321 protein-coding genes, 3 tRNA genes and 1 rRNA gene (2 of these 325 running past the window's edge) are annotated in these 399,770 nt (G+C 43.7%); 152 read left to right on the forward strand and 173 right to left on the reverse strand.

The features are described from left to right. The 6 genes from L0P89_RS09305 to L0P89_RS09330 all read left to right on the forward strand — a co-directional run. Positions 1 to 509, forward strand: the final stretch of a protein-coding gene (locus tag L0P89_RS09305; protein WP_235264827.1) for an HlyD family secretion protein. It extends 847 nt beyond the left edge of the window; only the last 509 of its 1,356 coding nucleotides appear in the window; the start codon falls outside the window, past its left edge; the stop codon is at positions 507 to 509. Between the two features lie 2 nt (positions 510 to 511). Further along, complete coding sequence (locus L0P89_RS09310; protein WP_235264828.1) at positions 512 to 1,909, forward strand: TolC family protein; 1,398 nt, start codon at positions 512 to 514, stop codon at positions 1,907 to 1,909. Between the two features lie 12 nt (positions 1,910 to 1,921). Further along, positions 1,922 to 2,833: a YitT family protein gene (locus L0P89_RS09315; protein WP_235264829.1), complete on the forward strand. Its 912-nt coding sequence runs from the start codon at positions 1,922 to 1,924 to the stop codon at positions 2,831 to 2,833. Positions 2,834 to 2,964: 131 nt separating this feature from the next. Beyond that, the gene (locus tag L0P89_RS09320) at positions 2,965 to 3,333 is read left to right on the forward strand and encodes a hypothetical protein (protein WP_235264830.1); all 369 of its coding nucleotides are present in this window, start codon (positions 2,965 to 2,967) and stop codon (positions 3,331 to 3,333) included. Positions 3,334 to 3,357: 24 nt separating this feature from the next. Next, complete coding sequence (locus L0P89_RS09325) at positions 3,358 to 3,708, forward strand: hypothetical protein (RefSeq protein WP_235264831.1); 351 nt, start codon at positions 3,358 to 3,360, stop codon at positions 3,706 to 3,708. An 88-nt stretch (positions 3,709 to 3,796) separates the two neighbouring features. Beyond that, complete coding sequence (locus L0P89_RS09330) at positions 3,797 to 4,429, forward strand: thioredoxin family protein (protein ID WP_235264832.1); 633 nt, start codon at positions 3,797 to 3,799, stop codon at positions 4,427 to 4,429. Here L0P89_RS09330 and L0P89_RS09335 read toward each other — a convergent pair. From L0P89_RS09335 to L0P89_RS09355, 5 genes are all read right to left on the reverse strand, one after another. Continuing rightward, a complete protein-coding gene (locus L0P89_RS09335) occupies positions 4,412 to 5,131 on the reverse strand; it encodes a hypothetical protein (RefSeq protein WP_235264833.1) in 720 nt (239 codons plus the stop codon). The genes L0P89_RS09330 and L0P89_RS09335 overlap by 18 nt on opposite strands. A 66-nt stretch (positions 5,132 to 5,197) precedes the next feature. After that, positions 5,198 to 5,905, reverse strand: coding sequence for a tRNA pseudouridine(55) synthase TruB (truB, locus tag L0P89_RS09340; protein ID WP_235264834.1), 708 nt, complete (start codon positions 5,903 to 5,905; stop codon positions 5,198 to 5,200). 76 nt (positions 5,906 to 5,981) lie between these two features. Continuing rightward, complete coding sequence (locus L0P89_RS09345) at positions 5,982 to 6,776, reverse strand: undecaprenyl-diphosphate phosphatase (RefSeq protein WP_235264835.1); 795 nt, start codon at positions 6,774 to 6,776, stop codon at positions 5,982 to 5,984. A 1-nt stretch (position 6,777) separates the two neighbouring features. Beyond that, positions 6,778 to 7,041, reverse strand: coding sequence for a DUF3098 domain-containing protein (locus L0P89_RS09350; protein ID WP_235264836.1), 264 nt, complete (start codon positions 7,039 to 7,041; stop codon positions 6,778 to 6,780). A 169-nt stretch (positions 7,042 to 7,210) separates the two neighbouring features. Continuing rightward, positions 7,211 to 8,089, reverse strand: a complete 879-nt coding sequence (locus L0P89_RS09355; RefSeq protein ID WP_235264837.1) for an ABC transporter permease — start codon at positions 8,087 to 8,089, stop codon at positions 7,211 to 7,213. 90 nt (positions 8,090 to 8,179) lie between these two features. Between L0P89_RS09355 and L0P89_RS09360 the strand changes: the two genes are divergently transcribed. The 4 genes from L0P89_RS09360 (at position 8,180) to L0P89_RS09375 (ending at position 14,092) form a co-directional block, all read left to right on the forward strand. Continuing rightward, positions 8,180 to 11,251 carry a leucine--tRNA ligase gene (locus L0P89_RS09360; protein WP_235264838.1) on the forward strand — a complete coding sequence of 1,024 codons (3,072 nt, stop codon included), beginning with the start codon at positions 8,180 to 8,182 and terminating at the stop codon, positions 11,249 to 11,251. A gap of 415 nt (positions 11,252 to 11,666) precedes the next feature. Then, positions 11,667 to 12,767 carry an alanine dehydrogenase gene (ald, locus tag L0P89_RS09365; RefSeq protein ID WP_235264839.1) on the forward strand — a complete coding sequence of 367 codons (1,101 nt, stop codon included), beginning with the start codon at positions 11,667 to 11,669 and terminating at the stop codon, positions 12,765 to 12,767. A gap of 129 nt (positions 12,768 to 12,896) precedes the next feature. Further along, positions 12,897 to 13,592, forward strand: a complete 696-nt coding sequence (locus L0P89_RS09370; protein WP_235264840.1) for a zinc metallopeptidase — start codon at positions 12,897 to 12,899, stop codon at positions 13,590 to 13,592. Positions 13,593 to 13,612: 20 nt separating this feature from the next. Continuing rightward, positions 13,613 to 14,092: a GNAT family N-acetyltransferase gene (locus L0P89_RS09375; RefSeq protein ID WP_235264841.1), complete on the forward strand. Its 480-nt coding sequence runs from the start codon at positions 13,613 to 13,615 to the stop codon at positions 14,090 to 14,092. Here L0P89_RS09375 and L0P89_RS09380 read toward each other — a convergent pair. Continuing rightward, positions 14,082 to 14,531 carry an Lrp/AsnC ligand binding domain-containing protein gene (locus tag L0P89_RS09380; RefSeq protein WP_409557546.1) on the reverse strand — a complete coding sequence of 150 codons (450 nt, stop codon included), beginning with the start codon at positions 14,529 to 14,531 and terminating at the stop codon, positions 14,082 to 14,084. The genes L0P89_RS09375 and L0P89_RS09380 overlap by 11 nt on opposite strands. A gap of 262 nt (positions 14,532 to 14,793) precedes the next feature. Between L0P89_RS09380 and L0P89_RS09385 the strand changes: the two genes are divergently transcribed. Continuing rightward, a tRNA-OTHER gene (locus L0P89_RS09385) sits at positions 14,794 to 14,865 on the forward strand. Between the two features lie 24 nt (positions 14,866 to 14,889). Here L0P89_RS09385 and L0P89_RS09390 read toward each other — a convergent pair. After that, positions 14,890 to 16,263, reverse strand: a complete 1,374-nt coding sequence (locus L0P89_RS09390; protein WP_235264842.1) for a saccharopine dehydrogenase family protein — start codon at positions 16,261 to 16,263, stop codon at positions 14,890 to 14,892. A gap of 79 nt (positions 16,264 to 16,342) precedes the next feature. On the opposite strand from L0P89_RS09390, the gene L0P89_RS09395 reads away from it, so the two are divergent. Together L0P89_RS09395 and pckA are read left to right on the forward strand one after the other, a co-directional pair. Beyond that, positions 16,343 to 16,726 carry a DUF423 domain-containing protein gene (locus L0P89_RS09395; RefSeq protein WP_235264843.1) on the forward strand — a complete coding sequence of 128 codons (384 nt, stop codon included), beginning with the start codon at positions 16,343 to 16,345 and terminating at the stop codon, positions 16,724 to 16,726. 71 nt (positions 16,727 to 16,797) lie between these two features. After that, positions 16,798 to 18,414 carry a phosphoenolpyruvate carboxykinase (ATP) gene (gene pckA / locus L0P89_RS09400; RefSeq protein ID WP_235264844.1) on the forward strand — a complete coding sequence of 539 codons (1,617 nt, stop codon included), beginning with the start codon at positions 16,798 to 16,800 and terminating at the stop codon, positions 18,412 to 18,414. A 47-nt stretch (positions 18,415 to 18,461) separates the two neighbouring features. Here pckA and L0P89_RS09405 read toward each other — a convergent pair whose 3' ends face one another. From L0P89_RS09405 to L0P89_RS09415, 3 genes are read right to left on the reverse strand one after another with little or no spacing between them, the layout of a single operon-like run. Continuing rightward, positions 18,462 to 19,205 (reverse strand): uroporphyrinogen-III synthase, encoded by a 744-nt coding sequence (locus L0P89_RS09405; RefSeq protein WP_235264845.1) that lies wholly within the window; start codon positions 19,203 to 19,205, stop codon positions 18,462 to 18,464. A gap of 5 nt (positions 19,206 to 19,210) precedes the next feature. Continuing rightward, on the reverse strand, positions 19,211 to 19,867 hold the full coding sequence (locus tag L0P89_RS09410) for a DUF4271 domain-containing protein (protein WP_235264846.1): 657 nt from the start codon (positions 19,865 to 19,867) through the stop codon (positions 19,211 to 19,213). Then, the gene (locus L0P89_RS09415; protein ID WP_235264847.1) at positions 19,864 to 21,528 is read right to left on the reverse strand and encodes an ArnT family glycosyltransferase; all 1,665 of its coding nucleotides are present in this window, start codon (positions 21,526 to 21,528) and stop codon (positions 19,864 to 19,866) included. Before L0P89_RS09415 ends, L0P89_RS09410 begins: the two co-directional genes overlap by 4 nt. 117 nt (positions 21,529 to 21,645) lie before the next feature. Between L0P89_RS09415 and L0P89_RS09420 the strand changes: the two genes are divergently transcribed. Genes L0P89_RS09420 through L0P89_RS09430 form a run of 3 tightly spaced genes read left to right on the forward strand, consistent with a single transcriptional unit; the run spans position 21,646 to position 24,147 of the window. Further along, positions 21,646 to 22,383, forward strand: a complete 738-nt coding sequence (locus L0P89_RS09420; RefSeq protein WP_235264848.1) for a polyprenol monophosphomannose synthase — start codon at positions 21,646 to 21,648, stop codon at positions 22,381 to 22,383. Further along, a complete protein-coding gene (locus tag L0P89_RS09425) occupies positions 22,376 to 23,710 on the forward strand; it encodes a dihydroorotase (protein WP_235264849.1) in 1,335 nt (444 codons plus the stop codon). The genes L0P89_RS09420 and L0P89_RS09425 overlap by 8 nt, the downstream gene beginning before the upstream one ends. Continuing rightward, positions 23,707 to 24,147: a DUF4296 domain-containing protein gene (locus tag L0P89_RS09430; RefSeq protein ID WP_235264850.1), complete on the forward strand. Its 441-nt coding sequence runs from the start codon at positions 23,707 to 23,709 to the stop codon at positions 24,145 to 24,147. Before L0P89_RS09425 ends, L0P89_RS09430 begins: the two co-directional genes overlap by 4 nt. Here L0P89_RS09430 and L0P89_RS09435 read toward each other — a convergent pair. Next, positions 24,119 to 25,135, reverse strand: coding sequence for an NAD-dependent epimerase/dehydratase family protein (locus L0P89_RS09435; RefSeq protein ID WP_235264851.1), 1,017 nt, complete (start codon positions 25,133 to 25,135; stop codon positions 24,119 to 24,121). The genes L0P89_RS09430 and L0P89_RS09435 overlap by 29 nt on opposite strands. 87 nt (positions 25,136 to 25,222) lie before the next feature. On the opposite strand from L0P89_RS09435, the gene tyrS reads away from it, so the two are divergent. Continuing rightward, complete coding sequence (gene tyrS, locus L0P89_RS09440; RefSeq protein WP_235264852.1) at positions 25,223 to 26,518, forward strand: tyrosine--tRNA ligase; 1,296 nt, start codon at positions 25,223 to 25,225, stop codon at positions 26,516 to 26,518. 31 nt (positions 26,519 to 26,549) lie between these two features. Here the strand turns inward: tyrS and L0P89_RS09445 are convergent, their stop codons facing one another. The 6 genes from L0P89_RS09445 to L0P89_RS09470 all read right to left on the reverse strand — a co-directional run bounded on the left by L0P89_RS09445 (position 26,550) and on the right by L0P89_RS09470 (position 36,244). Continuing rightward, complete coding sequence (locus L0P89_RS09445; RefSeq protein ID WP_235264853.1) at positions 26,550 to 29,048, reverse strand: DUF3857 domain-containing protein; 2,499 nt, start codon at positions 29,046 to 29,048, stop codon at positions 26,550 to 26,552. A 56-nt stretch (positions 29,049 to 29,104) separates the two neighbouring features. Beyond that, positions 29,105 to 30,091 carry an acyl transferase gene (locus L0P89_RS09450; RefSeq protein WP_235264854.1) on the reverse strand — a complete coding sequence of 329 codons (987 nt, stop codon included), beginning with the start codon at positions 30,089 to 30,091 and terminating at the stop codon, positions 29,105 to 29,107. Between the two features lie 77 nt (positions 30,092 to 30,168). Further along, a complete protein-coding gene (locus L0P89_RS09455) occupies positions 30,169 to 30,492 on the reverse strand; it encodes a T9SS type A sorting domain-containing protein (protein ID WP_235264855.1) in 324 nt (107 codons plus the stop codon). 158 nt (positions 30,493 to 30,650) lie between these two features. After that, a complete protein-coding gene (locus L0P89_RS09460) occupies positions 30,651 to 30,959 on the reverse strand; it encodes a T9SS type A sorting domain-containing protein (RefSeq protein ID WP_235264856.1) in 309 nt (102 codons plus the stop codon). A gap of 159 nt (positions 30,960 to 31,118) precedes the next feature. Beyond that, positions 31,119 to 33,368: a beta strand repeat-containing protein gene (locus tag L0P89_RS09465; protein WP_235264857.1), complete on the reverse strand. Its 2,250-nt coding sequence runs from the start codon at positions 33,366 to 33,368 to the stop codon at positions 31,119 to 31,121. A 41-nt stretch (positions 33,369 to 33,409) separates the two neighbouring features. After that, positions 33,410 to 36,244, reverse strand: a complete 2,835-nt coding sequence (locus L0P89_RS09470; protein ID WP_235264858.1) for a TonB-dependent receptor — start codon at positions 36,242 to 36,244, stop codon at positions 33,410 to 33,412. A 184-nt stretch (positions 36,245 to 36,428) separates the two neighbouring features. On the opposite strand from L0P89_RS09470, the gene L0P89_RS09475 reads away from it, so the two are divergent. Beyond that, a complete protein-coding gene (locus L0P89_RS09475; RefSeq protein WP_235264859.1) occupies positions 36,429 to 37,115 on the forward strand; it encodes a response regulator transcription factor in 687 nt (228 codons plus the stop codon). 128 nt (positions 37,116 to 37,243) lie between these two features. Then, on the forward strand, positions 37,244 to 38,170 hold the full coding sequence (locus tag L0P89_RS09480) for a sensor histidine kinase (protein ID WP_409557574.1): 927 nt from the start codon (positions 37,244 to 37,246) through the stop codon (positions 38,168 to 38,170). Here L0P89_RS09480 and L0P89_RS09485 read toward each other — a convergent pair. Beyond that, positions 38,095 to 39,207, reverse strand: coding sequence for a glycosyltransferase (locus L0P89_RS09485; protein WP_235268019.1), 1,113 nt, complete (start codon positions 39,205 to 39,207; stop codon positions 38,095 to 38,097). The genes L0P89_RS09480 and L0P89_RS09485 overlap by 76 nt on opposite strands. Before the next feature lie 70 nt (positions 39,208 to 39,277). Between L0P89_RS09485 and trmB the strand changes: the two genes are divergently transcribed. From trmB to L0P89_RS09520, 7 genes are all read left to right on the forward strand, one after another. Beyond that, positions 39,278 to 39,946 carry a tRNA (guanosine(46)-N7)-methyltransferase TrmB gene (gene trmB, locus L0P89_RS09490; RefSeq protein ID WP_235264861.1) on the forward strand — a complete coding sequence of 223 codons (669 nt, stop codon included), beginning with the start codon at positions 39,278 to 39,280 and terminating at the stop codon, positions 39,944 to 39,946. Between the two features lie 3 nt (positions 39,947 to 39,949). Next, positions 39,950 to 40,579, forward strand: coding sequence for a LysE family transporter (locus tag L0P89_RS09495; RefSeq protein ID WP_235264862.1), 630 nt, complete (start codon positions 39,950 to 39,952; stop codon positions 40,577 to 40,579). Continuing rightward, positions 40,580 to 40,915 (forward strand): MGMT family protein, encoded by a 336-nt coding sequence (locus L0P89_RS09500; protein WP_235264863.1) that lies wholly within the window; start codon positions 40,580 to 40,582, stop codon positions 40,913 to 40,915. 157 nt (positions 40,916 to 41,072) lie between these two features. Next, the gene (locus L0P89_RS09505) at positions 41,073 to 42,218 is read left to right on the forward strand and encodes an Mrp/NBP35 family ATP-binding protein (RefSeq protein WP_235264864.1); all 1,146 of its coding nucleotides are present in this window, start codon (positions 41,073 to 41,075) and stop codon (positions 42,216 to 42,218) included. After that, a complete protein-coding gene (locus tag L0P89_RS09510) occupies positions 42,215 to 42,454 on the forward strand; it encodes a NifU family protein (RefSeq protein ID WP_235264865.1) in 240 nt (79 codons plus the stop codon). Before L0P89_RS09505 ends, L0P89_RS09510 begins: the two co-directional genes overlap by 4 nt. 63 nt (positions 42,455 to 42,517) lie before the next feature. Beyond that, positions 42,518 to 43,579, forward strand: coding sequence for an NAD(P)/FAD-dependent oxidoreductase (locus L0P89_RS09515; RefSeq protein ID WP_235264866.1), 1,062 nt, complete (start codon positions 42,518 to 42,520; stop codon positions 43,577 to 43,579). 84 nt (positions 43,580 to 43,663) lie between these two features. Further along, entirely contained in the window at positions 43,664 to 43,996 is a 333-nt protein-coding gene (locus tag L0P89_RS09520; RefSeq protein WP_235264867.1) for a 2Fe-2S iron-sulfur cluster-binding protein, read from the forward strand. A 91-nt stretch (positions 43,997 to 44,087) separates the two neighbouring features. On the opposite strand, the gene L0P89_RS09525 is transcribed toward L0P89_RS09520, so the two are convergent. The 3 genes from L0P89_RS09525 to L0P89_RS09535 all read right to left on the reverse strand — a co-directional run bounded on the left by L0P89_RS09525 (position 44,088) and on the right by L0P89_RS09535 (position 48,592). Beyond that, entirely contained in the window at positions 44,088 to 44,459 is a 372-nt protein-coding gene (locus L0P89_RS09525; RefSeq protein ID WP_235264868.1) for a HEPN domain-containing protein, read from the reverse strand. Positions 44,460 to 44,482: 23 nt separating this feature from the next. Then, complete coding sequence (gene nifJ, locus L0P89_RS09530; protein WP_235264869.1) at positions 44,483 to 48,013, reverse strand: pyruvate:ferredoxin (flavodoxin) oxidoreductase; 3,531 nt, start codon at positions 48,011 to 48,013, stop codon at positions 44,483 to 44,485. A gap of 225 nt (positions 48,014 to 48,238) precedes the next feature. Continuing rightward, complete coding sequence (locus L0P89_RS09535; protein WP_235264870.1) at positions 48,239 to 48,592, reverse strand: 4Fe-4S dicluster domain-containing protein; 354 nt, start codon at positions 48,590 to 48,592, stop codon at positions 48,239 to 48,241. 139 nt (positions 48,593 to 48,731) lie between these two features. Here L0P89_RS09535 and L0P89_RS09540 point away from each other — a divergent pair, with 139 nt between their 5' ends. Together L0P89_RS09540 and L0P89_RS09545 are read left to right on the forward strand one after the other, a co-directional pair. Continuing rightward, positions 48,732 to 50,600, forward strand: coding sequence for a 2-oxoacid:acceptor oxidoreductase subunit alpha (locus L0P89_RS09540; protein ID WP_235264871.1), 1,869 nt, complete (start codon positions 48,732 to 48,734; stop codon positions 50,598 to 50,600). 2 nt (positions 50,601 to 50,602) lie between these two features. Next, on the forward strand, positions 50,603 to 51,616 hold the full coding sequence (locus L0P89_RS09545) for a 2-oxoacid:ferredoxin oxidoreductase subunit beta (protein ID WP_235264872.1): 1,014 nt from the start codon (positions 50,603 to 50,605) through the stop codon (positions 51,614 to 51,616). 95 nt (positions 51,617 to 51,711) lie between these two features. On the opposite strand, the gene L0P89_RS09550 is transcribed toward L0P89_RS09545, so the two are convergent. The 11 genes from L0P89_RS09550 to L0P89_RS09600 form a co-directional block, all read right to left on the reverse strand. Beyond that, positions 51,712 to 53,178 (reverse strand): sugar porter family MFS transporter, encoded by a 1,467-nt coding sequence (locus L0P89_RS09550; RefSeq protein WP_235264873.1) that lies wholly within the window; start codon positions 53,176 to 53,178, stop codon positions 51,712 to 51,714. Between the two features lie 266 nt (positions 53,179 to 53,444). Next, positions 53,445 to 54,386 (reverse strand): NAD(P)-dependent alcohol dehydrogenase, encoded by a 942-nt coding sequence (locus L0P89_RS09555; RefSeq protein ID WP_235264874.1) that lies wholly within the window; start codon positions 54,384 to 54,386, stop codon positions 53,445 to 53,447. 158 nt (positions 54,387 to 54,544) lie between these two features. Further along, on the reverse strand, positions 54,545 to 55,120 hold the full coding sequence (locus L0P89_RS09560; RefSeq protein WP_235264875.1) for an electron transport complex protein RnfA: 576 nt from the start codon (positions 55,118 to 55,120) through the stop codon (positions 54,545 to 54,547). Between the two features lie 2 nt (positions 55,121 to 55,122). Continuing rightward, positions 55,123 to 55,728: an RnfABCDGE type electron transport complex subunit E gene (locus L0P89_RS09565; protein ID WP_235264876.1), complete on the reverse strand. Its 606-nt coding sequence runs from the start codon at positions 55,726 to 55,728 to the stop codon at positions 55,123 to 55,125. Between the two features lie 3 nt (positions 55,729 to 55,731). Beyond that, positions 55,732 to 56,328 (reverse strand): RnfABCDGE type electron transport complex subunit G, encoded by a 597-nt coding sequence (locus tag L0P89_RS09570; protein WP_235264877.1) that lies wholly within the window; start codon positions 56,326 to 56,328, stop codon positions 55,732 to 55,734. A 2-nt stretch (positions 56,329 to 56,330) separates the two neighbouring features. Next, positions 56,331 to 57,344 (reverse strand): RnfABCDGE type electron transport complex subunit D, encoded by a 1,014-nt coding sequence (locus tag L0P89_RS09575; RefSeq protein WP_235264878.1) that lies wholly within the window; start codon positions 57,342 to 57,344, stop codon positions 56,331 to 56,333. Positions 57,345 to 57,350: 6 nt separating this feature from the next. Continuing rightward, positions 57,351 to 58,679 (reverse strand): electron transport complex subunit RsxC, encoded by a 1,329-nt coding sequence (gene rsxC, locus L0P89_RS09580; protein ID WP_235264879.1) that lies wholly within the window; start codon positions 58,677 to 58,679, stop codon positions 57,351 to 57,353. After that, positions 58,672 to 59,562 carry a Fe-S cluster domain-containing protein gene (locus tag L0P89_RS09585; RefSeq protein ID WP_235264880.1) on the reverse strand — a complete coding sequence of 297 codons (891 nt, stop codon included), beginning with the start codon at positions 59,560 to 59,562 and terminating at the stop codon, positions 58,672 to 58,674. Before L0P89_RS09585 ends, rsxC begins: the two co-directional genes overlap by 8 nt. A gap of 2 nt (positions 59,563 to 59,564) precedes the next feature. After that, entirely contained in the window at positions 59,565 to 59,996 is a 432-nt protein-coding gene (locus L0P89_RS09590; protein ID WP_235264881.1) for a SoxR reducing system RseC family protein, read from the reverse strand. 264 nt (positions 59,997 to 60,260) lie between these two features. Further along, the gene (locus L0P89_RS09595; protein WP_235264882.1) at positions 60,261 to 62,048 is read right to left on the reverse strand and encodes a glycoside hydrolase family 9 protein; all 1,788 of its coding nucleotides are present in this window, start codon (positions 62,046 to 62,048) and stop codon (positions 60,261 to 60,263) included. Between the two features lie 46 nt (positions 62,049 to 62,094). After that, complete coding sequence (locus L0P89_RS09600) at positions 62,095 to 62,889, reverse strand: polysaccharide deacetylase family protein (protein WP_235264883.1); 795 nt, start codon at positions 62,887 to 62,889, stop codon at positions 62,095 to 62,097. A gap of 130 nt (positions 62,890 to 63,019) precedes the next feature. Here L0P89_RS09600 and L0P89_RS09605 point away from each other — a divergent pair, with 130 nt between their 5' ends. Then, entirely contained in the window at positions 63,020 to 65,191 is a 2,172-nt protein-coding gene (locus L0P89_RS09605) for an acylase (RefSeq protein WP_235264884.1), read from the forward strand. A 172-nt stretch (positions 65,192 to 65,363) separates the two neighbouring features. Here L0P89_RS09605 and L0P89_RS09610 read toward each other — a convergent pair whose 3' ends face one another. Both L0P89_RS09610 and L0P89_RS09615 read right to left on the reverse strand, forming a co-directional pair. Beyond that, entirely contained in the window at positions 65,364 to 66,002 is a 639-nt protein-coding gene (locus tag L0P89_RS09610; protein WP_235264885.1) for a hypothetical protein, read from the reverse strand. 95 nt (positions 66,003 to 66,097) lie between these two features. After that, on the reverse strand, positions 66,098 to 66,994 hold the full coding sequence (locus tag L0P89_RS09615) for a serine/threonine protein phosphatase (RefSeq protein ID WP_235264886.1): 897 nt from the start codon (positions 66,992 to 66,994) through the stop codon (positions 66,098 to 66,100). Positions 66,995 to 67,108: 114 nt separating this feature from the next. Here L0P89_RS09615 and L0P89_RS09620 point away from each other — a divergent pair, with 114 nt between their 5' ends. Then, positions 67,109 to 69,481 carry a GAF domain-containing protein gene (locus L0P89_RS09620; RefSeq protein WP_235264887.1) on the forward strand — a complete coding sequence of 791 codons (2,373 nt, stop codon included), beginning with the start codon at positions 67,109 to 67,111 and terminating at the stop codon, positions 69,479 to 69,481. A 2-nt stretch (positions 69,482 to 69,483) separates the two neighbouring features. On the opposite strand, the gene L0P89_RS09625 is transcribed toward L0P89_RS09620, so the two are convergent. Further along, complete coding sequence (locus L0P89_RS09625) at positions 69,484 to 70,671, reverse strand: Pycsar system effector family protein (protein ID WP_235264888.1); 1,188 nt, start codon at positions 70,669 to 70,671, stop codon at positions 69,484 to 69,486. A 53-nt stretch (positions 70,672 to 70,724) separates the two neighbouring features. On the opposite strand from L0P89_RS09625, the gene L0P89_RS09630 reads away from it, so the two are divergent. Continuing rightward, positions 70,725 to 74,417: a metallophosphoesterase gene (locus tag L0P89_RS09630; RefSeq protein ID WP_235264889.1), complete on the forward strand. Its 3,693-nt coding sequence runs from the start codon at positions 70,725 to 70,727 to the stop codon at positions 74,415 to 74,417. Here L0P89_RS09630 and L0P89_RS09635 read toward each other — a convergent pair. From L0P89_RS09635 to L0P89_RS09670, 8 genes are all read right to left on the reverse strand, one after another. Next, positions 74,382 to 75,284 carry a hypothetical protein gene (locus L0P89_RS09635; protein WP_235264890.1) on the reverse strand — a complete coding sequence of 301 codons (903 nt, stop codon included), beginning with the start codon at positions 75,282 to 75,284 and terminating at the stop codon, positions 74,382 to 74,384. The two genes, L0P89_RS09630 and L0P89_RS09635, sit on opposite strands and share 36 nt — an antisense overlap. Further along, complete coding sequence (locus L0P89_RS09640; RefSeq protein ID WP_235264891.1) at positions 75,274 to 76,176, reverse strand: GyrI-like domain-containing protein; 903 nt, start codon at positions 76,174 to 76,176, stop codon at positions 75,274 to 75,276. The genes L0P89_RS09635 and L0P89_RS09640 overlap by 11 nt, the downstream gene beginning before the upstream one ends. A gap of 27 nt (positions 76,177 to 76,203) precedes the next feature. Continuing rightward, complete coding sequence (locus L0P89_RS09645) at positions 76,204 to 77,529, reverse strand: vanadium-dependent haloperoxidase (RefSeq protein WP_235264892.1); 1,326 nt, start codon at positions 77,527 to 77,529, stop codon at positions 76,204 to 76,206. 5 nt (positions 77,530 to 77,534) lie between these two features. Then, positions 77,535 to 80,780: a VCBS repeat-containing protein gene (locus L0P89_RS09650; RefSeq protein ID WP_235264893.1), complete on the reverse strand. Its 3,246-nt coding sequence runs from the start codon at positions 80,778 to 80,780 to the stop codon at positions 77,535 to 77,537. After that, the gene (locus L0P89_RS09655) at positions 80,773 to 84,114 is read right to left on the reverse strand and encodes a VCBS repeat-containing protein (protein ID WP_235268020.1); all 3,342 of its coding nucleotides are present in this window, start codon (positions 84,112 to 84,114) and stop codon (positions 80,773 to 80,775) included. The genes L0P89_RS09650 and L0P89_RS09655 overlap by 8 nt, the downstream gene beginning before the upstream one ends. Positions 84,115 to 84,382: 268 nt before the next feature. Next, positions 84,383 to 86,035, reverse strand: a complete 1,653-nt coding sequence (locus tag L0P89_RS09660; protein WP_235264894.1) for a sodium/sugar symporter — start codon at positions 86,033 to 86,035, stop codon at positions 84,383 to 84,385. 128 nt (positions 86,036 to 86,163) lie between these two features. Beyond that, entirely contained in the window at positions 86,164 to 87,756 is a 1,593-nt protein-coding gene (locus L0P89_RS09665; RefSeq protein WP_235264895.1) for a RagB/SusD family nutrient uptake outer membrane protein, read from the reverse strand. 12 nt (positions 87,757 to 87,768) lie between these two features. Beyond that, positions 87,769 to 90,846: a SusC/RagA family TonB-linked outer membrane protein gene (locus tag L0P89_RS09670; protein ID WP_235264896.1), complete on the reverse strand. Its 3,078-nt coding sequence runs from the start codon at positions 90,844 to 90,846 to the stop codon at positions 87,769 to 87,771. Positions 90,847 to 91,199: 353 nt separating this feature from the next. Between L0P89_RS09670 and L0P89_RS09675 the strand changes: the two genes are divergently transcribed. Then, positions 91,200 to 92,225 (forward strand): LacI family DNA-binding transcriptional regulator, encoded by a 1,026-nt coding sequence (locus L0P89_RS09675; protein WP_235264897.1) that lies wholly within the window; start codon positions 91,200 to 91,202, stop codon positions 92,223 to 92,225. Positions 92,226 to 92,249: 24 nt separating this feature from the next. On the opposite strand, the gene L0P89_RS09680 is transcribed toward L0P89_RS09675, so the two are convergent. The 6 genes from L0P89_RS09680 to L0P89_RS09705 form a co-directional block, all read right to left on the reverse strand. Beyond that, complete coding sequence (locus L0P89_RS09680) at positions 92,250 to 92,957, reverse strand: fibronectin type III domain-containing protein (protein WP_235264898.1); 708 nt, start codon at positions 92,955 to 92,957, stop codon at positions 92,250 to 92,252. Then, positions 92,954 to 96,322 (reverse strand): alpha-amylase family glycosyl hydrolase, encoded by a 3,369-nt coding sequence (locus L0P89_RS09685; RefSeq protein WP_235264902.1) that lies wholly within the window; start codon positions 96,320 to 96,322, stop codon positions 92,954 to 92,956. The genes L0P89_RS09680 and L0P89_RS09685 overlap by 4 nt, the downstream gene beginning before the upstream one ends. A gap of 73 nt (positions 96,323 to 96,395) precedes the next feature. After that, on the reverse strand, positions 96,396 to 98,408 hold the full coding sequence (locus L0P89_RS09690; protein ID WP_235264903.1) for a SusE domain-containing protein: 2,013 nt from the start codon (positions 98,406 to 98,408) through the stop codon (positions 96,396 to 96,398). 9 nt (positions 98,409 to 98,417) lie between these two features. Further along, entirely contained in the window at positions 98,418 to 99,530 is a 1,113-nt protein-coding gene (locus L0P89_RS09695) for a SusE domain-containing protein (RefSeq protein ID WP_235264904.1), read from the reverse strand. 12 nt (positions 99,531 to 99,542) lie between these two features. Continuing rightward, the gene (locus L0P89_RS09700; RefSeq protein WP_235264905.1) at positions 99,543 to 101,105 is read right to left on the reverse strand and encodes a RagB/SusD family nutrient uptake outer membrane protein; all 1,563 of its coding nucleotides are present in this window, start codon (positions 101,103 to 101,105) and stop codon (positions 99,543 to 99,545) included. A gap of 11 nt (positions 101,106 to 101,116) precedes the next feature. Then, the gene (locus L0P89_RS09705) at positions 101,117 to 104,236 is read right to left on the reverse strand and encodes a SusC/RagA family TonB-linked outer membrane protein (protein WP_235264906.1); all 3,120 of its coding nucleotides are present in this window, start codon (positions 104,234 to 104,236) and stop codon (positions 101,117 to 101,119) included. 251 nt (positions 104,237 to 104,487) lie between these two features. On the opposite strand from L0P89_RS09705, the gene L0P89_RS09710 reads away from it, so the two are divergent. The 4 genes from L0P89_RS09710 (at position 104,488) to L0P89_RS09725 (ending at position 111,829) form a co-directional block, all read left to right on the forward strand. After that, complete coding sequence (locus L0P89_RS09710; protein ID WP_235264907.1) at positions 104,488 to 105,528, forward strand: LacI family DNA-binding transcriptional regulator; 1,041 nt, start codon at positions 104,488 to 104,490, stop codon at positions 105,526 to 105,528. Between the two features lie 237 nt (positions 105,529 to 105,765). Then, positions 105,766 to 108,069: a glycoside hydrolase family 65 protein gene (locus tag L0P89_RS09715; RefSeq protein WP_235264908.1), complete on the forward strand. Its 2,304-nt coding sequence runs from the start codon at positions 105,766 to 105,768 to the stop codon at positions 108,067 to 108,069. Continuing rightward, positions 108,066 to 109,940: a glycoside hydrolase family 13 protein gene (locus tag L0P89_RS09720; protein WP_235264909.1), complete on the forward strand. Its 1,875-nt coding sequence runs from the start codon at positions 108,066 to 108,068 to the stop codon at positions 109,938 to 109,940. Before L0P89_RS09715 ends, L0P89_RS09720 begins: the two co-directional genes overlap by 4 nt. Positions 109,941 to 109,945: 5 nt before the next feature. Continuing rightward, on the forward strand, positions 109,946 to 111,829 hold the full coding sequence (locus L0P89_RS09725; protein WP_409557547.1) for an alpha-amylase family protein: 1,884 nt from the start codon (positions 109,946 to 109,948) through the stop codon (positions 111,827 to 111,829). Between the two features lie 50 nt (positions 111,830 to 111,879). On the opposite strand, the gene L0P89_RS09730 is transcribed toward L0P89_RS09725, so the two are convergent. Next, positions 111,880 to 112,305 carry a hypothetical protein gene (locus L0P89_RS09730; protein ID WP_235264910.1) on the reverse strand — a complete coding sequence of 142 codons (426 nt, stop codon included), beginning with the start codon at positions 112,303 to 112,305 and terminating at the stop codon, positions 111,880 to 111,882. Positions 112,306 to 112,483: 178 nt separating this feature from the next. On the opposite strand from L0P89_RS09730, the gene L0P89_RS09735 reads away from it, so the two are divergent. Both L0P89_RS09735 and L0P89_RS09740 read left to right on the forward strand, forming a co-directional pair. Then, positions 112,484 to 113,233, forward strand: coding sequence for a glycerophosphodiester phosphodiesterase (locus tag L0P89_RS09735; protein WP_235264911.1), 750 nt, complete (start codon positions 112,484 to 112,486; stop codon positions 113,231 to 113,233). Next, positions 113,233 to 114,507 (forward strand): NAD(P)/FAD-dependent oxidoreductase, encoded by a 1,275-nt coding sequence (locus tag L0P89_RS09740; RefSeq protein ID WP_235264912.1) that lies wholly within the window; start codon positions 113,233 to 113,235, stop codon positions 114,505 to 114,507. Before L0P89_RS09735 ends, L0P89_RS09740 begins: the two co-directional genes overlap by 1 nt. Here L0P89_RS09740 and L0P89_RS09745 read toward each other — a convergent pair. After that, positions 114,504 to 115,229 (reverse strand): MIP/aquaporin family protein, encoded by a 726-nt coding sequence (locus L0P89_RS09745; protein WP_235264913.1) that lies wholly within the window; start codon positions 115,227 to 115,229, stop codon positions 114,504 to 114,506. The genes L0P89_RS09740 and L0P89_RS09745 overlap by 4 nt on opposite strands. Before the next feature lie 22 nt (positions 115,230 to 115,251). Next, complete coding sequence (gene glpK / locus L0P89_RS09750; RefSeq protein WP_235264914.1) at positions 115,252 to 116,745, reverse strand: glycerol kinase GlpK; 1,494 nt, start codon at positions 116,743 to 116,745, stop codon at positions 115,252 to 115,254. A gap of 70 nt (positions 116,746 to 116,815) precedes the next feature. Here glpK and L0P89_RS09755 point away from each other — a divergent pair, with 70 nt between their 5' ends. Next, positions 116,816 to 117,349, forward strand: a complete 534-nt coding sequence (locus L0P89_RS09755) for a DUF1697 domain-containing protein (protein ID WP_235264915.1) — start codon at positions 116,816 to 116,818, stop codon at positions 117,347 to 117,349. 149 nt (positions 117,350 to 117,498) lie between these two features. On the opposite strand, the gene L0P89_RS09760 is transcribed toward L0P89_RS09755, so the two are convergent. Next, complete coding sequence (locus tag L0P89_RS09760; RefSeq protein ID WP_235264916.1) at positions 117,499 to 117,972, reverse strand: TspO/MBR family protein; 474 nt, start codon at positions 117,970 to 117,972, stop codon at positions 117,499 to 117,501. 91 nt (positions 117,973 to 118,063) lie between these two features. Between L0P89_RS09760 and L0P89_RS09765 the strand changes: the two genes are divergently transcribed. The 5 genes from L0P89_RS09765 (at position 118,064) to L0P89_RS09785 (ending at position 122,952) form a co-directional block, all read left to right on the forward strand. Then, a complete protein-coding gene (locus L0P89_RS09765; RefSeq protein ID WP_235264917.1) occupies positions 118,064 to 119,146 on the forward strand; it encodes a diphosphomevalonate/mevalonate 3,5-bisphosphate decarboxylase family protein in 1,083 nt (360 codons plus the stop codon). Positions 119,147 to 119,217: 71 nt separating this feature from the next. Continuing rightward, positions 119,218 to 120,150: a mevalonate kinase gene (locus tag L0P89_RS09770; RefSeq protein ID WP_235264918.1), complete on the forward strand. Its 933-nt coding sequence runs from the start codon at positions 119,218 to 119,220 to the stop codon at positions 120,148 to 120,150. Between the two features lie 9 nt (positions 120,151 to 120,159). Beyond that, the gene (locus L0P89_RS09775) at positions 120,160 to 121,065 is read left to right on the forward strand and encodes a geranylgeranylglycerol-phosphate geranylgeranyltransferase (protein WP_235264919.1); all 906 of its coding nucleotides are present in this window, start codon (positions 120,160 to 120,162) and stop codon (positions 121,063 to 121,065) included. Next, positions 121,062 to 122,015, forward strand: coding sequence for a carbon-nitrogen hydrolase family protein (locus L0P89_RS09780; protein WP_235264920.1), 954 nt, complete (start codon positions 121,062 to 121,064; stop codon positions 122,013 to 122,015). Before L0P89_RS09775 ends, L0P89_RS09780 begins: the two co-directional genes overlap by 4 nt. A gap of 97 nt (positions 122,016 to 122,112) precedes the next feature. Beyond that, positions 122,113 to 122,952 carry a pseudouridine synthase gene (locus tag L0P89_RS09785; RefSeq protein ID WP_235264921.1) on the forward strand — a complete coding sequence of 280 codons (840 nt, stop codon included), beginning with the start codon at positions 122,113 to 122,115 and terminating at the stop codon, positions 122,950 to 122,952. A gap of 164 nt (positions 122,953 to 123,116) precedes the next feature. Here the strand turns inward: L0P89_RS09785 and L0P89_RS09790 are convergent, their stop codons facing one another. From L0P89_RS09790 to L0P89_RS09875, 18 genes are all read right to left on the reverse strand, one after another. Further along, positions 123,117 to 123,686 carry a hypothetical protein gene (locus L0P89_RS09790; RefSeq protein ID WP_235264922.1) on the reverse strand — a complete coding sequence of 190 codons (570 nt, stop codon included), beginning with the start codon at positions 123,684 to 123,686 and terminating at the stop codon, positions 123,117 to 123,119. Between the two features lie 142 nt (positions 123,687 to 123,828). Further along, positions 123,829 to 124,176 carry a hypothetical protein gene (locus L0P89_RS09795; RefSeq protein WP_235264923.1) on the reverse strand — a complete coding sequence of 116 codons (348 nt, stop codon included), beginning with the start codon at positions 124,174 to 124,176 and terminating at the stop codon, positions 123,829 to 123,831. A 92-nt stretch (positions 124,177 to 124,268) separates the two neighbouring features. Further along, positions 124,269 to 125,549 (reverse strand): argininosuccinate lyase, encoded by a 1,281-nt coding sequence (gene argH, locus L0P89_RS09800; RefSeq protein WP_235264924.1) that lies wholly within the window; start codon positions 125,547 to 125,549, stop codon positions 124,269 to 124,271. 40 nt (positions 125,550 to 125,589) lie between these two features. Next, complete coding sequence (locus L0P89_RS09805) at positions 125,590 to 125,946, reverse strand: four helix bundle protein (protein WP_262911449.1); 357 nt, start codon at positions 125,944 to 125,946, stop codon at positions 125,590 to 125,592. Between the two features lie 28 nt (positions 125,947 to 125,974). Beyond that, entirely contained in the window at positions 125,975 to 127,045 is a 1,071-nt protein-coding gene (locus L0P89_RS09810; RefSeq protein ID WP_235264926.1) for a M20/M25/M40 family metallo-hydrolase, read from the reverse strand. Further along, positions 127,042 to 127,821 carry an acetylglutamate kinase gene (argB, locus tag L0P89_RS09815; RefSeq protein ID WP_235264927.1) on the reverse strand — a complete coding sequence of 260 codons (780 nt, stop codon included), beginning with the start codon at positions 127,819 to 127,821 and terminating at the stop codon, positions 127,042 to 127,044. The genes L0P89_RS09810 and argB overlap by 4 nt, the downstream gene beginning before the upstream one ends. 1 nt (position 127,822) lies before the next feature. Then, positions 127,823 to 128,572, reverse strand: coding sequence for an SDR family NAD(P)-dependent oxidoreductase (locus tag L0P89_RS09820; RefSeq protein ID WP_235264928.1), 750 nt, complete (start codon positions 128,570 to 128,572; stop codon positions 127,823 to 127,825). Between the two features lie 3 nt (positions 128,573 to 128,575). Continuing rightward, positions 128,576 to 129,520: an acetylornithine carbamoyltransferase gene (locus tag L0P89_RS09825; protein ID WP_235264929.1), complete on the reverse strand. Its 945-nt coding sequence runs from the start codon at positions 129,518 to 129,520 to the stop codon at positions 128,576 to 128,578. Beyond that, on the reverse strand, positions 129,520 to 130,644 hold the full coding sequence (locus L0P89_RS09830) for an aspartate aminotransferase family protein (protein ID WP_235264930.1): 1,125 nt from the start codon (positions 130,642 to 130,644) through the stop codon (positions 129,520 to 129,522). Before L0P89_RS09830 ends, L0P89_RS09825 begins: the two co-directional genes overlap by 1 nt. A gap of 116 nt (positions 130,645 to 130,760) precedes the next feature. Then, complete coding sequence (gene proC, locus L0P89_RS09835; RefSeq protein ID WP_235264931.1) at positions 130,761 to 131,561, reverse strand: pyrroline-5-carboxylate reductase; 801 nt, start codon at positions 131,559 to 131,561, stop codon at positions 130,761 to 130,763. A gap of 10 nt (positions 131,562 to 131,571) precedes the next feature. Continuing rightward, positions 131,572 to 132,546, reverse strand: coding sequence for an N-acetyl-gamma-glutamyl-phosphate reductase (gene argC / locus L0P89_RS09840; RefSeq protein WP_235264932.1), 975 nt, complete (start codon positions 132,544 to 132,546; stop codon positions 131,572 to 131,574). Next, positions 132,539 to 133,729, reverse strand: a complete 1,191-nt coding sequence (argG, locus tag L0P89_RS09845) for an argininosuccinate synthase (protein ID WP_235264933.1) — start codon at positions 133,727 to 133,729, stop codon at positions 132,539 to 132,541. Before argG ends, argC begins: the two co-directional genes overlap by 8 nt. Then, positions 133,726 to 134,346 carry a GNAT family N-acetyltransferase gene (locus tag L0P89_RS09850; RefSeq protein ID WP_235264934.1) on the reverse strand — a complete coding sequence of 207 codons (621 nt, stop codon included), beginning with the start codon at positions 134,344 to 134,346 and terminating at the stop codon, positions 133,726 to 133,728. The genes argG and L0P89_RS09850 overlap by 4 nt, the downstream gene beginning before the upstream one ends. Before the next feature lie 208 nt (positions 134,347 to 134,554). Next, entirely contained in the window at positions 134,555 to 135,919 is a 1,365-nt protein-coding gene (locus L0P89_RS09855; protein ID WP_235264935.1) for a glycosyltransferase 87 family protein, read from the reverse strand. 4 nt (positions 135,920 to 135,923) lie between these two features. Beyond that, positions 135,924 to 137,408, reverse strand: coding sequence for a cellulose synthase family protein (locus L0P89_RS09860; protein WP_235264936.1), 1,485 nt, complete (start codon positions 137,406 to 137,408; stop codon positions 135,924 to 135,926). Positions 137,409 to 137,410: 2 nt separating this feature from the next. Beyond that, positions 137,411 to 138,100, reverse strand: a complete 690-nt coding sequence (locus L0P89_RS09865; protein WP_235264937.1) for a glycosyltransferase family 2 protein — start codon at positions 138,098 to 138,100, stop codon at positions 137,411 to 137,413. Between the two features lie 25 nt (positions 138,101 to 138,125). Further along, entirely contained in the window at positions 138,126 to 139,730 is a 1,605-nt protein-coding gene (locus tag L0P89_RS09870) for a 4Fe-4S dicluster domain-containing protein (protein ID WP_235264938.1), read from the reverse strand. Between the two features lie 6 nt (positions 139,731 to 139,736). Next, positions 139,737 to 141,086 (reverse strand): NAD(P)/FAD-dependent oxidoreductase, encoded by a 1,350-nt coding sequence (locus L0P89_RS09875; protein ID WP_235264939.1) that lies wholly within the window; start codon positions 141,084 to 141,086, stop codon positions 139,737 to 139,739. Between the two features lie 235 nt (positions 141,087 to 141,321). Between L0P89_RS09875 and L0P89_RS09880 the strand changes: the two genes are divergently transcribed. The 4 genes from L0P89_RS09880 to L0P89_RS09895 all read left to right on the forward strand — a co-directional run bounded on the left by L0P89_RS09880 (position 141,322) and on the right by L0P89_RS09895 (position 145,156). Continuing rightward, a complete protein-coding gene (locus L0P89_RS09880) occupies positions 141,322 to 142,044 on the forward strand; it encodes a DUF547 domain-containing protein (protein WP_235264940.1) in 723 nt (240 codons plus the stop codon). Between the two features lie 58 nt (positions 142,045 to 142,102). After that, the gene (locus tag L0P89_RS09885; protein ID WP_235264941.1) at positions 142,103 to 143,104 is read left to right on the forward strand and encodes a glycoside hydrolase family 113; all 1,002 of its coding nucleotides are present in this window, start codon (positions 142,103 to 142,105) and stop codon (positions 143,102 to 143,104) included. A 100-nt stretch (positions 143,105 to 143,204) separates the two neighbouring features. Further along, positions 143,205 to 144,125 (forward strand): hypothetical protein, encoded by a 921-nt coding sequence (locus tag L0P89_RS09890; protein WP_235264942.1) that lies wholly within the window; start codon positions 143,205 to 143,207, stop codon positions 144,123 to 144,125. Next, positions 144,122 to 145,156 (forward strand): N-acetylmuramoyl-L-alanine amidase, encoded by a 1,035-nt coding sequence (locus L0P89_RS09895; protein ID WP_235264943.1) that lies wholly within the window; start codon positions 144,122 to 144,124, stop codon positions 145,154 to 145,156. The genes L0P89_RS09890 and L0P89_RS09895 overlap by 4 nt, the downstream gene beginning before the upstream one ends. Here L0P89_RS09895 and L0P89_RS09900 read toward each other — a convergent pair. The 3 genes from L0P89_RS09900 to L0P89_RS09910 form a co-directional block, all read right to left on the reverse strand. Beyond that, positions 145,148 to 145,843, reverse strand: a complete 696-nt coding sequence (locus L0P89_RS09900) for a TIGR04283 family arsenosugar biosynthesis glycosyltransferase (protein WP_235264944.1) — start codon at positions 145,841 to 145,843, stop codon at positions 145,148 to 145,150. The genes L0P89_RS09895 and L0P89_RS09900 overlap by 9 nt on opposite strands. An 81-nt stretch (positions 145,844 to 145,924) precedes the next feature. Continuing rightward, on the reverse strand, positions 145,925 to 146,740 hold the full coding sequence (locus L0P89_RS09905) for a purine-nucleoside phosphorylase (RefSeq protein ID WP_235264945.1): 816 nt from the start codon (positions 146,738 to 146,740) through the stop codon (positions 145,925 to 145,927). Then, a complete protein-coding gene (locus L0P89_RS09910; RefSeq protein ID WP_235264946.1) occupies positions 146,737 to 147,357 on the reverse strand; it encodes a TIGR04282 family arsenosugar biosynthesis glycosyltransferase in 621 nt (206 codons plus the stop codon). Before L0P89_RS09910 ends, L0P89_RS09905 begins: the two co-directional genes overlap by 4 nt. Before the next feature lie 187 nt (positions 147,358 to 147,544). Here L0P89_RS09910 and L0P89_RS09915 point away from each other — a divergent pair, with 187 nt between their 5' ends. The 3 genes from L0P89_RS09915 to L0P89_RS09925 all read left to right on the forward strand — a co-directional run bounded on the left by L0P89_RS09915 (position 147,545) and on the right by L0P89_RS09925 (position 153,342). Beyond that, complete coding sequence (locus L0P89_RS09915; protein WP_235264947.1) at positions 147,545 to 150,718, forward strand: PVC-type heme-binding CxxCH protein; 3,174 nt, start codon at positions 147,545 to 147,547, stop codon at positions 150,716 to 150,718. 2 nt (positions 150,719 to 150,720) lie between these two features. Then, the gene (locus L0P89_RS09920) at positions 150,721 to 151,689 is read left to right on the forward strand and encodes a ThuA domain-containing protein (protein ID WP_235264948.1); all 969 of its coding nucleotides are present in this window, start codon (positions 150,721 to 150,723) and stop codon (positions 151,687 to 151,689) included. Between the two features lie 99 nt (positions 151,690 to 151,788). Continuing rightward, positions 151,789 to 153,342, forward strand: a complete 1,554-nt coding sequence (locus L0P89_RS09925; protein WP_235264949.1) for a glycoside hydrolase family 32 protein — start codon at positions 151,789 to 151,791, stop codon at positions 153,340 to 153,342. Positions 153,343 to 153,349: 7 nt separating this feature from the next. On the opposite strand, the gene L0P89_RS09930 is transcribed toward L0P89_RS09925, so the two are convergent. After that, positions 153,350 to 153,577, reverse strand: coding sequence for a hypothetical protein (locus L0P89_RS09930; RefSeq protein WP_235264950.1), 228 nt, complete (start codon positions 153,575 to 153,577; stop codon positions 153,350 to 153,352). A 509-nt stretch (positions 153,578 to 154,086) separates the two neighbouring features. On the opposite strand from L0P89_RS09930, the gene L0P89_RS09935 reads away from it, so the two are divergent. Next, positions 154,087 to 154,159: transfer RNA gene (locus L0P89_RS09935), tRNA-Phe, on the forward strand. Between the two features lie 381 nt (positions 154,160 to 154,540). Here the strand turns inward: L0P89_RS09935 and L0P89_RS09940 are convergent. From L0P89_RS09940 to L0P89_RS09950, 3 genes are all read right to left on the reverse strand, one after another. Continuing rightward, positions 154,541 to 154,927 carry a hypothetical protein gene (locus tag L0P89_RS09940; RefSeq protein ID WP_235264951.1) on the reverse strand — a complete coding sequence of 129 codons (387 nt, stop codon included), beginning with the start codon at positions 154,925 to 154,927 and terminating at the stop codon, positions 154,541 to 154,543. Positions 154,928 to 154,948: 21 nt separating this feature from the next. Then, positions 154,949 to 156,670, reverse strand: a complete 1,722-nt coding sequence (locus tag L0P89_RS09945; protein WP_235264952.1) for a glycoside hydrolase family 19 protein — start codon at positions 156,668 to 156,670, stop codon at positions 154,949 to 154,951. Positions 156,671 to 156,917: 247 nt separating this feature from the next. Continuing rightward, entirely contained in the window at positions 156,918 to 158,258 is a 1,341-nt protein-coding gene (locus L0P89_RS09950; protein WP_235264953.1) for a hypothetical protein, read from the reverse strand. A 260-nt stretch (positions 158,259 to 158,518) separates the two neighbouring features. Between L0P89_RS09950 and L0P89_RS09955 the strand changes: the two genes are divergently transcribed. From L0P89_RS09955 to L0P89_RS09990, 8 genes are all read left to right on the forward strand, one after another. Beyond that, a complete protein-coding gene (locus L0P89_RS09955; RefSeq protein ID WP_235264954.1) occupies positions 158,519 to 158,737 on the forward strand; it encodes a helix-turn-helix domain-containing protein in 219 nt (72 codons plus the stop codon). Positions 158,738 to 158,983: 246 nt separating this feature from the next. Beyond that, positions 158,984 to 159,712 (forward strand): type III pantothenate kinase, encoded by a 729-nt coding sequence (locus L0P89_RS09960; protein ID WP_235264955.1) that lies wholly within the window; start codon positions 158,984 to 158,986, stop codon positions 159,710 to 159,712. Next, positions 159,713 to 160,990 carry an outer membrane protein transport protein gene (locus L0P89_RS09965; protein ID WP_235264956.1) on the forward strand — a complete coding sequence of 426 codons (1,278 nt, stop codon included), beginning with the start codon at positions 159,713 to 159,715 and terminating at the stop codon, positions 160,988 to 160,990. Between the two features lie 38 nt (positions 160,991 to 161,028). Continuing rightward, on the forward strand, positions 161,029 to 162,399 hold the full coding sequence (locus L0P89_RS09970; RefSeq protein WP_235264957.1) for a hypothetical protein: 1,371 nt from the start codon (positions 161,029 to 161,031) through the stop codon (positions 162,397 to 162,399). 29 nt (positions 162,400 to 162,428) lie between these two features. Next, positions 162,429 to 163,001 (forward strand): LPS export ABC transporter periplasmic protein LptC, encoded by a 573-nt coding sequence (gene lptC, locus L0P89_RS09975; protein WP_235264958.1) that lies wholly within the window; start codon positions 162,429 to 162,431, stop codon positions 162,999 to 163,001. A gap of 1 nt (position 163,002) precedes the next feature. Continuing rightward, positions 163,003 to 163,206, forward strand: coding sequence for a hypothetical protein (locus L0P89_RS09980; RefSeq protein WP_235264959.1), 204 nt, complete (start codon positions 163,003 to 163,005; stop codon positions 163,204 to 163,206). 2 nt (positions 163,207 to 163,208) lie between these two features. Continuing rightward, the gene (locus L0P89_RS09985) at positions 163,209 to 164,501 is read left to right on the forward strand and encodes a hemolysin family protein (protein ID WP_235264960.1); all 1,293 of its coding nucleotides are present in this window, start codon (positions 163,209 to 163,211) and stop codon (positions 164,499 to 164,501) included. A gap of 82 nt (positions 164,502 to 164,583) precedes the next feature. Next, complete coding sequence (locus L0P89_RS09990) at positions 164,584 to 166,704, forward strand: peptidylprolyl isomerase (protein WP_235264961.1); 2,121 nt, start codon at positions 164,584 to 164,586, stop codon at positions 166,702 to 166,704. Here L0P89_RS09990 and L0P89_RS09995 read toward each other — a convergent pair. Both L0P89_RS09995 and L0P89_RS10000 read right to left on the reverse strand, forming a co-directional pair. Next, positions 166,701 to 167,621 carry a GYDIA family GHMP kinase gene (locus L0P89_RS09995; RefSeq protein ID WP_313790918.1) on the reverse strand — a complete coding sequence of 307 codons (921 nt, stop codon included), beginning with the start codon at positions 167,619 to 167,621 and terminating at the stop codon, positions 166,701 to 166,703. The two genes, L0P89_RS09990 and L0P89_RS09995, sit on opposite strands and share 4 nt — an antisense overlap. Continuing rightward, entirely contained in the window at positions 167,605 to 168,912 is a 1,308-nt protein-coding gene (locus L0P89_RS10000) for a hydroxymethylglutaryl-CoA reductase, degradative (RefSeq protein WP_235264962.1), read from the reverse strand. The genes L0P89_RS09995 and L0P89_RS10000 overlap by 17 nt, the downstream gene beginning before the upstream one ends. 161 nt (positions 168,913 to 169,073) lie before the next feature. On the opposite strand from L0P89_RS10000, the gene L0P89_RS10005 reads away from it, so the two are divergent. Both L0P89_RS10005 and L0P89_RS10010 read left to right on the forward strand, forming a co-directional pair. Then, positions 169,074 to 171,230, forward strand: coding sequence for a S9 family peptidase (locus L0P89_RS10005; RefSeq protein WP_235264963.1), 2,157 nt, complete (start codon positions 169,074 to 169,076; stop codon positions 171,228 to 171,230). A 16-nt stretch (positions 171,231 to 171,246) separates the two neighbouring features. Further along, positions 171,247 to 172,617, forward strand: a complete 1,371-nt coding sequence (locus L0P89_RS10010; RefSeq protein WP_235264964.1) for a peptide MFS transporter — start codon at positions 171,247 to 171,249, stop codon at positions 172,615 to 172,617. Between the two features lie 9 nt (positions 172,618 to 172,626). Here L0P89_RS10010 and L0P89_RS10015 read toward each other — a convergent pair whose 3' ends face one another. From L0P89_RS10015 to surE, 5 genes are read right to left on the reverse strand one after another with little or no spacing between them, the layout of a single operon-like run. Beyond that, on the reverse strand, positions 172,627 to 174,648 hold the full coding sequence (locus tag L0P89_RS10015) for a ComEC/Rec2 family competence protein (protein ID WP_235264965.1): 2,022 nt from the start codon (positions 174,646 to 174,648) through the stop codon (positions 172,627 to 172,629). After that, positions 174,648 to 175,196 (reverse strand): C40 family peptidase, encoded by a 549-nt coding sequence (locus tag L0P89_RS10020; protein WP_235264966.1) that lies wholly within the window; start codon positions 175,194 to 175,196, stop codon positions 174,648 to 174,650. The genes L0P89_RS10015 and L0P89_RS10020 overlap by 1 nt, the downstream gene beginning before the upstream one ends. A 32-nt stretch (positions 175,197 to 175,228) precedes the next feature. Continuing rightward, a complete protein-coding gene (gene lpxB / locus L0P89_RS10025; protein WP_235264967.1) occupies positions 175,229 to 176,338 on the reverse strand; it encodes a lipid-A-disaccharide synthase in 1,110 nt (369 codons plus the stop codon). A gap of 2 nt (positions 176,339 to 176,340) precedes the next feature. Then, a complete protein-coding gene (locus tag L0P89_RS10030; RefSeq protein WP_235264968.1) occupies positions 176,341 to 176,622 on the reverse strand; it encodes a hypothetical protein in 282 nt (93 codons plus the stop codon). Beyond that, entirely contained in the window at positions 176,612 to 177,394 is a 783-nt protein-coding gene (gene surE, locus L0P89_RS10035; protein ID WP_235264969.1) for a 5'/3'-nucleotidase SurE, read from the reverse strand. Before surE ends, L0P89_RS10030 begins: the two co-directional genes overlap by 11 nt. A gap of 197 nt (positions 177,395 to 177,591) precedes the next feature. Between surE and L0P89_RS10040 the strand changes: the two genes are divergently transcribed. Continuing rightward, positions 177,592 to 179,799, forward strand: a complete 2,208-nt coding sequence (locus tag L0P89_RS10040; RefSeq protein ID WP_235264970.1) for a carboxy terminal-processing peptidase — start codon at positions 177,592 to 177,594, stop codon at positions 179,797 to 179,799. Between the two features lie 109 nt (positions 179,800 to 179,908). Then, positions 179,909 to 180,724 (forward strand): DNA/RNA non-specific endonuclease, encoded by an 816-nt coding sequence (locus L0P89_RS10045; protein WP_235264971.1) that lies wholly within the window; start codon positions 179,909 to 179,911, stop codon positions 180,722 to 180,724. Here L0P89_RS10045 and rodA read toward each other — a convergent pair. The 7 genes from rodA to L0P89_RS10080 all read right to left on the reverse strand — a co-directional run bounded on the left by rodA (position 180,707) and on the right by L0P89_RS10080 (position 188,417). Continuing rightward, positions 180,707 to 181,990 (reverse strand): rod shape-determining protein RodA, encoded by a 1,284-nt coding sequence (rodA, locus tag L0P89_RS10050; RefSeq protein ID WP_235264972.1) that lies wholly within the window; start codon positions 181,988 to 181,990, stop codon positions 180,707 to 180,709. The two genes, L0P89_RS10045 and rodA, sit on opposite strands and share 18 nt — an antisense overlap. Further along, a complete protein-coding gene (locus L0P89_RS10055; protein ID WP_235264973.1) occupies positions 181,980 to 183,848 on the reverse strand; it encodes a penicillin-binding protein 2 in 1,869 nt (622 codons plus the stop codon). The genes rodA and L0P89_RS10055 overlap by 11 nt, the downstream gene beginning before the upstream one ends. Before the next feature lie 65 nt (positions 183,849 to 183,913). Beyond that, positions 183,914 to 184,423, reverse strand: coding sequence for a rod shape-determining protein MreD (locus tag L0P89_RS10060; RefSeq protein ID WP_235264974.1), 510 nt, complete (start codon positions 184,421 to 184,423; stop codon positions 183,914 to 183,916). Beyond that, the gene (mreC, locus tag L0P89_RS10065; RefSeq protein WP_235264975.1) at positions 184,413 to 185,231 is read right to left on the reverse strand and encodes a rod shape-determining protein MreC; all 819 of its coding nucleotides are present in this window, start codon (positions 185,229 to 185,231) and stop codon (positions 184,413 to 184,415) included. Before mreC ends, L0P89_RS10060 begins: the two co-directional genes overlap by 11 nt. Positions 185,232 to 185,278: 47 nt before the next feature. After that, the gene (locus L0P89_RS10070; RefSeq protein WP_235264976.1) at positions 185,279 to 186,307 is read right to left on the reverse strand and encodes a rod shape-determining protein; all 1,029 of its coding nucleotides are present in this window, start codon (positions 186,305 to 186,307) and stop codon (positions 185,279 to 185,281) included. Positions 186,308 to 186,343: 36 nt separating this feature from the next. After that, complete coding sequence (gene purH / locus L0P89_RS10075) at positions 186,344 to 187,876, reverse strand: bifunctional phosphoribosylaminoimidazolecarboxamide formyltransferase/IMP cyclohydrolase (protein ID WP_235268023.1); 1,533 nt, start codon at positions 187,874 to 187,876, stop codon at positions 186,344 to 186,346. Between the two features lie 88 nt (positions 187,877 to 187,964). Then, the gene (locus L0P89_RS10080; RefSeq protein WP_235264977.1) at positions 187,965 to 188,417 is read right to left on the reverse strand and encodes a GAF domain-containing protein; all 453 of its coding nucleotides are present in this window, start codon (positions 188,415 to 188,417) and stop codon (positions 187,965 to 187,967) included. Positions 188,418 to 188,545: 128 nt separating this feature from the next. On the opposite strand from L0P89_RS10080, the gene L0P89_RS10085 reads away from it, so the two are divergent. From L0P89_RS10085 to L0P89_RS10100, 4 genes are all read left to right on the forward strand, one after another. Continuing rightward, positions 188,546 to 188,950, forward strand: a complete 405-nt coding sequence (locus L0P89_RS10085) for an HYC_CC_PP family protein (protein WP_235264978.1) — start codon at positions 188,546 to 188,548, stop codon at positions 188,948 to 188,950. A gap of 70 nt (positions 188,951 to 189,020) precedes the next feature. Next, on the forward strand, positions 189,021 to 191,264 hold the full coding sequence (locus L0P89_RS10090) for a TonB-dependent receptor (protein WP_235264979.1): 2,244 nt from the start codon (positions 189,021 to 189,023) through the stop codon (positions 191,262 to 191,264). 18 nt (positions 191,265 to 191,282) lie between these two features. After that, complete coding sequence (locus L0P89_RS10095) at positions 191,283 to 191,642, forward strand: heavy-metal-associated domain-containing protein (RefSeq protein WP_235264980.1); 360 nt, start codon at positions 191,283 to 191,285, stop codon at positions 191,640 to 191,642. Next, positions 191,642 to 192,355 (forward strand): heavy metal translocating P-type ATPase, encoded by a 714-nt coding sequence (locus L0P89_RS10100; protein WP_235264981.1) that lies wholly within the window; start codon positions 191,642 to 191,644, stop codon positions 192,353 to 192,355. Before L0P89_RS10095 ends, L0P89_RS10100 begins: the two co-directional genes overlap by 1 nt. Before the next feature lie 120 nt (positions 192,356 to 192,475). Here L0P89_RS10100 and groL read toward each other — a convergent pair whose 3' ends face one another. From groL to L0P89_RS10150, 10 genes are all read right to left on the reverse strand, one after another. Next, a complete protein-coding gene (gene groL, locus L0P89_RS10105; RefSeq protein WP_235264982.1) occupies positions 192,476 to 194,107 on the reverse strand; it encodes a chaperonin GroEL in 1,632 nt (543 codons plus the stop codon). 21 nt (positions 194,108 to 194,128) lie between these two features. Next, on the reverse strand, positions 194,129 to 194,407 hold the full coding sequence (gene groES, locus L0P89_RS10110) for a co-chaperone GroES (protein WP_235264983.1): 279 nt from the start codon (positions 194,405 to 194,407) through the stop codon (positions 194,129 to 194,131). A gap of 147 nt (positions 194,408 to 194,554) precedes the next feature. After that, on the reverse strand, positions 194,555 to 194,926 hold the full coding sequence (gene secG, locus L0P89_RS10115; protein WP_235264984.1) for a preprotein translocase subunit SecG: 372 nt from the start codon (positions 194,924 to 194,926) through the stop codon (positions 194,555 to 194,557). A 4-nt stretch (positions 194,927 to 194,930) separates the two neighbouring features. After that, positions 194,931 to 195,806, reverse strand: a complete 876-nt coding sequence (locus tag L0P89_RS10120) for a hypothetical protein (RefSeq protein ID WP_235264985.1) — start codon at positions 195,804 to 195,806, stop codon at positions 194,931 to 194,933. 4 nt (positions 195,807 to 195,810) lie between these two features. Beyond that, positions 195,811 to 196,329, reverse strand: coding sequence for an LptE family protein (locus L0P89_RS10125; protein ID WP_235264986.1), 519 nt, complete (start codon positions 196,327 to 196,329; stop codon positions 195,811 to 195,813). 76 nt (positions 196,330 to 196,405) lie between these two features. After that, positions 196,406 to 197,689, reverse strand: a complete 1,284-nt coding sequence (locus L0P89_RS10130; RefSeq protein WP_235264987.1) for a sigma-54 interaction domain-containing protein — start codon at positions 197,687 to 197,689, stop codon at positions 196,406 to 196,408. Positions 197,690 to 197,885: 196 nt separating this feature from the next. Next, positions 197,886 to 199,355: a tRNA (N6-isopentenyl adenosine(37)-C2)-methylthiotransferase MiaB gene (gene miaB, locus L0P89_RS10135; protein WP_235264988.1), complete on the reverse strand. Its 1,470-nt coding sequence runs from the start codon at positions 199,353 to 199,355 to the stop codon at positions 197,886 to 197,888. Between the two features lie 95 nt (positions 199,356 to 199,450). Beyond that, positions 199,451 to 200,371, reverse strand: coding sequence for a hydroxypyruvate isomerase family protein (locus tag L0P89_RS10140; protein WP_235264989.1), 921 nt, complete (start codon positions 200,369 to 200,371; stop codon positions 199,451 to 199,453). A gap of 10 nt (positions 200,372 to 200,381) precedes the next feature. Next, on the reverse strand, positions 200,382 to 201,728 hold the full coding sequence (locus L0P89_RS10145; protein ID WP_235264990.1) for a Gfo/Idh/MocA family protein: 1,347 nt from the start codon (positions 201,726 to 201,728) through the stop codon (positions 200,382 to 200,384). 6 nt (positions 201,729 to 201,734) lie between these two features. Then, positions 201,735 to 202,706, reverse strand: coding sequence for a formylglycine-generating enzyme family protein (locus L0P89_RS10150; RefSeq protein ID WP_235264991.1), 972 nt, complete (start codon positions 202,704 to 202,706; stop codon positions 201,735 to 201,737). A gap of 181 nt (positions 202,707 to 202,887) precedes the next feature. On the opposite strand from L0P89_RS10150, the gene L0P89_RS10155 reads away from it, so the two are divergent. The 9 genes from L0P89_RS10155 (at position 202,888) to L0P89_RS10195 (ending at position 214,124) form a co-directional block, all read left to right on the forward strand. Then, a complete protein-coding gene (locus L0P89_RS10155) occupies positions 202,888 to 204,159 on the forward strand; it encodes an LVIVD repeat-containing protein (protein WP_235264992.1) in 1,272 nt (423 codons plus the stop codon). Further along, a complete protein-coding gene (locus tag L0P89_RS10160; RefSeq protein ID WP_235264993.1) occupies positions 204,159 to 204,398 on the forward strand; it encodes a BPTI/Kunitz domain-containing protein in 240 nt (79 codons plus the stop codon). The genes L0P89_RS10155 and L0P89_RS10160 overlap by 1 nt, the downstream gene beginning before the upstream one ends. Positions 204,399 to 204,531: 133 nt before the next feature. Continuing rightward, a complete protein-coding gene (gene topA, locus L0P89_RS10165; RefSeq protein WP_235264994.1) occupies positions 204,532 to 207,018 on the forward strand; it encodes a type I DNA topoisomerase in 2,487 nt (828 codons plus the stop codon). A gap of 1 nt (position 207,019) precedes the next feature. Beyond that, positions 207,020 to 208,177 carry a formimidoylglutamase gene (locus L0P89_RS10170; RefSeq protein WP_235264995.1) on the forward strand — a complete coding sequence of 386 codons (1,158 nt, stop codon included), beginning with the start codon at positions 207,020 to 207,022 and terminating at the stop codon, positions 208,175 to 208,177. Positions 208,178 to 208,298: 121 nt separating this feature from the next. Beyond that, complete coding sequence (gldK, locus tag L0P89_RS10175) at positions 208,299 to 209,672, forward strand: gliding motility lipoprotein GldK (protein WP_235264996.1); 1,374 nt, start codon at positions 208,299 to 208,301, stop codon at positions 209,670 to 209,672. A 76-nt stretch (positions 209,673 to 209,748) separates the two neighbouring features. Beyond that, on the forward strand, positions 209,749 to 210,396 hold the full coding sequence (gldL, locus tag L0P89_RS10180; protein WP_235264997.1) for a gliding motility protein GldL: 648 nt from the start codon (positions 209,749 to 209,751) through the stop codon (positions 210,394 to 210,396). A 61-nt stretch (positions 210,397 to 210,457) separates the two neighbouring features. After that, entirely contained in the window at positions 210,458 to 212,029 is a 1,572-nt protein-coding gene (gene gldM / locus L0P89_RS10185; protein ID WP_235264998.1) for a gliding motility protein GldM, read from the forward strand. A 21-nt stretch (positions 212,030 to 212,050) separates the two neighbouring features. Next, the gene (gldN, locus tag L0P89_RS10190) at positions 212,051 to 212,953 is read left to right on the forward strand and encodes a gliding motility protein GldN (protein ID WP_235264999.1); all 903 of its coding nucleotides are present in this window, start codon (positions 212,051 to 212,053) and stop codon (positions 212,951 to 212,953) included. A gap of 115 nt (positions 212,954 to 213,068) precedes the next feature. Then, the gene (locus tag L0P89_RS10195; RefSeq protein WP_235265000.1) at positions 213,069 to 214,124 is read left to right on the forward strand and encodes an NAD(P)/FAD-dependent oxidoreductase; all 1,056 of its coding nucleotides are present in this window, start codon (positions 213,069 to 213,071) and stop codon (positions 214,122 to 214,124) included. Here the strand turns inward: L0P89_RS10195 and L0P89_RS10200 are convergent. Beyond that, positions 214,112 to 214,504 carry a DUF983 domain-containing protein gene (locus L0P89_RS10200; protein ID WP_235265001.1) on the reverse strand — a complete coding sequence of 131 codons (393 nt, stop codon included), beginning with the start codon at positions 214,502 to 214,504 and terminating at the stop codon, positions 214,112 to 214,114. The genes L0P89_RS10195 and L0P89_RS10200 overlap by 13 nt on opposite strands. A gap of 64 nt (positions 214,505 to 214,568) precedes the next feature. Here L0P89_RS10200 and L0P89_RS10205 point away from each other — a divergent pair, with 64 nt between their 5' ends. The 7 genes from L0P89_RS10205 (at position 214,569) to L0P89_RS10235 (ending at position 225,037) form a co-directional block, all read left to right on the forward strand. Beyond that, positions 214,569 to 216,476, forward strand: coding sequence for an ABC-F family ATP-binding cassette domain-containing protein (locus L0P89_RS10205; protein WP_235265002.1), 1,908 nt, complete (start codon positions 214,569 to 214,571; stop codon positions 216,474 to 216,476). A 151-nt stretch (positions 216,477 to 216,627) separates the two neighbouring features. Then, positions 216,628 to 217,518 carry a hypothetical protein gene (locus tag L0P89_RS10210; RefSeq protein WP_235265003.1) on the forward strand — a complete coding sequence of 297 codons (891 nt, stop codon included), beginning with the start codon at positions 216,628 to 216,630 and terminating at the stop codon, positions 217,516 to 217,518. 145 nt (positions 217,519 to 217,663) lie between these two features. Continuing rightward, the gene (locus tag L0P89_RS10215) at positions 217,664 to 218,797 is read left to right on the forward strand and encodes an efflux RND transporter periplasmic adaptor subunit (protein ID WP_235265004.1); all 1,134 of its coding nucleotides are present in this window, start codon (positions 217,664 to 217,666) and stop codon (positions 218,795 to 218,797) included. Next, positions 218,794 to 222,084, forward strand: coding sequence for an efflux RND transporter permease subunit (locus L0P89_RS10220; protein ID WP_235265005.1), 3,291 nt, complete (start codon positions 218,794 to 218,796; stop codon positions 222,082 to 222,084). The genes L0P89_RS10215 and L0P89_RS10220 overlap by 4 nt, the downstream gene beginning before the upstream one ends. Beyond that, entirely contained in the window at positions 222,081 to 223,475 is a 1,395-nt protein-coding gene (locus L0P89_RS10225; RefSeq protein WP_235265006.1) for a TolC family protein, read from the forward strand. The genes L0P89_RS10220 and L0P89_RS10225 overlap by 4 nt, the downstream gene beginning before the upstream one ends. Positions 223,476 to 223,480: 5 nt before the next feature. Next, positions 223,481 to 223,663: a CPXCG motif-containing cysteine-rich protein gene (locus L0P89_RS10230; protein ID WP_235265007.1), complete on the forward strand. Its 183-nt coding sequence runs from the start codon at positions 223,481 to 223,483 to the stop codon at positions 223,661 to 223,663. Between the two features lie 30 nt (positions 223,664 to 223,693). After that, positions 223,694 to 225,037: an MFS transporter gene (locus L0P89_RS10235; RefSeq protein WP_235265008.1), complete on the forward strand. Its 1,344-nt coding sequence runs from the start codon at positions 223,694 to 223,696 to the stop codon at positions 225,035 to 225,037. Between the two features lie 19 nt (positions 225,038 to 225,056). Here the strand turns inward: L0P89_RS10235 and L0P89_RS10240 are convergent, their stop codons facing one another. Together L0P89_RS10240 and L0P89_RS10245 are read right to left on the reverse strand one after the other, a co-directional pair. Beyond that, the gene (locus tag L0P89_RS10240) at positions 225,057 to 225,767 is read right to left on the reverse strand and encodes a LytTR family DNA-binding domain-containing protein (protein WP_235265009.1); all 711 of its coding nucleotides are present in this window, start codon (positions 225,765 to 225,767) and stop codon (positions 225,057 to 225,059) included. Continuing rightward, entirely contained in the window at positions 225,767 to 226,852 is a 1,086-nt protein-coding gene (locus L0P89_RS10245) for a sensor histidine kinase (protein ID WP_235265010.1), read from the reverse strand. Before L0P89_RS10245 ends, L0P89_RS10240 begins: the two co-directional genes overlap by 1 nt. 167 nt (positions 226,853 to 227,019) lie before the next feature. Between L0P89_RS10245 and L0P89_RS10250 the strand changes: the two genes are divergently transcribed. The 9 genes from L0P89_RS10250 (at position 227,020) to L0P89_RS10290 (ending at position 242,812) form a co-directional block, all read left to right on the forward strand. Next, positions 227,020 to 228,066, forward strand: coding sequence for a carbohydrate-binding family 9-like protein (locus L0P89_RS10250; RefSeq protein ID WP_235265011.1), 1,047 nt, complete (start codon positions 227,020 to 227,022; stop codon positions 228,064 to 228,066). 47 nt (positions 228,067 to 228,113) lie between these two features. Next, positions 228,114 to 230,342 carry a GH92 family glycosyl hydrolase gene (locus tag L0P89_RS10255; RefSeq protein ID WP_235265012.1) on the forward strand — a complete coding sequence of 743 codons (2,229 nt, stop codon included), beginning with the start codon at positions 228,114 to 228,116 and terminating at the stop codon, positions 230,340 to 230,342. 139 nt (positions 230,343 to 230,481) lie between these two features. Beyond that, on the forward strand, positions 230,482 to 232,359 hold the full coding sequence (locus L0P89_RS10260; RefSeq protein ID WP_235265013.1) for a sodium:solute symporter family protein: 1,878 nt from the start codon (positions 230,482 to 230,484) through the stop codon (positions 232,357 to 232,359). 46 nt (positions 232,360 to 232,405) lie between these two features. Next, positions 232,406 to 233,365 (forward strand): glycoside hydrolase family 130 protein, encoded by a 960-nt coding sequence (locus L0P89_RS10265; protein ID WP_235268024.1) that lies wholly within the window; start codon positions 232,406 to 232,408, stop codon positions 233,363 to 233,365. Between the two features lie 35 nt (positions 233,366 to 233,400). Next, entirely contained in the window at positions 233,401 to 235,674 is a 2,274-nt protein-coding gene (locus L0P89_RS10270) for a GH92 family glycosyl hydrolase (RefSeq protein ID WP_235265014.1), read from the forward strand. Beyond that, positions 235,674 to 238,016: a GH92 family glycosyl hydrolase gene (locus L0P89_RS10275; protein ID WP_262911450.1), complete on the forward strand. Its 2,343-nt coding sequence runs from the start codon at positions 235,674 to 235,676 to the stop codon at positions 238,014 to 238,016. Before L0P89_RS10270 ends, L0P89_RS10275 begins: the two co-directional genes overlap by 1 nt. Further along, positions 238,006 to 240,237, forward strand: coding sequence for a GH92 family glycosyl hydrolase (locus L0P89_RS10280; RefSeq protein ID WP_235265015.1), 2,232 nt, complete (start codon positions 238,006 to 238,008; stop codon positions 240,235 to 240,237). Before L0P89_RS10275 ends, L0P89_RS10280 begins: the two co-directional genes overlap by 11 nt. A gap of 138 nt (positions 240,238 to 240,375) precedes the next feature. Next, positions 240,376 to 242,097, forward strand: coding sequence for a GMC family oxidoreductase (locus L0P89_RS10285; RefSeq protein ID WP_235265016.1), 1,722 nt, complete (start codon positions 240,376 to 240,378; stop codon positions 242,095 to 242,097). Between the two features lie 4 nt (positions 242,098 to 242,101). Further along, positions 242,102 to 242,812 (forward strand): gluconate 2-dehydrogenase subunit 3 family protein, encoded by a 711-nt coding sequence (locus L0P89_RS10290; RefSeq protein ID WP_235265017.1) that lies wholly within the window; start codon positions 242,102 to 242,104, stop codon positions 242,810 to 242,812. 25 nt (positions 242,813 to 242,837) lie between these two features. On the opposite strand, the gene L0P89_RS10295 is transcribed toward L0P89_RS10290, so the two are convergent. From L0P89_RS10295 to L0P89_RS10340, 10 genes are all read right to left on the reverse strand, one after another. Further along, positions 242,838 to 243,677, reverse strand: a complete 840-nt coding sequence (locus L0P89_RS10295; protein WP_235265018.1) for an endonuclease/exonuclease/phosphatase family protein — start codon at positions 243,675 to 243,677, stop codon at positions 242,838 to 242,840. Beyond that, positions 243,674 to 245,302 (reverse strand): sulfatase, encoded by a 1,629-nt coding sequence (locus L0P89_RS10300; protein ID WP_235268026.1) that lies wholly within the window; start codon positions 245,300 to 245,302, stop codon positions 243,674 to 243,676. Before L0P89_RS10300 ends, L0P89_RS10295 begins: the two co-directional genes overlap by 4 nt. 8 nt (positions 245,303 to 245,310) lie before the next feature. Next, a complete protein-coding gene (locus L0P89_RS10305) occupies positions 245,311 to 246,165 on the reverse strand; it encodes an alpha/beta hydrolase (RefSeq protein WP_235265019.1) in 855 nt (284 codons plus the stop codon). Between the two features lie 60 nt (positions 246,166 to 246,225). Further along, positions 246,226 to 248,502, reverse strand: coding sequence for a beta-glucosidase BglX (bglX, locus tag L0P89_RS10310; protein ID WP_235265020.1), 2,277 nt, complete (start codon positions 248,500 to 248,502; stop codon positions 246,226 to 246,228). 52 nt (positions 248,503 to 248,554) lie between these two features. After that, on the reverse strand, positions 248,555 to 249,943 hold the full coding sequence (locus L0P89_RS10315) for a glucoamylase family protein (RefSeq protein ID WP_235265021.1): 1,389 nt from the start codon (positions 249,941 to 249,943) through the stop codon (positions 248,555 to 248,557). Next, positions 249,936 to 251,309, reverse strand: coding sequence for a glucoamylase family protein (locus tag L0P89_RS10320; RefSeq protein ID WP_235265022.1), 1,374 nt, complete (start codon positions 251,307 to 251,309; stop codon positions 249,936 to 249,938). The genes L0P89_RS10315 and L0P89_RS10320 overlap by 8 nt, the downstream gene beginning before the upstream one ends. A 42-nt stretch (positions 251,310 to 251,351) precedes the next feature. After that, positions 251,352 to 253,748, reverse strand: coding sequence for a LamG-like jellyroll fold domain-containing protein (locus L0P89_RS10325; protein WP_235265023.1), 2,397 nt, complete (start codon positions 253,746 to 253,748; stop codon positions 251,352 to 251,354). A gap of 7 nt (positions 253,749 to 253,755) precedes the next feature. Further along, complete coding sequence (locus L0P89_RS10330; protein WP_235265024.1) at positions 253,756 to 255,303, reverse strand: RagB/SusD family nutrient uptake outer membrane protein; 1,548 nt, start codon at positions 255,301 to 255,303, stop codon at positions 253,756 to 253,758. Between the two features lie 10 nt (positions 255,304 to 255,313). After that, the gene (locus L0P89_RS10335; protein WP_235265025.1) at positions 255,314 to 258,355 is read right to left on the reverse strand and encodes a SusC/RagA family TonB-linked outer membrane protein; all 3,042 of its coding nucleotides are present in this window, start codon (positions 258,353 to 258,355) and stop codon (positions 255,314 to 255,316) included. 237 nt (positions 258,356 to 258,592) lie between these two features. After that, positions 258,593 to 261,355, reverse strand: coding sequence for a LuxR C-terminal-related transcriptional regulator (locus tag L0P89_RS10340; RefSeq protein ID WP_235265026.1), 2,763 nt, complete (start codon positions 261,353 to 261,355; stop codon positions 258,593 to 258,595). Positions 261,356 to 261,649: 294 nt separating this feature from the next. Here L0P89_RS10340 and L0P89_RS10345 point away from each other — a divergent pair, with 294 nt between their 5' ends. The 4 genes from L0P89_RS10345 to gap all read left to right on the forward strand — a co-directional run bounded on the left by L0P89_RS10345 (position 261,650) and on the right by gap (position 267,308). Next, complete coding sequence (locus L0P89_RS10345; protein WP_235265027.1) at positions 261,650 to 263,461, forward strand: family 43 glycosylhydrolase; 1,812 nt, start codon at positions 261,650 to 261,652, stop codon at positions 263,459 to 263,461. A gap of 120 nt (positions 263,462 to 263,581) precedes the next feature. Continuing rightward, positions 263,582 to 265,015: an SUMF1/EgtB/PvdO family nonheme iron enzyme gene (locus L0P89_RS10350; RefSeq protein ID WP_313790921.1), complete on the forward strand. Its 1,434-nt coding sequence runs from the start codon at positions 263,582 to 263,584 to the stop codon at positions 265,013 to 265,015. Between the two features lie 3 nt (positions 265,016 to 265,018). After that, positions 265,019 to 266,206, forward strand: coding sequence for a Gfo/Idh/MocA family protein (locus L0P89_RS10355; RefSeq protein ID WP_235265028.1), 1,188 nt, complete (start codon positions 265,019 to 265,021; stop codon positions 266,204 to 266,206). A 109-nt stretch (positions 266,207 to 266,315) separates the two neighbouring features. Further along, positions 266,316 to 267,308: a type I glyceraldehyde-3-phosphate dehydrogenase gene (gap, locus tag L0P89_RS10360; protein WP_235265029.1), complete on the forward strand. Its 993-nt coding sequence runs from the start codon at positions 266,316 to 266,318 to the stop codon at positions 267,306 to 267,308. 167 nt (positions 267,309 to 267,475) lie between these two features. Here the strand turns inward: gap and L0P89_RS10365 are convergent, their stop codons facing one another. From L0P89_RS10365 to L0P89_RS10380, 4 genes are all read right to left on the reverse strand, one after another. Then, positions 267,476 to 268,663, reverse strand: coding sequence for an acetate/propionate family kinase (locus L0P89_RS10365; protein WP_235265030.1), 1,188 nt, complete (start codon positions 268,661 to 268,663; stop codon positions 267,476 to 267,478). Positions 268,664 to 268,714: 51 nt separating this feature from the next. Continuing rightward, complete coding sequence (gene pta, locus L0P89_RS10370; RefSeq protein ID WP_235265031.1) at positions 268,715 to 270,808, reverse strand: phosphate acetyltransferase; 2,094 nt, start codon at positions 270,806 to 270,808, stop codon at positions 268,715 to 268,717. A gap of 262 nt (positions 270,809 to 271,070) precedes the next feature. Continuing rightward, positions 271,071 to 271,820: a slipin family protein gene (locus L0P89_RS10375; protein ID WP_235265032.1), complete on the reverse strand. Its 750-nt coding sequence runs from the start codon at positions 271,818 to 271,820 to the stop codon at positions 271,071 to 271,073. 298 nt (positions 271,821 to 272,118) lie between these two features. Further along, a complete protein-coding gene (locus L0P89_RS10380; RefSeq protein ID WP_235265033.1) occupies positions 272,119 to 272,580 on the reverse strand; it encodes a pyridoxamine 5'-phosphate oxidase family protein in 462 nt (153 codons plus the stop codon). Positions 272,581 to 272,743: 163 nt separating this feature from the next. On the opposite strand from L0P89_RS10380, the gene L0P89_RS10385 reads away from it, so the two are divergent. Beyond that, positions 272,744 to 273,676, forward strand: a complete 933-nt coding sequence (locus tag L0P89_RS10385) for a hypothetical protein (RefSeq protein WP_235265034.1) — start codon at positions 272,744 to 272,746, stop codon at positions 273,674 to 273,676. A gap of 14 nt (positions 273,677 to 273,690) precedes the next feature. Here the strand turns inward: L0P89_RS10385 and L0P89_RS10390 are convergent, their stop codons facing one another. Both L0P89_RS10390 and L0P89_RS10395 read right to left on the reverse strand, forming a co-directional pair. Continuing rightward, positions 273,691 to 274,395 carry a LytTR family DNA-binding domain-containing protein gene (locus L0P89_RS10390; protein ID WP_235265035.1) on the reverse strand — a complete coding sequence of 235 codons (705 nt, stop codon included), beginning with the start codon at positions 274,393 to 274,395 and terminating at the stop codon, positions 273,691 to 273,693. Continuing rightward, positions 274,392 to 275,402 (reverse strand): sensor histidine kinase, encoded by a 1,011-nt coding sequence (locus tag L0P89_RS10395; RefSeq protein ID WP_235265036.1) that lies wholly within the window; start codon positions 275,400 to 275,402, stop codon positions 274,392 to 274,394. The genes L0P89_RS10390 and L0P89_RS10395 overlap by 4 nt, the downstream gene beginning before the upstream one ends. Before the next feature lie 204 nt (positions 275,403 to 275,606). Here L0P89_RS10395 and L0P89_RS10400 point away from each other — a divergent pair, with 204 nt between their 5' ends. From L0P89_RS10400 to L0P89_RS10445, 10 genes are all read left to right on the forward strand, one after another. Further along, positions 275,607 to 278,006 (forward strand): outer membrane beta-barrel family protein, encoded by a 2,400-nt coding sequence (locus L0P89_RS10400; RefSeq protein WP_235265037.1) that lies wholly within the window; start codon positions 275,607 to 275,609, stop codon positions 278,004 to 278,006. Between the two features lie 540 nt (positions 278,007 to 278,546). Next, positions 278,547 to 282,011, forward strand: a complete 3,465-nt coding sequence (locus L0P89_RS10405; RefSeq protein ID WP_235265038.1) for an RHS repeat domain-containing protein — start codon at positions 278,547 to 278,549, stop codon at positions 282,009 to 282,011. A gap of 7 nt (positions 282,012 to 282,018) precedes the next feature. Further along, complete coding sequence (locus L0P89_RS10410) at positions 282,019 to 282,480, forward strand: hypothetical protein (RefSeq protein ID WP_235265039.1); 462 nt, start codon at positions 282,019 to 282,021, stop codon at positions 282,478 to 282,480. A 12-nt stretch (positions 282,481 to 282,492) separates the two neighbouring features. Continuing rightward, positions 282,493 to 288,315, forward strand: a complete 5,823-nt coding sequence (locus L0P89_RS10415) for a DUF6443 domain-containing protein (RefSeq protein ID WP_235265040.1) — start codon at positions 282,493 to 282,495, stop codon at positions 288,313 to 288,315. A gap of 3 nt (positions 288,316 to 288,318) precedes the next feature. Continuing rightward, positions 288,319 to 288,729, forward strand: a complete 411-nt coding sequence (locus L0P89_RS10420; RefSeq protein WP_235265041.1) for a hypothetical protein — start codon at positions 288,319 to 288,321, stop codon at positions 288,727 to 288,729. 254 nt (positions 288,730 to 288,983) lie between these two features. Continuing rightward, entirely contained in the window at positions 288,984 to 290,006 is a 1,023-nt protein-coding gene (locus tag L0P89_RS10425; protein WP_235265042.1) for an RHS repeat-associated core domain-containing protein, read from the forward strand. A gap of 10 nt (positions 290,007 to 290,016) precedes the next feature. After that, positions 290,017 to 290,547: a hypothetical protein gene (locus L0P89_RS10430; RefSeq protein ID WP_235265043.1), complete on the forward strand. Its 531-nt coding sequence runs from the start codon at positions 290,017 to 290,019 to the stop codon at positions 290,545 to 290,547. 527 nt (positions 290,548 to 291,074) lie between these two features. Continuing rightward, positions 291,075 to 291,602, forward strand: coding sequence for a hypothetical protein (locus tag L0P89_RS10435; protein WP_235265044.1), 528 nt, complete (start codon positions 291,075 to 291,077; stop codon positions 291,600 to 291,602). Then, the gene (locus tag L0P89_RS10440) at positions 291,592 to 291,795 is read left to right on the forward strand and encodes a hypothetical protein (protein ID WP_235265045.1); all 204 of its coding nucleotides are present in this window, start codon (positions 291,592 to 291,594) and stop codon (positions 291,793 to 291,795) included. The genes L0P89_RS10435 and L0P89_RS10440 overlap by 11 nt, the downstream gene beginning before the upstream one ends. Positions 291,796 to 291,881: 86 nt before the next feature. Beyond that, entirely contained in the window at positions 291,882 to 292,223 is a 342-nt protein-coding gene (locus L0P89_RS10445) for a hypothetical protein (protein ID WP_235265046.1), read from the forward strand. A 489-nt stretch (positions 292,224 to 292,712) separates the two neighbouring features. Here L0P89_RS10445 and L0P89_RS10450 read toward each other — a convergent pair whose 3' ends face one another. From L0P89_RS10450 to L0P89_RS10485, 8 genes are all read right to left on the reverse strand, one after another. Then, positions 292,713 to 293,066, reverse strand: a complete 354-nt coding sequence (locus tag L0P89_RS10450; RefSeq protein WP_235265047.1) for a DUF983 domain-containing protein — start codon at positions 293,064 to 293,066, stop codon at positions 292,713 to 292,715. A gap of 10 nt (positions 293,067 to 293,076) precedes the next feature. Beyond that, positions 293,077 to 294,108 carry a S1C family serine protease gene (locus L0P89_RS10455; RefSeq protein ID WP_235265048.1) on the reverse strand — a complete coding sequence of 344 codons (1,032 nt, stop codon included), beginning with the start codon at positions 294,106 to 294,108 and terminating at the stop codon, positions 293,077 to 293,079. A gap of 28 nt (positions 294,109 to 294,136) precedes the next feature. Further along, complete coding sequence (locus L0P89_RS10460; protein WP_235265049.1) at positions 294,137 to 295,030, reverse strand: DUF6268 family outer membrane beta-barrel protein; 894 nt, start codon at positions 295,028 to 295,030, stop codon at positions 294,137 to 294,139. Between the two features lie 108 nt (positions 295,031 to 295,138). After that, positions 295,139 to 296,407: a DUF3300 domain-containing protein gene (locus L0P89_RS10465; RefSeq protein ID WP_235265050.1), complete on the reverse strand. Its 1,269-nt coding sequence runs from the start codon at positions 296,405 to 296,407 to the stop codon at positions 295,139 to 295,141. Positions 296,408 to 296,420: 13 nt separating this feature from the next. Continuing rightward, entirely contained in the window at positions 296,421 to 296,960 is a 540-nt protein-coding gene (locus L0P89_RS10470; protein ID WP_235265051.1) for a DUF4136 domain-containing protein, read from the reverse strand. Positions 296,961 to 297,141: 181 nt separating this feature from the next. After that, a complete protein-coding gene (locus L0P89_RS10475; RefSeq protein ID WP_235265052.1) occupies positions 297,142 to 298,131 on the reverse strand; it encodes a transporter in 990 nt (329 codons plus the stop codon). 25 nt (positions 298,132 to 298,156) lie between these two features. Continuing rightward, positions 298,157 to 299,935 carry an arylsulfatase gene (locus L0P89_RS10480; protein WP_235265053.1) on the reverse strand — a complete coding sequence of 593 codons (1,779 nt, stop codon included), beginning with the start codon at positions 299,933 to 299,935 and terminating at the stop codon, positions 298,157 to 298,159. 402 nt (positions 299,936 to 300,337) lie between these two features. After that, positions 300,338 to 300,649 (reverse strand): hypothetical protein, encoded by a 312-nt coding sequence (locus L0P89_RS10485; protein WP_235265054.1) that lies wholly within the window; start codon positions 300,647 to 300,649, stop codon positions 300,338 to 300,340. 141 nt (positions 300,650 to 300,790) lie between these two features. Here L0P89_RS10485 and L0P89_RS10490 point away from each other — a divergent pair, with 141 nt between their 5' ends. Next, positions 300,791 to 305,857 carry an AAA family ATPase gene (locus L0P89_RS10490; protein WP_235265055.1) on the forward strand — a complete coding sequence of 1,689 codons (5,067 nt, stop codon included), beginning with the start codon at positions 300,791 to 300,793 and terminating at the stop codon, positions 305,855 to 305,857. Here the strand turns inward: L0P89_RS10490 and L0P89_RS10495 are convergent. After that, entirely contained in the window at positions 305,849 to 306,616 is a 768-nt protein-coding gene (locus L0P89_RS10495) for a LytR/AlgR family response regulator transcription factor (RefSeq protein WP_235265056.1), read from the reverse strand. The genes L0P89_RS10490 and L0P89_RS10495 overlap by 9 nt on opposite strands. A 77-nt stretch (positions 306,617 to 306,693) precedes the next feature. Here L0P89_RS10495 and L0P89_RS10500 point away from each other — a divergent pair, with 77 nt between their 5' ends. The 9 genes from L0P89_RS10500 to L0P89_RS10540 all read left to right on the forward strand — a co-directional run bounded on the left by L0P89_RS10500 (position 306,694) and on the right by L0P89_RS10540 (position 316,891). After that, positions 306,694 to 307,320 (forward strand): peroxiredoxin, encoded by a 627-nt coding sequence (locus L0P89_RS10500; RefSeq protein WP_262911475.1) that lies wholly within the window; start codon positions 306,694 to 306,696, stop codon positions 307,318 to 307,320. A gap of 180 nt (positions 307,321 to 307,500) precedes the next feature. Further along, positions 307,501 to 308,640 carry a helix-turn-helix domain-containing protein gene (locus L0P89_RS10505; protein ID WP_235265058.1) on the forward strand — a complete coding sequence of 380 codons (1,140 nt, stop codon included), beginning with the start codon at positions 307,501 to 307,503 and terminating at the stop codon, positions 308,638 to 308,640. 116 nt (positions 308,641 to 308,756) lie between these two features. Continuing rightward, positions 308,757 to 309,503: a CPBP family intramembrane glutamic endopeptidase gene (locus L0P89_RS10510; protein WP_235265059.1), complete on the forward strand. Its 747-nt coding sequence runs from the start codon at positions 308,757 to 308,759 to the stop codon at positions 309,501 to 309,503. A gap of 604 nt (positions 309,504 to 310,107) precedes the next feature. Next, positions 310,108 to 311,232 (forward strand): helix-turn-helix domain-containing protein, encoded by a 1,125-nt coding sequence (locus tag L0P89_RS10515; RefSeq protein WP_235265060.1) that lies wholly within the window; start codon positions 310,108 to 310,110, stop codon positions 311,230 to 311,232. A 153-nt stretch (positions 311,233 to 311,385) separates the two neighbouring features. Then, positions 311,386 to 312,243, forward strand: a complete 858-nt coding sequence (locus L0P89_RS10520; protein WP_235265061.1) for a CPBP family intramembrane glutamic endopeptidase — start codon at positions 311,386 to 311,388, stop codon at positions 312,241 to 312,243. 11 nt (positions 312,244 to 312,254) lie between these two features. Continuing rightward, the gene (locus L0P89_RS10525; protein ID WP_235265062.1) at positions 312,255 to 313,061 is read left to right on the forward strand and encodes a head GIN domain-containing protein; all 807 of its coding nucleotides are present in this window, start codon (positions 312,255 to 312,257) and stop codon (positions 313,059 to 313,061) included. A gap of 20 nt (positions 313,062 to 313,081) precedes the next feature. Then, positions 313,082 to 313,639 (forward strand): hypothetical protein, encoded by a 558-nt coding sequence (locus tag L0P89_RS10530; protein ID WP_235265063.1) that lies wholly within the window; start codon positions 313,082 to 313,084, stop codon positions 313,637 to 313,639. A gap of 189 nt (positions 313,640 to 313,828) precedes the next feature. Continuing rightward, on the forward strand, positions 313,829 to 316,171 hold the full coding sequence (locus tag L0P89_RS10535) for a TonB-dependent receptor (RefSeq protein WP_235265064.1): 2,343 nt from the start codon (positions 313,829 to 313,831) through the stop codon (positions 316,169 to 316,171). A gap of 171 nt (positions 316,172 to 316,342) precedes the next feature. Continuing rightward, entirely contained in the window at positions 316,343 to 316,891 is a 549-nt protein-coding gene (locus L0P89_RS10540) for a YSC84-related protein (protein ID WP_235265065.1), read from the forward strand. A 205-nt stretch (positions 316,892 to 317,096) separates the two neighbouring features. Here the strand turns inward: L0P89_RS10540 and L0P89_RS10545 are convergent, their stop codons facing one another. Together L0P89_RS10545 and L0P89_RS10550 are read right to left on the reverse strand one after the other, a co-directional pair. Then, complete coding sequence (locus tag L0P89_RS10545; RefSeq protein WP_235265066.1) at positions 317,097 to 317,390, reverse strand: hypothetical protein; 294 nt, start codon at positions 317,388 to 317,390, stop codon at positions 317,097 to 317,099. A 1,053-nt stretch (positions 317,391 to 318,443) separates the two neighbouring features. After that, the gene (locus L0P89_RS10550) at positions 318,444 to 318,917 is read right to left on the reverse strand and encodes a hypothetical protein (RefSeq protein ID WP_235265067.1); all 474 of its coding nucleotides are present in this window, start codon (positions 318,915 to 318,917) and stop codon (positions 318,444 to 318,446) included. A 643-nt stretch (positions 318,918 to 319,560) separates the two neighbouring features. Here L0P89_RS10550 and L0P89_RS10555 point away from each other — a divergent pair. After that, positions 319,561 to 320,472 (forward strand): DUF5996 family protein, encoded by a 912-nt coding sequence (locus tag L0P89_RS10555; RefSeq protein ID WP_235265068.1) that lies wholly within the window; start codon positions 319,561 to 319,563, stop codon positions 320,470 to 320,472. A 159-nt stretch (positions 320,473 to 320,631) separates the two neighbouring features. Here L0P89_RS10555 and L0P89_RS10560 read toward each other — a convergent pair whose 3' ends face one another. Then, complete coding sequence (locus L0P89_RS10560) at positions 320,632 to 320,808, reverse strand: hypothetical protein (protein ID WP_235265069.1); 177 nt, start codon at positions 320,806 to 320,808, stop codon at positions 320,632 to 320,634. A gap of 67 nt (positions 320,809 to 320,875) precedes the next feature. Further along, a tRNA-Met gene (locus L0P89_RS10565) sits at positions 320,876 to 320,948 on the reverse strand. A 330-nt stretch (positions 320,949 to 321,278) separates the two neighbouring features. Between L0P89_RS10565 and L0P89_RS10570 the strand changes: the two genes are divergently transcribed. The 3 genes from L0P89_RS10570 to L0P89_RS10580 all read left to right on the forward strand — a co-directional run bounded on the left by L0P89_RS10570 (position 321,279) and on the right by L0P89_RS10580 (position 325,140). After that, positions 321,279 to 322,646 carry an alanine/glycine:cation symporter family protein gene (locus L0P89_RS10570; RefSeq protein ID WP_235265070.1) on the forward strand — a complete coding sequence of 456 codons (1,368 nt, stop codon included), beginning with the start codon at positions 321,279 to 321,281 and terminating at the stop codon, positions 322,644 to 322,646. Continuing rightward, the gene (gene era, locus L0P89_RS10575; protein WP_235265071.1) at positions 322,633 to 323,517 is read left to right on the forward strand and encodes a GTPase Era; all 885 of its coding nucleotides are present in this window, start codon (positions 322,633 to 322,635) and stop codon (positions 323,515 to 323,517) included. The genes L0P89_RS10570 and era overlap by 14 nt, the downstream gene beginning before the upstream one ends. Positions 323,518 to 323,592: 75 nt before the next feature. Beyond that, positions 323,593 to 325,140: a choice-of-anchor I family protein gene (locus L0P89_RS10580; RefSeq protein WP_235265072.1), complete on the forward strand. Its 1,548-nt coding sequence runs from the start codon at positions 323,593 to 323,595 to the stop codon at positions 325,138 to 325,140. Between the two features lie 48 nt (positions 325,141 to 325,188). On the opposite strand, the gene L0P89_RS10585 is transcribed toward L0P89_RS10580, so the two are convergent. Beyond that, complete coding sequence (locus L0P89_RS10585) at positions 325,189 to 325,701, reverse strand: GTP-binding protein (protein WP_235265073.1); 513 nt, start codon at positions 325,699 to 325,701, stop codon at positions 325,189 to 325,191. A 75-nt stretch (positions 325,702 to 325,776) separates the two neighbouring features. On the opposite strand from L0P89_RS10585, the gene der reads away from it, so the two are divergent. The 4 genes from der to L0P89_RS10605 all read left to right on the forward strand — a co-directional run bounded on the left by der (position 325,777) and on the right by L0P89_RS10605 (position 330,678). Further along, positions 325,777 to 327,078, forward strand: a complete 1,302-nt coding sequence (gene der, locus L0P89_RS10590; protein WP_235265074.1) for a ribosome biogenesis GTPase Der — start codon at positions 325,777 to 325,779, stop codon at positions 327,076 to 327,078. A gap of 74 nt (positions 327,079 to 327,152) precedes the next feature. Continuing rightward, complete coding sequence (locus L0P89_RS10595) at positions 327,153 to 327,563, forward strand: nuclear transport factor 2 family protein (RefSeq protein WP_235265075.1); 411 nt, start codon at positions 327,153 to 327,155, stop codon at positions 327,561 to 327,563. A 230-nt stretch (positions 327,564 to 327,793) separates the two neighbouring features. Continuing rightward, positions 327,794 to 328,921, forward strand: coding sequence for an FIST signal transduction protein (locus L0P89_RS10600; RefSeq protein ID WP_235265076.1), 1,128 nt, complete (start codon positions 327,794 to 327,796; stop codon positions 328,919 to 328,921). A 5-nt stretch (positions 328,922 to 328,926) separates the two neighbouring features. Further along, positions 328,927 to 330,678: a PAS domain-containing hybrid sensor histidine kinase/response regulator gene (locus L0P89_RS10605; RefSeq protein WP_235265077.1), complete on the forward strand. Its 1,752-nt coding sequence runs from the start codon at positions 328,927 to 328,929 to the stop codon at positions 330,676 to 330,678. On the opposite strand, the gene L0P89_RS10610 is transcribed toward L0P89_RS10605, so the two are convergent. From L0P89_RS10610 to L0P89_RS10630, 5 genes are all read right to left on the reverse strand, one after another. Next, entirely contained in the window at positions 330,664 to 331,452 is a 789-nt protein-coding gene (locus L0P89_RS10610; RefSeq protein WP_235265078.1) for a TPM domain-containing protein, read from the reverse strand. The genes L0P89_RS10605 and L0P89_RS10610 overlap by 15 nt on opposite strands. Then, complete coding sequence (locus L0P89_RS10615; protein WP_235265079.1) at positions 331,433 to 331,870, reverse strand: TPM domain-containing protein; 438 nt, start codon at positions 331,868 to 331,870, stop codon at positions 331,433 to 331,435. The genes L0P89_RS10610 and L0P89_RS10615 overlap by 20 nt, the downstream gene beginning before the upstream one ends. Before the next feature lie 5 nt (positions 331,871 to 331,875). Then, positions 331,876 to 332,475 (reverse strand): LemA family protein, encoded by a 600-nt coding sequence (locus L0P89_RS10620; RefSeq protein ID WP_235265080.1) that lies wholly within the window; start codon positions 332,473 to 332,475, stop codon positions 331,876 to 331,878. Positions 332,476 to 332,544: 69 nt separating this feature from the next. After that, positions 332,545 to 332,874, reverse strand: coding sequence for a MerR family transcriptional regulator (locus L0P89_RS10625; RefSeq protein WP_235265081.1), 330 nt, complete (start codon positions 332,872 to 332,874; stop codon positions 332,545 to 332,547). Continuing rightward, complete coding sequence (locus L0P89_RS10630) at positions 332,874 to 333,851, reverse strand: M23 family metallopeptidase (RefSeq protein ID WP_235265082.1); 978 nt, start codon at positions 333,849 to 333,851, stop codon at positions 332,874 to 332,876. The genes L0P89_RS10625 and L0P89_RS10630 overlap by 1 nt, the downstream gene beginning before the upstream one ends. Before the next feature lie 105 nt (positions 333,852 to 333,956). Between L0P89_RS10630 and alaS the strand changes: the two genes are divergently transcribed. The 4 genes from alaS (at position 333,957) to L0P89_RS10650 (ending at position 338,614) form a co-directional block, all read left to right on the forward strand. After that, a complete protein-coding gene (gene alaS / locus L0P89_RS10635) occupies positions 333,957 to 336,572 on the forward strand; it encodes an alanine--tRNA ligase (RefSeq protein WP_235265083.1) in 2,616 nt (871 codons plus the stop codon). A 4-nt stretch (positions 336,573 to 336,576) separates the two neighbouring features. Then, positions 336,577 to 337,236, forward strand: coding sequence for a KAP family NTPase (locus L0P89_RS10640; protein ID WP_235265084.1), 660 nt, complete (start codon positions 336,577 to 336,579; stop codon positions 337,234 to 337,236). Positions 337,237 to 337,275: 39 nt separating this feature from the next. After that, entirely contained in the window at positions 337,276 to 337,881 is a 606-nt protein-coding gene (locus tag L0P89_RS10645; protein ID WP_235265085.1) for a DUF4230 domain-containing protein, read from the forward strand. An 85-nt stretch (positions 337,882 to 337,966) separates the two neighbouring features. Beyond that, entirely contained in the window at positions 337,967 to 338,614 is a 648-nt protein-coding gene (locus L0P89_RS10650) for a DinB family protein (protein WP_235265086.1), read from the forward strand. Here the strand turns inward: L0P89_RS10650 and L0P89_RS10655 are convergent. The 3 genes from L0P89_RS10655 to L0P89_RS10665 form a co-directional block, all read right to left on the reverse strand. Then, entirely contained in the window at positions 338,611 to 340,368 is a 1,758-nt protein-coding gene (locus L0P89_RS10655; protein ID WP_235265087.1) for an aromatic amino acid hydroxylase, read from the reverse strand. The genes L0P89_RS10650 and L0P89_RS10655 overlap by 4 nt on opposite strands. Before the next feature lie 382 nt (positions 340,369 to 340,750). Beyond that, the gene (locus tag L0P89_RS10660; RefSeq protein ID WP_235265088.1) at positions 340,751 to 341,359 is read right to left on the reverse strand and encodes a DUF4136 domain-containing protein; all 609 of its coding nucleotides are present in this window, start codon (positions 341,357 to 341,359) and stop codon (positions 340,751 to 340,753) included. Positions 341,360 to 341,432: 73 nt separating this feature from the next. After that, the gene (locus L0P89_RS10665) at positions 341,433 to 341,594 is read right to left on the reverse strand and encodes a DUF5522 domain-containing protein (protein ID WP_235265089.1); all 162 of its coding nucleotides are present in this window, start codon (positions 341,592 to 341,594) and stop codon (positions 341,433 to 341,435) included. 267 nt (positions 341,595 to 341,861) lie between these two features. Here L0P89_RS10665 and L0P89_RS10670 point away from each other — a divergent pair, with 267 nt between their 5' ends. The 4 genes from L0P89_RS10670 to hemL are packed head-to-tail and all read left to right on the forward strand — an operon-like array spanning position 341,862 to position 345,255. Then, entirely contained in the window at positions 341,862 to 342,191 is a 330-nt protein-coding gene (locus L0P89_RS10670) for a hypothetical protein (RefSeq protein WP_235265090.1), read from the forward strand. Positions 342,192 to 342,202: 11 nt separating this feature from the next. Continuing rightward, entirely contained in the window at positions 342,203 to 343,108 is a 906-nt protein-coding gene (locus L0P89_RS10675; protein ID WP_235265091.1) for a 1-aminocyclopropane-1-carboxylate deaminase/D-cysteine desulfhydrase, read from the forward strand. Continuing rightward, on the forward strand, positions 343,105 to 343,953 hold the full coding sequence (locus tag L0P89_RS10680) for a glucosaminidase domain-containing protein (RefSeq protein WP_235265092.1): 849 nt from the start codon (positions 343,105 to 343,107) through the stop codon (positions 343,951 to 343,953). Before L0P89_RS10675 ends, L0P89_RS10680 begins: the two co-directional genes overlap by 4 nt. Before the next feature lie 21 nt (positions 343,954 to 343,974). Then, positions 343,975 to 345,255 carry a glutamate-1-semialdehyde 2,1-aminomutase gene (gene hemL / locus L0P89_RS10685; protein ID WP_235265093.1) on the forward strand — a complete coding sequence of 427 codons (1,281 nt, stop codon included), beginning with the start codon at positions 343,975 to 343,977 and terminating at the stop codon, positions 345,253 to 345,255. A gap of 48 nt (positions 345,256 to 345,303) precedes the next feature. Here the strand turns inward: hemL and L0P89_RS10690 are convergent, their stop codons facing one another. Next, a complete protein-coding gene (locus tag L0P89_RS10690; protein ID WP_235265094.1) occupies positions 345,304 to 345,906 on the reverse strand; it encodes a Crp/Fnr family transcriptional regulator in 603 nt (200 codons plus the stop codon). 58 nt (positions 345,907 to 345,964) lie between these two features. Between L0P89_RS10690 and L0P89_RS10695 the strand changes: the two genes are divergently transcribed. Continuing rightward, entirely contained in the window at positions 345,965 to 347,470 is a 1,506-nt protein-coding gene (locus L0P89_RS10695) for an alpha/beta fold hydrolase (RefSeq protein ID WP_235265095.1), read from the forward strand. 107 nt (positions 347,471 to 347,577) lie between these two features. Here L0P89_RS10695 and L0P89_RS10700 read toward each other — a convergent pair whose 3' ends face one another. Beyond that, on the reverse strand, positions 347,578 to 348,291 hold the full coding sequence (locus L0P89_RS10700; RefSeq protein WP_235265096.1) for an NUDIX hydrolase: 714 nt from the start codon (positions 348,289 to 348,291) through the stop codon (positions 347,578 to 347,580). An 82-nt stretch (positions 348,292 to 348,373) separates the two neighbouring features. Here L0P89_RS10700 and L0P89_RS10705 point away from each other — a divergent pair, with 82 nt between their 5' ends. Beyond that, positions 348,374 to 350,794, forward strand: a complete 2,421-nt coding sequence (locus L0P89_RS10705; RefSeq protein ID WP_235265097.1) for a glycoside hydrolase family 3 C-terminal domain-containing protein — start codon at positions 348,374 to 348,376, stop codon at positions 350,792 to 350,794. Between the two features lie 142 nt (positions 350,795 to 350,936). Here L0P89_RS10705 and L0P89_RS10710 read toward each other — a convergent pair whose 3' ends face one another. After that, on the reverse strand, positions 350,937 to 351,944 hold the full coding sequence (locus L0P89_RS10710) for a VOC family protein (RefSeq protein WP_235265098.1): 1,008 nt from the start codon (positions 351,942 to 351,944) through the stop codon (positions 350,937 to 350,939). 120 nt (positions 351,945 to 352,064) lie between these two features. Between L0P89_RS10710 and L0P89_RS10715 the strand changes: the two genes are divergently transcribed. After that, positions 352,065 to 352,922, forward strand: coding sequence for an AraC family transcriptional regulator (locus L0P89_RS10715; RefSeq protein WP_235265099.1), 858 nt, complete (start codon positions 352,065 to 352,067; stop codon positions 352,920 to 352,922). 4 nt (positions 352,923 to 352,926) lie between these two features. On the opposite strand, the gene L0P89_RS10720 is transcribed toward L0P89_RS10715, so the two are convergent. Continuing rightward, positions 352,927 to 354,066 (reverse strand): adenylate/guanylate cyclase domain-containing protein, encoded by a 1,140-nt coding sequence (locus L0P89_RS10720; RefSeq protein ID WP_235265100.1) that lies wholly within the window; start codon positions 354,064 to 354,066, stop codon positions 352,927 to 352,929. Positions 354,067 to 354,102: 36 nt separating this feature from the next. On the opposite strand from L0P89_RS10720, the gene L0P89_RS10725 reads away from it, so the two are divergent. Genes L0P89_RS10725 through L0P89_RS10735 form a run of 3 tightly spaced genes read left to right on the forward strand, consistent with a single transcriptional unit; the run spans position 354,103 to position 355,871 of the window. Next, positions 354,103 to 354,498, forward strand: a complete 396-nt coding sequence (locus L0P89_RS10725) for a DUF5367 family protein (protein WP_235265101.1) — start codon at positions 354,103 to 354,105, stop codon at positions 354,496 to 354,498. Between the two features lie 19 nt (positions 354,499 to 354,517). Next, positions 354,518 to 355,009, forward strand: a complete 492-nt coding sequence (locus L0P89_RS10730) for a DUF1772 domain-containing protein (RefSeq protein ID WP_235265102.1) — start codon at positions 354,518 to 354,520, stop codon at positions 355,007 to 355,009. Positions 355,010 to 355,034: 25 nt separating this feature from the next. Continuing rightward, positions 355,035 to 355,871: an NmrA family transcriptional regulator gene (locus tag L0P89_RS10735; protein ID WP_235265103.1), complete on the forward strand. Its 837-nt coding sequence runs from the start codon at positions 355,035 to 355,037 to the stop codon at positions 355,869 to 355,871. Positions 355,872 to 356,596: 725 nt separating this feature from the next. On the opposite strand, the gene L0P89_RS10740 is transcribed toward L0P89_RS10735, so the two are convergent. The 3 genes from L0P89_RS10740 to L0P89_RS10750 all read right to left on the reverse strand — a co-directional run bounded on the left by L0P89_RS10740 (position 356,597) and on the right by L0P89_RS10750 (position 359,413). After that, positions 356,597 to 356,737: a hypothetical protein gene (locus L0P89_RS10740; protein ID WP_235265104.1), complete on the reverse strand. Its 141-nt coding sequence runs from the start codon at positions 356,735 to 356,737 to the stop codon at positions 356,597 to 356,599. A gap of 50 nt (positions 356,738 to 356,787) precedes the next feature. Further along, the gene (locus L0P89_RS10745; protein WP_235265105.1) at positions 356,788 to 357,564 is read right to left on the reverse strand and encodes a methyltransferase family protein; all 777 of its coding nucleotides are present in this window, start codon (positions 357,562 to 357,564) and stop codon (positions 356,788 to 356,790) included. 169 nt (positions 357,565 to 357,733) lie between these two features. Further along, complete coding sequence (locus L0P89_RS10750; RefSeq protein WP_235265106.1) at positions 357,734 to 359,413, reverse strand: tetratricopeptide repeat protein; 1,680 nt, start codon at positions 359,411 to 359,413, stop codon at positions 357,734 to 357,736. A gap of 50 nt (positions 359,414 to 359,463) precedes the next feature. Here L0P89_RS10750 and L0P89_RS10755 point away from each other — a divergent pair, with 50 nt between their 5' ends. Then, a complete protein-coding gene (locus L0P89_RS10755; RefSeq protein ID WP_235265107.1) occupies positions 359,464 to 359,640 on the forward strand; it encodes a hypothetical protein in 177 nt (58 codons plus the stop codon). Between the two features lie 143 nt (positions 359,641 to 359,783). Here the strand turns inward: L0P89_RS10755 and L0P89_RS10760 are convergent, their stop codons facing one another. Continuing rightward, entirely contained in the window at positions 359,784 to 360,176 is a 393-nt protein-coding gene (locus L0P89_RS10760) for a winged helix-turn-helix transcriptional regulator (protein ID WP_235265108.1), read from the reverse strand. Positions 360,177 to 360,281: 105 nt separating this feature from the next. Between L0P89_RS10760 and L0P89_RS10765 the strand changes: the two genes are divergently transcribed. Together L0P89_RS10765 and L0P89_RS10770 are read left to right on the forward strand one after the other, a co-directional pair. Then, positions 360,282 to 360,863 (forward strand): NAD(P)H-dependent oxidoreductase, encoded by a 582-nt coding sequence (locus tag L0P89_RS10765; protein ID WP_235265109.1) that lies wholly within the window; start codon positions 360,282 to 360,284, stop codon positions 360,861 to 360,863. A 10-nt stretch (positions 360,864 to 360,873) separates the two neighbouring features. Then, the gene (locus L0P89_RS10770; RefSeq protein WP_235265110.1) at positions 360,874 to 361,392 is read left to right on the forward strand and encodes a peroxiredoxin-like family protein; all 519 of its coding nucleotides are present in this window, start codon (positions 360,874 to 360,876) and stop codon (positions 361,390 to 361,392) included. 87 nt (positions 361,393 to 361,479) lie between these two features. Here the strand turns inward: L0P89_RS10770 and L0P89_RS10775 are convergent, their stop codons facing one another. From L0P89_RS10775 to L0P89_RS10795, 5 genes are all read right to left on the reverse strand, one after another. Beyond that, positions 361,480 to 362,784 (reverse strand): PepSY domain-containing protein, encoded by a 1,305-nt coding sequence (locus L0P89_RS10775; protein WP_235265111.1) that lies wholly within the window; start codon positions 362,782 to 362,784, stop codon positions 361,480 to 361,482. A 1-nt stretch (position 362,785) separates the two neighbouring features. Continuing rightward, positions 362,786 to 365,218, reverse strand: coding sequence for a TonB-dependent receptor (locus L0P89_RS10780; protein ID WP_235265112.1), 2,433 nt, complete (start codon positions 365,216 to 365,218; stop codon positions 362,786 to 362,788). Between the two features lie 73 nt (positions 365,219 to 365,291). Next, positions 365,292 to 365,630, reverse strand: coding sequence for a hypothetical protein (locus tag L0P89_RS10785; RefSeq protein ID WP_235265113.1), 339 nt, complete (start codon positions 365,628 to 365,630; stop codon positions 365,292 to 365,294). A 148-nt stretch (positions 365,631 to 365,778) separates the two neighbouring features. Then, positions 365,779 to 366,657, reverse strand: coding sequence for an IPT/TIG domain-containing protein (locus L0P89_RS10790; RefSeq protein ID WP_235265114.1), 879 nt, complete (start codon positions 366,655 to 366,657; stop codon positions 365,779 to 365,781). Between the two features lie 12 nt (positions 366,658 to 366,669). Then, positions 366,670 to 368,766, reverse strand: coding sequence for a TonB-dependent receptor plug domain-containing protein (locus L0P89_RS10795; RefSeq protein ID WP_235265115.1), 2,097 nt, complete (start codon positions 368,764 to 368,766; stop codon positions 366,670 to 366,672). Between the two features lie 103 nt (positions 368,767 to 368,869). Between L0P89_RS10795 and L0P89_RS10800 the strand changes: the two genes are divergently transcribed. Both L0P89_RS10800 and L0P89_RS10805 read left to right on the forward strand, forming a co-directional pair. Then, a complete protein-coding gene (locus L0P89_RS10800; protein WP_235265116.1) occupies positions 368,870 to 369,805 on the forward strand; it encodes a DUF6607 family protein in 936 nt (311 codons plus the stop codon). A gap of 3 nt (positions 369,806 to 369,808) precedes the next feature. Beyond that, entirely contained in the window at positions 369,809 to 369,994 is a 186-nt protein-coding gene (locus tag L0P89_RS10805; protein WP_235265117.1) for a hypothetical protein, read from the forward strand. A 45-nt stretch (positions 369,995 to 370,039) separates the two neighbouring features. Here L0P89_RS10805 and L0P89_RS10810 read toward each other — a convergent pair whose 3' ends face one another. The 4 genes from L0P89_RS10810 to L0P89_RS10825 all read right to left on the reverse strand — a co-directional run bounded on the left by L0P89_RS10810 (position 370,040) and on the right by L0P89_RS10825 (position 374,457). After that, positions 370,040 to 370,843: an SH3 domain-containing protein gene (locus tag L0P89_RS10810; RefSeq protein WP_235265118.1), complete on the reverse strand. Its 804-nt coding sequence runs from the start codon at positions 370,841 to 370,843 to the stop codon at positions 370,040 to 370,042. Positions 370,844 to 371,022: 179 nt separating this feature from the next. Next, positions 371,023 to 371,466: a hypothetical protein gene (locus L0P89_RS10815; protein ID WP_235265119.1), complete on the reverse strand. Its 444-nt coding sequence runs from the start codon at positions 371,464 to 371,466 to the stop codon at positions 371,023 to 371,025. A gap of 115 nt (positions 371,467 to 371,581) precedes the next feature. Further along, the gene (locus tag L0P89_RS10820) at positions 371,582 to 371,785 is read right to left on the reverse strand and encodes a hypothetical protein (protein ID WP_235265120.1); all 204 of its coding nucleotides are present in this window, start codon (positions 371,783 to 371,785) and stop codon (positions 371,582 to 371,584) included. Positions 371,786 to 371,955: 170 nt separating this feature from the next. Continuing rightward, positions 371,956 to 374,457 carry a zinc-dependent metalloprotease gene (locus tag L0P89_RS10825; RefSeq protein ID WP_235265121.1) on the reverse strand — a complete coding sequence of 834 codons (2,502 nt, stop codon included), beginning with the start codon at positions 374,455 to 374,457 and terminating at the stop codon, positions 371,956 to 371,958. Between the two features lie 269 nt (positions 374,458 to 374,726). Here L0P89_RS10825 and L0P89_RS10830 point away from each other — a divergent pair, with 269 nt between their 5' ends. The 3 genes from L0P89_RS10830 to L0P89_RS10840 all read left to right on the forward strand — a co-directional run bounded on the left by L0P89_RS10830 (position 374,727) and on the right by L0P89_RS10840 (position 376,754). After that, positions 374,727 to 375,365, forward strand: coding sequence for a hypothetical protein (locus tag L0P89_RS10830; RefSeq protein WP_235265122.1), 639 nt, complete (start codon positions 374,727 to 374,729; stop codon positions 375,363 to 375,365). Positions 375,366 to 375,693: 328 nt separating this feature from the next. Further along, positions 375,694 to 375,996 (forward strand): hypothetical protein, encoded by a 303-nt coding sequence (locus tag L0P89_RS10835; protein WP_235265123.1) that lies wholly within the window; start codon positions 375,694 to 375,696, stop codon positions 375,994 to 375,996. A 170-nt stretch (positions 375,997 to 376,166) separates the two neighbouring features. Further along, positions 376,167 to 376,754, forward strand: coding sequence for a leucine-rich repeat domain-containing protein (locus L0P89_RS10840; RefSeq protein WP_235265124.1), 588 nt, complete (start codon positions 376,167 to 376,169; stop codon positions 376,752 to 376,754). Positions 376,755 to 376,805: 51 nt separating this feature from the next. On the opposite strand, the gene L0P89_RS10845 is transcribed toward L0P89_RS10840, so the two are convergent. The 5 genes from L0P89_RS10845 to L0P89_RS10865 all read right to left on the reverse strand — a co-directional run bounded on the left by L0P89_RS10845 (position 376,806) and on the right by L0P89_RS10865 (position 382,293). Continuing rightward, positions 376,806 to 378,236 carry an SLC13 family permease gene (locus tag L0P89_RS10845; RefSeq protein WP_235265125.1) on the reverse strand — a complete coding sequence of 477 codons (1,431 nt, stop codon included), beginning with the start codon at positions 378,234 to 378,236 and terminating at the stop codon, positions 376,806 to 376,808. A 45-nt stretch (positions 378,237 to 378,281) separates the two neighbouring features. Continuing rightward, on the reverse strand, positions 378,282 to 378,659 hold the full coding sequence (locus L0P89_RS10850; RefSeq protein ID WP_235265126.1) for a VOC family protein: 378 nt from the start codon (positions 378,657 to 378,659) through the stop codon (positions 378,282 to 378,284). 43 nt (positions 378,660 to 378,702) lie between these two features. Beyond that, the gene (lysS, locus tag L0P89_RS10855; protein ID WP_235265127.1) at positions 378,703 to 380,394 is read right to left on the reverse strand and encodes a lysine--tRNA ligase; all 1,692 of its coding nucleotides are present in this window, start codon (positions 380,392 to 380,394) and stop codon (positions 378,703 to 378,705) included. Positions 380,395 to 380,607: 213 nt separating this feature from the next. Next, on the reverse strand, positions 380,608 to 381,153 hold the full coding sequence (locus L0P89_RS10860; RefSeq protein ID WP_235265128.1) for a thioredoxin family protein: 546 nt from the start codon (positions 381,151 to 381,153) through the stop codon (positions 380,608 to 380,610). A gap of 99 nt (positions 381,154 to 381,252) precedes the next feature. Next, a complete protein-coding gene (locus L0P89_RS10865) occupies positions 381,253 to 382,293 on the reverse strand; it encodes a response regulator transcription factor (protein ID WP_235265129.1) in 1,041 nt (346 codons plus the stop codon). 77 nt (positions 382,294 to 382,370) lie between these two features. On the opposite strand from L0P89_RS10865, the gene L0P89_RS10870 reads away from it, so the two are divergent. Both L0P89_RS10870 and lipB read left to right on the forward strand, forming a co-directional pair. Next, on the forward strand, positions 382,371 to 382,529 hold the full coding sequence (locus tag L0P89_RS10870; protein WP_235265130.1) for a YqaE/Pmp3 family membrane protein: 159 nt from the start codon (positions 382,371 to 382,373) through the stop codon (positions 382,527 to 382,529). Positions 382,530 to 382,544: 15 nt separating this feature from the next. Then, positions 382,545 to 383,261 (forward strand): lipoyl(octanoyl) transferase LipB, encoded by a 717-nt coding sequence (gene lipB, locus L0P89_RS10875; protein ID WP_235265131.1) that lies wholly within the window; start codon positions 382,545 to 382,547, stop codon positions 383,259 to 383,261. 1 nt (position 383,262) lies between these two features. Here the strand turns inward: lipB and L0P89_RS10880 are convergent, their stop codons facing one another. The 8 genes from L0P89_RS10880 to L0P89_RS10915 form a co-directional block, all read right to left on the reverse strand. Continuing rightward, the gene (locus tag L0P89_RS10880; RefSeq protein WP_235265132.1) at positions 383,263 to 383,748 is read right to left on the reverse strand and encodes a DUF11 domain-containing protein; all 486 of its coding nucleotides are present in this window, start codon (positions 383,746 to 383,748) and stop codon (positions 383,263 to 383,265) included. Between the two features lie 22 nt (positions 383,749 to 383,770). Further along, positions 383,771 to 385,471, reverse strand: coding sequence for a hypothetical protein (locus tag L0P89_RS10885; RefSeq protein ID WP_235265133.1), 1,701 nt, complete (start codon positions 385,469 to 385,471; stop codon positions 383,771 to 383,773). A gap of 34 nt (positions 385,472 to 385,505) precedes the next feature. Then, positions 385,506 to 386,198, reverse strand: a complete 693-nt coding sequence (locus L0P89_RS10890) for a hypothetical protein (protein ID WP_235265134.1) — start codon at positions 386,196 to 386,198, stop codon at positions 385,506 to 385,508. An 11-nt stretch (positions 386,199 to 386,209) separates the two neighbouring features. Next, positions 386,210 to 387,541, reverse strand: a complete 1,332-nt coding sequence (locus tag L0P89_RS10895) for an OmpA family protein (RefSeq protein WP_235265135.1) — start codon at positions 387,539 to 387,541, stop codon at positions 386,210 to 386,212. Between the two features lie 124 nt (positions 387,542 to 387,665). Next, entirely contained in the window at positions 387,666 to 390,128 is a 2,463-nt protein-coding gene (locus L0P89_RS10900) for a ribonuclease HII (RefSeq protein WP_235265136.1), read from the reverse strand. A gap of 28 nt (positions 390,129 to 390,156) precedes the next feature. Continuing rightward, a complete protein-coding gene (locus L0P89_RS10905; RefSeq protein WP_235265137.1) occupies positions 390,157 to 390,759 on the reverse strand; it encodes a ribonuclease HII in 603 nt (200 codons plus the stop codon). A gap of 7 nt (positions 390,760 to 390,766) precedes the next feature. Then, positions 390,767 to 391,435 carry a hypothetical protein gene (locus L0P89_RS10910; RefSeq protein WP_235265138.1) on the reverse strand — a complete coding sequence of 223 codons (669 nt, stop codon included), beginning with the start codon at positions 391,433 to 391,435 and terminating at the stop codon, positions 390,767 to 390,769. Between the two features lie 53 nt (positions 391,436 to 391,488). Then, positions 391,489 to 395,790 (reverse strand): thrombospondin type 3 repeat-containing protein, encoded by a 4,302-nt coding sequence (locus L0P89_RS10915; RefSeq protein WP_235265139.1) that lies wholly within the window; start codon positions 395,788 to 395,790, stop codon positions 391,489 to 391,491. Positions 395,791 to 395,946: 156 nt separating this feature from the next. On the opposite strand from L0P89_RS10915, the gene L0P89_RS10920 reads away from it, so the two are divergent. Together L0P89_RS10920 and L0P89_RS10925 are read left to right on the forward strand one after the other, a co-directional pair. Further along, positions 395,947 to 397,968 (forward strand): putative porin, encoded by a 2,022-nt coding sequence (locus L0P89_RS10920; RefSeq protein ID WP_235265140.1) that lies wholly within the window; start codon positions 395,947 to 395,949, stop codon positions 397,966 to 397,968. A gap of 295 nt (positions 397,969 to 398,263) precedes the next feature. Next, positions 398,264 to 399,770 (forward strand): 16S ribosomal RNA (locus tag L0P89_RS10925); it runs 17 nt beyond the window's last position.

Here is a 399,770-nt window from a genome sequence, read left to right on the forward strand (position 1 = left end):
ATTCAATACGCAATGATATGTACTATATACGGGCTCCGCGCAGTGGCTATATCAATAGGGCCGTTCAAGGTGGTGTTGGAGAGGCTTTCAAAGAAGGCGATGCCTTAGTGGGCATCATGCCGGCCAAATATGACATGGCGGTCGAGACCTATGTGAAGCCTTTAGACTTGCCCCTGATGCATCTTGGTGAAAAAGTACGTATTCAATTTGATGGTTGGCCCGCTATTGTCTTTAGCGGTTGGCCCAATCTTTCTTATGGAACCTATGGCGGTGTCGTTGTTGCCGTGGAAACCTTCATCAGCGAGAACGGCAAATACCGAGTACTATTGGCACCAGACCCCGAAGACCATCCCTGGCCAAAAGAGCTCAGGGTAGGCTCAGGGGCCAATACTATTGCCTTGCTTGAAGATGTGCCCATTTGGTTTGAGCTCTGGCGACAATTGAACGGCTTTCCGCCCAATTATTACCAGCCTGATCAAGAAGAGATGGCCAAGACAGAAAAGAAGTAATAATGAGAACTTATTTAGTGACACTTTTTTTCTTGGTCTGTACTGCGGTTTTGGCCCAACAAGACACATTGGTTCTGAATTTCAATGAGTACTTGGGCTATGTGAAAAAGTATCATCCGGTTGCCAAACAGGCCCAACTGGCCATCAGTATAGGGCAGGCCAACCTGATGCGTGCCCGCGGAGGCTTTGACCCAAAGATCGAAGTGGATTATGAAAGAAAAGAGTTCAAGGGAACCGAGTATTGGGACCGGCTAAATGCCACGTTCAAAATACCCACCTATTTTGGTGTTGAACTAAAGGGGAACTTTGAGCAAAACCAAGGTGATTTCATCAGTTCAGATGAAACAGTGCCCACAGACGGTCTTTACAGCGCCGGGGTCTCCATGTCATTGGGTCAGGGTTTTTGGATCAACGAGCGAATGGCCACACTGCGAATGGCCAAATTTTTTAGGGAGCAGTCGATAGCCGACCAAGATTTATTGGTGAACGAAGTGCTCTTTGATGCCTCGTTGGCCTATTTCGATTGGTTGCAGGCCTACAAAGATGCCCAGGTCTTTAGAAATTTTCTTGAAAACGCGACCATTCGATTTGAGGGCGTGAGGCAAAGTGCCTTGGCAGGTGATATAGCCACCATAGATACCGTTGAGGCCAAAATAGCTGTTCAAAACAGGGCCTTAAGCCTAGAGCAGGCCAAGGTCAGACTGGTGCAAAAGTCTTTGGAGCTTTCCAATTTTCTATGGATTGAAGATGTGCCCGTTGAACTACAATCCAATGTGATTCCTGATGTGGATATGGACAATGAAATTGATGCCACTCTTGAAATCATGGGAAAACCTTTAGATAGCTTCACCTTGGAAAACCATCCGAAACTACGTTCGTTGAACTTCAAGATTGAGGGCTTAACGGTCGATAAGCGCCTGAAAGCAAATAAGTTGTTGCCAAAAATTGATGTGGAGTACAATTTTCTTACCGAGACCCCAGATCAGATCAATTCCTTTGAGACACAAGAATACAAAGGTGGTGTCAGCTTTAGGTTTCCCTTGTTTCTAAGAAAGGAAAGAGGTGATTTGAAATTGGCGAAATTCAAGTTGCAAGATGCGCAATTTGAGCTCGACAACGCTGAAATCGAAATACAGAACAAGGTGTTGGCCATCTATAATGAACTCGATTCCTTTAATGAACAGAATAGGTTGATAAACGACATAGTCACCGATTACGGGACCTTGCTCTCGGCTGAAGAGCGTAAGTTCAGTTTTGGTGAAAGCTCACTTTTTTTGATCAATTCGCGGGAAAGCAAATTGATCGATGCCGAGTTGAAACAGAATGAGGTTCAGAATAAATATTTCACGACCAAGGCCAAATTGTTCAAGAGCCTGGCCATCAATCCCCAGAACTTATGATCGATAGATGATATGGAGAAAAATGTAATCTTGAAATATCGAAGATTGTTGAAAACAAGACGCTTCAGATTGGGGGTCAATTCTTCCCTTAAGGATACATTTTTCATCATTGCAGGAATTTTTTCTGCGGCATTTGGCCTTGAAAGCTTTTTATTGCCCAATCGGTTCATCGATGGTGGCGCTACGGGTATTTCGCTGTTGGTGAGCGAAGTATCCAATGTCTCTTTGGCATTGCTCATTATTTTGGTCAACATTCCCTTTCTTATTTTGGGTTTTCGAGTGATTGGCAGGCAGTTTACCATCAAGGCCGTTTTGGCCATTCTCGGGTTGGCCCTGGTGTTGACATTGGTTGAGTTTCCCGAGGTGACCGAAGATAGGTTGTTGGTGGCCGTTTTCGGTGGATTTTTTCTCGGTGCCGGTATCGGACTCTCGATTAGGGGTGGAGGTGTACTTGACGGTACCGAAGTGTTGGCCATCTTCTTGAGCCGTAAGTTGGGCGTGACCATTGGCGACGTCATCATTTTGATCAACATCATAATCTTCTTGGCCGCAGCTTACCTGTTATCGATAGAGACCGCTCTTTACTCAATGCTCACCTACCTCGCCGCATCGAAGACACTCGATTTTGTGGTGGAAGGAATTGAAGAGTACACAGGGGTCACCATTATCTCGCCCAAGAGCGAGGAAATCAGGCATATGGTCACCGAAAAAATGGGACGAGGCCTCACTATTTACAAAGCTTCAGGGGGGTATGGCAGAGAGGGCGAACGCAATGAGTATGATGTCATTTACACGGTCATTACCCGATTGGAAATCAGAAAATTGAACATGGAACTTACCAAAATAGACCCCCAGGCCTTTGTGGTCATGAACAGCATCAATGATACACGCGGGGGAATGGTCAAAAAGCGCAAACCATTATAATTGATAGTAAAACTATTATATATTAATAGTTTAACAAGCATTTAACTAAGTATAGCTATCAAAAGTCTTTTTTCAACCGTATTTTTGTGGAGGCTTTGACCATAGGTCATATGCCCGCAAAGACAACTGCCATGAAGAGGAAAAGACCAAAACTGTATCAAGAATTTGAAAGAAGTACTGTAGAGAAAACCGCATCAGATGAACCGGAAAATAGAAAATGGACGATAGGCAGTGAATTTAGGGTTGAAAAGCCATCTGGCGCGTACTATCAGTTCATCTATGGTTCTTTAGCCTTTGAAAAACATATTCTTGCGGATCTGCAAAGCCTTCTAAAGGCCGAAGGGCGGGTAGTGAGCCTTTATTCCCTAATGTCTATGAAAGATGGGGATCTTATTGGGGTAATGCAGCCCAAAGGTACTAAGCCAATAACCAGAAATGTTGACAAATTGTACATCTCTTTGCAAAAGGCGTTGAAAGCCAAAGAAATCACTTTTTTATAAACCTTTGAACTTTAAAAAGCAGCTATGAACAAGAAGAAACAGCTAATTACATCAATCTTTTTTGTATTGATAACGGTATCCATTTCAGCAAAAAATGGAAAAGATAACACTACTTTCCCTTCAGAAGTAAACCATGTGGGCAAAGACTGTTGTGCCCCTACCCAAAATGATCTTGCCATCAGTGCCATCGAATATATCGAAGATAAAGACATAGAAGCAATAGACTTGGGTTTTGATGTATGGTTGTATTTGCCAGAAGGTTTCGACGCCTATGGGGGAATGCTCTTTGAGCTTGACGATATTGAGTATATAGAGCTAGAAGAAGACTGTCAGCTGTACATGGGCGATATAAATGATGTAGTGCCCTCTAAATGAACATTCAGTTTTGAAACGGATAATTCGGTAACTGACGCATGTCAGTTTTTGAGTCATTTTGCGACCATAGATTTGCAAAAAATAGAATATGACAAGTACCGATGCTACAGTGACAAAAACTGATATTGAGTTGATCGCAGAAAGTTTACCAGGGTCTACCGACTATCGAACGTATCGTGAGATGGTATCAAAGTTGGTCTCTGAAAAGGCGACAACGGGTTCTGAACAAACGGAAACATTGATTGACTACACCAAGTTGAACGACCGTCGCATGGCACGATGGGACAAAACCTTCAAGTTGCCCAAAGAGGCTGAAGAGCTGGTAAAGAAGCTTGACAAGAAGGTATTGTGGTTGGTGTTGACCGAGAGTTGGTGCGGTGATGCGGCACATGCCATGCCCATCATGAACAAATTGGCCGAGCTATCGCCCAACCTTGAATTTAGGGCTATTCTTCGGGATGAAAACCTTGAGCTTATGAATAGGTTTTTGACCAACGGAACCTTGTCCATTCCAAAGCTGATAGCCGTTGATCAAGAGGCTGGGGAAATTTTGTACACATGGGGCCCAAGACCTTCAGTGGCCACAAAACTGGTCTCCGACTATAAAAAGGAACATGACCGGTTGACACCTGAGTTCAAACAAGAACTACAGCTTTGGTACAATAAAGACAAGGGGCAGAATATTCTAGAGGATTTATTGGAATTACTTGCTCTGAAATAGGTAAGTGATCGTGCCGATCTGCGATTGTCTGTCGTGGGGGCTGAACTTTGACTTCAGGGCATAGGTAATGGCGTTCTCGATGAGGCACCAGTCTTTGGTGCTCGAGCTTTTTTCGTTGAAGCCGGCATCGGTCACATAGCCCAGGGCATCAACTTCAATGTTGATGACCACCTTGCCGCCCCGAATACAGGTATAGATGGGCGGTGGCAGGCTGTGCGAATTTCTATCGACCAATGAGAACGAGATGGTGGTTCGTCGCTCAGAAAGGTTTTGGGTGTATTCCTTTTTTTGGGACTCCCGTTCCCCAAGTTTTTGCTTTTTTTCTTCCCTCTTTTTGGCGAGCTCCTTCAGGTTTGCGGCATAGCCCGCATCATTGCTCAGAAAATCTTTCTGGGAGTCGTCCATGGCGCGTTCTTCCATGAGTTCTTCCAAAGTCTTTAAGGGCTCGGGATTGCCTACGCTCGGTTTGGCGGTCTCATTGAAGGCCCTATGGGTCTTGATGGGGTCATTTTGGGCAATTTCCTCAAGTTTTTGTTCTTCTTCCTTCAAGATTTCTTCCAAATCTTCCTCGGTGAGCGCCATTTCGATGACGTACTCGTCTTCTTGTTTTGCACCCAAACGTATGCTATAGGCGAGCAACACGATGATCGACATCGAGAAGATGGTAATCAATAACGATAACTGCTTCCTATTCAAGTCCATAGTGATACTATAACCCCTTTTTCCGCAAAATATTTCATTCCTTTCAGAAAACCAAACCACAAAAATTCAGCCAAGCTGTGCAAGAAGGTCTGCAAAGGCTTCGGGGGCTACCGCTTTATCTACGTTGAAAGCCCCTATTTTGGTTCTTCTCAGGGCAGATAAATGGGCGCCTGACCCGAGGGCCCTGCCCACATCATGGGCAAGTGAACGAATATAAGTGCCCTTGCTGCACACCACCCTGAAACCGATTTCGGGAAGGTCGAATCGTATCATTTCAAATTCAGATATTTCGATGGTGCGCGGCTTGATATCGACCGCCCTCCCCTCACGGGCCAGTTCATACAATCGTTTACCGTCTTTCTTGAGGGCTGAAAAAATGGGAGGGATCTGCTCTAGTTGCCCCAAAAACATGGAAAAGGTGTCCTTGATCAATTTTTCGGTGATGTGGGCCGTCGGAAAAGCGGCATCGATTTCGGTTTCGAGGTCATATGATGGGGTAGTGGCACCCAAAGTGAAAGTGCCCGTATATTCTTTGACCTGCCCCTGCAATTCTGGAATCTTTTTGGTGAACTTGCCCGTGCAGATGACCAACAGACCGGTGGCAAGCGGATCTAAGGTGCCCGCATGCCCAATTTTGAACTTTTTGTTGAGGTCGAATTTCTTTCTAATGGCCCATTTTACCTTGTTCAGGGCTTGAAAGGAACTCCACTCGTAGGGCTTGTCTATCAATAGTATCTGACCCTCAAGAAAATCTTCTCTGGTCTTTGCAATCATACTGAAAAGCTAAGAAAAAGATAGTAATTCACTCGATAATCGAGATGTAAAGTTCTACGGCTTGTCATAGGGTAATTTATCCCCAGATACTCCATCCAATGGCGATGAGACCCACCAGCAAACAGTACATGGCAAAATAGGTCAATTTACTCTGGCGCACCAGTTTGATCATCCAGGTACAAGCGGCAAGACCGGCCACAAAAGCAGCCAGAAATCCAGCGCCCATCGCTATGGTTTCATCATTTTGAAAATTGATTTCACCACTAAAGATATCTTTGGCCATTTTACCTATGATGAGCGGCACGACCATCAAGAATGAGAACCGGGCAGACCTTGTTTTGTCGATGCCCAGAAGTACAGCGGCCGAAATGGTCGCCCCACTTCGTGAGATGCCTGGCAACATGGCCACCATCTGCGCAAGGCCAATGACAAAGGCACTACGGTACGATACCGCTTTTTCGGTGGTCTTCGCCAAATCTGCCAAGTAAAGTAGAATGGCCGTAATGATGAGCATGATGCCCACAATGATGATGGCGCCATCGAAAAAGACCTCCATATAATCTTGTAAAAAGAACCCGACCAGTGCGGCAGGTATCATCGAGACCACAATTTTAAGCGCAAACTGGGTCTCTTCGTTCCATTTGAACTGAAAGAGGCCCCTGAAAATATCCAGTACATCCTTTCTGAAAACGACCATGGTACTCAATGCCGTAGCAAAATGAAGTACTACCGTGAACAAAAGACTTTCTTCGGGCAGGGCATCTGCCCCTAGAATGGCTTTTCCCAATTCTAGATGTCCGCTGGAAGAAACCGGTAAAAACTCGGTCAATCCCTGAATAATGCCAAGAATGATGGCGTCGATAATTTCCAACCTATTTTTTCTTTTTGTTCGGGTTCAACAAAATGGCGTAGATCTGAATGCCTAGACCGATGAGTACCAAAGTGGGCGCCAAACGTATTCTTCTAAAATTGTAGATATCTTCATTGAACACATTGGGGTCATCACTACCGCCCCCGCTCATCAAAATAAAACCCAAGGCGATCAGGCCCAGACCGATAAAGAGAAAGATGTAGTTTTTCTTTTGAAAGACAAATTCCCGTTGTTTTTTGGGTGCCTGTTTCTTTTTCTTGCCCATGGCGCAAATGTAAGCAAAGTTATTCGTTATTGGGTTAAGGGTTAAGGGTTAAGGGTTAAGGGTTAAGGGTTAAGGGTTAAGGGTTAAGGGTTAAGGGTTAAGGGTTAAGGGTTAAGGGTCAGGGCCATCTTTGGCGCCCATGGGTTTCTACCTGTGAGGTCCAATAGCTCTAATAGTACAGATCATCGGTTCTGAGATTGAGAAAACGCTGCGTGGCAAAGTGGGTGCTGATCCATGATATGGCCACACCAAGAACAAAGACCCCCAGAAACAAGCTTACCAACAGGGTGACATCTTGAAAAAGATTCAGTTCAGGGAAATTCTTATTGACATAATACAACACGACCAAAAGCGCGATCAAGGCCAGTAAGGCACCGAGCATGCCCAATTTGATATTTGTGTTGATGAATGGGCGTCTGATAAAGGTTTTGGTCGCGCCCACCATCTGCATTGTTTTGATGATAAATCGTTTTGAATAGATAGAAAGCCGAATAGAGCTGTTGATGAGCAGAACGGCAATTATCGTAAACACGGCACTTGCGATTAAAATCCACAAGCTGATCTTCTTGACATTATCACTGAGCAGGGCGATCAGCGGTTTGTCGTAGCTGACCTCGTCAACATAGGTCTTTGCCTCCAATTCTTCAGCAATGCCATCGATTTGCTCGGGAGAGACGAAATCTGCTTTTAGGTTTACATCGATGGAATTTTTCAAAGGATTGTACCCCAAAAATTCCTCAAAATTCTCTCCGATATCCTCACTGTACTGTTCGGCGGCATCTTCTTTTGATACATAGACCGCTGATTTGGTATAGTCGGCCATCGCCAAACTTTTTTGTAATTGATCGATCTCAACGGGTTTGGCATTGTCTTTCAAAAAGACCGAGATGGTGATCTGCTCCTTAAAATGGTCGGCCAGCTTTTTGGTGTTGAGCACCAGCAAGCCCAAAATACCGAGTAAGAACAGTACCAGACCGATGCTGAGCACCACTGAAAAATAAGAGGAGATCAACCGTCGTCGTTGGTAGCGTTCAATGTACTGGCCCATAGTGGAATTTGATTGGGTAAAAATAGAAAAGTAAATCGGTTTTACAGGGATTAACCCTATTTTTGCCGTTTAGAAAGAACAGCATTGACCATGAATTACAATTTCAGGGAAATCGAGAAAAAATGGCAAGACCATTGGGCCAAAAATGAAACCTTCAAGGCCCATAACGATTCCGATAAGCCGAAGTACTATGTGTTGGATATGTTTCCCTACCCCTCCGGGGCAGGGTTGCACGTAGGGCATCCGCTGGGCTATATCGCCAGTGACATCTATGCGCGCTACAAGCGGCACAAGGGCTTCAATGTGCTGCACCCCATGGGGTACGATTCTTTCGGTCTGCCCGCAGAGCAGTATGCCATACAAACGGGCCAGCATCCTCGAATAACCACTGAAAACAATATCAAGCGCTATCGCGAGCAGTTGGATCGGCTCGGGTTCTCATTCGACTGGAGCCGTGAGGTACGTACGTCAAACCCGCAATACTATAAATGGACACAGTGGATCTTCATTCAACTCTTCAATTCGTGGTACCATAACGATACTGACAAAGCGGAGGCCATTGATGGTTTGGTCGCCCGTTTTGAAAAAGAGGGAAATAGCAAGTTGAATGCCGCTTGCGATGACGATACGCCCATCTTTTCCGCTAAAGATTGGCAACAATTTTCAGACGCCGATAAACAGCGCATGCTGTTGAAATATCGATTGACCTATCTCGCCGATGCAGAGGTGAACTGGTGCCCGGCATTGGGCACGGTCTTGGCAAACGATGAGGTGGTGAACGGTGTTTCAGAACGTGGTGGCCACCCCGTGATCCGAAAAAAGATGACGCAGTGGATGATGCGTATTACAGCCTATGCCCAACGGTTGCTTGACGGATTGGACAAAATCGATTGGCCACAGCCGCTCAAAGATTCCCAAACCAATTGGATCGGCAGAAGTGAGGGAGCGCATGTTGAGTTCAAAATTCAGCATTCAGCATTCAGAATTGGCGTGTTTACCACCCGCCCCGATACCATCTTTGGGGCCTCGTTCATGACCTTGGCACCCGAGCACGAACTGGTCGAAAAAATTACCACTGCAGCACAAAAAGCAGAGGTCGAAGCCTATGTAGCGGCCACGGCCAAACGTTCTGAGCGTGACCGTTTGGCCGATGTCAAGAGCATTTCGGGGGTGTTCACGGGGGCCTATGCCGAACATCCGTTCACGAAAGCCCCCATACCCATTTGGATCGGCGATTACGTTTTGGCCAGCTACGGTACCGGTGCGGTGATGGCCGTACCCTGTGGCGATCAGCGCGATTACGATTTTGCAAAACATTTCAAACTCGATATCCCCAATATTTTTGAGGGGGTCGATATTTCAGAAGAAGCCTTTGCCGACAAAGAGAATACGATCATTGCGAATTCTGACTTCATGAACGGACTCCCCTATAAAGAAGCTGTTCGAAAAGTGATCGATGAACTCGAAAAGATCGGGCAGGGCAAGGGCAAGATCAATTACCGCTTGCGCGATGCGGTCTTTAGCCGCCAGCGCTATTGGGGCGAACCTTTTCCCGTGTATTACAATGCGGACGGACTCCCCCAGATGATCGGTGAAAAACATCTACCGTTAGAATTGCCGGAGGTAGAGAAATACCTGCCCACTGAAACGGGCGAACCACCCCTTGGCAATGCCACTGTCTGGGCCTGGGACCGCCTCAAGACAGAAGTGGTTAAAAATGATCTGGTCGATCATGTGAATGTATTTCCGTTAGAATTGAATACCATGCCTGGCTGGGCGGGCAGCTCACAGTACTTCAACCGCTATATGGATGCGCGGAACGATTCAGCGATCTTCTCACAAGAGGCCATTGGCTATTGGCAAGATGTGGACCTTTATATCGGGGGCAGCGAGCACGCCACGGGGCATTTGCTCTATTCACGCTTTTGGCAAAAGTTTATGTTCGACAAGGGTTTGGTACCCAAAGATGAGTATGCCAAAAAGTTGATCAACCAGGGGATGATCACGGGGATGAGTGCTTTTGTTTATGTGTACGATGGATCTTTCAGCAGTAATGCTGCGGATTCAGACCGGGCTTATGATAAGAATTTATTATTGAGTCATGGTGTTCTAAAATTGATAAAGGAGAATTTAGAGCTTTTCCATGATTTATGGAAAAGGAATCCTCAGACCGATACTGAAATTATCGAAAGATACCAAGTAAGTAGTGAAACACTTAGAAAGGTAAAGTCTGTTTACGGTAATTTGAAATCGGCAGCAGAAATTCTTGGGTATATATCAATAAACTGGTTTCGTGAGTTTATACAAATAAGAGAGATACATGCCGATGTGTCTTTAGTGAACATTTCTGATGAATTGGACATTGAACAATTCAAAAAATGGAAACCTGAATATCAAGATGCCGTTTTTGTTTTGGAAGATGGTTCGATTTACGATAGCAATTCTCCCCATATAGGTGAGGTAAAGGATGGATATAAAGTGGGCCGGGAGGTCGAAAAAATGTCCAAGTCCAAATACAATGTGGTGAATCCCGATGATATTGTCAATGATTACGGGGCCGATTCATTGCGCTTGTACGAAATGTTCTTGGGTCCGCTCGAACAATCAAAGCCCTGGAACACGGCGGGGATTACGGGGGTGTATTCCTTCCTTAAAAAACTTTGGAAACTCTACCAAAACATCGAAGAGGCGGCACCATCAGAAGAAAACCTGAAAACGCTGCACAAGACCATCAAAAAGGTAGAAGAAGACATCGATAACTTCAGTTTCAATACCTCGGTCTCGACCTTTATGATCTGCGTGAACGAACTGACCGCCCAAAAGTGCACGAGCAAGTCCATTCTCGAGCCTTTGGCCATTTTGGTGTCGCCCTATGCCCCCCATATTGCCGAAGAGCTTTGGGAAAAGTTGGGGCATTCAGCATCGATTGCCCATGCGCCCTTCCCCAAGTTTGAAGAGCAATACCTCGTCGAGAGCACAAAAGAATACCCGATATCCTTCAACGGAAAGTTGCGCTTCAAGATGCAGCTACCGGCCGATATGGGCAAAGAAGAAATCGAACAGGCGGTCATGGCCCATGAAAAAACAGCCGATTATTTGGGAGGTCGAACCCCCAAAAAAGTCATTGTAGTGCCCGGTAAAATCGTAAATATTGTGGGGTAATACCGTCCATCTTTGATGGATACTTTATTTTGACAGGCGATGGCAGTTCATAAAAATTGCCCCGGCTCTATAGTTTCCAGCGGCGGCCTACGCTGCGTAGTGCAAAAGCGAACGGTTTAAAATCTAACAACCATACCACTTTTTGGGCCTTGTTGCCACTGTTTACCTAACTTCTGCTTCTATTCCACAAGCAGATAGATCACGAGCAGAAATACCTGTTTTAATTTCATGCTAGATTAGTGGGGGTATCGTTCTTTTATTTCAAATTTTTTTATTGATACCCCCACATATTCATGGGGTATTCTTTAAAAAAAACAATTTTTTTATCGTATACCCCTAACTTTTTATCGATTTTTCTTTTCAAATTGTTTTATTTGACACACTTTTGAAGTGTAATCGTAAAATTCACAACAAAATGATAGTAGGGGTACCTAAAGAAATCAAGAACAATGAAAGCCGCGTGGGCATGACACCGGCCGGAGTTTATGAATTGGTCAAGAACAACCACACCGTTTATGTGCAAGATGGCGCAGGATCGGGCAGTGGTTTTTTCAATAAAGATTATCAACAGGCAGGTGCCATTATTTTAGATACCATAGGTCAGGTCTATGCCATGAGCGAAATGATCGTCAAGGTAAAAGAGCCGATCGCCGAAGAATACGATTTAATTCAAAAAGATCAAATCGTGTTCACCTACTTCCATTTTGCATCGAGCGAAGCGCTGACCAAGGCAATGATCAGAAGCAAGGCTGTTTGCATTGCCTATGAAACCGTTGAAGATGAAGAAGGTACCCTGCCCTTATTGACCCCGATGTCAGAAGTGGCGGGCAGAATGGCCATTCAGCAAGGGGCCAAGTATTTAGAAAAGCCGGCCAAAGGCCGCGGCGTGCTGTTGGGGGGCGTTCCTGGGGTGTCTCCCGGTCGTGTGCTCATTCTCGGTGCGGGCACGGTGGGCATACAGGCTGCAAAAATGGCAGCGGGCCTCGGGGCCCATGTGACCATTATGGATGTCAACATGAAACGCCTGCGGTATGTCAATGATGTGATGCCCAGTCATGTGGTCACCGATTATTCGAACGAGTATAGTATACGAAAGCATATCAAAACCCATGACCTGATCGTGGGCGGGGTATTGCTGAAAGGTGCCAAAGCACCAAATCTGATTACCAGGGATATGCTAAAAGAAATGCGTCCCGGTACGGTTATTGTCGATGTAGCGGTAGATCAAGGGGGCTGTGTAGAGACCACAAGGCCCACCACCCATGAAGACCCGGTTTACATTATTGATGATGTTGTACACTATTGCGTGGCCAATATGCCCGGTGCGGTGCCCTATACCTCTACCATCGCGTTGACGAATGTCACACTACCCTACGTTTTAAAGCTGGCAGGATTGGGTTGGGAAAGAGCCACGGAGACCGACGAATCTCTGCAAAAAGGATTGAACATCGTACACGGCGAGGTCATTTACAAAGAAATCATAGAGGCCTTTGGCTGGGAGGCCGCTTTGGCATAGTTAGGTACATTTTGTCAGTATGAAAGCACCCTGCCCGTTGTGGCGGGGTTTTTGCTTTGTTGACATAAAGGTTTCACATGAAAGTGGGAATCTTGTTATCTTTAATTAAATTCTAAAAACGAAACAGTTATGATGGGATACTATATATTGATCGGTGCCATAGCCTTGGTGAGCTGGATTGTCAGCGCGAGGCTTAAGAGCAAGTTCAAGCACTATTCAAAGGTGCATCTGCAAAATGGAATGAGTGGTGCCGAAATCGCCCAAAAGATGTTGGATGACCATGGCATTCGCGATGTAAAGGTGATTTCAACCCCAGGAATGCTGACCGATCATTACAATCCGAAGAACAAGACCGTCAATTTGAGCGAAGGGGTCTACAGCCAACGCAACGCGGCGGCGGCAGCAGTGGCAGCACACGAAGTGGGCCACGCCGTGCAACATGCCCAGGCGTATGAATGGTTGACCATGCGTTCAAAATTGGTGCCCGTGGTGAGCGTTACCTCAGGGATGTCTACTTGGGTAGTATTTGGAGGCTTGGCCCTTGGAGCTGCGGCCGGTGTCGGATTGGGCTATTGGATAGCCGTGGCCGGATTGGTGATGATGGCATTCGCCACCCTCTTCAGCTTTGTCACCTTGCCAGTTGAATATGATGCGAGTAAGCGTGCTTTGGTCTGGCTCAAGCAGAAGAACATGGTGACCCAACAAGAATATGCCGGCTCAGAAGATGCTTTGAAATGGGCGGCACGCACGTATTTGGTTGCCGCAATAGGTGCCTTGGCCACCCTAGTGTATTGGGGGCTTCAAGTCTTTGGCGGAAGGGATTAATAGGGCAATATTGATGAAATATGACCCGAAAGACTTCCAATGGTTTTTCGGGTTTTCTTTTAATGATCATGAAGAAAGCGTTTGTAATTCGATTGGCAAGTAACAATGACCTTCAGGCTTTACAGGAGGTTGGTGCCCGTTTGTTTGATTATCCCATTAAACTTGAAAGGGCCAAAGAATTTCTTGAAGATCCCAGACACCATTTGGCCTTGGTTTTCGACAAGAATAAAATTGTGGGTATGGCATCGGGGTTCCATTATGTACACCCAGATAAAGACCCCATTCTGTTTGTCAACGAGGTTGCGGTCTTGGATGATTTTCAAAATCAGGGAATCGGACGCAAAGTGGTCAAGTTCTTGGTGGACCAGTGTAAGAACCTTGGTTGTGAAGAAGCTTGGGTGGCGACCGAAGCTTCAAATGTTGCTGCCCGAAAGGCGTATAAAGCCGCTGGAGGCCTTGAAGATGAAGAACCAGTAGTGCTGATAGAGTTCAAATCGTAATCTGCCTATCTATTTGCTGGTTGAGCGAAATAAAGGTTTCTGTTCTTGAGACCCCTTCGATTTGTTGAATTTTTTTATTGAGTACCAACATCAAATGCTCATTGTCTTTACAAAGTACTTTAATGAGGATGGACCAATTGCCCGTGGTATAGTGGCATTCCAGAACTTCGGGAATCTTTTCCAACTCCTTGACCGCACGAGGGTTGGCCATGGCCTTGTCTAAAAAAATACCGATATAGGCCATGGTGGTATAGCCCAGAACCTTGGGATTGATGACAAATTTCGAGCCTGATATGAGTCCTGAGGCTTCCAATTTCCGAAGCCTTTGGTGAATGGCCGCCCCAGAGATGCCAATATTACGGGCAATTTCTAGAATGGGTTTTCGGGCATCCTCCATTAAAAATCTTAGAATTTTTTTGTCAATACCGTCTATTTTCACTTTAAAAACTTTCCGAATTAATTTTATACTAATTTATACTTTTTGTATAAAATAGATATAAATATTTGTTTCAATTTTCAATTTTTTTTTCAAGTTTTATATAAAAAAGCATAAAAAAACACGATATAAGCACTTTGTTGTAAGTTTTATGTTGATAACTTTTTATTTTTGAAACTTTTTATATGGATATCAATTTTTTATTTTTGGATTACTTTATCTTTTAGACTGTAAGTAAAAAAGGACTGTGGTTGGACAGTCCTAAAGCTCCGTAGCTTAATTGGATAAAGCGACTTAACCTAAGAGTCAGATACAAGTTCGAGTCTTGTCGGAGCTACAAAGTAAAATTAAGATATTTATTTTAACCGGCCACTGAATCCGGATTGTAGCCCAAATAAGGGGCATCAAACTCGTTAAAGGCAATGCCATGCGCTTTCAGTTCAGAAAGAATGGGATCATACACCTCTTTTGAAATGGGTATCTGTACCCCTGCGGTGGTGATCTTCTTATTTAGAATATCGAGGGTGGCTATGGCTACGGGCAGGCCTACTGTCTTGGCCATGGCGGTATGGGTGCGACTTTCACCTACCACGACCATATTGGCATCGATTTGTTTCTTTTTTTTATCCAATTCGTAACCGAACTTATGGTACATGACGATCATATCTTTGTCCCCATCTTTGAGTGTCCAGCTATCTTCCAGAATATATTGTAGCATTTGGGCCGGTGTGGCATTTTTAAGTGGAATGTACTTATTCGGGTTGAACAGATCCAACTCTGATAGCTTTCCCCAGAAAATATCGTCTTGGTCAATTTTTAGATAGTGCCTCAATTTAAGTTCGACCGAATCAGTGGGCGAATAGGGTAGAAAGAGGTTGACAAATTCTCGGTACGACATTCCCTCAGAACCTTCGACAATATAACTGTCGTCGGTCATGCCGAGTTGCACGAAGATATTCCATGCTTTTGAAAAGCCCACCCTGCGCATGGTTCCTCGGTACAGGGTCAACACATTTTGAAGGCCATATGATTCGCGGTACCAAAGCGAATCACGATTGGCATAAGCCTCAAACGTGCCATATCCCTCTACTTCCAAAAACTCGGTCCGTCTGAACAATTTGTGGTAGGGAATGTATTTGTAGGTGCCCTCTTGAATGAATTTGGCAGCGCCTCCTTGTCCGGCAAGCACAACATTACGGGGGTTCCAAGTAAATTTGTAATTCCACAGATTGTTATCGCTCTCAGGGGCGACCAGGCCCCCAGTGAACGATTCGAAGAGCAGCATTTTTCCACCTTTGGCGCGAATACGGTCGATGACCTGCATGGCACTCATATGGTCGATACCTGGGTCTAGACCGATTTCATTCATGAAAACGAGTCCGTTGTCTTTGACCTCGGCATCCAATTTTCTGATGTCATCGCTTATATATGAGGCCGTCACCAAATGTTTCTTGAAGTGCAAACAGTCTTCAGCGACCTTGAGGTGCAGTTTTGCAGGCAACATCGACACCACGATCGTAGCTTCTGATATCGCTTTTTTTCTTGTAGGATCGTCGAAAATATCCAAGATAAAAACAGTACAGTTCTGATGGTTTCTTACTGCTTCGGGAACACTCTTCGGATCGATGTCGCCAATGGTCAAGTGTAGGTTTTCAGAGGTAGACTTTTCCAAAAAATAATCCAACAGGTAAGAGGTGGATTTGCCAGCACCAAGAACCAGAATATTTCGCACCATATGATTTCAGTACTTTTGTGAGTAACGGATACGAAGGTATCAAATTGTTATATCTCTAAAAAAACAAGCGATCATAGTTATGAACAAAACAATTTTAGCCACCGGATTACTATTTGGGGCGTTGGCCATCATTTTTGGGGCTTTTGGTGCCCATGGCCTTAAAAAAGTGCTGACGGCCGATGAATTGAACACTTTTGAGACCGGGGTTCGCTACCAAATGTACCATGCACTGTTTTTAATACTGTTGAGTATGCTGCCAAAAGTTGCCGATGATACCAAAAAGTGGGTCTTCTATGCGGTGGTGATAGGGGTAGTGCTTTTTTCGTTTTCCATCTATTTATTGGCAACCAACAAAATGACAAGCTTTGATTTCAGAAAAATAGGATGGGTGACTCCGATTGGTGGTCTTTTTATGATTTTGGGGTGGATTTATTTGATTCTGTCCGTTTTGACCAAGAAATGATACTTTCTGCTTTTTTTTGGAGGTAATAGCTTTCACATTTTTTAGTTTTGCACGATTAAAAATCGATATTCATGGCGAATAATGTCCAAAAAGCGAAAACGATTTCGTTAAGAGATTACGGAATCACACATTCAAACATTCACTATCAGTTGTCATCAGACGAGTTGCACGATGAAACCTTGGCAAAAGATATGGGGCAAGAGTCATCGCTCGGCGCCCTTGCTGTCAATACGGGAGAGTTTACGGGCCGTTCTCCACAAGATAGATTCATTGTCAGGGACGAGATCACTGAAGACAAGGTATGGTGGGGCGACATCAACATACCTTTCGAACCAGAAAAGTTTGACCAACTCTACGATAAGGTAATACAATACCTCAATGATAAAGAACTGTATGTACGCGATTGCTATGCTTGCGCAGATACTGCCTATCGTACCAACATTCGGGTCATCAATGAATACCCATGGTCGAACATGTTCGTGCACAACATGTTCTTGAGGCCCGATGAAAAAGGGCTTGATGGGTTTGAACCTGAATGGACGGTGGTGAATGCACCTGGTTTTAGGGCAGATGCCAAAGTTGATGGAACACGGCAGCACAATTTTGCCATTCTGAACTTCACAAAAAAAGTGGCCCTTGTTGCGGGCACGGGATATACGGGTGAAATCAAAAAAGGAATTTTTTCGGCACTGAACTTCATTCTTCCCGTGTTTGGAAACACGCTGCCCATGCATTGTTCGGCAAACGTGGGAGCGTTAGGTGATACTGCCCTTTTCTTTGGATTGTCGGGTACGGGAAAAACTACCCTTTCAACCGACCCGAACAGAAAATTGATAGGTGATGATGAGCATGGCTGGACACCCCAAAATACGGTTTTCAACTTCGAGGGCGGCTGTTATGCCAAAGTCATCAATTTGTCACAAGAGAGTGAACCAGAGATATATGGTGCCATCAAGAGGGGTGCGATTTTAGAGAATGTCATCATGGATGATCAAGGCAATATCGATTTTGGAGATGCCTCGATCACCGAGAACACTAGAATGAGCTACCCTATCTACCATATTGAAAATATTCAAGTGCCTTCGGTTGCTGAGAACGTGAAAAATATCTTTTTCTTGACGGCCGATGCTTTCGGCGTGTTGCCCCCGATATCGAAATTGACACCGGCACAGGCAGCGTATCATTTCATTTCTGGTTATACCGCTAAGGTGGCCGGCACCGAGGCAGGTGTGATAGAGCCACAGCCTTCTTTTTCGGCCTGTTTTGGAGCTCCTTTCATGCCTTTGCACCCCACGAAATATGCAGAGATGTTAAGTAGAAAGATGAAAGAGGCCGGTGTGGATGTTTGGTTGATCAATACGGGATGGACAGGCGGCCCCTACGGGGTCGGAACCCGCATGAAACTAAAATATACCAGGGCCATGATCAGTGCGGCCCTTAGTGGCCAATTGGGGCTGTACAGTTATGACACCTACCATATTCATTCGGTCTTCGGGGTAGCGCAGCCACGCGAATGTCCCGGAGTGCCCACCAGCGTGTTGAGTCCAAGGGCAACGTGGAACAATGATGAAGCGTATTATAAGACCGCCTTTAAGCTTTCAAATGCGTTTCGAGAGAATTTCAAAAAGTTTGAGGCCTATGCCAATGAAGAGATTCGGCGCGGCGGTCCGCAACGATACGCCTTTTAAAACAAAAAACCCCGCAATTAGCGGGGTTTTTTATGATTGGTCTTACTCTATTTGTTTACATCTGAAATGTACTTCTGAAGTGCCATGCTCATCGACGGTGTCTCGGGCGTCGGTGCCTTGATATCGATTCGCAAACCTGCCTCAGTGGCAGCTTTTACCGTGCTATTTCCGAAAACAGCGATTCTGGTGTCGTTCTGTTTGAAATCGGGAAAGTTTTTCAACAACGATTCAATTCCTGACGGACTGAAAAAGACCAGAACGTCGTAGTAGACATTTCTCAGGTCAGAAAGGTCACTGATAACCGTTTTGTAAAAGATGCCCCGTTTCCAATTCAAATTCATTTCATCGAGAACTTTGGGTATTTCAGGTTTCAGCACATCTGATGAGGGCAATAGAAATTTCTCGTCTTTGTACTTTTTGAACATTGGAATCAAATCGCCGAAGCTACGCTGACCCACATAAATCTTTCTTTTTCTGTAGACCACATATTTCTGTAAGTAGTAAGCAACGGCCTCAGATTGACAAAAATATTTCATGGTGTCTGGCACCTTGAAACGCATTTCCTCTGCAATCCTAAAAAAATGGTCAACAGAGTTTCTACTGGTCAAAATGATGGCAGTGTAATTGTTGAGGTCTATTTTTTGCTGTCTAACACTTTTGGCCTTAACACCTTCTACATGTATGAAAGGCCTGAAATCGACTTTCACTTTTTCTTTTTCAATGAGTCGTGAGTAGGGGGAATTTTCCATTTTCGGTTCTGGCTGAGAGACCAAAATCGTCTTTACTCTCATAAAAATCAGTCTTTTAGATAACCACCAATAATCACCAAGGGGGCGATTTCGAGTGTGCAAAGGTACAAAATAAAATAGAATACATTGGTGACAATCATTTTTTGACGGTTCTTCAAAATATTGATCATACCGATGATATTAATGAAGAGAATTAAGAAAATTGTACCGTAGACAATAGGTTTTGAGTCTTTTAAAATGTAAATCAACATGATGTTGGCGATGAACATGATGAGACCGCTATGGTTGAAATAAGACAATTTGTTGTAGATGATTTCATTGACCAATGAGTGTGTGTTGAAGACATACCCTTTTGACATTTGCAAGACTATTTTTAACAACAAGATAAGAACAACCATGGCCAAAATTATGAAGTAGGCAGAGGTAGATTTGTTTAGGAAAGGAAGTTCAAATATTTGAAAGGCAAAATATAAAAACAAAGAAAAGTTGATGATTTGAAAGAGGGTCATCAATATATGGAACCAATTAAGCAACCTCCCTTTTTTACTGTACATTGAAATGTATTTGTTGTTGAACGGAAGAATCAAAAAACTCATGAACCTGGTTTGGTAAAGATATTTACCTACGGCCAACAAGGTCAGCCCCAATAAAAGAACCAGGGTCATCCAATCTAAAGAATCGATACTGCGCTCAATCGTGTTCATCGTTTTAATTCAATACTTTGGCTGTTGATGCCCGGCCGTAACCCAAATTCAGAAATGCCAAATTTGACATATTCAATATCAGTTGATTTTGGTGCGGGCAGCATACATTTGAAATAGGTAGTGTCTTTTGGTTTCAAGAATTGTGTATTATGTTGCTGTGGTATAGGCACAATTCTTCTAGAGTTCTTCAAGTCTTTATAGGCATCTAGCTCGGCCACATAAAAATGTAAGGCACTAAGGCTAATTTTTTCCTCATAAGGGTTGTACACTTTTACTTGCAGACTATCTGCTATCACTATCGGAGAGGGTTCAACATAGCACCACAACTTGCGGTATGATTTGAAATTATCGATGAAGGTACCGTAAAAAATGGTTCCATATTGATTCTGATAGGTAAAGTCACCCTCTCTTGCATATTGGGTTACGTGAGCCACCCGCTTGCCTTGCATTTTCTCTTCAGAATCATCGATATTATATTGGTTTTGGCGATAGTGGAAATTATTTAAAGAGAAAGAGGTGTTGCCCGAATAGAAAGCATACATCGGAGCCCGTCGGTATGAATTCTCAAAGACGACCGGGGTGTCACCGACTTTTTCTTCGAGCGTCGCTACCCATTTTTTGTTATCATGGGTTTCGTATACAACCGGAAAAAGCGGTTTATGTACCAACCCCAATCTGGTGAACAAAAGAATAATGGCACTTGCGGTTCCAAACCGAAGTATCCACTTTTTGGGCCTGGGGCGGTTGCAAAAATAATCGTAGGCCAATATGGCCATAGGAATACACACTATGACTATCCATTGTGTCTGAACACGGCGATTAAAACTTGAAATAAAGAAGAAAAGCAGCACACCGTAACTTATGTACAACAACGATTTTTTGAAGTGATCGTTGGCCTTGTTCTTGAAAAGCGCCCAATATGCCCATGGGAAAAGCAATCCGAAAATAAGGACAAGGTTCAAAAAATACCCTAGTGTAAACTTCTCAAACGAATAGGGCTGATTGGGCCGCTCAAAGAGATGGTATTTGATAGTGATGAAATCATTGGCGTACAACCATGCCAAATGGGGCAGATAGCATAAAATGGCGACAGCTACGGCCAACCAGGCAAGTTTGTTTTTTACAAGGGCCAAGTTTGACAACAACACGAAAAAAATGATCAAAATTGCATGGTATTTGCTGTACATCAATGCTGCCATGGCCAACCCCAATACTATGGAAAGCCCTACGGTAGATTTCCCAACGAATTTTTTATAGGCCAAAAGAAAGAGAGCGGTAAAAAATAAAAGGGGGGTATCGGGCAAGGTCAAAAAGCCGTAGGCATTCAACAGGGGCATCGAGAACAAGAGCAGAAAAAAGAGCAGTACGTTTTTTTTCTTTTCTTCTTCCTTTATCAAATACCAAAGTACGATATAGGTGCCCACACCCAAAAAACAGCTCATCAGCCGCACGCCCAATTCGTCACCAAAGAAAAATGAGGAAAGCTTTACCAAATAGGCCACCATCGGAGGATGATCAAAATACCCCCAAGCCAAATCTTGTGCATAATACCAATAGTAGGCTTCATCATAGATAAGTTCTGTAAAGTGACTTTGAAGAATATTGAGCAGGAAAAGTGCTGACAATAGGTAGATGAGCAGCTTGGGAAAACTTTTCGTCATCGATGGTTGATTGTATCCACAAATGTAAGAATTATGGTTTTGATTCTTTTTTCAGACAGTATCGAAAAGGGAGATGCCGTCATAAAGTACTATTTTTGATATTTAATGGAATCGACCATGGCAGATGGCTTAGTAATCATACCTACTTTTAATGAAATCGAGAATATCGAGGCCATTATTAGAACGGTTTTTGACCTTAAAAGAGACTTTCATGTTTTGATTGTCGATGACAATTCCCCTGATGGTACCGCCGATGTGGTGAGAGAAATGCAAAAAGAGTTTCCTGACGGCTTGTTTTTGGAAGTGCGAAAAGAAAAATCGGGTTTAGGAACAGCGTATATACACGGCTTTAAATGGGCATTGGCCCATGGCTATGAGTATATATTCGAAATGGATGCCGATTTCTCGCACCGGCCCAATGACTTGTTACGGCTTCATAGGGCATGTATCAATGGGGCCGATGTGGCCATAGGTTCACGGTATAAAAAAGGGGTCAACGTGGTCAACTGGCCATTGTCACGTATTTTGCTGTCGTACGGGGCATCTTTTTATGTAAAGTTGATTACTGGCATGCCGGTACATGATCCCACAGCGGGTTTCATATGCTATAAGCGAAAGGTTCTTGAGAGTATCAACCTTGATGCCGTACGGTTTATCGGGTATGCCTTTCAGATAGAGATGAAATACCGGGCCTATCTCAAAAAATTCAAGATCGAGGAAATCAGTATTATTTTCACCGATCGTATCAACGGAATTTCAAAAATGACTTCAGCCATTGTACGTGAGGCCATTTTTGGGGTCATCAGTATGCGGTTGAAAAGTCTGTTCTCAAAAAAGAAGTTTTTAAATGGCTAAGTTATTGCTTAAAAATACCACTCTTGTCAATGAGGGTGCCATAAAAGAGGTTGATGTGCTCATCAATGGTGAGATCATTGAGAAGATTGAAAAAGATATCAGCGACCCCAATGCCGAACTGATTGATTTTAAGGGAAATTACCTTCTACCTGGGCTTATCGATGACCAAGTGCATTTTCGTGAACCAGGGCTTACCCATAAGGGAAATATTGCCACTGAGAGCAAGGCTGCCATTGCGGGGGGCATTACCTCTTTTATGGAGCAGCCCAATACCAAGCCCCAGGCCACTACCATCGAGAAATTGGAAGAAAAATTTGCCATTGCCGCCCAGACCTCTTATGCCAATTATTCATTCAAGTTTGGCGGCACCAATGACAATTTGGAAGAAATCAAACGGCTGGATCCAAAAAGCTGTTCGGGCATCAAGCTGTTTTTGGGTTCTTCGACGGGCAATATGCTGGTCGATGATGAAGCGGTCATTGAACAAATATTTCGAAATACCGAAATGGTCATTTCCACTCATTGTGAAGACGAGGGCACCATCAAGAAGAATTTAGAGGAGTATTTGAAACGGTATGGGGATGATATACCCATCAGATACCATCCTGAAATAAGAAGTTCAGAAGCCTGTTATCTTTCTTCATCACGAACCATAGCACTGGCAAAGAAGACGGGGGCACGATTGCATGTTTTTCATCTTTCCACAGGTCGGGAGACTGAATTGTTCAGAAATGATATTCCCTTGAAGGATAAAAAAATCACAGCCGAGGTCTGCATACACCATCTCTGGTTCTCTGACGAGGATTATGATGAAAAAGGGATGTTCATAAAGTGGAATCCCGCGGTAAAAAAAGCTTCTGACAGGGAGCAGTTGTGGAAGGCGCTGCTTGACGACCGTATTGACGTCATTGCCACCGATCATGCCCCCCATACTTTGGATGAAAAAAGAAATGTCTACACCAAAGCCCCATCGGGCGGGCCATTGGTACAGCATGCCCTTGTGGCCATGCTACAAAAACATCGTGAGGGCAAGATTTCTTTAGAAAGAATTGTAGAGAAAACGAGCCACAATCCGGCGATACTCTTTCAGGTTGAAAAAAGAGGGTTTGTTCGCGAGGGATATTATGCTGATTTGGTACAGGTTAATTATGGGGAACCTTGGCAGGTTACCAAAAACAATATTCTTTATAAATGCGGATGGTCACCCTTTGAGAGCACATCTTTTGACGCCAAGATTATACGTACTTTTATAAACGGTCATTTAGCCTACGACCAAGGCCGTTTTTCTGAAATCAGAGAGGCGAAACGATTGACTTTTGATAGATGAAAAAGGGTAGACTGATAGCGATAGTTTTGGTTTCATTGGTTTGGTCATGTGCTGAAAAGGTAGTTGAGAAACCCAATGATCTTTTGAGCGAGGCACAGATGGCCGAAATATTGTACGATCTGGCTATTTTTCAGGCCGCGGAATCGGCCAATAAATCGATTTTGGAAAAAACCAATTTAGAGGCTATGCAGTTCATATATGGCAAGTATGAAATTGATAGTGCACGATTCGCTCAGAGCGATTTATATTATGCCTCTCTTCCTTTGAAATACCAAACGATTTATGAAAATGTGGAAGCCAGACTGGATAAAGAGGCCAAAGTAATGGAAGAGGGGAGAAAAAAGAAAAAGGATAGCCTTGGGGAAGCGACCAAAAAAAGAAGCGATTCAGTCATTTCGGCAAATGCCATTAAAAAAGCTTCAGATAGTCTTCCTTAAATTTTTCGCAGCAGAAATCGATGGTATCGTCCAAGTCTTCGAATTCAAAATTCAAATAGCCTTTTATTTTTTCACTATTGTAATATTGGCGATGTTGCAAAGATTTGGCGGTTTGTTTTGCCAAACGTCTTCTTTTCCCGAATAGTTTTGAACGCAGCCAATCAAGTCGCCAGAACAGTTCGAGGGTAAATTTTCCCAATTCTTTTTTTGGAGGGGTTTTGCCCATTTTACCGGTGATTTTTTGCAATACCCTTAGGTATGACCAATTCTTTGAAACCATGACAAAGCGTTCATTTTTGATTTCAGATTGCATCAAACCGATCATGGCATTGACAACATCGTTGACAGAGACAAAGCCTGTGCCCCCGGGAGGGGCATATTTTTTTTCCTTGGCCGCAAGGTAGAAGAAAGAGCCGCTGCCACTTTTCCAAAAACCGGGTCCGAATACTACTCCGGGGTTGATAATGATGGCAGGCAGTGCTTCTTGTGTGCCCCGCCAAACTTCCAGTTCGGCCCTTCTTTTCGTAAGTCCGTATACGGTGGTATATTTATCGTTCCATTCCGTATTCTCATCAACTGGTTGCCCATTTATACTGGTGCCCAAGGCGGCAATTGAACTGATATAGCATAGTTTTTTGACTTTGTTCGCCAAACAAGCGTTCACCACATTGGCCGTACCTTCAATATTTGCCTTCACCAGACCTTGGTATTCGGCAGGGTCAAATGAAATCAAAGCGGCACAGTGGTACACCTGCTCGACACCTTGCATGGCCTTGTTGAGTCGGGTGACATCGTTGAGGTCGGTTTTGATCCAAGTAATGTTGCCCATAAGGGCATTGGGTTCATCAGTGTAGTACGAAAAAACTTTTTCAATCTTTTTGAGACGCTCTTGAGAACGATAAATGGCTTTTATCGACTGTCCGCTCTTCAAGAGCCCAAACAACAGATGAGAACCGATAAGACCTGTACCACCAGTAACCAAAACCATGGCTTAAATGTACCCAATTGCCAGATAATATTGGTGAAATTGTAGCGCAACATTCTATATTTGCAAGAATTCACAGAAAACCGCACAATGGCGATAAACTTTGTCAAAGAGCTTGAATGGCGTGGCATGCTTCACGATGCCATGCCTGGAACCGAAGAACATTTGATGAATGATATGCAATCGGCCTATGTAGGTATTGATCCTACAGCTGATTCGCTTCATATAGGCCACTTGGTCGGTGTTATGATGTTGCGCCATTTTCAATTGGCCGGCCATAGGCCCATTGCCTTGGTGGGTGGGGCAACAGGCATGATCGGCGATCCTTCGGGCAAATCGACAGAACGCAATCTGTTGGATGAAAAAACACTGCGTGGCAACCAAGAAGCGATCAAAGAACAACTTAGTCGTTTTTTGGATTTTGGCAGTGATGAAAAAAATGCGGCCCTTTTGGTCAACAACTACGATTGGATGAAAGATTTTTCCTTTTTGGAGTTCATCCGTGATGTGGGCAAACATATCACGGTCAACTATATGATGGCCAAAGATTCTGTCAAAAAGCGACTTTCCGCTGATGCAAAAGAGGGCATGTCGTTCACTGAGTTCACCTATCAATTGGTACAGGGCTACGACTTTTTACACCTTTATAAAACATATGACTGTACATTGCAAATGGGTGGCAGTGATCAATGGGGAAACATTACCACCGGCACAGAATTGATTCGACGTATCGATGGCGGTAAGGGCTATGCCCTGACCTGCCCTTTGATAACCAAGGCAGATGGCTCAAAATTCGGTAAGACCGAAAGTGGCAATATTTGGTTGGATACCAATCGAACATCGCCTTATAAGTTCTATCAATATTGGTTGAACACCTCTGATGAAGATGCTGAAAAGTACATCAAGATTTTCACCTTTTTATCTAAAAAAGAAATAGAAGAACTCGTTGAAGAACACAATGTAGCACCGCATTTGAGGATACTTCAGAAAAAATTGGCCGAAGAAATCACTGTTATGGTGCATTCGCGACAAGACTTTGAAAATGCAGTGAGGGCCAGCGAGATTCTTTTTGGAAAATCAACTTCCAATGATTTGAAACAATTGGGTGGGCAAACCTTTTTAGAGATTTTTGAAGGTGTGCCCCAGGCTGTGCTTCCACGAACCGAATTGGCCAGTGGACTTGACATGGTAGCGGCACTTGCTGCCAAGACGGGTTTTTTGAAATCTAATGGCGAAGCCATAAGAGAGCTGAAACAAAATGCTATTTCGGTCAACAAAGAAAAAGTCAACGCCGATTATACCATTACCGAGGCTGATCTTATCAATGACAGATTTGTGCTATTGCAAAGAGGGAGAAAAAACTATTTCGTCTTGGTGATCAGTTGACCCCAAAACCTCTTGCCCAATAAGGTTATCTTCAATTTTTGGGGTGCATATTGCAGAAAGTGTTCTTTACCCTTTCGGAAACCAAGAAGTACGGAATCCAAATAGCCGCTGCAATGAAACTTCGAGTCACATCTTTGTAAAGAGTAGGGTCATTTTCCACCAAATCGGAAGGCAATAGGTAATTGTAGGCCAAAAGGTCGAATAGGGAAAAAGCAAAGCTTATGGCATAGAATCCGACAATGAGCTTTGGCAAACTTGTGCGCTTCGTAAAGAACAGTATTGCCAGCAAAATGGCAAAAATGAAAAAGAGAACGTTCACAAAAAGCTCTGCACCATATAAAAAAGCAAACATTTCAGGGTTTTCGATTTCAAGATTTTGAATACCGGCCCAATTCGCTTTTGCAAAATACTCATTATTGAATATCTGAAAGCCCATAATAAAGGGTGACAACGCAATGCCTATGGCGGGCAACACCAGCCAGCCTCCTATTTTCCTGTTTTGACAACTGTCATGCGGTAAGGGATTGTAGTTTCTGAATGCCCAAAAAGCCAGAACCCCCCCGAGTACGAAGGCCAAAATTGCAATGACGATTGCCATACCGCTAAGACCTGATGCAGATCCTGAATTGCCAAAATAGGTGAGCTGATATCGAATCTGGTTGTTGATCTGGTCATGTTTCGCCAAGAAATCAGTCACTTCATTTGATTGCAGCGTTTCTTTCTTTAATTCATATTGATGCTCGACCACTACCGTGTTGCCCACTGCTTTAGTGGTATTCTTATAAAAGAAACTATCTTCATCAGCAGTGAATTCATCATTTTTCACGAACCACGGTTCAGGTAGGTTAATGGTCGTTTTTTGATTGAACTCAAATGGTGTGCCCAAGTTATAGGGCATGGTTCTTCTGGCAGATTTTGGGTAGTTGATCAAACTTTCAAGTACCAATGGATACGTTTCGCAATGTAGCTCAGAACCCGTTTCGGGCAAATTGTACCAGAAGTCATCAATCTTGTAATATTCTTCAATGGTCACTATATTTTTGTCCCCTCTTGAATCATCGGTAAAACGAATTTTGTCGGTAGATACGATACCAGGGTAGAGACTGCTATAAAAATTCAAATATTCATTGTTGATGCTTTCTTCGGTCGAGTTTTGAAAATAACTTCTCATATAGTCGGCCCGCGAACCGGAATACTCCGATTCAACGAAAAAGATGGCACCACCACCAATTGAGTCGACCACAATGGTCTCAGTGATGTCTAATTTCGCTTTTTCTGTACTCGGTATTTTGATGAGGTCTTTTTCATTTTCCTTTATTTTCAAGCCATATCCATATTGTGGAAAGGTCATGTTCGCCAAGTTTCCCCCTTGGTTTGAAATCGTTGGATCCACGAAATAGTCGTTTCCTCCGTGATTGAAATGAACAATACAATGGTCAAAAGCATTGTGACTGGGCAAAAACTTTTTGATTTCATCTTTGCTGTAGGTGTTCACCAGTAATGGTGAGGCATCGACTCCCTCATTCCTCAAAAGTTTTGCCAACAAAAGTGATTTATCCTTACAATCACCGAATCGTCTTGAAAGTACTTTAGATGGCGGGTTAGGTTTGTAGGCACCGATGCCCGATTCAAAGCCAAGGTACCGAATCTCATCTTGTACGAACCGAATCAGTTTGGTGATTTTTTCGCTCTTGTTATGGCTTTCATTTACCACATCTGATGGAACTTTGACAGCCTCAGGGTTTGCATATAGCGGTTTCATGAGTTTTACGACAGCAGCCCAATCTTTGAAAGTTGATACGGCAACACGCTTTTGTTGTGAGTACCATATAGGTACATTGGTATCATATAGAATTCTATCAGAAGCATCGGTGTCCCAAATATATTCTTTGCCGTGTTCTGTGCTGAGAACGTTGGGTTTTATGGCCCCATCGCGCAGTTCATAATCAACTTTTCTAGCTTCCTTGTTGACCAATCGACTATAAATACGGTTGACAGGAAGGGTATATTGCTGAAAATATACCGTTGAGAAATGACCTTTGTTTATGGGATTAAAACCTTTGATCGTATATGAATACTCAACAATATCACCTTCGCGAACATCTGAAAGGTTCAAGACAGCTGTCAAAGAACCGTCATACAATGATCTTTCAAGGTTGGTTTCTCTTTGAAAAACATTGATTTCAGTAGCTGCTAGTTTATCGATTTCGTTGTTGCCCCTGACTATTTTGGCCGAATGGAAGGTCAATTGTTGAAAGGCAGGATCGTAGCTGACACTAATGTCTGACATCTCTTGAATTCCATCGGTGTTCAAAATCTTGATGGCCAAGTGTGCAAACCGTTCTTGAGTAGTTATGTTGTCTTGATAATCAATGAGCAGATATCGAAAACCACCCTCTTCATTTTGACCATTTGGTGTATCAAAAGCGATGGGGTTTATCCATGTGGGGGGTGACTTTTTATGGGCTTTTTGAGGGTAAGCAAAGGAAAAAAACAAGAGTAAAAAAAATAGGGTATGTATGTATCTCATGTTTTTGGTCGGTTGTGCATGTTCATAACGGTTTTGGTCGACAAATCTTATATCTTTTATAACGCCATCAGATTACATCCCCTGACATCAGAATGGTCAAAACGGCCCAAGACTTCAAAACTACCGTCTTTATTTGCTTTGCCCAAATCTTGGGTGGCGATGAAAGCACAAGAATCGATATTGGCCAAATCTATGATATTGATTCCGCCTGTTTTGTTGAAAATGGGATAAGTGAGCGGGTCTTCGGTATCGCGAATCAGAATTTTCATCCATGGTGGGGTTTTGAACCTACCATTGCCCTTTGAGTACGCCTGCGACAATAATTCGGTCATGCCGTATTCTGAGTGAATTACATCAACACCGAAGGCATGGCTCAAAATTAAGTGCAACTCAGAACGGATGAGCTCTTTTCGCCTTCCTTTCATGCCACCCGTTTCCATAACGGTGCAGTGCTTCAATGGGTGGGGATAGCTTTCGGCAAAATCCAATAACGCAAAGGAAACTCCTATCAAAATAGTCTTGGCCTTATTGGCTTCCAAGTGCTTCAGTTTTTGATGCAACGCTTTATGGTCATAGCGGTGGAAACCACTTTCAGGATGTTGGGTCTGTTGAATCAGTTTTTCGACCATGAAGACCAAAGAAGAACCTTGGCGTTCAAGATAAGAAGGCAGCAAGGCCAAAATGCAATAGTCTTGCGGATTTCCGTAGAAAGTTTGAAAAGCCGTCAAAAAGCTTTTGGTGTACAGATTACTATCAAGAATAGTATGTTTACTGGTTTCATTACCTGTGGTACCACTACTTTCAAAGATCAGCTCTGGATCTTTATTGTCAGTCACAACTCGATGTGATTTGAAGAATTCAATGGGCAAAAAGGGAATGTCAGTTGACTTGCTGACATTTTTTGGCCCTCTTTTCAAATGTTCGCAAAAAGCCCGATATACTTTGTTTTTTTGATATTGGTAAGAAAAAATTTCAAGCGTCAAATGCTCGAATTCCTTTTCGCTGGTGATATTGAAAATAGTATTTCGTAGGCTGCTGTCCATGGTCAAGGGCAAAAATAGCCAAAATAAAAGCCCCGGTACCACATGTACCGGGGCCTTTGGACAGATTGTGTTTTTTGTTACTTAACGACCAATTTTCTGGTCATTGTCTTGTTTTGCTCGGTTACCTGTAGCACATACACCCCAGGCACCAATCGTGATATGTTCAAAGTGTTGGTCGTAATGATGTCGGTCAAGACAATCTCGCCAAATACATCGTACACCGTTATTTTCTTATTGCCATTGGCGGCAGTGGTGATGTAAATCTCATCACCATAGGCTGGGTTGGGGTACATTTTGAAACCCTGCAACTCTTGTGGCTTCGGATTGTTCACAGCGACCAATTCTTGGCCCATGCTGAATAAAGGAATCACCATTAGGAGGATTAAGTAGATTTTTTTCATACGCTTGATTTGGGATAAGCAAAGTAAAGATAGATAATTGCCTTACAATCAGATAGTAAATGTTGTGAAAGGCAATTTTTTGTATGTAAAGCCCGATTTTTAGCACAAAAAGGGTGTCAAGCCAATAAATTCAACTAGAAAAGGAAATCTTTGAAAAACTACTTGACGATAAGTTTTCGTGTGGCGACCTTATCTTTTTCGAATACCCTAATGATATATACCCCTTTGTCTAGGGTCGAAAGATTAAGTTCTTTCCCTAAAATGGTAGTTTGAAGCACTTGAGTGCCAAGCACATCGAAAATCATGATTTTTTTCGGGGCATTCTCAGTGGTATTGATAAAAATCTTTCCATTGGTTACGGGGTTGGGGTAGAGTTTCAGCCCGTCTATATCACCCTTTGCTTGGGATTCTTGGGCGAATCCTAAGGAGCAAACAAAAAAGAAAGCAATTAAGTAAAAGTGCTTCATAAAGTATTGGTAACAAAGGGTATGCCACAAATATAGAAATTTTGCCTGCCCAACTCTTTTCAAGGAAAGAAAAACACTACACTTTTCGATGAAATGCACAAAAAAGGCCCTGATGTAATCATCAGGGCCTTTTTCTTGGCTTTAAAATAACTAACTCAATTAATTTATTCCAACGGTCCAACCTGCACCCCAAGTGGCGACATCGGTTTGGGTACCATTGCCCACGCCACTGAAGAAATCAGCTTCTCCAGGAGTAGTAGTACCATCTGACCCTGTATCACTCACAAGATTGGTAGTGATATCATCGAAAGTGACATTTGTGACATTTGAAATATCGTTGATGATCGCATCTACGGTCAAGGGATCATCGATATCAAAACCTTCAGCATAACCTTGAAGATACACATTGGTGAAATCGGCTTCGGTACCTCTTCGCAAGCGAATCGCTTCTGCTCCTTGCCCCGAACCAAGGCCAATGGCGGTAAAGTTTATTAAGGTCGGACTTGACAATGGGGTTGCAGAGTTATCATCTTCATTTCCGTCTGCTTCAATAACCTTGTCAGAGTCTGAACTTGTTTGAATGTATGCATCGGTCAATGTACCTCTCCAGCCTTCGGTCCAATCGACAGAATCATCTTGTGCATTGGTAATCACCACATTGCTGGCATTTACGGTTCCGCCAAAGAACTCGACCCCGTCATCGGCACCTTCGTGTACCTGAATGAATTCTACAGTGGTATCTGAACCGACCGCATAGAAGGAGACACCGTTGAATTCTGATTCTGAATTAATGGCCGCGCCGGTATATTCGAGCCTTACGTAGCTAAGGGTACCTGAATTGTCGGTATCATCGCTACCGCCATAAGTGAAATTCCCCACTTCTGAAGTGGCCGTGCTACCAGAATTGATGGTCGCGTTACCCAAGATTACCAGTCCACCCCAATCACCGGCAGAAGGTGAATTTGCATTTGAGGTCATCACGATAGGATTGTCAGCAGTGCCTTGAGCATTGATTTGAGCGCCTTGCTGAATGGCAATGTAAACATCTGTTCCTCCAGCTTCAGCTCTTATTTCAGTGCCTGCGGGTATGGTCAATGTAGTACCAGACTGCATGACCAATGCGCCAGAGAGGGTATAGGTCGTACCTGCGTTCAAGGTAATATCACTTGAGCCATCACCTACTTCGGTAAGTTCGGCAGTTGAAGTAGATGGTGCAGAAAGAGTAGACCAACCACTGCCCCAGTTAGATACATCGGTGGCCGTGCCATTTGAAATGCCCGAGAATAAATCTGCTTCGGTAATATCGGTAGAAGTACTGCTTTGGTCGCTCACCAATCTAGTGGTGATATCTACAAAAGTGATATCGGTCACCGAAGTTTCATCATTTAAAACGTGATCTATGGTTGTAGGGTCGTCAATATCGAATGCTTCTTCATAGCCTTCGATAAAGACATTCACAAAGGTCGCTTGGGTGCCTCTTCTTAATCGAACGGCCTCAGCGCCAGCTGCAGAACCAAGCCCCACGGCTGTAAAATTGGTAATGGTTGGAGCTGAAAGTGGAGTAGCCGTGTTGTCATCTTCATTTCCGTCAGCTTCAATGACTTTATCAGAATCAGAACTTGTTTCAATGTACAAATCTGTAATTCCACCTGTCCATCCTTCTGTCCAATCTAGAGAATCATCTTGGGCATTGACAATGATAACGTTGTTTGCTTCAACCGTTCCGCCAAAGAACTCAACACCATCATCAGAGCCTTCAAATACTTCTATAAAGTCAACATTGGTTTGATTACCGACGGCGTAAAAAGAAATTCCGTTGAATTCCGATTCTGAATTAATGGCAGCTCCGGTATACTCTAACCTTACATATTGAAGGTTTCCAGAGCTATCGATATCATCTGTTCCGCCATAGGTAAAGTTACCGACTTCAGAAGTCGCCGTATCTCCAGAGTTGATGGAGGCCCTTCCCAAAATTACCAATCCGCCCCAATCGCCTGCTGAAGGTGCAGCGTTGTTAGAGGTCATCACGATTGGTTGCGATGGGGTTCCAGTTGCTTGAATCTGGGCGCCTTGCAAAATTGCTATATAACCATTAGTGCCCGCGTTTGACCTGATTTCGGTACCTGCAGTAATGCTGAGAGTTGTACCGTCTTGCATTATAAGAGGGCTTGTTAGAAGATAAATTTCATTGGCACCTGGACCGTCGAGCGCGAGGTCTGAAGTTTGGTCACCCCCAATTTCGATAATAGTGGGATCCCCTCCGGTACCAGGGTCATCATCGTCACCACCACCTGTGGTATTGTTGGTGGTATTCTCGATATTAAAAATAATATCGCTCGAGTCATCTTGACAGGCCACAAATGCTGTCAAAACAACCGTTATCAAAATGAATTTCAGTAATTTACTCATGATTCTCGATTTAATAAAACTTTAAATGTTAGATATTTAGCTTAATATGTGTACTTGAGACTCAGCCCAATTGATATACCTCTTCTGAATGTTTCTATGTCAACGGTGCCATCATTAGTGTTTTCTTGTACAATTCTAATGTTGGGGTCGAGTATATTAGATGCCTTAAGGTTTATTTGAAAGTGGTCACCGATTGAATTTAGCCATGCCAGGTTTAGGGTCGGAACCGCTTTCTCGATTTGATTGCCTCGACCAGATGAGCCAATCGCAAATATTCTATCGTAAAAATAACTGCCCGATAGGGTCAATGATGTCTTGTAGTTTTCGTAATCACCACGATAGGTAATGTCACCATTGGCAATGAATGGAGAGGCACCTTGTAAGGCATCGCTATCCCTGTCTGGAAAGCTAGCGGTAAATGTGCCATCAACATCTTTCAAGTCTTGATTGGTGTATAGGTACGATGCATTGGCACCAATCTTCAACTCACCCGTGTCGCCATATTTGGCGAGTACCTTTGAAATTTCCACTTCGGCTCCGAACACTTCGGCCCTGTCACCCGTTCTGAAGAATCTTCGGGTGTTGGCGGCATCGTTGGCAATGACCAAATTCACGGGGTCTGAAATCACCTTGCCGAATACGGCGGCCGAAATCAGCTCTCCTTGAGAGGGGAAGACTTCCCATTTCAAGTCGAGGTTATAAATTTCAGAAAGGGTATTCAAAAGATCTGGGTTACCACCGATTTGCTGGGTTACATCCTCATAAACAAAAGGAGCAACTTCTTTAAACTCAGGAATAGAAATCGTTCTACTGAAGGCAAGCCTATAGTTGTTTTTGTCATTTGGTGAGTATTTGACGTTCAAGCTTGGCAACAGCTCGGTCTGCGTGAAGTTCACCTCACCTGGCTCGACATTGATCACATCATATAGCACAGACTGGTTATAGTTTTCAACCCGTAGGCCCGGTATGGCAGACCATTTCTCGCTGATTTTCCATTGGTAATCGGCAAAGCCGGCATGCGTCTCCAATTCACCTGAGTATACGTTTTCTGGTAGTCCTGGTAGATTGTCCCTGGCATCACCTATTGGAAATATCGGAGAATCTTCTGTATATGCAGGTCTCAGCACAAAGAGATTGAAAACATCGTTATCAGGATTATTATCAAGGGCCAACGCAAAGTTTTCAATATTGAAAACATCATTGAAATTATCTATGTCTATCGGACCGTACTGATCTAAGTTGTCATTGATATTGGTGCCATATCCATATCTTATAGATTCAAAATCCCTGGTCTTACTTCTTCCAGAATACCCGATTCTTAGTTTAGATTCGTTGCCGGTATCAATGCTGAATGCAAGATTTGTCGTGAATTCTTCATCGTCAATTTCTTGGTAGAATCGTTGGCTATCAAAGTTGTTATTGGTGATGAACCTTACGTCTGGCACAAAGTTGGTTTGCTCAGGATCGGTGAAATCACCAATATCCAAGGTGATTCTTCTTCGGTCAGGTTGGTCGGCAAAAACGCGGTTGTAAGCGGTACCCCAGAAAAAATCTACCTTATCAGAGATTTTATGATCTCCTAATAATTGGTTGACCAAAATCACATTTTGGTCAAACTGAGAGTTCAATTGATAATAGCCATCATCTGCCAAATCAATTTCAAGACCTTTTCCTTCTGTGCCAAAATAACCGACATCGCTTCTAGAATCATTTATGACAATCGAGTTGAACCTGAACTTGTTGTTATCATTGGCTCGAAAGACCAAATTCAATATTCCTGTGGTATTGGTGCTGAAAATGTAACGGTCAACATTTGGGAAAAGGATGTCTGCGGTGGCAGAGTAATTACCTGACAATCCTTGCAGGAATTCATATGAGTTGGAATGTGAAAGGTTTGCAAAAAAACTAAACCTTGAGTCATCACTGAAATTGAAAGAAGCACCCCCTGATACACTAAGGGAGCCGTTTACGGGAAACCCTCCTTCGTCAGGATCGACGCCATGCTGTATCACCTGCGAATATTGTGAGGTTGGAAATCGTTTCCAATGCCCAAGAAATGTCGAGCCATCATGAATCGGGAAAAAACTTGATTCACCAATGGCCCTAGTATTGACGGCTGCGCCCGTGCTCACCGCTATGAAGCCATCGCCAAAGTATTGGGTAGAATTGATATCGACATTACCCGCCGCGAAATCGCCATAGGCTGAAGGTGTAAAGGCCTTGCTGACCGAAACGTTTTCTATGATATCAGATGAAAATATGTCAAGGTCAATATTTTTCTTGTTGACATCATTGGAAGGAACGGTAAGGCCATTGAGCGTCGTACTTTGGTACCTATCTCCAAGACCGCGAACATACACATTATCAGACCCCTGTTGCTTAGAGACCCCTGATATTTGGGCCACGGCCGCAGCGGCATTGTCAATTCCCTTTCTTGTCAGGGCTTCTGCACTGATGGCCTCTTGTATTACAAGAGCTTTCTTTTGTTGGAGCAAGAGAGAAATTTCAGAATTTCTTCTTGTAGTAGTTGTCACGACCACTTCGTCTAGTGCCACACCCTGTGAAGCGCTCATCGGAACATTGACTTCAGTAACTTTGCCCGGTTCGACCACTACATCGGGAACCTCAACGGTTTCATATCCCAGATAACTATATACAATAGTATATGTACCTGGCTCTACGCCGTCTATCTCGTATAGTCCGTCAAAATCAGAAGTGGTTCCTGTTGTCGTGCCCTTAATCAAAACATTGGCGAAAGCCAGAGGTTCGTTGTTCAGTTCTTTGTCGGTCAGTTTGCCCACAATAGTGCCATTTCGTTGAGATAATACTGCAGAAGTGCAGAATAGAAAAACGGCCAGAACAATAAAGTTTTTCATTATCATGTAGTTGATTATAGTCCGCCGCAAAGGAATGCAGGGGCTGTAAAAGTCGTGTTAGCCCTTTGTTAAGAGTTTATTTAAAAACCTTTACCATAAGGTTACCACATTAAATCAATGTTAAGCGATAAAGGAGTTTTAGTATTATCTTTACATTTGGGCGAGTAACCAAAATTTTCATCCCATGAAAACTAAAGACATCAAGGTACTTTTGGTCGATGATGAACCTGACATTCTAGAAATAATCAGTTACAATCTTTCGTCTGAAGGCTATCAGGTATTTACTGCCAAAAATGGTGTGGAAGGAGTTGCCAAAGCAAAGAAAAAGCACCCGCATCTGATCATTCTTGATGTTATGATGCCCGAAATGGATGGTATTGAGGCCTGTGAAATAATGCGTAAGACCCCAGGGCTCGAAAATACCGTGATCGCTTTTTTGACCGCGCGCGGCGAAGACTATTCACAAGTGGCCGGATTTGATGCCGGAGCAGACGATTATATTACGAAGCCCATCAAGCCCAAGGTTTTGGTCAGTAAAGTGAAAGCGTTGTTGAGAAGGCTGAAAGAAGACCAAGGCGAGGCAGAAGATATTGTCAAGGTCGGTGATATTGTCATCAATAGGGAAGAATACAAGATTGTCAAAAAAGGACAGGAAATCATTCTTCCCCGCAAAGAGTTTGAACTGTTGTCTCTTTTGACCTCAAAGCCCAGCAAGGTTTTCAAGCGAGAGGTGATATTAGACAAAGTCTGGGGCAATGAAGTCGTGGTCGGTGGCAGAACCATAGATGTGCATATCAGAAAACTACGTGAAAAAATTGGCGACCATCATTTTAAGACCGTAAAGGGCGTTGGGTATAAGTTTGTTCTGTAATGGCCATTAGATTAAGGAAGTCATACAGATTTGCCATTCGTTCTTCACTTTTGATTTCCTTGATTCTTTGTATTGTATTGTTTGGTGCCACCGTAATCTTCAAAAATTGGGACTGGCCCTTTGTTCTGATGTTTTTCCCCATCAGTTTTGTGGTTTCTTTTTTGATTATCCAAATTCGTGTTGAACGGTTCATATATCGAAGAATAAAGAAGATATATGATGATGTATCGATACTCGAATCCTCACCCTTATCAAGTAGGCCCATTACCACAGATATGAAAACCCTTACCGAAGAGATCGAGAAATTTGCCCAAGACAAGAAAATCGAGATCGATACTTTGAAGATCAGGGAAGAGTATCGTAAAGACTTTCTGGGCAATGTTGCCCATGAGCTGAAGACTCCGCTCTTCACCGTACAGGGCTATATTTTGACCCTATTGGATGGCGCCCTAAGAGATAAAAAGGTGCGTGAAAAGTACCTAGAACGTGCCAACAAGGGCGTTGAACGACTGATCTATATCGTGAAAGACCTTGACATGATCACCAAACTTGAAACAGGTGATCTCAACTTAGATAAAGAACGTTTTGATATCGTTGAATTGATAAAGAGCGTTTTTGATTTGTTGGAAATGAGGGCCACAAAAAAGAACATCGTCCTCACTTTTGATATGGACTACGAACAGCCGATCTATGTCTCAGCCGACAAAGAGAAGATTCAACAGGTGATCACCAACCTTTTGGTCAATTCCATAAAATATGGCCATAATGACGGTACCACCGAAGTAAGTGTGGAGAACTTGATCAAGAACAAGGTGATCATTAGAGTGACCGACAATGGAGAAGGAATCGCAAATGAACATATACCACGATTGTTCGAACGGTTTTACCGTATTGACAAAAGTGGAAGCCGTAAAGAGGGCGGTTCGGGACTTGGACTTTCAATCGTCAAGCATATCATCGAGGCCCACGGTGAAAAAATCTATGTTGAAAGCGAAGAAGATGTAGGTTCAGAATTCTCCTTCACCTTGGAAAAGGCAGAAAATAACGATTCATAGTCAAGATTCACTGCAAAATCGGCCAACCCCTTGAAATGGGTTATTGTATCGAGTTGTGCAATTGAGAATTCTTCTTGGGCGCTGTATGGAACCAACCCTTGTTTTTGAAGACGTCTTGCCAAATATTCTTGTTCATATTGCCCAGGGGTGGGGATAAAAAACGCTTTTTTCTCTAATTTGGCGAGATCCATTACCGTCGTATAGCCCGAACGTGAAAGAACAAGGTCGCTCTGGTTGATGGCCTTTTCAAGTTCTTTTGACTGCATAAAGTTGACCAATGTTAAATTTCCATTGGTTTTGGGTATTTTCTTTCTAGCTTGTTCGTCCTCGATTTTTCCTCTGACAAAAAGTACGTTCCCGTCATACTCTTGTAGGTCTGTCAAAAGTTTTTCCTCCAAAAGGGTACGCTGTGGCTCAGGGCCTGAAAGCAGTACCAAAAGATCATACAAAGATGGAATATCTTCCTTGTTGAAACGACTCAAAGGCCCGATGTACTTAATGTTGTCCCTAGTTTTCTTCAAGTGCCCCAGTACTCCGGTCAGATTGGGTTTATTTTGAACATCGGGCACCCAGCAGGCATCGAATTTTTGAATGATCTTTTGATGTGCTTTTGAACTGAACCATGTGGTATTGCCAGACAAAACATTCAATTGGTGGGTAATGAAAATACAAGGTACTTTTTTGTAAAAGGCTCCCAGTCTATTATCTGATATGACAACATCGATGTGGAGTTCCTTAACGAGTTTTTTAATTTTCTTTTTTTCTTTGGAAATAGCTTTCAAAACTTTAGGGGAATCCCATATCATCTTGATTTTGAAGTTTTTGCCTTTTTCGGCGTATTTAATTTTGTAAGAGGGCAGTTCAAATGACGGTACATCGGGAAACTCCTTTTTCAATAATTCCAAAGCTACCCCGTCTGAAGCAATATAGGGTTTGTGCCCAAGTTCTATTAGGGCATTGATAATGGGGATGCATCTTGTGGCATGGCCGAGCCCCCAATTCAAAGGGGCCACAAGTACTCGTTTCGGCTCAAACATAATTTGCAAAGAAACAACATCAAAGTTGCCTTTAGATTTCTTTAGCTTTGCCAAAACATTAATTTTTGGTGTGGGAAGCAAAAATAAGCTCAAGCGTTTTTCAGAGAACGAAACCTTTTCAAATGTGATTCAGCCCACTAGGGATGAGGTCATAAAGGGATTTTTCCTAAAAGGGAAATGGGCATCGCACTTTAAAAATGAAAACCCCATAGTATTGGAATTGGGCTGTGGGAAGGGTGAATATACAGTGGGTCTGGCAAAACAAAATCGTGATAAGAACCATATCGGAGTCGACATCAAGGGGGCGCGGCTTTGGCGTGGGGCAAAGACAGCTTTGGCCGAAAACCTAGAGAATGTTGCTTTTTTGCGAACCCAGATTGAACTTATCGATTTGATGTTCGTCAAAGGCGAGATCTCTGAGATCTGGATAACCTTTCCTGACCCCCAGATTAAGTATAAACGCACGAAGCACCGCTTGACTAACCCTCAATTTCTTGAGAAATACAAGCATATTTTGAAGCCGGGTGGCCTTATGCACCTAAAGACCGACAGTGAATATTTGCATGGCTATACCTTGGGGCTTTTGCAGGGCATGGGAGCAAAGGTACTGTATGCCAACCATGATGTGTATCGAAACGAGGGAAGCCCGAAAGAGGTACTTGAAATACAAACCTTTTATGAAAATCAGTATCTTGAAAAAGGAAAACCAATCACTTATATCCAATTTAGGATCACCTGACCAATGACCCATTTATTGATTCTTTTTTTTGCCACCTATTCGGCAGCTTTCATGGCCACGGTTCCCCCAGGTCTTCTCAACATGAATGCTGCAAAGGCCAGTGTTGAAAAAGGCAGGTTGAACGGCATTATTTTTAGTCTCGGGGTGTCGACCATGATTATGATGCAGGCCTACATCGCAGTGTATATTTCAAAGTTTTTATACAACAATCCGCAGGTGATCGATATACTGTTGAAAGCAGCGATCGCGATATTTGCCTTTTTTGCCATCTATTTTTTTGCCATGGCCAAGCAAAAGAAAAAGCGCAAGTTTAAAACGGTCAACCTTAGCAAGAAGAACAGTTTTTTCAAGGGCACGCTTTTAGCGGCACTTAACCTGTTGACCATACCCTACTATAGCAGTCTCAATGCCATGTGGAACGAAGCGGGATGGATTAAGTTCGAGGCCCAAGACATCGCCACGTTTGTCTTTGCCGCTGCCTGTGGTACATTCTCGGTGCTGTATCTGTACGTATTCTATTTTAATAAGCTGGAAGCAAAGACCAACACGTTTTCAAAGAACTCAAATTATATTTTGAGCGCCCTCATGTTGGTGCTATTGATGATTACGTTAATACGTATATTTTATAATTAAATGGAGGAAAAAAATTTCTTTGACAAAGTATATGAAGTGGCCAAACAGATTCCCTATGGCCGAGTGACCTCTTATGGTGCCATTGCCAAATATTTGGGGGCGGCCCGTAGTGCCCGAATGGTCGGTTGGGCCATGAACAACTCTTTGGCCAAAGATGTGCCCGCGCATCGGGTGGTAAACCGTGTTGGGGTATTGACAGGGAAACACCATTTTGACGGTACCAATCTCATGCAACAGCTATTGGAAAATGAGGGTATCAAGGTAGTCGATAATCAAATTATCGATTTTCAAGAACATTTTTGGGATCCGGCCAAAGAGCTTCTTGAAGGGATATAGTTGTTTTCAAATCTGTCAACAATTCTGACAGACCATTAGATAAGGGCTTCCTATCCTACCATCTTCATTTTCAATCCTTCCTCTTCATAATATAAGCCCCAAGCCGTATCTTTGTAATTTAGAATCAGTTTAAAAGATTGCACTCCAAAGTAGATTTATGAAGTTGCACAAGAAAGATATTTTAGAGGCCTTACAAACCATTTCGGTACCGGGTGAGGGGCAGAATATGGTAGAGAGTGGGGCCGTGACCAATGTTCAGGTTTTTGGCGATGAGGTTGAGGTAGATATCACTATCAAAAATCCGAGCCTTCAGGCACGAAAAAAGACAGAGGTCGAGATTTTGAAGACCATCCACAAAGAAGTGTATGAAAAGGCCAAGATCAAGATCAATCTAAAAGTTGACGCCCCATCGAAACCAAAGGTCAATGAAATTAAGGGGAAACCGATTCCGGGTATTCAAAATATCATAGCCGTCGCTTCTGGCAAAGGGGGTGTCGGTAAATCAACAGTCACGGCCAATTTAGCGGTCACATTGGGCAAAATGGGCTTCAAGGTGGGTTTGTTGGATGCTGATATTTATGGGCCATCAATGCCCATCATGTTTGATGTGGCGATGGAAAAACCCCTGTCGGTCGACGTAGCCGGCAAGGCCAAGATGAAACCAGTGGAAAACTATGGGGTAAAGATGCTTTCCATTGGCTTTTTCACCCAGCCCAATCAAGCGGTAATTTGGCGTGGCCCTATGGCGGCAAAAGCTTTGAACCAGATGATTTTCGATGCCCACTGGGGCGAGCTCGACTTTTTGTTGATCGATTTGCCACCGGGTACGGGCGACATTCATCTGAGTATTATGCAGTCGCTTCCGGTCACCGGAGCGGTAGTGGTCAGTACCCCACAGGAAGTGGCATTGGCAGATGCCCGAAAAGGAGTGGCGATGTTTCAGCAAGAGGCCATAAATGTACCGGTTTTGGGCATTGCCGAAAATATGGCGTATTTTACCCCTGCTGAGCTTCCAAAAAATAAATACTATATCTTTGGTCAAGAGGGGGCCAAACATCTATCTGAAGATTTGAAGGTGCCCTTTTTAGGGGAGATTCCCTTGGTGCAGAGTATCAGGGAGGCTGGAGATATCGGTAGGCCTGCGGCCTTGCAAACGGCAACCCCTGTCGAAGAGGCCTTTGAAGAACTGACCAAGAACACGGTACGTGAATTGGTAAAGCGCAACAAAGATTTGCCTCCGACCGAAGCCATTAAGATAACGACCATGGCAGGTTGTGACGCAGTCAAAAAGAAACGAGTATGACATCAGAAGAATTAAGGAATAATGTAGAGAAAGCTTTGGATGAAATTCGTCCCTTTCTTCAAAGCGATGGAGGTGACATCACCTTGATTTCCATTGATGATGACACTTCTGTGAAGGTAAAACTTGAAGGCAATTGCATTGGCTGTAGCGTCAACCAGATGACCCTAAAAAGCGGTGTTGAGATGACCATAAAAAAATATGCTCCCCAAATTCAAGAGGTCGTCAATCTAAGCTGAACGTGACAAAAAAGTCGCATAACTTTACAGAAACACAGCATTGTCCAACTTTTTTTTGATTTCATGATCAAGACCGATATACTCATAATTGGTGCGGGCCCAACGGGCCTTTTTACCGTTTTTGAGGCAGGTTTGCTGCAGTTGCGTTGTCATTTGATCGATGCCCTACCACAGCCTGGGGGGCAGTGTGCTGAGATTTATCCGAAGAAACCCATTTATGACATTCCCGGCTTTCCAGAAATACTGGCTGGCGAACTGGTCGATAATTTAATGGAACAGATAAAGCCATTTCAACCCGGTTTCACCTTGGGCGAGCGGGCAGAGACCATCGAAAAGCTGAAAGATGGCACCTTTGTGGTCACTACCAATAAGGGTACTGAACATCGAGCACCCATAGTGGCCATTGCTGGCGGATTGGGAAGTTTTGAACCTAGAAAACCCTTATTGCCCAATTTGAAGCAGTTTGAAGACAAGGGTGTGGTCTACATGATAAAAGACCCTGAAGTTTATAGAAACAAGAAAGTATTGATTGCCGGTGGAGGCGATTCTGCATTGGATTGGACCATCTTTTTGGCCGATGTCGCCGATGAGGTGACCTTGGTGCACCGTAGAAACGAATTTCGGGGAGCATTGGATTCCGTAGAAAAGGTGCAAAACTTAAAAAATAGGGGAAAAGTGAATCTCATTACCCCTGCGGAAGTAGTGGGCCTTGAAGGGGCTGGCCATCTTGAGGCCGTCACTGTGCACAAGAATTCAAATATTGGCGAAGACATTCGTATTGCCGTCGATACCTTTATTCCCTTATTTGGGCTTTCCCCAAAACTGGGCCCAATTGCCGATTGGGGGCTTAAAATCGAAAAAAATGCCATCAAGGTCGACAATACGCTAGATTACCAGACCAACATACCGGGCATTTATGCCATCGGCGATGTAAATACCTATCCGGGCAAGTTGAAATTGATTCTCTGTGGTTTTCATGAGGCGACCTTGATGTGCCAAAGTGCTTATCAGCGCATCTATCCGAATAAAAAGTATGTGATGAAGTATACCACCGTAGGGGGTGTTCATGGTTTTGATGGTTCTAAAAGGGAAGCTCCGAAGGCGGTTGTAAAGCCGATCAAGTAAATACGACAGATACCTGGGAAAAATGTATTTTTGCATCTTCTTTTTGTGAAAGGAAAAAGATGGTCATAACAATAACAGGGATAGATGTCTGATGTAAGGATTAAGATTACGGATCGGGAAGGCACACTTCACGAGGTCGATGCCCCAACCGATATGAACATGAACCTGATGGAGGTGGTTCGCTCTTATGAGCTGGCCCCAGAGGGCACCATAGGTATTTGTGGGGGCATGAACATGTGCGCATCTTGCCAGTGTTATGTGCAATCTGACCATGCACTTCCTGAAAAGACCGACGATGAAGAAGCCATGCTTTCTGAGGCTTTTTTTGTCAAAGACAATAGCCGTTTGGGCTGCCAGATTTTGATCACGGAAGGTTTAGAGGGCTTGCAAGTAGAACTGGCCCCAGCTGAAGATTGATACGGAAAAATTAAAAAAGGGGCACTTTTTGAAAAGCGCCCCTTTTTCAAGGTGAGACCGCCCAAGGCGGAAATTGCCCTGAACGCCTGAATCAAGCGATGATTCGCTCACGTCTCAAAAAAGTATCCAAACTATCGGCAATGTCGAAACAATGGCTAAATCTCGTAGCAGCGTTTCGAAATCTAGATTCGTCTTTATGTTCCCTGCACTCACAACCAGAAAGGTCTACTTCTTCAAAATGCTCGTTGATGGATTTGCACTGTTCATATAGACTTTCAATGCTTTCTTCGTCTTTGGGCGTAGTGCCGTTGAGAACAAGAAATCCTTTCAGATAGTTTCTGATGGCATATTGGGAGTTACTGCAGACCATTGATGATACCACATCTTCTTCGGGCCTACATAGCTCGTCATTGGCCTCTCTCAATTTTTGAATCGCCTCGTTGAATAATGCATTGGCTTCCATCACCGATAAATTTTAGTGTTAAACTACATATTTCTAAAAAGCTCCAATCGTTCCCATCGGGTTTCCACTTCTTCTTGGGCCTGTTTCAACAATTCTTCCCCAAGTTCGGCATTCTCTTTTACCACTCTTGTAAAACGGGTTTCGTTGTACATAAAATCTTTGAGTGGCGCCGTAGGTTCTTTTGAATCCAATCTGAATTTCTTGCCCTTGGGTTTTGAGGGGTCAAATCGGAACAACGGCCAATATCCGGTCTCAACGGCTTTTTGCTGTTGTATGGCACCATCCCTTAAATTATAGCCATGTTCGCCGCAATGTGAATAGGCAACGATCAATGAAGGTCCGGGATAGGCTTCTGCCTCTTCAATGGCCTTAAGGGTCTGCATATCTTTGGCTCCCATGGCTACCTGGGCCACGTATACATTTCCGTACGATACTGCCTGTAGGGCCAAACTTTTTTTGCCGGTTCGTTTGCCCGAGACCGAAAATTTGGCACTTGCGCCCAACGGTGTCGCTTTAGAGGTTTGCCCACCGGTATTGGAGTACACTTCAGTGTCCAATACCATGATGTTGATGTCTTCTCCAGAAGCCAGAACATGATCTACACCACCGTAACCGATATCATAGGCCCAACCGTCACCACCCAAGATCCAAACAGACTTCCTTCGTAGGTATTCGGTCAATTTGTTCAACTTTTTGGCCTTCGGGTCATCGCTGTTTTCCAAGATTTTTTTGAGTTCATCCAACTGCTTGAATTTCTCCTTACGTTCGGTTTCATTGCTTTCAGGATTGTTCAAGATTGCCTCTACCAATTCGTTGCCGACCAAAGAATCCAATGACTTGAGCAGCTTCACCGCAATTTCCTGTTTTTTGCTCAAAGCCAGTTTCATGCCAAAACCAAACTCGGCATTGTCTTCAAAGAGCGAGTTGGCCCAGGCAGGACCCCTACCGGCCTCATTGGTCTTGTAAGGGGTAGTCGGCAGGTTGCCGCCATATATCGAAGAACAACCTGTGGCATTGGCGATTAAGATGCTGTCTCCGTACAATTGGGTCAACATCTTGATGTATGGGGTTTCCCCACATCCCGAACAGGCCCCAGAAAATTCAAATAGCGGTTCCAAGAACTGGGATCCCTTCACATTGGTGACCTGTAAAGCCGTTCTATCATAGTCGGGCAAATTCACAAAATAATCCCAATGGGTATCCTCAGTAGTTTCAACATCGATTTTTTTGTGCATGTTGATGGATTTGAAATCTGCAATTTCCTTGCTTTCCGCTGGGCATACCGCTACACAAAGATCACAACCTGTACAGTCTTCTGGCGATACTTGCAATACATACGATTCGGTTTCCCTATCAAAGGGTCTTCCTTTTGCCGGAACTGCTTTTAGGGTAGTGGGGGCATCCTTCAAATCTTCATTGGGCACTACTTTGGCCCTAATGGCCGCATGGGGGCAGATGGCCACACATTTATTGCATTGTGTGCAGAGTTCTGCATCGTCCCAAACAGGAATAAAATCTGCTATTCCACGTTTTTCATATTGGGAGGTTCCTGTTGGGAAGGTACCGTCAACAGGGAAGGCACTTACGGGTAGTTCGTCACCCCTTCCTGCCAATATTTTTCCTAAAATATCCATTACGAACGGGTCGGTAGTACCGGTCATCATGGGTTTGAACCCCCTATCGTTGGTAATCTCTTTCGGGTAATCTACTTTTAGTAGGTTCTCCAATGATTTGTCAACGGCATTGAAGTTCATCTGTACAATCTTATCACCCTTGTGGGCATACGATTTTACAATGGCATTCTTGATTTTTTCAATGGCCTCATCTTTGGGCAAAATACCCGAGATGGCAAAGAAACAGGTTTGTAAGACCGTATTGGTTCGTTTGCCCAATTTTGCTTCTTGTGCCACTTTAGAGGCATCTACGACATAGAAGTCCAGTTCATTTTCGACAATGTCGCGTTGCATTTTTTGCGGTAGTTTTTCCCATATGTCCTCATTGGAATATGGGGAGTTCAATAAGAATGTACCGCCTTTCTTTATGTTTTTTAAGATGTCATACTTTTCAATGAAATTGAACTGGTGACAGGCAATGAAGTCTGCCTTGTGTATCAAATAGGAAGAATATATGGGATCCGGACCGAAGCGCAGATGCGAAATGGTCTGGGCACCTGCCTTTTTAGAATCGTACACAAAATAGCCCTGTACATAGTTATCTGTGGTTTCACCGATGATCTTGATCGAGTTCTTGTTGGCCCCAACGGTACCGTCAGAACCCAGACCGAAGAACATACAGTTAAAAGTGTTCTTCACCGTTTTCAACCGTTCGCCCACATCCAGGCTGGTATGCGACACATCATCGTTGATGCCTATGGTAAAGTGGTTTTTGGCCTCTGGCTTGTCCAATTCGTCATAAATGGCCTTGACCATGGCGGGGTCGAATTCTTTTGATGATAGTCCATAACGTCCCCCGATAATTTTGGGCATTTCCCTGTCGCTTTCGGCAAAAGCCGTGACCACGTCTAGATATAGGGGCTCACCTGTGCTTCCCGGTTCTTTGGTCCTGTCCATCGCAGCTACTTTTTTAACTGTCTTGGGCAGGGCATCGATAAAGTGCTTGATAGAGAACGGCCTGAACAAACGTACGATGATCGCCCCTACCTTTTCACCATCTTTCGCCATGGTCTCGACAGCTTCCATTACGGGCCCTTGGCCAGAGCCCATGATCACGATTACTTTTTCGGCTTCAGGATGGCCTATGTAGTAGAACAGGCTGTATCGGCGGCCTGTATGTTGGTAAAATTCGCTCATGGTCTCCTCGACAATTCCGGGAACCTTATCGTAGAAGGTATTTGATGCTTCCCTCGCCTGAAAGAATACATCTGGGTTCTGTGAGGTTCCCCTAACCACGGGATGGTCGGGATCTAACGATCGCTTTTTATGCTCCATGATGGCTTCTTCGGGCATCATGGCCTTGATGATATCGTCTGGAATCGCATCGATTTTGGAGATTTCATGAGATGTTCTGAATCCATCAAAAACATTAAGAAAGGGTACCCTCGACTTCAAGGTGGCCACTTGACCTATTAAGGCGAAATCCATGGCTTCTTGTACCGAACCTCCGAACAACATTGAAAATCCTGTTTGGCGGGCCGCCATCACATCTGAATGGTCGCCAAAGATAGAAAGTGCATGTGTGGCCACGGTTCTGGCGGCCACGTGTATTACCGAGGGCAACAATTCTCCGGCTATCTTGTACATATTCGGGATCATCAGCAACAAACCTTGCGAGGCCGTAAAAGTGGTGGTCAGGGCACCTGCCTGCAATGATCCGTGCACGGCACCTGCGGCACCGCCCTCACTCTGCATTTCAACGATTCTTGGAACGTTGCCCCAGATGTTTTTCTGGCCCTCGGCACTGAACACATCGACATGCTCGCCCATGGGCGAGGCCGGGGTAATGGGGTAAATAGCACAAACTTCATTGGTCTTATGGGCAATTCTAGCAACGGCTTCATTGCCATCGCAAATGAGTTTTGGGAAGTCTTTTTTCATGATGGGTTTCTTAGAGCTCATACCGACTGAGACGGTATTCAAATTTTTTTAGACATTTATAAAAATAGGGACAGAAACAGGCCTAGAATATGATTTTTGTCAGTTGGCCCTGATGGACGTAGACAAGAAATAACGCCCGAAGTCTTCAATTTCGGGCGTTAATTAGATAGTTCAAAAGCTTGAATGTATAAAAGCGCAGAACAAAGAGTACGATTTTAACACGATTTACTCATCGTATAACCAAGCCTTTTTGGCCAACAATTGCTCTTCGTTCTCCACGTGGTCTTCATCGGGCACACAGCAATCTACTGGGCAGACGGAAGCACATTGTGGTTCATCGTGAAATCCTTCGCACTCTGTACATTTATCAGGTACGATGTAATAGAAATCGTCTGATATGGGATCATTTTGTGCGTCGGCATCCACTTCGTTTCCGGTCGATGGCTCGGTCACCGTGCCACTCAATTCAGTATCATCTGAATACGACCATTCTTCAGCGGGTTCATAGATGGCATGGTTCGGACATTCTGAAATGCAGGCATCACAATTAATGCATTCATCGGTTATAATGATGGCCATTTTAGTATGTTTTTAAGGTATCAATCCGTAAATTTAATTCACTTTAGGGTCTGCTTTAATGATAAAAATCATATTTCGAAAGTATCGGTCCGATTAATTTCGGAGCACGCTTGCTCCTTATATTTTAGATAGTACGCTTATGGATAGAAAACCATTAATTTTTGAAGACACCAAAGATATTGAGGTCTTAGAATCGGTCGTTATCCGTTTCGTTGGTGATTCGGGTGATGGCATGCAGTTGACAGGAACCCAATTCTCAGATACCTCGGCCATGTTCGGCAATGATATTGCCACCTTCCCCAACTATCCATCCGAAATCAGGGCTCCACAAGGAAGTCTTTATGGAGTGTCGGGTTTTCAGGTGCATATCGGCAGTATAGAAATCAATACACCTGGTGATAATGTTGACCTGTTGGTCGCCATGAACCCTGCGGGGCTAAAGACCAATCTTTATGCCGTAAAACCAGGTCATACCATTATTGTCGATACCGATTCGTTCACCCGCAAAAATCTGGAAAAAGCAGAGTATGATGAAAGTCCTTTGTCTGACGGCAGTCTTGAGAATTACCGGGTCATCGAAGTGGCCATGACCTCATTGACCAAAGAAGCCTTGAAAGACATAGAAGGGATCGATAACAAAAGTATTGTTCGAAGCAAAAACATGTTCGCCTTGGGGATGGTCTATTGGATGTACCATCGATCCCCTGAACACACCATTGATTTTTTGAGCCAAAAATTCAAGAAACGACCGCAGATTGCAGAGGCCAATATCAAGGTGCTCAATGCAGGATATTATTTTGCGGAGACTTTAGAGCTGATTCCGAATTCCTATACCATAGCCCCGGCCAAGATGGCGCCCGGTACCTACCGTATTCTTTTGGGCAATACGGCTACGGCATGGGGCTTCTTGGCCGCAGCTGAAAAATCGGGCCTACAACTTTTTTTGGGTTCTTACCCCATCACACCTGCCTCAGAGATATTACATGAATTGGCAAAACACAAGCATTTCGGGGTCATGGCCCTTCAGGCTGAAGACGAGATTGCAGGAATCACTTCGGCGATTGGTGCCGCTTTTGCGGGCGATTTGGCCATTACCACCACTTCTGGCCCCGGATTGGCCTTAAAAGGCGAGGCTTTGGGTTTGGCCATGATGGTAGAACTGCCCTTGGTTGTGGTGAACGTACAACGCGGAGGACCGTCTACGGGCCTACCGACAAAAACAGAACAGTCAGATCTGCTTCAGGCCATGTACGGAAGAAACGGAGAGAGTCCTGTAATCGTCATAGCGGCCAGCACACCTGCCAATTGTTATCATTATGCCTATGTGGCCGCCAAATTGGCCTTAGAGCACATGACACCCGTAATTTTGTTGACAGATGGCTATATCGCCAATGGATCGGCGCCTTGGAAAATCAAGACGGTAGCTGAAATGCCCGCGATAAAGATCAATAGGGTGACCGAGGCAAAAGAGAACTGGCATCCCTACGACAGGGATTCAGAAACGCTGGCACGCAATTGGGCCATACCCGGCACTTTGGGTTTGGAACATCGCATCGGGGGCCTCGAAAAAGACCGTGTTACCGGAAATGTTTCTTATGTGCCCGAGAACCACGAGCAGATGACCAAGATAAGGGCCGAAAAGATCAAACGGGTCGAAAAATATATCCCAGAGTTGACCACTGAATTTGCCGATACAGGTGATTTGCTTGTCGTAGGGTGGGGCGGTACCTATGGGGCATTGCATACCGCCGTTAAGCAATTGTATGAAGAAGGCAACAAAGGCATTGGCTTTGTCCATTTCAATTATATCAATCCGTTGCCCAAGAATACGGAGGATGTCTTCAAAAAGTTCAAGAAAATCGTGGTCTGCGAGTTGAACAATGGGCAGTTTGTCAAAATAATGCGGATCCACTTCAATGAGTTCGAATTTTTACAATTCAACAAGGTACAGGGCTTGCCCTTTGGAAACAACGAACTGGTGCAGAAGTTCAAAAATTTGTTGCGATAACCATGGAAACAACAGCTGAAAAGAAATATACGTTCAAAGATTTTGCCAGCGATCAAGAGGTACGCTGGTGCCCCGGATGCGATGACTACGTGATTCTGCGCTCCATGCAGAAGGCATTGCCAGAGATGGGGGTCAAAAAGGAAGATGTTGTCTTTATTTCGGGTATTGGCTGCTCATCCCGTTTTCCCTATTATATGGATACCTACGGTATGCATGGCATTCACGGTAGGGCCCCGGCCATCGCCACGGGAGTGAAATTGGCCAATCACAATTTAAGTGTTTGGGTCATTACGGGCGATGGCGATAGTATGGCCATCGGTGGCAATCACCTGATCCATGTATTGCGCCGCAATATCGACCTTAATATCATTATGTTCAACAATAAGATCTATGGATTGACCAAAGGGCAGTTTTCACCTACGTCAGTTGTTGGCCAAAAGACCAAATCTTCGCCCTATGGCAATACCCAGCCCCCATTCTTGGCAGGTGAGTTGGCCATTGGCGCCCAAGCCCGCTATTTTGCCAGAATAGGAGGCAACACGCCAAAGGAGATGACCCAGATCTTCATCGATGCCGAAAAATTCAAGGGAACCGCCTTTATCGAAATATTACAGAACTGTGTGATTTTTAATGACGGCTGTTTTAAAGATTACACAGATAGATCGGTGCGGGAAGACAAGCAGTTGTTCGTCGAACACGGAAAACCCATGGTCTTTGGCAAAGAGCGTGACAAAGGGTTGATACTTAATGGATTGAAATTGGAAACGGTCACAATTGGTGAGAACGGCATTACAGAAGAAGATCTCTTGGTACATGATGCCCATGAACAAGACCCGACCCTGCACCAAATGTTGGTTCGATTAGAATACCCGTTGGTCACGGGCATTATCAGAAGTTTTGAAGATGTGACCCTCGAAGAACGTAAAGATGTACAAACGGCAAGGGTCAAGGCCGATTCTGAATTTACCAAAACCGACGACCTCTTCTTTTCAGGGGAGACCTATGAAGTGAAGTGATCGGTAACACTTGGTATGAAATGCATTTCAATGCATTGAGACATTCTTGACAACCTCAAGCGTAAAAGGTCTTTTGGCAAAGATTGTTTAGTTCATCAACCCCCTTGCGCGGCGTGCTTTCTTTCCTCCTCTTCTTGCTCACGGGACATATCTTCCAAGCTTCTGCCCTTGGTTTCCTTAACAAGCGACTTGACAAAGAAATAGGCTACAAAGCCAAAGAGCGCATAGACCCCATAGGAAATACCGAGTCCTAAATAACTCAACATAATGGGGAACGTCATGGTTATGGTGAAGTTGGATCCCCACTGGGCTATTCCGCAAACAGCCAGTGCTGCTCCCCTGTATTGATTTGGAAACATTTCTCCGAGCATCACCCACATCACCGGACCCCATGAAGCGGCAAAAAAGGCAATGTAGGCATTGGCCGCTATTAAAGCATAGGTGCCGTTGTTTCCTTCTAAAATAAGGTTGTTCGCACTGTCTACGGTCGCGGTACCGAAAAGATAGGCCAATACGCCCAACATGACGGCCTGCCCAATCGAACCGACCAATAGCAAAGGCTTTCTGCCCACCTTGTCTATCAGCACAATGGCCACCATAGTGAAAAATATGTTCACACTTCCACTAATGACATTGGTAAGCAGTGCATCGGCCTCTGTAAATCCTGCCGCTTGCCAGAGTGTGGCACCATAGTAAAAAATCACATTAATGCCCGTAAACTGTTGCAGTACGGCAATACCGATACCAACCCATACCAATCGATGTATTTTGCCGGTATATTTACTGATGATATCGCTGAGTTTGGGGCGGCTATCTACTCTTACCGTTGATTTTATATCTGCCACCTTGGCAATGGCCTGTGTGGCATTTCCAATGGAAGAAAGCACTTTGATCGCTTTTTCAGATTGGTTTGAAGCCACTAAATACCTCGGGGACTCAGGGATGAAAATCAGCACCAATACGAATAAGGATGCTGGCAGTATTTCTGCCCAGAACATCCATGACCAAGTTTGAAATCCTAACCAAAGCTCCTCTTCGGCACCACCTGAAAGCCCTACCAGTGAATAATTGCTCATAAATGCCATGAACAGGCCGACTACGATCATGAGTTGTTGTAATGTGGCCAGTCGGCCCCTGATTTTCGAAGGGGCGATCTCACTGATATAGAGTGGCGCCAATATACTGGCAGCGCCCACGGCAAGGCCACCCACCAATCGATAAATAACAAATTCCAATGACCCTTCAGAGATACCGGAACCCCACGCACTGATGATGAAAACCACACCTGCGGTCAACATCATCGGTTTTCTTCCGAACCGGTCGGCCAATGTGCCGGCAAAAAACGCACCCACCACACAGCCCAAGAGTACCGAGGCAACATTGAAGCCCGTGCCCGTGGCATCTGAGTCAAATGCAGACTGTAAGGCATCGACGGTACCATTGATCACTCCACTGTCAAACCCAAATAAAAAGCCACCTATCGCGGCCACAAAAGCCAAAAAGATGACCTTGGGTAAATTGTAACTCTCCATGTGTTTGGATTCTTGTTGTTGATCGCTCATTTTGTTTTTGGATTAGTTGGTCTCATTTGCAATATAGTGGATTATTTTACCATTACCGAATCGTAAGAGGATACGACCATATTTTGATTTTTTCCTAAGTGGACTATCTGAAGGTTGCAGTTTCGCTCAGTTTGTCATGGCACCATAAAAAAGTAAGACCAAAGTTTTCGAACCATAGTGTTGGTTCAAAGCAAAACCCAACGGTCTGGCTAAACACAATAGCCCATAAAGGAGGCTATTGCCATTATAGTCTTTGTTGTGTGGCGTTATTGATTCATTATTATCACATTACCTACTTTATGCCCTTCGTTAACATATTCATAGGCAGCCACGGCTTCATCTAAAGGATAAGATCTGTCAATCACAGGCTTAATTATATTATTTTCAACAAGTTTTCTTAGGTATACCAAATCATCTGCCTTGTCTGCTGCCGAACCAAAAATAATTTTTTTTGTGCTGGTCAACGAAACCCATATCGCCTGAATAATTGGCCAATCCAGAGTTAAATAAATCCCTTTCTGCTTTATGGAATCAACACAATGCGAAAATGATGTTTTTATAACTGTATCAAAAATCACATCATATACTTGGCCATTCTTAGTGAAATCTTCCTTTCTATAATCAATCAAATAATCTGCACCTAGAGATTTTACTAGATCAAAATTTTTGCGACTACAAACTGCCGTAACTTCAGCGCCAAAATACTTTGCCAACTGTACAGCATAAGTCCCTACGCTTCCCGATGCTCCGTAAATCAGCATCTTTTGCCCTTTTTTTACTTTGGCTTTTCTAAGGAAATGCAATGCCGTCAATCCGCCAATAGGCAAAACTGATGCTTCTTCATATCCTATTTTGTCTAGATCAATAGCTACTAATCTGTTTTCTGAAATAGCTAAGTATTCGGCATTTGTGCTACCAAAACTTATTCCGCTAGCATAGCCGAATACTTTATCTCCAATATTAAAATGCTTTACTTTTTTTCCAATAGATTCAATTTGACCTGCAAACTCCCACCCTGGTATATTCCTTCTTGGTTTATTAAAACCGAAAATAAATCTTCCGGGTAACCAAAACCATCTTGCAAAATCAAATGTGATAATTCTGCAATCACCGGCTGTAACGGTGGATGAATATATCTTAACTAGAGCTTCGTTTTGTTTTGGAATAGGTTTCCCTATATCCTGAAGCTCTAATACTGCCTTGGGCATACCGTATCGTGTGCATATCAAGGCTTTCATTTTCGTAATAATCGATTATTTGTCAATTTTGGTTTTTCTATTTGTGCAATGCCGCACAACGTAGAAATATAGATTATATGGTCTATGTACCACATACAAGCAATACGCATAAACGGCAACGAATGTGCCTATACCAAGCCCGAAAACCCTAAAAAGGCCAGTGACAGCAGCCCCGCGACCAAAAGATTGATGGGCACGCCCTTCATGCCCTCAGGGAGGTCGGCAAGCTCTAAAAATTCCCTGATACTGGCAAAGACGATCAAGGCCAACGAGAAACCGGCCGAATGCGAAATGGCAAAGAACACCGCTTTTAAGAGATTGCCATCGGTAAGTCCCAATGCCAGAATGGCCACACCCAGAACGGCGCAGTTGGTGGTGATCAAGGGCAAAAAGACCCCCAGGGCCTGGTACAGCGCAGGGCTCACCTTTTTGAGGATGATCTCGACCATTTGAACAAGGGCCGCGATGACCAGAATGAAGGTAATGGTGCGCAGATAGATCAATCCGGTGGGCACCAACACGTATTCATGCAACAGATAGGTGACCGTGGTGGCAATGGTCATGACAAAGAATACGGCCCCCGACATGCCCACAGAGGTAGAGATGCGGTTCGATACCCCCAAGAACGGGCAGATGCCCAAAAACTGTGACAATACGATGTTGTTCACAAAAACGGCGGCGATAAAGATGACCAGATAATCCATAACTAAGCTGATTTGGAGGTTAACCTATTGAACACGACGGCCAGATAGGCAAGGGCGATAAAGGCCCCAGGCGGCAAAATGAACAAAATAAAGGTGCTGGCATCTTCTGACACGAACTTGAGGTCAAAAATGCTGCCGCTGCCCAAAATCTCCCGTACGGCCCCAAGTACGGTAAGAGCGATCACAAACCCGACGCCCATGCCAAGGGCATCCAATATAGAGGCCATTAGGTTGTTTTTTGAGGCAAAGGCCTCGGCCCGGCCCAAAATCAGGCAGTTCACCACGATTAAGGGGATAAAGATGCCCAGTTGCTCGTACAAAAAGGGGATGAAGGCCTCCAATACCATTTCTACCACGGTAACGAACGAGGCGATGATGATGATGAAAGCGGGAATGCGCACCTTGGCGGGAATTTGCGATTTGATCAGCGAAACCACAATGTTCGACATCAGCAGTACGAACAAGGTGGCCATGCCCATGCCGAGACCATTGAACGCCGATGAGGTGACCCCCAATGTGGGACACATGCCCAAGAGCATCACAAATACCGGGTTCTCTTTTAAGATACCTTTTAAAAAATTTTCCTTGTGGTTCAGTGTCTTGGCCATATCCTACTTTTTTGGGTTGGTTATGGATTCTTTGTTTTTGACAAAGGCATCGTAGGCTTGTTGTACGGCTTCTGAGAAGGCCCTTGTGGTAATGGTGGCCCCCGTGAGTGCATCTACCTCGCCCCCATCTTTTTTCACCTTTAGGTCGAAACTTGCCGGGTCTTTCCCCTCGAACTGTCGCAAAAATTTGTCTCCTTTTATTTTTGTGCCCAGCCCTGGGGTCTCTTTCTGCTCTAAGACCACGATGTCATTGATGTTTCCATTGGGCTCAAAACCGACCATGATCTTGATCGTACCGCTATAGCCCCGTTCAGAGGTGCCGATCACTGCGGCCCCGACAAATGTTCCTTCTTTGAAGGCCGGATAGATTTCGGTACTATCATTTGTCTTTTCCAATGGCACCCATATGGCCGCTGAGACCAGGTCGTTGTCAAACTCGGGCAACACCATTTGAAGGGCGGCCATCTTTTTGGCCAATTTGGCTTCGGCCTTTGGCCCTATGGTAAGTTCGTTCACATAACCCAAAGAGAATCCCGCAACCAAGGTGATGGCCAATAATGACAATACCATGTTCAAGAAAGTCGATTCTTTTTTGCGCATACTCATACGATTTTGGCCTTGATTTTTGAACCGAACCGGCGTGGTTTAAAGTATTTGTTGATCAAGGGCACAAAGGCGTTCATGATCAATATGGCGAAAGATATGCCCTCAGGATACGACCCGAACAACCGAATGACCACGGTAATGACCCCAATGCCAATGGCAAAGATCACCATGCCTTTTTTGGTCACTGGGCTCGTCACCAGATCGGTCGCCATAAAAAAAGCTCCCAGTATGGCACCGCCCGAAAGAAGATGTAGCACCGGGTTGGCATAATGCTCGGGATCTGCCAGCCAGAAGATAGCCGTCATAAGGGCCATTGTGGCCAATACCGCTACGGGAATATGCCAGGTGATCACTTTTCTGGCAATGAGGTACACCCCGCCCAACAATAGGGCAAGGGCAGACATTTCACCGAGCGATCCTCCCGTGATGCCCAAAAGCAGGTCGGTATTGCTGGGTAGCTGGGCGCTTAGCTCAGGTATGGTGCCGCCAAATTGTAGTCCATCTTTTAAAATGCCCAGCGTGGTGGCCCCGGTAACGGCATCGGTCAATGTGGTCGTGTTCTCCATTGCTGTGGGCCATGAGGTCATTGCTACCGGAAACGAGACCAATAAAAAGACCCGGCCTACCAAGGCGGGATTGAAAATATTGAATCCCAATCCGCCAAAAGAAAGTTTGCCCACACCAATGGCGATCAGGCTACCGGCAACGATCATCCAAATGGGCAAATTGGCCGGCAAGTTGAATGCCAGTAAGATTCCAGTGATCAGGGCTGACCCATCACTGATGGTCACATTGGTTTTCAACAGGTGCTTTTGTATGAGGTATTCGAAGAGCAAACACGAGACTATGGCGGCAGCCGTTACGATAAGCGCATTGAGGCCAAATACATAAAGTGAGACCAAAAATGCCGGCACCAATGCAATGACCACATCATACATGATTTTTTTTGAGGTCTTATCTGAATGGACATGGGGCGAAGCTGATACAATGATTTTGGGGATACTGTCCATCCTTGATCAATTCTTTGAGGTTTCCAATTTTTTGGTCACATCTTTACCAAACCTGATATAGTCTAACAGGGGGCGATGTGATGGGCATACATAACTACATGAACCACATTCGATACAGGTGAGAATATCTTCTTGGCCGGCCATTTCAAACATGCCCTTTTCAGATAGGTTCATCAACAAATGGGGTTCTAGGCCCATGGGGCAGACACTTACACACTCACCACAACGGATACAGTTCTTTGTTTCGCCCCTGTCGGCTTCCTCGTCGGCGATGAGCACTATGCCCGAGGTTCCCTTGGTGATGGGAACATCGGTGTTTTTTAGGGCCTTGCCCATCATGGGACCGCCGTTGAGTATTTTTCGTGTGCCTTCAGGGAGGCCTCCCGCACCTGCGATCACATCTTTGATGGGTGTTCCTATCTTTATCCAATAGTTTGAAGGGCTTTCCATTTTTTTGCCGGTTACCGTCACCACGCGTTCCATTAGGGGCCTATTGTGCTGAACGGCCTCATAGATGGCGAAAATGGTGCCCACATTGTGTACAATGGTGCCCACATCCATGGGCAGCCCGTTTTTGGGTACCTCCCTTTTCAATAGGGCTCGGATAAGTTGCTTTTCACTGCCCTGCGGATATTTTACTTGCAAGGCGGCCACATCGATGCCCTTTTCAGAAGCAGTGGATTTCTTGAAGAGCGCAATGGCGTCTTTCTTGTTGTTCTCGATTCCTACAATGGCCCTGTCGATGTTCAGCGCATACATCAATATCTTGATGCCCATTAAGATTTCCTGGGATTTTTCGAGCATCAATCTGTGGTCTGCGGTCAAATAGGGCTCACACTCCACACCATTGATGATCAGGCAATCGATTTTTTTATCGTCCTGTACGTTCAATTTCACGTGTGACGGAAAAGTAGCGCCTCCCAAGCCAACGATACCACAATCCGAGATGCGCTGCATAATTTCTTTCGGCGACAGTTCGATTTCCTTTTCAAGCGGGTATTCGACTTCTTGAAAATTCGATTCGTTCTTGGCATCCGTCCGAATGACGATACACTGTTTTTTATAACCACTGCTGTCAACGATCATATCGAGTTTGGTCACCATGCCCGCTACCGGCGAATGAATATTGGAAGAGACAAAGGCCCCTGATTTGGCAATGACCTGGCCAATACCGACCTTTTCTTTTGCTTCGACCACAATTTCGGCGGGTATGCCAATGTGCTGCGCTATGGGCACATATACCATTTTGGGCACAGGCAGTCTTTTGATTTGTTCAGATGAGGTCAGTTTGTTTTCTGGAGGATGTACCCCCCCTTTGGGAAAGGTTTTAAGCATTGCCGACGGTTTTTGTGAATCCTACCTCCGCGACCGCCTCGGCTACCGTTTGTTTGATTTTTTTCTTCGGAAAATTGGTTTCGATGATCGACTCTGTAGGGCACACAGGAACACATTTTCTACACAGTGTACAGTACTCAGGGTCGATATAGGCCAGATTGTTGACCATGGTGATGGCTTCTTTCGGGCAGATATCAAAACATTTAGAGCATCCGATACAGGCCACTGAGCAAGCTTTTCTGGCAATACCGGCCTTATCTTCGTTTAGACAGCCCACAAAGATCTTAAGGTCACGCTTGTGCTTGGGCCGCATTTCGATGATGTTTCTAGGGCAGGCAGCGGCACACATACCGCAAGAGGTGCATTTGTCAGTGATGACCACGGGCAGGCCCGTTGCTTCGTCCATGTACATGGCATCAAACTGGCATGCCGAAACGCAATCACCATCGCCAAGGCAACCATATTGGCAATCGGTCTCACCGCTATAGATCAGGGCCGAGATGGCGCATGATTTCGGACCTTGGTATTCGGTGGTCTTTGGTCGCACATCACAAGCGCCTTGGCAGCGAACCACCGCTACGGTAGGGTCTTTTTCGGCCACTTCCTTGCCCAGTGTCTCAGAGACCAGTTGCATCACATCATTGCCCCCTACAGGGCAGAAGAGATCGGAGATATCATCGGCCGCCACCAGTTTTTCGGCAAATGCCTTACAGCCCGGTGAGCCACACCCAGCGCAATTGGCGGCGGGCAAAAGTTCCTCTACCGTTGCGATCAGTGGGTCTTCGTACACATAAAACTTTTTTGAAACGATGTAAAGCACCATGGCGGCCGTAATGCCCAATGAGGCCAACAAAAGAACGCTATATAGAATGGAGTCGAGCATCGTTATTGTATTTTTAATACGGAAATGGCAAACTTCTTTTTAAATAGGTCCTTTAGGGTATTGAGAACAAGATAATAGGGAACCAAAACCAATAGCGATAATACTCCGGCCACCCATTCCTGTACAAAAAAGGCAGCGGCCCATAAAGTGAGTATCATCAACAAAAAGGGAAATACGTAGGCCCAAAAAACCGCTTTGAGACCCAATCCTTTTTGCAGCACCACTGTCACAGGTTCGTTAAGTTTGAACGAGCCAATGGGGGCAGACACCTCGATTTGCTTCGAGCCCGAATCAGCAATGCCACACGTGCCCTTGGCATAGCAAGACTCGCATTGTAGGTTTTCATCCAATGAAACAATGAGCGAACGACCTTTTTTTCCAGAAACCACTCCAGAATGGGTCAGTGTACCGCTGTTTGTCTGTACTGGATCCATTGTCATTGATTTTTGTCACAAAATATAGAACGAAGTTACTATAATGACGTGCCCTATTTTATGACAAAAGTCATTTATGGGCAGCATGGCCTATTTCGCCCATTACATCGATTTGTGGCCGGTTTTTGGGCTCAGGCCATGACTGGCAATGTTTTTTTGTAAAAGACGACCAGCATTTGGCGGTCGTATGATTTGGCCGAAGACTTGTATTGACCGGGAGCCAAATAAGCTCCTAAAAACCATAAATCAAGCACTTTTTCAAGATTATTGCGCATCGCCCCAATGGGCCATCATCAATATGGCCCCCGCAGTGCCATCCATGGTCGGTTCATTTGTTGAATAGTCACCGATATCATCATGGTAGGTCACAAAGTCATTCTGAAACATAGCAAATTCATCAGGTTCATTGAGCTTTAGACCTTTTAAGGATTCATAGATGGTGTTGTAAACAGGTCCGTCAACAAGACCTCCGGGCACTTCTTTTTTGGTCATGGCCCATGTACTGGTGTGAACATCCAAAGGGTATTCGCCCGCTTCAGGCATCTTGGTGAACATCGAGGTTCCCCAGGGGTTTCGACCAAAAAGCCAATCGCGTTGTAAGATCATGAATTTGGTATAGGTGTCGTCACCGGTCATTTTTTCATATAAGATTCCCTGAGTGATAAGGCTTGTCAAAAGATTGTTGGAACACCAAATAAAAGGTATCCCGATCTGATACGGATTGGTTTGGCCCCTTTTCACGTTTTCTTCAATACCGATCTTATAATAATCGGTAAGCACTTTTTTAAATTCATCGTCAACATGCTCGTACAGTGCAAAGTGCCCCATATTCACAAAGGGATAGTATTGGTAGTGTGGTACCGAGTCATACTGCATCCATGAAACGGTATTGGCCTTTAGCGCATATTTTTTGGCATCATCAAGGTATTCTCTATCGCCTGTGGCCTTGTAGAGCTCTGCAGCGCCCCACTCCATATCATCGGCCCACGTTTTCTCTGAATAGCGGTAGGGGGCACCATATGAATTGCCCTGTTGATAGCCTTCTTTTTCTTTTCCCAAACTGTACAGTGATTTTGCCGCTTTTAGGCAGATTTCCGCAAAAAGGCTGTCCTTCAATTTATTTTTCCAAATGCGATGTGCAATGGCCATGGCCGCAGCTGACCGACCGGCCAGATTTGAGACGCCCGTGGCCTCGCTTTTGTATTTGTTAAGCCCTTGAGGGGTTCCGGTGGCAAAGTAAGCCGCCCTATAGCTATTGCCGCCCCACCCATAGTCAGAGTGGTCATTGTCGGGCATTTTCCAACCGCGATGATCTCGGTCATCGGCGATTTGATGAATCAGTTGGTCGGGTGCGGGGTGCAGTTTCAAGATCCAATCCAATCCCCATTTGGCCTCATCGAGCACATCGGGAATGTCATTGGAAAACGGTTGGCCCAAAGCATTGGTTCGGTCAAGAAATGCATTCGGGTATAGTTCAAAGGCCTTGAGCATATGCGCAGTGGCATAGCTTCCGGTGATGAGATATTTCAATTGGTCGCCGGCATCATGCCAGCCCCCACTGGCATCGACAAAGGTCGAATCGGGCATGGGGCCGTAAAAAGAGCGACCGTCCCTTTGGTGGCATATCATATCGAAGAACGGATTGTACCCACAACGCTGCTGCCGCATGAACTCCAACAATTTTTCACTCTTGTGCAAATAAGCATTTTTAGAAATCTTGAAAGGTTGTGACCTGACCTTTGTTTTCTTGCCCTGCAAAAAATAATGCCCCTCATGGGTGACTTTGGTGAAATCAAGTGTGTAATAATGCTCAAAAGTGCCCCACCCTTTTTGTTTTGAGCGATTGGGCCTGATGGTGGCGATGGTTTTCTCTCCATCCGAAGAAATCAATAGAAAGTCTTCGTTTACCTTTTGATTCGAAAAGACCAAAGCGATTTTTGTTTCTTCGGGAAGATACCCCAACTGGTTTACCCGTATGTATGTATTTTCAGAAATGTCATGGGCAAAAATGGAAGGTCCGGTCAGCAATATCAACAGCAGAAAACGATACATTAAAATGATGATTTATGATGGAATGTGAGGAAATATACCACTAAAACTAACGGTTTGCAAGAAGTTCTGTCAAGGCAACGAATTCATATCCCCTTGAAGAAAGCACTGCGATGAGTTTTGGTAAACGATGGTAAAACTTGTCTGTTCTACTGGGGTCGGTACCGATGTGGATGAGCAACAAAAAACCATTAAGGCCAGAAGTGTTGTTTGTTTCAAATGCGACAATACTATTGAATATTTCTTCACTGTTTCGATAATTCGACATATCGGGGGTGGTATAATCGGCATGTGAAAGCGTGCCGTGCGTCATGTTGATGAGTTGGAGGCTTTGTTCCGTTGTCCATGAACTGATGGTTTGATTGTACCACTCATAGGGCGGTAGGTAAAAAGGCGCCTGTTCTTTCGTGATTCCGAATCGTGCCATGGCCTTGTAATTGTTCTCCAGATCGTTCACAAATTCGGTTTTGCTGACCAAGAGGCTGTCCCTATTGTTCCAATCGCAGTACAGCAAATGCTTGTCAGAGTGCGCCCCAAGGTAGTGCTTGTCTTTGACCAGGTTTTTGATAGTTTCTTCAAATGCGGGATTTCGATAGAAATTTCCCGTAAAAAAGAAGGCCCCTTTTATGTCGTTCTCTTTCAACGTTTCTGTAATATGGCCCCCTCCATCTGCAAATTCATCACCGGTGAACACCAATGCGATTTTTTTGACGGTACTGTCACCGCGAACCAGTGCACCGTGGTAGTAGGTAAAATTATCAGCTTGTTGCACTGAGGTTTTTTGTGCATTGGCACCATACCCTAAAAGAAGTATAGATAGGCAAAGCGTGAATCGAATGCACATACAGACCGTTTTCAATGTTTAGGGAAAGGTAGTGATTTGCAATCAAAATGGGATATGGCCATGAACGTACACCTGTTGATTTCCTTACCTGCAAGAAAGTATGTAAATTCAGCCAATAACGACATTCTTGATGAAAAAGCCCATACTACTCCTTCTTTTGATGATTACGGTATCATGTGGAACCAATATCGAACGGGCCGAGGTTGAAAAATGGAAAGCCCAAGCTGAAAATGTGACTATTATTCGAGATGATTTTGGGGTGCCTCACATCTACGGAAAAACAGATGCCGATGCGGTATTCGGATTGCTCTATGCGCAGTGTGAAGATGATTTTAACCGAGTGGAGCAGAACTATATCTGGGCGACGGGCCGATTGGCCGAGGTCGAGGGCGAAGAAGCACTGTACAGCGACCTTCGGGCCAGACTTTTTATGACCGAAGAAGAAGCAAGGCAGAATTACGAAAACAGTCCTAAGTGGTTGCAAAGACTTTGTGATGCCTTTGCAGATGGCATCAATTATTATCTGCACACCCATTCTGAGGTGAAACCCAGACTGTTGACCCGCTTTGAACCGTGGATGCCCTTCTACTTCAGCGAAGGGAGCATAGGGGGTGATATCGAGCGGATTTCTGCCCAAAAAATCAAAAGCTTTTATGAGGGTGGAATGGATATTCCGGAAATGGAAGAACCGAGGATGGGCAAGAAAACTGAAATGGCCGAACCCCAAGGTTCGAACGGCATTGCCCTTTCAGGAGCATTGACACAGTCGGGCAACACGATGCTGCTGATCAATCCGCATACCTCCTTTTATTTCAGGGGAGAGGTGCACGTGGTTTCTGAAGAAGGGTTGAATGCGTACGGTGCGGTCACTTGGGGGCAGTTTTTTGTGTATCAGGGCTTCAATGAAAAAACGGGTTGGATGCACACTTCGACCTATACCGATGTAATGGATGAGTTCAAGGAAACCATTACAAGAAATGGGGATAACCTGTTCTATGTGTATGGTGAACAACTTCGACCTGTCAAACAATCAGGGGTGACGTTAAAATACAAGACCGATGGGGGCATGAAAGAAAAAACGTTACCCATGTACCATACCCATCACGGGCCGATTACCCATTCGGTCGATGGACAATGGACGGCCTCTGCCATGATGTGGGAGCCAATCAAAGCGTTAGAGCAGTCCTACATCCGTACTAAACAAGATGGGTACGAGGGTTTTCGAAAAATGATGGATATCCGCACCAATTCTTCGAACAACACTGTCTATGCCGATGCCGAAGGTAATATCGCCTATTTTCATGGCAATTTCATTCCGAAGCGCGATACGATTTTCAACTATACTCAGCCAGTCGATGGCAGCGATCCCAAAACCGATTGGCATGGGTTGCACACGGTCGATGAAAATATCTTGATCAAGAACCCACCGAACGGCTGGATCCAAAACTGCAACTCTACCCCGTACACCGCTGCGTTGGAGCATAGCCCGAAGCGTGGCGATTATCCAAAATATATGTCGCGTGATCAAGAGAATTTTCGCGGGGTACATGCCATAGCGCTCTTAAAAGACCGAAGCGGCTACACGATCGACAGCCTTATCAAACTGGCTCATGACCCATATCTGCCGGCATTTAAGGCTTTGATTCCAGGGCTGATAAGAGCCTATGATGTGAATCCGATCCCAGAATTAAGGGAGCCGATCGAAGTATTACGGCAATGGGATTACAGAACCGGAACAGCATCAGTGGCCATGACCCTGGCGCATTTTTATGGAACAAAGAGCTATCAAAAAGCGAAAAGACCAAAGGGCTTGTATGCCATGGAGCTTGTAGAATATTGGGGCGATGATTCTCCCAATTCTGAAAAGATAAAACTATTCACCGAGGTGCTCGCAGACTTAAGGGACAACTTTGGCACATGGCAAATGCCCTGGGGTGATGTAAACCGCTATCAACGTTTGAATGGTGATATTCGACAAGCTTTTGATGACTTAAAGCCCAGTATCCCCATCGAGTTTGCCAGCGGGCGCTGGGGTTCATTGGCCGCCTACGGGGCCAGGTACCATAACAACACCAAAAAAATTTATGGCACGCGTGGCAATAGTTTTGTGGCAGTAGTGGAATTTGGCGACAAGGTCGAGGCCAAGACCATTTTGGCGGGGGGGCAGAGTGGTGATCCCCAATCACCACATTTCGATGACCAAATCGAGAGGTATGCCGATCAAGATTGGAAAGATGCTGCGTACTACAAAGAAGATGTGTTGAAACGGGCCAAACGTACCTACCATCCAGGAGAAAAGTGAAGTTGGCTTTGGAATGATGAATGTAGCCTTCAGCATTAGGAGTTATGCACGAAGTACGAAATAGGAAATACGAAGTGCGAATTTAGAGTGTTAAACTAATAGCGAAGTTGGGGTAGTAGCTGAAGTATGCCGAAGCGAATCTGATACCTGAAACCTTTAAACTTTACAGGTGTCATTCTGCTTCCTTCACGACTATCAAACTAGCCTTTGACCCGGTAGACAGATTCCACAGGTTATTGTGTATCACATTGCCTTTGTCATCGGTGACCACGATTTGGGCGGTGTTAGGCCCAGATGTACCTTGGTTTAGGGCCTCAAAATCCAATCGGTTGAACCCTTCGACCAAATCGACATTGACCCCTTTAAAAGAGCCTGAAAGCAAAATATTATATTCTATGACCACACCATTTAGATAGACTTTGACACGGTCGCCATCAACGTATTCATGGTCACGGCAGACCACCCCCACAAAACCGGCCTTGGTCTTGACATCGCCGAGGTACATATCCCCGAAATGTTTGTTCGAACCCTTTTTCTCTTTTTCGACCACTTTTGGATCAATGACCATATCGTGACCGGCCTGAACCAGTTCTTGGTCGGGCAACATCTTGATATTGGGAGTATTGTCTTTTGAAAAGGTGTTTTCATCAATGACAGAAGGCATGCGAAGAGAAGTACCTTGATTACTTGGTTTTACACCCAAATTGTTCTTTTCACCAATCTTTAAGGGTTTGGTCGTGGGAATATCACCCTGCGCGTACCCTATTTGGGCCGCAAGGGCAATCAGAAATATTACAATTGACTTTTTCACCTAAGTTTTGGTCGTATGAGCATACTAAAATTAACAAATACCTTGCCAAGACTATGGTAAAAGGCTGTTAAAACAGTCAAATTTTCGATGAAGAATCATTTTTGGATATAATCGATCAGTTTTTCAGGCCCCTCGAGCAAAACACGCACGATTTGCAATGTACCATCGGGTTTGGTGGCAATGTGCCATTTAATCAATGAGATGCGTCCGTTTTCAATTTCAATTCCTGTAATGCTACGGGGATGCACACAACTACCATCGTTGAAAAAGGGAATTTGTCCGGGTTCTGGAAAGCGAGGACGATGTGTATGCCCCGCGATGGTGATTTTCAGGTCATGGCCCAAAATCCAACGTTTGATGCGTTTTTCGATGCGGATGAGCTCTTTGTAGTTTTTTGCCGGACTGGTGGGATCTGCTATGCCCCAAACCTGAAGGGGTTTCCAAAGCACCCGAACCAAAAAACGACCAATTCGCCAGCAGACATAGTTCCACCAATCGGCCTGGTGCCCATGGGCACAGAAAATCTCTTGGCCTGTTTGACTATGTTTCAGTACTAGAGCTTCATGGTATTGAATGTTCTCAAAAAGCTCTTTATCTTTTCCTTCGATGGGTTCAAAGTAGTGGTAGAGATGTTTTTCGACATGGTCTTTACTGCGATACACCATATCATGGTTGCCCCATACCATATGCAACCGGTTTTCTAAATGGTATCGGCGCAAAAGCTGAAAGACATTTTTATGGGCCTCAAAAATGGATTCAAAGTGCAGATTTTCCCAAAGCTCGTCGCCATCACCCAATTCACAATAATGAAAACCCTCTCTGTAGTAGTGGTTTAGGGCATGAAAATAAATGTTCCTGTTGTTCGCGAAATCGTCTGCAAAACTATTGTCGCCCCTGTGACAGTCACTGAAAAAGATAAACTTTGAAGTATCATCAAAAGCAATTGATTTTGCGTTTTTGTAGGCTCGGTTCAAGCGCGAATTTGATGACATTTTTATTTATTTCCCTAAATATCCAAAAAAAGCTCAAAACCCTTAAAGATTCCCTTAACAAAACTTTGCCCAAACTTTTTGTAATTTTACAAGTCCAACCAAGACCAATACGGTATGGAACAGTGGTATACAGGCGAAGCACCCTTGATTCAATTAGTCAGTTTCAACAAATTGTTGCAACACTACGATGACCAATTGAAGAGCAAGGACAAGAATCTTGCCCAACGGGCGAAACAGGTGCTTGATGCACAGGCACCATACCCTGAGCTGCGTGAGGGGTTCGATGATCTATCAATTCTAGAGAAGAGAAAAGATGTGATCAGCACCATTTTGGCAGACACCTTTTCTACGATACTGACAAATAATGAGATCAAGACGGCATCGATACCGTTCAATAACCTGGTTTTCAATTCGACGCAACGATTTCAAAAAATCTTGGAGGAGGCAGGTCCAGACTTCGAGTTGAAAATCCGAAACCTGCCCGATAGCCTGCATTATATTATTCAGTGTACGGTTATTTTGAATTTCCATTATGGGTTCAAGATCGATTTTAAAAGACCATTGTTCTATGACATACCCGATGCCAATGGCATAATGCGCAATTACCGTATTCTGTACAATGCTGATTTCATGGAAATCATCCCCACGGAGAAGTCAAAAAAGCTGACCCAGAAAGATCTAGATGAGCTATTGGAAAATTTTGACAATCTCGATTTGTGGAAAGAAAAGATACCGCCCAACAGTTTTATATCTAAGGGGTTCGTCATCTCTAACATGTTCGATGTTACGGCAGAACATTCCATTTCAGAGATAAAGACCACCTTGATAGGAAGCAACAAACGTAGCAGTGAAAATTTCATGGATGATTTTCAGGACACCTTCAGGGCACTTTTCAATTTAAATGAAATCAGGGTGGGCTTTACCGGGTACGATCCCAACACCAAGAGGTTTATGCGCGTTCACGGCAAGGGTATAGAGAGTTTTATCCTAAAAGGAAAGGATATGGAGTCTTGCGATGCCCTGTTGTGTGATTATTCGTATGGATTATTGCTCAACGAGAACAATTATTTCGCCATTTCGAACGTAGACAAGTATTACGAAAAATCAAACGGATCGCAACCCTATAAAAATCTGCATAGGCAGGGCATCAAAAGTGCGATTTTGGCACCAATTGCAGAAGACGGCAATCTGCTGGGGGTATTGGAGCTTGTCTCTGAAAGGGTAAATGAGCTTAACAGTATCAATGCCAATAAGTTGCAAGATGTAATGCCTTTTATTGTTTCGGCCGTTTTAAGATCGATCGAAGAAGAACAAAACCTTATTGACGCCATCATACAACATGAGTGCACCACGGTGCATTCTTCGGTGTATTGGAAGTTTCAAGAAGAGGCCAAGCGATTTATGACCGACGAGCTGATGGGCAATCAGCCTTCTTTTCAAGAAATCGTTTTCAAAGATGTGTATCCCCTTTATGGGCAGATCGATATCAAAGAATCTTCAAAGAATAGAAATATTGCCATTCAGCGCGATTTGATGATTCAGCTTTCAGAGATAAGCGATATACTCAATAGGGCCTTTGAAAAACTTAAACTACCCATTTACGAAGAGCTGATATTCAGGGTAGACACCTATATGGATGAAATCAAGGAAACCTTGTACGCCAATAGTGAACAGGCCATTTTCGATTTCATAAAAGAAGAGGTAAACCCGGTGTTGAAGCATCTCAAAAAAGAAGATGACGAATTGAAGACCTTGGTCGACAACTATGAAGATAAAATTGATGTAACTACAGAATCGTATTACGACCATCGACGCAATTATGACAATAGTGTTATGGAAATAAACATGCAATTGGCCGCTCTTTTAGACAAAAAGCAAGAAGAGTCCCAAACCATGTTTCCCCATTATTTTGAGCGTTACAAGACAGATGGGGTAGAACACAATATGTACATAGGCAGTTCTATAGCCAATGATAGGGAATTTGACCAACTGTATCTGGGCAATCTTAGGTTATGGCAATTACAGGTTATGGTAGAAATGGAAAATAAATACTATTCCCTGAAACCATCATTGCCGGTAAAATTGGATGTGTCGTCATTGATTTTGGTTTACAGTACTTCTTTGGCCATTCGTTTCAGGATGGATGAAAAACGTTTTGATGTCGATGGTACTTACAATGCGCGCTATGAGATTATCAAAAAGCGCATTGATAAATCATATATAAAAGGCACCAATGAGCGTTTGACCCAAAAGGGAAAGCTGTCCATAGTTTACTCGCAGAAAAATGATGAACTCGAATACCTTCGCTATATCAGATTCTTGAGATCGAAGGGATACTTCACGAACAATGTTGAAATTGTCGAGCTCGAGGGGCTACAGGGGGTTACAGGGCTAAAGGCCATACGTGCAGAAATTCTCTATAAAAAAGATGCCCAATCTGAGAAAACCTACACATATGAAGATTTGATGGAAGAGCTAAAGACCTAGCGCTATATTCTATCGGGCCCCAAATAATGAAATGCCAACCCAAAGGCAATCACCGAAATCACGATACCAATCATAAAAATGGTATAGGTCAGACGCAGAATATTATACTTTCGGTTCAAGACCAACCCTAAAAAGTAGAGATCTTTGGTCAAAGATGAATAAATATATTCTTTGTCTTTGACCAATTCTTGTATGGCCCATTCATATTCGCTCAAAGACATTTTGTGAAAGTTGCCAAAAAACAACAGGTTCACCTTTTTTTGTTGCACGTCATCTTTTGTGAACTTGCCACTGGTAACATTGGGCCTTGTGGCAAGAACGGCCAAAACCATCGAAATCACACTGAAAGTGATAAAAATCACGGTAGGGTAGATCAAGTATTCATTTGAGGGGTTGTCTAATTTTGGAATAAGGTTTGAGAGTGCCACAGAGATGATGATGGCATTTACCGAAAGCAAAATATTTGCCTTGGTATCGGCAATATCACTTAAGGTCAAATGGTTTTTCAACGTTACCCTGAACAAGGTCTGAATACCCCGATCGGGGCTCTCACTTTTGTACTTGGCCTTGAGGGCTTCTTTTTTGGCAATCTCTTTTTCGGTCTTTTTTTCTTTTATAAGTTGTTTTAGGTTTACTTGTTTTCCCTCTTCCCAATGCTCTTTTGCATAGTCGGTATAAAACCTATGCTCATCTCGAAACATTTTTATGTTCGCTTCGCGCCAATCTTTTTGAGAATAGTTTTTTATGCCCAACAATTCCAATTCTTCACGTAAAAAGTCTGAGGTTTCCCAATAACTTTTCTTTGCAAAATGTGAAGCATCGGCATCCCTGATTATTTTCTCAAGAAGATTTGTGGGCTGATGGTATCGTTCAGTGGCCATGATTATAGAACTGACTTGATCAACCCCTTCTGAACCATAGTTTTCGTTTTTTAGAAAATTGGTCGCGATCGTACTGCTTACCTCTTCATGATTTTCAACCCCCTTTGTATAGCCCGTATCATGAAACCATGCAGCCAAGAGCAATTGCTCTTTCTCATCTTTCGATACAGAAATTGCACTGGTCATCTCTTCTATACTTTTGATCACCCTCTGTGTATGTTTGAGATTATGGTAAAGAAAATTCGGATCCAGCTCATTTTCTAACAAATTGGTAACAAAAGATTCAGCTTTTTGAACGATTTCCGACATAGTTGTATATTGATATACCCAAAATACGAATTTTTGGGCTCAAGCTTGTGGACATGAAAAAATTTTACTCTTTTACAATCATCATGGTACTGCTCTCTGCATGTGCCACACAACGCACAAAATACGCAGAGAGTTTTTCAGGTCAAGAAATGATCCCTGAAGAGGAGGTTTCGCATACCTTTTACTTAATTGGAGATGCTGGTTTGTCACCTATGGGCGACATGAACCCCACATTGAAACGTTTTAAATCTAGGCTTGACAAAGCCCCCGAGAATAGCACTGCTATCTTTTTAGGAGACAATATCTATCCTTCAGGATTGCCCGATAAGGGGGAAAAAGGGTATGAAAGTGCCAAGAACCAACTGGATGCCCAATTGAAGGCGTTGGACAATTTCAGGGGTACCCCCCTTTTTATTCCTGGAAACCATGATTGGTACAGCAATGGCTTGAAAGGGCTGAAGCGACAAGAAAGGTATATTGAAAAAGAACTTGATAAAAAAGATGTGTTCCTTCCCGAAAATGGGTGTCCTTTGACCAAAGTGGAAATAGGCGAAGACATTCTTTTGGTCGTGGTCGATAGTGAGTGGTACTTGGTCAATTGGGACAAACACCCTACCATAAATGATGATTGTGAAATCAAGGATCGTCAAAAATTGTTTGACGAAATCGAAAGCTTGATCAAGAAAAATGTTGATAAGACCACTATTTTAGCCTTACATCACCCCATGTTCACTTATGGTTCCCATGGGGGGCAGTACTCTGTTCAACAGCACCTGGCGCCCAAAAATATTCCGCTTCCTGTCTTGGGTACGGTTTTCAATCTGTTGCGTAGAACAACGGGAGCTTCAGTAGAAGATCTTCAAAATAAGCGGTATGACAGTTTTCGCAATCGCATCATTACTTTGGCCCAATACTCAGAAAAGGTCATTTTTGTTTCAGGTCACGAGCATACGCTACAGTATATTGTAGAAGACAATACCCCCCAGATCATCAGCGGGTCAGGTTCAAAACAGGGCGCCACCCGATTGCTGAATGGGAGTCAATTTTCCACTGGTCAAAGTGGTTATGCCGAGCTAAAGGTATTTGAAGACGGGTCGTCTGTGGTAAACTACTTCATAGTTGAAGGTGAAAAAGAAAAATTGTCATTTAGTACCGAAGTATTGCCCGAGACCGAAAAGAGAGATACCTATTCGGGCAAAAATGAATTCCCGGCCTTTGTGGAAGCATCGGTATATGAACCTGAAGAAGTTGATAGGTCCAACTTTTTTAAAGGCATCTGGGGCGAAAGGTACAGTAAATACTATGCCACCAAAATAAAGGCGAAGACGGTGGATCTTGATACGCTTTATGGTGGATTGACACCGATTCGAAAGGGTGGGGGGCACCAATCAAAATCACTTCGGTTGCAACATAAAGATGGCCGGCAGTTTGTCATGCGGGCCCTTAGAAAGAGCGCCGAACAATACCTTCAGGCCATGGCCTTTCAAGATCAGTTCATTGCCGGAAAACTTGAAGACACCGCAGTTGAAGATATTTTAGAGTACTTCTACACGGGATCGCACCCCTATGCGCCCTTTACCATAGCCGAACTTTCAGATGCGGTAGATATATACCATACCAATCCGAAGTTGTTCTATATTCCCAAGCAAAAGGCATTGAAAGGATTTGTCGATGACTTTGGTGATGAACTCTATATGATAGAAGAACACGTTTCAGAGGGGCATGATATGGCAGGTTTCGGTTATGCCAAAAAGATTGAGAGCACAGATGATCTGATACAAAAATTACGAAAAGACGAAGAGTATCAGCTCGATGCCACCGCATATGTCAGGGCAAGGCTTTTTGATATCATGATCGGTGATTGGGACCGACATGTAGATCAATGGCGATGGGCACAATTTGATGAAGGAAAAGACAAGACCATCTTTAAGCCCATACCCAGAGATAGAGATCAGCCCTATTCCATTATGGGTGATGGTGCCTTGATGGGGTTTGCCAGCCGAACCGTTCCTGCGCTTCAACTATTCGAAGGTTTTCACGAAGAGATCAGAAGTGTAAAGGGGTTTACCTCTTCGCCCAAGACCTTTGCGCTCGACATGGCACTATTGTCCGAAACTGAAATGAAGACTTGGGAAGAGCAGGCAAGATACCTACAACAGCATATTACCGAGACCGTCATTGACAGGGCGTTTACAGCTTTTCCCGAAGAAGTTCGTGACAGTACGGTCAGAAAGATCAAGAGCATTCTGCTTGCCCGAAAAGGAAACTTAGTGGAGACCGCTCGGGAATATTATGCCATTTTGAACAAGTTCAGCGTGGTGACGGGTACCGATAAAGATGATTACTGTGTGGTCAACCCTCTTCCAAATGGAGGGGTGAGCGTAAGTATGTACCGTATCAAAAATGGCGAGAAAGCCGATTTGTTTTTTCAGAAAGACTACGACCCAACATTTACAAAAGAAATTTGGATCTATGGTCTGGATGATGATGATGTCTTTCAAGTGACGGGCAACAGCGGAAGAATCAAGCTAAGATTGGTCGGCGGACAAAACAATGACAACTATAAGATTGCCAAAAAATCGAAGAATGTCCACACCTATGATTTTAAGAGCAAGAAGAACACCTATGATGAGGCTTTTGGTGGACGTCTACACAAAATCGACGACTATGAGACAAATACCTACCAGTTTATCAAGATCAAGGCCAGCAACAATCAATTTTTGCCCTCTATAGGGGCCAATCCTGATGATGGTTTGAGAATAGGGTTCACGAACACGTATACGTACAACGGATTTAGGCAAAATCCGTTCACCCAACGACATATTGTCAATGGTGCCTATTATTTTGCCACAAATGGGTTTGATTTCGGCTATAACGGTGAGTTTGCCAATATCTTTGAAAATGTTAACCTTGAGCTCGACGCTAGGTTTACAAGTCCGAATTTTGCCATCAATTTCTTTGGCTTTGGCAATGAGACCCCAAACTTTGATGATGACCTTGATTTTGACTTCAATCGGGTAAAAATCCGTAAAATTATTTTGACGCCTTCTTTGGTATGGCGGGGCCAGCTCGGATCTAAGGTACGCCTAGGGGTTTCATATGAGAACTTCGATGTTGAAGAGACCGAAGACCGTTTTATAGAGGGATTCTTTACGGATCAGGGAAGGGACACCCAGCAAGACTTTGTTGGGGTTGATGCCGAATATTCGTATTCAAATAGTGATAGTGAGGCATTCCCGACCATGGGAATGGCGATTTCACTTCATGGGGGCTACAAGTCGAACTTGAGCGATTCAGATAGGGCATTTGCTTTTTTCATACCGAGCTTATCGTTTGATTACAGGTTGAGTTCTGACGGCAGATTGGTGTTGGCCACCAAATTGAAAGGACATTTCAATTTTGGCGATGACTTTGAGTTCTACCAAGCGGCCACCCTTGGCGCCAATGATGGTCTTAGAGGATTTCGTTTTCAACGATTTACCGGTAAAAGGGCATTTTACCAAAATACAGACCTACGGCTAAGCTTTAGAAAACGGGACTCAGGATTTTTACCTTTTGTACCAGGGATCTATACGGGCTTCGACTACGGTCGGGTATGGCTGCCAGATGAAGATTCTGACAAATGGCACAATTCATATGGTGGCGGATTTTTTGTGGACGGAGTAGGGATAATCTCGGCCAATTTTGGCTTGTTCAGCAGTGACGATGGTTTACGGTTTGCCTTTGGTATTGGGTTCGGGTTTTAAAATTTTGCTTAGTTGCAAACGATACAGATTGCCCCCGGTAGCCCGTGATCTCTCATCGGAAAGAAGCAGGGTATCATGACCGATAAAACAGATGGCCTCCAATTGGGTTCGAAGCCCTAGATCGATCTGTTTGACGCTTCCTTTATAAAAATGGTCAAATTCAAAATCGGTTATGAGCCATAACGTTCCGTAGCCCAAGACTGCTATTGTTTTGCCATCGGGCGAAATTGTGGCTGCGGTCGCCGAGCAGCGGTTCTGGTCATTGCATAAAAACCATTCACCGATCAGTTCGGCCTCATAGCTGCCCTTGGTGTCGGGAACTTTGTAGATCATCGCCTTGCCATCATAGGGCCGCGTGCGGTTTTTGGTTATGATGTAAAGCGAGTTGCCCCAGTGAAAAAAGGCTTCGGCATCATAGTAAAGCTTTGATTTTTTGGGCGGAAATTTTTTTTGTTCCGGATAGCGAAATTCAATCTTCTCCGATTTGATTTTATCTCCTTTTTCCTGCTCTGGATTCGGTAATTTATAGATGACCAAATTCTCTCGATGGTTTTCGTTATTGCCAAAATCACCGACGTATAGATTGCCGTAATGGTCTTTGGTCAAATCTTCCCAATCTTTGTTTTTGGCATTTTTAAGGTCAAGGTGCTTGATGATCTTACCATTGAAATCAACGTGAAAGATGTTGTCGTTGTTGCCACTGTCTTCAATCAGCCAAATGGTTTTGCCATCATAACTAACAATGCCTGAATTTTCGCTCAAGCTTGATGGCAAGTCGGTAATTACGTCCAGTTTACCTGGGTTTTGGCAACTGCAGAGCGAAAAGCTCAGGCAGCCCAAGAGAAAAAAAATAGACTTACTTGACATCTTCTTTGATTGGCAGGTATATTTCAGCTTTCCACTTAAGTTCATTGCCATCTGAACTGGGGTTATTGTGAAACACCTCTATTGGGGTCGGTTCAATGGGTATATCGTTCTTCTCGGCATAATCCAATAGGGCGTACCATGCACGGTCAGAGGTAATGTAATTACCGTAATATTCAGCCTTTAGCGCTTTTTTCTTAAAAATTCTTTTGTATTGGATATCCGTTCCCATCGGTAGTTTTTCTGAACGGATGATGGGCCGTCCGAAATTAAAATGAATACTATCATTGTCTTGGTTCCACTTGGTGACTTCCACTAGAGGAAAGCCATCGAATTTAACGCCCCTGTCCATAAGCTCGCCCATTAGATAACTAAAATTTTTCATCATGCGACCGGCCTTTTTAGGTTGTGTGGCCTTGAGCGGTATATAGGCCACATATTTGGTCGGCATTTCATCTTCACCAACCACTTTCACTTTAAACTTTTCTTTGTGTTCTTGAAGGGTTTCCATGAAATCTCTTACGGTAGCTCTTCCCCTTTTTTCAAAATCGGTATCAGAAAAGGGAACATTCAATTTGTTCGCCAAGCTGTGGTTTTCATCTTTGATGTTCACCACCACTTTAGAAGTGGAGTCGTTAATGGGCTTTATTGACCATCGATATCGATGTATAGAATCACCGAAGCGTATTTTTTGTTCTAGATGATAGAGATCTCCATCCTGTTTTAACTTAACCACCGTGTCTAAATCCTTATCCCATAGTTTCAAAGTTTGATTTATGGCTCCGGGAAAGGTGTTTGCGGTGAATCGAATTGTATAATCTGAAGGTTTAATGAACAAATACCATACAAGTGCCGCAAATATCAAGACAAGGGCACCATACACTATTTTTTTCATAGGGAATTTTTTTGAAGCGGGTTTTGATTAGTTATGCATATTTAAGTTTTCGACTATAAATTTTCCTAGGTCACGACCTTGTTTGACGCCTATTTCAACGGCGGCCCGATAATGGATGCCCCCATACATTCTGCTGATAGCGGCCTCATCTGCTGCTTGCCTGAATGATTTGAACGACCTAACAGGCAAACCGTAGGGTACTTCGGTATCATCATCAAAGGCGAAGTTTTCGCCGAATATATCGGTCAACGCTACTGCAGCGGCGCCAGAAACGACACTATGGCCACTGGTATATTCGGGAAAAGGGGGGGTCTGCAAAACAGGCTCCCAACTATCATCAATATGTTCGTTGATAAGTGTTTCGGGTCGTATGAGATTACTGCGGTATTTCTCATCCCAACAGCTTATAAAGGCATCGGCAATAGCAATTGACGTTTTGGTGTACGCGTATACCGTTTTGGCAAAGTCTGCATCGGTTTGCCTGCTGGCAATTTTGGTAATGCCTATCCAATGTGCACCAGGGGTGATTTTTTTGGTGGCGAACATAAGATGCCCACGAGTAACCGAAACATAGGGATTACAGTCCCAAAACTGGGCGATTGCAACTTCTTCTGATTCATCGCCCTTGGCAGTTATTTCGTTGCTGATATCATATACTTCTTTGACCTCTTTGTAGAAGTCAGAATCTTCTTCCATGGAAAAGGGTGGGGGCCCGGCCGGTTTGAACTGTGATGCGGAATCAATGACAAAGGGCCTGATTTTGTTCCAATGGGGCTCAATACCATTCATATAGGCCGGCGGGGTGGGCTGCCATCTTGATGGGTTGTCAGAGTCTACCGTAAACTTGGGCATGGTACGGGTTTGTTTGTAATTGTCACCATCCATCCATGCTACAATGTGTTCGGCCACTTGTAGGGCATAGTCTTTTGAAGCCTGAAATACTTTAGGGTTTTTCTCTTCCCATTCCGTATAAAGACTATCACGAAATACCTTGATCTTATCTTCAGAAAATATCAATCTTCGACTAACGTCGATATGGGCTATCAAAGCCGCCAGTTTGGTATCAACATCAGCAGACTCGACAGGTGTTGGAATGGGGGTAAGCTCCCTTAACTGACCCGCCAGTGAATTATGCCCACTATTCTCTTGGACTAGAATCTCATAGGCCGCGATATTGGGGTATGCAAAGATTCTGCTGGCCACAGGTGGTGAGAAAATATCATGCACCATAACTTCAGTGACCTTATCGACCGAAGCATGGTAATCTTCAGGCGAAATTTCAATAGATTCATTTTTAGTGCATGCGACAAGAAGAACAAGCAACAAAAACATTAAGATCCCTCTATTTTTCATCTTCCTTATTTTTCATTATTGAATTCGTATACCTCTGCTTTATCATTGTTGTAGGTCACAAGCAGAAATTTTTTATTGCCACGCTCAAGTATGGTCAGGTGGCGAACAGATTTTTGGGTTAGGTCTAGACCGATTCGATTGCCCAAAATTACATCATTTTCATTTTTTATCAAGGCCCCGGGAAAACTGTCAAATCTACCTTGGTAGGGCTTCACCCCAAAATAGTTGCCTGCTGCAAGCGCCTCTTCAGTGCCATTACCATCAAAATCATAGATTGTAAAATCTATGATGGGAGAAACCTGCAATTCTGCCTTAAACGGCACAAAAGTGAATTGCCCTTGTTCATTTTTGAGATATCCTGATTGCAGCTCGCTTGTGGTCAATAGTGCTGCTTTGCCCAGTGCTTTTTTATCAAATACTTGTTCGAGTGTTTTTCCGGCAAACGATTGATAGGTATTGAATTTTTTTCGAAGGGAAACCATTTGATCGGCCAGTCCGTCCAATCTTTCCAATGTGTAGTAGTTGCCATTCTTTTCATAGGCTGTAATGGTCTCTGTTTGCCCATTGCCATCAAAATCGGCAAAGTACATTTTCAACGGATGGGAAACAGAGGCCTTGAATTTTGAGTTGGTTCCCCAATTTCCCAATAAATAATCATTATCGCCATCTTGATCAATATCAAAAGGCTCAATACTTTGCCAGAGGCCATTCAAGTCAAGCGTATTTTCTTCGATCAACTTTGTTCCTGTATTTTTAAAAAAGCGTGGAGGCATCCATTCACCCACCACAATTAGATCCGTGATGCCATCGCCATTGAAATCACTCCATGTAGCATCGGTAACCATGCCTTCTAATTTGAATACCCCGATATCTGCAATACTAAATGTGCCGTTCTTGTTCAGCAATAGATATGACTTGGTCAAAGCACCGAATTTTGAGGTTAGGGAGTGTCCTCCAATGAAAACGTCCAAATCACCATCACTATCAAAATCATAGGGTCTGATCACAGAACTGTTTTGGTATATTTTAGGCAAAGACTGCTTGACAAAAGAGGAGTCACTTCGTACAAAATAGGCGTCCAATAGTACGGGTGATGACCCATAAAAGTCACCTCCACCTGTAGAAAGGAAAATATCATTTCTGTCGTCATCATTGAAATCGGCGATTTCGGCATCGATAATTTCTTGAATGGAATCTTGTACCATTTCTGGCCATCTTTTTTCAGCGAAAACAGAATCTTGAGCTATATATATCTTCGCGGGCATAAATTTTGAACCACCAAAATAAATGTCATCGTCACCATCTCCATTTAAATCGCCCACTGCTACGGCCGGTCCTCTATCAGATAGTTTATACGGAATCAATTTTTCACGATTGAAGTCGATATATGAATCTTCGACATGTTCAAAGTCAATGCCCAGATTACCTTCAACTTTGGTAAAGAGCTGTTGCTTTTTTGGCTGCAACGTTTTGTAATCGAAAGCCATAGTGTTGTTTGGTGAGATGTCAAGGGTTTGGTTCACCGTAACATCTTTGAGTACCTGATAGGTCTTATCTGGCCATATGATTTTAAGCGAGTCGATTCTTTCAGATTTGCCATACCCAAAATGGATGATAGGTTCTGAAGAAGCCTGAAACCCCCTACAAGTATAGAGTTCTTTGAACTGTAGTTTATCGTTATGGTATGAAATGACCTTGGTTCCGATTCCGAATGGATTTTTGTCTTTGTAGTTGAAGCGCAGCTTTAGGTAATTTGATTTGTCATCGGTTTGGTTGATGTATAGAGTGGCCAGGGCATTTAGATTGTTGGTGATAAGATCAATGTCACCATCATTATCAAGATCTCCCCAGGCGGTAGCTCCAGAAATCAGGGTGTCAGGACGAATCCATCGATTTGATTTGTTCTCGAACCGCAGATTTTCTTTTCCCTTGAAAACATAGTTGTGAACCGCCCCTGAGGGCATCATGTCCAGCGCCTTTTGATCGACCAATTTGGTATTGTTTATTTTGTTCCGTATTTGGTCGCTCGACAAAAATTTAATGTAATCAAGGTCATTGGGCCTTTTCGGTATGCCATTCGAGATAAAAAGATCTTGCTGCCCGTCTTGGTCAAAATCGGAGAAAAGAGCACTCCAGCTCCAATCAGTGGCGGCCAAGCCACTCATCATGGCCGTTTCCAAAAAGTTTCCATCAGGCTGATTAATATAGAGCATATTACGAGTAAACTGATAGTGGTATCCGTATCGTTCAACACGTAATTTTTGGATTTGAATATTATCATCCCCTTCCGAAGATTTCAAGGTCACTTCATTTTCTGGAAGCATATCCAAAGAAATCAGATCGGGCAAACCATCATGGTTGACATCGGCTACATCATTGCCCATAGAGAAGCGGCTCGTATGCCCAAAATACTGTTTCAGGCTTTCGGTAAAGGTGCCATCACCATTGTTTAAATAATAATAGTCGTCTTCATGAAAATCATTACCGATATAAATGTCAGGATATCCATCTTGATTGAAATCAGAAATGGCCACCCCTAGACCATAACCATTGACACCCCCATAAATACCAGCTTTTTCACTGATGTCTACAAATTTACCATTATCATTACGCAACAATTTGTCACCCGTTTCATAGTTTCGTTGGAGACGTAGCTCGGCTTTACCATATGATTCGGAGGTGTGTACGGCATGGTTCAACAGGTATAGGTCAAGGTCGCCATCAAGGTCAAAATCCAAAAAGGCCGCTGATGAACTGTAAGAGTCAAAGTCTAGGCCATACAGACTGGATTTTTCAGTAAATGTTAGGTCGCCATTGTTGATGTACAACTCGTTATGGCCCCGAAAACCATTGATGCCGACCATGGCACATACGTAGATATCCAAAAGGCCATCGCCGTTTACATCGCCCATCACTGAACCTGTGTTCCAGCTGCTGTTGCCCTGAATGCCCGCTTGCCCTGATATGTCTTCAAATTCTAGGTTCCCTTTATTTAGGTACAGTTTGTTCTTGATTTGGTTGCCGCTGAAAAAAACATCTATCAAGCCATCGTTGTTGATGTCGCCGACCGCTACTCCGCCACCATTATAAAAATAAAGGTAGTCAAGGATATTCAAGTCATCTGACTCGGTAAGGGTATTCGAAAAGGTGATTCCTGTTTTTTTCGAAGATGGATTTTCAAACAGCTCACCTCCTTTTTTGCAACCAAACACCAAGACCAAACATACAATATATGTCAGCTGTTTACTCATTTATAGCAAAAATCTTGGGTTTGTCATTGTTGATGGCCGCAATCAAATACAAACGTCCATTTTTATCTTTGATGGTTTTTAGGTGTTTTACCTCATCGCGGATGAAGAAACCACTCTTTTCATAGTCTTGCCATTCAAAATTCAGTTTGCCATCACCCAAAAGCACATGGCCGTAGCCAGCATCAAGTCGTGAAAACTGGGGTTTGTATTCAAAATCATTACCGGCCATGACAAGGTCTAGATGTCCATCATTGTTTACATCGGTACAACTCACATCGCATATACAGGAAAATTGCGTTCGGTACGGAAGTCGTTTTATCGAAAACTTGCCCTCTCCTTCATTGATGGCGATTACCGATGATGAAATCTTGCTCTGCTTTATAATGGACTTATCCATTAGCTCTTTTGGAAAAAGCTCTTGTATTGTTCTGCCAGCGTAATCAGAGGCTTTTAGGTTTTGTTTTTTGAGCGAGACCAATTGTTCTGTCAATTCTTTCTTTTGGTGTATCGGGTAATCACCACCATCTTTGTGCTGGGTGACAATCTGTTCAATGGTGCCATTATTGTCGAAATCATTGATATACATTTTCATGGGCTTCCCTTCTTCTGGCTGGTAGTGCAAGTTCTCTCCTTGGTTGCCCAAAATCAGGTCTAGGTCACCATCTTTGTCCAAATCGGCGGCTTCTATGGTATTCCACCATCCATCAAGGCTATCGAGCGTACTTTCCATTTTCATGATGCGCCTACCTGAACCCTGATAAATTTTTGGGGTGCCCCATTCTGAAACCGTGATCAAATCTACTTTTTGGTCACCATCTATATCGGCCCAAATGGCATCTGATACCATGCCCGCATCTTTCAAATCATATCCGGCACGTTCCGTTACATCTATAAACTGGCCTTCTCCACGGTTTTCAAGCAGTAAGTGGTTCGGGTCGAGCCCATAGATTCCGACCACACTCTTTGAACCCACAAAGACGTCTAGGTCACCATCGGCATCAAAGTCAAAAGGGGCGATCACTGAAACGTTCTTGAAAGTTGAGGGAATTACTTTATCGGATACAGAGAGGTTGCCTTGCCCATCATTGAAATATAACCTGGTTCTGTACGTACGCTCTTTTCCTACTTCATTACCACCAGAGGCCACCATCACATCAAGGTCACCATCATTATCGGCATCGAAGAAAGCCGCAGCCGTGTCTTCATAATTATTGTCGTTATTTAAAGCGGCTTGCCTCATCGGTTTCAATCGGCCGTCACCTTCATGAAGATATACTGTTGCGGCAGCACCTTTGGCGCCTCCTATAAAAACATCATCATTGCCATCGCCATTGAGATCGCCAACGGCCATGGCGGGCCCTTCTTGTGAAACCTTCTTATAGATTAGACCCTCATAGTCAAAATCACTGTAATTGTTTTCTTTGTGGGCAATCAACTGCTGATTGTTCAGCTCTTTGAACAATGAATTTGTTTTGATCTCGGTCGTTGGGCGATACACTTCTTTTGCTTGAGACTGCGTGACCATCAATTGTTGGTTGGCCGATATGTCGGTGAACAACTGTGAACGGTCATTGGGCCAGACAATTCTTATGGAATCAAGATTTTTATGTTTTCCGAGGCCTATCGTCATTACATATTCCATCGACGATTGAAAGCCCCTTGATGGCATCAGTTCTTGGTTTATGATATTGTTGCCAAAATAGAGCTTGGCAAGTGCACCCACTCCAAAGGGATTTTTCCCTTCTCCTTTAAATTTCAACTTTATGAAATTATGGTCTTTCAACAATCGATCGGTTTTGTTCTCATACAAAAAGACCTCGGTATTTACATTGTTGATGACCAGGTCAAGGTCACCATCATTGTCTAAATCCCCATAAGCGGCCCCATTTGACATGGTAGGCAAATCGAACCCCCATTCAGTATTGGCATTTGTAAAAGAAATATCACCGTTGTTTTTGTAGGCATAATTTGGTTGGGGCTTGATGGGCATTTTTGCGATGATCGAATCGATGGACTCCTTGCGTCCTGTAAGGGCCATTTTCTGAATGATTTCATTGGCGAAGAAATCGACAAAATCCAGATCGGTCAAATCGTGGTTGATACCATTGGTAATAAAAATATCCTTTAGGCCGTCATTGTCCATATCGAACAAAAGGCCCGCCCAACTCCAATCGGTGGCGTCAACGCCGCTGTAGTAAGCTACTTCAGAAAATGAGCCATTGCCATTATTCAACTGCAATGTATTTTGGATATACTGTTGGTAAAAATCTTTCTTTTGTTTTAGATCGAATACATTGTATCCCTCAAACTCCATAACCGATTTCACCCTTTTTTCTTCCTCTGGTAGCATATCGGTAATGAAGATATCATTATGGCCATCGTTGTTGATATCGCCTATATCAATGCCCATGGCCGAAAGGCTAAGGTGTGAGGTCCAATTTTTAATTTCTTCATTAAAGGTGCCATCTTGGTTGTTGATATAGAGATAATCACGCTCATAAAAATCATTTGACACGTAAATGTCAGGATACAGGTCATTGTTGATATCGGTCACCAAAACACCGAGCCCAAAACCTATTAGGCTGCCATAGATGCCCGCATCTTCACTGACATCAACAAATTTGCCATTATCGTTGCGCAACAACATGTCGCCCACACCTCGAAAGATATGTGGAACCCCTTCCCAATCTTGCGCCCGTACCTTTCGCTGTTCGGCGTAGCCCAAACTGCTCACGGGAATATTGCTGTTGTTCAAGATATAGGCATCAAGATCACCATCTTTATCGTAATCGAAAAAGGAAGCGTGGGTTGAAAAACCTGTTTTGGCCAGATTATATTCATGTGCTTTTTCCGTAAAGGTCAGATCACCGTTATTGATGTACAGATCGTTATCATGGTTGTTTCCTTCGAGATTTCCTGCATTGCTCACATAGATATCCAATAGGCCATCGGCATTGACATCTACTATTGCCGCGCCTGTTGACCATGGCTTGTTGCCTTGAACACCTGCTTTTTCAGAAATGTCCTCAAACTTCAAACCGCCTTTGTTCAGGTAGAGTTTATTGGGTTCCATATTGCCGGTAAGGTAAATATCGGCCAGGCCATCGTTGTTGATGTCGCCAATGGCCACACCGCCGCCATTGTAGAAATTGCGGTATTTGAAAATATTGAAGTCTTTTTGGTTTTCGATTTTGTTTACAAAATCCATACCTGTCTTTTCAGGCCCCAATAGTTCGAACAACGTTTGGGTTTCATTTTCTACAACCTCTTCATTCTTTTGATTGCATGACAGCATCAAAGCTATCAGGCAAAGTGTCATTATGTGTGCTTTCATCATTTTCTTCCATTTTTGAACACGAATATGGGCGAATCGCTATTGTTGCCGACGATATGTTTTTAATCGCTGATGGTGATTTTTTCTACTTGTCTTGCTGCTTCTGAAATATAGATGGTTTTACCAAATTCTTCTGTAAGATCTCTATTTTTTACATTTTGCAAAAATAGTCTTTGAAAGGGGTTGAACCTGTCAAGTTATTTACATATTTCAAAAGACTTCAAAATTAATCAATTACATTTTTTGAAGACAAAGTTCCAGGTGTTTTTTAGTTCCAGAAAAGAGCATAAAGGGCCACTAGCACCAACATCACCGCAAAAGCGCCAATATTGAACGTGGGGCTGGTTTTGAACAAGTTCTTGCCCAACGGTATACCCTTTGGATCGTCAGCACCTTTGCGTTCTGAAAGACTGGCAATAATTATAATGCCCATTGTGAGCAGCAGTGTGTATCCCATTTGATCTAAAAAAGGAATATCCACAAAGAATGGACTATCAGACCACCCCTTAGCACCCACTTTGAAGTACATGGCTATTGGAATGGATGCCAGAGCACCAATGATCGCCGCCCTGTTGGTCGTTTTTTTCCAGAATAACCCCAATAAAAAGACTGCCAAGATACCAGGGCTTACAATGCCGGTATATTCTTGAATGAACTGAAAAGCTTGATCGATACCACCTAACAAAGGAGCCATGATACATGCGACTACCAACGCTATGGCAGCAGAAATACGGCCGATGGTCACCAATCTTTTTTGACTGGCATTTTTATTGATGTATTGCCGGTAAATGTCCATGGTAAATATGGTAGAGGTCGAATTGAGCATAGAGGCAAGCGAAGAGACAATCGCAGCTGCCAAGGCAGCAAAGGCTATACCCTTCAATCCGATCGGCAAAAACTGGAGCAACCAAGGATACGCCTTATCGGCCTGTTCAAGGGTAGGTAGGTTTCTTGCGCCAATTTCACCAAGACCTGCCATGATTTCGGCGTCGTTTACCATGACATAGGCCGCTATGCCGGGTATTACCACAATCATTGGAATGATCAATTTTAAAACTGCGGCCATCAAGATTCCTTTTTGTGATTCCCTCAGAGATTTTGCAGCAAGTGTACGTTGAATGATATATTGGTTGAAACCCCAATAGTATAGATTGGCCACCCATAATCCCCCAACCAATACCCCAATTCCGGGAAGGTTTTTATATTCGGGATTGGATTTATCCAATATCATGGCAAATTTTTCAGGTACATTTTCATATACTGTCTTAAGACCTGCCATAACACCTTCGCCACCTGAAACCGTGTTCAGGGCCAAGTAGGTGGTGACGAGACCTCCCAGTACCAGAAAAATCACCTGTATTACGTCGGTCCATGCCACGGCTGATAGCCCGCCATAAAGTGAGTAGGCCGCTGCAAAAAGTGAAAGCCCGATTACACCATATACCATTGGAATATCCATGATGGTCTCTAATGCAAGTGCCCCTAGATATAACACAGAAGCAAGGTTGACGAAAACATATAGTGCGATCCAGAACAAGGCCAAAATGGTCTTCAGATTGGTTGAATACCTTTTTTCAACAAATTCAGGAATGGTGTAAAGCCCTTTCTCAATAAAAATTGGCAAAAAGTATTTGCCAACGATCAAAAGGGTAAGCGCCGCCATCCATTCATAAGATGCAATGGCCAAACCGACCGCAAACCCAGAACCAGACATGCCTATAAATTGTTCTGCAGAAATATTTGCCGCTATCAACGAAGCCCCAATGGCCCACCAAGGTAATGACTTGCTTGCCAAAAAGTAATCTTCCGCATTTTTTTCATGGCCTTTTTTATCACGGGAGACATACAGGCCCACAAAGAGAATGAGCGCTCCATATGCTGCAAAAATTATGTAGTCTAAGGTGCTGAATTCGGTGCTCATGTCAACGTATTGATTCGGTTGGGTTATTTAGGTTACAAGGCAACATTCCCAGTTCTTATTTTGTGAAAATACAATCAAAAAAGGGCGGCTTTGGCCGCCCTTTTTGGTTATATATATGCTGAAATTTCTTAATACCCTGGATTCTGCGTTAAATTTGGGTTCGCCAAAACATCGGCAACAGGTATCGGGAAAATGAGTAGGTTCTCATTGCCAGCTTCTTTAAGATTCCAAGCTCTCAAATATTGACCAAACCTGATCAAGTCTTGTCTTCTTACTTGTTCTTGGTACAACTCCCTGCCCCTTTCGGCCAATAGGTCCGCTTCGGTGACAGTACCCAATGCAGAAGCACCCCTGGTTGTTCTCAACTCATTGATCATTGCTGTTGGATCGCCGCCCATTCTCCACATGGCTTCCGCTTTCATCAAAAATCCATCGGCATACCTATATCTCACAATGTGGCGTCTTCTATCCCCGCCATCTTCGTTGGGGTGGTATTTGAACATTCGTATTCCTGAGGTTTCCAATGTGGCATCATCGGCAGGGGAAACAAATTCGGCCTTCTCCGTTTCTCTGGTAAAGACCAAAGGAACGCCACCGACATTTTCCCTTGCATCCAAGGCTGTTCCATCTTGCTCATATTGCTGGTTGATCAAAAAGCCCAGACCAATACCCAAGTTATCTGCATTTGCAGAGCTTGGATCATGAACCACCCCTCTACGTTCTTCTTGTCCATCGCCAGGGTAATTAGTGTCAGCTGGCCCCTCAAACAAGTCATAGAACTCAGCAAGTGTGGTAAAGCCATTCCAACCACCACCGTCATTAAATCCAGGGAAATCTTGGTTATAGTGCAATGTATGCCAAGTTCTTGGCCCTGTATCAGCTGGTGACCACCAGATGGTTTCCACATCATTGTCTGGCCTGAAGATATCAAAGTAGTCTCCTGAGGCCGCAAGGGTATAGCCACTTGCCGCAATGGCATCAACGGCATCGATGACCACTTGCATGTCTGCAGCTTGTGCAGTTCCTCCCAAATACACGTGCTTGTTCAGGTGAACTTTGGCCAACAAATGTCTTGCAGCAGCTTTTGTGGGGGTCGATTTTAATGCGATACCATCGCCGGACGTTACTTCGGGAAGGTCTTGAATGGCGGCATTCAGGTCAGCCACTATACTATCGATGGCCACTTGCCCTGTAAGTACATCTGGTGTTGCACTATTGGGTAGGTCAACATCCCTGTAGGGAACCTGTCTCCACATATCAAGTATCCAACTCATGGCCCAAGCTCTATAGAATCTTGCCTCGGCTTTTTGCTGAACGATGTCGCCCCCGGCCGTGTTGACACTTTTAGGGCTGATTACCCGCGTGGCGTTGATGGTGATACTATTAAGTTCTTGCCACGGATTAACGATGTCAGATAGTTCCGCATTCCAAGTTTGTCTGTGGATGGATAGCCATCGACCATTGTCTCCCCAGTCAGTTCCCCTGGTTGGAACTATGTATTCATCTGTTGACACCTCGTTCAATGCAAAAAGACCTTCTTGATTTGCCAACTGTCCTCCTGCAATGATGTTCTGAATGTTCGCTACTTCACCTTGTACGTTTGCCACGCCGGCAAAACCGTCGGTGATTAACGAATCTGTAGCCTCAATCTCTAAATCGGTGCATGAAAACACCATCGCGATTGCAAGCGTAATGCCTAAATAATTTGTTATTTTTTTCATAGTGCTATTTTTTTAAAAGGTAACATTAACTCCTAAACTAAATGTTCTGGGCCTAGGATATTGAAGATAATCGATAGAGGCCGAAGGGAGTCCATTGTCTGGAATGTCGGTAGTACTTACCTCAGGATCCAAGCCGCTATAATCTGTAATCAAAAATAAGTTTTGACCACTTAAGCTGAGACGCATACTCTTCAATAAACTGTCTTCGCTCAAGGGAACATTGTATGAAACAGCTGCTGACTGTAGTCTCACAAAATCTCCTTTTTCCAAAAAGAAAGTACTCGGATTTGTTGCTGATAAAGTAACGCCATTGTCGACCACACTTTTCAAGTTGTTTCTACTTCCAATCTGTGGTGCAGCAAATAAGGCATTGGCAGTATTGTTGTAGACATAATGCCCAAATTGACCAGAGAAAAACAAAGAAGCGTCCCAATTCTTGTATGAGGCAGAAGTCGAGAACCCTGTTATGATATCTGGGAGACCAGATTTATCCAATATCGTAGGGTCAGTGTCTACATTAAAGTTTTCATCGACCAAACGCAAATTGTACGTAAACAGGGATCTATCATTTGTCAGAATTTGAGAAAAACTATTGGTAAGCCCCTGACCGAAAAGCTCCCCTGCCTGAATATTTGGGCCATCGTAATCAGTCATTTCGTTCTGGTTGTACGAAATATTGAAATTGACGTTCCAATTGAAATCTTCAGATCTTACCACATCGTAATCCAGTGCCAGTTCAACACCTTGGTTGACAATTACCCCATCAACATTCTGAAAAACAAACGGGGATGTAGCTGGCTGAACGGCCGGCAAGTTCAACAGAAGGTCTCTTGTCTCTTTCCTATACAAATCCAAACTTCCTGTAAAACGGTCGTTGCCAAACCCGAAATCAATACCAAGCCCATATTGAGTGGTTTCTTCCCATTTTAGGTCTGGGTTTGCGAAGGCAACTTCAAATGTGGCCGGTGTGCTGATCTGTGAATTTGACAATATATCAAGAGTCGGGGCATTCAATCTTCCCCATCTAGTTCTATTGACAAAGTTTCCATAGCCAAGACCATCTTGGTTACCCGTGATACCCCAATTCAACCTAACTTTAAGTGTCGAAAAGGCTTCTCCAATAAAGTCTTCTTCATTCAGCTTCCATGCAAAGGCAGCGGAGGGGAAATAACCATACTGATTGTTACCACCAAATCTTGACGAACCATCAGCCCTAACGGTGGCCGTGAACAAATACTTGTCGTGGAGGGTATAATTGACCCTGGCAAAAAAGGATTGCAGTTCATCAGTATTATCAAAAGTGTCTACAGTGAATGCATTGATTGGAATAGTCGGTAAAGTTTGAATTCTTTGATTCACATCAGGGAGCAGGCCCAAAATTCTGAATATATCGCCATCGTCGGGGATGTCTTGAAATGTACCTATACCGTATGCCTGATAATTGTCGGCCAGATTTTTTGTGGCCTCATAGGTGTTTTCGGTAATATCCCTTATTTGGCCCAAATCGGAGGTTCCAAAACCTTGCCCTAAAATATTCTGGCCTTTCCTATTGAAATCTTGAAATGAATAACCTACCAGAGCATCAAGACTTGAGTTTTCAAACTGTTTGTTGTAATTCACCGTAAGTTCGACCAGTCTATTCTCAGTTTCTAGATTGCTTACTGCAGCCCTTCCGTTGCCTATGGCTCCATTTTCCAAGGCAAGAATTTGTGGACCTACAACCTGTCCTCTTGCAGAACTTGAAGTATCATATCCTAAATTCAACTTAGCGGAAATCTCATCTGTTATGGTATATTCAAAAGATATATTGCCTAGAAACCTATCGGTATTGGTATTGTCGTCGTAATAGGCCAATAGGTTGGCAGGATTTCTATCAGGTGCCGCACTTAGGTTGGGGTTGGCGGACAATGTGGGATTCGAGTAGTAAGCCGCAGCCAACAAATCACCTGTACTTCCCGATGTTCTACTAATAAAAGGTACCCTATCGTTTATTCTAGAAACAGTCGCTTGTAGATTTACCTTTAATTTATCCTCAAAAAATCTATGGGCTGCATTGACCCTTCCTGTAATACGCTCCAAATCGGTTTGTTCGATGATACCAAACTGCTTAGAATATCCAAAAGTTGCCCTGACGTTACCCTTGCCATAATTCATCGAATAAGATAAATTGTTGTCTGTTGATGCAGCGGTCCTGAATATGAAATTCTGCCAGTCTGTGCTGCCACCTAGGTCGGCACCACCCCTTGCGACAAACTCATTGGCGGTCAAAAGGTCGTACTCATCAGCTACCGATGATATGTTCAGGGTGGTTCCGAAAGACCATAACCCTTTGCTACCGGCACCTTTTCCAGATTTGGTGGTGATAACAACCACACCGTTGGCACCCCTAGAACCGTAGATTGCCGTGGCAGAGGCATCTTTCAAGATACTCATGCTTTCAATGTCATTGGGGTTCAAAAAGTTGAGCGGGTTTCTCGAACCACTTGTACCAACACCCACATCTGCACCACTGGCAGAAACCTCTTCATTGGTAACGGGTACACCGTCAATAACAAATAGCGGACTGTTGTTGGCCCGAACGGAAGAAGTACCCCTGATTCTCAAAGCGATTCCAGCTCCTGGCTCACCACTTGATTGTGTAATTTGAACACCGGCGGCTTTACCTTGAATTAACTGTTCAGGCGAGGAAATGACACCTTGGTTAAAGTCTTCAGACGTCACTGCGGCTACAGCACCTGTCGCATCTTTTACAGTGGTCTGACCATAACCGATAATAACCACCTCATCCAATGCTTGGGCATCTTCCTGTAAAACTACATTGATAGTTGATTGACCATTTACTGGGATTTCCTGTGTTGCGTAGCCAATGTAGCTGAACACCAAAGTGGCATCGCTTGAAACATCGTCAAGGGTGTAATTGCCGTCAAAATCAGTTTGTGCACCATTTGTCGTACCCTTAACAACTACACTTGCCCCTGGTAACGGACCGTTGGCATCTGAGACTGTGCCAGATACCGTCTGGGCCTGTGCTAAACCGAAGCATAAAAATACCCCCAATAGCGCAAAGCCTTTAAGTAGCGTAATCTTCATAAGTAATTAATTTTAAGTTGAGTTAATTTTAATTTAAACTATAAACATATGTAAAAAAAGCGTTAAAATCCTAATTTGGCGCTTCGGCAGAAAAGTACGAAAACGGTTTCGTGTTAATAACTTTGTCCCATTATCGTTTATACACTTCCATTGACTTTAATTTACGTATGCGCCATAAATTGTAGGTTAGGGATAAGAAATTTACAAATTATTGCTAAATATAGCATATTTTTATTTCTTGTCTCCCAACCCTTTATTTTTTAAGGATATTTGCGACAATTGTACAGTATTGTTCTGATAAAGGGACAGATTGAGGTTTTAATTAATGGGAATGTGATGTAGAATTCAATAATATGCTAAAAAAAAAGATTACCCTAAAACATATTGCCAGAGAGCTTGAGGTCTCTATTTCCACTGTTTCAAAGGCATTGAAGAATAGTGAGGAGATAAGCCGAGATACAAAAGAGAAAATTCAAGCTTTTGCCAAGTTGTACAATTACAAGCCCAATAACATTGCCATAAGCCTTAAGAATAAAAGAACCAAGAATATCGGTGTGGTCATTCCCGATATCGTTCATCATTTTTTTACCACGGTTGTTCGCGGCATTGAAAATTTTGCCAATAAACAAGGATATAATGTCATCGTGTGTCTTTCTGATGAATCTTTTGACAAAGAGGTCATCAACATGGAAATGTTGGCCAACGGCAGTATCGATGGGTTTATCATGTCACTTTCTGCGGGGACCCAAGAGAAAGATGATTATAACCATCTTAAGGAGGTGACCGAACAAGGAATACCGGTGGTGCTCTTCGATAGGGTTACCGATGAGATAGAATGCGATAAGGTGGTCATCGATGATTTGCAAGGGGGGTATATGGCCACAAAAAAGTTAATTGATGAAGGCCGAAAGCGCATAGCACTTTTGACCACATACGATTATTTCAGCGTGAGTCGGGCGCGTAATGAGGGGTATAAAAAGGCATTGCACGACCATGGGCTTGAATTTAAAGACGAATATGTTCTTAAGTTGCCCTATATGGATGTTGATGAAAAGACCATAAGTAATTTCTTTGACAAAATTGAAGTAGATGGTGTGTTGAGCGTAAATGAAATTTTCGGTATTTACGCCATGCGGGTGCTACAAAGAAAAAAACATAGAATTCCTAAAGATATTTCAGTGATCGGTTTTACAGACGGACTATTATCACAGTATGCAAACCCAAGCATGACCTCTGTGGCACAACATGGGGATCATATGGGTGAAACAGCGGCCAGAATGTTGATCGAAAAGGTAGAGAGTGATTCTGATGAAGAAACCTTTAAGACCGAAATCATACAACCGACAATCGTTTCCAGAGAATCTACCCTTAGCCTTTGATTCTTAGATGCCCAAAAAAATAATTCAATTCACCCTGAACTGGAAAACCGCTGATCGCGAGCTATTTCCCATGGCATCGGTGGTGATGACACGCCAATAGTAGACCGTATTTGAGTTGACCTCTATATCAATCGTGCTCTCAGTCGTATCGCCGATCGATGTTTCTGGCGGATTACTGGTTTGGAGATACACTTCATAAGAAATGATGTCACCGTCAAGGTCATTGCCTTCCCAAGTTAGGGTAATGGTTCCTGCCGTCACGGAAGCCCCTATTTTTGGAGTGGGATTATCAGCAGGAAAAGGGGAATAGTTTTCAATACCGGGTCCTGCATTGTAAAACTTCCATGAAGCACTTTCAGCGGTTTCTGTGGTGCCATTGGCCTTTGAGACTACCGACCATGAATAAGGGGTGCCCCGGTTCAATCGTATCTGTAGCTCATTAGACTGGGCCTGTAGTTCTTGAGAAGTATCGGTATCAAGATCTCTTAATTTGATGGTGTACGAATCAGTGTTTTCAGAACTATTCCATCGAAAAGTCACTTCGCTTTCGGCATCTGAAAGCACAGTGCCCTCGGTACATTCTGAATTGTTTTCGGGAAAGATCAATGTCGTTGCTGAGGGAGCCGGGATGGGATCGGGTTCTGGATTGTTTTGCCCATCATCACCACCGCCGCCACAAGCCGATAATAATGACATGACCAAAATAGCGGGGATATATTTGGCAGCATTCATTGTTTTGCAATTTTAAAATGGTGTGTCTTGGTATTTTCATAAACATTGATGAAGTACAGCCCACTTTGAAGAGCTGACATGTCGATTATTATCGAACCATTTTCAAGTGTTTTGGTTTGTTTCATTAGCAGTTTGCCATCAATGCCAAAAACTTCAATGGCAACAGGATCGTTGTTGAATTGGCTCATCTCGATGGTCAATTGGTCCATGGGCAATGGATTGGGATAGGCCACTGCCATACCTTCCAAGATGATGGTTTCTTCATAAATGCCCTGACAATCATTGTCTGTCTTTACACTTAGGCGGTTCACCGATGTTTCTAAATCCAAGACTATACTGTTTTCGTCAGTTCTGAATATTCTGTTGTTGAGTGAAATCTCATAACTTCTGCCCCCTTTGAGGTTCAGGGTCAACTTTTTTGGGGTACTCTCCACTTTTGAACTCACCGAAAGGTCTTCAGGTTCTGTAACGGTCACTTCAAAACACTGTTCATACTCAGTTTGCCCAGCAACGGTAATGCAAATGGTATAGTCACCCGCGGTAAGGCCATCGAAAACCACAGTCTCGTTAAAAGACTGGCTTCCCGTACCATTGCCAGACATGTTGGCGGTATACTCTAGAGCAGTCGTGGCAGTGATCGAAATACTGCCATTGTTGCTACTGCGACAGGTTTCACTGGTGGTTTTAACAGCAAAATTATCGGCAGGAAGGGTAAAAATTTCGCAGCCCGAAACATCGACCGTTGTACCCAGTGGGGTATTGGGGCATAGGTCATCACCATCGGCCACACCATCGTTGTCTTCATCGGGAATATTGCCGTCAGGAAAGACCGTGCTCAGCTGATCACCAAATATTCTGAACTCACCGGGATCTAGCGATATGGGGGCGTTCACATCTTCAACAATGTATTTTTGATTGTCTTCCAAAAATTCATACCAGACCCCGGTTTCTTGAAATTGGGGGTCGATATCTAGGGTGGTCATACCGAAGTTGCCAATGATGGTCACATATTTGATGGCATCACCCATGGCATTTGGATTGGTCAGATGGATGGTCTTCAGTCCTGAAGAGGCATCTAAATCCATAGTGAAATCAGTAGTCTCGAAAATATCTTCGCCCAATTTCAGTTTGATGAGGTCGCCCCATGTGTCATAGATGGCTGTTCTATTGCTATCGTTCAGGTATTCCCAACGAATGGGTTTGTTTCCAGTTCTTCCATTTTCATTTATTGAAATCTCGTAGCCCAGTTCACCAAATTGCCAGATCATTTTTGGTCCGGGAATGGTAAAGAAAAAGGCCCCTGCGGTCTGCATACGTTCCAGTGCCGTATCGAGTTCCTTAACTGAATAATCGCCCTCTACATTACCAAACTCGAGGTTCTTGTACATCAATCGTTCTTCATCATGGCTTTCCATGTAAGACATGGCTGCGGGATTGTCAAAACCTTTGACTTGATAAGATACTGCCGAAAAATTCGATTTTCCACTTTCATGATAGCCCATGGTGGCCTCGTTGTAAGGGTCGGTCTGTTTGTTCCAAAGTAGAATACCTTTGCCTTCGTTCAAACGATAATCGGCCCATTGCTTTTCTTCTTGAATGCCTCCCAAATGTTCGAAGATGATATAAGAATCAGGATCGCTTGCCCATTGGTTATCGGCGTAGCCCTTCAATACTTCGATGCGGTCGTTTTGGGTGCTGTTGGTACAACTTTCATCGGAGGAAGAACAATTTTGGGTGAAGCCTTTGGTAAGATCCCAACGCATTCCGTCAATTCTATACTCCTCTATCCAATAGGTAACCGTTCTGTTCACATAATCTCTTGTGGCCTGTTGTTGATGATTGAAGTCATTGAAAACGCTATAGGAATGAGTGGCGACAACATTAAAAAAAGGATTTTCACTTGAGGCCTGGCCCCCTGTTCCTCCATTGTCGGTGTTCCACATTCGGTAATAGGGGTGTTGCCCAGAGGCATGGTTATAGACGACATCGACAATCACGGCGATACCTCGGGCATGGCATTCATCAACCAAAGACTTGAAGGCCTCTTTAGTGCCGTAATATTTGTCTAATGCCATGTGGAACGATGGGTTATATCCCCAACTTTCATTACCATCAAATTCGTTCAGGGGCATAAATTCGATGGCGTTGATACCCAAGTCCTCCAAATAATCTAACCGTGCCTTTACGGCATCGAAACTGTGCAGTGCGTCAAAATCACGGATCAACAGCTCATAGACCACCAAATCGGTCTTTTTGGGTTTTTGAAAGTTAAGTGTGGCATCTGACCACGGGTATTCTGCATCTCCGGTGCGCAATACCGTAATGGCCTCCGTTTGGCCAGTGGGGTATTCCGGTAGGTTTGGATAGGTGGTTTCATCAATAAAGCTATCATTTCCGTAGCCATCTAAAATTAAGGTAGAGTAGGGGTCGGCAATATTGATGTCAAGCTCGACCAAATATTGGTAGAGGTGGTCAAATTGGGGTGTAAGCCCTGTCAATTCAAGCCAAAAACGGTCTTGGCCAGAATCTTTTTTCATCAAATACGAATCATTGACGGTCCAATTGTTAAAATCACCAATTACGTGAACAAACTCTTTGTTGGGTGCATAGAGTACCAAAGTCGCCATGGTAGGGTCAGAAGGGTTCAAGTTGATCCCGTCCAACAAGCCAACCGGAAGAGCTTCCTCTATGACCGTGGGGCGAATGGCATAGGTGAAGGAAGCCGATTCGGTATTGGCGCCATCGGTAGCTTCCAAAACAAAGTTAGTGGTAGTGTTTATAGTAGTGGTATAGCTGTAATCGGTTGATGCGGTAGTAACATTGTCGACAATCGTTCCATTGGCGGTCAACGTATAGGTAGAGGCAATTGATGTCGCTGCGGTGATCGTAACTTCTGTGCCCGCATCTATCAAAGTGGTACTTTGGGTCGGAGCAGTAAGTACCAACTGGTAGCCACCAACATCTACAATATTGTCTTGTGTTTTTTTGTCGCCCGTACCATTTTTAGCCTTGGCGAGCATGCCGATCCGCGAAATTCCCGTGGCACCATAAAAGGAGGTGGGGGTCAAGGTATAGCTAAATGTGCCATCGCCATTGTCGGTCATTCTTTGAACTTCGTTTGAATTTTCCCATGTGCCATTGGTCGGGGAATCGCCCGCCTGTGTACCAGAAGCATCAAAATACCAAGCCCAAAGATAGACGTCGCTCACGCCCCAGAGGCTAGGGTCAATGCCTGAAACGGTGATGGTAATTTCATCATCTTCGTTGAACGTAGGAGGGTCAATGGTAAAAACTCCCTCTTGCTGTTGGGCCAAAAGTCCGACTGAAAGAAGAAAGAAGAAAAGCGCTTGTATTTTTTTTGCCATAGAAAATGTTATTGGGTAAAAAAGGGCTGTACGTACAGCCCTTTTTTGAATTTAAATTAACTCAATCACATTATTATTTCGCGATAAGGGTATAGGTAGGTGCTCCTGCACCGCTAAAATCCAGGAAGATATCATAAGTGCCAGCCGTTACGGCAATATTATCACCTCCGTCCTCCAAGGTTCCATCTGCACCAGTATCCCCAATATTGACTCCCCAATCTTCATTTATCCTGAATTTGATTTCGCCATCGATTAGGGGAACATTTTGAGCGACCCATCTGTCAGGGTTGTACTGTGTGAAACTAAAGTCTGGACCTGCATTGCCCCAGTCATTATAACCAGAACCTACAATGCCCCAAATATCAGTCTCCTCAACGGTAATAAGCAAATTGTTCAAATCTAACCTGATTTGGTAGAAACCTGCAGTCACTACAATATTATCCCCATTTAATTCTGCAGTACCATCACCACCGGTATCGCCATAATTGGTGCCCCAATCATTGTTCAAGCGCACTTTCATTTCGCCATCTTGGAGTTTGACCCCAACTACAAAAGTGTCGGAAGTATTGTCATAGAACATTTTGGCATCAGGGCCTGCACCGCCCCAATCGTTCCATGCAGAACCTACGATCCCCAAGCTATAGGGTTCTATGGTATAGGTAAGGTTGTTTAGATTCACAATAATTCGGTACTCACCAGCTGTAACCACAATATTGGCGCCATTGAGTTCTAAGGTGCCGTCGGCTCCATCGTCCCCATAGTTCACGGTCCAATCGTTGTTTTCTCGGAATTTGATTTCCCCGTCAACCAGTGTTACATAACTTACCACTACGCCATCTGTATTGGTGGTATAGAAAGGCGCATCAGGGAAGGCCCCCCAGTTATTGTAACCGGAACCTACCACACCTAGGGGACTAAGTGCACCTGCAGTTTGGGGTTCACCAAGGGTAATGGTCCTGTTTTGGGTATCTATGGCTATGGAATACATTCCCGTGGTACCAATAAAGGCAAAGTTACTGTCGCCATCGTTTGCATTTACCAAATTGTTGTCTATGGTATAGCCCCGATCGGCATAGTATGGATAATTCTGACCAGAATCCCAATTGCCTTCTTCGGTGAAGAACCTAAAGTTATTGTCGGCCCCATTGTTGTTTTGCAGGTTGATGTTGCCCGAATAGATGGCACCGATCAAGCGTAGCTCCACCGGGGTATCCCATCCCCAACCAGCATCGGTCGCACCAGCTCCAACGACATAAAGTATGGGCGCTAGGGTAATGTCATAAGGGGTAATGGATAGTGTGATGGGGTCTGAATATCTTTCTATCATTCCCGATTCCGTTTCCAAAACGGCCTTTACCCGTACCACTGCATTTGAAGCTTCTTCTGGGGTCAATCCCAGATCCAAGGCTATAGTATTGATCTCTTCATGGCTAAGCGCTAAGCTCAGTTCATTGGTGGTAGCACTTAGAAACACGGTTTCAAAATTGGTGTCTGGCAGGGCAAATTCTAAGGTATAGTCTACGCTTACCACGCCTCCGTCACCAAAATCAGGATCATTGAACTCGATGGTCAGTGCCGTGGCAGTGGGATCCAGATCGGAGAGCACCACTTCGGTACCTGTTTCGGGCCCTGAGATTTCGGGGGGGGTTTCCGTATAGGCCGATACACTATAACTTACGGTTTCTGAGGTCTCTGAACCGTTCGAAACCCGCATATGAATTGTAAAGGGCTCAAAAGCCTCTGCCCCGGCCCCGATGACCACAGAGTTGAATTCTGCCACGGTCATCGTGAAGGTCCTATTTTGGGTGGTGCCCAAGGCAATGGGCGAATCAAAGGTCTCTGCTGCAGAAGCTTCCACGCTATATGTGGCCCCGCTTGAAGCGACATCATTCCATGATAGCGTAAAGGCAGGGTTGTCCGGCAACGCAAAATTAAGGTTGATGTTGGTTATGGTTGGGGTGATAACCTCAAAACTGTCTTCTTGCAGTGGAACGATCTGCAAATCGGTATCATCATCTTCGCATCCAACAAAAAGGAACAATAATAAGGTCAGTGGACTTAGTAGCTTAACTATTTTTTTCATCATTCTTATCTTTTAGGATTGTGAAAGATTTATGGGAATAAGATGATAATCTCCAGTTATGGAATTGAACCAAATCTCATAATCATCTTCAATATCGACCGGAATGCTGCCTCCGTTGGGTGTTGCCACTCCAGAGAACAGGGTGGTTCCGCCCCAGACATCACTGCCATTGGCCGTAAAGGTAAACTCTCCTGGAACCAAACGAACACTGGGAATGTACCAGATATATTCATCGAATATTTCTCCTCCAACCCCATATTGCGTCAAGGTCGCTTCCGCAGCCAAGGCCGAACCGTTCACGGTCAAACTGCTTAGCGGGGTAGGAAGTGTTTCTTCATAGGCTAGAATGGTGAAAGTGAGCCTATCGACATCTACGGAGAAGGTATAATACCCAGCATCCATACTTTCTAAGTTATTGATTGCCGGAGGATCCTCATCGTTCTCGGTTGCCCTGTAAGACAATTGTCCGTCATTTTCTCCTTCACCATATTGCGGTGCCCAAGCCCCACGTATTTCCAAAAACTTCAATGGACCACTGTTAAACCGTCCAGTATACTTAAACTCACCTGGTTTAGAGGCATCCCTGAACAATACGGCATTGTTGTTATTGTTGTCCCAGCCCGATGCACTGGCCGGCCCCACCAAATAATGATCCACAAAGGGATAGTTATAATACGTCAAAATATTAATGCTGACCGAATTGGAGAGGGTTTCTGCGGCTCCTGGGACACTTCCCAAGAAAGAGGCTACCCTTATGTACAGATCATTCCACTCAAAAGGGGGCAAGCCTGCACTGCTCGCAAATGAGTTTACTTCATCAACTGATAAAGTGATTGAATTGGATGTGATCACGGCACTTCTGGCAGAATCGGTAAACGTGTCGTCGCTACCAAACTCCAATTGATAGCTTACTGGGGTTTGAACTGAATAACTGGCATCTTCCCAAACCAAAGTAAGTGCAGGATTGGTGACATTCACTCTGTCCAATTCAATGGTAGTAATATCAACCTCTAACAAGGTCGAGCCTCCTTGCGGAGTAACCGTAACCAATTCTCCATCTTCTTCACAAGAACCCAGTCCTGTAAGTGCCAACAGAGTCAATATTGCGATTTTTAGTTGTTTCATCTTTGCTAAATTTTAAAAACCAGGATTTTGGGTTAAGTTGGGGTTGGCCTGTATGGCCGAAATGGGCAATGGGTAGAGGTTGTAATGATCTGGTATGGAAGTTCCATTTGCCACTCCGCCTTTCCATGGCCAGATATACGAACTGCCGGTAAACCTACCATAGCGTATGAGATCTGAGCGGCGATGCCCTTCAAAATTGAGTTCCCGGGCCCTTTCATCAAGAATGAAGTCCAAGGTAAGCTCAGAGGTGGTTATCGCATCAGCACCGGCCCTAGATCGTATGGCGTTTACATACCCCAAAGCGGTGTTTATATCACCCCCACCATCTCTCAGAACGCATTCAGCATACATAAGATACGCATCGGCCAAACGGAAAAGGGGGAAATCGGTACTTGAGAAGTCAGTAGAACTGCCCGACCCATCCGCATTGGTATTTCTGAACTTGGTCGAAGGAAAACCATCTGTCCAGGTTCTATAGTCATTCATTTCAAAGTTATGGCCATCCGTCCAAAACAGAGAAGCTCTAACATCGTTGGAATTGGCCAAGGCAATGGCACTTGAACCAAAAAGACCATACCAGTTTTGGGAAGAGCGATGGCCCGTCCAACCCTGTAATGCCCCAAAATCATTGGGGTCCATGGTCTCGGTACTTAAACTGCCATTGACCAAGTAAGTGGTGTTTCCAAAGCTCTGGCTTACCACGGCATCGGCCAATATTGGGAATATGATTTCTGAAGAGGTGTTGTTGTCTGCGGAAAACAGTCTTACGAAATCAGAATCCAATATATGACCACCATCTTCAATGACCCTTGTGATAAAAGTAAGGGCATCGGCATAACGCTGGGTTCCGGTGTAGACCTCTGCGTTCAAATACAGTTTGGCGAGAAGCATTTGCCCAGCAGCTCGATCTGCCCTTCCATAGGCCAAGGGCGTTTCGGCCATTTGTGACTCTATGGCCAAAAGCTCACTCTCTACATAATTGAATAGCTCAGTTCTGGAAACCTCGGGCAAAAGATCGGTGCCCCCAAAGTTTTCTTCGGTAGACAAAACCCCTTTCCCGAACACATCTATTAAATAATAATAGGCCAATGCCCGTAGGAAGCGCACCTCGGCCTGAACCACTTCTTCATTCTCGAAATCTTCATTCCCTAAAATGATCAATAGGTTGTTGCACTGGGGAATGGTGAAATAGATTCTATTGAACAGGTAACGAAAAAACTTGTTGTTCTCGTCCCAAGCAGAGGTAGTGGTCAATTGATCCAGACCATCATCGCCCCAGCGGTTCTTCATGGCATCAGCAGAAAAATCCTGCAGGTTCACAATTCCTCTTAAGAAGGGCGATTCACCGGCATCATCTCCCTGAATGTCACGACTGCCCGAACCATCTATGCCCGAAAGTGCATACGAGGCATAAATTCTGGACAAAATGCCGTCTACTGCATTGGGGTCTGAGTCCAGTATCTGATCTAAAGATTGCTCTACAATAGGTTCGGTATCCAAGTCGTTGGTACAGGAAACCAATCCGATTACAAGCAAAACAAGTAAAATAGCCTTAAACTTTATTTTATCTTTCATAGGTAGTTTTTTTAAAAATCAAAATTGACACCAAGGGAAAAAGTTCGGGGCCTTGGATAAAAATTATTGTCAATGGCATTAAAATTCTCCGGATCCTGCCCATCATAATCCGTAATAAGGAATGCATTGTTGACCGCTGCGAAGATTTTCAGGTTGGCATCCTCAAGAATTTCCTTAAAGGTATAACCTAATGTGATATTTTCACAGCGCAGAAATGCGGCGCTTTCCAGATAATAGTCGGAAAATTGCACATTGTTCAATCTGTCGAGTATCCTGTCGTCCGCTGCACCAGAAAAGAAATCCAAGACATTGGTCAAACTTTGGGCGTCTGTCGGTATGGCCGCTTCTATAAAGCCCGAAGTCAAACGTCTGGCATTGTATATCTGCCCATCCAGTTGACCTCTAAAACTAGCTGCCAAGTCTAAATTCTTATAATTCACATTCAATCCGAAACCAAAGGTCCAATTAGGGCGAAGCGCCTTATAGTATCTATCTGCATTAGTAATCTGCCCGTCTCCGTTTAAGTCGACAAAAGAACCCAATATAGGCCTTCCGGTGTCGTCATACACTTGGCGGAATACCCATGCGGAATATACTTGTTCCCCAACCGCATGCCTGGCCAGACGAACGCCCGTTCCAAAGGGGATGGTTGATTCTCCTGCTTCAATACTTTCCAAACCTTCCAGATCGGTCACCTCTGTTCTACTGTAGGCCAAATTACCGTTCAGGCTTACGTAAAAATCTTCACTCTGCACGGGGGCCACTTCAAGAGACAATTCAAAACCTTCTCCTTCGGTAGAGCCGATGTTTTGTGGGAATAGGTTGGTAAAGCCTTGCCCAGGGGCCACAGGAGCCTGTACCAATAGGTCTTCGGTCTCTCTCATAAAGACGTCAAAAGACCCACTCAGTTGCCCGCGATTAAAAAAGGTGAAATCAATACCTGCATTATAGGTGGTAGTGGTTTCCCAGGTGAGATCGGGATTAAAGGGCCTGGCTGAATAGATGTTCACCCCATCCAAATATTGGCTGGTACCGCCGCCTATATCAAAGAGCGGCAGTGCTGGATAGAACCCAACTCCATCAATATCAACAATGTCTGACTGCCCTGTCTGTCCCCAGCCCAAGCGTAGCTTCAATACTTTGACGAAGGAAACATCCTCCAAGAAACTCTCCTCGTTCACCTTCCATGCCAATGCAGCGGCAGGGAAGTTACCCCAACGTTTGTCCTCTAAAAACAGGGAAGACCCGTCACGTCTATACGATAGGGTAAGCAGATATTTGTCAAAGAAGTTAAGGTTGGCCCGCCCAAAGAAAGACTGAAGGTTCCATTCATTGTAAAAACGACGGTTGGGATTACCCGGATTGGGTTCTACTTCCCGAAGCCCGGTATCGACGTTGTAGCGATACTGTACTTTGTTGCCATCGTTTTTAAAGTTTTGGTAGGCATAACCCCCTTGCACATCAAAATTGCGCAAAAAACTATTGTCCAATGTTTTGGTATACACCAGGTATGCATCTGAGGTAACGTTGGTGATATGTTGGTTTTCTTCATAGTTCACCCCGGGGTTGAACACAAAGCCGCCATTCACGTTGTCTTGCCTGTAGGTAGAGATGGCATTCTCTGTAAAACGCTCTTCAATACGTGCCCTTGAAGCTTCCGTTCCTAAATTCAAGACGGCCCGTAGTTCGGGAAAAAAGTGCATTTTATAGTCAAATTCGATATTGGCCAATAACCTTCGGTTGATCTCAGGTCTAGACCGTTGGTTGAGGAGTGCCAGTGGGTTGCTACCTCCGAGCAAAGTGCCGGCCACCCCTGCAGAGCCATCAGATACCAAGTTGTAAAAGCCTCCAAAAGGGGAATTGGCATCAAAAACCGGTTTGGTGGGATCGTAGCGTACTATGTTGCCCAGGGCCCCTTCTTCATCCACTGCATTTTTTTCGGTATAGATTCCTTTGGCATTGATGTCTATTTTGAGATGGTCATCAAACAGCATAGGGGTCAATTTAATGGAGCCGGTCACCCTTTCCAGATCATTGGTACGTACCACCCCTTGAATATCGCTATACCCCAAAGATGCCCTGAATGGAATTTTGTTGAACAGATTGGCGCGCACACTAAAATCACTATTTGCGGTTATTGCCGTTCTGTAAATGGCATCTTGCCAATCTGTATTGAACACTTCCCTTTGAATTTGGTTGCCATTTTCATCAGTAACGGTGATTATTCGACTGGGTTCACTGGTAGATACCGATCCCACCGGAACGCCCAAACGCGTGGCCGCATTCGGATCCAATCTGGAAAGTTGATCGCTATAAATGTCTATAAAGTCTATATATTCATCCCCATTCAATAAATCGATCTGATCGGTTACCCCGGCAAAGGATACATTTGATGAGAAATTGAACCTGGCCTCACCTGAAGTTCCCTTTTTTGTGGTAATGATAATAACACCGTTGGAAGCCCTAGATCCATAAATGGCAGATGCAGAGGCATCTTTGAGCACGCTAAAGCTTTCAATGTCATTGGGGTTGATCAGGTTAAGAGGGTTCGAGACCCCAGCGGCATTTCGTGAATCAATGGGGATTCCATCGATTACGATAAGCGGAGAGCTATTGGCGCTTAAAGAGGCACCACTCCTAATCCTAATATTTGGTTCTGAGTCTGGTGCACCACCATTGTTGGTAATTCGTATACCTGGCGCCTTACCCACAAGCAACTGATCGGCAGAAACGATTACCCCTTGGTTAAAGTCTTCTGCGGTTACCAGATCCACAGAGCCTGTTGCGTCCTTGACCGTGGTGGTACCATATCCGATGACCACCACCTCGTCTAATTGTTCGGTCGATTCTTGTAAGGCAACATCCAATTGATTTGTGGTGACCGCGATTTCTTGGGTGTTAAAACCGATGTAAGAGAATACCAGAACATCACCTTGATTTGCCGTTAGGGTATAGTTTCCATCAAAATCGGTGACCGTTCCAGTCGTGGTGCCCTTGATGATGATATTGGCACCAGGTATTGGTAAACCCGTTGCAACATCAGTGACCACACCCGTCACTGTCACTTGTGAGAAACCCCATAACGGGATGGCCAAAAGTAACAGTATCAAGTACCTTTGTAGTTTTTTCATAAATGATTAGGTTTAAGTTAGCATTAAGTTTGAGCCTTGAAGTAGCCCATTTTTCTTCTCAAGAAACTCAAATCTAAGTGCTGATGAAGTGAATTTAACTGACAATTGTCAGTTTTCTTGTATTACAACGTTTTCAGGTGGATAACTTTTCATTTTTTTAATGGTAAAACTATCTTTATACGGATTTGTCAATAAAAGCTATTTAAAAGACGCCTTTTTTATTAAATTCGTATTTATCCTAAATTTTTGCGATGAAGCCCAAGATGACTTTGAAAAAAATTGCAAAAGAATTGGATGTGTCTATTTCTACGGTTTCCAAAGCATTGAAAGATGACAAAAATGTAAGTCAAGAAACCCGCGAAAAAATCCAGGCTTTCGCCAAGTTCTACAACTATAGGCCCAACAATATAGCTTTGAGCCTGAAGAACCAACGAACCAAGACCATAGGGCTCATTATACCCGATATCGTGCACCATTTTTTTGCAAAGGTCATAGCAGGAGCAGAGCAGGCAGCCAATGCCAGGGGCTACATTGTGGTCATTGGGGTGTCAAATGAATCTTTTGAGAAAGAGGTCATCAATATGGAAATGATGGTCAATGGCAGTGTTGATGGTTTTGTGGTATCCATTGCCAAAGAAACGTTGCTTTTACGGGATTATCACCACCTCAATGAGATCATCAGCCAAGGCATGCCCATTGTACTTTTTGATAGGGTCGTTGATGAAGTGGAATGTGATAAGATAATTGTTGATGACAAGGAAGCGGCGAAAAATGCCACCCAGCAGTTGATCGATGATAATAGGGGAAACATTCTTTTGCTCACTACTTTAGACCATATCAATATCGGAAGGGAACGTACAAAGGGCTATTTGGAAGCATTGCAGCAAAACCAAATCGAAACAAGATCTGAACTTGTGCTTAAAATACAAGATAATGCCAATGAAGAAGAACAAGAAAAGGTAATAGAGGCCCACATCAATAGATTAATGGATGGCGGAACAAAAATCGATGCCATTTTTGGGGTCAATGAAATGTACGCGGTGGCGGCTTTGAACGTGATTCGAAAATTGGATCTCAAAGTGCCGGAAGACCTCTCGGTAATCAGTTTTTCAAATGGGGTGCTTTCCAAATATTCCCGACCGAAATTGACAACGGTCGATCAACATGGCGTGGACTTGGGCGTAGCCTCGGTGAACACGCTGATCGATAGATTGGAGGAGAAAGTTGATGAAGATGCTTTTTTCACCAAGGTCATCAAGACAGATCTCATTAAAAGGGAATCTACTTTCTGAATATTGCGCATTTTAAACAAAATTATATATTTGTGCTGATGTCTGCCCATTTTTCTTCTCATTGTACTGGTAGACGATATCAGTTCATAAATCTTTAGTAATTGTGATATAATGCTTTCGATTGCCACATTTTTTTGTTGGTTGAAATTGAATAGGGGAATATCAACTTTAAGCCACTTACGTTTCGATTTTTTTGTCGAAATTGAACAGATTTTTTAAATAACACAATACTCCAAAATGAACCAAGATTATATCAAACCCGATGAATGGTCGATTATAGAGGAAGGCTTTGACAAAAACCTTGTCAAATCTTCTGAAAGCCTTTTCAGTATCGGAAACGGTGCCATGGGCCAGCGAGCCAATTTTGAAGAAACCTATACCGGGCCCACTTTTCAAGGAAGCTACATAGCGGGAGTCTATTACCCTGATAAGACCCGTGTGGGTTGGTGGAAGAATGGCTATCCTGAATACTTTGCCAAAGTCTTGAACGCCCCGAATTGGATTGGGATCGATATCGAAATCGATGGTGTTGCGTTAGATTTGAACACTTGTTCGCAAGTAAGCGATTACCGCCGTGAGCTCAATATGAAAGAAGGTTGGTACCGAAGAAGTTTCACCGCTACCCTACCAAACGAAGCTCAGGTAAAGGTGGTGGCCACCCGCTTTTTAAGCCTAAAATTTGATGAAATAGGAGCCATTGAATATACCGTCGAGGTGTTGAACAAAGATGTAAATGTAAAAGCGATTCCCTATTTAGACAGTGGAATCAAAAACGAAGACAGTAACTGGGACGACCAGTTCTGGAATACCACTGCTGTTTCCTTTAAAGACAATCGAGCTTTTATCGAGGCCCATACCATGAAGACCAACTTTGCCACCTGTACCTTCATGATGGCCATGGCGCAAGCAAATGGCAAACAGATAAAGGCATCCGAATCTGAAACAACAGAGACCAAAGCTTCATTGCTATTTGAGACGCCAATCGAAAAAGGCGGGCGATTCAGCTTGACCAAGTATGGTGGTTATGCCGTTGCTAGAAACCATGACAAGAACGAATTGGTAGATGCGGCCAACAAAGTTCTAGATGAGGTTTCTTCCCTTGGTTTCGACGGTTTGCTCGAAACCCAAAAAAAGGCATGGGCAGAAATATGGCAGATGAGCGATATCACCATCGAAGGTGATGTAAAGGCCCAACAGGGCATTCGCTTTAATATCTTTCAGTTGAACCAGACATACTTGGGCACCGATTCGAGGCTCAATATTGGGCCAAAAGGATTCACGGGCGAAAAATATGGTGGAAGCACTTACTGGGATACCGAAGCCTATTGTATTCCTTTTTATATGGCCACCAAAAACCAAGAAGTGGCCCGAAAACTACTCAAGTATCGCTACAACCATCTTGAAAAGGCCATAGAGAATGCCGAAAAACTTGGTTTTGAGAATGGGGCGGCACTGTACCCCATGGTCACCATGAATGGTGAAGAGTGTCACAACGAATGGGAAATCACTTTTGAAGAGATACATCGAAATGGGGCCATTGCCTTTGCCATTTATAACTATTTCCGCTACACGGGCGATTATACTTACATTCCTGAAATGGGCCTTGAAGTTCTTATCGGTATCGCCCGGTTTTGGTATCAAAGGGCCAATTTCTCAGAGCAAAAGGAGCAATATGTGATTTTGGGAGTTACCGGCCCCAATGAATATGAGAACAATGTCAACAACAATTGGTACACGAATTATATCGCCAAGTGGTGTATCGACTACGCGCTTGAACAACTTGATAAAGTAGAAGAAGGGTACCCCGATGATTACGAACGCATCATTGGTAAGACCCATTTGACAGAAACGGAGACCGATAGGTGGTCAGCAGTGGCGAAGAACATGTATTTTCCCTTCTCAGAAAAGTTGGACGTCTTTTTACAGCAAGACGGTTTCTTGGATAAAGAATTGATCAAGGTCTCTGACCTGCCAAAATCAGAACGCCCGCTCAACCAAAAATGGAGTTGGGATCGTATTCTTCGCTCCCCTTACATTAAACAAGCCGATACGTTACAAGGGTTCTATTTTTTTGAAGATCACTTCTCGACAGAAGAATTGCAGAAGCACTTCGATTTTTACGAACCGTTCACCGTACATGAATCTTCACTGTCACCCTGTGTACATAGTATTCAAGCCGCAAAACTGGGAAGGATGGACCAAGCGTACCAATTCTATCTAAGAACATCTCGCCTTGATCTTGACGATTACAACAAAGAGGTAGAAGAAGGACTTCATATCACCTCTATGGCCGGCACATGGATGAGCATCGTAGAGGGTTTTGCCGGAATGCGGGTGATTGAAGATAAACTCAATTTCACGCCCCAGCTCCCAGAACAATGGAGCTCTTACTCATTCAAGATCAACTTCAGAAACCGCATTCTTAAAGTCACTGTGACCAAAGAAGGATCTTCTTATGAATTGACCGGAAATGAGGAAATGTCGATTAGAGTGAATGGCGAACGGGTCGTTTTGACGCCAACAGAAATTGTAGAGACATGAAAAGACTACCCTATATAATCCTCTTTTTGCTTGGGTCTGCAGGTGTGCAACCCGCATTTTCACAAATAGAAAGAATCGAGCCCCCTAACTGGTGGGTGGGCTTCAAACAAGATACCCTTCAACTTTTGGTAAAGGCTGAGGGCCTTAGTGATTATGTGCCTGCCATTAAGAAAGAGGGCGTGAGACTGATAAGGGCCTCGAGGGCCGATAGCCCCAACTACCTTTTTTTAGACCTGATAATCACCAAAGATGCCCAGCCCGGTACATTTGACATTGAATTTGTGCCCAAAAAGGGTAAGAAACTCGTCTTTTCCTATGAATTGAAGCAAAGGGAACAAAGTGCCGAAGACTTTGATGGTTTTGACAGCTCAGATGTCATCTACCTCATAACGCCCGACCGTTTTGCCAATGGCAATCCCAAAAATGATATTGTGAAGACCTTGAAGGAAACCGATATCGATCGATCACATGACTACAAGCGTCACGGGGGAGACATTCAGGGCATCATCGACCATTTAGATTATATCGAAGACATGGGCTTTACCGCTATTTGGTCATGTCCGTTGCTGACAAACGATATGCGCCAATCGTCGTATCATGGTTATGCCATGACCGATTTTTACGAGGTGGATCCACGTTTCGGTACCCTAGAAGACTATAAGAAGTTGTCGGTCGAAGCGGCCAAGAAAGGTATCAAGCTGGTTATGGATCAAGTGGCCAACCACTGTGGAAGCGAGCACTGGTGGATGAAAGACCTGCCCTTTGCCGATTGGATCAATTTTCAAAAGAACTACGAAGTTGGCAATGAAGCCATTCGTACCAACCATAAGCGAACGGTCAATCAAGATATCTACGCTTCCATAAGCGATCGACGATTGATGGAAGAAGGGTGGTTTGTGTCCGCTATGCCCGACCTCAACCAAAACAATCCCTTTATGGCCAAGTACATCATCCAGAACAGTATTTGGTGGGTAGAAACCGCCCAACTTTCAGGGATCAGGCAAGATACCTATCCCTATCCCAACAAAAAATTCATGTCTGATTGGGCCAAGGCGATTATTGATGAATACCCCAATTTTAACATTGTGGGTGAAGAATGGAGCACCAATCCGTTGTTGATCGGCTATTGGCAACAAGGGGCCAAAAATGCCGATGGGTATGAATCAAACTTGCCCACTACCATGGATTTTGCCATGCAGACTACCTTGGTACAGGCATTGACCCAAGATGAAAATTGGGACACTGGGTTGATTCGATTATATGAAGGATTGGCCAATGATTTTTATTACCCCGATCCCAAATCGATTTTATTTTTTGGGGACAATCACGATATGAGCCGTATTCACACCCAATTGGATCTAGATGTCGATCTGACCAAAATGGCCATGGCCTACGTTTTGAGCGTTCCCAGGATTCCACAAGTTTATTATGGTACCGAAATTTTGATGGAAGATTCAGAAAAACCCGGTGATCACGGGCTGATTCGAAGCGATTTTCCCGGCGGATGGGATGGTGATGCCGTTAATGCCTTTACAGGTGAGGGACTTTCCCCTGAACAAAAAGATATGCAGTCGTATCTCAAGAAAATACTTAATTACCGAAGGGGTGCCTCGGTAGTCCATAGTGGAAAAACCAAACATTTTGGGCCCCACGAAGGTATTTATGCGCTATTTCGATACAATGATGAAGAGACTTTACTATTGGTCTTGAACAAGAATACGGCTTCGGTGGAATTATCACTAGATCGATTTGCCGAAATGGACATTGAAGGAAAAACAGCAAAAAATATCATTGCAGAAGAAAGTATGACCCTTGGGGACAAGTTGATCTTACAACCCAAATCAGCTTTGTTATTGTCCATCAAAAACTAAAGAACATGTATCGTTCCTCCTTTCTTGCCGTACTCATGACCGTCTTTCTGATCGGCTGTGTGGGAACTCCGGAAAAAAAGGAAAAGGAGAAAAAAAGACCCCAAATGACACAAAAACGAAAGCAAGTAGTTTATCAAGTTTTTACCAGACTTTTTGGAAATACCAATACAACGAACAAGCCTTGGGGCACTATTGAGGAAAACGGTATTGGAAAATTTGCTGATTTTGATGACAAGGCCCTTTCTGAAATCAAGGCCTTGGGAGTGACCCATATCTGGTACACCGGGGTGCCGCACCATGCCGTTATCAATGATTATACGAAATACGGCATTTCAAATGATGATCCCGATGTGGTCAAGGGCCGTGCAGGTTCACCTTATGCCGTTAAAGATTATTACAATGTAAATCCAGATTTGGCCGTGGACCCAAATAACCGATTAGAAGAGTTCAGGGCACTTGTTGAAAGAACCCATGGGCAGGGCCTGAAAGTGCTCATCGATATCGTACCGAATCATGTGGCCCGCAATTATCAGGGTTTGACAAATCCGGATGGGGTAGATGATTTCGGGGCCAATGATGACACATCGGTCGAATATGCCCGTGACAACAATTTCTATTATATCCCCGGAGCAGAATTCAGAGTGCCTGAATGGCAAGGAGAATATCGGCCACTTGGTGGAGAAGCCCATACATTGGTTGACGGAAAATTTGTGGAAGTACCGGCCAAATGGACGGGCAATGGTTCTCGTGCGTCCCGGCCCCATCAGAATGACTGGTACGAAACGGTCAAGGTTAATTATGGTGTTCAACCCAACGGCTCCAAAGATTTTGAAGAACTGCCCGAATCGTATGCCCAGATGGACCATAAAGCCCATTATGAGTTTTGGAAGGATAAGGAATTGCCCGATTCATGGTACAAGTTCAGGGATATCGCCCTTTATTGGTTAGATTTTGGGGTGGATGGTTTTCGTTTCGATATGGCCGAAATGGTTCCCGTAGAATTCTGGAGCTTCATGAATACCTCGATAAAGATGAAAAACCCTGATGCTTTTTTGTTGGCCGAGGTGTACAATCCGTCCCTTTATCGTGACTATATCCACAAAGGAAAAATGGACTACCTCTATGACAAGGTCGAACTATACGATAGCATCAAGCACATTATGCAGGGCCACGGGTGGACAGATCATATTCACGTGGTACAAAATGGCTTGAAAGATATTGAGCACCACATGCTGCATTTTCTGGAAAACCACGATGAGCAGCGTATTGCCAGTCCCGATTTCGTGGGCAAGGCAGAAATAGGAAAGCCTGCAATGGTTGTTTCCGCTACTATAGGCACGTCGCCCACCATGGTCTATTTTGGGCAAGAAGTTGGGGAAGATGGCTCAGAAGATGCCGGTTTTGGCAAACCGACCAGAACCTCCATTTTCGATTATATAGGCGTGCCCGCACACCAACGTTGGGTGAACGGCAAAAAATTCGATGGGGGGCAACTTTCAGAAGAAGAAAAGAACCTACGTGATTTTTACAAGCGTTTATTGAATTTTACCATTAAAAGTTCGGCCTTGATAGGCGAATATCAAGAAATACATTTTTACAACAAAGACAATACCCCGACCTATGACCACCGCGTGCTTTCTTATGTGCGTTGGTCAGATGATGAGAAATTGATTGTCATATCAAATTTTGATAGGGAAAAAAGCTACGATTTTGAATTAAAAATTCCTGGGGATGTCATCTCTAAATGGGGCTTGGCCGATAACAGCTACCCACTTGAGGAAGAACTTTACGGTGAGCAGCAAAAAAAACTCTCCATAGTAGAAGGGCAGGGTAAGGTTTCTGTACAGCTTGAACCGCTGCAATCTTTTATTTTCAGGATCGAACAATGAAAAAGCGGGCCAAAAGCCCGCTTCTTCGCTTTAGGTTGGTCAATAACTTTTCAAGCTGCCGCTTTTTTACTGGTCGCTTTGTAAATAAGGGCTATGATGATACCAATTATTATGTAAAAAATAATATTGAGCACGGCATTGATCAAATGACCCGTCAAATCCATCATGGTCGAGGTGGCAAACCAAATAAGTCCTTCCCCCAAACCAAAGAATACACCTACCCAAAGACCAAATTCAGCCCCCTCTTTGGCACTGTGGTGCCCCCTTGCCCATTTGCCGTACAACGTACTAAGGGCAAAAGCACTGATCAAGCAGCCCAACAAGAGGTGAACGAAGTCTGGTGGGTCTTTCATGGCATTGATGAGGGAGTGGCCTTCCATTAGACTTTCACCCAACATGCCAAACATGACATAGCCAAGTACGAACATGGCAATGCCACCTACCAAGGTCGCTAATAAATTAGATTTAGAAAACATGATTGAATATTTAGTTGGTTAAAAACATCGCAATATATGAAAGAAAAAATAAGAATATGACAGTTTTTTATATTATATTTTTGGTAATTCATATTTTTTATTTTAAAACTTTATGATTTTGTAAACTTCTTTAAAGTTGAAAATTCAATCGTATTTTTAGGCTGGAAAAAGTAAGGAAATGAAAAAGTGGATGGCAATCGCAATGGTGATGTCAATGTTGAATTCCTGCAATTTGTTTGAAAAAGAGTTTTTGGTTATCGGCCATCGGGGGGCAATGGGCCATGAGACAGAAAATACACTGGCCTCGATTCAAAAGGCGATTGATTTGGGGGTTGATATGATTGAGATCGATGTATTCAAGATCAATAGTGGCGAGATTGTGGTCTTTCATGACGAACGTCTTGAGAGACTTTCAAATTCAAGGGGCAGAATAGAAGAATACGACATTTCGAATCTACGCCAGGTCATTTTGAATGGAGACCATCAAATACCCACGCTACAAGAGGTATTGCAATTGATCGATAATAAGGTGGCCCTGAACATTGAACTGAAGGGGTCAAATACCGCCGAACCTGTAAATATTATCACCGACCACTATATTAAGGAAGAGGGTTGGGCCTTGAAAAATTTTGTGATTTCAAGTTTCAAATGGGACGAACTGAAAAGAATGCGCGAGCAGAACCCTGATATTTCCATAGCGGTGCTCACTGAAGAAGATCCACTAAATGCAATTCAGATGGCCAGAGAGCTCAAAGCTGTGGCCATCAATCCGTATTATAAATTCCTTACAAAAGAGAAGGTAAAAGAAATACACGATGCTGGGTTCAAAGTCTATACCTATACGGTCAACGAAGCTGTTGATATTCAAAGAATGAAAGATTTTGGTGTTGATGGTATCTTCTCTAATTATCCTGAGCGGGTGTATTGATGTTCGATGTCATTGTCATAGGGGGTGGTGCGGCAGGTTTTTATGGAGCCATACATATGGCCAGGACAAATTCAAAACTAAAGATCGGCATATTTGAGCGTGGCAAGAATGTGCTATCAAAGGTAAAGGTCTCTGGTGGCGGTCGATGCAATGTGACCCATGCTGAGTTTTTGCCACATGAACTCATCAAAAACTATCCTAGGGGAGAAAAAGAATTACTGGGCCCATTTCACAGACATGCTACGGCCGATACCATGGCTTTTTTTCAAGACGGAGGAATATCTTTGAAAGTTGAGGAAGATGGTCGTGTTTTTCCGGAAAGCGATTCTTCACAGACCATCATTGATTTTTTTCTTTCGGAAGCCGAAAAACTGAACATCAAGATTTTCAAAAACTATCAGGCGAAAGAATTTGCGTTCATTGAAAATGATTGCCTATGGCAGGTCACGACCAAGAATAAACATTACTATGCCAAAAAACTACTTCTGGCGACAGGAAGCAACACCAGAATTTGGAAACAGCTTGAACAAATGGGACACACAATCATTGATCCCGTACCCTCCCTTTTTACGTTCAATAGTGACGATCCACGAATCAAAGGGCTTCAAGGGGTAAGTGCCCAGGCCCATGTCGCTGTTATGCCCAAAGAGCAGTATAACACAAACATCGGTATTGAGCTCAAGAGCAACATTGCCAAAGAACCTGCACTGGTGTCTGAAGGACCCGTACTCATTACCCATTGGGGATTGAGCGGTCCGGCAATATTGAAACTATCGGCTTGGGGGGCCAATTTGTTGCATGACCATCGTTATAACTTCAGGATCATTGTCAATTGGACCCCAGAGTATTCAACAGCATCGATGTTTGAGTTTTTAAAACATGTGAAAGAGGTTGAGCCCAAAAAGACTGTTCTTAAGGGTCAGGCGGTTGAGGTGCCCAAACGATTGTGGGGTAAATTGGTGAAGGCCGCAGCTATCGATAGCAGTATGAGATGGGCAGATACCCCTAACGAAAAGCTAAAAAATTTGGCCAAGCAGCTCACTGCCTGTTCCTTTAAGATACATGGAAAAAGTACGTTTAAAGACGAGTTTGTCACAGCAGGGGGTGTCGACCTCAGGGAAATCAACTTCAAGACTTTCGAAAGCAGAATCTTACCCAACCTTTATTTTGCTGGTGAGGTCATCAATGTTGACGCCATCACGGGAGGGTTTAATTTTCAAAATGCGTGGACGGGTGCCTACATCGCTGCAAGAGCCATTGCAACCGATGACTAATTGAGGGCGAACATAAGAAGCGCGGCCAAGCATCCCCCGATGATGGGCCCAATAACGGGAATCCATGAATAGCCCCAATTGTTCGAACCTTTGTTCTTAATGGGTACAAGGGCATGAACAATTCTTGGGCCCATATCACGCGCCGGATTGATGGCGTAGCCCGTAGTGCCCCCCAAACAAAGTCCGATCGCCCAAACCAGTATGGCTACGGGGAGTGCCCCCAGTGAGCCCAGACCGATAATGCTTCCATCGCTCAAGGTGGCATCGGTGAAATACAGTACGGTAAAAACAAGAACGAAAGTGCCCAAAACCTCACTAAAAAGATTCAACGGTATGTTGGGTATCGCAGGGGCAGTACAGAAAACCCCTCTTTTGGTGTTGCCATCATCAGTGGCGTCAAAATGCTTTTTGTTGACCAACCATATGCAAAATGCCGCTATCATGGCCCCGATGAACTGTGCCAAAATATAACTGGGCACCTCTTGCCATGAAAATTTTTCCGCAACGGCCAAACCGACCGTAACCGCCGGATTGATATGTGCGCCGCTAAAGGGAGCCGCAACGACCACTCCCACATATACGGCAAAGGCCCAGCCTGTGGTAATGACGATCCAGCCACTGCCACTGCCATAGGTTTTAGAGAGCGATACATTGGCATTTACCCCGCATCCCAAAAGCATCAAAAAAAAGGTGCCGATGATTTCGGCTACAAATGGAGTCATAATTTAAGAGTTGTTTGGTTATTTAATTTTTTGACCAGTGCTCCAGTGCGTCAATGGCCCGGTACCAGCCTTTGATGCCATCTTCCACAGGTTCTCTATTATCGGTCGGGTTGAAATGTACATCTGCTTCCCAAATATCCTGTATTTCTTCAAAGCTGTTCCAATAGCCCACTGCCAATCCGGCAAGATAGGCAGCCCCCATAACGGTGGTCTCCACAATTTTTGGCCGAATCGTGACCGTGTTCAGCACATCGGCCTGAAACTGCATCAACAAATTGTTGACGGTGGCCCCACCATCGACCCTTAATTCTTTGATGGATATTCCTGAATCGGCTTCCATGGCTTTGAGAATATCCATGGTTTGATACGCAATTGAGTCCAAGGCTGCACGGGCAATATGGGCATCGGTACCTCCCCGGGTGAGTCCGAAGATGGTACCTTGGGCATGTTGGTTCCAATGGGGTGCACCCAACCCTGCGAAAGCGGGCACAAAATATACGCCTTCAGCGCTTTCTACCGAACCGGCCAGTTTTTCAACTTCAGATGAGGTTTTGATGATCTTGAGGCTATCGCGCAGCCATTGTACGACCGCACCGGCGATAAAGATGCTTCCCTCGAAAGCATAATGTGTTTTGCCATTGATTTTCCATGCAACGGTGGTCAATAAATTGTTTTTCGATATGATGGGTTTTTCACCAATGTTCATGAGCATGAAACAGCCCGTGCCATAGGTGTTCTTGACCATGCCCTGTTTGGTGCACATCTGCCCAAAAAGGGCCGCTTGCTGATCCCCTGCTATACCCGCAATCGGAATTTTACTGGCAAAGAAATTCGGACTCGTATTGCCGTACACCTCGCTCGATTGCCTTACCTCGGGCAACATGCTTTTTGGAATGGTGAACAATTCAAGCAATTCATCATCCCAATTCATGGTATTGATGTTGAAAATCAGTGAACGGGAAGCATTGGTCACGTCGGTGATATGCAGATTGCCCTGTGTCATTTTCCAAATCAACCATGAATCAATGGTGCCCCAGACCAGTTCACCTGCTTCGGCACGTTCTCTGGCACCCTCTACATTATCTAAGATCCACTTGACTTTGGTGGCCGAAAAATAAGCGTCGATGACCAAACCGGTCTTATTGCGTATCAGGTCTGTCTTTCCCCGTTTTTTCAATTCATCACAAAAATCTGCGGTACGCTTGTCTTGCCACACAATGGCATTGTAAACGGGTTCACCGGTGCTGCGGTCCCAAACAACTGCGGTCTCTCTTTGGTTGGTGATGCCGATGGCCGCAATTTGGGTCGCATCGAGCCCCTTTTTCGAAACCGCCTCAGCGGCCATACCGGCCTGTGTCGACCAGATTTCGGTAGCATCATGTTCGACCCAGCCCGGTTTCGGAAAAATTTGTGTGAACTCTTTTTGGGCAACCGAAACGATGGTCCCTTTTCTATTGACGATCACGGCACGGGAACTGGTCGTTCCCTGATCTAAAGCAAGAATATATTTGTCCATGTAAAGAGAATCAAAATGCCTCTGAATTTACTAAAATATAGTAGATTAATGGAATTTTTAAAGGGAAGAAATGGAAATCTATACTGTCTTGCTTCGAGGTATCAATGTGAGCGGCAAAAAGTCGATCAAAATGGTAGATTTGAGATCAAGTCTCGAAAAAAAAGGTTTTGATGCGGTACAGACCTATATTCAAAGTGGAAACATTGTGTTCAAAACCGACAACAAGAAAATAGCTGAACTTGAAGAGGGTATCAAAAAGCTGATTTTTGAGGACTTCGGCTTTGATGTACCCGTGTTGGTGAAGACAGCCAAAGATTTGAAAAGTATCTTGAGGCATAACCCCTTTTCAAAAGAAGAAAATACAAAACAGCTATTCTTTGTGCTGCTAAGACAACCACCGTCCAAACTTCTAGTCGATGAATTCAATGAATTGAAGTTTGAAGGCGAAGATTTTCACATTACCGATGCCTGCGTTTACCTGAACTGCAAGATAGGTTATGGGAAGGCCAAGCTCAATAATAATCTGATTGAAAAAAAACTGAAGGTCGAGGCTACTGCTAGAAATTTGAGAACAATGCAAAAGTTGATCGAGATGGCGTCTTAAAGATTAAGGTTGCTCGGTGCTCGGTGCAAGGTTTTTAGGGTTTTCCATAACGATGAACCCATAACCCTTAATTCTGCATTCGCAATTCATAATTGATCTCACGTCTCAAGTTCAAGTATCGCTTGAGCTCCTGTTTCGGCAAGCGAGGTTTAGTTCATCTCCCAAATTTTATAGTTCAGTACCATTGCAAAACAGACCCAAAGAAAATAGGGGATCATTAGAACGGCCGCCACTTTGCTGACCACCTTGAACCACCTGATGGTCAAAAGGATCAGGATCAATAGTGTTAGAATCACGATCAAGGCCCAAAAAGGGCTTTTGAATCCGAAGAAAACGATACTCCATAGGGCATTGAACAGTAATTGAAAAGCAAAGTGATATAGGGCGGTTTTTACCCATAGATGATAGATGCCCTTAGACCAAACGATGCCGGCGGCTATGCCCATCAGAATATAAAGTACGCCCCATACTGGCCCGAATATCCAGTTTGGCGGGTTGAAGCTCGGTTTATTCAATGTGAGGTACCAATCGTTGACCGAGTTTTGGGTAGCGAAACTTGCCAAAATGCCAATGAGCAAACACACGGTCATTGAAATGGCGATGTAAACGAACTTCTTCTGCATAGCTGATACCAGTCTTTACTAAAATAGGAAATTATTACAACTGTATAATTTGGTCTTGACCACATGTGTATCTTTGCGCAAACATTTTTTAATGACTGAAAAGGATTTCATTCCTGATCAAATACTTGAATTGCCCGAAAGTGGGAAAGTGACCTGGAAGGCCCCCAGCAACATCGCTTTGGTAAAATACTGGGGTAAAAAACCGAATCAAATTCCGGCAAACCCCTCCATCAGTTTTACATTGGATGCCTGTGCCACCACCACGACCCTTTCGTTTGAAAAGAAAAAGATTACATCGAATGGTTTTTCATTTGATTTTTCGTTTGAGGGAAAAGCAAAGGATGACTTCAAACCCAAGATCGTCACCTTCTTTGAACGTATTGAAACCTACCTGCCTTTTTTGAAGCAGTACCACTTGACCATTGAAACCCACAACTCGTTTCCACATAGTTCAGGAATCGCCTCTTCGGCCAGTGGAATGGCCGCCCTTGCTCTTTGCCTACTTTCCATTGAAAGACAAGCCGATTCGAAAATGGACGAGGATTTTTTCAAGCAAAAGGCTTCTTTTTTGGCCCGACTGGGATCGGGCAGTGCCTGCCGCAGTATCGAAGGCGATATAGTTCAATGGGGCAAGACCTCTTCAATTCCAGAAAGTTCCGATGTATACGGAATCAAATACCCTTTCGATACCCATCAAAATTTCAAGAACTATCATGATACGATTTTATTGGTGCACAAGGGCCAAAAGCAGGTGAGCAGTTCAGTTGGGCACGACCTGATGCATGTCCATCCATTTGCTGAGCGGCGGTTTCAACAGGCACATGATAATCTTGAAAGGCTGAAAACCATTTTTTCTTCAGGAGATATTGATACCTTCATTCAAATAGTGGAGGGCGAGGCCTTGACACTACATGCCATGATGATGACCGGTAGCCCCTATTTCATGTTGATGAAGCCCAATACCCTTGAAATCATCAACAAGATCTGGCAATACAGGGAAGCAAATGGCAACCATGTTTGCTTTACCCTAGATGCCGGGGCGAATGTACATGTGCTGTATCCTGAAGCGGAGAAAGAAGAAATTTTTCGGTTCATACAGAAAGAACTGGTACAATTTTGTGAGAACGGCCACTATATCTGTGACCGAATAGGATTTGGTGCGAAAAAATTGTAATTTATCGTTATAATTGGCGAACAGAAACATCGATTCTGTACATTTGCACAGCAAAAGACTGATAATTAGCTATGAAGGGTCCGTTGTTTTATTCTAAAATCTTGCTCTTTGGTGAATATGGTATTATCAAAGATTCTAAAGGTCTTTCCATTCCCTACAATTTTTTCAAAGGAGCATTGAAGACCGGTGAACATCTTTCTGAGGGGGCCAAAAAGTCTAATGAAGGACTCGTAAAATTCGCCCTGTATTTAGAGAAGATGCAAGAAGATGGGTCGGTCACTTTTGACATGGCCGCCATGAAAGAAGATATCGCCAACGGTATGTATTTCGATAGTTCTATTCCCCAAGGTTATGGAATTGGCAGTAGTGGGGCGCTGGTGGCCGCTTTTTATGACAAGTATGCCCAGAACAAGATTACCGTTTTAGAAAACCTGACCCGCGAAAAACTGTTGCGACTGAAAGAAATTTTCGGAAAAATGGAATCGTTCTTCCATGGAAAATCCTCTGGTCTTGACCCCCTGAACAGTTACTTGAGCCTTCCGATACTCATCAATTCAAAAGACAATATCGAATCGACCAGCCTTCCTTCCCAAAACAAAGCGGGTAAAGGTGCGGTTTTTCTATTGGATAGTGGCATGACGGGCGAAACCGCCCCCATGGTGCAGCTATTTATGGAAAAAATGAAGCAAGAGGGGTTTAGAAATGTCATCAAAGAGAAGTTCATCAAACATACCGATGCCTGTGTCGAGCATTTCTTGAATGGAGACATGAAGTCACTTTTCGGCCATGTGAAACAATTGTCGCATGTGGTCTTGGATCATTTCAAGCCAATGATTCCGAAGCAGTTCCATTCACTATGGAAAAAGGGTATCGAGACCAATGATTACTACCTAAAACTTTGCGGTTCAGGCGGTGGTGGCTATATATTGGGCTTTACCGAAGATATTGACAAAGCCCGAAAGGCCTTGAACGGCCATAAATTGGAAGTGGTCTATAACTTCTAGAAACGTATAATGCTCAGCAGAAAGCAAAGGTTTTATCTCTTCAAACTGTTGAGCCTTTTTTCTGTGGTACGGGGATACAACATCCTCATGATTACCTTGGCCCAGTACTTGGCCTCCATCTATATTTTGGCCCCTGACTGGCCATTGCGAAAAGTGGTCTTTGACCTGAACCTGTTCTTGATCGTCACCGCATCGGCATTGGTCATTGCAGCAGGGTATATCATCAACAATTTCTATGATGCCGAAAAAGACCTAATCAATAAACCGGTCAAAAGTATGCTGGATCGATTGGTCAGCCAACGGTTCAAATTGACGACCTACTTCATTCTCAATTTTGTGGCCATCATTGCGGCCAGCTACATTTCGTTTCGGGCCGTCTTTTTCTTTTCAGCCTATATTTTTGGTATTTGGTTCTATTCACATAAGTTGAAGCGTATTCCTTTTTTGGGGAATTTCGTGTCGGCGACACTCGCTATCACTCCCTTTTTTGCCGTTTTTGTGTACTACAAGAATTTTGACCCGGTCATTTTTGTGCACGCACTTTTCTTGTTTTTGTTGATTTTGTCACGTGAAATGATCAAAGATTTAGAGAACATGGCAGGTGATATGGCACAGAACTATCGAACGATACCCATTCTTTATGGATCTACGGTTTCAAAGACGATCATAACCCTTTTGGTGCTCTTGACACTTATACCGGCCCTATTGCTGATACGGTTTTTTGACATTGGCTACATGTATCTATATTTTTGGGCGAGCATCGTCTTGTTGGTGCTCTTTATCATTTTACTTTGGAGGTCCACTGGTAAAAAGCACTACGTTTGGCTTCATAATATTTTGAAATTCATCATCATTGTGGGCGTTTTCAGTATCTTGTTGATCAATGTTGACTTGGTCTTGAATCGGATTTTATGAAGGAACATGAATTGAAAGTCGCACTGGCACAAATCGCTCCGGCTTGGTTGAACAAAAAGGCAACGCTTGAAAAAATAACGGCAACCATTCAGGAAGCTGCCCACGAAAAGACCGAACTTTTGGTCTTCGGGGAAGCTTTCTTGCCAGGCTACCCGTATTGGTTGGCCTATACTGATGGGGCGGCTTGGGACTTAAAAGTGAACAAAGAACTGCACGCGCATTATGTGCGTAATTCCATACAGATCGAAGCCGGTGAATTGAACGAGGTCTGCCATTTGGCAAAAAAACACCATATGGCCATCTATTTGGGCATGATGGAACGTGCCAAAGACCGTGGTGGCCATAGCCTATATTGCTCACTCGTCTATATCGACCAACAGGGAGAGATCAAATCGGTGCATCGAAAATTACAGCCCACTTACGATGAACGACTGACTTGGGCACCCGGCGATGGCAACGGATTGCAAGTGCATTCATTGAAGCAATTCACCGCCGGGGGATTGAACTGTTGGGAAAACTGGATGCCACTGCCCAGGGCCGCCCTTTACGGTCAGGGTGAAAACCTGCATGTCGCCGTATGGCCAGGCAATTTAAACAACACCCAAGACATTACCCGTTTCATAGCCCGTGAGTCACGCAGCTATGTTATTTCGGTTTCGTCACTGATGACCGAAAAAGATTTTCCGGCCGATACGCCCCATCTTGACAAAATTCAGGAAAAAGCACCTAAGGTTTTGGCCAATGGCGGCTCATGCATCGCAGGCCCTGATGGGGAATGGGTTTTGGAACCCGTGGTCGGGGAAGAGGGGCTTATCTATCAAACCTTGAATGTGAACCGCGTTTATGAAGAGCGACAGAATTTTGACCCCGTTGGGCATTATTCCAGACCTGATGTGACGAAGTTGAAAGTGAATCGCGAACGGCAATCCACCATTGCATTAAATGATTGATTTTATCGATAAGAGATGAAATGGCTCTAGTGCAATGATTCGTAAAAAAGCGGTCTGGTCTTGACATATTGCCTACCTTTGCCAAAATTTTTGACTGATGGCGAAATCAGACTACGAACGCAATCGTAAACCTTCAAACAGAAAGACGGGCGGCTACAAGAAAAACTTCTCTAAGAGCAAACCGTTTGAACGAAAAAATCAACCACCCAAAAAGACGGGAGATCCAGACCTGATACGGCTGAACCGCTATATCGCCAATGCAGGTATCTGCTCACGACGTGAGGCCGATACCTTTATCGCTGCGGGCAATGTGACCGTGAACGGTAAGGTGATCACCGAAATGGGGCATAAGGTAAAGCGCTCTGATGATGTTCGGTTTGATGGTCGAAAGCTGAACCCTGAAAAGAAAGAATATGTACTGCTCAACAAACCCAAGAACTTCATCACCACCACCCGCGACGAAAAAGGTCGCAGAACGGTGATGGAACTGGTGAGCAGCGCCTCTAACAGTCGGTTGTATCCGGTTGGGCGTTTAGATAGAAACACCACGGGGCTATTGCTTTTCACGAACGATGGCGATCTTGCCAAAAAACTGACCCATCCCAAGCATGGGGTGCGCAAGATTTATCATGTGTTTTTAGATAAGAATGTCTCCATTGTTGATATTCGAAAAATCCGTGACGGACTTGAATTGGAAGATGGCAAAATAGAAGTGGACGAAGTGGATTATGTATCGGGTGCCAGCAAAAAGGAAGTGGGTATTGAAATCCATTCCGGAAAAAACCGCATCGTACGTCGCATTTTTGAACATTTGGGGTACGAGGTCTCCAAATTGGATCGTGTCGTTTTTGCCGGGCTCACCAAAAAAGACCTGCCCCGGGGACATTGGCGATACCTAACCCAGCAAGAGGTGATCAATTTGGGGATGATCAAATAACGGTTAATATAAAGGGCGTTTAAATGCTCTTTATACATTATTAACAATATTTGTTTTACCTAGCAAATGTGTAAAGGTGTTCACCAACTTCAAATTCTGTTTGTGGAAATGGTCGGACTTTGTTTAGTTAATGGTTATTATCAAAGCTAGCTTCTTATTTTTCATTAGTTGAAATTGATTATTCCTCCTGTTGAACTAATCTTTGTACCGACATCTAGAGTTGCTTCTATTACATATTCTATTCGATTTGGTATATTGCTTGTATTAGACAATTTCATTAAAAAGTCCCTTGTACCTGGACTGTTCTCAGGAATATATTCTGAGATGGATTCGTTGGTGCCTATAACAAATAACTGATTTGTTATATCAATTCTCTCATTATTATTAGAATTGAGTATTTCAACTTTAACACTATCAATTTTATTCAAGTAAATAAATTCGTCATCACCACATGGTACCACGGCCGCTTTTGACACCGTTACATCAGTTTTATTTTGTTCGCTGGAAGCGATACTTTCGAATTCGGTAATCAGTAATTCAATAACTAAGTCTTCTTTATCAATGGGGCTTTGTTCATCTACCACTACGGGATTATTTCCGTCAAAAATCAATGCTCTTGATTCTAAACCTGAAATCGTAACTTCATATGTATTAGTATCACAACAACCAATAATTAACTGAGCCAAGAGCATCGATAGGACTATATTTCTAATATTCATTTTCTTCTTTTCCATTTCAATTTTTTTATTCTTTCTTAAGAATAAAACCAATTATTATTGCCAACGGTCTAAGCCATGATTTGTGGCGGTGAAGAAATGCGGAGTATTTCCAGCCTTAGCAAACCCAGCCGTTGATGGTTTATAGGTTTGAATTTAACTAAAACCAGCTATAAATTATAGCCAATGTTGTGTACAGTTTATTTTCAGTTTCGAACTCCGCTTCCTTTTTCCAAATGAAAATTAAGCCAGCAATAACATTGAAAATCACAAGTAAAACAGTCCAGTTTATTTTCTTCTCTTTTGGTAGTTTTTTATAATTCCAAAGTCGATAAATCAGATAACCAATCTGGATTAAGACAAGTCCATTTACAATTGGCGCTTGATATTGAAATTCCACAACATTATTCGTTATCCATTTGAAAAAATCAAGGTTCCAAAAGGAAAACATGTATAGAAGACCAACAGCTGAAGGAATAGAGAGCAAAATTTTTAAAAATCCGTTCATTTAGGTTTGGATGGTCCGTCCGTAAAGAGCATTAAAATTGTACACAACGTAAGGATATGGATCGTGATTTTTATTTCTTTTAGGTGTAGAAGTCAACCAATACCTTCCATCTTCTTTTTGATTTCTGTCAAACATAGATTGCCCAAACTGCCCTGATGGGTATGTTGAATGTCTTTTTTGGGTCTGAAGTTGCCATTTTCGATGGCCTGCCCCATCGATTTGTAGGCATCGCGAAAGGGCATACCGCTTTTGACCATTTCGTTCAGCGTATCGACACTGAAAAGGTAATCGTACTTGGGGTCGTCGAGAATGTTTTTGTTGACTTTTATTTCTTTCAGGCTGAACGTCATGATTTCAAGACAGGCCTTCATATCCTGTAGCGCGGGTACGATGATGTCTTTGACTACTTGTAGGTCTCTGTGGTAGCCGCTGGGCAAGTTGTTGGTCACCAAGGTCAACTGGTTGGGCACGGCCTGTATCTTGTTGCACTTGGCCCGTATCAATTCAAACACATCGGGGTTCTTTTTGTGCGGCATAATGCTACTGCCCGTGGTCAGTTCATTGGGGAAGGAGATAAAATCAAAGTTCTGGCTCATGTAGAACGTGATATCCATGGCCAATTTTGAAAGGGTGGCCGCGACACTTGAAATACCAAAAGCGGTCGCTTTTTCCACTTTTCCCCTGCCCATTTGGGCAGCCACCACGTTGTACTTTAAGGTTTCAAAGTCCATCTCTTGGGTAGTGAAACTTCTGTCAATAGGGAAGGAGCTTCCATAGCCTGCGGCACTGCCCAAGGGGTTCTGGTCTGCAACTTTATGGGCCGCCTGCACGAAATACAGGTCATCGACCAGACTTTCGGCATAGGCGGAGAACCATAGCCCGAACGAAGAGGGCATGGCAATCTGTAGGTGCGTATAACCGGGCAACAAGACCTTTTGGTGTTTTTCGGCGAGTTTGAGCAACAAATCGAAAAGGGCTTTGACCTGGGTTTTGATTTCGGTCAGTTCGTCTTTTAAATACAGCTGCATGGCCACCAACACCTGGTCGTTTCGCGAACGGGCGGTATGTATTTTCTTTCCTGCATCGCCCAGTTTTTCAGTGAGCAGAAATTCGATTTTTGAGTGCATGTCCTCAAAATCCTCCTCGATGGTAAATTTCCCTTTTTCAATGGATTTCGCGATGACCTCCAATTCTTTTACCAGCGCTTTTCCATCATCTTCAGAAATCAAACCTACTTTTGCCAACATTTTGGCATGTGCGGTAGAGGCGATGACATCGTACTTCGCCAGCAATAAATCGAGTTCGCGGTCATTGCCCACTGTAAATTGGTCTATTTTTTTGTCGGTGCTAAAGCCTTTGTCCCAGAGTTTCATGTTAATAGTTAGAAGTTTTTTGGTTAAAAGTTATAAGCCCTCATGGGTTGGTGTATTTCTTTATTAATGTGAAGGTCATTTTTTGGACTTCGTCACACAGGTTCAAGATAGTTTCCAGTTCATTTTTTGATGTAAATCCTAATCTTTTTGAAATTTCCAATTGCGTTTTGAGTTCATTGATTGAACCATTTGATATTTCTAAAAAATTGCGAAAAACCTTTTTTGAGTTTCTGCCAGTACCTTCAGCAATATTCGATGGAATTGAAACTGTACTTCTACGAATTTGTCTTGTAAGACCATATTTTTCTTCATCTGGAAATGTAGCAGTTACCTTGTAAACCAATTCGACAAGATCCATTGATTTTTGCCAAACAATCAGTTCTCGATAATTATACATCTTATAACTTAAAACTACTAACTTTCAACTAATAGAGAAACCCCTTCAAAATATCAATATACAAGGCCACACCTTCCTCGACCTCTTGTACATAGATGAATTCATCGGCAGAGTGTGAGCGTACACTGTCACCAGGGCCCAGCTTCAATGATTGGCAGCTCAGTTCCGCTTGGTCTGATAAGGTGGGCGAACCGTAGGTATCCCTCCCCAGCGCAATGCCCGACTGCACCAAAGGGTGATCGATTGAAATGGACGAACTGCTTAAATTCAATGACCTCGGAGTGAGTTTACAGGGGGCCTCTTTTTGCAAAATCCCATTGATTTCCTCATTGGTATAGCAATCGTTCACCCTGGTGTCAATCACTAAATCAACATGGCCGGGCACCACATTGTGCTGACTGCCCGCATTGATCTGGGTCACGGTCATCTTTACAGGGCCCAAAACATCGGAAACTTTCTCGAATCGATACTTTTTGAACCATTCAAGTACTTCGATAGTGTTGTAAATAGCGTTGTTATCGTTGGGGTGTGCAGCATGTGAAGGAGTGCCCTCTACCACGCCCTCGAAGACCACAAGCCCTTTCTCGGCAATGGCCAGTTGCATTTGGGTGGGTTCGCCCACAATGGCCACATCGATTTCGGGCAGTATGGGCAGCAGGGCAGAGATACTCTTATCACCAGCATCTTCTTCCTCGGCCGTGGCGCTCATGATAATGTTATAGCTGAGGTCTTTACGCCCATAAAAATATACAAAGGTCGCCAACAATGAACATAAGGCCCCACCTGCATCGTTGCTGCCAAGTCCGTATAATCTGCCATCTTCGATATGTGGATTGAAAGGATCTTTCGTATAGGCTGAATTGGGTTTTACCGTATCGTGGTGCGAGTTCAATAAAAGATTGGGCTTGCTTTCATCGTAGTACTTGTTAAAGGCATAGATGTTGTTATACTGCCTTTTGGTGTCTACCCCAAATTTTTTGAGCCAAGTATCGATAGCTGTCGCTGTCTCGTCTTCTTCTTCTGAAAAGGAAGGTGTCGAGATCAGTTCTTTCAACAGTTCGAGGGCTTTTTGTGCCAAAGTATCTTTATCGAGCATCATAGTACGAGCGTTGTATAGTTGCTGTTTTCTTTTTCAAACAGGGCCAAGTTACCGATTCTGACCTCGTTTACCCCATTGTTAAGGGCATGGAACCCATTGTGCAATTTTGGAAGCATACCTTCACTGATGACCCCTTCAGACAACAGTTTTTGATAAGATTTTGAATTGATTCGTTGTATTATGGAATCTTCATCGGAAATGTCGCGAAGCACCCCATTTTTTTCAAAGCAATAATACAAGATTACCTCAAAATCATTGCCCAGGCCCATTGCCAGTTCAGAGGCGATGGTATCGGCATTGGTGTTCAACAACTGACCTTTTTGGTCGTGTGTCAAAGCACAGAAAATAGGGGTAATCCCAAGATGTAGAAGATTTTTTATCAGATCGGCATTTATGCTATCCACATCGCCCGCAAAACCATAGTCCACATTCTTTACGGGTCGTTTGTGAGCCTGTATGCTATTGCCATCCGCACCGCTCATGCCAATGGCGTTGCAGTTCAAAGCCTGCAATTGGGCCACGATTTTTTTGTTGACCAATCCGCCATAGACCATAAGTACTACATCTAATGTAGCGGCATCGGTGATTCTTCTACCATTGACCATTTTGGGCGTTATGCCCAGTTTGGGCAATAGCGCTGTAGCCTTTTTTCCACCGCCATGCACTAAGATCTTGGGATTGTCCATCTCGGCAAACAGCTTTAGGAGTTTATCGAGTTCCGCATCATCTTCGATAATGTTGCCGCCAATTTTTAGTATGGATAAGTGTTGCTTCATGTTATGCATTTAAAATTCCCCCATCAATGGTCATGGCCGTGCCCGTGATCCAGGAAGAGTCGTCAGAAACCAAAAACAGGGCCAAATTGGCAACATCTTCAGGGGTGCCCAATCGATTCAACAGTGTTGCATTTCCCGCATTTTCGACCGCTTCTTCAGGATTGGGAAACGCTTTGGCTGAATTCCATAACAACGGGGTATCAACGGGTCCGGGACAAAGGGCGTTCACCCTGATTTTTGGGGCATATTCAACTGCCATTTGCCGCATTAGGGCCAATGTGGCCCCTTTTGAAGCACAATAGGCAGGGTGATTGGGAAAGCTCTTAAAGGCCGCAATTGACGAGTTGATCAGTATGTTGCCGCCCTCCCCTTTCTGTAAATGGGGAATGGCATATTTTGAAAGATAAAAAATGGAGGTCAGATTGATGTCAAGGGTGCGTTGCCATTCATCGATGGGCAGGTTTACCACATCGCCCAACCCCAAAACACCTGCATTCAAAGAGAGTACATCCAACTTTCCAAAAGTATCGATGGCGGTTTTCACCAATGCTTCGTTGTATGGGGCATCACTGACATCCCCAGCCATAAATACAGATTCTGGAAGCTCTTTTTCCAAAGCTTTGCCCCGCTCTCTATTTTGCCCTGAAAGCACAAGTTTGGCACCCTCACCATGAAATGCAGTGGCTATTGCCCTGCCCATGCCACTTGTGGCTCCCGTAACGATACAAACCTTGTCTTTGAGTCTTGCCATCTTTTATCGACTGATCGTTTCTAAAATGCGCTTCAATACCACTTGAGCCGCAAAGGTTCGGTTGTTGGCCTGCTCGATGACCAAGCTCTGATCACTGTCGAGCACGGCGTCTTCCACGACGACGTTCCTTCGTACGGGCAGGCAGTGCATGAATTGGGCGTGGCCCAGTTTTTCTTGGGTCATCGTCCAGCTTCTATCTGAACTCAACACTTTTCCATAGTCTGAATAACTGCTCCAGTTTTTCACATAGACAAAATTCGCATTTTTTAGGGCCTCTTGCTGATCATGAACAATTTTACAGCCTTTTGTGATTTCTGGATTCAAATCGTACCCTTCTGGATTGGTGATGACAAACTCTGCATCCTGCAATTTCATCATGTTCACAAAAGAATTGGCCACGGCATGGGGCAGTGCCTTCGGGTGGGGCATCCATGAGAGCACCACTTTTGGCCTTTCAACGCTACTGTGTTCTTTTATGGTGATGGCATCGGCCAAGGCCTGTAAGGGATGGGCCACGGAACTTTCCATATTCACCACGGGAATGGTGGCGTGTTTTATAAAACCGTTGAGTACTTTTTCGGCCTCATCTTCTTCTTTGTCTTTCAACTCTGCAAAGGCCCTGATCGCCACAATGTCACAATATTGGCTTACTACCTGGGCGGCTTCTTTGATGTGTTCGGCCTTATGCTGATCCATGATGATACCATCCTCAAACTCTAATTGCCAACCCTCATCGCCAAAGTTCATGGCCATTACCCGCATGCCCAGGTTCATGGCCGCTTTTTGGGTACTCAAACGAGTGCGCAGGCTATTGTTGAAAAACAACAGGCAAATGGTCTTTTGTCGGCCCAATTGCTCAAATTGATACGGTTTTTTTTTCAATTCGATCGCCTCATTGACTGTTGCTTGCAGGTCGTCAATATCATGAATGGATAGGTAGTGTTTCATTATAATTCTTTTATCAATTTGTCAAAGAATAGATCAATATGCTCTTTTTCAATGGTCAATGCTGGTAAAAACCGCAACAATTTTTTATTGCCCGAACCGCCCGTGAAAATGTGCTGATGGTAAATCAGTTTTTTACGTAGTTCGGCCACTTCAAAATCGAATTCCAGACCCAGCATCAGTCCAAGGCCCTTTACTTTTTGCACCTGTGGAATTTCGGCGGCCTTCTCCTTGAAATATGTTCCGAGGGCGGCAGCGTTTTCGATCAGATTTTCGTTTTTCAATACGTCGAGCACGGCCAACGTGGCCACACAGGCCATATGGTTGCCCCCAAAGGTAGTGCCCAATAGCCCGTAGGAAGCCTTGAACTTTTCATGGATGAGGATACCGCCAACAGGAAATCCGTTGCCCATACCCTTGGCAATAGAGATAATGTCAGGTTTTACGTGGTGGTGTTGAAAAGCAAAAAATCTACCACTTCTGCCAAAGCCCGACTGTACCTCATCGGCAATCAAGACCACTTCATGTTCTTGGCATTTTTTTGAGATAAATTGATAAAATTCTGTCGTGGGCTCATTCAACCCGCCCACACCTTGAACGGTTTCTAAGATTACGGCGCAATGTTCGCCCTTTGCGATGCATTTTTCAAAAGTGTCAAAGTCGTTCAGCGGTAAAAAATCTACCTGCTGTTGTTGGTTCAGGGGCGAATTTATTTTTGGATTGTCAGTGGCCGCAACGGCTGCAGAGGTCCTGCCATGAAAACTGTTGTTAAAGGCAATTACCTTGGCCTTTCCGGTGTGGAAGGAAGCCATTTTTAGTGCATTTTCGTTGGCCTCGGCACCTGAATTGCACAAAAACAATCGGTAGTCGTCACAATCGGAAAGTTTCCCAAGTTTTTCTCCAAGTTCGATTTGAAGTGGATTTTTAATGGAGTTGCTGTAAAAGGCCATTTTTTGCAACTGTTCGGTCATTCGGTCAACATAATGTGGATGTGAATGCCCGATCGAAATCACGGCATGGCCCCCATAAAAGTCTAAATAGGTCTGCCCCTTGTCATCGATAACCTCGATACCTTTGGCCGATACCGGTGTTACATCATATAGCGGGTATACATCGAATAGTTTCATCTTTTCTATTATGTCATTATGATTTCATTCCCCTTCGTCTTCTCCGCTGTAGGCTGAGAATCCACCTCCCCTCGTCTGAGGGGAAGAGCTTTCGAAGGACTTTGTTTTGCGATTAATTACAATTGCCTTTCCTTAATTCTATTGATTTTTTCAAAAGAGGTGACAATACCCCGAATTAAAGAAGAGCTCAGTCCTTGATGTTCCATTTCATTAAGACCTTCAATGGTGCAGCCCTTGGGGGTGGTTACCTTGTCTATTTCCTCTTCGGGGTGGCTGCCTGATTCGATCAAGAGACTCGAAGCGCCATTGCAGGTATGCATGGCCAGTTCTTGTGCCTCTTTGGCATCAAAGCCCAATTGAATGGCCCCTTGGGTGGTGGCACGGATCAGACGCATCCAAAATGCAATGCCACTGGCACAGATGACCGTGGCCGCTTGCATTTGCTCTTCAGGAATTTCCAATGAATGCCCCATGCGGTTGAAAATGGCCTTGGCCAGATCAATTCGCTTTTTACCCAAATCATTTGCGCAGAGGCAGGTCATGCTCTTACCCACCGAAATGGCCGTATTGGGCATGCTTCGTATTATGTATTGGTCAGAACCGACAATAGATTCCATCTTTTCAATACCAAAACCGGTAATGGTACTTATGATGACGTGCTTTTCGGTCAACAGGTTCTTGACGTCATTCAAAATGGCCTCGAAGTGACCAGGTTGTACGGCAAAAATCAAGATATCGGAATTTTTGACGGCTTCAACATTGTCAGAGGTCACGGTAACGTTTCCGTACTTTTCAAAATCTTTGATTTCATCGATATTTCGTTTGGTCAGGTACATGGTAGTGGCTCCATTGGTATGTAAAATGCCCTTGGCGATGGCCAGCCCCAGGTTTCCTGCTCCTATAATGGCTAATTTCATGTCTGTGTTTTTAAAATACTCCTGCTTTTAATTGTAATCCTTCACTTTCTTCAAACCCAAATATCAGGTTCATGTTCTGCACGGCCTGCCCAGAGGCTCCTTTCAACAGATTGTCGGTGACCGAGGTGATCAAGAGCACATCATCATGCTTGTGCAGATGAATATGGCAATTGTTGGTGTTGACCACTTGTTTTAGGTGGATGGGTTCTTCCGTAATATGGGTGAAGACGGCATCGTCATAAAAATCGTTGTACAAGTTGACGGCCTCAGATTCGCTTCCCTCAAATTTGGTATAGGCGGTTGCCAAAATACCGCGGGTGAAATTACCACGATGCGGAAGGAAATATAATTTTCCAACGCTACTCCCAAAAGAAGCCAAACTCTCGCCAATTTCCCCTAGATGTTGATGGGTAAAAGGTTTGTACCAGCTTGCATTGTTGTTGCGCCAACTAAAATGCCCCGTTTCAGAAGGTTTGACACCTGCGCCCGTACTGCCCGTGATCGCGTTGATGTGTACTTCGTTTTGCAGCAATCCTTCTTTTGCCAATGGAAGCAAGGCGAGCTGAATGGTGGTGGCAAAGCATCCGGGGTTGGCAATTGCCATGGCATTACTGATTTTCTTTTTGTTGAGCTCGGGTAGTCCATAAACAAAATTCCTCTTCCCAAATCCCGCATTTTGCTGTAACCTGAAGTCATTGCTGAGATCGATAACCTTGGTTTTTTCCGAAAAACCGTGGTCTTTCAGAAACTGCACGGAATTACCATGTCCCAAACAAAGAAAAACCACTTCTACATCTGGGTTGATCTTTTCTGAAAACAATAGATCTGTTTGGCCCAAAAGATCTGCATGGGCCGAAGAAATTGGTTTTCCACCCCTTGTGGTACTGAACACGAAGTCGATCTCTACCTTTGCATGGTTCAGCAATAGCCTGATGAGTTCACCGCCCGTATAGCCCGACCCGCCTATGATACCTGCCTTAATCATGGTCTTGGTTTATGTGGTTCGCGATCTTTGCGGGGTTTGATAGAATTTTGATGAAGCCTTTGGCATCATCGGCAGTCCACCCCTTGTTCATTTCGCCATAACTTCCGAAAGAAGCGTTCATCAGGTCATGTGGTGAAGAAATGCCATCCAATCGAAATTGAAAAGGGTACAGGCTTACAAATACCTCACCGCTGACATTTCTCTGTGTATCACTCAAAAAGGCTTCGATGTTGCGCATGACCGCATCTAAATAATTGCCTTCGTGCAACAGCATTCCATAAAAATTGCCCAATTGTTCTTTCTGGTATTGTTGCCACTTGCTCAAGGTGTGCTTTTCCAACAGATGGTGGGCCTTGATAATGATCAGTGGTGCGGCCGCTTCAAAGCCGACCCTGCCCTTGATGCCGATAATCGTATCGCCCACATGAATATCACGCCCTATCGCATACTTTGTGGCCATTTCATTGAGTTTTTCGATATTGTTTATCGGAATATCCATTTCACCATTGATGGCCACCAATTCTCCTTCTTTGAAGGTAAGGGCCACTTGCTGGGGTTCTTTGGATTGAAGCTGACTGGGATAGGCGGCATCTGGCAGTGGTAGGTGCGAGGTCAGCGTTTCGTCACCACCGACCGAAGTGCCCCAAAGCCCTTTGTTGATGGAGTATTTCGCTTTTTCCCATGAATAATCGATACCGTTTTGCTGTAAATAGGCTATCTCTTCTTCACGGGCCAGTTTGTTGTCTCGAATCGGGGTGATGATTTCGATATTGGGAGCCAACGTCTGAAAAATCATATCGAACCGTACTTGGTCGTTGCCCGCGCCCGTACTGCCATGGGCAATGTACGCGGCTCCTATTTTTTTTGCATGGTTCACGATTTCCATGGCTTGTACAATGCGTTCTGCACTTACCGAAAGGGGATAGGTGTTGTTTCGCAACACATTGCCAAAGATGAGGTATTTGACCACTTTGTCATAGAAATGCTGTATAGAATCGATGGAGGTGTAGCTCACGGCCCCCAAGGCCAGCGCTTTTTCTTCGATTTCTTTTATTTCCTTCTTTGAAAATCCTCCCGTATTGACACTGACGGCATGCACTTCATACCCTTTTTCTTGCGAGAGGTACTTGGCGCAGTATGACGTGTCGAGACCACCGCTATAGGCCAGAACCAATTTTTTCATTTTTCTTTCTTTTTTAGGAATAGACTTTCCTTTATTCTTTTGAGCCGTTGAAAGGTCTTCTTGTTTATTTTTTCAGCTTTTGGATGCTTGTTTTTCTCGGCTGGGTCGTACAGCATGCCCGTGCAAAGGCACATCTTGCGCTCGGTTCGGGTCAAAATGTCGAAATTTTTGCAGGTCTGGCATCCTTTCCAGAAGTCGGGGTCATCGGTCAGTTCTGAAAAAGTGACCGGTTTATAACCCAGCTCATAGTTCATTTTCATGACCGCCAACCCAGTGGTGATGCCAAAGATCTTGGCGTTTGGAAATTTTTCCCGAGACAGCTCAAAAATTCGTTTCTTTATTTTTTTCGCCAGTCCCTGCCCGCGATAGTCAGGATGTACGATCAATCCTGAATTGGCCACAAAATCTTTATTGCCCCAAACCTCGATATAGCAGAAACCGGCAAACGTATCCCCATCCAAAGCGATCACGGCATTGCCGTTCTGCAATCGTTTGATGATGTATTCAGGGGTTCGTTGGGCAATACCCGTACCTCGAACCTTGGCCGATTCTGAAATGGTATCGCAAATGATCTGGGCGTATTTAAAATGTGATTCGTTGGCAACAACAATTTCCATTGCTGAAGTTTTTATTAAAAATTGAAATATATAAAATGTCTTTGTGGAAGTACGGGAATGGACTCACCTATTCCCAAAAATAGAAATGCACCCTTACGGGCGGCGACGGGGAAAGAACGGACGCACGGCTGAACCAGTGCTTTTAAAAATGTATATGTATTGCTGTTCGTTCATTGAAGGGTAAAAGTACAAATTCTAAAAAACTGACCTATTCAGACATTGATTTTTGTTGAAATAGGCCTTTAATGTTTTCAATTTTGAAAATTTCGTAAAATAAAAAGCCAAATACCACAAAATATTCAATGAAAATGAGCCATAGATTTTCTTTGAAATCTAGATTTGAGTAGGCAAAATAACTCAGAACGACCGTTGCCGACCAAACAATGGCAAAACGATAATCGGTGAAAATGACCAGAAATAAGAGGAAAATCGTGTACCAAGGGTGTACCGTAGTTGAGAGAAAATAATACAGGGTAAGGGCCATCAACATCGACTTCAAGACATTTTCAAGCTTGTGGTTGTTGTTGAAGATGACCAAGAGCAATATTGCCAATATGGTGAACAATGGCACGAGGCTTCCGTAATCTTTTATCAGCTCCCATGGTTTGGCTTCATAGTGGTTGACGGCTATGTACTTGACCATGTTGTAGATTCCGGCATTGAACTCAAAGTTCGAGAACCACAGCTTTACTGTTTCACCATAGTTTTCAATAAAGAACGGGGAGTAAAAGGGCAAGAGAAAAACCACACAGGCAATGCCCGTGAGGGCATAGAAAAGCACACTTCTCTTGAGTCCCAAAAAGGGAAGCAAAAAAGGAAGAAAGAGCAGTGGTATGAGTTTTAGCATAATGGCCATGGCGTAAATGGGCGCAGCGGTCCACCATTTTTTAACGGACAACAGGTACATGGCCCAGACAAAGAAAAAAATCATGACCCCCTCGAAATGTAGATTGCCGGTTAGTTCAACAATGACCAGGGGGTTCAAAAAATACCAAAAGGCCAAGTGGGTCGATTTGTTGAGGTTTCTCAAGAGTTTTCTGGCGAAATAGAGAATACCAATGTCGGCAAGAACAATGGTCAATCTCATGGCGATGACCGACCCCAATATACTACCGCCCCCAAAAAGGGCAGCAAGTGCGAAGAAGAGTTGGTTCAGGGGCGGATAGTTGCTAAAATGTCGTGCACTCAGGCCCCCCATACCTTTGTGAAGCAATTCTGAGTTCTGAGTAATGAATTCTGAACTTTGCATCAATTCATCAGGAGTGTACAAGTACGGATTGATACCGCCGTTGATCAGCTCACCATCCCATACAAAGCGGTAAAAATCTGTTGAAAGGTTGGGTTCGGCCATCAAAAAGACCAGACGGAAAAGAATACCGGTCACCACCATGAACTTGAGGTTCCATTTCTCGAACTGGATCAATTTGAAGTATAGAAAAAAGAGAGCTGCAAAGAGGCATATGAGCTTGGTGAAGTCTTCCCTGACCAAATCATACGCCAATACCCCATAGAACAGCACGCTTCCCAATGCGATGAGTATGGGAATCTTATGCAGTTTCCAGTAAGCGTACATCAATTCAGGCCTTGGCGGTCAAAGATTTAAAGAACACAAAGCCAAAACCTAAGAACAGCATGAGGTGAAAAGGAAAAAGTCCAAAGTCATTCAACGGCACCGCGCTGTACATTCCAAAGAGGAAGTAGATCATCAGTGCAAACTCCAAAATCATATTGGGTGAAAGTTTTTTGGTGATGTACTTGTTGCCCTTCCAGCTATCGGTAAGGTTGTTGATATTGAATTTTGGGGTACGCACAAATTCACTGCGCTTGCCCAAATGGCCTTCCAGTACAGCGATCGTATTATGAAATGATAATCCTAAAGCTACCGAAAAGAAGGTAAAGAACAATTTGATATAATCGACAAACTTGTCAAACCCGCCCCCTTGCATGCTTTTGTAGGTAAACCAATAGCAAAAGAACAGAATAATGGTGCTGATAATGAAGAAACTGGTAATCTCAAAGACCCACGCCAAGTGGCCGTAAGTATTCTTGATGTAGAGCATAGGGATGCTCAAAACCGATACCAAAAACACACATAAGAACATTGAACTGTTCAATAGGTGCATCACTCCGTGGAATTTTGTCTTGAAATCAAGATTTTTGGCGGTAATGACACTCCAGACCGTTTTTCTGAAGTTTTCGGCCCCACCTTTGTTCCAACGGAACTGCTGCGAACGTGCGGCGCTCATTACCACGGGCAGTTCTGCCGGTGTCTCGACATCTTCTAAATATTTGAATTTCCAGTTCTTTAATTGGGCGCGATAGCTAAGGTCCAGATCTTCGGTAAGGGTATCACCTTCCCAATTACCGGCATCGATGATGCATTGCTTTCGCCAGATACCCGCAGTGCCATTGAAATTGATAAAATGGCCCTTTGAATTTCTTCCGACCTGCTCTAAGGTAAAATGTGCGTCCAACGCGAAGGCCTGAATTTTGGTCAAGGTGGAATAATCACGGTTGATGTGCCCCCAACGGGTCTGCACCACACCAATTTCGTCATCTTTGAAATAAGGAACGGTTTTTTTCAACCAATCGCCCTCGGGCATGAAGTCGGCATCAAAAATGGCGATGAAATTACCTTTGGCAACGGCCAACCCCTCTTTTAAGGCACCTGCTTTGAAACCTTGGCGGTTTTCACGACGAATATGCTGAATGTCCAGCCCCTCTTTTTGAAGTGCCTCTATTTTTTTTGCAGTCTCGATGACTGAATCATCGGTAGAGTCATCGAGTACCTGAATTTCTAGTTTGCTTTTGGGGTATTCTATCTTGGCAATATTGTCGAGCAAACGCTCCACAACATATTCTTCATTGTAGATGGGCAACTGAATGGTCACATAGGGAATTTCCCTAGGGTCCATCAGATTGAATTTTGGGGCTTCCTCGTTACGTCTTTTGTAGCCCAAATAGTTGACAAGCAAGTTCAACTGGGCCAGACTGTAAAAAAAGATCAACATCAGGGCGATGCTGTAAATAGCGATGATGATGTAAGCGATTGTTAATCCCATAATTACCTTAAGCTATATTTGAAAATCCAACCCAAAATTTTTACGCCTGCAAATATAGTACCTTTTACCGTACCTGACACCTTTGACACCCCAATTCTTTTTTTGTATCGAACGGGCACCTCTTTGTAGGTCAGTTTTTTACGTAGCGCCTTCAGCTGCATTTCGACGGTCCATCCATAGGTTTTGTCTTCCATCTGCAGTTCTTTGAGTTTTTCGTACCTGATGGCCCTAAACGGGCCTAGATCGGTATATTTTGCTCTAAAGAACAGCCACATCAAAGAAGTGGCGAGCCAATTGCCAAAGACCTGCTGCGGGGTCATCGAACCGGGCTCTCGCAGTTCTTTTTTTCTTGCCCCTATGACAAAATCGATGTTTTCGTTCACTATGGGAGCGACCACTTTTTCCATTTCTTCTGGATAATCGGAATAGTCTCCATCGATAAATACGATGATATCTGGGTGTTTGGATTGTTTCTCGATGTACTGCATGCCCTTCAAACATGCAAAACCATAACCACGTTGGCTTTCGGTCAATACCGTGGCCCCTGCTTTTTTTGCTTTTTCAAGGGTATCGTCGGTCGAATTGTTGTTCACCACAATGATTTCTGAAACAAAATCAGGAATCTCTTCAACGACCTTGGCTATGGAATCACCTTCGTTGAAAGCGGGAATGATGACCTTGATGTTGGGCATAAAAGGATTTTGGTGTAAAAATCGATTATTTTTTGTTCACCAATTGCATCAAATCCACATCATTGCCCAATAGTACTTGGTTACTGTCGATTCGCCCCTTCAAGGGCCCGTTTTCAAGTTTCAGAACGCCCCTGGGGCAAACGGCCGAGCAAATGCCACAGCCAACACAGCTCGAACGCACGATATTTTCGCCTTTTTGTGCATAGGCCCTCACATCGATGCCCATTTCACAGTAGGTCGAACAATTGCCGCATGAAATACATTGCCCGCCATTGGTGGTTATTCTAAATCGAGAAAACAAACGTTGTTGAAAACCCAGTATAGCTGCCATAGGGCACCCAAAGCGACACCAAACCCGATTGCCGAATATCGGATAGAACCCTGTGCCGATGACCCCAGAAAAAATGCTTCCTATCAGAAAAGAATAAGATTTGCGCAGCGTTTCCGATTTGAAGAGAAACACATTGCCATCACCACTCAAAAAGTGCATGCCGATCAATGCCATGATAATGATAAAATAGCCGATGGCACCATATTGTGCATCTTTCTGTAATTGTTTTCTCTTGAAAAGCATCACCCATCCAAAGACCAAGGTAAGCAGTACGGCCACCCCAATTAGAAAGGTACTTTTTGTCAACCAATATTTACTGGTGTCAGTGCCTAGGTACGAATAAATGACCGCCGTGGTCATGAGCGTCACGAATACCACGACACTGTGTACTACCCAACGCTCAATTCTCCAAGCTTTCATCGATTTGTCGCTCAGGTGTCTAAAAGGATCACCAGCCGTTTCGGCCAGGCCACCACAGCCACATACCCATGAACAATACCATCGCTTACCGAAGCGATAGGTCAGGATCGGACTGATGATAAAAATGGTGGCGATACCAAAAATCAACATGGCGAAACCAATATCACCAGAGCTCAAAAAACCTTTGATTCGGTAGCCTTCAAAATTATAATAGTTCAACGGCCACATGTTTTTTAGGTCATAATAGGGTAAGCTCCCTCCGTTTAACAGGGAACTTCCGTTCAAACGGGCCATCAATTCGGGAATAATAAAGGCAAAGGCCGTTTGAAAGAACATGACACTAAAAGTTCTGATTCTTTCATATTGGTTATGGCGGTATTTCCATAAGAACTTGATTCCAAATGCCAAAATCGCAACGGTATACAGTGTGCCGTACACGAACCATTGACTGGCGGGATTTCCGCTCAAGGCCTTGCTCAATGGATCGAACAGACCGATTACGCCTTTGTTGTCGCCACCACTCACCAAACCCAAATATTCAGGGTAGAAATAAAGAATGATGTAGAATCCCGTGAGGGCAATACCGGCGATCCAACCCCAAAAACCTTGGCTTGAAATGGACTTGAACCAAACGCCGTCATTTTTTATGCCCGGCTGTTTGTGCAAATAGGCATCACTCGAAAACCATATGGTTCCGCCCAGAATACTTGCCAATGATATGGAAAGCCAAAGTGCCTTGTTTGGAAAACTTACATTGAATGCGGCCAAGAGAACGATGGCCAATCCGAACATTCCGATAAGGGTCGCCAATTTTTGATTTCTGCTTAGGGTAACCGGAGGTTGACCGGTCAGTGCCATACTTCTATCGTAAGTGCTCATTTGTAATCAGTTGAGTTGAAATATTCTTTTGATGTTTTTCTTCTTTGTTGTAATGGATTTTTCGAAGTCTGAATTGTATTTTGACACGATACCTGCCTCATGCTGTTTGTAGAACTCTGGGTCAAAGTTTGCATCGGCCAAATGTGACATGACATAGTCAACATCGCGTTCTTCGGTCAGCCAGCGATCAAAGATTTCATGCCGCATACGGATTCCGAATGTGTTGATGCCCAAAAACAGATTGTTGTCTCTACGGAATGCAACAGTTATACAAACCTTATCGGTGTCATGTCTCCAATGAAATTGTTCTTCATATTCTTTTCTTCCCCTGGCTCCAAAGACCCAACCATAGGTCTGGTATTCGATATCGAAAAACTTTGCCGAGTTGAACCAGTGCCCCGGCTTGTATTCGATTCGATTGCCACAAATGGTCTGGGCCACCGTTTCGCCCATCATACGACCCGTATACCAAACTGCCTCAATGGGTCTTCTGTTGCCAATGGCCTCGTGCTGTTCGGCACAGTCACCGATGGCATATACATCTTTTATATTGGTCTCCAAAAAACGATTGACTTTGACCCCGCGGCCCAATTCGATACCGGAATCTTTTAGAAAATCCACATTTGGCGACACTCCAGCGGTCAGCCCCACAAAGTCACAGGACAGTTCTTCGCCTGTTTCTTGAATGATCACTGCCTTGACACGATTATTCTCATCCGAGACAATTTCTTTTAGGTTCGTACCCAATCGCAAGTCGATATGATGCTCGCGAATGTGCTCGTTGATCATCTGTGACTCGCCCTCTGGCAAGACACCGTTCCAAAAACTGCTTTCCCGCACCAAAAAGGTGACCGGAATGCCACGACTGTGCAGCATTTCGGCAAGTTCAATGCCTATCAACCCGCCTCCAACGATGACGGCACGTTTACATTTTTCTTTGTTGGGCGCATTTACTTCCAAAAGGTCCAGGTCTTGTTTTGAATAGAGTCCTTGCACACCATGTAAATCCTGTCCAGGCCATCCAAATTTATTTGACTTTGAACCGGTCGCAATAATCAATTTGTCATAATGGAAACTTTTAGTGTTATCGACCAAAAGTTTTTTGTTTTCAGTATCCACCTCTGTCACATAACCACGAACAAGTTCGATGCTGTTCTTTTCCCAAAACCAGTCTTCATAGGGTTTGATATGCTCGAACTTCATGTGGCCCATGTATACGTACATGAGTGCCGTTCTAGAAAAAAAATGGTCGGTCTCGGCAGAAATGATGATGATCCTTTTGTCGGAATGTTTTCGAATATGGCGTGCGGCCGTAACCCCTGCAATACCATTTCCGATGATAACGATGTGCTCCATTGATTTGCTATTGGTTGAAAAATGTGTCGCTTTTAAAGATAGAAACTTAACAGTGACCTTTTATTTAGAAAGAATTTAAATTCTTGATCGTAGTGTAAGGATGCTGCATAAGAAACGAACGGGCAGTTTGCTGGTTCACAAAAGCTTAAACATTTCATAAAAACACAACCTTCATTGTATGTCTTCGATATTCAGCACGACCCATATGTCGAAAAGATGTTTCAAAACTAGTTCGATGATTGCAAAAAAGGTGCTGGCCACGATGATCATATTGGTTTTTTTCCAGGTTGGAATTGCCCAAAGCACAACCGAATTTTTCTCAAGAACAGATGCTTTTTTGAAAATGCATGTGAAAAACGGAAGGGTCGATTATGAGGCCATAAAAGGTAATCTGGGCGATTTGGATGAAACCTTGCGATCGGCACAAGATATTTCAGTCTCAAAAAATGATTCAAACACCTATCAGGCTTTTTGGATCAATGCCTACAATCTTTTGGTGATCAAAGAAGTGGCCAAAAATTATCCGGTAAAGTCCCCATTGGATATCAGCGGCATTTTCGATACGACAGAACATAAGATCGGTGGTGAGAACATTACTTTGAATGATATCGAAAACCGTTTGTTGAGGGGTAATTTTTCAAATGAGGCGCGATTTCATTTTGTATTGGTCTGTGCTGGGTTGGGATGCCCACCCATCATAAGCGAAGCATATCTTCCCGACGAATTGGAGGGCCAACTGCAACGACAGACAGTGCTAGCCCTCAACAATCCAGATTTTATCCAGGTAAAGAATGACAAGGTGCTCCTTTCGCAAATCTTTGATTGGTACAAAGAGGATTTCATTACGGACGGAAAGACAGCAATCGACTTTATCAACCAATTCAGAAAAGAAAAAATAGACCCTGACAAGCGTATTGGGCACTATAGCTATGATTGGCGTTTGAACGACTTAAATTAATCTTAAAATCACGATTAAGTTTTTGTGATACATTATTTTAGAAGCCTAAACCCTTCTAGTGAAAAATCTTTGGCTTCTTCTTTTATGGCTTTTGCAGCTGAGCTGTAGCAGCCAAATTCAAGAGAAAATCAATGGGGTAAGTTTTGTAGGCTCAAGAGAAAAGGTCGATCAAACCCATATAGATCCCGTGGTGGCCGTAAATGCCAACTATGCCGCCGTGATGCCGTTCGGTTTTGTTCGCAGTCTCAGTTCACCGAATGTAATTTTCGATACGGACCGCCAATGGTACGGAGAGACACGGGCAGGTGCCAAACAATATATTGAACTTTTGCAGAAGAATGGAATAAAAATCATGCTCAAACCACAAATATGGGTTTGGAGGGGCGAGTTCACCGGTGATATGGTGATGCAATCTGAAACGGATTGGAAGATGCTGGAGGAGACGTATCGCAAATTTATTATCACATATGCCGAATTGGCCGAAGAAACAAAGGCCGAAGTATTCTGTATTGGTACAGAGCTGGAAGAATTCGTGAAGTACCGCCCTGATTATTGGAAGCAACTTATAGCCCAGGTTCGGGAAGTGTACAAAGGAAAGATAACGTATGCCGCCAATTGGGATGAGTACCCCAGAACCCCTTTTTGGGAACAATTGGACTTTATAGGCATCGATGCTTATTTTCCGCTGTCGGAAAGTGAAAACCCTACCCCAGAAGAACTACAGATCGGCTGGGGAAAATGGAAGGTTTCAATGATGACCTTTTCAGAAGAAAAGGAAAGACCCATACTTTTTACTGAATTTGGGTATCGCAGTATGGACTATACGGCCCATAAGCCTTGGTTGGTAGATCATAACAAAGAGCAGGTCAATCTTGAGGCACAGGCCGATGCTTTAAGGGTCATTTTCGAAGAGTTCTGGTCAGAAGATTGGTTTGCAGGTGGGTTTGTGTGGAAATGGTTCATTCACCATGACAGGTCAGGTGGGGCAAGTGATAATCGGTTTACCCCTCAGAACAAACCGGCAGAAGAGGTCATCAGGTCGTTTTACCAGAACTTATAAGGTTGTTGATTAGTCGGTTAAGAAATTGAAGTATGATTTTTTTGGCAACGGTTATTTTTTTTTGACTTTTGTGATACCTATCACTAGCTACAAATTTGTTATGCCACGACGCTTTTTGTTTTTTTTGACCATTGTCTTTCTTTCAAGCCATCTTTTGGCACAAGATTCGCTTCAGACCGTGGTGGCGGAACCTGGTGATGGAATCTTTTCGATCTTGAGAAAACAAGGGGTGTATCCAAAGAAATACTATGAAGCGTTTTTAAAGCTGAACGAAGGGCATATCAAGAATGGAAGCGAGTTAAAACAAGGATGGGCCTATAAGATTCCCGATGCACCCGATTCCTTTAAAAAGATGGGCCGGGCCGTATCATTGCCCAGTGGTGATGAGACCCCCCTTTTCGAGACTGAGCTTGCAAAATTGGATTTGAAGAGCGAAGAACTAAAGGATGCCGTATATTATCTGATCGTTGAAGATAGTGTTCAAAACCAAGATTTTGTTTCGACCATTGCCACTAATTTGGCCAGTAGATTGTTGGTAAATGGTGCCAAGGTGTATGTCATCAAAGTGATGGATGAAACGTTGAAAAAAAATGAAATGGCGCTGTTGCAACAGTATGTAGATGTGGTGAACAAGAGATACCTTAAGAACCAAGGAAAATACCAACGCCTGTTGCTGTTGCGTTCAAACGGTACATTTCAGGGCAAAAACCTCGATTTGGCATTTTATCATCATGATGGCAGCAATGAAGGACAAAGGTTGGCAGATAATCTTGAAATGATTTTTACAAGGAACAGCAAAAAGGTGGTTACGGTCGAAAATTCGCAAGATGTTCTTAAGAATAAGGGCAACCTATTCTTGGCAAAAAACATTCTGCCAGCAATAACCGTGCTTTCCATTTCCGATTCAAAAGCCAAATCAAAAGAAGGAAAGCTGATTGTCAGAAAAGACCAAAAGGCGATGACCCAGATGATTGCCAAAGGCATGTTTCAAGACTATGCCGATCTCGAAATAGAAGAATGAAGAGTGCTTTTCGCTTGAACCGATCAAAATACTTTTTCTGCTTTTTCTTACTTCCGATGTTGGTCGTGGCGCAAGACTCGTTGCGAACGGTCGTGGCAAAGCAGGGCGATGGTATCTATTCGCTGCTTCGAGAAAATGGAATCAACCCCACTAAGTTCTATAACCAGTTTGTAGCGCTAAATGCTAAAGATTTAGGAGAAGATGAGGTTTTGTACATGGGGCGCACCTATTTGTTGCCCGATACCTTGTCAATTGGGAAAGTTGACAAAATAGAAGATGAGATCAAATATCCCATCTTTGGTGAAGATTTTGCCAGGGTTGATTCTGTAAGCAATCGACTGGGTGATACCGTTTATTATTTGATTTCGGGCCATGGCGGTCCAGACCCGGGTGCGGTCGATAGATATGATGGTAAATTGATTGCCGAAGATGAGTATGCCTATGATGTGACACTGCGTTTGGCTCGAGAATTACTGTCTCATGGCGCAGAGGTGCACATTATAGTTCAAGACGGGAATGATGGTATTCGCGATGACCGGATACTTGAAGTGGATACGGACGAAATCGTCATTCCCGACCAAGCTATTCCGCTGAAGCAGTTGGCGCGTTTGAAACAGCGAACCGAAGCGGTGAACGATTTGTATTCAAAGAACCGCGGCAAGTACCAACGACTGTTGGTCACCCATGTTGACAGCCGTAGCAGGGGCACTAATATCGATGTGTTCTTTTACCACCATGAGAAAAGCAAAAACGGCAAAAGATTGGCCGAGAGCATACACCTGACGTTTTTGAGAAAGTATAGGAAGTTTCAGCCCAATCGGGTCTATAACGGCACATTTATGGAACGAAGCGGCCTGTATGTGGTCAAAAACACACTTCCCGCAATGGCCTATATTGAGATTGGGAACCTTAGGAGCAAAAAAGACCAGCGGCGTATTTTAGATCCAGACAATCGGCAGGCATTGGCCAAATGGATATCAGAGGGCATTCTTTTAGATTACGAGTCTTCGAAAATGGGCGGGTCAAAGTAATTTTTTTGAATAGTAACGGTATAACTCATCTGGCCCCGCACCCAAATAATTCTTGAGATGTATCATGGCAAAGTGAAACTGTACTTTCAGCCAGCCTTTTTGCCTATACTTTCTGGCCGAGGTGGTCACACGTTGGGGCAAGACCTTGAAATGGGCATGTTTGTACAATCTACCAATGAACTCACTGTCTTCATAAATCAAGTAATTCTCATTGAATCCACCATTTCCAAAAAATACCTCTTTGGTAACGAAAAGTGATTGGTCACCCCCGCGGCATAGTGTGTGGTTGATTCTTGACAGCCAAGCAAAAAAACGCAGAACGGGGTTTTTGCTATCAAATCGCATACGAAAACAGCCTGATTGACTTTTCTCTTCAACAGCTTGTACGATGAAAAGGTCAAAATTCTTTGGCGGTAAGGTATCCGCATGTAAAAAGTACAAGATATCACCCACTGCCTTTGAAGCACCCAGGTTCATTTGACTTGCCCTACCCCGTTTGGCCTTATGCACTGAGGCACCAAACTTTAAGGCAGTTTGAACAGTTTGGTCGGTACTGCCCCCATCGATTACAAGAATCTCGGCGATGTTTTTTTTGTCGCTGGTCTGAAATAGGTGCTGTAACAGACTCCCGATTAATTTTGCCTCATTAAGCGTAGGGATGATAATGCTGATTTTTGGGGTGGCCATTCTTTTGAATTATATCAAACACTATCAATAGTGGCAAAAAATAAAAGAACCTTACGGAAATCCATCAATATAAATTGTGCATTAAAGTTCTTCGATCAGCCCTTTGAACAATTTGATCATCTTCGGCTCTGTCTTGGCGGCTATCTCAATAATCTCCTGAATATTGATAGGCCTCAGATTATCGGGATCGCACTCGTCGGTAAGTACTGAAACAGCTACAATGGGCAGTCGTAAATGGTTGGCCACAATAACCTCGGGCACGGTGCTCATGCCCACGGCATCGGCCCCCAAAGTTTTCAGCATGCGGTATTCAGCTTTCGTTTCCAATTGTGGGCCAACAACTGAAACATAAACGCCTTTTTGCAAAGAAATCGATTCCCTTTTGGCTATCGCTTCAATTTTAACGCGCATTTCAACATCATAGGGTTCGCTCATATCGACAAAGCGGTCTCCAAATGCTGTCACATTTTTGAAAGCCAAAGGTGAGCTGCCCTGTAGGTTGATATGGTCTTCAATGAGCATGATGTCTCCCTTTTTGAAATCGAGGTTGATGGCACCCGCAGCATTGGAGATGAAAAGTCTCTTGATGCCCAGTTGGTGCATGACCCTGATGGGGTAGGTAATATCCAAGAAATCATAGCCCTCATATAAGTGGAAACGCCCCTGCATCACCACCACCTTTTTGCCCGCAATGGTACCGTAGATCAACTTGCCCGAGTGAAACTCGACCGTGGCCAAGGGAAAGTAAGGAATGTGGTTATAGTGTGCCACAATGGGATCTTCAATTTCATCGACCATTTGACCTAGGCCCGTGCCCAGAACAATACCGATATCTGGCGTGTCAAACCCTTTTGATCTTAAATGGGCGACCGATTCGTCCAACTGTTTTTGCGTCATTCTTCCATATGTTTTAAAAAAGGTTTGAAAGCCTCGATGCCTTTGATGTCTTTGTACAAATCAACATCATTTCGCTCTTCGAGCAAAGTGATTTGATCATTTTTTAAATCGGTCAATGTAGCTTGCAGTACACTCTCAGTGCCCCATTTCTTGTTCTTGAACAACTTGGCGTTCATTTTTTTCATTCCCAACAGATAATAGCCCCCATCATGCGCGGGTCCGACTACATAATCAGAATCATCCAAGGCATCAAATGCTTTGTTCAGATCGGCTTCCGATAGCTCGTACATATCACTGCCGATGATGATGATTTTTTCAAATCTATCATTAAAACCAGCTTGGAAGGCATCTTGCATGCGCTCGCCCAAATCGTTTCCCAGCTGTAGTTTTTTGGTGTAGTTGCCATCCTTCCAAATATCATCATCCCAAATTTCTTCAGAGTAATAGACCCGTTTTTCGACCGTTAGATATTGGGTGATTTTCTGTGTGTGCCGTAATAAAAAAAGGTAAACCTCCAGAGCGGCCTCGTCGCCAATGGTCTTTGCCAGACGGGTCTTACATTTGCCGGGTTCAGGGTTTCGGGTGAAAATAAGGAGTAAGCTCTTCGGGTTGCTCATCGATTAGTTTTCTATAGATTGCAAGCGATTAGGTTTTAGTCAGAAATCTGTGTATTTGTTTACATTTTTGGTTGGAGGTTAGCGGGTGTAAATGTACTGTTTTCGAATATTTTTGAATAAGGTATATAATTGTGATACCTTTTGGGGGTACTATTGACCGTATTAAAAAATTGTACCTTAAAAGCCTATGGCAGAACACCATTTTCTAGCCCATTACCTGAGAGGCGAATCCATTTTGAAGAAAATCCCGTGCTTTTCATTTTTTTTGTTGTTGGCTTTTGGATGTGATGACCATACGGGCATTGCGCTTCAAAGACACGACAGAATTGTCATCGTTGGAAGCAATATGGCTTCAAGAATGATGGATTTTGGCCATTTCGAGACCGAGCTTCATCTGAGACACCCTGAAGATTCATTGTTCATACGAAATATGGCCGACGGTGGCAATACCCCGGGCTTTTGGCCACATTCAGGGAGAAAGACCCCATGGGCGTTCGAGGGTGCCGATGCTTTTCATAAGGGTGAATTGTCGAATGATACCAACAGTCAGGGACATTTTGACTATCCCGATGAATGGCTTTCGAGGTTGAAACCCGATATTGTGCTCGCCTTTTTTGGCTACAATTCTTCTTTTAATGGAAAAGTGGGCCTTGAAAATTTTCGGGCAGAGTTGCAAGCCTATGTAAGGCACATTCTTTCAAAAAAATATAATGGGGCGAACAGCCCGAAACTTGTTCTCGTTTCGCCCAATGCCTTTCAAGACTTGTCAAAAATACTGGATGTGCCAGATGGTTCAATTGAAAATGACCGCCTTTTCGAGTACTGCAATGCCATGCGTGAAGTGGCACGGGCCAACAATGTGGTTTTTATCGATGTTTTTGCAGAGAGCAAAAAGTGGTATAAAAAGGGCGAGCCCCTGACCATCGATGGGGTTCAATTGAATGACAAGGGCTATCAAAGATTGGCCAAGTATCTTGCTGATGAAATTTTTGGAAAACAGAGACCGGAAATGATCCATGCCGATTTGGTTTTGCAGGCTGTTGATGAAAAGAACTGGATGTGGCACAACGACTACAAAATTCCGAACGGGGTACATGTGTACGGCAGGCGTTACAAACCGTACGGACCTGACAACTATCCTGATGAGCTTAAAAAGATCCGTGAGATGACCGCCATTCGCGATACGGCTATTTGGGAGGCCTTACAGGGCCATAAAAGAAACCTTTCGAAATATGATGGGTTGACCCATCAGCTTCCTGAAGTAAAGACGAACTATACGTTGGGCAATGGCGCAAAGGGCGCCCAGTATTTATATGGAGAAGATGCAGTAGCGACCATCCGCACCGCTACAGGGTACAAGGTAGAATTGTTCGCTTCTGAAAAAGAATTTCCCGATTTGGCCAATCCCGTACAGATGTCTTTTGATAACAAGGGCAGGCTTTGGGTGGCGACCATGCCCAGTTATCCACACTACCGCCCTGGAGACAGCAAACCGAATGATAAGATCATCATATTGGAAGATACCGATGAAGATGGCAAGGCCGATACGCAAACCGTTTTTGCCGATGGTCTACATGTGCCTGTAGGTTTTGAGATAACCGCCAATGGGGTATTCGTTTCCCAAGCAACACACTTGAAACACTTTAAAGATACTGATGGCGATGACAGGGCTGATGAGGTTGAAATTGTGTTGAGCGGATTTGACGACCATGATACCCATCATACCATAAGCGCCTTTTGTGCCGACCCGTCTGGGGCCATCTATATGGGCGAGGGAGTTTTTCTGCATACCAATGTCGAGACACCTTATGGACCGGTCAGGGGTTCAAACGGTGGATTTTACAGATATGACCCTGCAAGAAAGCGCCTCGAACGTACGGCACAGATAGCCATACCAAACCCTTGGGGCATTGCTTTTGACGACTATGGCCAATACTTTTTTGCCGAGACCTCAGGGCCAGCGGTACGATGGTTAATGCCCAGCACGGTAAAGCCGGTGTACGGTAGAGCCTCGCCAAAGGCAAGGGATTTGATAGAGGAGGAGCACAAGGTGCGACCAACAAGCGGTCTTGAATTTATTTCGAGTAGGCACTTTCCCGATGAAGTGCAGGGTGACTTATTGATCAACAACACCATTGGTTTTTTGGGCATGAAGCAGCATCAAATAATCGATAGTGGCACAGGTTATGAAGGTAAACATCGCCAAGACCTCATTTGGTCCGATGATGGTAATTTCAGACCTGTCGATATGGAGTTTGCACCAGACGGCTCACTCTATTTCATCGATTGGCACAACATTTTGATAGGCCATATGCAGCACAATGCCCGTGATCCCTTACGAGACCATTCGCACGGTAGGGTGTATCGAGTGACCTATCCGTCAAGGCCTTTGTTAGAACCTGCGGTAGTCGATGGGGCCTCGATTGAACGGTTGTTAGACAATCTGAAACTACATGAATACAGAACCCGGTATAGAACCCGAAGGGAACTGAGAAGCAGAAATGTCGGTGAGGTTTTAACCGCTCTCAAAAAATGGATCGGCAATCTTGATAAAGAAGACAAAAAATATGAACTTCACCTTCTTGAGGCACTTTGGGTCAGTTGGGGTGCCAACAGCATTGATCATGGGCTGTTAAAACAATGCCTTAATGCAGACAATTACAAAGTCAGGGCAGCGGCGGTGATCGTTTTACGGTATATGGGGCATCAGGTCGATGACTCACTTGAACTGTTGAAAAAAGCGGCACAAGACCCGCATGGCAGGGTGCGATTGACCGCAGTGGTCGCAGCGTCTTGGCTGCCTGAAAAAGATGCCTTCGAGGTGCTCGACATCGTAGATAAAAATACCCTCGATGAATGGTCGGTGCCAACCCTCGATTTTGTCTTAAATAGGGGAAAAGATGAAAAAGAAAAAGAAGAAGAATCGTCCACTGATTTGACCGGTAGTGATTTGGAACTTTATCAAAAGGGTAAGGAGATATACAGCAGGGAAGGATTTTGCATAACCTGTCACCAAGAGAATGGCAAAGGGTTGAAACAATCGGGTTTTCCACCCTTATCACAAACCCAGTGGGTTACGGGCAGTGAAGGGCGTTTGATAAAAATAGCATTGAATGGCCTGTATGGTGCCATCGAGGTCAATGGAGAAAAATACCCGGGCCAGGTGCCCATGACCGCTTATGGCGATATGTTGGGCGATGAAGAGATAGCGGCGGTGCTTACCTACGTGCGCAATTCATTTGGCAACAAAGCTTCGGTGATAACGGCCGATAAGGTCAACAAAACTCGTCTTATGACCCAAGAAAAGAAAGGGTTTTACACCCCTAAAGAACTGCTAGAAATACATCCATTGGAAGAATGAACATGAAAAGAATCAAATTGTTTGGCATCATCGGTTTCTTAATTTTTGGCACAAGTCTTTTCGGACAGTCAAAAAAACAGTTGAATCATGTACCGCACATCGTTTTTGTGATGGGCGATGAAGAATACCGATCTGAAGAATCTATGCCCATGTTGGCGAGAATTCTCAAGCGTGAATTGGCCGCCAAGATCAGCCTTTGCTATGCCGTTGACTCATTGGGCTTCGTAAATCCGAACGTGAAAGACCATATACAAGGCCTTAAGGCATTGGCAACCGCAGACTTAATGGTGTTGTTCACACGTTTTAGGGCCTTGCCCGAAGAGGAGTTGGCCCTCATTGCCGATTATGTAGAAAGTGGCAAGCCGGTAGTGGGCTTTCGAACCGCTACCCACGCCTTCAAATATGAAGAGAACAGTGCGTTGTATTTTTATAATGACGAATGGCCGACCAAAGTGTTCGGCCAAAAATGGATCACCCATCACGGTCATTTTTCAGATGGCCATGACCCCTTGACCCAAGTATCACTAGTTGAAAACCATTCTTCCGAAATCTTAAATGGGGTGCTACCTTTCAAGGCTTTTTCATGGCTCTATCACGTAGATGGGGGAAATTATAAATTGTATGGTGACAGTAAGCCACTTCTAATGGGCCGTTCACTCAGGTCAAAGCATGAAATGGAAAATAGATTGAATGAATTTCCTTTGGAAAATCCGGTGGCTTGGACCAAGACCTACACAGGTGCCCAAAACAAGACGGCTCGGGTTTTTTTCACGACCTTGGGCCATCCCTATGATTTTAAGGAAGAATCGATGCGAAAGTTGGCTATAAACGGAATCTATTGGGCTTTGGGCAGGGAGAAGGAAATTCCTGAACAAGGAACAAATGTTTCCATCGAAGGAAGCTACCAACCCAATAACTCAGGTTTTGGTGACAAATTCAAAAAGAACCGGCATCCTGAAACCATAGAATAGAGAGGACCAGACAGCTTTTTTAGAGAGGTTCTTTCATTTTGGGCATAGCTCTGAATAAAAATTGGTTTATATTCCAGTATTGCATAAATTCCATGAGTAATGACAAGAGCCATTTTTTTCACTGCCGTGTGTTTATTCTGCTGGGCATGCAACGATGTTTCGGTCAAACAAGCAGAGCGGCCCGTTGCTGAAAAAGTCTATCAAGAGCCATTTCGCCCACAGTTTCACTTTTCGCCCCCCACGAGTTGGATGAACGATCCGAACGGTTTGGTCTATCATGATGGTATTTATCATCTGTTTTATCAATATTATCCTGACGCCACGGTATGGGGTCCGATGCATTGGGGCCATGCCATCAGTGAAAATATGGTGCATTGGCAGAACAGACCGATAGCGCTGTATCCTGATGGGCAGGGATTTATATTTTCAGGAAGCGCCGTGGTCGATGAAAACAACACTTCAGGTTTTGCAGAGGGGGGAAAGGTGCCGCTAGTGGCCATTTACACCTACCATTCGATGCAGGGAGAAAAAGGCGGCCGCAAAGATTTTCAGACCCAAGCCATTGCCTATAGCCTTGACAATGGAGAAACGTGGACGAAGTATGAAGGGAATCCCGTTATAGGCAATACGGCCATCAAAGATTTTCGAGATCCCAAGGTGTTTTGGCATGATGCCACACAAAGTTGGATCATGGCCCTGGTCGCCGGCGATCATGCGAAGTTCTATCGCTCAACGAACCTAAAAGAATGGAATCACATCAGCGATTTTGGTGAAGAACAAGGGGCCCATGGTGGGGTTTGGGAGTGCCCGGATCTGTTTCCTTTGAAGGTAGCGGGAACCGATGAGACAAAATGGGTGCTCATTATCAGTATTGGCAGTGGCGGCCCCAACGGGGGCAGCGGCACCCAATATTTTGTGGGCGATTTTGACGGCACTACTTTTTCTTCTGACCAACAAGAATACAAATGGCTCGATTGGGGCACCGATAACTATGCAGGGGTTACCTATAACAATACGCCTGGCGACCGTATTTTTATCGGTTGGATGAGCAACTGGCAGTATGCCGTCTTGACACCGACATCGACATGGCGAAGTGCGATGACGCTCCCCAGGGAATTATCGTTGCGAAAGTTTGGAGATGATTATATGTTGGCGAACTACCCTGTTGCGGCGATGGATGAACTGACCGTTCCGGTCGAGAAAACAGACATGGTTTTGGAAGCGGCAGCAACAAAAGAAATTTTTCATGCTGATCTTAACCAATCTGATATTTCATTCACTACCGAGGGGCGAGACTTCAGATTGACGCTTATGAACGATAAGGGCGAAAACCTCAAGGTCACTTTTGACGCGGCATCACATTTGGTGATCGTAGATAGAACCGAATCGGGAGCGGTCGATTTTCAACAAGAATTTGGAAATAAATTACATTACATGAATGTTCGCCAGCTACCTGAAAGCGATTATGAGGTACGATTATGGGTCGATGCCTCTTCGGTCGAACTATTTATAAACAAGGGGCAGTTTGTGATGACGCAACAGATTTTTCCAACGAAAGATTATACAAAAATGCTTATTGAAAATACGTCCGATTCAACAATTGAACTGAAAGATTTCTCAATAAGCAGTGTGGGTTCTATCTGGCAGAATTAATGCTGGATCAAGCCAAGGGATTGCCTTTTAACCGCTTCTCTATTTTTCGCTTTTTAACGGTCAGGCGCTTCATCAGGTCCATCAAGTTTGAATCTTTGGTCTTTTTATAGATTTCATTGATGGCCAAAATAAGCTTCTTTGCTTCCCGCGAGGCGGCTACGCGATCACTGGTCGACATATGGCTAAGAGTTCTGTTTTCAAACTCTAAGGCAGATTGCATTAACTCTTTTGTCATTTTTGTTTTAAAATTAGAGTACTTAACAAAATTCGCCCTTAAATAACCATATTTTGTTCTTATAAGGGCATTGAATTTTGATATTTATGAAATATTTAAGATAAAGCAAAGGGGTTAAGGGCTTTAAAATTATCAGTTCTGTTGTTAAGGGTCTTAAGACAGAACACTTACGTTGCGGTTTTGTCAAATGAAGTAGTGATATAGGCTGTTTGCCAACATTATAATTGAAAATACCAAAATCATGTACCAGAAGATATAGCCTATTTTTTGCTCTACAGTGTTCATCGTATTGTGTATTGGTGCTGAATTCTTGATGAAGTTACTAAAATGGCCCGCCCATATATCCAAGATTTTATAGATGGTATGATTTTCGGTATAAATGGTATTGTTTATAAGGGAAGGAAACCAAGAAAAGTGATATCAAAAACAGTACTAAAAGTGTGTCGCTTTTTTTCTTTTTTGTTTGTAAATCTTAAATTTGAAAGTATATTTGCAGCCCTCAAAGCAATGGTACCTTAGCTCAGTTGGTAGAGCAACGGACTGAAAATCCGTGTGTCCCTGGTTCGATTCCTGGAGGTACCACAAGCCACGCGAGTGGGAGCGACGGAAAACGTCTTGCGGAAGCAAGGCGTTTTTTTGTGCCGTAGGCACAGGAATCGAGGTTCATGCTGAGCAAGAATCTGGGATTTTTGTCGAAGTAATTCCTGTTTTTCTTCCTTTCTTGAAAATTTCTTTACAGGGCTCTGGAACAAAGTTGATGGCCACAGAGGGGGTTTTTAAAAATACATTTTAAAACTTGGTTTTTCTTTGTCATTTTAAGTGATTTTAAGGTTAATGAATCTATCTTCAAGGCTAGCCCTGAAGATAGCAAAACCATCACTAAACTTTAGACCAAGTTCAGTCCACTTTTAGTTGAAGATTTACAAGCACTAGCATAGGAGGATTTTCAAGTACACTCTCTCTTTATTGTTTTTCAAAAAGCATGAGTTTCTCGTTTAAATCACCCAAATAATTTAATGCCAAATTATTCCTATTTAGCGCATTTATTTCGTAGTTATAAACATCACTACTATCATTAATATTTACCAATTTTAAATAACTAAACACTACACCATTAGAAGCGGTTTTTTCTGTTACTGTGTAGTAGTAGGTTGTTTCTAGCGTTCCTTCATAATAGTCATAACACTTCCCCTGATTATTAAACTTTAATTTCCAATTGCTATCATCAATAGATATCCATTCACCAACTATTAATTGTTGATCTTGGGTTACTGGTAATATACTAAAACTCAGAAAGATTAAAACTGTAAATATTGTTATTGCTTGATATTTTTTTTTATAATTTCTCATTTTTTATAACTTCATTTAAGATTATAAACAATCTATATTTGCTTGGGTTTTAGCATGTAATGTTCTCCTGTGATTAAGTCCATTTTTTCCCCCGTTAACTTTTTCCGTTACGGCTTTAACACTAATATTATTATCGACAATTATTTTATCTAAAACACTATTCTTGTAAAACCATAAAGCACTGATCACAGCAATATTTTTGTTCGTTGAAATCAAGTCAGGATTGTTTATTAAATTTACCGAACTATCATAATTAGTTCGATAAAAATTATTAAAATTTCTGTAATTTGTTCTTCCTGTTAATTGAAAGATACCTCTTCCCCTAAATTTGTATCCATCACCTTCATTAATATTTCCAATTTTATTTTCCCTGTATCTGTCATTATAAACCCTATTTGCAAATTTTTCTACATCCACGTAGACAGACGTACTCGACCTTTTGAAATCATTGGGGTTTGCTTTGGCAGGATCGGCAGCGGGATTAGTGATAGGATTAAAATATCTTTTCCAATAATCTAACCCTAGCCTTTCCCATCTATAATTCAAATTTTCCTCGAAAGCTTTAAATTCATTACTCTCATGTCCTGCTTGCGTTATAAAATGCTGTAGTTTTTCTTTGGTATCAATACCAAAATCCTTACCATATTTGTTTATAGCATCTGCAATTTTTGTAAGCGTTGCATCAGGGGTGTTTGGAAACATTTTCTTCAAATCCTTTTTACTCGTTTTACATTGCTCACAGTCTTCTGCCGTTTTCCGGTTTTTATTCGTATCATCACAATCTAGACCTTTTGTTGTTGTTTTCCATTTATTTCCTGGGCTTTCTTCGCCTATATGAATCTTTGAGTGATAACCATCACCATCAAGGTCTAAATACCAATTTTTTATCTTCTTAAGTAGTTCTTCAACAACTTCTTGCCGCTCCCTTTCGACCTTTTGGGTGACTTTTTGTCTAGAAATACGAACTATAGGGATTCTTGTCCAATAGTCGATCTGTTGTTGTAGATATTCTTCACTGAATATGAATCGCTCATGCGGGATGGCCGGGGCCAAATCTTTTCCCCATTTCAAAAGACGGTCATCATCCCAATATTTTGGAGGGTTATACTTCCGTAAACTATATGGAAGTGTGTATTGTATGTAATTTGTGCGTATTGCCCCTGTCAAGATCAAATAGGCACTCATTTGAAATACTTTATCCTGCAGGCCCAAACGGCGATAATGATGTACGCGATAATTGCTGAGGCGATTTAGCAATGTGCCGTTCTTGATCAGTTTGTCCATACCCCTGGCCTCGCTATCGGCCAAAGCGTTCTGGTAGTACGACTTGTTAAAATCATCAATGGCCGATCTCCGGTATTGGGAGTAATAGTAGTTTTTATTTCTTCGTATTTCCCCCAGAAGGGTCCCTTGAACCTCGACCCCGTCATACCTTGAGCAATAGCCACAAGCTCTCCAGCGATCCAATGCCAATATTTCCATGGCGTGCGATTCGAACTTCCTCTTTTGTTGAGAGGCGCGACCCTGATGCCCCCCTTCCAACCGATGGGCGGTCGTTACGGGGCCATATCTTCCCCCACGGCTTTCAAAGAACTTAAAATATTCCCTTTGCGCAGTTGAGAAAGACGTATAGTTCTTGCCCATCTGCCTGTTTATCTCCTTCAAAAAAGTGTTTTCTTGTTTTTTTAACCACTCGTCCACTTTCCTTCTTGCCCTGCGGGCTGCCGCAATTTGTGAATCCAATTGGTTCAAAATAGAAAAGCTGTTGAAAGTCAAGGGGAAGTTGAACTCATTGCGGCTTTCGCAACATCTAGGCCTTCCATATCTGTCGACTACCGGTACATCACGATCCATGACACGGCCTGTACGGTCGCCATCATACTTCCGTAGTTTTGGGTATCTTCTGAATTGTGCGTTCAACTGGTCGGTCTGTACCAACGCGGTGATCACGATCAATAGGTAGAGTAGGTGTTTTTTCATGGTACTGGCGTTATTGCTTGATGATGAGTTTGTTCTCGATTTTTCCGTCGTACTCAATGGATAGGGTGTAGGTGCCGGGTCGTGAGGGAAGTTTCCTGACCTCTATGGTATGTTCGCCCTTTTCTCGGTAACCGTTGAAGAGCACACTATGGTACGGTGCCGTATTATAGTAATTGGTCATTTGCACTTTGACATGGGCACCATGTGGCAGTTCAAAGTTTATAAGGCAATGGTCTGGCACCGGGTTGGGGTATATTCTGATAAAATCAGCGGCCTGTTCGTCAAAGGCCGTGCGGGCCGCTTCACTGACACTGACCTTTTTCTTGAGTACCACAATTATGGGATTGGCCCGCTCTTTCCATATGGGATGATGGGCATTGACCCTGCCGATCAACAAATTTTCGCCATTGTAGGGGCAGATGCGCAGTTCAAAACCCCTGATCTCGGTCATCAAATGGGTGAAATCGAGATAATCGGTGTATTGTTTTCTTATCGGCACGGTGAGGTTTCCAAAACGAAGGGCGCCCGAGCTGTAAGTGCCCGTATCGATCGAAATACTGTCTGCAATCTTTATTTTGGCACCCAGGCTTTCATTGATGCCGTTCGCCTTGGTGAGGTCAAGCGTAATGGGCAGGGTTCTCAAGACCTTTTCCTTGGCCCAGTCAAGTTCGAAATACCCGCCCTCCCAGGTTCCGTCCAACATCTGTATATCGGGCACATCGTGTAGGTTTGACAGTTCGTGCATCCCTCTAATGGGCGATTCTTCAAAGAGAGCGTGAAACAGTTCTGCTTCGCCTGTGGGCGGTTGGGCGGTTTCATACTGTTCTAAAAGTACCTTACTGTTCTCGATCTCATTTGACCTTAGCATTTTGAGCGCCTTGGCCTTGTTGGGCTTACGGCCCAGGCCCAAAAACTGCATTTTGGCCATCCAGTGCCTGCCCATGGGGCTTTCACTTTTCTTGAACCATCGGTATGCCCTGGCATAGTCTTGTGGCACATCGCCAAAACCTTTGAGGTAATAATACCCCACACAATAGGCCGCTTCAAGGTTGCCCAACTCATACGATTTTTTGAATGACCTGAGTGATTTTTTAAAACTCTGTTTGGTGCCCAGACCTTCTTTTTGCAACATGCCAAGGTAAAAGAGCGCGGTGCTGTTCTGTTTTTTAGCAAGCTCTTTGAGGGCGACAAAAAATTTCCGGGATTTTTTCCGCTCTTGATCGGGGCTGTAGAGATAGGCCTCGACATCATCGAAAAGGTAGCTCTCTTGATACATTTTCTCTTGTGCAGATGTGCGGATCGTACCCAACATCACAAAGAGCAGTATGGGAAAGGTCATCGTTTTTTTCATAGACTACGGTATTAAAGATTTTCAGGTTCCCCTTTGTTCATAACACTTTTGGGTGGAAAAGCAGGCTATCAGTGGCGAATCTTCCGATTCCGTCTCGCTTTCCAAAATCGGAAACCAGCAACAAATATAGTAAATAATTTACTAGTACTTTATTTACTTTATTGTTTCAGTTAATCGATCTTAAGGGCACTTACATCCGATGAAAAATCCAAAAAAGGACCTTTTGCGTATTTTAGGGTAGACCTTAATTATCCCCGTTAATGTCCTTTTTCAAAAAATCCCGCGAGCTACTGAACCTTACCCAAGGGCAAGTCGCGGAAGCTCTGGAAACAGACCAGTCCGTAATCTCAAAAATTGAAAGGGGCACTGTATATGGCAGGTACTTCGTGCTATACCTGCGGCTGCTTGCGCAGAAAGGCATCAATGTCTCAGAATTCTTCCTCAGTGATGAGGCCTTGAGGGAATACAAAAAAGAGTAAGCGGCAAAAAAACCCCTCTGTCGAGGGGCTATTTTCATGGGCTTGACATCATTCCTCTTCAGAATGGTTCTTGTTATCTGCAAGTTTTGGGGCGCTCATTACAGAGAGATGTATGTAAAGGCGATATTTAAAATGCGTGTTTTTTGTGATTTAAGTGAAACAAAAATGGAAGCTCTTCTAAACTAGGTAAAGAAATGACCAGAAGCCTCTCTGAATGGGGCTTTTTTGTTTTGTACTTTAGCGGTCATGAACCTTGTAATCGATATTGGCAATACCTTGATGAAATATGCGGTCTTTGACCGTGGTGAGATGGTACTGTTCAAAACCTCTGAACCAAGCCTTTTTTTATCAAAGATCAAGAAGATTTTCAAGAACCACCCCAAGATAGGCCACGCCCTTATTTCGTCTGTAGGCAAACCTGCCCAGAAAGAAGCAAAGATTTTGACCCTATTCTGTAAAGTACAGCAACTTTCGCCCCGCACGAAGGTGCCCTACAAGAACTGCTATGCGACTCCCAATTCGTTAGGGGTCGACCGAATGGCCCTGGCCACCGCAGCTTTTTACCAAAACCCAAAAGGGAATACTTTGGTCATCGATGCGGGTACCTGTGTGACCTATGATATGGTAAATGAATTTGGCGAATATTTGGGAGGTGCCATCTCGCCTGGCCTCAAGATGCGTTATAGGGCCATGAACGAACATACCTTTGGATTACCACTGCTAGACCCTCAAGAGGTGTTGGATTTCATCGGTAATTCTACAGAAACCAGTATGCACAGTGGTGTGGTCAATGGTATGGTGCAAGAAATCGATGGTATTATCGACCAGTATCGAAAGCGCTTCCAACATTTAACAGTTATTTTAACAGGCGGTGACGCCCAATTTTTTGCCAAAAGCCTAAAAAATACCATATTTGCGAACTCCAAATTTCTCTTAGAGGGTCTAAACCACTTGCTTGAGTACAATAAACATTAGATGGTAAAAAAAACGCTATTCGCCTTATTCTGCGCGACCTCCTTTTTTGTGCACTCGCAAAACGGAACAATTTCACCCTATTCTTTTTTTGGGATTGGCGATTTTAGAGGAAAAGGCACTGTCGAAAACCAAATGATGGGGGGCCTCAGTATGTATGCAGACAGTATACACGTCAACCTGAGAAACCCGGCGGCATATTCACGGTTGGCCCTTACGACCTATACACTGGGGGTCTCTCACCGAGAATTTAGACTTAAAGATTTCACCGAAGAACAAAATACATCGGTCACCAATCTCGATTATCTTTCGGTTGGGCTTCCCATGGGCAAGAACATGGGTATCGGTTTTGGCCTCATGCCATTTTCTTCGGTAGGTTACGGATTGGTTTCTGAGGTCACCAATGCTGACGAAGAGCTTGTCACCAATATTTTTACGGGTGAGGGGGGGTTGAACCGCGCCTATTTTTCCTTTGGTTTTCAACCCATTAAGAATCTTGGCCTGGGAGCTACGATAAACTACAATTTTGGCACGCTTGAATATCAACGCCTCCAGCGGGTAGAGGGCGTACAGTTCGGCACCATCGATAATCGCACATCAAAGATCAATGGCTTTGATTTTAACTATTCGGCCATCTATACACCCAAGATAAAAGATAAATACACCCTTTATTCTTCCGTGGTGGTCAATACCCAGGTCAATTTGGTTTCAGAAAATTCAGAGGTCATCGGATCTTTCTCGCAAGAAACAGGGCAAGAGATTGAAGTTGTGGACGTAGACCTTGATGCCCGTAATCTTCGCAATACAGAACTCAAGATACCCACCACCACCACTCTGGGCATCGGTTTTGGTGAAGAACGAAAGTGGTTTATGGGTGCTGAGTACAGTTTTCAACAATTTAGTTCTTTCGAAAACCGTTTTTTGGGGCAAGACAATGTACAGTATCAAGACGCCAATAGCTACGCCTTCGGGGGATACTTTGTCCCTAACTATACCGCACTTTCAGGATACTTTAAAAGAATAACCTATCGAGCCGGACTTCGTTATGATGTCACCGGTTTGGTGGTGAATGGAAAGGAGATAAATAATTTTGGCATAACTTTTGGATTTGGGTTACCGTTGAGTGGAACCATTACCGATCGTTTCTCAAATCTCAACATTGGATTTGAGCTGGGAAGAAGGGGCACGACTGATGCAGGTTTGATCGAAGAAAGTTATTTTAAAATAAATGTCGGTCTTTCTTTGAACGCTCTTTGGTTCCAAAAAAGGAAGATAAATTGATAAAAAATTAGTACATTAACCGCTTTAAACCTAGTAAGATGAAAAAGAAATTTTACTTGACGATGATGGCCGTTGTTATGGCAATGGGCATGGGTACCGCTCAAGCACAAAACCCGGAGTGCATGACCAATCTTTCCATTTATGCAGAGCATGCCAAGGTAAAGAATTATGATGCCGCTTATGAGCCGTGGAAAATGGTCTATGAAAACTGTCCGGCAATCAATAAAGCCAATTTTTCTTATGGGGAAAAAATCTTGAAGCATAAGATCGACAAATCATCTGGTGCTGACAAAGATGGGTATATCAAAGACTTACTTGCACTGTATGACAACAGTAGAAAGTATTTTGCCTCAAAATACCCTCCTGCTGACGTAGAGATCGATAAGGCCCTTTTGATGTATGATAACAAAATGGCATCAGATGAAGAGCTCTATGCCATGCTTGATAAGGCTTTCAAAGAAGACCGGGCCAATTTTAAGAATCCAAAAGCATTGTACCTGTACTTCTCAACTTTGGTCGACCTACACGGTGCGGGCAAGAGGGATTTGCAAGAAGTATTTGATGTTTATGACGATGTTACTGAGAAGATCGAGGAAGAAAATGCAAAATTGACCGGTGTTATCAGTAAGTTGTTGCCCAAGGAAGATGCCGGTACCCTCACCTCAAAAGAGAAGAGGCAGTTGAAAGCGGCCAGAACGAACTCGGAATCGTACGGTAAGATAGCCGGAAGTATCGATTCTAAACTGGGTGCCTTGGCTGACTGTACTAACCTGATTCCGCTTTACCAAAAGAGTTTTGAGGCTAAAAAAGGCGATATCAACTGGGTGAAGCGCTCAGTGGGCAGGATGTTCAGCAAAGAATGTACAGATGATCCCTTGTTCAGAAAATTGTTTGAAGCCCAATTGGCCTTGGAACCATCAGCCAGTGCCTATCTGTACGGTGGTACCCTGAAGCAAAAATCAGGAGATAATAGGGGCGCCATTGCCGATTTCAACAAAGCGGTTGAACTGGAGACCGATTCAAAAAAGAAATCAAATATCTTGTATAAGATCGCAACCACGGTTCGCAGAAGCAGCAAGTCGCAGGCCAGAAATTATGCATTGAAGGCCGTTGATGCCGACCCTTCGAATGGTAAGGCCTATCTGTTGATCGCCAATTTATACGCGACCAGTGCAAATGCTTGTGGCAGCACACCCTTTGAAAAGCGCGCCATTTATTGGAAGGCGGCCGATATGGCAAGAAAAGCCGCAAGGGTCGACCCTTCGTTGAGCTCAAGGGCAAAACAATCTGCTGCCAGCTATAGTGCAAAAGCACCTACCAAAGAGATGATTTTCAACTCGGGCAAAGCAGGCCAGACCATCTCCTTCAATTGTTGGGTAGGGGGTAGCGTAAAAGTGCCAAACCTATAAGGTTGAAACACCGGTTAAAATATTGTTCAATGGGTTTTGCCACGGTTTTTTCCGTGGCATTGCTTTTTATGTCGTGCAAAGACAACTATCAACGGGTAGGTGAAGAGGCATTGCCCAATCTGGTGCCACAGGGCGTTGCCAAGAACTTCACCTTGACCTATACCGAGGCTATGAAAGAGATGGGTACCCAAGACTCGGCTGAATCAAAAGTGGTAGTGGTATTGACCAGCCCATTAAATGAAAATTACGAAAACCTGAAATTCAAACATCAGATCTTTCCAAAAGGGCTACAGGTCGATTTCTATGATGACCAGAACAGGAAGAGTATTATCATGGCCGATTACGCAATGGTGTACTCAGCAACAAAATTGATCGACCTACAGGGCAATGTTGTATTGGAGAGCCATGACGGCAAAAAACTCGAAACTTCCCAATTGTACTGGGACCGTAGCGCCAATTGGATTTTCACTGAACATGAGTTCACCTATACCAATCCGGAAGACCAGACCGTAATGGATGGCGAGGGTATGGATTTTAACCGAGACTTCACCTTTTTCAACGCCCATAAAACCTTTGGATTGATGACCATAAAAGACGAATGACATGATCAAAATATTACGCTATACCGAATACCTATACTTGGCAGTGGCCATAATATCCATTTATAAAATAATCACGCTATGGCCGGTAAGCCCAAAAGACACCTACATCTTTATCTTTTTTGCGGTGGTGTCGATCGCCATGTTCTTGTTTCGAAGAAACTATCGAAAACGGTTTGAGAAAAGAAAACGGGAAAACCAAAAATAGCCTTGGACACCTCACTTCTCATCATCATCGTTTCCCTTTTGTTTTCTGCTTTTTTTTCGGGCATGGAGATTGCCTTTGTGTCGGCAAATCGTATTCACATTGAAATTGAAAAGAAACAAGAGGGTCTTTTGGCCAAGATACTCACTTGGCTGACCGAAAAACCCTCAAAGTTTATTGCGACCATGCTGATCGGCAACAATATCGCACTGGTCGTTTATGGTTTTTATATGGGTGATAGGCTGATGGACTGGTTCACTACTTTGTTGCCCACAGGGTTTACTTTTCTAGATGCACTGCTGACCGATTTCAGTCTTTTGTCACAAACGGTTATTTCAACGCTGATCATTTTGTTGACCGCCGAGTTTTTGCCCAAAGTATTGTTTCAAATCTATTCCAACACCCTGCTAAAGGTGTTGGCCGTACCCGCCTATATTTTTTACGTATTGTTTTCGTTCATCTCATGGTTTGTCATTAAGGTTTCCGATTTTGTCCTTAAGACCTTTTTCAATACCGATGGCGATGAGGTACAATTGGCATTCACCAAGTTAGAGCTGGGCGATTATATCACCGAACAGATGGAATCTGTTGAAGAACGTGACGAGATCGATTCAGAGATACAGATATTTCAAAATGCACTCCAGTTTTCTGATGTCAAGGCCCGTGAGGTCATGGTGCCCCGTACTGAAATCATGGCGGTAGAATTGCATGAGACGCCAAAGAACTTGACAAAACTTTTCATTGATACGGGCTATTCAAAAATACTGGTCTACAAAGAGAATATTGATGAAATCATAGGCTATGTGCATTCGTTTGAACTGTTCAAAAAGCCCAAAACCGTCAAAAGTGTACTCTTGCCGGTAGAGTTTGTGCCAGAGACCATGCTTATTCACGACATTCTCAATGTGTTGACCAAGAAGCGCAAGAGCATGGCCGTCGTGCTTGATGAATATGGGGGCACTTCGGGCATATTGACCATTGAAGATATCGTTGAGGAACTTTTTGGCGAGATTGAAGATGAACACGATAGCACCGACCTGCACGAAGAACGCCTCGATGAAAATACCTATAGGTTTTCAGCAAGAATGGAGGTCGATTACGTGAATGAAAACTACAGGCTAAACCTTCCTGAAGGTGACGAATACGAAACATTGGGCGGACTTATCATGAACGAGACGGGTGAGATTCCTGAACAAGATTCTGAAATTGTGATCGAGGGGTTACGTTTTAAGATATTGGAAGTTTCGAATACCAAGATCGATCTGGTCATGGTGCAGGTTTTGGCTGATGGGCAATAGGTTTTCAGGATGCTGATATTCTTTCTTTTTTGAAAAGAAAACACTATTTTCGCGCTCTCAATTTTAAGGTAAGAAAACGCAGATGGCAGTTTTAGAAAATATTAGAAAGCGTACCACCGTATTGATCCTTATCATCGGTATGGCCCTTTTCGCATTTGTTATTTCAGGGGTTTTCACGGGAAGTGATTTTTCAGGAACAAAAATAGGTTCGGCCGTCGCTGAGGTAAATGGCGAAGGTATCCCAATAGATAAGTTTAGGGAAGAGGTAGAGCGAGCGTCGCGTCGCTATGGCCCTAGTTTTTCATCGACCCAATTGGTGAATACCGTGTACGATCAAGAAATTCGCAAAGAGCTTTTGGGACAACAATTTGAAGATTTGGGCATAAATATCGAGAGTGATCAAATCGTTGAGTTTGTCAGTAATTCGGGCTATGCGCAATTTCCTGATTTTCAAGATGAAAACGGTGTTTTCAATCCAGAGATTTTTAAGGCCACCATTGCCGATTGGCGCACAAACGATCCTTTGCGCTATGAGGCTTGGCTTGAAGACGAAAAGGCCATCATGCAATCTGCCAAAGAGCAGCTCTATTTCAATTTGATCAAAGCGGGAGTAGGCGCTACCCTTGCCGAGGGCAAGTTGGATTATGAAATGGCCAACGAGAAAATCGATATCCAATATGTACGGGTACCCTATTCTTCAGTTCCAGATAGTATCGTTCAGGTCTCCAAAGAAGAGATCGCAGCCTATGTAAAAGATCATGAAGAAGAGTACAAGCAAGAGAAGGCACGTGACATCCGTTTTGTGTTTTTTGAGGAAAAACCCTCCGCAGAAGATGAATCGGCGGTGACAGAAGCATTGGCAAAACTATTGGGCAATACCTTTGAGTACAATGAGCCTCTTGATCAGACCGATACCATACCCGGTTTTAGGGATACCAAGGATATGGAAGTTTTTTTGGATAGGAATTCAGATCTAAAGTACGATACGATCTATAAAGCCAAAAGAGATTTACCCGCTGTGGCTGCCGATAGTATCATGGCCCTTTCAGAAAATGAAATCTACGGTCCCTATCGTGATGGCGATTATTTCAAGATGTCAAAAATCATGGACCGTAAACCTAACGGCACTGTGAAGGCCAGCCATATCTTGATTTCTTATGAAGGAGCCACTAGGGTCAATCCGAGTATAACAAGAACAAAGGAAGAAGCTGAGGAAAGGGCAAATGAACTGTTTGAAGAGGCCAAAGAAGAAGGTGCGGTATTCACGACCTTGGCCAGAGATAATTCTGATGGGCCATCAGCCCCCAGAGGTGGTGATTTGGGATATTTTCAAGAAGGTATCATGGCCGATGAGTTCAACGATTTTTGCTTTGGCAATCCCGTTGGTGAGATAGGCCTGGTCGAGACCGAGTTCGGGTACCACATCATCAAGATCGATGACAAGCAAGACATAGTCAGGGTGGCTACATTGGCCAGGGAAATTGCCCCATCTGAAGAGACCATCAATACGTTGTTCACCAATGCCACCAAATTTGAAATGGCGTCGACAGAAGCTGAGCCAGAACGGTTTTCAGATATTGCCAAAGAGCACAAGACTATCGTCAGGCCGGTCAACAAAATCAAGGAAATGGATGAAAACCTACCGGGTCTTGGGTCACAACGGTCAGTTATTCAATGGACCTTTAACCAAGACACAGAAGTGGGCGATATAAAAAGGTTTGATATGGCCGAGGGCTATGCCGTGGTACAATTGACCAAAATATATAAAGAAGGCGTAATGGCGGTTGAAGATGCTTCGACCACCGTGTTACCAAAAATACGCAAGGCAAAAAAGGCAAAAAAGATTATCGATGCCAACCAGGGAAAGTCGATTGAAGTGCTTGCAAAAGACAATAATGTAACGGTATCGACCGCTTCTGCCCTGACGATGAAATCACCGACCATACCCGGAGCAGCGCGAGAGCCATATGTAGTGGGTCGTGCATTTGCGCTGTCTGAAGGCAACACTTCTTCGTTGATAGAAGGTGAGTCAGGTATTTATATGGTAAAGGTCACCAAGAAAGAAGCCGCGCCCAATATTGACAATTTCAGCACCTACGCCAATACGCTAAGAACCTCCAAAGCGAACAGGGTCAATAGCGATGCTTACAATGCCCTAAAAGAAAAGGCGGATATCGAAGATAAAAGAGCCACTTTCTATTAATGGTCCAATACCATTTCTAGGTATGAAAAAATTGTTTCAAAACCCTTGGATTCAAAATATCCAGGGGTTTTTTCATTGCCGGTGACCAGAATAAAATCGCCGCCCCAGGCCCCTAAACTTTTGATTTCGCCCAGTTTGTAATCAGGGAACAATCGCTTTTTTACGGGAAGTATTTGTAACACCTCTGAAACTACGGTTTCATGTTTCTTCATGAGCTGCTCAAATTCCCGCAACGAATGGGTGCTTACCATTTTTTCGGTGATTTCAGTAATGGTCTTTGTAAAAGTGCCTTTGTCAAAACTATGGTCTCTGTAAGAAGCAATGGCCTCTCTGCTGTTCTGTTTTTTGTTGAGATGTACAAAGAACAGGTTTTCATCAAAAGGAAATCTAGGGGTTACCTTCGTGATTTTTGGCAGTGTCTCCCCCAACTGATAGAGAATGGGGGTATTTGATTGGGCACAGGCAATATCGTAACCACTGCCCCCAAAGGTCTTTTGCAGTAACTGGTAAGGGTCAACATTTGCCCATTGGGCGATATTGTTGACCAAAGTGGAAGAAGAGCCCAGGCCCCAATCTCTGTGAAAGGTAAGCCTAGTCTCAACATCGTATCCTCCTTCCTCAAGAAAATCAGTATTTGATTTTTTTGCTTCTTGTAGAATAGTTGACAACGTATCGGCCATTTTAAAATCAGAAGCCGCAATGATTTTAAAGTTGCCTGGTTCAAAACTTGCCGTAAACCAAATATGGTCTCGGTCGTCGAGACTCTTCCACTGAATGGTTCGATTGCCCGTTTTTTTATATCGCAGGTGTTGCCCAAATTTCGTGGGTATAGCAAGTGCCTTGGCACCATCCAGCACAGCATATTCACCCGTCAGCAGCAGTTTTCCATGGCTGTAGAACTCAGTCATGGTGCCCATTTCTAACGTTTTCAAGCGCTTCCTTGACCGATGCATTGCTGACAATGTTGGTTTTGAAGTGATCGATGAGCTTCTCTTTTTCTTTTTCGGTGGCCCCCATTTGGTTGAGCATGTTCAACAAATGCATTTTCATGTGCCCCTTTTGAATGCCCGTTGTGACCAGTGAGCGCAAGGCCGCAAAATTTTGGGCAAGCCCGGCAACCCCCACGATTTGCATGAGCTCCCTTGCCGAAGGATTTTGTAAAATCTCCAAAGCCAGTTTTACCAAAGGATGCAATGAGGTAAGCCCTCCGACCGTGCCTAAGGCCAAGGGCACCTCCATCCAAAGCTTGAACCGTTCGTTTTCAATTTCTGCATGGGTGAGACTGGAATAGGCACCGTCTTTGGCAGCATAGGCATGAACACCGGCTTCTACGGCTCGAAAATCATTGCCCGTGGCCAGTACAACGGCGTCAATTCCGTTCATGATTCCCTTGTTGTGGGTCACCGCTCTGTAAGGGTCGCTTTTGGCAATCTGAATGGCCTGTACCATTTTTTTGGCAAAGGTTTCAGGGGGCATGTCATCTTCATTTAAAGCAGAGACAGGGCACGATACCTCGACCCTTGCCGTGCATTTGGGCACATAATTGCTCAATATTGACATGGTGATCTCGATTTCCCCGAGATGATTATGGGCAGCTTCTTTAAGGGTGGCGGCAAACTGCTCTAAGCATGAATTGATAAAGTTGGCCCCCATGGCATCTAAAGTCTCAAAGGTACAGTGCAATTGGTAGTAGCCATCAATGGCATCGGTTTTATCACGAAGCGCTATCGATTTTACGCCGCCTCCCCTTTTCTCCATGTTCTGGGTTATGGTTTTGGCCGCTACCAATAGGGTATCTTTAACCGCTTCAAAAAAAGCAAAGAGTTTGTCTTTTTCTCCATGGTAGAAAAAATGTACCTGTCCGACTTTTTCAGTATCGATTATAGTGGCTTTAAACCCGCCCCGAGACAACCAAAATTTGGCTGCTTTGCTCGCAGCGGCCACCACCGAGCTTTCTTCAATGGCCATCGGTATGGCATACAACTGATCGTTTATTAGAAAATTGGGGGCAATGGCAAAGGGCAGATAATAGTTCGATAGCGTGTTCTCGATGAATTCATCATGCAATTTTTGAACCGACATATCGGTATTCCAGTATCGGGCCAGTATTTTTTTGGCCTCTTCAGCATTGTCGGTATAGTGGTCGGCAAGCCATTCTATTTTTTCTTCCTTGCTAAATTTTGAGAACCCCTCGACCGGTTTATGCATGGTATTTTGTTAAGATTTCAAAGATAAACAATAGCCTAACATATCTGAGCTGGGAAGTATGCGATGCGGCCTGATTCTTTAGTGATGATTCTGTGCCAAAAATTTAATTTTTAGGTAAATTATTAGTAAACTTGATGGTTTTAACCAAATATTTTGCATAAATGCGAAAATACTTCTTTCCCTTGGTTGTATTCTTTCTTTCACTTACATTTTTAACGGCCCAAAAGAAACAGATTACCCTTGAGGAAATCTGGGGCGGTGCGTTTCGGACAGAACGTATGGATGTCTTGCGCTCAATGAAAGATGGCGACCATTATACGGTGTTGAATTTCAACCGAAACCCACGCAGCAGCTCATTGGACAAATATGATTACCGAACACTTGAAAAAGTGGAAACCTTGGTCACTTCTTCAGAAGAGGTGCCGTTTTTTTCATCTTATGAGTTTAGCGATGATGAGTCAAAGCTGATCTTGGCCACAGATGTAGAATCGATTTTTCGACGTTCGAAACAGGGAATCTATTATGTCTATGATCTAACTGCCAAAACGTTGACCAAGATTTCTGAGAACTTGATTCAAGAACCCGAACTGTCACCAGATGGTTCGAAGGTCGCCTATGCTTTTGATAACAACCTCTATTTGTTCGACGTGGCAAAAGGGGAAACCAAACAAATAACGACTGACGGAAAAAAGGGAAGCATTATCAATGGTATTACCGATTGGGTGTATGAAGAAGAATTTGCGTTCGTTCAGGCCTTTGAATGGAATTCAGATGGCAGTAAAATAGCTTTCTTGCGGTTTGATGAGACCCATGTGCCACATTTTTCGATGGATGTTTATGGTACGGACCTATACCCCTTTCAACACGAATTCAAATATCCTAAAGCGGGAGAGGAAAATGCCTTGGTCTCACTGCATATGTATGATGTGGGTTCTGGCGCTATAGCTGATATCGATTTGGGAGATGCCTACTACATCCCGAGGATCAAATGGATGAACAACCCTAACCATCTCAGTGTACAGACCATCAACCGCCATCAGAACCATTTAAAATTGCACAAAGTCGATACTGAAGATGTAGTCACATTGCTGCTTGAAGAAAAAGACGAAGCCTATGTCGATATACACGATAACCTCACTTTCTTAAAGAACGACGGCTTTATTTGGACCAGCGAACGCGATGGGTTCAACCATCTGTACCTATACAACAATGACGGTAAACTAAAGAACCAAATTACCAAAGGCCCTTGGGAAGTCACCGCATACTATGGCTATGACGCCAATAAAGACCGTATCTATTACCAATCGGTAGAGAATGGCTCAATCAATCGTGACGTTTATGGTATCGGTAGTTCTGGTAAAAAGAAAAAAAGGCTGACGGGGCAAGAGGGCACCAATACGGCCGATTTCAGTGCAGATTATACCTATTTTATCAATACGTTTTCGAATGCGACAACAGCCCCTGAATTTACATTGCACAGGGCTGCCGACGGTAAATTGGTCAAAAAAATTAAGGACAATTCGGCTTTGGCCGAAAAGTTGAAGGGGTATGAAATGGCACCTAAAGAATTTTCGACCATCAACGTCAGTGGTAACGACTTGAACATGTATATGATCAAACCAATTGATTTTGACCCCAACAAGAAGTATCCATTACTCATGTTCCAATATAGCGGGCCCGGTTCGCAACAGGTGGCCAATCGTTGGATGGGCGCTAACGATTACTGGCATCAACTATTGGCTTCAGAAGGCTATATCATTGCATGTGTCGATGGGCGGGGCACGGGGCTCAAAGGGCGCGATTTTAAAAAGGCCACTTATCTCAATTTGGTGAAATATGAGACTGAAGACCAGATTGCCGCTGCCAAAAAACTGAGTGAACTGCCCTATATCGATGAAGAACGTACCGGCATCTGGGGATGGAGCTTTGGCGGGCACATGAGCACCAATTGTTTGTTAAAGGGCAACGATACCTTTGAAATGGCCATTGCCGTGGCACCCGTTACCAGTTGGCGGTTCTACGATACCATCTATACAGAACGGTTTATGCGTACCCCGCAAGAGAATCCCGAAGGGTACGACAACGAATCTCCTTTTAACTATCCTGAATTGTTGAAAGGTAAATATCTCTTGGTACACGGTTCAGGCGATGACAACGTACATGTTCAGAACACCATGCGTATGATAGAGGCCCTCGTACAGGCCAACAAGCAATTTGACTGGGCCATTTACCCCGACAAGAACCATGGCATATATGGAGGCAACACACGTCTTCACCTGTTCACTAAAATGACGAAATTCATAAAAGAAAATTTATAACCAACTACGAAAACTTATGGCAGCGATTGATAAACCAGCACATCAAAAAGAACTTTTTGGACATCCGGTAGGGCTTTATGTTCTTTTCTTTACCGAAATGTGGGAACGCTTTTCCTATTACGGAATGCGGGCCATTTTGGTACTGTACCTCGTCACACAGACCACAGACCTGAACCCGGGTCTGGGATGGACGAACAAGGAAGCTCTCGTACTTTATGGTTGGTACACCATGTTGGTCTATGTGGCATCAATTCCTGGGGGAATAATAGCCGATAGAATCTTGGGCCAAAAAAAGGCCGTGATCGTGGGTGCCATTTTATTGGTGATAGGGCATAGTGTTCTCGCCATTGAACAAATGTGGGCCTTTTATACCGGTCTTGGTTTCATTATTGCCGGTGTGGGGATGCTAAAGCCCAATATCTCGACCATGGTAGGGGGGTTGTATAAAACAGGGGACATTAGAAGAGACAAGGGTTTCACCATTTTTTATATCGGTATTAACGTAGGTGCCTTTTTATCAAGTTTGATAGTCGGCTATGTAGGTGAGGTCTACGGCTGGCATTACGGATTCGGATTGGCAGGTATATGTATGTTCTTTGGCTTGATCCAATTCATATTTGGCCAAAAGTACCTAAAAGGTGTCGGGGAGTATTTAGGGAAATCGGATAAGGAAGAAGACCGGGAAGCTTTAAAGAGGCCGCTTACCAAAATTGAAAAAGACAGGGTAATCGTGCTCATTCTTTCTTTCTTGATGGTCATCGTATTTTTTGGAGCGTTCGAGCAGGCCGGAGGGTTGATGAACATTTATGCCAAAGACTATACCAATAGAATGTTGATGGGTTGGGAAGTGCCGGCCTCATGGTTCCAATCGTTGAATGCATTTTTCATTATCACCTTGGGTACGGCGGTCGCAACCTTTTGGGCCAATCGTAAACTAAAAGGGAAAGAAGCCTCTTCACTGTTCAAAATGATAATGGGATTGATCATAATGGGTACCGGATTTTTGTTCATGACCGCGGCTACGGCAGAATATCAGAGCTCAGGTTCATCGGCCATGTACTGGTTGGTACTTGCCTATTTGTTCCATACAGTGGGTGAATTGAGTCTTTCACCCGTTTCTTTGTCATTTGTCACCAAATTGGCCCCAGCAAAATATGCATCGTTAATGATGGGCCTATATTTCGCCACCACAGGATTGGGCAATAAAGTGGCTGGGCTTCTAGGAGAATCTGCATCAGAATTTGGAGAATATGCCGTGTTCACGGGCATTGCACTGTTCTGTATACTCTTTGGCCTACTGATCTGGGCATTCATCAAAAAATTAAAGGCCCTGACCCATGGTGCTGAAGACAATGAACGAAAAATGACAACGGAGGAACTCACCTAGAAGCTAACTTCAGTTTTTTGTCAGGTCATAAAAATATGCTCCCTTTTCACCTGTATGGTGAAAGGGGATTTTTCTTTTCAGGCAGGTTTGCCGCCAACGGGCAACATGACCATTGTAGTTGCTGCCGTCTGCAATGATTTGTACCGGTTTCAGGCTATCGATCAGTCGCTCTAGGTTTATTCGGGGCGATTGGGTAATCAAGAGGTAGTCGGTTTGTTTGGGATAAACACCAAGACTGTCCATCACATAGAGCATTTTATTGCCAAGATGATAGCTGTTTTGCATTAGAAGCGAGCTGACCGAATCAATACGTTCACCGACAACATAATCGGTAACGATGCGATTTTTTGCTTCCTTTCCCGTTGCGGAATAAATGACCACAACGTCACCTTTGTGGTGTAGTATCATTGAATTTTTGGTTTGATGGGCGACTAAAAGTGATTCCTTTTCCTTATGCCGTGTCGTTTGAACGATGACCCATACTTGAAAAAGAATGACACTGCTGCCCAAGGCCATGATATTTTTGAACTTCGGTCTTGTTAAAGTGAAAACCAGGGCAAAAATAATGACGTAGGCGAGCAGCATCTGAACAACATCGAAAGAGATGTTGGTGAACAAAAAGGTTTCTTGTTGGGCCACAAAACCGATGATGGTGTTCATTCCCTTGATAATAGTATTATAACCCGTAACAAGTATTGGGGGCAACGCATTCAACAAAGCAAGGGCAATGACAAGCATTCCACCGCCCAGGATCACGCCCAAAAAAGGAACGACCACAAGATTTGAGATAAAGAACAAAGCCGGAAATTGATGAAAATGGAAAAGGCTCAACGGCAATACCCCCAATTGGGCGGCCACACTGACGGAGACCAATTGCCAAACTCTTTTGGGGAGAAAACCTTTCGGCTCCCAAAAACGCTGAAGTTTTGGGTAGAGCCAAACAATGGCAAAAACGGCTGCATAACTCATTTGAAAACCTACTTGAAAAAGAAAGAGCGGCTTAAAGAGCAAAATGAAGAACATTGACCATACAATGGTGTTGAACGTGTTGGTCGGTCGGTTCAATTGCATGGCGTAGGCCACAAACGAGAACATGGTCACCGCCCTGACGATTGAGGGTGAAAGTCCTGCAACAAAGGCAAAACCCCATAAGCATACCAAAATTGTGACCAATTTTAAAGTCTTGCCATGGGGAAGTGACTCCAGGGGAGTCAATAGCAACTGTAGAAGCAAAAGCAAAATACCTATGTGCAGTCCTGAAATGGCCAAAATATGTACGGCCCCTGCATTTTTATAGTTGTCATAGGTTTCTCCAGAGAGCTCACTGCGTTCACCCAATAACAGCGCTTGCATTACCGAGACCTCATCACTGCCAAAATCATGTTGCTTGAGCTTTGAAATGATTTTCTGTCTGAGGTTTTGGGCAAGGCCGTATACTGTCGTTGTTTGTCTTTCGAATTGAACCAGTTGCCCTGAACCGATTCTCAATTCATGAAAAATGCCCTGTTTCCTCAAATAATCCCTGTAATCGAATTGATGGGGGTTCAGAGGGGGGTTGATAGTGTTGAGCTTGCCATAGGCGACAAATTCGTCATCTACATAAAGCCTTTTTGGTATGGTTTCCCTTGAAATGTTCACCACAATTGTACCCCTTGCCGGGTTCTGGTCAATTTGTATGATCTCTGCCAAATAGCGATACGAAAAACCAGTGTGCTTCAGTGGCTCTGAAATTCTTGCCCTGAACGTATGGTACGATGTGATTTCTTGCCCAAGATAGCCTTGTGCCTGGTTTTTTGGATGGGTGAAACCAACAACCATGATACCCAAAGAAATAGTGCCCAATACGACCACTATTGCAAAAATGGAAAATACCCGACCCCGTCTTTTTCGAATGTTCAGGCCCAACAAAATCAGAAGGACACAAAAGACTATAAAAAAAGGTTTTGGAGGTATCTCAAGATAAAAACCCAAGATTATTCCAAAGACAAGGCCCAAAGTGAGTCTGACCGAGACCAATTGAAAGAACCCCATCACAATACGCGGGTGGCTTTCACGAAAGCATAGTTCCAATAGCCATCGCGAAGAGACGAAATGATAACGCCCCTTGAGCTGGTAGAATGTATGAATTTAATATCACCACCATCAACATCGACCACTAGGCCCACATGGTTGATTCGCTTGCCCCGTTTTCGGGTCTTAAAGAACAAAAGATCCCCTTTTCTAACTTTTCCAACCTTTATCTTTCGCCCCTCATTGGCCATTTCATATGAAATACGTGGGAATTCGATGCCGTGTTCCTTAAAAGAAATGTAGAGTAATCCAGAGCAGTCCATGCCTTTTCGTGTAGTACCTCCAAATTTGTAGCGCACCCCTGAAAAGGTCATGGCCGTGGCAATGATCCGTTCCGCTTTTTCATCGACTACGATTTCTGGCTTACTTTCCTCGTCTGAAGGCAAATGGTCTGATTCATTGGCTTCAACCGAGACCGTTCTTTTTTTGCCATACGTTGTCTTTTTCTTGACGACACCACAGCCAATGAACAAAAGCAAAGAAAAAAAGAGGAAGATTTTTTTTGTCATCCAAGAAAGTAACGGTTTCTTGGATGTTAAAATTACATATTTTCAAGAATTAACGAAGCAGCTCTGTCACTGGCACCTCCTCCTCCCAATTTCCTTCTCAAGGTTTCATAGTCTGAAAGCATCTGATTACGTAGGGGGCCATCGAGTATTTTTGTAAGCTCGGTTTTGAGGTTTTTGGTAGTTAGTCCACCCTGGATCAGTTCTTTCACCACTTCTTTGTCCATAATCAAATTCACCAAAGAAATATGGTCGAGGGTAATAATGCGTTTTGCGATTTGGTATGAAATCCAATTGCCCTTGTAGCAGACCACTTGTGGCACCTTGAAGAGTGCGGTTTCCAATGTTGCGGTACCACTGGTCACCAAAGCTGCATGGGCGTTGTGCAAAAGCGGGTAGGTCTGGTTTGAAACGAACGAAACAGAATTGTTCAGAAAGCTTTTGTAAAAGGTTTCATCAAGGCTTGGCGCCCCTGCGATCACAAATTGATATTCTTGAAAGTCTCTGGTGATAGAGAGCATGACCTTGAGCATTTTTTCCACTTCCTGTTTACGGCTTCCGGGCAACAGGGCTATAATGGGTTTCTGTGGATGGAGACCGTTCTGCCCTCGAAATGCCTCTTGATCGAGAAGTTCAGTGTTCTCGATGGCATCGATCAAGGGATGACCCACAAAATCAACCGGGTAACCATGCTTCTTTTCATAGAAATCCTTTTCAAAAGGAAGAATCACGTACATATGGTCGATGTCTCTCTTGATGGCAGCGATACGGCTTTCACGAGAGGCCCAGATCTGGGGAGAAATGTAGTAATTGGTCTTGAAGCCTTTCCGTTTCGCCCATTTTGCAATACGAAGGTTGAAACCTGAAAAATCGATGAAAATGATGACATCAGGTTTGAAGGCCTCAATATCTTTTTTGCAGTAGCTGATATTGGCAATGATACTGGGTATGTTGGCGACCACTTCCAAAAATCCCATGAAGGCCATTTCTTTATAGTGTTTGGCCAGTTCACCGCCTGCCTTTTGCATCAAATCGCCGCCAAAGCACCGAATATTTGCCTTACTGTCCTTTTTTTTTAAGGCCTTGATAAGATTGGATCCGTGCAGATCACCAGAAGCCTCACCAGCTATGATATAGTATTTCATAGTCAGAAGATTTTGTAGAACAGAATGATCAGGGCCGTCAATAGGGTGGCAATCATGACACCCCTTGCCCGCAGGTCCCTTTTTATGCGAAGAAATCCAAAAAAGGCCACCAAATTCAAAATGGCACCCAGTGCGAGAAGGCTTCCCAAGTGATCTTGGACCACAGCGGTCTTCAAGGTCTCGGCGACTCCCATGTTTGAAAAGAGCAGAATATAGAGTAGTGTTCCAAAGGTATTGGCAATGATGCCCACGACAAAACCGATGATGATTTCTTTATTTCTCATTCAATGTCCAATTATTCAATTGTGGTATGGCATGGTGCGCAGTAAGGTCGAATTGGGTAGGTACGATCGATATAAATCCGTTGGCCAGTGCCCATTCGTCGGTATCTTGCCCTTTGTCCAAAAGCTCAAATTCACCGGTCAACCAGTAGTATTCCTTGCCTGATGGGCTGGTTCGCTTGTCAAATTTTTCCTTCCAGTTTGCCCGTGCCTGTCGGCAAACTTTGATGCCATTGGGCAAAGTGCCGTTTGTTTTCGGAATGTTCACATTGAGCACCGTACCTTTTGGAATGCCATTTTTCAGTGTTTCTGAGACAATCTTTTTGACAAACTTCAATGAGGGCTGAAAATCGGCGTCCCATCCATAGTCACAAAGCGAAAAACCAATGGCGGGCACACCCTCGATACCGGCTTCTATGGCTGCACTCATGGTGCCCGAGTAAATGACATTGATAGATGAATTCGAACCGTGGTTTATGCCGCTTACGCAGATATCGGGCCTACGGTCCAACAACTCTTGTAACGCCAATTTTACACAATCTGCCGGGGTACCGCTACAACTATATTCTGCCGGGGCACCATTTTCTTTATCGACGACCATTCGTGTAGAATAGAGCGTATTGTCAATGGTTATGGCATGGCCCATACCTGATTGGGGACTGTCTGGAGCAACCACTACGACATCGCCGATCTCTTTCATCACAACGATTAAGGCCCTGAGCCCAGGTGCTGTAATGCCGTCATCATTGGTCACAAGAATCAAGGGTTTTTCCATCGGGCATACTTAACTGGGCAAAAATACGTTTTTCAAAAGGATAAGGTGGGTATGGCGTTTAACAAAAAATTAAATGCGGTACCAAATACTGGCATGGTTTTTTCAGTATCTTAGAGAATTGGAAGAAGTACTAATGTAGAGGGATTTACGAAAGACCTGTGGAAATGAGGAAGTATCTCCCACCTAAAAACATATTTATGAAAAAGAATTTCACATTGGCCCTCTTGGTTATTCTCGTTGCGGTCGCTTCTTGTAGCTTTACCAATAAGTCGTTTGAGACCAATGATAAAGATAAGCTCTTGTTGGATTTGATAACCTATGTGCTTGAAAAGGGCCATTATGAACCCAAAGACATCAATGATACGTTCTCTTCGAATGTTTTTGATGACTTTATCGATATCATTGACCCCACGAAACGTTACTTTCTACAGAGCGATATCGATGGGTTCGAGCAATACCGGTTTCAAATCGATGACCAAATCAAGAACACTGACATCACCTTCTTTAATTTGGTCTATCAACGTTTGATGAAACGTATGGGTGAGGCCAAGGAAATCTACAAGGAAATTCTGGCTGAATCTTTTGATTATAATGTTGAGGAAAGTATCAATATCGACTATAGGGAAGAATCTTTTGCAGCCAATAAAAAAGAACTGAAAGAGCGTTGGCGAAAGCAGTTGAAATATAATACGCTTGGTGTCTTTGACAATAAGATAGCCGATTTGCGCCAAGCGGCAGGTTATAGCAAAGATGGCTCTGAAGATATTGTAGGTGTAGATGTTGGTTCAACTACAAAGAGCATTAAGGTACCCAATACCGAAAGCTTGGGAGACATGACCATAGCGGAAGTAGAGGTAGATGCGAGAGAAACCACAAAGAAAACACTCGATGAGTTTTTTGATTTTGTCGATGATCTTGAGCGAAAAGATTGGTTCGTTCAGTACGTGAACACCATTGTTGACGAGTTTGACCCACACACGTTTTATTTTGCCCCTGATGAGAAAGATAAATTTGACATCAGTATGTCGGGCAAATTTGAAGGTATTGGTGCCCGGCTACAAAAAAAGCCAGAAGGCGCACGAATTGTGGAGATTATTTCTGGAGGACCGGTATGGAGAGAACAGAGTCTTGAAGTGGGTGATGAAATCATAAAAGTGGGCCAAGAGAATGAAGAGCCGATCGATATTGTGGGTATGAGGCTTGATGATGCCATCAAGTTGATAAAGGGTCCAAAGGGGACAGTGGTGAATTTGACCGTTCGTCGTGTAGATGGTACCATAGAAATGATTTCGGTAACCAGAGATGTCGTGGTTTTAGAAGAGTCATATGCCAAATCGGCAACGGTCATAAAAGACGATTTGAAGTATGGTATCATTCATTTGCCCAAATTTTATGTTGATTTTGAGGATTATTCTGAAAGAAATGCTGCTACAGACGTTGCCAAAGAAGTTGAGCGATTGAAAGAAGAGGGTGTTGAAGGCCTTATTTTAGATTTACGCGACAATGGTGGTGGATCGCTGAAAACCGTTGTTGAAATGGCGGGCTTGTTCATCAAAGATGGCCCTATTGTACAGGTAAGGTCATCTGGCCAGCGCAAAGAAGTTCATGAAGACAAAGATGAGCGCATTCAATGGGATGGCCCCTTGGTGATATTGGTCAATGAGTTGTCGGCATCTGCCTCAGAGATTTTGGCTGCGGCCATGCAAGATTATAAGCGTGCCATTGTAATCGGTAGCAAGCAAACCTTTGGCAAGGGAACGGTTCAGAATGTGATTCCTTTAGATAATATTGTCAGAAGCAACGAACATGGTGATTTGGGCGCAATCAAACTGACCACCCAGAAATTTTACCGTATCAATGGCGGTTCTACCCAGTTAGAGGGCGTTAAAAGCGATATTGTGGTGCCAGACAGGTACAGCTATATTGACTTAGGAGAGAAAGATCAAGAAAATCCACTGGGGTGGGATAAGATTACCCCTGCTGATTATGAAATTTGGAATGGTTACATTGATTTTGAGACGGCCGTATCAAACAGTAAGGAAAGATTGGCCAACAATCCTCAGGTCAAATTGATCGAAGAGAATGCCAAATGGTTGAAAGAGCAACAAGACGAGACTTTGATCTCCCTTAATTATAGTGCTTATAAGACCCAAGAAGAAAGGGCAAAAGAGAAATCCAACTATTTCAAAAGCTTGAGGGATTATGATTCAAAGTTGACCTTTAACTCATTGAGATATGAAACGGAGCTGTTCACCAAAGATTCTGTTTTGAGAGAAAAGCGCAACCGTTGGCACAAAGAGCTGGCAAAAGATGTCTATGTCGAAGAAGCCGTGAACGTTTTGAAAGATTTGAAAATGAACAATTTCAAGGGCAGCAATACAAAGTTGGCCAGTGTGAAAGGATAAAAATTCCCTAAAAAATTTTAAGGCCCCGACGTAAACGTTGGGGTTTTTTTTGCCCTATGGCAGGAAAATAAAAATAAAATGCAACCGTATCTTTGGAGCAAATTTTCCTATGAGCAGAAAAGCCGTTTATACACTCTTATTGATTATTTGTATTATCGGTTTTTGGCTGTTTGAAAACTTTTATACCCCGGCGCCCTATTCTCCCAAAAAAGAAAGTACACCTAGCCTTCCTTTTGAAGAACAATTTTTGCCCAGTTCGTCTTTGGACCAGCTGGTGGAACACCAAAACTATATGCTCTCGTACAGTGAGCCATACGAACAGGCCGAATGGGTAGCTTACCGGCTATTGAAAGAGCACCTTACCTATGATGATAGGGAGCGGCCCTACTTTGTTGAAGACCCCAAGGTAAGAACAAAATCAGCAGATTGGCGCAATTATAAAGGTTCAGGTTACGACCGGGGCCATTTATGCCCCGCGGGTGATAGACGGTTTTCAGAGCAAGCCTACAACGAAACATTCTATACCAGTAACATTGCCCCGCAGAAAAAAGATTTTAATGCCGGGGTTTGGAACCGACTGGAGCAACAGGTGCGATATTGGGGCAAAAGATATGGTGAACTCAATGTCATAACGGGGGGTGTTCTCGAACCTGGATTAAAGGAGATAGGCGATGAGGGAGTCGATGTGCCCCAATATTTCTATAAGGTTGTCTTTCGTGAGGATGGTAATGAATTACATGTGCTGGCTTTTTTGCTCCCACATGCTGAGACAACTGCCAAATTGAACACATTTGTGGTTGCTTTGGACAGTCTTGAAAGCGTTACCGGAATCGATTTTTTTGAGAAAATGCCGGAGCAGTTTCAAAGTAGAATTGAAAGGAATATCGACACTTCGCCTTGGCCGTTTTCAAATACCTTCCCGTAAACGGTTTGAATCGAGTTTTAGAAAGATAAAGAGCAATAGGGTAAAGAAAACCATGCCCGATCCACCATAGCTGAAAAAGGGAAGCGGGATACCGATGGTGGGCAAAAGCCCGATGACCATACCAATGTTTATGGCATAGTGTATAAAAAGGATGGAAATGACCCCATAGCCAAACATTCGCCCAAAGGTGTTTTTTTGTCTTTCTGCAAGACCGATCAAACGAAGAAAGAAAAAGGAAAAAATCAAGATGACCGCAGCCGTGCCGATGAACCCCCATTCTTCACCCACTGAGCTGAAAATATAATCGGTATGTTGTTCGGGCACAAAATCTCCTTTTGTTCGGGTGCCCTCTAAAAAACCTTTTCCAAAGAAACCTCCAGACTCAATGGCCTTTTCAGACTGGTAGGTATTGTAACCGATGGTCTTTCGTATTTGATCTAACTTGTTCTCATCTTTTTCCAATCCCAGCCAGAGGGCGAAGCGGTCACGGTGGCGCTGCTCGAATACGTTCTCAAAAACAAAGTTGACCGATAGTGAGAAGAGTACCGAAATGATTAACGTAATGCTAAGGGGCAGGACAGGAATCTTAACCGAAGGTTTTTTAAAGAGAAACACCAAAGTGAGCAAGAGAACCAGGCCTATTGCGACCCATACGGTGCCATACATCAAGGTAGCGGCAAAAAGAACCACTAAAACAATCGGGATCAAAAAATAATATAGGGGCAATCCTTCCCTGAAAAGAACAAAAAACAATGAAGAAAATATCAGGGCACTTCCTGGATCGGGTTGGGGCAGTATCAATAAAGCGGGCACCAAAATAATCAGTGCCGCATATAGCTGATGCTTTCTGTTTTTGATATCAGTTTGAATATCACTGAGATATTTGGCAAGGGCAAGTGCTGTCGTGACTTTTGCCAACTCTGAAGGCTGCAGGTTAAAAAACCCCAAATCATACCAAGAGGTTGCCCCGGCTATAGTCTTTCCAAAAAGAAACAGACCGAGCAACAAAACCAATGAGATCAAGTAAAAGATACTTGCAAACCGTTCAAAAAATCCACTTTCGACAAAAAACACCAAAAAGGCAACGATTAGACTGAATATGATGAAAAACAGCTGTTTGCCATAAAGGGTCGAAAAATCAAAAATAGAGGTGTGATCCTCCCCTAAAGTAGTTGAGTAAATATTGATCCAACCGGTAAATACTAAAAGAACATAAAAGAAAACCGTGAGCCAGTCTAATCTTCTCAGTACATTCTTACCAGACATACTCGTTTATCTTGAAAGGTTCACCGCTATACGGCTTGACATACTCATGCTCCAAGGTTTTTTCAAGCATTTTTTTCTCTAGGTCCTTACGGGTGATTTTCCTTTTAATGTACTTTTCGATCAGAAGCGAGGCAATATGACCTGCATATCGTGCCCCATAGTAGCCATTTTCAATGTAGACGGCAAGGGCAATCTTAGGATTTTCAACTGGGGCAAAGGCTACAAAAACAGAGTGATCGGTAAGTTGCACCCGTTCACCGTCAATTCTCGTGAAGTTTTCTACCGTTCCTGTTTTTCCGGCAATTTCGATATCGGGTATTCGTATCCATTTTGCTGTGCCATACTTATAGACATTGGCCATGCCTTCAATGACAGGATCGAAGTGCTCTCTATCGATGGTTGTGTAACGTCTTTCGGTGAATCTTGGATCAATGCTGCCCGAAGCACCTATTTTTTTGATGATATGAGGGGTGTAATAATAACCTTTGTTGGCAATGGCAGCGGTCATATTGGCCAATTGCAATGGCGTAGCGGCCACTTCGCCCTGACCGATAGAATTTGAAATAATGGTTGATGATGCCCATCGGTTATCACCATACCACTTATCGTAGTATTCCTTGCCCGGAATTCTACCTGGTCTTCCGGTCGGCAAATCGGTACCTAAATAGTTGCCCAGCCCAAAGCTTTTAACGTGTTTTTCCCAAACATCCATGCCCTCATCGGTGGTGGCGAATTTGCCATATATTTTTCGAAAAGTACCAGCAAAATAAGCGTTGCACGAACGAAAAATACCAGAATTCATGTCCCTGATTCCACCACCACAGTGGCATCCCCTTTTTTTGTTGCCCACATAAAAACCATTATAACAGGTGAATTTGGTCTCAGAATCTATAACCCCTTCTTGAAGGGCGACCAATGCATTGAGGGTCTTGAAAGGCGATCCAGGAGAAGGTTCTGCCAAAATGGAACGATCCCAAGTAGGTTTTGAAATGGTATCGTAGTGTAACTTGGTATAGTTGGCAGAGCGCTTACGGCCCACTAAAAGAGAGGGGTCGTAGGTAGGCCCTGATATCATGCTCAATATCTCACCTGAACTGGGCTCGATGGCCACAATACCCCCTCGTTTGCCATGCATCAACCGTTCACCATACTCTTGCAACTCCTTGTCAATCGTAATGTGCAATTCTTTAGCAAGTTCTGGCAGGGTATCAAGCTTTCCATCCTTGTACGGGCCAATGTCTCTGTTGAAACGGTCTTTTTGAATATATTTTACACCTTTTCTTCCCCTTAAGACATCTTCATATTGTTTTTCAATGCCTGTTCGCCCCATAAGCTCACCCGCCTCGTAGTAAGGGTTTTTTTTCAAGTCGTACTCGCTCACCTCACTGATATAGCCCAAAACATTGGCTGCGCTATTCGTGGCATAGTAGCGCAATGATCGTTTCTGGATGTAAAATCCAGTAAATCTTCTCATTTTTTCTTGTAGCTTGGCATAATCTTCTTTTGACAATTGGGGTACCAAAACCGAAGGCAATCTTGGTGAATAACGCTTAGCTTTCAGCATTCTATCGATAAAGGTCTGTTTATCGATATCTAAAAGTCCGCAGAACTCTAAGGTGTCCAATGGTTTTACCTCTCGCGGGATGACCATCACATCGTAGGCCGGTTGGTTACCGACAAAGAGTTCACCGTTACGGTCATAGATATAGCCCCGTTCAGGATAATCGTATATGGCCTTTATCGCAGGATCTTCCAAAATCTGATTCGGTGAGAACCTGAACAATTGCAGATACGATAGCCTGCCCAAATAGGTGATGCCTATGATGATGATGATCGACGAGAGCAGTAACTTTTTCATAGTGATTCTTCAGCGAAAGAGTTATTTGGCCTTAACCTTGATATAAGAACGCTACAACAGTCATTTTATTCAGTCTTTACAGTAAAAAGAGAACTGAGCAAGACACAGACAAAAATGGTCAAGATGCTGGTGAGCAAAACTTTCTTCAAAAGTAATAGGATATGCGATAAACTTAAAATTTCTAGCGTGAAGAATACCAAATGGTGTGTAAGTACCAACAATGCTAAAAATGTAATACGCTGTATACGAGTGGTATTATTAAAGGTAAAGGTTTGAAATTCATAGTTTACTCCGAAACAAAATCGCATGATCACGGGTCTGGCGTAGGCAATGGTAAGTGTAGAAAAGGCATGTAGGGCCAACGTATCTGAAAATATATCTACCGATAGGCCCAATAGAAAACTGGCAAGAAGAAAAATAGCCCTGTTTTCGCGAATCGGGTACCAATACAAAAAGATAATGTAGACCATCGGATTTATCGAACCAAAAAAGTTCAAATGGTTGAAGACAAGCACTTGGGCCAAAACCAAGAGAACGAATCGAACAATATTTATGGCTATTATATTATTGAGCATCGTTTGTCTGGGATTCCAATTCTAAAATTTCGGGCCGGTCAAAATTCTCAATGACATATATATATCCAATATTGGCCATATCATTGAAAAGGGAGACTTCAATATCATAGAAACTTTGAGCGGTGTTCAATTCGTATTTTTTGATAGTGCCGATAGGAATGCCCTCAGGAAAGATACTCGACATACCCCCAGTAATGATGGTGTCGCCCACCACAAGGGGCACCAACCGTGGAATGTCGGTTAATTGCACTGCATCATAATAATCTCCGTCCCATACCAAAGAGCCAAAGTAGTTGGTGTTCTTGACCTTTGCATTGATGTTCGACTTGATATTGAGTATGCTTTGAACGGTCGAATGGCTGTTCGAAGTGTTCTCGACAATGCCCAAGATTCCCTGTGAGGTAATGACACCCATGTCTTGGTTTACCCCTTGGTTTTTACCTATGTCGATGGTAACATAATTACGCAGTGAGGTATAACTATTTTTAATCACTTTTCCCCGAATTACTTTGTAGTTTATTTGTGTGGAATCCAAAGGTTCCCCGTAAGACTGTTCTTGATTGAAAAGAAGTTGTCGCAATGCCCTGTTTTCTTCTGACAACTTTTCGTTTTCGTTTCTCAGGTCAAAATAGGAAGAAATATTATTGGAGATTCTGTAGGTGTTGGCCGTCAACCATTTTGATGAGTTGAAGAACTTTGATTGATGGTACGAATGTGAGCGAACGGTCAATGCAATGGCAACCAATCCTAAAAAAGCATATAGAAATGAATTTCTATAGCGCAAAATGAAATTGATGATCTGTTGCATTCAACTCTGTCTTTATCGCCCCGTTTCAGACATGAATGCCTGAGAGCCTACTTGATTAAAATGCTTTTGTAGCGTTCAAGGTTTTTGAGGGCAATGCCGGTACCCCTTACAACGGCACGAAGCGGGTCTTCGGCAATATAAACGGGCAGGTCTGTTTTTTGGGAAAGCCTGCGGTCAAGCCCCCTCAGCATTGAACCGCCCCCGGCCAAATAAATTCCTGTGTTATATATGTCGGCCGCCAATTCAGGTGGGGTCTGTGAAAGCGTCTCCATAACGGCATCTTCGACACGCAAAATACTTTTGTCAAGGGCCTTGGCAATTTCGCGGTATGATATGGAAACTTGCTTTGGTTTTCCGGTCAAAAGATCACGGCCTTGTATTTGCTTATCCTCTGGAGGTGATTTTAAATCTTCTATGGCCGATCCTATTTCTATCTTGATGGCCTCGGCGGTACTTTCACCCACATACAAATTGTGCTGGGTGCGCATATAGTATATAATATCATTGGTGAAAACGTCACCCGCAATCTTGACCGATTTGTCGCAGACGATCCCTCCCAAGGCAATAACGGCTATCTCTGTGGTACCACCCCCAATGTCAACGATCATATTGCCTTTGGGCTGCATAATATCCAAACCGATACCTATAGCGGCGGCCATGGGCTCGTGTATTAGATAGACCTCTTTGCCATTTACCCGCTCTGCAGATTCGCGAACGGCCCGCATCTCAACCTCTGTGATGCCCGAAGGAATACAAATCACCATTCGAAGCGCTGGTGGAAACCACTTTTTCTTCAACGCCGGAATATTTTTGATGAACATGTTGATCATCTTTTCAGAAGCGTCAAAGTCTGCGATGACCCCATCTTTGAGCGGGCGTATGGTCTTGATGTTCTCATGTGTCTTGCCCTGCATCATACTGGCCTCGCGACCCACGGCTATGATTTTGCCCGATATTCGGTCACGCGCTACAATTGACGGACTGTCAACCACCACTTTGTCTAAATGTATGATGAGGGTGTTTGCGGTACCGAGGTCAATGGCAATCTCCTCGGTCATGAAATCAAAGAATCCCATAAGCGTTAATCAGGTTTATCGGCAAATGTAGCAAAATTAATGCTTAAAATGACGTGTGCCCGTCATGACCATGGCCATGCCATTTTGATTGCAATAATCAATGCTCAATTCGTCTTTTATAGAACCACCAGGTTGTATTACAGCTGTGATGCCCGCCTTATGTGCAATCTCAACACAGTCGGGAAATGGAAAAAATGCATCGCTTGCCATTACCGCACCCTCGAGTTGAAAATCAAATGATTTTGCTTTGTGCACGGCTTGGTTCAATGCATCGACACGTGAGGTCTGTCCCGTGCCGCTTGCACACAATTGTTTGTTCTTGGCCAAGACGATAGTGTTGCTTTTGGTGTGCTTGCACAATTTCGAGGCAAAGATGAGGTCTTCCAATTCTTCGGAGCTAGGTGTTTTGTCTGTGACGGTTTTTACATCAGCAAGGGAATCTGTTTTGAAATCCTTGTCCTGCACCAACATGCCGTTGAGACAGGTTCTTACCAATGTTTGGGGAAGTTCCACTTCTTTTTGTATGAGCAAAATGCGGTTCTTTTTCCCTTTGAGGATTTTCAATGCTTCATCACCGTAGCTTGGGGCAATGACCACTTCGCAGAACAATTTGTGAATTTCCTCAGCAGTGTCTTTGTCTATCTCGCGGTTACTGATCAAAATTCCCCCAAAAGCGGAAACGGGATCACCGGCCAATGCATCGATATAGGCCTGTTTGGTGGTATCTCGTGTGGCCAGGCCACAGGCGTTGTTGTGCTTCAATATGGCAAAGGTGGGATTGTCGTTTTTGAATTCTTCCATCAGATTGACGGCAGCATCAACGTCCAATAGATTGTTGTAAGAAAGCTCTTTGCCATGCAGTTGGTCGAACATGGTGTCAAAATCGCCAAAGAAAAATCCTTTTTGGTGTGGATTCTCGCCATAACGGAGCACTTTTCCTTGGGTCTCACTGATTTTCAATGCCGCCAACTTTTGGTCTTTATTGAAATAATTGAAAATAGCTGAATCATAATGTGACGAAATGTTGAAGGCTTTGGCAGCAAAACGTTTTCGTTGCGCTAAGGTAGTGGTGCCGTTTTCTTCAGAAATGATTTCGAGAAATTCTGCATAATCTTCCATGGACGACACACAGAATACATCTCTATAGTTTTTGGCCGCGGCACGAATAAGTGAAATGCCGCCAATATCGATCTTTTCGATGATGTCTTGTTCTGAAGCGCCACTCGCTACCGTTTTTTCGAAGGGATAAAGATCTACGATGACAATATCTAACTGTGGAATGTCGAATTCTTCCATTTGTACTACATCGCCTTCATGGTCTTGTCGGTTCAAGATGCCCCCAAACACTTTTGGGTGCAAGGTTTTGACGCGCCCGCCCAAAATGGAGGGATAGCTCGTGACATCCTCGACCGCGATGACCTCAATGCCAAAGTCTCTGATAAATTTTTCTGTGCCTCCCGTAGAGTACAGGGTAACCCCCAGTTCATCAAGTTTTTTTACGATAGGTTCGAGACCATCTTTATGAAAAACGGAAATAAGCGCCGAAATGGCTTTTTTGTTGGTGTCCATGGTAATATGCTGCATGAAAATAAAGCACCAAATTTACCTTTTTTAGAGCGATGAATCGAAATGGATTATCAACAAAAGGGGGTAAGTTTTAAAGAATCTCGGCCACTTTTTGGTTGACCCATTCTAAAAAGCGTTCGTCTTCTTGGGTAAAAGGGTCGGGAGTGTTTGAATCGATGTCGATTTGGCCGATATTCTCGCCATTTTTGAACAGGGGCACCACAATCTCAGATTTAACGGTCAAACTGCAAGCGATATAATTGTCTTGGGCCGATACGTCAGGTACCACAAAATTTTCATTGCTCACCGCTACTTGCCCACATATTCCTTTTCCAAAGGGAATGATGGTATGGTCGGTCGGTTCACCTGCATAAGGGCCCAATTTCAATTCACGTCTATCACCATTTTTGAAATAGAAGCCGACCCAGTCATAATAGGTAACATTATCACGGAGCAAGTTGCAGATATCTTGCATTTTTTTGGTAGCATTGTCACCGTTATCGTCAAGAATTTCGTTGATTGATTTACGAATCGTATCAAACATATTGAATCGGAATATAGAACTGTAAAAGTCGAGTAAATAGACAAAACTTACAACTTGCCAATTGCCAAAATTTGGTTAATGGGCTTGTGCTTTTATAGCTAAAAACCAATATTTTGTAAATTTGTTCCGTGAAATCGCTCGCACATAAGATTTTCGCCACGACAATGGCACTCATGCTATTGCTATCGACCGTTTCGTGGACAGTCGATAAGCATCTTTGCATGGGCCGTGTGATGGATGTTTCCTTTTTTGTCGAAGCCGAGGACTGTGGCATGGAGATGGCCGGCCAATTCTTGGATGCTGACAAACATCATTGTTGCGATGACGAGACCTTTACCATTGAAGGGCAAGATGATTTAAAATTGACATGGGATGACCTGCAATTGGAGCAACAGGTTTTTTGGGTCGCTTTTGCCCAGTCGTATTATCATCTGTTCATCGATTTAGGGGAACCACCTGTTCCTTTCACACAATATCCACCTCCCTTACTGGTACAAGATTTAAATATTTTGCACGAGGTTTTCCTGATTTGATCGTACGTGACTTTTATTGATTTTCAGAAGTGGAAGCTTCTTGTTCATGTACAATTAAATCAAATTCAAAATGAAAATACTCAAATGGCTTTTCGCCATATTTTTACTGAACGGCTTACTGTTATCGGCCCAAGAAAAAATTGAGGGCATGGTAATGGAGGCCAATGACGAAAACAAGCATATTGGCCTTGCCGGTGCCAATGTGTACTGGTTGAATTCCCCTATCGGAACGATTACCGACCAAAAGGGCCTTTTTTCAATTCCCTATAGCAAAGAATACAATAAATTGGTCATCAGCTATGTGGGCTTTAAAACAGATACACTGACCATAGATGAACCCAAAATGGTGCACCATTGGCTGAAGCCCTCAAACCAATTGGATGAGGTGGTGGTGCAAAAAGAGCGCGATGCAGTGCAGAAGGCCTATTTTTCTGCCCAGAACGTGGTCACGATCAATAGTGCAGAATTGTTGAAGGCGGCTTGTTGTAACCTTTCAGAAAGCTTTGAGACCAATCCGGCAATCGATGTGAACTTCAATGATGCGCTGACGGGCACCAAACAAATTCAGATGTTGGGGTTGACCAGCCCCTATCTTTTGATAACCCAAGAGAACATTCCGATGGTCAGGGGAGCCTCCCAGACGTATGGATTGACCTTTACCCCTGGCACCTGGATAGAGAGTATTCAAATCACCAAAGGTGCGGGTAGTGTAGTCAATGGTTACGAGAGTATCTCTGGGCAGATCAATACTGAGCTGGTGAAACCCTTTACCGACACACCCATTTTTGTGAACGGTTATGCGAATCTAAACGGTAGGTTAGAACTGAATACCCACCTCAACCATAAGCTTTCAGATAAATGGAGCACGGGCCTTTACCTTCATGGTAATCAGCGCACCGTAGAGGTTGATATGAATGACGACGGATTTTTGGATGTACCGCTCTCAAATCAGATCAATGTACAGAATCGATGGCAATACCAAAATGTTGAAAAGGGATGGGTGAGCTTTTTGAACGTACGCTTCTTGAACGACGAAAAACAAGTGGGCCAAGAGAATTTCGATCCTGGTACAGATAGGTTCACTACGAATTCTTGGGGTAGCGAAATCAACACCAAGCGTTTTGATTCATCGATGAAACTGGGCTATGTATTTCCAGAATTACCCTTTCAGAGCTTTGGCTTTCAAGCGTCTTACAGTAATCATAGACAAGATTCGTACTATGGTTTCAATGTGTATGATATTGACCATGAGAGCCTGTATTCGAACTTGATTTTCAACTCTATCATCAACAACACCAAGCATAAGTTCAAAGCCGGACTTAATCTGACGTATGATGGGTATGATGAAGTGGTCAACGAGAATAATTTCTCACGGGTCGATAAATCTGCAGGTGCTTTTTTTGAATATAACTACGATGATCTAGAAAGGGTGAATTTGACCGCTGGTCTTCGTTTTGATACCCATAACCGCTTGGGCAATTTCTTTACCCCGAGGTTTCACATACGCTATACCCCTTGGGAACGGGGAAGCCTGAGAGGGTCTTTCGGCCTTGGCAGAAGGGCGGCGAATATTTTTGCCGAGAATCAGCAGCTGTTTGCCTCTTCAAGGGCCATTCAGCTTTTTGGCAATGGGGGCAACATCTATGGTTTTGATGCCGAGAAAGCAATGAACTTTGGTGTAAGCTTTTTACAGGGTTTTACGCTCTTTGAAAGGCTTGGCAATTTTTCAGTGGATTTTTACCGAACCGATTTTGAGAATCAGGTAGTCGTCGACTGGGAGAATTCGAGGGAAATAGCTTTCTATAACCTCGAAGGGGAAAGTTATGCCAATAGCCTTCAAATAGAACTGAATTACGAATTGCTTCCGAAGCTAGAGCTGCGAACAGCGTACAAATACTATGATGTAAAAACCGATTATCAAACCGGCTTGCTGCAAAGGCCCTTACAGGCCCAGAACCGATATTTTGCGAATTTGGGATACAACACCGAGGTCAAGGAAAATGGCGCTCAATGGCGTTTTGATTATACGTTGCATACTTTGGGCCGACAGCGGTTGCCAAATACCGCATCAAATGCTGTTGAATTTCAACTTGGAGATTTTGCCGATGGGTATAGCTTGATGAATGCCCAAGTGACCAAGGTCTTTTCAAAAAAGTTTGAAGTATATCTCGGGGGTGAGAATTTGACTAATTTTAGACAAGGAAATCCTGTTTTGGGCGCAGAAGACCCTTTTGGCCCTAATTTTGATACTACCATTGTATTTGCACCTATTTTGGGTCGAATGGTCTATGCAGGATTTAGATTTAAATCGTGAAATTAAAAATTATCTGACATGAAAAATAGTATACTGATTTTGACCTTTTTAGCTGTTTCCTTTGCGGGATATGCGCAAGAAAAGAACAAGAAAATGGCCTTTGAGGTCGATGGCAAGTGTGACATGTGCAAAAATCGAATCGAGAAGGCCGCTTTAGGTGTCGACGGGGTGAAATATGCAGTTTGGGATATTCCCACCCATCAACTTTCTTTGGTGGTCGATGAACGAAAGACCAATGCCATGGAAATCAAGTCGGCATTGGTAGCGGTCGGCCATGACACCAAAGAATTGAAGGCCACCCAAGAGGCGTATGATAATATTCATCCATGCTGTAGATATCGTGAAAACAGTACTGATGATAGTGGCAAGCACCGGTGATGAGACATGTCTATTCGGTTAAGGGAATGACCTGTGAAGGCTGTGCCTCATCTGTAAAAGAGAAGCTTTCAAAAGTAGATGGGGTGCTATCGGTTGAGGTTGATTTAGAGAAGGCAGAGGCCGAAATCACCATGCACGACCATGTGCCGATCCAGAAACTGAAGCATGCCCTTATTGAAAAATATACACTTGATGAAAAGGAAGATCACCATGTTGAGATGCCCTTGCCACAAAAAAAGTCAAAGTTAAGGCAGCTTCAACCACTATTCTTGATTTTTGCTTACCTGTTTGTGGCTTCTTTCTTGTTGAACTATAAAGAGTGGAACATTGGGGAGGCGATGCTCGACTTCATGGGGTTGTTCTATATTGTTTTTAGTTTCTTCAAGTTTTTGGATTTAAAGGGATTTCCAGAGAGTTTTAGAATGTATGACCCCTTGGCGAAAGCGATTCCGGCATACGGTTGGGCTTATCCGTTCTTGGAACTGGCACTTGGACTTATGTTTTTGATGCGATACAATATTGAGGTGGCACTGATCGCCACGATCGTACTTTTGGGCATTACCACTTATGGTGTCTCCAAAGCCTTGCTCGATAAAAAAAGCATACGTTGTGCCTGTTTGGGCACAGCCCTCAACCTGCCCATGACCGAGGCGACCTTTATTGAAAATGCCATTATGTTGGTTATGGCGGTTTCTATGTTGGCCATGTTTTGAGGAAAAAAGGGTTCCCAGCAGGTTCAATAAAAAAATCCCATTTCTAGAACTCTAGAAATGGGATTCAATTATTTGGTCAATGCACGAACAAGCTTAATCAAAGCTTGATCGTGTTGTAAACTACATCATTCCGGGCATGCCACCGCCACCTGGCATTACTGGAGCTGGATTATCTTCCTTGATATCTGTCAAGGCACATTCAGTGGTCAAAATCATTCCGGCGACCGAAGCGGCATTTTCCAAAGCGATTCGGGTTACTTTGGTCGGGTCGATGATACCGGCTTTCATCATCTCTACATATTTACTTGCCTTGGCATCGTATCCGAAGTCACCCTTGCCTTCCATTACTTTGGCAACGACCACAGAGCCCTCGCCACCAGCATTTTCAACAATGGTTCTCAATGGAGATTCGATGGCCCGCGCCACGATTTGTAAGCCAGTGGCTTCGTCTTCGTTATCAGTATCGACTTTTGAAAGCAAAGATTTGGCACGTACCAATGCCACACCACCGCCGGCGACAATGCCTTCTTCGACGGCAGCCCTTGTGGCATGCAAAGCATCATCTACACGGTCTTTCTTTTCTTTCATCTCAACCTCAGAAGCGGCACCGACGTACAGTACGGCAACACCACCGGCCAATTTGGCCAAACGCTCTTGAAGTTTTTCTTTGTCATAATCAGAAGTGGTCGTCTCGATTTGAGATTTGATTTGGTTGACTCGGGTCTTGATATTTTTGGCAGCACCAGATCCGTTCACCAAAGTGGTATTGTCTTTGTCAATGGACACTTTTTCACAAGAGCCCAACATATCAATGGTGGCGTTCTCTAAAGAAAATCCTCTTTCTTCAGAAATTACGGTACCGTTGGTCAAAATGGCAATATCTTCTAACATCGCCTTTCTGCGGTCACCAAAACCAGGGGCCTTAACGGCAGCGATTTTCAGAGAACCTCTCAATTTGTTCACTACCAAAGTGGCCAATGCTTCACCATCAACGTCTTCGGCAATGATCAACAAGGGTTTTCCCGATTGGGCCACAGGCTCCAATACAGGAAGTAGGTCTTTCATTGCAGAAATCTTCTTGTCGAAAAGCAAGATGTACGGGTTGTCCAATTCTGCGACCATTTTTTCAGAGTCGGTCACAAAATATGGTGAGAGATAACCCCGATCGAACTGCATACCCTCAACGACATCGACATAGGTGTCGGTGCCTTTGGCCTCTTCAACGGTGATAACACCTTCTTTGCCCACTTTTTCGAAGGCCTGTGCGATCAGGTCACCAATGGTTTCATCGTTGTTGGCGGAGATGGCGGCCACTTGTTTGATTTTTTCCATTGAATCGCCTACTTTCTTTGACTGCTTGGCCAAGTTTGCCACCACTGCATCTACGGCCTTATCAATACCTCTTTTGAGGTCCATTGGGTTGGCTCCTGCGGCTACGTTTTTCAAACCTTCCTTGACAATGGCCTGTGCAAGAACCGTTGCCGTGGTCGTTCCGTCACCAGCAAGATCATTGGTTTTAGAGGCAACCTCTTTTACCATTTGGGCACCCATATTTTCGAGTGCATTCTCCAACTCGATCTCTTTGGCCACCGTCACCCCATCTTTGGTGACTTGGGGTGCGCCGAATGATTTGGTGATGATAACGTTTCTTCCCTTAGGGCCCAACGTTACCTTTACCGCATTGGCCAGGGCGTCAACACCTTTCTTGAGACCATCGCGTGCGTCAATATCGTATGTTATATCTTTTGCCATTTTCTATAGTTGATTTTCTGGTTATACAATTGCTAAAATGTCACTTTCGCGCATCATGAGATAATCGACGCCGTCAAGTTTCAATTCCGTCCCGGAGTATTTGCCATAGAGTACGGTATCTCCGTTTTTTACGGTCATTTTTTCATCTTTGGTGCCAGGGCCCACGGCAATCACCTTTCCTTTTTGGGGTTTTTCTTTGGCAGTGTCGGGAATGATGATACCCGAAGCAGTCTTGGTCTCGGCGGCCATTGGCTCTATGAGAACTCTGTCTGCCAATGGTTTGATGTTAACTTTAGCCATATTTCTATTTTTTAGGTATTAGTTTTTAAAAATCTTCATTGTTATTGGCAGAAATTGTGCCACGGCACAAAAACTGACATTCTGTTAAAACTAAAATGCCAGCTTGTCATTTAAGCTGGCACTTATACTAAAAATTGTCATACTGAACTATTGGATGGTATCCAATGGATTTGTTCCCGAACCATTGGCCGGTGTCTCTTCAGGTACTTCTTCAGGAACCGTTTCAGGTATAGTGGTCTCAATATCATCACCATCTAAAAGTTTAGAATCGGCTTGTCCATAGCTTCCCTTAAGGGCTACATTTGAAAGCAGGATCAAAACAATCAGCAGCGTGGCCAAGGTCCATGTGCTTTTATCCAAAAAATCACCCGTTTTCTTGACCCCTCCAACAATTTGGCTGCCGCCACCTCCAAAGGAAGAAGAGAGCCCTCCACCTTTCGGATTTTGTACCATGATGACCAAGACCAGTAAAAGGCAGACCAATATGATCAATACCAAAAATATTGTAAATGTGCCCATAACACTATTCTTTGTTTTCTTCACGCAGTCTTTTCACTGCTCGAATTCGGTCTGCAAAGAAACCACTTTTTTCCGGATATTTCAAACTCAAGATATTGTAGGCCTGAATGGCCTTTTTGTACTTTTTCTGCTCTAAATAAACCTTGGCCAAAGTCTCGGTCATCAACTCGTTTTTATCTAGCTTGACCGAATCTTTGATATCGATTTTGGATGCCTCGGATTCTTTGGGAACAATCTTGGGGTTTGATTCGATAAACTTATCAAGAAGTTCAAACTTTTTCTTTCTTTCAGATGCTTCAGCAACTTGTTCCCGTCTAATCGGCTTTTGGGAAGCCAATTGCAGCCACTCCATAAAAGAATGCTTTTCGCCTTTGGTAAAAGACAACGGTTTTCCCATGTCAAGTTGGCCGCCATCGCTATCTGGAACCTCTTCAGAATTTTCTTTTTGTTCTGCGGTCTTGAACAGGGCCGGATTCAATATCTGCTCTGCATCTTTTACATTTTGTGGCAAAGGAGCCTCTTGTGTTTCAGGAACCAATGTTTCAATCTGAGGATTGGGCTCTACTTCTTCTGCCGTTACTTCGCTGTCATTGATATCGGCAGTTCTGCCCACGAGCGTATCGGCAATCTGATGTTGCAAAAAGTCATTGCTGGTTATATAATCGAACAATACCTCCCTATCAGCTGTTTGTGCAGCTGTAAATTTTAGGGCATTGTTGTACTTATAGCTTTTTAATTGGTTCAAACCCTTCAAATGCAGGGCGCGTGCAGCTTGAAAATAAGGGTATTCATCCAAGATTTCTTCAAGCTCCCGGGTTTGTCTGGGCGATAAGATTGTTCCTGATTTTTGAAGGAGCTCTATGAAGTCTTGTACGTTCATGGATTTACCAATCGGCCAATGAGGCATTAAAAATATCTTGGGTGATTCGCTCGAAAAGCACTTCGTGAGCCTCACTTTTTACCGATTCCAACAATTGGGAGGCATCAAAATCATAGAAAAACGAAAATCGTCTATCGAAATCGGAATCTTCTTTGGTCTTGTTGTAGAACCGTACCTGAACGGTCATGGTCAGTCGGTTTTGTGCGGCGGTCTGGTTGGCTGTGGCCGTCATCGGCGCAACTCGATATTCGACGATTTCACCTTCATATAACAGGTCGCCGTTGCTGTTGGTCAGTGTCAAACTGGTCAAATTGGCGATCAAATCTTGCAAGGCGATGGTGAAATCACGATCTAATTGGGGCTCAAAGGTCGAGCCTGGGTTTTGATCGGCAAGGTTTTGAAAAAAATTGACTTGAAAACTTTCTGCGGTTCCCGTACTGGCACCTGAAAAATTGTAAGCTCCACATCCGTTCAAAGCCAAGCCTATGAACAGTATTGCGATTATCGTTATTCTTCTTTTCATTTTCTTTTATTTCCTAACACCTAACACCTAACACCTAACACCTAACACCTAACACCTAACACCTAACACCTAACACCTATAAATCATACTGCTTTATTTTTCGGTATAGTGTGCGTTCTGAAATGCCCAATTCGGCCGCTGCGGCTTTTCGCTTACCATTGTTGCGTTCGAGCGATTTTTTGATAAGTTCGATTTCCTTTTCTTGTAAAGATAGTGTTTCTTCCTCTTCGATTTCTTCGGCAAATGAATAGCGATCTTCTTGCTGGGCAGGTGCTGTCGTAGGTATTGAACTGGTATTTTGCTCTACCGGTTCTGGGAGGTGCAACACTTCGGCGGCATGGCTGTCATCACTTGAAACATCAGCCTGTTTTCCACCATAGATTTTACGGATCAGTCCTTCGTTTTCTTCCTGTACCTTTTGGCCATCATCGTTCTTGAGCAGTTCAAGGGTCAATTTTTTAAGGTCGTTCAGGTCGCTTTTCATATCAAAGAGCACTTTGTACAGAATTTCGCGCTCGTTGCTGAAGTCGCCTTCCCTTTTCCCAGACTTTACTACAGCAGGTAGGTTGGAAGCATTCGCATTTGGCAGGTAAGTGCTCAATGTTGCGGCAGAAACGATGCGTTTTTCTTCCAATACCGAGATCTGCTCGGCAATGTTCCGCAGTTGGCGAATGTTGCCCGGCCAGCGATAATTGAGCAAAAGTTGTATGGCATCATTTTCTAGCCTAATGGTGGGCATTTTATATTTCTGACCAAAATCGGAAGCAAATTTCCTGAACAATAAATGAATGTCTTCGCGACGGTCACGGAGTGGGGGCAGATTGATTTCAATAGTGCTCAAACGGTAATACAGGTCTTCCCTGAACTTTCCTCTTTTGATGGCTTCAAACATATCGATGTTGGTAGCTGCCACGATACGCACATTGGTTTTTTGTACCTGTGAAGACCCCACTTTTAAAAACTCGCCATTTTCCAAGACCCGCAAAAGCCGTACCTGTGTGGTCAATGGAAGTTCACCGACCTCATCCAAAAAAATGGTGCCGCCATCGGCAACTTCAAAATAGCCTCTTCTGGTCTGGGTGGCCCCTGTAAAGGCACCTTTTTCGTGGCCGAAGAGTTCACTGTCGATAGTGCCCTCGGGTATCGCCCCGCAATTCACTGCGATGTATTTGGCGTGCTTACGGTGTGATAGTGAGTGTATGATTTTAGGTATAGCCTCTTTACCGACCCCACTCTCGCCGGTCACCAAGACAGAAATATCGGTCGGGGCGACTTGAATGGCTTTTTCTAAAGCACGGTTCAGTTTCACATCGTTGCCGATGAGCTCGAACCGTTGTTTTATGACTTGTACGTTTTCCAAATTCTTTGTTCAAAATAGCAACTCAAAGAAGCCTCGCGACCTGGAAATCCAAATTTCCCAAATTCGTTCGAAATGACGGTTACTCAATAATCAAGATTTAGACCTGACCGCCGTCTGGCAAGTTGCTCAGACTTGCCTCTATATCTCAATGTCATTTCCTTACAAATGCCTCGTGAGCTTACCCTAAGGTGGTTAACTAATTATTTTCACTTAATTCAACAGCCTCCCCGATCAATGTGGCCGAGGTGCAATTGTTGATTTTCACATTTACGAAATCACCTACCTTATAGTTTTCTTTCGGAAAGACCAATACGGTGTTCTGTGAATTTCGCCCCATCCAATGGGCATCTGATTTTTTAGATGTTCCTTCAATCAATACTTCTTCGATTTTCCCGATATGTTGTTGGGTGCGGTAGAGACCATGCTTTTGTTGCAGGTCGATAATTTCTCGTAAGCGTCTTTTTTTGATTTCGGTGGGGATGTCGTCTTCCATCTTTCTTGCGGCCATGGTACCCGGACGCTCAGAGTAGGCGAACATAAATCCAAAGTCGTATTTTACATACTCCATCAATGATAACGTGTCTTGATGGTCTTCTTCGGTTTCTGTAGGGAAACCGGCGATCATATCTTGGCTTATTGCACAATCGGGAATGATGCTGCGAATATTATCAATAAGTTCAAAATATTCTTCACGGGTATGCAGACGGTTCATCGCCTTTAAAATGCGGTTACTGCCGCTTTGTACGGGTAAATGAATGTAGTTGCAGATATTCTCGTATTTGGCCATGGTCTCAATGACATCCAATGTCATGTCTTGCGGATTCGAGGTCGAAAACCGAATTCGCATTTTGGGTTGGGCGAGTGCGACCAGTTGCAAAAGTTTGGCAAAATTCACCGATGTTGCCTTTTGCATCTCAGTGGCTTTGGCAAAATCTTTTTTTAGGCCACCCCCATACCATAGATAACTATCCACGTTTTGACCGAGAAGTGTTATTTCTTTAAAGCCCTTTTTCCAAAGGTCGTTTACTTCTTCTATGATAGATTGTGGGTCACGACTTCGCTCACGACCACGGGTAAAGGGCACTACACAGAACGTACACATATTGTCACAGCCGCGTGTAATCGATACAAAGGCCGTAACCCCGTTCGAGTTCAACCGTACCGGTGCAACATCACCATAGGTCTCTTCTTTTGATAAGATGACGTTCACCGCATTGCGGCCCTCATCAACTTCCTGTACTAGATTGGGCAAGTCTTTATAGGCATCGGGCCCAACGACCATGTCAACGATCTTTTCCTCCTCTAGAAACTTGCTCTTCAATCGTTCGGCCATGCATCCAAGTACCCCGACCTTCATATTCGGATTTACCTTTTTTACGGCATTGAACTTCTCTAATCGTTTGCGGACGGTCTGCTCGGCTTTCTCGCGAATCGAACAGGTGTTTACGAGCACCAAATCGGCCTCGGCCAATTCTTGAGTGGTATTGAACCCTTCTCTGGCAAGAATGGAGGCCACGATCTCACTGTCTGAGAAATTCATTTGGCAGCCGTAACTCTCGATATAGAGCTTACGATTGTTCCGCTTATTTTCTTCCAATGTCAAGGTGGTGCCTTGAACACTTTCATCCATTGTTTTCTCGTTTCCTTTGTGGAAATCCATCATCATAGGGTATGAGCTTGCAAAGATAGGGTATCTTATATAACTATGACAATTTGGCAGGAAAATAGGCGGTTAAAAAAATGTCAAAAGAACCACAGGCTTTAAAGAAAATTATCAACGGTTCGATAGGCCTCAATGACCGCTTTTTCTCCTTTTTCATTGGGCTGGGAGTTGCCATGCTCCATGCCCAATATGCCTTTGAACCCTTTTTGGTGGATGTGCTTAAAGATATTTTTGTAATTGATCTCACCTGTGGTAGGCTCGTTGCGTCCTGGATTGTCACCTATCTGAAAATAGGCAATCTCATCCCAACAGGCTTCGATATTGGGTATTAGGTTTCCTTCTTGGATCTGTTGGTGATAAATATCGAACAAGATCTTGCAAGCGGGCGAATCTACGGCCTTGCAAATTTCATAGGTCTGTGGACTTTCGGTCAAAAACAATCCGGGGTGATCCCTAAAATTCAACGGTTCCAAGACCATGACCAAACCATGCGGCTCCAAAATATCGGATGCCCTTTTTAGACTTTCGACCACATGCGCGGTTTGGTAGCTTATATTCAGTCTTGGGTCTGTGTGCCCCGGCACTACGGTCATCCATGTGGCATTGACCCTTTTGGCCACTTCCACTGATTCTTCGATTTCGGCAAGAAATTTTTTCCTGGGGGCAATATCGCCATTGGCTAGATTAGGCTTTTTCCAAGAGATACTATGGGCTACAAAAACTCCCATGGCCATACCTCGATTGCTCATAGTGCTGGCCATTTTTTCTTGTAGAGCCTTGTCCCTACCTTTCATGCCGTTGTCTTCAAAGGCCTTGAAGCCATGGTCGGCCATGAAGTTGAGCTGGTCAATGGGATCTTCGCCGGCCATATTCTTGAACATTCCTAAATGGGGCGCATAGTTAAGGTTGAAGGGCTGTGCAGAGGTATGGGATTTCCCTTTTTGGGCCATGAGCTGGGGTACCAACCCCAGACCTGCCGTGGTCAAGGCCGATTTAAGCATGAATTTTCTTCGCTTCATTTTTGTTGGTTTAGGTATAAGAGGTTACACCGGGTTTCGGAATTGGGTATTGCCCATTTGCATCAGGTTGAGTGGGCGGGGCTGAATTCCAATCCAAATTGTCCTCAACCAATTTCATTGTTGAGTTTAGGGCTTGTTCCCAAGTGATGATATCACCCGAATAGGTGGCCATTCGCCCCATAATGGCAGATAGGGTCGCCTTGGCACCGTTCTCGGCATCGGCCAATACCTCTCCTTTATTTCTGATGGCCGCAAATAGACGGTCGTGCTCCACTTGATAGGGGTTTGGGTCTTTTTTGTCGCCGATATTGGTAGTATGGTTGAACAGTTCATTGCCGTCAAGATCGGTTATGGAGCCTTGACTGGTGACCAATCTTCCCGTGGTGCCCTGAAAGGCCTCGTCAACCCTGTTCATACAGCCTTTTTGGTGCCGGCATTGACTGGAAATCACTGCACCTGACGGGTAGGTGAATTCTACAAAATGATGGTCAAAGATTTCGCCATGGTCTTTGCCAGTGCGCATTTCACGGCCTCCCATGCCTTGTGCGGTCACCGGATATTCACCTAAGAACCAATTGGCCACGTCGATATTGTGTATGTGCTGCTCTAAAATATGATCGCCACAGAGCCAGTTGAAGTAGTACCAATTTCGCATTTGGTATTCCATTTCGGTCTGTTCTGGGGTTCTGGGGCGTACCCATACCCCCTGGCTATTCCAGTACACTTGCCCTGAAACAATGTTGCCCAGGGTTCCTTTTTGTACTTCATCGTACAGTTTCAAGTATTTGTTTTCATAATGGCGTTGAAGGCCGACCACCACATTGAGCTGTTTTTCCTTGGCAATTTTGGCCGAGGCCAAAACGCTTCTGACACCCACTGGATCTGTTGCCACCGGTTTTTCCATGAACACATGTTTGTCATTGGCAATGGCGTATTCAAAATGTTGGGGCCTGAAACCGGGAGGTGTCGCCAAAATGACCACATCGGCTTCGTCAATGGCTTTTTTGTAGGCATCGAAACCCGTAAAACGGCTTTCTTCTTTCACTTTGACCGTGCGTTGACCATCGAAATGTTCTTGAATGGCGGCGAGACTGTTTTCCAACCTATCTTGAAAAGCATCGGCCATGGCCACCAGCTCAACATCTGGGTCAGCGGTCAGGGCTTGAACGGCGGCTCCCGTACCTCGGCCCCCACAGCCAACCACGGCCAGTTTTAATTTTTCTGTACTATTCAGGTGCCCCGTACCGTACATGGGCAGCGAAGAGGTCAATAAGGCGCCACTGGCAAGCCCAGTGGTTTTGACAAAAGATCTTCGGTCAATTGATTTTACGTTTTGTTTTTCGGTCTTTTTCTTCATTGTGGTTTATTTTGGGTGTTTTGCTTTCCAGTATTTCTTTTGTTCTTCAGCGCTGGGCGTGTGGTAAGGGCGTACAATACGAAATCCCACAAAAGATGCATCGGTGTGCCACCATTTGCTTTTGGGTATCTGGGGGTCGCGTATTTTCCAATCGGGTGATGAAGGCGTTCTTGAGGCACTTCTTAGGTTATCGATAGGGTCTTTCCATGATCCGCCACGTACTACCCTTGGATATGTCTTTGTAGGTCGGGCCCATGGATTTTTTATCTTTTGCCCGTTGTAGTCAAGGTATTGGTCAAGCGTCCATTCGGCAACATTACCGTGCATATCGTACAATCCCCACTGATTTGGGTTTTTCGACCCCACTTCGTGATACTTTCCATTGCTATTGCCAGCATGCCAAGCGTAGTCACCAATATTTGATGTCTCCCCATCAAACGAATAAGCGGTTTGGGTACCTGCCCTGGCAGCGTACTCCCATTCCGCTTCCGTTGGAAGCCTATAAAAGTTTCCGGTCAGGGCAGACAGCCATTCACAGAATTTCAGGGCGGCGTATTGGGTCATACAAATTGCTGGGTAACCCTCGGTTCCCATGCCGAAACTGATGTCGACATAAGGAATCGTGGCCCCGGCAATGGCATCAATATTCAATGAGACTTCATGGCCCATGGGCTTGTCACTAGATTTCTTGTCTATCTCACGGGCCATAAAAAGTTTGTAAAGATCCCAAGTGGTCTCATGCGAGGCCATCCAGAATGGGTCAATCTCAACTTTTCTTACAGGGCCTTCATCATCACGCCTTCCTTTTTCTGTGTTGGGGCTACCCATTAAAAAAATGCCGCTGGGTATAGGCACCATGTTAATGGTCAATTCACTGGCGGGAATAGATTCACTGTACGCTTCAAAAGGCCTATTTTGTGCAAAGGAGAACAGTGGTGAATAACTAAAGACTGCCAGCAAAAGCATGAATTTCATCATAGAAAACTGATTTTTCGAATTCTAAAGATATTGTTTTGTGTTTGATCTTATTGCAGGTTGGTTCCATTCTATGGGCATTGTTGCAAGACCATTACATGATTTTACGCAAACTTAACGCAACTTTGATATGGGAGAACCATCTTAAGTTCACAATTACTATCCAATAAAAAACAAAGCTGTTATGAAAAGAAATGTGTTTTTAACCTTATTCGTTGCCGCGATCGCGTTACTATCGTGTGAAGATGACGAGAATGGGCCTTTTGAAGATTATCTCGTGGCCCGCCCCCTGACGATTTCAAAAACCGAGTTTAGAGAAAGCAGTGTAACGGTGGTTGACCCGCTTCCCATAGATGAATCGGGTAAAATGTACGCGTACAAAGACTACATCTTTGTGAACGATAAATACAAAGGGGTACATGTAATCGACAATAGCAGTCCTGAAAACCCACAAAAAGTTTCATTCATCAAGATTGCCGGCAATGTCGATATTTCAATAAAGGATGATTATCTATATGCCGATAGCCTTACCGATTTAGTGGTTCTTGACATTTCAGATGTGAACAATGTGACAATTGTCGATTGGTTGGAAGGTGTTTTGGGCGATGGTGGATTCTGGCTTGCGGCAGAATTCCAAAACATTGAGTGGCCACAGGCCGACATATATGACTATGATGGAATCGATTTTAATGAAGATGTCATCGTCGGTTGGCAGGTCAAGACCGAAAGAAGACCCGTTCAAGATGTGCGAACCGATATTTTCTTTGATGAGGCTCTTGCCAATGATGCGGGGGGCGATAATGTTACTGGCCAAGGTGGTTCTTTGGCGCGGTTCAAAATTGTGGACGAATATTTATATGTGGTCGACAGCCATAATTTGAATGTCTTCAACATTGCCGATCTAGAAAGCCCAGAAGTATTGGACGATGTTTTTGTAGGCTTTGACATCGAGACCATCTTCAACCGGGGCGAGCATCTATTTTTGGGCAGTATGCAAGGTATGTACATCTATGACATCACATCACCTGACAAACCAGAGTTTATTTCTGAGTTTCAACATGGCACGGCCTGCGATCCCGTAGTGGTCGATGGTGACTATGCCTATGTCACCCTAAGGGGGGGCAACTTTTGCGGAGCGACCGAGAGCGGACTTTATATTGTCGATATCTCTACGATTGAAAAGCCTGAGCTTGAGGTCATTTATCCGATGGACGAACCATATGGCCTGGGCATCAAAGATGACAAGCTCTTCATCTGTGATGGTTCTTCAGGCTTGAAGGTATACGACAAATCGCAGGCACCCAATATTGAGCAGTTGAACCATTTTGAAGATATCGTGACCTTTGATGTGATTCCACTTGAAGAACAATTGCTCATGGTAGGTGATGGCATACTCTATCAATATGAGTACCTCAACGACGACATAAGATTGATAAGTACTTTTAGCCTAAATTAATGGCAAGGCATTTTTTGTTGTTGGGTACTTTGATGTGTGTTTTTGTTTCCTGTTCTGACGATGATCCGGAAAATCCATGTGGCTTGGAGCCCGAGGTAGGAGATTGTGATGCAGCGATCCCCAAATACTATTTTGATAAGGAAGAACAAGAATGCAAAGAGTTCATTTGGGGAGGATGTGGAGGCGTGGTACCTTTTGATTCGATGGAAGAATGTTTGGATTGTTTAAGTGATGAATGAATTGTTTGAAACCATTTCAGACAATAACCTTCTACAATGCCCCGTTTTTATGGGGCATTTTTAATACCACCATAGTGCTGAAAAACAGCGAATAAAAAAATTCACATACTTTTGTGATCGCAAAACCTATTTCATGCCAAAGAATCTAGTAATCGTTGAGTCTCCCGCCAAAGCGAAGACCATTGAACGTTTTTTAGGGAATGATTTTCAAGTTGAATCAAGCTTCGGCCATATTGCCGATTTGCCCCCGAATGAATTGGGCGTAGATGTCGAGAACGGTTTCAAACCCAAATACATCGTTGACAAAGAGAAGAAGGCACTGGTCAAAAAATTAAAGGATTTGGCAAAAAAAGCCGACACTATTTGGTTGGCCAGTGATGAAGATCGTGAAGGTGAGGCGATATCATGGCACTTGGCAGAGACCTTAGGGCTTGATAAAGACAAGACCAAAAGAATTGTTTTCAACTCGATTACCAAATCAGCGATTCAAAAAGCGATCGAAAATCCACGAGATATCAATTATGACTTGGTAAACGCCCAACAGGCCCGAAGGGTGCTTGACCGTTTGGTTGGGTATGAGCTGTCGCCCGTTCTATGGAAAAAGATAAAACCTGGTCTCTCGGCAGGTCGTGTGCAATCGGTCGCAGTACGTTTAATTGTCGAGCGCGAGCGTGAGATAGAAAAGTTCGGTGCAGAGGCTTCCTTTAAGATTCGTGCCGAATTCAGAACTGAAGGGGGTAATGTCTTTCAGGCAAAAATGGGTAAGACCTTTGCTTCCAAAGAAGAAGCAGAAAGATTTCTGAAACAGAATATAGGGGCCAATTTTTCAGTTTCAAATCTTGACAAAAAGCCGGCCAAAAAATCACCGGCAGCTCCCTTTACCACTTCAACCCTACAACAAGAGGCCTCAAGAAAACTATATTTTTCAGTGGCCCGAACAATGCAAGTGGCACAGCGTCTATATGAAGCAGGTCTTATTACCTATATGCGTACCGACAGTGTCAACTTATCGAATGAGGCTTTACAAGCGGCCAAACAGGCCATTGTTGAAAGCTATGGTGAAAAATATAGCCAGACAAGAAATTATAAGGGCAAATCGAAAGGGGCCCAAGAAGCCCACGAGGCCATTCGACCTACCGATATGAAGCTACAGAGCCCTTCTTTAGAGCGTGATCAGGCAAAGCTGTATGAATTGATCTGGAAACGTACCCTTGCATCACAGATGAGTGATGCCGAGCTCGAACGAACCCTGGTCAAGATTGCCGCCAATACGCACAGTGAAGATTTTACCGCCAATGGTGAGGTGGTCAAGTTCGATGGTTTTTTGAAAGTCTATCTTGAGGGTATCGATGAAGAAGATATGTCAGAAGAGCAAGAGGGCATGCTTCCGGCAATGAAAATAGCCGATTCTTTATACCTGAACCATATAACCGCCACAGAACGGTTTACGAGACCGCCATACCGCTACACCGAGGCATCTTTGGTCAAAAGGCTTGAAGAGCTGGGTATTGGGCGACCATCTACTTATGCGCCAACAATTTCCACCATTCAGAATCGAGGCTATGTAGAGAAGGGAACGGTCGAAGGCGTCGAACGCCCATATGTGCAATTGACTTTGAAGGCCGAAAAAATCGATGAAAAGCAATTATCGGAAATGGTCGGATCAGACAAGGGCAAATTGGTGCCCACCGATATCGGTATCATCGTGAATGATTTTTTGGTCAATCATTTTTCCAATATTCTTGACTATAATTTCACGGCCAAGGTTGAGGAAGATTTTGATGAGATCGCTACTGGCGAGGAAGATTGGAAACAGATGATGAAGCAGTTCTACAAAGATTTCCATCCCAACGTGGAAGAAGTTGAAGAGAATGCTGAACGTGCCAGCGGCGAACGTGTCTTGGGCACAGATCCAACGACAGGTAGGCAAGTGGCCGCGCGTTTAGGGCGTTTTGGCCCCATGGTACAGATCGGTACCGCCGAAGAAGAAGAAAAGCCATTGTTCGCAAGTTTGCTGCCCGAACAATCAATCAATACCATCACCTTTGAAGAGGCGATGGACCTTTTTAAACTGCCCAGAAAATTGGGAGAATACAAAGGCGAAGGGCTAGAGGCCAATGTGGGTCGTTATGGACCCTATGTAAGGTTTGGAAAAAAGTTTATCTCTTTGGATAAAGGCGAAAGTGTCTTTGATGTAGACCTTGAACGTGCCATTGAATTGATTAAGGAAAAAGAAGCTGCAGATGCCCCGATAGCCAGTTATCAAGGCAAAGAAGTGACCAAAGGGAAAGGTCGTTTTGGGCCATATATCAAGTGGGATGGCATGTTCATCAATGTCAACAAGAAGTATGATTTTGACAATCTTTCTGAACAAGATATTGTTGAGTTGATCGAAGACAAAAAAAGAAAAGAGGCAGAAAAGCTGGTGCAAGAATGGCCAAATGAGGGTATTCGTATTGAAAAGGCACGTTGGGGCAGACACAATATCTTTAAAGGCAGAATCAGGGTAGAACTGTCGAAAGATGTCGATCCCTCAAAAATTTCCCTTGAAGAGGCAAAAGAGCTGTTGGATAAGAAAACACCGAAAAAATCAAGAACAAAAACTAAGGCTAAGAAATAAAATGGCATTCGATTTTTTGGTCCCTGTCAAGGATAAAGTCTTGGCATTTTCCGAATTTTTACCTCCCCAGGCGTTGGGGAAAAACATCCATAAACATACCAAACAAGATGGGCTTCCCGTCTTTGCCAATGCAAAGGTGGCGATCGTGGGGGTACTTGAATCCCGCAATGCCTTTGAGAAGAAGCCAGAGAAGATGGATATAGATTCCATTAGAATACAATTGTACCGTCTGATGATGGGCAATTGGAACGCTACCATACTTGATCTGGGCGATATTGAAGAAGGTGAAACCGTCGAAGACACTTATTTCGTGGTCAAAGAGGTAGTGGCCGGCCTGTTGGAAGAAAACATCATGCCCATTATAATCGGTGCTACCCAAGATATCACTTTTGCCACGTATAGGGCGTTCGATAAGATTGTCAATATGATCAATATGGTCTCTATTGACAGTCGTTTTGATTTTGGGGAAGACGATGAACTGATTTCCTCGCATTCGTATATGAGCAATATCATCACAGACAAGCCCAATAACCTATATAATTTTTCCAATATCGGTTACCAGAGCTATTTCAATGCCCAAGAAGAAATCGACCTTATGGAGCGGCTGTTCTTCGATGCTTACCGCTTGGGTGATATAACATCAGATATTTCTTTGGCAGAGCCGGTTTTACGAAATGCCCATTTGGTCAGCCTTGATGTAAGGGCGATCAGGGCCAGTGAGATGGGGCTGTCTGCAAATTTTTCTCCCAACGGCTTTACGGGCAGGGAAATATGTGCTTTGGCCAGATATGCGGGCATCAGTGACAAAGTCTCTGTTTTTGGCATTTATGAAGTTGAAAATTCTTCACTTTCCTTTCAGTTGGTCGCCCAGATCATTTGGTATTTTATAGAGGGCCTCAGCTTTAGAACCATAGAGAGGCCAAGTTCGAAAAATGAAGACTTCACCAAGTTTACCGTCCCTACCGATACAGATGAGCTCATCTTTTATAAAAGCCATATAAGCGAAAGATGGTGGGTAGAGGTGCCATCGATACTTCCCGAGCATACTAAAACAAATTCCGTTGCGTTATTACCTTGCACCGAGCAGGACTATCTGGATGCTTGCAACCAACAAATACCTGAAAGGTGGCTGAAGGCCTATAAAAAAAGCCTCGGCTAGAAAAAAAGTTTTTAACAAGTATATAAGCCATTCACAATAAATTATTCAAAATCAAGTTATGTGAATAGTGAAATTGTGTAGTACAGTTTGTGATTCAAATCGAAATAATTTAACCTAAAGTATGAGAAAGCTATTGTTACCGTCTTTGGCCCTTGTTTTTTTACTTGCCAGTTGTGGGTCGAAATCAAGATCAAAGGGTGAACTAGTGGGTGTAAAGGGGAAGAAATGGCACCCTGAGAAACCCTACGGAATGGAGTTGATTCCGAGGGGCGCATTTGTTATGGGTAAAGCTGATGAAGATCAGGCCAAAGTATTGAACGCACCCACACGTACCGTTACGGTTCGTTCGTTCTATATGGACGACACCGAGATTACCAATAGTGAATACCGACAGTTCGTCGAGTGGGTGAAAGATTCCACTACAAGAACCAAATTGGCCATATTGGCTGATGAACTGGGCTTGGGCCCAGAAGATGAAGGTATTGGTGAATATGCTTTTAAAGATACCGATACCACCGATCTTTCGGTTTATGAAAAATATAGACTTGACAATTATGCCGGTCTTGGTGAGACCGGTTATGAAGGCAGGGCGTTGGACACTGACATAAATTTGGTTTGGGACACCTCTGATTACCCAGACGAGTACTATGCCGAAATTATGGATTCATTGTACCTGCCCGAAGAAGAATCGTATAACGGTCAACGAACCTTTGACGTGACCAAATTAAAGTACCAGTATACCTGGATGGACATTGAAGCCGCCGCTCGTGCGCGAGCTGGCAAGCGAAGTGATTTTATCAAAAAGGAAGAATTGGAGATATATCCCGACACCACTGTCTGGATTCGTGACTTTGAGTATTCGTACAACGAACCCATGCACAATGATTACTTTTGGCACGATGCCTACAGTGATTATCCTGTAGTAGGGGTCAACTGGAAACAGGCCAAGGCATTCTGCCACTGGCGAACCAAGTTCAAGAATGATGACCAAAAAAGTCGCGGCAAACAGTTTGTGAACCAATTTAGGTTGCCCACGGAGGCCGAATGGGAATATGCTGCCAGAGGAGGTATCGAAGGGGGTACATACCCTTGGGGCGGTCCGTACGTTATCAGTGACACAGGCTGCTTCATGGCCAACTTCAAGCCACAGCGGGGAGATTATGCAGCAGATGCCGCATTATATACCGTTGAGGCCAAATCATACGAGCCGAATGATTACAATCTTTATAATATGGCCGGTAATGTGTCTGAATGGACAAATTCAAGCTATGACCCTGGGGCCTATCAATATGTATCGACCATGAACCCAAATGCGGGTACCGGTCAAAATGAAAGAAAAGTTATTCGAGGCGGCTCATGGAAAGATGTTGCTTACTTCTTGCAAGTGAGCACGCGTGACTATGAGTACCAAGATTCAGCGAGAAGCTATATTGGTTTTAGAACCGTTCAAGATTATATGGGTGAGGAAGATTCGACGAATGGCAACGGTCTATAAAATAAGGAGAGAACACTATAAGTGAAACCTTGTAACCAAATACTTATTTATATAAACTTAATTTAAATTTAGAATTATGGCACAGTCAAAATCAACAAAAAAACTGTTCAACATGGCCTATGGCCTTGGAGCTTCGGTGGTGATCATCGGAGCATTGTTCAAGATCCTGCACTGGGAGTTTGGACCACTTACAGGTGGACTTCTTCTTGCTGTCGGACTTATTACCGAAGCGCTTATTTTCGCTATCAGTGCATTTGAGCCCGTAGATGATGAGTACGATTGGTCTTTGGTGTACCCTGAGTTGACAAATGGTCAATCAAAAGGGAAAAACGACGCCAAACAAGCCAAAGAAGCTGAAGGCATTCTTTCAAGAAAATTGGATGAGATGCTCAAAGAGGCCAATATCGATTCTCAATTGTTCACAAGCTTGGGTGAAAGCATCAAGAACTTTGAAGGCGCTGCCAAGAACATCGCCCCAACTACCGATGCGATCCAACATACCAAAAAGTACTCTGAAGAACTGTCACATGCCGCTGCACAAATGGAGTCTTTGAACAGTCTTTATAAGGTACAGTTGGAAAGTGCAAGCCGACAGGCCTCAATCAACGAAGAAGTCGTACAGAATGCCGGTGCATTGAAAGAACAGATGGAGTCTTTGGCCTCTAACCTTTCTTCATTGAACGGAGTATATGGCGGTATGCTATCAGCCATGAGCAAAAACTAATTAGAGCTACTAATTGAAACCAAACCCAAATCAGATTAATTAATAATTCTAATTAGAAAACATGGCATCAGGAAAATTATCACCACGTCAGAAGATGATCAACTTAATGTATTTGATCTTCATCGCGATGTTGGCTTTGAATATGAGCAAAGAAGTTCTGGCCGCGTTCGGTTTGATGAACGAAAAGCTGGAAGCTTCCAATGACAAAATGACGGCCAATAACTCTGATTTCTTCTCAGGATTGGAGACTAAGGCTTCAGAAGATAACCTGAAGTACGGCCCTCTTTTTGAAAAAGCAAGAGATATCAAACAACTTTCCCAAGACTACTATGATTATTTAGAGGGTCTTAAAACGGAAATGTTGAAAGACCAAGAAGACCCCAACAACTATGTTGTGATGGATAAATCTGATTTTCTAGATCAGAAATTTTTCCAAGGGGATAATTTGTCTCCAGAAGGCAAAAAATTCTTGTCAAACCTCGAAAATTACCGTGAAAAAATCTTGGGCATTGTTCCTGAAAATATGGGAGATGTAAAAAGCACTGTAAAAACAAGGTTTGAGACCGGTGACGAAAAAGGTAAGGTTACCCGTATTAGAGATGGTGTTAAGGTTGACTGGATGAACTATAACTATGAAGGCTATCCTTTGGTGGCCTCATTGACCAAGATTACCCAGTTGCAAGCCGATGTCAAGGCCACCGAACAAGAAATCTTGAAAGGTTTGTTGGAAGGCAATTTGACCGCAGCCGTTTCTTTGAAGAATTTCTCAACCTTGTTAGATCAAGAAAAATCAGTATTCTATGCCGGTGAGCCATTTAAAGGCAGCTTGGTGTTGGGTAAGACCGACAAAACTTCCAAGCCGGTAAAAGCTGACTTGACCTTAGATGGCAGAAAGTTGACAGAAGGCAAAGACTACGCCTTAGAAGCAGGTGGGGTCAAACTTTTGATCAGTGCAGGTGCTGCGGGCGACCATGAATTGAAAGGTCAGTTGACGTATATGCAAGATGGCAACGAGGTGCCAGTTGATGTGAGTAATACCTTCTCTACAATCAACAAGCCCAATGCCGCTGTGATTGCCGCAGACAAAATGAACGTGGTCTATAGAGGGGTTTCTAACCCAATGACCATTTCGATTCCCGGTATCCCTGATAACAAGGTTACAGCTTCAGCTCCTGGTTTGAGCAGAAGAAGCGGTAGCAAGTATGTCATGAATCCCGGTACTGGTAGAGAAGTGACCATTAGTGCCTCAGGTGTATTGCCCGATGGTACAAGGATCAGCACTCCCGCTACCTTCCGTATCAAAGATATTCCGAGACCTGGAGGTACCGTACGTGGCGAGCCAGGTAGTATCAAAATGCCTAGAAGAAACCTCGAGATATCGACCATTGGCGCTATGCTTGAAGATTTTGATTTTGACTTGAACCTTGCCGTAAGTGGCTTCAAGTTCAAAGTGCCCGGTCAGCCTACCGTTGAGGTACAAGGCAATAAATTGGATTCTCGTGCCAAATCGGCCCTGAAAAGAGCCAGAAGGGGTGATGCCGTACAGGTATTCGATATCAAAGCATATATCACCAACAACAGAACCTATAAGTTGAAGAAGGTTTCACCAGTGGTGGTTGAGCTTACAAACTAATAAAGCAATAGAAGCATGATCATGAATTGGAAAAATGTATTGATTGTTGGAGCAATAAGTCTTTTGCCCGCCTCGATGATGGCCCAGGCGAACATCTTGAACGCCAAAAAGCCTGAGGATGTCGGTAAAAAGACCGAGTCTCAATTGGCATTGGACAATGACGCCCCTTTAGAATACGGCTATGTTGACGATAGGGACATTCTCTGGTCAAAAACCGTATGGGAAGTCATTGACCTCGATGAGCGTGTAAACTTTCCGTTGTACTATCCAACCGATACCATCGGTATCAGTAAAGACAGAAGGTCATTGTACCATGTTATGATGAAGAACATCAGAAATGGTAAGTTGACCGATGTGTACACGGATTCGTATTTTACCGAAAAGCGGAATTTCGGCGATTTACAGGCTACCTTGAGCAAGGTCGATACCACTGACCTTGGGTATGAACAATTGAATGCCGGTGAGCAGATTTCACAAGAGTTCATCAACCAGCGTGACCTGACCGCGGCAGATATTGAAGAGTACCGTATCAAAGGCATTTGGTACTTCGATAAACGCCAAGGTGAGTTGAAATATCGTCTTTTGGGCATTGCCCCAGTCGCCCCCGATGTAAACTTCATCGATGACGAATCAATGGATCCAGGTGAAAACAAGGTAGAACTGTTTTGGGTATGGTACCCCAGTGCACGACAAATCTTGCACGATGCCAAGGTATACAACCAACAGAACTCCGCTCGCCCTATCTCATTTGATATGCTGCTGAACGCTAGAAGGTTCAACGGTGTCATCTACAAAGAAGAGAATGTACACGGAGACCGTAAGATTTCCGATTACATTGCAGACAATGCACTGTTCCAACTATTGGAGGCCAATAGGATCAAAGAGCACATCCGCGATAGGGAGCAGGATATGTGGGCGTATTAAGCCTTAACTTTTCCAATTCAACAGATAATAAAGCGTCCTGGGTTTTTCAGGACGTTTTTTTTGCCCGCCTTATAACCAAGAGGTATTCTTAAAAAAAGGATTATACCTTTGCCGCATGCTCGATTATTTGGTCGTTGGTCTAGGTCTTGCGGGAACCGTTTTCTGTGAAGCGCTCGAAGAGCAGGGCAAGACCTTTCATGTGGTTTCAGATGACTCACAGCAAGCTTCCTTGGTGGCAGGGGGGTTGTACAACCCAGTAATCCTTAAGCGCTTTACAATGGCATGGAAGGCTGATGAGCAAATGAAAATCGCTATCCCTTTTTATAAAAAACTGGAGAAAAAATTAAATGCTCAGCTTGACCACACACTTCCTGTACTGAGGAGGTTTGCTTCTGTTCAAGAACAGAACCTTTGGTTTGAAGCAGCTGACAAACCCGGCCTTGAACGGTTTCTATCGCCAAGGATCCTTGAGAACGACAATCCAAAAATCGATGCCCCTTTTGGCTTTGGGCAAGTGCTGTGCACGGGCTGGATAGATACCGAAACATTGATTCGTACGTATGCGTCGTACTTATATTCAAAAGGGACCCTGACCGAAAGACATTTTGACTTTTCGGGGCTAAAGGTTGCCGATGATTTTGTCAGCTATAAAGAATTAAATGCACGACAAGTGGTCTTTGCCACCGGATACGGGTTAAGGCGAAATCCATTTTTTAAGTATCTGCCCTTAAACGGAACCAAGGGAGAACTGTTAAAGATCAAATGTCTTGGGCTGAATGAGAAAAGCATTATCAAATCATCGGTCTTTATCATTCCGTTGGGTCAAGATCTATATCGGGTCGGGGCCACCTATAAATGGAAAGACAAGACCCATCTACCCACAGAAGCTGCCAAGGCAGAGCTGTTGCATAAGGTGCGCACTTTCTTGAAAGCTGATTTTGAAGTGGTCGACCACGTCGCTGGCATCAGGCCCACCGTTGCTGACAGAAGGCCCTTGGTGGGGCGGCATCCTATGCACCAAAGAGTATATGCGTTGAATGGTTTTGGCTCAAGGGGCGTTCTCATTGGCCCTTATGCTGCCAATCAATTGTTGGGCTTCATCGAGAAGGGTACGCCTCTCGACACCGAAATGGATATCGCACGGTTTGCCAAAAAATACTACACCGACTGATTTCTCAGTTTACCAGGGTCGTATTTCACGAAGAAATTAATCCAAATATTCCTTGACAACCTGATAATGATCGGCAGAAACACGACCAAAGTGCCGATGATGGCAAAAAAAGTGGTTTTTAGGGAAGCCCCTAAAAACAAAAAGGAAATCACGAATGCCGCTACGGCAAAAGCCACCCCCACTGCATAGCTCACGTACATGGCACCATAAAAGAACGAGGGCTCCATCTTGTATTTGAAACCGCAGTGCGAACATTTTTCGTGCATCTCAAAAAGTGTGGAAAGGTTGTACGGATTCTTGTTCTTGTACATGCTCTCTTGATGGCACCTTGGACAACTTCCTGTTAAAATACTGTAGAGTTTATTTCCTTTTTTTAACATTTGCAGCGTTTTTGGGCAAAATTACGAATTTGTATCTTCCTAATATGTAACAAAGATTACCGAGATGTTGAACGTTCACGACCTTTCCATTTCCTTTGGTGGGGAATATCTTTTTGAAGAGATCGGTTTTCGACTGAATGCCGGTGACGCGGTAGGCCTCATCGGAAAAAATGGTGCGGGGAAATCGACACTTCTAAAACTTTTGGCAGGTGAGGTCGCACCTGACTCGGGCACGATTGCCACCAATAAAGAGGTCAAAATAGGTTTTCTTGAGCAAGACATCGATTTTGAACAGGGGAAGACGGTCTTGGAGGAGAGCTATCAAGCTTTCGCGGAAATAAAAATGTTGGAAGTCCGACTTGATGAAGTCAACCATCAATTGGCCGAAAGAGACGATTATGAGAGTGGGGCCTACCATCAATTGATCGTAGATCTCAACGAGTTGACCCATCGTTATGAGCTAGTAGGCGGGTATCATTACCAAGGGCAGACCGAAAAAGTATTGTTGGGCCTTGGGTTTAAAAAAGACGACTTTGACAAGCTGACCAACACATTTTCAGGCGGATGGAGAATGCGCATCGAACTGGCCAAACTATTGCTGCAGAACAACGATGTGTTGTTGCTCGATGAGCCAACCAACCATCTTGATATCGAGTCGATCATCTGGCTTGAGCAGTTTTTGAAAGAATATACCGGTGCAGTGGTCATCGTCTCGCATGACAAGATGTTTCTTGATAATGTGACCAATCGAACCATAGAGATTTCCCTGGGCAAGATCTATGACTATAGCAAACCTTACTCTAAATTTTTGCAGTTACGGGCCGAGATACGTGAACAGCAGCTGAACGCGCAAAAAAATCAGGAGCGGGAAATACAACAGGCCGAACGATTGATAGAACGGTTCAGGGCCAAATCATCAAAGGCATCGATGGCGCAATCGCTCATCAAAAAACTCGACAAGATGGAACGTATAGAAGTCGATGTCGATGACAACAGTGCGATGAAGGTTCGTTTTCCCATATCGATTGTTCCAGGTAAAGTTATCGCCGAGCTTGATGGCATATCAAAAAACTACGGTGAAAACGAAGTGCTGCGAGATATCGACCTTCTGATCGAGCGAGATAGCAAAATGGCCTTTGTTGGTCAAAATGGCCAAGGCAAGACCACCTTGGCCAAGATCATCGTGGGTGAGCTTGGCCATGATGGTAAATTGAAAATCGGCCATAATGTGCAAATCGGGTACTTCGCCCAAAACCAGGCAGAGTACCTTGATGGCGGTAAAACGGTGCTAGATACCATGGTTGATGCCGCTACAGAGGCGAATAGAAGCAAGGTGCGTGATATTTTGGGTTCTTTTCTTTTCAGCGGCGATGAGGTTGAAAAATATGTAAAAGTGCTCTCTGGTGGGGAGAAAAATCGATTGGCCTTGGCCAAATTGCTATTACAACCGTTCAATGTTCTGGTCATGGACGAACCCACCAACCATTTAGATATTCAATCAAAGACCGTTTTAAAAGAGGCCCTTAACAACTTTGAAGGTACCCTGATCTTGGTATCCCATGATCGAGATTTTCTACAAGGACTCACCAACAAGGTATATGAGTTCAAAGACAAAAAAATCAAAGAGTATCTGGGAGATATTGATTTTTACCTTGAACAGCGACAGGCACAGAATTTCAGGGAGATTGAAAGAACAGAACCCTCAAGAACAAAGAAAGATACCATCTCATCTGGTCGAGAAGGCTACGAGGCCCAAAAGAAAAAAAAGGCATTGAAGAACAAAGTGTCAAAGGTTGAAAAGAAAATCGCCGATTTAGAAAAAGAAATTGCCGGTATGGACCATGAATTGTTGATGGACTATGACAATGTTGCCGCAAATCCCCATTTTTTTGACGATTACCATGAAAAGAAGGGTAATTTAGATGCGTTGATGCTAGAATGGGAAAACCTTCAAGAAGCCTTGGAAGACTGAAAAAAGACAGTTTTTCTTACATCATCGTGATCTTCACCACAGCTTTTTGAACTTTTACAACAAAATTCGATAGGTACACCAATACAATTTATGATTTGTTGTATATTTGACTCAAATTGTAGGTAAATTCTTATAAACACATATTCAGACCATGAGGAAGCTTATACTTTTAGTCACCTTATCTGTATTTGTTTGGGGGGATATTGTTGCCATGGATGATGTTGCTTCAAGAGAGCGCGCCATTTTATTGGAACTTTATAAGAGCACCAATGGTGACAAATGGGTAGCTCCATGGAATTTAAGTGAACCGGTCTCAAATTGGAAAGGTATTGAGATCAAGAACAATCACGTCACAGGCATCAATCTATTTGCCAATAATCTTAATGGCTCTTTACCTGAGAGTATTGGTGAACTTGAATACTTAGAGCATCTTAACCTGGCGTTCAACAACATCACCGGTGTGTTGCCAAAAGATATCGTTAGGTTAGAGAACCTAAAGGTTTTGAAGTTAGAGATGAACCGAATCAAAGGGGCACTTCCCGAAGAGATAGGAAACCTTAAGAACCTTGAAGAATTCTCGATGTTCAATAACTTTTTAAGTGGCCCGATTCCTATAGGTTTTGGTGAGATGAAACGATTGAAAATCTTGAACCTATCCAGCAATAATTTGAAGGGATTGATTCCAAAATCAATAGGAGATTTGACCCAGTTGGAGGTACTAGGCCTGTTCGAGAACAATTTGGAAGGAGGTATCCCAGAAGAGATGGGCAGATTGGTAAAGCTAAAAGAACTGGTATTGGCCAACAATCAATTGGGTGGTGAAATTCCTGATGAGTTTGGGCAACTGGCAAGTTTGAAGATACTGCAGATACAGAACAACCGATTCGATTCGTTCAAGGGCCTGGAAATGATGGATAAGAACCAATTCTTGGTGTTCGATACCGATGAGCGTGACTTCAACCCGAAATTCAAGACTCTTGATTTTGATAAGACCAGAATGGCCGACACTAAATTTGAAGATGATATCGAAGAAAATGAGTAGTTAGTTATACTTTAGTTTGTTTGGTTTGGGGATGCATTGCATCCCCTTTTTTTATGGTGTTGTGATATGTTAACATTTATGAAATTTTTAACCGTATGCTGAAAGGTTAGACAATAGCTTTGCAAACAGCTAATCGACCTCATTCATGCGTAAAGTCATTATATCGGTACTCGCCGGAGTTGTCATTATCGGTGCTTCAATCTTTGGGGCCCGTTTCATCGCGAATAGCAAAAAAGACAGAAGGCCCAAGCCGCAAAAGGTCGTGAAGACCGTTTTTGTCGATACGGTTAAAAATGGGCTGGTTCCAATCATTGTTCCGGCCAATGGCAATTTGATGGCCAAAAGAAGGGTCGAACTGTACGCAGAGGTACAAGGGGTTTTCAGACCGGGCAGTAAATTGTTCAAAACAGGCCAAAAATATCGGGCCGGTGAGATTTTGATTCGAATAGATGCCTCTGAATATTATGCAAGCGTGCAATCGGCAAAAAGCAATCTTTATAATCTGATCACTTCAATAATGCCGGATCTGCAATTAGATTACCCCGAACACTTCGGCAAATGGCAAACCTATTTGGCCAATTTTGATTTGTCGAAATCGACGCCCCAACTTCCTGAGATTTCTTCTGAAAAGGAAAAATACTTCATCACCGGTCGAGGCATATTCACAAGTTATTACAATGTGAAGAATTTAGAACAGCGATTGTCGAAATATACCATTTATGCCCCTTTTGAGGGTGTTCTGGCCGAAGCTCTGGTGACAGAGGGTACATTGGTGAGGGCTGGACAGAAATTGGGAGAGTTCATCAATACCGGGGTATATGAACTTCAGGTCGCCGTTAGCAAAACGTATGGTGACTTTCTTAGAGTAGGTGAGCAGGTGACCTTGCACAATTTGGAGAAGACCCAAAAATATATTGGTGAAGTGGCCCGTATCAATGGTAGGGTCGATCAAGCCTCGCAGACCATCACCGTGTTCATCGAAGTCAAAGGCGAGCAATTGAAAGAAGGACAATATCTTGAGGCCAATTTAAATGCCAAACAAGAAGAGAACGCCGTTGAGATCAGTCGCTCATTGCTACTTGAGAATAACCAGGTTTTCGTGGTAAGAGATTCGATTTTGGATGTAATCGATGTCTCGCCCGTTTATTTTGGAGAAAAGACCGTGGTCGTAAAAGATATTCCTGATAACACTCCCATAATAGCCAGGCCAGTGACCGGTGCCTATGCGGGTATGTTGGTCAGCGTATTTGATGAGAGCGCCCAAACCGCATCTGAATGAGAAAGGTCATTGAATATTTTATCAAGTACCATGTAGCGGTAAACGCCATTATCGTGGCATTTTTTATTTTCGGCATCGTTGGGGCACTATCGCTTAAATCTTCCTTTTTTCCACTTACGGAATCAAAAAACATATTGATCAGTATTACCTACCCCGGGGCATCGCCCCAAGAGGTTGAAGAAGGCATCGTACTAAAAATAGAAGACAATTTGAAAGGACTTCAAGGTGTTGATAGGGTGACTTCGACTTCTAGGGAAAACTCAGGATCTATCAATGTTGAGATTGAGAAAGGCAGGGATATCGATTTCATGTTGCTTGAAGTAAAGAATGCTGTTGATAGAGTCCCCACATTTCCAACGGGCATGGAACCCTTGGTGGTTTCAAAGCTGGAAGCGGTACGTCAGACCATCAGTTTTGCCATTAGCGGAGAAAACCTGCCCTTGGTCACATTAAAACAGATTGGGAGACAAATCGAAAATGATTTGCGTGCCATCGAAGGTATTTCACAGATTGAAATATCTGGTTATCCTGAAGAGGAAATAGAGATTGCCGTTGATGAAAACAGTTTGTTGGCCTACAACATTTCGTTCAATGAAGTAGCGCTGGCAGTCGGCAATGCCAATATTTTGGTGACGGGCGGCAATATCAAGACCGATGCAGAAGAGTATCTTATAAGGGCCAATAACCGTTCTTATTACGGTGATGAATTGTCAAATGTGATCGTAAGGGCAGATGCCTCTGGTCGAACCATTCGCCTGAAAGATGTGGCTGTCATCCGTGACCGTTTTTCTGAGACGCCCAACAGCTCATATTTTGATGGTAATCTTTCAGTAAATACTACTATTACCAGCACCAATAGTGAAGATTTGATCGGTGCTGCCGAGCAAGTGAAAGAGTATATTGAAGATTTCAATGAAAAGTATGAAAATGTACAGCTGAATGTGGTAAGTGATCTATCAAAAACACTTACTCAGCGTACCCAACTATTGGCCGAGAACGCGGTAATGGGCATAATCTTGGTATTGTTGTTTCTTTCACTTTTCTTGAACACAAGACTGGCATTTTGGGTGGCTTTTGGTCTGCCCATAGCATTCTTGGGCATGTTCGTTTTTGCACCCATGCTCAATGTGACCATTAATGTACTGTCGTTGTTCGGTATGATCATCGTTATCGGTATTTTGGTTGATGACGGCATTGTGATAGCTGAAAACATTTATCAGCATTATGAAAAAGGAAAGAACCCCATTCAGGCGGCCATTGATGGTACCATGGAAGTGATTCCCCCGATCGTATCGGCCATTATCACCACTATTCTTGCTTTTTCGATATTCCTATTTTTAGATGGGCGCATAGGAGATTTCTTCGCCGAGGTCTCGGTGATCGTCATTTTGACCTTGGTGGTCTCATTGGTAGAGGCCCTCATTATATTGCCCGCCCACTTGGCCCACTCAAAAGCGTTGCAACCACAAAGTAAAAAGCAGAAAACAGGAATTGCAAAGGTATTTGCAAAGCTGCGCATCATCAATAAGTTGGGTGATAAGGCCATGGTCTATATGCGTGATAATTGGTACAGCCCGGTCCTTCGGTTTGCCTTGGAATACAAAGTATTGACCTTTGCCCTTTTCATCATGATACTGTTCTTGACCTTTGGTTCCATTGGCGGAGGAATCATCAGAACATCTTTTTTCCCCAGAATTGCCAGTGATAGGGTTGCCATTGAACTGCAAATGCCAAACGGCACGCCCGTAACGGTCACTGATTCGATTATCGGTTTTATCGAGAAAAAGGCCAAAATAGTCAACGAAGAATTGACAAAAGAATATTTGGCCGGAACCGATAAGGTACTTTTTGAAAATATGATCAAGAACATCGGGCCCGGTTCTTCTTCAGCCACGTTAATCATCAACCTGCTTCCTGGTGAGGAAAGGCCTGATGAGGTTCGGGCAGATATAGTGACCGGAAGGCTTAGAGACCTTGTCGGACCGGTGGTCGGTGTCGAAAGCCTTATTTATGGTTCTGGAGGAAATTTTGGTGGTGACCCCGTGTCGGTATCCTTATTGGGAAACAATATCGAAGAGCTAAAGGCCGCAAAACTTGAATTGAAGACGGCACTTGAAGACAATGCCTTGTTGAAAGATGTGGCCGATAACGACCCCGCGGGCATAAAGGAAATAAAACTCGAACTCAAAGAAAATGCCTATTTGTTGGGATTGGACCTACGCTCGGTCATGAACCAAGTGCGTGCAGGATTCTTTGGAGTGCAGGCCCAACGTTTTCAAAGAGGGCAAGATGAGATTAGGGTCTGGGTACGGTATGATCGTGATAACCGTGCCTCGATTATTGACCTTGATGAGATGCGTATCCTTACCCCGACGGGCAATAGGGTGCCCCTGAAAGAAATTGCCAATTATAGTATTGAAAGGGGCGATGTGGCCATCAACCATTTAGATGGCCAACGCGAAATCAGAATATCGGCAGATTTGAAAAACCCCGATGAGACCAGTGCTCCAGATATCATGGCATGGATCCGAAATGACATCATGCCAGAGATTCAGTCAAAATATTCAACCATTACCGCTTCTTATGAAGGTCAGAACCGGGAACGTATCAAACTGATGAATTCATTGAATTTTGTAGGGCTCACCGTGTTGTTTTTGATATACATCACGATCGCCTTTACGTTCAGGAGCTTTAGCCAGCCATTGTTGTTGCTGCTATTGGTGCCCTTTAGCCTTCCTGCCGTGGCCTGGGGCCATTGGTTGCACGGTTTTCCGATCAATATTCTTTCCATGTTGGGTATCATTGCGCTTATTGGCATTATGGTAAATGATGGTTTGGTACTCATCGGAAAGTTCAATGGTAACCTGAGAAGGGGCATGAATTTTGACGAAGCGATATTTGAAGCGGGCCGTTCACGTTTCAGGGCCATCTTTTTGACTTCGGTCACCACTATTGCTGGCCTTGCACCCCTCTTATTGGAAAAAAGCCGTCAGGCACAGTTTTTAAAGCCCATGGCCATTTCTATTGCCTATGGCATAGGGTTTGCCACTGTTTTGACCCTGCTGATGTTGCCATTGTTCCTCTCCTTCAATAACAATGTAAAAGTATTCAGCAAATGGCTAAAGACCGGAGAGAAGGTAAGTAAAGAAGAGGTCGAAAGGGCCATTAAAGAAAAGATCGAAGAAGAACACTTGGTTTCCCAAGGTATTCGTTCTGTCAATGGCGATGAACTACGAAATGGTAAACAAGTGGCACAACAGACCGAATTAGAAGACACATTGAAATGAAAGAAGTGTATCGAGTTCTACCCCTTTTATTTTTTGTTTTTTCATGTACCCTTGAAGCCCAAGAACAACTGTTGGACAAAGAAGTAGCGGTACAATTAATGTTGGAAAACAATTTTGGGGTAAGAATAGCCAAGAACAATGTAGCGGTGGCCAAGAATAACCAAGATATCCTGAATTCGGGTTTTTTGCCCAGTATAACAGGAAATGCAGGGGCAAATTACCAAAGAGACGATTCTACATTTGAGTTCCCCGGACAGTTTTTAAATGATGCTGATGGCAATCCGGTAATCGATGAGGAAACTGGAAATCCGGTGCCCAGACCTGATGCGAGCCTCTATAAGGCCGAAGCGCAGCGATATAATGCAAGCCTTAGGGCCGATTATGTGCTTTTTGACGGACTGGGTAGATTTTATGACTACAAGCGTCTAAAAGAAGAATACAATTTAACCGAACTTCAGGCACGTGAAACCATTGAAACGACCATGCTGCAGCTGTTCTCAGTCTATTATGAGGTCGCACGAATTTCAGAAAATATCCAGATTCTCAGCGAAACCTATAAAAGTACGGCCGACCGATTGAAGCGCGCTGAGTACAGTTTTGAATTTGGGCAAAGCAATAAGCTCGACGTGCTCAATGCTGAAGTAGATCTTGTGAATGACAGTATCAACCTGATGAACGAACGTCAGCTGCTGAAAAATACGATTCGTGACCTTAACATTTTGCTTAACCAAGAATTGGAGAATACATATAAGGTCGATACCACCGTAACATTCACTGACATGTTGATAGTGGAAGATTTCATAGAAAAAGCCGAGAAAAACAACGTCAGCATGTTGCAGGCCGAAAAAAATACCATGATAAATGATTATACCCTTAAGGCAAGTAAATCGGTTTTCTTGCCCACTATTGGGTTAACGGGCTCTTATGGTTGGAATCTCAACCAGAATGCTCCCGGGCCCTTCTTTCCCGGCGTTAATGTCAACAACACAAGAAGTTTTGGGCTAGGGGCAACCTTAACATGGAGTATCTTTGATGGGGGTAGGGGTATCACCCAAATCAAAAATGCCAAAATATTGCTGGAATCGCAAGAAATTCTCAATACGCAGATCCGACAAGAAATAAAACGTGATATTGCCAATGCAAGGGGCAACTATTTCAACCTTTTTGAAGTGTATGAACTGCAAGGGCAGAATGTCAAGACCGCGACGAATAATTACCTGCGTTCGGTTGAACGATACAAGCTTGGCCAGATTACCTCTGTAGAGCTTCGGCAGGCACAGATAAACCTGTTGAACGCCAAAACCAGCAAAAACTTGGCAAAATACAATGCAAAATTGGCCGAGTTGCAATTATTGCAATTGGCGGGTCAGTTGTTGAACGTCGATATATAGGTGCCATGTACGAGCATTATTTTCAATGCCCCTACTGTTGGGAACAAATCTCAATGCTTTTAGACACTTCCATCACCCATCAAGCCTATGTCGAAGATTGTGAGGTATGCTGTAACCCTATCGAGGTAAACTGCTCTTTTCAAGATAATGAATTGACTATGTTCAGTGCGGTTCAACTTGGGCAGTAATTTGCTTACATTTATGCTAAGCCAGCACCTATGATTTTTTCAAAGCTCTTGCCTGCTAAAATATTTCCAATCCTATTGGTAAATTTTATCGGGGTTTTAGGATATAGCATTGTAATACCCATTCTAATTTTCATCGTCATAGATTTTGGCGGCAATGGCTTTGTTTATGGGTTACTTGGGGCAATGTATCCCTTTTTTCAATTTATAGGGGCACCTATCTTAGGAAGACTTTCTGATAGAATTGGAAGAAAAAAGGTGCTCGTTATCAGTCAAGTAGGAACTTTTTTCGCATGGTTGCTCTTTCTTTTGGCCTTTGCTTTGCCCAAGACAGGCTTGTGGTCACAAGACACTGAATTAACAGGGCAATATATCATGACCCTACCGCTGCTGATTATCTTTTTGGCAAGGGTTTTTGATGGGTTTACCGGAGGTAACGTTTCAGTGGCCAATGCCTATCTATCTGATATTTCTACCGATGAAGACCGTAATGCGAATTTTGGTAAAATGGGAGCTTCTACAAGTCTTGGGTTTGTGCTGGGTCCTGCACTGGCCGGTATTTTGGCTTCAACATCTTTGGGCGAAGTATTGCCCTTAATGCTTGCGGCCTCAATTTCTTTAGTGGCAATTTTTGTGATTACCATAAAATTGAAAGAAAGCAACCCGTGTGTTGTTGATACGGCAGAATTGAAGTTAAATTCCTTTAGACGCTTTTTTCAGGTAGAACATAAAGATTGTTATACCGAGGGTGAGTCAGGTATGGGCGACGGTAAGAAAGAAAGCTGGTCAACAATTATGACTGTTCCAGGAATTCCCCTATTATTTGGCGTTTATTTCTTGACTTTTTTGGCATTCAGCCTATTTTATGCAGGCTTGCCCATATATGCCAATACGCTTTTAGAATGGTCGCCCACTGAGCTTGGTTTGTTTCTCACGTACTCAAGCTTTATCATGATAATTGTTCAAGGCCCGGTATTGAGTAGGCTTTCGAAAGTATTGAGCGATAAGATTCTGATTGTTCTGGGATCGCTTTTATTGGCCATAAGTTTTTATTTGCTATCGATCGAAAACATAACGGTAATCTATTTGGGCAACACATTTCTTTCGTTGGGCAATGGTTTGATGTGGCCAAGCTTTTTGGCCTTATTGTCAAAAAAAGGCGATAAACAGAGACAAGGGGCCATTCAAGGTTATGGCAGCAGCATGGGCAGCATTGCCAGTATGTTCGGACTCGTAGCTGGTGGATTATTGTTTGAATCGATGACAACTTTGGTGTTTATAATCGGTGCAGGGGTTTTCTTATTGATTGCGGTTTTGATGTCGATTCAATTTGTCAATGGAAGACCAAAAAGAGTGGTCACAACGGCAGCCTCTTAGCCAAAAGATATTTTATGAACTATTTTACCCATTTATTCAGCACTTTCTTTCTAAAATCTTCAAGATAACTACGGCCAATGGTGTACCTGATACCGTCAATCTCTAAACTATTGCCCTCGATAGATTGTATTTTTTCAATAGCTGCCGTGAAAGAACGATGAATACGTATAAACTTATCTGAAGGAAGCTCTTTTGTGAAACCGCTCAGCGTACTGTGAACAATGTACTTGTCAGAAGTTGTTTTTATTCTGATGTAGTCTTTTAGGCTTTCAACAACGAGAATCTCGTTCAAATAGATTTTTTGTAGCCGTTTGTTGTCAACCTTGACAAAAATGCTAGGGTTTTCAGTAGGGCCTGTATTTTCAGTAGAAGTAGATAGAAGACCGATTATACGGTTAATGGTCTTCAAAAAACGCGGAAAAGAAAAGGGCTTGACCAAATAGTCGATCGCCTGGGCCTCAAAACCTTTTAACGCGTATTCTTCATGTGCTGAAGTGATGACGACCATAGGTTTGATTTTGAGCGTTTCCAAAAAATCAAAACCATCAAGAACAGGCATGTTTATATCCAAAAAAATGATGTCGACCAAGTGGTTTTGCAGGTATGAACTGGCATCCACGGCATTTGAAAAAGTCTGTTCCAATACCAGCTCAGATACTTGTTCAACATAATTTTTCAACACATTGATGGCCAAGGGCTCATCATCTACTATCATAACCTTGAAAGCCATTATACTTTTAGTTTTAGTGAAACTTTGAAGAGGGTTTTATTTTCTTCGACATTGAATTCATATTCATTCGGCGCATAGCCCAATTGAAGTCGTTTTCTGACGTTTGATAGTCCTATTCCCCCTGCTCTTGAGGGTATTCTATCTTTCTTTTCTCCTTTGGGCTTTGTATTTTTTGTCTCAAAATACAAAAAGCTATCGATTACATTGATATTGACACAAATATTCATCTTTCCAATGTTTTTGCTTGCCCCATGTTTGAAACAATTTTCGACCAAGGGAATCAACAACATCGGGGCTATGGCTTTATTTTCGAGATTTCCGGTAATATTGACATCCACCTCCAATGAATCATCGAACCGTATCCGTTCAAGGTCGATATAATTCTGAATACATTCCACTTCCTTTTTCAAGCCCTCTTTCCTTTTCTTGGTGGCATAGAGAAGGTAGCGCATTAAATCTGAGAGTTTCAACACAACCTCAGGCGCCTTATTTGATTTTTCAAGGGTAAGCGAGTAAATATTGTTGAGTGTGTTAAAAAAGAAGTGTGGCGAAACCTGTGATCGTAGAAAACGTAGTTCGGTGGCCATTTGTCGTCTTTCCAACTCGTGAAGTTTGCTGTGCTCTTGCAACCAATCGATGGTAATCTTGATGGCGGTCACAAAAGAAATCACATATAGCTCGCCCAACATCGTTATGATGGCATAGTTTAGGGTGATACTGCTGACCGGTTCGGCCGCCTCGGGCATGACATTGGTGCTAACCAAATAATAGGTAAGGTTGAATTTTACCAAAAGCATCAAGAAGAGGGACAAAAACACCAGTATGACATAAGTGAAATATTTTTTGGTGTGGATAAACTTGGGCATCAAATAATAAATGTTGAAATAGGCCAAGGCTATATGAATAGGAAATCCGATGAGATTGGTCTTCAATGAATATTCGAAGTCATTGTGCAGGCTTCCCCACCTAAGAACATTAAAAATGAAATAGATGGTCCAAAAAATAATGTGGTATTTATAACTGATCTTGTAGTGGGATACTTTCTTTGATTGTATAAGATTATGTAGTTTTTCATTAATGTACATGATAGTAGAAAATTAGTCCATAATGTTAGGTTGTTTAGCCCAAATGAGGGGCTATTGGTCTAATATTATGGTAAGACAAGCATAAATTTATCAATATTAAGGAAAATTGACCGGTATGGGCAGTTACTTTGTGAGTGCCACCCGATCGCACCTAACCAATGAATGGCATGAGAAGTTATGCTTTGGTATTACCCATGGTTTTGTTGCACCTTCTTTTAGGTGCGTTGCCTAATTTGATCGCCCAGAGAATCCCAAACTCGTATATAGCCCATAAGACGACCGATTTCATCGATATAGATGGTCGTGACGATGAAGCTTCTTGGCAAAAAGCAATGTATTCAACACCTTTTATCGATATAGAAGGCGAAAAGGTGCCCAAGTACCGAACAAGAATGAAGATGTTGTGGGACGATGGCTACCTATACATACTGGCCAAGTTGGAAGAACCCCATATTTGGGGAAATCTAAAGCAACGTGATACGGTCGTTTTCTATAACAATGACTTTGAGGTCTTTATTGACCCTGACGGTGACACACACAATTACTATGAGTTGGAACTCAATGCCCTGAATACGGTTTGGGACCTTTTTTTGACAAAACCTTACAGAAACGGCGCCACTGTTCTTGACAGTTGGGATATTCAAGGGCTCAAATCTGCCATTTCAATAGAGGGTACATTGAATGACCCTTCTGATATAGATGATCATTGGATGGTCGAATTGGCCATACCATGGGCTGTTTTGGTAGAGGCGTCGAAAAGTAATGACCCACCCCAGAATGAATTCTGGAGAATCAATTTTTCAAGGGTCAATTGGCAGTTTGATCTAAACGGTGGCCACTATTCCAGAAAAAAGGATGAAAAAGGCAAATACCTGCCCGAATACAATTGGGTCTGGTCGCCCCAAGGGGTCATCAATATGCACGAACCAGAACATTGGGGCTACGTGTACTTCTCAGATCAAGAAGTCGGGGCCGATGTCAAGTTCACTATTCCCAAAGATGAGCACATCAAATGGTCATTGTACAGAGAGTATAGAAAGAAGTTTGCAAATGCCGAGAACAGGCCTTCGAAGAATATCGATGTTTCTGGCAAGACAATCGAACTGTTCACCGATGAGCATCAGAGCGGATGGAACATTTGGGCAATAAGTCCATTTTCAGGCAGAAAACTAACCATTGACCATGATGGAAAGTTCTATGCAAAAGAAGAATAGCCTGCTCAGAATTTCAGACAGGCTCTAAAAAACAACTAACCGAACAAATGAATAAATCACCAATTTTTTTCTTAGTGGTCGCCGCCCTATTGGTAATTGCTTCTTGTAAGAAGAAAAGCCAAGAGCAGAGCGTAAAACAAGCTGTTGACCATGTTGATCCGTTTATCGGCACCGGGGGTCATGGACATACCTTTCCGGGTGCGGTAGTGCCCTTTGGCCGGGTGCAGCCCAGCCCAAGCAATGGAACGGAAGGCTGGGATTGGTGCTCAGGGTATCATATAACGGACTCGATCATTTCAGGATTCGGGCAACTGCACCTGAGCGGCACGGGCATTGGTGACTTGGGCGATATACTGGTTATGCCCACCAATAGACCCGTTGATGTGGCCTACTTTGGTAAAAGCAGGGATAGTTTGCCTTACACCTCCCGGTTTTCACACGATGAGGAAACAGCGCTCCCCGGCTATTATAGCGTTGTTTTGCCCGATAATGATGTTAAGGTCGAACTGACGGCAAATGGGTTTGTGGCGTTCCATAAATATTCGTTTCTCGATACGGGCGTACCCTCATTTATTGTTGACTTAGGATATGCCATCAATTGGGATGACCCAACAGAAAGCCATGTGGTGCTTGATAATGAAAATATGATCGTGGGGTACCGCCACAGCACAGGATGGGCCAGAAACCAAAAGGTCTTCTTTGCGATGAAATCTTCGGCCCCAATCACCAAGGCTGTGTTTGTGGCCGATGGCCAGGAATCGGAGGGTCCGGTAACGGGAGTTAAAACAGGGGCACAATTCTTTTTTGGCGAAAAAGATATGGATACGGTAGCCCTTAAAATCGCCATCTCTTCGGTCAGTATAGAGAATGCCAAAGAAAATTTAAAACTGCACGGAGAAAATACTTCCTTCGAAGAGGTGAAGAACCAAGCTTCGCAACAATGGCAGTCCGCATTGGAAAAAATCAAGGTGGAAACCCCGGTTGATTCATTGAAAACCATTTTTTATACAGCATTGTACCATGCCCAAGTGGCCCCAACACTTTTCAATGACGCGAATGGTGAGTTTCGCCTGCAAAATGATTCTATCATAAAAGCTGATGGAGATATTTTTACCACCTTATCATTATGGGACACCTTCAGGGCAGAACACCCATTGTTGAACATCATTCAGCCAGAAAGGGTCAATGATATGGTGAAGTCGCTGTTGGCCTATTACGATGAACAGGGAAGATTACCGGTTTGGACATTGTATGGCAATGAGACCAATACCATGACGGGCAACCATGGGGTTTCCGTTTTGGTGGAAGCCTTTTTGAAGGGGTATCGCGATTATGATGTAGAAAAGGCCTATTTAGCTGTTCGTGAGACCATGATGGGCGATATACGGGGGCTATCACCTTACAAAGAATATGGATATATTCCTTTTGACAAATTAGACGAATCGGTCACCATATCCCTTGAGTTTGCTTACAATGACTGGTGCGTGGCACAAATGGCACGTGAACTGGGCAAAGATGATGATTACACCTATTTCAGTAAGCGTTCAGAAGCTTTTAAACAGCTGTATGACGCCAGTACTGGTTTTATGCGGGGCAGGTCATCTGATGGTAAAAGCTGGCGTGAACCCTTCGACCCAAAATTTTCGAATCACCGAGAGCATACCGATTATACCGAAGGCAATGCATGGCAGCACAGCTGGTTTGTGTTGCACGATGTTTCTGGGTTTATTGAACTGCATGGTGGTAATGAAGCCTTTGCCCAAAAACTGGAACAACTTTTTACCGAAAGTTCTGAGATTACTGGCGATAATGTTTCGGTTGACATTTCAGGACTCATTGGCCAGTATGCCCATGGCAACGAACCCAGTCACCATATTGCCTATATGTTCAATAAGGCCGACAAGCCTTGGAAGACCCAATACTGGGTACGTGAAATTTTAGATACCCAATATAGTACTCGTCCAGATGGCTTGAGTGGTAATGAAGATTGTGGGCAAATGTCAGCTTGGTATGTGTTTAGTTCACTGGGCCTGTATCCGATGAACCCGGCATCGGGTGAATATGAGCTTGGCAGCCCGGTTTTTGAAAAAGCCACCATAGCACTTCCAGATGGAAAATCATTGGTGGTCAAAGCAGAAGAAACTTCATCAATCAATAGATATATTCAATCGGTCAAACTCAATGGAAAGCCATTGGAGCGAACCTATATTACACACGATGAGCTTATGGCAGGAGGTACGTTGGAATTTGAAATGGGCAAGAATCCCCTGAAGTAAACAAATTTTGGGCAATCCTGATAATTATCGGGACACGAGAGATTCATAAGGTGATAACCTAAAAAATTCCGAAGCCGAGATTCGGAGCAATTAAATCTCGATTATCGAGTAACACGATTTAACCCAGGTTAAAATATTTATGGCAATAGCGGACATTTCAATTATTGTAACCTACATCATTCTAACACTGGTCGTGGGCATTTGGGTCTCGAAAAGGGCTTCGAAGGGCCTTGATTCCTATTTTCTTGGCGGCAACAATATCAAATGGTACTATCTGGGGCTCAGCAACGGGTCGGGTATGTTCGATGTGTCAGGTACCGCATGGATGGTGGGCATACTTTTCCTTTATGGGGCAAAGAGCTTTTTGTTCATGTGGTTATGGCCAATTTTTAACCAAGTCTTCATTATGATGTTCTTGGCGGTATGGATTCGCAGATCCAATATCATGACCGGCTCAGAGTGGATGTTGACCCGCTTTGGTGACGACCGTGCAGGAAGGGCGGCCCATAGTATCGTTGCCATTTTCGCCGTAGTGGCCGCTATCGGATTCATAGCCTATTTTTTTGAGGGTGTGGGAAAGTTTACGACCATTATACTGCCGTGGGACCTAACATGGCAAATAGGCGACACGGTACTATTGCTATCCGAACAGTCTTACGCACTGATCATTATTGGGTTGACCACGCTATATACGGTCAAGGGAGGCATGTTTTCAGTCGTCGCTACAGAAGTACTGCAATATATCATTATGGTACTGGCGGGCATTTTGGTGGCCGGATATGCTTTTTTTGAGATTTCAGATGTACAGATTGACGCCATCATCACAGAAGAATGGAAAAACATCTTTTTTGGTTGGGAATTGGGCACCCATTGGAGTGATAAGTTCCAAGCCTTCAATGATTTGATAGATTCTGAAGGCTATAAAATGTTCGGTGCCTTTATAGGGATGGCCCTTTTCAAAGGTATCTTTGCCAGTATTGCCGGGCCTACCCCCAGTTTTGATATGCAAAGGATTCTCTCTACCAGAACTGTCAAGGAAGCTGCCTATATGAGCGGTTTCACGAATCTTATCTTATTTATCCCAAGATACTTGCTTATTGCGGGTATTGTGGTCATTGGCTTGGTGGTTTTGGCTCCGGGTATGGCAGCAGACGCCGGGCTTACTGGCGCAGAACTCGAAATAATTTTGCCCAAGGTCATCAACTTTCATGTTCCAGTGGGGATCAAGGGATTGTTGTTGGCCGGCTTATTGGCTGCCTTTATGAGCACATTCTCAGCTTTTGTAAACGCTGGGCCCGCATACATCGTAAATGATATCTATAAAAAGTATTTCAAGCAAGAGGCATCTGACAAGCATTATGTAAAGGCCAGCCATATTGCATCGATAGCGGTAGTGGCCTTGGGTGTTTTCATGGGCTTTTTTGCAGAGTCCATAAACTCCCTCACATTGTGGATTTCAAGTTCATTGTATGGAGGTTATGTGATGGCCAATTTTTTAAAGTGGGTCTGGTGGCGCTTTAATGGCTGGGGTTATTTTTGGGGTATGTTGGCAGGCCTTGTGGTGGCAACGGCACAATTTTTTCTACATCAGAACAAGGGAAATTTCATGGAAGGTTCATTTTGGTACGAGATTTCCCATATACATGATATATACCTATTTCCGATTATTTTTGGTTTTTCATTGCTTGGATGTTTATTGGGCACCTATTTAAGCAAACCTACCGAAATGAAAATTTTGACCTCTTTTTATGGTACGGTGCACCCTTGGGGATGGTGGAAGCCCGTTTCAGAAAAATTGATCCAAGAAGGAAAGACAATGGCCAAAAATGGTGAATTTTGGAAAGATATGTTCAACTGTACCATAGGTATAATATGGCAATCAAGTATGATTATCCTTCCCATTTATTTTATGGTGCGCGACTATCCGAAAACCCTTTGGGCCTTGGCGGTATTTCTGATTACTACGGCAGTATTGAAATTTACGTGGTTTGATAAGGTCAGGAAGATTGCTGATTGAATCGATTGTCCACATTATATAAAGAAGAAGCTTGAAAACAAAAACGATGTTACCATGGCAAGACAGGCCCTCAGGGCATACCGAAGTACTTTGGAGGCATACTGACAACCCAATCATTCAACGAGATGCGATACCCACATCGAACAGTATATTCAACAGTGCGGTGGTACCATTTGAAGAGGGTTTTGCAGGGGTCTTCAGATGCGACAACAAAGCGGTGCAGATGAACATTTTTGCCGGTTTCAGCGAAGATGGCCTTCACTGGAACATCGACCATCAACCCATAGCGTTCAAGGCGGGAAACACACAGATGATAGCCTCTGACTATAAATATGATCCACGGGTCACGTTTATCGAAGACCGCTATTGGATCACATGGTGCAATGGGTATCACGGCCCAACAATAGGTATCGGTTATACCTACGACTTCAAGGATTTTTTTCAATGTGAGAACGCTTTTTTGCCCTTTAATAGAAACGGGGTGCTCTTTCCTGAAAAAATCAATGGCAAATACGCTATGTTGAGCCGCCCAAGCGACAATGGCCATACCCCTTTTGGGGATATCTATGTAAGTTACAGCCCTGATATGAAATATTGGGGCGAACATCGATGCGTGATGAAGGCCACTGCGTTTGTCGATAGTGCATGGCAGTGTACAAAAATAGGGGCAGGCCCTATACCTATTTTGGTCGATGAGGGCTGGTTGATGTTCTATCACGGGGTCATCAATACCTGCAATGGCTTTCGATACGCCATGGGTGCGGCAATTTTGGATAAAGATCGACCCGATCAGGTGAAATACAGAACACAGCCCTATCTACTGACTCCGCAGACCCAATATGAATGTGTAGGTGATGTGCCCAATGTGGTTTTTCCGTGTGCGGCACTGCATTCCATAGATGAAGACAAAGTGGCCATTTATTACGGTGCGGCCGATACAGTGGTGGGTTTGGCCTATGGCCGATTGTCAGAGATTGTGCGGTTTACGATTGAGAACAGCTTGTGAAACCATCATAGCGTTATGGCAAAATCAAAAGATCAATGAGGCTTTATTCTTTTTTATTATTGATTTTGGTACTGGTGATTGGTTGTGTGACACCAGCAGAAAAAGAAGCTTTAGACGAAAAACTGACGCGATATGTAAATCCGTTTATAGGAACAGACGGACCTGGGAATACCTACCCAGGGGCCACCATGCCCTATGGTATGGTACAGTTGAGTCCTGATATCGGCATACCGGGTTGGGACAGAATCGCCGGATATTACTACCAAGACTCCATCATATCAGGTTTTTCGCACACCCACCTTACCGGTACCGGGGCCGGAGATTTGTACGATATCTTGGTAATGCCCACCAATAGCAGGTTTTCTGAACGGATCCAAGAGAATAACCACAAGCCTTTTTCCCGTTTTGATCATGATCAAGAAGGAGCATCCCCGGCATATTACTGGGTAGATTTATTGGATTATGGCATTAAGGCCGAAATGACGGCGACCAGCAGGGTCGGGGTACATCGCTATACCTTTCCAAATGACAAGAAGACCCAGATCCATGTTGATTTGGGCTATTCCCTCAATTGGGACAAACCCACTGATACGTTTATCAAGGTAATCAATGATTCAATATTACAGGGGCATCGCATGTCAACAGGCTGGGCAAGAAATCAAAGGCTCTTTTTTGAAATGCGCTTCTCAAAGCCCTTCACATCTTATGAGGTATATGATGACAAGAAAAAAGATGCGCCATCGAATGGCATCGACCACAAAATAATCTTGAACTATGAAACCGTTGAAAACGAACAGATTGTTGTAAAAACGGGATTGTCATCGGTAAGTTCAGAAGCAGCGGGAAAAGCGATCGACATAGAGGCAAACGCTGATTTTGATACCATCAGAAAGCAGGCCGAGCTTGTTTGGGAAAATGAACTGCAAAAAATCAAAGTAGTCTCTGAAGATGTGAACAAGAAAACCATCTTTTATACCATGTTGTTCCAATCGATGCTGGCCCCAACGTTGTACAGTGACAGTAATGGGCAGTACAAAGCGGCAAATGACGACCAAGGAAATTATAGAGAAGGTGTGGATACCGTTGCCCAGGCAATCGGTTACAATCGTTACGATACCTTCTCACTTTGGGATACCTTTAGGGCGGCCCACCCCCTATATACCCTCATTCAGCCCGACAAGGTGCCCGATATGGTCAAATCCCTTTTGGCACATTATCAAGAAACGGGGGTGCTTCCCGTGTGGTCGATGCAGGGCAGTGAAACAAACATGATGATCGGTTATCATGCCGTTCCCGTTATCGTCGATGCTTATTTCAAAGGATATGAATTTGATGTTTCACTTGCGTATAGGGCCTGTAAAGAAAGTGCCATGGTAGATGAACGTCAAATCGATAGGTATAAAGAAAAAGGGTATGTTCCCGTCGATGAACACCACGAAAACTGGTCTGTCTCCAAAACCTTGGAGTACGCCTTCGGCGATTGGTGCATTGCCATGTTCGCCAAAGATCTGGGTGAGCAAGAAGACTATGAGTATTTTTTGGCACGTTCCCAAAACTGGAAAAATCTGTACAACGAAAAAAATGCATGGCTGCAGCCCAAGAATGCAAAGGGAGAGTTTTTGACACCTTTCATTCCAAAAGCATACACCCCTTATTTCTGTGAGAGCAATGCATGGCACTACTATTGGTCGGTGCAGCAAGATATTCCGGGACTGATCAACGCCACTGGCGGTATGGAAAGGTTTGAGCAAAAGCTTGATTCTATGTTCTCATATGCTGCGCTCCCTGAAGATGAATTGCCTATTTTCAGTACGGGAATGATAGGTCAATATGCCCATGGCAATGAACCCAGTCATCACGTTGCCTATTTGTACAACTATGTGGGAAAACCCCATAAGACCCAAGAGCTTGTCAAAAAAATCAGGGAAGAACAGTATAAAAACCAACCTGATGGGCATTGCGGCAATGAAGACTGTGGGCAAATGTCTTCTTGGTACATATTGAGTGCGTTGGGCCTATATCCTGTGAATGCAGCTCAGGGAATTTATGATTTCGGGAGTCCGTTGTTTGAAAAAGCAAGCATCCGAGTTCTTGACGACAAAGTTTTTACTATTGAAGCAAAGAATTTTGGGGAAGGCAATATGTATGTAAAAAGCATTACATTGAATGGAGAAACCTTGAACAGATGGTTCATCAAGCACCAAGAAATCATGCAGGGCGGAACCTTGGTGTTCGAAATGTCAGATACACCCGCAGTGGTCGATGTGTCGGCAACAGAGTTCCCCGATCCAAATAAAATATATAGGTGATGAGAGTGAAAATTTCGAAATGTAGCAGTGTTAAGGCGGTGTTTATAGCGATATTCTTGGTATTTGCAATGTCTTGTACCGACCAAAAGACACAAAACGACGGGGCAAGCGCCATTGAAGAAACCTCTTTTCTGGATTATGTAAACCCTCTAATGGGCACCGATTCAGAGTTCAGTTTATCGAATGGCAACACCTATCCAGCGATTGCCACTCCCTGGGGCATGAACTTTTGGACGCCCATGACCTCAAAAATGGGCGATGGCTGGACCTACAAATATGATGACCATACCATTCGCGGAATCAAGCAGACGCACCAGCCCAGCCCATGGATCAATGACTATGCCGCTTTTTCCCTCATGGCCGTGACCGGTGACCTGAAATATAAAGAAGAAGAACGGGCCTCGCATTTTTCGCATAAGGCAGAGACCGTGAAACCTGATTATTACAGTGTCTATTTGGCAGATTACGATGTGGTCGCTGAGGTGACCCCCACAGAAAGGGCCGCCCATTTTCGGTTTACCTTTCCTGATAGCGATAGTGCCTATATTCTTTTGGATGCCTTTTTTAAGGGTTCTATGGTAAAAATTTTGCCCAAACAGCAAAAGATTGTGGGGTACTGTAGAAACAACAGTGGCGGGGTTCCTGAAAATTTCCACAACTATTTTGTGGCCGAGTTTGACAAGCCTTTTGAACAGGTACATACTTGGGGCGATGAGTGGCAATTGAACAAAAATTCTACTGAAGATGAAGGCGACCATGTAGGGGCAATCGTCGGGTTCAAGACCAAGAGGGGCGAAGCGGTACATGTCAAGGTAGCTTCCTCCTTTATCAGCCCAGAACAGGCACAATTGAACCTCGATAGGGAAATAGGGGACAAGAGTTTCAAAGAGACCAGGGCAGCGGCGACAGAAGCCTGGGAAAAAGAGTTGGGCAGAATGGCCGTACGTACAAACAACATAGACCATCTGCGAACATTCTATTCTTGTCTATATAGGGTGCTGTTGTTTCCAAGAAAATTCTATGAATTTGATGAAGATGGAAACATTGTCCACTACAGTCCGTATAACGGGGAGGTATTACCAGGATATATGTTTACCGACAACGGATTTTGGGATACGTTTCGAGCGGTGTTTCCATTCTTCAATATGATGTACCCCGAACTGAACGGTCATATCATGCAAGGCTTGGCAAACACGTACAAAGAATCGGGGTGGTTGCCCGAATGGGCCAGCCCTGGACATAGAGATTGCATGATCGGCTCAAATTCTGCCCCGATAATTGCAGATGCGCACCTTATGGGTGTTACGGGGTTTGATGAAGAAATTTTGTTGGATGCCCTCATAAAAAATGCAACAGTACCTGACGGAAGGCCAGTGAACAGCGTTGGAAGAGCAGGGCTGGTGTATTACAATGAGCTGGGATATGTTCCGTATGATGTGGGAATTCACGAAAATGCGGCAAGGACCTTAGAATATGCCTATGCAGATTTCACCATCGCACAAATGGCAAAATCACTGGGGAAAGACGATTTGGCCGACGCTTACTATCAAAAATCGTTGAACTATAAAAAATTGTTCGACCCAGAGACAAATCTTATGAGGGGCAAAAACAAGGATGGTTCCTTTCAATCCCCTTTCAATCCATTGAAGTGGGGCGATGCCTTTACCGAAGGCAATAGTTTGCATTACACATGGTCTGTTTTTCATGATGTGAAAGGCCTTATTGAACTCATGGGCGGTAATGAAGCATTTGTGGGGATGTTGGATGGTGTCTTTGACATGCCTCCCGAATATGACGATTCGTATTACGGGTTCACCATTCATGAAATCAGGGAAATGCAGATCATGAACATGGGCAACTATGCCCACGGCAACCAGCCCATACAGCACATGATCTATCTATACAATTATGCGAAGCAACCGTGGAAGACCCAAGAGAAAGTACGCGAGGTATTGACCAAGCTGTACACCCCTACGCCCGACGGGTATTGTGGTGACGAAGACAATGGCCAAACATCGGCATGGTATGTCTTCAGTGCACTGGGGTTTTATCCTGTCGCTCCTGCCACCAATCAATATGTCATGGGCAGCCCCCTTTTTGATGAAGTAAAGCTGTATTTGGAAAATGGGAACACATTTACCATTCAGGCCAAGAATAATGGCAAGAACAGTCCCTTTATTCAAAGTGCAACCTTGAACGGAAACGATTTCAATGCTACGTGGATCGGTACTGAAACCGTTCAGCAAGGCGGCGTGCTGTCTTTTGAAATGGGTTCAACACCCAATAAAGATTGGGGTGTGGCAGAAGGTTCAGAACCGTATTCCTTATCGAATGAAAAATAACGTTGCAGTACTTTTTTGCCTTTTGGCGATAAGCGTCTTGGCCCAGAAAAAACCGGTCGATTATGTCAATCCCTTTATAGGTACCTCCAACTTTGGTACAACCAATCCTGGGCCGATAGCGGTTCGGGGCATGGCCAATGTGGCCCCTTTCAATGTGGCGGGCCCCCAGAACCTGCCTTATGAGAAAGATAGTCGATGGTGGTCCACTCCCTATACTTCTGATAATGGGTTTTTAACCGGTTTCAGCCATGTGAACCTCAGTGGGGTCGGCTGTCCTGAATTGGGCGTTATTTTGGCCATGCCCACCACAGGTGAAATCATTACCGACCATATCGATTACGGTTCTACCTATTCCGATGAGGTGTCAAAAGTCGGTTATTATTCCAATACGCTTGACAAGTACGGTATCAAAGTAGAAACGACTGCCACTACAAGAGTGGGGGTCAGCAACTATTCATTTCCTGCCGGTGAAGCAAATATTTTGTTGAATTTGGGTCTGGGTCTCACCAATGAGCAGGGTGCCCAGGTAAAGGTCGTCTCCCCAACAGAGATTGAGGGTATACGAACCGTCGGTTCTTTTTGTTACTACAAACCCGAAGAAGCATATCCGGTTTATTTTGTGGCCCGTTTTTCAAAAGCTGCCGATGACTTCGGTGTCTGGAAAAAACCAACGACCTATCGCGGGGAAGAAGCCCAATGGATGACCTATAACGGCAAGACCCGATTGATGAAGGGCTATGCCAAAGAAGTGGTCGGCGACAGTATTGGGGCCTATATGACCTATGATTTCAAGGTGCCGACCCAAGTCGAGATGAAAGTGGGTGTTTCTTATGTCAGCATTGAAAACGCCAGAAAGAATCTGGAGATGGAGACTGCAGATAGATCGTTTCATCAGATTTTGTCAGAAACCAAAGAGGAATGGAATCAGTACCTATCGAGAATTGAGGTGGAAGGGGGTTCAGAAGATGAGAAGACCATCTTCTATACCGCTTTGTACCATACGTTGATCCATCCGAATACCTTGAATGATGTCAATGGTGAATACCCAAAGATGCGCACACGCGAAACCTTGAAAACCGATGGTACGCGTTATACCGTCTTTTCCCTTTGGGATACTTACAGAAATTTGCACCAGTTGATGAGTTTGGTATATCCAAAACAACAATCGAACATGGTCAACAGCATGTTGCGCATATACGATGAATCGGGTTGGTTGCCAAAATGGGAATTGAACGCTACCGAAACCACCACCATGGTAGGTGACCCGGCGGGTATCATCATCGCAGACACCTATTTGCGCGGTATTCAAGATTTTGATGTAGAAAAGGCGTACAGGGCCATGAAAAAGAGCGCCGATCAGCTAAAGCAGAATCCGTTGCGGCCGGGTATCGAAGATTATATTGAAAAGGGATATCTAACCACAAAGACCACGAACAGTGGATCGGTTTCGACAACACAAGAATACAACATCTCTGATTTTGCCATTGCACAATTGGCCAAAGTGTTGGGCAAAAAAGAAGATCATAAACGATTTTCAAAACGCGCCATATCGTATCGGAAACTGTTTGACAAAGAATTCAACTTGCTGAGGCCCAAAAACGATGATGGCAGTTGGCTTACACCCTACAATCCGGAGACGGGGGCCAATTTTGTCAAAAACCTTGGTTTTATTGAAGGTAATGCTTGGCAATATACCTTTATGGTGGCCCATGATGTAGAGGGATTGATAAAACTGATGGGTGGCCCAAGACCGTTTTCGAAACGTTTACAAGATGTATTTGACAATGACCAGTTCGATATGGCCAATGAACCTGATATTGGTTATCCCTATCTGTTCAACTACGTAAAAGGGGAAGAATGGCGTACCGTTGAAAAAGTTTCGGAACTGTTGAAGACCTATTTTAAAAATGCCCCAGATGGGCTTCCAGGAAACGATGATACGGGTACCATGAGCGCTTGGGCCGTTTTTTCGATGATGGGGGTGTATCCCGTGAGTCCGGCAGAGCCTATATATGCTTTGACCATACCGACTTTTGATAAGATCACCATTCATTTAGACGCTGAATACCATAAGAATGATAAAATTGAAATTATTGGAAATGGAAAGCAGGGCAATGAAAACAAAGCGGAAATTTTATTGGATGGAAAGAAACTAAAGAAACCCTTTGTCACCCATCAACAACTGATCAAGTCAAAGCAACTGGAGTTTAGATATAACTGATAAGAAAATGGAGTATGGAAACCCGAATGGGGCCAAGTTGTTTACAACTTGTTTGTGTATCTTACCCTACCATTAGGGGCTGTATTTGCCCCATTATCAAAAGCAACAGAAGACGTTGCCAAACCTACAACTATAAGAATGCAAATAATTGAAAATTCAACCGTATATGATGCCATCATCGTAGGGTCAGGTGCTGGTGGAGGTATGGCCACCAAGGTGTTGGCCGATGCCGGTCTTAAAGTGGCCGTGGTGGAGGCAGGTCCGTTTTTTGATCCAGCCGACCAAGAGCAACGCACCCAGCTGCGTTGGCCATGGGAGTCGCCACGGCGGGGTGCCAATACCATAAGGCCCTTTGGTGATTTTGATGCCGCCTATGGCGGATGGGAAATCGAAGGCGAGCCCTATACCCATAAAGATGGAACCAAATTTGATTGGTTCAGATCCCATATGCTGGGGGGGCGTACCAATCACTGGGGGCGTATCTCATTACGTTTTGGCCCCACTGATTTCAAGCATAAAGACGTCGATGGCTATGGTGAAAATTGGCCCATCGGTTATGATGATGTAAAACCCTATTACGATCGGGTCGATAAATTGATCGGGGTGTTCGGTACCAATGAAGGGCTTCCAAACGATCCCGACGGTTTTTTTCTTCCTCCCCCAAAACCACGGTTACACGAGCTTTTCTATATAAAGGGGGCACGAAAAACAGGCGTGCCCGTTTATCCGGCAAGAATGTCGATGCTTACCAAAAAAATCAACAACGAACGTGGCGTTTGTTTCTACTGTGGGCAGTGTGGCAGGGCCTGTCAGGTATATGCCGATTTCTCGGCTGGGACCTGTTTGATATTTCCGGCGCAGAAAAGCCGTGGGCAAGTAGATCTTTTTGTGAACTGCGTGGTACGAGAAGTGACAACTGATGAAGAAGGCCGTGCAACCGGGGTCTCATATATTAACAAAGAAGATAGAAAAGAGTACAAGCTCAAGGGCAAAGTGGTTATTTTGGGAGCTTCGGCCTGTAGTACGGCGAGAATACTTTTGAACTCGAAGAGCGCCCAACATCCGAACGGTTTGGGCAACAGTAGTGACCATGTTGGCAAGTACCTGCATGACTCAACGGGTGCCGACCGTATGGCATTCGTGCCCGATTTGATGAACCGTAAGGTATCGTACAACGAAGATGGTGTCGGTGGTATGCACGTGTATTCACCCTGGTGGGGCGACAACTCAAAACTTGATTTTCCGCGTGGTTATCATATAGAAATAGGAGGGGGCATGGGCATGCCCAGTTACGGCTTTGGTTTCAACGTAAACGAGTTCAACAAATTCTTCGGTACCAAGGTCGGAGGTTATGGCGATATGCTCAGAAGTGATGCCAAGAAGTATTATGGGGCCATTATCGGACTGAGCGGTAGGGGCGAATCGATTGCCAGAAAAGACAATTATTGTGAAATAGACCCAACTACTGTCGATGAATGGGGCATACCCGTTTTGCGATTTCACTACAAATGGTCAGATTTGGAACGCAACCAAGCCCGTCATATGCACAATACCTTTGAGGAACTATTGGCCAATCTAGGGGGTGAGGTATTGGGCAGCAAGCCCGGCAAAGAAGCCGATTATGGGTTGCACACACCTGGCCGTATCATTCACGAAGTGGGCACCACCCGTATGGGAGATGACCCCAAAACCTCGGTCACCAATAGGTTTCAACAATTACACGATGTGGATAATGTGTTCGTGGTCGATGCAGGGCCCTTTGTCTCACAAGCCGATAAAAATTGTACATGGACGATTTTGGCCCTTTCATGGAGGGCTTCCGATCATATCGTGGATCAATTGAAAAAACAAAATATCTAAGGTCATGGATAGAAGAAAAAGTATCAAATCGATTGTTTTGGGATCGGTGGCCGGTGGGTTGGCCGTTCATGGCTGTAAACCTGAAAGTAAGGCTTCTGAACAAGAAGTGGTCGAAGAGCTATACGTTCCTTGGCGAACACCAAGAGAGAACAAGCTGGTGGCCGAACTTAATGGAGAACAGTTCTTTAACGAACATGAGTGGGCGACCATGACCGTTCTCTGTGACTTGGTGCTGCCGCGAAGTGAGCAATATAAAAGTGCCTCTGATGCTGAAGTGGTACCGTTCATTGAGTTTATGGCAAAAGATATTCCTGAGATGCAGGTCGACCTTAGGGGTGGGCTCATGTGGCTCGACCACAAAAGCAATACCGAGTTCAATACCGAGTTCAAGTCAGCGACCGAAGAGCAGCAAAAGATCATTTTAGATGGTATCGCCTACTATGATCCAGAGGTGCCCGAAAGTGACCGTCCATTTGAGGTTAACTTTTTTTCACTGGTCAGAAACTTGACCGTGACCGGTTTTTATACCTCAAAGATCGGAATGGAAGAGTTAGGCTATAAAGGCAACATGCCCAATGTGTGGAATGGGGTGCCCGAAGATGTACTGAAACAGCACGGCGTTTCGTATGATGAGGACTGGTTGGCCAAGTGCGTTGACCAAAGCAAACGCGGTATCATTGCCGAATGGGATGATGAAGGTAATTTAATTACCTAGTATGTGATAACGGGCGTATAATGGTTCATTTTTCCATGAACCGCAACTCGGCATATACCGGAAAGTGATCTGATGGGTACCGACATTCAAATGAATCGCTCAAAATACCGCTTTTCAACACCTCAAAATCCCCATTTGAAATAAAGATATAGTCAATTCTTTTTTCAACAGGTTTTGTAAAATCAAAGCCATTGAAGGTGCCCTTGGGGCCATGGGCATTTTTACCGGCTTCGATATGAGCATCGCCCAATTCATCTGAGATTAGTCGAATTCCTTTGCTGGAAGGTTCTAAATTGAAATCACCCATTACGACCACAGGAAGATTTTCAACGTTCAACTCTTTGATTTTCTTAAGAATTAATTTTGCGCTCTCTATCCGTGCATGTATACCCACATGGTCAAAATGGGTGTTGAACACATAGAACTGCCGTCCATCTTTTTTTCTTTTGAAAAGACCATAGGTGCATATTCTTGGCAGGGCGGCATCCCAGCCTTTTGAAGGTTTTTCAGGAGTAGGTGAAAGCCAGAAAGTGGCTTCTTTCAACAAATCGATTTTTTTCTGATTGTAAAAGATGGCGGTGAACTCACCACGGTCGTCACCATGGTCGCGGCCCACACCAAAAAAAGTATGATCGTTCAACCCTCGATCGATTTCCTTCAGCTGGTGTGCAAGCCCCTCTTGGGTGCCAAAGATATCGGGGGCATAAAAATTGAGCTGTGAGATAAGAAAATCTTTGCGGTCGTTCCAATTGTTTAGACTATCCTTCGGATTATCATATTTGATGTTATAGGTCATCACATTTGTGGTCTGACCAAAAGCGGTATGTAAGGTCAAAATGACCCAAAGAGTGGTTAGCTGTTTCATTTTATCGGTTTTCCGAGCAGGCGGTCAAAATTCTCATAAGCCTTTTCTACCTGCTCTTTTGGGGCATTTTCAAATTCTTTTTCCGTCACTTTGTACACTACCTGAAGGCTGTCCAGTTTTTGATGCATCATGGCTATCTCGTCAGCATATTTTTCATCGTCAATGGCATTGTACAACTCTTTTGGATCTTTTTCGAGGTCATAGAATTCCCATTCGTCAATATCGTCATAAAAATGAATAAGTTTAAAGCGTTTGGTACGCACCCCATATTGTTTTTTGACCATGTGGAAAGCTGGAAAGTCGTAGTAATGATAGTAAATGGCCTCTTTGAAATCATCTTCAGATCCTTCCAACAATTTTCTGAACGATTCTCCCTGCATTTCGGAAGTATACGCAGCACCCCCGGCCAAATCGAGAAAAGTTGGGGCGAAATCGAGGTTCTGTGTCATACCCTTGATTATCGTGCCCGGTTCGATAACCCTTGGCAACTGCATCAATAAGGGCATTTTCAAAGATTCTTCGTACATGAACCGTTTGTCAAACCAACCTTTTTCGCCCAAATAGAAGCCTTGGTCTGAGGTGTAGACCACCAAGGTATTCTCTTCTAAACCATTTTCTTCTAGATAGTCTAAAATTTTGCCCACACCCTCATCGACCGCAGCCACAGTGGCCAGATAATCTTGAAGGTAACGTTGACCTTTCCAAAGGGCCAAGTCCTTGTCTTTAAGACTGGCCTTGTGAAAGGCATTGTTTTTAGGCAAATAGGCTTCATCCCAAGCCTTGCGCTGTTCTGGGGTCATGCGTTCAAAATCGGTGGTCCAAGGGTTGTGGGCCAGTGCCGTGCTGCCATGTTCTTTGGTCATTTTCAGGTCATGGCCCTCATACATATCACTATAAATGGTCTGTTGTTGTTCTACAGAAGCCGTTTGCTTCTCAAAAGTAGGAAAATAGGTATCGGGCAGTGGAAAAGTCACCGAATCGTATTTGTTCGCATGGCGAAGGGCGGGCATCCAATTGCGATGTGGCGCTTTGTGGTGTACCATCAAAAAGAAAGGCTGTTCGGCATCTTCTCTGTGCTTCAGCCAGTCTAGGCTTTTTTCAGTGATAAGATCTGTGGCATAGCCTTCGACAATGGTGGTATCTTGGCCACTAATGAACTCAGGATTGTAGTAGTTTCCCTGATCGTTCAAAATCTCCCAATGGTCAAAGCCCTTGGGAGCCCCATGCAGGTGCCACTTGCCGATAATGGCTGTCTCGTATCCAAGTTTTTGCAGGTATTTGGGCAATGTGGCCTGATTGCCGTTGAACCTTTCACCATTCATCCTAAATCCGTTTATATGGCTGTGCTTTCCTGTTAGAATAACCGCACGACTGGGACCGCAAATGGAGTTTGTACAAAAATTGTTCTCAAAAATGGCACCGTTCTTTGCCAGACGATCGAGGTTTGGTGTGGGCGCCAACTTGCCCAACTCATGACCATAGGCACTTATGGCCTGAAACGCATGGTCATCTGACATGATAAAAACAATATTCGGTGGTCTTTTCTCAATGGTCGTTTCCGCTTCTTTCTGTTTACAGGAAGCAAAAACCAACAATAGGCTCACTACTGATATTTTCCAGTTCATTCGTACTGCTATGGGGTTAACCTTATTTTTGATTGTTGCCATACACCATCTAAAATTACGGTTTTGATGAAATTGGAAATATCATGGGTATGGGCATAGGCCTTGTTGGCCCAATCATGGTTGCCCTCCATATCGACATAGAGGGTGTATGGTGCACCAAGTTTTGAAAGCCGTTGGGCTATAGTATTTGAACCATCTAACGGTAAATAGCCGGGCGTATCTTCATCGCAGTAATGGTGCGCGGCCGTACCGTAAGGCACCAGTTTGTCTTTAACGCCATGAAAGAGTAAAGTAGGTATGGCGGTTTGTTCGGTGATATAATCAGCGTTCAATACGGCACCAGAGAACGATATGACCCCCGCAAACTGTAGATTGCCATACGGCAATTGACGAAAATCACGATGATATCTCATAAAAACGGTATTGAGCACTGCTTCAGCACCCGCACTACTGCCCACCAAAATGATTTTGTTACGATCGAACCCGAGAGAACCGGTATTTTTCGCTAGGTGGCCAACAGCTTTGAGCACATCTTCAGAAGCCGTTTTAAAGGTGGCCAGTTTTTCTTCTGTGGGACAATCACAGTCAAAAGACTTTCCTTTTCGGGTAAGGCGATAGCTGATAGAGGCCACGGCGTATCCTTTTGCGGCCATGGCGGTACAGAATTTTTTTTCGAGCAGATTGTCTTTTTTGCCTATGGCAAATCCACCGCCGTGAACCAATATCATTATAGGCCTATCGGTCAATTCATTGTTTTTGGCACTATAAAAATCAAGCTCCAATGTATCTGAGAAAACAAAACTTCGGACATTGATTTCAGTAAAAATAGAATCTATGTAGCGCTCTTGAGCAGTGCTTGCCAAGGTCCAAAAGAGGCATATTGTAACTAGAACATGTGTCCATCTTCTTAAAAAATGCATGGCCTATCTTAACATAAAGGTTTTTTGTAACGAGGCGTTTGAATCGGTGCCCACAAATACTTCAAATTCACCAGGTTCTGAAACAAACTCCAATGTACTGTTGTAAAACTTCAAATCATCGGGCGTTAGGGTAATGGTAACCGTTTTGCTTTCGCCCTTTTTCAAGAATACTTTTTTAAAGCCTTTCAATTGTCTGATGGGCGGAGTGATACTGCGTACCACATCTCGCAAATATAGTTGAACAACCTCTTCACCATCAAAATTACCTGTGTTTTTTACCGTAACACTTATCTCGATCGATTCCCTTTCTGAAATGTTGCTTTTGTCAAGTTTTAGATCGGTACATTCAAAAGTTGTATAGCTAAGTCCGTGACCAAAGGGAATAAGGGGTGTGTTGGGCGCATCAAGATAATGCGATTTGAACTTATCGAATTTATCTTTTGGCGCTGGCCTACCTGTATTCTTCACGCTGTGGTAAATAGGGATCTGCCCAACGTTTCTCGGCCAGGTAGTCGTCAATTTTCCTGATGGGTTGTAATCACCAAAGACCACATCGGCCACGGCGTTTCCCGCTTCAACTCCGGGGTGCCATACCTGCAAAATGGCCACCGGCATTTCAAATTCCTCAGAAATGGTCAAGGGCCTGCCGCTCATCAACACCAGGGCAACGGGTTTGCCTGTGGCCACCAAGGCGCGAATCAATTTTTTTTGGCTTTCAGGAATGGAAATATCGGTTCGGCTGGCAGCCTCACCACTCATTTCTGTGGCCTCGCCCACAATGGCGACTACGACATCGGAGGCGTTTGCGGCCTCAACGGCCTCTTGTAAAAGGGTTTCGGGGGAACGTTCATCGATTACTATTCTAGGGCCAAATACATTGACTTTTTTGGCAAACTCGGGATCATCTGAAATATTGGCACCTTTAACATGGGAGATGGTGGCGCTAGGGGCGACATTTTTAAAGCCTTCTAAAATGGTGACCGCCAATTTGGTGTCTCCTGTGGGTGCCCAAGTGCCCAACATGTTTTTGCGGCTATCGGCCAGTGGCCCCACCAAGGCTATTTTGGCCTCTTTCTTCAGTGGAAGGATTTGATCGTGATTTTTGAATAATACAAAAGAACGGGCAGCTAGTTTTCTGGCGAAGGCCCTATTCTCTTTGGTTAAAATGTCTTTTTTCGGACGCTTTTCATCTGAATAGCGATAGGGATCTTTTAGCAAACCTGATACATGTTTGGCCTCCAGTACACGACGGCAGGCTTGCGTGATTTCGTCTTCAGTGATATTGCCCGCTTCAAGTGATTTTTTTAGGGTGGTCAGAAAGCCTTCGCCGACCATGTCCATGTCCAATCCCGCTTTTAGGGCCAATGCAGATACCGCTTGCAAATCACCAAGGCCGTGCATGATCATTTCGTTCACCGAGGTATAGTCAGAGATCACAAAGCCTTTAAAGCCCCAGCGATTGCGTAACAGATCGGTCAATAGCCATTTGTTTCCGGTAGCAGGTATGCCGTCGATATCGTTAAAAGAGGTCATAACACAGGCGACCCCGGCATCAACGGCCGCTTTGTATGGAGGCAGATATTGGTTGAACATTTTCACTTTGCCCATGTCGACGGAGTGGTAATCACGTCCCGCTTCAGCAGCTCCATAGAGGGCCATGTGCTTCACACAGGCCAACATGGTATTGGGGGCCGCCAAATCATCGGCTTGATAGCCTTTGACCATTGCCTTTGCCACTGCCGAGCCTAAAAAAGGGTCTTCACCCGCCCCTTCTGCGATACGGCCCCAGCGGGGGTCTCGGGCGATATCGACCATAGGGGAAAAATTCCACATGATACCATCAGCTGTAGCTTCGGTCGCCGCCATGCGGGCCGCCTGTTCAATCAAGTCCATATCCCAACTGCATGAAAGCCCTAGGGGAATGGGATAGGTGGTCTTATAGCCATGAATGACATCTGAACCGATCAATAGCGGAATTTTCAATCGACTATGCTCTACTGCCAATTTTTGGGCCATACGAACACGTTCGGGGCCAGACACCCCAAACAGGCCACCCACTTGACCAGCTTTGATTTTGGCCTCCACATTTTCGCTCACCACCGAACCAGTGGCTACCCCACCACCTGGTGTCAATAGGTTTAGCTGACCAATTTTTTCGTCTATGGTCATTTGTTTCAGCAAAGCTTCCACTTCGGGAATGCTTTCCCGTGTCTGTGATAGAAGACCGCCAACAACAAAAAGCTGAAAAAGAAAAATGATATGGTATTTTTTCAAAATCATATGCTAAACAATTACTAAATCAATTCTATTCTTTGTACAACCAAAAAGTGATTCAATTGCTATATTGAAAACCCAGTTTATCAAGACCCGCCCTTACCTCTTCATTTTGCATAAAAAGACTCCATAATAGTTCTGTCCGGTGGTTTTCTATCATGATAATTTGTGGTCCTTGGTCGATGGCCAAATAGGCCTCGGCCACCCAAAAATTATGCTCAGGGCTGAACGCATCGTAGAAACCGGCAGGCCCCAGCAACTTATCTTTATGTCGGTAAAAGTAGTGCATGGCACGAAGCGACTCGGTAGGGGTGTAGGGAATGGAGCTAATGGCGGCCGTTGGAGATATCACCCCTGTGTCGTTTGATGGGCTATGGGCGTTGTAGCCCATGTTTCCATCACTGTTTCGTGTATAACTTGCCGTTAATCCCCAACAGTTTTCTCCGTAATCCTCAAAGTTTCTTGGGTTTTCAGCACAGTAATTATAATTGATTTTAGAATGGTTCGCATTCACATTCCAATAATTCACGTAATCATCGGAAAGACCTCTGGGCTTTAACCCTAGATATGAATAATGTGCCCAAAACAGAGGTCCGCCAAATGGGGCATTACCGGCATGGTCGACCAATAGGGGAATGTTATATTGCGTTTCGTTTGAAGTAATGTTTCCGTTAGAGGCCCATCCGTTGCTATATACCTCTTTTTCAATACCGTGATCGGGCGAAGCCGCTGCCAAAACATAGGTGATCAATACCTCATTGTAGCCCTTGAGCTCAAGATTGATGTCAAAGCCAAAATTAGGGCTCCAATGCCAATACAGGGCATTCCTATTCTGCGTGTACCAGTTCCATTCGACACCTTTCCATAGGTCATCTGCCTGTTGTGCCAATAGCTTTTCTTCATCAGTACCGTCTTCAAAATATTCTTTTGCACAAATCAGTCCCTGCACCAAAAATGCGGTCTCGACCAGATCTCCCCCATTATCTTTGGGGCTGAACGGGATTACCGATCCATTGGTGCCATTGATCCAGTGTGACCATGCACCATGAAAGCGGTCTGCGTTTTCGAGAAAGTCAAGAAGGACCTGCAGCCGTTCAACACCTTGACCACGGGTGATGTATCCTCTTTCGATACCCACCAATAGAGCCATTATGCCAAAACCGGTACCACCAGCGGTGACCACATGGGCATCTCTGCCAGGATCATTGGGGTGGTAGCGTTCTCGAGCACCTCCGGAATTTTCTTCGGCAAAATCCCAGAAATATTTAAAGGTTTCCCGTTGGGTGAGATCCAAAAGCTCTTCATCACTTATAAGGGGTTCATCATTAGGGGGGGTACCTGTATCGTCATCTGGAAATTCAATGGGCGTATAGGTATAATCATCTTTGCCGTTACACGAAAAAAACAGGGTCAGTATCGCCAAGAAAAAAAAGGTACGTTTACCCATCCTTTTTCAGATAAGGGCTCTGGAAGCCCAATTTATTAAGTCCATTCTGTACTTCTTCATTTGCCATGAACAGTTTCCACAATAATCGACTTCTATAATTTTCAACCATTACGGGAATCGGGCCTTGATCAATGGCCAAATATCGTGGTAAATACCAGTTTTTTTCAAAACTAAAAGCATCATAAGGGCCATACTTGCCAATGAGGCTGTCTTGTTCAGTGTAAAGGTGCCGTAAAAATTTCATGCTCTCTTTTGGCGTATAGGGTATGGAAGACAGTGCGGCCGTGGGCGAAATGACCCCAATGTCTTTATTGGGCCTATGCCCCGCATATCCCTTCGGGGAATAGCTTGAGGTCAATCCCCAGCATTCTTCACCATAACCTTCATAACCTTTTGGGTTCTCGACACAATGCCTGTAGTGTATCATGGCATGGTTGGTATTGAGCTTCCAATAATCACCGTATTGATCGGTGAGACCATTGGGGTTAAGCCCTAGATAGGAATAATGGGCCCAAAACAATGGTCCTACCGGAGATGAGTCATGTTCATAATGGTCGAGCTCGGTTTGCAATCCGTAATAGGTGGTATCATTGACAATGGCACCATTTCTGGCCCAACCTTTCTCATATACTTCTTTACTGATGGGATGGGTAGGCGATGCTGCTGCCAAGACGTACATGATCAGGCATTCATTGTATCCGCCCACGGGAAAATTCATGTCCCAACCATGATTGGGACTCCAGTGCCAGTACAGCACTTTTTCACCTCCTTTGGTGTACCAGTCCCATTCGACCTCTTCCCAAAGTTTTTGGATTCTTTGTGTCAATTCTTGTTCACGATCGTTACCATCCCTGAAATATTCTTTTACGGTCAACAATCCTTGTATGAGAAAGGCCGTTTCTACCAAATCGCCCCCATCGTCTTTGGGGCTAAAAGGGGCCGTTTCACCAGTGGGCTTTAGCCAATGGGGCCAAGCCCCGTGAAAACGATCTGCCTTTTCGAGAAAATCCACGGCCTTTTCAAACCGTTCAAGTGCTTGTTCGCGGCTAATAAAGCCACGTTCAATACCTACCAGAATGGCCATTAACCCAAAGCCAGAACCACCAATGGTGATGATATCTTTATCATGGGCGGGATAAATATTATCTAGATGGATGCGCTCTCGGGCAAGACCAGAGGTTGGTTCGGCACCGTCCCAGAAATATTTGAAGGTCTGAAGTTGCAACAGGTCCAATAGCTCTTCATCAGAATAGGTCGAATTTGACACATTTTCAGCAATGGAACCTTTTTTGGTGGTTTTCTGGCCATTGCACCCCGCTACTAAAGATGCAACGGCCACGAAAACTGAGATTAAAACTAACCGCATTGAAAATTAAAACTAACTAACTCAAACAAATTTTTACCTAACTTAATCGTTCATCATGACTTCATCAATTTCCTCTTGTGTCAACACTTTGTCAAAGAGGAAAAGATCGTCGATGTAACTCAGATCCGAGAGATGGCTCCAACCGATGAAGTTTGGAGCACCTGAACCTATGGATAGGATAGAGCAGTTTTCCCAATTCATGGTTTTTCCGCTCATATCTCCCATATTGGCGACGGCCGTTCCATTAAAATAGATTTTGGTCTCGGTATCAGATACTGTGAATGCTATGTGCACCCATTCATTTGCAGAGGGATCGAGCACATCTCCATCGTTCCAGACATTATCTTCCACTGTGCCCACATGAAGCTTTATACGCTGCTCATCTGCACTGCCCTCCCTGAACAATCTAAAGCCTGCAGAAAGGTCATTGTCAGTACCGTTCATCGGAGGGCTGACCGTCAAAATGCCGCCCCTGTCAGGATCTGAATTGACTTTGTACCAAAATGCTGCACTGAACTGGTCACTGAACAACCCATCTATGGGAAATGTCAGATATGAGTCGGCGGCCCCTGCAAAGGCATCGGTACCCACTTGGCTTTCACCTGCAAAGCCAGGTGTGCCCTCAACGGTTGGTTCTATATTGTTGTTTGCGTCCGTATTGGTGCCATCAAAGGGTAAATAAAGGGTAGAACCGAAATTCTTTGGTGTAAACGTTCCACCAGACACTTCGGCCACCTCTTCGGGTGTCAGCGCTTTTGAGAAAAATCTCAAATCATCTATACTGCTTAGATCGGAAAGATGGTCCCAATAGCTAAAGGTTGGTCCACCTGAACCGATAACAAAATCACCAACGCCTGTCCAGTCAATAGGGGCCGACATATCTGATGATCGTACCTCTTGACCGTTGAAGTATATGGTATTTTTATCACTGGCAATGGTGATGGCGATATGCACCCACTCACCTGCAGTGGGATCGATAACATCACCATCGTTCCAGCTTTCACCTGTTCCAGTACCTACGTTGAGTTTGATGCGTTGCTCGGTAGGGGAACCTTCACGGAAAAGACGGAACCCTTGAAATCTATCGGCTTCATCATCGCCGATAACCAAGATACCGGCACGATCGGGATCGGCATTGACCTTGTACCAGAACGAAGCACTAAATTCAGCAGAAGTGAGGCCGTCTGACGGATAGGTCAGATAAGAATCGGTCGCGCCTAAGAAGGCTTGCGAACCAACATAGCTGTCATCGGTAAAGCCTGGGGCGCCCACTTCAGAAGCTGCCCTACTGCCCAACAAGTCGATATTATCACCATCGAACGGCATATATAAAGATTCGCCATCATACTGTGGTATATAGGGGTTCACCGCATTGATCATGATCTGTATATCGGTGGCGGTAAGTGCCTTGTCAAAAATGCGCAATTCGTCTAGATCGCTATAATCAGAGAGATGGTCCCAATAACTGAAGGTGGGGCCTCCTGAGCCGATGACCAATTCTTCGACCCCTGTCCAGTCGATGGGCGCGGCCATATCGGCCGATAGCATTTCCATTCCGTTGAAATAAATGGTGCTCTTGGTCTGTGATATGGAGATGGCAATATGTACCCATTCCCCTGCGGTTGCATCAAGTACACCTCCATCGTTCCAACTTTCACCGGTACCGGTGCCCACATTCAGTTTAATTCGTTGCTCATCGGCATTACCCTCCCTAAAGAGCCTAAAACCTTGAAAACGGTCTTCTTCATCGTCTCCTGCGACCAAAATGCCCGCTCTACCTGGATCAGAATTGACTTTGTACCAAAATGCAGCACTGAATTCAGCGCTTTTCAATCCGCCCATAGGAAAAGTAAGGTATGAATCGGTAGTGCCCCTATAAGCGTCTGGGCTGGTAAACCCACTGCCCGAAAAGCTTGGGGAGCCCACTTCGCCAGCTGTTTGAAAACTGATCAGATCCATATAGTTGCCATCAAAGGCCATATAGAATTTTTCTCCATCAAACAGGGGTTCGTATGGGGGCGCCTTGGCAAAGTTCACCTCTTCTATAGTGGTTTTCCCTTCCAGATCAGTAGCGGTCACGGTCAACGTATGGTTGCCATCCGTTAGGCCATCATAGGTGAATTCTTCCTTTACGATCCTATAATCCTTAAATGAATTGAAAGAGGCAATTTGGTTGCCATCCAATTGCACCTTGATGTCTTTGACCTCGATATCATCGGTCACTTCAATATCGATGTCAATTGATGTTACCGCTTCGAAGACTTGTATCTCAACTCCCTCAGTAGGGTAATTGACGGTTATCTGTGGGGCCGTAGCATCAGCCCCGGCAGCTACTTCTGTGATGGGGTCTATTCCTTGTTCGCACGAGTACACCAAAAAAATGGTAGCGAACAATGTCATGATTTGTTTTATATTTCTCATCGGTCGTTCTTTTTTCATTTTTGGTTTATTGGTCTAGCTCTTGCAAAATCGGAAATTGATCCACTTGTGCTTGAGGATAAGGCAAGAAAGCTTTATCAGTGGTAAAGGTTCTGCCGTCATAGCTCAATTCATCGGTACGGCCCAAACGAACCATGTCGAAATATCTCTTGCCCCACTCCATACTGAGCTCTGCATATTTTTCATCTAAAACATCATCGAGGGATACCCCTGACAATGGATCGAGACCAGCCCTTTCGCGCACCATGTTCACCGCCTGGTCTGCCGTCATGCCCGAAGCTGAGGCCCCATGCGCCAAGGCTTCGGCATAGGTCAACAGAATTTCGGCATATCTAATAATATTGAAGTTTTTGTTACTGCCATAGGCCGTTCTACCCGGGATCAACTGATTGGATGGCAAATAATGCTTCCCACTGGCAAATAGGGCCCGTGCGTAATCATTGATGACATCACCATCTCTAGTGGTGTTGGAAACAAAGCCTGGCAAAGTGGCATAGTTTGGATCCGCCTGTATTTCGGCAATGCCACGGTCGGTAAAGAGCACACTGGTCTCTAACCGTACTGTTTCGCCCCTGTCCAACATGAACTTGATGAATTTCATACTGGGTTCGAAAAAGCCCCAACCACTACCGGCACCTTCAACAGCGGGGCCCCAGTTTTGTGGGCCATATGGGGCATATAAGTGGCCTTCACGATCACCTTCACCTTGGCCAAAGTCTGAATATTGCATTTCCAATATGCTTTCGTCACTTAATTTACCCGGTGTTTTAAACAGTTCATAGAAATCAGGGAAAAGACTGAACCCACCTGAATTGATGATCTCGGCGCATGCATCGGCCACAGCTTGGTAATTTTCCAGTTCTTGGTTGGCCAAGGCTTTGACAGCAAGAGCAGCATAAACGGTCATGCCACCGGGAAGATCCAATCTTTCGTTGGGACGCATGACCGGAAGATGCGGAATGGCCTCGTCCATCTGATCGGAAATGTGCTGCATTACCTCGTCTTGTGTAGGTAAAGCTTCGAGTTCAAACAGTTCTGCGGTGTTTGAAGAGGTAGGTATGAACACATCTCCCCAGACCTGTGTAATGTGAAAGAGCATAATGGCCCTCAACACTTTCGCTTCTGCTATATATTGATCGCCCAAGGCTTTTCCGTCATCATCGGCCAGTTCTTGATATCGGGCAATTTGTTCCATTCCGGTATGGGCAGTGATCACGTCACGATATACATTTTCCCAGAGCGAGTTGTACATCCAATAGTCTTTGTTGTAGTTGAAAAGATCGGTCTCGGCAAAATCTTGTTGATCCCCAAGCCCTCCGGCATTTACATCATCACCACGAACGGCAATCAACAAGGGCTGTTCCCAACCACGTGATTGAAAGGCTTCATAGACCCCGATGATCGAAAGCACCATATCATCTGTTTGGGTGAAATCGGTACCGCCGGCAAAGTTGTTGTTCAATTCGGGCTCATCCAGTTTATCTGAACACCCGATGATAGCCAATGGCACTATGGCCATTATGGTCAGTAGCTTAATTTTCTTGAGCAGTTTCATAATCATTTTTTTAAATTTTAACGTTAACACCAATTGTGTACACGGCAGGTACGGGATAGGTCTGATTATCTACCCCGTTGGGCACTTCAGGGTTGAAGCCATTGTATTCAAATAAGGTCAATGGTTTTTCGGCAGTAGCGTACACCCTGATTTGGGGAAGCCCTTTTTGCTCCCCGTTTTTGTTTATTGTATACCCTAAGGTAATATTCTGAATCCTAAAAAAGTCACCATCTTCAATGAACCAATTGTTCAACCGTTGGTTCCATCCTTTTCTGATGCCCGCTGAAGAGGGATAGCTATTCGTGGTACCTTCACCGTGCCAACGATTGACCGCAAAGTCACGGTCCCAGTTGGTATCATTGGTAAAGATGACCTCACCTCTTTTTCTGTTCAAGATAGAATTGCCTCCTTGGCCGATGGCGCTGGCAGCAAAATCCCAATTTTTGTAGTTGACCCCAAAATTGAAGCCAAAAGTATATGAAGGCAAGAATGAGCCCAGAACGGTTCGGTCATCATCGGTAATATCACCATCACCGTTAATGTCACGGTAAATGAAATCACCGGGCTCGAGATCATTTGCGACGGCTACGGGATCAGCTTGGATTTGTGCCTCGTTTTGGTAAACACCGATGATTTCGCGTCCATAGAAAGCAAAAATCGATTCACCGACAATGGAACGTTGGCGGAATTCTGCCGTACCGGCATCTAAAAATTCAGCATCGCCCAGACCGAGCACTTCATTGTTCAATGTAGAAAAGTTACCGCCTATTGAATAGCTGAAGTCTTTAGAAACCCTTTTATCCCAATTGAGTACTACTTCCAATCCTGAGTTTCTGATTTCACCTACGTTTTGCCTAATTGATCCTGGAATCAAAGGCCTCAATACCGGTATAACGGCATCTTTGGTATCTCTAATGAAATAATCAGCATCTAAAGATAGGTTGTTATTGAACATACTGGCTGTAAGACCAATGTTGGTCTCTTCGGTCACTTCCCATCTCAATGCAGTAAAGTCGTTACTGGTACTCAGGCCACTGAACAAAATATCGCCCAATGCGGTAGTGACCACTTCAGAGGTGACCGACCCTTCACTAGAGGGTATTCTATCGTTACCCAACTCACCCCAGCTACCTCTTAATTTGATATAGTTCAAGACATCATTTTGAGGAAAGAACGCTTCTTCAGAAAGCACCCAACCTGCACCTATGGTAGGGAAGTAGCCCCATTTTTCTTGGTACTTGTTGGTACCATCGGCACGAAACGTACCATACAACAGGTAACGGTTGTCAAAGTTGTAAGAAACCCTGCCAAAGTAAGAGAAACCAAACTCTCTGGCCCCGCCATCAAATGTATCTTCTTGTACAATGGTCTGGGCCAAATCAAGAAAATAAGCTTCTGGGCCTGTCAATGGAAAATTAAGGCCCCTTGCTTGGAGCATATCCAAGGCCTCGTCCCTAAAAGAAGTACCGGCCATCACGGTCAAATCGTGTTTGCCAAATGTCTGGGTATACGTCAATGTATTGTCCCAAATTTGGTTTGAAATGGTGATATCCCTTTTCAATAAGGAAGCATCGACACGTTGAAAGTTGTCACCCAAGAAATAAGGAAGGCGCACCTCTCTTCTGTTGGTACTTTCGAAGTTATGGTTGTAGGCCGTTCTGAATTTCAATTTTTCAGGAATTAAATCAACTTCAGCATAGAAGTTGGCCAGTACATTGCGTATTTTTTCGCGGTTTTCGCTGAAATCCATTGTTGGAAATGGATTCTGGCCGCCCCTGTAGCCCAAATCTTGTGCATTGGCATAAGGTGTGGGGAACACATCAGGATTTTCTGCCAAAAGTGGGTCAAAGACGGGTAGAATGGGCACGGCATAATAGGCCAAACGCCATGCAGAATCTTCCGCATCAAATCGGGTAGCATTACTGAGTACCATATTACCACCTACCTTTAGCCAATCATTCACTTTGAAATCAATTTTCGCACGAAGGTTAAAGCGTTCATACTCATTTTTCATTTTTAGCAGACCATCTTGTTGAAAATAGTTGGCGCCTATGGCATAGGTTGCGCTTTCAGTGCCTCCTGTCATATTCAGGCTATGGTTTTGTATCAAGGCCAAACGCGTGATTTCATCATACCAATCGGTGTTGACGGCCGGAATATTCGGATTGATGCGGCTTCTGCCATAACGCTGCATGGCATTTAAAATAAATTGAGCATCGGGTTCTGATCCAGATTCCAGGGCCAAAGTGGTGAACTGCTCGGCATTGGCCATGGTCAATACGTTCTGTGCCACTTGATAGCCCGTATAACCATCGTAGGTTATCTGTGGTTTTTGGTTGAACTTACCTGATTTGGTTTCAATCAATACCACACCATTGGCGGCACGAACCCCATAGATGGCTGCTGCTGAAGCATCTTTCAATACTGAAATGGATTCAATATCGGCGGTATTCAAAAAATCTATATCATTGAAAAAAGCCCCGTCAACCACAAATAATGGACCACTTGAGTTATTGTTGTTATTTTGGTTCGTGTCATATGAACCGATACCACGAATACGAACCGTAGGCGATTGCCCGGGTCCACCATTGTTCACAATTTGTAGACCTGCGACACGGCCTTGTAAGGCTTGCATGGGCTGGCCCACCGGCGCAAGATCTAAAACCTCAGAATCGACCGTGGCTATTGACGAAGTAAGGTCTTTGACCTTTAACTCACCATAGCCGACCACGACTACCTCGTCTAGGGCCTGGGTATCTTCCTGTAGTGAAACATTAATGATCGTTTGGCCATTAATGGGCACTTCTTGTGAAGTGAAGCCGATGTAACTAAAGACCAAAGTGCCATCACTGGGCACGTCGGCCAGTGCATAATTTCCGTCAAAGTCAGTTTGCATGCCTGTAGTAGTTCCTTTGAGAATAACATTGGCACCTGGCATGGGTTGCCCCTGACTATCGGTTACCGTACCTGAGACCGTGATATTGTTTTGCGCAAAAGAAGCAATGGAGAACAATAACAACGGTATTGACAACAAGATGCTTTTATATTTCATGAGTATTCAAAAATTGAGTTAGATTTTTGCTAAGTTACTAAGGCGCAGTTCTTTTATAAAACTATCGAGATACATAACAAATACATCATGCGAAAAGGTTTTCGTAAAGTCTGTTAACAAAGGCTTAACGCTATTTCTGTAGTCTTAAAGAGAAAGAAAATTTAACAGAATGATGTAGTAATGATGTATTGTGGTTTTAGGGTGTGACAATTCTGCATTTCGCTTGTCAACTACCTATTAGAAGGTTATCAGAAAGTTGGAAAGGTTTTCGGAACTGTTGATTTTTAGTTTTTTTCTAAGTCGGTATCGATGTATCTCGACACCTCTAATTGAGATAGCCATCAGCGGAGCTATTTCTTTGGTGGAAAGGTTCATTTTGAGATAGGCACAGAGTTTGAGATCTTTTGGGGTGAGGATAGGGTATTTTTTCAACAGTCTTTCAAAAAAATCTTCATGCAATTCTTTGAAATTTACCTCAAAGCGTTTCCAATCTTCGGTGTCTTGTATCGAATTATTGAGTTTTTTGATGAATGATCGATAGCGTTGAGAATTGGAAAATTTGTCTTTATTGACGACGAGCATATTTTTCAGCTCCAGAATCATTTCGTTCTTCTTGGCGATATTAAGCGTGGTGCTGGCCAATTCGTTCTGTTTCAGTTTAACTTCTTTGGCCAATTTCTCCCTTTCGAGCTCGGCCATTCGTTCATCTTGTTCTTTTTTCATTCGAAGTTCCAACTCACGCTGCTTACGTGTCAATTTTCTGCGGTTGTACCATCGAATGGTCGCGATGGTGGCAAGGGTAAGCAGAATATAGATGGCAATCATCAGATTGGAAAGAAACCATGGTGGAGCAATTTTGAACTCCAATAGTGCGGGTTCTGAAACCTCATTGTCAATTCCGACGGCAAAAACCTGAATTTGGTATTCACCATGTGGAAGGTTCTGAAATTGTATAAAACCATTTTCAGCATAACCTGAATGCACCTTTGCCCCTTCTAGCCTGTACCTATAGCGGGCCTGCATGAGTTCTGGTGCTGCCACCTGAACCGTAATGATTCGAGAATCAGGGTAGGCCATTTCGATTTCATCTGACCCGGTTGTGGCATACGGCCGCATTTCGTCCCTGATAAAGGTAATGTTGGGTTTGGGAAGCGCTACGTTGTCTAACTGGCTTTTGAGTTTTGAAGGGTTTATGTTTGCAAAGCCGTCATTTAACGTCACAAAAAGGGTCGAATCGCCTATTCTTACCATTTTTTGTGAATCGGGGGCCAATCGTTCTCGCAAGGGCAAATCTGATATCAATAGACTGTCGGTCTTCAAATCGGTATTGATGATTTCTTTTTCGCCTTCGCCTTCAACAAACCAAAAGTGATCGTTATCGACAAAGAGTAGTTCTTTATCATTGAATCTTTGAAACTCGTCAAAAACAATGATTCTATCAACAATGGGATCGTACTTGTACCATTTCCCCTCACTATTGAAGACTATTTGGTTCTTGATGTTGTATATTTTGATATTGTATTCGCTGGGCGAACCCTCATCATGGTATTGCTGCGTTCGCAGTATTTCATCATAATCTTCTTTTAGGTGAATTCGAAACAGTCCTTTATAAGGGTGTGCGGCCCATACGATTGTTGGGCTTTCGAAACAGAGCTGTTTGATGGGAAAGCCAACACCCCTTATCTTTTTGACTTGCCAATTGCCCTGTTGTTCTTTTTCAAATTTGGTAAGACCGTTATAAGTACCCTGAATATAGGTGTTGTATTGTTCGGGTACTTTTTTGATTTCGTACCCACCGGAAACATCGGAGATTTTCTCAAATTTGTTGTCAATGATTTTATAGGTGCCGGTGTTGTGGCCGCAAAGTAAATCGCCATCTACCTCTTCAAGGTCCCAGACATGTCCCAAAGAACCGTTGACAAATTTTAATTCGTCATCTTCGAAATAAAAGACCCCGGTATTGCTGCCCAAATAAAGTCGGTCATTATAATTTGCTATGTCATAGACCATGCCCAAGGCCCCTGAATAATCGGTATAGTAGGTAATGGGGTAATTGAGCCTTGCCCGGGCAATACCATTGTCGAGGCCCAGCCAGAATTGGTCGCGAAATTGAAGCATCGAGAGCACCGTATTGTTCTGAAGCCCTGACCCCCGATTGAGAATTTGATAGGTGTCTGAAACGGGGTCAAAGATGTAGACGCCATTTTTGATGGTGCCAAAGGCCATTTTGTCCGTATTCAATAACAGCAATTTGTTCAATTGGTGCAGCTTTAACTCTTCGTTGATTTGCGTTTCCCATGGTATAAGAGTGCTCCCATCAAAAAAATAACAGCCGTTGAGTTTTGTGCCCACTAAAATGCCACCGTTCAACAAAATCATATCGGTAATGGTCATGCCCTGCAATTGATTTTGGTTCTCAAGCGGTATCAATTGATCTTCTTTGAGTTCACACAGGCCTCTGGTGCTCAGGGCCACAATTGTTCTATCTTGATAAACCATCATATCAGAAATGACCTCGGGAGGGTCTATGACCTTCACTTTTCCATTTCTGAATATATAGATTGCTGAAAATGATCGAAATAAGATCGAATCGTGTACCGGTAAGATTTCCCAGAATTCTTCACTGGTGAATTCGTGGTCATTGATCAATGGGGTGAGTGAGGTGTATTCTAAAAAACCAAGCTCGTTTTTTTTCCAATGGCCAAATTCTTCATACGACCCCGTATAGATTTTATCTCCGACTGCCGCCACCGAACGTATAATGGTATTGTTCGGCAATTTATTAAGGTGCCAACGTTCGCCATCATAATGCAACAGGCCTTTGTTGTTGGCCACAAAAAGCTCTCCTTTTTCATTCACTGCCAGTCCCCAGTTTTTACTACCTCCTTTATATTCCAGTAAACTATAGTTGTAAATGGGCGGCAACAAGTTCTGGGCATGCGAAAAAAGCGTGATGAGAAACAAACAAACGATGAATGAAACCGCTTTGGGCAAAGACATATTTAAAAATTATCGATGGTGACTAGAATGGTACAAAGCTAAAAGAATCAGTTGAATGGTTTACAATACTTTATGTTGTTGACAGTGGGAACACATCATTTGTTCATCAAAAATGTGTAGTGCCAGTATTGCTAAATCATATAATTGATGTGGTCAAGAATGCTTGAAATATAGGTTAAATACTGATATTGATAGTGATTGATGTATTTTTTATGTAGTTGTTTTTCGAGGTTGATGTACTGCTCTTTAGTAACTTGACATGAATATTTATGAAGTGCTTTCACTATGAAAATCATGACTGCCAAAGTTCTGTTGCTGACCATTTGCTTGCTAAAAGGAGTGCCCCTTCCCGCACAGGATGGTCTTTTGAAAAAAGAATTCAAAACCTATTGCAATCCATTGGACATCGACTACTCTTATATGTCACATTACAGGGCCAAGAACAATGTTTCATACCGCTCGGGTGCTGATCCGGCAGTGGTGAATTTCAATGGAAAATTCTATATGTTCGTGACACGCTCACATGGGTATTGGACTTCTACCGACATGAGTGATTGGCGGTTTATCAAGCCCCAAAGTTGGTATTTTAATGGAAGCAATGCGCCCGCCGCAGCAGTACATGGTGATAAGATCATCCTTTTGGGCGATCCTTCGGGCCAAGGTGCGGTCATCGAGACGAATAATCCAGATTTGGGTGATTGGAAAACCAATTTTGCCGTGATCAATATGCCCGGTGGGGTGCAAGACCCTAATCTGTTCGTCGATGATGATGGAAAGGTCTATCTCTATGAGGAGTCGTCGAATAAATGGCCCATTCGCGGCGTAGAACTCGATCCTGAAAATTACTATATCCCGATTGGGGAGCAAAAAGACCTTTTTAACCTTGTGCCGGATACGCATGGCTGGGAACGTTTTGGCCAAGACCACCGATCTGACCTCAAGCCGTTTATCGAAGGCCCGTGGATGATGAAACATAACGACACTTATTATTTAGAGTACGGTGCCCCTGGCACGCAGTGGAATGTCTATGCCGATGGGGTCTATACCAGTAAAAACCCATTGGGGCCTTTCGAATATGCACCTTACAATCCCATTTCATATAAACCGGGTGGTTTTTTGAAAGGCTCGGGGCATGGTAGTACCGTTCGAGACAACAATGGCAATTATTGGCATTTTGCTACCATGGCCATTTCGGTGAACTATAAGTTTGAACGTAGAATTGGCATGTATCCTGCGGGATTTGAACCTGACAATGGGCAAATGTTCGTAAACACTGCCTATGGTGATTACCCACATTACCTACCGTATACCGAGGTCGAAAACCACAAGAACCGTTTCACAGGCTGGATGTTGTTGTCGTATAAAAAACCTGTCAGCACTAATTCGCCCTTGGTCGAGGGTAAGCCGAACGTGGTCGATGAGAGTGAGGAAGGCTATATGCAAGAACAAATCACTGATTTTGATAGCAACAGGATCAATGACGAAGAAATTCGTTCATATTGGGTTTCGGCGGCCAACAATGATTCTATTCATGTGGATATCGATTTGGAAAAAGTTCATGATGTGCATGCCATACAGCTTAATTTTCAGGATTATCAGAGCAACATTTATGGTCGGCCAAATACGTTACGGCAACAGTTCAAGATTCAAGCTTCACTTGATGGCAAGAATTGGAAGACCATTGCCGATTATTCACAAAACAGGCGCGATATGCCGCACGGCTATATCGAATTAAAAAAACCAGAGGCTGCCCGGTATGTTCGGTACGACCATGTATATTGCACGAACAATTACTTGGCCATTTCAGAATTGCGAATATTCGGAAAGGGTAGGGGAAAGCTGCCCAAAACGCCCAAAAAATTCAGGGCAAGACGACAAGATGATCGTAGAAATGTGGACTTGACCTGGAAACCGGTTGAAGGAGCCAAAGGCTATGTGGTTTATTGGGGTATTCATGCTGATAAATTGAACCTCTCGGCTTTGCTATACGATGAGCCCAATTATGAACTGCGCGCCCTGAACACCGACCAGAAGTACTATTATCAAGTAGAGGCCTTTAATGAAAACGGCATCTCGAAAAGAAGTGAGATCATTGCAACGGAGTAATATGAAGCAAAGCGGTTTTAAAGTATCCATCCGTGCCTAGGCTCGCCTTGTTTTTTTGACCATGGCGCATCTACAGGCTCAAGGCAGATCAAAATCGTTTAGTGTATTTGAGAGAAAAGGATGAAAAACAATGATGGACAATTGATTGCAATAGTTGGCCAAAGTAAGATTATTGAAACCGATAAGAACAGTATCTTTGAAATCTTAAACTTTGTTATGTCATCTTTAAATGTAAGGGCGCGTTTTTATTTTTCTGTTCTTGTGGTGCTCATTTCCTATTCTTGTAAGGATAAGCCCAAGAATGATTCCCCTCAGAAGAACAGAACAGAACCCATTTCAGTATTGGTCGAGAAACCAGATGGCATGGAAATTCCCGAAGGCATGGTTTGGATCCCGGGGGGAATACTCAAACAAGGGGCGATATCCTCAGACCCTTTCGCCATGGGCCATGAGCGTCCACAACACACCGTGGCCGTTGATGGCTTTTTTATGGACGCGACCGAAGTCACCAATAGCGAATATGCCAAATTTGTGGAAGAAACCGGATATGTGACCGTAGCCGAACGGGCGATTGATTGGGAAGAAATGAAAAAACAGCTTCCCCCTGATACGCCAAAACCACATGATTCCGTCATGCAACCGGGTTCCTTGCTGTTCAAGAAGCCAAAACAGCAGGTTGTTGACCTAAATGATTATTCTCAATGGTGGGAGTGGAAGGTAGGGGCCAATTGGAGGCATCCCCAAGGACCGGGCAGTGATTTGGACGGAAGGGAAAATTACCCGGTTGTACATATTTCCTATGAAGATGCCTTGGCCTATTGTGAATGGGCGGGCAGAAGGTTGCCAACAGAGGCCGAATGGGAGTGGGCCGCAAGAGGGGGTTTAAATCAGACCATTTTTCCATGGGGAAACGACAAGGAGATTTTGAACCAACGTGCGAATACATGGAGCGGTACTTTCCCTATGGATAACGATGGTGATGACGGTTTCAAGAACAAAGCACCAGTGGCATCATATCCACCAAACGGTTACGGACTCCATGATATCGTAGGCAATGTATGGGAATGGACACAAGATTGGTACAATGCCAGCTATTACAAAAATCGTGTTGCAGCGAATGATACCCTAATGAACCCGACAGGCCCTGAATCACCTTTGAACCGATACAATCCGTATGCCAAAGAGAAAGTCATCAAAGGCGGGTCATTTCTCTGCAATGCCAACTATTGCGCAAGTTATCGGGTATCGGCCCGTATGGCCAATTCGCTTGATTCGGCGCAGGAACATTTGGGTTTCAGAACGGTGTTGCCAGTACGTGCCAAGGCACATGTAATGGCCATTCATAAAGACTTGAACGCGAAGATTGCGTATAATTGCGATATCGATACCGTATTCATCGCCGCGCCCAAGCATTGGCATGCCCCAATGGCCGTCATGGCGATGCAGGCAGACAAGTATGTGTACGTAGAGAAGCCCTATGGTCATGATCAACATGAAAAAGCCATGCAAGGCTTGAAACTTGAGTATGAAATGGGTGGGGAACCGAAATTATAGTGAATGAAGCGAAGAGAATTTGTAAAGGGAAGTTTGGCAACCTCGGCAATATTATATGCATCCTCGGCTTTGGGGTTTGAACGAATCAAAAGTGCCAATGAGACCATCAATATCGGAATCGTGGGCACGGGAGACCGCGGTGCCGGGTTGATTCCCATCATCAACGAGATTCCAAATTTGAGGGTGGTGGCCTGTTGCGATATCATTCCCTTTCGACTCGAAGAAGGTCTGGCAAAAGTTGACGGCCAGATAAAAGGATATGACGATTACAGAAAGCTGCTAGATGACCAGAATGTGGACGCTGTTCTAGTGGCCACTCCTTTCAATACCCATTCACAAATAGCCATTGACGCTTTAGATGCGGGCAAGCATGTTTATTGTGAAAAAACCTTGGCAAAAGGCTATGAAGGCATTGAACAATTGGTCAAAAAAGCCTCGGGTACTGACAAAATCTTTCAAACAGGCCATCAATACCATAGTTCTCGACTATACACCCATATAATAGATCAGATCAAAGAGGGAAAGATCGGGAAGATTTCTGCCGTTGAATGCCAGTGGAACCGAAATGGCAGTTGGCGCCGCCCTGTGCCAGACCCTAAATGGGAGCGGCTCATCAATTGGCGTATGTACCGTGAATACTCGGGCGGACTATTGGCCGAACTTTGTTCGCACCAACTTGATTTTACGAATTGGGCGCTAGAGACCGTTCCTGAAAAAGTGATGGGCATTGGCGGTATCGATTATTGGAAAGATGGCCGTGAAACCTACGACAACATTCACTTGATATATAGCTATCCCGATGGAATAAAGGCCACGTTTACCTGTCTTACGAGCAATGCCATGGGCGATTATAAAATCAAGGTATTGGGTGATAAGGGAAGTTATGTGCTTGACTATGTCAAGGCATGGTACTACCCTGAAGGGCGATATGAAAAAGAACTGGGTGAAGTCGATGGGGTTTCTGGGGCTACCGTGAATTGGGACCATGGCAAAGGTATTCCCGTTGAGATTGACCATGCCGATCCCAGCAAACAGGCCCTGATCGATTTTAAGGAAAGCATTGTCAACGATCAGCGGCCCATTTCCGATATACATAGTGGGGCCAAAACAGCTCTTTGTGTACAGATGGGACTCGATGCCATGTACAATGGCGAGACAATTGAATGGGCCTCAACGGTTCTTTCAGAATAAAAACCATGACAGGCCATGATTGAAACCGATTTGGCCAATACCCCATTGTAATTTTTTGGCGCAAGTATAGACTAATCGAGGGTAAAAGTTTAACCTAAGAACACGTAAAATGCGAATAGCGATCAATGGAATGGGCCGAATAGGAAGAGCGGCCTTAAAAGTGATAAATGAGACCCCAGGCTTACAAGTTGTGGCGGTAAACGATATTGTTTCCATAGAGAACACGGCATACCTCTTAAAATATGACACGGTTTATGGAATTTACGAGAAAGAAGTTTCCCATGAAGAAGATGCACTTGTTGTTGATGGGCAACGAATTCAATATACCTCGGTACGTAACCCAGAAGATTTGCCTTGGAAAGAATTGAATGTAGAGCTTGTTATCGAAAGTACCGGGGTGTTCACCAAGGGTGAGGATGCCGAACGGCACTTAAAAGCGGGTGCAAAGACGGTTGTGATCTCTGCGCCTACCAAAAGTACAGATACCCCTACGGTGGTTCATGGGGTGAATTCGCAAGATGGTAATGTAAGTGTTTTTTCCTGTGCTAGCTGTACCACCAACAACATTAGCCCTGTTGTGGAAATCTTGGGTCGTAGGGTAGGGATCAAAAAGGCGATAATGACCACGGTGCATGCCTACACGGCCTCACAGGGCATCGTGGATGCGCCGTCTAAAAAGAACTTCAGAATGGGTAGGGCAGGGGCACAGAATTTGATTCCCACAACAACAGGCGCTGCCATTGCCACTACCAAGGCACTACCCGAATATTCAGGTAAGTTTGATGGCGTGGCCATTCGCGTACCCGTACCCGTAGGGTCCATTTCCGATATGACCTTTGTAATGGAAAAAGAAGTGACACCGGCGGAAATCAATCAAATTTTGACGGAAGAAGCCGAAACCGATCGTTATGCCAAGGTATTGGCAGTGACTGATGAACCTATTGTGTCTTCCGATATTATTAAAAGCCCTTATGCCTCAACTGTCGATTTGGGCATGACCCGGGTCGTCGATGGCGATTTGCTTAAGGTAATGACTTGGTACGATAATGAGTGGGGGTTTACCAATCAAATGATACGACAGATTTTGGAGATAAGGGGATAATCTGCACCTTGAAGATAAAAAAAAGCCCGGCCAATTGGCCGGGCTTTTTGATGTCTATAATGTCTCAAACAGGCTTCATTAATAAACATGCCGATGACGATAACCCCTAAATAGGTATGGCCAAGCTGTTCTTGATAAGATCATGGTGAAAGGGCATGGTAAAATGGTTATCTTGATTGCAGCTGATACACCTGTTTTGCAATCTCCAATTCCTCATTGGTTGCCATGACCAAAATTTTGACTTTTGAAGTATCGGTATTGATCTCGGGCAGTGAACTTGACCACGTTTCATTTTTAAGATCGTCCAACTGAAGACCGAGATAGCCCATATCGGCACATATGCGTTTTCGCATTCGGCTTGAATTTTCGCCAATGCCCGCCGTAAAGACAATGGCATCCAAACCGTTCATCGCAGCAATATAGGCCCCTATATATTTTTTAATACGATAGGCGTTCATCCCAAGGGCCATTTGGCAGGCCACGTTTCCCTTTTCAGCCTCGGCTTCGATGTCACGCAGATCGCTAAAGCCCGTTAAGCCGAGCATACCACTTTTTTTGGTCAGCAGGGTGTTTACTTCGTCTAGCGTATATCCCAAATTATCGGCCAGATGAAAAATAATCGAATGGTCGATGTCACCGCTCCGTGAACCCATGATGAGTCCGTTCGAAGGGGCAAAACCAAGGCTATGGTCCACACTTTTGCCATCGACCACTGCCGTCATACTGCAACCATTGCCCAAATGAATGGTGATGATCTTTGATTTTTCTTTCTTTAGGTAAGCAATGGCCTTTTCAGAAACATATTTGTGGCTGGTACCATGAAACCCATAGGACTGTATGCCGTGTTCGTCATAAAACTCGTTGGGAATGGCATATTTACGCGCTTTTAACGGTATGGTCTGGTGAAATGCCGTATCAAAAACGGCTATCTGTTTGGCTTTGGGGAATAGTTGCTCAGTGATGAGGATGCCTTCTAGATTATGGGGATTGTGCAAGGGGGCCAAAGCAGAAAATTCATTGATTTTCTCTTTTACCGCTTCAGTGACCATCGCAGTCTGTGCAAAAGAATCGCCGCCGTGCACTACCCGATGGCCCACCGCATCGATTTCACCAGATTTTTTTAGTGCCCCATTTTCAGGGTACAGCAATATATCCGCGATTTTTTGCAATCCTTCCCTATGGCTGGGCACGGTACATTTCTCCCTGATAGCTGCCGTATCGGTCTTGTAGTGCAACATGCTATCTTCAGATCCAATGCGTTCGACCGTTCCTGAACATATCACCTTTTCATCAGGCATGGCAATCAGTTGAAATTTGATGGAAGAGCTTCCTGAGTTGATGATGAGTATGTTCATGCCAAATAGTAATTTAAATGCCCATTTTTTGCTGACAAGAAATCTTCCAATTTACATTTCTTGAGCTTGTATGGCCGTAATAATGACCGTATTCACGATATCATTCACCGAGCAGCCACGGCTCAGGTCGTTCACTGGTTTTTGAAGGCCCTGTAAGGTGGGGCCTATGGCGAGTGCACCCGTTTCGCGCTGAACTGCTTTATAAGTATTGTTGCCCGTGTTCAGGTCGGGAAAGATAAAGACCGTGGCCTGACCGGCCACCTGTGAATCGGGCAGTTTGCTTTTACCGACCTGCAAATCTACCGCAGCATCATATTGTATGGGACCCTCTACTTTAAGGTCGGGCCGTTTTTGTTTTACCAGTTTGGTGGCATTGCGTACCCGATCCACGTCTTCTCCCGAACCTGAAGTCCCTGATGAGTATGATAGCATGGCAATTTTGGGCTCGATACCAAAAGCAGTGGAAGTATCTGCCGATGAGATTGCGATTTCAGCCAATTGCTCTGCCGTAGGTTTGGGGTTGATGGCGCAATCGCCAAAGACCACCACACGGTTGGGCAGGCACATAAAGAAGACAGAAGACACCAATGAAACACCGGGCACGGTTTTGATGAACTGTAGCGATGGCCGTATGGTGTGTTGGGTAGTATGTGTGGCCCCTGAGACCATACCATCGGCATGGCCCTTATAAACCATCATGGTACCGAAATAGGCAACATCGGTCATCAGGTCATGCGCCATGGCCCGATTTAGGTTTTTGTGCTTTCGTAACTCGTATAGTGTGTTTACATAGTCATCGAACAAATCGGACGATGTTGGGTCTATGATCGCTATTTTTTCAATACTGAGACCAAGATCTAATTGTGTTATTTTATTCTTGATCTGCTCTGGGTCACCTAAAAGTGTAATGGAGGCCGCATCGGTATCTATAAGCTGTTTGGCAGCCCGCAAGATGCGTTCATCCGACCCCTCGGGCAGTACGATATGTTTCTTATCGGCCTGTGCCCTTTTGAGCAGGTTGTACTGAAACATTCTAGGCGTGATGCCATTGGGAATAAAGGTTATCAATCTATCGGCAAGCTTTTTTTCAGGGGTGTACTTGGCGAAATCCTGTATTGAGGTGGTTATCTTTTGGGTACTTTCCGCGTAGATTTTTGGGGTGATGGCCCCAATGCGATTGGTAATCAGAAAAGTATCACCATCAACGGATATGATGGGCACGACTTCTGATAGCCCCTCGATCAGTTTAATGATCGATTCTTCGGGCTGTAGACCACCGGTGAGCACAATTCCTGAAATGGCCGGATAGTTAGAGGACAAATTCGCCTGTAGGGCGCCCAAGATCACATCTGCCCGATCGCCAGGGGTAATGACCAATGCATTTTCTCGTAAATAGGTCAAATAATTGCGCAGTTGCATGGCTCCGACCCCAAAATGTCCTGCTTGGTTGTTCAATTGGGCCTCACCGAACAGTACCTCGCCATCCAATTCATCCACAATTTCCTTGATGGTAGGGTTGCCCAAGACCGGATTCAACGGAATGGCACTGATCAACACTTCTTTGGGCAGCTCTTTTTTGAGCGCATCGGTCACCAAGGTTACGTTTTCGGGCTGGATCTTATTGCCGACCACCATCAAAACCTCTACCCCGTTGTCTTTAAAAGAGTCATAGGCAAGGTGCATATCACCGATAAACTCTTCCAACGTCTTGCCCACGCCACTGGTCACGACAATGGTCGGAATGCCGAGGTTCTTGGCCATCAACACGTTTATATCCCACTCGATAATACCACCTTCCCCTGTAAAATCAGTTCCTTCGACCAATACAAAATCAAATCGTTCTTCGATGGCCTTGTACTTTGCAATGATTTTATCGAGTACTTCATCCTCTTTGTTCTTATTGAGCTTTTTTACCACTTGGCTTCGGGTAAAGGCATAGGCATCATCGTGTTTTAGGTCAAGCTCAAAATAGCTGATGACCGTGCTGATATGGTTATCTTCCCTACCATTGTCAAAATCATCGATAATGGGCCTGAAATAACCCACTTTGGCAATCTTGCCCAGCAATACCTGCATCAGCCCAAGGGAAACGATAGATTTACCACTTTTAGGCTCGGTAGTGGCGATATAAACGGCTTTGTTCATGGAATTCTTCATGTTGGCAAGAAAAAATGGCTAAAAGCTTTGGTTCTGACAAGAAATCGTGTCACCTCGTACTTCTTCGTTAGACACCTGCAAATTTAGGTATAGCATCTTAAAAAGGAAAGGTTGATCAGGGCTTCATTCGAAAAGAATTTACCCATGCGCTGTCTCGGGCCCGCCTGGCCGTCGGGCTAGCTTTATTTCAAGAAATCTTTTATGGTTCTTGATGGGCCATGGCCCTACCTGAAATTGTTGGCAATACCATTTACGATAGATCGGTCTTTTTGGGTGGTCTGGGCAGTACCTCTTCTGGAAACGGAAACAAAATAGTTGAATTCTTTTCGGCTGCGATGTTCGAGAGGGTCTGGTAGAGCCGCAATTTGATGGCCGATGGTGACTTGTCTATCTGCAGACCGGCTTCCAAAAGCTTTGCGGCGGCCTGGTCTTCCGCTTCGGCAAGAATGATACGGGCTCTTCGAGAACGTTCGGCCTCGGCTTGGTTGGCCATCATCCGTTTCATGTTTTCGGGCAGTTGAATATCTTTGATTTTGACGTCGATGATCTCTATGCCCCAATGATGGGTTTCTGTCTCAACGATGCTTTTGATGTTCTTTCCCATTTCCTCACGTTTGGAAAGAATGGTGTCCAGTTCCACTTTTCCGCAGACATCCCTAAGCGCGGCCTGTGAGAGCTGGGTGATGGCAAAATCGTATTCCTCGACCTCTAGAACCGCCTTTTCGGGATCGTCAATCCTAAAGAAAACCACCCCGTCAATGCTACAGGGCACATTATCTTCGGTCATCACTTCTTGTGAGACAATGTTGATGGTAATGACCCTGATATCGACCACTTGGATGGTTTCTACCAATGGAATGATCCATCGAAAACCCGGTTGTAGTGTTTTTACATATTTTCCAAATCGGAATTTCAAGGCCCTTTTATATTCAAAAACGATGCGGATACCGGCCAATAGAATAACACCTAAAATGATGCCGAACAAAAACATGGGATTCATAATACTGTATTTAAAGATTCAACTCAATTGCTTGCCATTGGCAACAAGAACACCGATAGACAAAATGGTATGAAGCGGTTACGATACGCTTCAAAACAGGTCAAGGAACCAAACTACTTTGGGTCGATCAGGCCCTTTTCAAGATACAAAAATAGGACGCGGAAACAAAGCTATGCTCCGCACATTTTTATGGTGAACTGAAGGATAGGCCCAGTGTTTTTTTACAGAAACTGTGCGTATCGCAAAAACAAGATCGAGTCAACTATCGCGGCAAAGAAGAGTAGGTGTTCATTTCCCTTTATCCCTCTCTTCGCTTTCCTGTTATTTCAAGAATGTTGATGCGGTAAACGATCGGAGCGCTGCCTTTTGACTGCAATTTGCTTGAAAACTCATGAATGAACTGAACGTTTTCATCGGTACTGCGATTGATGATGTTCTTTACGCCCCGTGAAAATTGGCGAAGCAGATTTTTGGCATCAATTTGTTTCAGTTCTTCAAATTCACCATGCACCAGAACAGATTTCCAATGACTTGCCGATTTGATTTCGTCAACTTGCAACGATATACAGCTGTTGTTTCTCATGGCATCGATTTTATGACCACCCAACGAATAGCTGATGATACCATTGCCTTCCCCTTCATGGTAATAATAGGTGATCGGCACCACAAAGGGATTTTTGCCAATTACATAACCCAATCGCCCTATATAGTTTTCACGTAGCAGTTCAATGCAGTCTTCTTGTTTTAAATTCTTGACCATGACCACGCATTTATCCAAAACTAGGGTATAAACCCAAGTTATGGAATGATATACGTCATTTCGATGATTTTTTGGGAACTCGATCCAAAAAGTTTCAGAATGACAATGGTCATTTTAACAGTAGGGCCCCAATGGTATTTTTATCTTGCATTTGGTGCAATCGATGAATTCAAAAAAAATCATACAATGGCTTTTACAAGGTGATGTCGCCATTCAATATCAGGTGCATCGCGATTTGCTGCATACCGAAGATATTGGTTTACGGCATAGGATTGCCCAAGAAGGTTGGGGCGCTCAATTTTTATGCAACCGCAAACCTGATGGCCATTGGGGAAAAAAGTTCTACGAACCCAAATGGACATCTACCCATTATACCCTGCTCGACCTTAGAAATCTCTGTTTACCCCCTGATAACCCGATTGCGAGAGAATCGATTGAAATTATAATCGATTCAGAAAAGGGTCCCGATGGTGGGGTACGCCCAATCGGACCCACAAGGGCAAGTGATGTTTGTCTTAACGGTATGTTCTTGAACTATGCCAGCTATTTCAATACAGAAGAAACCGAACTGAAATCTGTGATTGATTTTCTGTTGCACGAACATATGGCAGATGGTGGCTTCAACTGTAGATCGAACCGTTCTGGGGCAGTACACAGCTCATTGCACAGCACGCTTTCGGTATTGGAAGGATTCACAGAATATAAGCGCAACGGATATTCTTATCGAATGGCCGAAGTCGAAAAGGCCATTGAGGCTTCAAAAGAGTTTGTTTTGGTTCACCAGTTGTTTCTTTCTGATAGAACCGGGGATATCATTGATCAAAGATTTCTCAAACTTTCGTATCCCCGACGATGGAAGTACGATGTTTTGAGTGCCCTTGATTATTTTCAATATTCACGGTCACAATGGGATGGGCGGATGCGGCCCGCTATTGATGTCTTGTTGAAAAAAAGAAACAAAGATGGCACTTGGAACATGCAGGCAAAACACCCTGGCCAAACTCATTTTGAAATGGAAAAGGCAGGTAAACCCAGTCGTTTTAACACACTACGGGCGTTGCGGGTTCTGAATCGTTTTAAAGTTTTGGCCATATAGATACCGGCCCAAATTCATTTTAATATACGCTGCATGAAATCGTCTTTGTAAGCGCGACCAATGGGCAGTTTGACCCCTTCTTTTAAGAGGACCTGATTGCCAATGATTTTCTCGATTTTTCCAGTATTGACAATATGCGATCGGTGCACACGGCAAAATTGGTCATTGGGCAGTGTTTCGAGCCAAAAGCGAAGCGGCTCGCTTGAAACATATTTCCATTCTGCCGTTATGATCTCGGTGTAATCTGAATCTGATGTGATGTGATGTATGTCGTCTATGGTAATTTTGATATGTTCATGACCTGACTTAATGTAGATTTCCTTTTTCAATGGGTTTTCCCTAGTCTTTTTATGCTCAGGTGGCACAGCCATTTTTCGCTTTGATACTTTTGAGACCGCCTTGACAAACCGTTGAAACGAAAAAGGCTTTAGCAAATAATCGACCACGTTGAACTCGTAACTCTCCAAAGCGTATTCTGAAAAGGCAGTGGTCAATATCACACTTGGCGGATTGGGCATGGTCTTCAAAAAATCAATCCCCGAAAGTTTGGGCAGGTGAATGTCGAGAAAGATTACGTCTATGGGTTCAGTTTTCAAATACTCCATGGCCTGTATCGCATCTGAAAAGGTGCCTTTCAATACCAAAGAGCCCATATCCTCAATATACTTTTTGAGAATGCGCTGTGCGGGGGGCTGGTCTTCAATTATGATACAGTTCATGAACCGTTCATTTTTTCCAATGCTATTGATAAACTGACTTCGTACCGACTCTGGTCTTCCTTAATTTGAAGACTATGTTTGTCTGGATAGAGCAGCTGTAACCGTTTTTGTACATTTCTGAGTCCGATTCCGGCGGCGACGGTGTCAAGGCCTTGGGCAGGCTCATGGTTATTGGCGCAATTAAAAAGAAGTACGTTCTCTTTCATTTGGGCATGTATGGTAATCTCAATATTCTCGGTCTGCCCTGCCTGGCTGTGCTTAAAAGCATTCTCGATGAAGACGATCAAGATCAGGGGGGCGATCCTATACCCATTTTCAATACCTTGGGTGTCAAACACCACAGTACCCCGGTTCTCAATCTGTAACTTGTTCAATTTAATAAAGTTGTGCAACTGTTCGATTTCTTTTTCGAGCGAAACGAATTTTTCTTTGCATTCATAGAGCATGTAGCGTAACAGTCCGCTGAGTTCCAAAATAATTTCAGGGGTTTTAACCGAACCTTCAAGCGCATGGGCGTATAGATTGTTGAGGTTGTTGAATAAAAAATGTGGATTGATCTGTGACCTCAAGAATTGGAGTTCACTTTCTTGAACGGCGCTTTTCAACGCATCTATCTGTTCTTGCTTTTGCAGGGCATCCCATCCAAACTTAAAGCCCGATAATATAGTGATCATAGGAAGCACGTCCAAGAGTGAATAAAACACACCTGGAAACCCTTTTGCCCTTCTTGTACCCGGAAAGAAAATTTGTTCCAACACCAATTCTTCCAATAAAATGACCACGGTGACGACCACGACCACATAACCGAAAAAAGACCAATATTTTTTATGATATAAAAAACGGGGCATCAACCAATACCCTATTATGGCGGCGGCCATGGCATAGGTCAAAAAAAAGGCCACTTTGTGCCATTGAAATCTTGGGTCTTCGCTGTCAAACGAATAGAACAGAAAAACCAAGACCAATAGCACTGATTGAAAGACAAGTTCCTTTTTTGAAATGGACATGGCTAGAGTATTTCCGTAATAAAAGTATCTTCTCTAAGGTAGCAAAAGAAAAGATATGCCTTGAACGACAGTTTTACGACCGTGAACAACATAAGTTCAATGATTTGGCCATTGTTGTTGTTCGGGGCAAAACGTCAGTCGTTCACGGAAAATAATTCACATTCCCACAGGGTTTTAAGAGTTTTGATAAAAATCCAAAGATTTATGAAAGCCATTGCGCCACGAACAAAGTGTACAGTATTGATTGTCATTATGTTGGTGTTTTGTTTTGTGGACAATGTGGTCATTGCACAGCAAGGCAATGTGACCTATACCGGAAAAATCATCGACAAAAATTCTGGCCAACCGGTTGCCTATGCAACGGTCATTATCGGTGATACTGCCACACAACAAGCCATTGCGGGCGCAACTACGCTAGAGGACGGCACTTTTTCCATAGCGACCAATACCGGTGACCATTATATAGAAGTGAGCTTTATCGGTTTTGAAAAACTGGTGTTGCAACCCCCTGTGTCACAGGGCAGAATCGTTGATTTAGGGGCCATAGAAATTGCAGAGGATGCGCAGCAATTAGAGGAAGTAGTGGTAGAAGGAGAAGTGTCACAGACAGTATTTAAACTTGACAAAAGGGTATTCAATGTTGGCAAAGACCTCAGTAGTACAGGGGCCAGCGCACTTGAAGTGCTGAACAATGTACCCTCTGTAAACGTCAACATTGAGGGGCAGATCAGTCTTAGGGGCAGCCAAGGGGTACAGGTGCTTATCAATGGCAAACCCTCTATTCTTACGAGTGACGAGAACAATGCGCTGGGCACCATTACGGCCGATATGATCGATAGAATAGAGGTCATTACCAATCCATCTGCCAAATACGATGCAGAGGGTACTTCGGGCATCATCAACATTGTCATAAAAAAAGAGGAAAAGCGCGGATTTAACGGATCGGTTTCAGTGAACACCGGTGCGCCCAATAACCATAGTTTGGGTGTCAGCCTTAACCGCAGAACCGAGAAATTTAACCTCTTCACCCAATTGGGAGCGGGCTATAGGGAGCTGCCCAACGAAATTACGGTACGTAATACAGATCTGAACACGGGCACCACCATTCTTTCTAATGGAGAGGAGTTTCGCAATGAGACATTTTATAACTTCATTTTGGGTACGGATTATTATTTCAGCCCCACAAGTGTACTTACCCTTTCAGGAAATTTTGCCCTTGAAATTGAAGATCAGCCTTCTGCCACCAGTTTTGCTGCACTTGACAGTTCGGGCAATCTTACTTCAGAATGGGAACGGACAGAAGTCACTGATGCCAGAAACCCCAAGTTTCAATATGAGTTGCAGTACAAAAAAGATTTTGAAGACGATGAAGACCATGACCTGCTTTTCAGCGCATTGGGGAACTTTTTTGGGAAAGACCAAAGCTCTGAATTCTTAGACATTACGCTTTCAGGGGAAGACCGGAATGCCGAGCAGACCACACGTACCGATTTTAAAGAGTCTGTCTTCACCTTTAAATTAGATTACACCAAGCCATTTTCCGATGAATTTTCGATCGAAACGGGGGCGCAATATATTCTCAATGATGTCAGCAATGACTTTGAGGTGCAGAACCTTGAGGGCGGACAGTTTGTGACCGACCCAGGACTTACGAACATTTTTGAGTTTGATCAAGATGTGTTGGGCATTTATGGAACTGCGGCCTATGAAGGAAAAAAGTGGGGAATAAAGGCCGGCATGCGCTTAGAAAATACCAATTTGGGAACCCTGTTGGTCAATACCGATGAGACGAATGACCAAAATTATACCAATCTCTTCCCCAGCGTACATACCTCTTACAAATTCTCAGAAAAAGTATCTCTTCAAGCAGGATATTCCAAAAGAATCTACAGACCAAGACTATGGGATTTGAACCCCTTTTTCAATATTCGCAACAACTTCAATATTCGACAGGGAAACCCAAATCTGATGCCCGAGTTTACAGATTCATATGAAATGACGGGCATTTTCTTCATTGGAAAAACCTCATTGAACCTTGGGGTCTATCACAGGTACACTACCGACATTATTGAGCGCATATCGACTTTTGAAAACAATGTGAACATCAGAAGACCAGAGAACATTGGCACCAATAATGCATGGGGCATGGAGTTCAACACCAAATATAGCCCGACAAACTGGTTGACTTTTAATGTTGACTTCAACTACAACACCTTTGCCCGTGAGGGAACATTTGATGATACCATAATCGATTTCAGTGCCGAACAGTGGTCATCAAAACTGTTGACCAAAATAAAATTACCATGGGACATCGATTTTGAAACGACCGGAAACTATCAGTCGGCTTTTCAAACGGTACAGGGAGAAATTGATGACATCGCCTTTTTAGACTTTGGGGTAAGAAAGAAGATAATGAAGGGCAAGGGCGTACTCAACTTGAGCGTTCGTGACGCATTCGCTTCGCGTATACGCGAGAACCAAATCATACAGAGCGATTTTGAGGTGTTCAACCGAAGTTTCAGGGCACGTTTTGTTGCCTTCGGATTTAGCTATGGATTCGGAAAGGGTGAGGCCATGCAGTTTTCTGGGGCGAAAAGAATGTGAACCTAAAGATGGCCTGAAAGCCGTTTATACCTATAGTTTTCTCCGATTTTCTTTTTGCCCTGACCATCAGGGTTGTCTGGTTAGATTCGTAATCGATTCCTTTTTTTCTGGGCTGTTGTAGAGCTTTTCCCTTACCAAATCGACCCATTTCATTTCTGTATCGCAAAGTTGTCAGACCACACCGTAAGGGTCATCCTGTTGTTTGTGATCCCCCGGGCTTGAAGATTATGTACTTGCCGTTCTCTGTCCACCGCTACCCACAAACCCGCACCTTGATGGGCTTAAAAAACCTTTGATCGTCATCTAGGATCACGTCAAGATATGGGCTTTTTCTTTTCTGTGTGTAGTTCATCGAAAAAGTATAAAATGTTAATAAGTAATATAAAAGTTTTACATAATATTATGACGTAAAATCTTACTTTAGTAATCAGATTTTGATTATTAAATAACCTACTTATTTTATGTGCATTTCTTTTTCAAAGAAAGAGGACCCTCTGTCCTTTTTTACAATTGACCATATCACTTTTTAAAATTTCGAAAATGAAGACAAACCTATTTATGCTCTTTTCATGCTTTGTGCTCTGTGTTGGCAGTATCGGGGCCAGGGCACAGGCGTTCGACTACGCCACAGAACTCTCTAAATTGGCGACCATACCCAATTCGCCAGAGGCTGAAGCCTTTATGAAATATGGGGATACCGAGACGAATTTACATACGGGAACCCCTAACGTGGCCATCCCCCTGTATACCATCCAAGGCCGCGAAATGGACCTTCCGCTGACATTGACCTATGACGGTACACCGATCAAGGTAGGGCAATTGGCCACCTGGTCTGGATTGGGCTGGAACCTCAATGCAGGGGGCCGTATCTCAAGAATGGTCAACGGACTTCCAGATGATTATATCGTAGGGAATTATAATACCCTGCGAGACCATTCGATTCGAACCCAAATGGCCGGCTACATCGCTTCGCCTTTTTCCTTTCCGACCCAGCAGGCCGTCATTGACTATTTTGAATTTCTCAGAGACCTCAGCCAGAACCTGATCGATGCACAGCCCGATTACTTCATGATCAATGCCCCGGGCATCAGCGGCACCATTGTATTTGACCAGGGCACTTCTGAGACTGCCAAGGTATTGGACAACCCAAGAATAAAAGTCGAGGCTTTTGAGGGCACCACCACCCTATCGGCAAGCCATAACTCCATTACCAAATGGAAGGTCACCGGCGAAGATGGAACAGTGTACTATTTCGAGGAACAGGAAACCACTATAAAGCATGGTGACGACAGCACCCCAGTAGGTGGTATCTTAAATGAATATGTGTCCTCTTGGTTATTGACCAAAATGGAATCTCCCAATGAAAAAGACGTCTATGATTTTACGTACACCGATCTTGGGTATTGGACAGAAGAACAATTGGGGCATACGGCCACCCATGTTGAGAACGCCATTAGCAGCAGCACGTCTTATCCCAATCCAGACAGTGAAAGCCTCTTCTTGCCCACCTATCAGGTCAAACAGAAATTCCTTGGTTCAGTGGCCCACAACCAACAGACCATGGTGACCACGACCTTGGGCAATCGAGATGACATTGACATTGCCTCTGCCCTCGAATACCTGCAATTTTTTGACAGGGATTCGGTATTGTTGAAGGCGGTTGATTTTCACTACGGCTACTTCAATTTGGACGGCCAATTACCCAGCCAAAGACCGGCCGATGCCATTCGCCTGAAGCTTGATAGCTTGCAGGTCAAGGGCGGCGATGCCCAAAACTATCAAACGTACGCTTTTGAATACATCGACCCCGATGGGCTTCCCGAGCGTTCTTCGAAGGCCATGGACTATCTAGGGTACTATAACGGCACCAGTGGAAACATACTTTACCCAGAAGTGGTCGACGATGGGCGCACCTACTCGGGTAAAGATCGCACGCCCAATTTCACCTATGCCCAAAAAGGGCTGCTCAAAAAGATCACCTATCCGACCGGGGGCCATACCCAGTTCTCGTATGAGGCCAATACCATAAGCACGACCCAGAGCAATACCTATACCGTGGTGGACTATGATGTCTTTGTCAACAGCGGTACGGTGATCAACGACGCCCTCTATCGCGATGACAACGGCAATCTATGTGATGATGAATATTTGGATGCCAGCTATCCCAAGATCAAGATAGGCGACTTTCAGGTTACCGAACAACAGGTGTACGACCTTAAGTTTACCGCTTTTCCCGGAGAGTCGCAACTCTATATTATGGATGCCCCAAGTCAAAGTGCCCTACAGGGATTCGATAACTTCTGTGATTTTTACAATTACGGGAACATAAACTTATTTCTTGTAGATACCAATTCTTTTGATACTACCATGACTTTAAACCCGGGGTGGTACCGTGTGCTCATTCTAATGGATGAGAACTCTGACCAAGGCAACAGTTATGGCACCGTTCGTTTCACGGTATCACATGAACAGACCACCAACTTCAATACCAATACCAGCGTGGTCGGAGGCCGGATCGCCGAAATCAGGGAATATACCGATGCCACGACCTTGACGTTGACGAAAGCATATGACTACAAAGATGCCCTAGGGGCCAGTTCTGGCATCGTGCACTATAGCCCAGATTTGCACTATAAGACTTTTTCAGAGTTCAGTGATGGTTCGGTGACCAGCAAGATGCACCGTATGGCCACACTGCCCGCTGTGGGCAGCCAGCCCTTTATTTCTTATGGTACGGTCACCGAAAAACGTGTCGATGGCAGCGGTACCGCCCAGGGTAGTACCCGCTATCATTTTTACAACGGTAAAAAAGGGGCCACGCCCAGTGAAAGTCCGCCCTACGAGAACAATCGCTATGCAAGTCTTGAGGCCGGTGAAATTGAAAAACGCCAAGTATATCACCAAAATGGGGATTCCCTCTTGGTCGAGACGTTCACCTATGGGGGTGCGAGCACCTTTTCCGTACAGGGCATTGTATCTATCTATGATGAAGACAAAAATGATAAGAAATTGATGTTGAAAGACAATGGTGATGGCACCTATGGTTATGCCTATCATCCGTTTCCCGTAGATTGCCCTACATCACTTCTTTGTTCGCAGGGCACCCTCTGTTCTAACCCCACCAACTTTGATTCGAGTTATATCAGTTGTATTTCAGACAGCTATCGTGCCTTGAATTTTAGGTACCACTATGCCTCCGGACTGGTCGGTGGACCTTTGGTAAAGGTGACGAGAGAATACCTTGACGAATCTGATGGCACCCAAAATGAACTGGTCAAGACCGAGCAGAACATCTATGATGCTGCCGTAGACCATTTGCTCAAAGAGCAACGGGTGACCACCAGTGATGGAAAATTATTGACCACCGAATATATCTATCCCAAGCAAAATATCGTCTCGGGGTCTGGGGCCCTTACCCTAGATGGGCAACATAGCAAGGTTTTGGGCATCAAACAGTACGAAGACAATACACTGTTAGACGAGCAACAGACTGCCCATGCAAGTCATGGAAATGCCATATTGCCAACATCGATACAAACGGCCAAAGCGGGCCAGACCTTGGAGACAAGAATGCAAATGGACTACCATAGCTCTGGAAACCTGAAAGAGGCCTACCCCGTCACGGGCTTTACCGGTACGCCCGGTGTGCCCATAAAAGGACCCATCACCAGTTATTTCTGGGGCTATGACAATCTATATGTCATCGCTGTGATCAAGAATGCCAGCTATTCAAATATCGCTACCGCCCTAGGGGTGTCAGAGACTGTCTTGAACGACTATGACGAAACCGATATGGTCGCCCTCAACTCACTGAGGGGCTTGTTGCCCAATGCCCAAGTGACCACTTATACGTACGACCCACAGGTAGGGGTGAAGAGGATCACCGACCCTTCTGGCAATTACGTAGAACATGACTATGACGCCTTTAACCGCCTTGAAAAGGTAACGGATCGAAATGGCAAACTGTTGACAGACTATAAATACCATTATAAATACCAAAATTGATTACACCATGACCACAATATCTAAAAAGACCGCGATGCGCCCCTATTCGACTCTTTTTCTTGTACTGATCTTATGCGCTTTGGGCACGTTTTCGCTCAAGGCACAACAAAGTCAACTGGTAGGCACCTGGACCTTTGATGCTGACCCCTCTTTTTCGAGCATACCTGCCGACATACAACAACACCTAGATACCCTGCCATCACTCAAAGCTACCGTCATGGCAGGGTATGCGGGCCGTACACTTGTCTTTATGGCAAACGGCTCTTTTCAACAGTCTTTGCCCAATGGGGCCACACTGTCAGGTAATTGGAGCGTTTCTGCAGACAACGTCTTGCAGCTCGTTCATGTCAACGGGCACGTGCTAGAGCAGCAGATTACCCAATTGACCAGTGGCACGCTGGTACTGTTGCAAGCTGCCGAAGGTGATGCGCGCCCCATGGTACCCCTATTACAGTATACTAAAAACTAAAATTGAACCTATATGAGACCTACTTATTTCTTTACGGCCCTACGTTATTTTGTGAAGGGGACCGTCTTTCTTTTTGCCTTGGGGCTACAGGGCCAATACAATATTTCAGGACTTTCATCGGTAGGGGCCGGACAAAGCGCTACCTATAACATCACGCCCACGACCAATGTGAGCAGTACCAATTGGTCCGTATCGATATCAGGTGCCTCGGTGACAAGCCAGAGCGCCCTCACCGCCACGGTAAATTTTCCCACTGCGGGCTCGGGTGTGGTGAGCGCTTCGGTGATGGACACTTTTTTCAACTTTCATTTCATTCTGAAACCGGTCACCGTGGTGGCACCCCCTGCGAATCCCGGAAACCCTACCATATCGAACAACAACTGTGGCGATGCCACGCTCACCCGAAGCGGATCGCCGCCCTCTGGGGTCACCTGGTACTGGCAGGGCAAAGTATCGAACGGTACCAGCACGAGCAAAGGCTCGGGCAGCACCTTTACCGCAAACGAGGGCACGGGCACCTATTACATCAGGGCACGCGACAATAGTACCGGTGCCTGGAGCAATGGCTCGGGGTCTCGTTACGTGGCTATAGTCAATGTAAGTGCGGGCAGCATCAGCGGCGTGCAGACGGTCTGCTATAATGGAGACCCCAGCACGCTCACCAACAGTAGCAGTGCTTCCGGTGGCAGTGGTGGCTACAGCTACCAATGGCAGCTTTCCAATACCAGTAGTGGGCCTTGGCTTGATATCAACGGGGCGACGTCGACTACGTACAATCCCCCTTCAGGGTTGACGTCAGACCGGTGGTACCGTAGAAGGGTCACATCATGCGGGCAGACCAGTTATACGGGCACGGTCAAGGTGACCGTGAGCCCCAACCTCTCTGCCGGTTCCATCTCAGGGGGCCAGACCGTGTGCTATAGTGGCGACCCCAGCACCCTTAGCAATGCCTCATCGGCGTCTGGTGGCAATGGCAGCTACAGCTACCAATGGCAGCTCTCGACCACCAGTGGCTCGTCGGGCTTCAGCAACATAAGCGGGGCCACCTCGTCATCGTACAATCCGCCGAGCGGGCTGCAAAGCACCACTTGGTACCGAAGAAGGGCCATATCGTGCGGGCAGACCAAATATACGGGTGCGGTACAGGTAATCGTAAACCCAAACCTTTCTGCCGGTTCCATCTCAGGGAGCCAGACCGTGTGCTATGGTGGCGACCCCAGCACCCTGGGCAATACCTCATCGGCGTCTGGTGGCAATGGCAGCTACAGCTACCAATGGCAGCTTTCGACCACCAGTGGCTCATCGGGCTTCAGCAACATAAGCGGGGCCACCTCGTCATCGTACAACCCGCCGAACGGGCTGCAAAGCACCACTTGGTACCGAAGAAGGGCCATATCGTGCGGGCAGACCAAATATACGGGTGCGGTACAGGTGACCGTGAGGCCCGACCTTTCTGCCGGTTCCATCTCAGGGGGGCAGACCGTGTGCTTTGATGGCGACCCCGGTACCTTGGGCAATGCCTCATCGGCATCTGGCGGCGATGGTAGCTACAGCTACCAATGGCAACTCTCGACCACCAGTGGCTCATCGGGCTTCACCAACATAAGCGGGGCCACCTCGTCATCGTACAACCCGCCAAGCGGGCTGCAGGCCACCACCTGGTACCGTAGAAGGGCCGTTTCTTGTGGGCAAACCAAGTACACGGGTGCGGTACAGGTCAGTTTGTACCCTACCCTCAATGCCGGGAGCATTAGTGGTGACCAGACCGTTCAAACAGGGCAAGACCCTGCCCCTTTTACCAATGTACAATCTGCCAGCGGCGCAACGGGCACTTATGCCTACCAATGGCAATACTCCATTGATGATGGCCAGACTTGGCAGAATGTCAGTGGGGCAACAAGTACCACCTACGATGCCCCTTCGGGGCTGGCCACCGACCACTGGTACAGAAGAAAAGTGACCAGTTGTACCGTGGGCTATACGGGCATTGTAAAGTTGACCATAGAGCACGCTTGGTTCAAAGATGTTGACGGAGATGGTTTTGGAGACGCCGCTAAAGTGGTATATCAGGGGCAACAGCCCCAGGGCTATGTATCGAATAGCTCAGACCAATGCCCCAATTTTTATGGCCTCGGCAATGGCTGTGGTTATGTTTCCCCGAGCATGAACGACGAAAATTATGTACGCGTGCGCAATTACCATACGGCGGTCAACGCGTCAACAGAGGTTACTGACAACGACCACGTAGTAGAGCAATTGGCCTATTACGATGGCCTGGGGCGCCCTGTACAAGAGTTGGCGCTAAAGGCCGGGGCTACCGGCAACGATCTGGTCACCCATATGGAGTATGATGCCTATGGCCGGTTGGCGAAAGAATACCTGCCCTACCCGGCGACGGGCATAGTGGGCAGCTTGCGCCCAGATGCCAAGGGCGGTACCGAAGGGCACTATTTGGCGAAGTATGGCACAGAGATGAGCGGTACCGACCCAAACCCCTTTTCGCAAAAAAAGTTCGAGCCCTCACCATTGAACAGGGTGTTGAAGCAGGCCGCCCCAGGCAATGCGTGGGCCCTGGCCACTACGGGCGATGACCATACCATTGAATTTTCGTACCAGACCAATGCGTTGAACGAGGTGCGACGCTTTTATGTGACGCTTACATTCGCCAACAACACCCATACCCCCACCTTGCAGCTCGATTCGGGCACGGCGGCCTTCTACCCCGCCGGAACCCTGTACAAAACGGTGACAAAAGATGAAAATCACGATGGTACCACCACCAAGCTGCACACCACTGAAGAGTTCACCGACCAACAGGGCAGGGTGGTGCTCAAGCGTACCTATGCCTTGGTGGGCAGCACCGAGACCGGGCACGATACCTATTATGTCTATGATGACCATGGCAACCTGACCTATGTGCTCTCACCAAAAGTGGACACCTCAGATGGGGTCAGTGCCACCGAACTGGCCGAACTGTGCTACCAGTATGTCTATGATCACCGTAATCGATTGGTTGAGAAAAAGATACCGGGCAAGGGTTGGGAATATATCGTCTATAATAAGCTGGACCAGCCGGTGATGACCCAAGACGCCAACCTTGCCGCCCAAGACAAATGGCTCTTTACCAAGTACGATGCGTTCGGCAGGGTGGCCTATACCGGTGTTATCAACAATGCAAATGACAGGGCCTATATGGTGACGGTCATGGAGGGGGCCTCAGACGAATATGTGACCAGAACCTCTTCCCCCACCTCTATCGGCGATACCGATGTGTACTATACCAACGATGCCGAGCCTATCAATATACATGAGGTATATACCGTCAACTATTATGACAGCTATGTAGACACCGATGGGCTCAACGTTCCCTCGACCGTATTTGGGCAGACGACCGCTTCGGGCGATGCCCTTAGGGGGCTGGCAACGGTAGATAAGATAAGGGTCTTGGGCACCAATGACTGGATCACCGACGTCATGGGCTATGATGAAAGGGGCAGGGGGGTCTATGCGGCCAGCAGAAACGATTACTTGAGCATCACCGATATTGTGGAGACCGACCTCGACTTTACCGGGAAGGCAGAACAGGTAAGGGCGACCCATACCAAAGACGGCAACGCGGCCATCACCACCTTGAATACGTTCACCTATGACCAGGTGGGTCGGCCGATAAAACAAGAGCAGACCCTTGGCGCCCATACCGAGGTACTGGTAGAGAACGGTTATGATGAACTGGGCCAATTGGCGCAAAAGACCGTAGGCGGTGGCCTACAGACCGTCGATTATGCCTATAATGTAAGGGGGTGGCTCAAAAGTATCAACGACCCTGGCAGTTTGGGCGGTGACCTGTTTGCCTTTGGCATCAACTACAACACCGTGGGCCATGGGGGCACTCCATTGTTGAACGGCAACATTGCCGAGACCGAATGGAAAACGGCCAACGACAACACCCTACGTTGGTACCACTATGGGTACGATGCTTTGAATAGGATTAAAAGTGCTGCAGCTAGTAGCAGTAACTATAATGTGAGTAGCATCACCTATGATAAGAATGGCAACCTCAGTACTTTAACCCGCAACGGTTGGCAGAACGGCAGCTACACCGATATGGATGTTCTGGACTACCACTACCATAATAGCGAGGTGAGCAACCGTCTGTACAAGGTACGTGACGATGGCAACAACAGTTACGGCTTCAAAGACAGTACGGTCGATAGCCAAGACTATTGGTATGATGCCAACGGCAACATGACCCAAGATGACAACAAGGGCATCTCCGGCATCAGCTATAACCATTTGAATCTTCCTACGTCGATCAGTATAAATTCGGGCAATATTCAGTACATTTACGATGCCACTGGTATTAAACTAAAAAAGACTGTGGGAAGTACCACTACAGAATATGCGGGCAACTACGTGTATGAGAACGGCACATTGCAGTTCTTCAACCATGATGAAGGCTATGTGGCCCCTGACGGTTCAGGAGGGTATGATTATGTGTACCAGTACAAAGACCATTTGGGCAATGTGAGGCTGAGCTATACGGACAATCCGGTATCTGTTGACGATGACTTCGAACAGGGCACGGACGGATGGTCGACCCCCTCCAGTGGCTCGATCAGCAGCGGCGGCCAGCGGCTCAACCTATCGATAACCAACAAATGGAGTAGTACCAGCAAGTACCTTGACATCACCCCCGGGGTACCATTGCGCATTGAGTTTGACTTTGAAAATGGTGATATGGAAAATCCTGTGTTCTTGGTACGTGAGCGCATAGGCGGAACATGGGAGCCCAACACGGAACGTGATAGGATCACTAATATTGCCGATGGGAACCACGTGATGGAACTTACCTTGACCGGTGACCATGTGCGGCTGTACTTTGAAAAGGGCAATGCCATTGACAACGGCACATTGACCACATGCTACATCGATAATTTCAAGTTTTATCAAGAAAACATTGAAATTGTGGAAGAAAGCAACTACTACCCCTTCGGCCTCAAACATAAAGGGTACAACGATGGGATAAGTGCCTTGGGCAACAGTGTGGCGCAAAAGTGGAAGTTCGGCGGCAAGGAACTGGATGAAAGTTTAGACCTTAATACCTATGACTTCGGTGCGAGGAACTATGACCCCGCACTGGGCAGGTGGATGAACATCGATCCGTTGGCCGAACAGATGAGAAGACACTCGCCGTATAATTATGCTTTTGATAATCCTGTGTTCTTTATTGATCCCGATGGGATGATGCCGATACCAACACAAACATTGACACAAGTTGGTCAGTCATTGGAGGATGCCGTTCATCTTTTGCAAACCAATACAGATAATATTGAGGTCGAACGATTGGACGAAATCGTGGTCACTGGTGAAGATAAAAGTTCCGATACTGAAACAGCTTCTACAGAAGATTGCTGTAAGGACAAGCTCGTTAACCTTCATACTGAAGATTTAGCAAAAGCAACAGTTACAGTTGCAGGTTTGGTAGCAGTAGCTGATGGTCCTGCTCCTGTGGCCGATGTACCCGCAGGTGGTGTACTTTTTGGAGGATTGGCAGGTGTTGCCCTCTTACAAGTTACAGAAGACTTTATCAATAAATATGGCTCAATAACAGGTTCAATATTCGATGCGGCAACTGACAGTAGTAAGAATGAAAGGCACGGTTCAGGTGAAGGTTTAACGGAATCCGAACAACAAGCAATAGATGACTTAGAAGCTCAAATGGAGGGTGCCGCAAGAAAAGTGAAACAAAGGATTAAAAAGAAAATCAGAAATATTCGTGAGAATGCCCAACGTAGAAGTAAGGGTGAAGAACATTCTAGAACTAAGAAACGATAGTATATGGTACCAGTTTTTGAACCTTTTGTTGGTATAGGTGACTTTGAGTTAGATACTACTATTGATAAGTATTTGGGTGATTACAACTTCAAGATTCTAAATAAAGACGGAAAATATGATTGTGATAAGTATATAATTGATAACCCAGACATGTCCCTTTATGTGGACGAAAATAACATAATAGAATCAATATCATGTAGAGAGGAGTGTTTATACAAAGGCAGGAATATCATAGGAATGAATATTGATGAATTTATCAATTACTATGATATTGCGCCAGTAGGCGATGTAGATATAATGCCTATTGGTGAAGAAATGCAGGATGTATATGAATTTGATGATATTGGCCTGCAGGTTTGGTGCGTTAATGATAAGATCGTTACGATTATTGCATCAACAAATGACGAGGGTTAACAAGATTTAATCAATTACCTGTTCAAAACCGTCTCAAACGAGGCGGTTTTTTTATCCCGCTCCGCAGTAGTTGCACTACTACAGCAGAACAAATATTTAAAAGCCAGCACCAATAAGTGATGGCTTTTTCTTTCACCCGCCCAACCCCTCTACCTTTTTTGGCCGGTTAAGTAGACGAGTTTGTTCTGAATTGCTTTGCGGTCTTGGGTATTTAGACTACTTTTTCAAAAGCGTTCTTTGAAAAAACAGATGTGATGTCTTTTTTTGGATTTCATCGTTTTACCAAACCGTTGATTTCCATATTGCAACACTCAAAGTATCACTGTTTCGGCCTCAAGCATAAAGGGTATAATGATGGGATAAGTGCCTTGGGCAACGGTGTGGCGCAAAGGTGGAAGTTCGCAAATGAGGAATATGAAGAGGAACTTGGAAAGAACACGGTTGCCTATCAATGGAGGGACTATGACCCAGCGATTGGAAGATTCAATAAAGTGGATAGGTTTGCGGAGAAATACCATCCTGTTTCGCCATATTCTTTTGCAGGTAACAATCCAATGGCTTATAGAGAAATACAAGGAGACAGTATTGATGTAGCCCAGATAATCCAGTATGATAGTGATAACGGCACTAATATCCTTGACAATATAAAGAAGGATTTGAGTACAGCTACAGGGTTGTCATTTGATGTGAAGAATGGCAAACTAATCTATAGTACTGATGGTGACGGGAATGCTATAATTGCTACGGACGGTGATGGGAACCAAGTGGGAAGTTCGGAAGCAAGAGACATTGTTATGGGAGCCTTAGGTGCCGAAGAAATTGCTACAGCTAAAATCGTAGAAAGTGGCGGGTCAAGGGTGACAAATGATTTAGGAGAGAATGAGATTGGAGGAAACAACATTAATCTCGATGTAAATCAAATAAATCAGTTTATCAATGGTTCGAGAGAAGTGGACAATAGAACATTAGGGTTTGGTATAACGCTAATGCACGAATCATTGCACTCCAATGTGGCTGAAGGAGGTGCACAACGTGATTTTGTAGGACAAAACAATATAGATGTATTTACTGGCCCAGTTGTGGATAGGATGAATATCGTTAGGAGACAGTTAAATTCCCAAGGACTCAACTTTGGAATAAGACAAACTTATGGGGCAAGAAGTTTTACAGTTCAAGGCCAAACAACAAATACGATAATGTTTGGCGGAAATATCAAAACTGTCCATCCGAGACCTCTAACTAACGGAGGATTTTTAGGTCCAAGAATACAATATTAAAACAATGAACATGAGAATTAAATTGGTAATAATAGGGTCTATGTCGCTCTTCCTTTTGCGGTGTGCTACCCCAGCTAAGATTACTCAAGAGGATTTTAGAAATAGGGTAAGCAATGACTATCCGGACAGAAGTATTTGCTTTAGAGTTGATGAATCAGGTAAAGTATTGGCCTCAGGGATGTACAGTTATTACACAAAAAAACTGGGTAAAGACTATGATGAATTTTTGGCCAATAAGAAATTAAACAATGATTATAAAAGCCTGCTTGAAGATAGTTTTGAAAGAGGTGAAGATTGTGATTTAGTAGCTATATCAGGAGGGTCTGGTGACAGCATATATGCTGCTATTGTTTATCCTTATAAGTCAAATATTGAGCAAAGTTCGGAGGAATATCCCAGATGGTTTTACGAAGGCAGGAAGTATGTTGCTTACATCAAGGATAAAAAAATCCAGGTGGATACATTTTACATACAGCACAATCCGCCAGTAGATAATCCGTGGATTTTAGAGAAGAATGCAGAAAAAGACGATGGTCAATAAGTCGAACTAATATCCAAATAGAACAAAAAGCCGCCCCAAGTTGGGCGGTTTTTTATGCCTTTAGGTCCCTCCGCTACCGCCAGTTTGCAACTGGTGGCGGTAAGAGTAAGTGAAACAACCGCAAAATTTAAGGAAAGCCACGACAACAATGTTGTGGCTTTTGTATTTTTGAACCGCTCTGCGAACCTGCCTGCCGCTGGTGGGGCTGTCTCTTCTTAGTCATGCAAAAAGTGACGGGTGCGAAATTTTACCTGCGGGCCTTTGGCGTAAACTTCGTTCAGTAGGTTTTATTGTTGAATCGATTGAAAATGCCACACGACGCAATCGTGCGGCAGCGGGGAACAAAATAGGGCATATTTAGATTTCAAGACTAATCAAGTATATGAATGGAATACCGTTGAGGGTTCTAATATAAGAGAAGTCAGGATTTATGAAGATTATAAGTATAAAAATGGCGAATGGAGAGGGGTAAACCTAATTCTAAAACAATATTTTGACCCTGAGGGTAATCCCGTAATAAGACAATAATGAATGAACCATGTTATATAAAACTGGATAATGATGACAAACTGAGCATTGAACTATTTAACATTTCAGTTTTTGATGTTCTGCTATTGTTTGACATGTCTGATAGCATATATATTGACGAGTTTTATGCCGTGGACAATCTCGAACTTGAAGATGAAGTTCATTTGACAGAGAAGGATTTACCAAAGAAGTGCAAGATTAGTGATTTTTATCAATTTCTGGATAAGCGTGGAGATTATGGAAATTCATTTACAATTAATGAATTAAACGCGCATACAGAAAATATTGCTCTTCGGTTGAAAGATGATTATTTGGTCACATTCTATATGTCTAGGGAACATAAAATATTATTTTATGATTTGCTAAGAAAAGCTTTGCGGCTGTTAAAGTTCATCAATATTGAGGATACAGTTAGTCTTTTAAGTATAAATTTTGGAAGATACATTGTCTTTGATGATGAGGCCAAAGTAGAGATATTTGAGAAGTACTCGGAATTATCCAAAGCAAAGATTTTTAGTGCAGAATAAGCGCGACAGCGGCCTTTTGGTCGCTGTTTTGGTTTTGGTGGTGCCCCCCGCTACCGCCAGTTTTCAACTGGTGGTAAGAGCAAGTGAAACAACCTTGAAATTTAGGGAAAGCCACGACAACAATGTTGTGGCTTTTGTATTTTTGACCCGCTCTGCGAACCTGCCTGCTGCCGGCGGGACTGTCTCTTCTTAGTCATACAAAAAGTGACAGGTGCGAAGTTGCAAACTTCGCACAGCGGGTGGTAAAGTCATTCATGTAAAATCTAAGTTGTAATATTAATGAGAGACCGTATTGCTGTATTAAAAGATTTAATTCAACTAGATGGACGTTTATCTGAATTACAGAATGAACTTTCCAAATTTCCTTGGGATGTTGAAATACCTTTAATTGTTATGACCAGAGACCATTTTTTAGAAGTAATAGAAAAGTGTCTTGGGCAACATATTAACTTTCTTGATTTGGAGAATTGGGCTAATGCAATTGAGTGTAGGGATGACATTGATTTTGAGGAAGAAAGAATCAAAGAAATAATTTTTGAACTTGCTTCACCAGAGATAAACGGGGAGATAACGGAACAACGGTTAAATGAGTTTAAATACGAACTTGGCGCTCTAAGTTAAGATAATTGTGGTCCTTAATTAGAGTGCTAACATGAGGAGGAAAAGAAATACTAAGAGATGGATTAGGAGTGTCATTTCTTTTTCAAGATTGTAGATACTTAAAACCGATGCAATTTTAGAATTAATGAAAAGCCAGTTAGATTTGTTCCTGACCGGCTTTTTTACACTAAGAAATCTATGAACACCTTACGTGCTTTTTTTGGAATAGTTTTGGGAATCGTCCTTATCGCCCTTGCACTGTGGGGTATTGACCATATATTCCTAGGTCTGATCTTTAGTAGGCCCTCGGGGCCTCACCAAGGAGCGATACCCAATGTTGCCAGTTCAGGCTTTTTGATTAAAGCTTTAATATTTTTGGCTTTTGTGTTCCTAGGAATCTTCTTGGTCGCGTTTAATACAATCAAGCTAATCGAAAAGAAAAAGAAAAAATGACAAAAAGGGGGGGTTACGCATATGCCACACGATGCAAACTGGTGGCAGCGAGGGGATTTATCTTTTGTAGCTCTTAAAAAGATATAGCCAAAGTATCCTTGAAATCCGCATATTGAATGAAGACAAGAGAATGAGTACCAAGGCAATGACTCCTATGATTCGTAGATCAAAACGTTCGGCAAAGAACGGACTGGCGACTAGGAAGGTCATAATACCTTGGCCTACTGTTAGCCCATAGCTCACATACATTGCTCCGTAGAAGAAGCCAGGTTCTTTATGATTTTTAAACCCGCATTTAGGGCAGCTCTCATTCATTTCGGGTTTTCCGAAATTGAAATAGATATTGGGGTTTTTAAATATTCTTCCTTTACCGCATCTGGGGCACTTATTGGTCAATATGTTTTTAATCATGGTAATGTTTTTAGTTATTTGATTGAACCGTTAGCTTCTCAATTTTGCCACCTCTAAGAACTTCCAATTCGAGGTTACCGCTCTCATTTTTTTTGTTTTTTATGCTTTCGACTATTTTTTCCAAAACATCCATGGAGTCCAGTTTGATATTGTTCACGCTCAGTATGATATCTCCTCCCAGGGTAATTTCTTCCTCGTTAAGCTCGGTGGTCAGTATTCCACCTTTTAATCCTGCAAAATCTGCTGGTGAAAGCGGAACAACACGTTGTACCAACAATCCACCTTTTTGAGGCACATTTAGCAAAAAGGCCAAGGCTTCATCAATTAGATAACCGTCCAGACCTGTATAAAGACTGTTCTCGTCCACTACCAATTTTTTGGTAATGTTTGAGGTGGCAGCGAACCCAATGCCATCAAATCCTCCAGATTCTGTAAGTATAGAACTGACGATACCTATTACTTCTCCTTTCGTATTGAACATCGGGCCTCCGGAATTGCCATGATTAATCGCGGCATCGGTTTGAAAGAATTCTGCTCTCAAAAAACCACTGGTTTTGTTGATTTCTTGATGTTTCCTACTGATATGCCCTACCGAAAGCGAATGTGAAAGTCCATAGGGGGCTCCGATGATACATACCTTTTCTCCTATTTGAACCTTATCTGAATTCCCTAGCTTGGCTACTTTAATCCCATCGGGAATCCAGGCCAATTTTAATAATGCGATATCCGCTCCTTTTGACAATCTGATGATTTTGGCAGGAACTTCTTTGCCCGATGTAAACCTGATTTTTATCTTCTCCGCGGTTTGAACTACATGCGCTGCCGTAAGAATCAAACCACCATCTGAAATAACTACTCCAGACCCTTGTCCCTCTTCGTACATGGTAAACTTTGGATTTGAACGGTCCTTAGAGTTGGCAATGACCTCAACTACTGCATCATTAACCGTTAGATAGGTTTCAGAAGGAGTCATTTCAGATTGCCCTAAGCCTAGATTATGGCCAATAATTAATGCGAATATAAAATTCAAAACAGTTTTCATCAGAGTGGATTGTGATCAGTTATCATTTTTACTTTATCAATAGAAAACTAGCTTTTAGAAATGCCCCATTTTCCAATCCATAATCTTCAGTATCGCCATTCACATCGGTCGCTCTAAGTTTTCTGGCTAGGGATAGTCCTCCTGATAGCTGAAGTCGTACACTTTTTGATAGGTCAGTGGCAATGGTCGGGCCAATATTATATCTGGAAAATTTCACACTTTCTACTTGCCCCATGTTGCGGTTTGTGTCTTCTAGGTTCAATGCATATTCATTACCCTGAAGATCGACACGGAACCCTAGTATCAACTTGTTTAGACGATATTGAACAGCTGCCTGTACAGGGGCCAGGATCAAGACGTCCCAATTACCGCTACGATATACGAATTCACCAATGGGCACTAGTTGTGGTTCACCGAACCCATTGGTATATGCTGCTCCCAGGCCATACTTGATGCCATTATTGGTGATACGTCTTACAAGTCCTGAGGCCTGCAAGGTAAACGCATCTGAACGTAAGCTTCCTGAAAAGTCTGATGCAATGGTTGGGGAAATTATTGCTCTTACCGCCCAATTATCGCTCAATCTTTGATTGATTCCAGCCGAGAATTTCAAGGCATGCAAATTTGCATCTACGCTTCGGTCATTGGGAAGGTCATTTAAAGGCCCGCCCAAGAAAGTATAATCAACTCCTGCAAGCAATGTGGTTTTGTCATTTTTCAATTTGAAAGGCGCCAAAAAGAATGCTCTGAATTCAGATATGTTGATTTCTGTCTCCCCAAGTTGTTGATTTGAGGGACTGTCCAAACTCACGGCAGGATTAAAGGTGTACGATATACCTGCCAGATTAAAATCTTCGTCTTGCGCCCTCATTTGAAAGAAGACGATCAATACTACCAATACTGTTATGACTTTAGTTTTCATGATATGTTGTTTTAGTTCGTTAAACATTTATTTTGGTCAAACTTACCGCTGCTAAAGCCTTTATGCACTTGAGAACTTCCCATCGTAGCATTTGGCTTTCCCAATGTTTTAGCCCCTATTTCTAGCCTTGTTTTTTCGGTTTGACCAGTTGCTCTTTAACTTATCGTTATTCTTGAATTGCTCGTAGTTTCTATCACGAGGGGCCTTTTCTTGGAAATCAAGCTTAGGAGAATTCTTCTTTGTTGTCCCTTGACCGGATCTGTTGGGCTTTGCACGCTCCGTATTGTTGCTAGAGCGATTTAAATTCTTATTTCGGTCGGTTCTGACCGCCACATTCAAACCGCTTCTGCTATGCGGGTGTCGTTTATAGTGGCGGTGATAATGGGCATGAAGATGTATATGGCGATGGGGGTAATGGGTATAGTGCCAATGTACGTAGTGATAGCTGGGAAGTCCAATGATAATTACCGTACCCCTTGGTCCATAGTAGAATCCTGTATAGTAGTAGTAGGGCAAGGGTGTCCAATAGGGATGCGTGTACCAATAGGGATACCCATACCAGTAAGAGTAGCTATAAGTTACCTTTACTGAGGTAGGCTCTTTGTATTCGTTTTCATTAATGTTGTTGTCTTGGGCATACAGATTGGCGGCTTGCTGCATTTCCTGAAAAGCTTCTGGATCTTCTTCAAGTTGTTTTTTGTAATCGTTCAACTCTTCTGCTTGTTTGCGGGCCGCCTCAAGGTTTAATTCCTCGGCCTTTTCAGTAATCCATTCAGGATTCTCTTGATAAATATCGCCGGCCAAAATGGTCATATCGATATTATCGACCAACAAACTCAATAACTCCGGATTATGGACAAGCTCTTTAATACTGATTTGTGCATCTTGAGGATACCTGGCAATGGTTTCGTTGAATTGCAATCGTGTGGACTCATTCAGTGAAGCTATTTGCTCTAAAGCTTTCTTTTCTTTCAGCACAACCGTAATATCATCTTGAATCTCTTCTGGATAAGAAGCTATCAGTTTACCACGATTGTATTTGGAGTTGCTTATATCTGCCAAAGAATCGATAAGTCTAGGATAGCGGGTCAGCTCATAGAAACTTTCTTGGACCGCACGGTCAAGATTGATAACTGTAGTAAGAAAAGCTTCTTGAGAAGTTTGCTGAAGACCATCTAAGCGTATCAATAAGGCAGGATGTTGCGCCACTTCAAAAATGTGTTTTCTTGTTTCTTCAGGATAAAGCACTATGGCATCTACCACTTCTTGCTCTTGTTTTGCAAGTGACCGTAGTATAGTCCTGTTTTCTTGGGCAAAAACAGGACTACATAATTGTAATACAAACAATACAGCTATCAAATTGGATATTCGTGTCATGGTTTTAAGGATTTTAGAGTAATTGGTCTTTTTTGTACTTGTCGAAAATGGCTTTAACAGCATCATTTATCTTTTGCTCCAATTTGATAGAATTTGCAGTGATTACACCTGTTGTACTACCATGCCATATCACTTCTTTGGTTTTGGCATCAATGAAGTCTACGATCAAGGTTCCTTGGGTATATTCCCTGACTTCCACCTCAGTTATTTGATATCGCCATCTTCTACGGCCATAGTAGTTGGTGTAGGTGTCCAGATCTTGTTTGGTGTCGACTACCACGAAATAGTTGATCAATACATCAGGCCCGGTAATTCCAGAGTTGTTTTTTACCGTAGAAAGTGCTCGGGCCTGTTCTTCGATGGCTTTCACTAGCTGCATCTTTTGTGTAGGATTGACGTTGGGCAAAAAGCCTTCTTCGGTTTCTGCAAGTGTGTAGAAGTTGTACTTTTTTAAATCAGCGTTGTTGGCCGCTTCACTTGATACCTGCAAACTTGAACAGCTTACAAATACTAATACAAGGGTTACGGATAAAAATCTTAGCGTTGTTTTCATGACTAGTAATTTTAGGTTGTTAAACATAATTTCAGGTCAAAATTATCCCTGAAAAAGCCTATAAACACTAGAGAACTTCCCATCGTTGCCGATGGGTTTCCCAACGTGAAATGGTGATTTTGACCATAAAAAAACCACCTGCAATCCGCAGGTGGTCCAAACATCAAACTCAAAAAACTAACTAATCTCCCATATAGTTTTTGAACTTATTCTGGAAATCGTGAAAAATCCAGCTTAGTGTGATTTTTGTGACGGTACCGTCAAGAGACACATCATCATTTCCTGATGAAAAGGTTTGATTATGTGTTAATGTCAGATTAAAATTGTCGTTGATATTGAGTCCCAATGTAGCACCAATCAGATGTACATTTTGTCCCGCTTGTTCATTAACCAGCATGCCCGTTTCTTTGGAAAAGAACTCTGAACTACCACCATTCATATAACTGTAATCCAATGATAAATAACCGTTCTTGGTAATGTCCTTGGTCAGATGACTTTCCAAAGTAAACAGCCCACTTTGTTTCACTTCCTGACCTTGGAAATCATTGTTCTTGCCAATAATCGTATAGGCAGGAAAAACTTCAAAAGTCATACTCTTTCCTGTTATCCAAGGGCCAATTCGTTGAATAAATGGCAATCCAAGTTTTAGCTTAAACTGGTTACTTCCAATGTTAATAGGGTTCTCTGAATCGTATTGACCTGTGGGGAAAGTAATACCAGCTTGCAGATATAATAAAGAAGGGCTTTCATGCCTTACAAAGTCCTTGATCATGAGCTCCTCCGCTCCAATTAAGTTGATTGTATTCAACCAAGTCAAATCTCCAAAACCATGTTGGAAAACTGAGGATGAAGTTGCCCCAGGGCCCGACGGATCAACGTTAAGAGTTGCTGTGATGTTACCAGCAGGAACGATAAGATTTGAGAAAAACGTTCTGCCCAAAACAGGCTGACTTCTATTATAAGTGAGCATGTAAAGATTGTTGTCAATTATCGTTCCTGGGGTAACAAAACTTAGGTTGTTAACGGAAGCATTGATCTTGGCATTGATAAAGTGTGCACTTAGAATATTCAACTTCTTCGGGGCCGCCAGGTATGTTCTTGGCCCATCAAGTTGTGCTTGGGCTGGCCCAAACATGAACAATGTTACTAAGGTGATATATAAATATTTCATGATTACTTTTTAAAATGTGGATTTGTTATTGTTTATCATCGATTTCAGGTACTGTCTCTGAACCTCTGGCAAAGTGTGGATCGTAGAATTCAGGCCTTGGTGGTAGTTTGTCCTCCAAACCATCATAAATCGAGTTGCTGGGTGCAATTACATTATTGATGGTGCTATATTCTTCCCAGTGTGCAATAAGCTCTTGGAGCTTTTCAGGATTGGATTCTGCCAAATTATGGCGCTCACCAGCGTCATCATCAAGATTGTAAAGTTCCCATTCTCCATTTCCGTATGGGACAACCATGCTGACAAGCTTCCAACGACCTTTTCTAATGGCCTTACAGTTCCAAAGCTCTACTCCTATATAGTCAGAATCGGTTCTTGGCGACTTTTCCTGACCATGGATTGTTGCAGCCCAGGATTTACCTTGCATTGGAAGGGTTGGTTTTCCCTTGAAGGTTGTAGGGGGAGTGATTCCGGCAAGTTCCAAGAAAGTAGGAGCAATATCTTTAACTTGCATCAGGGCCTCTTTATTTATTTGTCCCGCATTGGTTTTTTCAGGCGTTACTACAATCAATGGGGAACGAATACCTCCTTCATAAGTAGTATATTTGGTTCCATTGAAAGGAGCTGCTGAGACTTGTGCCCATGAGGGTCCGTAAGCGGTCCAAGAACCTTTTCTACCCCAATTTTCATGACCGTGGTTGTAGGTCTTGGCCATCCAATTTGCCTTATTCGTAGCTGGATATTTCTTATATGTCTCAGCTTTTTGGGCAACATCTGGACCGTTGTCTGAAAAGAAGACTATATAGGTGTTTTCTCTTAAATTATTGTTTTCTAGGTATTTGATCAGCCTTCCAATTTCCATATCCATATAATCCAGAACCGCAGCAAATACTTCCATTTTTCTAGCCGTAACTACTTGTGCCAAAGGTTTTAACTTATCAAACCCAGGTACGTACCATAGTCTTTCTCCCAATTCGGTTTTTTCTGATAGGATGCCCATCGCTACCATACGCTCAAGACGTTCATCTCGTAATACATCCCAACCTTTATCAAAAACTCCTTGATATTTTCTTAACCATTTATTGGGTACCGCCAATGGGTCATGAGGGGCTTGGTGCGCTAAATACGCAAAGAAGGGTTTCCCATCACCTTTGTTGGAGTCGATATAACTAATTATCTTATCGGTGAAAGTGGTTGTTGCATAATAGTTTTTCGGTAATTCTTCAAGATATTCACCATCTTCGGAAAAATGATTTTTATCGATATGATCATCCATTGCCTTAAAGTCAAAATAGCTACCTGCTCCAGAAAGCATTGAGAATGATCTTTCAAATCCACGTGCACGGGGAAGATACTCTTTCGCTTTCCCCAAGTGCCATTTTCCTGCCATATAGGTGTGATACCCATTTTCTTTAAGGATTTCAGATAATGCAGGAATATCGGTTCTGAGATGACCTTCATAGCCGACTACATCCATTTGGTTTTGAGCGGTTTTTTCATACATGTTTCCAAGACCAGCCAAATGACTGTCCATTCCAGATAATAGCATGGAACGTGTTGGTGAGCAGGTAGGTGCTACATAAAAGTTAGTGTAGCGGACACCCTCTTCAGCCAATTTGTCCAAATTTGGGGTGTTGATTTCACCTCCAAATGCTCCCACGTCGGAAAATCCCATATCGTCAGCGACGATGACGAGGAAATTTGGCTGGTCTTCTGTTTTCTCCTGAGCATAAGTCCTGCCACATACTAGGATCAGGGTCAATGCAAGCAGAGAAAGCATTTTCGATTTTAATTGATTTGTTTTCATAATTTTCAAATTATTAGGTTGTACTTTATTTTAGATTTTGATACAATGTTATTTCAGGGAGCCCCTATATACTACTATTGTTTACCCAATGGGGCATCTCACTTTCCGAACGTTATGGCGTGCTATCTTTCTTTTGGAATATGGCCTTGGGAATCAATGAAGGAAAGGTGAATTTGAACGTCAAATTTTAACTGCCTTTGTCGCTTTCAGTCAACTTCATGAACTATCAAACAGAATGGAAAAGCCCATCTATCTAAATATGGCATATGGCCAGAATTTAAAGGCGTTATCATATTGGTGAAGCGACCACTGAAGAAATAGGGGACACCAAAAAGAATTTGATTTACACAGGCGATGTCTAAACACGGCAGCACGAATCGATTGAACTTTATAGATGGGAAATCAATTAATGTTGTAACGAAGCTTAAGTAAGGTCAGTTCTTCTTCAAGTTCTTTTCTAAGTTCTGATAATCGATCATTTCCACTTCGTCCCTTTTGACCGGCTATCAACCCATTGATACACTTTTTCAAAAAAGGCACATCTGCACTTTCTTTGTTGTTTATAAATGCCATTGTTCCTTTAAGAGCAAATAAAAAGTACTGGGTTTCTGAGGTATCTTGATAAAGGTTCATTACCCTCTCAGTCTTCTCCAAATAATATTGTAATACCCTATGGCATTCGTTCAAAAGTCTTTGCTTATCGTAAACGGTCATGGCAAGAAATTTTATCAAAAGTATCTTATATGCGAGGGGATTTGCACCGGTAACTTCCCAACGCCCTCGCTTGACTTCCGAACGTATTGCGTTTTTGCCCTTTTATTAATTATCTTGAGGTTGTCATAATCTTAAAGGCCAATGTCCTTCCCAGCGAAGTTTTCCGATGTGGAAATCAATGTTCAAGACATTGATGGAGAGCCCATGTTGATAGAGCAAATAGTTTCTGACCGAGAGGCAAAAACCATTGAAGTAGATATTCCGAATTTTTTAAGGCCTGTAAGTATGTCCAGGTCTGATTATTTTGTACATGCTTTCGAACATTTACAGCTTGAGCAATTTGACCCAAAGACGTCACGAAGCAAAGAAGAAATCATCGAATTGTTGGTAAAGAGTATTTCTTTGGTCAAAGCGATTAAATTCTTGCATCAAAACAGTTTGTCAATAGGATTACTTTCTTCAAACAGATTCTATTTAAATGACAAGAGTGAACTCATAATACTTGGTAATTCTTTAATAAATGATACCCCTGCCGAATTTGGGTTTGAGTATTATGCATTGGAAGATTTCTATTATTTGGCTCCGGAATGTTATGAGAACATACCGCTTACTGCAGATTATCGTGCCGACTTCTATTCTCTTGGGGTTAATTTATATGTCTGGTATACAGGGAGCCTTCCATTTAAAGGAGATGACAAAATGCAGCTAATGCACCATCACCTTACAAGAATACCCATCGTTCCAAAGGAAATCAATCCAGCAATTCCTGAAGGTCTAAGTGATTTGATATTGACCTTATTGGCCAAACAGCCTGAAGGCCGATACGCTTCAGCATTTGGTATTCTCCAAGACCTAGAGGCTATTCTCAACGCATTTGAAAAAGGGAATGATTCGCCCATCCAATTGCACATAGACTATAATCCAGGAAAAATTGATTTTGGAAATACGTTATTCGGTCGGGATGGAATGCTGAAAGAGTTGGAAGATTGTTATAGCAAGGCAGAACACTTTTATTCGCAAATTGTTTTTGTAGAGGGGTTTTCCGGTGTGGGAAAAACCAGTTTGCTCCAAAGGTTTATCAATGGAATTTCATCAAAAAAAACAATCACTCTAGAAGGTAAGTTCGACCAATACAAACAAGCTCCATATGCAGCGGTTCAAATGGCCTTCAGTGATCTGGAAAGGCAACTATTGCTAAAGTCCAATATTGATAGAAACAGGCTTAGGAAAATCTTGATCGATGAATTGGGAAAAAATGTTGGCGTACTTCAGGAAATAGTGCCAAGTATTGGATTTTTAGTTGGTGATTTCGAGCCCGTGGAAGTCTTAAATCCAATCGAGACAAGAAACCGTTTCAATTATGTGTTTCAGAAATTTTGCAAAGCGATTATCGGTTTGGGATTGTACATTGTTTTATTCATAGATGATTGGCAATGGTGCGACTCTCCTTCTTTAGAACTGATGAAATCATTGGCTCAACAAGAGGGCAAAGGTATTTTGCTTCTATTCGCCTTCAGGGGCAATGAAGTAGATGGCAACCATCCTTTTCATTTATTTAAGACTGAAAATAACAAGTTGCCGCATTGCCATCATTTTATTGTTGACCCACTGGAAAGGAATTTGTCAAATCGGATGATTGCCACGGCATTGGGAATGGGTGAATCTGAAATAACTGAGGTTTCAAAATTGATTTTTGATAAAACAGGGGGCAATCCATTTTTCATCAAGCAGTTTGTCAATTCATTATATCAAAAGGGATTTCTGAAATATGATTTTGACAAGCATTTTTGGAGCTGGGACAAATCAGGTATCAAAAAAGAGGGGCTTGCTCAAAATGTGGTTGATTTAATTACCCAAAAAATTGATACACTTTCGTATGAAGTACAGATTATTTTTAAAATCGCTTCATGTATAGCCGGAAAATTTGACTTGGATTTGATTTCTGAAATCAGCGGGATTGAAAAAACACTTATTCCGATACTTCTTGATGTTTCCATGGGGAGTGGCTATATCTCAAAATCAAGGCAAAACGATGTACAGCAATACCACTTCACCCACGACCGTGTACAGCAGGTATCATATCAATTGAAAATTCCAGCATTTCCATTGACCAATGAACAGTTGCACCTTCAAATTGGGGAATTTTTTTTGAAAAAAGGAGCAAATGAAAGCTATTCTGTTGGGGAAATTCTACTGCACTTCTTGGAGGCCAAAGAATTGATTTCCAAAAAAGATGCAACAACAGTAATCAATCTCATACTTGAGCTAAATGGTGATTCGGCTTTATCGGTAACTCCAGAAGCCAGTAAACAGCACTTTGAGTTGGCACTTTATTTGAGCAAAAAGTTCAAAATCAGAAAGCATCTATTTGATTGTTATTTAGGCCTTTCAGAAGCTTATTGCCTATTAAATGATTTAGAATCTGCAGAGGCCTATGCCGACAAGGCATATGATTCCACCGAAAACATATTGGAAAAAGTAAGATTGCTTCGCATGAAGATGCTTTTCTATGAAAGCTACGCCATGTTCGAGAAAAACATAGAAACCGGTCTTCAAGCACTCACCCTTTTTAAAATTGATGGGGAAGAACATTTTTTGGGAAACACTTTGGGCCCGCTTATAGAAAAGGAATATCAGCTTTTTAATTCGCTAACGGAAACAGGAGACTTGTTCAACGAATTTTCAAAAAGAAAAATGACATCTCCCGAAGAACTTGCCATTATGGATGTTCTGGTCAATATGAATGCGTCTGCCTACTTTGTCAACCTATACCTGTTTGCCTGGAGTACATTGAAAATGGCCAACCAAACCTTGCGTCATGGCCTGACCAATTCCACTCCCTTTGCCTTGGTTTTTGTGGGATCGCTCTTGGTAGCTCTTTATAGGGAGTTTGACCGTGGCTATAATTTTGGCAAACTGGGGGTTGACCTATTGAAAAAGGTGGAGAACGATCAATACAAAAGCAGAACACTTTCCGTGTTTCCGATTTTCATCCAACACTTTAAAGAACCAATTCTTGCAGGTACGGTAAATCTTGATGAATCTATTTACAGCGGTCTTGAAACCGGTGACCTTCCTTATGCGGGATATTCATTTTATGCCAAGGTCAGGGATGCTTTTTTAGCCGGGAACGACCTAAACGAAATCTTGAATCTTTGCGACGAAAGTATTGCATTTATGCAAAATGTCAACAATCAAGGCCTGTTGGCTCTAATGCGCTTGCTAAAGGGCAGTATCCTAAAACTTTTAAACAGGTATGATTCCAATTATGAAGTCATTGAGGAGGAAGCCTTGCGGTTTCTTCTCGATGTGAAATTTTTTACTGCCGTATCGCACCATTATATTTTTAGGAGTTGGACCCACTGTATTTTAAGGGAGTTCAAACTGGCGAGCGAGTTGTTAAAACGAAATGAGGAGATTGTTGTGTACGCCGCATCCCAACCACATGTGCCAAAACATTACTTTCTTCAATCCCTTTGCTTGCTATATCTAAATCAGAAGTTATCAATAGTACAAGAGAAAAGCATACAGGAAAATCAAAGCACTTTAAAGCTTTGGAGTGATAGCATGCCAGAAAATTTCAGTGCTGAATACTATCTGATCGAAACCCTTTTGAAAGGTAGAAAGGGAAACATAGAAGATGCACTGACCTCTTTTAACCTATCGCTAAAATGGGCAGAAAAAGGTAGACTTATAGGTGTTAAGGCCTTTGCTTATGAAGTGGCCTCCGACATGTTGAGATCGAGTGATTATTCGGTGCTTGCCGAAGGTTTTGAAGAAAATGCCAAAAATGTCTATACCCAATGGAGCGCTTTGGCGAAAATAGAAATACAAGAAAAAGATTGGTATAATAGCGGTGAGGGCACCGATCTAAATACTGCAAGTCTTATAAAATCAATGCAGGCCATTTCTTCTGAAGTGAATAAGGGAGATGTAATTGGAAAGCTTCTGGGCGTTATTATGGAAAATGCCGGTGCCGATAGAAGCATATTGATTTTAATTGAAAAGGGCATGCCCTATGTTGAGGCTGAGATAACTTCAGAAAAGGAAATGAAATACCTTGGAAAAAATCCCTTGCACAAGAGCAAAATACCCACCAATATTATTGAATATGTAATTGATTCAAAAAAAGAATTTGTGCTTGAAAACCAGAAAGCTATAGCCAATGTTGACAGTAAATACATTGACAATAACAACATTCTCTCTTTACTGGCCTTGCCTCTGTTAAGGCAAAAAGAACTCATTGGTGTCTTGTACTTGGAGAATCATCAGTTTTCTGGCCTATTTCAGGGCAGCGACCTTGAAATTCTCAGGGTTATTGCCTCGCAGGCCGCCATATCAATTTACAATACCTTACTGTTTGAAGAGACCTCAGGGCTCAATATGGAGCTTCAAAAATCAAAGGATGAGTTGAGCAAGATGAACTTATTGTTGGAGGAGAAAATAAAGGATAGGACCAAGGTGCTTCGCCAAGAAATCGAAATAAGAAAAAAAGTCGAGGTCGAATTGAAGAAAGCACAGAAAGAAGCAGAGAAGTTCCATCAGCAGCAAATAAAAGAGGAGCGTCAAGAGGCATTGCAATCGAAGATGATGATGTTATCTTCACAAATGAACCCACATTTTATCTTTAACTCACTTGGATCGGTACAGTCTTATATCTTGAGTAACGAAACGAATAGAGCAGTAGATTTTATTTCAGAGTTTGCTGGGTTAATGCGGAAGAATTTAATCAATTCGACCACAAAATATATCTCCATCTCAGAAGAACTTGAATTTTTGGATAAGTATCTGTTATTGGAAAAAATACGCTTCAACAATAGTTTTGATTATAGTATTACCGAAACCATTGATAATCCCCATGATACACTGATTCCGCCAATGCTATTGCAGCCCTTCATAGAAAACGCTGTAATTCACGGGCTTAGTAAACTCAAGGAAAGAAAGGGGAAATTAAAAGTCAATCTAGATGAAGTGGAGGACAGAATAGTGTGTACGATTGAAGACAATGGTATTGGGAGGGAAAATGCTTTGAAACATCGCAGTTCAGGCCATAAATCTGTAGCCATTAGCAATTTGGAAACCCGTTTGGAGTTGCTTAATAACTCTGAGGAAGCCAATGAATATACCTATGAAATTGTGGACTTGAAAGATGAAAAGGGTCCTACAGGGACAAAAGTCACAGTATGTTTCCCGAACGATTTACATTAGTCGATTCAACAAATCATCCTTTTTTCTGACTGAAACATCAACATGTGAACCATCGTTCATGATTACATACCCCCCCTTGCCCTTCACATACTTTTCTAAATGTGTAAGATTGACCATATGCGACTTGTGAACCCTAAAGAAATTACATTGTTCCAATAATGCTTCATACTCTTTCAATGGCTTTGAAACCAAAATTTTTTTGCCGTTCTGCAGGTAAAAATTGGAATATGAACGTTCTGCCTCTGCTCTTATGATAGCCTCTGCCTCAATGAAGTCAATACCGTCAGAGGAAGGAAGGGCTATCTTGGTGAAACGTTGGTCTTCCAGCTTCAAATTGGATTTCAAGACATTGATTTTCTCAGTACTTGTCGTATTTTCCTTTTTGCCTATGACCTTGACCGCTCGAGCTATGGCATCTTGCAGTTCCCTAATGTTTATGGGCTTCATTAAGTAATCAAGCGCCGCATATTTTATGGCGTTGATGGCGTAAAGGTCATGGGCTGTGGTGAAAATTACCTCAAAAGGTGGCTCTTCAAAATGGTCAAAAAGGGTAAAGCCATTTCCGCCAGGCATCTCAATATCCAAAAAAATGATTTGGGGATTCTTTTCACGGATGAGATTAACGGCTTCTTTTACATTGTAGGCATCTCCCAATATTTCAATGTCAGGACAGAAATTGTCGAGCATTTTGCTTAATGTCTCATGATGTCTTTCTTCATCATCGACAAGAATGGCGCTTATTTTGGTATTGTCTTCCATTTGTGGTTCACTGCTAAGTAAATATACGCTTAATACTTCTTTTGAAATTCAAGGTTATTCTATATTTTAGAAGGCATATGATAAGCTTAGGTTCCACAGCGCCAGATTTTTATGCAAAAACCACTATGGGTGATTTGCAGTTCCATAAATGGCTTGGTTCAAGTTGGGGCCTGCTGTTTTCGCATCCTGAAGATTATACCCCGGTTTGCACAACCGAATTGGGCGTAGTGGCGAACCTACGTGATGAATTTGAAAAACGAGGGGTAAAAGCCATTGCCCTGAGCGTCGATAGCCTTGAATCCCATAAAGGTTGGATTGAGGATATCGAGAAATCCATGAACGCCGAAGTTAACTTTCCCATTATTGCAGATGAGCATGCTGAAGTGGCTCAACTTTATGGAATGATCCACAAAGACAGTTCTGAGAAACATACGATTAGAGCGGTATTCGTAATAGGTCCCGAAAAAGACATTAAACTAATGTTGACCTATCCAATAGCTGTTGGGAGGAACTTTGATGAGATTCTCAGGGTAGTGGATGCCCTTCAGCTAAGTGCTAAACACCCTGTGGTGACTCCTGCTAATTGGAAGCAGGAAGAGCGTGTGATCATCGACCCTTCCGTATCTGATGAAGAAGCTCAACAAAATTTTCCAAAAGGGCATCAGAAAGTCATCTCTTATTTGAGGTATACTGAGCAACCCTAATTATTGTGAGCTCAGGTTTTCGAAGAAATCGTTCAGCAGCAAGCCATGTTTTCGCTGGCGAAACCATTATTTTGTTCAAATGGCTTGCTGGGATTGCCCTCCAGAGCCCTAAATTTTTGATTCAATAATTTCAATACGGAATTTTTATCGGAACTTACCTTCTGAAAAAATATTTGGGCAATGAACATAAAAACCTTCCCTGAACTTCTGGGCGTGTTGACAGGTTTTTTGAGCTTTTTCTTTGCTTTTTTTCTTCTGACTTTAAAAACAAAGAAACAAACCAGCAACATTTTGATTGCCATGTTTCTAATTGTTTTTGCCATTGATACTGGCGGAAATGTGCTGTTGAATAATTATGTATACCCCGAACATCCTGGACTGGGTCTGCTTTTAAGCTGCTTGATTTTTCTGGAGCTTCCATTCTTCTACCTCTATATACGTTCCATCGTGTATAGTGATTTCAGATTGAAGCCCGTTCATATAGTACATGTGGTACCATTTCTATTGGCTTTTGTGGTTTTGCTTCCAAATTTCTATTTGGTCAGTGTTGAAGAAAAGCATATTGTCCTAAAAGGAGAAGACCCAGTATTGCTAGAACTTAAATTGGTTTATGTCATTCTACATTTACAAGTTTTGTTCTACCTCGTGGCCAGTTTTGTTCTTGTGCTGCACTATCGAAAATTATATTTGGAAAACCACTCCGATACTAGATGGTTCAACCATAGATGGTTGTTTCAACTGGTGTTGTTTCTAAGTGTAGATTTTTTGGTTTCTGCTTTGAAGAACACCTCTTTGTTTCTTAAAAGACCTATACTTTATGAGAACATTGCAGTGGCCACCAATTTATTGGCATTGGGATTGATTTGTTGGATTGTCTTCAAAGCGCTGCGTTACCCCGAGCTTTTCAAAGGGATAAATTCTAGATTACAATTGGCTAAACAAATTGTCAAAAAGAATAATGCAAATCATCGGTTGACCGAGAAGGAACGGAACCTATTGGAAGGACTTGAAAAATATATGGTACAAAACGAACCATTTATGAATCCTTCGCTATCCATATCTGATTTGGCCGAGTATTTGCAAGTTCCTTCAAAAGAACTCTCTATACTTATCAATCACAAAATTCATAAACACTTTTTTGATTTTGTAAATGAATACCGTATTGAAAAGGCAAAATCGATTTTTCAAAGTAGTACCGATAAAAAACTGACGGTTTTGGAAGTACTCTATGAGGTTGGCTTCAACTCAAAATCTTCATTCAATACTGCCTTTAAGAAGTATACCGGGCTGACCCCGACCCAGTTTCGACACCAACTTTAGGTTCTATAAAGAACTCCAATCCATTCAAAAAAAGCGTTTGACTTTTTTTAATCGGTCGATTTGGGTTCTATTATTAATCAATTTTGTCTCCAGATCTCAACCAAAAAAACAGACAAATGGAGACAAGCAAGATTAAGCCGATACGATTGGGAACCTCAGTGATTATATTTTTTGGGGCAGCACTGCTTTTTCTGGTTTTGGAACGTGTGGTGTTGCCCTTTCTCAACGCTCATGAAGTATCAAAGCCTCTTATGTTTTTGGTGATGGCATCGCCACACTTCATTTTTTTCATCAGTGCGCTGATAGGATTTCGACTTGAAGGACATCCTTTTAATTGGGATTCTCTGATGAGCCGTTTTCGATATAAAAAGATTAAGGGAAAAAAGTGGTTTTGGACCCTATTGTACGTATTGGTCTTTGTTGGCCTTTATCTTCTGGTTTACACCTTGGCGTGGCCGTTGGTCAAGATAATCCATGCATGGCTTCCAACAACTGAACTCTTGACGGAAATAATGAGTGATGGTGAAACTTTTGTGGGGCATCCCTTAAAAGGAAACTGGTGGCTACTCGGGCTTTTTATGATCATGTATTTCTTTAATGTCGTGGGGGAGGAGTTTTTATGGAGAGGCTTCCTGTTTCCAAAACAAGAAAAGACCCACGGTAAGTACACATGGGTTGTTCATGGGCTGCTCTGGACTTCTTTTCACCTATTTGCACCCTATAATGCCATCATGGTACTTCCGGGGGCGCTGTTTATGTCTTTCATCACACAGCGAATACAGAACAACACGGTGTTCCTCATAGCCCATGCCGTATTGAACGGTATACCTGTGGTTATGCTCATTATGGGAATCATAGGGTAGTAATTTAAAATGGACTGAAATAAAGTTCTCGGTTTGGCTAGTATTGTTGAGCATAGTACCGATCCAAAAAACATCTGGTCAAAAATCCATTGGCCTTTCCCTAAGCCTTCCTATTTGGAACTAAATGATAAGTTCAATCATGATTTAATTTTTAGAGGGTCAGATTTGTCGGGTCAATATAGTCTCTTGAAAAAAGACAATCTGTAGTTATGGGCAATGCGGGATCTATCGGTGGTACTGGTTCAGTCCAAATCAAAAAGTTGAACTGCGTTTCAAAAATAGCTTCTTGTACTTAAATTGTATAACATCGGAAAAAGGGATCTCTGCTTTTTCTCAACCTATGCATTCGTGAATTTTTCTGGCGTTCACCAAGACATAACCCTAAATATCATGAGTGATTTCAATGAAACAGAAATTGAAATGAACTTTTTTTTAGCGGTAAGAAAAGGAACCTTTCCCTTGGTTATGTTTTCAGCTACCTGTATTGTTCCAAAAGGTCCTCATATCAACAGCCTTCGATACTTTTTCTAAATGATAAATAATCAATGATAAAGAACTATTTTTTATAATTTCATGAACAAGACCTGACCAATAGCATTGAAAAATGGATATGATTTTTACAATAGGGATATTTACATCGCTATTTTTCTTTTTCCTTTTGCTCAACAAGAAGAACAAATCGCTTCCTGACACGGTTTTGGCGTTTTGGATGTTAATGGTCGGAATACATTTAACAAGCACTTATATCTATACCGAGGGATATTGGGAAATTTATCCTCATTTCATTGGTATTACCGCACCATTGCCGCTTTTGTACGGACCCATGTTATATATGTATGTTGTTCATTCGATTAAGGATGGGAAAAAAATCAGAAATAATGATTTTTGGCATTTCCTACCAGTGATTGTTGCCTATTTGTACATGTTCAAATTTTACTTTTTTTATTCCGCTGAAGAAAAAAGTATGATCGACAATGGTGAAATTGATGATTTTGGCACTTTCGGAAATGTTTTGGTTGTAGCAATAATAATATCGGCAATAGCCTATACGGTAATCTCATATAGACTGCTAAGAAGGCATCGTAAATTGATCGAAGATAATTTTTCAAATGACGAGAGAATTAGCCTTGGTTGGCTGAAGAGTTTCATTTGGGGAGTAGGAATTATTTTTCTGACCGTGGCATTGATTTTAATTTCAAGAGACCTTTTAGGCGTTATCTTCCCTTTCAACCCTGAGTTCATTTTTTATTCAATGATTGTGTTTTCAGTATTATGCCTTGGGTATTTTGGAATTCGGCATCAAAATATCTTTACAGATAACAAGATTTTTAAAATCGAAGAAGATGAAAAATCCTCGTATAGAAATTCTGGCTTAAAAGAAGACTTTGCCTCTCTTAAGCACAAAGAACTTCTCGACTTAATGGCAGAACAGAAACCGTATTTGGAACCAAATCTGAATTTAAATACCATGGCAGGCAAACTAGATTTGCCCCTCCATCATCTGTCGCAAATCATAAATCAGTTCGAGGAACAGAACTTTAATGATTTTGTAAACAAATATCGGGTCGAAGAGTTCATTCAGAGGGCATCCAAAGACAGGCAATTCAGTTTTTTGGCATTGGCGCTCGATTCGGGGTTCAATTCAAAATCTACTTTTAATTCGGTCTTCAAAAAACATAAGGGCGTCACACCTTCGAAGTTTATGGCAAACTATACCCCTGACCCTTAGTGCCCATAATATCTAGAATTTGATGTAACAACCATGTAATCAGGGTTTAAACGTCCAATCTTATAATCTTGCACCTATAAATAGTACGACATCATAATGTTGGTCGATTGATGACCAAAAATCCCGTCCATTTGCTTCATAAAACTAAAGATCATGATAAGCAAATTGGAAATCGGGCAATATCGGCACACCAAATTATTCTATTTCTTATCCATGTTTGTTCCATGGATAATATGGTTTACCGTTGCTTATGTAAGTCATGCCTTTCCTAATGAATATGACTTATGGACAAGCTTGGGTAGTTTAATAGGGTTGTTGTCTCCTTTATGTATTGCCCTGGCTCTTATACTACCTGTCAAATCACTACGAAATGATTTAATCGGTCGATTTTTCAACTTTCAAAAGATTGAACAGCGATACTTGATTGTTGTATTTCTCTTGATGCCATTTAGCATTTTAATGGCCCAATTGGTTTCGCTTTTCTTCGGTTATAGTGCCGATCAATTTCAATTTAGGGGAGGGTTTACCTTTTCATCCGGAATATTTCCTGTTTGGTTCATGCTGGTTTTTGCTCCAATTATTGAAGAGTTGGCGTGGCACTCTTATGGAACGGACGCATTGGTCAGAAAATTTAGCCTTCTTAAATCTTCCTTGCTTTTTGCACTGTTTTGGGGTTTGTGGCATTTGCCATTGTCCTTCATCAAAGACTATTATCACAGCAATTTGGTGGAAACGGGACTGATCTATTCGCTGAATTTCTTTGTGAGCTTGTTCCCCTTTGTCCTCATCATGAACTGGCTTTATTACAAGTGCAATAGAAACATTCCGGTTACCATAATATTTCATATATCGGCAGGATTTTTCAACGAAATCTTTGCGACCGAACCCATGAGCAAGGTCATTCAGACAGGCCTTCTCATCACATTCTCCATTTTCTTGATAACGAACAACAAAGAATACTTCCTAAGAACTGGGAAGAGGTGGAAATACATCAAAGATAATAATCAATAAATACAGAAATCATGAAAACTAAAAAAACAGAAACATTGACGACGAACTACGTATTCGTTAAGGAAAATCAGGTTTTTTTACTGGACAACGAAAGTCTTGACAAAAAGACCCATGAGCCCATAAGCCTTACTTGGATTCCATTTAAGAACTATAACAAAATCAACATTTGGTTCTCTTTGGTTCTTTTATTCGGTCTTACCCTTTTCACATCATGTGAAAAGGACAATGACGATATTCTTAGGGGGTCACAAAACCTAATTTCAGAAATGAGACAGGTCGGTGAATTTACGAAGTTAAAGAGCACTGGGGTCTTTGATGTGACCATTACCCAAGGAATCGGACAATCAGTTGAGATAACCGCCGATGATAACATTATTGGACGTGTACGAACTAAAGTGGTCAATGGTGAACTAAGGCTAGAATTATCTGATGATTCCTATAGAAACATTACACTAAGGGCAAATATTACGGTCGAGCAACTTAATGGTTTAAAGAATTCCGGTACTGGAAATATTGTAGCCCAAAATGTTGAGTCAAATAACTTTTCTATCTCCAACTCAGGTGATGCTGAGATTGTCATTTCCGGTGTAGCCAATGGCCTTGATTGTTTTAATGAAGGAGTCGGAGATATTAAGGGTTTCAACTTTTTGGTCAATGATGCAGACCTTGAAATACGGGGGTCTGGATCCATCGAAATAAGTTGTGCTAGCACATTGGATGTAGAAATTACTGGAAGCGGTGATATTTTCTATAAGGGAAACCCTTCAGTTGATGCTGATATTGAAGGTTCCGGCAAAGTCATAAAAGTAGAGGATTAGTAACAACCCAGACCATAGTTATGAACGACTTGTTCAAATATTGCAAACCAGCCTTGATTCACGGCGAGGAAACCAATTCTCTTAATGGTTATGACTTAAGCAAGAAGAGAGGTAAGATGGTAAAATACCCAAAAATTGTTCATAGCTATGGGTTTGGTATAGAAGTGTTGGTTTCATGCTTGAAAACCAAGTTATGGATAACGGGATTGTTTTTGTCTATGGTCGCAGTTTCCCTGGGCCAAAACTTTAATCGGTCAAGACACGATTCAAATCTTAATAATTACGGTATTCATCAATTGTTAAGGCACACTGATCTTGATGTAAATCTTGGTCTTAGTTCGCAAACAAATAGAAAAAAAGATCGGTTTTCCTGGCTTACTGATTATTTCAAACCTGACTTGGGTTTCTACTATCAATGGAATGGCTCAAAAGTTAGCCATACAATTTCCATAGATATCCAGAATGTCGCTGACAGTTTTAGCCTTGATGGATTTGTATTTCACGAGAAATCAGGAGAGTTGGAAAAATCGAATCCACTCCGTTTAACATCATTCATTAATTACAGATTGAAGTTCTGATTTTGATAGATGACCGTTTGCTTCCAAAAGGGGGCAAACCTAAAAGGCACTGGGGCGATTATCCCTCTGGTTTTGTTCAATGTGATTTGATGAGGTTAAAACGAATCCGTTTTAACCCTTTGATAACCGTCCCGTGTCTTGCTAAAACCATTAATCATTCAATTTTCATTGAATTCTAAAAACAAAAAAATGAAAAATCTAGCAATAGCACTGTTCTCCATTGGCATATTAAATTGGTGCGGTGCGCAAACAATAACACAGACCGTAAAGGGTTCCGTTACAGATGAGAACACATCCGAAGCTTTAATCGGGGCGACGATAACATTAGTGGGTTCTGACCCAATACTGGGTACCATAACCGATTTTGAGGGTGCCTTTGCACTAGCTGAAGTGCCTGTTGGAAGACAAGATTTTGAGGTGCGCATGATTGGCTATGAAAGTTATCTCGTTTCTGAAATTTTGGTCGGTTCAGGAAAAGAAGTGGTTCTTGACATAACGCTAACGCCACTGACCACAAATCTTGATGAGGTTGTTGTGGCCTATCGCAGAAATAAAGAGAAGCCCATAAACACAATGGCCGCACTAAGTACACGTCAGTTTACCGTTGAAGAGACCCAACGCTACGCAGGAGGTCTTAATGATCCGGGACGATTGGTATCCTCTTTTGCCGGTGTTGCGGCACCTTCGGTGAGCAGCAACGGAATCTCTATTCGTGGCAATAGTCCGTCAGGATTGTTATGGAGGATTGAAGGAGTTGAAGTGCCCAGTCCGAATCACTTCGCTGATTTGACCATCGCTGGTGCGGGGGCGTTGACGGTATTGAGCAGTCAAGTGATGGGAAACAGTGATTTTTACACTGGTGCATTTCCATCTGAATATGGTAACGCCACTTCGGGAGTTTTTGATATCAATTTAAGAAAGGGCAATTCCACAAATAGGGAGTATACCTTTCAAGCCAGTCTGCTCGGCCTGGATTTTGCTACTGAAGGGCCGTTCACAGAAGATGGAGATGCTACCTACCTATTCAATTACCGATATTCAACACTTGGTCTTATAGGCGCTTTTTTGCCTAGTGATGCAGGGGTGTTAAAATATCAAGACCTATCGTTCAAGCTTAACATGCCGACCAAAAATTCTGGCACGTTCTCATTTTGGGGTGTTGGGGCTTATGATGGTGTGGATACCGAAGCTGAAGATATGGAAGAGTGGGAGTCAAGGTCAGACCGTGAGAACTCTCAGACCTCACTATACATGTTCGCATCAGGGTTGAACCACAAACATGTGCTCAGACCCAGGTCTGTCATAAATTCAACCTTGTCCATAGCAGGCAATGGTACTTCATTCAAAGAACAGTACGTTGCTGATAACTTGAGCACTATCCCACAATCTGATGCGCGCAAGAATAATTACAAGCTCACCTTGCAGTCGAATCTCACTTCTTTTTTCAATGAAAGGCATACGAATAGATCCGGTTTCTATCTTAATTGGCTTGCCTACGATTTGCAAGTAGATGATGCTGAAACCGTTCAATCTTTGCCTAGAACAATCGTTGATGAGGATGGACAATCTTATCTACTTCAATTTTATAGCCAATCAAAATTTGATTTATCGACAAGATGGACTTTGACTGCTGGATTTCATTCCCAGTACTTCGGTCTGAACAAGGAATTTACTTTGGAACCTCGGGTTTCTTTAGACTATAAATTGGGAGATAAGAGCAATTTGGCCTTAGGTTATGGTTTGCACAGTAGCATTGAACCATTGTCAATTTATTTTGTAAGGGACGAAGATGGGTTTCAACCAAATAAGGATTTAGACCTTATGAAATCTAACCATTTTGTACTGTCTTTCAACACGAAGATCAGCGATAAGGTAAGATTGAGCATAGAACCGTACTATCAGTCTTTATATGATGTTCCGGTAGAACCAAACGGATACATTTCTACCTTGAATGTTGAAGACAACCTATTTTTTGATAGTGCTCTGGTCAGTGAAGGAACAGGAAGGAACATTGGTGTTGACTTAACACTTGAAAGATATCTCAATAATGGATTCTACTACTTGTTCACCACTTCAATTTTTGATTCAAAGTACACTGCCAATGATGGAATCGAACGAAATACCAGATACAACAAAAACTATGTTCTCAATGCCGTGTTTGGCAAAGAGTGGCAAGTTGGGAAAAATAGGAACAACACCTTCGGAGCCAACTTTCGGCTCAATTACTTAGGTGGAAATCGAATAGAGGCCATTGATTCTGAGGCTTCAATCATGAGCCAAGATGTGGTCTACGGTGAAACAGGAAACCAAATTTCCTTCTCAGAAAAGCATAAAGACCTGCCGATTGGTTCTTTCACCCTGACCTACCGAAAGAACAGACCAAGCCATTCTTCAGTTTGGAGCTTACAGGTATTGAATGCGGGAGCGACCGAAGAATTTCAAACCGACGTTTTCAATACCAACACACAGAATATTGAAAGGAAGTTTTCAGGAATAGTTATCCCGAACATTAGTTACAAAATCGAATTCTAAATCGATTAGTAGAGGGCCATAAGAGGTTCCTCAACCAAAAGAAATAAGAGTTTATCCATTAATCAAAAACATAGAATCATGGAAACAAAGTATTGCAGGGTAGGAAACTTAAGAGCATACCCACAGATTTTAAACAAAGAATACAATCAAGAACAAAAAAAAGTAAACGTCATGAAAACAAGTCTATATAAAAGGTCAAAACTAGTAGCACAAGCATTATTCTTATTGTTATCCATTTCCATTAACGCCCAGGTCAAGGGTTGGAATCCTGAATTGGAAAGCAATGCATTAAAAGCGATGGATACCTTGGTCAAAAAAATGCCCAAGCTGGAATCTTATAAAGATGAAGCCCATGCCTATGTAGTGTTTCCCCGTATTACAAAGGCTGCAGCGACAGTCGGTATTGCCTTGGGGAACGGTGTTGTCTATAAGGACAGCGAGATTTTGGGAACCGCCCGACTCAAACAGGCCAATATAGGGTATCAATTAGGAGGGCAACAATATATGGAAGTCATCTTTTTCGAAGATGAAGAGATTTTTGAAAAATTTAAAAACGGGAAATTGAAACTTGATGCCCAAGCCTCGGTTGTCGCATTCAAAAAAGGGGCTTCTTTCGATGTCGCTTATCAAGATGGCGTTGCTGTTTTTACCGCTACCAAGGGAGGTTTAATGTATGAAGCTTCCATAGGTGGGCAACGGTTTAAATACAGAGCAAAATGAAGCAAATATATTGCCACCCCTTTACAACGTGCGAAGGGGTGGTCTGTATTTTTGGTTTTAAAGGAAGAATCTGACTATTCAGCCTGTAGGACCAGTAAAGAACCTTCACCCCATATTTTATTTTAATTTAAGACTGAAAAGATTGATTGATTTTGATTTTCCTCTGAGATTTAGAGCATCGATTTTCTTCGTCATATGTTGAATGTTAGGAGCTAACCTTTTTGCCAACTTCCCGGAAATCAAGATTTTGGGATTGATGGTCATTGCATTGTGCTTGAATTCTTGCGGTCGTGTTCAAAACATCTCCGGTATAGCCGATATCTTTTTTGATAATATCCATTTCACTAACGGTTACTTCTTCTACATGAAAACAGGTCTTGAACTCTGGAACCAGACCAAATTTTTTGACATATTCTTCTTTGTTATTATTTATTTCGACGTCGATTTTTTGTAAACATGAAGATACCGACTTTATCGACCAGTACTTTTTCTTGGCCAAATAAATACCCTTAAGAATACAACCAGAAACATTAAATTTTTACCAGAATTCAATTCTGATACCCCTCAATAAAAATTTCTGTCTTTCTGCCTGTTAAAGCTGTATAGTTATAACTTATTGATATACAGTTAATTGAAAATAAAATGCCAATTTTTGGATGTTTCAAGTTCTTAAAATTTCCATAAAATAGTACCTTTTTATACATAGTACTGTAACAAAATTAATCTTGTGGCGTCTATCCATTGTAGACAAGTTAAATCAACCTTTAAAAAGTAACATAATGAAAGCATCAATTAACAGAACAGCGACTGAATCAAAAGCCGGACAGTATTTCTCAACCCTAAGTGGTAGCAAAAGATCACTCTGGGCACAGTACAGAAATTTTAACCGCTAAAATTTAGATCGGTAAGTAAGGAAAAACAGTTGGGAAGAGATTTATGACAACTCGGTAAGAGTTATTCCCAGAGAAAACACAAGCAACGCATATTTGCACAGTAATCAATCAAAAAGTAAAAAAATAGAACAATGAAAGCATCAATTAACAGAACAGTGACCGAATCAAGATCAGGACAGTATTTCTCAGCGCTAAGTGGTAGCAAAAGATCACTTTGGGCGCAGAAAAGAAATTTTAATCGCTAGACAATAGAATAATCAATCAAAAAATGACACCAATCATCATCAATCAATCAACAATGGAATCGAAAAGGTACGCTTTGCTTTCAAACCTAAAGAACAGCAAGCGTATTCGCTGGACCGAATCGGTACAGTACCTTTAGAATCAATCCTGCTTCACAGGAACTTTTTGGGATGGATAGCAATCAATATCCGTCCCTTTTTTTATTCCATCATGTACCTAAAATCTGGGTTATTTCAATGGTAACGACAAAAAGGGCTCTTTTTTCTGTTAACCAAAAAGTCTGATTTAAGGTGCTTGTCCGTTAACCATTCAACAAGATAGAAGTATCAAAAACGTTTTCATTTTATGTTACTACATGTTTTGTACTCGACCATATCTTAAAAAGGGATTTTCATTATAATGGACCGGTTTAATGATTAAAGTCTGATTCGCGGCCCAAAGCCTTCAGGCATATTTTCTGCACCTCCCCACAATTTGTTCTGTTGGTACCTGACCGGATGCAACCAATTCAACAAGGTATCTTCTTTCGAGAACATGGGGTCGTTTAGTGCGAGCAGACCGTTTAATCTTTCTTCTGGTCTTTGGTCTTCCTTTTCGAATGGAGACCACCCTGCTAAAGAAAAGATATTCAGATATTTCGGCAGGGAGTAGGCCATTGCCCCATCATAGGCAAACTCAGGTAAAACATGATCTATTTCCATTTCCCGAACATATACTTCCACCGTCACAAAAACTTCAATATGGCCATTTGCAAGTTCTGTAGAAGCAAGGCCCTCATTAATAATAGATTCCATTGAAAAATCGATCTCAATGTATTCATTGTGGGGATTGTCATAAGGTTGTGAAAGCATCAATATCGGAAATAATATAAATGACAGTAAGGTTTTCATAGCTCTTGTTTTATAAGTGAATATTTCCTTTCTATTCCTTTAAATATACATCATCTATATCATTAATTTTTATTTATATATTTTATGTTTTACATTAATATAATTTAATAAAAAAGTGTTTTTTGTTTTTTGCACTTTATATTAGATTTCTTTTTCTCCATTAGATGAATAAGATACCTGCGAAAATTAAATACTTAATCTTTGGTATTTCAATTTCACTCTTTTTGGTTCTTAGCTCTTCTCTAGGTATAAGATTGATTGTTCGAACAATAAATTTTTTGTCAGGGATTACCGGTTACCATTTTGGCGTTTCCACCAATTCTTTAGACTACCTCCTTTTTGCTTTAATTCCAGTTTTTGGAATGCTATGTACCACAACTCGCCTGAAGTTTAGGGTTTCTGTATTACTTCGAGATATTCTTATGGTACTCGTTAGCGTTATTGGTATGATTATAATTGGGCTTTTTTTGATGGTTTACCTGGGTAAAAGTTCAAATCCACTTATCCCAAAATATTTACTGGTTGAACCATTTGACTTCTATTCAACGTTGTTGATTATTATTGGTCTAGGGTTTCCTCTCATGATAACATCAATAAAAACTTAATATATTGATATGGTAAAAGTTCAATAAAACGATAAAAAATGAGAGATAAACACAGTTGGCCGAATTTGACCTTTTCAGATATTCAGGAAACACTGGAAACCCTTCATCAGTGGATTCAAATCGTGGGAAAAATCAGATTAAGGACAATGCCTTGGCAAAACCATTCGTGGCATGTTTCATTGTATTTAAGCTCGAAAGGATTCACCACTAATCCTATTCCTTATAAGGGTAGGGTTTTTCAAATAGATTTTGACTTTAAACTTCATAAACTATATGTGGAGTGTTCGAATGCCGGAAAGGCAGAAATGGACTTATATCCAAGAACGGTGGCCGACTTCTATCGAGAGCTTTTTGAGAAGTTGGATGTTTTGGGTATCGATGTAAAGATCCATGGTAGTCCCAATGAAATGGAACCTGCCATTCCTTTCCATGAAAACACCATTAACAAATCATACGATAAGGATGCCGTACAAGCTATTTGGAAATCTATGCTCAAGGCAAATGAGGTGTTCACCAAATTCAGAAGTGACTTCGTTGGTAAAGTAAGTCCGGTTCATCTATTCTGGGGGGCATTTGACTTGGCCGTTACACGGTTTTCAGGAAATGATGCGCCTTTGCACCAAGGGGGAATGCCCAATATGCCTTTAGATGTCATGCAGGAAGCGTATTCCAAAGAAGTGAGCAGTGCTGGTTTCTGGCTGGGCTCCAAAGATTTTCCTTTTCCTGCTTTTTACGCTTATGCCTATCCGAGTCCTACAGCGTTTGGAAAACAAAAAGTACAGCCCGAGCAGGCTTTTTGGAGTGATGAAATGGGAGAATTTTTCTTGAAATATGAAGACGTGCAGAAATCTTCCAACCCTGATGAAGTTTTATTGTCTTTTTTACGGAGCACCTATGAGGCATCTGCCAAGACTGCCCAATGGGATCGTGCCAAACTTGAAAGAAAATAATAGTACGACACGCCAACAACGGCTATAATTCAGCTTTGCCTTTTGACAAAATTGAAAGCTTCTAACTATACAAAATAGCTCGATTCCGAACTTGGAAAACACTGACAGATTTGCCATGCCGACCTGCCTGCCGGCAGGCAGGAATCATGGCCAAGACCGTTACAAAAGTGGTCTTTGCTTCTTCAAAAAGAAAAAGCCACCAACGTCTGTTGATGGCTTTCTTAGTAGCGGGGACTGGATTGCTTCCTCGCCTTGCTCGGAAGCGGCCTTGGGGGTGGCTTTACCAAGAAATCCATCACCTTGCCTTGGCAAGGTGCCGTCTTTTTCTTTTCTCACAGGCCAAAGTGGCCTTTTGCTTCTTCAAAAAGAAAAAGCCACCAACGTCTGTTGATGGCTTTCTTAGTAGCGGGGACTGGACTCGAACCAGCGACCTTCGGGTTATGAGCCCGACGAGCTACCTACTGCTCTACCCCGCGATATATATTTTAACGTTGCCCTGCGGTAACAACTTATTATCATGCTTTCAAAGCGAGGAGCCCGACGAGCGGACCCTGTGCTGAGCGTAGCCGAAGCATACCGCTCTACCCCGCGATATATTTTAACGTTGCCCTGCGGTAACAACTTATCATCATGTTTTCAAAGCGAGGAGCCCGACGAGCGGACCCTGTGCTGAGCGTAGCCGAAGCATACCGCTCTACCCCGCGATGTGGACGGCAAATATACGACGGTTTCTTCGATTCACAAAATGGCACATACTTTCATAGGGTCTAATCGATGCAAGATGAGAATTGCTTAACTTCGACCGCATGGACGCACTCAATGATTTTCTTTCCGCCATGTTGCCCTACACCGAATGGGCCATGCTCATTCTGTTGATCGGTGGAGGGCTTTTTCTTGCTTTTTATTCAAAATTATTGCCCTACCGATATTTTGGCCATGCCATTGCCATCACCTCGGGCAAATATGACGACAAAGACGCAAAAGGCGATGTGAGCTCGTTACAGGCACTATCGTCGGCAGTTGCGGCCACAGTGGGCCTAGGGAATATCTCTGGAGTGGCAATAGCCATATATATGGGTGGCCCCGGGGTTATTTTCTGGATTTGGATGACGGCCCTTTTGGGCATGGCCATCAAATTTTATTCCTGTAGTCTGGCCATCATGTACAGAGGAGAGGATTCGGAAGGAAAACTTCAGGGGGGACCCATGTTCTATATTACCAAGGGCATGGGCAAAAAAGCAAGGCCACTGGCCGTTTTCTTTTGTATAGCCGGTCTGTTTGGCTTCTTGGGAGTCTTCACGGCCAACCAGTTCACCCAAACTTTTATGAACGTGGTCAAACCTGACGAAAACCTTATGGTGTTGGGTGAGTTCAACTGGAAATTGACCATTGGGGTCATACTCGCCTTGATCACATCTTTTGTCATTTTCGGGGGACTCAAAAAAATAGCCAAAGTGGCCACCGCCATTGTACCGTTCATGGTATTGCTCTATTTCTTGGCAGTGGTCGTGGTGATGTTCATGAACACTTCGGAGATATTGCCATCATTGAAACTCATTTTTGTAGAGGCTTTCAATTTGAAAACAGCCGTGACCGGAGGTTTTTGGGGCTTGGTGATACTTGGGGTACGTCGGGCCATGTTCTCAAATGAGGCAGGTCTGGGCAGTGCACCCATGTACCATGGCCAATCAAAGACCGAAGAGCCTACAAGAGAGGGCTTGGTGGCCATGCTGGGGCCGTTTATCGATACCATTGTGGTCTGCACGTTGACCGCCGTGGTCATCATTCTGAGCGGGGCTTATCTAGAGGCCGAGAGCAACGGCATCATCATGACTTTGATAGCCTTTAAAAAATCACTTTTTGGGGTAGGCGATGTGCTATTGATGGTCATTGTGGCCGCCTTTGCCCTTTCGACCCTGTTCACGTATTCATATTATGGCGTAAAATGCCTTTCTTTTTTGACCAATGCCAAGATCGGTAGGTTTTTCAATTGGTATTTTGTCGCTACCATTGTCTTTGCGGCGGTCGCTTCTGTCGATTTGGTCATTAACCTCATCGATCTGGCCTATGCCCTGATGGTCATACCGAACATGATCGCAGTACTGTGGTTGGCACCGAAAGTGAACCAATCGGCGAGAACCTACTTTTCAAAACTTCGGGATGGGCGTGCATAAATCAGGCTTTGTAAACATCATTGGCAACCCAAACGTGGGCAAATCGACCTTGATGAATGCCTTTGTCGGAGAAAAGCTGTCCATTATCACCTCTAAGGCACAAACGACCAGGCACCGCATTTTTGGCATTGTGAACGGAGATGATTTTCAGGTGGTCTTTTCAGATACCCCGGGTATCATCAAGCCTGCATATGAACTTCAGACCTCGATGATGGATTTTGTGAAGTCTGCCTTTGAAGATGCCGATGTACTGCTCTATATGGTCGAAATTGGGGAAAAGGGTTTGAAGGATGAAAACTTTTTCAAAAAAATCCAGCAAAGTAAAATTCCTGTGCTGCTATTGTTGAACAAAATCGATACTGCAGACCAAGAACTTTTGGAGGAACAAGTGCCATATTGGCAAGAACTGCTTCCGAGGGCAGAGATACACCCTATCTCAGCATTGGAGAACTTCAACGTGAAAGAAGTCTTCGACCGTATTTTGGAACTGCTACCTGAAGGACCTGCATATTATCCGAAAGACCAGTTGACCGATAAACCTGAACGTTTTTTTGTCAATGAGACCATACGCGAGAAAATTCTTCTGAACTATAAAAAAGAGATCCCATATGCCGTTGAAGTCGAGACGGAAGAGTTTTTAGAGGATAAGGATATCATCAGAATCCGTTCTGTAATCATGGTCGAACGCAATACCCAAAAAGGTATCATCATAGGCCACAAGGGCAGCGCTTTAAAAAAAGTGGGGATAGAAGCACGTAAAGACCTGGAAAAGTTCTTTGGTAAGCAGGTACATATCGAACTCTATGTCAAGGTAAACAAAAACTGGCGGTCAAATCCAAACCAGCTTAAACGTTTTGGTTACGAAAAATAAAGGTTAATTTGTTCTTTGCCTAACGGCTAGTTCATTTTGGAGTCAGACATTGGTAGAAATTTTAAACTGACCGAAATGAAAAACTTCAACAAATTTCTCTTGTCCCTTTTGGTGATCTCTGTGTTTTCTTGTGAAAAAATAGATGACTTTATCGGTAATCCGGGTGGTGAAGACGATGATGGGCCAACCACAGAAACCATGGTAGATTTTAAGTTTAAGAACTCGTTTCAAGTAGGGGGTGAGGGAGCTGCAGAAATTGCTGCTTTTGATCCCATCACCAATAGGCTCTTTGTAGTGAATGTTGAAGTGCCCGAGATTTCTGTTTTTGACCTTACCAATGTCAATAACCCCATGCGTTTAGATCCGGTGGTCTGCGTTAATCCTGGATCACCCAACAGTGTTTCGGTAAAAGATGGCATGTTGGCCGTGGCCATCGAATCTCCCAATAAACAAGAAAATGGTTTCATAGAGCTGTTTGAGACCAGTGATACACAAAATGAGGTGAATAGTATCGAAGTGGGCGCACTTCCTGACATGGTGACCTTTACGCCCAATGGCGACTATTTGGTCGTGGCCAATGAGGGAGAGCCCAACGATGATTACACCGTAGATCCCATGGGCATGGTGAGCATCATCAAAGTGGCGACGGGCGAAACCTATAATTTAGATTTTGTTGCCTTTAATGGAATGGAAGAAAGTTTGGAAGCCGACGGTTTTCGGGTTTTTGGTCCAGGCGCTACCTTAGCCATGGACGTAGAACCTGAATATGTGGCGGTATCAAATGATTCTAAAACTGCTTGGGTAACCCTACAGGAAAATAACGGTGTGGCCGTGGTCAATCTAGAGAGTAAGCAGATTACCGATATCTTGCCTTTGGGGTATAAAAGCTATGCCAATCCGGGAAACGAAATAGACCCAAGCGATGAGGATGGAAAAAAAGAATTGAGAAGCGTTCCCGTTTTCGGAACCTACCATCCTGATGCCATTGCGTACTATAGCGTGAACGGAATGGATTATGTGGTCACGGCAAATGAAGGGGATGCGCGAGAGTATGAAGGTGAGCCCGGTTTTGTAGAAGAAGACAGAATCAAGGATGTGGTACTTGACCCTGAGGTATTTCCAGATTTTGAAGAACTTCAAAAAGAAGAAAATCTTGGTAGATTGAAATTGACCCTTGTTCAAGGCGACACCGACGGAGATGGTGACTACGATGAGCTGTACAGTTTTGGCGCCCGTTCTTTTTCGATCTGGTCGGGTATGGGCCAGTTGGTTTATGACAGTGGCAACGATATTGCGGCCAAGACTTTAGCATTGACCCCAGATGCATTCAATGGTGACGATGGACGAAGCGATGACAAGGGGGCCGAACCTGAAGCTGTCACCATACAAGAAATTGGGGGCAAGCAAATATTATTCCTTGGCCTGGAACGTAACAACCAGATAATGGTTTATGACATATCCAATCCAAGCTTTCCAGAATTCATACAAATCTTATCTACCAATGGCGATATAGGTCCAGAAGGTGTTTTGGCCGTAAGTGCAGAAGATAGTCCCACGGGCAAAGAACTGTTGATAGTGAGCAATGAGGTAAGTGGTACCGTTACCATTTATGAGAACAAGTAAGATGGTTTTTGTTTCATAATTGAATTGAGTATGTTGGGCACGGTCAGTTTATTGGCCGTGTTTTTTTTGAATGGTTACAAAAAGCTCATCGGCATATCGTCGCAATTGTTGCATTTGGGGTTTGCCCTTTGCCTTTCCCAATCTACCGAAGGCATAAAGAATAAACCAAATAAGGATCAAAAACCCCATGCCAGCCAACCATATGGTGATATCGTGGCCCAGCGAATGCTTTGAATATGCAAAAATTCCCAAGATTATGAACAGCGTTGCCACCCCAAAATGCAAGAACATAAAGAAGGTCCATAAGGTCGGGTTGGGTCCGAACACCCCATGAATGGTGCTTTTGCCCGGACTGAACGAACTTATTTCCAAGTGAAGTTGAGGTGTCCAAAAATTGGTTTCCTCCCTTTTGAACCGAATGTAGATATGTTCATCGATGCGTTTGAGCAAAAAAGGGTCTTTGGCCTTGATGTCAAAAGCAGCCTTTAAAACCTCGGGATCGGTATACAGTCGAATATCAAACCGGGGTCTTAGAACAATCTCATTGACTAGGTCGCTCATTATTCATTGGTTAAGCGAAGAAAAGGTATCCATTTTTCTTTATAAATAGTACTACTTTTGCCAAAATTTTAGTGCATGGGAGGGATTGTCGCCATTGTAGGAAGGCCCAATGTGGGTAAGTCGACTTTTTTCAACCGACTTATAAAACGTCGCGATGCCATTGTCGATGAGGTCAGTGGCGTGACCCGCGACCGTCATTATGGAAAAAGTGATTGGAACGGAAAGGAATTCTCGGTCATCGATACCGGTGGATATGTGGTCGGCAGCGACGATATTTTTGAACAAGAAATCGACAAGCAGGTCGAATTGGCGATTGATGAGGCCGATGCCATCATTTTCATGGTCGATGTGGAATCGGGTGTTACGGGCATGGATGAAGATGTGGCCAAACTTCTTCGAAAGGTCGATAAACCTGTCTTTTTGGTGGTGAACAAAGTCGATAATACGAAACGTGTGGCCGATGCCGTTGAATTTTATGCGTTGGGGCTTGGGGAGTATTTTACCGTTTCAAGTATCAATGGCAGTGGCACTGGCGAGCTGTTGGATGCCCTTGTAAAAGTGCTTCCCGAGAAAGATGAAGAAGAAGACGAATTGCCAAGATTTGCGGTTGTTGGTCGGCCAAATGCAGGAAAATCCTCATTTATCAATGCCCTGATCGGTGAAGAACGCTATATCGTTACCGATATTGCGGGCACTACCCGCGATAGTATTGACACAAAATACAATCGTTTCGGCTTCGAGTTCAATTTGGTCGATACGGCGGGCATCCGTAAAAAGGCAAAGGTCAAGGAAGATCTGGAGTTTTATTCTGTGATGCGTTCTATACGTTCCATAGAACATTGTGATGTCTGTCTATTGCTCTTCGATGCCACTCGTGGCTTTGACGGTCAAGTGCAGAACATTTTTTGGTTGGCACAGCGAAACAACAAGGGCGTTGTCATTTTGGTCAACAAGTGGGACCTGGTGGAAAAAGAGACCAATTCGGTCAAACTGTATTCCCAGAAAATCAAGAAGCAATTAGAACCCTTTGTCGATGTGCCCATTGTCTTTATTTCGGTGTTGAACAAGCAACGCATCTTCAAGGCCATTGAAACGGCGGTGGAGGTCTATAAGAATAGAAGCAAAAAAATAAAGACAAGAGCACTCAATGATGTCATGCTGCCCATTATCGAAAAGAAACCACCGCCAGCATATAAGGGCAAATATGTAAAGATCAAGTTCTGCACGCAATTACCGACCCCATACCCGCAATTTGCGTTCTTCTGCAATTTGCCACAATATGTTCGGGATCCCTATAAACGGTTTTTGGAAAACAAGCTCCGTGAACATTTTGATTTTACCGGTGTGCCCATCACCATTTTTATGCGTAAGAAGTAGAACTTTATTATTTCTTTAATAATCTGGTCCGAAAGACTTCGATATCTTTAAAACCAATCAAAACGTGATCGGTTATGAAACGAACTGTCTTTCTCTTGTTTTTTCTTGCTTCCCTCATTGTCAATGCCCAAAAATCAGATTATGAAATGATTGCCGAAACGGTTGGTTACTATTTGGATGGTGGTACCAACAACGACTTCGAAACATTGAAGAAGGCTTTTCATGAAAATGCGACCATGAAGTATATTACAGACGAGGGTTACAAAGAAGTCAATGCCCTCGAGTTTTTCTCACGCATGGATGCCTCAAAGCCAAAACAAGACCGAAAGACACGAATTGCCAATATCACCATTGCGGGCCATGCCGCAAATGCACGTTTGGAAATTAAATATCCTACCTTCACTTTTATCGATTTCATGAACCTGCTCAAGGTTGATGGTGAGTGGAAGATCGTCAACAAGATTTTTTATCGAAAAACTGATTGATACTTATACAGATAGAGGTGCTATCATTTTTAGGCCAATACTTTACTACTATATTCTCAGGTTTCTCCTTAGCGGTCAGTAAGTAAGAGACCATTCTTATTCTTCAATTGGCAACACTACACCCAATTTTCCCAACAACCGGGGTGTATTTTGTCGAAAAAACAGCCAATCGCATACATTGAAAGAAAAATCTTACGTTTACATAAAAATGTAATACTAATCTTACTTTTATGAAATCTTATCAAAAAGTACTTTTTAGTGCTGAAGAAGCAGGTCAATTAGAGATTTCCTTTACACCGAATGTCTTTTTTATGTTCGTTTCTCCGAATTTTCCAAAACCGGAATCTGTAGTTGAACAACTAAAAAAGGCGTACCCCAAGGCATACTTCATTGGCTGTTCCACGGCCGGCGAAATTGTGGGCAATCGTCTGGTTGACGAATCAATGGTACTTACCGCGGTTCAATTTGAGAAAAGCAGATTGGCACAGACCTGTACTGTTTTGGATGACCATGAGATGGACAGCTTTAGAGTGGGGAAATATTTAAGCGACCAACTGAATGCCCCTGATTTAAAGCATATGTTCGTTTTGAGCGATGGGCTTTTCATAAATGGTGCCGAGCTTGTTGCAGGCCTTACCAGCGAGATGGATTCTTCAATTGGTATTACGGGAGGTTTGGCGGCAGATGGCCAAGATTTTGAAAACACCTTTGTGATAAGCAATAGTGGGGTTCATAGCAAAAAGGTGGTGGCCTTGGGCATATATGGTGATGCCCTGAAGGTCGGTTTTGGCTCGAAAGGGGGTTGGGACAGTTTTGGCCTTGAGCGAGTGGTGACAAAATCAGATAAAAATGTTCTTTACGAATTGGACGGTGAACCCGCCCTTGATCTATATAAATCGTTTTTGGGCGACAAGGCCTCAGAATTGCCAAGTTCAGGACTTTTGTTTCCCTTGAGCCTTCGTGACAAAAATAATCAAGAGCCCGTTGTGCGCACTATTTTGGGTATTGATGAAGAGGCAAAAAGTTTGACGTTTGCCGGCAATATTCCCGAAGGGTCGTATGTGCGTCTGATGAAAGCAAATATTGACCGTTTGATCAATGGCGCTGGTCAATCGGCTTCATTGATCGGTGAAAACCACAATGAAGATACACAAATAGCTTTTTTGATCAGTTGCATTGGAAGAAGGTTGGTACTTAAACAATTTGTAGAAGAAGAACTTGAGGCAGTTTCGGAAATACTGGGTGAAGATGTGCTCTATACAGGCTTTTACTCGTATGGTGAAATAGCCCCGTTCAACAGCTTTTCGCCTTGCACCTTGCACAATCAAACAATGACGATTACAACTTTTTCTGAGTAGTTCAAATGCACCGATTATTAAAACGACAGCTTGATAAGGCTGGCTTTGATGCTGGTCAACTTGAGGAAATGGATTCATTTCTTCAACAGATCAGCCGTGCATACGACTCTTTTGAACAAGATTATTCGCATCTAGAGCATGTGTTGGAGCAAAATTCAAAAGAACTGTTCGCGGCCAACCAAAGACTAAAAAACAAGGTAAAAAGTGTAGAGGGCAAACTGACAAAAGTGGCCACGAACATCAAGGATATCATTTTTGAAATGGATATTGAAGGCAGATGGACCTACTTGAATTCTGCTTGGGAAAGAATTTCGGGCTACACAATTGAAGAGTCATTGGGCGATAAGTACTATCATTATCTGCCAAAAGAAGTAACCGAACCCTTTAGAAAAAAGGTCATGTCATCGGTAGGGGGCTTCAAATTGCACAGAGCTAGTTTTCAGTATAGAAAGCCCAGTGGTAAATCAATATGGCTAGATGTGTCCATAAAGCCAATAATCGGTCATGAAAACCATATAGAAGGCTTCATCGGCAGCATTTCAGATATCACGGAACTTAAGAGTGCCGAAAAAAAATTGATTCAGGCAAATAAGGCAAAAGATCAGTTCTTATCCGTTATGTCGCATGAAATACGTACACCCTTGAATGCGGTAATCGGTGTAAGCAATTTGCTGTTGATGGAAGATCCCAAAGAGAGCCAATTAGACAACCTCGATGTACTACGATTCTCATCAAAGCACTTACTGGCACTGATCAATGACATACTCGACTACAATAAGATCATATCGGGTTCATTGGTCATGGAAAAAGACGAATTCAGTCTAGAGGAAACATTGAATGCCCAACGCCAGATGTTTGCCCAGAGAGCTTATTCAAAAGGGCTGAATTTTGAGGTGAACATCGATGAAAGTGTTCCTGGGAAAGTAGTCGGTGACACCCATAGATTAAGTCAGATATTGACCAATCTATTGGGTAATTCCATAAAGTTCACAGAGAAAGGCCATGTGAAGTTGAACGTGTCTTTGAACAAAGAAAAAGATGGCCGTCACCATATCGAGTTCAGGGTGGTGGACACGGGAATAGGTATTGCCAAAAATAAGCTGAAAAGTATTTTCGAACCCTTTGCCCAAGCAAATTCAAACACTACAAGATTGTATGGCGGTACCGGCCTAGGGCTGTCCATTTGCAAAAATCTGGTCGAGATTATGGGGGGTGAGCTAAAATGTGTCAGTAAACATAAAAAAGGGTCTACTTTTTCTTTTGTCGTACCATTCTTGCCCTCTCGTAATAGAACGGCTCAAATAGATTATTGCAGTTTGCCCCTGCCAAAAAAACCTGAGCATTCTACCCTAAGAGGTGTTAAAATCTTGGTTGTTGAAGACAATAAAATAAATGTGACCATCATTAAAAAGTTTTTGGATAAATGGGGTATTGATCATGAGATAGCGGAAAATGGCCTCGTTGGTTTCGAGATGTCAGTGAAGAAACGATATGACCTGATTTTCATGGACATTGAAATGCCGGTAATGAACGGGTTTCAGGCGGCCATGGCCATTCGGGAAAATAGTACAAACCCGAATTATGAAACACCCATTATAGCTTTGACAGCATCAACGGGAGACAAAACAAGCAAAGAACTCCAAAAAACAGGTATGGACGGGTTGCTGCCAAAACCATTTGACCCCAAAGAACTATTTTCAGCGATTGAAAATTGTGTGAACATTCCTAGAACATCGGGAATTTTACCAGCCTCCTGAAGCACCACCGCCTCCGAAGCCACCGCCTCCGAAGCCACCGCCAAAACCACCACCGCCAAAACCACCACCGCCTGAAGAGCCTCCTCGATAACCGCCACGGCCCATGTTGCTGAGAATGATGATGTCCCAAATGTCGAGTCCGCGACCCCCACGGCCCCCACGGTTGTTACGTCCGCCCCGGTTTCTTCTACTGGCCAAAATAATGAAGATGACAAAGAAAATGATGAAGGGCACCAAGGCCCTAAATGGAAAACCTTGATCATTGCCAAAGGTGCGCTCTTCTTTGAACTCACCTGTCAAGACCTGAAAGATGGCATCGGCACCGGCGTCAAGTCCCCCGTAATAATCACCTTGTTTGAATTCAGGAATGATAATCGTTTCAATGATACGTTTGCTCATGGCATCTGTCAAGGAACCTTCTACGCCATATCCTGTATTGATGGCGATACGACGGTCATCTTTCGCCAACAATATCAAAACGCCATTATCTTTATCGGCTTGGCCGATGCCCCATTTTTGACCCCATTGTGCCACTAAATAATTGATGTTTTCTCCTTCCGTAGAACTGATAATGGCCACCACGATCTGGGTCGAGGTGCTGTCGGCATAGCGAATCAGTTTTTGTTCAAGGGCAGTTTTCTCATTTGTTGACAAAAGACTTACGTAGTCGTAAACACTGGTTTGCTCCGTGGGCTTTTCAGGAATGGTGAATTGCGCCCAACCGATCGTAGCGCAAAGTAAGAAAAGAAAAAAGCTAACCTTTTGAAACCTCATCGCTCAGTTCATTGATATCGCCATGGTGCCAAGGAAAATGTGCCTCCAATTCCTTTCCAGCTTTTAGAATGCCCTGGATGATCCCATTTTTGAAATCAGCTTTTTTGAAATAGGTGGCCATCACATCACGGGTAGAATCCCAGAAACCTCTCGGAACGGCTTGGTCAATGCCCCTATCTCCATAGATGACAAATTTATGGTCGTGAACGGCCACATAGATGAGCACCCCGTTCTCGTCTTTGGTATTGTCCATCTTCAGCATGTGGAACACTTGTTGGGCACGGCTGAAATGATCTATTTTGGCAGAATTCTCGATATGTACCCTAATCTCACCTGAAGTGTTCTTCTCAGCTTTTAGTATGGCATCAACGATTTCTTGTTCTTCCGCTGCTGTCAAAAAGTCTTCAACCTCAGACATCTTTACTACTCAAAATTGAATTCTACATCAGGTGCATTTTCAGAGCCCGGGTCCGCTTTATATCTGGGCATCTCATCGAATCCGAAGAGACCGGCCAACAATTTTCCCGGAAATTTTGTGGTATGGATGTCGTAGATATTTACCTTCTCGTTATAGCGGTCACGGGCCACATTGATACGGTTTTCCGTACCCTCCAATTGTGATTGAAGCTCCAAAAAATTTTGGTTTGCCTTTAGTTCCGGATACCTCTCCACGGTGACCAAAAGCCTTGAAAGCGCAGAAGATAGACCAGTTTGGGCCTGTTGAAATTCAGCCAGTTGTTGTGCAGTAATGTTGTTGGCATCAATGGTGGTCGAAGTGGCCTTGGCACGCGCTTCGATTACATCGGTCAGGGTCTCGCGCTCAAAATCAGCGGCCCCTTGTACGGTTTTTACCAGATTGCCGATAAGGTCGTTTCTACGTTGATATGAACTTTCGACATTCGACCAAGCGGTTTTTGCATCGGCCTCATACTCAACAGCGGTATTGTTGAAGCCTACTGCCCATTGGTAAAGGGCAAAGGCGATTACGGCGATGATTATTACAGGGATTAACCATTTTTTCATTTTCGTGTGTTTTTAGTGTTTATATATAGCCTCTTGATTAGTAGGCAACAAGGTGATATTGTTACATTTTCAGAGCTGTTCCTTGATTTTTTGAAGCTCGGCCTTGACCTTTTGAAGTTTCTGGATCACCTCAAAGTTCGAAAGTGTCTTGTGCTTTTCTTCCTTTAGGTGAATTTTTGCTCCCTCAAGTGTAAAACCCCGCTCTTTCACCAAATGATAGATCAATTGTAGGTTTTTGATGTCTTGAGGGGTGAACTTTCGATTGCCCTTGGCATTTTTCTTGGGTTGCAGCACATCGAACTCTTTTTCCCAAAAACGTATTAACGAGGTGTTCACACCAAAGGCCTTGGCGACTTCACCAATTGCATAATATCGTTTTTCAGGAAGCTCTACATGCATTAATCAAGCGATTGGTTCTCTTGGTTTGCAAATTTCAACATGTTCTCGAATTCTTCTGCGGTCAAACTACCGTAGTAGAAGTTGATCGGATTGATACGATCGTCATCTTTCCATACCTCATAATGAAGATGGGGTGCCTCAGAACGGCCGGTATTGCCCACAAAACCAATAAGGTCACCACGCTTCACTTTTTGTCCGACACTCACATTATACTTGCTCAAATGGGCATAAAGGGTCATATAGCCATAGCCATGTTCGATTCTGATATGTTTGCCATACCCAGACGAACGGTTGTCGGCCCGTATTACCTTGCCATCTCCAGTGGCATAGATGGGCGTGCCCCGCGGAGCCGTAAAATCCATGCCCCGGTGCATCTTTCTGGCTTTGGTAAAGGGATCTGATCGCCATCCATAACCTGAGGCCATACGGGTCAGGTCTTCGTTTCGAACAGGTTGTATGGCAGGTATGGCGGCCAGCAGTTTTTCCTTTTCTTCCGCCAGTTTCGCGATCTCATCCAATGATTTTGATTGGATGACCATCTGTTTTTGAATGATATCTAAACGACGGGTCGCATCGACGATGATTTCCGAGTTGTTGAAACCTTCCAACGATTTATATCGGTTCACCCCGCCGAAGCCCGCACGACGCTGCTCTTCAGGTATGGGATTGGCCTCAAAGTAGAGACGGTAAATGTTGTTGTCACGATCTTCAATATTGCCCAGTACCTGTTCCATCTGATCCATTTTACGATTAAGAATCTCGAACTGTAGCTCATAGTTTCGCACTTCCCTTTCAAGGGAAAGCTCTTTTGGCGTGTTCAGAAAGTTGGTGTTGAGCAATACGATCAACCCTAAAAATCCGAAAAGAAAAGAACCCAAGAGAAAAAAGAATAAATTTCTGTACTTTCTAGACTTTTTCGGCTCAATCTTTCGATAAGACAGCGTATCAGGATCGTAATAGTACTTTACTTTAGACATGAAGGGAAATTGTCCTATTTTTGAACGTTCGTTTTTTACAGAACAAACAAATATAAAAATTGTTTTGTTCAGTCTGTTAAAATTCTTTAAAGTACCGCTCTTGTAATGACTTCCCAAAAGGTTAGAGATCAGTTTTTAAGCTTTTTCAAATCGAAAGACCATACCATCGTGCCCTCGGCGCCCATGGTCATGAAAGATGACCCTACCCTCATGTTCACCAATGCCGGCATGAACCAGTTCAAAGAATATTTCTTGGGAAATTCGACACCAAAACACAAACGGGTGGCCGATACCCAAAAATGCCTACGGGTAAGTGGTAAGCACAATGACCTGGAAGAAGTCGGCAAAGACACCTATCACCACACCATGTTTGAGATGTTGGGCAATTGGAGTTTTGGCGATTACTTTAAAAAGGAAGCCATTGCGTGGGCCTGGGAGCTGTTGACCAAGGTGTATGGTATCGACAAAGACCGGCTCTATGTTTCGGTCTTCGAGGGAAGCGATGATGCCGATAAGCTTGAAATGGACAAAGAGGCCTTTGACCTTTGGAAAGGTATCGTGCCCGAAGACCGTATCATTATGGGCGACAAAAAAGACAATTTTTGGGAAATGGGCGATCAGGGTCCCTGTGGGCCATGCTCAGAAATTCATGTCGACATACGCGCTGATGCAGAACGCAAAAAGGCTGATGGGGCCTCACTGGTAAACCAAGACCACCCCCAAGTGGTCGAGATCTGGAACTTGGTCTTCATTCAATACAACCGAAAGGCCAATGGCCAGCTTGAAGATCTTCCTGAAAAACATATCGATACCGGTATGGGGTTTGAGCGCTTGTGCATGGTGCTGCAAGGGGTGCAATCGAATTATGACACTGATATATTCACGCCCCTTATTCGAGAGATCGAAACCATAACGAACAAACGATATGGTAAAAACGAAGAAATCGATGTGGCCATTCGTGTGGTTGCCGACCATGTTCGTGCGGTGGCCTTTTCCATTGCCGATGGGCAGTTGCCGAGCAATACCGGGGCGGGCTATGTCATACGTAGAATTTTACGACGGGCCATTCGTTATGGCTTTACCTTTTTAGACACCGACAAGCCCTTTATACATCGCTTGGTCAAGGTGCTGGGCGAGCAGATGGGCAAAGCGTTTCCTGAACTGAAAAAACAACAGCAGCTGATCGAGAATGTGATCAAGGAAGAAGAGCAATCTTTTTTGGGCACGTTAGAACAGGGATTGGTGTTGCTTGATTCCGTAATTAAATCCTCTAAGGGGAAAAAAATCGATGGTCACAAAGCTTTTGAACTCTACGATACTTTTGGATTTCCGATAGATCTCACCACTCTTATTTTAGAGGAAAAGGGGTATGAATTGGATGTAAGTGGATTTGAAACTGCGCTACAAGAACAAAAAGACCGTTCCCGAGCCGCTTCAGAAGTATCAAAAGGTGATTGGACGGTTTTGCAAAAAGATGCAGCGCAAGAATTTGTAGGGTACGACACTTTGGAAGCCAATGTCAAAATAGTGAAATATCGTATGGTCAAAAGTAAAAAGGGGGGCGAGCAGTACCAATTGGTTTTTAACCTTACCCCTTTTTATGCCGAAGGGGGTGGCCAAGTAGGTGACAAGGGCTATTTGGAAACACCCAATGGTGATGTTACCTATATCGTCGATACCAAAAAGGAGAACAATGAGATCGTGCATTTTGCCGAAAGTCTCCCCAAAGAAACTTCAGTAACCTTTAAGGCCGTGGTCGATAAAAAACAACGTCAACGAACCGCTGCCAACCATACGGCGACCCACTTGTTGCACCAAGCGTTACGAGAGGTATTGGGCGGCCATGTCGAGCAAAAGGGTTCTGCGGTGCATTCAAAATATTTACGGTTTGACTTTTCTCATTTTTCGAAGCTTACCACCGAGCAATTACGAGAGGTAGAGAATTTTGTGAATGCCCGCATCGAAGGTCAACTGCCCTTGGAGGAAAAAAGAAATATTCCCATGAGCAAGGCCATGGCCGAGGGGGCCATCGCCCTGTTTGGCGAGAAGTATGGCGATACGGTACGCACGGTTCGCTTTGGGCAATCGATCGAACTTTGTGGGGGCACCCATGTACGGAACACCGCTGATATTTGGCACTTTAAAATTGTATCAGAGGGAGCCATTGCGGCAGGCGTACGTAGAATAGAGGCCATCACTTCAGATGCGGTCAAAGATTTTTACTTCAATAACAACCGAACCCTTTATGAAATAAAAGACCTGTTGAACAATGCCCAAGACCCCTTGAAAGCCGTCGTTTCTTTACAAGAAGAAAATGCACAGCTCAAAAAACAGGTCGAAAGCCTGTTGAAGGCCAAAGCCAAGAATCTCAAAGGCGACCTGCTCAATGAGATGAAAGAGGTCAATGGCGTCAATTTTCTTGCAAAAAAGGTTGATTTGGATGCTGCTGGCATGAAAGACCTGGTATTTGAAATGGGTCAGTCAAAAGACAACATCTTTGTGTTGTTGGGTGCCGAAAATGACGGTAAGGCCCTATTGACCTGTTATATCGCCAAAAATCTAGTGGCCGAGAAAGATTTAAATGCGGGCACCATTGTTCGCGAATTGGGCAAATACATTCAAGGTGGTGGTGGTGGCCAACCATTTTTTGCCACAGCTGGAGGCAAAAACCCCGCAGGGATTGACGAGGCGTTATCAAAGTCTTCGGAATATATTACATGATGGAATGAAAAAGTTTAGGTCCCCAAAGTTCAATTTGAAATACATTTTAGGCGAGATTATCTTGCTCTTTGTGGGCATCAATCTTGCCATTTGGTTCAACAATTGGAACAATTCAAAAACAATTGATAAAAACAAGACGGTCGCCATACAAAAAATAAGGGAGGAGATAGAAAGTAATCTGGATGAATTGATCGAAGCAAGGGACCAAAATGGAAGAATACCCGATTTCATTGAAAAATATGACGCATTGTCTTCAGAAAATGGCGATTACATATTGATGTCAGCTGATGAAATGGTTTCTTTCAAAGAAGAATATAGCCAGTTTTATAAGGTCATCGACTCGACCGCAGCAGACCATAACAGGTTTCTTTATAAGGGCAGTACCTTTATCCATCTAAGAATGCCCGAATTGAGCAAAATCGCTTGGGAAACCTCAAAGGCGACCGGTATATTCAATGAATTTGGTTTCGACTGTCTTTATGAGCTTGAAAGCATGTACAATCTTCAAGGATTGGTTGAAAAGGAAATCAACAACGCTTTTACCGCCCTTCAAGAAGAATCTATAGAAAGATTGCTTCGCATATTGGTTTTTATCGATCAATTGGATAAACAATTGGAAGATGATTATCGCGAGATGCTCAAAAGCCTTGACAATTGTGGCTGACAAACAAAGGCTTGATTTAATGCAAAGTACGTTTAGCAGATGAGAAAAGTATTGGTAGGAGCCATACTCGCCCTTGCAGCGGTCTTGATTTATAGGTCTTGTGCCGACGATAATCAAGAGAAAAGAATCCTCAAAGAGAATTCGGTGCTCATTCAACAACACATAGAAAATGTCTCAAAATTGATAGTCACAGAAGGCCACTTTGCCGAAGTGTACAATTATGCTGACTCCAAAGAGCTTTTTGGGTCTTTGCTAACCGCCGACAAAAAAGCGTTGGTAGTCGTCAATGCAGAGGTAAGCGTGGCTTATGACCTTTCAAAAATAGATTTTGAGATCGATGGGGAAAACAAAACCGTGACCCTTCAAAATATTCCTGAACCTGAAATCAAGATAAACCCCGATTTTGAATACTACGATGTATCGGCCGATTATCTGAATCCGTTTGAAGCTGATGATTATAATGCCATCAAACAAAACGTGAACGCTTCGTTACGTCAAAAAATTAAAACGTCAAATTTGATGTCAAACGCTGAAAATCGATTGGTCTCAGAGCTTTCAAAGTTGTTGGTGCTGACCAACAGTATGGGGTGGACCCTAGTGTATGACCATGAGGTGATGGAAGATGATTTTTCGATAAGGGATTGAAGCCCTTTCTGTACAGGCCTAAAGTTTACTAAAAGCCTGCACATCATGTGCAAAAATGTTTTAGCTTTAAACAAAAGCTAAAAACATGAAAACCAAAGAATTGTATTCCCGTAGAAAGTTTATGACTGCATCAGGGGCCTTGGGGGCGAGTTTTTTGATGCCCCAGATCGGCAATGGTAACGAGACAACATTTCCTAGACTTGTAAATGACAACATACACCAATTCGGTAAACGCGAGGGGTATGGGGAGCAGATAAGCATATTGATTTCGATGATGGACTGGATGCGGTTTGTGATATTGCGCGATTCAAAAGGGCTTTCACAAAAGGAAGTCGATTTTTTGTTGGATGAAAACTCGAACAGTATCGGTGCCATGTTGATGCATTTGGCTGCTACGGAACGCTATTACCAAATCGATACGTTCACAGGCATTTCTAAAAGCAAATTAGGTTATGGGGTCGAAGAAAGCGTATGGCGGGCAGCCAGTAGTTTAGGTGATGCTGGACGCAAAACGTTCAAGGGCAAACCCTTGTCTTTTTATTTTGACAAGTTGGCCGAAGTGCGCGAGTTCTCAAAGACAGAATTGAAAAAAAGGAATGATGATTGGCTTATGGAATACACCAATTTCTTTGGCAATCAGCCTACCAACAATTATTGCAAATGGTTTCATGTGGTAGAACATGAAAGCAATCACAACGGGCAAATACGTTTTATCAAGAGCAGGGTTGCCTAGTTCACCAGGGCCATATCGACCAACTTGAGTCCGCCATCGATTAGATGACCCACTTTCGGATTGTTTTGTTTGACGGTCTCTAAATGGTCAATGATTTCTTTGGCAAACGCCTTATTGCCATCTACATGTGCCAATTCATAAAGTTCAACGGACAACAACCAGTCATTCGGATAGTTTTCTTTGAGCTCTTGAAAAACCTTTCCGCGAGAAGTGGTGGTGTCAATGTTCTCACGCCATTCCCTTATGCGGAGGTACAATGTTTCCAATCGCTGACGTTCTTTGGTTTTTGGTTTTTTGATGGTCGTTTCAGAAAGTTCATGGGTCACAAGATCGAAACTGCCTACATCGGCAGGGCCATGAAAGGCCGAGATGATTTCTTGGCCGACGGCCATACTGTATGTGCCTGTTTTTGACTCAAAAAGAACTTCTTTGCCGTGGGTGACCTTGCAATTTTCAAAAGTCACCAGTAATATTTTGCCCTGTAAATTACGGGTTCCGGTAATGATTTTGCCTGAGATTTTGATCTTTCCCTCAAACTCCAAGGTGATGGTTTCACCTTCGTAAATGTTATAGGCCTTAAGGTCACGTGGCCCCATATCTTCAATGGCCAGATTGATGCCCTTTAATTTACCGATGGGCGTGCCAAAGCCATCGTTGTGTTTTTCAATGCCGTGCCCAATAAGTTCCTTTTCACGATAGGCCAAGGCGGTAGACCCTTTTGTCTGTACATAAACAGGTTTGCCGTCATGGGCGATGACTTTGTCAAAGTTGCCCGAAATCTGCAGACCGGTACTCAGTTCCAAGGTGCCCAATTCTTTCGAGTTGATCAATTTCTGCACCCCGTCAAGTCCGCCGCGACGAAGGGCCATGTTGTCGGCAAAATCTTCCAGTACTTGGCTCAAAAAGGCAAAATCAGGAGTGACGAACAATTGGGGCTGTGGTTTGGTGATATCAAATTCAGTATGTGCGGCCTCTATGGAATAGGGGATTTTTTTCACTTGATCGGTCATGCACCAAGTGCTTTCGCCAATAGATGATAATAAGCCTGCCCCATAGATTTTCGGATTTTCGACCATGCCGATGAGTCCATATTCGACCGTCCACCAATGTAGGTTGCGAATGAGTGCCATTTCACTGGGTTTGCCCATGTTCTGTTGCAGTTCTTCAATATGTTTTTCAGCTTCCGTGATTTCTTTTTCAGGGGTACCATCGGCCTCTTTGATAATGCTCAAATGACGCACTGCTTCATAGAGTTCGTAATCTTTGGCACTTGAAATCGCCTTGCAGCCTATTTCTCCAAAACGTCTTAGGTATTCAGCATATTCAGGATTGGCAATTATGGGCGCATGGCCTGCCCCTTCGTGAATAATATCGGGTGCCGGGGTATATTCGATATTTTCCAACTGGCGAATGTCAGAGGCGATGACCAGTACATTATAGGCCTGAAACTCCATAAAGGCCGCGGGGGGAATAAACCCGTCAACGGCCACTGCCGCCCAACCGATTTCTTTCAAAATGCGGTTCATGCCATACATGTTGGGAATATGGTCGATTGAAATCCCTGTCTTTTTTAACCCCTCAACGTACGATTCATGGGCGACCTGGCTCAGGTAATCGACGTTCTTTCGCATCACATACCGCCAAACGGCTTGGTCGATGGGCGAGTAGTCTTCATAATTCTGTGGCTTGATATACTGCCTCAGATGTTGGGGCAGCTTGTCGAGAATCGGGTTGCTTTCGTATGCTGTTTCCATAGTTTTCTTTTTGTCATCCACAGCTGTCACACTGGGTTTGTCGAAGTGGCCGAAAAATCCATTGTTTTTCCCTTGAATCAAAAAAGGCCTGCATCGTGAAGACTGTTGGCGATGGCCTAGCGGTTTTAAAGTGTACAATATTGGCCCGGGCCAAGCAATATTCCATTAAGCTGTTTTCCTTATAAAATTACAAAAATTCATTGTTTTTAATGCTAGCGAAGCACTTCAAAAAAGACTTGGGGCAACGGGCTCAAAAATGAAAAAACCTTTCCGCTCTTGTGAACGGAAAGGCCTTTTTGAACGAAGAAGCCAACTACTGGCAACCAACTACAATAAACACTCAACCCAGTTGCTCGACCGCTTCGTTCGGTATTTGTATGTGTCAGTTTGCGGCTAACTCTTGCTCAGGGGGATATTTCTCGAGTATCTGAGAGACAAACTTGCGTATGCGCTCTTCTTTCTTTTCAATATTGGAGGTGTTGTTCAAAGTGCCCACACCACGACCTTGCCATACCAATTGTTTGCTGTCGGTATCGATGAGGTCAATATAGAGCGAACCTTCTGTGCGGGTCGAGACATTGGGTCCCCAAGCACCGCCCCAGCCCCATCCTGGGCCCCAAAGCCATGGGTTCCAACCGCCCCAGCCCCAGCGGCCCCAGCCCCAGCCGCCCCAACCCCAGCCACCCCAGCCGAAGTTGTTGTAGACGTCTACCTGTTCGCGTTCTTTGGTAAAAATGCTGATCAAAAGATCGGGGTCTTGCGATTTAACAAAACCTCGTGCGTTCATCTCTGTATCAATGGCCTTAAGAATACGTTTTTTGTCCAAATCGGAGATTTGGGCCTTGTCGATACCCGTTTTGTAAAAAGCGTAGGATTTATAGTCATTGAAATCAGCTTGTGTGTCATAATCAGAGACTACACGCACTGAAACACACGAACTGAGAAAGACCAAGGCAAGTAAAGGAAGCGCAAAAGCTTTAAAATTTTTCATATCAATCTTTTTTGAGTTAAACCGCAATTTTCTTTCGAAATATGCATCAAATATTATGCCGAAAAGCACAATTTTATCGCTGTAAGCCAGTTTTTTTGTCAAAACCGTAAGGGCAGTGCCGACAACCGCTTTCACAGCAATAGCCCCGCTTTAGAAGATACTGTTCGGTAAAAACTTTATAACCTTCTTTTGAAAGGTAGTAGTCGCCTTCTTCAAGCGGCAATATCTTTTTCACACGTTTGTTTTGTCAATTATTTGAAAATGAAATAATTATAAAATTGAAAATGTGGGCAACCACGATGTTCTCGCCTTAAAAATTTTAAAAATTCCCTTTTGTGAAGAAACTTTTAAAACTCATCGACGCCCGTTTCATGCATATAAATTTACCCATTTATGGGCACTTCAAAGCTGCTTTTCAGCCGATTTGTGGGTCAGATAACCTATTTTTTGAACAAATTGCCGTCCGATACTGTTATATTTGTAAGAATCATACGATTACAATATGGTCGTAGTCTTTCGACATTTCTTTTACAAAAACTATGTGGGGCTCTCACTTTGGCCCTTTATTATTGTAAAAGAAAGACACCACAAAAAAGACACCGTGCTTATCAATCATGAGCGCATACACCTTAGACAACAGCAAGAATTGTTGATTTTGCCCTTTTACCTTTTGTATGTGGCTGAATGGTTATTGCGAATAGTACTATACCTCAATGCCTATCGCGCCTACCAGAACATCAGTTTTGAGCGCGAGGCCTATGCCAATGAGCACGACCCTGACTATCTTAGTACCCGAAAAACCTTTGGGTTTTTAGATTATCTTTTTCGGTAAGTCAGACCTTTTTGAAAAGTCATAACCAACAGATTGATCTGCCCGAATTACGTGAGCGGGGCATTACGCTTTTTATAAAGCGGGAAGATGAACTGCACCCTCATATTTCAGGAAATAAATTCCGCAAACTGAAATACAATTTGATAAGGGCCAAAGAAGAAGGCCATTCAACCCTGCTGACTTTTGGCGGTGCTTTCTCCAACCATATTTTGGCCACTGCCTGTGCTGGTAATGAGAACGCATTCGACACCATAGGAATCATTCGTGGTGAAGAGCTGCGAAAGAATTGGAAAGATAATCCCACACTACAATTGGCAGCGGCGTTCGGAATGCGATTTCATTTTGTTTCGAGGGATGAATACCGCCAGAAGACCTCTTCTGTGTTTTTGGAGGCATTACAGGCTGAGTTTGGCGATTTTTATTTGTTGCCAGAGGGTGGTACCAACACCCTCGCCATAAAGGGATGTGAAGAAATTTTGACCGAAAATGATGCCGATTTCGATATCATCTGTTGTGCAGTGGGCACTGGGGGCACTTTGACCGGACTCATCAATTCTGCTTCTCGAGAGCAAGCGGTTTGGGGGTATCCCGCACTAAAAGGTGATTTCTTAAAAGAGGATATTCGTACATTTGCAATCAATGATAATTGGCGATTGATAACCAGCTATCATTTTGGGGGCTATGCCAAGATAAATTGTGAACTGATCGATTTCATCAACGATTTCAAAAATCGAACAGGCATTGCCCTCGACCCGGTTTACACGGGCAAAATGCTCTATGGTATTTTTGACCAAGCCAAAAAGGGTTTTTTTTCAGAGGGTTCCCGCATATTGGCCATCCACACAGGGGGGCTTCAGGGCATAAAGGGCATGAACCTTGTACTAAAAAAGAAAAAATTGCCGTTGCTCAACATATGAGAACACGATTATTGTATGCCGTTATTGGGTTGTTGCTGTTGGCTAGCTGCGGCACCAAAAAAAGAACCGCACAAAAAGTTGGGGATCGACCACGCCCAGCGGTGGTCTATAATCCGAATAAGGGGGTCAAATCGACAAAGGCTGATGAAACAAAGCTGTACCCGATGCCTTCCGACCCCGGTAGATTTGTTACATTCCCCATCGCTTCCACTGGTGAATATATCGAGACCTTTGCCGAAATCGCACAATACGAGATGCGTGCTTTTGGTATTCCGGCCAGTATTACCTTGGCACAGGGCATTTTGGAAAGTGGTTCGGGCAAGGGCCAATTGACCAAAAAAACGAACAACCATTTCGGAATCAAATGCCATACGGGCTGGGAAGGAGAATATGATTTTCACGACGATGATGAGCGGGGCGAATGCTTCCGTAAGTACAACCATCCTATGTACTCATTTCGCGATCACAGTATCTTTCTCTCGTCGCGTTCACGTTATGCCTTTCTTTTCAATTACCGAAGGGATGATTACAAGCGTTGGGCACACGGACTCAAAAAAGCGGGGTACGCCACCGATAGAAAGTATCCCCAGAAATTGATTTCGTTGATTGAGCAGTACGATTTGCATCGATACGATGAAGAGGTGGTTCAAGGCGGATTGGAAGTGGTTCGCAAGCCCAAAGACTACGAGGTCTTTACCCACATTGTACAAAAAGGGGATACCCTTTACGGCATTTCAAAGCGCTATACCATTTCGGTTGATGAGCTTATGCGTATCAACAGATTACAATCTACGAATATATCGATCGGTCAGGTCATCAATATTAGACGGCCCAAGACCAAGTAAAATATGTGACACTTGATAAACATGCGATACCAACGAAGCAGTGCGTTATTTGCAGAGGCCAAAAAGTATATTCCCGGAGGGGTGAATTCTCCCGTACGGGCTTTTAAGGCCGTGGGCGGCGAACCTATTTTTATCAAAAAAGCAAAAGGGGCCTACCTCTACGACGAGGATGACAATCGCTATATCGATTATATCGCCTCTTGGGGCCCATTACTCTTTGGCCATGCATTTGAACCCGTCATCAAAACGGTCGTCGAAAAGGCAAAAAAAGGCACATCGTTCGGTATTCCCACAGAGATTGAGACCCAGTTGGCAAAACTTGCCGTTGACATGGTGCCGAATATTGACAAGATTCGTTTTGTGAACTCTGGCACCGAGGCCTGTATGAGTGCGGTACGGTTGGCCCGTGGCTACACGGGTAAGGATAAGATTATCAAATTTACGGGTTGTTATCACGGCCATTCCGATGCTTTTTTGATCCAGGCCGGGAGCGGGGCCGTAACCTTTGGGAGTCCGAATAGTCCCGGGGTTACACAAGGTACGGCAAAAGATACACTGCTTGCCGATTACAATGATCTTGAAGGGGTAAGGGCCTTGGTTGAAGCCAACAAAGATGAAATCGCAGGGATTATTCTGGAACCCGTTGCCGGAAATATGGGATGTATTGTTCCGACCAAGGAATTTATTCATGGATTGCGAGAATTGTGCACCCAAGAAGGTATGTTACTGTTATTTGATGAAGTGATGACCGGTTTTCGATTGGGCAAAGGGGGCGCACAAGAAGCACTTGCAATTGATGCGGATATCGTGATGTTCGGCAAGGTCATCGGAGGTGGATTGCCCGTTGGGGCCTTTGCGGCCAAAACCGAAATTATGGCACATCTGGCCCCTGACGGACCTGTGTACCAAGCCGGAACTTTAAGTGGAAACCCGTTGGCCATGGGCGCCGGATTCGCCATGCTCTCTGAAATTGACCAAAACCCAGAAGTATTTCAAAGTCTGGCCAAAAAAACGGAATATTTGCACAAGGGCATTGCTGAGGTGCTGACCCAAAAGGGAATTGCTCATCAAATCAACCGGTTTGGCAGTATGATTTCGGTACATTTTTGTGAAGACCCCGTGGTAGATTTTGCATCCTCTTCAAAAGGTAACAATGATACGTTCAAAAAGTATTTTCATGGCATGTTGGATCAGGGGGTTTACTTGCCTCCATCCGCTTTTGAAAGCTACTTTTTAAATGACGCCTTGAGTTATTCCGATCTCGATAGTACAATAGAAGCGATTAAAAATTGTGACCTCTAACCATTTTTTACGGTAGGCTTATCATGGGTGTCAAAGAAGTTTGATGCCTTAGGTATTTTCATTTTCTTTTAATATCCGGGCTTTTAAGCGACTCAGTGAAACAGGGTCTGCACCCAAGTATGAAGCGATATGTCGTTGGGCAATTCTGCTTTCAAGATTTGGGTGGTTACTTTTGAAAAAATAATACAGGTTCTTTAGATTTCCAGTGGCCAAGAGCACCTCTTTCTTTGATTTGAGCATCAATTCCTTTTCTGAGACCTTATTTCCCAATACGAGCAAATCCCTGAACTTATACCGTAGTTCGGTAAATTTTTTCTCCTCAAAAATGAGAACGCTACAATTCTCAAGAGCTTGAATGTTCAGCAAGCTTCTTCCATGCGATTGTCGGGTAAATGAAGGTGCCACGAACTCTCCTTCTTTATAGAAAGACATCGTATATTCTTTGCAGTCAGAAGTGACATGGTACATTCGCAATACACCTTCAAGTACAAAGACCTCGTAGTTGAAGTACTTTCCTATATCAGTGAGGTTTTCAGATTTTGAAATGGTAAGCTGTGCCGATATTTCCATTAGTTGGTTCCACGTATTGTGCCGCAGGGGAGAAATAGCATCTAATTGTTCTTTGATATGCTGATTCATGGCTTTTGTCAAATGTTATTTCTTAACCGCAGTTAATGGATCAAAAACTCAAAAGTAAGACCTTTGTTCAATGGTGAAAAATGAGGCATTTGATTTTGGGCATATTGCCTTTGCTCTTCTACTGCTATTTATAATGCAGGTCAATGGACAAAAGTACCCCATCAATGCCCGTACAGAAGCGGACAGTGTTCTTCATGTAGATTTCAGTTTTCCAGAGAACTGGAAAAACAATACGAGCAGGGAAATTCTTCTTCCGGTCAAGATTTATAGAACTCGAAATGAAACACCTTCTTCGCCCATTCTATGGTTGTCAGGGGGGCCTGGTCAAACCAATCTCGATTATGTACCCCCTCCCCAGCTTCTTAAAAACCATGATGTGATTCTTATTGGCTATAGGGGGGTCGATGGATCGATATCATTGAATTGCCCTGAAGTCAGTACTGCTTTTAAGGGCAAAGGAGACCATCTTCTGGCCCAAAAATCAGTGGACAATATCAAAAATGCCGCTAAAAACTGCGCTGATAGGTTATTGAATGAGGGCATAGACCTTAACGGTTATACGATTGAACAAGTGCTGTTCGATATTGATTCGGTAAGAAGCTTTTTTCAGATTGACCGGCTCAATTTACTTAGTGGAAGTTATGGTACCAGAGTAGCCCAGTCATATGCAAAATACCATCCAGGCAAAGTGAATAGATCGGTTATGATAGGGGCCAATGCAAGGGGCAGGTTTGTTTGGGAACCTGGGATAATCGAAGAAAAAATTGATGATTATAACGATTTGTGCCAAAAACACCCCTACTGTAGCAGTAAAACAAAAAACCTAAAGAAAACATTTGATAACGTATTGAAAGAGCTGCCTGAAAGTTGGCTTTTTGTTCCCATTGACCGGGGTAAGGTAGCGGTGGTGGCCTTTGGGTTGCTCTATAACAAAAAAACGGCCCTTCAAGTAATCGATTCTTTTTTGGCTGCTGAGCAGGGTGATTATAGTGGAATTGCATTGATGTCGATGGCCTATGATTATGTTTTGCCAAAAATGATGGTATGGGGCGATTTTTTCTCAAAGGGCATGATAGACTATGACCCGGCAAGAAATTACAGACGTGAATTTACATCGTCACCTTTTGTTTTGGGTTCACCCATGTCGGCTTTGTTTATGGACGTGGGCGAAATATGGCCTGTGAAGCAGCCCCCATCCAATTTTTCAGAAATGGATACAACAAACGTCGAAACACTTTTTTTAAATGGTGCATTGGATTTTTCGACGCCTCATGAAATCGTACAGAATGAGTTGCTGCCCTTTTTTAAGAACGGAGAACTGGTGGTCTTTGAAGGAGCCGGACATGTTTCCGATCTTTTGTATAAGAAAGAGGTCATCACAGGAATGGAAAGGTATTTTCTTACGGGCAAAGCCCAATTCAGGCAATTTTCCAATCGTATCAGTTTTGAGATTAAAAACGGGTTTCCAAAAATTGCCAAAATCTCAGTTGGTGTTCTCACCATTGTAGTGCTCTTACTAGCTTTTCTTCTATATAGGTTCATTGTTGGGCGAATAGTAAAGGATAGAAGAAAATAGGTTGCCATATCGTTCTGGGGTGCATGAAATGTATCAACTGTTAACCGATAGGTGTGTTTTACCTTGAAAAAACCAAAACGGCGTATCCGCGATATTGGGTACGTCTATTATTTTGCCTTTAATCGGTATTGGTAAGGATTGCTGCCCGGTGTTTCTTTTTTGATTTTGGGCAAGCGTTCAAATCGGCCCGTGGCCAGCATCTTTTTTTGAAAACGGCTGCGGTCTAGGTTTTGCTGCAGAATGGCCTGGTGCAGACGGTGCAGTTGGGGCATGGTAAATTCTTTGGGCAAGAGGTTATAGGTGAGGAGTTCATTTTTGCTGTCCTCTTTAAGACGATTGCGTGCGGTTTCGACAATGGTCTTATGATCTAGCCACAGTTCGGGCAATTCTTCAAACGGAAACCAGTCTACGGCCTCATCAAACTCACCGGGTACGGGATGGGTATTGTCGATGTCGACCAAAGAGTAATGCGCCAAGGTCACAAAACGGCCATTGATCCAATAGTCTTCTCGCCAGGGTAGGCCCTTATTGTCAAAATACTGCTTGAACTCTTGCTCGAATTGACGATCAGCGGCCCCAAAAACCGACAAGAACTTGAAATGGGGATCTTCTAAGCCGGTTCTCTCTTTGAGTATGCGCGAAACCGCTGTGTCAACAGACTCTTCTTTTTTGATATACCCCCCGGGCAAAACCCATTTGCTTCCCAATTTGAGCAAAAGACATTTTAAAACTCCTCCCTTGTAACCAATGATCACCAAATCTATAGAGAGGTTGGGCAAGAAATATTCGGTACCGTTTTCTAGAATTTTTTGGATTTCCATTGTGGCAAAAATAATGTTTGTGGCGTTTGGACACAAAAAAAATTTAATTATATTTGTGACAATTTGACACAAATAAGCACCCATGAAGAAAAAACTAGTTCTTGTATTGAAAATTTTAGGGATTTTACTGCTCTTGGCAGGGCTTGCCGCATTTTTTGGTTATCGATATGTGAAAGCTACCTTCTTCAGTTTTGAAGAGGATTACATTGAGGTGACTGATTTTAAAGAACTCACCGTTGACGGCCATACCTTTATGGACCGAAATGCGAACGGTACATTGGACGTTTATGAAGATGACCGCCAATCTTTGGAGGCACGGGTGGCCGATGCGCTTTCGCAAATGACCCTAGAAGAAAAAATACATCTGTTAAAGGGTTCTGGAATTGCCTCGGCCATGGGCCAGGGCGAACCAGGGGGCATTCCGGGAGCTGTAGGAACCATTGTTCCCACTCCTAGATTGGGTATTCCGACGGTTTATCTTTCCGATGGGCCCGCAGGTCTAAGGATCTTGCCCATTCGTGAAGGGGAAGACCGCACGCATTACTGTACTGCTTTTCCCATAGCTACCTCATTGGCCTCTACTTGGAATGAAGACTTGGTGTACGAAGTGGGGAACGCCATGGGAAATGAGGCTTTGGAATATGGTATTGACGTAATTCTGGGGCCAGGGGCGAACATTCATCGTCATCCGCTTTGCGGAAGAAATTTTGAATATTTCTCAGAAGATCCCTTACTGTCTGGCTATATGGGCGCTGCTATTGTAAACGGCATTGAAAGCAATGGAATAGGTACTTCGGTAAAGCATTTTGTGGCAAACAATCAAGAAACCGAACGATTCGTGAACGATGTGATTGTTTCTGAACGGGCGATGCGCGAGATATATTTAAAAGGCTTCGAGCATATTGTGAAAAAATCACAGCCTTGGACGATTATGTCATCGTACAACAGAATCAACGGCACCCCTGCTTCTGAAAACCCTTATGTGTTGACTGATGTTCTTCGAGGTGAATGGGGTTTTCAAGGATTGGTAATGACCGATTGGTTCGGAGGTGAAAATCCTCCTGCACAAATTGCTGCGGGCAATGACCTGTTGGAACCAGGTACGAAACGGCAATGGAAAGCATTGGCCAAAGCCGCGGAAAACGGAGAATTGTCCGAAGCGGACATAGATCGGGCGGCAGGCCGCATACTCACCTTGATTTTCAAGACCAAGAAGATGCAGCGCCATGCCCTTGGCAACGATCCAGATCTGGAAGCACATGCCAAAATCACACGAAACTCAGCCGCTGAAGGCATGGTCTTGCTAAAAAATGATGGAACATTGCCTTTGACCAATATCAAGAACGTGGCCCTGTTGGGCGTTACTTCTTATGAATTCATTGCCGGAGGCACGGGGTCGGGTGATGTGAATGAAGCGTATACGGTTTCATTGGAGGAAGGTTTGGCCAATGCCGGTTTTGAAATCAACAAAGCGGGCAAAGAAGCTTTTGATGCCCACAAAAGTGCCAATATAGAAGGTTTTAAGAGGCCCGAAGGAATAGAAGCGATTTTCAGCCCCTTTACCCCGCCAGAAATGAGTTATTCAAAAGAACAGCTCAACAAGATTGCCTCCAGTTCAGATGTGGGAATTTTGACCTTGGGAAGAAATGCCGGGGAAGGGGGAGACCGTGTCGAAAAAGACGATTTTCTTTTGACTGATGTCGAGCAAGAAATGATACGCAATATCACCGAAGCCTTTCATGCCGTGGGGAAAAAACTGATCGTTGTAATGAACATTGGGGGGGTCGTTGAAACTGCTTCATGGAAAGATAAACCTGATGCAATACTACTGGCATGGCAAGGAGGACAAGAAGGAGGCAATTCCGTTGCCGATATTTTAAGCGGAAAGGTAAACCCCAGTGGTAAGCTTCCCATGACCTTTCCCGTGAACTTGGCCGATCACGCCTCACATACCAATTTTCCGAAGAACCCTGAAATGATGAGTATTCGGGGAATGATGATGAATCGTTTTTTTCCGCCCAAGGAAAAACCGGAAGCCGAAAAAGTACGTGATGAAGATTATACCCATTACGATGAGGGAATCTATGTTGGCTATCGCCATTTTGATAAAGAAGGGGTAAATGTTTCCTATCCTTTTGGGCATGGACTTTCCTATGCCGCATTTGAATATGGTGACATGGAATTGGATGTAGAAAATGATACCATTGGCATTGCCATGACCTTAAAAAATGTAGGTAAGGTTCCCGGTAAAGAAGTTGTACAGGTGTATGCCGAAAAGCTAAGTTCAGAAATCGACCGGCCAATACAAGAATTGAGGGCTTTTGCCAAGACAGCTCTATTGCATCCAGAAGTTGTTGATAGCCTTTTTATACAGATTCCGGTCAAAGACCTGCAGTTCTGGGATGAAAATGCGAACGGCTGGAGATTGGAGAGAGGAACTTACGCCATCAAAGTGGCCGCGTCATCAAGGGATATCAGACAAGTAGGTGAAATCGAGTTATAGAATAGGGAACTACATTGTGCAGCTGACATGCCCGGTCATTTAATTCAATGCACAGTTCGGTTTATGCGATCTCGCTTTTATCATTGAAAAAATAGGCTTCAAATACATAATGGCCCCTTTGTGATGGGTCATGTGGTTCCACTTATGCATAAAACCACTGCGGATCGGTATAGTATAAAACGCTGTACACTCCCAAAAAGGCCCACATGGCGACCACGATCCAATACAGTAGGGGGTTTTGCTTTTTTTGAACCGGTTCAAATAGGTGGGTATAACCCGAACGCAAATCCATATACACCCAAAAGGCAAAAAATAGGGCCCATATCCACGGCCATCCTGTGATAAAGTAAACAAGAATGAGTCCCAAGCCAAGCATAGCTTTCCACTTAAAAGACTTTTTTGACCTATCCTTTCTGGTAACCGTACTGTTTTTTTCCAATGGAACCACATGAAAAAATGCTCCAAAAGGGTCGGCCAGCGCCGTAAAATTTTCATCTTCAAAGATTAATGAGCCACCGTTTTGCAATACCCTTTGCTTAGTGGTCGCTACATTGTCAACGGCGAAGAAAACACCCCAATATTCATATTTGCCCTTTAGCTCGTTACTGACTTCTTGAATGGCCCCGATTTGTTTTTCTTTGGAATCTAGTATGAAATGGCGATGGTTATTACCAGGCGAAATGGACCAACTAAAGACACCTTCGTAAAAGGGTTGTACTTTTTTCAGGTCTGAAATGAACAGCTCGTTCCAGACCAAAGCATTTTCGGCATTTTCATATCGACTGGCCAGTTGATTTCCTTCATATACCGTAAAGCCCGCACCCAAGGGATCACGAATAAGGGCGATATCCCCAATGGCATTTTCGGTATCGACCAATTCGATAATACCACCGAAAGCCCTGGCCTTTGCAACGGTCTCTTGAACATTCTCGACCTGAATATACCCCATCCAAAAAGAGGGCATGTTCATATCCTTGAACTTTTGTGGGGTTTCATAGAGCCCAGAGATTTCTTTGCCTTGATAGGTCGCTAAATGATATAGGTCGTCTTCAGTGACATACTCCCAATCAAAAACGTTTGCATAGAATTGCTGGGCAGTTTTTAGCTCATATGTAGAGAGATCGGCGAATACGAAATTATTTTTGGTCATAAAAAGAGCTTAAAATCGAATTTTATCAATCTAAGTTACAGTTTACCATAATCACTGAAATAAGAAACACCGTATTTTTTGGCCATTCAGGTATTGTTTTTGGTTAATTTTAGCATAGCTATGGTACGCGACATCATCAACATCAACGATTTTATCATTTTGGTAGAGGAGGCCAACTCAGACAAGGTCATCATCGACTCTTGTAAATTTGACGAGCCTTTGATCGCCGTTGCCTTTTATGGTTCGGGCAATGTACACTTGAGCATGAACTATGGTGACCAAAAAGCGCAATACGACAATACCAAGGGTTTGGCCATTTCATTCTATGCCGATACCACTGTTGATTGCGTGCATACGGTTTCGCCAAAAAAGCCACTGCAATGCATCTTGATTGCCACAGCACCAAAAAACCTACAGAACCTTCCCAATGGTGAGGGTGAACTCTTTACCGATCTGTTGGAACATTTGGTCAATCCTTCAGATTCGTATGTTGAGGGGCCCCGTTTTTTCATGACGCCCGAAATGGAACAGATTGTCAACAATATTTTTGGCAATCAATATGAGGGCAAGGCCAAGATGATGTTTTTCCGCAGTCAGATAACAGCTCTGTTATCACATTTTTTCTGGCAATTGTCCACCTTAGAGACCCAAGCCATCAAAGCCACCGAGCGTGAAAAGCTTTTTCAGGCAAAGGAAATACTATCGCAAAATCTCGATACGCCCCCCTCACTGGCCGAACTTTCACGACAGATAGGGTTGAATACCTTTAGGCTCAAAAAAGACTTCAAAGAACTATTTGGCGTACCTGTCTTCAAATACCTGCAAAACGAACGTATGGTCAAGGCCCATGATCTCATTAGAAGCAATCAAGCGACCGTACAAGAGGCAGCGTGGCATGTGGGCTACGATAGCTTGAGTTCTTTTTCCAACGCTTTCACCAAAAAATTCGGGTTTCGTCCCAGTGAAATACGAAAATAGGGCATCATGAATTTGATGAAACAGAGCATATGGGCACGTCTTCTTTTTTACCCTTTAGCGGTACGCTTCCTATGGGCTTAAAGATAAAAGCTTTGGTATTCAATTGATTTTTAAGGTATTCTGACATAAGCAATTCCTCATTAAAAAAGTTGCATTGCCCCTGTATCCTGGCCGCCGTATTAATGGTATCGCCATGATAGGCGATTTCCTTTTTGTACTTGCCCACCTCGGTCACGGTGACCACACCGGCATGGATACCGGCTTTAAAAAAAGGCTCACACTCATATTTGGTACGATAATAGGCGCCATTCTTTTTCAGCAGTTCTTTGAAACCATAAAACGTTCTAAGACAATTTTGATTTTGAAGCCCTTCTTGCAATGGCCAGGTCAAAACCGCTTCATCACCCACATATTGATAGATTTCGGCACCACTTTCCACAGCAATGCCCAAATCGTTAAAACAGTCCTGTATAAGCTGACTGTATTGTATATGGCCCAGCCGCTCGGCTAAATTGGTGGAGGATTGCAGATCCAAAAACATAAAAATTCGAGCTTCTTCCCTTGGGGTATAAAATTTCCCGCGGAGCAATTTCATTAAATTTCCTTCGCCAAGCATCAGGTTGACCTGCCGCAAAACGGACAGAAAGAAGTCCACGAAAATCACATAAAAATAAATAGCGGCACTCCCATCATCACGGGCAAAGTCCCATATGCCCATATCTGTTCCGATATACAGTTGATAGACCCCATATGCCGCGACGATCAATACCATGATAAAAAGGGAGGCGTAGATAAAGCGGATGAACAATAGCCGTTGAATGGGCAGGTATTTGTATATGCGTTCTTCAATGATGATCTGCGCAAGACCGGAAACCAACCCCATAATGGGCCCCAAGGTGAGGGCAACTTTAATGCTGAAACCAAAACTGAACTGAAGCTGGCCCTGTTCTTCGGTACCTACACCCCGCACTATGGCCAAGAAGAGAAAAGATAAGGTCCAGCCAATAATGAAAAAGCGAAGTATTCGCCACCTGCGTTTGCTAAAGGGGTTTTTCAATACCATGAATTTTTTGGCCATAGACCCAAAGTTATCCTTTTCGAACAAATCATTCTCCTTTTCGAACAAATCTACCGGTAGGGGCAAGGCTAAGTTTGCCTTGTAATTAAAAATCGAATGACAATGAAAATAGTAAGAGCAATTTGGGTAGGAGTCTTGATTTGGTTTTTGGGCGTCCTTTCATTTTCAATCTCCTTCTACATACCCGTGATGGAGAATACGGAACAGCAGGCCAATTTGATACTGTTCATAGCGATTGTTCCAATTGTTTGGTTGGGGTCGTCATTGTACTATGGTAAAGGGATCGATACCCATGGACTCAAAACCGGAATCACTTTTTTCTTCATAGCGGCCGCATTGGATGCCCTAATCACCGTACCCATGCTGGTCATACCCTACGGGGGCAGTCATTACGAATTCTTTACCGATATCGGTTTCTGGCTGATCGGGCTTGAGTTTGTAAGCACGACGGTCTTGTACTGGTATTTCAAAATTAAAAGAACACGAGAGTTTATTTAATCAATCAAAATCATGAATCATGGAAATTTCAACAAGCAATCTGACCCTTTTCACGGCAACACTATTAATCGGACTTACGGCCGGACTGTGTTTCACATGGGGAAACGCCGTAACCCCTGGTATTGGACAATTGGACGATCTAGGGTACCTACAGGCCTTTCAAAAAATGAATAGGAGTATTGAGAACCCTTTGTTCTTTGCGGTGTTCTTCGGGTCTTTTTTGGTGGGAATCGTGGCTATGGTAACCAACAAAGGGGTGTCGCCAGAGCATTTCAGATTGGTCACTGTCGCAATCGGAATCTATTTTTTGGGCGTGGTCTTGGTCACCGTCTTTGGCAACGTTCCGCTAAACCAACTATTGGATAAGACCGATTTCGCCAATAGTTCCTTGGAAGAATTGCAGGCCTTACGGGAACGGTTTGAGCGACCTTGGAACCGCTTTCACATCATCAGAATCATCACGGCAACGGTATCATTTGCCTTGCTCATCATCGCAGGAATAAATAAGTAAGTATAAACATCAAAAATTGAATAGCATGAAAAACAATGTTTTAGTATTGGGAGGAACAGGAAAAACAGGAAGACGCATCGTAGAGCGTTTGAACAATTTGGGGCACAACGTTCGCATTGGCTCCAGAGGGGCAAGCCCATCATTTGATTGGCACAATCCGGCTGGCTGGCCTGCCGTTTTGGAAGGGATGGAAAAAGTCTACATTACCTACCAGCCCGACTTGGCCGTGCCCGGTGCCAAAGAAGCCATTACAGCTTTGACCAAAGTGGCCCAAGAAAAAGGGGTACGGAAACTGGTCTTGCTCTCGGGCAAGGGCGAAGTAGAGGCCCAGCACTGTGAGCAAATTGTGTTGAATTCAGGCATAGACACCACTATCATTCGAGCGAGCTGGTTTAACCAGAATTTTAGTGAAAGCTTTTTCTTAGAGCCCATTCAACAGGGGGTGGTGGCCTTGCCCCAAGCCCACCTAGGAGCTCCTTATGTAGATGCCAATGATTTGGCCGATGCCGCGATAGAAGTGTTACTGAATGAAGGTCATAACGGCCAGATTTATGAACTTACGGGTCCCCGGCTATTGAACTTTAAGGAAATAACCGAGATCATTGCCGAGGCTACAGGGCGAGACCTGCAATTCATTCCGATTACGTTGGCTGAATATGTGGAAGCTATGAAAGAGATGGAATTGCCCGAAGATGTCATTTGGTTGATTGAATATCTGTTCACCCATGTTTTAGATAACCCAGACAACCAACTAGTGACCAACGACATTGAGAAATTGTTGGGAAGAAGACCGGTTGACTTCTCCGAGTACGTTGCGGAAACGGTCAAAACAGGTATTTGGAACAAGGTCGTCGAGGTATAATGAATACTGGCACTTATCTCGGTTTGAAAAAAAAGGGCATCGATTTCGATGCCCTTTTTGCTCTTTAAAATCATATGGTCTCCCTTTAAAGATAAGATTGACAAATAGATAACCTATTTGGTGCTTATGTAGCATGCGCATTGATTGGTCTGTCGCCATTTCGACATGAGGAGTGGAACGACGATGTTCCATTAGTCATTTCGACATGAGGAACGCAGTGACGATTGAGAAATCTAGAATGTGCTAACTGAGATTTCTCACGCTCATTCCATTCGGTTCGAAATGACTGTTGGGTTCTTTTTGGTCATTCCGACAGTGCCTAGTGACGGGAATCCCGTTTTGTGTTATTAAGATTTCTCACACTCATTTTATTCGACTTCGACAAGCTCAGCCTGAAAGGTTCGAAATGACATCAATATTTCCTTTGTCATTTCGACATGAGGAGTGGAACGACGATGTTCCATTAGTCATTTCGACATGAGGAACGCAGTGACGATTGAGAAATCTAGAATGTGCTAACTGAGATTTCTCACGCTTATTCCATTCGGTTCGAAATGACTGTTGGGGCGCTATCGTCATTTCGAAGAAGCGAAGCGACTGAGAAATCTAAAAACCTACTTCTAAAGCATATTATTCAACCACTCTTTATACGTTGTCACCCATGAAAAAAAGGGCATCGATTTCGATGCCCTTTTTCAATACGGGTTGGTGGTTGATGAGGTCTTTTATTTCTGATACAAATAGTCTAGGTCTTTGCTTGAAAAATCGATCGACCTCAAGGTATTGTTAGGTCTCTTTTGGCTGCCAGAACTGATGGCATACCACCCAAAGAATAGGGGCATCTTATAGTTTGTTCTTGTTTTCATGGTTGAATTGTTTAACTGTTTAACTGTTTTTTGATGATGTTTTCTTGTGATTATTTTAATTCTTCTTTTACCATTGGGCTTTGGTTCACCCTTTTTCTCCATTTGGTAAAGGGGATGAGCATTGGTTTTTTGGCCTGATATGCCTTGTACGTATCTCCAAACTCGTTCATGAGGTCTTTTTCTTCGAAAAGGGTTCCGACGATCACATATGCCGAAATGGCAATGGCAAAAGCGAGATGGGTAACCGTCATGTTCGGGGTGGCCCACATGCCCAAGAGCATACCAAAGTATAGCGGATGGCGCACATATTTGTAGAATAGTGTCACTCTAAATTTTAACTGGGTGTACGGTTTTCCCATCAACTCCAGAAAAGTTTGGCGCAATCCGAATAAATCAAAATGGTTGATCAAAAAAGAACTGATGAACAATATGGCCCAACCCACAAAGAATAGCCCATAGAGCACATAAAACAAAACGCTGTCAGGTTCGACCCGCCATATTTGGCCGCCGATCGGCTGCCAGTTGTATACCAGGTTAAAGAGTAATAGCCCAGAGATCAACACAAAGGTGCTTCGCTCAATCGGTCTGGGGAAATAACGGATGAACAGTTCTTTGAACCATTTTCTGGCCATAACGCTGTGCTGCACCCCGAATAAGGAAATCAACAACAGGTTGTTCAAAATTGCCCACAAGGTAGACATTTGAGGTTCTTGGTCAATTCCAATTGCTGGAACGAGGTTGCCCACCGAAGCGATCCAGAAAAGGATGGATCCGAATGCGATCAGATAGGCAACGATAGAATACGTAAACATTAAAATTTTCTTCATGACTGTTTGATTTTAAATTCGGGGCAAACCTAAACATGAAGAGCGCCTACATAAGAATATTGTAGGATTACAAATGGGTTACACCACAACAAAAGAAGGGTTACAAATGGGTTACAAAATGACTTTTTATGATTTTAAAAACCTGATAATCAAATGATTGAAAAAATAATCAAAATGCGCGTAAAAAAGCTGACAAATCATCTTCAGGACTGAGGTTCAGCTTTTTTCTGAGCCTATTTCGACTCATTTTCACCGATGAGGGATTGATGTTTTGTAGTGTAGCGATTTGTTTGGTGTTCAGGTCCAACTTGATGAAAGAGCAAAGGCGAACCTCAGTTTTGGTGAGCCCTTCGAACCGTTCGTTCAAGCGGGCGTAGAAAGAACTGCTCAGCTCATCGACCTTTTGGTAAAAATCATCACTGTCTTTGTTCACCCAAATTTTGTTCTTGATTTCCTCTTCTAAAAGCTCCAGTTCTTTTTGGCGTTTACGTCCGGTGGCCGCTTTAAGCGATTGCAGTCGTTCGGCCAATGATTCGGCCCATTCTTGGTTGTTTGAAATATTGACGGCCAAGGTGGTCAGATCCTTTTTCTTGAATTCAATTTCAGAGTTCAACAGTTGGTTTTCCACTTTTTTCAACTTTAGGTTTTGTCGGTATTTGTAATACAGAAAGGTGAAAAACCCAATGGCCCCAAGGCTAACAAGAAGCAAGATGTAGAATTTGGTATTTTGTTTGTTCAATTTACGTTCGTAGGCTACTTGTTGTGCAGTCTGTTGCTTATGGAAATTGATGCTGTCTGCCAATAGTTTCTTCTCAAAGGCATAGTTCATTTCGGCACGGGTAATCTCTTGGGTTCGTTCTTTGTTGAACAGTGAATCTTTCAATGCGGTGTAGCGCTGGTTAAAATCGAGCGAGGTCTTATAATTTCCCAAACCTTTATGAGCTTGGCCCAAACAGTCACAGGCCTCTTTTTGGAGGTTCATGGCCCCAGAGACCGATGCCATGTCAAGCCCCTTTTGGCAATCATCACGTGCTTGGCCAAAGCGGTTCATGAACAGGTAGCTCTTACCCCTGTACACGTAGGCCGAGGCCAAACCGTCATCATCGTTGATCTCGGTCTTTATTTGTATGCTTTTGTTGAGATACTCCAAGGCCTCGGCGTAGTCGCCAATCTTGGTGTATTCCACGCCCAAATTGCTGTAGGCCCTTGACTCCGATTTCAAGTCGTTCACTTCTTTGGAAAGGGCCACACTTTTGTCAAAACTGGCTACGGCCAACTCATGGTTCCGCATCTCAGAATGTATCAGGCCAATATTGTTGTGGGCAAAGGGCAAGCTGTTTTTAAGCCCCATCTTCTCTTTTATGGCAAGGCTTCTTTGATAGTATTCAAGGGCAGTTTCAAGATTTTTTTGATCGTAGTGCACGTTGCCCAAATTGTTCAATGCCCTGGATATGACCCTGTCTTCTTTCAGTTCTTCTGCGAGTTTCAACGATCTCAAGATATAGTCTTGGGCCTGGGTATAATTGCCCATTTCGTAAAACACGGTACCAATGTTGCCGTTTATGATGGCCAAACCCTTTTTATCATCTAATTCCTGAACCAAATCATGGGTCTTGAAAAAGTATTCATGGGCTTTTGAAAATTGACCCTGTTGTGCATGGGTAATGCCGATCCACTTTATGGCGTCTGCCTCCCAGATTTTGTTTCCCGTAGCTTTTGTGAATTCCAATAACCGATGTCCGGTTGCCCGGGAACTGTCTGCACCAAACCGCATGTTGAATTGGGCCAATGCCAAACCGGCTTCATAACGAACGGAGTCTGGTTCGTTGGTATTTTTGAATCGGAGCAATAGGCTGTCCTGCTTTTTGGTCTGCGAATGAACCGCGAAAAAGGTACAACATGCCAACAAACATATGTATGGAAGCCTTTTCAATTTTGGTTGATTTACCTTTTAAAAATAAGGAATCTCCCTTTAAAAATCAGACTGACAATGAGATAGGCGTATTTGGTGCTTATGTGGAATGCGGATTGATCGGTCCGTGGTCATTTCGACATGAGGAACGCAGTGACGATTGAGAAATCTAGAATGTGTTAATTGAGATTTCTCACGCTCATTTCATTCGGTTCGAAATGACACCCGTATTTCATTTGTCATTTCAAGTAGGTAGTTCTAAAGATTCGACAAGGGCTCTGTGATTAAGAGATTCAAAAAGCAAATCTTAAGGTTTGCCTTGAATTTGTAGTGGACTATCTCCCAATTCCGCAATTTTGCACTCTTCAAATTCAATTTCAGGGAAACTTTGTTGGGCCCAATCGCTCAAGGCCCTGAGTGCCGGTAATAATGCCATGGCTTTGGAGGTCAGGGAGTACTCTACCCTTGGTGGGATTTCAGGAAACGATTTTCGTATTATCAGTCCGTCATGTTCCAATTCTTTTAACTGGCTTGCCAACACCTTTCGGGAAATGGTGGGTACCAATAGGGTCAACATGCCAAAACGCAAAGGTCCGTTTGACAAGAGGTAAATGATAATGGGCTTCCATTTGTTGCCTATGATGTTCATGGTGTGCACCAACGTGCAATGATTGGGATTGTCAACATATTTTCTTCCCATAGGTAACTTTTAGGTAACTACTATTTGCGTCAAGCAACACCATTATAGTATCATTTATAAACTATAATAAGTTTCTTTGTGAAACAAATGTAATACATTCTTTTAATGAAAAACGTTTTTATCATCAATGGGCACCAAAAATACCCGTTTTCAGAAGGCCGGTTGAACGCTGCCCTGACCGAAAAGGCCAAAACCTTTTTTCAAAACAGGGGTTACGAAGTAAAACTGACCACAATGGAAGATGACTACGAAGTGAACACTGAAATCGAAAAATTCAAATGGGCAGATATCGTCTTTTTTCAAACCCCTTTGAACTGGATGGGTGTAAGCTGGTCGTTCAAAAAATACATCGATACTGTTTTCTCTTATGGAATGATGGGTGAACTGTCTGATGGGGACGGGCGTAGCAAAGCGGCCCCAAAAAAGAACTATGGCCTCGGCGGCAAACTCAACGGAAACTATATGATGTCGGTTACGGCCAATGCCCCCAAGGAAGCCTTTAACGATCCTGATGAGACATTCTTCGCCGGCCTAAGTGAAGACGAGCTATTGCGCCCCATGCACCTGAACTTCAAATGGTTCGGTTTGGAGCCGCTATCTACCTTTATGGCCTACGACGTAATGAAAAACCCAGATATTGAAAACGACTTTGCCCGATTCGAAAAACATTTGATGAACCACTTTTAAGCGAAAATATATGACAAGACCCACACCAAAGCACCAAGCGCCAGAATTGGAATTTCCCCTATTGGGTGGAAGCCAATGGAACCTAAAGAACCAACGACCCCAAAGTTTCACCCTGATCGTTTTTTATAGGGGCCTGCATTGCCCCATTTGCAAAAAATACCTGCAACAATTGGAAGGGCTACGTCCCCGTTTTGAAGAGCGAGGGGTACAGGTGGTCGCGGTGAGCATGGATTCAGAAAAACGGGCACGCCTATCGCGGAAAGATTGGGGCTTACAAGATCTGCCTCTTGGCTATGGACTGGATTCAGAGACCGCCCGACATTGGGGGCTGTACCTGAGCAAGGCGGTCAAGAGCGGCGAACCGGAGATTTTTAGTGAGCCGGGCCTTTTCTTGGTAGATGCTGCCCAAAACGTATACTATGCCTCCATGACCAGTAATCCTTGGGGACGGCCCTATCTGCCGTCTTTTGTAAAAGCGGTGGATTATATTGTACAGTCGGGTTATCCGGCAAGGGGAGAGGTACTTTGATGAAATTTGACACCCATAAAAACTGGGGCAATTGCCCCGATATTGGCTAAACCAATGCAAAGATGATATCAACCTTAAAAGTTGTATTCATTTATCTGCTTTGTGGTGGACCACTTTTCTCAATCGATAGATGAAAATATACCAAGTAAAAAATATGAATACCGACCAACCCAAACTAATGACAACAAGGGCACTGACCGAGGCTTGATAGCGCGTTACCAGTATAAAATACATGAGAAAAAGCATAAGTAAATAGAGCCCCCAATTAATATACCACCAGGGCCCCATGATACTTTTCTTACGCTTTTTGCGCTTGAGGGCCCTTCGTTTCACAGTAATCCATATGCCCGAAAGCACCAAGCCCGAAATGCCCAGACCAAAGACAAACCAAATGATTTTGGTGGTCAGTCCACCCCAAGATCCAAAATGCAAGGGATCTGCTATATCATTGAGCCATACCGTGGTACTTATTTCCGTGGCTTTTTGCACTTTAATGGGTTGATAGGTAATGGGATCCAAATACACCCTATTGGCCCTGGGCCGTACCAGGGCTACCGAACTTTTGCCCGTGAGGTAAATGGGGTCGTTCTTGGTCTTGGGAGGGGAAATATCGGCCACTTCAAGGTCGGGAATCGATTTTTTGGCCATTTGCACCGCCTTGTTATAATCCAATTGGGTAGAACGAAGCGTTTCTGTTTCACTTTGGGCCATACGTGTTTCAGTCTTTGGCAATTTTGGATTGGCTTTGGTCGAAATACCAGCCGTATTGGTTCGCTCTAAAAAGTACCAAATACCGGTTACGGCAAACAAGAGGGTAAACGGTACTGACCATAACCCTATCAAGCGGTGCAGACTTCTAAAAAACACCAATGTTCCTTTTCCCGTTTTGAGTTCAAAGAGTTTGCGCCACCATCTTTTGTAAAAAACCAACGCGGTAATGAGCGAAATCAACAAAAGAAAGCCAAAGATCAGTACAGTATAGTGCCCGATTTGAAATGGAATGAACAAAAAGTAATGAAGGTCCCTGAAAAAACGCTGAAAGGTGAGTTTGACTTCCCCTTGAACCACCCCCGTATACGGATTGGCCAGCACATAAGAGCGCTGGCCGTCTTCACGTTTATAAATAATATCACATAGATAGGGTTCTTGGGGCCTTAACCAAAATTCAATTTCCCCTTTGGGATAGAGCGCCCTAAAATTTTGAACCATGATATTGCGCGGTGCCAGTTGCCCAGTTTCACTTTTGGCACGAATTTCCGGGATGAACAACCAATCCATTTCATGGCTCAGGGTAGCCAAGGTTCCGGAAAAACATACGATAAAAAAAAGTATGCTCAACCGGATACCTATCCAACTGTGTATGTTAAAAAACAGCTTCTTTTTCAGCTTCATCTTAGAATGTATATGACACCGTGGTCATCACATTTCTGGGTGCCCCGGGGAATGCCCTTATAAAGTCATAACCGCCCACCCAATGGGTCTTGTCAAATATATTGCTTATGTTCAATTGAATCTGCACTTTGTTCAGATTGTAATACAATGCAGCATCAAAAAGGCCATAAGAAGGGAATTCGGTCGGATTTGCGTTACTGGCCACAATAGAACCAAAACGCTCGGAAACGAAATTATAACCAAGGCCGAAACCTACGCCTTTATAGCGGCCGTTGTCAACAATGTATTTGGTCCAAAGATTTCCCATGTGCTTTGGGGCATTTGGTTTTTGTCGCCCAATTTCAGCAGGGTCGTCACTTTCGGTAAATTTGGCATCGTTAAAGGCATAACCTGCTACAATGCTCCAATTGGGCGTAATGTTACCGGCAATGTCTAACTCAAACCCTTTGGCTTCTTCTTCGCCGATCTGTACCAGACGTTCTGGATTTTCGGCATCGTCTGCATTATATAGTTCCCCGCGTTGCGTGAGGTGGTAAATGGCCAGGGATGCACTCAAACGTCCGTTGAACCAATCTGATTTTGCCCCAAATTCAAACAATTCACTTTCTAAGGGGTCAAAGGGGCCACCTGCATCGGGATTGATGATATCGACCACACTTTGTGGTTGAAAGCCTTGTACCCACGTTCCATACAGATTAATGTTTGGATTCAAAGTATATACAATGCCCAACCTTGGCAAGAAGGCATCTTGTTCTACTTGCTCTTCTGCTTCGCTATCATAGTCAACAAAATCGGTAAAATATTCTTGTCGAAGTCCTAATAAGACTTTAAAGGCCCCAATCTTGGCTTGATTTTGAAGGTAGATGCCATGCGAGCGTTGCAGAAATTGGTTGAACGTTCTTGTTTGGTACACATAGTTGGTCATATCGCGCAAACCATTTGCCGTTGGAGAGGCTAGGTCAAAATGGGCCACGTTGGTAACGGGATTTCCATCTGCATCCAAAACATAATTATCGGCATTATCGGGATTGAATACGTTGGTGGCCGTTCCATTTTGTAGCAAATAGCTTCGGGCTTCCAGTTGTGAACCTCCAGGTTCCAGTTCTTGTTGAAAGTAATCATAGCCTGCCAAAAGCGTATTTTCGATGGAACCAAGGTCAAAATCTATATTGAAGTAGTTGTTGAAACTGTTGTTGTTCCAACTTCGTTTTCTGATAAACACCCGCATGGCCACTTTCTCTTCGTCGATACTTCCGTCCCCTAAAGCGGCAAAGCGGTTAGAGGTTCTATGCTCCAACAAATCCTCATCATAGGTTGAACGCATGAAGATACTGTTGAAAGTGATGTTGTCGGTAAAATTGTGTTGTAGTGAAACCGTGGCGTTGAGGGTAATTTCATCAAGAAAATCATTGGCGGCACTCAATGATTTGGTAATTGGGGTGGAAAACAGGTCGCCATCTCCAAAAACCGCTTGGCCACGGTCCAATCTGCCTTTGGAATCTTGGTACACAATGTCAAAGTTCAATTTGGTGTGCTCAGTTGGCAAAAAGGAAAAAGAAGGGGCGAACACAAAGTTTCTTGCGAACTGTAGATCCCGGAATCCATCGGTATTCTCATATCCAATATTCAAGCGATATAATAGGCTGTTATCTTTGGTCATGGGTCCTGTAAAATCTGCCAGGGTCCTAAACGTATTGAAACTTCCTACAGATGCGGTTATTGATTGGCGCGATTCGGGCAATGGTTTTTTGGTGACCCTGTTGATGGTTCCCCCGGGTGAGGCATTTCCGAACAAAGCGGAAGCCGGGCCCTTAATGATTTCGACACGCTCGATATGGGGAATGAGCTGTTGTTTCCAAAAACTGGTAAATGCGCGCATGCCATTGACCAAATTACCGGAGTTTCGTTGCCCTTGAATCCTGAACCCACGAATGGTGATATCGTTATAGAAACTGAACTGGTTTACCCCACTGATGTTTTTGACCACATCATTTAACGTAAATGCCGCTTGATCTAATGCGAGCTCTTTGGTGACAAAATTTATGGTCGTAGGTACTTCTTTGATCGGTGCGGCTGATTTTGTCGCAGCATAAGAAACGGTGTTTTTATAACCTGTCTCCCTGCGCCCAATGATCTCAACGGGCTGAAGTTGAAATTGGGATGCTGAAAGTTCTACATTTATGGTCACGACCTCATTTTTGTTTACGAGAATCGGATACTTCAAGGTTTTCAATCCCATGGAGGAAATCAAAAGCACTTGTTCACCAATAGGGACTTTCGTAAGCACAAAATAACCTTCGGTATCGGAAGCAGTTCCATAATTGGTGCCTTGAACAAGAATGTTTACAAAAGGGGCGGGAGATCCATCTGGTTTCAATGTGGTTCCCTCTATTGTTCCGGTCTGGGCATGAAGTTGCACAGCCAGAAAAATCATGAAAAAAGTAAAGATTGGTCTAATCATTATATTTATTTAGATTAATTAAAAATATTTTTTTGGACAAATTTTTTTAGTTGATGCTATATTTTTCCAAGGTTTGGTCCATGTTCAATATAAATTGGGTGCCCAAGATCAGATCTTCCAGTTGTGCTTGATTGCTTTCGTCCATTTTCAAGCACATATCGTGAAAGGGTCCGTTGCACCATATTTTTGAGCATTTTTGCCCTTTACATTCTTCACAGAAGCAAGGTTTACCTGAATCACGTACAATTTCAAGTAAATGTGCCAAATCGGTTTCTGACATAAAAATGCCTATGGTGTCAATGACCATTTGTAGTTTGCACGTTGGATTCGGGGCGTTTTCAATTTTGTAAGAGGCACCGTAGCTATTTTCATATATAAGCTCCATTGACATTTTATTTTAAAAAAGGGCCGAAAACCAGATCAAGCAGTTTCGGCCCCAAACTAACTCAAACTATACTTTTACGGTGTAGGTTTTGCCGAAACAACAATACAAAACCCTTTTTGTTTTTCGTGTTGTCATGGTCTTTGCTCTCTTAATTAGCTAAAGAGGTTTCCCCTTCATTTGGGTTGTACACATAGTTGAAAGTGTAGACCCTTGACTCGTTCATGAATGGATCGGGCTGGGCCGGGGCATCTCTGTAATAGCTTAAAATCTCCACTTTTGCATATTTGCCATCGTGGGTGCGGATGACCAAAATTCGTCCGGGTATCGGGGTAACCGTAAAGGTTGCGGGGTTGTAATTGTACCAACCGTTGTCACTGCCCGTAGGGACGGCAAATGCCCCATCGGCATCTTCGGCGAACGTAAGACCAGCCGCTGAAGTGACATCGGTAAACGTTCCAGTCTCGATAGACGCACCACCACTTCCGTTACGTTCGGGCTCATCTGCGGTTCCCGTTGTCGTTCCACCGTTGATAGCGATGGTGGTTCCCCTAAAGGCAATGTCCCAGTCGGTTTCACTATCGGTCACGGCCCCGGTTTCAAAGCTGAACTTGGCAAATGGTCCGCCTATCGGCTCTCCCTGGCCTCCGGTTTGGGGGGCTTCCAGATTTTCCATGGTTTGGGAAACCAGTTCATCCAAAACGGTAAAGGAAGTCGGGGCTGTTTTGGTAAAGCCATTGGCTGCGATACTAACTTGCCCAGAAGTAGCCCCAGCGGGAACTGTAGTGACAATGCGTGTCGCGGTCAACGAACTTATGGCAGCTGCCACTCCATCAAAGGTCAAATTGATATCAGCTGCGTCGGTGGGGAAATCTGTTCCCGTAATGGTAATTTCTGTGCCCACGGTTCCTGATTCTGGGCTAATGGCAGTGACGGTAAATTCTGTTGGGCCATCATTATCATCGTCATTACACCCGACAAAGGCGATAAATAAGATAAGAAGGCTTGAAAGTTTAAGAAGGGTTTTCATAAGTATTGATATTTAAAATTGAATATTGAGTCGTGTAAAAAATTGTATACCGGGGTTGACCAACACCTCGTTGTCTTGGGCAGCCAGGGGGTTAGAGCCTTTAAAGTCTAACAGGTTGTTGGCACCTACCTGTAATTGGTAGTGTTTGTAAAAGGTTTTTCCGAACGAAAGGTTCACCAAGGCGTAGCCATCCACAAAGGCGTTGTCCAACTCATCCAACAGGTCGTTTCCGTTACGGTCGGTCAGCCCAAAGCGGCTACGGTATACCACACGTAGATTGGCATTGGCATCCCATTCGGGCACTTCATAAAACGCTTTGAAATTAATGGTGTGTCGAGAGCGGTTTTCCAGTCCGAAATAATCATCCCGCTCTAGGCGGATGGTCTCCAAGGTTTCTTGGTTACGGGCAAACACTTCCCCATTGTCTATGGCCTCTTCCTTGTCTTTGTCATAGGCAAACAAGAGCTGGTACCCAGCAGATAGGTCAAGGTTGCTCAAAGGCCTGAACTTAAGATCGGCCTCAAGCCCTTGTGTATAGACCCTTTGCCTGTTAAGGTAACCAAATATATTTCTGTTACTGGTGGTGGCCAGCAGGTAGGTATCGATCAGGTCTTTAAAATCGTTTCTAAAGAAATTGATTTCTGAGGTCAATTTTCCTTTTCTAAAGGATATCCCCAAATTATACCCCACAGAACTCTCGGCATTTAAAGTACCACCCAGATCAGATGGGCCCGTATTCGGAAAGTTAACCTCTTCGCCACTGTCTAGTAAACGTTGTATGGCCTCGGCTTCCACATTTTTGCCAAATACAAAATAGCCTCCGGCTGAATTGGTAAAATCAAGAAACAACTGTCTAAAGTCGGGTGCCTTGAAACCACTGCCCACCGAACCTTTTAGAGCCCAATGCTCATTAAAATCATAACGGGCCGATAGTTTGGGACTCAATTGAGAGTTGTACTCGCTATGGTTGTCAAAACGGGCACCGACAATAACGTTTAGTTTTTTTAGGGGCTTAAAGTCATATTGGGCGAATACGTATTGCGAGTCAAAACTGACCTGTTCCGCAAAAAGGGAACGGTTCAAAGTTTCAAAGTTGTAACCGCCCCCTACGGTCAGGGTATTGTTGGGGCCAAAGGCATGATTGAAACGGATTTCTGGTCGGAACAACTTTTGGTCGAAATCATTTTCGAACAGCACTTCATTGTCAACGGGGTCCACCTCCTCCACATTGGTCACATAATTGGTATAATAGAACTCGTATTCGAACTGGGATTTATCGGTCAGTTTGTGGTCTATTCGCAATTGAACATTTCCATCGCGCTCTTCACTAGTGCCTGAGGGTTCGTCAAAATCCTGTAAAAAATATCGGCCCGAGGCAAAAAAGCGAAGCTTATCGGAAGCATCGTAGAAGATTCGACCATTAAAGGTGTAGTTAAAAAAAGGGTTGATGGTCTGGCCTTCCGCATCAGGGGCCAAATCATAGCCATCGCTACTCAAACGATCCACAAAGAACGAATAGCCCAAATCGCCCTGGCGTTGGTTAAGGCCAATAGTACTGTTCTGGTTATTGAAGGTCGCGGCACGGTGAGAAATCTGTCCACTGATTTTTTCCGATTTGGGGCGCTCGGTAATGATGTTGATGACACCCCCCAATGCCTCAGATCCAAATAGTGCAGAAGAGGGTCCTTTGACCACTTCTACCTGTTTGATATTACCTATTGCAAAACGGCTTAGGTCTAAGTTGCCAGAACTTCTCCCCACCACGGGAACCCCATCTATGAGTACCATGATATAATCTGCATCAATGCCCTGAATCTGTACCCCTTCGCCACCACCAATCGTGGCATCTGGGGTCATAACGATACCGGTCTGTTCATTGAGAATTTCATTTAGCCGCGTCACCCCTGTCTGTTGCAGTTGTTTTTTTGAAATCAAGGTGACCGGTAGGGGCAAAGAAGAAAGTTGCCGCACGGTTCGGGTGGCCGTTACCACCACTTCTTCTAAACTTTCGGTAAGAATCGAGTCTTTTTCCCTTGCCTCTTGGGCCCTTAGCACCAAGCATAAAAAAAGTGAAAAAATAATCGGACAATTATTTTTATTTAGACTCATTCCTGATTACATTTGTCAGCAAATATATAGTTATTTTAAATTAATCTAAATAAGAATAATATTATTTTTTCCTTTTTAACAATCATCAAAAAAACACTTCATCATGAAAAGATTTGCCTTATTAACCAGCCTCTTTGTTCTTTTTGCAGTGGGCGTGCATGCGCAGGCCAAAAAAGAACAAGATCGTCAGGCCATTAAAAAAATGTGTGGATGCTTCGAGGTAACCTTCAATTTTTCGGAAACCTTCAATTATAGTCAAGACTCTTTATACAAGCCATCAAAAACCAAAGTGGACAAGGGCCTAGAATGGGCACAATTGGTTACCGATGAAGATGATAAAGTCGTTATTCAACACATTCTTCAGGTCGGAAACCCAGCAGAGCCGATGATCGTAAAACATTGGAGGCAAGATTGGCTGTTCGAGAACAACAAGTTCTATATGTACAATGGCGATAACCATTGGTCTTTTGAGAAAAAGGATGCCGATGCGGTTTCTGGGCAATGGACGCAAAAAGTATATCAAGTAGATGATAGCCCCCGTTATGAAGGGAGTGCTACCTGGGTACATGTCGATGGCAAAAGTTATTGGGAAAATGTGACGCCCGCTCCACTGCCACGCCGTGAATATACCAAACGTGCCGACTACAATATTACCATGAGAGGTAATCGTCATGAAATCACTGCCGAGGGTTGGGTGCATGACCAAGATAATGCCAAAGTGGTGCGCAAAGAAGGAGAATCCGATTTCGTTCTGGCCAAGGAAAAGGGATACAATACCTATGTACAGGTGCCGGATGAACGTTGCAAAGCCGCCGCTGACTGGTGGGTAGAAAATCATGATAAATGGGCAACCGTACGTTCGATTTGGGATGAGGTTTATGCCCGTGATACCGATTTGACCTTAAAGGAAAAAGTCGACAATAAAGTATTGTACAAGCATCTTTTCGAAGAAGAAATGGTCGAAAAGGAAGACCTTGCCAATACTATTAAGTCTTTTGTGGCGAAAGAAGCAATGGAAGAAGACTCGAAAAGCAAATAAACCATGAGAGACAGTGTTTTGCCTCTGATCTGTTTCCTTTTCACGGCCGTTACTTTTGCACAGGACAACATTTTTCTGCAACGTGATTTTTGGAAAAGCAACCCATCAATTACCCAAATTGAGGAAGCGATCTCTCAAGGCAATGATGTTGCCGAACTCAATGAACACATGTTCGATGCGGTAAGCTAAGCCCCCAAAATAACAAAGGCCACCAATTTTGGTGGCCTTTTTTGGTCATTGTTGCGCTAAGCCCAGATTGTTATTGACCCAGACCAGTTCTTTGGTTTCCACGCTGGTCTTTTTCCAATTGGCCATCTCATCATAGTATTCACCAATTTCTTTCTTGTAGCGAATCTTTCCGGCTACGCCATGCTTATCTTCAGGAAATATGAATTCTTCCCAGAAATAATAGGCCCCTGCATCTGATACTTGTGATAAACGCGCTACTTGGTGCAGCACCTTGCCCTGTTGAAACAGATAAATACCGCCGCCTTCAATGCCACAGCCTTCGGCCACATAGTCTATCAGCAAAATGCCATCGACATCGGGCAGGCCCTTGGTGCCCAAATCGGTCAAATAAAATTGGCCATTGCCCAAGCGTATCGATTTCTCTTTAAACGAACCATCTTCTTGCAGTGTGCGAATGACCAGCTGGTCTTCTTCGCCGATTTTGCCCCTGCCGAATAGATGCACCACATCATTGATGGTCTTTTTTTCAAGGGCCAGGAGTCCGCCCAGCACATATCCTTCGGTGCCCTTGTAATCGACTTTGTAGTAATGGGAATCGACACCTTTGTACCGCCATGAATTCTCATGCCTTTCTTGTATGACCATGTGCATGCCAATGGGCAATGTCTTTAACACCTTGGCCTCTCTCGTTGGGGCTACCCTTAATTGCACCTGGTCACCAAAAAGGTAAACGATCTGCCCGGGCTCAAAACTACAACTGCCATCAAGGCAGTGTAGTTTTTCTTGGGCGTTTGTAAACAAACAGATGGCTAGTAAGGTAAGGATCGATAACATCTGTTTTGTTTTCATTGTACTAAAATTTAATTATGATTTCTATACTATGTACGCTGGGTAGGTCTCGATGGGCCGTGTGATTCGGCAAATGGCACTATTTTATCGATGTATGGTGCCATAGGGGCAAAAATGAAGAGCCCCAGACATCCCGATGGCATCAGGAGCTGGAGCCCTTCCAAAATCAACAAAAAACACTAACCTCTACTACTGCCCACCTTCATTTTCTTTTTGCCGTGCTGTTTTAGATGCCTGATTTTTTTCCATTGTAGGTATTGCTCATCGGTCAAAATTTCCTTCATTTTTGCCTGTTGGGCCAATTGTCTGTCCAATCGGGCATTTTCAAAGGCGAAGCGCTCATCTGCAGTGAGCTTTTTTTGTTCGCCCTGTTCTCTTTTGGCCTTTCTTTCTTCCATCTTATTTTTTCGCAGTTCGGCATTTTCTAGATGGATTACCTTGACTTTTTGCTGCTGTTCTGCCGTAAGGTCAAGGGCAAGGGCCATTTTCTTTGTCTTTAAGGTGGCCACCTGCTCAGGTGTCATCTCTTTTAGCGCGTCACCCCTGTGTCGTTGCTGCCCATCGCGCTGGGCAAATCCTGTTAATCCGGCCAAAAGGGCCATAGTGATCAAAACTTTTTTCATGGTCTAAATTTTAATGATTCAACCCTTTGACACTTCTTTTGGCAAGGGGTTTAAAACCATAGAAAAGTTTGTGAAGTATTTAACACGGAAAGGATGGCGAGGGCTTGGACCGTTTCTATCGGTTCTCGACCAAATCTTTTGAACCATCAAGATCTTCATCTGGCTTAGCAGTATCAAGCTCAGTTGATTCAATCTCGGCGACATTGTTGGTCATAGTGAATTCTCGGTACCGGTCATATTGCTCGATACCATAATAAAGGAAAGATGCCATTAGAAAGCAGCCAAAATAGATCAGGCTCTTGATTTTGTAGGTCTTCATAGTAATTCAGATTTGGGATTACTAAATTAAACAATCAAAAAGCGCACTTTTGGCATATGTTGTGAAAGTCTCTTGAACTGATGTGAAACCCCAAAAAGGCGATGTGTGAAAACGGTACATACTGGTTAAGCCAAAACCAGCATGCACTTCATCGATTTTTCTTACATTTTCTAGGTTGGATCCAATATAAGTGCTATGCGCTCTAGGGCGTCTTGCAAGTGATAACGACTCATGGTATCAGAGATTCGCGATAGGCCACTTCTAATATCTCTCTCAAGATTGTTCAGTTCAGCGCGTGCCACTGACCGAATGTCAGATTGGCTTGTATTGACCACCGTTGATTTCTGATACCCTCCGAATTCAGGCTTTTTCTTTTGGTTTTCCGCGGTCAATAGATAGGCCAATCTATCAATATGTGCTTTCTGCAGATTTCTTCGGTAGGTATCTATTTTCTTTCCGTTGCGGGTTTCAGACCATAGTCCGCGTCGCAGATCGCGCATCATGTCGACCAGTTTGTAGGCCCCATCGCCATTGGCCGTCTCATTTTCAATGATACGCGCCATTTTGCCCAAGTGCAACATATTGTTCAGTGTGCGTGCCTGTAGGGCCCTTATACGTTCAATGGAACCCGAATACTGTACTTTGTTGAAAATGTTTTGGTCGATCAACCAATCGGGCGTTTCAAATAACTGGGCATGCAAAAAATCAAGACAGTTTTTTTGGTGCGCTTTGGAAACATGGGTATAGACGGCCCCTTCTTGATCTGCGGTCTTATAGTATTCGTAAACCCCGCCGATATTGTTCGATACATGGCCCATATAACGACTAAACTGTTTGATGACCTCACCGTACATCGTCTCTAGGTCATCATAGTTTTTGCCGTCTTCGGTGGTCCATTCCATAAGCTTGGGAACAATACGCTTCAAATTGGCAATACCATATTCACTGGCCTTTATGGCATCATTGCCCAAATCTTCAGTCTGTGAGCTGGGATCGACCACATCACCAACCTGCTGGTGGCCAAAGCGGTACATGGGATCATTGGCATGTTCGAGAATCCACTGGTTCAAGATGGGCTTTTCATCTTCAGCAGCAATATCTAAAATTGGGCGATAGCCCCATCGAATGGAATGCTTGTCATAGACTCCGATGTCGGGCATCAGTGCTACTCCTTCATCACCGGGTTGGGCCACATAATTGAACCGGGCATAGTCCATAATGGAGGGAGCGGTGCCATTTTTTTTGGTAAACGATGCCGAGCGCAACGAATCAACTGGGTAGGCGGCACTGCTTCCCATATTATGTGGAAGTCCCAATGTATGTCCTACTTCATGTGCCGATACGAAACGTATCAAACGCCCCATGATCTTATCTTTAAACGCTACATTCTGTGCTTCAGTATTAATGGCCGCGGTTTGTACAAAGAACCAATTGCGAAGCAAGGTCATTACATTATGGTACCAGTTGATGTCAGACTCCAATATTTCGCCACTTCGCGGGTCACTCACATGAGGGCCATTGGCATTGGGTATGGGCGAGGCAAGATAGCGCACCACCGAGTAGCGCACATCTTCGGGTGACCACTCGGGGTCTTCGTCAGGTGAAGGAGGGTCTTTGGCGATAATGGCATTCTTGAAGCCGGCTTCTTCAAAAGCGACCTGCCAATCTTCAATACCTTTTTTGATATAGGGAATCCATTTTTTTGGAGTGGCCCTGTCCACATAATAAACAATTTGTTTTTTTGGCTCTACCAGTTCGCCGGCCTTAAACTTTTCGATATCCTCTTCCTTTACTTCCAAACGCCATCTATCTAAATAGGTAACGGTTTTGCTCTTTTGCGCTTCCAGTCCATAATCGACCTGTCCACGGGCAAACCAGCCCACACGTTCATCAAAATAACGGCGTTTCATGGGTTTTTCGGGCAATAGGATCATCGAGTTGTTGATCTCAACCGATATGGAGCCCAAACTTTGGTTGCTGGGTGGTTTTTTTGCCGCATAGGTCTTCACATGTCGGGCCTCGATATTCAGCGGATAGCTTTTAATGGACTCAATATAACTTCGATCGCCATCCAATCGGCTAATTTTATAGCGTTCACGAAATCTGTCGGGCATGCCCAGTGCATTCACATCTTTGGTGAACATAGGGTCTACCTCAATGATCGTGGCAGGGTTCAGCGAATCTTTCTTGTTGAAAGCTTTGATGTCGAACGAAAAAAGGACAGGTTCAAAATTAGAATTGACCACGGCTTCATGAATGGGCAGCGAGTCGGCCGCATAATTGCCGTACGATACCACGCGAAGTAACACCTTTTTTGGCTTTTTCTGCCAACGTAGTACTTGGGTATTGATCTTACCGCCCCCAAAACCGATGCCCGTGGCGGTTTTTGAGATACGGCTCACCATCAACATTTCACGGTTGAAGAGTGAATCAGGTATCTCATAATAATGTTTGCCATCGACCCTATGCACATGAAAAAGACCCTCATCGGTCAGGGCCTCTTTGGTGATGACCTTATCATAAGGCTTTATTTTGTCATCTTTCTTCGACTTGGCGTCAGAAGTCTTTTCAGTGGTTTTTTTCTTTTTCTTGAAAAGTTGGGCGTCGGTGGTTTGAAATGCTGCCACCAAGAAAAGTAATGACAACAATTTCGGAAGTAGTTTTTGGAACATTTTTTTGACGAGGTTTGAATATTTCGAATTCTATAAAGAACCTAAAAATTGCAGGAAACAAGTGTTAAAAAAATATTAATATGAAATTTTTCCCCGATAAATCGTAACCCTTCGAAATACTGCATTTTATTGATGCTCCCAATGGAATCGCCTACTATACTTGCGTTCACGCCACATTGAACTTTTGTTAAAAAAGCCAAAACAGTGTAACAATTTAAAAATATGCCAGTCTTATAAGCAATGACATCAATCATCAAATCAATCAAAAAATGAACAAGTTATTAGTATTTTTCGGATGCGCACTTTTAAGTAGTACCACCGAAGCAGCACCACAAAAAAGTACGGTACCCGTGTTACACACAACTGCGGAGATGACACGTACGATCGCGAACCAGTTTACGGCTCTTGAAGAAGGGGCCGAGATCGAAAAGGATGCTCCTTTCCAGTTAGCAGAATTTAATGTTGGGCAACCTAAAGAATTAAGTTTAGATGAAATAGCGTATATCGAGGAAGAATCAGAAGTCAATCTTGGTTTTGATACCGCCGACTATCTTCCCGAAGGGTTTGATCCCCATAAGACCTATTTTGATTTGAACTCCATCATATACATCGAAGACGATAATACGGCCGAACTCGGTTTTGATACCGCAGCGTACCTACCAGAAGGGTTCGATCCCTACAGTGAGGGTGAGGTTACCGTCGATTCGATAAATTATGTCGAGGAAGAAGATGAGGATTTGGGCTTTGAAACCAAAGACTATCTACCTGAGGGGTTCAACCCATATGAAAAGCACTTCGATTTGAGCTCGATCGAGTATATCGAAGAAGAGGAAATAATCGATTTGGGCTTCGACCCTTCGGCTTATCTTCCTGAAAACTTTGATCCCCATGCGGGTCATGCTAGGTAGGATGTTTTCATTTTATCAATTTTTTGAGTTAGTTAGTTGATGAATCCCGGCACTCGCCGGGATTTTTCATTGGTTATAACCTGAAAAATAAGGTCTTAACAAAAAAATAACAAAAAAATCGACGAAGTGCAACTGTTAAAAAAGAAAGGAAAAAGTTGCCGAATCGGTAAAAATAAATGCCCAAAATTATCGAGTTGTCATTCCTTGAAATCAAAATTTAGCAATCGTTTTCTTACACCTTTTTTTGGCAATTGTTAAGCAATTTAAAAACATACCAATCCTTGTTTTTAACAGTTATACCTTTGTACCATAAATCAGACAATGAACTATGAAATACAGAAAATATATATCGACACTGTTCATCGCAGCGATGCTCTTGCCGCTTTTCAGCGCCAAAGCAAAAAAAGATAAAACCACTTTTGAGTTTGATATCAATTCAATCGAATTCATAGAAAACCCGAGTGATATGGAACTTGGTTTTGATACCACAGACTACCTTCCCGAGGGGTTCAATCCCTACGAGGGCGAGGTAACGGTAAAGTCCATCAATTATATTGAGGAAGACGATTGTGATTTAGGTTTTGACACAGCCGAGTATCTTCCTGAAGATTTTGACCCCTATAAAAGATAGTTTTCATATATAGAGTTGGTTGAGTTAGTTAGTTTTTAAAGAAATCCCGCCCGAATGCCCATTCGGGCGGGATTTTTTTGCTCACCACTAGAAATTAGTCATTTACAACAAAAAATTGCATAGGTCTTCTAAATACGTCATTTTTGGGCTCAACCACCAAATCGATGGCTATGAGACTTAGAAAGATTGCTTTTGTGCTTGTTTTTGTTTTTACTTTGACGAGCACCATTTCGGCCCAGACCTACAGGGAATTTGTGGCCTTGGTCGAAGTGTACCGTAATACGAAGGGTTATAACTGGACAGAATCTTGGGACCTCAATACACCCATGACCGCATGGAAAGGGGTCACCATCAAAGATGGACATGTGGTAGGCCTAGATCTTTCAAACAATAACCTGGAAGGTAAGATACCGTTGACATTGGTCAATTTGAAACACTTGAAGCATCTCGATCTTTCAGGAAACAAATTGAAAGGCAGGTTACCAGGGGGCATCGGAAGAATGACCCAACTCTATACCTTCAATGTGTCAAGCAATGGCCTAACAGGAAGAATTCCGAGAGGTTTTGCAAAACTTTCCAAATTAAAATCATTGCAATTGGCCAATAACAATTTTGAAGACTTCAGAGGGCTGGAAGAAATAAAAAAACACCAATTGGTCTTTTTCGATATGAACAGTGATTTCAAGCACCTGCAATTGCTCAGTCTTAAATCACAGAACGTTCGAATGGCAAACCTTGAATATGAGGATATTGAATAACTATGTCTGAAACAAATTTAAAAAGGATGCCCTCGGGCGTCCTTTTTTTGTTTAGAACAACAATGGAAGCACAAACTGAAACATCAGAATCAATAAGGCCACTGCAATCAGGTTCAGAATAATGCCTACCCTCGCCATTTGAGGCACTTTCACATGGCCACTGGCAAAAACAATGGCATTGGGGGGTGTTGCCATCGGCAGCATAAATGCACAGCTGCTGGCCATGGTCACGGGAATCAACAGATAGAGCATGGGCACGCCAAGCCCAATGGCAATACCGGCCACTACTGGGGCCAGAACGGCCACCAAGGCAACATTGCTCATCAGCTCGGTCATGAAGAGCATTAAAAGTATCAACAGTGAAGCGGTCAATAGAATACTGATATCGCTGCTGGCAATGGCTTCTGCCACTAAATCGACAATACCGCTGACCGACATTCCCTTGGCCAATGCGAGACCACCGCCAAAAAGAATCAAAATGCCCCACGCCAATCGTGAGGTGTCTTTCCAATTGATGATGAAATCTCCTTTTTTGATATTATACGGTACCGAAAACAGTGCAATGGCCGCAAACATGCTGATCATGGTATCAGAAAGCCCTAAACTTGGAATGATGGAGTTGATCAATGTTCTGAAAATCCAGAGAAAGACAGTGACCCCAAAAATCGTCAACACCATCTTTTCTTTGCCAGAGGTGGGTCCCAATTTCTTTAGCTCTTTATCGATGACCTCTTTTGAGGCATTGAATTTCAGGTCGCGATTGGGAAACATCCATTTCACAAGTACAAAGTAAATGATACCGATCATTAGTGCAGAAAAGGGGAGACCGATGGTCATCCACTTCAAAAAAGAGATTTCGATGTTATATTCGTTTTCCAGCAGGCCGATGAGTACCGAGTTGGGAGGTGTGCCAATAACGGTGGCAATACCCCCTGCATTGGCCGAAAAAGCTATGCCCAGCATAACACTCAGCGCAAAGTTTTGATCTCTTTTTGTGAATCCGTCCTCATCATGTATGAGCAGATCGATGACCGAAAGGGCAATGGGCAACATAACCACTGTACTGGCGGTATTGCTGATCCACATGCTCAATGAAGCGGTCGCGATCATAAAGCCCAGTACCACTTTGTCGGGGGTAGTGCCCGTCAAACGAATGATATTGAGCGCAATGCGCCTGTGCAGATTGACCTTTTCAAGGGCAAGGGCCAATACAAAACCCCCGAAGAACAGAAAAATGATGGGGCTGCCGTAATTGGCGCCCACATCGGCCATCGGCAATATTTTTAGAATGGGAAACAGCAATAACGGCAATAGGGCCGTTACAGAAATGGAGACCGCTTCGGTAATCCACCAAATAAGCATCCAAAGGGCAATTGCGATGACCGCATCACCTTTTTCGGTCACCAGTTCAAAAGGAAGGTTGATACAGATCAGAAAGATGATGGGCCCCAAGATAAGCCCTATTTTTTTGCTTAGTTCCATCGGGATCCTAAGCTAGGCTTTTTAGGTGAAATTTGAAAAAAGGATTCATTTCGCACCCTCATCTACCTCAAAAATGCCGAAGACATTATGGTCGGCATCTAAAAAATAGCCTTGCCAACAGCGACCTGGTATGGCAAATTTGGGCATGGCCACCTGACCGCCTTTTTCTTCGATGATTTTGACCGTAAGGTCAAAGTTTTTAACCTGAAAAGAACAGGTAAAGGCATTGGTGCCATGTTCTTTTGGAGGCACTTTGGTCGGTCGTCTCAAAAGGGCACCCTGTACACCGGCGCCTACAAGGCGATAATATTCAATCGGAACCGTTTCATCTATGATGAAACTCCAATCAAATAGGGTAGCATAGAAATCAATTTCACGTTCAGGATCTGAAGATTGTATTTCAAAGTAGCCTAATGTGTTCATTGTCTGAGGGATTGGTACCTATCCCTAAAGATAATGAAATATGCTATTTTTTGAAGCGGGCCAAAAGGGCATCATTCTTTTTTTCTACCTCAAAAAGGCCAAGTTTTGAGAGGTTCTTGGTGCTTTTGTCCCACTTTTTATTGCTCAGGCCTGCTTTTTCCTTTAGTTCGATCAGAGACATTTCACCGTTTGGTTTTAAGATATCCATAATGGTTTTTTCTTCTTCGGTAAGCTCAACTTGCTTTTTCTCTGGTCGCATTTGTGGAAAGAACAGTACCTCTTGAATCGAGGCGTTGTCGGTCATTAGCATGACGAGGCGGTCAATGCCAATGCCGATGCCAGAAGTGGGGGGCATACCATATTCTAGGGCCCGCAGAAAATCTTGGTCGATGAACATGGCCTCGTCATCTCCTTTTTCAGAAAGACGAAGTTGTTCTTCAAAACGCTCGCGCTGGTCAATGGGGTCGTTCAACTCTGAATAGGCATTGGCCAGTTCTTTACCATTGACCATCAGTTCAAAACGTTCGGTGAGCGCGGGATTACTGCGGTGCTCTTTGGTCAATGGGCTCATCTCTTTTGGGTAATCGATGATAAAGGTGGGCTGCACGTAATGGTGCTCACACTTTTCGCCAAAGATCTCATCGATCAATTTGCCCACGCCCATGGTGGCATCGACTTCTATATCCAATTCTTTTGCCACCTCACGAAGCTGTGCTTCATCCATACCGGCCACATCATGGCCCGTATGGGTCTTGATGGCCTCTAAAATGGGCACTCGTGGATAAGGGGCCTTGAAATCAATGATATGGTCACCTACCGGTACCTGGGTGCTTCCATTGGCATCTTTGGCCACTTTTTCGAGTAATTGCTCCGTAGTGTCCATCATCCAGTTATAGTCTTTGTAGGCCACATAGAGCTCCATTACCGTAAACTCTGGATTATGGGTACGGTCCATGCCCTCGTTGCGGAAATCTTTTGAAAACTCATAGACACCGTCAAAGCCACCCACGATCAGCCTCTTAAGGTATAATTCATTGGCAATACGCAAGTACAAAGGAATATTCAGTGCATTATGGTGAGTCAAAAAAGGACGTGCCGCCGCACCGCCCGGAATGGGTTGCAATATGGGTGTTTCAACTTCTAGATACCCTTTTTCGTTATAGAATTCACGAATGCTATTGGTTATCTTGGTACGCTTGACAAAGGTTTCCTTCACCGATGGGTTCACCACCAGATCAACGTATCGTTGCCGATAACGAAGCTCGGGGTCGTTGAATTCGTCATAGATGTTGCCCTCGGCATCTGTCTTCGGTAGTGGCAGGGGCCTCAATGATTTGCTCAATAGGGAGAAATTTTTGACCATAACGGTCTTTTCACCGACCTGCGTGGTGAACAGCTCACCCTCAACACCGATGATATCTCCTATATCGAGCAATTTTTTATAGACCTCGTTGTACAGTGTCTTATCTTCACCTGTACAGATTTCGTCACGATTAAAATAGACCTGAATACGCCCTTCACTATCTTGTAGCTCGGCAAAGGAAGCCTTGCCCTGTATACGACGTGACATCAACCGCCCGGCGATGACCACCTTTTGGCCCTCTTCAAATCCATTTTTGATGCTTCTAGAGGTGGCATTCAGAGGGTAAAGGGCGGCGGGATAGGGGTCAATGCCCATTTCCCTAAGCTTGACCAATTTTTCGCGTCGTACGACTTCTTGTTCTGATAGTTGCATGTAAGAGCCTGTTTAAATTTCCCTAATCATTTTTCCATGTCCCTTTTTGGGCATCACTTCGTTAAAATTTTCTCGAATAGCACTGCTATTTTCGTCGATCTTGCCTTGTGCTGCACCAAAAATAACCCATACAAATTCCAATTGCGGAAATTTAAACAGGCCCTAGAAAAATTAAAGCGCAAAATTACACTTTTACGCCTTAACTTTTCAATCTCACTTTCTGCCTTGTGTGTAATTGGGCGTATAGGTTTTATTGCCGACTATGGCAGTAATGTCTTCCTCAAGGCTTTCAATCGGGCTTTCGACAATACGGTTGATTTCAATCCCATCTTTATAGAAAATGAATGTGGGCACCTTGATGATGTTCAGACCCTTTTCTTCGCCGGTGGGGCTTTTTTTGTAGAATTCTTTACGTCGGTCCAAAGCCACTATCGAGAGATTCTCCAGCGAGTAGTCGGCAGCTTCCAAAATTTTGATGAACCTTGGCACTTCCCTCTTGCTATCACCGCACCAAGTGCCCAAAAACAGTAAGATTTTGTAGTCTGATAGCTTGTTCTTGAAGAGTTGCACCATAGCTTGGTCGACGGCATAGCTTTCATGGGCAGTATTGTACCAAGCCTTGTATGGCTCTGTATTCAGTCGCTGCAGGGTGATTTTTCCGACCAAAAATTGCTTGCCGTTATCCAATATGATTTCCCTGTTGAATTCTTGGGCATGCATGACAAATGTTGAAAAAAAGACAATAAAAATAGTTCTCATGATTTACGGGTTTTGACCCGAAAATGTCATGAATACACTGTATTGACAATAAATCAAGGTTGGAAATGGGGACTAGACCCCTGGTTGAATTTTCAACGATCAGGCCCTAGATCTGAGCTCGGTACGTGAAGAGACCCCCATTTTTTTGTAAAGACTATTGATATGGGTCTTTACGGTGCTTACGCTGATAAAAAGCTCTGAAGCGATCTCTTTATTGGTCTTACCCAAAAGAATGGCATCGAATATTCGCCGTTCTTGTTGGGTGAGTTTTGCATCGTTTTTTTTCTTCCCCCTTTTTTTCTTGGTGATAAAAATTATCGACAAGACAATGCCCAAGGTGCCCAGAACATAATAAAGGTATACTGGTTCGAGGTTTGAAGAATAGGCTTTTTGGGCATCATAATAACTTTGGTCGGCTTTGAGTTCTCCCTGATACTGTGCTGTAAATGCCGCCGAGGGATACTTTTTCGATAATCGATCAGATAGTTCGGTATAGTAAGCATTGATAGGCAAGTCGCCCAAATAGTGTTCGCGGGTTTCACTCGCCCGATCTGACAAAAAAGCGTAGGTATACAATTCGGCCAAGGGTTCATTGGTCTGCTTTCCGAAATCTTGCCATCGTTCAAACCATTTTTCAAGGTTGAGACGCATACTCGTTTCGCTCTCATTTTCGACAAAGTCTAAAAACATTTGCTCTTTCAGGTCCTCTATTTCAAGCAACATTATCGATGAGGCATTGGTCGAGACAACATCGCAGAACGATTGGTTGAACGAATCAAGGGGCAACGAGACCGTATCGGTGTTTTTGGCAATGAACAAAATGCTCTCACTTTCATTGCACTCTTTGAGAAAATGGCTTTTTGAAGCGCCTTCACCATTACATCCATCCACATGAATCCGATAGATTCGATTATGACTGTTGAGGTTATCGCCTTCAAACAAAAAAAATCCCAGTGAATCAACCTGAGTTTTTTGAATGATTTGGTCAAAGTAGACGCGCGACGATTTTCGGTAATCCTCGATTAAAGACAAGGATACTTCTTGGTGCTTGAACCGTTCTGGCACCTGTCCCTTGAAAACATATTGCCCATGCAGTACCATCAAAGGGCAGAACAATAGTATATGCCAGATTCTTTTCATTGAATTAAAAGTACGGGTTTTGTGTAACAAATCAAGAAAAACGGATACTTATAGCGTACATCGATCAATCAACAAATATGAGTTTCTGGCGTGTTTTATTGGCCATTATCTTTCCGCCCTTGTCGGTCATTGGTAAGGGCTGTGGGTCTTTCTTCATTGTCTTGCTTTTAACCCTTTGTGGGTGGGTGCCCGGGGTTATCGGGGCGTTGGTCATTTTGAACAATACCAACGGATAGTAGTATCTTTGCAGCATGAACAAGAAGGTGCAGTTGCAAGACTTAGGTCGTAAAGATTATAAGGAAACCTGGGATTATCAGGAAGTACTTTTTAAAGAGATCGTCGACCTAAAGATCAAGAATAGGAGGGAGGGCACCGAATTGCCCACCCCCAACCATTTTCTATTTGTCGAGCATCCCCATGTATTTACCTTGGGCAAAAGCGGTGATGAAGATAATCTGTTGATCGATGAAGAAGCATTGGCAGAAAAAGGGGCCAAATTCTATAAGATAAACCGTGGCGGTGATATTACCTATCATGGCCCAGGCCAGATTGTGGGCTACCCTATTTTGGATTTGGACAATTTCTTCACCGATATTCACAAATACCTTCGCTTTTTGGAAGAGATGGTCATATTGACCTTGGCCGAATACGGACTTAAAGGGCAGCGTTCAGAAGGGGAAACCGGGGTTTGGTTGGATGTGGGCACGCCTTTTGCCCGAAAAATATGTGCCATGGGGGTACGAGCCAGCCGCTGGGTGACCATGCACGGTTTTGCCTTCAATATCAATGCCGACCTGGGCTATTTTGACCTTATGATCCCCTGCGGAATAAAAGACAAGGCGGTGACTTCCCTAAACGTTGAGCTCGGCAAAAAGGAAGTTGAAATGAATGAGGTCAAACAGAAACTACTCGAGCATTTTGAAACGCTTTTTGAAGCGCAGACCATCAAGTTGAAAGCTATGGCCTAGTTCAGTTGAAAGGTCCATTTTGTGCTGCATCACCATCGTCTTCATCTCCTTTGTCATTGATAATTTTACCATTACCATTGGTGTCGATACCATTGTTTGGGGTGCTATCGGGATCTAGTCCACTGCTGGCGATAACCTCGGCACTTAGAATGGCGTTGTCTCTTTGGGCATAGGTCGCCAATATGGTCAGCACTTTTGAGCGCTTATCGCCTAGGGTATCAAGCCTCCAAATACCGGTTTCCGGATTAAAATTCAGGGTATTGGGCGTAAAACTCCGATAGCTTAATCCAGGCTCCAGTTTAATCTGTACCTCAATGCCATGGGCATCTTCTTCGCCCATATTGCGAAGTCCGATATTGAAGGCGGCAGGATCTCCGATTATTGAAGTCGGTAATACGTGCACATCGAGCTCTAAATCTTGGGCGTTTAGCAGTCCAAAGCTCGATATAGCGATGCCTAAGACCGCAAGAAATATGATTTTTTTCATAATGGATTTTTTTTAATCAGTGTTATCGTACCCTGCTCATCTGAATCATATATAAAACTGTGAGTATGTCAGGTGTACAGGTGGTATAGTTAAATCTGAACCGATTTAAGCCCTCGATCACATCATCTTTTTGATCAAGAAACACACCTCTGCGTGAATAGAAGTGGGTATGGATATTTTCTGGCCCTAAACTTACGCCAGAAAGCCTGAAATAATTGAGTGGCCCCGCACTGCCCTCGGGCACGACACAAGCGCTTACCGTGCCTTTGTGCGTATCGTAATCACCGTTATCGAAATCAAACCTTAGATTAAATGTTGCATTTAGATGACCGGCGGGCATGTTCTCAAATGATACCTTCAAAGTTCCAGAGACATCATAGTCAATAAGGTGCGAAATGGTTGACACATCAACTTCCCAGGTTCCGATTATGCATCCATCGAGCGTATCGGCTTCTGCAGTACAACAATCTGCTTTGGCATGTAGTTCATAAGGGATTACCAGATCTCCGATCCCGTCCGTCTCGAGATGTGAGATCATCACGGTAATGTCCATCGGTGAAAAACAATGCCCGGTCAGCTCTACTGGCGAGTCCCAAGTGCGTATTGCATTGGCGCTGGCAGGCATCAGGGAACTATAGAATTTGCCCTCAGAACCTTGTGGCGGGCGCAGGGTCACGTTAAAACCCTCCGGTACCACAATATTGATTATTTCACGTTGGCCAAAATTTATCCCTCGGGGAATATTGACTTCTGACTTTTCAGGCAGCAAGGTGAAATCGGCATCGGGATTGATACCCGGGCCAGGAATGGGATTGCCCGTACCAGAGTCTTTTAGGCTCCGCATCGTAAAATCATATAAGAAATTATGGAAGAGTTCATCAAACTCTATGGATTGGAGATAATTCATACGGGCTTTTAAGGTTTTTAGGCCGGTAAGTGCGTTCATCAAGGGAACGACCGACAAAATACCTTTCTGCTTGGCATAGTAGTACCACAATACATAGGCGTTGTAGGGTTGTGTAAAGAGTGAGTCAAAGTCATACGCTACAGAAAACTGATGTTCGCCGTCTGCGGTTTTGTAGACCTCTGAGGATAAATATTCTGACACACTTTCATCAAACCAAGCGTCCCAATCATGATTTGCATAGGCCGTTTTGGGCACATTTTCCTCTATAAAACAATGGCCTATTTCATGGGCGAAAATTTGTTTTCTCACCTCAGGGGATTCTGGTCTTAGGGTAGGTACACCAGAACGCATCCAACATTCACCTTCAACGTTTAGCCAAAACTTTTCGCCTTGTGTTACATCACCGGTCGCTTCGTCTGTTCGATCGACATCATCAAGAATGTAGTACAAGGGTTGGTTCATGGTGCCATATTCCACATATTTATTTCGAGAGTCTGTTATGGCCTGCATAGCTTCTCGTATCAAGCCCTTTCTCCAAGAAGAAGGTACGCTGTCCCAACTATGCGGGGTGACCACATAATCTTTGCCATTAGGGTGGTGGTGCACCCAACAACCCAACCCACCAATTCCTTCCGCATTTCTTTTGAGATAAATGGCCAAGATTTCTTGACCGTCTGAAGTAATGGGCCTCAAGCCTTGCTCGCTACAGGTAGAGACGCTGTACTGTGCTGAAATTTGCAGTGCGAGTAGGGTACATAATATAATCACTAGCCCTTTTACACGATAGGTTATGGCAACAGGGATTAATGATTTCATGATCTCTTTGAATTGGTTTTCGGCTATGCGGTCTTTATTTTGAAAAGCTGGTCAGCTTCATGCTTCCCATGAGCTTTCCATTTTTGTTATAACTTTCTTGTTGTACAATGCCTACATCTTCGGCCAGCCATACTCTTGAAGAAAAGGTCTGGTTGGCTACCATCATTTTGGTCTTGGTGTCACTATAAATGACATAGCAGTCAAAGGTGCCTGCCGAGGTATTGACACTTTCCTTTTTTTCTACCTTTCGGTTTATTTGTTCAACGGTCATGTTTACATTGAAAGCGCCCCCCATGCTTCCACTGACTGTGACATTGGCATCTGCCAATTCTTGGCCAACTTCCAAATCATTCGGCAATTCAATATCATGGCCGGTTATATCAACCTCCGCATTGCCAAATTGACCAAGCATTTGCTGGTTCATCAATGATTTAAAATCGATGATCACCACATTTTCACGACATATCAGTTCATAGCTTGAGGTTAAAGCGCCCCCTTTTTTAGGCTTCATTTCCATAGACATGGTGGCCTTGGTCTCGCCTCCTTGGTTCTGTACATCAACGACTTTATATTCTACCGTACTATCTTCTTTTCCTTTTCTATCATAAGAAGTATAGGTCATCGAAGCCCCTTCTACCATAGGGTAGTATTTGCTACAATTTGATTGGGCCAAGGCTGTTGGTGCCCATAGACTTAGGCACATTGCGATTAAAAATAGTTTTCTCATTTTATCGATTGTCATTCCCTTATAAATTCCACCCTTCTATTTTGGGCCTTGCCTTCAGGGCTGTTGTTATCGGAAACCGGTTCACTTTCGCCCTTACCATCGACCGACAATCGGCCGGCATCAATATTGTAAATGCTCACTAGGGCATTCTTTACGGCCGCGGCCCTTTCTTTTGAGAGTTTCAAATTGGCCGCGTCACCCCCATCGGCATCGGTATGCCCCACAATTTTGAGATTGATTGCCGATTCTTGCAATAATACCTGTGAAATTTGGCGAATAACGCCCATGGACTGTGGCTGCAAGTTGGCCGAGCCCGAATCAAACAAAATGGCGTTGGTCGATATCTTACCTTCAGAAATCAGTTTTCGGCGTAGGTCGACACCACCTTCAGCTACTTTGAGATTGGTAATGAAAACCTGTTCTTTTCCATCTTTGAAACCATTGGTCAGAAATTTCACGGTATGCAAAACTGCACCAGAGGCCACCAATCGAGGTACATCTATATATTTAACCTCGTTTACCCAAAGTCTGAAGCGCTGTTTATTGACCGCAATCGATATATGGGGATTCTCCAAGATCTCGTCCCTTAAATCGGCTTTGACCGTACTGCGTATTTCCCGTTTTCCATTGATTTTGTTTTCGACCGTGACCCCGATTTCAGAATATTGACAAAATGGAATCTCTGCAAAAGCAAAATTATTACCAGGGCTAAATTTATCGTCGTCGGTTAAAATGACCCTAAGTTTGGCCGTTGAAGAAGTTTGTCTATCTAGACCAACGGCACCAATATCAAATTCAATGCTATATTCTTCTGGTAACTGCGGCACATCGGGCACGTAATAAATATTGAATCCTGATTTCAATTCTAACCACTTCTGGGGTGAATCGCCTAGGGTGACCAGTTCGCCCCCTGCATTGGTATTCCATTTCGAAGGGAAATCACCGATGAAGTCATTTGCGAAATCATCAAAGAACAATTGTTTATCGCCTGGCACAAAGTCAAATTTGCTATAGACCTGAATGGTTTTCGGACCGCCTGCATCAGGGTTGCCCGAACCGCCCTGTACACCGGGAACATTGCCCGTATTGCCCTGCTGGCCCCCGGTTTGGTCAGGTGGGGTAGGGGGTGCCTGTTTCCCCTTCTTACCTGGTTCAAGAATACTGTCCAAGACCTCATCGGTCTTCTCTGATGTTTCTTTATCTACTCTTCGTTCAATGGTGCGTTCTGCGGCTTTTTCAGCACGTTTGCCCAATTTTTTCAATAATTGGGCATTTCCATCCGTAGTAAAAACAAATAGGGTGAGCAAGCCTAGAAAAAGGCTGCCCTTTGTTATCATTTTCATTTTCTTTAGTGTTTGATTATGCGCTACTTAAGTTACGAAAAACTCTATTTAGCAAAGTAAAAAAATGAAAGGAGTTTTAGGGAGAAGCATGTGTGGTTGGACAAAAAAGGTGTATAGAAGGTACTCAATTCATCTTATATACAATGATGGAGTTGTCTTGGTCTTTGGCCACCAGTTCTAATTTACGGTCACTGTCGATATCGGCCATATCGATGGTTGAACTGCCAAACACGGGAAAATTGGCAATAGATTTTGCTTGGCTGTCAAAGAGATAGACCTTTTGGCTCTGTATATCGGTTACGGCCACATAGATTTTATCGTAGATATAAAAAATCTTTGGCGCGGTGTACACCCCTAGGTCAAGTTCTATTTTTCTGCCTTTGATGCTGAGCACGTTATCGTTCATCAATGCAAGGGTCTTGCTCGTGGCATACATACCGTGGTCGTTGTTGAGGTTGAAATTAGTGGTGGTCAGTTTACCACGCGTGTTGATTTGATGTAACACCCCTTTCTTATCAGTGATCGAAAATTTGTTTTTGTAGAAAAATACCTCATTGTTAGAGAAATCGATTTTTTGTGGCACTTTGATGCGCTCTTGCCCAGCACGGTGCCTTATTTTCAGTTCGCCGTTTTGTAATTGAAATATGAGATAGTCTTTTTTATCGATTCTGAAGTGTTTTGGAGACGTTATGACCGGACTCTCGGTTTCTGTGTATTTGAAACCATCGACAATGTTGCCCTTACGGTTGTACATGAACACTTTTGACCCTTGGGTAACCACGAACCGGTAGTCTTTTCGACCGTCATAATCGAATACGGAAAGACCGTTCAAATTACCACCTTCATAGGTTTTGTCGAACGGTTCAACAATTTCGCCGTTTCTGTCCACTATCAGAAATTGGTCATTGGTGGTGAAGGCCAACTGAAGCTTTCCGTTTTTGTAAATATCGACTTGATGGATTTTTCCTTGTATTTTTCCATCCAATTGCTTTTTCCATAGCACTTTTCCATCGGTGGATATCAAATAGAGATGGTTGTCTTGGTCTTGCACCACGATTTCTTGCTTGTTGGTACGGTGGTTTTTGACAAACTGTGGGTCTGTGGCCAAATCAGTATCCAATTGTAAGGTGAACAGTGGTGAGACACTCTTTGCCGCCTTTGTTTTTTCAATTGCCGAGACAAAGATGTTGGTATGGTAAAAACCATTGTCGGCCACTATTTGGGCGGCAAAGGAATTATCATCCATTTTGGCATTTTCAAAATCTTTGCCAATACTTGATTCAAAGAATTCATCAAGAAAATACTCGATGCCGTTGGTAGTCGATACAAAGAGTATACTCGATTCGTTCGCCAATGAAGCTATGGCGGTCTTGTAAGCTGTGCTTTTATCAAAAGTGGCCCCGCTTACATAGTTGCTGATAATGGTCTGCAGCGTTTCTTGTGCTTCTGAAAAAACAAAGGCATTTTCAATGACCGTACAGAAATTGACCTCTATATTTCTTACCAAAGGGGCAAAGGCCTCTGAAAGCCATTTTGAATCGCTCAATCTTAGAATTTCTTTTCCTTGGTAATTGGTCGTCCCTATTTTTTTTGATTCGACAAAGGTCGAAAGATTCTCTGTGCCAAACGTATTGAGCACAATGGCCTTTTTTGATGTCGTAAAGATGAGTCCGACCTCTTCTACCGCATTGAAAAGCGTGTCGAGCGATTGAACTTTTTCGAGATAATCATTTTGGTTTTGTGCAAATTGTCCATAATCGTTAAAGGTGTACGATAATATGGCAGAGGCATTTAAGGGTGCCAAGGCCGCGGTTCGATTGGTCAATGGGGTCGTATTTTCAAATAGCTTGACCCGGTTATTGGTGCTATCGGTTGCCAGGGTAACCCCTCTAAAACCTAAAAAGTCTTGATTTGACTGAAAGTCTAGGTACATCCAGTCAGCAAAATTTCTGACACTTTTGGCATCCTTGTCCACAAGCTGGGAGGCAATTAGGTCAGCGCCACTATCAAAATCAAAAAACAGATTGGCCGATTTCTGTTCATCGGCACTTTTGTAAAGCCTTTCCAAGGTCTTGGGCAATTGGTGCGGTCCCTTGGTACGGACCAGATTTTCGGCCAAAAGTTGCGAAGAACTGATCATTATTTTCCCATCTTGAAGAATTTGGTAGAAATTATCTTCGTCAGTCTGATAATGCTTGATGGTGGTACCCTCGTACGAGAGTGTTTCTATGGTTTTTCCATCGATGTCATCCAAAACAAAATCGATCGAGTTTTCTTTTGTGGCCAAAATGAATTCGAAACGCTCTTTGCCGACTTCATAAAATGCCAATAACGACTCTGAATCAAGCGTAAGATTGTCAAGACCTGAAATGGTTTTGTGTATTGCGCCATATAGTGACGTCGATGCCAGACCTGAAAGAAAAGACTGATTCTTCAGCTCACTCTTGAAACCCGTAAAATCATTGATTCTGATAATGAGTGCCGCATTGGGGGGCAAATGGCCGAGCAATGGGTCCAACACTTTTTTTTCTGGGGTACAAGATGCTAAAACGAGCAGCGTGGTAATAAGAAGCGTTCGCAACCTCATCGCAAGAGTTTAGCACAAATGTAGCTTTTTAGAACTCAAGTTTCAATTGCTCAGGGAGTTGTTTGAAACTTTTTCTGTGATATTTGGTCAGGCCAAATTTTCTAATGGCCTCACGGTGTTCTTTTGTAGGATAACCTTTGTTCTGTTTCCAATTGTACATAGGGAATTCTTTGTGCAAACGTGTCATGTATTCATCACGATGGGTCTTTGCCAAAACCGATGCCCCGGCAATGCTCAAGTATTTGCCATCTCCTTTCACAATACATTCATGGGGTATTTTGCCATAGGGTTTGAATCTATTACCATCAACAATGATAAAATTCACTTTGCAGGTCAATTGGTCAAGTGCACGGTGCATGGCCAAAATGGAAGCGTTAAGAATGTTGACCTCATCAATTTCATCAGGAAACACATGGCACACCCCAAATGAGAGGGCATATTTTTCCAGAACCGGACGTAGCGATTCACGCTTGGTCTCGCTCAACTGCTTTGAGTCGGTGAGCACTTCGTTTGTGAAATTTTTAGGAAGAATCAATGCAGCGGCCGTTACAGGGCCTGCCAAGCATCCACGCCCGGCCTCATCGGTGCCCGCCTCTTCGTGCAGTCGATAAAACCTTTTTAATCCACCCAATGTTCAGTTAATTGACCCTAAATTGAAACACCTCTGATGTAGAGGTATTGCCTTGGCTATCTGTTGTGGTCACCGTCCAGTAGTAGGTGTTGCCCGATGTCACGGCCACATCGGCTATACTGGTATCTGTGGTCGTGCCCAATGAATTGGTAGGGTTGGCTTCCGTTCCAAAGAATACCTCATATTGTTCGATATCATCATCGACATCACTGGCCGACCATTCCAATGTAACGGTTGCCGTCGAGGCTAGGTTGGCCCCCCTGGCAGGGTTTACGGCCTCTGCAGGAAAGGGGGCATAGTTTTCTATGCCAGGACCTTCATTGAAAAAACGGAAAGTGGAACTGGTCGCTGTTTCAGTGGTGCCATTTGCCCTAGAAACCACAAACCACTCATAGGGTGTGCCCCGATTGATTGAAAAAGAAGCTTCATTGTTCGCAGTAGTGGTCCTTGAGGCTACTGATGTGTTCAGATTGATGACATTCAGTTCATAGCTATCCGCATTTTGGGCAGCATTCCATCGAAAGGTCACAGAGCTTCTTGTTTCACTGATAACATTCCCTTCGGTACATTCGGTGTTATTTTCAGGAAATACCAACGTAGCCGCTGTAGGAGCCGCCACTGGATCATCAGGGGGTGGACTATCATCACCGTCACCGCCTGAACTACTGCATGCCATTATTATACAGGAAAAAAAGCTTAACACAGCTAGATTGCAAATACCGTTTATCTTCATCTTTTTAAGATTTTGAAATTTAGAAGTGACCTTTCAGTTTTGATGTTCAATAGGTAGAGGCCTTGAGAAAACCCTGAAACATCCATGATGATCTGCCCGTTTTCTGGTCTTATGTCCTTTTTGAATACTATTTTTCCATCAATGTCATAAATCGATGCCCCTACTTGTTCAAACTCGCCTGAACCAAGGTAAACATTCAACGTTCCCGATGAAACAGGGTTTGGATAGATAAAAACCTTCGAACTGAGTAAAATGGTCTCTTCATGACTACCTTGGCAGTCTTTATCAGTTCTTACAGAAAGTACATTCTCTATCTTTTTTAGTGGTAGGGTAATCTCACTTCTAGAAGTGGTAAAGATTTCGTCATTCAAATTAATAAAGTACCGTTCGCCACCAGAAAGAGTCAGGGTTACTTCGCTATTTAAAGAACTTATCTTCGAATTAACAGAGAGCGATTCAGGCTCGGTAATGGTGATGTCAAAGCAACGTTCATATTCAGACTGCCCTTCGACCAAGATGCAAAGTGTATAGTCTCCGGCACTCAAATCGCCAAAACTGGTGGTGTCATTGAAGTCATTCGTGGTGTCGGCCCCGCCCTCATCGGTTAGGGTCGCAATATAATCAAGATTCATGTCTGCAGTGATTTCAACCACGCCATCGTTGTTTGAAATACAGGACTCTCCTATTGTTTTGAGGGCAAAATTGTTGGCTGGTAACGAGAACACTTCACAACCATCGACATCAATTACGGCGCCAGCAGGGGTACTAGGGCATTGGTCGACGGCATTGGGTACACCGTCATTGTCGATATCATCATCACATACATCACCGATACCATCTCCATCCAGATCGTTTTGGTCGGCATTTGCAGTAAATGGGCAATTGTCATCCAAATCAAGAATGCCATCGTTGTCATCATCACTGTCACAAAGATCACCTATGCCATCACCATCATTGTCATCTTGTGCCGCATTGGCCACTAAGGGGCAATTGTCATTTATATCAAGAATACCATCATCATCATCGTCATCATCATCTACAAGCCCTTCGACCACAAAATCATCAACGATCGCCCCCTCTTGGTTTACAGATTGATCGGATACGAAAACAATGGCAAATTGAATGTTCGTCTCACCTGTCAGATCGACTTCTCCCCGAGCTATGTTGGCGACAAAATCGTAGGTGTATCTGGTCATGGTCGCATCGGTGCCCGTCCATTGTGCGCCAGGGCAATTAAAACAATCGGTATTACCTGAACTGGCCGCGGTACGATTGCTATTGTACCAATTGGGTTGACTGCCCAACTCACCCAAAACGTTTGATGTCTCAAAATTATCGGTGGAATATAGCACATAAACAATGTCCCAATTCTCTTCAAGATCATAGGCCATTTGAAAGCTCAATCTCGGTGCCAAGATAGATGAGAAATCATAGCATCCACTATAAATGACCCCAGTGGTCATATCAGGATGGTTACCATCTAAATTAGTGCCCAAAACCTGGGTGCCCGAACTTGCGGTATTCAATAAAGCGCCCGTCGGCACACCTCTTTCCCATACCCCACCAGCAATTGGCGAAGTGCCAGCTATCAAATCATAGGTCAGCAATGAGGTTGCATCGGTTTCAAAGTCAAAAAGTTGGTCAACAGCTGCTGCGTTGTTGGTGATGAAGAAAGATGTTTTTTGTGAATTATTGTCTGGAAAGGTATCGTTTGCTATGGAGACCGATACGCTCAAAATTGAATTGACCCCAATCTGCGTGTTCAGGGCAGGAAGAGTGAAAGTCTCTACCTCGCCGCTATTGACAGCGCCGTTGAATGTAAATGTCTCATCGCTGCCATCATTGATATTATAAGTAACATCGACCTGTGATATGGTGTTCAAACCTTTGTTCTCAATCGTTATTTCAGGAATGATTTCATCACAGGTAAGAATGCCCGAAACCGCTTCAACTGAAACCAATCTCACATCATCATCGGGCAACTGTATGGGGATAGGACTTTGCCAGACCCCTCTACCATAAGTACTGGCCACCAGCATTTCATCATCGGGACTGATTTCTAGATCACTTACTGTGGTGTTGGGTAAATTGGTTGAATATTGCTCCCATTCGGTCAAGGTGTCATCTAACCGGTATACGCCCAAACTGGTACCCACATATATGGGATTGTCACTGTTTCGCCCCTGATGGGCTATTGCAAAATAGGCTTGGTCAGAAGGTAAATCGAAAGTGATGTCTTCATTAGAAACAAGAATATTTCCATCAACGGTTATTCTGTAAACCGCTCTTCCGTCGGGTTGTACCCTTTGAGGAGCCCCAACTCTTTGCGAAGTCGTAACATATACAATATTACTATTGTTGCTGTTAATCGCTATGTCAGAGATTATGGTGGCCATAGTATCAATGGCAACAAAATTTTCACCTCTGTCCTCGCTTCTATAGAGCACGTCACTTTCAGCTAGATACATGATGTTGGGATCGTTCGGGTCTATTTCCAAATCATCGATATCACTTTCGGCATTGATAACATCAGATGCACTTTCCCATTCACTTCCATTAAGTCTATAAACAGCATTGTACGCAGCATATACAGTGCCCTCTCCATCAATGGCCAATGGGGTAATCCAGTTTCCTTGAATGTTTCCCGACCCCGTATCGGGCGATTGTATCGAGCCCACAGTCTGCCCCAGATTGGTAGTTATGAAAAGGGGATTGCCGAATTGCAGAAATCCATAGGCGATATTGCTATTGGTCGGATCAATTTCATAGTCCATGCCATCACCACCTGTATAGATGTTCCATTCGTTGTTGTTATAGACAAAGCCAGAATTGTCTTGGGTGCCCCCTACAATTCTACTCGCATCATTTTTTGCGATACCGATACGATAAAATTGTGTTACGGCTATACCATCAGAATAGTCGTCAAAAGTAGCACCGCCATCATCGGAAACAAAAACACCCCCATCGCTGCCGCAAAAAAGCTTGCTGCCAAAAAATTTGAGCGTATGGATGTCGGCATGGGTATAGGATGGAGTATTGGAGAACCATTGGTTCAATTGGGTGAACGAATCACCACCGTCGGTGCTTTTCCAAATGTTTAGGCATCCTGCATACAATTCATTTGCATCGGTCGGTGAAACCTCTATTGCCAAATCGAACCAAGCTTGGTTTGATTCAAAAATATCTTCTGTATTTGCCGTTCTAGTGAACGAATCGCCGCTGTCGGTCGATTTGAAAAGACCTAAAAATGCCGAAGACCTGTCTATGATGTCAGCCACCAGCACATAAAGAACATCGGGGTCTGCCGGCGATACGCCGAGTACCATTCTGCCCCCGTTTGTCGGAAGCACGTCTGCTATTTCAGTAAAGGTTTCGCCCCCATCGGTCGATTTGAAATAAGAGTTTGGGTCAACAGCATATATGGTATTTGAATCTCCGGGTTTCAACTTGAAATCTGTTATATTGCCAGCTAACATCACTTCCCAAGTTTCGCCCCCATCCAATGATTTTTGAAGGCCATCGGTACCTGCTACCCAGACCACATTGAAATCACTTGGGTCATACACAATCTCATTTAAGACGTCAAATTCATTTTGATTGCTAGGGTTAATACTGGTTTCATTCCAAGTGACGCCCCCATCGGTCGATTTAAAAACACCTGCGCTGAACGAGTCAAATGCATCATCATCTCCCGTAGCGATCAAAATAGTGTTTGAATCATCTGGCTTTATGGCAATGCCCGAGACACCTATCTGCGGAAAATCATCAAAAAGGGTTTCCCAAGTAGTGCCCGCATCGGTAGATTTCCAAAATCCCCCAGCGGGTGCTCCGGCGTACCAGACATTTTCATCGTTGGGGTCTACTGCAACGGCATTAATACGGCCAATTCCGGGAAGCGCTCCTGCCAGTTCGCCACTTATTACGGGTCCTACGGCGGTCCAACTGCTGGTCGGGTTTACAGGCCCTACGGCTGCTTGTTTGTTTTCATAGGCTTGCCATAGTTCTTTTGCTGTCGGCAAGGTGCCATCTGACTTTACAAAATGTTGCCAATAATTTCGCCAACGCATAAAGGGCTTATAACCGCTTCCCTTGGCACTTTTGTCTTTGTCTTTCCAATAGTTGTCAAATGCTTCGGTGATTTCGTGAAATGTATATATCTCATTGTTGCTGCCACCCTTGGCAGCAGAAGTCCTTGACTTTGATTTTTTCAGTTCTTTCATCCATGGCGCACTCTCATTATATTGGGCAAATGATATGGAACATGTCACCAACAAGAGAAGGAGTAATTTTATTTTCATGCTCAGGTCTGTTGTATTAGCTATCAATGGCTCAAAATATGGATTTTTTTTAGTTCGGTTAACAGTTTTTAACATTTTTTCGACTAGTTGTGATATTTAGTTTAACCAAACGACCATAAAACTTTCACATTTGTTTAGGAACAAAAAAATATAACTTTGTCCCTGCAAGATGCTTCCATGATACGACACCTGTTCTTTCTTTTTTTGTTCTTCGGATTATCATCACTGCATTCGCAGGTAGATTCATTGCCGAGACCTCAAAAAAGTCAAGATTCCACATTGATTTCAAAAAAGGACAAGAAAAAAAAGGGTGAGGCAAGAACCGTTTCCATAAAAGATTATTTGGTCATTTTCCATAATAGGGATACCACCTTTGTAGATACCACGCTGACGATACAAAAAGATTACAAGTACAATTTCTTGAGGAGAGATGATTTCGAGCTCATGCCCTTTTCAAACTTGGGCCAACCCTATAACAGTCTGGCAGAAGAGATGCGAGACAATTGGCTTTACCCCAGAATCGGTGCTACCGCAAAACACTTCAATTATAAAGAGTTCGAAGACGTGTCTTACTACAATGTTCCCACGCCCATGACCGAGCTCTTTTTCAAGACCACATTGGAGCAGGGTCAATTGTTGGACGCCTTGCTGACACTAAATACTTCAGAACGTTTGAACCTCTCAGTGTTCCATAGAGGGTTCAGGTCGTTGGGCAAGTATCAGTTCGATCAAGCAGAGTCGAGCAATTTTGTGGCTACATTTAATTATGTGACCAAGAACGGCAAGTATCAGGTAAGGGCACATATAGCTGCCCAAAATTTGAATACTGAAGAAAACGGAGGGTTGTCGAATCGTGAACAGTTTGAGTCAGGTAATGAAGAATTTTTAGATAGGGCGAGGGCCGATGTACTTTTTAGCAGTTCGAGCAATACCCTTGCTGACAATAGGGTCTTGGGCAAACGATATTTTCTCGACCACCAAATCAATCTTTTTAGGGCATCTAAAGACTCTTTGCAACCAAAAAGCACATTGTCGCTTGGTCATGTCTTTAGCTATGAGACCAGGTTTTATCAGTTTTTACAAGACAATGCTGCAGCGGCCTTTGGTACAGATCCGGCACCTTTTGAGGTGCCAATTGATGATAAGGCAAATCTTAAAACCATGTACAATCAAGTTTTTGCCACGTTCACCAATAAGACCCTGGGTAAGATTACGGCCAGTATCAATCATTACTCGTACGATTATTTTTTCAACAGTATTCTGATCAGGGACGATGGCCAAATCGATAATAGGTTAAACGGCGAAGAAATCAACTTTGGCGGAAAATATGAAAACACTTTTGGACGAATCTCTGTGAGGGGAGATTTCTCGCTCAATATTTCCGGTGACCTATCGGGCACGCTGTTAAATGGTCAAGTAGCGTATCAAATCAACGATAACAATAGCGTTTTCGGTTCGATACACGCTTCATCGAAGATGCCCAATTTCAACACTTTGTTGTTTCAGAGCGATTATCAAAACTTCAATTGGCAGAACAACACTGTTTTTGAAAAAGAAGATGTAAAAAGTATTGCCTTTGGATGGAACTCAAAACTACTCGGCACATTGACGGCAAGTTATGATGCAATAGACAATTATACCTACTTCACGTCCACGGCATCAGAAGAAGATATTACCAATGGTGAAGAGAGGGCTTTTGTAAGGCCCTTCCAAAGCCAAGGAACCATTGACTATCTAAAAGTGAAATTGGCCAAAGAATTCAGATGGAGAAGATGGGCGCTCATGAACACGGTCATGTACCAGAATGTTTCACAAGAAGAAAATGTATTGAACGTACCTCAGGTCGTGACTCGAAACACATTATATTTTTCGAAAGATGTGTTTAAAAAGGCCATGTATTTGCAGACAGGGGTGACCTTAAAATATTTTACCGCCTATAATACCAATGCGTATCATCCTTTGTTGGGTGAATTCTATGTACAGAATAGAGAAGAGTTTGGTGGTTTTCCCATGATTGATTTTTTCATCAACGCCAAAATACGACAGACCCGCATCTATTTGAAAGCCGAGCATCTAAATACGGTTTGGAGCAAAAGTTATAACTATTATGCTGCTCCCGAATATCCGTATCGTGATTTTGTTATCCGCTTCGGATTGGTGTGGAACTTCTTTTCATAAAGTTTTCCCAACCAATTTTCGCAATTCTTTGAAAGAGAAATCTTTAATCAATTGCAATGACAATTTGGTTTATTTTCTCTCTCAACTATTTGTGGGATTAAAATAACGTGATTATATTTGCACCCGCTTTGCCGTTATGGCAAGGTGTTTCCCTCGGGATCTTTGTGTTTTTCCGGGGGCATGTTATGTAAAGAAGTTCATGTACATATTGGGAATACAGACAGCGTAAAGAAAGAGAAGGAACCATTTTGATCGCCGGGTGCTCGGTCGTTTTAGGGGTCTATTTAAAGACAACACGATGAAGAGTTTGATCCTGGCTCAGGATGAACGCTAGCGGCAGGCCTAACACATGCAAGTCGAACGGTAACATTGGTTGCTTGCGACCAGATGACGAGTGGCGCACGGGTGCGGAACGCGTATCGAACCTGCCCCTGTCAGGGGAATAGCCCATGGAAACGTGGATTAATGCCCCATGGCGACCCGTTGCCGCATGGCAACGGGTCTAAAGATTTATCGGACGGGGATGGCGATGCGTGCCATTAGCTTGCCGGTGGGGTAACGGCCCACCGGGGCGACGATGGCTAGGGGCCCTGAGAGGGGGATCCCCCACACTGGTACTGAGACACGGACCAGACTCCTACGGGAGGCAGCAGTGAGGAATATTGGACAATGGCCGGAAGGTTGATCCAGCCATGCCGCGTGCGGGATGACGGCCCTACGGGTTGTAAACCGCTTTTATACGGGAAGAAACCTCCCCACGTGTGGGGATCTGACGGTACCGTAAGAATAAGGACCGGCTAACTCCGTGCCAGCAGCCGCGGTAATACGGAGGGTCCGAGCGTTATCCGGAATCATTGGGTTTAAAGGGTCCGTAGGCGGGCCTATAAGTCAGGGGTGAAAGGCCACGGCTCAACCGTGGGACTGCCCTTGATACTGTAGGTCTTGAGTCATGGTGGGGTTGCCGGAACATGTGGTGTAGCGGTGAAATGCATAGATATCACATAGAACACCGATCGCGAAGGCAGGTGGCCAACCATGTACTGACGCTGATGGACGAAAGCGTGGGTAGCGAACGGGATTAGATACCCCGGTAGTCCACGCCGTAAACGATGGACACTAGCTGTGGGGACTTTGGTCTCCGTGGCCAAGCGAAAGTGATAAGTGTCCCACCTGGGGAGTACGTTCGCAAGAATGAAACTCAAAGGAATTGACGGGGGCCCGCACAAGCGGTGGAGCATGTGGTTTAATTCGATGATACGCGAGGAACCTTACCAGGGCTTAAATGCATTGTGACAGGGGCAGAGACGCCCTTTTCTTCGGACACATTGCAAGGTGCTGCATGGTTGTCGTCAGCTCGTGCCGTGAGGTGTCAGGTTAAGTCCTATAACGAGCGCAACCCCTTCCGTTAGTTGCCAGCATGTAAAGATGGGGACTCTAACGGGACTGCCGGTGCAAACCGCGAGGAAGGTGGGGATGACGTCAAATCATCACGGCCCTTACGTCCTGGGCCACACACGTGCTACAATGGCCGGTACAGGGGGATGCCACCCCGCGAGGGGGCGCGGATCTCCAAAACCGGTCACAGTTCGGATCGGGGCCTGCAACTCGGCCCCGTGAAGCTGGAATCGCTAGTAATCGCGCATCAGCCATGGCGCGGTGAATACGTTCCCGGGCCTTGTACACACCGCCCGTCAAGCCATGGAAGCCGGGAGTGCCTGAAGTCCGTCGCCGCGAGGAGCGGCCTAGGGCAAGACCGGTAACTAGGGCTAAGTCGTAACAAGGTAGCCGTACCGGAAGGTGCG

Source organism: Muricauda sp. SCSIO 65647, from assembly GCF_021534965.1.
Lineage (GTDB): Bacteria > Bacteroidota > Bacteroidia > Flavobacteriales > Flavobacteriaceae > Flagellimonas_A.

Coding starts and splice junctions, on each gene's coding strand:
- L0P89_RS09360 (WP_235264838.1), top strand. CDS start 8,180: ATGAATTACAATTTCAGGGAAATCGAGAAAAAATGGCAAGACCATTGG.
- L0P89_RS10480 (WP_235265053.1), bottom strand. CDS start 299,935: ATGAAAACAAATCAATTAAAATCGAAAATGCTTTCTCTGCTTGCATTG.
- L0P89_RS10705 (WP_235265097.1), top strand. CDS start 348,374: ATGAAGAAAAAACTAGTTCTTGTATTGAAAATTTTAGGGATTTTACTG.
- lpxB (WP_235264967.1), bottom strand. CDS start 176,338: ATGAAATACTATATCATAGCTGGTGAGGCTTCTGGTGATCTGCACGGA.
- L0P89_RS09710 (WP_235264907.1), top strand. CDS start 104,488: ATGAAGCCCAAGATGACTTTGAAAAAAATTGCAAAAGAATTGGATGTG.
- L0P89_RS09435 (WP_235264851.1), bottom strand. CDS start 25,135: ATGGTTTTGGTTACTGGTGGTACAGGTCTTATCGGTTCTCATCTGTTG.
- L0P89_RS09790 (WP_235264922.1), bottom strand. CDS start 123,686: ATGGAAAAGAAGAAAATGAATATTAGAAATATAGTCCTATCGATGCTC.
- L0P89_RS09615 (WP_235264886.1), bottom strand. CDS start 66,994: ATGTCATCAAATTCGCGCTTGAACCGAGCCTACAAAAACGCAAAATCA.
- L0P89_RS09370 (WP_235264840.1), top strand. CDS start 12,897: ATGATGGGATACTATATATTGATCGGTGCCATAGCCTTGGTGAGCTGG.
- L0P89_RS10450 (WP_235265047.1), bottom strand. CDS start 293,066: ATGATTAAAAACATATTGACCAATAAGTGCCCCAGATGCGGTAAAGGA.
- nifJ (WP_235264869.1), bottom strand. CDS start 48,013: ATGAAAAAAGACTTCCCAAAACTCATTTGCGATGGCAATGAAGCCGTT.
- L0P89_RS09405 (WP_235264845.1), bottom strand. CDS start 19,205: ATGAGAGTAAAGACGATTTTGGTCTCTCAGCCAGAACCGAAAATGGAA.
- L0P89_RS09860 (WP_235264936.1), bottom strand. CDS start 137,408: ATGGGATTAACAATCGCTTACATCATCATCGCTATTTACAGCATCGCC.
- L0P89_RS10515 (WP_235265060.1), top strand. CDS start 310,108: ATGGATATGATTTTTACAATAGGGATATTTACATCGCTATTTTTCTTT.
- L0P89_RS10170 (WP_235264995.1), top strand. CDS start 207,020: ATGGCATTCGATTTTTTGGTCCCTGTCAAGGATAAAGTCTTGGCATTT.
- L0P89_RS10535 (WP_235265064.1), top strand. CDS start 313,829: ATGAAAAATCTAGCAATAGCACTGTTCTCCATTGGCATATTAAATTGG.
- L0P89_RS10490 (WP_235265055.1), top strand. CDS start 300,791: ATGTCCTTCCCAGCGAAGTTTTCCGATGTGGAAATCAATGTTCAAGAC.
- pta (WP_235265031.1), bottom strand. CDS start 270,808: ATGAACAAAGCCGTTTATATCGCCACTACCGAGCCTAAAAGTGGTAAA.
- argG (WP_235264933.1), bottom strand. CDS start 133,729: ATGAAAAAATTGGTTCTGGCCTATAGCGGTGGTCTCGACACGTCATAC.
- groES (WP_235264983.1), bottom strand. CDS start 194,407: ATGGCTAAAGTTAACATCAAACCATTGGCAGACAGAGTTCTCATAGAG.
- rsxC (WP_235264879.1), bottom strand. CDS start 58,679: ATGCTTAAAACCTTTCCCAAAGGGGGGGTACATCCTCCAGAAAACAAA.
- L0P89_RS10425 (WP_235265042.1), top strand. CDS start 288,984: ATGTCTTTTTTTGGATTTCATCGTTTTACCAAACCGTTGATTTCCATA.
- L0P89_RS10385 (WP_235265034.1), top strand. CDS start 272,744: ATGAATTCAAAAAAAATCATACAATGGCTTTTACAAGGTGATGTCGCC.
- L0P89_RS09670 (WP_235264896.1), bottom strand. CDS start 90,846: ATGAAGATTACGCTACTTAAAGGCTTTGCGCTATTGGGGGTATTTTTA.
- L0P89_RS10415 (WP_235265040.1), top strand. CDS start 282,493: ATGAGACCTACTTATTTCTTTACGGCCCTACGTTATTTTGTGAAGGGG.
- L0P89_RS09475 (WP_235264859.1), top strand. CDS start 36,429: ATGAAAACTAAAGACATCAAGGTACTTTTGGTCGATGATGAACCTGAC.
- bglX (WP_235265020.1), bottom strand. CDS start 248,502: ATGATTTTGAAAAAATACCATATCATTTTTCTTTTTCAGCTTTTTGTT.
- L0P89_RS09415 (WP_235264847.1), bottom strand. CDS start 21,528: ATGACGAAAAGTTTTCCCAAGCTGCTCATCTACCTATTGTCAGCACTT.
- L0P89_RS09745 (WP_235264913.1), bottom strand. CDS start 115,229: ATGACTCCATTTGTAGCCGAAATCATCGGCACCTTTTTTTTGATGCTT.
- L0P89_RS10015 (WP_235264965.1), bottom strand. CDS start 174,648: ATGGGGTTCTTTCAATTGGTCTCGGTCAGACTCACTTTGGGCCTTGTC.
- L0P89_RS10700 (WP_235265096.1), bottom strand. CDS start 348,291: ATGGAAATCCAAAAAATTCTAGAAAACGGTACCGAATATTTCTTGCCC.
- L0P89_RS10290 (WP_235265017.1), top strand. CDS start 242,102: ATGGATAGAAGAAAAAGTATCAAATCGATTGTTTTGGGATCGGTGGCC.
- L0P89_RS09565 (WP_235264876.1), bottom strand. CDS start 55,728: ATGGCCAAGACACTGAACCACAAGGAAAATTTTTTAAAAGGTATCTTA.
- L0P89_RS09485 (WP_235268019.1), bottom strand. CDS start 39,207: ATGTTTGAGCCGAAACGAGTACTTGTGGCCCCTTTGAATTGGGGGCTC.
- L0P89_RS09700 (WP_235264905.1), bottom strand. CDS start 101,105: ATGAAAGATAAAATAAAGTTTAAGGCTATTTTACTTGTTTTGCTTGTA.
- miaB (WP_235264988.1), bottom strand. CDS start 199,355: ATGATGATGGATTTCCACAAAGGAAACGAGAAAACAATGGATGAAAGT.
- L0P89_RS10255 (WP_235265012.1), top strand. CDS start 228,114: ATGAATAAATCACCAATTTTTTTCTTAGTGGTCGCCGCCCTATTGGTA.
- L0P89_RS09605 (WP_235264884.1), top strand. CDS start 63,020: ATGAAAAAGCCCATACTACTCCTTCTTTTGATGATTACGGTATCATGT.
- L0P89_RS10445 (WP_235265046.1), top strand. CDS start 291,882: ATGAGAGACCGTATTGCTGTATTAAAAGATTTAATTCAACTAGATGGA.
- L0P89_RS10020 (WP_235264966.1), bottom strand. CDS start 175,196: ATGACAAAAAAAATCTTCCTCTTTTTTTCTTTGCTTTTGTTCATTGGC.
- L0P89_RS09355 (WP_235264837.1), bottom strand. CDS start 8,089: ATGGGCCAGTACATTGAACGCTACCAACGACGACGGTTGATCTCCTCT.
- L0P89_RS09525 (WP_235264868.1), bottom strand. CDS start 44,459: ATGGAAGCCAATGCATTATTCAACGAGGCGATTCAAAAATTGAGAGAG.
- L0P89_RS10730 (WP_235265102.1), top strand. CDS start 354,518: ATGGAAATTTCAACAAGCAATCTGACCCTTTTCACGGCAACACTATTA.
- purH (WP_235268023.1), bottom strand. CDS start 187,876: ATGGACACCAACAAAAAAGCCATTTCGGCGCTTATTTCCGTTTTTCAT.
- L0P89_RS09505 (WP_235264864.1), top strand. CDS start 41,073: ATGAAGTTGCACAAGAAAGATATTTTAGAGGCCTTACAAACCATTTCG.
- L0P89_RS10340 (WP_235265026.1), bottom strand. CDS start 261,355: ATGTCTTTGCCCAAAGCGGTTTCATTCATCGTTTGTTTGTTTCTCATC.
- L0P89_RS09715 (WP_235264908.1), top strand. CDS start 105,766: ATGAACCAAGATTATATCAAACCCGATGAATGGTCGATTATAGAGGAA.
- L0P89_RS10455 (WP_235265048.1), bottom strand. CDS start 294,108: ATGAAAACTGTTTTGAATTTTATATTCGCATTAATTATTGGCCATAAT.
- L0P89_RS10605 (WP_235265077.1), top strand. CDS start 328,927: ATGCACCGATTATTAAAACGACAGCTTGATAAGGCTGGCTTTGATGCT.
- alaS (WP_235265083.1), top strand. CDS start 333,957: ATGACTTCCCAAAAGGTTAGAGATCAGTTTTTAAGCTTTTTCAAATCG.
- L0P89_RS10285 (WP_235265016.1), top strand. CDS start 240,376: ATGCAAATAATTGAAAATTCAACCGTATATGATGCCATCATCGTAGGG.
- L0P89_RS10910 (WP_235265138.1), bottom strand. CDS start 391,435: ATGGCATGCAGTAGTTCAGGCGGTGACGGTGATGATAGTCCACCCCCT.
- L0P89_RS10155 (WP_235264992.1), top strand. CDS start 202,888: ATGAAAAGAAATGTGTTTTTAACCTTATTCGTTGCCGCGATCGCGTTA.
- L0P89_RS10245 (WP_235265010.1), bottom strand. CDS start 226,852: ATGTACATTAATGAAAAACTACATAATCTTATACAATCAAAGAAAGTA.
- L0P89_RS10125 (WP_235264986.1), bottom strand. CDS start 196,329: ATGAAAAGAAGAATAACGATAATCGCAATACTGTTCATAGGCTTGGCT.
- L0P89_RS09510 (WP_235264865.1), top strand. CDS start 42,215: ATGACATCAGAAGAATTAAGGAATAATGTAGAGAAAGCTTTGGATGAA.
- era (WP_235265071.1), top strand. CDS start 322,633: ATGGGCGTGCATAAATCAGGCTTTGTAAACATCATTGGCAACCCAAAC.
- ald (WP_235264839.1), top strand. CDS start 11,667: ATGATAGTAGGGGTACCTAAAGAAATCAAGAACAATGAAAGCCGCGTG.
- lipB (WP_235265131.1), top strand. CDS start 382,545: ATGAACAAGAAGGTGCAGTTGCAAGACTTAGGTCGTAAAGATTATAAG.
- L0P89_RS10645 (WP_235265085.1), top strand. CDS start 337,276: ATGAGAAAAGTATTGGTAGGAGCCATACTCGCCCTTGCAGCGGTCTTG.
- tyrS (WP_235264852.1), top strand. CDS start 25,223: ATGGCGATAAACTTTGTCAAAGAGCTTGAATGGCGTGGCATGCTTCAC.
- L0P89_RS10550 (WP_235265067.1), bottom strand. CDS start 318,917: ATGAAAACCTTACTGTCATTTATATTATTTCCGATATTGATGCTTTCA.
- L0P89_RS09310 (WP_235264828.1), top strand. CDS start 512: ATGAGAACTTATTTAGTGACACTTTTTTTCTTGGTCTGTACTGCGGTT.
- L0P89_RS09590 (WP_235264881.1), bottom strand. CDS start 59,996: ATGGATCCAGTACAGACAAACAGCGGTACACTGACCCATTCTGGAGTG.
- L0P89_RS10860 (WP_235265128.1), bottom strand. CDS start 381,153: ATGAGAACTATTTTTATTGTCTTTTTTTCAACATTTGTCATGCATGCC.
- L0P89_RS10760 (WP_235265108.1), bottom strand. CDS start 360,176: ATGGGAAGAAAATATGTTGACAATCCCAATCATTGCACGTTGGTGCAC.
- L0P89_RS09765 (WP_235264917.1), top strand. CDS start 118,064: ATGACTGAAAAGGATTTCATTCCTGATCAAATACTTGAATTGCCCGAA.
- L0P89_RS09410 (WP_235264846.1), bottom strand. CDS start 19,867: ATGAACACGATTGAGCGCAGTATCGATTCTTTAGATTGGATGACCCTG.
- L0P89_RS10295 (WP_235265018.1), bottom strand. CDS start 243,677: ATGAAACAGCTAACCACTCTTTGGGTCATTTTGACCTTACATACCGCT.
- L0P89_RS10160 (WP_235264993.1), top strand. CDS start 204,159: ATGGCAAGGCATTTTTTGTTGTTGGGTACTTTGATGTGTGTTTTTGTT.
- L0P89_RS10365 (WP_235265030.1), bottom strand. CDS start 268,663: ATGAACATACTCATCATCAACTCAGGAAGCTCTTCCATCAAATTTCAA.
- L0P89_RS10495 (WP_235265056.1), bottom strand. CDS start 306,616: ATGGAAGACAATACCAAAATAAGCGCCATTCTTGTCGATGATGAAGAA.
- L0P89_RS09950 (WP_235264953.1), bottom strand. CDS start 158,258: ATGAAAAAAACGATGACCTTTCCCATACTGCTCTTTGTGATGTTGGGT.
- L0P89_RS10785 (WP_235265113.1), bottom strand. CDS start 365,630: ATGGAGCTTATATATGAAAATAGCTACGGTGCCTCTTACAAAATTGAA.
- L0P89_RS10765 (WP_235265109.1), top strand. CDS start 360,282: ATGAAAAACGTTTTTATCATCAATGGGCACCAAAAATACCCGTTTTCA.
- L0P89_RS09660 (WP_235264894.1), bottom strand. CDS start 86,035: ATGAGCACCGAATTCAGCACCTTAGACTACATAATTTTTGCAGCATAT.
- groL (WP_235264982.1), bottom strand. CDS start 194,107: ATGGCAAAAGATATAACATACGATATTGACGCACGCGATGGTCTCAAG.
- L0P89_RS09680 (WP_235264898.1), bottom strand. CDS start 92,957: ATGAATGCTGCCAAATATATCCCCGCTATTTTGGTCATGTCATTATTA.
- L0P89_RS09770 (WP_235264918.1), top strand. CDS start 119,218: ATGAAGGGTCCGTTGTTTTATTCTAAAATCTTGCTCTTTGGTGAATAT.
- L0P89_RS09460 (WP_235264856.1), bottom strand. CDS start 30,959: ATGAAGCACTTTTACTTAATTGCTTTCTTTTTTGTTTGCTCCTTAGGA.
- L0P89_RS10780 (WP_235265112.1), bottom strand. CDS start 365,218: ATGATTTTTCTGGCTGTGCAACTTCATGCCCAGACCGGAACAATAGAG.
- L0P89_RS10380 (WP_235265033.1), bottom strand. CDS start 272,580: ATGGTCAAGAATTTAAAACAAGAAGACTGCATTGAACTGCTACGTGAA.
- L0P89_RS10465 (WP_235265050.1), bottom strand. CDS start 296,407: ATGACACGAATATCCAATTTGATAGCTGTATTGTTTGTATTACAATTA.
- L0P89_RS10815 (WP_235265119.1), bottom strand. CDS start 371,466: ATGAAAAAAGTTTTGATCACTATGGCCCTTTTGGCCGGATTAACAGGA.
- L0P89_RS09850 (WP_235264934.1), bottom strand. CDS start 134,346: ATGGAAATTGTTGTTGCCAACGAATCACATTTTAAATACGCCCAGATC.
- L0P89_RS09905 (WP_235264945.1), bottom strand. CDS start 146,740: ATGACGCAAAAACAGTTGGACGAATCGGTCGCCCATTTAAGATCAAAA.
- L0P89_RS10080 (WP_235264977.1), bottom strand. CDS start 188,417: ATGTTTGATACGATTCGTAAATCAATCAACGAAATTCTTGACGATAAC.
- L0P89_RS09455 (WP_235264855.1), bottom strand. CDS start 30,492: ATGAAAAAAATCTACTTAATCCTCCTAATGGTGATTCCTTTATTCAGC.
- L0P89_RS09760 (WP_235264916.1), bottom strand. CDS start 117,972: ATGCAGAAGAAGTTCGTTTACATCGCCATTTCAATGACCGTGTGTTTG.
- L0P89_RS10890 (WP_235265134.1), bottom strand. CDS start 386,198: ATGAGAAAACTATTTTTAATCGCAATGTGCCTAAGTCTATGGGCACCA.
- L0P89_RS10120 (WP_235264985.1), bottom strand. CDS start 195,806: ATGAACGTACAAGACTTCATAGAGCTCCTTCAAAAATCAGGAACAATC.
- L0P89_RS10070 (WP_235264976.1), bottom strand. CDS start 186,307: ATGGGATTCTTTGATTTCATGACCGAGGAGATTGCCATTGACCTCGGT.
- L0P89_RS10595 (WP_235265075.1), top strand. CDS start 327,153: ATGAAACGAACTGTCTTTCTCTTGTTTTTTCTTGCTTCCCTCATTGTC.
- L0P89_RS10460 (WP_235265049.1), bottom strand. CDS start 295,030: ATGAAAACTAAAGTCATAACAGTATTGGTAGTATTGATCGTCTTCTTT.
- L0P89_RS09390 (WP_235264842.1), bottom strand. CDS start 16,263: ATGGTGCGAAATATTCTGGTTCTTGGTGCTGGCAAATCCACCTCTTAC.
- L0P89_RS09315 (WP_235264829.1), top strand. CDS start 1,922: ATGGAGAAAAATGTAATCTTGAAATATCGAAGATTGTTGAAAACAAGA.
- L0P89_RS10655 (WP_235265087.1), bottom strand. CDS start 340,368: ATGGAAACAGCATACGAAAGCAACCCGATTCTCGACAAGCTGCCCCAA.
- L0P89_RS09915 (WP_235264947.1), top strand. CDS start 147,545: ATGGCAGAACACCATTTTCTAGCCCATTACCTGAGAGGCGAATCCATT.
- gap (WP_235265029.1), top strand. CDS start 266,316: ATGCGAATAGCGATCAATGGAATGGGCCGAATAGGAAGAGCGGCCTTA.
- L0P89_RS09690 (WP_235264903.1), bottom strand. CDS start 98,408: ATGATGAAAAAAATAGTTAAGCTACTAAGTCCACTGACCTTATTATTG.
- L0P89_RS10000 (WP_235264962.1), bottom strand. CDS start 168,912: ATGCATAAACCGGTCGAGGGGTTCTCAAAATTTAGCAAGGAAGAAAAA.
- lysS (WP_235265127.1), bottom strand. CDS start 380,394: ATGCAACTATCAGAACAAGAAGTCGTACGACGCGAAAAATTGGTCAAG.
- L0P89_RS09450 (WP_235264854.1), bottom strand. CDS start 30,091: ATGGACAGCAGCCTACGAAATACTATTTTCAATATCACCAGCGAAAAG.
- L0P89_RS09520 (WP_235264867.1), top strand. CDS start 43,664: ATGTCTGATGTAAGGATTAAGATTACGGATCGGGAAGGCACACTTCAC.
- L0P89_RS09650 (WP_235264893.1), bottom strand. CDS start 80,780: ATGAGTAAACAGCTGACATATATTGTATGTTTGGTCTTGGTGTTTGGT.
- L0P89_RS09635 (WP_235264890.1), bottom strand. CDS start 75,284: ATGTCAAGTAAGTCTATTTTTTTTCTCTTGGGCTGCCTGAGCTTTTCG.
- L0P89_RS09920 (WP_235264948.1), top strand. CDS start 150,721: ATGAAAAGAATCAAATTGTTTGGCATCATCGGTTTCTTAATTTTTGGC.
- L0P89_RS10715 (WP_235265099.1), top strand. CDS start 352,065: ATGGTACGCGACATCATCAACATCAACGATTTTATCATTTTGGTAGAG.
- L0P89_RS10600 (WP_235265076.1), top strand. CDS start 327,794: ATGAAATCTTATCAAAAAGTACTTTTTAGTGCTGAAGAAGCAGGTCAA.
- L0P89_RS09535 (WP_235264870.1), bottom strand. CDS start 48,592: ATGGCCATCATTATAACCGATGAATGCATTAATTGTGATGCCTGCATT.
- L0P89_RS09785 (WP_235264921.1), top strand. CDS start 122,113: ATGGCGAAATCAGACTACGAACGCAATCGTAAACCTTCAAACAGAAAG.
- L0P89_RS10335 (WP_235265025.1), bottom strand. CDS start 258,355: ATGAAATATAAAAGCATCTTGTTGTCAATACCGTTGTTATTGTTCTCC.
- L0P89_RS10795 (WP_235265115.1), bottom strand. CDS start 368,766: ATGAGTCTAAATAAAAATAATTGTCCGATTATTTTTTCACTTTTTTTA.
- mreC (WP_235264975.1), bottom strand. CDS start 185,231: ATGCAACAGATCATCAATTTCATTTTGCGCTATAGAAATTCATTTCTA.
- L0P89_RS09955 (WP_235264954.1), top strand. CDS start 158,519: ATGTCCTTTTTCAAAAAATCCCGCGAGCTACTGAACCTTACCCAAGGG.
- L0P89_RS10355 (WP_235265028.1), top strand. CDS start 265,019: ATGAAGCGAAGAGAATTTGTAAAGGGAAGTTTGGCAACCTCGGCAATA.
- L0P89_RS10005 (WP_235264963.1), top strand. CDS start 169,074: ATGCGAAAATACTTCTTTCCCTTGGTTGTATTCTTTCTTTCACTTACA.
- L0P89_RS10095 (WP_235264980.1), top strand. CDS start 191,283: ATGAAAAATAGTATACTGATTTTGACCTTTTTAGCTGTTTCCTTTGCG.
- L0P89_RS09585 (WP_235264880.1), bottom strand. CDS start 59,562: ATGCTCGACTCCATTCTATATAGCGTTCTTTTGTTGGCCTCATTGGGC.
- L0P89_RS09810 (WP_235264926.1), bottom strand. CDS start 127,045: ATGATGCTCGATAAAGATACTTTGGCACAAAAAGCCCTCGAACTGTTG.
- L0P89_RS09825 (WP_235264929.1), bottom strand. CDS start 129,520: ATGAAACACTACCTATCCATTCATGATATTGACGACCTGCAAGCAACA.
- L0P89_RS10315 (WP_235265021.1), bottom strand. CDS start 249,943: ATGGGTAAACGTACCTTTTTTTTCTTGGCGATACTGACCCTGTTTTTT.
- L0P89_RS09965 (WP_235264956.1), top strand. CDS start 159,713: ATGGTAAAAAAAACGCTATTCGCCTTATTCTGCGCGACCTCCTTTTTT.
- L0P89_RS09545 (WP_235264872.1), top strand. CDS start 50,603: ATGGAAACAACAGCTGAAAAGAAATATACGTTCAAAGATTTTGCCAGC.
- L0P89_RS10045 (WP_235264971.1), top strand. CDS start 179,909: ATGAGCAGAAAAGCCGTTTATACACTCTTATTGATTATTTGTATTATC.
- L0P89_RS10775 (WP_235265111.1), bottom strand. CDS start 362,784: ATGAAGCTGAAAAAGAAGCTGTTTTTTAACATACACAGTTGGATAGGT.
- L0P89_RS10885 (WP_235265133.1), bottom strand. CDS start 385,471: ATGAAATCATTAATCCCTGTTGCCATAACCTATCGTGTAAAAGGGCTA.
- L0P89_RS10840 (WP_235265124.1), top strand. CDS start 376,167: ATGAGACTTAGAAAGATTGCTTTTGTGCTTGTTTTTGTTTTTACTTTG.
- L0P89_RS09495 (WP_235264862.1), top strand. CDS start 39,950: ATGACCCATTTATTGATTCTTTTTTTTGCCACCTATTCGGCAGCTTTC.
- L0P89_RS10475 (WP_235265052.1), bottom strand. CDS start 298,131: ATGAAATATTTATATATCACCTTAGTAACATTGTTCATGTTTGGGCCA.
- secG (WP_235264984.1), bottom strand. CDS start 194,926: ATGGGCACATTTACAATATTTTTGGTATTGATCATATTGGTCTGCCTT.
- L0P89_RS09350 (WP_235264836.1), bottom strand. CDS start 7,041: ATGGGCAAGAAAAAGAAACAGGCACCCAAAAAACAACGGGAATTTGTC.
- L0P89_RS10280 (WP_235265015.1), top strand. CDS start 238,006: ATGAAAAATAACGTTGCAGTACTTTTTTGCCTTTTGGCGATAAGCGTC.
- L0P89_RS09665 (WP_235264895.1), bottom strand. CDS start 87,756: ATGAAAAAAATAACAAATTATTTAGGCATTACGCTTGCAATCGCGATG.
- L0P89_RS09540 (WP_235264871.1), top strand. CDS start 48,732: ATGGATAGAAAACCATTAATTTTTGAAGACACCAAAGATATTGAGGTC.
- L0P89_RS09395 (WP_235264843.1), top strand. CDS start 16,343: ATGAACAAAACAATTTTAGCCACCGGATTACTATTTGGGGCGTTGGCC.
- L0P89_RS09420 (WP_235264848.1), top strand. CDS start 21,646: ATGGCAGATGGCTTAGTAATCATACCTACTTTTAATGAAATCGAGAAT.
- L0P89_RS09980 (WP_235264959.1), top strand. CDS start 163,003: ATGATCAAAATATTACGCTATACCGAATACCTATACTTGGCAGTGGCC.
- L0P89_RS09880 (WP_235264940.1), top strand. CDS start 141,322: ATGATTGCAAAAAAGGTGCTGGCCACGATGATCATATTGGTTTTTTTC.
- der (WP_235265074.1), top strand. CDS start 325,777: ATGGGAGGGATTGTCGCCATTGTAGGAAGGCCCAATGTGGGTAAGTCG.
- L0P89_RS09575 (WP_235264878.1), bottom strand. CDS start 57,344: ATGGACAGTATCCCCAAAATCATTGTATCAGCTTCGCCCCATGTCCAT.
- L0P89_RS10845 (WP_235265125.1), bottom strand. CDS start 378,236: ATGGAACTAAGCAAAAAAATAGGGCTTATCTTGGGGCCCATCATCTTT.
- L0P89_RS09620 (WP_235264887.1), top strand. CDS start 67,109: ATGGAACAGTGGTATACAGGCGAAGCACCCTTGATTCAATTAGTCAGT.
- L0P89_RS10270 (WP_235265014.1), top strand. CDS start 233,401: ATGAGGCTTTATTCTTTTTTATTATTGATTTTGGTACTGGTGATTGGT.
- L0P89_RS09960 (WP_235264955.1), top strand. CDS start 158,984: ATGAACCTTGTAATCGATATTGGCAATACCTTGATGAAATATGCGGTC.
- L0P89_RS10230 (WP_235265007.1), top strand. CDS start 223,481: ATGTACGAGCATTATTTTCAATGCCCCTACTGTTGGGAACAAATCTCA.
- L0P89_RS09645 (WP_235264892.1), bottom strand. CDS start 77,529: ATGAAAAATAGAGGGATCTTAATGTTTTTGTTGCTTGTTCTTCTTGTC.
- L0P89_RS09865 (WP_235264937.1), bottom strand. CDS start 138,100: ATGCCCAACATCAAGGTCATCATTCCCGCTTTCAACGAAGGTGATTCC.
- L0P89_RS10205 (WP_235265002.1), top strand. CDS start 214,569: ATGTTGAACGTTCACGACCTTTCCATTTCCTTTGGTGGGGAATATCTT.
- L0P89_RS10915 (WP_235265139.1), bottom strand. CDS start 395,790: ATGAAAATAAAATTACTCCTTCTCTTGTTGGTGACATGTTCCATATCA.
- L0P89_RS10530 (WP_235265063.1), top strand. CDS start 313,082: ATGAACGACTTGTTCAAATATTGCAAACCAGCCTTGATTCACGGCGAG.
- L0P89_RS10485 (WP_235265054.1), bottom strand. CDS start 300,649: ATGACCGTTTACGATAAGCAAAGACTTTTGAACGAATGCCATAGGGTA.
- L0P89_RS10755 (WP_235265107.1), top strand. CDS start 359,464: ATGCCAACAAACATATGTATGGAAGCCTTTTCAATTTTGGTTGATTTA.
- L0P89_RS10375 (WP_235265032.1), bottom strand. CDS start 271,820: ATGAATCCCATGTTTTTGTTCGGCATCATTTTAGGTGTTATTCTATTG.
- L0P89_RS09895 (WP_235264943.1), top strand. CDS start 144,122: ATGAAGAGTGCTTTTCGCTTGAACCGATCAAAATACTTTTTCTGCTTT.
- L0P89_RS09325 (WP_235264831.1), top strand. CDS start 3,358: ATGAACAAGAAGAAACAGCTAATTACATCAATCTTTTTTGTATTGATA.
- L0P89_RS10570 (WP_235265070.1), top strand. CDS start 321,279: ATGGACGCACTCAATGATTTTCTTTCCGCCATGTTGCCCTACACCGAA.
- L0P89_RS10640 (WP_235265084.1), top strand. CDS start 336,577: ATGAAAAAGTTTAGGTCCCCAAAGTTCAATTTGAAATACATTTTAGGC.
- L0P89_RS10615 (WP_235265079.1), bottom strand. CDS start 331,870: ATGTCTGAGGTTGAAGACTTTTTGACAGCAGCGGAAGAACAAGAAATC.
- L0P89_RS10060 (WP_235264974.1), bottom strand. CDS start 184,423: ATGCTCAATAATATAATAGCCATAAATATTGTTCGATTCGTTCTCTTG.
- L0P89_RS10870 (WP_235265130.1), top strand. CDS start 382,371: ATGAGTTTCTGGCGTGTTTTATTGGCCATTATCTTTCCGCCCTTGTCG.
- L0P89_RS09515 (WP_235264866.1), top strand. CDS start 42,518: ATGATCAAGACCGATATACTCATAATTGGTGCGGGCCCAACGGGCCTT.
- L0P89_RS09655 (WP_235268020.1), bottom strand. CDS start 84,114: ATGAAAGCACACATAATGACACTTTGCCTGATAGCTTTGATGCTGTCA.
- L0P89_RS09990 (WP_235264961.1), top strand. CDS start 164,584: ATGGCAGTTTTAGAAAATATTAGAAAGCGTACCACCGTATTGATCCTT.
- L0P89_RS09780 (WP_235264920.1), top strand. CDS start 121,062: ATGAAGGAACATGAATTGAAAGTCGCACTGGCACAAATCGCTCCGGCT.
- L0P89_RS09555 (WP_235264874.1), bottom strand. CDS start 54,386: ATGCCCAAGGCAGTATTAGAGCTTCAGGATATAGGGAAACCTATTCCA.
- L0P89_RS10010 (WP_235264964.1), top strand. CDS start 171,247: ATGGCAGCGATTGATAAACCAGCACATCAAAAAGAACTTTTTGGACAT.
- L0P89_RS09890 (WP_235264942.1), top strand. CDS start 143,205: ATGCCACGACGCTTTTTGTTTTTTTTGACCATTGTCTTTCTTTCAAGC.
- L0P89_RS09875 (WP_235264939.1), bottom strand. CDS start 141,086: ATGGAGCACATCGTTATCATCGGAAATGGTATTGCAGGGGTTACGGCC.
- L0P89_RS10610 (WP_235265078.1), bottom strand. CDS start 331,452: ATGAGGTTTCAAAAGGTTAGCTTTTTTCTTTTCTTACTTTGCGCTACG.
- L0P89_RS09500 (WP_235264863.1), top strand. CDS start 40,580: ATGGAGGAAAAAAATTTCTTTGACAAAGTATATGAAGTGGCCAAACAG.
- glpK (WP_235264914.1), bottom strand. CDS start 116,745: ATGGACAAATATATTCTTGCTTTAGATCAGGGAACGACCAGTTCCCGT.
- L0P89_RS09830 (WP_235264930.1), bottom strand. CDS start 130,644: ATGAAACTATTCGATGTATACCCGCTATATGATGTAACACCGGTATCG.
- L0P89_RS10250 (WP_235265011.1), top strand. CDS start 227,020: ATGAGAAGTTATGCTTTGGTATTACCCATGGTTTTGTTGCACCTTCTT.
- L0P89_RS10555 (WP_235265068.1), top strand. CDS start 319,561: ATGAGAGATAAACACAGTTGGCCGAATTTGACCTTTTCAGATATTCAG.
- L0P89_RS10395 (WP_235265036.1), bottom strand. CDS start 275,402: ATGTCCATTTCAAAAAAGGAACTTGTCTTTCAATCAGTGCTATTGGTC.
- L0P89_RS10695 (WP_235265095.1), top strand. CDS start 345,965: ATGGTGAAAAATGAGGCATTTGATTTTGGGCATATTGCCTTTGCTCTT.
- L0P89_RS10195 (WP_235265000.1), top strand. CDS start 213,069: ATGCTCGATTATTTGGTCGTTGGTCTAGGTCTTGCGGGAACCGTTTTC.
- L0P89_RS10525 (WP_235265062.1), top strand. CDS start 312,255: ATGAAAACTAAAAAAACAGAAACATTGACGACGAACTACGTATTCGTT.
- gldL (WP_235264997.1), top strand. CDS start 209,749: ATGGCACAGTCAAAATCAACAAAAAAACTGTTCAACATGGCCTATGGC.
- L0P89_RS09795 (WP_235264923.1), bottom strand. CDS start 124,176: ATGAACGGATTTTTAAAAATTTTGCTCTCTATTCCTTCAGCTGTTGGT.
- L0P89_RS10435 (WP_235265044.1), top strand. CDS start 291,075: ATGAATGAACCATGTTATATAAAACTGGATAATGATGACAAACTGAGC.
- L0P89_RS10810 (WP_235265118.1), bottom strand. CDS start 370,843: ATGAAAACAAAACAGATGTTATCGATCCTTACCTTACTAGCCATCTGT.
- L0P89_RS10220 (WP_235265005.1), top strand. CDS start 218,794: ATGAGAAAGGTCATTGAATATTTTATCAAGTACCATGTAGCGGTAAAC.
- L0P89_RS09725 (WP_409557547.1), top strand. CDS start 109,946: ATGTATCGTTCCTCCTTTCTTGCCGTACTCATGACCGTCTTTCTGATC.
- L0P89_RS10805 (WP_235265117.1), top strand. CDS start 369,809: ATGAGAGACAGTGTTTTGCCTCTGATCTGTTTCCTTTTCACGGCCGTT.
- topA (WP_235264994.1), top strand. CDS start 204,532: ATGCCAAAGAATCTAGTAATCGTTGAGTCTCCCGCCAAAGCGAAGACC.
- L0P89_RS09560 (WP_235264875.1), bottom strand. CDS start 55,120: ATGGATTATCTGGTCATCTTTATCGCCGCCGTTTTTGTGAACAACATC.
- pckA (WP_235264844.1), top strand. CDS start 16,798: ATGGCGAATAATGTCCAAAAAGCGAAAACGATTTCGTTAAGAGATTAC.
- L0P89_RS09940 (WP_235264951.1), bottom strand. CDS start 154,927: ATGAGAAATTATAAAAAAAAATATCAAGCAATAACAATATTTACAGTT.
- L0P89_RS10200 (WP_235265001.1), bottom strand. CDS start 214,504: ATGTTAAAAAAAGGAAATAAACTCTACAGTATTTTAACAGGAAGTTGT.
- L0P89_RS09640 (WP_235264891.1), bottom strand. CDS start 76,176: ATGAAAAAAATAGTGTATGGTGCCCTTGTCTTGATATTTGCGGCACTT.
- L0P89_RS10745 (WP_235265105.1), bottom strand. CDS start 357,564: ATGAAGAAAATTTTAATGTTTACGTATTCTATCGTTGCCTATCTGATC.
- L0P89_RS09900 (WP_235264944.1), bottom strand. CDS start 145,843: ATGGCCACCCCAAAAATCAGCATTATCATCCCTACGCTTAATGAGGCA.
- L0P89_RS10850 (WP_235265126.1), bottom strand. CDS start 378,659: ATGAACACATTAGGCTACTTTGAAATACAATCTTCAGATCCTGAACGT.
- L0P89_RS10225 (WP_235265006.1), top strand. CDS start 222,081: ATGAAAGAAGTGTATCGAGTTCTACCCCTTTTATTTTTTGTTTTTTCA.
- L0P89_RS10825 (WP_235265121.1), bottom strand. CDS start 374,457: ATGTTCCAAAAACTACTTCCGAAATTGTTGTCATTACTTTTCTTGGTG.
- L0P89_RS09600 (WP_235264883.1), bottom strand. CDS start 62,889: ATGTGCATTCGATTCACGCTTTGCCTATCTATACTTCTTTTAGGGTAT.
- L0P89_RS09720 (WP_235264909.1), top strand. CDS start 108,066: ATGAAAAGACTACCCTATATAATCCTCTTTTTGCTTGGGTCTGCAGGT.
- L0P89_RS09970 (WP_235264957.1), top strand. CDS start 161,029: ATGAAAAAGAAATTTTACTTGACGATGATGGCCGTTGTTATGGCAATG.
- L0P89_RS10470 (WP_235265051.1), bottom strand. CDS start 296,960: ATGAAAACAACGCTAAGATTTTTATCCGTAACCCTTGTATTAGTATTT.
- L0P89_RS10770 (WP_235265110.1), top strand. CDS start 360,874: ATGACAAGACCCACACCAAAGCACCAAGCGCCAGAATTGGAATTTCCC.
- L0P89_RS10895 (WP_235265135.1), bottom strand. CDS start 387,541: ATGAAAATGATAACAAAGGGCAGCCTTTTTCTAGGCTTGCTCACCCTA.
- L0P89_RS10620 (WP_235265080.1), bottom strand. CDS start 332,475: ATGAAAAAATGGTTAATCCCTGTAATAATCATCGCCGTAATCGCCTTT.
- L0P89_RS10735 (WP_235265103.1), top strand. CDS start 355,035: ATGAAAAACAATGTTTTAGTATTGGGAGGAACAGGAAAAACAGGAAGA.
- L0P89_RS10405 (WP_235265038.1), top strand. CDS start 278,547: ATGAAGACAAACCTATTTATGCTCTTTTCATGCTTTGTGCTCTGTGTT.
- L0P89_RS10330 (WP_235265024.1), bottom strand. CDS start 255,303: ATGAAACTGCTCAAGAAAATTAAGCTACTGACCATAATGGCCATAGTG.
- L0P89_RS10150 (WP_235264991.1), bottom strand. CDS start 202,706: ATGATGAAATTCATGCTTTTGCTGGCAGTCTTTAGTTATTCACCACTG.
- L0P89_RS10580 (WP_235265072.1), top strand. CDS start 323,593: ATGAAAAACTTCAACAAATTTCTCTTGTCCCTTTTGGTGATCTCTGTG.
- L0P89_RS10740 (WP_235265104.1), bottom strand. CDS start 356,737: ATGAAAACAAGAACAAACTATAAGATGCCCCTATTCTTTGGGTGGTAT.
- L0P89_RS10830 (WP_235265122.1), top strand. CDS start 374,727: ATGAACAAGTTATTAGTATTTTTCGGATGCGCACTTTTAAGTAGTACC.
- L0P89_RS10900 (WP_235265136.1), bottom strand. CDS start 390,128: ATGAGGTTGCGAACGCTTCTTATTACCACGCTGCTCGTTTTAGCATCT.
- L0P89_RS10345 (WP_235265027.1), top strand. CDS start 261,650: ATGACTGCCAAAGTTCTGTTGCTGACCATTTGCTTGCTAAAAGGAGTG.
- L0P89_RS09855 (WP_235264935.1), bottom strand. CDS start 135,919: ATGTACGCTTACTGGAAACTGCATAAGATTCCCATACTCATCGCATTG.
- L0P89_RS10790 (WP_235265114.1), bottom strand. CDS start 366,657: ATGAAAACCCTTCTTAAACTTTCAAGCCTTCTTATCTTATTTATCGCC.
- L0P89_RS10350 (WP_313790921.1), top strand. CDS start 263,582: ATGAAAAACAATGATGGACAATTGATTGCAATAGTTGGCCAAAGTAAG.
- L0P89_RS10325 (WP_235265023.1), bottom strand. CDS start 253,748: ATGAAAAAAGAACGACCGATGAGAAATATAAAACAAATCATGACATTG.
- argC (WP_235264932.1), bottom strand. CDS start 132,546: ATGATTAAGGCAGGTATCATAGGCGGGTCGGGCTATACGGGCGGTGAA.
- gldM (WP_235264998.1), top strand. CDS start 210,458: ATGGCATCAGGAAAATTATCACCACGTCAGAAGATGATCAACTTAATG.
- argB (WP_235264927.1), bottom strand. CDS start 127,821: ATGAAGCAACACTTATCCATACTAAAAATTGGCGGCAACATTATCGAA.
- L0P89_RS10500 (WP_262911475.1), top strand. CDS start 306,694: ATGATAAGCTTAGGTTCCACAGCGCCAGATTTTTATGCAAAAACCACT.
- L0P89_RS09820 (WP_235264928.1), bottom strand. CDS start 128,572: ATGGCAAGACTCAAAGACAAGGTTTGTATCGTTACGGGAGCCACAAGT.
- L0P89_RS10835 (WP_235265123.1), top strand. CDS start 375,694: ATGAAATACAGAAAATATATATCGACACTGTTCATCGCAGCGATGCTC.
- L0P89_RS10880 (WP_235265132.1), bottom strand. CDS start 383,748: ATGAAAAAAATCATATTTCTTGCGGTCTTAGGCATCGCTATATCGAGC.
- L0P89_RS09735 (WP_235264911.1), top strand. CDS start 112,484: ATGAAAAAGTGGATGGCAATCGCAATGGTGATGTCAATGTTGAATTCC.
- L0P89_RS10235 (WP_235265008.1), top strand. CDS start 223,694: ATGATTTTTTCAAAGCTCTTGCCTGCTAAAATATTTCCAATCCTATTG.
- L0P89_RS09570 (WP_235264877.1), bottom strand. CDS start 56,328: ATGCGCAAAAAAGAATCGACTTTCTTGAACATGGTATTGTCATTATTG.
- L0P89_RS09320 (WP_235264830.1), top strand. CDS start 2,965: ATGAAGAGGAAAAGACCAAAACTGTATCAAGAATTTGAAAGAAGTACT.
- L0P89_RS09705 (WP_235264906.1), bottom strand. CDS start 104,236: ATGAAAAAACTACAAAGGTACTTGATACTGTTACTTTTGGCCATCCCG.
- L0P89_RS10090 (WP_235264979.1), top strand. CDS start 189,021: ATGAAAATACTCAAATGGCTTTTCGCCATATTTTTACTGAACGGCTTA.
- L0P89_RS10145 (WP_235264990.1), bottom strand. CDS start 201,728: ATGAAGAAAAAGACCGAAAAACAAAACGTAAAATCAATTGACCGAAGA.
- L0P89_RS09445 (WP_235264853.1), bottom strand. CDS start 29,048: ATGAGATACATACATACCCTATTTTTTTTACTCTTGTTTTTTTCCTTT.
- L0P89_RS10240 (WP_235265009.1), bottom strand. CDS start 225,767: ATGGCTTTCAAGGTTATGATAGTAGATGATGAGCCCTTGGCCATCAAT.
- proC (WP_235264931.1), bottom strand. CDS start 131,561: ATGAAATTAGCCATTATAGGAGCAGGAAACCTGGGGCTGGCCATCGCC.
- L0P89_RS10260 (WP_235265013.1), top strand. CDS start 230,482: ATGGCAATAGCGGACATTTCAATTATTGTAACCTACATCATTCTAACA.
- L0P89_RS09695 (WP_235264904.1), bottom strand. CDS start 99,530: ATGAAACAACTAAAAATCGCAATATTGACTCTGTTGGCACTTACAGGA.
- L0P89_RS09375 (WP_235264841.1), top strand. CDS start 13,613: ATGACCCGAAAGACTTCCAATGGTTTTTCGGGTTTTCTTTTAATGATC.
- L0P89_RS09630 (WP_235264889.1), top strand. CDS start 70,725: ATGAAAAAATTTTACTCTTTTACAATCATCATGGTACTGCTCTCTGCA.
- L0P89_RS10410 (WP_235265039.1), top strand. CDS start 282,019: ATGACCACAATATCTAAAAAGACCGCGATGCGCCCCTATTCGACTCTT.
- L0P89_RS10055 (WP_235264973.1), bottom strand. CDS start 183,848: ATGAAAAAGTTACTGCTCTCGTCGATCATCATCATCATAGGCATCACC.
- L0P89_RS09425 (WP_235264849.1), top strand. CDS start 22,376: ATGGCTAAGTTATTGCTTAAAAATACCACTCTTGTCAATGAGGGTGCC.
- L0P89_RS09775 (WP_235264919.1), top strand. CDS start 120,160: ATGCTCAGCAGAAAGCAAAGGTTTTATCTCTTCAAACTGTTGAGCCTT.
- hemL (WP_235265093.1), top strand. CDS start 343,975: ATGCGATACCAACGAAGCAGTGCGTTATTTGCAGAGGCCAAAAAGTAT.
- L0P89_RS10680 (WP_235265092.1), top strand. CDS start 343,105: ATGAGAACACGATTATTGTATGCCGTTATTGGGTTGTTGCTGTTGGCT.
- L0P89_RS09685 (WP_235264902.1), bottom strand. CDS start 96,322: ATGGCAAAAAAAATACAAGCGCTTTTCTTCTTTCTTCTTTCAGTCGGA.
- L0P89_RS09925 (WP_235264949.1), top strand. CDS start 151,789: ATGACAAGAGCCATTTTTTTCACTGCCGTGTGTTTATTCTGCTGGGCA.
- L0P89_RS09740 (WP_235264912.1), top strand. CDS start 113,233: ATGTTCGATGTCATTGTCATAGGGGGTGGTGCGGCAGGTTTTTATGGA.
- L0P89_RS10650 (WP_235265086.1), top strand. CDS start 337,967: ATGAAAACCAAAGAATTGTATTCCCGTAGAAAGTTTATGACTGCATCA.
- L0P89_RS10660 (WP_235265088.1), bottom strand. CDS start 341,359: ATGAAAAATTTTAAAGCTTTTGCGCTTCCTTTACTTGCCTTGGTCTTT.
- L0P89_RS10625 (WP_235265081.1), bottom strand. CDS start 332,874: ATGCATGTAGAGCTTCCTGAAAAACGATATTATGCAATTGGTGAAGTC.
- gldK (WP_235264996.1), top strand. CDS start 208,299: ATGAGAAAGCTATTGTTACCGTCTTTGGCCCTTGTTTTTTTACTTGCC.
- L0P89_RS09430 (WP_235264850.1), top strand. CDS start 23,707: ATGAAAAAGGGTAGACTGATAGCGATAGTTTTGGTTTCATTGGTTTGG.
- L0P89_RS09870 (WP_235264938.1), bottom strand. CDS start 139,730: ATGAGCACTTACGATAGAAGTATGGCACTGACCGGTCAACCTCCGGTT.
- L0P89_RS10865 (WP_235265129.1), bottom strand. CDS start 382,293: ATGAAAAGAATCTGGCATATACTATTGTTCTGCCCTTTGATGGTACTG.
- L0P89_RS10725 (WP_235265101.1), top strand. CDS start 354,103: ATGAAAATAGTAAGAGCAATTTGGGTAGGAGTCTTGATTTGGTTTTTG.
- L0P89_RS10520 (WP_235265061.1), top strand. CDS start 311,386: ATGATAAGCAAATTGGAAATCGGGCAATATCGGCACACCAAATTATTC.
- L0P89_RS09470 (WP_235264858.1), bottom strand. CDS start 36,244: ATGAAAAACTTTATTGTTCTGGCCGTTTTTCTATTCTGCACTTCTGCA.
- L0P89_RS09550 (WP_235264873.1), bottom strand. CDS start 53,178: ATGAGCGATCAACAACAAGAATCCAAACACATGGAGAGTTACAATTTA.
- L0P89_RS10140 (WP_235264989.1), bottom strand. CDS start 200,371: ATGAAGCGAAGAAAATTCATGCTTAAATCGGCCTTGACCACGGCAGGT.
- L0P89_RS09805 (WP_262911449.1), bottom strand. CDS start 125,946: ATGTATAATTATCGAGAACTGATTGTTTGGCAAAAATCAATGGATCTT.
- L0P89_RS09930 (WP_235264950.1), bottom strand. CDS start 153,577: ATGACAAAAGAGTTAATGCAATCTGCCTTAGAGTTTGAAAACAGAACT.
- L0P89_RS09675 (WP_235264897.1), top strand. CDS start 91,200: ATGCTAAAAAAAAAGATTACCCTAAAACATATTGCCAGAGAGCTTGAG.
- L0P89_RS10420 (WP_235265041.1), top strand. CDS start 288,319: ATGGTACCAGTTTTTGAACCTTTTGTTGGTATAGGTGACTTTGAGTTA.
- L0P89_RS09595 (WP_235264882.1), bottom strand. CDS start 62,048: ATGTATCGTTTTCTGCTGTTGATATTGCTGACCGGACCTTCCATTTTT.
- L0P89_RS09465 (WP_235264857.1), bottom strand. CDS start 33,368: ATGAGTAAATTACTGAAATTCATTTTGATAACGGTTGTTTTGACAGCA.
- L0P89_RS10215 (WP_235265004.1), top strand. CDS start 217,664: ATGCGTAAAGTCATTATATCGGTACTCGCCGGAGTTGTCATTATCGGT.
- lptC (WP_235264958.1), top strand. CDS start 162,429: ATGGGTTTTGCCACGGTTTTTTCCGTGGCATTGCTTTTTATGTCGTGC.
- L0P89_RS10710 (WP_235265098.1), bottom strand. CDS start 351,944: ATGACCAAAAATAATTTCGTATTCGCCGATCTCTCTACATATGAGCTA.
- L0P89_RS10030 (WP_235264968.1), bottom strand. CDS start 176,622: ATGAGAAATAAAGAAATCATCATCGGTTTTGTCGTGGGCATCATTGCC.
- L0P89_RS10630 (WP_235265082.1), bottom strand. CDS start 333,851: ATGTCTAAAGTAAAGTACTATTACGATCCTGATACGCTGTCTTATCGA.
- L0P89_RS10040 (WP_235264970.1), top strand. CDS start 177,592: ATGAAAAAGAATTTCACATTGGCCCTCTTGGTTATTCTCGTTGCGGTC.
- L0P89_RS10320 (WP_235265022.1), bottom strand. CDS start 251,309: ATGCGGTTAGTTTTAATCTCAGTTTTCGTGGCCGTTGCATCTTTAGTA.
- L0P89_RS10400 (WP_235265037.1), top strand. CDS start 275,607: ATGAAAGCCATTGCGCCACGAACAAAGTGTACAGTATTGATTGTCATT.
- L0P89_RS09995 (WP_313790918.1), bottom strand. CDS start 167,621: ATGGGCACCATGACTGAGTTCTACAGCCATGGAAAACTGCTGCTGACG.
- L0P89_RS10210 (WP_235265003.1), top strand. CDS start 216,628: ATGAGGAAGCTTATACTTTTAGTCACCTTATCTGTATTTGTTTGGGGG.
- L0P89_RS09730 (WP_235264910.1), bottom strand. CDS start 112,305: ATGTTTTCTAAATCTAATTTATTAGCGACCTTGGTAGGTGGCATTGCC.
- L0P89_RS10300 (WP_235268026.1), bottom strand. CDS start 245,302: ATGAACTGGAAAATATCAGTAGTGAGCCTATTGTTGGTTTTTGCTTCC.
- L0P89_RS10585 (WP_235265073.1), bottom strand. CDS start 325,701: ATGAGCGACCTAGTCAATGAGATTGTTCTAAGACCCCGGTTTGATATT.
- L0P89_RS10265 (WP_235268024.1), top strand. CDS start 232,406: ATGTTACCATGGCAAGACAGGCCCTCAGGGCATACCGAAGTACTTTGG.
- L0P89_RS09755 (WP_235264915.1), top strand. CDS start 116,816: ATGGAAATCTATACTGTCTTGCTTCGAGGTATCAATGTGAGCGGCAAA.
- L0P89_RS10505 (WP_235265058.1), top strand. CDS start 307,501: ATGAACATAAAAACCTTCCCTGAACTTCTGGGCGTGTTGACAGGTTTT.
- L0P89_RS10100 (WP_235264981.1), top strand. CDS start 191,642: ATGAGACATGTCTATTCGGTTAAGGGAATGACCTGTGAAGGCTGTGCC.
- surE (WP_235264969.1), bottom strand. CDS start 177,394: ATGGAAAAACCCTTGATTCTTGTGACCAATGATGACGGCATTACAGCA.
- L0P89_RS10390 (WP_235265035.1), bottom strand. CDS start 274,395: ATGAACTGTATCATAATTGAAGACCAGCCCCCCGCACAGCGCATTCTC.
- L0P89_RS09910 (WP_235264946.1), bottom strand. CDS start 147,357: ATGAGCAACCCGAAGAGCTTACTCCTTATTTTCACCCGAAACCCTGAA.
- L0P89_RS10800 (WP_235265116.1), top strand. CDS start 368,870: ATGAAAAGATTTGCCTTATTAACCAGCCTCTTTGTTCTTTTTGCAGTG.
- L0P89_RS10670 (WP_235265090.1), top strand. CDS start 341,862: ATGGTCGTAGTCTTTCGACATTTCTTTTACAAAAACTATGTGGGGCTC.
- L0P89_RS09335 (WP_235264833.1), bottom strand. CDS start 5,131: ATGGACTTGAATAGGAAGCAGTTATCGTTATTGATTACCATCTTCTCG.
- L0P89_RS10510 (WP_235265059.1), top strand. CDS start 308,757: ATGGAGACAAGCAAGATTAAGCCGATACGATTGGGAACCTCAGTGATT.
- L0P89_RS10430 (WP_235265043.1), top strand. CDS start 290,017: ATGAGAATTAAATTGGTAATAATAGGGTCTATGTCGCTCTTCCTTTTG.
- L0P89_RS10820 (WP_235265120.1), bottom strand. CDS start 371,785: ATGAAGACCTACAAAATCAAGAGCCTGATCTATTTTGGCTGCTTTCTA.
- L0P89_RS09330 (WP_235264832.1), top strand. CDS start 3,797: ATGACAAGTACCGATGCTACAGTGACAAAAACTGATATTGAGTTGATC.
- argH (WP_235264924.1), bottom strand. CDS start 125,549: ATGAAACTCTGGGACAAAGGCTTTAGCACCGACAAAAAAATAGACCAA.
- L0P89_RS09480 (WP_409557574.1), top strand. CDS start 37,244: ATGTTTTTCCCCATCAGTTTTGTGGTTTCTTTTTTGATTATCCAAATT.
- L0P89_RS10540 (WP_235265065.1), top strand. CDS start 316,343: ATGAAAACAAGTCTATATAAAAGGTCAAAACTAGTAGCACAAGCATTA.
- gldN (WP_235264999.1), top strand. CDS start 212,051: ATGAATTGGAAAAATGTATTGATTGTTGGAGCAATAAGTCTTTTGCCC.
- L0P89_RS10275 (WP_262911450.1), top strand. CDS start 235,674: ATGAGAGTGAAAATTTCGAAATGTAGCAGTGTTAAGGCGGTGTTTATA.
- rodA (WP_235264972.1), bottom strand. CDS start 181,990: ATGTCTGGTAAGAATGTACTGAGAAGATTAGACTGGCTCACGGTTTTC.
- L0P89_RS09625 (WP_235264888.1), bottom strand. CDS start 70,671: ATGTCGGAAATCGTTCAAAAAGCTGAATCTTTTGTTACCAATTTGTTA.
- truB (WP_235264834.1), bottom strand. CDS start 5,905: ATGATTGCAAAGACCAGAGAAGATTTTCTTGAGGGTCAGATACTATTG.